We start from the raw sequence: 455,990 nt of genomic DNA, 5'->3' as shown, positions 1-455,990 counted from the left end.
CTGACCGTCTTTGCCGGTCGCCGGATACTCGACACGCATGATCGAATGCACGCCGTTGTCGATCATCCCGCTCACCTTCCCGAGCGCCACCGATTGCTCGTTGACGACATCGAGACCGATCAGGTCGACCCAATAGAATTCGTCCGCGGCCAGTGCCGGGAAATCTTCCCGGCGCACGAACACGCGAAAGCCGCGCATAGCCAGCGCAGCATCGCGGTCGCTGACGCCCGCGGGTTGCGCAACGACCGTGTCGCTGTGCGTCTTCGACTGCATGATGCGGACGGAAAGCCGCTCCGCACCTCGTTCCAGCCACCAGCGGCGCGCGTTAAGCAGCGCGTCGCCGCCGCGACCGGCGTCGGCATGCGTCGCCACCTTGATCCAGCCCTTCAGGCCGTAGGCGTCGACCACCGCCCCGACCTCGACAGCATCGTCGGGCCAAGCTTGCATCGCTTCGAGGCTACCTGGTTCGGCAGCCTGTCCGGCGTTCGCGACAACGTCGCGCTCGACCGGCTTGCGGACGAATGCGCCGAATGACGCACGCCCGCGCCTTGCATTACCGGAATCGTGACCCGCCATCAATGCACCTCACAGCCGGCACGACCGGCACACCGTGCCATGTTAGGCAGCCGGTTGCGCCTTTTGCGCTTCCTTCACGAGACGCTGGACGGTCGGCGACAGTTGCGCACCAACGCCTTGCCAGTACGTCAGGCGGTCCTGAGCGATACGCAGCGATTCGCCCTTCGTGGCGACCGGGTTGTAGAAGCCGACGCGCTCGATGAAGCGGCCGTCACGACGGTTACGCGAATCGGTAGCAACGATGTTGTAGAACGGGCGCTTCTTCGAGCCGCCACGAGCCAGACGGATGATAACCATATGATGTCCTTCGGAAAACCGGGTTCGAAACTACTGAAACACGCGATTATAGCCGGAAACCAGAGGTACAACAAACACTTACGCGGAAAAAATCCGCGGACGGCCTGTCGGCCGGGCATACAATCGTCGTGTCCAGGACGCTCCCGACCGTCATGCCGCTCCTTCGCGCCGCCCCGACGCGCCGCGCGCAGCACCGTTTCATGGCGCTGCTTGCCGGCCTTGCCTGCCCGGCGTTTGCCGCGCCGTTGCCGGTCGATGAACTCGTCGTGCCGCCCGGCTTCCACGTGGAAGTGCTGATCGACTCGGTACCGACCGCACGCGAAATGGCGTGGTCGCCGCGCGGCATCCTGTATGTCGGCACGCGGGAAGGCCGCGTGCATGCGTTCGAGATGCACGAGGGCCGGATCAGCGCGCGCCACGTGATCGCGTCCGGGCTCGACATGCCCGTCGGAGTAGCCTACCGCGACGGTGCGCTCTATATATCCGCCGTGTCGCGCATCCTGCGCCTCGATCGCATCGATGACCGGCTCGCCAAGCCACCGCCGCCTGTCGTCGTGACCGACGCACTGCCGACCGAACACCACCACGGCTGGAAATTCATTGCGTTCGGCCCCGACGGCAAGCTTTACGTGCCGACCGGCGCACCGTGTAACGTCTGTCTCGCCGATCGTGGCCGCTACGCGATCATCGCACGCATGAAGGCCGACGGCAGCGGAAGCGAGGTCGTTGCCCGCGGCGTGCGCAACACGGTCGGCTTCGCATGGCACCCCGATTCGGGCGAGCTCTGGTTTACCGACAACGGGCGCGACATGATGGGTGACGACGTGCCAGACGACAAGCTGAACCGTGCGCCTCGCGCCGGCCTCGACTTCGGCTTTCCGTACTGCCATGGCGGCGACACGCCCGACCCCGAATTCGGCAGCGCCGACGTATGCCGTCGTTATGTACCGCCCGTATTGAAACTCGGCGCGCACGTCGCGGCGCTCGGCATGCGCTTCTATACCGGGCCGATGTTTCCGGCGTCGTATCGCAATAACGTGTTCATCGCCGAACACGGTTCATGGAACCGCAGCACGAAGGTCGGCTACCGCGTGATGCGCGTCGTCGTGTCGGCGGACGGCAGCCACGCGCGCCAGACTCCGTTCGTCACGGGCTGGCTGCGGCCCGACGGCACGGTATGGGGGCGCCCGGCCGACGTGCTGCCGCTGCCGGACGGTTCGCTGCTCGTGAGCGACGACTACGCAGGTGCAATCTACCGCGTGACCTATGCGGCGCCTTGACGCAGGCCGGGGGTGACCGGGCCCGACCGGGCATCGTAGAATGCGTGCCGGGCCGCGCGCCCGCGCCGGCCCGCCGGCCGCCCATGCCAACGCCAATACGCAGCCATCCATGTCCAGCAGCACCGCACCGTCCCGCCGCTTCCGTTCCAAGACGCTCACCGCCGCCCTCGCATTCCTGTTCGGATCGCTCGGTGCGCACCGCTTCTACCTGTACGGTTTTCGCGACGTGTACGGCTGGGCTCACCTGCTCGCGACGATCGTCGGCATCCCGGGCTTCCTCCTGCTCGCCGCGACCCAGCGCAGTGCCGGCCTCGGCTGGTGGCTCGCGGTACCCGGCGCAATCTCGCTGCTGGCGGCGTTCCTCGCCGCGCTCGTCTACGGGCTGCGCCCCGACGAAAAGTGGGACGCGCAATTCAACGCTGAAACGGGCAAGCACAGCCGGTCGGGCTGGACCGTGATCTTTGTCGTGATCTTCTCGCTGCTGATCGGTGCGTTCCTGCTGATGACCGCGCTCGCGCTGTCGTTCCAGACGTATTTCGAGTCGCAGGTCGAAGCAGCAAGGCAGATTTCGCAGTAAGCGCAACGAACGCGACGCACCGGCGCTGACGGGCACCGTATTGCGCGCCGGTCAGAACAGGTTCAACTGCATGTCGTCGCGCGACTTCGCGCCGGCCGCGCGCACTGCTACGCGTGGCGCCGACACTGCGGCGGCAGGCGCGCCACGAAACTGCGACAGATCGAGGATGCCGTTCGTGCGCTCGTTCAGCCCGAGCCGCTTGACGGCCTGGCGGAAACGCTGCCGCAACAGGTCGGCCCAGATCCCCTCGCCCTTCATCCGTTTCGAGAAATCCGAGTCGTAGTCTTTTCCGCCGCGCATGTCGCGCACCCGGTTCATCACGCGTTCCGCGCGATCGGGGAAATGCGCGGCGAGCCAGTTCTTGAACAGCGGCGCGACCTCCCACGGCAACCGCAGGATGATGTAGCTCGCATGTGTCGCACCGGCTTCCGCGCACGCTTCGAGCACGCGCTCCATGTCGGGCTCGGTGACGAATGGAATCACCGGCGCAATGCTCACGCCGACCGGCACGCCCGCATCGCGCAGCGCACGGATCGTGCGCAACCGGCGCGCCGGTGTCGCCGCACGCGGCTCGAGCGTACGCGCGAGATCGGCGTCGAGCGTCGTGATCGTGACCGCCGCCATCACCTGTCCGCGCTCGGCCATTGGCGCAAGCAGGTCGAGATCGCGCTCGATCAGCGACGATTTCGTGATCGCGGCGAACGGCAACCCGCGATCGTGCATCACCTGGATCACGCTGCGCGTGATGCGCAGGTCGCGCTCGACCGGCTGGTAGGCGTCGGTGTTGACGCCGAGCGCGATCGGCTCAGGCACGTAGCGCTTCCGCGAAATCTCGCGCTCGAGCAGTTCGGCCGCATTGACCTTCGCGTAGATGCGACTTTCGAAATCGAGCCCCGGCGACAGGCCGAGATAGCTGTGCGTCGGCCGCGCAAAGCAGTAGATGCAGCCGTGCTCGCAACCGCGATACGGATTGAGCGATACGCTGAACGGAATATCAGGTGACTGATTGTGCGTCAGGATGCTCTTCGCACGCTCCTCGAATACCTGCGTGCGCAGCGGCGCGGGGAAGTCGGCATCGTCCGACTCGTGCGTCCAGCCGTCGTCAATCGCTTCGCGCTGCGCGATCTCGTACCGCCCCTGCAGGTTGTCGACCGCACCGCGCCCCTTGCGGGGCACGGGCGGCGCTACCGGAAATTCGTTGTCGGACCGATCGTCCATGTGCCCACCCATTCGCCTGCACCCAATACTGTACATTTATACAGTATTGGGTGCAGCATGCCAAGGGCGGGATAAGGGGCCCGACAACGGGCCGCCAGCACGTCACTCGCCGACCGCGATCGTCAGCGTCTCCTTGATTTCTTCCATCACGACATAGCTCTTCGACTGCACGGCGCCGGGCAACTGCAGCAGGATATCGCCGAGCAGCTTCCGGTAGTCGGCCATCTCGCCGATCCGCGCCTTGATCAGGTAGTCGAAATCGCCGGACACGAGGTGGCATTCGAGCACCTCGTCGATCTTCATCACTTCCCGACGGAATTGCTCGAACATGTTGCCGCCCTTGTGGCCGAGCGTGATCTCGACGAACACCAGCAGCGCGGCACCCAGCTGGCCCGGGTCGACCCGCGCGTGATAGCCGGTGATCACGCCGTCCCGCTCCATGCGCCGCACGCGCTCGATGCACGGCGTGACGGTCAATCCGACCTGTTCCGCGAGGTCTTTCATCGCCATCCGGCCGTCGTCCTGGAGCAGTTTGAGGATGCGCCGGTCGAGCTTGTCGAGCGAGCGTACGGGCTGACGTTGCGTTCTCATTTGTTTATGCTGAAAACCTGAAAAATACGATAACAAAACCTGGACATTCGACAATACCATAGCGCAAAAAACTAGATCAGCTAGAGGTTACACGGAGCCGCGGGTGCGTCCGGCCTCGATCTGGTCCCTTCCATCTGGAGCAGCTATGCGAGTCGTCATTCTGGGCAGCGGTGTGGTGGGCGTGGCAAGCGCGTATTACCTCGCGCGCGCCGGTCATGAAGTCACGGTGATCGACCGGGAAGCCGGCCCGGCGCTCGAGACGAGCTTCGCGAACGCAGGCCAGATCTCCCCCGGCTATGCCGCGCCGTGGGCCGCACCCGGCGTGCCGCTGAAGGCCGTCAAGTGGATGTTCGAAAAGCACGCACCGCTTGCGATCCGTCTCGACGGCACGCGCTTCCAGCTCCAGTGGATGTGGCAGATGCTGCGCAACTGCACGACCGAGCGCTATGCGGTCAACAAGGGCCGCATGGTCCGCCTCGCCGAATACAGCCGCGACTGCCTGCAGGCGCTGCGCGCCGACACCGGCATCCAGTACGAAGGCCGCACGGGCGGCACGCTGCAACTGTTCCGCACGCAGCAGCAACTCGACGGCGCGGCGAAGGACATCGCCGTGCTGCAGGAAGCGAACGTGCCGTTCGAACTGCTGTCGCCGGTCGACCTGAAGAATGCCGAACCGGCGCTCGCCGCGGTGTCGCACAAGCTGACGGGCGGCCTGCGCCTGCCCGGCGACGAAACGGGCGATTGCCAGTTGTTCACGACGCGCCTCGCGGCGCTCGCTGAATCGCTTGGCGTCAAGTTCCGCTACAACACGCCGATCGATGCGCTCGCGATCGCGGGCGGCAAGATCGCCGGCGTGCAGTGCGGCAGCGAGACGGTGCGCGCGGACGCGTACGTCGTCGCACTCGGCTCGTACTCGACCAGCTTCATCTCGAACCTGATGAAGATCCCGGTCTATCCGCTGAAGGGCTATTCGATCACCGCACCGATCGTCAACGAAGCGGCCGCGCCCGTGTCGACCGTGCTCGACGAGACCTACAAGATCGCGATCACGCGTTTCGACCAGCGCATCCGCGTCGGCGGCATGGCGGAAATCGTCGGCTTCGACAAGAACCTGCGCGCGGCGCGCCGCGAAACGCTCGAAATGTGCGTGAACGACCTGTTCCCGGGCGGCGGCGACACGTCGAAGGCGACGTTCTGGACGGGCCTGCGCCCGATGACACCGGACGGCACGCCGATCGTCGGCCGCACGCCGGTGTCGAACCTGTTCCTGAACACCGGCCACGGCACGCTCGGCTGGACGATGTCGTGCGGTTCGGGCCAACTGCTCGCGGACCTGATCTCGGGCAAGAAGCCGGCGATCCAGGCCGACGACCTGTCGGTGCACCGTTACCTGAAGGAAGTGGCCGGCCAGACGCGCCCGGCATACGCATAAGCCGCGACTGCCCGCAGCAACACGGGCCGGCCGGCATCAGAAAGAAAGGCGCCCCTCGAGGCGCCTTTTTCGTTTCATCGGATACGTTGCGGAATCAGAACTGGTCTTCCGTCAACGCGAGCACGCTCTCGTTGCCCTTCGCGCCGACGATCGACGCTTCCAGCGCACCGGCCTGCACAAGAATGTGCTCCGCATAGCATTGCGCGATCGCGATCTTCGCGTCGAAGAACGCCGGATCGCTCGCGCGGTTCGCCTGCGCCGCCACCAGCGCGCGCGCCATCTGCCACCCGCACAGCACCACGCCCGCCAGCTTCAGGTACGGTACGCTGCCCGCGAACACCGCGTTCGGGTCCTGCTTCACGTTCGCCACCACGTAGTCCACCACCGACGACAGCGCGCGCGCACCCTGTTCCAGCTGCGCCTTCATCGACGCGGCCGCCGCACCGTCCAGCCTGCCCAGCGCCGCCACCGTCTCGCCGATCTCCGCGATCAGCGCCTTCGCCACCGCGCCGCCGTCGCGCATCGTCTTGCGGCCGACCAGGTCGTTCGCCTGGATCGCCGTCGTCCCTTCGTAGATCGCCAGGATCCGCGCATCGCGGTAGTACTGCGCCGCGCCCGTCTCCTCGATGAAGCCCATCCCGCCGTGCACCTGCACGCCCAGGCTCGCCACGTCGTTCACCATCTCCGTGCTCCAGCCCTTCACGACCGGCACCAGATACTCGTAGATTGCCTGATGACGGCCACGCGTCGCCTCGTCCGAATGGCGGTGGGCAATGTCGCTGTGCGCGGCTGCCACGTACGCCAGCGCCCGCGCGCCTTCGGTCAGCGCACGCATCGTGCCGAGCATCCGGCGCACGTCCGGGTGATGGATGATCGTCACCGACTGCTTGGCCGAGCCGTCCACCGGGCGGCTCTGCACGCGTTCCTTCGCGAATTCCGCCGCCTTCTGGTACGCGCGGTCGGCCACGCCGATCCCCTGCATCCCGACGCCGAAGCGCGCCGCGTTCATCATGATGAACATGTATTCGAGGCCGCGGTTCTCTTCGCCGATCAGGTAGCCGATCGCGCCGCCGTGGTCGCCGTATTGCAGCACCGCCGTCGGGCTCGCCTTGATCCCGAGCTTGTGCTCGATCGACACGCAGTGCACGTCGTTGCGCGCGCCCAGCGAGCCGTCGTCGTTGACCATGAACTTCGGCACGATGAACAGCGAGATGCCCTTCACGCCTTCCGGCGCGTTCGGCGTGCGGGCCAGCACCAGGTGGACGATGTTGTCCGCCATGTCGTGCTCGCCCCACGTGATGAAGATCTTCGTGCCGAACACCTTGTAGGTGCCGTCGCCCTGCGGCTCCGCGCGCGAGCGCACCAGCGCCAGATCGGAGCCCGCCTGCGGCTCGGTCAGGTTCATCGTGCCGGTCCATTCGCCCGAGATCAGCTTCGGCACGTAGCGCTGCTTCTGCTCGTCGGTGCCGGCCGTCAGCAGCGCCTCGATCGCGCCGTCGGTCAGCAGCGGGCACAGCGCGAACGACAGGTTCGACGCGTTCAGCATCTCGATGCACGGCGTCGCGATCAGCTTCGGCAGCCCCTGGCCGTCGTACTCGGCCGGATGCTGCAGCCCCTGCCAGCCGCCTTCGACGAACTGGCGGAACGCGTCGCCGAAGCCCGGCGTCGCGGTCACGACACCGTCCTTCCAGCTGCTCGGGTTGCGGTCGCCTTCGACGTTCAGCGGCGCCAGCACCTCGCCGCAGAATTTCGCGGACTCGTCGAGCACGGCCTGCGCCGTGTCGTAACCGGCATCCTCGAAACCCGGCAACTGCGCGACGGCGTCGATGCCCGCGAGTTCCTTCAGCACGAACAGCATGTCCTTGACCGGTGCGACATAACTCATGGTGTGTCTCCCCTGCTCTCTTCTGTCGATGGCGAAAAAAAGGGGCGCTTGTCGCGCCCCTTTTCCCGTGTGCTTACCGCTGAAGCGTCACACCGCGTCAGCCGAGCTCGGCGACGAGCTCCGGCACGAGCGTGAACAGATCGCCGACGAGGCCATAATCGGCCACGCTGAAGATCGGCGCTTCCGGATCCTTGTTGATCGCGACGATCACCTTCGAATCCTTCATGCCGGCCAGATGCTGGATCGCACCCGAGATGCCCACCGCGATGTACAGCTGCGGCGCGACGATCTTGCCGGTCTGGCCGACCTGGTAGTCGTTCGGCACGTAGCCGGCGTCGACTGCCGCGCGCGATGCGCCGAGCGCGGCCGACAGCTTGTCGGCCAGCGGCTCCAGCACCTTCGTGTAGTTCTCGCCGCTGCCCAGACCGCGGCCGCCCGACACGATGATGCTGGCCGACGTCAGTTCCGGACGGTCCAGCTTCGTCACTTCACGGCTCACGAACTGCGACTTGCCGGCATCTGCCGCCGCTTCGATCTTCTCGACCGCTGCGCTGCCGCCTTCGGCCGCGACCGGATCGAAACCCGTCGCACGCACCGTGATGACCTTGATCGGGTCGCTCGACTGCACCGTCGCAATCGCGTTGCCCGCGTAGATCGGGCGCTCGAACGTGTCGGCCGAATCGACCGCAGTGATGTCCGAGATCTGCGCGACGTCCAGCTTCGCGGCGATGCGCGGCGCGATGTTCTTGCCGTACGCCGTCGCCGGCGCGAGGATGTGTGAGTAGTCCTTCGCGATGTTCAGCGCGGTCGCTTCGACGTTTTCCGCGAGGCCCGCTTCGAGCTGCGGCGCGTCGGCCAGCAGCACCTTCGAAACACCTGCGATCTTCGCTGCTGCGTCTGCAGCCGCTTGCGCGTTGTGGCCCGCGACCAGCACGTGAATGTCACCGCCGATCTTCGCCGCCGCCGCCACCGTATTCAACGTCGCGGCCTTGATCGACGCGTTGTCGTGTTCTGCAATCACCAGAATCGTCATTTCTTTCCGCTCCCTCTTACAGCACCTTGGCTTCGGTCTTCAGCTTCTCGACCAGCGTCTTCACGTCCGGCACCTTCACGCCGGCCGCGCGCTTCGGCGGCTCGACCACCTTCAGCGTCTTCAGACGCGGCGCGACGTCCACGCCCAGGTCTTCCGGCTTTACGGTTTCCAGCGGCTTCTTCTTCGCCTTCATGATGTTCGGCAGCGTCACGTAGCGCGGCTCGTTCAGGCGCAGGTCGGTCGTGATCACCGCCGGCAGCGTCAGCGACAGCGTTTCCGCGCCGCCGTCGACTTCACGCGCGACCGTCGCCTTGCCGTCGGCAACCGTCACCTTCGACGCGAACGTCGCTTGCGGCAGGCCGGCCAGCGCGGCCAGCATCTGGCCCGTCTGGTTCGAATCGTCGTCGATCGCCTGCTTGCCGAGGATCACCAGTTGCGGCTGCTCCTTGTCGACCAGCGCCTTCAGGATCTTCGCGACGGCCAGCGGCTCGACGCTGTCGGTCGACTCGACGAGGATCGCGCGATCCGCGCCGATCGCCAGCGCCGTGCGCAGCGTTTCCTGCGCCTGCGTGACGCCGACCGACACCGCGATCACTTCGGTCGCGACGCCCGCTTCCTTCAGGCGCACGGCTTCTTCAACGGCGATTTCGTCGAACGGGTTCATCGACATCTTCACGTTCGCGATGTCGACACCCGTGTTGTCCGACTTCACGCGGACCTTCACGTTGTAATCGACCACTCTTTTCACTGGCACCAGGATTTTCATGCACACGCTCCAAAGTTACGAATACGACCAGAGGCCATTCTATAGCGAGGCCTCATGACTGCGCGGCCAAGCGGACCCATCCATCGTGGCTGTCGAGGATACCGCTTCTTGGCGACGCGCCAATGATAGCGAACGGTCGTTCTATTTTAAAAGAGAAAAAACCCGGACGCAAAGCCCGGGTTTTCGATCATCGACTCTAATCCCGCCGGGCGTCCCCTGCTCTGCCCGTTACCAGGCGGCAATGACCGCGCCGCCGAACTTGCCTTCGATGAACTGCTTCACGTCGGCCGAGTGATAGGCCGCGATCAGTTTCGCGACCCACGGCTTGTTCCGGTCCGCCTCGCGAATCGCGAGAATGTTCGCGTACGGGCCGTTCGGACCCTCGATCGCGATCGCGTCCTGTTTCGGTTTCAACCCCGCTTCCATCGCGTAGTTGGTATTGATCGCGGCCGCGTCGACGTCGCCGAGCGAACGCGGAATCTGCGCCGCATCGAGCTCGACAATCTTCAGCTTGCGCGGATTGTCGACGATATCAAGCGGCGTCGCCTTCAACCCCGCATCCGCGCGCAGCTTCAGGAGGCCCTGCTTTTGCAGCAACAGCAGCGCGCGGCCGCCGTTGGTCGGATCGTTCGGGACCGCGACGCGCGCGCCGGGCTTCAGTTCGGTCAGCGACTTCACGCGCTTCGAATAGATGCCCATCGGGAACGTGACGGTATCCGCGACCTTGATCAGCTTGTAGCCGCGATCCTTCACCTGCGCCTGCAGATACGGATCGTGCTGGTAGCTGTTCGCATCGAGGTCGCCCGACGCGAGCGCCGCGTTCGGCTGCACGTAGTCGGAGAATTCGACGATGCGGATCTCGAGGCCGCTCTTCGCCGCGACCTTCTTCACCGCTTCCATGATCTGCGCGTGCGGCCCGCCCGTCACGCCTACCTTGATGGTTTCGGCCTGTGCGTGCGCGCCCGCGAACAGCGCAGCTGCGCCGAGTGCCGCCGCGAACTTCAGCATGAAGCGTCGTTGCATCGTCTTTCCCCCTAACGGATCAATTTCGTCTTATTTGTGGCTCAGCCGGCGGACGAGCCAGTCGCCGAACGACTGCGCGATCTGCACGAACACGATCAGGATCGCGACGACCGTCCACATCACTTCCGGCAGATAGCGCTGGTAGCCGTAGCGGATCCCGAGATCGCCGAGCCCGCCGCCGCCGATCGCCCCGGCCATCGCCGAATAGCCGACCAGCGACACGAACGTGATCGTCAGGCCCGCCACGACGCCCGGCAGCGATTCGGGCAACAGTACCTTGAATACGATCTGCGACGTGGTCGCGCCCATCGATTGCGCGGCCTCGATCAGCCCACGGTCGACTTCCCGCAGCGCCGTCTCGACGAGACGCGCGATGAACGGCGCGGCCGCGAGCGTCAGCGGCACGACCGCCGCGGCCGTGCCGATCGACGAACCCGTGACGAGCCGCGTAAACGGAATCACCGCGACCAGCAGGATGATGAACGGCGTCGAGCGGACGGCGTTCACGATGCCGCCGAGCACGCGATTCACGGCGAGGTTCTGCAGCACGCCCTGGCGATCGGTCAGGTAGAGCAGCACGCCGAGCGGCAGACCGACGAGCGCGCCGACCGCCCCGGAGATGCCGACCATGATCAGCGTCTCCCAGAACGACTGCACGAACATATCGAACATCTCACTCAACATACGAAAGCTCCTCTACCACCACACCTTGCTCGCGCAGGAACGCGAGCGCCTGCCCGACCTTGCCCGGCTCGCCGCCCGCGAGCACCGCGAGCGAACCGAATGCCTGCCCCTGGATCTCGTCGATCTGGCCGTGCAGGATGTTGAAATCGAGTTCGTAACGACGGATCGTCTCCGACAGGATCGGCTGGTCGACACCCGAGCCCGTGAACGCGAGCCGCAGCAGATGCCCGCTGCCCGTCTTCAGCCGCTCGGCCACGCGCACCTTCAGCGCGGGCGGCAGTTCCTGCGCGATCACGTCGCCGATCAGCGCGCGCGTCACTTCGTGATGCGGCTGCAGGAACACGTCGATCACGCGGCCTTCCTCGACCACACGCCCCGCATCGAGCACCGCGACGCGATCGCACACCTGCTTGATCACTTCCATCTGGTGCGTGATCAGCACGATCGTCAGGCCGAGCTCGCGGTTGATGCGCTTCAGCAGGTCGAGGATCGACCGTGTGGTCTCGGGATCGAGCGCGGACGTCGCTTCGTCCGACAGCAGCACCTTCGGCTGGCTTGCGAGCGCGCGTGCGATGCCGACGCGCTGCTTCTGTCCGCCGCTGATCTGCGCCGGGTAACGATCCTTCTGCGCGGACAGCCCGACGAGGTCGAGCAGCGGCAGCACGGCGGCCTCGATCTCGGCACGGCTTGCGCCGGCCAACTCCAGCGGTAGCGCGACGTTGTCGAACACCGTGCGCGACGACAGCAGGTTGAAATGCTGGAAGATCATGCCGATCTCGCGGCGCGCCTCGCGCAGCGCGCCCGCCGGCAGCAGCGTGAGATCGCGCCCGCCGACGACGACATTGCCTTCGGTCGGCCGCGTGAGCAGGTTGATGGTGCGCACGAGCGTGCTCTTGCCGGCGCCGCTTCGGCCGATGATGCCGAACACCTCGCCCTGCGGGATCGTCAGGTTGACGTTGTGCAGCGCCTCGACCCAGCCGCTCGGCCCGGGGAAACGCTGCGAAAGATTGCGTAATTCGATCATGTAAACAAAACGGCGGCCGGCTGGCGAGCAGGCCCGCCAGTCGGCCGCCGATGCATCTGGAATAGCCGGCGATTTTACCGCAAACCCCTCATTCCCCTTAATAATCGATTTCGATCTTTTCATAACCTCACGGAATTAGAGGTGCGCCGCTGGCCCGCCTCGACAATGCCGCGACTATGATCCGGAACACATATGCCAACGAACAGGGGACACGCCAGATGACCGCCACCACCACGCCGGCCGCCGCGCCTGCCACCGCCGGATCGGCGCCTTCGTCGCCGCCCGCGCCGAAAATGGGCCGGCTGCGCACCGCGGACGGGCTCGAACTGGCGTCGTACCGCTGGCCGGCCGGCGACAGCACCGCGCCGCCGCGCGCAACGATCGCGCTCGTTCACGGCCTCGCCGAACACGCGGGTCGTTATGCCGCGCTCGCCGGCCGGCTGAACGCGGCCGGCATCGACGTGCTCGCGATCGATCTGCGCGGGCACGGCCAGTCGCCCGGAAAGCGAGCCTGGGTCGAGCGTTTCGACGGTTACCTGAACGATGCGGATGCGCTGGTCGCGGAAGCCGCGCGCGGCAATGCACCGCTGTTCCTGATGGGACACAGCATGGGCGGCGCCGTCGCGGCGCTGTACGCGATCGAACGCGCGCCGGCCAGCGGCCGCGCGCTGACGGGCCTCGTACTGTCGAGCCCGGCGCTCGCACCGGGGCGCGACGTGCCGCGCTGGATGCTCGCGGTGAGCCGCGTCATCAGCCGCGCGTGGCCGACCTTCCCCGCGATTCGGATCGACGCGGCGCTGCTGTCGCGCGATCCGGCCATCGTCGCGGCCAATCGCGCCGATCCGCTCGTGCATCATGGCGCGGTGCCCGCACGCACCGGCGCGGAGATTCTCGATGCGATGGCGCGTATCGAACGCGGCCGCGATGCGCTGCGCGTCCCGGTGCTCGTCTATCACGGCACCGAGGACAAGCTGACCGAACCGGACGGCAGCCGCGCGTTCGGCGCGCGTGTCGGCTCGCCCGATCGCACGCTGACGCTATACGAAGGCGGCTTCCACGAAACGATGAACGATCTCGAACGCGATCGCGTGATCGACGCGCTGATCGCGTGGATTCACGCGCGCGTGCCGGCGCGCTGATCAAGCGCACATGCCGGCGGCGACCGGACGGTCAGATGCCGGCGAGCACGCGCAGGTGCGCGACGACGCTGCGCCCGAGCGCGGACAGGTTGTAGCCGCCTTCGAGACAGCTCACGATGCGGCCCTGCGCATGACGACGCGCGACGTCGACGATCTGCGCGGTCAGCCATTCGAAGTCGGCCTCGACGAGGCCGAGATTGCCGATGTCGTCCTCGCGATGCGCATCGAAGCCGGCCGACACGAACAGCATCTGCGGCTTGAACGCGTCGAGACGCGGCAGCCAGAACATGTCGACGGCTTCGCGGATCGCCATCCCGTTGCTGCGCGCGGGCATCGGCAGGTTGACCATGTTCGGCGCCTGGTGATCGACGCCCGAGAACGGGTACAGCGGATGCTGGAAGAAACTGCACATCAGCACCCGCTCGTCGTTGGCGAACGCAGCCTCGGTGCCGTTGCCGTGGTGCACGTCGAAATCGATGATCGCGACACGCTCGAGACCGTGTACGTCGAGCGCATGCCGCGCGGCGATCGCGACGTTGTTGAAGAAGCAGAAACCCATCGCGCGCGCAGGCTCCGCGTGGTGGCCGGGCGGCCGGACGCCGCAGAACGCATTCGCGTAGCGGCCTTCGATCACCGCGTCGGTCGCCGCGATCGCGGCACCGGCCGCGCGCAGCGCCGCGCGCCACGTATCGCGGTTCATCAGCGTATCGGGATCGATCTCGACGTAGCCGTCGACCGGCGTCATGCTCCGGATGTAGTCGATGTGCGCCTGCGTATGCACACGGCCCAGCGCCACCTCGCTCGCGAACGGCGCGGTTTCGTGCACGATCAGGTCGTCGATGCGGCTCGCGATCAGTTGATCCTGGATCGCCGACAATCGGGCCGGGCATTCCGGATGCCATTCCCCCATCTCGTGCAGCATGCAGTCGGGGTGCGTATAGAAAGCGGTTGCCATAAGCTGTCATCCGCAGCGCGCGGTGCGCCACAGGTCTCCATCAATGATGTCCATCGTCTGCCGCGAATTCGCCGCTAACTTACCACAATGGGGGCCCGCATCGCCCCGGCGCGTAGGATGCGTCGGGTATACTGCGCCGAACCCAATCGCCCTGTCCGCCCGCTTCGACATGAATTCCAGCAAGCCTGCCGCCCTTCTCTCCGCGCTGCTCCGTGTTCGCGCTCCGCTCGTCGTCGCCGCCGTCGCCGCAGCCCTCGGCGCCGCGCCTGCAGGCGCGCAGACGCAGCCTGCGAAGCCCGCCGGCACGCGCGTCGCACAGGCCCAGCCCCAGCAGCCGGCGCCGCAAGGCCAGGCCTTCGAAGAGGAAATCGTTCCCCAGCGTTACGCGAACAACGCGAAGGTCGATGCGTTCATCGACGAGATGGTGAGCCGCAACGGCTTCGACTCCGCGAGCCTGCATGCGCTGTTTTCGCGCACCAGCTATTCGGCGACGGCGGTCAAGCTCGTGAAGCCCGCCGCGTCGCCGACGGTCAAGAACTGGCGCGTCTATCGCTCGCGCTTCATCGAGCCGATCCGCATCAACGCGGGCGTGAAGTTCTGGAAGGCCAACCAGGCGACACTGCAGCGCGCATCCGAGGAATTCGGCGTGCCGCCCGAGGTGATCGTCGGCATCATCGGCGTCGAGACGATCTATGGCCGCTACATGGGCAATTTCCGCGTGCTCGACGCGCTGACGACGCTCACGTTCGACTATCCGGAAACACCGAATCGCGACAGCCGCCAGGCAACGTTCCGCAAGAACCTCGAGGATTTCCTGGTCTGGACCCGCGACAACCAGCTCGACCCGACCACCGTGCTCGGCTCGTACACGGGCGCGATCGGGATTCCGCAGTTCCTGCCGAGCAGCATTCGCGAATATGCGGTCGACTTCGACGGCACGGGCCACGTCGATCTGCGCAGCAGTCCTGTCGACGCGATCGGCAGCGTCGCGAACTACCTGAAGCAGCACGGCTGGGAAACCGACCGCCCGGTGGTCTGGCAGATCACGCCCGATACGGGCAGCCTGGGAATCGCACAGGCCGCCGCCGACGGCCAGCCCGAACCGCACTGGGCGCTGTCGCAACTGATGCGCGCGGGCATGACGCTGAACGAACCGGCGGTCAACATCACCACCGAAGCCGGCACGCCGGTGACCGTGGTCGACCTGCCGTCGCCGGGGCGCGCGACCGAATACATGCTCGGTCTCAAAAATTTCTACGTGCTGACGCGCTACAACCGCAGCTTCTTCTACGCACTCACCGTGTATCAGCTCGGCGAGGCCGTGAAGGCGCAGATGGAAGCGAACGGCGCGCTGAAACCGGCCAACGCGGACGAGCAAGCGCAGTAAGCAACGCACCCGCCCAAACAAAAAACGCCGCAATTGCGGCGTTTTTTTATCGTGTGCGGGCCGGGCTCAGGCCGGGAACACGCCCGTGGACAGATAGCGGTCGCCGCGATCGCAGATGATGAACACGATCGTCGCATTCTCGACCTGACGCGCGATACGCATCGCGACTTCGCATGCGCCGCCCGACGAAATGCCGGCGAAGATGCCTTCGACAGCCGCCAGCCGGCGCGCCATCGTTTCGGAGGCGGCCTGGCTCACGTTTTCGACGCGGTCGACGCGGCTGCGATCGAAGATCGTCGGCAGATAGGCTTCCGGCCACTTGCGGATGCCCGGAATGCGCGAACCGTCTTCCGGCTGCGCACCGACGATCTCGATCGCGGGATTCTGTTCCTTCAGATACCGCGATACGCCCATGATCGTGCCGGTCGTGCCCATCGCCGACACGAAGTGCGTCACGCGCCCGTCGGTGTCGCGCCAGATCTCCGGGCCGGTCGCTTCGTAGTGCGCGACCGGGTTGTCGGGGTTGGCGAACTGATCGAGGATCACGCCCTTGCCCTCGCGTTGCATCTGTTCCGCGAGGTCGCGCGCCAGCTCCATCCCGCCCTTCACCGGCGTGAGGATGATCTCGGCGCCATAGGCCGCCATGCTCTGGCGGCGCTCGACCGACAGGTCCTCCGGCATGATCAGCACCATCTTGTAGCCGCGGATCGCCGCTGCCATCGCGAGCGCGATGCCCGTGTTGCCGCTCGTCGCCTCGATCAGCGTGTCGCCCGGCTTGATGCGCCCGCGCGCCTCGGCCTTGCCGATCATCGACAGCGCCGGGCGATCCTTCACGGAACCGGCCGGGTTATTGCCTTCGAGCTTCGCGAGCACCACGTTGTTGCGTGCGCGAATCTCGTCGTCCGGCAAGCGGACCAGTTGCACGAGCGGCGTATTGCCGATCGTGTCTTCGATAGTTTTGTAAGCCATGGAGATACCGTGAGTACGAGGCCGATCAATCGATCGATTGTAAACCAGCACCGCCGCTCGCGCCGGCAACCCCTTTGCGACGATGGAATACGCATGCCGCGCGATTCACGATCGCCGCGCACGCGGTGCGCACGCAAAAAACCCGCGGCATGCCGCGGGAAGCCGTCGCAATGACGGCGACTGAAGGAGCCCTTTGTCTGTCGCGCGCGGCGCGTTACTTCTGCGCGGTGCGGGCAGGTGCAGCGGCAGGCTTTGCGGCCGCCGGCTTGCCCGCGACTGGTGCGGCCGCGGTGCCTGAGCCGGCCGCGCCTGAGCCGGCCGCGCCTATCGTCAGCCCTTCCTGCTGAAGTCGCTCGACGGTATGGCCGCCCATGCCTTTCACGCGTGACGCGAGATCTTCCGCACTCCTGAACGGGCCACGCGCGCCGCGTTCGTCGAGAATCGCTTTTGCACGCGCCGGGCCGATGCCCTTGATGCCGACGAGTGCATCCTCGTTCGCGGTGTTGACGTCGACGGCCGCCCAGGCCGACGCGACTGCGCCGAGCATGACCGCTGCGGCAAACCATTTTCTGATCATGTGCTGGATCTCCGATGAAAACGGCCGGCGGCTGCCGACCGTGAGACCCAGTCTATCGATGCAACGCTTCCGTTTAAACCTGGCCGGACAGCCAACGCACGTAGCGGTCGACGCCTTCCTGCACGGTCAGGAACGGCGCGTCGTAGCCGGCCGCGCGCAGTTTCGTCTGGTCGGCCTGCGTGAAGCACTGGTACTTGCCGCGCAATGCATCGGGGAACGCCACGTATTCGATCAGTCCCTGCTCGACCTGCTGCGCGAGCGTCAGCGGCGGCAGGTTGTCGAGCGCGCGCAGCGTGTTCACGACCGTCGACGCGATGTCGTTGAACGGCTGCGCACGCCCCGTGCCGAGGTTGAAGATGCCCGACTTCTCCGGATGATCGAAGAAGAACAGGTTCACCTTCGCGACGTCCTCGACCGACACGAAGTCACGCGTCTGCTCGCCCGGTGCATAGCCGTTGTACTCGCCGAACAGCTTCACCTTGCCTTCCGCGCGGAACTGGTTGAAGTTGTGGAACGCAACCGACGCCATGCGCCCCTTGTGCGTCTCGCGCGCGCCGTACACGTTGAAATAGCGGAAGCCGGCGATCTGGCTCTTCGCGGTCGGCAGCACGCGACGGATCACCTGGTCGAACAGGAACTTCGAATAGCCGTACACGTTCAACGGCGCCTCGACGTCGCGCTCCTCGACGAAACGCGTCGAGCCGCCGTAGATCGCGGCCGACGATGCGTACAGGAACTGCGCGCCCTGTGCGAGGCAGGCGTCGAGCACCGCGCGGCTGTAGCGGAAGTTGTTGTCCATCATGTAGCGGCCGTCGGTTTCCATCGTGTCCGAACAGGCGCCTTCGTGGAACACCGCGCGCACCTTGCCGAAATCGCCGCGCGCGAAGCGTTCGACGAATTCCGTCTTGTCGAGATAGTCGTCGATCTCGCAATCGACGAGATTGCGGAACTTGTCGGCGCGCGTCAGGTTGTCGACCGCGATGATGCGCGTCTCGCCACGCTCGTTGAGCGCCTTGACGATGTTCGCGCCGATAAAACCGGCTGCGCCGGTGACGATGAGGGTCATGATCGTCCTGCCTGAAAAGTGCGAGCCACTCGTGCGACGCGCTCGTCGCGCCGCCGAATGCGCTCAGTGAAACAGTTCGTCGTAGTCCACCGTGGCCGTGCCGAGCTTGCCGACCACGATGCCTGCCGCGCGATTCGCGAGCACGACCGCGTCGACGAGCGGCACGCCTGCGCCGAGCATCGTCGCGACCGTCGCGATCACGGTATCGCCCGCGCCCGACACGTCGAACACCTCGCGCGCGAGCGCCGGTGCGTGCAGTTCGCCGGTAGAGGAAAAGAGCGTCATGCCCTCTTCCGAGCGCGTGAGCAGCAGCGCGTCGATGTCGAGTTCCGCACGCAGCTTCGCGACACGCGCGCGCAGATCGTCCTCCGATTTCCACTGCCCGACCACTTCGCGCAACTCCGCGCGATTCGGCGTGATCAGCGATGCGCCGCGGTAGCGCGCCCAGTCGTCGCCCTTCGGGTCGACGAGGACGGACTTGCCGGCCGCACGCGCCTTCTCGATCATCGTCGTGACATGCGTCAGGCCGCCTTTCGCGTAATCCGACATCAGCACGACGTCGTGCTGCGGCAGCAGCGCGTCGAAGCGCGCGAGCCCCGCGAGCAGCACCTCGTGCGTCGGCATTGCCTCGAAATCGACACGCAGCAGTTGCTGCTGGCGCGCGAGCACGCGCAGCTTGATCGTGGTCGGCAGCGCCGGGTCGCGCTCGAGATGCGGCGTCACGCCGCTGCTGCCGAGCAGCTCGACGATCCGCTCGCCGGGTTCGTCGCAACCGACGACGCACAGCAGCCCGGCCTGGCCGCCGAGCGTCACGGCATTGCGCGCGACGTTGGCCGCGCCGCCGAGCCGCTCTTCCTGACGCTGCACGTGGACGACCGGCACCGGTGCTTCCGGCGAAATGCGATCGACGTTGCCGAACCAGTAACGGTCGAGCATCACGTCGCCGACGACGAGCACGCGCGAACGTGCGAGCTGCTCGCGCGGCACCTGAACGACTTCGCGGGGAGTATTCATCGTACGGTCAACCACGGGTGGACGACTGGGGATCGACATACGGCCGGCCGATCGCGTAATAGTCGATGCCGAGTTCGGCCATCGCGTCCGGCTCGTACAGGTTGCGCCCGTCGAAGATCACCGGCGCCTTCAGTTCGGCCTTCAGGCGCGTGAAATCGGGGCTCCGGAATTCCTTCCATTCGGTCACGATCACGAGCGCGTCCGCACCCGTCACGGCGACGTCCTGCGTATCGACGAGATGCAGCCGTGCGAGTGCCGCCGCATCGTCGCCGAAATCCAGCGCGAACACGCGCCGCGCCTCGTCGACCGCGACCGGATCGTACGCGCGCACGGTCGCGCCGCGCTCGAGCAGCGCGGCGATCAAGCGGCGGCTCGGCGCCTCGCGCATGTCGTCGGTGTTCGGCTTGAACGCAAGGCCCCAGACCGCGAACTCGCGGCCGGTCAGGTCGGCGCCGAAGCGCTGCTCGATCTTGCCGATCAGCACGTCCTTCTGCGCATGGTTGGCCGCCTCGACGGCTTCCAGGATGCGCAGCGGCTGGCCGTTCTCGCCCGCGGTGCGAATCAGTGCCTGGACGTCCTTCGGGAAGCATGAGCCGCCGTAGCCGACGCCCGCGTACAGGAAGTGGTAGCCGATGCGCGGATCGGAGCCGATCCCGCGGCGCACGGCCTCGATGTCGGCGCCGACCTTGTCGGCAAGATTCGACATCTCGTTCATGAACGAGATGCGCGTCGCGAGCATCGCATTCGCCGCATATTTCGCGAATTCGGCCGAACGCACGTCCATGTAGATCGTCCGCTCGTGGTTGCGGTTGAACGGCGCGTAAAGCTTCTTCATCTTCTCGCGCGCGATCGTGCCCGGCTCGTCGTCGTCGACGCCGATGATGATCCGGTCCGGACGCATGAAGTCCTCGACCGCGGCGCCTTCCTTCAGGAACTCCGGGTTCGACACGACCGAGAAGCGATGCGCGACGCTGCCCGCGAGCCCGCGTGCGGCAAGCGCCTCGTCGACCACGCCGCGCACGCGCTGCGCGGTGCCGACCGGCACCGTCGACTTGTCGACGATCACCTTGAAGCCCGTCATGTGGCGGCCGATGTTGCGCGCGGCCTCGAGCACGTATTGCAGGTCGGCCGAGCCGTCCTCGTCGGGCGGCGTACCGACCGCAATGAACTGGATCTCGCCGTGCGCGACGCTCGCCTCGATGTCGGTCGAGAAGCGCAGGCGCCCTGCCGCGCGGTTGCGCGCGATGATGTCCAGCAGCCCCGGTTCGTGAATCGGCATGCCGCCGTTATTCAGGATGTCGATCTTGCGCGGATCGACGTCGAGGCAGAAGACGTCGTGACCGATCTCCGCGAGGCATGAGCCCGTGACGAGGCCGACATAGCCGGTGCCGATGATGGTGATTTTCATAGATGTTCCGGTACTTCCCGGTAATTGACTAACTTGGCCGCCGGGCCAGGCCCGGCGGCAACCACGGCGCGTGGGGCCCGCATGCCGGGATCAACCCGGCATCGCAGGCTCGACGCGACGCGGCGCATAGGTTTCCCAGCCGCTACAGCCCGGGCACTGCCAGTAGAAATTGCGCGCCCGGAAGCCGCAATTCTGGCACGTATACCGTGGCAGATTCTTGGTGCGCTGCTTGATCAGCGCGCGCATCATTTCAAGTTCCTTACGACGCGGTTCGTCGGCCGCCGCGATCTGCGCATCGAGCAGGTGCAGCATCCCCGACAGGTTCGGCGACTTCTCCATCTGCGTGCGCGCGAGCGTGTGCGCAGCATCCTGGCCGCGCAACCCCGCGATGTGCTGATACGCGATGTCGAGCAGGTCGTTCGACGGATAGCGGTCGACATAACCCATCAGCAGCGTCGCACCGTCGGCGTTCTTGCCGAGCGCGACATAGGCCTTCATCAGCTTGTCGGCGACGAGCGGCAGATACGCCGGGTTCTGCGCCTCGACGCGCTTCCAGTGCTCGATCGCGGCCGCGTGGTTGCCCTCCGCCTCCGCGGCATCGCCGGACAGGATCGTCGCGCGAACGTTCTGCGGGTTCACGGTCAGCGCGAGCCGCAACTGTTCTGCGGCCGCGGCGGCGTTCTTGCGCTGCAGTGCGTCCTGTGCGAGTTCGCAGTGAAACTGCGCGATTTCGGTGCCGAGCGGTTTGTCGCTCATCGACCCGATGCGCTTCGCGGTATCGATCGACTTGTTCCAGTCCTTCTCGATCTCGTAGATCGTCAGCAGCGCCCGCTGCGCGCCGAGCGCATAGTCGCCATCGGCGAGCTTGTGGAACGCCTCCTCGGCGCGATCGAGCAGACCGGCTTTCAGGAAATCCTGGCCGAGCTCGTACAGCGCGTGGTCGCGCTCGTTGACCGGCAGGTCCGTGCGGCTCAGCAGGTTCTGGTGCACGCGGATTGCGCGATCGGTTTCGCCGCGACGGCGGAACAGGTTGCCGAGCGCGAAGTGCAGTTCGACCGTCTCGGGGTCGAGCTTGGCGACCTCGATGAACGCGTCGATCGCCTTGTCGGGTTGTTCGTTCAACAGAAAGTTCAGGCCGCGAAAATACGATCGCGGCAGGTTGGCACTCTCCGACAGGAGATTCTTCAGGTCATAGCGTGACGCCGCCCAACCGAGCGCGAACGCGACCGGAATCGCGAGCAACCACCAGAAATCCAGATCCATGCGAAATATCGAAGCAGAGACGAAAACCGCGCGATTATCGCGCGGCGTCCGTGTTAAATGACGGGCGGCATCGGCGGCTGGTCGATGACGGCAGGCGTTTCGCGCGCCGCGCGCAGATCGCGCTTCAGGCGCCCGTTCTCGAGACGCAGACGGAAGATCGAAGGCAGCGCGGACAGCAGGCCGGCCAGCAGGCCCACGCCGAAGAACGCCAGGCCGATCAGGATCAGCGGCGCTTGCCATGCGTAGCCGGCAACAAAATTCAGCGTCGCGGTTTGCGTATTGGCCAGCGCGAGCACCAGCAGCAGTACGAATACCAATACCCGAATCAGCCAGACGATAAACTTCATGAAGCCCTCTCTTTGTTGAGGTTTGCCGCGGCGCGCGACTCCCCTTCGTCGCACCGAATCGACCCGTATTGTAAAGGAAGCGTTTCCGCGACTGCGCACATCCTGCGCGCCCCATTGCGCCGCGGTCACCGGAAATGAAAAAAGCGCCCGCTAGGGGCGCTTTTCTCTTCAGCCTTCGCCGGACAGGTTCCGGGCAAACCGAACGACGCTCAACGCTCGTCGTCCGGATCGTCAGCCTTCAGCGGCTCACCGGCGCGGCCGTCGACACGTTCACGCAATTCCTTGCCAGGCTTGAAGTGCGGCACGAACTTCTCGGGCACCTGCACTTTCTCCCCCGACTTCGGGTTGCGTCCGACGCGTGCCGGGCGACGGTTGAGGCCGAAGCTGCCGAAACCCCGAATTTCGATGCGATGCCCTTTCGCCAGGGCATCGGACATCGCATCGAGCATCGTTTTCACCGCGAAATCCGCATCCTTGAGGACAAGTTGCGGAAATCGCGATGCCAGCTGCGCGACCAACTCGGATTTGGTCATACTTCAGCAGACCTCGTGAGGCTTACTGGTTCTGGCCGTCGAGCTTCGCCTTCAGCAGCGCGCCGAGGTTGGTCGTACCGGTCGCAGCAGCGCTGGAGTCCGATTGCAGGCCGCGGATCGCTTCCTGTTGCTCGGCCGAATCCTTCGCCTTGATCGACAGGTTGATGCCGCGCGACTTGCGATCGATGTTGATCACCATCGCGTTGACCTTGTCGCCTTCCTTCAGCACGTTGCGTGCGTCTTCGACGCGATCCTGCGAGATTTCCGACGCGCGCAGGTAGCCTTCGATGTCGCCCGTCAGCGTGACGACCGCACCCTTCGCATCGACCGTCTTCACGACGCCGTCGACGATCGAGCCCTTGTCGTTCATTGCAACGTAGTTGCTGAACGGGTCGCCTTCGAGCTGCTTGATGCCGAGCGAAATACGCTCCTTCTCGACGTCGATACCGAGCACGATTGCTTCGACTTCGTCGCCCTTCTTGTACTTGCGAACGGCTTCTTCGCCGGCTTCGCTCCACGACAGGTCCGACAGGTGGACCAGGCCGTCGATGCCGCCCGGCAGACCGATGAACACGCCGAAGTCGGTGATCGACTTGATTGCGCCCGTGATCTTGTCGCCCTTCTTGAAGTTGCGGCTGAAGTCATCCCACGGATTCGGCTTGCACTGCTTCATGCCGAGGCTGATACGACGACGGTCTTCGTCGATCTCGAGGACCATGACTTCGACTTCGTCGCCCAGCTGGACAACCTTCGACGGAGCAACGTTCTTGTTGGTCCAGTCCATTTCCGACACGTGGACGAGGCCTTCGATGCCCGATTCCACTTCGACGAATGCGCCGTAGTCGGTGATGTTCGTGACCTTGCCGAACAGGCGCGTGCCCGACGGGTAACGGCGCGAGATGCCTTCCCACGGATCGTCGCCCAGTTGCTTGATGCCCAGCGAGACGCGGTTCTTCTCTTGGTCGAACTTGAGGATCTTCGCGGTGACTTCCTGGCCAACCGACAGGACTTCGCTCGGGTGACGCACGCGACGCCATGCGATGTCGGTGATGTGCAGCAGGCCGTCGATGCCGCCGAGGTCGACGAACGCGCCGTAGTCGGTGATGTTCTTGACCACGCCGTTGACGATCGCGCCTTCCTTCAGCGTCTCGAGCAGCTTCGCGCGCTCTTCGCCTTGCGTCGCTTCGATCACTGCACGACGCGACAGCACAACGTTGTTACGCTTGCGATCGAGCTTGATCACGCGGAACTCGAGCGTCTTGCCTTCGTACGGGGTCGTGTCCTTGACCGGACGCGTGTCGACCAGCGAACCCGGCAGGAACGCGCGGATGCCGTTGACCATCACGGTCATGCCGCCCTTCACCTTGCCGGTGATCGTGCCGGTGACGAGTTCGTTGTTGTCGAGGGCCTTTTCCAGCGACAGCCACGATGCAAGGCGCTTCGCCTTGTCGCGCGACAGGATCGTGTCGCCGTAGCCGTTTTCGAGTGCGTCGATCGCGACGGACACGAAATCGCCCGACTGCACCTCAACCTCGCCCTGATCGTTCAGGAATTCCTCGATCGGAATGTAAGCCTCGGACTTCAGGCCTGCATTGACGACCACGAAGTTGTGGTCGACGCGCACGACTTCGGCGGAAATCACTTCGCCGGCGCGCATGTCTTGGCGGGTCAGCGACTCTTCGAACAGAGCCGCAAAGGATTCGGTATTCGGGGTGGAGGTTTGCAGGTCGGACATAAAAATCTGATTGTGCATGGATCGCTGTGCCACGCCGGCCGGAATGGCAGGCTGAAAGGGCCAGATCGAGTTCCACACGGGGTTAAGGGTTCGAAACACGCTCCGCGCTTGCGACGCGGAGCACCTACCGCTGCCCGCCTTCTCAGGCGGGCTGGCCGAGCGCTCGGTACCACTGCAGCACCTGGTCGACTGCTTCATCAACCGAAAGTGCCGACGTATCGAGCAGCCTGGCATCTGCCGCGGGCTTCAGCGGCGCGGCCGCACGATTGCTGTCGCGCGCGTCACGTTCACGAAGATCCCGGAGCAAGTCATCTATATTAGCAGAAAAACCTTTTTGCATCAATTGCTTATGCCGCCTGGCCGCGCGTGCCTCGGCGCTGGCCGTCAGGAACACCTTCAGCACGGCGTCCGGAAAGATCACCGTACCCATGTCGCGGCCGTCGGCAACGAGGCCCGGCGTCTTGCGGAACGCGCGCTGGCGCGCGACGAGCGCGGTGCGCACGGGCCCGTGCACGGCAATGGCCGACGCGCGGTTGCCGACCGCTTCGGCGCGGATGTCGTTCGACACGTCGACGCCGTCGAGCTGCGCGCAGCCTTCGCGGAACGTGATGTGAAGGTCGTCGATCAGTTTCACCAGCGCGTCGATGTCCTCCTCCGCGATGCCGTAGCGCACGCTTGCGAGTGCCGCGAGACGGTACAGCGCGCCGCTGTCGAGCAGGTGGAAGCCCAGGTGCGCGGCAACGAGCGCCGCGACGGTGCCCTTGCCGGAAGCGGTCGGGCCGTCGATCGTGATGACGGGAGTCGGGTGAAAGGGTCGGGTCGATTTCATCGGAACAGTCGGGTCAGGCTTTGGCGAGCGCGGCGAAGCGGTCGAAATAGTCGGGGAACGTCTTGCCGACGCACTTCGGATCGTTGATCCGCACGGGCACGCCACCCAGGCTGACGAGCGAGAAGCACATCGCCATCCGGTGATCGTCGTAGGTGTCGATCGCCGCGTTCGGCGTGAGCTGTTCCGGCGGCGTGACGACGAGATAGTCGGGACCTTCCTCGACGATCGCGCCGACCTTGCGCAATTCGGTCGCCATCGCGGCGATGCGGTCGGTTTCCTTCACGCGCCAGCTCGCGATGTTGCGCAGCGTGCTCGTGCCTTTCGCGAACAGCGCTGCGACCGCGATGGTCATCGCCGCATCGGGGATCAGGTTGAAGTCCATGTCGATCGGCTCGAGCTTGCCGTGGTCGTGGCCGATGCCGCGTACGTCGATCCAGTCGTCGCCCATCGTCACGTTCGCGCCCATCTGCATCAACGCATTCGCGAAGCCGACGTCGCCCTGGATACTCGCGCGCCCCACGCCCTCGACACGCAGCGGGCCGCCACCAAGCGCGCCGGCCGCGAGGAAGTACGACGCGGACGACGCGTCGCCCTCGACCATGATCCGCCCCGGCGAGCGGTAGCGGACGCCGGCCGGCACGACGAAGCGCTGCCAGCCGTCACGCTCGACGACCACGCCGAAACGCTCCATCAGCCGGATCGTGATGTCGATGTACGGCTTCGAGATCAGTTCGCCGTCGACCTCGACGACGGTCCTGCCGTCCTTCGCCTTCACGAGCGGCAGCGTCATCAGCAGCGCGGTGAGGAACTGGCTCGACACGTCGCCGCGCACGCGGATCGGCGCATCGACCGAGATCGTCGCGGGCTTGATCCGCAGCGGCGGGTAGCCTTCGTTCAGTTCGTAGTCGATCTGCGCGCCGATCTGCCGCAGGCCGTCGACGAGATCGCCGATCGGCCGCTCGTGCATGCGCGGCACGCCGTGCACGCGATAGTCGCCGCCGTTCACCGCGAGCGCGGCAGTCAGCGGCCGCACGGCCGTGCCCGCGTTGCCGAGGAACAGGTCGGCCGTCTTCGCGGTGAACGCGCCGCGCGTGCCCGTGACGACGCAGGTGTCGCCGTCGCGCGCAAGCTTCACGCCGAGCTTGCCGAGTGCATCGAGCATCACGCGCGTGTCGTCGGAGTCGAGCAGATTGGTGATCGTCGTTTCGCCTTCGGCAAGCGCCGCGAGCAGCAGCACGCGGTTCGAGATGCTCTTCGAGCCGGGCAGGCGCACGGTGCCCGATGCGCTGGAGTAAGGGCCGAGATCGAGATAGTCCATGGGAATCGTCCTGTTATTTCTTGACCGGTTCGGCAGCAGGCGTGCCGCCGCGCTCCTGCCATGCCTTGCGTGCGGCGCGCGAACGCGTGAACACGGCTTCGAGCGCCGCGCCGTCGCCGGCGTCGATCGCCTCGCGCAGCCGCGTGAGCACGCGCGTGTAGCCGTCGAGTTCGTCGAGCAGCGCCGCGCGGTTCGCGACGCACACGTCGCGCCACATCTCCGGGCTCGACGCCGCGATGCGTGTGAAATCGCGGAAGCCGCCCGCCGCATACGAGAATTTCAGTTCCGCGTCCGCCTCGCCGAGGATCTGCTCGACCAGCGCAAACGACAGCAGGTGCGGGAGATGGCTGATCGATGCAAACACGCGATCGTGCTGCTCGGTGCTCATCGTGCGCACGTCAGCGCCGGTCGCGCGCCACATCGCGTCGATCCGCGCGACCGATTCGGGCGCGTTCTCCGGCAGCGGGCACAGCACGACGTTGCGGCCGACGTACAGGTCCGGCAACGCGGCCTCGACGCCGCTCGACTCGCGGCCGGCGATCGGATGTCCCGGCACGAACTGCGCGATCCGCGCACCGAGCGCTTCGCGCGCGGCCGCGACGACATCGGACTTGGTGCTGCCCGCATCGGTGACGATCGTCGCATCGGCGAGCCACGGCGCGATGCGCGCGAGCAACGGGCCCGTCTGCGCGACGGGGGCAGCCAGCAGCACGAGATCGGCGCCCGCAAGCGCGTCGCGCAACTGCGCGTCGTCGTCGAGCGCCGCCGCGCGGTCGATCACGCCGAGCGACAGCGCACGCTCGACCGATGCGCGCGAACGGCCCACGCCGACGATCTCGCCCGCGCCGCCCGGCGCGCGCTCGCGCAGCGCGCGGGCCAGCGATCCGCCGATCAGGCCGACACCGAAGATGACCAGTTTGTTGAATGCAAAGCCTGACACGACAAGAGCCAAGTTACGCGTGCGGAACGACGCCCCGCACACGGATTTCCAGATTCCGGGCAACGGGCCCGCACCCGGCGCAACCTGCCCCGGATGCCGCCCGAACCCGCCTTCGGCAGCGCCGACCGGCCTGCCCTTGCCCGCCTGGCCGCCACGCCTGCGCGAGCAGGCGACGGGCCGCCGCGCGTCAGCGTGCGCTCGGATACGAACCGAGTATCTTCAGGAACGCGGCCTTCTGGCCGAGTTCCGCGAGCGCGGCCGCGACCGCCGCATCGTCGCGGTGCCCTTCGATGTCGATGTAGAAGTAGTACTCCCACGTGCCGACGCGCGCCGGACGCGACTCGAAGCGCGTCATCGACACGCCGTGCCGCGCGAGCGGTTCGAGCAGCTTGAACACGGCACCCGGCTCGTTCTTCACCGACACGATCAGCGACGTCTGGTCACGACCGCTTTGCCCGGCCGGCTGCTTGCCGACGATCACGAAGCGCGTGCGGTTGTGCGGATCGTCCTGGATCAGCGAAAACGCGATCTGCAAGCCGTAATGCGCGGCCGCGCGGTCGCCCGCGATCGCCGCGACGGTCGGATCGGCCGCTGCGAGACGCGCGGCCTCCGCGTTGCTCGCAACTGCCTGCCGCTCGAGCTGCGGCGCATTCGCCGCGAGCCACTGCTGGCATTGCGCGAGCGCCTGCGCATGCGCACAGACGCGCTTCACGCCATCGAGCGTGCCGCTCTGCGTGAGCAGGTTGTGGTGGATGGGCAGCGCGAGCTCGCCGCTGATCAGCAGCTGCGTCTGCAGCAACAGGTCGAGCGTGCGCGACACGGCCCCTTCGGTCGAATTCTCGACCGGCGCGACGCCGAACGCGGACGCACCGGCCTCGACCGAACGGAACACCTCGTCGATCGACGGGCACGGCAGCCCTTCGATCGACTGGCCGAAATACTCGAGCATCGCCTGTTCGCTGTACGTGCCGACCGGCCCGAGGAACGCGACGTGGATCGTCTGCTCGAGCGCGCGGCTCGCCGCCATGATCTCGCGCCAGATTGCGCTGATGTGCTCGCTCGCGAGCGGCCCCGCGCTCATGTCCTGCAGCCGCGCGATCACCTGCAGTTCGCGCTCCGGCCGGAACACCGGCGCATTGAAATGCTTCTTGACCTCGCCCACCTCCAGCGCCACCGCGGCGCGCTGGTTCAGGAGCGCGATCAGCTGCGCGTCGATCGCGTCGATGCGATCGCGCAGCGGTTTCAGGCGGGAATTCAGTTCGTCGTCCATGCGTTTTGCCGTGCTGTTTGAACAGCGCCGCCGTCAGGCGCCGCGCTGCTCGAAGTCCTTCATGTACTCGACGAGCGCCTTCACGCCGTCGAGCGGCACCGCGTTGTAGATCGACGCCCGCATGCCGCCGACGGACTTGTGGCCCTTCAGCTGCAGCAGCCCGCGCGCCTTTGCGCCGGCAAGGAAGTCTTCGTTGCGCGTTTCGTCGGCCAGGAAAAACGGCACGTTCATCCGCGAACGCGCTGTCGGCTCGACCTTGTTCAGATAGAAGCTGCTCGCATCGATCGTGTCGTAGAGCAGCTTCGATTTTTCGATATTGCGGGCCTCGATCGCTTCGAGGCCACCCTGCCGCTTCAGCCACTGGAACACGAGGCCCGCGATGTAGATCGCGTAGGTGGGCGGCGTGTTGTACAGCGAGTTGTTCTCGGCGACGGTCTTCCATTCGAACGCGGACGGGCAGATCGACAGCGCGCGATCGAGCAGATCCTCGCGCACGATCACGACCGTCACGCCGGCCATCCCGATATTCTTCTGCGCGCCGCCGAACAGCACGCCGTATTTCGCGACGTCCATCGGGCGCGACAGGATGTGCGACGAGACATCCGCGACCAGCGGCACGTCGCCGAGATCGGGAATCTCGAACGTCTCGACGCCGTCGATCGTCTCGTTCGTGCACAGATGCACGTAGGCCGGATCGTCCGACAGTTGCCATTCGGCGCGCGCCGGCGCACGCGTGAAGCCGTCTTCTGTCTTGCCAGTCGCGGCGAGATGCGGCGTGCAGAATTTCTTCGCCTCGCCGAACGATTTCTGCGACCACGAGCCCGTGACGACGAAATCGGCGGTCTTGCGCGACCCGAGCAGGTTCATCGGCACGATCGCGTTTTCCGCGATACCGCCGCCCTGCAGGAACAGGATCCGGTGGCTTGCCGGCACACCGAGAAGGTCGCGCAGGTCGGTCAGCGCGGCCTCGTGAATCGACATGAATTCCTTGCCGCGATGGCTCATCTCCATCACGCTCATGCCGCTGCCGTGCCAGTCGAGCATTTCGTCGGCGGCCTGCCGCAGCACTTCCTCGGGCATCGCCGCAGGACCGGCGGAGAAATTAAAGACGCGCATCGTGAAAAACCTCGGGAGGGACGCGACCGGCGGCTCGCCGTCGCATGTCAGTTGCAAATGAGCCGCGCCAGAAAAGGAATGGCCGCTTGCGCTCGCGCGCAAACGGCCATTATCGCACTGTCGTCAGGCTCCCGCCAAACCCGGCCGAACGGCCGGGTGGCGTGCCCGACCGGCTTACTTGCCCGGCTTGACTGCTGCGACTTCCTTGTCAGCCTGCGTGCGCGTCGCCTGGATCGCTTGCGGCATGTACTTCTGCATCAGGCCATTGACCACGTCGCGACCGACCTGATCCTGAACCTGGATGAACTTGCGGCCCGTCGGGCTCTTGTAGAACGTCGTCAGATCCTTGATCTCCGACGTGCTGTAGTACTTCGCGTATGCGTCGTACTGAGCCGACATCGCGTCGTTCTGGAACTGCTGCGTGCCGAACACCTTGCCCGCGCCGTCGACCAGCTTCGGCACCGCGTTCTTCTGCAGCGTCGGAACGGCAGCCTGCTTCTGCTTGTCGTTCAGCGTCTTGTTTTCCGACAGTGCGTCCGACAGGATCGCCGGCACGAGTTGCTTGGCCTGCATTTCGGCGCTGTTGCCGATTGCCGACACGAGCTTCGGCGCGTCGATCGCGTCGAGCAGATCCTTGATCGCTGCCTTCTTGTCGGCGTCGATCGGCGCAGCTGCCGCGGCGGGCGCCGGTGCGGAATTCGACAGCGCTTGCGCCATCGCGAACGTCGGCACCAGTGCAGCCAGCAGGACCAGTTGCTTGAATTGCTTTTGCATCATCACTCCCTTTTGGAAATATGAATGGTTGCTCGCCGGCCGCGGCGCTTCACGCCCGCGGCGGCCAGAGTCTCATCCGTTCTTCAGGCTTCGCCGTCCGACGCCTCGTCGGCCTCGCCATCGCCCTCTTCGGCCTCCGCAATCTGCTGCAGGCCAGAGAGCTTGGTACCCTCATCGAGACTGATGAGTGTAACACCTTGCGTGGCACGCCCCATCTCGCGAATCTCCGATACGCGGGTGCGAATCAACACGCCGGCCGTCGTGATCAGCATGATCTGATCCTCGGCGTCGACGAGCGTCGCGGCCACCACCTTGCCGTTGCGCTCGGACGTCTGGATCGCGATCATACCCTTCGTGCCGCGGCCGTGGCGCGTGTACTCGGTGATCGGCGTGCGCTTGCCGTAGCCGTTCTCGGTCGCGGTGAGCACGGTCTGCTCCTCGCTGCCCGCGACCAGCATCGCGATGACCTGCTGCCCGTCCTCGAGCTGCATGCCGCGCACGCCGCGCGCCTCGCGCCCCATCGGGCGCACGTCGTTCTCGTCGAAGCGCACGGCCTTGCCGGCGTCGGAGAACAGCATCACGTCGTGCGCGCCGTCGGTGATCGACGCCCCGATCAGGAAGTCGCCGTCGTCGAGGCCGACCGCGATGATGCCCTTCTTCATCGGACGGCTGAATGCTTCGAGCGGCGTCTTCTTCACGGTGCCGAGCGACGTCGCCATGAAGATGAACTTGTCGGCCGAGAATTCCTTGACCGGCAGCACGACGTTGATCTTCTCGCCATCCTGCAGCGGGAACATGTTGACGATCGGGCGGCCGCGCGAGTTGCGCGAGCCCTGCGGCACTTCATAGACCTTGACCCAGTACACGCGGCCGCGGTTCGAGAAGCACAGGATGTAATCGTGCGTGTTCGCGATGAACAGCGTCTCGATCCAGTCGTCTTCCTTCATCTGCGTCGCCTGCTTGCCGCGACCGCCGCGCTTCTGCGCGCGGTACTCGGACAGCGGCTGCGACTTCACGTAGCCCGCATGCGACATCGTGACGACCATGTCCTGCGGCGTGATCAGATCCTCGGTGTTCAGCTCGGTCGCGTTCAGCTCGATCTTCGAGCGGCGCGCGTCGCCGAATTCGGCCTTCACCGACGTGAGTTCCTCGCCGATCATCGTCGTGATCCGCTCGGGGCGCGCGAGGATGTCCAGCAGGTCGGCGATCTGCGCCATCACTTCGCGATACTCGCCGATGATCTTGTCCTGCTCGAGGCCCGTCAGGCGCTGCAGACGCATCTGCAGGATTTCCTGGGCCTGCGTGTCGGACAGGCGGTACAGCCCGTCGACCTGCATGCCGAATGCCGGGTTCAGGCCTTCCGGGCGGTACGCGGAGCGGCCGCCGGCCGCCGCGTTCTCGCTCTCGGCGCGCGTCAGCATCTCGCGCACGAGCGACGAATCCCACGGCTTCGCCATCAATTCCTGCTTCGCGATCGGCGGCGTCGGCGCGGCCTTGATGATCGCGATGAATTCGTCGATGTTCGCGAGCGCGACCGCGAGACCTTCGAGCACGTGGCCGCGTTCGCGGGCCTTGCGCAGTTCGTAGATGGTGCGGCGCGTCAGCACTTCGCGTCGATGCGACAGGAAGCACTGCAGGATTTCCTTCAGGTTCAGCAGCTTCGGCTGGCCGTCGACGAGCGCGACCATATTCATGCCGAACGTGTCCTGGAGCTGCGTCGCCTTGTACAGGTTGTTCAGCACGACTTCCGGCACTTCACCGCGCTTGAGCTCGATCACGACACGCATGCCGCTCTTGTCGGACTCGTCGCGGATGTCGGAGATGCCTTCGAGCTTCTTCTCGTTGACGAGCTCGGCGATCCGCTCGAGCAGCGAGCGCTTGTTCACCTGGTACGGCAGTTCGTCGACGATGATCGCCATCCGCTGGCCGCGGTCGATTTCCTCGAAGTGCGTGGCCGCACGCATCACGACACGGCCGCGCCCGGTGCGGTAGCCGTCGCGCACGCCGGCGACGCCGTAGATGATGCCGGCCGTCGGGAAGTCCGGCGCCGGGATGATCTCGATCAGCTCGTCGATCGTCGCTTCCGGGTTGTTCAGCAAGTGCTGGCACGCGTCGACGACTTCGTTCAGGTTGTGCGGCGGGATGTTGGTCGCCATGCCGACCGCGATGCCCGACGAGCCGTTGATCAGCAGGTTCGGAATGCGCGACGGCAGGACCGACGGCTGCGTTTCGTTGCCGTCGTAGTTCGGCTCGAAATCGACCGTTTCCTTGTCGATGTCGGCGAGCAGTTCGTGACCGATCTTCGCCATGCGAATTTCGGTGTAACGCATCGCCGCGGCATTGTCGCCGTCGATCGAGCCGAAGTTGCCCTGCCCGTCGATCAGCATGTAGCGCAGCGAGAAGTCCTGCGCCATCCGCACGATCGTGTCGTAGACCGCGGTGTCGCCGTGAGGGTGGTACTTACCGATCACGTCACCGACGATACGCGCCGACTTCTTGTACGCGCGGTTCCAGTCGTTGTTCAGTTCGTGCATCGCGAACAACACGCGCCGGTGCACGGGCTTCAGGCCATCGCGGACATCCGGGAGGGCACGTCCGACGATCACGCTCATCGCGTAATCGAGATACGAACGGCGCATTTCCTCCTCTAGGGAGGTGGGCAGGGTCTCTTTGGCGAATTGATCCATGTATCCGTATCGTTTCGGAGCGAAGACGGCGAACGCCTTTCGCGTGGGCGCTGCATGCGCAACGCAACGCGAGATTCTAACATGCGCCCATCAGCCGCAAATTCGCCTCCCCCTCTATATATAGATAGCGAAAATCGCGGCGGCGGCGACCCGGCCGGAACCGCACACGACTCGACGTCACCGGCGATCGCGCCCGGTTTGTTTCACGCGCACGCGTAAACAGTTGCACGCATCCGCGCAATTTCGCCGACACACTCTTGACAATCTCTGAAAGTTGCGGCAGGTCGGTGTTGCGCATGCACCACAAACGTTGAGGCGATCTTAGGGTGGGGAGGATTTTTTTTCGTAGGAAGGGAACGATATGGCAAAATGCCAACGCACTGAAGGTTAGACGCTGCTCGAAGTCTAAAGTCTACACAGAGCGGTGCCGCGTTTTTGTGCCGCACCAATGTTATACTTCGAGCAATGTATGACTTGTCACCGTCAACAGGCTCGCAGTAAACCTGCGGTAATCTCAATTTCGAGAGGAGAAATATGAATAAACTTTCAAAGCTCGCGTTCATTGCAGCTACCGCAGTTATGGCTGCATCCGCTTCGGCACAGTCGGTGCCGGCGTCGCGTCAAGCCGTCAACGACAACTGGGTGAACGGCACGGGCGAATGGGTGTGGATGAACGGTACGAACGAGCTGTGCTGGCGCGATGCATTCTGGACGCCGGCCACCGCCAACGCGAAGTGCGATGGCGCACTGGTCGCCCAGGCGCCGACGCCGCCGGTCGCTCCGACCCCCGCTCCGGCCATCACGAGCCAGAAGATCACGTATCAAGCTGACGCGCTGTTCGACTTCGACAAGGCAACGCTCAAGCCGCTGGGCAAGCAGAAGCTGGACGAACTGTCGTCGAAGATCCAGGGCATGAACACGGAAGTGGTCGTCGCAACGGGCTACACGGACCGCATCGGTTCGGACAAGTACAACGACCGTCTGTCGCTGCGCCGTGCGCAAGCCGTGAAGTCGTACCTGGTCAGCAAGGGTGTGCCGGCCAACAAGATCTACACGGAAGGCAAGGGCAAGCGCAACCCGGTTACGACTGGCTGCAACCAGAAGAACCGCAAGCAACTCATCGCCTGCCTCGCACCGGACCGTCGCGTGGAAGTCGAAGTGGTTGGTACGCAAGAAGTCCAGAAGACGACCGTTCCGGCACAGTAAGCCGCGGTTTTCGACTGCTTCAAAGCCCCGCTCCGGCGGGGCTTTTTCTTTGATGCCCGTCCGGGCGCTCACTGGCCTCGTCGTCCGCCCGCTTATATACTCGGGGCTGACGACGCAGCACCGCCCTCCTTCCGTAGCCCGTTTGCCGACATGACCAACGCCGATCCGCACGAACTCCAGAAATTCAGCGACCTCGCCCATCGGTGGTGGGATCCGAATGCCGAATTCAAGCCGCTGCACGACCTGAACCCGGTCCGGCTCGGCTGGATCGACGCGCATGCGCACCTGGCCGGCAAGCGCGCACTCGACATCGGCTGCGGCGGCGGGATCCTGTCCGAGTCGATGGCCGGACTCGGCGCCCAGGTGAAAGGTATCGACCTGTCGACCGAAGCGCTCGGCGTTGCCGACCTGCACAGCCTCGAAAGCGGCATCGCGGTCGACTACGAGGCGATCGCCGCCGAAGCGATCGCCGCGCGCGAACCGGGCACTTACGATGTCGTCACGTGCATGGAGATGCTCGAGCACGTGCCGTCGCCCGGCGATGTCGTCGCCGCGTGCGCGACGCTCGTGAAGCCGGGCGGCTGGGTGTTCTTCTCGACGTTGAACCGAAACCTGAAGTCCTACCTGTTCGCGGTGATCGGCGCGGAGTACATCGCGCAAATGCTGCCGAAGGGCACGCACGACTACGCGCGCTTCATCCGCCCGTCGGAACTGGCCGGCTTCGTGCGCGCGACAGATCTGCACATCGTGGAGATCAAGGGCATCACGTATCACCCGATCGGCAAGCGCTTCGCGCTGTCGAACGACACCGACATCAACTACCTCGTCGCGTGCCGCCGCGGCGCGTGACCCTCCGACCGGCATGACGACTCCCCTTTCGCCCGCGCGGGCCGCACTCGACGAACCGCGCCTGCTGCACTGCGACGCGGTGCTGTTCGACCTGGACGGCACGCTTGCCGACACGGCGCCCGATCTCGCCGCTGCCGTCAACAAGATGCAGCGCGTGCGCGGCCTGCCCGAAACGCCGCTCGACGCGCTGCGGCCGCTGGCCTCGGCCGGCGCGCGCGGCCTGCTCGGCGGCGCATTCGGCATCGATCCGCACACGCCCGGCTACGAAGCGATGCGCGACGAGTTCCTCAGCAACTACGCGACGGATATCTGCGTGCATACGACGCTGTTCCCCGGCATCGGCGACGTGCTCGACGAACTCGATGCGCGCGGCGTGCTCTGGGGCATCGTCACGAACAAGGCGATGCGGCTCACGACGCCGCTCGTCGATCTGCTCGGTCTTGCGCCGCGCGCCGCCTGCGTCGTCGGGGGCGACACAACGCCGCACTCGAAGCCGCACCCGGCCCCGCTGCTGCACGCGGCCGACCAGTTGACGCTCGCGCCGGCACGCATCGTCTACGTCGGCGACGATCTGCGCGACATTCAGGCCGGCAGCGCTGCCGGCATGGCGACGGTCGCGGCCGCGTACGGTTACTGCGGCGACGGCGCCGCGCCGGCCGACTGGCAGGCCCAGCATCTCGTCGACACGACGCAGGAACTGCGCGAACTGCTGCGCGATGTTGGGCTATAATGACTGTCTTATCCGCGGGGGCGACCTGGTTTCGACAGGGGTTGTGAAGCGGCTAGGGCATGTCGAGGACCCGTCACCTCGTTAATCAATGGGAAAATCGTAACTGCAAACGACGATACGTTCGCACTGGCAGCCTAACGGCCGCCGTCCTCTGCCTAGTTCACTGACGGGCTAGTGTCGCAAGACCGGTAGCAATACCGCCAGAGGTCATTTACGTCAGTTAAGCCCTGTCGGCGTCGCGACGCCAGGGTCGAAAACCTAGCGAATCGCCGTAGCGCAGCGTGTTCGTCCGCGTCGCTGCGGTTAAATCAAATGACTGAACTAAACATGTAGAACTAGTCGTGGAGCGCTTCTGGACGCGGGTTCGATTCCCGCCGCCTCCACCAAATTCCGCGCACGCCGCACGAACCCCGCATGACGCAAGTCTGCGGGGTTTTTTGTTGCCGGCGAAACCCCTCTCCTTCCGAAAAAGCGCCCAGCCACGGACGGGCCGGGCGGAATGCCGCCGGTGATCGGCGGCAGGAGGTGACGGATGTTCTGCAGCGCCCGCGCAATCATCGGTCGTGCCGGGCGACGGCCAGCCCGGTTGCCACCGCATCGGGCGCGACGTGTCGTCGCACCCTGAGCTCAAGCACACCGGGCAATGCGCGACTTAGCTGCCGCGATACAGCGACTTCATTTCTTCAGCGCTGGCCGGACGCACGCCCATTGCACGCGAACCCGATGCCGACGCGCCCTGCGCCTGCGCGCCGTACCCGCTGGCGTCGGCGCCTTGCGCTTGCGCCAGCGCACTGCGCTGTTGCTCCGCAACACGCGCCGTTGCGGCCTGGATCGCTTCCGGATAGTGCGGATCTTCGCCGCGGGCGGAGTTGTAACCGGCTTGCTGGAGCTGGACCAGTTCGGCACGGACCTGCGCGCGGGTGATCGTCGAACCCGACTGGGCAAACGACACGACCGGAGCAACGAGAGCGGCAGCAACGACAACAGCTTGAACGAGCGACTTCATGATGACCTACCTCCAGATTTGTCTGTTTTCGCGGTGAACACCTTGTTCAGCGCTGACAAACCGAAGTTTATGTAGGCGGATGCTTAAGAATAAGGCAGGTTTCTGGAAGACATCCTTCCCGATTTACGGGTTAACCCTAGATTGCCTGCCGGGCCGGCAATGCGCGAGCGCAGCATCGTCCGGCATCGCGTCGCACGATGGCTCGCCGGAAAACACGAGCCCCGCGAAGCGACAACGCTTCGCGGGGCTCGAATGGCATTGCACGGGATTCGCGCGTTCCCCGGTCAGGTGGTGGCCAAGCCGATAGCCGATGTGCGTGTGCGCATCACCCGCCTGTCGAATCGACACCGCACGACCGACGCGCAAACGCGCCTGTCCACGCGTTACTGGCTATCCATCGGGCACTTCAGGTTGCAACCGTTCGGGTCGCCCAGGTCGCCCTTGCGACGCAACGCCGACTTCTTGCTGCCCTGGTATTTCTGCGACGGCGCAGACGCCGCGAACGGCATCTGCGGATGCTCGTTCAGGCGAAACTGTTCGCTCAGGATGCCGCCGGGCACGCCCGGGGAATTCTGCGCGAACGCAAACGGCGAAGCAGCGACCAGAAGCCCCGCGGTCAACGCTGCCGCGGCGAGGGAAACGGAATATTTCATGGCGGGACGACGCCTGAACGGCGTGCTTGTTGGAACGTTGATGAAACGCCAAGCGTAGCGCAAATCCCCCGCTGCTGCAGCGCGGTTCGATCGCGTCCCCGTTACCGTGAATTGCCGTCCGGTGCGCTCGTGCCGTCGCCGCCGGCCAGCCCCGTCGCGATGCTCGTCAGCGTTCCGCATGCGGCCGGATCGTAGCCGTCGAGATGCGCGACGCGCTCGACGAAGCGCGCATCGCGCAGCAGTGCCAGCACGCCGGCGAGCGGCCGCGCGTCGAGCCGCGCGCGTTCGCACGCGAAGTAATAGTCCTCGTCGACAACCGGGATGAAGTCGAGCCCGAAATGATGCGCGGCCGGCTCGACGCCGAAGCCGAGATCGGCCATCCCGCTCGCGACGAACGCCGCGATCGCCGAATGCGTGAGCTCGGCCGACGCATAACCGTCGATGCGCTCGGGATCGATGCCGATCGCGCGCAGCGCGAGATCCAGCAGCATCCGCGTGCCCGACCCAGGCTGCCGGTTGACGAAGCGGATGTCGTTGCGTGCGAGATCCGCGAGCCCGCGGACCTGCTTCGGGTTGCCGCGCGGCACGAACAGCCCCTGCTGGCGACGCGTCAGGTGAATCAGCACGTGGCGGGTATCGTCGAGCCACGGCTGGTAGATCTGCGCGCACTGTGCGCGAAACGCGCCGCGCGGCAGATGGAAGCCGGCCAGGTCGCATTCGCCGCGTGCAAGCGCCTGCACGGCCTCGACGCTCTCGCGATACTTGATGTCGACGGCCGCCTGCGCATCGACGAGCGCGGACACGAGCGTCGCGACCGCGTAGCCATGCGACGCGTGGATCCGCACGGCGCCGTCGCGCTGCGCGAGCCGCCGGTTCAGGTCGCTGGCCACTTCGGCCGCGAGCGTACGCAGGTTCCCGTCGAGGCGGCTACGCGCGAGGCGCTGCGCGTCGACGACCGCCTGCCCGAGCGCCGACAGCGTCGATCCCTTGCCGCGCGCGGTTTCGATCAACTCCCCGCCGATGCACGCCTCAAGCGCGCGCAACATGCCCCACGCGTGCCGGTACGACAGCCCTTTTGCCTGGGCCGCCTGCGCAATGCTGCCCGTGTCGGCCACGAGCTCCAGCAGTGGCGCGACGTCAGACAGGCTGGCCGTACGGCCTTCCGTGTCGCGTACGGTCAGATACGCGTCGCATTCGATTCGAATCAATTATGCACTCCGATTTCCTATTGCGACTGTGAAATCTTCCGCTTATCGTTGGTCGAAATCAATCAGAACGAAGTCGCGATGCGCACTATATGAAGTTTGAGCGCATATGAGACTTTGGAGGAGCATAACCGATGTCCCCGAATTCCCATGCGCCCGACGCGCTCGTCGAGCGCCATGCGCGCGCCGGCCGGTCGCTGGTGGCGATCCTGCATGCGATCCAGGACGACGCGGGCTACGTGCCGCCGGACTGCGTCGCGCCGCTCGCCAGGGCACTGAACCTGTCGCGCGCCGAAGTGCACGGCGTACTGACCTACTACCACCACTTCCGCACCGCGCCGCCCGCGCGCGTCACGATCCAGGTGTGCCGCGCCGAAGCATGCCGCAGCATGGGTTGCGAAACGCTCGCCGCGCACGCTGAAGCCCGCACGGGCTGCCGGTTCGACGCTGCGCACGACGATGCTGCGGATGCGCATGCGCCGGACGCCGTCGCGCTCGAATCGGTCTACTGCCTCGGACTGTGTGCGCAGTCGCCGTCGATGACGGTCAACGGCGTGCTTCATGCGAAGGTCACTCCAGAGAAGTTCGACGCACTGCTGGCCGGTGCAGTCGCCCACACACCGGAGGCCGCATGACGACCCGCATCTACGTTCCGCGCGATTCGTCCGCGCTGGCCCTCGGCGCCGATGCGCTCGCCGCCGCGATCGTCGCGGAAGCCGAACGGCGCGGCGTCGCGATCGAACTGGTCCGCAACGGCTCGCGCGGGCTGCTTTGGCTCGAGCCGCTCGTCGAGGTCGGCACGGCCGCCGGCCGCATCGGCTATGCGAACCTGTCGGCCGCCGACGTGCCGGCCCTGTTCGACGCAAACTGGCTCGAAGGCGGCGCGCATCCGAGCAGTGTCGGCGTCGTCGACGCGCTCCCCTATCTCGCGCGCCAGCAGCGCCTCACGTTTGCGCGCATCGGCCTGACCGATCCGCTGTCGATCGACGACTACCTGCAGCACGAAGGCCTTGCCGGCCTGAAGAACGCACTCGCGCTCGACGGCGATGCCGCATGCGAGACGCTGATCGAATCGGGCCTGCGCGGCCGCGGCGGCGCGGCGTTCCCGGCCGGCATCAAGTGGCGCACGGTCCGGCACGCGAGCGCCGCGCAGAAATACATCGTCTGCAATGCAGACGAAGGCGATTCGGGCACGTTCTCCGACCGCCTGATGATGGAATGCGATCCGTACTGCCTGATCGAAGGGATGATCATCGCAGGCATCGCGACGGGCGCGACGGTCGGCTACATCTACGTCCGCAGCGAATACCCGCACGCGATCGCCACGCTCGAAGCCGCGATCGTCCGCGCGCGCGAAGCCGGCTGGCTCGGTGAACGCGTGCTCGGCTCCGCGCACGCGTTCGAACTGCACGTCGCGAAAGGCGCGGGCTCGTACGTGTGCGGCGAGGAAACGGCGTTGCTCGAATCGCTCGAGGGCAAACGCGGCGTCGTGCGCGCAAAGCCGCCGCTGCCCGCGCTCGCCGGCCTGTTCGGTCAGCCGACCGTCATCAACAACGTCATCACGCTCGCGACGGCGCCGGTGATTTTCGCGCGCGGCGCCGCGTTCTATCGCGACTACGGGATGGGCCGCTCGCGCGGCACGCTGCCGTTCCAGCTGGCCGGCAACATCCGTCACGGCGGCCTCGTCGAACTCGCGTTCGGCGTCACGCTGCGCGAGCTGCTGTTCGACTTCGGCGGCGGCACCGCAAGCGGCCGGCCCGCACGCGCCGCACAGGTCGGCGGCCCGCTCGGCACCTACCTGCCCGACCACCAGTGGGATGTGCCGCTCGACTACGAGGCATACACGGCGATCGGCGCGGTGGTCGGCCACGGCGGCATCGTGCTGCACGACGACACGTCGAACCTCGCCGAGCTTGCCGAATATGCGATGAAGTTCTGCGCGATCGAATCGTGCGGCAAGTGCACGCCGTGCCGGATCGGTTCGACGCGCGGCGTCGAGACGATCGCGCGCATCCGCCACGGCGATACGTCGGAGCGGCAGGTCACGCTGCTGCGCGACCTGTGCGACACGATGCTGGCCGGTTCGCTGTGCGCGATGGGCGGGATGACGCCCTACCCGGTGCTGTCCGCGCTCGACCATTTCCCCGAAGATTTCGGGCTCGCCACCGGCAAGGATGCCGCGTCGGGCCCGGTCAAGGCTGCGGCCTGACCCAGAAGGAGCCCTGCATGTCCCTCGACACGAACAACGTCCGCCAAGGCGGCTGCGGCTCGGGCCAATGCGCGTGCAAGAGCGCCGCTCAGGCGCGCGCCCGCGACCCGCTCGACGATACCGACTACGGCACGCCGCAACGTCATGCCGACATCGACGTCACGCTCGAAATCGACGGCCAGCCGGTGACGGTACCGGCCGGCACGTCGGTGATGCGCGCGGCGATCGAAGCCGGCGTCAACGTCCCGAAGCTCTGCGCGACCGATTCGCTCGAGCCGTTCGGCTCGTGCCGGCTGTGCCTCGTCGAGATCGAAGGCCGGCGCGGTTATCCGGCATCGTGCACGACGCCGGCCGAAGCGGGCATGAAGGTGCGCACGCAGTCGGACCGGCTGCAGTCGCTGCGCCGCAACGTGATGGAGCTGTACATCTCCGACCATCCGCTCGACTGCCTCACCTGCCCCGCCAACGGCGACTGCGAACTGCAGGACATGGCGGGCGTCGTCGGGTTGCGCGAAGTGCGCTACGGCTTCGACGGCGCGAATCACCTCGACGACCGCAAGGACGAATCGAACCCGTACTTCACGTACGACCCGTCGAAGTGCATCGTCTGCAACCGCTGCGTGCGCGCCTGCGAGGAAACGCAGGGCACGTTCGCGCTGACGATCGCCGCGCGCGGCTTCGAATCGCGCGTCGCCGCGGGTGAAAGCGAATCGTTCATGGCATCGGAATGCGTGTCGTGCGGCGCCTGCGTCGCCGCATGCCCGACGGCCACGCTGCAGGAAAAATCCGTCGTGCAGCTCGGGCAGGCCGAACACTCGGTCATCACGACCTGCGCGTACTGCGGCGTCGGCTGCTCGTTCAAGGCCGAGATGAAGGGCACGCAGGTCGTGCGCATGACACCGAACAAGAACGGCCTCGCGAACGAGGGCCACGCATGCGTGAAGGGACGCTTCGCATGGGGCTACGCGACGCACAAGGACCGCATCACGAAGCCGATGATCCGCGAGAGGATCACCGACCCGTGGCGCGAAGTGAGCTGGGACGAAGCGCTCACCTACGCGGCGACGCAATTTCGCAAGCTGCAGCAGAAGTACGGCCGCGATTCGATCGGCGGCATCACGTCGTCGCGTTGCACGAACGAGGAAACCTACCTCGTGCAGAAGCTCGTGCGTGCCGCGTTCGGCAACAACAACGTCGATACCTGTGCGCGCGTGTGCCATTCGCCGACCGGCTATGGCCTCAAGACGACGCTCGGCGAATCGGCCGGCACGCAGACGTTCGCATCGGTCGACCAGGCCGACGTGATCGTCGTGATGGGGGCGAACCCGACCGACGGCCATCCGGTGTTCGGCTCGCGGCTGAAGCGGCGCGTTCGCGAAGGCGCGAAGCTGATCGTGATCGACCCGCGCCGCATCGATGTCGTCGACGGTCCGCACGTGAAAGCCACGCATCACCTGCAATTGCGCCCCGGCACCAACGTCGCGATCGTCAACGCGCTCGCGCACGTGATCGTCACCGAAGGGCTTGTTGCCGACGCGTTCGTCGCCGAGCGCTGCGAGACGCGCGCATTCGAGCAATGGCGCGACTTCGTGTCGCGCGCCGACAATTCGCCCGAGGCAACCGCCGACGTGACGGGCGTGCCGGCCGAACTGGTACGCGCCGCCGCGCGCCTCTATGCGACGGGCGGCAATGCCGCGATCTATTACGGGCTGGGCGTCACCGAACACGCGCAAGGCTCGACGACGGTGATGGGCATCGCGAACCTCGCGATGGCAACCGGCAACATCGGCCGCGAAGGCGTCGGCGTCAATCCGCTGCGCGGCCAGAACAACGTGCAGGGTTCGTGCGACATGGGCTCGTTCCCGCACGAACTGCCCGGCTACCGGCACATCAGCGACGAGATCGTGCGCACGCAGTTCGAACAGGCGTGGTCGGCCAAGCTGCAGCCGGAACCGGGGCTGCGCATCCCGAACATGTTCGACGCGGCGCTCGACGGCAGTTTCAAGGGGCTCTATTGCCAGGGCGAGGACATCGTCCAGTCGGACCCGAACACGCAGCACGTGTCGGCCGCGCTGTCGGCGATGGAGTGCATCGTCGTACAGGACATCTTCCTGAACGAGACCGCGAAATATGCGCACGTGCTGCTGCCGGGCTCGACGTTCCTCGAGAAGGACGGCACGTTCACGAACGCGGAGCGCCGCATCTCGCGCGTGCGCAAGGTGATGCCGCCGCTCGCGGGCTACGCGGACTGGGAAGTGACGCTGCTGCTGTCGCAGGCGCTCGGTTACGACATGCACTACACGCACCCGTCGGAAATCATGGACGAGATCGCGCGGCTCACGCCGACCTTCTCGGGCGTGTCATATGCGAAGCTCGACGCACTCGGCAGCATCCAGTGGCCGTGCAACGAGCACGCGCCGGAAGGCACGCCGACGATGCACATAGACGCGTTCGTGCGCGGCAAGGGCCGGTTCGTGATCACCAAGTTCATTCCGACGCCGGAAAAGGTCACGCAGCGCTATCCGCTGATCCTGACGACGGGCCGCATCCTGTCGCAATACAACGTCGGCGCGCAGACGCGCCGGACCGAAAACGTCCGGTGGCATGAAGAGGATCGCCTCGAGATCCATCCGCACGACGCGCAGGATCGCGGCATCCGGACCGGCGACTGGGTCGGCATCGAATCGCGTGCCGGGCATACGGTGCTGCGCGCGCTCGTGACGGAACGCATGCAGCCGGGCGTCGTGTACACGACGTTCCACTTCCCCGAATCGGGCGCGAACGTGATCACGACGGAAAGCTCCGACTGGGCGACGAACTGCCCTGAATACAAGGTGACGGCCGTGCAGGTGCTGCCGGTTGCGCAGCCGTCCGACTGGCAGCAAGCGTACGCGCGCTTCAACGCGGAGCAGATCGACCTGCTCGAGCGCCGCGCGAGCACGCCCGACACCGTGACGACAGGCAAGTGAGGCGGAGATGGACAACGACCACCTGATCGACATGGCCAACCAGATCGGCGCATTCTTCGAATCGATGCCCGATCGCGACGAAGCGCTGACCGGCATCGCCGAGCATATCCGGCGCTTCTGGGAGCCGCGGATGCGCCGCGCGTTGCTCGCCGCGCTCGACGATCCGTCGAGCGAAGGCGCGCAACGCGCGGCGCCGATCGTGCGCGACGCGATCGCCACTCACCGCGCATCGCTCGTCCCTGCCGAGGCAACCGCCTGACCGCGCTGCTACGCGGACATCGACATGCCCGCGAACCAGCTTTCGCAGTGGCGCAGCAACGCGCTCGCGTCGGTCGCCGTGCGCCCGCGCGCGGCGACATACCCGTCGGGCCGCAACAGGTAGAACGACGGCCGCGAGCGGCCGTACTCCTGTGCCAGCCCGGCGGCACCGTCGCCTTCGGCATCGGTGATCCGCCACACGCGCACAGCGCCCGGCATGATCCGTTCGAGCCGCTGCACGAGCGCCTGCGCATCGGCCGCCATCGGCGGCGGCGGCACAGCGCCGGCGTCGGCATTCGCCGGCTCGTCGAGCAGCAGCAGCGTGAAGCTCGCCGGATCGTGCAGATCGTATAGCCGCGCCGTTCCCGGCGCCTGACCGAGCGGGCCGTCGAGCACGTGCACAAGCGCGTCGGGCGCCCGCTCGCCTGCACGCGGGCCGCCGTCGAGCACGCGCTCCAGCGTGAGCGGACTCTTCCGGTATTGCACGCCGAGCTCGCTGACCGTACGCCGCACCGCGTCGCGCATCGGCCCGAACGACACCAGCAGCGGCACGACATGATCGCGCAGCAGCTTCATCGCGCCGCGATCCGCCTCGACGACCTGCGTGATGAAACTGGTCTGCCGCAACACGTCGCGCTCGATCGGATGGCGCTCGGCGTGATAGGTGTCGAGCAGCCGTTCGGGCGTGCCCGCGCCGAGCACGCGCGCAAGCTTCCAGCCGAGATTGAACGCTTCCTGGATGCCGGTGTTCATGCCCTGCGCGCCGGCCGGGCTGTGGACGTGCGCGGCATCGCCCGCGAAGAACACGCGGCCGTGACGCAGCCGGGCGACCATCCGGCTGTGCAGGTGGAAATAGGACGACCACGCGAGATCGGTCGGCGCAATCGACGCGCCAACGCGCGCACGCACGATCGCGTCGCATTCCTCGAGCGACGGGGTCGGCGCATCGCTGCCGGGCGGCCGGTCGGCAACGAGCCGGTAACGGCCGCCGCCCATCGGAAACAGGCCTGCCATGCCTTCGGGCGTCGTGAACAGGTGGATCTCTTCGTCCGGCCAGTCGGGTATCGCCGCGAAATCGGCAAGCAGGAAAGTCTGTTCGAACGCCTGCCCGGTGAAGCCCAGGCCGAGCAGATGCCTGACGGTGCTGTGCGCCCCGTCGGCGGCGATCAGGTACGACGGCGCGAATGATTCGTCGCGGCCGTCGGCACAGCGGATCGTCACGTCGAGCGACTTGCCGCCTGCATCGCACGCGGTCAGCGTCGCGCCGCGCTCGACCGCCACGCCGAACCCGGCCAGGTGCTCGGCGAGCAGCCGCTCGGTAATGCTCTGGTCGAGAAACAGCAGATACGGGTAGCGCGTTTGCAGCGGATCGAAATCGAGCCGCGCGATCACGCGGCCGTCGGCATGCAGCGCGGCCGCATGCGCACGATGGCCGAGCGCGAGAAACGGCTCGACCGCGCGATGCTGCTCCAGCAGTTCGAGCGTGCGTGCCTGGATACCGATCGCGCGCGAATACGGCGCGGGCGCGGCGAGGCGGTCGATGATGCGCACCGGCACGCGGGCACGCGCGAGGCTCATCGCGGCGGCAAGGCCGGTCGGCCCCGCGCCGACGATCAGCACGGGCGGGATATCGGGCAGTGTGTCAGCCATGAGAACCTCGATGACACGCGACCCTGCAAGTCTACGCCGCTACGCGTCACGGGGCCATATGCCGACCGGCCGACGCGCGGCACCCATGCGCGGTGTGGGAAAATATGCGCTTTCCGCCAGATTTCGCGTCATGGATTCCGCATTCGACCGAGCGTATGCAGCACACCGCGCGGGCCGGCTCGCCGAGGCCGAGCACGGCTATCGCGCCGCGCTCGCGACCAACCCCGCCGACGCCGACGCGCTGCATCTGTTCGGCGTGCTGCGGCACCAGCAGGGCCAGCACGCCGAGGCAGCCGATCTCGTCGGTCGTGCCGTCACGCTGCGTCCGGACGATGCCGCGCTGCAGCTCAATCTCGGCAACGCACTGAAAGCGCTCGGCCGGCTCGACGAAGCGATCGACCGCTTTCGCAACGCGCTGACGCTCGCGCCCGAATTTCCGCTCGCACACTACAACCTCGGCAACGCGTATGCGGCGCTGCAGCGCCACGAGGATGCGATCGACGCGTTCGGCCGCGCGCTCCGGCTCACGCCCGACGACGCGTCGATCCACAACAATCTCGGCAACGCGCTGAACGCGCTCGGCCGCCACGACGACGCGCTCGCCGCGTTCCGTCGCGCGCTCGAGCTGCGGCCCGGGCATGCGGGTGCGCACAACAACCTCGCGATGGCGCTGAACGCGATGGGCCACGCCGACGACGCGATCGCGCACTTCCAGGCCGCGATCGCCGCGCAGCCGCGCTTCGTCGCTGCGCATTTCAATCTCGGCAACACGTTCGATGCGGTCGGCCGGCATGCCGAAGCGGCTGCCGCGTTCGAAGCCGCGCTCGCGCTGCACCCGCCGTTTCCGCTCGCACTGTTCGGGCTCGCGAACGCACTGTGCGCGCAGGCGCGCCACCGCGACGCGCTGCCCTACTACGAGCGCGCGGTCGGTCTCGATCCGTCGTTCAGCCTGGCATGGCTGAACCTCGGCAACGCGCATCACGCGCTTTGCGCGCACGAGATGGCGTTGCGCGCATTCGACCAGGCGTTGCGCGTCGAACCCGATCTCACGCTCGCGCGGCTGCACCGCGCGGTCACGCTGCTGACGCTCGGCGACTTCACGCGCGGCCTGCCCGCGTACGAAGCGCGTCACGAGACGCCGGGCGCGATCCCGCTCGGCACGCTGCCGCGCTGGCAGGGCGAGCCGATTGCGTCGCGCACGCTGCTGATTCGCGCGGAACAGGGGTTCGGCGATACGCTGCAGTTCGTCCGCTTCGTGCCGCTTGCCCGCGCACGCTGCGCGCGCGTCGTGCTCGAAGTCCAGCCGGAACTCGTGCCGCTGCTGGCGCCCGCCGCATCGCGCTGGCGCGTCACGCTCGTCGCGCAGGGCGCCGCGAAAGCGCCGACGGCGGACGTCGCCTGCACGCTGATGAGCCTGCCGTTCCTGCTCGGGCTTCAGCCGGCGGACATCGTCGGCGGCACGCGCTACCTCGACGCGCCCGACGGCGCTCGCCGGCGCTTTCGCGGCTCGCTCGGCGGGCAGTCGAAGCGCAAGTTCGGCCTCGCGTGGTCGGGGCGCCGGCAGGCGCAGGAAAACCGCTCGATGCCGTTCGACGCGCTCGCACCGCTGCTCGCGCTGCCGGACATCGACTGGATCGTGCTGCAACCCGCCCTCGACGACGACGAACGTGCGCGCGTCGACGCGCATCCGCGCGTGCATCGCCTCGACGGCCGGCTGAACGACTTTGCCGATACGGCCGCGCTGATCGAACGGCTCGACGGCGTCGTCACGATCGATACGGCAGTCGCGCACCTTGCAGGCGCGCTCGGCAAGCCACTGTGGGTCATGCTGCCGTTCGCGCCCGACTGGCGCTGGTTCACCGGCGACGACTGCCCGTGGTATCCGCAGGCCAGGATCGCCCGCCAGCCCGCACCGGGAGCATGGCTCGACGTGGCGGCCGCGGTCGCCGGCAAGCTGCGCGAAGCCTGAACGCAGACGAAAAAAGGGAGCGCGCTGCGCTCCCTTTTTCAATGCAATGCATGCGGCCGGCGCCGCGCAATGTGCGAGCGCCTGTCAGGCCGCCTTGAACTGGTTGCGCGCCTCGGGCGTGCGATACAGCACGAGCGTCGCGATCAGCCCGCAAATCGCGGCCACGCTCAGCCACAGCCCCGGCGCCGCCTTGTTCCCGGTCTGGTGGATCAGCAGCGTCGAGATTGCCGGCGTGAAGCCGCCGATCGTCGTCGCCAGGCTGTACGCGAGCGAGAACCCGGCCGTGCGCACGTCGGCCGGCATCACTTCGGTCAGCGCGACGACCATCGCCCCGTTGTACGACGCGTACAGGAACGACAGCCACAGCTCGACCGCGAGCAGCCGCAGGAACGACGGATCGCCGACGAGCCACAGCACGGCCGGGTAAGCCGACAGCAGCGTCAGCACCGTGAACGCGATCAGCACCGGGCGGCGGCCGATGCGATCGGACAGCGCGCCGGACAGCGGCAGCCACACGAGGTTGGAGATGCCGACGCAGACGGTCACGACGAGTGCGTCGAGCGACGACAGGTGCAGCACTTCCTTGCCGAACGTCGGCGTGTACGCGGTGATCATGTAGAACGACACCGTCGTCATGATCACCATCCCCATGCCGGCAACCACCACGCCCCAGTTGTCGAGCATCGAGCGCATGATCTCGCCCATCGACGGGCGGTGGCGTTTCGCGAGGAACTCGTCCGTTTCCTTCAGCGAACGACGGATCAGGAACAGGAACGGCACGATCAGGCAGCCGATCAGGAACGGAATGCGCCAGCCCCATGCGGTCATCTCCTCGGCCGGCAGCGCGCGGTTCAGCAGCACGCCGACGAGCGCGGCGAACACGACGGCCACCTGCTGGCTGCCCGACTGCCACGACGTATAGAACCCCTTGTGGCCCTTCGTCGCGATTTCCGACAGGTAGACCGACACGCCACCGAGTTCGACGCCCGCCGAGAAACCCTGCAGCAGCCGGCCGAGCAGCACGAGTACCGGTGCGAGCACGCCGATCGTCGCGTAGCCGGGTATCGAGGCCACCGTGAGCGTGCCGAGCGCCATCAGCCCGAGCGTCAGGATCAGCCCCTTGCGGCGGCCGTGATGGTCGATGTACGCGCCGAGCACGATCGCGCCGACCGGCCGCATCAGGAAGCCCGCGCCGAACACCGACAGCGACAGCATCAGCGACGCGAATGCGTTGCCGCTCGGGAAGTAGGTTTTCGCGATGGCCGACGCGTAATACCCGTAGACCATGAAGTCGTACATTTCCAGGAAGTTGCCGCTGACGACCCGGAATACGGTGCGGAATTTCGATTCCTGCGCAATGGCGTGTGACGCGGTGGACATGTTTTTCTCGCTCAGCTCGGATGGCGCGAATCCGCGCCGCATGGATCCGACGACGCGCGCGGCGCCGGGCCGGCGCGCACGGGCATCGCTGCCCGCCGGCGGCGCGCCGCACAACGAACGCGCGCCCCCCCGGCAAGGTTCGCGAATGATGCCACGCGAAGCCGACATTTGCCTTGTGGCGCCCCCGGCCGTCGCCATCGGCGCATTCGTCTCGTACAAGTCGCCCCAATACTGAAGCAAAAATCAGATCGGTCTGATCGACCGGCTCTCGCCTGCTGACCACAATGTCACGATTCCCGACGATCTTTCCGCGCCGCGGCCGGCACGGTTGCCCGTGTCGCACGGTGTACCGCCCTCATGACCCCATCACCGTTCGTCCCCGTCGAAGGCGCGCTCGCCCGCCCTCGCTTCGCCCCGCTCGATCACGTTCCGCCGTTCGGCCGCGAATGGACCTTTCGCGGCGCGCCCGGTGCACGGCCCGGCAAGCACTGTCTCGCGACACTGACGACGTCCTGCATTGACGTCGACCGGCCGCACCGCGCGTGCCACTGGCAGCCGTGGTCCGTTGCAGCGCCAGCGCCGAATCCGGCAGGGGCGCCGGTCGTGCCGGCTGCCGTTGCCGTTGCCGGCAGGTGCTCCCGACGTAACGCCCGAGGCTCTCGCGACCGACGTGCGATGTACGCGATCTGCTGGGGCATCAGCGCGTTCGGCATCATCGGCTGGCTGATCGCTGCGCACGAACCGCCCACGGGCTTCGAGCCTGCGCACACGATCCAGATGGGCGGCATCGTGCCGGAACACACCACGTCATCTACCGGCACCGTGCAGGTTGCCGAAGTTCACTCCGGTACGTCGACAGACACTGCCCCGCGGCGCACGGTGGCGACACCTGTCGCGAAAACTGCAGAATCCCCACCGGCCACGCACCACACCGCACTTCGTCCAGCGTCGCTTCGCCCGAAGACAGCGTTCGACGTGCAGCGCGCCGCCACTGCATCGCCGCGTCGAACAAACAGCACGCGCACGACAGCGGCACCGGCCCGGACGCCGATCGTGACGCAACTGGCGGCACGTCCGCCAGCCCTGAGCGATACAGCCAGCGCACGCGATCGGCTCGCCCCGCCGCCGCGCTCGACGGACACACGCGATGCGCGCGACACACTAGACGATCCGCTCACGCTGATCGCAATGGCAAACGCGCTGCACATCGCGCAACCTGCGCGTGCGGCGCACGCGCCCGCCGCCGGTTTCGACTGGACATCTCAACTGTCCCACCGCCGCGTGACCGACGCACCGGACGCATTCGCGCGCTGACGGTCGCCCATTAAAAAAACCCGGCGCAGATCGCTTCGCCGGGTTTCGCTCGTCTCTCTCCGTCCGTCTGACGAATCGTTACTTGTGCGAGGGCAGCCCCGTCTCGGTCTGCTTCTCGAGTTGCCGCACCTGCTCCTGCAGATCGCGCAACTGCATCTGTGCAGCCCGCTTCTCGACCTGCAGCGCCTGCGTCTGCTCCTGGGCCGACTTCTGCCGCTGCACGACTTCGGCCTGCTGGCTGCGCGCGACGCTCAGATCGGCCTGCAATTGCTGCGCACGATTCGCCTGCAGCGCGATCACGCGTTCGAGAAACGCCTTCTGCGCCTGCAACTCGGTACGGCGGATCTCGATTTCCGCGAGTTGCGCGGTCTGCTGAATGAAGTTCGCATACACCATCTCCGCGCGGTTCTTCTCCTGCGACCGGATCACGCGCCACAGATGCTTGTCCTGGAACAACGCGACGTAGTACGTCATCTCGCGCGGATCGAACATCAGGCTCGCACCGTAGCTGCCGTTGTAAGTCGTGCGCATCTCGACGATCCGGCCGTCGTGCAGCATCTGCGTCAGCTCGGCGACGTTGCCTTGCGCGCTTGCGTCCGACGCGGATGCCGCCGGCGCCGCATCGCCGCTCAGGCTCGTGACCGCCGGACGCGTACCGGCAACCGGCGCGGTCGCGTCGGCGGACCAGGCCGCACCCGCTTGCGCGCAGGCGGCCAGTGCAACGATCCACGTTGCGCATCGTGCAGGGGAAAAGTTTCGGAAAGCCAACGTCAGACTCCGGCGAACGAATCGGAACTCGCGATTATCGTTCAAAACAAAACGGCCCCATCTCGAATTTATCGGGATGCGGCCGGCCCTCGTGAGATACGAAGAATGTGGCTTGCTACAGGCGGGTTTCGCGCGCCGCGCGCAGGAACGCATCGAGCAGCGGCGTGCAGTCGAGCAGCTCCGAGCCGCCCGCACGATGGAACTCGGGGTGCCATTGCACGCCGACGACGAACGGCGAACGCCGGTGGCGGATACCCTCGATGATCCCGTCGCCGGCCGACACGGCCTCGATGTTCAGATCGCGGCCGAGATCGCGGATCGCCTGGTGGTGGATCGAGTTGACGATCGCTTCGCTGCGCCCGGGGAACATGCTCGCGAGCGTCGACGAGTCGGGGAAGCGGATGGCGTGACGATGCTGGTCGTAATGCTCGCTCACGTGCGCATTCGCGGTCGGCACATCGGTGGCGATGTCCTGGTACAGCGAGCCGCCGAACGCGACGTTGATCAACTGGCAGCCGCGACAGACGCCGAGCACGGGTTTGCCGGATTCGACGAACTCGTGCAGCAGCTCGAGTTCGTACATGTCGCGCACGCGATCGCCCGGCCATTCGGGGCGGGCGTCCGACGCCGCATAGGTTTGCGGCGACACGTCGGCGCCGCCTTGCAGCAGCAGGCCGTCGAGATGCTTCGCGTAGTCGCGCAGGCGGATATTGCTCGGGTGAATCATGCCCTGGTGGCCGACGGTCGGAATCATGAACACGAGCACGTCGCGCGACATCACCCAGTGTGCAATCGATTCCTCGAGATACTGCAGCGTCTTGCCTCGCAGCCCCTTCGCGCCCGGTTCCGGATGGAAGATCCGCGCCGACACGCCGATGCGCAGCGTGCGCTGCGTGATGCGCTGGCCCGCGCGGTCGAACATCCGGCGCGCACGCGCCGCAATGATCCGGCCGAACACCGACCACGGCGTATCGCTCTGCTTCAGGTAGGCCGGCGGCGCATTCTGCGCGCTCGCGGGCGGCGGCCGCGGCGTATCGAAATCGGGCGGCGCGCCGAACCCGGGCGGCGGCGAGCCGGGCTTCGGCGGCGCGGCGGCGCCATCGCCGGCGGCACCCGGCGCACCCGGCGCACCCGGCTCGGATGTAGCCGTGACCGGCGACGCGCCGTCAACGGCGACGTTTTGCGCGGCGGCCTGCGGTGCCGGCGCGTCGGGCGTTTTCGCCGGATCGGGACGGGGAGAATCGGAAGAAGCGGAAGAGGTGCCGGGCAGACCGGCCGGGGAAGGCGTGTTTTCGCTCATGACGAGGGTCTGGTACGTCGCTCACGCGTATGGATAAACGAGGAATCATTATGCTTCAGTGCACGATCGAGCGGCAAACCTGCAACATCCTGTCGATATTGTTGCAAGTCGATGGCAAACCGCGCCGGGGAGCGTCCCCGATCACGTGACGGCGACGCCGCTACCTCGCCGCGTGTACTGGACACCAGTGATATATCACAATAATATCCACGCATCGTCCACGCTTCCCGATCGCCCGCGCCATGATCGCGCCCCGTCCGGCCGCCGCGCCGCAACCCGCATGAATGCCCTGACCGACGTCACCCGCGACCGGCCCGCCGCGTCGGCGGTCAGTCTCGCCGACCGCGCCTACACGCTGATCCAGCGCGACATCATCACGATGCGCCTGAAGCCGGGCGCCGCGCTCAACGAGGCCGACCTCGTCGCGCGCACGGGGATCGGCCGCACGCCGGTGCACCAGGCCGTGCATCGGCTCGTGCTCGAAGGGCTGCTGTCCGTGATGCCGCGCAAGGGGTTGATGGTGCAGCCGCTGTCGCTCGACGACATCGTCGCGGTGATCGACGTGCGGCGCATCAACGAAGCGCACTGCGCCGAACTCGCCGCGCGCCATGCGACGCCCGACGATCTCGAGCGCATGGCCGCGCTGCTCGACGACGGGCAGGCCTGCGTCGACACGCACGACGTCGAAGGCATGATGGAACTCGACCGCGCGTTTCATCAGGCGATCGCCACGGCCGCGCGCAATGCGGTCCTCGCCGAGATCCTGCGCGCCCTGCACGAGCGCTCGTTGCGCTTCTGGTTCGTCACGCTGTCCGAGCCCCACCATCTCGCCGATGTCCAGCACGAGCATCGCGAACTGTTCGAGCGACTGTCCGCGCGCGACGCCGCCGGCGCCCGCGCGGCCGTCGAACGCCATATCGATTCGTTTCGCTCCACGCTTCTTCACCATCTTCGCCCCTGAGCCGCCCATGACCACGTTCACGCCCTTCCCCCCGCTCGCCCAGCTCGCCGCCGACCTCGCCGCCGGCCGGACCACGAGCCGTGCGCTCGTCGACGCCGCGCTCGACCGGATCGCCGATCCGTCGGGCCAGGGCGCCGTCGTCTTCACCGAAGTCGCTGCCGACAACGCGCGCGCGGCCGCCGACGCGCACGACCGGCTGCGCGCCGCGGGCACCGTGCTGTCGCCGCTCGCGGGCATTCCCGTGTCGGTGAAGGATCTGTTCGACGTCGCGGGCCAGGTGACGCGCGCCGGTTCGCGCGTGCTCGACGGCGCGCCGCCCGCGCGCACCGACGCGGTCGCCGTCGCGCGGCTCAAGCGCGCGGGCGCCGTGCTGGTCGGCCGCACGAACATGAGCGAATTCGCGTTCTCCGGGCTCGGGCTGAATCCGCACTTCGGGAATCCGCGCTCGCCGTACCACCGCGACGTGCCGGGCGATGCCCGGATTTCCGGCGGCTCGTCGTCGGGCGCGGCCGCGTCCGTCGCCGACGGGATGGCCGCCGTCGCGCTCGGCACCGACACGGGCGGCTCGATCCGCATTCCGGCCGCCCTGTGCGGGCTGACGGGCTTCAAGCCGACCGCGAGCCGGATTCCGACGCAAGGCGGCGTGCCGCTGTCGACGACGCTCGACTCGTTCGGTCCGATCGGCCTGACGGTCGCCTGCTGCGCGCTCATCGACCGGATGCTCGCGGGCCTCGAACCGCACGTGCCGGCCGCACGGCCGCTCGAAGGCGTGCGGCTCGGCGTGCTGACGAACTATGTGACGGACGGCGTCGATGCCGACGTCGCGGCCGCGCTCGACGCCGCGCTCAAGCATCTCGAAGCCGCCGGCGCGATCGTCACCGAAGTACGCTTTTCGGCACTCGACCGGCTGCCGGACATCAACCGCTTCGGCTTCTCGCCGATCGAGGCGTACGCGTGGCATCGCCCGCTGCTCGCGCAGCACCGCGACCGGTACGACCCGCGCGTGCTCACGCGGATCCTGAAGGGCGAACCCGCGAGCGCGGCCGACTATCTCGACCTGCTCGCCGCGCGCGCCGCGATGCTCGACGAAGCCGCGCACACGGTCTGGTCGCGCTTCGATGCGCTCGTCGCGCCGACGGTGCCGGTCGTGCCGCCGCGCATCGCTGAACTCGAAGCGGACGACGCCGCGTTCACGCGCACCAATGCGCTGATCCTGCGCAACCCGAGCGCGTTCAACTTCCTCGACGCGTGCGCGCTGTCGCTGCCGTGCCATCCGCGCGACGCGGCGCCGGTCGGCCTGATGCTCGCGGCAGCGCCGCATCGCGACGACGCGCTGCTCGCGATCGGCCAGGCGGTCGAGGCCGTGCTGAACACGATCCGCTGACCGCGCCAATCGATCGACGGCGGGCGATGCGCGCGGTGCGGCAGGGCGCCGCACGCGCGCTGTCAGTTTCGTGCCAGACCGTTCGCGCTAAAATCGCGCGATTGTTTTCCGGACCGACCCACGAGGAACCCCGCCGACATGAACGACTACACGCTTGCGCTACGCCGCGAACGCCGCCTGCTGATGCTGCTCGGATGGGTGTGCATCGCCCTGCTGGCAGGTGCGCTGTACCTGCAGTACGTGAAGAACGAAGATCCGTGCCCGCTGTGCATCATCCAGCGCTACTTCTTCGCCGCGATCGGGATCTTCGCGTTCCTGGCCGCCGGGATACGCAACTGGCGCGGCATCTGGGTGCTCGAGCTGCTGATCGCGATCGCCGCGGCCGGCGGCGTAGGCACCGCCGCGCGGCACCTGTCGATCCAGATGAATCCGGGCTTCAGTTGCGGCTTCGACACGCTGCAGCCGATCGTCGACAGCCTGCCGCCCGCGCAGTGGTTCCCCGGCATGTTCAAGGTCGCCGGGCTGTGCGAGACCGTCTACCCGCCGATCTTCGGCATCCTGCTGCCCGGCTGGGCGCTGATCGGCTTCGCCGTGATCCTGATTGCGGTCGTCGCGAGCCTCTGGCGCCATCGCCGCAAGCTCGCGGCCTGACCGGCCGGCCGCATTGGCGGCCCCCGGCGCGCGCGACCCGATCGACCGGGCCGCGCGCCGCCGGTTCGCCATCACCCGGCTCCAACCGACGCTTCTGCCGACCGCACCTGGCCGGCCACACGTAAACCCCTACCCCGCCGCCGCCCCGATTTCCGGGCGAACGCGCGTCGCGCGCCTGCCGCGCCCACGCCCCGTCACGCCTGCGTCTCGGCCGGATGTGCACGCATCGGCGCCCCGATTCCGCGCGGCGGGCCTATGATCGACATGATCGCCTCCTGATAGCCCGGATCACCGTCCGGCGATGTTCCCATCGCATTGCGGTGCTATCTTCGTGACTGGATGGCGATCTACGTGCGCGAGGCCAGGCGGTCTCCCCCCTGCGTAACGCGCGCCCGATCCGCAATGTCGACTGAATTCATCATGACAACGCAAACCATCCGCATCCGTCACCCTCATGGCGTCCGCGAGTCCGGCGGCGCCGTTCGCACGCGTCGTCCACGCGCCGCCGCACTGCATCGGCCGTGCGGCCGGCCTGCCCCGCTCCCGTCCATCCTCGTTGCCGCCGCGCCCGCCAGCCCGCGCCGCGTGTCGTGCCGCGTCGTCCCGAACGGAGCGTGCTGATGGAAGCCTGGCTCGGCGATCTGCAGCAACTGCTCGCGCACGGCGAAGCGGCCGTGCTCGTGACGGTCGCGCACACCGATGGCTCCGCGCCGCGCGAAGCCGGCACCAAGATGCTCGTCACGCGCGACACGGCCCGCCATACGATCGGCGGCGGTCATCTGGAATGGAAGGCGATCGAGATCGCTCGGCATCTGCTGAAGGATGGCGCGCACGTGCCCCACGCGCGCAGGCTCGAGCGGCTCGCGCTCGGCCCGAGCCTCGGCCAGTGCTGCGGCGGCGCGGTCGTGCTCGCGTTCGAGCGGCTCGACGTCGGCGATCTCGGCTGGATCATGTCGCTATCGAAGCGCGTCGCGGCCGGCGCCGCGACCGTGCGTAGCGTATCATTCGGCCCCTCGCCGGGCGCGCCGCTGTTGAGCGAGCCCGAATCGGAAGCCGCGCGGGCCGACTGCCTGCTGTGGGAAACCGGCGGCGTGTCGCTGATGACCGAAACGATCGCGCCGTATGCGTTCCCCGTCGTGCTGTTCGGCGCCGGGCACATCGGCACCGCGCTCGTGAAGGTGCTGGCGACGCTGCCGTGCCAGGTGCGCTGGATCGACGGGCCCGATGCGGTGTTCCCGCCGGCCGACGTGCTGGCCGGCATCGGCAATCTCGCGATCGAAGCGGCCGCCGCCCCGGCGGACGCCGTCGACGCGGCTCCGCCGCAGTCCTACTTCGTCGTGATGACGCACGACCACGCACTCGATTTCGTGCTGGCCGAGCGCATCCTGCGACGCGGCGACTATGCGTACTTCGGGATGACCGGCTCGCACGCGAAACGCGTGCAGTTCGATCATCGCCTCGCGGCCATCGGCATCGACCCGGCCCAGGTCGCGCGGATGCGCTGCCCGATCGGTGTCGAAGGCATCATCGACAAGGCGCCCGAAGTGATCGCGATCTCGGTGGCCGCGCAGTTGCTGCAGGCCGTCGAGGCGAACGCGAACGCGCAGGCTTCCCCTACCTACTGACCGACCAAGAACGACGCCATGACCCCGACATTCAAGGACAAGATTGCCCGCGCGCCGAAGGCGGAGCTGCACATCCATATCGAAGGCTCGCTCGAGCCCGAACTGATTTTCGCGCTCGCGCAGCGCAACGGCGTGAAGCTCGCGTACGACTCGATCGACGCGCTGCGCGCCGCGTACGCGTTCACCGACCTGCAGTCGTTCCTCGACATCTATTACGCAGGCGCAAGCGTGCTGCTGACCGAGCAGGATTTCTACGACATGACGGCCGCGTATTGCGAACGCGCGCTCGCCGACAACGTCGTTCACACCGAACTGTTCTTCGACCCGCAGACGCACACCGAACGCGGCGTGCCGATCGAGACGGTTGTCGCGGGCATCGAGCGCGCACTCGCCGATGCCGAGCAGCGCGGGCTGTCGAGCAAGCTGATTCTGTGCTTCCTGCGCCACCTGTCCGAAGAGGACGCGCTCGCGACGTTCGAATCCGCGTTGCCGCTGTTCGAGCGCTATCGCCATCGCCTGATCGGCGTGGGCCTCGACTCGTCCGAGCTCGGTCACCCGCCGACGAAGTTCGCGCGCGTGTTCGACAAGGCGCGCTCGCTCGGGCTGAAGCTCGTCGCGCATGCGGGCGAGGAAGGCCCGCCGGCCTATATCTACGAAGCGCTCGACGTGCTGAAGGTCGACCGGATCGACCACGGCGTGCGCAGCATCGAGGACCCGGCGCTCGTCGAACGCCTCGCGCGCACGCGCACGGCGCTCACCGTCTGCCCGCTGTCGAACCTGAAGCTGTGCGTGTTCGACGACATGGCGAAGCACACGCTGAAAGCGTTGCTCGACCGCGGCGTCGCGGTGACGATCAACTCCGACGATCCGGCCTATTTCGGCGGCTACGTCAATGAAAACTACTTCGCGACGGTCGCGGGGCTGCAGCTCACGGATGCCGAAGTCAAGGCGGTGATCCGCAACGGCTTCGAGGCGTCGTTCGTCGAACCGGCGCAGCGCGACGCACTGTTCGCGCGCCTCGACGCGTACTGGCGGGCCGCGTGACGGCCGGCATCGAGGTGCGCTAGACAGATGAAACACGGCAACGGCATCCGCTTCGCGACTCCCGGCCCGGCCTTGCGCCGAGTCGAACGCATGCATGCGCCCGGCGCGAACGCGTTCAACGCGTTCGTCGCCCGCGTGGCGGCGGCGCTGTCCGTTGCCGCCCGCCGGCGCGTGCGGTCGCGGCTTGCCGTCCCGTGCGCCGCCGCAGCGGTCGCGATCGCCAACGCCACCGGCAATCACGCGATGGCGGCCCCTGCCGCCATGCTCGCCCGCGCAATCGCATCCGGTCGCGCCGCACGCAGTGTGTCGCGACTACTCGCGAAGCGCCGTCCCGCGCCCGCGCGGGCGGTGTCATCCATGCCGTCGCCCGCGCGGCGTCGATCGCTTTCTTCTGTTCGCCTTACCTTGATGCAGGACCATTCGTCATGACGCAAACCGCTTTTCGTTCCCAACTGCTGACCTTCAACGGCGACCCGGCACAATCGAGCCAGGCCGCGAACTACGAGACCGACGGCCTCCTGATCGTCGACGATGGCAAGGTCGTCGCGGCCGGCCCGTATGCGCAGCTCGCCGCGACGCTCGCGCGTGACGCGATCGTCCATGACCTGCGCGACAAGCTGATCGTGCCCGGCTTCATCGACACGCACATCCACTATCCGCAGACGGACATGATCGCGTCGCCGGCGCCGGGCCTGCTGCCGTGGCTCGACAAGTACACGTTCCCGACCGAGCGCCAGTTCGGCGATCCCGAGCATGCACGCGAAGTCGCCGACTTCTTCGTCGACGAACTGCTCGCCTGCGGCACGACGAGCGCGCTCGTCTACTGCACGGTGCACAAGCAGTCGGCCGACGCGCTGTTCGCGGCGAGCGACGCGCGCGACCTGCGGATGATCGCGGGCAAGGTGCTGATGGACCGCAACTGCCCCGAATTCCTGCGCGACACCGCGCAATCGGGTTACGACGACAGCGCCGAGCTGATCGACCGCTGGCACGGCAAGGGCCGCCAGATGTACGCGCTCACGCCGCGCTTCGCGCCGACGTCGACCGAGGCGCAGCTCGAAGCGTGCGGCGAACTCGCGCGCCGCCATCCGGACGTGTTCGTGCAGAGCCATGTCGCGGAAAACGTCGACGAGGTGAAATGGGTGGCCGAGCTGTTCCCCGGCCATCGCAGCTATCTCGACATCTACGACCGCTACGGGCTGCTGCGTCCGCGCGCGGTGTACGGCCACTGCATCCACCTCGACGACGAGGACCGCCGCCGGATGGCCGAGACGCGCACCGTCGTCGCGCACTGCCCGACGTCGAACTTCTTCCTCGGCAGCGGGCTGTTCGATTTCGACAAGGCCGGCGAATACGACGTGCCCGTCACGCTCGCCACCGACGTCGGCGGCGGCACGTCGTTCTCGATGCTGCAGACGATGAACGAGGCGCACAAGGTCGCGCGGCTGTCGGGCCACCACCTGACCGCGACGCGGATGTTCTGGCTCGCGACGGCCGGCGCCGCTCAGGCGCTCGACCTCGCCGACACGGTCGGCACGCTCGCGCCGCGCGCCGAGGCCGACTTCGTCGTGCTCGATCCGCAAGCGACGCCGCTGCTCGCGCGCCGCACGAAGCGCGCGGATTCGCTCGAGGAGCTGCTGTTCGCGTTCGCGCTGCTCGGCGACGACCGCGCGGTGTACCGCACCTATGCGGCCGGCAAGCTCGTCCACGAACGCGGCGCGGCCCGCCGTCCGGCCGCCGCGTAACGGCCCGCCGGGCTCCCGTCCCGGCATGTGCGGCACATCCGCCGTCGCGCATGCCGGATAGCCGAAGGCGCCACGCGCCGATCGCGCCCCGACGCTCAACCTCACCCTGCCCGGCCGCGTTCCCGCACGCGACACGTCGTGCTAGAATTCGCCGCTCATTGGGGAGTAGCCGCTCCGCTCGATGTCCCGCGCCCCCGGCGCGCATCGTGACGGAGGCGTCCGTCAACAGACTTGGCCGTTCGGCCATGGCGGGCGCAGCCAAGTTGGCCTGGCGAGACCGATGGTTCACAGTGCGCCGCATCAGGGCCCGGCGCGCCGTGGATCGTCGCTCGCACGCACAACATCGGCCCGTGGAACCCCATCCGTGTCCCAAGCCTTCCTGATTTCCACCGGCGCCGTCGCCCTCGCTGAAATCGGCGACAAGACCCAACTGCTTTCCCTCGTGCTGGCCGCGCGCTATCGCAAGCCGGTGCCGATCATCCTCGGCGTGCTCGTCGCGACGCTCGTGAACCACGGTTTCGCAGGCGCGCTCGGCGAATGGCTCGGCGCGCTCGTCACGCCGTCGATCATGCGCTGGGCGCTCGCGTTCTCGTTCATCGCAATGGGGTTGTGGATCCTCGTGCCGGACAAGCTCGATGCCGACGAAGCCAATGCCAACCGTTCGCGGCTCGGCGTGTTCGGTGCGACCCTCGTCGCATTCTTCCTCGCGGAAATGGGCGACAAGACGCAGATCGCGACCGTCGCGCTTGCCGCGCGCTTCCAGGACTACATCGGCGTCGTGGCCGGCACCACGTTCGGGATGATGCTCGCGAACGTGCCCGCGATCCTGCTCGGCGACCGCTTCGCGCATCGCCTGCCGACGAAGCTCGTGCACGGCATCGCGGCCGTGCTGTTCGTCGTGCTCGGCGCGCTGGCGCTGCTGGGCATCGGGGTCTGACGGACGGAGGTGGCCGGCGCGGCCGGGCGGCCGCGCCGTTGCTGGCGCCGCGTTACTTCGCGACCGCCGCGCCCGAAGCCGGCGCAGCCGGCACCGCGCGCTCGTTGGCGGCCGGCGCCGCCGGCCCGCCGCGCTTGTCGACCGGCAACCGGACCGAGCGGACCGCGCCGTTCGACAGCGGGAAATCGGCAAGCGCGCTGCGCGCCAGGAACGGCATTGCGTACAGCAGCGTGCCGTTGTCGCCGGTCGTGCGCGCGGACACGTTGTAGACCTCCTTGCCCGTCGCGCGCTCGGTGATGCGGATGCCGAGCGTGTAGTCGAACACCTGGTACGTCTGCGCGACATAGCCGGCCGGCATCGGCCCCCAGGGCCCCCACGGGCCCCACGGCCCGCGCCGCCAGTACGGCCCCGGCCCGACGAACCAGGGATCGTAATAGACGGGTTGCGGCACCGTCACGAGATCGCTGCCGACCGCATAGGTCAGCCCGACCAGATACCGCGCCTGCGCCTGCGGCACCTGCCGGAACGCATACGCGGACAGCTCGTTCGCGACGATCGGCTCGTAGGTCGACTGCTCGATGCTGTTCTTCTGCGCATCGGTGCGCGTGAACGCATAAGTGCGTGTCGCGTCGCTGCCGCTCCAGTCGGAGAAGGCCGTGACCTGGGTCGTCACATAGCTGGTGCAGCCCGTCAGCAGCGCCATGCACAGCGCCGCCGCCCAGCCCGCACCGCGAAAAATCCAATCGCGTTTCATGTTGATCCTCGTCGATCCGTCACCCGTTCGTCGCACCGCGCGAACCGGACGGGATGCCGATAATACGCGGACTGCCGAAAGCGGTAAAAAGTTCGACCGGCACGCAGCCGCAAGCCTTTGTACAATGGCCCGGTTCGCCCGGCCCGTGCCGCGGGCCCGTCCCCCACTCCACCGATCTCGACGACCATGTCCGACAACGCCTCCTCCACCGTGATCCGCCGCGCCGACTACACGCCGCCGGCCTTCCTCATCGATTCCGTCGCGCTCGAATTCGATCTCGCGCCGGCCCGCACGATCGTCAGGAATACGATGCGCGTGCGCCGCAATCCGGACGCCGCGCCCGCGCCGCACCTGGAGCTGATGGGCGAAGCGCTCGAATTCCTCGGCGCACGGCTGGATGGCGCGCCGCACGGCGCCGTGCGCGCGCACGAGCACGGGCTGACGGTCGAGAACGTCCCCGACGCATTCGAGCTGACGCTCGAAAGCGCATGCGCGCCCGACCAGAATACGACGCTGTCGGGCCTGTACGTGTCGAGCGGCAACTTCTTCACGCAGTGCGAAGCCGAGGGCTTCCGCCGCATCACCTACTTCCTCGACCGCCCCGACGTGATGGCGTCGTACACGGTCACGCTGCGCGCCGACAAGGCCGCGTACCCGGTGCTGCTGTCGAACGGCAACCTCGTCGATTCGGGCGACCTGCCCGACGGCCGCCACTTCGCGAAATGGGAAGACCCGTTCCGCAAGCCGAGCTACCTGTTCGCGCTCGTCGCGGGCAAGCTCGTCGCGATCGAGGAAAAGATCGCGACCGGCTCGGGCAAGGAAAAACTGCTGCAGGTATGGGTCGAGCCGGCCGACCTCGACAAGACGCGTCACGCGATGGATTCGCTGATCCACTCGATCCGCTGGGACGAAAAGCGCTTCGGCCTCGAGCTCGATCTCGACCGCTTCATGATCGTCGCGGTCGGCGACTTCAACATGGGCGCGATGGAAAACAAGGGGCTCAACATCTTCAACACGAAGTACGTGCTGGCGAACCCCGAGACCGCGACCGACACCGACTTCGCGAACATCGAATCGGTGGTCGGCCACGAATACTTCCACAACTGGACCGGCAACCGCGTGACCTGCCGCGACTGGTTCCAGTTGAGCCTGAAGGAAGGCCTGACGGTGTTCCGCGACCAGGAATTCTCGGCCGACATGGCCGCGGGCGACGACGTCGAATCGGCGGCCCGCGCGGTCAAGCGCATCGAGGACGTGCGCGTGCTGCGCCAGCTGCAGTTCGCCGAGGACGCGGGCCCGATGGCGCATCCCGTGCGCCCGGAGAGCTACGTCGAGATCAACAACTTCTACACGATGACCGTCTACGAGAAAGGCTCGGAAGTCGTGCGGATGTACCAGACGCTGTTCGGCCGCGACGGCTTCCGCAACGGGATGGACCTGTACTTCAAGCGCCACGACGGCCATGCGGTGACCTGCGACGACTTCCGTCACGCGATGGCCGACGCGAACGGGCGCGACCTCGCGCAGTTCGAGCGCTGGTACAGCCAGGCCGGCACGCCGCGCGTGTCGGTGCGCACCGCGTACGACGCGGCCGCGCGCCGGTATACGGTCACGCTCGCGCAGGGCTACGGCGACGCATCGCCGGCCGCGCGCGAAACGCAGCAGGGGCCGCTCCTGATTCCGTTCGCGATCGGCCTGATCGGCCGCGACGGCCGCGACCTGCCGCTGCGTCTCGACGGCGAAGCCGCCGCATCGGGCACGACGCGCGTGCTCGACTTCACCGACACCGAGCAGACCTTCACGTTCGTCGACGTGCCGGAAGCACCGCTGCCGTCGCTGCTGCGCAACTTCTCGTCGCCGGTGATCGTCGAGCACGACTACAGCGACGACGATCTCGCGTTCCTGCTCGCGCACGACAGCGATCCGTTCAACCGCTGGGAGGCCGGCCAGCGCCTCGCGACGCGCGCGCTGCTGACGCTCGCCGCGCGTGCCGCCGCGAACGAACCGCTCACGCTCGGCGAGAACTTCGTCGCCGCATTCCGCCGTGTGCTGTCCGACGCGAACCTGTCGCCGGCGTTCCGCGAACTCGCGCTGACGCTGCCGTCGGAAACCTATCTCGCCGACCAGATGGCCGAAGCCGATCCGGCCGCCGTGCATCGCGCGCGCCTGTTCGTGCGTCGCCGGCTCGCGACTGCGCTGCGCGCCGACTGGCTCGCCGCGTACGAGCAGCACCAGACGCCCGGCGCATACGAGCCGACGCCGGAGGCCTCCGGCCGCCGCGCGCTGAAGAACCTCGCGCTCGCGTATCTGGCCGAACTCGACGACGCGGCCGATGCCGTGCGCCTTGCAACCGCGCAGTACGACGCGGCGAACAACATGACCGATCGCGCGGCTGCGCTCGGCGCGCTGCTGTCCGCCGCGGCCGCGGGCGCGAACGAGCCGGCCGAGCATGCGCTCGACGACTTCTACCGTCGCTTCGAAAAGGAAGCTCTGGTGATCGACAAGTGGTTCGCGATGCAGGCGGCGCAACGCGGCACGCCCGCGCAGCCGACGCTCGCAAAGGTTCGCAAGCTGCTCGCGCACCCCGCGTTCAACCTGAAGAATCCGAACCGCGCGCGCTCGCTGATCTTCAGCTTCTGCGCGGCCAACCCCGCGCAATTCCACGCGGCGGACGGCTCGGGTTACGCGTTCTGGGCCGAACAGGTGCTCGCGCTCGACGCGATCAACCCGCAGGTCGCGGCGCGCCTCGCGCGCTCGCTTGAATTGTGGCGCCGCTTCACACCCGCACTGCGCGACCGGATGCGCGACGCGCTCGAGCAGGTTGCCGCCGGTGCGAAGTCGCGCGATGTGCGCGAGATCGTCGAGAAAGCGCTCGCCTGACGCAAACGACCGCATCGCGCCCGCGCGATAAAGCCGGTGCCGCCTGACGCGACGCCGGCTTTTTTATTGTGCGAGTGCGGTTGGAACCGGGCGGAATCGCGGGGTCTGACCGCGCGGTTTGCCGCCGCTGCGATGCGCACCGTACCAGTCGCCGACGCCGGAAACCCGGCCTGTCCGACCGCCCGGCCTTGTAACCGGACGAAAAAAGCCGGCGGCACGCGAGGCTCGGCGGGTAAAATTGCGGCCATTCAAGGATTCTTTGGCCTTTCGGAGTCTGTCATGTCCATTGCCCGCCGCACCACGCTGTCGAAGTTCCTGATCGAACAGCAACGTGAGACCAACAACCTCCCCGCCGACCTGCGCCTGCTGATCGAAGTCGTCGCCCGCGCGTGCAAGGCGATCAGCTACAACGTGTCGAAGGGCGCGCTCGGCGAAGCGCTCGGTACCGCCGGCAGCGAGAACGTCCAGGGCGAAGTGCAGAAGAAGCTCGACATCCTGTCGAACGAGATCCTGCTCGACGCGAACGAATGGGGCGGCAACCTCGCCGCGATGGCGTCGGAAGAAATGGAAACGTTCTTCCCGATCCCCGCGAACTACCCGCGCGGCGAATACCTGCTCGTGTTCGATCCGCTCGACGGCTCGTCGAACATCGACGTGAACGTGTCGATCGGCACGATCTTCTCGGTGCTGCGCTGCCCGGACGGCAAGCAGGCGACCGAGGAATCCTTCCTGCAGCCCGGCACGCAGCAGGTCGCGGCCGGCTACGCCGTCTACGGCCCGCAGACGGTGTTCGTGCTGACGACCGGCAACGGCGTGAACTGCTTCACGCTCGACCGCGAAGTCGGCTCGTGGGTGCTCACGCAGAGCAACATGCAGATCCCGGCCGACACGCGCGAATACGCGATCAACGCATCGAACGCACGCCACTGGTACGACCCGGTCAAGCGCTATGTCGACGAGCTGAACGCCGGCAAGGACGGCCCGCGCGGCGACAACTTCAACATGCGCTGGATCGCATCGATGGTCGCCGACGTGCACCGGATCCTGAACCGCGGCGGCATCTTCATGTACCCGGCCGACAAGCGCACGCCCGATCGTCCGGGCAAGCTGCGCCTGATGTACGAAGCGAATCCGATGTCGTTCATCGTCGAACAGGCGGGCGGCGCCGCGACGACCGGCACGCAGCGCATCATGGAAGTGCAGCCGACGGGCCTGCACCAGCGCGTGCCCGTGTTCCTCGGTTCGAAGAACGAAGTCGAGCGCGTCACCGGCTATCACGACGACGCAAAATAATTTGCACTGCAGCACTGGACGGAGGTGCGCCACGCAAGTACAATCGCGCCTCGCGATGTGGCCCTGACCGGCCGCATCGCAGTGAAGTGAAAGCGGGAAGTCCGCCGGATCGATGGTTTCGCGAAGCAGCAGCAGTAGCAAGCTGAAAAAAATTCGCAAAACCTATTGCCAAGATCTCGGATTTGACCATATAATTTCATTTCTCTGTTGCCGGTGTAGCTCAGTTGGTAGAGCAGCGCATTCGTAATGCGAAGGTCGTAGGTTCGACTCCTATCTCCGGCACCAAGACATAAAGGTCTGACAAGCATCGCTTGTCAGACCTTTTCTCTTTTCCGGCGCCGAAATCGTGCGCCCACTCTTCCCCGCGCCACCTCCGCTTGCGGGCATCCCCCGACTCACGCATCGCACGCCGCCGATTACAATCGCCGGACCACTCCGCCCTCTCCCCGCATCATGCGCACCTGGCGTCTCGATCGACCGAACCTCACCGGGCAACTGGACGTGTCCCGCGCGACGCGCCTCGTCGCCGCGATCGGCGGCAACGAGCCGAACGCATTCGCGGCCGAAGTCCTGAAGCTGTTCGACGACGCGCTGTCCATCACGCAGTGCACGATCTTCGCGTACGAATTCGGCAACCGCCCGCGCACGATGTCGGTCGCCGATCATCGCGGCGGCCGCTACCTGCGCGACCTCGCCGACACCTACGCACGACATTTCTACGCACTCGACGGCAACCAGCAGATCGTATCGACCGCCCATCGCGGCACACGCCGCCACGACCTGCTGCTGCACCTGCAGGCCGGCGACGAGATCGGTCACGAAGCGTATCGCGCGGCCTGCTACCGCGGCCCCGATGTGTCCGACCGGCTGGCGCTGCTGATGCAGCCGAACGATGCGAGCTGGCTGTCGATCAACCTGTACCGCGCACATCGCAGCGGCGCGTTCCAGCCGCGCGAGATCGCGGCGATCGAAGCGCTTGCGCCGTTGATCGCGCAGGCCGCGAAGCATCACTACGCGCTCGCCGGCGCGACGCAGGTCGGCATCCCGCACATGATGCTCGCACGGCTGCGCAGTGCGTGCCCGGCGTTGTCCAAGCGCGAACTCGACGTGCTGCGCGGCGTGCTCGAAGGCCAGACCGCGCACGAGATCGGCGAGACGATCGGCGTCAAGGCATCGAGCGTCGTCACCTACCAGAAGCGCGCGTATCGGCGGCTCGGCATTTCGGGCCAGCGCGAGCTGTTTGCAATGTGCCTGCGGCCCTGAACCGTCCTCGCTCGCGCTGAGCCTGTCGCGATCATGCCTGCATCAAGTCGCTGTACCCGGAATGGGGACAACGGCGGCACGGCCGGCTTCCATACTGCAGCGACCTGTTGCCCGCATCGCGTCGTCGATGCGCAAGAGTCGAACCAGACCACCCTGGAAGCCAATGATGGACATCGAATTCAAGCCCTACCCGTTCGTCGCCGAGCGCCATCCCGCGCGTCTGCCGGACTGCGTCGACGGCGTCGATACGCGCCGGCATCGCGTCGCGATCGTCGGCGGCGGCCCCGTCGGCCTCGCCGTCGCGCTCGGCCTCGCGAACCACGGCATCCGCAGCGTGCTGATCGAGGCCGACGACTCGGTCTGCCACGGCAGCCGCGCAATCTGCATCTCGCGGCGCAGCCTCGAGATCGTCGAACGGCTCGGCGCGCTCGACGACTTCCTGCGCACGGGGTTGCCGTGGACCGGCGGACGCAGCTTCTACCGTCGCGACGAAGTGCTGCATTTCACGATGCCGCAGGACGAGAACCAGAAGCTGCCGCCGATGGTGAATCTCGCGCAGTACCACATCGAGCAGTTCCTGCTCGATGCCGCGCTGCGCCGCCACGAACTCATCGAAATCCGCTGGCAGACGAAGGTCACCGGTGTGACGCGGTAGCCGGACGGCGTGCGTCTGGACGTCGACACGCCGCTCGGCGGCTACGCGCTCGACGCCGACTGGGTCGTCGCGTGCGACGGCGGACGCAGCACGATGCGCGACGCGCTCGGCCTGTCGCTCCAGGGCGCGAGCTACGAGGGCCGCTACGTGATCGTCGACATCATGCTCGACAGCGACCGGCCGACCGAACGGCTCGCGTACTTCGATCCGTCGTCGAACCCGGGTTCGACCGTGCTCGTCCACAAGCAGCCCGACAACGTGTGGCGGATCGACTACCAGTTGCGCGACGACGAGGACGCCGAAGCGGCCGTGAAGCCCGGGAACGTGATCCCGCGCGTGCAGAACCTGCTCGACATGATGGGCGAACGCGGCCCGTGGTCGCCGATCTGGATCACGATCTACAAGGCGAACGCGCTGACGCTCGAACGCTACCGGCACGGCCGCGTGCTGTTCTGCGGCGACGCCGCGCATCTCGTGCCGATCTTCGGCGTGCGCGGCGCGAATTCGGGCATCGACGATGCCGACAATATCGCGTGGAAACTCGCGTACGCGATCCGCGGCCTTGCGTCGGACACGCTGCTCGACAGCTATTCGGACGAGCGCGTGTTCGCGACGCACGAAAACCTGCGCTACGGCACGAAGAGCACCGAGTTCATGGCGCCGCCGTCGTTTGCATTCGAGCTGATGCGCACGGCCGTGCTGACGCTCGCGGTCCGGCATCCGGCACTGCGTTCGCTGATCAACCCGCGCCAGACCTCGGCAATCGCGTATGCGGCGTCGCCGCTCAACGCGGCCGAGCGCGACACGTTTGCGGCCGGCCCGGCGCCTGGCACGGTGCTCGCGGAATGCCCGCTGATGCTGTACGCGACGCACGGCGGCGACACTCGGCGCGGCCATCTGACCGATCTCGTCGCGCCGCGCTTCACCGCGTTCTGCTTCACGATCGATGGCGTGCCCGATCCGTCGCTGGCCGATCTCGAACGACGCCTGCAGGATGCGCGGATACCGTTCGCACTCGTCACGCTCGCACGGCATGCGGCGCCGCGGCAACCGGCCTGCGGCGGCCATGACGACGACGGCCGGCTGTTCGACATGTACGGCGCGTGTGACGGCACCGTCTATCTCGTGCGTCCGGACGGGCACGTGCTCGGCCGCTGGCACGACGCTCGCGCCGACGACGTGGCCGCCGCGCTCGAACGCGCGCTCCATCCGCGCGCATCAACCGATCCTCAGGAGACCGCATGATGACCGACGCCGAACGCGACACGCTCTACACCGACCTGTGCCGCACGATGACCCGTATCGGCGAAACCGACGCGTCGCTCTTTCTCGCCCGTTTCGCACTGCTGTCGATCGAGGCGATCGGCGATACCGCAATCGTCGCACGACTGATCGCCGACGCAGGCGACGGACTGCCCGATGCGGGCATGCCGGCATCGACGCACGAACGGTAACGTTCGTCGCCGACGGAATTCATCGGCGACCATTGCTTACAGATTCATTTCACCATGCATCGTCCGCGCACGAGTCGCGCAGTAGCGCAGACAAATTCCCTGGAAAATCCGCTTGAGGGTGCATAACATTACTTAACGATTCTGACCCGCCTATCGCGTTACATTGCGTGGGCGGCGCGGCGGGTCGCAATGCCGCCTGCACCCAGCTTGCGGCGCGACAGCCGATGTCCGGTCATTTCGACTCAACACAAGGAGAGGACCACCATGACTCATGGCTTGATTATGTGGCTCATCATCGGCGCGATCGCCGGCTGGCTTGCCGGCCTGCTCGTCAAGGGCGGCGGCTTCGGGCTGATCGTCGACATCATCGTCGGAATCGTCGGCGCGGTGATCGGCGGCTGGCTCGCCGGGCTGCTCGGCATCAGCATCGGCAGCGGCTTCATCGGCTCGGTGATCGTCGCGGTCGTCGGCGCAGTGATCCTGCTGTTCGTGATCCGGCTATTCAAGCGAGCGGCCTGACGCATCTCTCCACGCGCCTTCGGGCGCGTTTTCGCATCAGGCCGGCGCGCGGCCCGTTCGCCGCGCGCCACCGGCCCGATCAACGCTTCGCGCGCGGCAACCAGCCGTCGAGCACGTCAGCCGTCAGCAATCCGCTGCGCGCCTCGCGTGCACCATCGCGCCCGATCCACACGGTGCGCGGCATGTCCCCTCTCCATCCCGCATCGAGCGCCGCGCGCAGACGCTCGGGCATCGGTTCCGCGTTCGCATACTGCGCGAACGGCGGCAGCAGGTTCATCTGCGCGGGCGCGGCCGGCATGCTCATGTGCGCGGCGTGCGGATCGGCGGCCTTCGGCACGTCGCGCGCATCGTGCGCGCCGGCAGGCGACAGCGCCGCCAACCGCAGCGCGCGGCCGGCGGCGAACGATTTCACAGCGACCATTTGAGTTCTCCATAGAAGGTGCGTCCCGGATACGGGTGGAACACGTAGTAGCGACGGTCCGTCAGGTTGTCGATGCCGACCGATGCGGTCCAGTGACGGTCGAGGCGGTAGCGCGCCTTCAGGTCGACGACCGTGAACGAACTCGTGCCGCCGTAGACGTCCGGATTCACGTCGCTGTTGTCGAGCGTGTTGAACTGGCGGCCCGAATAGCGCACGCCGACGCTCGCGAGCCAGTGCTCGTCGAAGCGATACGACGCGAGCAGGTTCGCGCGCATGCGCGGAATGCGCGGGAAGCGCGAGCCGACGTAGGCGGGATTCGCGGCATCGGCGAGGATCTGGGCGTTGCTCGCCGACACGTTCGCGTCGATCGCGAGCCCCTTCAGCCCGACGTTTTCGCCGCTGAACGCGAGTTCGACGCCGCGCACGCGCACGCGGTCGACGTTCGAGATGTTGGTGACGGTCGACGCGCCCGACACGGTCGTCTGGCTGTAGATCGAATCGCGCAGGTCGCTCTGGAACACGCTGGCGCGCACCACGCCGACGCCCACGTCGCGCTCGGCGGTAAAGTCCCAGTCGATCGCCTTTTCAGGCCGCAGGTTCGGGTTGTTGTTGACGATCGCGTTGTTCGAGATCGTGCCCTGGAACAGCTCGCCGACCGTCGGGAAACGCGTGCCGGTCGCGAACGACAGACGGAAGCGCCAGACGTCCGTCGCGTCCCACTGCAGCGCGACTTTCGGCGACAGCGCGTTCGCGCCGCGGTCCGCGTAGCCGAACGTGCCGCTTGCGTTGCCGAGCGCGCCGCCGTACGCATCCCAGCGCTCGTAGCGCAGCCCCAGCGTCGCGAGCCAGCCCGGCGCGAAGCGCCACGCGTCCTGCCCGAACAGCGCCTGCGTGCGCGTGTCGCCGCGATAGACGCTCGACAGCGACGTGGTCGGCCCGGCCAGCCAGTCGGCCGTGTTGTACGTGACGTTGCGCAGGAAGTAATTGTCGTAGTGATAGCCGAACGTGAACGTGTGGCCCTTCACTTCCGGCGCCTCGGCCTTCAGGTCGAGCGTGCGCCAGCCCGTGCCGTCGCCCTGGAACAGCGTGCCCGCACCGCCCTGCACGGTCGACGCCGCGCGCAGCACGTCACGCGACACGTCGTACGCGGACACGACGCCCGACAGCCGCCAGCCGGAATCGAGCCGGTCATTCAGGCCGAGCGCGTACAGCCAGTTCTCCTGGTCGCCGCGCTGCGGCGCGAACGCATTCGGCGCGACGGTCATGTTCCGGCCGCCGATCGACACGTTGCCGCCGTAGACCGGATAACCAGCCGCATTACGCAGGAAGGTTTCGCCGTGCTGCCGGTAGTGGTTCTCCCAATGCCCGAGCGTGAGCGTCGCGTCGACACGGTCGGTGAACGCGTAGCCCATCCGGACCGTCTCGTTGAGCTGCTCGGTCCGCTCGATCGTCTGCGCGCCGACGATCGTCCGCGGCTTGCCGTTGGGCCCGATGTCGGTCGCGGCGCCCGTCACCGGCACCGCGGCGCCCAGCTTCGGGTTGTAGGCCGAATTGGGGCTTGCATACTGCATCGGCTGTCCGTTGTTCTCCAGCCGGTCGAGCGACAGCGCGAACCAGAACCGGCCGACGCGGTTCGCGATCCGCGCGGTCTGGTGATTGCCGCCGAAGCTGTCCGCGAACCCGTAGCCGTCGTGGTAGCGCTGCGTAAAGAACTGCGTCGACAGCGACGCCTCGAGTTTTTCCGGACGGCGCGTCGTGAGAAGCACGGTCGAGCCGATCGAATTGCCCGGATACAGCGCGGAAAAGGGGCCATAGAGCACGTCGACGCGCGCGATGTCGTCGGGTGGAATCAGCGACCAGCGCGGCGGGTACGCATAGCTCGAGCCGAGCAGGTTCGACAGCAGCACGCCGTCGGCGTAGACGAGCCCGCGCGCGCTCTGCAGTTCGTTGAAGTCGCGGCCCGCGAACACGCTGTTGCGGTCGCCGATATAGCGCTTGCGAACCATCAGGTTCGGTGCGTACTTCAGCGCGTCCTCGGTGGTGACGTTGGTGTGCGAGTCGATCCGCTCGCGCGTGATCGACTCGACGACGGCCGGTGCATCCGGATCGACGGGTTGCCGCTGCGCGGTCACGCTGACGGCGGTCAGCGTATCGCCGGCCGGGGCGGCCGATGTGCCGGCGACAGCGGAGGCCGGCGCGGCGGCACCGGCGGAACGATCGACACCACTGTGGGCCGGCTCGATGCGTACATCATCCGGCGAGGCCGCATGGGCGGCTGGCCACGCGAAAGCGGCCGCGCACGCGAGCGCGAGCCGGCCGCGCGACGACCGCGCGGCGAAGGTAGACGACATGAGTGAATTCCTGAAAACGTGATCGGACGCCGCCGGACACGAGCGGACGCACCGCGCACGAACGGCGCGGCGCACGGACTCGACCGCGGGCGGCACGCGCGCCACCGGGCGCGCGGACGACATCAATCAGATCGGGGCGTTTTCAGGCGGGGCGCGCGGCTGCGCGAGCCGGATGCCCTTGCGGGGGAAATCGGGAACGACCGGCGCGACCGCGCGGTAGGCGAACGTCCGCACGAAGCCCGGCATCGCGGGCAGGCTCGTACCGAGCGCGACGTTCGCCGCGAAGCCCGGGCAGTACACGCAGTGCGGCACGCCGGCATGGTCGAACGAAGACGTGTCGCGCTCGTCGCCCGACTGCGCGAGCACGACCTGGCGGGCGCCCGCTGCACTGCACAACTCGAGCGTGAGCGCGCCGGAGCCGCTCGACGCAAGACGCGCATAGCCGACGACAGGCGACAGTACGTTCAGTACCAGCGCCAGCCATACGAGGCCGATCCATCGCGTCGTTCGTTTCATCGCGGTCCAGAAAAAAGTGCGCGCAAGTATAACAAGCGGCCCGATTGTTGCCGATTGTGCAGAGTGCAATAGTCGGCATCGCACTTCATCGCACTTCGCATCGCGGCGCATGTGCCGTTAATACAACAGAGACAAAATCTAACGATTCGCCTCTGGCATAAATTCAAGCACGAGGTTGATAATCATCGAACCTGCTGGAGAAACGACCATGGACGAAAGACCAACTCGCATGCCACCGCCCGAGCAAGTGATGAGCCCGGATCCGGAACCCGTCGGCGTGGAATTCCTCGCCGAACTGCCCGAGCACGTTCGGGCCTTCTTCGACGAGCAGCACAAGCTGTATTCGCCGAAGTGAACGCCTGTTCGGTTCTGTAACCGCCACGTGTCGATCATCGCTATCGTGCGGTTCATCGCTGCGCATCGCGCGCAATTCGCCTCGCACCCGGGCCGCAACAGCCTGACGGTGCCGGATCAGCTCGCCTGCTGATTCTCCTGTCGCGTCGCTACGCCGCGCGACTGTCTTCGTCTATTCTTCTGGTTTTTTACGTCCGGCCTGCCCGGCTCTCCCGATCATTCCAATGAAGCAAGCCATTCGTGCCAGCATCGCTGTCGCCGCGCTCGGCGTCGCCCTCATTTCGTCGCCGCGCATCGCCATCGCAGACGGCGACGATACCGCCCTCACCAACGTCGTCGCGCTCGCGTCACAGCGCCTCGCGCTTGCCGAACCGGTCGCGCGATGGAAATGGGCGAATCACAAGGCGATCGAAGACCAGCCGCGCGAAGCGGCGCTGCTTGCCTCGGTCGAAAAGCGCGCGGCACAGGCCGGCGTCGATCCCGTGTTCGCGCGGACGTTCTTCGAGGATCAGATCACCGCGAGCAAGGACGTGCAGAACGCGCTGTTCGCGACCTGGCGCGCGACGCGGCCGCCCGAGGGCACGCCCCCCGATCTCGCGACCAGCACGCGCCCGGCGCTCGACCGGCTGACGCAGAAAATGCTCGCGGGCCTCGCGCAGGTCGCGCCGCTGCGCGATGCGCCCGATTGCCAGGCGCGGCTTGCGCGCAGCATCGCGAACTGGAAGACGCTCACGCGCTATGACTCGACGCAGTCGCAGGCGCTCGACACTGCGCTGTCGCACGTTTGCTCGGCCGGCGGCGCAAGCGCGATCGGCTGACGCGACAGGTGCCGCGGGCGCGAATCGCGCCGCTGCACTCAACCCGCCGGCGTGAGCGCAGCGAGCGGAATCAGTTGGAGCCCGCGCGCGAGATGCGTCTGCAGCAGGCGATGGGTGAAGGGTTCGAACGTGCTGTCCGCCGCGTCGGCCACGAGCCGCGCGGCCGCGTCGAGCGATTCCGCCGAGCCGAGGTAGCGCCAGCCGTCGATCACATGAAACAGGCGGCGCTCGCCGTTCGCCTCGAATGCAACGGCGCCCTCGAACGGCCAGGGCGCGCCGCCCGCACGGGCCGTATCGGCCGCCGGACGCCGGTTGTACGACGGACGCAGCCGGGCGATCCATTGCGCTTCAGCCAGCATCGCGCCCAGCTCATTACCGGTCTCGCGCCATTCGACGCGCCGCACCTGCTGCGCGAGCCGCATTTCCTTCGACGAGCGCCGCTCGCCGGTCAACAGCGCGCGCAGCCGCTGCCGCACACGCACGCTGCGGCCGACATACAACGCTTCGCCACCCTCCCCGAACAGCGCGTACGCGCCGCACCCGGCCGGCGCGGTGTCGAGCCAGGCTTCGGTCAGATCGCCGCCCAGACGGAAGTGGCGCGTCGTGCGCGCGATCTGGTCGCGCAGTCGCTCGAGCGGCACGATGTCGTGCAACTGGCGCCAGAACTGCCAGAGCAGGTCGGCATCCGCGAGTGCCCGGTGGCGCGCAGCCGGAACGAGGCCATGCCGTTCGATCAATGCGTCGAGACCGTGCCGCGACTCGCGCGGGAACAGCGCGCGTGACAGCCGTACCGTACACAGCACATCGGGATTGAATGCGAAGCCGGCGCGCTCGAATTCGGCGCGCAGGAAACCGCGATCGAAGCTCGCGTTGTGCGCGACGAACAGCTTGCCGCCGAGCCGCTCGAACAGCGCCGGCGCGAGCGACGCGAACGACGGCGCATCGCGCACCATCTCGTCCGAAATGCCCGTCAGTTGCTGGATGAACGGCGGAATCGGCTGGCCCGGATTGACGAGCGTCGTCCACGTCGACACGCCGAGCGGGCCGATTTCGACCACGCCGATTTCGGTGATGCGATGCTCGGCGGACGAACCACCGGTGGTTTCAAGGTCGACGAAGACGAGCGGTTGTTCGCTGGCGGGATCGGGCGGGCGGGAATCGGACATGAAAAGACACGGAAACGATGCTTCCGTGAGTATGCACCGGCATGCGTGTTCGCGGCCAGCGCGGACGGCAACGATCCGCCCCCGGAAAACGAAAAGCCCCCGCGATGCGGGGGCCGGACGTGATCGGCAATGCGAGGCGCGTCAGACCGCCTGGATATTCGCTGCCTGCTTGCCTTTCGGCCCGACTTTCACGTCGAACGAAACACGCTGGTTTTCCTTCAGCGTCTTGAAACCGTCCATCTTGATTTCGGAAAAGTGCGCAAACAAATCTTCACCACCATTGTCCGACGTAATAAAGCCGAAACCTTTAGCATCGTTAAACCATTTCACGATACCGGTATCCATGTCTTCGTTCCCCACTCGTTTAGATCAAAAAAGCTATTTTTATAGCCGTTTCCCGAAATCCCGAAACATTGCGCCAGCACCCGCACCAGCACGCCGCCCGAGGACGGAGTGCTGACTTTATAAATTGGACAATCCGGGTGCGTCAAGAAAATTTTTAGCGACCTCTTTATCAAAAAAGCGCTAATACCACTGGAATCGGTACACCGCCGCCTTTGATTAATTGATTCGCATCAAAAACCTGTCAATATTACCGGGATCGGATCATCAATAATCTCGGCCCTGAAAATCCTACCGGGGACAAATCGGCTCGGTAAAATCCTCGGGTTTTTTCCGGGTTGCGGAAATCCGGGGACATTGCGATGCTGGTGTAACGCCGAAAGGAAGGAGAGGGTCATGTGGCTGGACGGAATCAAGCGCTTCGCGAGCCGACTCGGACGCGTACGCCGCAAGTCCCGCGCCCTGGCCGAGTCCGCTCGCGAAGCGCCGTGCGACACCGAGTTCGATACGACCTGGCACGGCGATCACTGGCAGAACCTGCTCGCATCACCGCTGGATGCCCGTCACTACGTGATGGAAGACTGGACCTACACGCCGCCGCAAACCGAAACCGAGGAAGCTGCACCGCCAAGCAAGCGAAAGCGGCGAAGGTACGCGCAATAGCTCACGGTAAGCGGGGCAAAAAAAAGCGCGACTGGGAAGTCGCGCCGACAAAGGTTTGGAGATCTTTTCCGTCAACGAAAAAGTCTGCTTCGGAAAGCAGAGATCGCAGTATAGCGAGAGAACATCCTTTCATTAGCCATGCTCCACACAAACCTCTATTGCCGATGCGTCAATAATCGCGCTGCGGCTGCCACCACCTGCTGCTGATCGTCTGTCGCACCCACGCAACGCCCGCTACGTACTCCTGATCGCCAATTTCTTTCGCCGCACCGCCGCAAACCCTTGATGGACAATCGTTTGCGCGCATTTTCCGATCTTTGCGGATTCCAAAATACATTATTGCTTAAAGCGCGCCTCTCGCCTGCTCCGCCCGCTCCGTACACTGCAAATAGCTTTCTGAGAAACGCACCGCCGCCCTGCCGGGCCGGCCACAGCGTCAGGCACAACACACCCGTCCGGCAGCAGGTTCGATCGACATCATCCTGTTTGGAGACAGATCCATGAAAAAAACCCTGATCGTCACCGCATTGTCGGGTGTATTCGTTACGGCAGCACACGCACAAAGCAGCGTGACGTTGTACGGCCTGATCGACGCAGGCATCACCTATACGAACAATCAGCACGGTCACAGCGCCTGGCAGGAAACGAGCGGTTCGGTCAACGGCAGCCGTTGGGGCTTGCGCGGCACCGAAGATCTCGGCGGCGGCCTGAAAGCAATCTTCACGCTGGAAAATGGTTTCGGCATCAACAACGGCGCGCTGAAGCAGAACGGCCGCGAATTCGGCCGGCAAGCGTTCGTCGGCCTCTCGCACAACAGCTATGGCTCGCTGACGCTTGGCCGCCAGTACGACAGCGTCGTCGACTATCTCGGGCCGCTGTCGCTGACCGGTACGCAATACGGCGGCACGCAGTTTGCGCACCCGTTCGACAACGACAACCTGAACAACTCGTTCCGGATCAACAACTCGGTCAAGTACCAGAGCGCGAACTACGGCGGCCTGAAGTTCGGTGCGTTGTACGGATTCTCGAACTCGACGGCGTTCGCGAACAACCGCGCGTATAGCGGCGGCGTGTCGTACAGCTACCTGGGCTTCAACTTCGCCGCGGCCTACTTGCAGTTGAACAGCGACGTGAACTCGCTCGCGCTGGCCGCGACCGATCCGGGCGCGGTGACCGGCGACTGGACCTTCGCGTCGCGCGTGCAGCGTACCTGGGGCGCGGGCCTGAATTACGGGTTCGGCCCCGCCACGGTCGGCTTCGTGTTCACGCAGACGCGCCTGACCGGCATCCGCGCAATCAGCGCGGGCCAGTCCGGCGTATCCGGCGGCATCACGGGCCTCGGCGGAACCGCCCGCTTCAGCAACTACGAAGTCAACGGCCGCTACGCGCTGACGCCGGCACTGTCGCTCGCCGGTTCCTACACGTACACGCAGGGCCGTCTCGCCGGCGACAAGCCGACCTGGCACCAGTTCAACCTGCAAGCCGACTATGCGCTGTCGAAGCGCACCGACGTGTACCTGCAGGGTGAATTCCAGAAGGTCAACAACGACGGCCTCGACCTCGGCGCCAACATCAACGGGCTGGGCGCCGCGTCTTCGACCAACAAGCAGATCGCGGTCACGGCCGGCCTGCGCCATCGCTTCTGAGCGACCGGCGCATCCGCTTCGCGCCGGATGACGAAGCGCCCCGCCGGGGCGCTTTTTCTTTGCCGGAATACGCGGGCCGCCGCTCAGGCGCGCGGTGCCGGATAACGGACGTCGAGTATGTCGATCGGCTGCGGGCCGGCCGGCGTCATCAGCGTGACGGTATCGCCGATCTTCGCCTTGATCAGCGCACGCGCAACCGGCGAAATCCAACTGACGCAGCCGTGGTCGAGATCGACCTCGTCGATCCCGACGATCGTGACCGTGTGGTCCTCGCCGTCCGGCGTCTCGTAATCGACCGTTGCGCCGAAGAACACCTGGTCGACATTCTCCTGCCGGCTCGCGTCGACGACTTCGGCGAGATCGAGCCGTTTCGTCAGGAAGCGGATGCGGCGATCGATCTCGCGAAGCCGCCGCTTGCCGTAGATGTAATCGCCGTTCTCCGACCGGTCGCCGTTCGACGCGGCCCACGACACGAGCCGCACGACCTCGGGGCGCTCGACGTCGATCAGGTTCAGCAGCTCGTCCCTCAGCCGCTTGTGGCCGGCCGGCGTGATGTAGTTCTTCGCGCCCGCCGGAATGGCGGGTTGAGCCTGGTCGAGATCGTCGTCGTCACCATCCGACTCTTTGACAAACGCCTTGTTCATGATGCAGATTCAACACGTGGATGACTGATGCTCCAAGGGTACACGAAGGACGCCCCGCCAAGGCCGCGCCGCGTAATTCGCGAATAAGGCTTCCCTTTTTATACAACCCTGCTATAATTTCGCTTCTGCGTGCGGCTGTAGCTCAGTTGGATAGAGTACTTGGCTACGAACCAAGGGGTCGTGGGTTCGAATCCTGCCAGCCGCGCCACCTTTTCGAGGGCCTTCCCAACCGAAGGCCCTTTCAGTTCGAAGTAGTAGCATTTTGTTTTGCGTGCGGCTGTAGCTCAGTTGGATAGAGTACTTGGCTACGAACCAAGGGGTCGTGGGTTCGAATCCTGCCAGCCGCGCCACTTTTTTGGGGGCCTTCCCATCGCAGAAGGTTCCGACAGTTGAAGCAGTACCGTTTTGCGTGCGGCTGTAGCTCAGTTGGATAGAGTACTTGGCTACGAACCAAGGGGTCGTGGGTTCGAATCCTGCCAGCCGCGCCACCTTAAAAGGGCTTTCCTCCGGGAAAGCCCTTTTTCTTTTCTGCCTCTCCTCTCCCCTCACTCGCGTCACGATATGCGTGCGTCCGACGCGCCTCGGAAGAGCGCCGGCAATACCGCACCTTCGCTCCACAACACAAATGAAAACGGCGGCCATCAGCCGCCCGTTGAACGATCGCCCGCAAGGGTTCGCGTCAATAATCCTGCCGCTCGCGCTCGATGCGCATGCCGCCGTCGTGGCGCGCATGCGCGCCGTCGTCGGTCGAGCGCTCGCGCATGATCCGCATCACGTCCGGATTGGTTCGCACTCGCCGCATCACGTTCGCGAGATGCACGCGGTCGCTGACCTGGATCACGAAACGCAGCACCGTCGATTCGTGCGTCAGATCTTCGTCCATCGCGATATGAACGATGTTCGCGTCGGCCGACGTGATGTCCGCGGCGACGCGCGCAAAGATGCCCTTCGTGTTCTTCACGAGCGCCTTCACCGCGACATCGAACAGGCGGCCCGGCTGCGGCGCCCACTCGACGTCGATCCAGCGGCCCGGATCGCGGCGATGGATGCGCTGCGCAACGCGGCAATCGGTCGTATGAATCGCCATCCCCAGGCCGATGCCGATGTAGCCCATGATCGCGTCGCCCGGAATCGGCCGGCAGCATGCCGACAACTGCACGGACATCCCTTCGGTGCCGGTAATCACGACCGGCGGCGCATGATGCGCCGGATGCCGCTCGGACTTCGGCAGGTCGTCGTCCGCGTCGCGGCCGCTCATCAGCACCTCGATGCGCTTGGCCATCACCGCGGCGACGCGGCGGCCGAGGCCGATGTCCGCGAAAATTTCCTGACGACTCTTGTTACCCGTCCACTGCACGAGCTTTTCCCACACTTCCGGCGCAACGTCGGCCAGCGCGAGACCATAGCCCTTCAGGCTCTGGTCGACGAGCCGCTCGCCGAGCTGCACGGATTCGTTCAGGCGCATCGTCTTCAGGTAGTGACGAATCGCCGAGCGCGCCTTGCCGGTACGCACGAAGCCGAGCCATGCGGGGTTCGGCTTCGAATACGGCGCGGTGATCACCTCGACGATGTCGCCGCTCTTCAGCTCGGTACGCAGCGGCAGCAGCTCGTTGTTGATCTTCACTGCGACGCACTGGTTGCCGAGATCGCTGTGGATCGAATAGGCAAAATCGAGCGCCGTCGCGCCGCGCGGCAGCGCCATGATCTTCGACTTCGGCGTGAACACGTAGACCGCGTCCGGGAACAGGTCGATCTTCACGTGCTCGAGGAATTCGCTCGAATCGCCGGCTTCGCTCTGGATGTCGAGCAACGACTTCAGCCACTGGTGTGCGCGCTTCTGCACGTCGCTGAGATCCGCACTGCCGTTCTTGTACAGCCAGTGCGCAGCGACCCCCGCTTCGGCGATCTCGTGCATCTTGCGCGTGCGCACCTGGAACTCGATCGGCGCGCCGAACGGGCCGACGAGCGTCGTGTGCAGCGACTGATAGCCGTTGATCTTCGGGATCGCGATGTAGTCCTTGAACTTGCCGGGCACCGGCTTGTACAGCGCGTGCAGCGCGCCGATGCACGTGTAGCAGTCGAGCGCGCTGTCGACGACGACGCGAAAGCCGTACACGTCGAGCACCTGCGAGAACGACAGCTGCTTGTCGCGCATCTTCCGGTAGACGCTGTAGATGGTCTTTTCGCGGCCGGTGATTTCGGCGTCGATCTTCGCGTCGGCCATCGCGCGCTGCGCGGCCTCGAGGATCTTGCTGATCACTTCGCGGCGATTGCCGCGCGCGGCCTTCACGGCCTTCTCGAGCGTCGCGTAGCGATGCGGGTTGAAGTTCGCGAAGCTCATGTCCTGCAGCTCGCGATACGTGTTGTTCAACCCGAGCCGGTGCGCGATCGGCGCGTAGATGTCGAGCGTTTCCCGCGCGACGCGGCGGCGCTTTTCCATCGGCACCGCGCCGAGCGTGCGCATGTTGTGCAGGCGATCGGCAAGCTTGACGAGAATGACCCGCACGTCGCGGGCCATCGCGAGCAGCATCTTGCGGAAGTTTTCCGCCTGCGCTTCCTCGCGGCTGCGGAATTCCATCTTGTCGAGCTTCGACAGGCCGTCGACCAGTTCGGCGACCTTCGGGCCGAACCGTTCGGCCAGCTCGTTCTTGGTCACGCCCTGGTCTTCCATCACGTCGTGCAGCAGCGCGGCCATCACGGCCTGCGCGTCGAGCTTCCAGCCGGCGCAGATTTCCGCGACGGCGACGGGATGGGTGATGTAGGGTTCGCCGCTCTGGCGATATTGACCGAGGTGGGCTTCGTCGCTGAAGTGGAACGCCGCCTTGACCTCTTTGATTTCGTCCGGAGCGAGATACTCGGCAAGCGCGGCCGTCAGTTTCGCGATCGAAACGACGCCGTGCTTGCGCGGCTGCTCCGGAGTGGCGGTCGGCCCGAACAGATGCCGGAAGGACTGTTCGAGGACCGCGTCGATGTACTGGCGCGCAGGCGACTGGGCCGTGGCTTCGGTGGTCGGATCCGCGGAGGCGGACGATGGGGTGGTGCTCATATTCGCCTCCAGGTCGAGTCGTTGCGCGCGTGGATTACATGGCTGGAACGGGCCGGATGCGCGTTACACCGGCACCTTCTTCAGCATCTCGACGCCGACCTGGCCGGCGGCGATCTCGCGCAGCGCGACGACGGTCGGCTTGTCGCGGCTTTCGATCTTCGGCGTATGGCCTTGCGCGAGCTGCCGCGCGCGATAGGTGGCGGCGAGCGCCAGTTCGAAGCGGTTCGGGATTTGCTTCAGGCAGTCTTCGACGGTAATGCGAGCCATGGTGGTAATTCCTTCTGAATATAGTCCTTATTCTACCTTATGTCCCTCTGCCCCCGCGTCATTCCGCGTGGGGCAGATGGATGCCGAGCTCGATGAACAGCTCGGTGTGTCGCGCGTACTGCGAAGCAAAGCGCAGGCGCGTCGCCGCGACGATGCATTCGAGCTCCGCGAGCGCACGCTCGAAATTCTCGTTGATCACCACGTATTCCGCTTCCGACGCGTGCGCGATCTCGCTGCCGGCGGCCAGCAGGCGCCGCGTGATCACGTTCGGTTCGTCCTGGCCGCGCTTCTTCAGACGCTCTTCGAGCGCGTCGAGCGACGGCGGCAGGATGAAGATGCCGACCGCGTTGCGGAACTGCTTCTTCACCTGCAGCGCGCCCTGCCAGTCGATCTCGAGCAGCACGTCGTGGCCGTTCTTCATCTGCTCTTCGATCCAGACGCGCGACGTGCCGTAGTAGTTGCCGTGCACTTCCGCGCTCTCGAGAAATTCGTGCGCCGCGTGACGCGCGCGGAAATCCTCGACGGACGTGAAGTGGTAATGCTGGCCGTCCTGTTCGCCCGGGCGCGGCTTGCGCGTCGTGTACGAGATCGACAGGCAGATGTCGCTGTCCTTCGACAGCAGCGCATTCACGAGCGTCGACTTGCCGGCGCCCGACGGCGCGACGACCATGAACAGGTTGCCGGGATAGACGCCGCCGTGCAGCGAATGCGCGGCGTGGCCGTCGCGGGTGGATTCGATCATGTTGCTTTACTCCAGGTTTTGCACTTGCTCGCGCATCTGCTCGATCAACAGCTTGAGTGCCATCGACGCGTCGGCCAGTTCCTTCGCCGCCGCCTTCGAGCCGAGCGTGTTCGCTTCGCGATTCAGTTCCTGCATCATGAAGTCGAGACGCTTGCCGACGCGGCCGCCCTTCTCGATCACATGACGCGTTTCGTTCAGGTGCGCGGTAAGCCGCGACAGCTCTTCCGCGATGTCGATCCGGATCCCGTACATCGTCACTTCCTGACGAATGCGCTCCGCGGCTTCCTCGCGCGTCACGATCGGCGCGCTGCCTTCGGGTGCCGCGATGCCGAGCGCTTCCTGCAGACGCTCGACGATCTTCTGCTGATGCTTCGCGATCAGCTCCGGCACGAGCGGCGTGATGCGCGCGACGATCGCTTCCATCTCGGCGACGTTCGACAGCAGCATCGTCGCCAGTTGCGCGCCTTCGCGCGAACGCACGACGACGAGCTCGCCGATCGCTTCCTTGCCGCACGCGAGCACCGCGTCGCGGATCGCGTCGGCCGACACGCCGCTTTCGGCGATCACGCCGGGCCAGCGCAGGATCTCGCCCGCGCGCAGACGGCCGACGCCCGGGAACGAGTCGAGCACGGTGCGCTCGAGATCGGCAAGCTGGCCGAGCGCCGACTGGTTCAGCGCGCCCGCGCCGATGCTCTGTTCGCCGCGCTGCAGGTTGATGCGCACGTCGACCTTGCCGCGCGACAGCTTGTTCATCAGCATTTCGCGCAGCGCGGGTTCGCACGCGCGCACGTCGTCCGGCATCCGGAAATTCAGGTCGAGGAAGCGCGAGTTCACGGTGCGCAGTTCGACCGACACGCTGGTGCCGCCGTTGCCGGTGGCCGTTGCGAGTTCGCGCGTCGCGCTCGCGTAGCCCGTCATGCTGTAGATCATGGTTCGTCTCGCCGTCTGGTTGCCCTCGCGGGCGGGGATATGTCGAGGCGCCCGGCGCATCGGATAAGCGCGGGGCGGGAAGCGCGCATTATCCCATTTTTGCGGACCACCCCGCCGGGCAAGCCCGCCGTTCGGCGCTAAAATCGGGGTTTCCTCTCCTTCCGCGATTCCCACATGACGTCTTCCCTTTCCCGCCCGAGCGGCCGCCGCGCCGACGAACTGCGCAAGGTCGCCCTCACGCGCCACTACACGAAACATGCCGAAGGCTCCGTGCTGGTCGAATTCGGCGACACCAAGGTGCTCTGCACCGCGAGCGTCGCCGAACGCGTGCCCGAATTCCTGCGCGACCGCGGGCAAGGCTGGCTGACCGCCGAATACGGGATGCTGCCGCGTGCGACGCACACGCGCAGCGACCGCGAAGCCGCGCGCGGCAAGCAGACGGGCCGGACGCAGGAAATTCAGCGCCTGATCGGCCGCGCGCTGCGCGCGGTGTTCGATCTCGAGGCACTCGGCCCGCGCACGATCCACATCGACTGCGACGTGATCCAGGCCGACGGCGGCACGCGCACGGCGAGCATCACCGGCGCATTCGTCGCCGCGCACGACGCCGTGTCGAAGCTGATCGCGGCCGGCAAGGTCACCCGCTCGCCGATCACCGACCACGTCGCCGCGATCTCGGTCGGCGTGTACGAAGGCGCGCCGGTGCTCGATCTCGACTACCCGGAAGATTCGCGCTGCGATACCGACATGAACGTCGTGATGACGGGCGCCGGCGGCTTCGTCGAAGTCCAGGGCACGGCCGAAGGCGTGCCGTTCTCGCGCGCCGAGATGAATGCGCTGCTCGACCTCGCGCAGGGCGGGATCGCCGAACTCGTGCAGTTGCAGAAGGACGTCCTGGGCGCCGGTCATGCCTGACGATCGCACCATCGCGCAGCTGTCGCGCATCGTTCTCGCGTCGAACAACCCCGGCAAGCTGCGCGAATTCACCGCGCTGTTCGCGACGGTCGGCATCGAGATCGTCCCGCAGGGCGACCTTGCGGTGCCCGAAGCGGAAGAACCGTTCGGCACGTTCATCGAGAACGCGCTGACGAAGGCGCGGCACGCGTCGCGGCTCACCGGGCTGCCGGCGATCGCCGACGATTCGGGCCTGTGCGTGCGCGTGCTGCGCGGCGCACCGGGCGTCTATTCGGCGCGCTACGCGCAGCGCGCGGGCCGCGACAAGGGCGACGCGGCGAACAACGCGTATCTCGTCGAGCAGTTGCGCGGCGTCGACGACCGGCGCGCATACTACTGTTGCGTGCTCGCGCTCGTGCGCCATGCGGACGATCCCGAGCCGCTGTTCGCCGAAGGGCGCTGGGCCGGCGAAATCGTCGACACGCCGCGCGGCGAGCACGGATTCGGCTATGACCCGTATTTCTACCTGCCATCGCTCGGCGCGACGGCAGCCGAACTCGAGCCGGCCGTGAAGAACACGCACAGCCATCGCGCGCTTGCGCTGAAGGCGCTGCTTGCGCGGCTCGCGGAGGAAGCATGACCGTGCCCGATACCCATTCGCTGCAGGAGGCCGCATGAGCCAGGCCGCGGAAACCGGCGCGCGCGTCGTCGCGACGTTCACGTCGCCGGGACAGGTGCGGCTCGCGTCGCTGCCGCCGCTCGCGCTGTACGTGCATTTCCCGTGGTGCGTGCGCAAGTGCCCATACTGCGATTTCAACTCGCACGAGTGGAAAGGCGAACGGTTCCCGGAAACCGAGTATCTCGACGCGCTGCGCGCCGATCTCGAGCAGGCGCTGCCGCTCGTGTGGGGACGGCAGGTGCATACCGTGTTCATCGGCGGCGGCACGCCGAGCCTGCTGTCGGCCGCCGGCCTCGACCGGATGCTGTCCGACGTGCGCGCGCTGCTGCCGCTCGACGCCGATGCCGAGATCACGCTCGAGGCGAATCCGGGCACGTTCGAGGCCGCGAAGTTCGCGCAGTTCCGCGCGAGCGGCGTGAACCGGCTGTCGGTCGGCATCCAGAGCTTCAACGAAGCGCACCTGAAGGCGCTCGGCCGGATTCACGACACCGCGCAGGCGCGCGCGGCCGTCGAGATCGCCGCGAGGAACTTCGACAACTTCAACCTCGACCTGATGTTCGCGCTGCCGAACCAGACGCTCGACGAATGCCGCACCGACATCGAGACTGCGCTGTCGTTCGCGCCGCCGCACCTGTCGCTGTATCACCTGACGCTCGAGCCGAACACGCTGTTCGCGAAGTTCCCGCCCGTCGTTCCCGACGACGACGCGTCGGCCGACATGCAGGAATGGATCCACGCGCGCACGGCCGAGGCCGGCTACGGGCGTTACGAAGTCTCCGCCTACGCGAAGCCGAATCACCAGTGCAAGCACAACCTGAACTACTGGCGCTTCGGCGACTATCTCGGGATCGGTGCGGGCGCGCACACGAAGCTGTCGTTCCCGAACCGGATCTTGCGGCAGGCACGCTACAAGCATCCGGCAACCTTCATCGAGCAGGCGATGGCCGGCACGGCCGTGCAGGAAGAGCGTGAGGTCGGTGCGCGCGACCTGCCGTTCGAGTTCATGCTGAACACGCTGCGGCTCGTCGAGGGTTTCCCCGTGCACAGCTTCGCCGAACGCACGGGCCTGCCGATGAGCACGATCGAGCCGGCGCTGAAGGAAGCGGAACGGCGCGGGCTGATCGCGCGCGATTTCGCGCAGATCGCGCCGACGCCGCTCGGCCAGCGTTTCCTCAACGACCTGCAGGAATTGTTCCTGCGCGACGACTGAAGCGATGAATGCGAAGCATGGGACTGGAGTAGGAGGCACTGAAGTGCCGACTCCGGTCGACCGCGAAGCATGGGACCGGAGTAAGCACTGAAGTGCCAACTCCGGTCGACAGGCGCGGCATTTCGGTTACAATGCCGCCTCGCGTGGAAGCGTGGCCGAGCGGTTTAAGGCACTGGTCTTGAAAACCAGCGACGGGAAACTGTCCGTGAGTTCGAATCTCACCGCTTCCGCCAGCAAGTTCGCCAAACCCCGTCCATTCGCTGAATGACGGGGTTTTTGTTTGTGCGCACGCCCCTCCCCCCACGTTCCGACGCGTCGCGCCGGATGCCGTTACAATCCCGCGCTCCGATTCGCGAAACGGGAAACCCACGTCATGAAACCCTTCATCGTCTCGTCGCTCGTCGCGATGCTGGCTGCCGTCAGCACGCACGCCGCGGCCGACACCGCCTCCGGCAGCGACGCGCAGGCGTCGTGCGCGATCGCGTACGTGACCGGCGTCGGCGGCTCGCCGCGCGGCCTGAGCGAATACCTCGCGAGCCCGTCACCCTACAACTACCTGAAGGACAACGATCTCCAGTGCAAGGTGTCGGACGACGGACGCACGTCGAACTGCACCGGCGTGACCTACCTCCGGAACGAACAGGTCAGCGTGTACGACGATTCCGATCCGGCGACGCTGACCGTCGTGGCGCGCGTCGAACTCGACCACGGCCAGAAGTACCCGGTGATCGTCGTCGTGCAGCGAAAGGACGCGCGCTGCAAACAATGACGCAGCCACCCGCGCGAGCCCGTCAGTCGACACGGGACGTGCGCTCGCGGCAGCGCACAACCGAATCCGCGTAACGGCCGCCGTCGCACCGCGCCGGCAGCCTCCCGGCCCGCCCCGCGATCACCTAGAATTCGTTCAACACGGCGACACGACCGCCGCCGCGTAGTCGATGCCGCATGCGCCACCCCTGCGCGCGGCACACGGAGATCGCCATGACCGAACTGTCGACATCGACGGAACACGTCGATTACGAAGGCTTCGAGATCCATGTCGTGCCAGCCGCCGCGCCCGGCAACGACACGCGCTACACCTACACCGGCTACGTGTGCCATCCGGGCGCGAATCCCGCACTGCCCGGCCACGCGGTGCCGTTCCACGCGGACGGCGAGGAAAGCTTCGCGAGCATCGACGAGGCGGTCCACGAAGCCGTGCACATCGGCAAGAGCATCATCGACGGCACGCACCCCGACCTGTCGGTGCTGTCGCTCGTCACGCACGGCTTCTGAACCAGGCAGACGGCATCGCATGCGATCGCGCGGACGTCGCACGGTGCCGCATTCGGCGACCGCTGCGCGCGGCCGGACGCTCGTCGCGAGCCTGCGCGCAACTCGCGTGTCGCGCCTTTCAAGCTTTCAACCTTGCAACACGCGCGCCGGCACGCGCATGTGCTGCCGCAACGCGAAGCGGTCGAGCGCGCTGTCACATGTCACGTCACATCGCGACGTGCGGTGCGGCGCCCGGCCGCCATCATCAGCGATCGCAACGCCCGGCATCGCGCGTTATGCGTTTCTCCCGATATCGGCTTGCGTGCATGCGCCTATCATTTTTTTATAGTCACTTCTGGCTATCTCCCATGCGCCCCCTTCTCCGTCCGCGCGTCAACCAGCTGCGAATTGCTGCGCTGGCCGTCGTCGCCATGCTTGCCGCGTGCACGATCACGCCGCCGCCGTCGCTGCATTCGATCCTGACGATTCCATCGATCACGCGCAGCGCGAGTCGCGACCAGTATCGCGTCGAGATCGCGCAACGCGTTGCCGAACGCAATCCGTCCGGCATGCTGCGCGGCACTCCGCAGGCGATGCTCCGTTCGCTCGTCGTCGTCGCATTCACCGTCGATCGCAACGGCCACCTCGTCAACGCCTCCATCTATCGCAGCAACGGCGACAGCGAAGCGGAAGCGCTCGCGCTCGCGTCGCTGCGCCGCTCGGCGCCGCTGCCGGCGCCGCCGTCGCGACTGCTCGACGGCAACGGCCAGATCGAAATGTTGGAAGGCTGGCTCTTCAACGACGACGGCCATTTCCAGTTGCAAAGCACCGCGTCCGCACAGGCGCAATCACTCGACTGACCGCCCGCAGCGCCGCGATTGCCGGTGTGCGGCGGTGCTGGCTATAATTTTCCGCAATCGCGCGGCCATCACGCCGCGCACGCTCGCGCGCCCCACCCGGCACGCGAGCCGACCACGCCGGCACCGGGCGGCGGCGACCTACCCGTCTCCATCGTCGGCCGGCGGGTGACGTCCGCGCCACGGCGCGCGTCCACGCCGCCACCGCATCATCCGCTCGGCTGCTCCCGGCAGGCGTCCGCCTGCCCGACCGCACGCACAGCCGACCGCCCCAACGACAAAACGGAGACATCCATGTCCGCATCCCCCCCGGCCGTTGCACACGCAACCGGTTCGGCCGGCGCCGTCAGCCACCGGCGCATCGTGTTCGCGAGCTTCATCGGCACCGCGATCGAGTTCTACGATTTCTACGTGTACGCGACGGCCGCCGCGCTCGTCATCGGCCCCGTCTTCTTCCCGCACGGCTCCGCGACCGCGCAGGCGCTGTCCGCATTCGTCACGTTCGGCATCGCGTTCATTGCGCGCCCGATCGGCTCGTTCCTGTTCGGGCATTTCGGCGACCGCATCGGCCGCAAGTCGACGCTCGTCGCGTCGCTGCTCGTGATGGGCGTGTCCACCACCGCCATCGGCTTCGTGCCCGGCTACGACGCGATCGGCGCGCTCGCGCCGGTGCTGCTGTGCGTGCTGCGCTTCGGCCAGGGGATCGGCCTCGGCGGCGAATGGGGCGGCGCGGCGCTGCTCGCGACCGAGCACGCGCCGCAGGGCAAGCGCGGCTGGTTCGGGATGTTCCCGCAGCTCGGGCCCTCGGTCGGCTTCCTGATGTCGAACGGCCTGTTCTTCGCGCTCGCGCTGTCGCTGTCCGACGAGCAGTTCCGCAGCTGGGGCTGGCGCATCCCGTTCCTGGTCAGCGCGGTGCTCGTCGCGCTCGGCCTGTACGTGCGGCTCAAGATCACCGAGACGCCCGCGTTCCAGGCAGCGCTCGATCGCAACGAACGCGTGCGCGTGCCGGTCGCGACGCTGGTCACGCAACACTGGCAGCCGACACTGCTCGGCGCGCTCGCGATGGTCGTCTGCTACACGCTGTTCTACATCTCGACCGTGTTCTCGCTGTCGTACGGCGTGTCGGCGCTGCATATTCCGCGCCAGAGCTTCCTCGGCCTGCTGTGTTTCGCGGTCGTGTTCATGGGGCTCGCGACGCCGCTTTCCGCGTGGGCGTCGGATCGCTTCGGCCGCAAGCCGGTACTCGTCGTCGGCGCGATCGCCGCGCTGTTGTCGGGTTTCGCGATGGAACCATTGCTCGGCAGCGGCTCGATGCCGCTCGTCGCGTTGTTCCTGACGATCGAGCTGTTCCTGATGGGCGTGACGTTCGCGCCGATGGGCGCGCTGCTGCCGGAACTGTTCCCGACCAACGTCCGCTACACGGGCGCGGGCGTCGCGTACAACCTCGGCGGGATCCTCGGCGCGTCGATCGCGCCGTATATCGCGCAACTGCTGGCTGCGCGCGGCGGTCTGTCGTGGGTCGGCGGCTATGTATCGATCGCGGCGGCGATCAGCCTGGTCGGCGTGCTGCTGATGCGCGAAACGCGCGACGCGTCGCTCGTCTGAGTCTCCGGGGCGACCCGGGTTGTGCGGCGGCCGGCGCTTCCTATACTCGATCCTGGGTGCGCCGTTGCGCGCCCCCGGGATCTCGCCCCGAAGGAGCCGCCGCCATGAACATCCGCCTCGGCAATGCCGATCTCGTCCTGATCCTCGCGCTCGCGCTGGGTGGCGCGCTGCTGCTCGCACTGCGCTTCCGGCCGAAGACGTGGCGCGGCCTCCTGTTCGAGGCGCTGCTGGCGAATCTGGCGGCCGTCGCCGCCGTCATCACGGTCGAGGCGCTGCTCGCCTGAACCAGCCCGCCCCGCCGCGTCAGGCCGTCAGCCGCGCGCGCAGCGCGCCGTAGGCGGGGCCGACCGCATCGATCGCATCCAGCGCCTGCTCGACGGACGGCATCGTGCCCGGCTCGCCGATCGACAGCGCATTCGGTGCGCCGCCAATGCCGCAATGGTGGCGCGACGTCGCGACGAAAATCATCACGGTCGGCCGCTGCAGCGCGTGCGCCATGTGCACGAACCCCGTATCGACCCCCACCACGAGCGCGGCCCGGCCGAGCGCCGCGCCGAGCTCGCGCACCGTCATCGCGGGCAGCACGACCGCGCCCGGCGCGCGCGCGGCGATGTCCTGCGCATCGTCATGCTCGCCCGCCGATCCCCACGGCAACAGCACGCGCACGCCGCGCGCCATCATCTGCGTAGCGAGCGCGGCCCAGTGGTCGGCCGGCCATTTCTTGTCGGGATTGGACGTCGCATGGAACAGCAGCATGAACGGCGCGCCGTCGGTCACGGCGGCCGGCAGGCTCGCGTCCTGCGGCGGGACGATGCCGTACGTGGCGACGCCCTCGGGCACGTAGCCGAGCGCCTCGCCGGCGCTCACGCGCATCCCGTGCCACGCGTCGCAGTCCGGCCGCGGGCCGAAGCGATGCGAATACGCAAAGCGTGCGCCCGTTTCGCCGAGATCCTGCGTCTGGTAGCCGACGCGGCGCGCGGCGCGCGCCAGCGCCGAAATGATCGCGCTCTTGTAGACGCCGTGCAGGTCGATGACCGCATCGTAGCGGTGCGCACGCAACGCACCGATCGACGCCGAGATCGCCTTCAGGTCGCCGGCATTCCGGAGTTTCTTGAAGCGGCGCAGCGGTGCGCACAGGACGGTGCTCACGCCCGGATGCCAGCGCACGACCTCGGCGCACGATTCGTCGACGGCCCAGTCGACCGTCACGCCGGGAAAGACGCGATGCAGGTCTGCGACCACGGGCAGCGTCTGGACGACGTCGCCGAGCGACGTCACTTTTACGATCAGGATGCGTTTCACGTTTGAGGGGAAGAGCCAGCCATTTGGGGATGCTAACGACGGATGTCCGCCGCGGACATTACTCCTGAATTACATTTGCAACAAATTGCTACAAGCTTGCAAAACGCTGTCGGCCACGGCGTGGCCCCGATTCCTTTTTATAATTCGGTCTTTGCCTTCCGGCCCGCGCCGATGCCACGCCCCGCCCTTCCCGCGTTGTTTCCCGCCCTCACCCGCCGCTCGCTGCGAATCTGGCGCCAGTACGGCGTTTTCTGGCTCGGCGCGATCGTCGTCGGCCTCGCGGCCGTGCTCTACGCGCGGCTGATCGACTGGGGCTACGAGACTTTCCGCACGATGCGCGATCACGCCGCGTGGCTGCCGCTGCTGCTGACGCCGGCGATCGCCGCCGCGTCGGCGTGGATCACGCGCCGGTTCTTCCGCGGCGCCGAGGGCAGCGGCATCCCGCAGGTGATCGCGACACTGCACGCGCGCCCGAGTGCATTCGGCGCCCGGCTGCTGACGCTGCGCATCCTGTTCGGCAAGGTGCTGGTCTCGTTCCTGGGCATCCTGGGCGGCTTCACGATCGGTCGCGAGGGGCCGACCGTGCAGGTCGGCGCGGCGCTGATGTTCAACCTGCGGCGATTCTACCCGCGCTCGAACGCGCAGATCGAACGCCAACTGGTGCTGGCCGGCGCGGCGGCCGGGCTGTCGGCCGCGTTCAATACGCCGCTCGCCGGAATCGTGTTCGCGATCGAGGAGCTGACCCGCAGCTTCTCCGCGCGCGCGAGCGGCGTGCTGATCACCGCCATCATCCTCGCCGGCGTCGTCGCGCTCGGCCTGAACGGCAACTATACCTATTTCGGCACGATCGATGCAGGCCCCCATTTCCCGAAGCTGCTGGCGCTCGCGGTGCTGGTCACCGCGATCGTGACGGGCATCGCGGGCGGCCTGTTCTGCTGGCTGCTGCTCAATACGGGACGCTGGCTGCCCGCGCAACTGCTCGGCCTGTATCGCGAGCGGCCGATCGCGTTCGCCGCGCTGTGCGGCTTCGTGATCGCCGTTGTCGGCCTCGTGTCGGGCGGCACGACGTTCGGCAGCGGCTACGCCGAGGCGCGCGGCCTGCTCGACGGCCGCGAGCAGTTGTCGGTGTTCTACCCGTTCCTGAAAATGGTGTCGATGGTCGCGTCGTACCTGCCGGGCATCCCGGGCGGGATCTTCGCGCCGTCGCTGTCGATCGGCGCCGGGTTCGGCAACCTGCTGCACGTCGTGTTCGGCAACATGAGCCTGCCGATGCTGATCGCGCTCGCGATGGTCGGCTATCTTGCGGCCGTCACGCAGTCGCCGATCACGTCGTTCGTGATCGTGATGGAGATGATCAACGGCCACGCGCTCGTGATTTCGCTGATGGCCACCGCGCTGGTGTCGAGCCGCGTGTCGCGCTTTTTCGCGCCGCCGCTCTACGAAACGCTCGCCCAGCGCTATCTCGCGCCGCCCGTCGCGGCCGCGGAACCGGCCGCGGCAACCGCGGCGGCGACGACCGGCGTCACCGCGCCGCAGGATGCGACCGCCGCGCCCGCCGATCCGCTCGACACGCTGCGCGACGAAGACAGCGACGAGCCGGCCACCACGGCACCGGGCGAAGACGCGGCACACGCGCCGGCTCCGCACGACGACGGGCCGGCTGCGGCCAGCACGCACGGCCCGGCGCAGCCCGGCCCGCGCGACGCTCAGTAGATCACGACGGGTGCCGGCCGGTAGTAGACGGGCCGCGCCGGTACGACGATGCACCCGGCCAGCGTGATCGCGACGAGCGCGATGGCGATTGCGGTTCTTTTCATCACGCGCCTCCGTCACGCCCAGTGGCCACGGGTCCAGAACCAGTTCGGACCGCGCTGGTCCCAGTGGCCCGGCACCCATTGCATGCCGACGCGCTCCGCTTCCCAGTGCCCGCCGATCCACACGTAGCGGCCATGGTCCCAGTGCCAGTGCCCGCGTTCCCACATATAACCTACCCGCGCGGTCGGCACGACCTCATAGCGCACGGGCGGCGGCGCATTCGGCGCGACGACGACGATTTCCTCGGTGCGCACGGCGACCGGCTCGGCGATGACCACGCGGCCCTGCGGCGCGATCACGGGTGCGCCGACGAGGATCTCGTCCGCATGCGCGGCAAACGGCGCGACGACGGCTGACAGGCCCGCGGCAAACAGCGCGAGCGAAACGATACGACGTTGAACGGTAGAGACAGCCATCACAACCTCCTGGTTGAACAAGTAACGCGAGCGTATTCGTTCAATGCGGGAGGACCGATAACGGCCGACAGACGCCGTGTTACGGCGTGCCCGAAAGTGCAACAGGGCGTAAGTCGCGCACGGCGGCGGGTGCCGCCGTGCGGAGGGACAGGCAACGGTCAGGCTTGCGGGATCTCGATCTTCACTTCGAGGACTTCGAGATCGTCCTGGCGCTCGAGGCTCACGCGGATGTCATCGTTCGAAATATGGACGTACTTCGAGATGACCGCGACCAGCTCCTTCTGCAGCGCCGGCAGGTAATCGGCCGGCGGCCGGCCGCCGACCCGCTCGTGCGCGATGATGAGCTGCAGGCGCTCCTTCGCGACCGATGCGGACTTCTTCTTCTCGCCGAGGAGAAACGAAAGGATGGACATGGGCGGCCTCCGTTACTTGCTGCCGAAGAGGCGCTGCAGCAGGCCCGGCTTCTGGTAATCAGTGAAGCGCAGCGGTTTGTCTTCACCGAGGAAGCGTGCGACGACGTCCTTGTACGCTTCGGCGACGTCGGTGCCGTCGATGTGCACGGCCGGCAGGCCCTGGTTCGATGCGTGCAGTACGGCTTCCGACTCGGGCACCACGCCGATCAGCTTGATGCGCAGGATCTCGCTGATGTCCTCGAGCGACAGCATCTCGCCTTCGCTCACGCGCTTCGGGCTGTAACGCGTGATCAGCAGGTGTTCCTTGATCGGATCCTTGCCTTCGGTCGCGCGCTTCGTCTTCGACGACAGGATACCGAGAATGCGGTCCGAGTCGCGCACCGACGACACTTCCGGGTTCGTGACGATCAGCGCTTCGTCGGCGAAGTACATCGCGTGCAACGCACCGGCTTCAATGCCGGCCGGCGAATCGCAGACGATGTATTCGAAGTCCATCGCGACCAGGTCATGCAGCACCTTCTCGACGCCGTCGCGCGTCAGCGCATCCTTGTCGCGGGTCTGCGACGCCGGCAGGATGAACAGGTTCTCGCACTTCTTGTCCTTGATCAGCGCCTGGTTCAGGTTCGCTTCGCCCTGGATCACGTTCACGAGGTCGTACACGACGCGACGCTCGCAGCCCATGATGAGATCGAGGTTGCGCAGGCCAACGTCGAAGTCGATCACGGCCGTCTTGTGGCCGCGCAGCGCGATACCGGACGCAAAGCTCGCGCTCGTCGTCGTCTTGCCCACGCCGCCCTTGCCCGAGGTCACCACGATGATTTTTGCCATTTACCCAATACCCTGTGTTCGTCAATGAGAGCCGATCGACCCGGAGCGCCGCGTGTATTACGTCAGGCGCAGCGGTTCGATCATCAGTTTTTCCTCTTCGAGCCGGATCTGCACCGCCTTGCCCAGTACTTCGGCGGGCAACGGGTTCTCGGTTGTTCGATAGATACCCGCGATCGAAATCAGTTCCGGTTCGAGACACGTGCAGAAAATGCGCGCGTCGTGATTGCCGTGCACGCCCGCGAGTGCGCGGCCGCGCAACGGCGCGTAGATGTGGATATTGCCTTCCGCGATGATCTCCGCGCCGTGACTGACCGGCGCGAGCACCACGAGGTCTCCTTTCGCGTAAATCTGCTGCCCCGAACGCAACGGCCGGTCGATCACGAGCGTCTGGCCGCCCGTCTGGCTCGACGCCGGCGCGGACGCCTGCTCGGGCGCAGCCGCGGCAGCTGCAGCGACGACGGCCTCGGCGACCGGCGACGCTTCCGCGCCCTCGGCCGGCTTCACGGCCGGCGCACGGCGATCGCGCGCCTCGAGCAACGGCAGGCCGGCTTCCCCCGCCCAGCCCTGCGTTGCCAATGCGACCACGCCCACCGGGCGCATCCGCACGTCGTTCAGCATCTGGCGGATATCGGCCAGCGCGACGCGCTCGCCTTCCGCCAGGCGGCGAACGTCGATCGCGACGACATCGTCGGCAAAAAACTCGGGAGTCGCTTCGAAGCGCTTGACCAGTTCGGTACGCAACGCGTCGAGATCGGTCGTCTTCACGGTGAACAGCAACGTATCGACCGATCCGCTGCGCAGCTCGAAGAATGGCGATTTTTTAAGCGACATGGACACTCTGCAAAAATTTTTTGCGTATTTTACAGGCGTCCACGCGCGCGGCCATTATTTTTGGGGCACCGGGTTGCGACGGCCCGGGCGGGCGGGCAACCGGCAGGTGGGCAGGCAAGCGGGCGACCAGGCCTTGATCGCGCCGCGCGGGCGTCACGTCAGTGCTTCACTTGCGACACGAACAGCGATTTCATCGCGCCGGGCATCCGCGCGATCGGCGCGTGTTCGCCGGTGTTGCCGAAACCCGCGCGCTCGTAGAAACGGATCGCGTTGCGGTTCGCATCGGCGATCCATGCATAGACCTCCTGGGCGCCGCGCTCGGCAAGCCAGGCAGTGGCCGTTTCCAGCAGCAGCACGCCGCCGCGCAGGTGACGCACCGCGTGCGCAACCCACAGCTCGCTGACGAACGCACGCCGATCGGGCGTGTTGTCGAAATACGCACCGATCATGCCGGCCGGATGGCCTTCGGTGTACAGCAGGAAAGTCGTCGACTCGTCGGACACGGCGCGCTGCGCGGCAATCGCCGACGCTGCGTCCGTTTCGACATTCAGCAATTCGGCCTCCGGCGCTTCGCCGGGCGCGTAGGGCTCACGCAGCGATGCGGCGCGGAGTTCGCGATACACGCCGCCCTGGTCGGCAACGATACGACGAACGGTCAAGGTCGAACTCATGCAGGCACAGCCCCCTTCGGACAGCAAGCTAGTAGCTTCAACCGAAAGCGGGGCATGAGTCAAATCGTAATTTTCAAATGGCGGCGCGAATCGAAAGGCGGCAGGCGGCGGCGTGCGCCAACCGGTGTGCAGGTGCAGCATCGGCGTATCGATGCGTGCCGATGTGTGCCGACAAACGGCAGCCGCTGCTTCGTCGCTCGACGCACTGCTCCGTTCGCCTTGCGATGCGCGGCAATCGCATTTCGGGCCGCTTCGCGCGTCTCCGGAAATGCCGTAATGCTACGTAATATACGCAACCAGAAAAGCGCCTCCGTTGGTACCCGCGCCACTTTATCTATTGCAATGCACCATTTGTTGCGAAGCTGCGGAGTCGGCGCCGGCTATCGTCAAGTCGCACCATTCGTCTGACAAACATGCGTGTCGCGCGGGCTGATCCGGCCTCGCGCGCATGTTTCAATCAGCGCGCACCGGCCCTTCCCGGCATGCGCCGCATGCGGCCCTCCGTTTGGAGCGTCGCGCCTAGCACCGGGGATTGGAAAGCGTGCGCACGGGTCGTATAACAGGCAGAACCGGACGACGATTCGGTGCCGCCGCGCGCGTCGCGGACCAACGACGATTCGAACAACCGTGCATGCGGCCGCCCTCGGGCCGGCCGACTGGAGGGAGACAATGGCAATGACCGACGGATCGGCTTCGGGCTGGTCGGATGGCAAGCGTTACCTGTGGCTGCTCGGCGCGCTGACGATCACGTTGCCGATCCTCTCCGCCCAGCTCGCGCTGTCGACCGGCCTTCACGTGTTCTGGTGGTTCGGTCCGCTTTTCGCGTTCGGCGTGATCCCGATCCTCGACACGCTGATCGGCGACGATCGCGACAATCCGCCCGAGGCCGTCGTGCCGCACCTCGAACGGGAGCGCTATTACCGTTTCATCGTCTATCTCGCGACGCTCGTCGAATATGTCGCGTTCTTCACGTGCGTGTGGATCGTCGGCACGCACACACTCGCGTGGTACGACTACGTCGGCTTCGCGCTGTCGCTCGGCGCCGCGACGGGCATCTCGATCAATACCGCGCACGAGCTCGGGCACAAGACGAACCGCTTCGAACGCTGGCTCGCGAAGATCACGCTCGCGCCGGTCGCGTACGGCCACTTCTACGTCGAGCACAACCGCGGCCACCACGTGCGCGTCGCAACGGCCGAGGATCCGGCGAGCGCACGCTACGGCGAGTCGTTCTGGGCGTTCCTGCCGCGCACCGTGACCGGCAGCATCCGCTCGGCATGGCGGCTCGAAAAAGCTCGCCTCGAGCGGCTCGGGCATTCGCCGTGGACCTGGCGCAACGAGGTGCTGCACGCATGGGCGATGACCGTCGTCGTGTGGGGCATCGCGATCGCGATGGCCGGCAAGGTCGCGATCCCGTTCCTCGTGATCCAGGCCGTCTACGGCGCGTCGCTGCTCGAAGTCGTGAACTACGTCGAGCATTACGGGCTCGGCCGCCGCAAGCTGCCGAGCGGCCGCTACGAGCGCTGCACGCCGCAGCATTCGTGGAACAGCAATCACGTCGTCACCAACCTGTTCCTGTACCAGTTGCAGCGGCACGCCGACCACCACGCGAATCCGACGCGCTCGTACCAGGCGCTGCGCCACTTCGACGATGCGCCGCAACTGCCGGCCGGCTACGCGACGATGATCCTGTTCGCGTACGTGCCGCCGCTCTGGTATCGCGTGATGAATCCGCGCGTCGTCGCGCACTATGGCGGCGACATGGCGCAATCGAACATCAAGCCGTCGATTCGTGCCAGGGTGCTCGCGCAGTATCCGGCCGCGGCGTGATTGCGGATGACCGACCGGCGGGAGTCGGTGCGCGCTCGCCACGTCGCGCGCCGCTGAAAGCCGCCGCCGCGCCGGCATCCGGTTCCTTCGGAACCCGGCGCGACGGCCACGCCGTCACGCCATTTCCGGCAGCCTGAACACAGCCACCGCGTGCCGCAGCGCGCTCGCCTGCTCGGCCAGCGCCTGCGTCGCGGCCGTGGCCTGCTCGACGAGCGCCGCATTGCGCTGCGTCGCTTCGTCCATCTGCGTGACCGCGACGTTCACCTGCTGGATGCCGCCGCTCTGCTCCTGCGACGCCGACGAGATCTCGCCGACGATCGTCGTGACGCGCTGCACCGCGCCGACGATCTCGTGAATCGATTCGCCCGCGCGACCGATCAGCACGGCACCCTCGTCGACCCGCTGCGTCGATTGCTCGATGAGCCCCTTGATCTCCTTCGCAGCCGACGCGCTGCGCTGCGCGAGCGTGCGCACCTCGGCCGCGACGACCGCGAAGCCGCGCCCCTGCTCGCCCGCACGGGCCGCCTCGACGGCCGCGTTCAGCGCGAGGATGTTGGTCTGGAACGCGATGCCGTCGATCACCGCGATGATTTCGCCGACCTTTGCCGCGCTGTCGGCGATGCCGTTCATCGTGTGCACGGCGTCCGTCATCACGCCGCCGCCCGCGGACGCGATATTCGACGCGTCGCGCGCAAGCTGCGCCGCGTGCTGCGCGTGCTCGGCCGACTGGCGCACGATGCCCGTCAGCTCGGTCATGCTGGCCGCCGTCTCCTCGAGCGACGCGGCCTGCGATTCGGTGCGCGACGACAGATCGTGATTGCCCGACGCGATCTGCGCGCTCGCCGTCGCGACGGCTTCGGCATGCGTCCGCACTTCGAGCACGACGCCCGACAGGCTCGTCTGCATCGTCTGCAACGCACGCAGCAGATCGGCGATCTCGTCGCGGCCGGTCGCGTCGACGTTGCGCGTCAGGTCGCCGCCGGCGACGGCCTGCGCGCACGCCACGGCACGGTCGAGCGGACGCAGGATCGCGCGGCTGAACAGGAACGCGCCGACCATCGCGACGCCGAGCACGACCAGCATCAGCACGAGGCTCGCGGTGGTCGCGTGCTGCGCGTCGCGGCTCGCCTGCGCCGACACGGCAGCGCTCTCGTCGGCGATCGACTTCGCGGCCCGCTCCAGCAGCGCCGCCGGTTCGCGGTCGACGCCCGCGACGGCGGCATCGCCGGCCGACGGCTCGAAGCCGGCCGCCTTGAACGCGTCGAAGCCGCGCCCGTAGCCGTCGCCCATTGTCGTGTGCGCACGCACGAATTGCTCGACGAGCGAGCGGCTCTCGCCGGGCGGCAACTGACGGACGAGCTGAGCAGCGAGCGAATCGACCGCGCGCTCGCGCGTCTGGAATGCCTGCCAGTACCTGTCGAGTTTGTCGGGCTGCTTGCCGCGCAGCAGCGTGTCCTTCCATTCCTGCACCTGCAGCTTGAACTGCACGAGCGTGGCCGACACGAGCCGTTCGTTGCCGACGTTCGTCTGCACGTCTTCGGCGAACGTATCGATCGACCGGTTGAGGATGTGGATGCCGTACAGCGCGCCGCAGAACATCAGCAGCAACGCGACGGCGAATGCGAGGGGAATCTTGTAGCTCAGCTTCATGGGACCTTCAATCGACGGGGACGATGCGGCTCGGCATGGGTGCCGGCCGCCGCACCGTGTTAACGGCGCGGGACGAGAAGGCTTAAAACTGAGGAAAGCGACGAAGACGGGTGGCGCAGCAGCGCCGTCGCGGGACACGGTCGACGCCGCGTACGGATCGGCAATGCCGAAATGAACGACTGCGCTTTGTGACGGAAACGGTGTCGAGACGAAGACCACGACAAGCAGTGCGAAGCGAACCGCGTGATGAATTCGGCGAGGTCGTCATGCCGCCGCATGAACGCGAGGAAGAACGGTACGGCAATCGATGCACGCGCCGCAGACCCAAAACGAAAAACCCCTTGATCCTTTCGGATCAAGGGGTTTCGTATTCTGGCGGAGAGGGTGGGATTCGAACCCACGGTACGGGGAAACCGTACGCCTGATTTCGAGTCAGGTACATTCGACCACTCTGCCACCTCTCCGTTTTACTGCATTTCCCGGTTGGTCATGTCCGGGAAAGAAAAGATTATAAAACGATCTTTTCTGAGCTGACAAGCCCCTTCCGCAAATTTTTTTGCAAGGGCCTGGAAGCCTGCGTCACGACGCCCGTGTCGGCGCGTCGATCCGCTCCATGCCGCCCATGTACGGACGCAGCACTTCCGGCACCGTGACCGAGCCGTCCGCGTTCTGGTAGTTCTCCAGCACCGCGACGAGCGTACGGCCAACCGCGAGACCCGAACCGTTCAGCGTATGCACGAGCTCGGGCTTGCCCTGCGCGTTGCGGAAACGCGCCTGCATCCGGCGTGCCTGGAACGCCTCGGTGTTCGAGCAGCTCGAGATCTCGCGATAGGTGTTCTGCGCGGGCAGCCACACCTCGAGGTCGAACGTCTTCGCGGCCGAGAAGCCCATGTCGCCCGTGCACAGCGTGATCACGCGGTACGGCAGGCCGAGATTCTGCAGGATCGCCTCCGCATGGCCGACCATCTCGTCGAGCGCCGCGTACGACGCTTCCGGCGCGACGACCTGCACCATCTCGACCTTGTCGAACTGGTGCTGGCGGATCATCCCGCGCGTGTCGCGGCCGTACGAACCGGCTTCCGAGCGGAAGCACGGGGAATGCGCGGTCAGCTTGATCGGCAGCGCGGACGCGTCGACGATCGACTCGCGCACGGTGTTCGTCAGCGAGATCTCGGACGTGGAGATCAGGTATTGCGTGACCGTGTTCTCCGCACCGCCCTTCTCGACCCGGAACATGTCGTCCGCGAACTTCGGCAACTGGCCCGTGCCGTAGAGGATCTCCGGATTCACGATGTACGGCGTGTACGTTTCGGTGTAGCCGTGCTGCTGCGTGTGCGTGTCGATCATGAACTGCGCGAGTGCGCGGTGCAGGCGCGCGATCGGGCCGCGCAGCATCGTGAAGCGCGCGCCGGCGAGCTTCGCGCCCGTCTCGAAATCGAGGCCGAGCGGCGTGCCGACATCGACGTGATCCTTCACCTCGAAGTCGAACTGGCGCGGCGTGCCCCAGCGGCGCGCCTCGACGTTGTCGGCTTCGTCGTTGCCGACCGGCACGCTTTCGTGCGCGACGTTCGGCATGCCCAGCATCAGGTCGGACAGGCGCGCCTGGATGTCGCCGAGCTTGGCTTCTCCCGCCTTCATCTCGTCGCCGATCCCGCCGACCTCGGCCATCACGGCCGACGTGTCCTCGCCCTTCCCCTTCATCGCGCCGATCTGCTTCGACAGGCTGTTGCGGCGCGCCTGGAGCTCTTCGGTACGGGTCTGGATCGCGCGGCGTTCCGCTTCGAGTGCGGAGAACGCGGCGATGTCGAGGGTGTAGCCGCGATCGGCGAGGCGCTTGGCGACGCCGTCGAGGTCTTTGCGCAGCAACTGGATGTCGAGCATGGGAGGACTTGGAAAATCGTTGTATGAGACGGGAATTCTAACGCACCGCGCGGCCGCCACGGCACCAGCCTGACGGACGATGCCCGAAAACGGCCGGTCGTGGCAGTATCGCCATGCCGGCTCGCGTCGGCGGCCGGAGCATCGCATTGTGCCAAACCGTTGCTGGCGGCGAAACGCGTGCATCGGCCGCACGTAACGCGTCGCACGCCGCCCAGCATCACCTCACCGCCCTTCAAGGAACCCGATGGCCATCGAACTGGACAAGGATGTACGCGACCGCGCAATCGCGTCGCTGCAACGTTATTTCACAGAAAACATGGACGAGCCGATCGGCAACATCCAGGCCGGCGCGCTGCTGCATTTCTTCGTCGAGGAGATCGCGCCCGCGATCTACAACCTCGCGATCGCCGACGCGCAGGAACGCCTGCATGCGCGGGTCGCCGAGCTCGACATCGACTGCCACGAAGAGCCGTTCGAATACTGGAAGAAACAGCCGGGCCGCAAGCGCTGACGCATTCGGAACGGCGCCGGCCGGGCCGCACACTGCCCGTCAGTCCTTCTTGCCGGCCTCGCGGTCGAGCTCGCGCAGCCATGCGAGCTTGTCGGCGATCTTCGATTCGAGCCCGCGCGGCACCGGCTTGTACCAGTACGGCTCGCGCACCCCGTCCGGCAGGTACGTCTCGCCGGCCGCATACGCGTTCGGCTCGTCGTGCGCGTAACGGTACGCGTGGCCGTAGCCGAGCTCCTTCATCAGCTTGGTCGGTGCGTTGCGCAGATGCACGGGCACCTCGCGCGACTTGTCCTGCTTCACGAACGCCATCGCCTGGTTGAACGCGTTGTAGCCCGCGTTGCTCTTCGCCGCGCAGGCGAGATAGATCACCGCCTGCCCGAGCGCGAGTTCGCCTTCCGGCGAGCCGAGCCGCTCGTAGGTTTCAGCCGCGTCGTTCGCCATCTGCAAAGCGCGCGGATCGGCAAGGCCGATGTCTTCCCACGCCATCCGCACGATCCGCCGCGCGAGATATTTCGGATCCGCGCCGCCGTCGATCATCCGGCAGAACCAGTACAACGCGCCGTCGGGGCTCGACCCGCGCACTGACTTGTGCAGCGCCGAGATCTGGTCGTAGAAGTTGTCGCCGCCCTTGTCGAAGCGCCGCGCGTTCAGCGTCATCGCACTGCTGACGAATTCGGCGTCGATCGTCGCGACGCCGGCCGACGATGCCGCCGTCTGCGCCTGTTCGAGCAGGTTCAGGAAGCGCCGCGCGTCGCCGTCCGCATAGCCGACCAGCGTATCGATCGCCTTGTCGTCGAACGCGAGGCCGTCGAGCGCGATTTCCTGCGCGCGCTTCAGCAGCTGGCGCAGCTCGTCGTCGTCCAGCGACTTCAGCACGTACACCTGTGCACGCGACAGCAAGGCCGAGTTGACCTCGAAGCTCGGATTCTCGGTCGTCGCGCCGATGAAGGTCACGAGCCCCGACTCGACGAACGGCAGCAATGCATCCTGCTGCCCCTTGTTGAAGCGGTGGATCTCGTCGACGAACAGGATCGTGTGGCGACCGGTGCGGTTCAGCGTGTCCTTCGCCTGCTCCATCGACTCGCGGATGTCCTTCACGCCGCCGAGCACCGCGGACAGCGCAATGAATTCGCAGTCGAACGCGAGCGCGGTGAGCCGCGCGAGCGTCGTCTTGCCGACGCCGGGCGGCCCCCACAGGATCATCGAATGCGGCTTGCCCGATTCGAACGCGAGCCGCAGCGGCTTGCCTTCGCCCAGCAAATGCGTCTGGCCGATCACCTCGGCGAGCGTCTTCGGCCGCAGCGCCTCGGCGAGCGGCCGGCGCGGCTCGACTTGAAACAGGTCGGACATGAACCCTCGCTCCACATCAAACGATGGCGGCCGAACCGGCCGCCGGACCCGACATTATGACAGCCGCGCGACGGCGCCGCCGCGCCTGGCGCCCGCGCCCGGTGCCCGCGCCCTGAAACGACACGGGCCTGCCGTCTCCGGCAGGCCCGTTGTGGAAAAGCGGCGCGCAGCGCCGGTCAGCCGGTAATCACGTCGGCGCCCTTCGGCACGACGAACTTGAACGTATCGCCCTTCAGCGGCGGATTCGTCTGGATGTTCGTGAACGTCAGCAGCGTGACGTTGCCGAACACGTCATGCAGCTCCATCGCGGCGAGCGTGCCGTTCTTGAAGCCGATGCCGATCCGCTGGAACTGCGTGTCCTGCGCCTTCGGCAGCATCTCGAGCCACTCGATGCCGCCCTTCTCGCCGGCATCGCGCAGCGTGTAGTTCTTGTCGAGATCGTTGCTGCCGAACAGGATCGCGGCAGGGCTCGCGCCCAGCGCGCCGTTCAGCTTGCGCTCGGTGACCTGGTTCAGGTCGCGGTCGTATACGTAGAGCTTGTCGCCATCGGCCTGCAGCACCTGCTGGTACGGCTTCTGGTACGTCCAGATGAACTTGCCCGGCCGCGCGAACACGAACGTGCCGCTCGAATTGTCGGTGGGCTTCGGCGCGGCCTGCACGGCGCTCGCGCCCTTGGCCGGCGCCTTGACGATCTGCTGCGTGAAGTCACCCTTCGCCGAGCGCACCTGCGACACGAAGGCCTTCAGTTGTTCGGTGCCGCCCGCGAACGCGTGCGTCGCCGCGAGCATCAGCGATGCGCCGGCGAACGCCGCGCCGAGCCAGCGCCGCGTCGAACGAAGGGAAGGGACGAACGAAAGTTGCTGCATGATGCGGTTTTCTCCCTGGGTGGCCGGCGCTGCGGGCGCCGCGGACTCATTCCGCGTCGCGCGCCGGCACAAGAATTTCGCGGTTGCCGCTCGACGACATCGCCGACACGAGCCCCGACTGTTCCATCTGCTCGAGCAGCCGCGCCGCGCGGTTATAGCCGATCCGCAGATGTCGCTGCACGAGCGAGATCGACGCGCGGCGGTTCTTGATGACGATCTCGACCGCCTGGTCGTACAGCGGATCAGACTCGCCGCCGCCTTCGCCGGTTCCCGCGCCGGCCGAGCCCTCGTCGCCGTCGGCGGTGCCACCTTCGAGCAGGCCTTCGACGTAGTTCGGTTCGCCCTGCTCCTTGAGCTTCTCGACGACGCGATGCACTTCGTCGTCGCCGACGAACGCGCCGTGCACGCGCACGGGCAGCCCGCTACCGGGCGGCAGGTACAGCATGTCGCCCATCCCGAGCAGCGATTCCGCGCCCATCTGGTCGAGAATCGTGCGCGAGTCGATCTTCGACGACACCTGGAACGCGATCCGCGTCGGCACGTTTGCCTTGATCAGGCCCGTGATCACGTCGACGGACGGACGCTGCGTCGCGAGGATCAGGTGGATGCCGGCCGCGCGCGCCTTCTGCGCGATCCGCGCGATCAGCTCCTCGACCTTCTTGCCGACGACCATCATCAGGTCGGCCAGCTCGTCGATCACGACGACGATGTTCGGCAGGCGGCCGAGCGGCTCGGGATCTTCCGGCGTCAGGCTGAACGGGTTCGGCAGCTTCTCCTCGCGCTTCGCCGCGTCGTCGATCTTGTTGTTGTAGCCCGCGAGGTTGCGCACGCCGAGCTTGCTCATCAGCTTGTAGCGGCGTTCCATCTCCGCGACCGTCCAGTTCAGCGCGTGGCCGGCCTGGCGCATGTCGGTAACGACCGGGCACAGCAGGTGCGGAATGCCTTCGTAGACGCTCATTTCGAGCATCTTCGGATCGATCAGGATCAGGCGCACCTGCTCGGCGGTCGCCTTGTACAGCAGCGACAGGATCATCGCGTTGATCCCGACCGACTTGCCCGAACCGGTCGTGCCGGCGACGAGCAGGTGCGGCATCTTCGCGAGATCCGCGCACACGGGCTTGCCGCCGATGTCCTTGCCGAGGCTCAGCGTCAGCGCCGACGATGCGGCCGCATACACCTCGGAGCCGATGATCTCGGACAGGTGCACGGTCTGGCGGCGCTGGTTCGGCAACTCGAGCGCCATGTAGTTCTTGCCGGGGATCGTCTCGACGACGCGGATCGACACGAGCGACAGCGAGCGCGCGAGATCCTTCGCGAGGTTGACGATCTGGCTGCCCTTCACGCCGGTGGCCGGCTCGATCTCGTAGCGCGTGACGACCGGGCCCGGATACGCGGCAACCACACTCGCCTCGACGCCGAAATCCTTCAGCTTCTTCTCGATCAGGCGCGACGTGAATTCGAGCGTATCGGCCGAAATCGCTTCCTGCGTCTTCGGCGCGGGATCGAGCAGCGACACCGGCGGCAGCGTCGAATCGCCCGGCAGGTCGGTGAACAGCGGCACCTGGCGCTCGCGCTCGACGCGCTCGGACTTCGCCGGCGTGACGACCGGCGGCACGATCGTCACGGGCTCGTGATCCTCGATGCGCACGCGCTCCTCTTCGACCTTGCCTTCGCGGCGCACGGCCGCGGCCTCGCCGAGCTTGCGGTCGCGCTCGGCCTCGCGGCGCAGCTTCGCGACGTTGACGGCGGACAGGATCGCGCCGCCGACGCGCTCGGCGACCGACAGCCACGAGAAGCGGAAATACAGCGACAGACCGATCGAGAGCGCGATCAGCAGCAGCAGCGTGCCGCCCGTGAAGCCGAACGCGTGCGACATCGCACCCGCGACGGCCTCGCCGACGACGCCGCCCGGCGCGCGCGGCAACTGCACCTTCAGCGACCACATGCGCAGCGCCTCGATGCCGTCGCACGCCAGCACGACGAGCACGAACGAGAAGATTTCGGTGAGCCAGCCGATCGGCCGCTCGGGTTCGTCGGGAATCGCCTCGTGGCGCGTGATGCGGCGGTAGTTGACGGCGATGCGCCGCCCGAGCGGCACGATCAGCCAGTAGGCCGACAGGCCGAACAGCAGCAGGATGATGTCGGCCGTCCACGCGCCGACGCGGCCGGCCCAGTTCGAGATGTGGTCCACCTGCGCGGCGTGCGTCCAGCTCGGATCGCGCCGGCTGTAGCTCAGCAGGGCCATCACCAGAAAGGCGCAGAGCGCGACCTGGAGAATCCAGCGGATCTCCGTGAGGAGCTTCGACATCCGGTGCGGCAACGCCTGTGCCTGGGCGGAATAAGGAGCTTTTGCCATGAATCCGTATAAAGAGGACGGGCCGTGCGCCCGCCTGTCGTTCGATCCCGCTTATTGTAAACGCTGCACCGGGCCGCCAAGTGTAAATGACGGTTACATAACAGGGACGGGGTGCCGAACCGGGCGCCTCAAGCGACCGCAAGCCGGACGGACGGCCGAGCCCGTGCCCGGGCCTGCGACAACGCGCCGCCGCATGCCGGCCGCCCGACCGGCCCGCCGCGCCGGCGCGGGAGGCGCACCGCGAAACGCTATCGGCACGATTGAAACTCTCGTTCGGCAACGCAGCAACGGGGCCTTTATAATGCGCGACTGATACCCATCTATGACGGCATCCCGGTCAACCCGGATCGTACGGCGAGCCTTACCCCGCCCGCCGCGGCCGTCTCTTACGGATTCGCACATGTCCACGCCCAAACACGCCAAAGTCCTGATTCTCGGTTCCGGCCCCGCCGGCTACACGGCTGCCGTCTACGCGGCACGCGCCAACCTGTCCCCGGTGCTGGTCACCGGCATCGCGCAGGGCGGCCAGCTGATGACCACGACCGATGTCGAAAACTGGCCGGCAGACGCGCAAGGCGTGCAGGGTCCGGAGCTGATGGCGCGCTTCCTCGAGCACGCCGAGCGCTTCAACACCGAAATCGTCTTCGACCACATCCACACCGCGAAACTGCACGAGCAGCCGATCCGCCTGATCGGCGACTCGGGCGAATACACGTGCGACTCGCTGATCATCGCGACCGGCGCGTCCGCGCAGTATCTCGGCCTGCCGTCCGAGGAAGCGTTCATGGGCAAGGGCGTGTCGGCCTGCGCAACCTGCGACGGCTTCTTCTACCGCGGCCAGGAAGTCGCGGTGATCGGCGGCGGCAACACGGCCGTCGAGGAAGCGCTCTACCTGACGGGCATCGCGAAGAAGGTCACGGTGATCCACCGCCGCGACAAGTTCCGCGCGGAGCCGATCCTGATCGACCGCCTGCTGGAGAAGGAAAAGGAAGGTGCCGTCGTGATCAAGTGGGATCACGTGCTCGACGAAGTGACGGGCGCCGATTCGGGCGTCACGGGCCTGCGCATCAAGAACGTGAAGACCGGCGCGACGGAAGACCTGAACGTGCAGGGCGTGTTCGTCGCGATCGGCCACAAGCCGAACACCGACCTGTTCCAGGGCCAGCTCGAGATGAAGGACGGCTACATCCTGACGAAGAGCGGCCTGCACGGCAACGCGACGTCGACGAGCGTCGCGGGCGTGTTCGCCGCGGGCGACGTGCAGGACAACGTGTACCGCCAGGCGATCACGAGCGCGGGCACGGGCTGCATGGCCGCGCTCGACGCGCAGCGCTACCTCGAAAGCCTGCACGACAAGAAGTAAGCCGCAAGCCTTGCCGCGCCGGGCGCTACAATGGCGTCCGCTGCCGCGAAGCGGGCTCGACCGGAAAGCCGCTGCCGCCGCGCAGCGGCTTTTTTTTGCCCGCGCGCCCGAACGCGCCTGCCCTGCTACCGAATCATGGCGAAGAACCAGCCCCATCCGAGCGATCCCGCGAAGCGGCAGATCGCCGCCCGTCCCTCGAACCCCGCGCCGGCCGCCCCGCCGCCCGCGCCCGATCCGGCCGCATTGCGCGGCCAGGGCCTCGCCGGCCTCGGCGCGCTACGCGCGAACCTGAAGGGCGAAGCCGAGCGCCGCGAACGCACGCGCATCGAAACCGCGAAGGCCGAGCGCAAGGCGGAAGCCGACGCGAACCTGTTCCGCAACGAGATCGGCGCGATCCAGCCGCTGAACGCGCCGCCGCGCGCGAAGTCCGGCCGCACGCCGCCCGACCCGGTGCCGAAACAGACGCAGCGCGACGAGGAAGACGTGCTGAACGCGACGTTGTCCGACGAATTCGATCCCGAGACGCTGCTCGACAGCGACGACTCGCTGTATTACCACCGCCCCGGCATCAGCCGCGACGTCGTGCGCAAGCTGAGGAGCGGCGCGTGGATCGTGCAGGCGCAGCTCGACCTGCACGGGATGCGCCGCGACGAGGCACGCGACGCGCTTGCCGAATTCATCCGCGACGCCGGCAAGAAGGGGCTGCGCTGCCTGCGCGTGATCCACGGCAAGGGGCTCGGCTCGATCGGCAAGGAACCCGTGCTGAAAGGCAAGGTGCGCGCGTGGCTCGTGCAGAAGGAAGAAGTGATCGCGTTCTGCGAGGCGCGCGGCAACGACGGCGGCGCAGGCGCAGTGCTCGTGCTGCTGCAGCCGCTCGCGGCGCCCGCCGACCGGGGGCCGCGTGCCGCATCCTAGGCTGACGCTCGCGATCGCCGTACTGGAGGCGATCGCCACGCTGGCATTTGCGATTTCGGGTTTCATCGAGGCGCGCAAGAACCGCCTCGACTCGGTCGGCACGTTCGTCGTCGCACTCGCCACCGCGTTCGGCGGCGGCACGCTGCGCGACATCCTGCTCGAGCGCCGGCCGTTCTACTGGGTCGTGCACGACGACTACGTGATCGCGATCTTCGTGCTCGCGCTGTTCGCGCCGTTCGTGCTGCGGATGCTGTCGCGACTGTCGGCCGAGCGGCTGCTGCTGGTCGCCGACGCGATCGGGCTCGGCATCTTCAGCATCTCGGGCACGGCGATCGCGCTCGATGCCGAAATGCCGCGCTTCATCGCGGTGATGATGGGCGTGATCACGGGCGTGGTGGGCGGAATCGTGCGCGACGTGCTGTGCAACGACATCCCGCTGATCCTGCGCGATTCTCGGCCGTACGCGACCTGCGCGTTCGTCGGCTGCTGGTTCTACCTGCTGCTCGTGTGGCTGCAGTTCGACTCGGTGTACAGCGTGCTGCTCGCGACCGGCTTCATCCTCGCCGCGCGGCTCGCGACGTTCAAGTTCGACGTGCGGCTGCCGCACTGACTGCCGCCGCGGCGCCGACTTCAGCGCCAAAACAAAAGGGGCCGTTTATCGAAACGGCCCCTTCTGGTTCATTCAGCGCGAGCGCGCCAACGTCACGCGATCCGCTCTTCCGACGCCGGATCGAACAGCACGGCCTTCGACACGTCGAACAGCAGCGACTGCGTCTGTCCCGGCTGCGGGTTCGCGGCCGGATGCACGCGGCTCACGATGCGCTTGCCGTTCACCTGCGCGAACACGTGCGTATCCGGCCCGGTCGGCTCGGTCACGTCGACGCGCACGTCGATCGGCTGCAGGCTCGACGCCTCGCCGTTGTGCGCGTTGCGTGCGTCGGTGATGCGCTCCGGACGCAGGCCGAGGATCACCTCGCGGCCGACGTGGCCGTTCATCCGCTTCGCGTCGAACGGCAGCTTCAGCGCGCTGCGCGCGAGGCCCGTGTCGATCTCGAGCGCGATCCCGCTGCCCTGCTCGACCAGCTTGCCGTTGATGAAGTTCATCGGCGGCGCGCCGATGAAGCCCGCGACGAACAGGTTCGACGGCGAATCGTAGATCTCCTGCGGCGCGCCGAACTGCTGGACCACGCCGTCCTTCATCACCGCGATCCGGTCGCCGAGCGTCATCGCCTCGATCTGGTCGTGCGTCACGTAGACGATCGTCGTGCCGAGGCGCTGGTGCAGCAGCTTGATTTCCGCGCGCATCTCGATGCGCAGCTTCGCGTCGAGGTTCGACAACGGCTCGTCGAACAGGAACAGCGACGGATCGCGCGCGAGCGCGCGGCCCATCGCGACGCGCTGGCGCTGGCCGCCCGACAACTGGCCCGGCTTGCGGTCGAGCAGGTGCTGGATCTGCAGCATCTGCGACACGCGGTCGACGATCTGCTGCTGCTCGCTTTTCGGCACCTTGCGGATGTTCAGGCCGAACGAGATGTTCTCGCGCACCGTCATCGACGGATACAGCGCGTACGACTGGAACACCATCGCGATGTCGCGATCCTTCGGCGACAGGTCGTTGACGACCTTGCCGTCGATGCAGATCTCGCCGCTCGTCACGGTCTCGAGCCCGGCGATCATGTTGAGCAGCGTCGATTTCCCGCAGCCCGAACCGCCGACCAGGATCAGGAACTGTCCGTCCTCGATCTCGATGTCGACACCCTTCAGGACCGGCACCCCGTTCGGGTAGGTCTTGTACACGTCACGGATGGAAAGGCTTGCCATGCTGTGAATCCTCAGTCTCGTCTCGCGCGGCGCTGCGGCGCCGCGTCGGGTTCGTTTCGATGCGCCGCGCGACGTGCGCGGCCGGTTCGTCGTATCGGATAAGGCGCGCCTACCCCTTCACCGCGCCCGCCGTCAGCCCGCGCACGAAGTAGCGGCCGGCGACGATGTACACGAGCAGCGTCGGCAGCGCGGCGATGATCGCGCCGGCCATGTCGACGTTGTACTCCTTCACGCCCGTCGACGTGTTGACGAGGTTGTTCAGCGCCACCGTGATCGGCATCGAATCGACGCCGGAGAACACGATCCCGAACAGGAAGTCGTTCCAGATCTGCGTGAATTGCCAGATCAGGCACACCATGAAGATCGGCAGCGACACGGGCAGCAGGATCTTCGTGAAGATCGTGAAGAAGCCCGCGCCGTCGATGCGCGCGGCCTTCACGAGCTCGGACGGCACGCTCACGTAGAAGTTGCGGAAGAACATCGTCGTGAACGCGATCCCGTACACGACGTGCACGAACACGAGGCCGGGAATCGTATTGGCGAGGCCGAGCATCCCCTGCAGGCGCGCCATCGGCAGCAGGATCACCTGGAACGGGATGAAGCAGCCGACCAGCATCATCGTGAACAGCGCGTCCGCGCCGCGAAAGCGCCAGTGCGTGAGCACGTAGCCGTTGAACGCACCGATCAGCGACGAGATCAGCACGGCCGGGATCACCATCTGCAGCGAGTTCAGGAAGAACGGCTTCATCCCGTCGCAACGCACGCCGGTACACGCACCGCTCCACGCCTTCACCCACGGATCGACGGTCCAGCTGGTGGGCGGCGTCAGCAGGTTGCCGGTGCGCAACTGGTCGAGGTCCTTGAACGACGTCGACAGCATCACGTAGATCGGGAACAGGAAATACAGCGCGAACAGGATCAGCGCCGCGTAGATCACTGCCCGGCTGATCGTCATCTTAGGCTGCATTGCGGGTGCTCCTCGATTCCATATACATCAGCGGCACCAGCACCGCGACCACGGTCGCGAGCATCATCACCGACGACGCCGCGCCGAGCCCGAGCTGACCGCGGTTGAACGAAAACGTATACATGAACATCGCCGGCAGCGACGACGACGTGCCCGGGCCGCCCGCCGTCAGCGCGACGACGAGGTCGAAGGTCTTGATCGTGATGTGGCACAGGATCAGCAGCACCGAGAAGAACACCGGGCGCATGCTCGGGATCACGATCTTGCGGTAGATGGTCGGCAACGTCGCGCCGTCGACCTGCGCGGCCTTGAAGATCTCGGCATCGACGCCGCGCAGCCCCGCGAGGAACAGCGCCATCACAAACCCGGTCGACTGCCATACGGCCGCGATCACCACGCAGAAGATCGCCTTGTCCGGATCGCCGAGCCAGTCAAACGAGAAGCTCGTCCAGCCCCAGTCGTGCATCACCTTCTCGAGGCCGAGGCCCGGGTTCAGGATCCACTGCCACGCGGTGCCGGTGACGATGAACGACAGCGCCATCGGGTATAGGAAGATCGCGCGCAGCGCGCCTTCGTTGCGGATCCGCTGGTCGAGCAGGATCGCGAGGAACAACCCGAGCGACACGCAGACCGCGATGAACGGAATCCCGAACCAGCCGAGGTTCGCGGCGGACGTCCACCACACGTCGTTCTGGAACAGGTCCGAATAACGGCCGAAACCGTCGAATTCGTAGTTCGGCAACAGCCGCGAGTTGGTCAGCGACAGATAGCCGGTAATCAGGATGAAGCCGTAGATGAACACCACGGCGATCGCGACGCTCGGCGCGAGCACGAGCTTCGGAATCCAGCGATCGGCGAAGGCCGACATCGGCGACGTACGCCGTGCATCGGCACCACCGGATCCGTTTCCGCTAAGAGGGGCAGCCACTTGATTCGACTCCTGGAACGAGGGCGGCGCAGGCCGGGCCGGCGCCGGGTACGGCACGGGCCCGCGGGCGAGCCCGTTTGCTGCACTTGCAAAAACGCCCGGCCGATGAAGCGTGTCCGGCCGGGCGCCTGTCGCGCGTTACTTGACCTTCGCGGCCTTCGCGAGCGCGGCGACCGCGCTCTTCGAATCCTGCTGCGAGTTCATGAACTTCGTCACGACGTCCGTGATCGCGCCGGCGGTCGCATCGCTTTGCGCCATCCCGTGCGCGAGCGACGGCACGAAGCCGCCCGACTTGATCGCGGTCTGCTCGTCGGCATACGACTTCTTCGCGCAGTCGTCGAACTTGTCCATCTTCACGCCGAGGCGCACGGGCACCGAGCCCTTCAGCAGGCTGAACTGCTCCTGGAAGTCCGGCGTCATGATCGTCTTCGCGAGCGCGACCTGGCCCGCCGTCGCGGCCTTCTCGCCCTTCTGCTGGAAGAACACGAACGAATCGACGTTGAACGTGTACGAATTCGCGGTGCCCGGCACCGCCGCGCAGATGTAGTCCTTGCCCGCCTTCTTGCCCGCGTTCTCGAACTCGCCCTTCGCCCAGTCGCCCATGAACTGCATGCCGGCCTTGCCGTTGATGACCATCGCGGTCGCAAGGTTCCAGTCGCGGCCGTTACGGCCGGTATCGAAGTAGCCCTGGATCTTGCGCACCGTGTCGAACACGGACAGCATCTGCGGCGACGTCAGCGTCGCCTGGTCGAGGTCGACCAGCGCCTTCTTGTAGAACGCCGGGCCCTGCGACAGCACGACGTCTTCCCACAGCGTCAGGTCCTGCCACGGCTGGCCGCCCATCGCGACCGGCTGGATGCCCGCGGCCTTCAGCTTGTCGGCCACCGCGAAGAATTCAGGCCAGGTGGTCGGCACCTTCGCGCCGATCTTGTCGAGCGCGGCCTTGTTGATGTACAGCCAGTTCACGCGGTGCACCGAGAACGGCGCGGCGACGGTGTGGCCCTTGTACTTGATGATCTTGTCGATTTCCGGCGGCAGGTTCTGCTTCCAGTCGCCGGCGGCGGAATCGATGTTGACGAGCACGCCCTGGTCGGCCCAGTCCTGGATCAGCGGACCCTTGATCTGCGCGGCCGACGGTGTGTCGCCGCTGATCACCTTGGTCTTCAGCGCGGTCATCGCCGCGGCGCCGGCGCCGCCCGCGACCGCGAAGTCCTTCCACACGTAGCCCTGCTTCTGCAGGTCGTCCTTCAGCACGCCGACGGCCTTCGACTCGCCGCCCGAGGTCCACCAGTGCAGCACCGTTACATTCTCGGCTGCCTGCGCCGCCACGGCGCCAGCCATCAGACCTGCCGCGCAGAGCGCGCCCATGATCGAGCGAACTTTCATTACTTATCTCCTCCAGACTGAATCAACTCGTGAGGTTCCCTGACCGGGAACCGGCTTCTTGATAACGACGGGGAAATCGAGCCGCGGGACGCATGCAGCGTACGGGGCCGATGACCGGCCGGGCTCTTACAGAAAGCGTGAATCGAGATTCAACGGCGTGTCTCCTCTTTGTGTTTCTGGCCCGCCGCGATGATGCGACGCGAGCCCGGGGGCGACGGTGCGCGGACGATGCGCGCCATCAATGTCCGATAACATTCGGCACAAGGCGCTCCCGAGGGCGAAGCTCGCGCAGTTCATCGACCGCACTTCTTTTTTTCTTCACCCAGGTGCTACCCCTTGCGGCGGATTGTAGTTAAACTACAATTCAGTGTCAAAAATATTTTTATCGCACTACGGATTGCTTCCCAGCACCCCCAAACCCGGCGGAGACACATGCATACCGATTCCAGCTTTACCTTCGTACTTTTCGGCGGCACCGGCGATCTGTCGATGCGCAAGATCCTGCCTGCGCTGTTCGAAGCGCACCGTGCGAACATGCTGGCGGAGAGCGGCCGGATCGTCGCGGTGGCGCGGCACGAATCGGATCAGGCGGGTTATCTCGAGTGGGTCGACACGCATGTGAAGCCGCATGCGGTCAAGGCAGCCGGCAAGGCGTTCGACGAAACCGCGTGGAAGTCCTTTCTCCAGCGCATCGAATACGTGAAGCTCGACCTCGGTCGCGCGGAAGACTACGCCGTGCTGCGCGACGCGATCGCATCGCTGCCCGGCATCCGCGTGTTCTATCTCGCGACGGGCCCGTCGCTGTTCGTGCCGATCTGCAACGCGCTCGCGTCGGTCGGCCTGAGCGAAGGCTCGCGCATCGTGCTCGAGAAGCCGCTCGGCTACGACCTGCGCTCGTCGAATGCGATCAACGACGCGGTCGGCGAGATCTTCGCGGAAGGCCAGATCTACCGGATCGACCACTACCTCGGCAAGGAGCCGGTGCAGAACCTGCTCGCGCTGCGCTTCGGCAATGCGCTGTTCGAGCCGCTGTGGCGCCGCGAATGGGTCGAGAGCATCCAGATCACGATCGCCGAGGAGCTCGGCGTCGAAGCGCGCGGCGATTTCTACGACAATACGGGCGCGCTGCGCGACATGGTGCAGAACCACCTGCTGCAACTGTTGTCGATCGTCGCGATGGAGCCGCCGCATTCGATGGATTCCGACTCGGTGCGCGACGAAAAGCTGCGCGTGCTGCGGGCGCTGAAACCGGTCGATCCGCGCGACATCGGCAAGGTTGCCGTGCGCGGCCAGTATCATGCGGGCGTGATCAAGGGCGCGCAGGTGCCGGCCTACGCGACCGAGCCGGGCGTGAAGCCCGACAGCCAGACCGAAACCTTCGTCGCGCTGAAGGTCGAGATCGAGAACTGGCGCTGGGCCGGCGTGCCGTTCTTCCTGCGCACCGGCAAGCGTCTCGCCGACCGCGTCGCGGAGATCGTCGTCAACTTCCGCCCGGTGCCGCATTCGGCGCTCGGACCGACCGCGCTGCGTCCCGGTTCGAACCGCCTCGTGATCCGGCTGCAGCCGAACGAGACGATCCGCCTGTACTGCCTCGCGAAGCAGCCCGGCGAAGGGATGAACCTCGCGAGCGTGCACCTCGACCTCGCGTTCGACCGGTTCTTCAAGGAAGGGCAGATGGAGGCGTACCAGCGCCTGCTGCTCGACGTGATCAACGGCCGGCTCGCGCTGTTCGTGCGTCGCGACGAACAGGAAGCCGCATGGCGCTGGGTCGAGCCGATCCTGAACGAATGGGCGCGCTCGCTGAAGCCGCCGAAGCCGTACGCGGCGGGCACGTGGGGGCCGGCCGCGGCGAGCGCGATGCTCGCGCAGCACGACACCTGCTGGCTCGAAGAAGAAAACTGATGCAGAACGTTGCCGTGCGCGTCACCGCGTCCGGCAACGTGCCCCACGATTCATACGATTTGAACAGACAAAGCAGTCCGGAGGAGATGTGATCGAGATCCACGCTTTCGACACCCAGGAAGCGCAAAGCGAAGCGCTCGCGCGCGCCGTCGGCGATGCGCTGCGCGCGGCGCTCGCCGGCCCCGCGCGCCCGACGCTCGCGGTGTCCGGCGGCACGAGCCCGCGCCCGTTCCTGCACACGCTGTCGCATGCGGCGCTCGACTGGGCCGGCGTCGACGTGACGCTGGTCGACGACCGCTGGGTGCCGGAGGACGACGCGGCCAGCAACGCGCACCTCGTGCGCGACACGTTGCTGCAGCACGCGGCGGCCCCTGCCCGCTTCCTGCCGCTCGTCGACACGCGCGCCACGCTCGACGCGCATGTCGCCGCCCTCAACGCGAACGCCGGCTACCGCGTGCCGAACGTCGCGGTGCTCGGCATGGGCGAGGACGGCCACACCGCGTCGATCTTCGCCGACGCACCCGAATGGGACCACGCGATCGCGACGCCCGAGCGTTTCGTCGCCGTGCATCCGGGCGCCGCGCCGCACCCGCGCGTGAGCTTTTCGCTCGATGCGCTCAAGCGCGTCGACCGGCTGTTCCTGCTGATCGCAGGCCCCGCCAAGCGCGACGTGCTCGACGCCGCGGCCGCGTCGCTGCAGAAGAACGCGATTTCCCAACTGGCCAACGACAAGGGGACCCAGCTCGATGTCTACTGGTGCGCAAAGTAAGGCGGTCGTCGCGGGACAGCATGCCGACGGCCCGCGCCTGCTCGCGGACGTCGGTGGCACCAACGCGCGCTTCGCGCTGGAAACCGGCCCGGGCGAGATCACGCAGATCCGCGTATATCCCGGCGCCGACTACCCGACGATCACCGACGCGATCCGCAAGTACCTGAAGGACGTGAAGATCAGCCGCGTGAACCACGCGGCGATCGCGATCGCCAATCCGGTCGACGGCGACCAGGTCACGATGACCAACCACGACTGGAGCTTCTCGATCGAGGCGACGCGCCGTGCGCTCGGCTTCGACACGCTGCTCGTCGTCAACGATTTCACCGCGCTCGCGATGGCGCTGCCGGGCCTGACCGACGCGCAGCGCGTGCAGGTCGGCGGCGGCGCGCGCCGCCAGAACAGCGTGATCGGGCTGCTCGGACCCGGCACCGGCCTCGGCGTGTCGGGACTGATTCCGGCCGACGACCGCTGGATCGCGCTCGGCAGCGAGGGCGGCCACGCATCGTTCGCGCCGCAGGACGAGCGCGAGGACCTGGTGCTGCAATACGCGCGCAAGAAGTTTCCGCACGTGTCGTTCGAGCGCGTGTGCGCGGGCCCCGGCATGGAGATCATCTATCGCGCGCTCGCCGCACGCGACAAGAAGCGCGTCGCCGCGACCGTCGACACGGTCGAGATCGTCGAGCGCGCGCATGCGGGCGACGCACTCGCGCTCGAGACGGTCGAATGCTTCTGCGGGATTCTCGGCGCGTTCGCCGGCAGCGTCGCGCTGACGCTCGGCGCGCTCGGCGGCGTGTACATCGGCGGCGGCGTCGCGCTGAAGCTCGGCGAACTGTTCACGCGCTCGTCGTTCCGCGCGCGCTTCGAGGCGAAGGGCCGCTTCACGCACTATCTCGAGAACATCCCGACCTACCTGATCACCGCCGAATACCCGGCGTTCCTCGGCGTGTCGGCGATCCTCGCGGAGCAGCTGTCGAACCGCTCGGGCGGTGCGTCGTCGGCCGTGTTCGAGCGGATCCGCCAGATGCGCGATGCGCTGACGCCGGCCGAGCGCCGCGTCGCCGATCTCGCGCTGAATCATCCGCGCTCGATCATCAACGATCCGATCGTCGACATCGCGCGCAAGGCCGACGTGAGCCAGCCGACCGTGATCCGCTTCTGCCGCTCGCTCGGCTGCCAGGGGCTGTCGGACTTCAAGCTGAAGCTCGCCACCGGCCTCACCGGCACGATCCCGATGAGCCACAGCCAGGTGCATCTCGGCGACACGGCCACCGACTTCGGCGCGAAGGTGCTCGACAACACGGTGTCGGCGATCCTGCAGTTGCGCGAGCACCTGAACTTCGAGCATGTCGAGAACGCGATCGAGATCCTGAACAGCGCGCGACGCATCGAGTTCTACGGGCTCGGCAACTCGAACATCGTCGCGCAGGACGCGCACTACAAGTTCTTCCGCTTCGGGATTCCGACGATCGCGTACGGCGACCTGTACATGCAGGCCGCGTCGGCCGCGCTGCTCGGCAAGGGCGACGTGATCGTCGCGGTGTCGAAGTCGGGGCGCGCGCCCGAGCTGCTGCGCGTGCTCGACGTCGCGATGCAGGCCGGCGCGAAGGTGATCGCGATCACGTCGAGCAACACGCCGCTCGCGAAGCGCGCGACCGTCGCGCTCGAGACCGACCACATCGAGATGCGCGAGTCGCAGCTGTCGATGATCTCGCGGATCCTGCATCTGCTGATGATCGACATCCTCGCGGTCGGCGTCGCGATCCGCCGCGCGTCGACGAACGGCGAACTGCCCGAAGCCGTCGCGCAGGCGAAGGCGCGCGCGAACGACGACGAAACGGCCGACGTGCTCGACTGGCTGAGCCACGGCGCGTCGCCGGCGGCGAAGGACGTCGCGCGGGATTGATGCACGGCGCGGCGCAAGCCGCTTCCTGCACCCCAACGAAAAACGCCACCGGCGCATCGCGCGCGGTGGCGTTTTTCATGGTGCCGCCCGGCTGCCCGCTCAGGCGCCCGCTTTCACGGGCCGCCCGTGCCAGCGCAGAACGAGGTAGCGGCCGGCGAAACACAGCACGCCCGTGACGCCGATCGTCACGCCCATCGCGAACGGCGTGCCGTCCGCGAGTGCGCCGATCGCGACGCTCGCGAGCGCGCCGAGCGCGAGCTGCATCGCGCCGAACACGGCCGCCGACGCGCCCGCGTTGTGCGGATAGCGATGCATGAGGTCGGTCGTGCAGTTCGCGGACAGGATCCCGACCACGCCGACGACGAAGAACAGGCACACGACGATCGACCACAGCCCGCCCCACCCGGTCAGCGCGACGAGCGCGACCGCGAGCGACGCGATGCAGCTCACGAGCGACGCGGCCGCGATGATGCGCAGCGAGCCGATGCGGCCGACGAGCCGCGTGTTCGCGAAGTTGCCGATCATGATCCCGACGACGTTCAGCCCGAACAGCAGCCCGTAGTGCTGCGGCGACACGTGGAAATACTCGATGTACACGAACGGCGTCGCGGTGATGTACGAGAACATCGACGCGAATGCCATCCCGCCGCACAGCATGTGCCCCCACGCGACGGGGTCGGACAGGATGCGCCCGTACGACGCGAACGACGCGAGCACGGCCGTGCTCTTGCGCCGCTCCTTCGGCCAGGTTTCGGGCACGCGCAGGTATGCAGTCGCCGCGCACACCGCGCCGAACACGGCCAGCACGACGAACACGCCGCGCCAGCCCGAGAAGCGCAGGATCTGGCCGCCGATCAGCGGCGCGAGCAGCGGCCCGACCGCGGTGACGATCGCGACCATCGACAGCACCTTCGCCGCGTCGCTCGGCTCGTGCGCGTCGCGCGCGATCGCACGGGCCAGCACCGACGCGGCGCCGGCGCCGAGCGCCTGCAGGAAGCGCACGACGATCAGCATGTCGATCGAGCCCGCGACGAAGCAGCCGACGCTCGCGAGCGTGAACAGCGCGATGCCGCCGAGCAGCACGGGGCGGCGGCCCCACGTATCGGACAGCGGCCCGTACAGCAGCATGCCGACCGAGAAGCCGGCCATGAAGCTCGTCAGCGTGCGCTGCGCGGCGCCGGGGCTGACGGAGAAGCCGGCGGCGATCGACGGCAGGCTCGGCAGGTACATGTCGGTGGCGATCGGCCCGCAGGCGGCGAGCGCGCCGAGCAACAGGATCAGCCGGGCATCGGGCCGGCGCCGGACGACGTGAGGCATGGGTATCCGGAATGGAGCCCGCGCGCATCGGGGCGCGCGTGGCGGTGAAGACGGGAAGCCGCGCCGCGGACGGCGCGTTCAGGCCCATGATTGTACGCGCAACTTTTTTGCGTGCTGCGGGCCGCGTGCGGCAGCAGGCCGGGAAACACCGGCGCGGCGCCCGTCGCGCGGGATCGCGGGATCCCGCGCGGATTCGATTAAGCTTGCTGCTGCCTGCTTCTCTTGTCTGATCAATTCGACGCACGACCGAACCGATGACCGCTTTCCTGCTGATCTGGAGCCCCAAGAAATGGCCATGGCCCGAACTGCCCGACGTCGCCGCGCGCGTGAAGGCCGGCGAGGCCGTGCATGACGTGTGGGGCTGCGGCTTCGCGCGCGGCATCCTGCCGGGCGACCGCGTATTCCTGCACCGCGTCGCGAAGGAGCCCAAGGGTGTGTTCGGTTCCGGCTACGTGACGCGTGCGCCGTACGAGGTGCCCGATCCGTCGACGAAGCGCGGTTACCGGCTGTGCATCGACTTTGTGTACGACTGGCTGGTCGACGCGCACCAGGACGTCGTGATCGCGCGCGACGCACTGCGCGTCCACCCGTACTCGGTACAGACCTGGGATGCGCAGAGCTCCGGCACGTCGATCAAGCCGATGGTCGAAGGCCCGCTCGAGAAACGCTGGGCCGAGCTGACCGGCAAGCGCAAGCCGCCGCGATAGCCGGATGGATGGCGGGTCGAATCGGGCCCTCGTTTCCGGTCCCCCGTGCATCTGCCCACGTGCCGAAAGGCCGCGGACCGGCCGACGGGCCCGCCGCGCGCGTCTCCGGTACAATCAGACGATCGTTCCGCCCAGGCGCCGCGGCCCGTGCACAGGCCCCCGCGCCCTTCTCTGCAGGTTTCGCCCATGTCCAACAATCAGATTCTCTTCGAACGCGCCCAGAAGACCATTCCCGGCGGCGTCAACTCGCCGGTGCGCGCATTCCGTTCGGTCGGCGGCACGCCGCGTTTCGTCGCGCGCGCGCAAGGCCCGTATTTCTGGGACGCCGACGGCAAGCAGTACATCGACTACATCGGCTCGTGGGGCCCGATGATCGTCGGCCACGTCCATCCTGAAGTGCTGTCGGCCGTGCAGAACGTGCTGGCCGACGGCTTCTCGTTCGGCGCACCGACAGAGGCCGAGATCGAGATCGCCGAGGAAATCTGCAAGCTCGTGCCGTCGATCGAGCAGGTGCGAATGGTGTCGAGCGGCACCGAGGCCACGATGAGCGCGCTGCGTCTCGCGCGCGGCTTCACGGGCCGCAGCCGCATCGTCAAGTTCGAGGGCTGCTACCACGGCCACGCGGACAGCCTGCTCGTGAAGGCCGGCTCGGGCCTGCTGACGTTCGGCAACCCGACGTCGGCCGGCGTGCCTGCCGACATCGCGAAGCACACGACCGTCCTCGAATACAACAACGTCGCCGCGCTCGAAGAAGCATTCGGCGCGTTCGGCGACGAGATCGCCGCGGTGATCGTCGAGCCCGTCGCGGGCAACATGAACCTCGTGCGCGGCACGCCCGAATTCCTGAACGCGCTGCGCGCGCTGTGCACGAAGCACGGCGCCGTGCTGATCTTCGACGAGGTGATGTGCGGGTTCCGCGTCGCGCTCGGCGGCGCGCAGGCGTACTACGGGATCACGGCCGACCTCACCTGCCTCGGCAAGGTGATCGGCGGCGGGATGCCGGCCGCCGCGTTCGGTGGCCGCCGCGACATCATGGCCCACCTCGCGCCGCTCGGCGGCGTGTACCAGGCCGGCACGCTGTCGGGCAACCCGATCGCGGTCGCCGCGGGCCTGAAGACGCTGCAACTGATCCAGGCGCCCGGCTTCTACGATGCACTTACCGCACAGACGAAGCGCCTCGCCGACGGCCTCGCGGCCGAAGCGCGCGCAGCCGGCGTGCCGTTCGCGGCCGACTCGATCGGCGCGATGTTCGGCCTCTACTTCGCGGAGCGCGTGCCGACCAGCTTCGCGGAAGTCACGAAGAGCGATACCGAGCGCTTCAACCGCTTCTTCCACCTGATGCTCGACGAGGGCGTGTACTTCGCGCCGTCCGCGTACGAGGCAGGTTTCGTGTCGAGCACGCACGACGACGCGGTGATCGACGCGACGCTCGCGGCCGCGCGCCGCGCGTTCGCGGCACTCGCCGCCTGACGCGGGGTCGCGCGCATGTTCTCGGATACCGATTTCGCCCACATGGAGCGCGCGCTCGCGCTCGCGGCGCGCGGCATGTATACGACCGCGCCGAATCCGCGCGTCGGCTGCGTGATCGTCAAGGACGGCGACGTGATCGGCGAAGGCTTCACGCAGCCGGCCGGCCAGGACCACGCGGAAGTGCAGGCGCTGAAGGACGCGCGCTCGCGCGGCCACGACGTCTCGGGCTCGACCGTCTACGTGACGCTCGAGCCGTGCAGCCATTTCGGCCGCACGCCGCCGTGCGCGAACGCGCTGATCGAAGCGCGCGTCGCGAAGGTCGTCGCGGCGATGGAAGACCCGAACCCGCAGGTGTCGGGGCGCGGCCTCGGGATGCTGCGCGACGCGGGCATCGACGTGCGCTGCGGGCTGCTCGCGCATGAAGCCGGCGAGCTGAACATCGGCTTCGTGTCGCGGATGACGCGCGGCCGCCCGTGGGTGCGGATGAAGACCGCCGCGTCGCTCGACGGCCGCACCGCGCTGCCGTCCGGCGAAAGCCAGTGGATCACCGGCGACGCCGCGCGCCTCGACGGGCACGCGTGGCGTGCGCGCGCCTGCGCGATCCTCACCGGCATCGGCACCGTGCGCGAGGACAATCCGCTGCTGACCGTGCGCGGCATCGACACGCCGCGCCAGCCGCAGCGTGTACTGGTCGACAGCCGCCTCGACCTGCCGCTCGACGCGCGGCTGCTCGAAGGCGCACCGCTGCTGATCTTCTGCGGCCGGCTCGACGCGAGCGGCGAAATGCGCGCGAACGTGTTGAAGGCGCGCGGCGCGGAAATCGTGCCGCTCGCGAATGCGCACGGCAAGGTCGACCTGCCCGCAATGCTGGCGGCGCTCGGCGCGCGCGGCGTCAACGAGCTGCACGTCGAGGCCGGCCACAAGCTGAACGGCTCGCTGCTGCGCGAGCAATGCGTCGACGAATTGCTCGTCTATCTCGCGCCGAGCCTGCTGGGCGCCGACGCGGCCGGCATGTTCGACCTCGCCGCGCCGGCGAGTCTCGACGCACGCACGCGACTGTCGTTCCACGGTATCGAGCGGATCGGCGACGATCTGCGGATCCTGGCGCGGGTCGCGCCGCCCGACGCCACTCACTGAACGGGATCGTCACGATGTTTACCGGAATTGTCGCGGCCGTCGGCCGCATCGAATCGATCGATCCGCTCGGCACGTCGGCCGATGCGGGCGTGCGCCTGACCGTGCTGGCCGGCGGGCTCGACCTCGCCGATGTGGCGCTCGGCGACAGCATCGCGATCCAGGGCGCGTGCATGACGGTGATCGAAAAGACCGATGCCGCGTTCGACGTCGACGTGTCGCGCGAAAGCCTGAACCGCACGGTCGGCCTCGGTCAGCCCGGCGAAGTGAACCTCGAGAAGGCGCTGCGCGCGCACGACCGCCTCGGCGGTCACATCGTGTCGGGCCACGTCGACGGCCTCGGTACCGTGACGCGCTTCGCGCCGGTCGGCGAGTCGCACGAGCTGCGGATCGTCGCGCCGCGCGAGCTCGGTCGTTATCTCGCGTACAAGGGGTCGATCACGGTCAATGGCGTGAGCCTGACCGTCAACACGATCGACGATCGCGCGGACGGCTGCGAATTCTCGATCAACCTGATTCCGCATACGGTCGAAGTCACGACGTTGCGCCACGTGAAGACCGGCGACAAGGTCAACCTCGAAGTCGACATGATCGCGCGGTATGTCGAGCGGATGCTGTCGACGTCGCAGGGCGTACACCAGGACTGATCGCACTCGCGATCCCCGACGCGGAGGCCAACGACCCGAGCCCGGACTGCCGCCGCTTTCCTTTATCCTCGTTGCCGTCGCCCGCCGGCGTTCCGCAGGCGATCAGGCATCCGCGCCCTCTCCGCCTGCCCGCGCCAGAATCGTGTCGAGCAACTGCCGGACATGCTCGCGCGCCGCACGCTCGGCGGCATCCGCGTCGCGCTTCGCGATCATGTCGAACACCTGCCGGTGTTCGGCGACATTCCCGCCCAATCGCTCCCAGTCGTCCATCGGACTCGCGCCGCCCGCACACATCGTCTGCACCTGCGCATACAGCGCCCTGAGCGACGTCTCGATCGTCGCGTTGCGCGCCGTCGCGAGCAGCCCGTGGTGGAAGTCGAGGTTGGCGATGCGGTATGCGTCGCCGTCGCGCGTGGCGACCGCGCGCGCCTGCCGCGTCAACGCTTCGTCCAGCGCCGCGTGATCGTCGAGTGTCATGCGCAGCGCCGCCAGGCGCGCGGCCATACCCTCGAGCGCCTCCCGCGCCTCGAAGATGGCCACGATCCGCGCGCGGTCGAAGGCGATCACGAAAACGCCCTGGCGCGGCACGACCTGCAGCAGCCCCTCGGCTTCGAGGCGCGATACCGCCGCCCACACCGGCGAGCGGCTGATGCCGAGATCACGCGACAGCGCTTCGATGCTGATCTTCTCGCCCGCCGCGAAGCGCGCTTCGTCGACCAGCATCTCCCTGATCGCCCCGTATGCGTCGCGCCCCAGTGTCGTGCGCTCGAGCGTCGCGCGCGTCATGCCGGCCTCCGGCGACGTGCGATATGGAGCCCCTTGCCGACCGGCACGACCGTCGTGTCGAACTGCCGCAGCGCATCGACCGCGGCGAGATAGCCGGCGATCTCGTCCGGATGGGACAGCGCGTTGTCCGCGACGAGCAGCGCGTCGGGCGTCAGCTTCGGCAACAGGTGCGCGAGTTGCTGCGGCGCGCTCACGCGGTCGGCATCGAAGAACACGCAGTCGAACGGGCCGGTCACGGCCGCGCAGACCCGCGTCGCATCGCCTTCGATCACCTGTGCCCAGTCCTGCAGCGCCGCCGCGCGCAGGTTGGCCCTCGCCTGCTCGGCCTTGTCGGGCGAAAACTCGACGGTGACGAGCGGCTGCCCGTCCGTTTCGCGCAGCGCATGGGCGAGCCAGATCGCGCTGTAGCCGTTGGAGGTGCCGATCTCCAGCACGCGCCGGCGCCGCGCGCCGGTGACGAGGAGATACAGCAGTTCGGCCGTGGGCGGCTCGAGGTTCAGCATCTTGCGGCTGCGGTCGGCCATCCGCGCATCGTTTTCCTGGCCGAAGGACGCCAGCCGGGCAAGTACGGCCGACGCGGCGCCGTCGAGTTCGATCATGTGAGTCTCCGTCACTTCATATTTCGTGTTTCGTGTTTCATGATACGACGTTTTGCGGATCGACGCGCGATGCCGATGCGCTCCGGTATTCCGGCGCAATCAGCGTGGCTGCATGGCGTTCGCCGGCCGGTCGCTCTAACGGGAGCTGGCCGAACGGCCAACGACGCGCACGGGTCATCCTGTCGCGCTAAGATGCGTCGACAGCGGTTTCAACGCCGCAACGCACGACGCGCCGCGTACCGCGCCGCCCTCTTCCCACAGGAGTCGTTCCCATGTCCATCTCGATGTACCAGGCTTCGCTGCCCGTCCTGATCCGCGGCCTGACCAACCTGCAGCACATCCTCGGCAAGGCGCAGGCGCACGCGGCCGAGAAGCAGATCGACCCGGCGGTGTTCGTCGGCGCGCGCCTCTACCCGGACATGCTGCCGCTCGTCCGCCAGGTCTACATCGCGACCGACACGGCCAAGGGCTGCGCGGCGCGGCTCGCCGGCGCCGAGATCCCGAGCTACCCGGACGTCGAGCAGACCTTCGACGAACTGCACGCGCGCATTCAGAAGACGATCGACTACCTGAAAAGCTTCGACGCCGCGCAGATCGACGGCAGCGAGGCGCGCCAGATCGTGCTGAAGATGCGCGTCGGCCCGATCGAGTTCACCGGCCAGTCGTACCTGCTGAACTTCGTGCTGCCCAATTTCTTCTTCCACGTGACGACCGCGTACGACATCCTGCGCCACAGCGGCGTCGAACTCGGCAAGCTCGACTACCTCGGCGGGCGCGACGAGCACGCGTGACGCGCGGCCGGGCAAAGCCCGGCTCGCAACCGCTCGCAACCGCGTGCAGGCAACGCGCGGCGGCCCGGCCGAGCCTGCCGCGCAGGCCGGCCGCACCGCCTTCCAGAGCGCTTGCCGACCGGGCGCAACCCGCGCCAGCCGAAACGCCGTCCGGCTGGCGTAAAATACGCACTTTCCTCTTTCTCGCCCCCTTATGACGCTCGCCTCCACGCTCGACATCATCGCCGAGCTGAAAGCCGGCCGGATGGTGATCCTGGTCGACGAAGAAGACCGCGAAAACGAGGGCGACCTCGTGATCGCCGCCGAATTCGTCACGCCGGAAGCGATCAACTTCATGGCCAGGTACGGCCGCGGCCTGGTTTGCCTGACGTTGACGCAGGAACGCTGCAAGCAGCTGCACCTGCCGCTGATGACCTACCGCAACGGCACGCAGTACGGCACCGCGTTCACGGTCAGCATCGAAGCGGCCGAAGGCGTGACGACCGGCATCTCGGCCGCCGACCGTGCGCACACGATCGCCACGGCGGTCGCGCACGACGTGCGTCCCGAGCACATCGTGCAGCCGGGCCACGTGTTCCCGATCATGGCGCAGCCGGGCGGCGTGCTCGTGCGCGCGGGCCACACCGAGGCCGGCTGCGACTTCACCGCGCTCGCGGGCCTCACGCCGGCCGCGGTGATCTGCGAGATCATCAAGGACGACGGCACGATGGCGCGCCTGCCCGACCTGATCGAATTCGCAAAGGAACACGGCCTGAAGATCGGCACGATCGCCGACCTGATCCAGTACCGCAGCCGCACCGAATCGATCATCGAGAGGATCGCCGAGCGCACGATGCAGACCGCGCACGGCACGTTCCGCGCGGTGCTGTACCGCGACCAGCCGAGCGGTTCGCCGCACATCGCGCTGGTGCGCGGCGCGCCGTCGCCGGACGTCGATACGCCGGTGCGCGTGCACGAGCCGCTGTCGGTGCTCGACCTGCTCGAAACCGGCGTGTCGACGCACTCGTGGACGCTCGACGCCGCGATGCGCGACATCGCGGAACGCGACCTCGGCGTGATCGTGCTGCTCAACTGCGGCGACACGAAGGAACACCTGATCGACGTCTTCAAGGCGTTCGACGAGGAAGAAAAGGCCGCTGCGCTGAAGCGCCGGCCGGTCGATTTCAAGACGTTCGGCATCGGCGCGCAGATCCTGCGCGATGTCGGCGTCGGCAAGATGCAGGTGCTGTCGAATCCGCGCAAGCTGGGCAGCATGTCCGGCTACGGCCTCGAAGTCACGGGCTTCATTCCGATGCCCGGCGGCGAAGCCAAGTCCTGCCCGGCGTCCCACGCGTAACCCGCTACGGCGCTTTCGCCCTATAACCGTTCATCCACACCACGGACAAGATCATGGAAATCGGACAATACCAACCGAATCTCGAAGGCGACGGCCTGCGTATCGGCATCGTGCAATCGCGCTTCAACGAGCCCGTGTGCAACGGCCTCGCCGACGCGTGCGTCGAAGAACTGGAGCGCCTCGGCGTCACCGGTGAAGACGTGCTGCTCGTGTCGGTGCCCGGCGCGCTGGAAATCCCGCTCGCACTGCAGAAGCTCGCGGAAAGCGGCCAGTTCGACGCGCTGATCGCGCTCGGCGCGGTGATCCGCGGCGAGACCTACCACTTCGAACTCGTGTCGAACGAGAGCGGCGCGGGCATCACCCGCATCGGCCTCGACTTCAACCTGCCGATCGCGAACGCGGTCCTGACGACCGAAAACGACGAGCAGGCTGTCGCGCGCATGACCGAAAAGGGTCGTGACGCCGCGCGCGTCGCCGTCGAGATGGCCAACCTGACGATGGCGCTCGACCAGCTCGGCGACGACGACGAGGACGAAGAAGAAGACGAAGACGACGAAGAGGAGCGCGCATGAAGAAGAGCGCCCGCCGACAATCGCGCGAGCTGGCGACGCAGGGCCTGTATCAGTGGCTGCTGTCGAACGCGGCCTCCGGCGAGATCGACGCGCAGCTGCGCGGCGCGCTCGGTTACGACAAGGCTGACAAGGAACTGCTCGAAGCCATCCTGCACGGCGTGATCCGCGAGCATGCGACGCTCGTCGAAGCGCTGACGCCGTCGCTCGACCGCCCGATCGAACAGTTGTCGCCGGTCGAACGCGCGGTGCTGCTGATCGCGACGTTCGAGCTCACGCACCACGTCGAAACGCCGTATCGCGTGATCATCAACGAAGCTGTCGAACTCGCGAAGACGTTCGGCGGCTCCGACGGCTACAAGTACGTGAACGGCGTACTCGACAAGCTCGCCGCAAAGCTGCGCCCCGCCGAAACGCAGGCGCGCCGCAACGGCTGATACCGTTTGTTTGTCCACGGGCGCGCAAGCGCCCGTTTTTCATTCTCCCTCCTCCGCCCCGCCCGACCGATGAATACCACCGCCGATTCGCTCGTCACGCTCGCCGCACGCGTCGACGCGATCCAGCCCTTCTACGTGATGGAACTGATGAAGGAGGCACAGCGGCTCGAGTCCTCCGGACGCGATGTTATCCACATGGGCATCGGCGAACCGGATTTCACCGCGCCGGAGCCTGTCATCGAAGCGGCCACGGCCGCGCTGCGCCGCGGCGTCACGCAGTACACGAGCGCGCTCGGCATTGCGCCGCTGCGCGAGGCGATCGCCGCGCACTACGCGCGCGCGTACGGCCTCACGATCAGCCCCGAGCGGATCGTCGTGACGGCCGGCGCATCGGCCGCGCTGCTGCTCGCGTGCCTCGCGCTCGTCGGCCGCGACGACGAGGTGCTGATGCCCGACCCGTCGTATCCGTGCAACCGGCACTTCGTCGCGGCGGCCGAAGGCCGCGCGGTGCTCGTGCCGAGCGGCCCGGACGCGCGCTTCCAGCTCACCGAGGAAGACGTCCGCACGCGCTGGAGCGACCGCACGCGCGGCGTGCTGCTCGCGTCGCCGTCGAACCCGACCGGCACGTCGCTCGAGCCCGACGAACTGAAGCGAATCGTCGAAGCCGTGCGCGCACGCGGCGGCTTCACGATCGTCGACGAGATCTACCAGGGGCTCAGCTACGACGCGGCGCCCGTGTCGGCGCTGTCGTTCGGCGACGATGTCATCACGGTGAACAGCTTCTCGAAGTATTTCAGCATGACCGGCTGGCGGCTCGGCTGGCTCGTCGTGCCGCCCGCGCTGGTCGGTACGTTCGAGAAGCTTTCGCAGAACCTGTTCATCTGCCCGTCCGCACTCGCGCAGCACGCGGCGCTCGCGTGCTTCGAACCGGCCACGCTCGACATCTACGAAGCGCGCCGGCTCGAATTCAAGCGCCGCCGCGATTTCATCGCACCGGCGCTCGAACGGCTCGGCTTCACGGTTCCGGTGATGCCCGACGGCGCGTTCTATGTCTATGCGCATTGCGGCGGCGTCGCGCACCCGGCGGCCGGCGACAGCGCCGCGCTCACGCAGGCGATGCTGCACGACGCGGGCGTCGTGCTGGTGCCCGGCATGGATTTCGGCGTCCATGCGCCGCGAGACTACATCCGTCTGTCCTATGCAACGGCCTACTCGCGGCTCGAAGAGGCAGTCGATCGGCTCGCGACGCTGTTCGGGCAGCACTGACGTCGCGGCCCGCACACCGGCCGTTCCGCGCACCGCAAGAAAAAAAGGCACCCGATCGGGTGCCTTTTTCATTGCCGGCCGGAACCGCGCGCTACGTTACGCGCCGAGCTCCGAATGGCCGCCGTGCGATTGCTTCGCGGTATCGACGCTTGCGTCGTCCTGCGGCGACGTTTCCTTCGGCGCGGCCGTCTTCGCCGACGTCGCGGTTTCGAGCGTCGCATGCACGCGCTTCGCACCGCCTGCCGCCGCCGTCACGGCTGCGGCCGTGACGATCGGCTTCGCCTGCGGCGCATTGACCGGCACGCTGCGGCCGTGCGACACGTCGCGCAGCCGGCCGCGCTCGGCCATCACCTTCGAACCGTATGCGGTGTCGTCGGGGTTCGTCGAGCCGTTGTACAGACGCAGGCCGTTCGCCAGCGAGCCGCCGCGGGCGATGCAGTCCTTCAGCACGAGCGCGCCGACCTGGAGGTTCGCGAGCGGCTGCAGTGCGGTATCGGTGCCGCCGAAATACTCGAACTTGTCGGAATGGACCTTCGACATGACCTGCATCAGGCCCTTCGCGCCGACGCCGCTTTCGGCGTACGGGTTGAAGCCCGACTCGATCGCCATCACGGACAGCAGCAGCAGCGGATCGAGGCCGACGTCACGACCGGTCTGGAACGCGGCCTTCACGAGCTGGCCGACCGGCTCCTGGGCGACACGGTAGCGGCGCGACAGATAGGTCGCGACGAGCGCCTGTTCGCGGTTCGACGCGAGCGCACGGTCGTCGCGCGCATCGGCCGCCACCCGCTGGGTCGGAATCAGCTTGGCCAGCGCGACCGGCGACGGGCCGTTGCGGGCCGGATCGGACGCATCGCCCTGCGCGGCGGCTTCCGGTGCGACGTCGAGGCCGACCGCAAGCGCGTCCGTTTCCGGGCTCTCTTCCTGCTGCTGCGGCTGCACGCCTGCAGGCGCAAAGTTCGGCAGCGGATGACCGGACAGCAGACGGGCCGGCCCGGCCTGCACGGCCGCGGATACGACCGGCATCAGCTTCGCGGCAAGCGTGCCGCGTACGGTTGGCAGCAGCCACAGTGCAAGTGCAACCGCGACAGCGAGACAGCCGACAACGCTGAATAGATGGTGACTGACACGCGTCCCGCGACGCAGCATGTTGCGCACGATTTGCGCATGCTGCTCAGTGGGACGCCACGATAACCAAGCGTTCATTCAGATCATCTCCCATGAACATGACTCGTGCGGCTCGCTCAGCTCGATGGCGAGACAGAAAACGTGCCGCGGAATCACGATGCCGCACGCCTTGGTTGGGACGTGCAAGCATCGGGGAAACGGTATAAGTACCGTTCGAGGCCACGGTGTAAGAGGGCCGGCGCCTTCGCACAGTGGGCGAGACGGGCATACGCGGTGGCACCCACGCAAAAAACCAGCGTCTGGTAGCGCTGGCTGGGACTACGACTAAGGCCGTCGAATACGCCGTGCAGGATTCGGCGGACGGTGACGCGCTGCGTCAAAGATCGGTGATTGGCGGCTCGAAGCCTTTTACCCTGCAGCCAATGTGAGCGGATTCTAGCAGGGTTTTATAGATCGTCAACACTATAAAACCTCGAAATTATAACAAAAAGTAATTTAAAACCGACCTTCAGATCGGAGGCCCCGTGCCGTAGGGGGTTTGCGCGCGGTCGACTTTTTTCTCGGCCGGGCGTCCACGCGGCGGGCCGGGTAAAATCGTCGGTCGATTCGGGGCCGCAGCCGGCCGCTGCGCCCGCCCACCGTCGCCCGCCCTGCGGGCGGCCCGGACCTTCTTCATGAAATACAAAGACTTACGCGATTTCATCCAGCGCCTCGAAGCGCTCGGCGAACTGCAGCGCGTCACGCAACCCGTGTCGCCCGTGCTCGAAATGACCGAGCTGTGCGACCGCGTGCTGCGCGCCGGCGGCCCTGCGCTGCTGTTCAACGCGCCGCCCGGCCATGCGTTTCCCGTGCTCGGCAACCTGTTCGGCACGCCGCGCCGCGTCGCGCTCGGGATGGGCGTCGATGCGGGCGACGACGCCGCGCTCGGTTCGCTGCGCGATCTCGGGCGCCTGCTGTCCGCGCTGAAGGAACCCGACCCGCCGAAGAGCCTGAAGGACGCCGGCAAGCTGCTGTCGCTCGCGAAGGCCGTGTGGGACATGGCGCCGAAGTCGGTGTCGTCGCCGCCATGCCAGGAGATCGTCTGGGAAGGCGCCGACGTCGACCTGAACAAGCTGCCGATCCAGACCTGCTGGCCCGGCGATGCGGGGCCGCTCGTCACGTGGGGCCTGACGGTCACGCGCGGGCCGAACAAGTCGCGCCAGAACCTCGGCATCTACCGCCAGCAGCTGATCGGCCGCAACAAGCTGATCATGCGCTGGCTCGCGCATCGCGGCGGCGCGCTCGACTTCCGCGAATTCGCGCTGCAGAACCCCGGCAAGCCGTATCCGGTCGCGGTCGTGCTCGGCGCCGATCCGGCCACGACGCTCGGCGCGGTGACGCCCGTGCCCGATTCGCTGTCCGAATACCAGTTCGCCGGCCTGCTGCGCGGCAGCCGCACGGAACTCGCGAAGTGCCTGACGCCCGGCGTCGACACGCTGCAGGTGCCCGCGCGCGCCGAGATCGTGCTCGAAGGCTTCATCCATCCGCAGGACGGCACCCCTACCCCCGCTCCTGCCGGCGCGCCGCCGCGTCCGGCCGGCAACGCGTCCGCCGCGTACGAGCACGCGCTCGAAGGGCCGTACGGCGACCACACCGGCTATTACAACGAGCAGGAGTGGTTCCCGGTATTCACGGTCGAGCGCATCACGATGCGGCGCGACGCGATCTACCACTCGACCTACACGGGCAAACCGCCCGACGAGCCCGCGGTGCTCGGCGTCGCGCTCAACGAGGTGTTCGTGCCGCTGCTGCAGAAGCAGTTCACGGAGATCACCGACTTCTACCTGCCGCCTGAAGGCTGCAGCTACCGGATGGCCATCGTCCAGATGAAGAAGAGCTACGCGGGTCACGCGAAGCGCGTGATGTTCGGCGTGTGGAGCTTCCTGCGGCAGTTCATGTATACGAAGTTCATCGTGGTCGTCGACGAGGACGTGAATATCCGCGACTGGAAGGAAGTGATCTGGGCGATCACGACGCGCGTCGACCCCGTGCGCGACACGGTGATGGTCGACAGCACGCCGATCGACTATCTCGACTTCGCGTCGCCGGTCGCCGGTCTCGGCTCGAAGATGGGGCTCGACGCGACCAACAAGTGGCCCGGCGAGACGAACCGCGAATGGGGCCGCCCGATCGAGATGGATGCGGCCGTGAAGGCGCGCGTCGACCGGCTCTGGCAGGAGATCGGACTCTGAGGCCGAACGGCCGGCGCCCGCCGGCCCGTGCATCGCACCCACCACACGAACGACGAAGATGAGCTTCCCCCCCGCCTCGATGCTGTCCGACGGTTTCTTTCTGTCGCTGTCGCTGTGTCTCGACATCGGCCTCGTGAACGTCGCGATGCTGTCGCTGACGCTGTCGCACGGCTTCCGGCCGGGCTTCTGGCTCGGCGTCGGCTCGTGCGTCGGCGACCTCCTCTATGCGGCGCTCGCGCTCGCGGGGATGGCCGTGCTGCTGCAGTTCGAGGCCGTGCGCTGGATCGTGTGGATCGGCGGCGGCGCCGTGCTGCTGTTCCTCACGTGGAAGATGGCGCGCGAAGCGCTGGCGCCGGCCAGGGCGGAAGATGACGACGCGGACGATGCCCCGCCGCCGCGGGCGAGCGCGCGGCGCAGTTTCCTGCGCGGGATGCTGCTCGCAATGTCGTCGCCGAGCGCGATCCTGTGGTTCGCGGCGGTCGGCGGCGCGCTGATCGCGAAAGCCGGCGCGACCACGCCGGCCACCGCGTCGGTGTTCCTGTCGGGCTTCTTCCTCGGCGGCCTCGCGTGGACACTCTTCATGTGCACGCTCGCGAGCCACGGCCGCAAGCGCGCGGGCGCCGGGCTGATGCGGGCGTGCCACATCGCGTCGGCGCTGCTGTTCGCGTATTTCTCGTACAGCGTGATCGTCGGCGGCTACCGCGACCTGATCGCGCACGCGGTGTAAGCGAAGCCGACCCGCGCGGGCCGCGCGCCGAGCGACGGCCCCAATGAAAAACGGCGCAGCGCCCCTCGCGGGACGTTGCGCCGTTTTGCCACGCGCGGTCAGGCCGCGCGGGACGAATCAGCGACGCCAGTAGCCGTGATGGCCCCAGCCGCCGTAACCGTGACGCCAGTACGGACGACCGTAGTAACCGCCGTAACCGCCATAGCCGCCGACGACCACCGCGGGCGGCGGCGCATAGTAGGCCGGTGCCGGTGCGTAGTAGACGGGCGGAGGCGGCGGCGCGTAGTACACGGGCGGCGGCGGTGCATAAACGGGATACGCGGGCGCGACCGGGATACCGATGCCGACCCCGATCGACACGTGAGCCTGTGCGGCGCTTGCGGCACCCAGGCCCAGCGCGGCGGCGGCGATGAACGGAATGAGCTTTTTCACTTCGATTCTCCTGCTGGAGCGGTATTTTATGCGCTCCTGTCGGCAACGGCGGGCATGCACGTCGCATGGAAGCAATGTAGCGAAAACCCGCCCCTCGCGTGTTTCGCATTTGTTGCAAATTGCAATCGCACGCGGCCGGAGCCGCCGTGCGGCGTGGCTTCCGGAGCCTGCGGCGACCCTTGCAGGTCGCGCGATTCCGTCCGACGAGTCGGGTCGCCACGCGACGGCCGGTCAGTCTTACCGGATATGGCATGCACGGCGGGCACGCGTACGTAATGAACGATTACAAATTTGAAACAGGACACCGACAATTCAAGACCGACGCCCGCGCAATGCGTTTCGGGGTCGGATTCGACGATCGCGATTCGACCGCATTGCCCGGCGCAAATGCGCGTGTGGATCGCACCGCATACCGGTAATGACGACATGCGTGCGCGCGGAAATCGACCTTCCGCGGCCGTGCTTTTATTCCTGCGATACTGGCGGCTGCCTCGTTTTCGCTTACGTCCGCTGCCATGTCCCTCCCCGACACACCCCGTCTCGGCTTCATCGGCGCCGGCCGCCTCGCGCGCTGCGTCGCACAGCGCTTCGCGCAGGCCGGCTTTCCCGTCGTCGCGATCGCGAGCCGCACGCCCGAATCGGCCGCGGCCCTCGCCGCGCGCATCGACGGCTGCCAGGCGGTCGACACGCCGCAGCAGGTCGCCGACGCCGCCGACCTGATCCTCCTGACGGTCCCCGACGACCATCTCGCGTCGACCGCCGCGGCACTCCGCTTCGATGCATCGCGCGCCGCCAGTCAGGCGGTCGTCCACTGCAGCGGCGCGTCGGCCGTCGCGCTGCTCGATCCGGCGAAACGGCAAGGCGCGGCCACCGGCGGCTTCCATCCGCTCTACCTGTTCGGCGGCACCGACGCGGACCTTGCCCGCATCGACGGCTGCTCGGTCACGATCGAAGCCGACGGCGCGCTGCATGCGACGCTGATGCGACTTGCTGCCGCACTCGGCTGCCATCCGCTGTCGATTCCGGCCGGCGGCCGGATGCTCTATCACGCGGCCGCGCACTACGCGGCGAGCTTCGCGCTGTGCGGGCTGTCGGAAGCGGTCGAGCTGTGGCGCGGCCTCGGTTTCGACGAGGAAGCCGCGCTGCGCGCGCTGCTGCCGATGCTCGCCGGCACGATCGAGACCGCGCGCGACAAGGGGCTCGCGAACGCGCTCGCCGGCCCCGTGTCGCGCGGCGATACGGGCATCGTCGAACGCCAGCTCGCGCTGCTCGAAGCGCGCGGCGGCGATCACGCGACGCTGTACGCGTTGATGACGCGCCGCGCGGTCGCGCTCGCGGCGAAGCGCGCCGTGCCGCCGGCGTCGCTGCCGGCGCTCGCCGAAGCCGTCGAAACGTCGCTCGCGCGCACGGCCGCGCCCCCCTCCCCGTCGCGAGACGAGGCGTGATAAGGTGTCGGCCGATGCGCCGCCATCCGGCGTTGGCGGCCGCACGCTACTGACCGTATAAAAAGGATGCCAACGATGTTCGGCGAGATCGCCCGTTTTCTGCTCAATACCGTCTTCACGCTGTTCGGCGCCGCGCTGATCCTGCGCGTCTGGATGCAGGCCGTCCGCGTGCCGCCGTACAACCCCGTCACGCAGGCCGTGCTGCAGGCGACCAACTGGCTCGTGCTGCCGCTGCGCCGCGTGATCGCGGGCGTGCGCGGCATCGACTGGGCCAGCGTCGTCGCCGCGCTGCTGACCGCGCTCGTCTACGTCGTGCTGATGGTCGTGATGGCCGGCTTCGATCCGGCCGCGGCGATCCCGACGCTCGTCGTGGTCGCGCTGCTCACCGTCGTGAAGTGGGCGCTCAACCTCGTGATCTGGATGACGATCCTGATGGCGCTGCTGTCGTGGCTCAACCCGCGCTCGCCGGCGATGCCGATCCTCTTCCAGCTCACCGCGCCGTTCCTGAACCCGCTGCGCCGCATCATCCCGAACCTCGGCGGCATCGACCTGTCGCCGATCCTGCTGTTCGTGATCGTGCAGGTGCTGCTGATGATCGTCACGCGCGCCGCCGTGTCGCTGACGATGTTCGGCATCTGACGCCCCTGGGCCTGTTCACGCCAATCACGGAAACAGGCCCTATGCCGCCGGCCCCTGCGCCGGCGGTGCGCCAAGCGTGTCGATCACGCCGAAGCGCGCCGGAATCATCGCGTAGCACACGCGCACTTTCTCGTGCGACAGCCGTTCGAGCAAACGTTGCGCTTCGTCCTCGGTGACGATGAATTCGACCTCGATCGCGAGCGAACCCTGCAGTTCGAAAAAGCGGTCCTCGTGCAGCACGCGATGCTGGCCGAAGCCGGCCATCGCGCGAAACGCGGAACCACCCGCGACGCCCATCCGGTTCGCCTCCTCCAGCAGCCATTCCCACAGCGGCTTCCAGTGCAGCCGGTGCTGCTCGTGCAGGTAGAAGCGCAAGAAGATCCTGTCCATCGCTCCCTCCGATGGCGGCCCGCTCAGGCCGCCGCGAGCCACGCGCGCGCGGTCCACATGCCGAGCGCCGTCAGCGCGAACGATCCAGTCAAGTGTAGGGCAGCCACCGCAAACGCCCATCCGAATTCGCCCTCGAGCGCGTGGGTCATCACTTCGACCGAATAGGTCGAGAACGTCGTGAGGCCGCCGAGGAAGCCCGTGATCACGAACAGCCGCCACTCGGGCGGCAGCCCGACGCGGGCCGTGAACACGACGGCGGCAATGCCGATCACGTAGCCGCCGATCAGGTTCGAGGCGAGCGTGCCGAGCGGCACGGCGGGAAAGAATTCGTTGAGCGCGAGGCTCAGGAACCAGCGCAGCAACGCGCCGAGCCCGGCGCCGACGAAGATCGCGACGATCGAATAGAACAAGGGCACTCCCGGTCGATGATGCAGCTGGGTTCAGCCGTCGGCCCCCGATTGCCCGGGGCTATGCCCGTTCCAGGGCGCGCGCGGCGCGTGCACGGGCGGTACAAGCTGAACTGTATGCGGATTCGCCGCGCCGCTGCAACGACGACGGCAGGTGCGACGCCCGCCCGTTCACTCGGCCTCCGGCACGCTTACGCGTGCTGCCAGGCTGCGTCGAGCGCAGTCAGCGTCGCCAGCGCACCGCCCTTCAATCCGATCACGTCCGCACGGCGCGCATGGGCCTCTCGCGTGTTGATGCGGATGACGTCGGCGCCCAGCCGTTCGCTCAGCAGGCGCACGGTCGGAATCGCGGTGCCCGCGCCGATCTCGACCACGGCGACGCGCCCGGCCTGCACGATCCAGTCTTCCAGCGCGCGTTCCTGCGCGTCGTAGCGCGCCCCGAGCCAGCCGGTGTCGCCGAACATCAGGATGTTCGGCCGCGCGAGGCCGCCGCAGTGCGGGCAGCGCGGCGCTTCGCCGACCAGCCGGCAGGTGGCTTCGTCGACGTCCGGCACGAACGGTGCCGCATCCCACGTGTCATCCGAGCACGGCCGCAGGCACTGCATCGCATGAATCGAGCCGTGGATCTCGACGATTCGCGCCGGATCGAAACCGGCTTTCTGGAACTGGCCGTCGACGTTGCTCGTCAGCACGAAGCCGCCGTTCGGCATCGCGTCGATCCAGCGGCGCAGGATCGCGAAACCCGCGTGCGGCACCGTCGCGCGGTAGAGCGCGAGACGGTGCCCGTAGAACCCCCACGCGAGTGGCGCACGCGCACGGAACGCGTGCGGCGACGCGATCTCGTGGAATTCGAAACGCTCGTGGCGCAGCGCCGGATACGCGCGCCAGAAGCCGTCGGTACCGCGGAAATCGGGCAGCCCGGAATCGACGCCGATGCCCGCGCCGGCCGTCACGAGCAACGCGTCGGCGCGCGCGAGCGCATCAACGGCGGCAGCGACGAGATCGGCGGGAAGCTGCGCGGCGGCAACGGTGGAGTCGGCGGAATCGGGGAACGGCATGACAGGGCGGCGGTAACGTCGAACGGTGCGCGGGTGGCGTCGCGATCATACGCCGGTTCGGGCATAACGTGCCGCATTCGCGAATGCAACGGTATGACGCGATCGCAATGTCATGATTTCCGCGTGGCGCCGGGCTTTTCCCGCTACCGACGACGCAGGAAAGCACCGGCGATGCCGCGCCCCGGCACCTCCCCGCCTGCTCAGCTATCCGAATCGTCTTGCGCGACCGGAATTTCGTCGACCGCGAAATAGACCGGCTTGCCGAGCTGCCGTGCGAGGCTGACATCCGCGTCCGCGCCGCGCGACGCGCCGTCGATCCGCCATACCGCATCGCAGCGCCGCAGCAGCCGGTGCGCGGCCGGATACAGGAACGCCTCGCTGAGTTCGTCGCCGACCTGTCGCGACCCGGCCGCGACCGCGAGCGGAAGCGACACCCACTCGCCGATCATCGGCACATGCCCGCGGCGATACACGGCGAGCGCCGCCGCTTCCAGCCGGTGCAGGTTCGCGGCGATGCGCGCGGGGTCGCCGTCGGTGCCGCTGCGATAGGGGCCGGCGACCAGCACGAGCAGCGGCGTCATGCCGCGCGCGCGCCGGCGGTTTCCCGCAGCGCGACGTACTGCAGCAGCATGATCGTCTTCGCGTCGACGATCTCGCCGCGCTCGACTGCATCCAGCGCCGCCTGCAGCGGCATCTCGACGACCTCGAGATCCTCGCCCTCTTCCGCGACGCCGCCGCCGTCGCCGGTGCGCAGCGACGCATCGTATTCGCCGACGAAGAAATGCAGCTTCTCCGTCACGGAACCCGGGCTCATGAACGCCTCGAACACCTTGCGCACGCCGCGCACGCGATAGCCGGTCTCCTCCTCGGCCTCCGCGCGGATGCGTGCTTCGGGCGTCGCGTCGTCGAGCAGGCCGGCAGCCGCTTCGAGCAGCATGCCATCGTGCCCGCTGACGAACGCCGGCATCCGGAACTGCCGCGTCAGCAGCACGTCGCCCGTGCCCGCATTGCGCAGCAGGATGGTCGCGCCGTTGCCGCGGTCGTAGGTCTCGCGGCTCAGGCGCTGCCACGTTCCGTCGCGGCGCAGGAAATCGAACGTCACCTTCTTCAGCACATACCAGTCATCGGACAGCACCGTCGTATCGACGATGCGCACGCGGTCCCGCGTTGCAGCCATCGCAGCCTCCCATTCGACAAAAGACGGCGCCCATGGTAACGTGCATATTCGTGCAATTTCAAGAACTTTCGTGCAAACACGATGCTGACGACGCAACGCAAGAAAGCGATCCTCGACGCGCTCGCACGCGACGGCCAGGTGCTGGCCGTCGAGCTGAGCGCGCAATTCGGCGTGTCCGAAGACACGATCCGCCGCGACCTGCGCGAGCTGGCGGCCGAAGGCCTGCTGCAGCGCGTGCATGGCGGCGCGCTGCCGGCGTCGCCGGCCGTCGCGCCGTTCGCGCAGCGCGAGGCGCTCGAAACGGCGGAAAAGCGGCGCATCGCGCGGCGGGCCGCCGAGATGATCGCGCCCGGGCAAGTGGCGATCGTCGACGGCGGCACGACGTCGGCGCTGCTCGTCAGCCAGTTGCCGGCCGACCTGCGCGCGACGATCGTCACGCACAGCCCGAGCGTTGCCGTTGCGCTGGCCGCGCATCCGTCGATCGACGTGATCCTGATCGGCGGGCGGCTCTACAAGCATTCGATCGTGGCGGTCGGCGCAGCGGCGATGGAAGGCATCGCGCGCATCCATGCGGACTTGTACTTCATGGGCGTCACGGGTGTGCATCCGGTCGCGGGGCTGAGCACCGGCGACTTCGAGGAAGCGGCGATCAAGCGCGCGCTGGCCGAACGCGCGGCCGAGACGGTCGTGCTCGCGTCGCAGTCGAAACTGCGCGCGGCGTCGCAGTTCGTGATCGGCGACATCACGCTGGCGCAGACCATCGTCGTCGAGAAGGAAACCGAAGCAGCGCTGACGAAGCCGATCGAGGCGGCGGGCGTGACGGTCGTGCGCGCATAGCGGCGCCGGTGCGCGTCCGTGCGGCGCATCCGTGCGGTGCTCACCGGATCGCATCGATCGAATCGACCGCGGGCTTTCATCACGCCAACGCCGAGCCGATGTCAGCGTGCTGACAGGCACCGCTTGCTAACATGGGCGCCCGCCCAATCGCCACGCACCGCCCGCCCGATGCCCTCGCCCTCCGCCACCACCCCGCCGGCGTCGCCTGCCGGCGATGCGCCGCCGCCGGGCGTCCTCGCGCTGTTCGTCGCGTTCGCGCAGATCGGCCTGACCAGCTTCGGCGGCGGGCTCAGCGGGCGGATGATGCGCGACTTCGTGCACGAGCGGCGCTGGCTCGACGAAGAGGCGTTCCTCAACGGCCTCGCGCTGTCGCAGGCGTTGCCGGGCGTCAACGTGAAGAACCTCGCGATCTGGATCGGCTACCGGCTCGCCGGATGGCGCGGTGCGGTGGCCGGCTTCACCGGCATCATCGCGCCGCCGGCCGTGCTGATCGTACTGTTCGGCGTCGCGTTCTCGACCCTCACGCGCTTCCCGCTCACGCATGTCGCGCTCGCCGGCGCGGCGGCCGCGGCGATCGGGCTGTCGATCTCGATGGCGATCACGGCCGTGCGCCGGCTGCCGCGCCGCGCGCTGCCGTTCGCGGTGATGACGCTCACCTTCGTGTCGGTCGCGGTGCTGCACTGGCCGCTCGTATGGACCGTGCTGGTCGGCGGCACGTTGAGCGTCGCGCTCGAATACCGCCGTGCAGCCACTGCGCCCGCCGGGAGCGACAAGCCATGACCGCATCGCAACGCTACACCGCGCTGTTCGGCGTGTTCGCGCCGCTGTCGATCGCGACGATCGGCGGCGGGCAGGCGATCATCGCCGACATCCAGCGACAGGTCGTCGACGTGCATCACTGGATGACCGCCACGCAATTCGTGAACGACTTCGCGATCGCGCGGATGGCGCCCGGCCCCGGCTCGCTGCTTGCGACGCTGATCGGCTGGCAGGTGGCCGGCTTCTGGGGCGCGGTGATCGCGACACTCGCGCTGTTCGGCCCGACTGCGTTCCTGATCTACGGCGTCGCGCACCTGTGGCGACGGCACCAGGGCACGCGCTGGCAGATCGCGCTCGAAGCCGGGCTACGTCCGGTCGCGGCCGGCATGATCGTCGCGTCGGTGTGGGTACTGCTGCAGGCGCTCGACGGCGGCTGGCCCGCGCGCGCGATCGCGGTCGCGTCGACGCTGTGCGTGATGGTTTCGCGCATTCACGCGCTGCTGCTGATCGTGGTGGGCGCGCTGCTGCTGGTCGGCGTTCATGCGATAGGCGGCGTGTAGCGCCTACCGCCGTCGCACGTCAACGCCGCGCCGCGCGGACACCTGAACGCCTACACGCCGCGAAACACCGGTACGCGCCGCTCGGCAAACGCACGCAGCCCTTCGTCGAAATCCGCACCTTCGCACGCGTGCCGGCGCAGTTCGGCAATCCGCTCGAACGCATCGACCGGCAACGGCCGCGCGTCCTGCAGCACGCGCAACTGCTCCTTCACGGCGTGCACCGCGAGCGGCGCCTTCGCGGCGATCGTGCGCGCGACGTCGAGCGCCGCCTCGTCGACGCCGCCCGCTTCGGCCAGCCGGTTCACGAGCCCGTGATGCGCGGCGCGCTCCGCGTCGAGCGGCTGTGCGCAGAAGAACATTTCCTTCAGCACGTGGATCGGCAGGTTGTCGCAGAAGCGCAGCAGGCCGCTCGTCGAATACGGCAGCCCGATGTTCGCCGGCGTCATCGCGAAGCGTGCATCGCGCGCCGCGACGACGAGGTCGCAACTCATCACGAGATCGACCGCCCCGCCCCACGCCGACCCAGCCACCGCCGCGATCACCGCGCCCGGATAGGTCCGCACGCGCCGCAGCGCACGTTCGAGCGGCTTGTCGTACGCGAGCGGATCGCGGTCGTCGGCCAGTTCGCGCAGGTCGTGCCCGGCACTCCACACGTCGCCGCTGCCGTCGTTCGACAGGATCACGACGGGCGGCGGACGAAGCGCGGCAAGCGCATCGAGGCGCGCGACGAGCGCATCGAGCAACGGTGCGTCGAGCGCGTGCCGCCGCGCCGGATTCGCGAACCGCACACGCGCGATCCGCTCGCCGATCATGTCGACCGTGACGTTCGACGGCATGTCGTGTTTCGTCGTGTCGGTCATTGCAGCGCCTCCGCTACAGCTTCCGCCTGGAAGATCGCGCGCTCGGCCAGCAGTGCGTCGATCGCGTCGTCGCCGTAGCCCGCTTCGCGCAGCACGTCGACCGTATGCTCGCCGAGCAGCGGCGGCGCATGGCGCGTGCGCGGCGCAGGCACATCGTCACCCATCCCGCCGAGCGGCGTGACGACCTGGCGCAGCGTCCCGAGCGTCGGATGCGCGACCGGTTCGACCAGCCCGCAGTGCGCGAGCTGCGGATCGTCGAATACTTCGTCCAGCGTATTGATCGGCCCGGCCGGCAACCCGGCCTCGACGAAACGCTGCGTCCATTCGCGCTTGCCGCGGGTGCTCAGCCGGCTTTCGAGCAGCGCCTTCAGTGCGTCGCGGTGCTCGACGCGCGCATCGTTGGTCGCGAAGCGAGGATCGTTCGGCAGCTCGGGCAGATCCAGCAACCGGCACAGCCGCAGCCACATGTCGGTCGTGATCGGCGCGAGGTTGAGCGGCCCGTCGGCCGTCTGGAACACGCCGTACGGCGCGATCACCGCATGCGCATTGCCGGTGCGGCGCGGCACGTCGCCGAGGCTCAGGTAGCGTTGCCCATGCACGCTCAGCAGTGCGACGAGGCTTTCGAGCAGCGACGTGCCGACATGCTGCCCGCGCCCCGTGCGTTCCCGCTCGAACAGCGCGGCCATCACGCCGGTCGCGACCCACATCCCCGAGCTGAGATCGCCGATCGCGGTGCCCGTGCGGGTCGGCTCGCCATCCGGGAAGCCGGTGAGGCTCATCAGCCCGGCATAGCCCTGCGCGATCTGGTCGAAGCCCGGCCAGTCGCGCAACGGGCCGCGCGGGCCGAACGCGGTGACGCTGCCCATCACGAGCCGCGGATCATGCGCGCTCAGTGCGTCGTAGCCGAGCCCCATCGCGTCCATCGTGCCTGCCTTGAAATTCTCGATCACGACGTCGGCCTGCGCGATCAGCCGGCGCACGACGTCGAGGCCGGCCGGCTGCCGGAAATCCACGCAGATGCCGCGCTTGTTGCGGTTGCAGGACAGGTAGTACGTGCTCACGCCGCGATCGAACGGCCCCCATGCGCGGCTCATGTCGCCGTTCGGCCCCGACTCGACCTTGATCACGTCGGCGCCGAGATCGGCGAGCACCATCGAGCAGAACGGCCCCGACAGCGCTCGACTCAAATCGACGACCCTGATTCCTTTTAATGCCTGCATTCCGGACTCCTGATATTGATGACTGAATGTTGCTGTTGCGTATTTCCGAACGATCGCGGCGCGCCGCTCATTCGGGCAGTGTCTGGTGGCGCGTTTCGACCGCGAACGGCAGGATCAGGATGCCGACCACGAACACGGCCGCGGTCCATGCGACCGGTACACCGAGCGACCCGTAGCCGTGAATCGCCGCGCCGAGCAGGAAGTTCACGCCCGCGCCGATGAAGCGGCCGACCGACGCGTTGAATGCGAACGCGGTCGCCCGCACGCGCGTCGGATACTGCTCGGGCAGCCACAGCGAGAAGATCGCGAAATTGCCGCCGAAGAAACCGAGGAACGCGAGCGACACCATGAACGCCGTGAGCCCGTTCGGCTGGTAGAACGCCCAGCCGAACGCGAACACGATCGCGCCGGCCATGCCCGCGAAATAGACGCCGAGCGCCACGCGCCGGCCGAGCCGCTCCGACAGCCACGGCGCGGCCAGGCAGCCGGCGATCGTCGCGCACGACAGGATCGCCGCGCCGACCGACGCAAGCCGCAGCGCGCCGATGTGATCGATGCCCGCGCGCGCCGCCAGCGTACTGACCGCGCTCGCCTCGTAGACCGAGCCCGCCCATAGCCCGACGATCGCGACGCCGACGAGGCTCGCGCTCGTCAGCGTGCGGCGCAGGAATGCCGGTGCGAAGATCTCGCGCAGCGGATGCACGCGCCGCGCGTCGGCCACGTCGCCATCGCGCGCGTCGTGCCGGCGCCACTGCCCCGGTTCCTTCACGCGCATCACGGTGAACACCGCGAGCAGTGCGGGGGCCAGCCCGCACAGGAACATCGCGCGCCAGCCGTAGGTCGCGCCGATCGTGTAGTTCAGGCAGGCCGCGATGAAGAAGCCGAAGTAGTAACCCGTCTGCAGGTAGCCGGCGCCCATCTTGCGGCGGTCTTCCGGCCAGCTCTCGGCGACGTAGGTGCCCGCGAGCGCCCATTCGCCGCCGACGCCGATCCCGGCGATCAGCCGGCACGCGGCCAGCGCCCACACGTCGTGCACGAACGCGGCCGCGCCGGTGAACACCGAATAGATCAGGATGCTCGCGGCGAGCGTGCGCACGCGGCCGAAGCGGTCGGCGAGCGGCCCCCAGACGAACGACAGCCCCCAGCCGATCAGAAACAGCGCGAACAGGATCGAGCCGTACAAGCCGAGATTCGCGGGCGTCGCCGCGATGCCGGATGCCGGCAGCAGTTCGGTCAGTGCGGGAATCAGCACGAGCGCGTAGATCACCGAATCCACGCCGTCGAGCACCCAGCCCGCGTACACGGCCCAGAAGCCCTTGACCTGCTCGCGCGTGAGCGGCGTGCGCCGCGGCTTCGCGCCGGCCGCCGGCGCGTCGATCGCCTTGAACATCTTCGTCTCCTTGCCGGCGCGGCCGGCACTGTTGCCGCGTCCGGTCCGGGATGGCCGGCAGGCTGGCTCTTTTGTGAGACGAGTATAGAAACACCTTCGATCGCCGAAAAATATGATATTCATCTCGATCGATCGGATTGGCTTATGGCTTGAATCGGGAGACGGCGGCGATGGACTTGAGACAGTTGCGCTATTTCGTGAAGGTCGTCGAATGCGGCAACGTCACGCATGCGAGCGAGGCGCTGCATGTCGCGCAACCCGCGGTGAGCCAGCAGATGCGCAATCTCGAACAGGATCTCGGGATGCAGTTGCTCGAACGGAGCGTGCGCGGCGTCGCGCCGACCGCCGCCGGTCGCACGCTGTACCAGCACGCGCTCGAGCTGCTGCGCCAGGCCGACGGCACGCGCGAGCTGCTGCGCCGCGACGCCGATACGCCGCAGGGCCGCGTGACGGTCGGGATGCCGTCGAGCACCGCGCGCATGCTGGCGATTCCGCTCGCACGCGCGGTGCGCGACCGTTATCCGGGCATCATGCTGGAGCTGATCGAGGCGCCGAGCGCCGATCTCGACACGCTGCTCGAACGCGCACGGCTCGATCTCGCGATCGTCGTCGACGCGGTCGACACGCGCGGCATCGCGATCCACCGGCTGCTGACGGAAACGCTGTACCTGATCACATGGCCCGGGTTTCATGTGCCGGACGATCCCGTGCCGCTCGACGCGATCGCGCGGATGCCGCTCGTGCTGCCGAGCGCGCCGAACACGATCCGCAACCGCGTCGACTGGGCGATGCGCGAGGCCGGGCTGTCGTACGAGATCAGCTTCGAGGCGAGCTCGACCGGGCTGCTGTTCGCGGCCGTGATGGCGCAGCTCGGCGTGACGATCCTGCCGTGGACGGCCGCGCACGTCGAGATCGAGGAACGCAAGCTCAAGCTGTCGACGGTCGCGCACCGGCTGTTCGCGCGCGACCTGTCGCTGTGCTGGCACGATACGGCGCTCGTCAGCAATGCGGTGCAGAAGGTGAAGGCCGAAATCGTGCGGCTGTTCGACATGCTCGGGCAGCGGCCGGAGTGGGCGTCGGAGAATGCCGACCGCGCGTGACCGGCGCGGCGCAGGGGCATTGACAACGTCCTCCGGCGCCCCTTGACGTTGCTCCCATCGTAACCATCACCGGTTCAGCCTAAGAGGTTGTCGGCCCGCTCGTGCTCGACACCTCTGACTTCATCGAAGGCCTGCTGCTTGGCGCCGGCCTGTTCACGCCGGTCGGCCCCAAGGACGCCTTCGTCATCAAGCGCTCGATCTCGAGCCCCCATCTGGTCTCCATTGCCGTTGTCTGCGCAGGCAGCGACGCGCTGCTGATCGCACTCGGCGCGCATGGTTTGTCGGCGATGCTGTCGCGGCATCCCGGTGTGGTGTCGGCCGCGCTGTGGGCCGGCGTCGCGTATCTCGCCAGTTATGGCCTGCTCGCGCTGCGCTCGGCGATCCGGCGGCGACGGCCAGAGCACGTCGACGGTTCACGCGCAGGCAGCGAACCCACGTGGTCGCGCACGCTGCTCGCGACCGCCGCCGTCTCGCTGCTCAATCCATCTGCGTGGATCGACACCGTGCTGCTGCTCGGCACCGTGATCGTGAGCCACACGCCCGCCGCACGCGCGCCGTTCGCGATCGGCGCGACGACGGCTTCGCTCGCGTGGTTCCTGATGCTCGCCTATGGCGCGCGCGCGTGCCGTGCATGGTTCGCTCGCGTGCTCGCGTGGCGTGTGCTCGATTTTTTCGTCGCAGTGGTGATGCTCGGCTTCGCGGTACGTTTCGCGATCGACGCGATTTAGGCGTCAGCGGCCCGATACCGTGCGAAACGCGTCGTGCGCGTCGGCATGCAGTTCGAAGCCGATGCCCGGTGCCTGCGGTACCTGTGCGTAGCCCGCGTCGACGGTTTCGCCATCGGCGAGTCCACTGAACGGATGGAACGCGAACGGATTGACTTCCGCGCCGCCGAGCCCGAGCGCGGCAACGACGTGCAGCGAGAACAGGTGGCCGCCATGCGGCCAGAACGCGTCGCGCCGCCAGCCGCGCGACACGAAGTGGTCGACGATCTGCAGATAGCCCGGCAGCCCGTAGCAATGCACCGGATCGAACACGAGCACATCGCGGTCGCTGCGCAGGCCGCCGTAGCGGTCGAGCAGCTTCGCTTCCGCGAGCGAGAACAATGCTTCACCGGCCGCAATAGGCGAAGCATATCGCGCGGCAACGTCCGCCTGCAGCGGCAGATCGAGCGGGTCGCAGATGTCCTCGAACCACCAGAGGTCGAACGGCGCGAGCATCGTCGCGGCGCCTTGCACGGTCGTCGCGTCGTACGTGTTCATCGCGTCGACCGCCAGATGCGAACTGTCGGCGAGGCGCGCGGCGGCGGCTTCGATGCGTCGCCTGTCCTGGTCGAGATCCGCGCCGCCGATCTTGATCTTCGCGTGCGTGTAGCCGAGATCGGCGATGCGGCGCATCTCGTCCGACAGCCGCGCGAGATCATCATGCGGATAGCGATAGCCGCCGCCCGCGTACACGCGCACGCGTGGTGCTGCCGTGCGAGCGAGCCGGTCGGCGAGAAAGCGATGGAGCGGCAGGTTGGCGATCTTCGCGGCGGCGTCCCAGATCGCCATGTCGAGCGTGCCGACTGCCACGCATCGTTCGCCGTGTCCGCCGGGCTTTTCGCCGGCCATCATCGCGCGCCAGGCGCGGAACGGGTCGAGGTTGGTGCCGGCTTCGTCGGCGAGTGTATCGGCCGCAGCCAGCAGGCGCGGCGCGAACCGTTCGCGGATCAGTCCGCCCTGCGCGAAACGGCCGACCGATGCGTAGCCATAACCCGTCACGGGGCGGCCGTCGCGCACGACGTCGGTGATGACCGCGACGACACTCGTCGTCAGGCCGCCGGATGGAATGGACGGGTCGGCATAACGAGAGACGGGGATCGCTTGCTCGCGGATGGCGGTGATGCGCATGGTCGGGTTCCGGTGGGCGTCCGGCGCATGCGATGGTTCAAGCGGTGCGGCCGGAACGATAAGCAGACCGCTGCATCATAAGCGCTGGCGCGGCCGGTTGCAGGCGTTCCGCGGGCGTCGTCTTGTTTTTGATGTATGGGCCCTTGCAACATGCAAGGGCCGCGATGATAGAAGCCGCGAACCGGGAAGGTATCCGGACGACGACGATATGCGTGGTCGAATCTACAGGCCCGTTCAGGCGAAGACGAAGTACTTGCGCACCGTCTCCACCACTTCCCAGGTCCCTTTCATGCCGGGTTCAATCACGAACACGTCGCCGGCTTTCAGGTGCACCGACTCCTCGCCTTCCGGCGTGATGATGCAGTAGCCGTCGAGGAAGTGGCAGAACTCCCATTTCTCGTAATTCACCTCGAACTTGCCCGGGGTGCAGATCCAGGTGCCCATGATCTTGCTGCCGTCCTTGGAGACGTAAGCGTTGAGGTTCACGGTGTGCGGATCGCCGCCGATGCGCTTCCACTTGGTCGCGTCAAGGACCGGAGTCGGGCAGGTTTCGCGCAAAACGGTGATGAAATCGGACATGTCAGCTCCAAACGAACGGGTAAGTGGTCCGTCACGTTAGTTCGGAAGCGCTAACGGGGCTTGTATGCTTCCGACACCGACTCGTCAATTTTCGACACCGACTCGCCTGCAAGCGCGTTGCCCCCTGGCTCGGGCGGATTGGCTCCAGCCATTTGCGGATTCAACCAATCGCGCAAATTGCGCTGACGGACCGTTTTAGGCCGATCTTTGACGACCATTCTCGGCGACGCCACCGCCCCACGATCCAAGCCATGCCAGTTTCGCTGCCACCACCCCAAACCGCCCGCTTGCCATCCCCACGTCAAACCCTGTAGAATTGCGCGTTCTGCGGGCGTCGTATAATGGCCATTACCTCAGCTTCCCAAGCTGATGACGTGGGTTCGATTCCCATCGCCCGCTCCACTTTCCGGCTGCATCGCAGCCTGCGCAAAAGCCGCCTCGTCGAAGGCGGCTTTTTTGTACCATGTGCCGGTTCCCCGGCGCACTGCTGCGCGCAACGGGCCCTCGCCCGCAACAAAGCCTTTCTCTGTACCGATGATGCACGACGATCCGAACGAAGCCGGCCTGCCGCCGCACGACGACGCCATTCCCGACGAAACTGCCGACGGCGCCGACGAAGTCAATCCGCTGCACCACCGCCGCATCCGCAGCTTCGTCACGCGCGCCGGCCGCGTGTCGACCGGCCAGCGCCGCGCGCTCGACGAACTCGGCCCGCGCTTCGTCGTCCCGTATGCGCCGGAGATGCCCGACTGGAATGCAGTGTTCGGCCGCAGCGCGCCGCGCATCCTCGAGATCGGCTTCGGGATGGGCGCATCGACCGCGGAAATCGCGGCGAACCGCCCCGGCGACGACTTCCTCGGCGTCGAGGTGCACGAGCCGGGCGTCGGCGCGCTGCTGAAGCTGATCGGCGAACAGGACCTGCCGAACATCCGCATCATCCAGCACGACGCGGTCGAAGTGCTCGAGCACATGCTCGCGCCGGAAAGCCTCGACGGCGTGCACATCTTCTTCCCCGACCCGTGGCACAAGGCGCGCCACCACAAGCGCCGGCTGATCCAGCCGCCGCTCGTCGCGCATCTCGCGTCGCGCCTGAAGCCCGGTGCGTACATTCACTGCGCGACCGACTGGCAGAACTACGCGGAACAGATGCTGGAAGTGCTCGGCGCGGAGCCGACGCTCGAAAACACGGCTGCCGACTATGCGCCGCGCCCCGACTACCGCCCGGTGACGAAGTTCGAACGGCGCGGGCTGCGGCTCGGCCACGGCGTGTGGGATCTGGTGTTCCGCAAGCGCGCAGGCTAAGCGCCCCGCCCCGCGCGGAATAAAAAAATCCCGACCGACGTCACGCGCCGGTCGGGATTTTTTCATGGAGCGGCGCATCGGCCCCGTGCCAACCTCACGCCCAGTTCAGCCACCCGCTGTAACCCACCAGCAACACGAACAGCCCGAACGCGATCCGGTACCACGCGAACACCGTGAAATCGTGCGTCGCAACGTAGCGCAGCAGCCAGCGCACGCACACGAACGCGCTGACGAACGCCGCGACGAGCCCGAGGGCGAACAGGCCGAGCGAATCGACAGTGAATGCCTGCCAGTCCTTGACGGTTTCGTAGAGCGTCGCGCCGAAGATGATCGGGATCGCGAGGAAGAACGAGAATTCGGTGGCGACGCGCCGGTCGAGGCCGAACAGCATCCCGCCGATGATCGTCGAGCCCGACCGCGACATACCGGGTACCAGCGCGAAGCATTGCGCGATGCCGACCTTCAGTGCATCGAGCGGCGTCAGCGCGTCGACCGACATCACGCGCGGCGGCTCGCTGCGCTCGCGCTGCCTCGCCTCGGCCCACAGGATGATCGCGCCGCCCACGACGAGGGCGAATGCAACGGGCACCGGCGAGAACAGCACGGCCTTGATCTTCTTCTCGAACAGGAGGCCAAGCGCGATCGCGGGAATCGTCGCGATCACGACGTTCAGCGTGAAACGCCGCGCGTCGGGCCGGCTCGGCAGCCCGGACACGATGGACGCGATCCGTTGCCGGTACTCCCAGCAGACCGCGAGGATCGCGCCGAACTGGATCACGACGTCGAAGGTTTTCGCGTGCGAATCGTTGAAACTCAGGAAGCTGCCCGCGACGATCAGGTGGCCGGTGCTCGACACCGGCAGGAATTCCGTCAGCCCCTCGACGACGCCGAGGATCAATGCCTTGCAGATCAGGATCCAGTCCATCCGTGGCCCAACTCCGAAATGGTCGAAAGGAAGGGCCAGGTTGCCGCGCGGCCCGCTCGGCCGCGCGGTTCGTCGTCATTTTTCGACGATCGCCACGCGTATGCCGTTTGTAAGAATCGTAATTGTACCGGGTTCGTAGTTCACCCCGGCAAATTGCAGTTGTTCGGGCTTGAACGTATAGATCGGATAGTTGGTCAGCAACTGCGTCGCGAGCAGGCCGGCGGCCGCGCCGACCTGTTGCCCGTACATCTGCGCGTCGCCGTCGAGCACGAGGCTGTCGACGGCCGGCGCCTTCAGCACGACCGAGCGGCTCGGCGCGTCATACGCGAGCTGGCCCGACACGGTGAACTTGCCGCTGACGGGCGCGCGCAGGAACGGGCTCTCGAAATGCGCGTCGAGCTGTACGGCGACGCGGTTCTGGTCCGGCAGCAGGTTGACGGCCGGGTTCGCGAGCGACACGTCGACGACCTGCGCGACCGTCTTCTGGTATGGGAACTTGCGCGCGACGGCTTTCTGCACGTCGCCGCGCGAGAACGTGTAGTGATCGGGGATGAACGGGAACGTCGACGCGCAGGCGGCGAGCGATACACACACGCCGACGGCGCCAATGGTTGCAGCGAGAAAACGGCGCCGGCCGGGCGCGCAAGATGCGGTCATGCTCAACTCTCTCCTTCCTGTATCGGGCGCAGCGGCGATCGGTTGATCGGCGCCGGGCCATGCCGGACAGCCGACCGGCGTTAGTGCGTCGGCGCGCGCTACGGGTTCCCTCTGCCGTATCCGGCCCCAAACGCGGCCGGCAACCCGCTACCGCACCATGCCGCTACGCGGCGACGGCTGCGTCGCGGCCTCGAGGCGCGTGAGCCACACAAGTGCGTCGTCGCGCGACGCGCCGCACATGTCGGCGGACGGCTGCAACCCGGAACAGCACGCGGGACGCTCGGGTCGGCCGAAAATCCGGCAGCGCAGGTCGTCACCGAGCTGCACGCAGCGCACGCCGGCCGGCTTGCCGTCGGGCATGCCCGGAATCGGGCTGGAAATCGACGGCGCGATGCAGCACGCGCCGCAGCCCTCGCGGCACGCATGCGGCGGCGGGATATCGGCGGGCGCCGGGCGGACAGGCATTTCGACGGACACTCGGCTCTCTCGAACGAACAACAAAAAACGGTGCGGCAACCGGACGCGGCGTCCGGCAGCCCACCCCGCATTGTGCCATCGCCGGCTGCGACGTTATTACACAATGCAGCCGAATCGCGCGTTTATATACTCGAAAGCATCTAAAAAGCGCGAGACCGTCATGAGCTCTGGTTCTGCCGACACAATGTTCCGTCCCGATTTGCTCGCGAAATACGGCGCGAACGGGCCGCGCTATACGTCGTACCCAACCGCGCTGCAGTTTCGCGACGATTTCGACACGGCCGACTACGTGCGCGCGGCCAGCGACCCCGGCGCGTCGTCGAGCGAGCTGTCGCTGTACTTCCACATCCCGTTCTGCAACACAGCGTGCTTCTACTGCGGCTGCAACAAGATCGCGACCAACAACCGCCGCCGCGCGCGCCCGTATCTCGACCAGCTGAAGCGCGAGATGGCGCTGCAGGCCGCGCTGTTCGATCCGTCACGCCCGGTCACGCAACTGCACTGGGGCGGAGGCACGCCGACCTTTCTTTCCGATGACGAAACGGCCGAGCTGATGGCGGCCACCCGCGAGCACTTCGCGCTCGCGCCGGATGCCGACGCCGAGTTCTCGATCGAGATCGATCCGCGCACGGTCACGCCCGCGACGCTCGTCCACCTGCGCACGATCGGCTTCAACCGGCTGAGCCTCGGCGTGCAGGATTTCGATCCGCTCGTGCAGCAGGCGATCAACCGCATCCAGCCGCTCGCGATGACGGCCGACCTGCTCGGCGCCGCGCGCGCGACGGGCTTCCATTCGGTCAGCGTCGACCTGATCTACGGCTTGCCGCACCAGACGGTCGCCGTGTTCGCGCGCACGCTCGAGACGATCATCGAACTCGCGCCCGACCGGCTGTCGGTGTTCGGCTACGCGCACATGCCGCACCTGTTCAAGATGCAGCGGCAGATCGACGAAACGACGCTGCCGCCGCCCGAAACGCGCGTCGCGCTGCTCGGCCTCGCGATCGACATGCTGACGTCGGCCGGCTACGTGTACATCGGGATGGACCACTTCGCGCGGCCGTCCGACGAGCTCGTGCGCGCGCAGCGCAACGGCACGCTGCAGCGCAATTTCCAGGGCTACAGCACGCGCGCGGATACCGACCTCGTCGGTTTCGGCGTGTCGTCGATCGGCAAGGTCGGCGACGTCTACGCGCAGAACGCGAAGGACCTGCCCGCGTACGGCGCCGCGCTCGACGCGGGCCGGCTGCCGATCGCTCGCGGCGTGCGGCTCACGCCCGACGACCGGCTGCGCCGCGACGTGATCACGCAACTGATGTGCAACCTCGAACTGCCGTTCTCGCATGTCGAGGCCGCGCACGGCATCCGTTTCGCCGATCATTTCGCGCGCGAGCTCGACGCGCTGCGACCGTTCGAGCGCGACGGGCTGCTGACGATCGCGCGCGACCGCCTGACGATCCATCCGGCCGGCCGGATGGTCGTGCGCAACATCGCGATGGCGTTCGACGCGTATCTCGGCCAGACGTCGCGGCAGCGCTACTCGCGCACGGTCTAGCACCGGCCGCAAACCAGCGGCCGCACGCGGTCGGCCGGTTTGATACAGTGTGAGGCTTCCCTCCGCCAGAACCCGCACGATGCGCACCACCAAAGCGACCTACGCGGTCGAACGCCTGAAGACCCGCTCCGGCAACCCGCAATTCGCGGCCGTCGCGATGGCGGGCGGCCTGTTCTATCTCGTCGACCGCTCGGGCGGCACCGCCGAGAAGCGCTGCGAGCCGCTGCCGCTCGACGAGTTCGTCAAGTTCGTCGACGAATTCGGCCCCAAAAAGCCGCGCAAGGCGAGCAAGCTCGACCTCGCATTCGAGGCGCAGATCAAGAAGAGCAAAGAGTAAAGGTCTGTTGCAGGCCGCTTGAAGGCTTGATTGCCGCCCTGTTTGGTACAATCGCGGAGTTTATCTACCCCCGCTGATGGCCGACCAGGCTGCGTGACCACACCATGAATATCGAAAACGCGCGTTTCAACATGATCGAACAGCAGATCCGGCCGTGGGACGTGCTGGATCTGGACGTCCTGGGCCTGCTGTCGATCGTCAAGCGTGAAAACTACGTTCCGGCCGAATACCGCGATCTCGCGTTCGCCGACCTCGAACTGCCGCTGCCCGGCGGCCGCACCAAGATGCTGTTCCCGCGCGTCGAAGCGCGCGTGCTGCAGGAGCTGACGGTCAAGAAGCATGAAAACGTGCTCCTGATCGGCGCGGGCTCGGGCTACCTGGCCGCGCTGTTCGCGCATCGCGCGCAGCAGGTGACGGCCGTCGAGATCGATCCGGCAATCGCGAAGTTCGCGGAAGAGAACCTCCGCAACGACGGCGTGACCAACGCGGAAGTCGTGCTCGGCGACGGTTCGCGCGGCTGGGCCGGCAAGGCGCCGTACGACGTGATCTGCGTCGCGGGCGGCCTGCCCGTCGTGCCGCAGGAGATGCTCGAACAGCTGAAGGTCGGCGGCCGCCTGTCGGCATTCGTCGGTGGCCGTCCGGTGATGAAGGCGCAGATCATCACGCGCATCGACGACAAGCAGTACCGCGTCGCCGACGTGTTCGAAACCTACATCGACCACCTCGTCAACGCGATCGAGCCGTCGCGCTTCAAGTTCTGAGCAACGGAGCCTCCATGCAGATCCTGACGCCCGCAATGCTCGCGGAATGGCTCGGCGATACGGCGCGCCCCGCGCCGATCGTGCTGGACGTGCGCGAGCCGTGGGAAATCGCGACCGCGCAGATCGCCGGCAGCGTGTCGATCCCGATGCAGCAGATTCCCGCGCGCAGCGAAGAGCTCGACGACGAAGCGGAAATCGTCTGCGTGTGCCATCACGGGATGCGCAGCGCGCAGGTCGCGATGTTCCTCGAATCGCGCGGCTTCACGAAGCTGTACAACCTGCAGGGCGGAATCGACGCGTGGTCGCGCGACGTCGACCCGTCCGTGCCGCGTTACTGACCTTTCCGGCAGCGCATCGCGCGCCGCCATGCCGGTGACCGGCAAGGTTTCGCCGGTCATACGATTCGCCGAACGGGCGCGCACTGCGCGCCCGTTTCTCTTTCCCCTCCCTGCTCCGTTTCCTTGACCGCATCGGCAACGAGCGCGAACAACCCGACAACCCGCACATCGCGCGCCATCGCGCCCTTCCGGTAGCGCAAGCAGGCACCGGAACGGTGAACCACGACCGTGCACCATTTACGCCCGCGAACCTGCACCGCAACGGACCGCGCGTGCTGCACGACGCATCATCCGCACCACCGCAACGCCCCGCACCGCGCCGCGCAGGCACGCCCGGCGTGCATCCGCGCGACTGGCACATGCCTTGCGTTACCCGATGGCAGGCGCCGCCACGGCGCACGCACATCCAACACGTCAAGGGGAAACAGATGAAACGTCGCAGTCTGTTGAAGTTCGGTTCGATGGCCGGCGCACTCGCGCTGGCGGGCAAGAGCCCGTTCGCGCAAGCGGCCGATGCGGGCACCGGCCCGATCAAGGTCGGCATCCTGCACTCGCTGTCGGGCACGATGGCGATCTCGGAGACGTCGCTGAAGGACACCGCGCTGATGACGATCGCCGACATCAACAAGAGCGGCGGCGTGATGGGCCGCAAGCTCGAGCCCGTGGTGGTCGACCCCGCGTCGAACTGGCCGCTGTTCGCGGAGAAGGCGCGCCAGTTGCTCACGCAGGACAAGGTCGCATGCGTGTTCGGCTGCTGGACGTCGGTGTCGCGCAAGTCCGTGCTGCCGGTGTTCGAGGAACTGAACGGGCTGCTCTACTACCCGGTGCAGTACGAAGGCGAGGAAATGTCGCGCAACGTGTTCTACACGGGCGCCGCACCGAACCAGCAGGCGATTCCGGCCGTCGAGTACCTGATGAGCGCGGAAGGCGGCGGCGCGAAGCGCTTCTTCCTGCTCGGCACCGACTACGTGTATCCGCGCACGACCAACAAGATCCTGCGCGCGTTCCTGAAATCGAAGGGCGTGAAGGACGCGGACATTCAGGAGGTCTACACGCCGTTCGGTCACAGCGATTACCAGACCATCGTCGCGAACATCAAGACCTTCTCGCAGGGCGGCAAGACGACCGTGATCTCGACGATCAACGGCGACTCGAACGTGCCGTTCTACAAGGAGCTCGGCAACCAGGGGATCAAGGCGACCGACGTGCCGGTCGTCGCGTTCTCGGTCGGCGAGGAGGAACTGCGCGGGATCGACACGAAGCCGCTCGTCGGCCACCTCGCCGCGTGGAACTACTTCATGTCGGTGAAGAACCCGACCAACACGAAGTTCAAGGACCAGTTCGCCGCATGGGTGAAGGCGAACAACCTGCCGGGCGGCGCGAAGCGCGTGACCAACGACCCGATGGAAGCGACCTACGTGGGGATCCACATGTGGAAGCAGGCCGTCGAGAAGGCGAAGAGCACCGACGTCGACAAGGTGCGCGTCGCGATGATCGGCCAGACCGTCGCCGCGCCGTCGGGCTTCACGCTCGCGATGGACGGCAACCATCACCTGCACAAGCCGGTGATGATCGGCGAGATCCGCGGCGACGGGCAGTTCAACGTCGTATGGAAGACGAAAACCGCGGTGCGCGCGCAGCCGTGGAGCCCGTTCATCGCGGGCAACCAGGGCAAGCCGGACATCGTCTCGTCGATCCCCGCGTTCCTGCGCCGGCAGCGCGCGGCGCTGGCCTGACGCGGTGCGGCGCGTCGCGCCTCGGCGTGACGTGCCGCTCGCATGCAGGTGCCGATGCGCCGGCCACGCTTGCCGTGACGAACCGCACGCGCCGGCGCCTTGCCGCATGAATCCGCTTCCCCACGCCCGACAGGATTTCCCGATGCCAATTCGCTTTCGCCGAGCCGCCGTCGCGATCGTCGCGTGCGCCGCCCTCGCGGGCGCGCTGCCGCGCGCCGCGTTCGCACTGACGGCCGCCGATACCGCCGCGCTTGCCGGCGACGACTTCGATGCGAAGACGGCCGCGATCGACCGGCTCGCCGCCGATGCCGATCCGCGCGCCGTCGCCGTGCTCAACGCGCTGTCGACCGGCGACGCGCTCGCGACCGGCGACGGCCGCCTGCTGATCCAGGCCGGCGACACCGCGCACGACGCGCTCACGCAGGCCGCGACGACGGCCGGCGACGCGCAGCCCGTGATGCTGAACAACCTGTTGCGCACGAAGATCGCCGGCGCACTGTCGGGCCTCGCGCTCGCATCGCCCGATGTCGCCGCGCGACGCGACGCGATCGATGCGCTGCTGAAGTCGCCCGACCCGGCGCTCAAGCCGATGATCGACCGTGCCCGCGCGAAGGAAACCGATCCTGCACTGAAGCGTCGCCTCGACGCACTGTGGGCGATCGCCGCGCTGCACGATGCCGATCCGGCGAAACGCCTCGACGCCGTGCAGGTCGTGGCCGCGCGTCGCGACCTCGACATGATCGAACAACTGCGCCCGCTCGTCGCGAAGAACGCCGACGGCAGCTACGCCGAGCCCGACGCGCGCGTGCGCGATGCCGCGCAGCAAGGGCTCGACGCATTGCACTCGCTGCAGCGCCGCGGCGAGATCGTCGGCACGCTGTTCGCCGGCCTGTCGCTCGGCAGCGTGCTGCTGCTCGCCGCGCTCGGCCTCGCGATCACGTACGGGCTGATCGGCGTGATCAACATGGCGCACGGCGAATTCCTGATGATCGGTGCGTACGCAACCTATGTCGTGCAGACGCTGATCCAGCGCTACGCACCCGGCGCATTCGACTGGTATCCGCTCGTCGCCGTGCCCGCGTCGTTCGCGACGGCCGCGCTCGTCGGCATCGTGCTCGAACGGCTCGTGCTGCGGCACCTGTACGGCCGCCCGCTCGAGACATTGCTCGCGACGTTCGGCGTGAGCCTGATCCTGATCCAGGCAACCCGCATGCTGTTCGGCGCGCAGAACGTGCAGGTCGTGAACCCGTCGTGGATGAGCGGCGGCGTGACGGTGATGCAGAACCTGATCCTGCCGTACAACCGGCTCGCGATCCTCGCGTTCGCGCTTGCGGTGGTGTTTGTCGCGTGGGCCGTGCTGACGAAGACGCGGCTCGGCCTGTTCGTGCGCGCGGTCACGCAGAACCGCCGAATGGCCGCATGCGTCGGTGTGAAGACCGCGCGCGTCGATGCGTATGCGTTCGCGTTCGGCGCGGGCATCGCCGGCCTCGGCGGTTGCGCGCTGTCGCAGATCGGCAACGTGGGCCCCGATCTCGGCCAGAACTACATCATCGATTCGTTCATGGCGGTCGTGCTCGGCGGCGTCGGGCAGATCGCCGGCACCGTGCTCGGCGGCTTCGGGCTCGGCCTCGCGAGCAAGGCGATCGAGCCGTTTTGGGGCGCCGTGCTCGCGAAGATCGCGGTGCTCGTGATGATCGTGCTGTTCATCCAGAAACGTCCTCAGGGCATGTTTGCCCCGAAGGGCCGCAGCGCGGAGGCTTGACGTGACTTTCATTACCGATTCGTTGTCGAACCCGGTCGCCGGCGCACCGAAGCCCGCTGCCGCCGCACGCGCAGCAGACGGCTTCGCGCTCGGCCTGCCGCCCCGCCCTGCGCTGCTGTCGCGCCGCGCGTGGCTCGCGCTCGTCGCGCTGTGCCTCGCGATCGGCATCGGCGTGCCGCTCGCCGCGCTCGTCGCGCCCGAAGCGAGCGCATTCCATCTGTCCGCCTACGCGATGACGCTCGCCGGCAAGCTGATGTGCTACGCGATCGCCGCGCTCGCGCTCGATCTCGTCTGGGGCTACTGCGGGATCCTGAGCCTCGGCCACGGGCTGTTCTTCGCGCTCGGCGGCTACGCGATCGGCATGTACCTGATGCGCGAGATCGGCCGCGACGGCAAGTACGGCAGCGACTTGCCCGACTTCATGGTGTTCCTCGACTGGCACCAGTTGCCGTGGTACTGGAGCGGCACGCAGCATCTCGCGTGGGCGCTCGCACTCGTCGTGCTCGTACCGGCCGTGCTCGCGTGGGTGTTCGGCTTCTTCACGTTCCGCTCGCGCGTGAAAGGCGTGTACCTGTCGATCATCACGCAGGCGCTGACGTTCGCCGCGATGCTGCTGTTCTTTCGCAACGAGACCGGCTTCGGCGGCAACAACGGCTTCACCGACTTCAAGCGCATCGCCGGTTTCGCGATCACGTCGCCCGGCACGCGCACGGTGTTGTTGCTGCTGACGTTCGCGACGCTGGTGCTCTCGTTCATCGCCGCGCGCGCGATCGTCACGAGCAAGCTCGGGCGCGTCGTCACCGCGGTGCGCGACGGCGAGACGCGGCTGATGTTCCTCGGCTACAGCCCGCTCGCGTACAAGCTGTTCGTGTGGACCGTGTCGGCCGTGCTGTGCGGCATCGCCGGCGCGTTGTACGTGCCGCAGGTCGGCATCATCAATCCCGGCGAGATGTCGCCCGGCAACTCGATCGAGATGGCGATCTGGGTCGCGGTGGGCGGGCGCGGCACGCTGATCGGTCCGATCGTCGGCGCGTTCGCGGTGAACGGCGCGAAGAGCCTGTTTACCGCGTACTTCGCCGAATACTGGCTGTTCTTCCTCGGCCTGATTTTCGTGCTGGTGCCGCTGCTGCTGCCGCGCGGGATCATGGGCCTCGTCGAAACCGTGCTCGCGAAAGGGAAACGTGCATGAACGGAACGGCCCTCTACCAATTCACGCCGCCGCCCGAAGACGAACTGCTGGCCGTCAGCGGCACCGCATCGATGGGCCGCGTCGTGCCGCCCGGCATCGACACGTCGCACGGCACGATCCTGTACCTCGAGGATATCGAGGTGAGTTTCGACGGCTTCCGCGCGCTGAAGAAACTGTCGCTCGCGATCGACGCGGGCGAGCTGCGCTGCGTGATCGGCCCGAACGGCGCCGGCAAGACGACGATGATGGACGTGATCACCGGCAAGACGCGCCCCGACGCGGGCAAGGTGTTTCTCGGCCAGACGCTCGACCTCGCGCGGATGAGCGAGCCCGAGATCGCGCGCACGGGCATCGGCCGCAAGTTCCAGAAGCCGACCGTGTTCGAGCAGCATCCGGTATGGGAAAACCTCGAACTCGCGATGCAGACCGACAAGGGCTGGCTCGCGTCGCTGCGCGCGCGGCTCGACCGCACGGCGCAGGCGAAGATCGAGGAGACGCTCGCGCTGATCGGCCTCGAAAGCCATGCGTACCGCGCAGCCGGCGAGCTGTCGCACGGGCAGAAGCAGCGGCTCGAGATCGGCATGCTGCTGATGCAGCGCCCCGCGCTGCTGCTGCTCGACGAGCCGGCGGCCGGGATGACCGACCACGAGACGATGGAACTCGCCGAGCTGCTGAACACGCTGCGCGGCACCTGCTCGATGATGGTCGTCGAGCACGACATGGAATTCGTCGCGGCGCTCGCGGGCGACACGGGCCGCGTGACGGTGATGGCCGAAGGCGCGGTGCTCGCGCAAGGCACGCTCGACCAGGTCAAGCGCGACGACGCGGTGATCGAGTCTTACCTCGGACGTTGAAACGATGCTGAAGATCGAAGCACTGAACCAGTACTACGGCGGCAGCCATATCCTGCGCAACGTGAACCTCGCCGCCGACGACGGCAAGCTCACCGTGCTGCTCGGCCGCAACGGCGTCGGCAAGAGCACGTTGCTGCGCTGCCTGATGGGTGTGGTCGCCGCGAAGAGCGGCACCGTGTCGTGGCGCGGCACGGCGCTCGGCGCGCTGCCGCCGTATGCGCGCGTCGCGGCCGGGCTCGCGTACGTGCCGCAGGGCCGCGACATCTTTCCGCGGCTGACCGTCGAGGAGAACCTGCTCGTCGGCGCGGCGAGCCGCAAGGCGCCGTCGAAGGTGCCGGACCGCATCTACGACCTGTTCCCGGTGCTGAAGGACATGCGCGCGCGGCGCGGCGGCGACCTGTCGGGCGGCCAGCAGCAGCAGCTCGCGATCGGCCGCGCGCTGATGAGCGAGCCGCAGCTGCTGATCCTCGACGAGCCGACCGAGGGCATCCAGCCGTCGATCATCCAGGACATCGGCCGCACGCTGCGCCAGCTCGTCGACGAATCGAACATGACGGTGCTGCTCGTCGAGCAGTATTACGATTTCGCGCGCTCGATCGCGGACCGCTACTGGGTGATGAGCCGCGGCGAGATCGTCGCGGGCGGCGACGCACGCGACATGGAAACGAACGGCGTGCGCGAACTGATCGCGGTGTGAGCGGCGGCACGGCAGCGCGCACGGGCGGCCGGTTCGCGGTGCGGCCGCACGCGGCGCTTTCAACGAACGCGGCATCTGCATTATTGTTCCGGTAGCATCCACGTTCCTCGCGCCCGTTTCCGTCGTTTCCCGCTCGCCGCCGATGTCCGCCTCCGATTCCCACGCCTCGCTGTCCCGCCCCGCCGTCGCCAAGTCGTGGCGCGGCCGCCTCGAACTCGGTTTCGAGCGGCACGGCGCGCGCACGACGCTCGCGCACCGGCTGCACGACGGCCCGCTGCGCGTGCAGCGGCCGCTGTATCCGGAAGGCGACGCGATCTGCCATGCGGTGATCGTCCACCCGCCGGGCGGCGTCGCGGGCGGCGACCGGCTCGACATCGACATCGCGCTCGGCGACGGCACGCACGCGGTGCTGACGACGCCCGGCGCGACCAAGTGGTACAAGTCGAACGGGCTCGACGCGACGCAGCGCATCGGTATTACTGTCGGCGAGAACGCGAAGCTCGACTGGCTGCCGCAGAACAACCTGTTCTTCGAAGCGGCGCACGCGTCGCTCGACTTCACGGTGACGCTCGGCGCAGGCGCGAGCGCGATCGGCTGGGACGCGACACAGCTCGGCCGGCAGGCGGCCGGCGAGACCTGGTCGGCGGGCCGCATCGCGTCGTCCTCCGCGCTCGTCGGTGCCGACGGCCGGCCGCTGTGGGCCGAGCGCGCGCTGCTCGACGCGCACGATCCGCTGCGCGGCGCGCTGCAGGGCCTCGCAGGCTTTCCCGCATACGGCACGCTGTGGGCCGCCGGCGCCGCGTGCGACGCCGCGCTCGCCGAATCGCTCGCCGCGCGGATGCCGTTCGACGACACGCTGCGCGCGGGTGCGACCTGCGTGACGCCCGGCGTCGTGCTCGTGCGGGCGCTGTCGACGTCGATGGAAGCGCTGCAGCGCCACTTCACCGATTGCTGGCTGCAGCTGCGGCCGATCGTGCACGGCGTCGACGCACGGCCGCTGCGCCTCTGGCAAACCTGAACGCGCTCGCGCCACGCACCGTTTCGGCGCAGAGGCGCATCCGGCGCTGCACGTTACCCATGCACCGCGCACCACGAACGCGCATCGCGCTGCGTTCCATGCACATGGCACGCGCCTTGCTGCTTACATAACCGATACACGGCGCGCGCAAAACGGCGCGGTGCTACGATGACCTGCACGTCCGCCCGGTTGGGCGCGCACCGATAAAAATTACGTTTTCCTGAACGTTTGCCTTCATGAAACTGACTCCCCGAGAAAAGGACAAGCTGCTGATCTTCACGGCGGCGCTGCTGGCCGAACGCCGTCGCGCGCGCGGCCTGAAGCTCAACTATCCGGAGGCGGTCGCCTTCATCACCGCCGCGCTGATGGAAGCCGCGCGCGACGGCAAGACGGTTGCCGAGGTGATGCACTACGGCACGACGCTGCTCACGCGCGACGACGTGATGGACGGCGTGCCGGAAATGATTCCCGACATCCAGGTCGAGGCGACCTTCCCCGACGGCACGAAGCTCGTGACCGTCCATCACCCGATTCCGTGAGGCCACGCATGATCCCCGGCGAAATCCTCACCGACGACGGCGAGCACGAACTGAACGCGGGCCGCGAAACGCTGACGCTCGTCGTCGCGAACACCGGCGACCGCCCGGTGCAGGTCGGCTCGCACTACCACTTCTTCGAAGTCAACGACGCACTGTCGTTCGACCGCGCGGCCGCGCGCGGCTTCCGGCTCAACATCGCGGCCGGCACGGCCGTGCGCTTCGAGCCGGGCCAGACGCGCACCGTCGAGCTCGTCGCGCTCGCCGGCGACCGCGCCGTCTACGGTTTTCAGGGCAAGGTGATGGGGCCGCTTTGAGCGCGCGCCCCATTCTTCAGGTCTTCAGGAACAGCACGAGATGACACTACGCTTGAGCCGCCGCGCGTACGCGGAAATGTTCGGGCCGACGACGGGCGACCGCGTCCGGCTCGCCGATACCGAACTGCTGATCGAGATCGAACGCGACTTCACGACCTACGGCGAGGAAGTGAAATTCGGCGGCGGGAAAGTGATCCGCGACGGGATGGGCCAGTCGCAGCGCGTGGCCGCCGACGTGCCCGACACGGTCATCACCAACGCGGTGATCCTCGATCACTGGGGCATCGTGAAGGCCGACATCGCGATCAAACACGGCCGCATCGCCGCGATCGGCAAGGCCGGCAATCCGGACATCCAGCCGGGCGTGACGATCGCGATCGGCGCCGCGACCGAAGTGATCGCCGGCGAAGGGCTGATCGTGACCGCGGGCGGCATCGACACGCACATCCACTTCATCAGCCCGCAGCAGATCGACGAGGCGCTCGCATCGGGCGTCACGACGATGCTCGGCGGCGGCACGGGGCCGGCCACCGGCACCAACGCGACGACCTGCACGCCGGGCCCGTGGCACATGGAGCGGATGCTTCAGGCCGCCGACGGCTGGCCGATCAACCTCGGCTTCCTCGGCAAGGGCAACGCGAGCCTGCCCGAGCCGCTCGTCGAGCAGATCGCGGCCGGCGCGATCGGGCTGAAGCTGCACGAGGACTGGGGCACGACCCCCGCCGCGATCGACAACTGCCTGTCGGTCGCCGACGACACCGACACGCAGGTCGCGATCCACACCGACACGCTGAACGAAGCCGGCTTCGTCGAATCGACGGTCGCCGCGTTCAAGGGCCGCACGATCCACACGTACCACACCGAAGGCGCGGGCGGCGGCCATGCGCCCGACATCCTGAAGGTGTGCGGCGAGGCGAACGTGCTGCCGTCGTCGACCAACCCGACGCGCCCGTACACGATCAACACGCTCGACGAGCATCTCGACATGCTGATGGTGTGCCATCACCTCGATCCGTCGATCGCCGAGGATCTCGCGTTCGCCGAATCGCGGATCCGCCGCGAGACGATCGCAGCCGAGGACATCCTGCACGATCTCGGTGCGCTGTCGATGCTGTCGTCGGATTCGCAGGCGATGGGCCGCGTCGGCGAAGTGATCATCCGCACGTGGCAGACCGCGCACAAGATGAAGGTGCAGCGCGGCGCGCTGCCCGGGGACGGCGCGCGCAACGACAACTTCCGCGCGAAGCGCTACGTCGCGAAATACACGATCAACCCGGCGATCACGCACGGCATTGCACACGAAGTCGGTTCGATCGAGCCCGGCAAGTGGGCCGACCTCGTGCTGTGGGAGCCGGCGTTCTTCGGGATCAAGCCGTCGATGATCCTGAAGGGCGGGATGATCGCGGTCGCGCAGATGGGCGACCCGAACGCGTCGATCCCGACGCCGCAGCCCGTCCACTATCGCGAGATGTTCGCGACGCGCGGCGGCGCACTCGCGCGCACGTCGCTGACCTTCGTGTCGCAGATGGCGGCCGATGCGGGCATTGCGGAGCGCTACGGCCTCGCGAAGCAGATCGTGCCCGTGCGCAACTGCCGCAACGTGACGAAGGCCGACATGATCCACAACGCATGGCGCCCGTCGATCAGCGTCGACCCCGAAACCTACGACGTGATCGCCGACGGCCAGTTGCTCACCTGCGAACCGGCGACAGTGCTGCCGATGGCGCAGCGCTATTTCCTGTTCTGATTTTCGGCTCCTGTCTTATGCGCACCCTCGACAAACGCATTGCCCCGAACGTGAAGCTCGCCGCGTCGCTCGTCGCGCGCGCCCCGACGCTCACGCTCGCGTATGACGCCCGCTGCAAGAGCCGCCTCGCGGCGACGCTCGACACCGGCGAGGACGTCGCGGTCCTGCTGCCGCGCGGCACCGTGCTGCGCGACGGCGACGTGCTCGTCGCCGACGACGGTGCGCTCGTGCGCGTCGCCGCGGCACCCGAGACCGTGCTGCTCGTGCGCGCGGCCGATCCGCTCACGCTGATGCGCGCCGCGTACCACCTCGGCAACCGTCATACCCCGGTCGAAATCGGCGACGGTTACCTGAAGCTCGAAGCCGATCCGGTGCTCGCGGACATGCTGCGCCGGCTCGGCACGCAGGTCGAGGAGACGAGCGCGCCGTTCCAGCCGGAAGCCGGCGCGTACGGCGGCGGCCACAAGCACGGGCACGACGCAACGTTCGCCGAGGACTACGCGCTCGCGCAGCAGGTGTTCGGCGAACACCACGGGCATTCGCATTCGCACGATCACGATCACGATCACGATCACGATCATCAGCATGGTCCCGGATGCACGCACGGCCACGGCCATGATCACCACTGAACTCGTCGCGCTGCTGCACCTCGCGTCGCCGGCGCTTCCGATCGGCGCGTACAGCTATTCGCAGGGCCTCGAAGCCGCGCTCGACGCGAACCTGATCCACGATGCCGATTCCGCGCGCGACTGGATCGCGAGCGGCCTGACCGACGTGCTCGCGCACGGCGAGCTGCCGTTCCTCGCGCACCAGCTCGCACGCTGGCATGCGCATGACGCGCGCGCGCTCGCCACGGAGAACGCGTGGTTCGTCGCGAGCCGCGAATCGGCGGAACTGCGTCGCGAGACCGAACAGATGGGCTGGTCGCTCGCGCAGCTCTGCGCATCGCTCGAATGGGGCGATGCCGCGCGCCGCGCGACGCTCGCGTCGATGTCGCCGGTCGCGCTGCCGACCGTATTCGCATACGCGGCCGCCGCGCACGACGCCAGCGCCGACGCGACGCTCGCCGCGTACGCGTTCGGCTGGGTCGAGAACCAGACGTCCGCCGCGCTGAAGGCCGTGCCGCTCGGCCAGCTCGCCGGGCAACGCATCATCGTCGCGCTGCGCGGCGCGATCGACGCGGCCGTGCGCCGCGCACTCGCGACGCCGCCCGATGCCGTCAACACGTTCGCGCCGCAGCTCGGCATCCTGTCCGCGCGGCACGAAACCCAGTACTCGCGGTTGTTCCGCTCCTGAACACGACGCTACCCGCCATGAACGCACCTGCTCCCTCCTCCACCCGCCGCACGAAGAAACTGCCGCCGCTGCGCGTCGGCATCGGCGGCCCCGTCGGCTCCGGCAAGACCACGCTGCTCGAAATGCTGTGCAAGGCGATGCGCGACAAGTACGACCTCGTCGCGATCACCAACGACATCTATACGAAGGAAGACCAGCGGCTGCTGACGGTGGCGGGCGCGCTGCCCGAGGAACGCATCATGGGCGTCGAGACGGGCGGCTGCCCGCATACGGCGATCCGCGAGGATGCGTCGATCAACCTCGAGGCCGTCGACCGGATGCTGTCGCGCTTTCCCGACGCCGACATCGTGTTCATCGAATCGGGCGGCGACAATCTCGCGGCGACGTTCAGCCCCGAACTGTCGGACCTGACGATCTACGTGATCGACGTCGCGGGCGGCGAGAAGATTCCGCGCAAGGGCGGCCCGGGCATCACGAAGTCCGACCTGCTCGTGATCAACAAGACCGATCTCGCGCCGCTGGTCGGCGCGAACCTCGACGTGATGGCGTCCGACACGAAGAAGATGCGCGGCGAACGGCCTTACGTGATGACGAACCTGAAGGCGCTCGAAGGCGTCGCGGACGTGATCGCGTTCATCGAGAAGAAGGGCTTGCTGACGGTCTGAGCCGCGCGGCGGCGGCACACGAAGCCGCCACGCGTGCCCGGGCGGCATTGCGCCGCCTTCGTCTATTTGTCGGAAGTGTCCTGCGGGTCCTGCGGCGCGCGCGCGCCATATTCCGCGGGCGGCAGCAGCGCCGCGAGCACGTCGACCGTGCGCGCGGTCGCGCCGCGGTGACGCGCCGCGAAGGCCGCGCCGGCCGCGCCCATCGCGATGCGCCGCGCCTTGTCCGCGAACAGCGCGTCGAGCACGTGCGCGAGATCGAGCGGATCCTCGACCTGCATCGCCGCACCGGCCGCAACCGCGTCGGCGGTCGCCTGCGTGAAGTTGAACACGTGCGGGCCGATCAGCACCGGCACGCCGACCGCGCACGCTTCGATCAGGTTCTGCCCGCCGAGCGGCAGCAAGCTGCCGCCGATGAACGCGACGTCGGCGGCCGCGTAATACGCGCCGAGCTCGCCCATCGAATCGCCGAGCAACACCGTCACATCGCCCGGCAGCGGTTCGGCAGCCGGGTGGCCGGCCGCGAGCGCGGCCGTGTCGGCGGCCCACGCCGAGCGTCGCACGCACTTGAGCCCGCTGCGCTCGACGAGCGCCTCGACCTCGGCGAAACGCTGCGGATGGCGCGGCACGAGCACCAGCAGCGCGCCGGGCGTGCGCATCGCCGCGAACGCCTGCAGCACCAGCGCCTCCTCGTTCTCGCGCGTGCTGGCGGCGACCCACACGGGCCGCGCGCCGATCGCGTCGCGCCACGCATGGCCGCGCGCCGCGAGTTCCGGCGGCGTCGCCATGTCGAACTTCAGGTTGCCGAGCACGGCCACGTTGCGCGCGCCGAGCGACGTCAGCCGCTCCGCATCGGCCGGGCTCTGCGCGAGCACGCGCGAGAAGCCGCCGAACACGTCGCGCGTCGCCGCGCCGAACTTCGCCGCGCGCCGGAACGAACGCGCGGACATCCGCGCATTGGTCAGCACGAGCGGCACGTCCGCGCGGCGGCATTCGTCGATCAGCGTCGGCCACACCTCGGTTTCCATCACGAGGCCGAGCGTCGGCCGCCATGCGCGCAGGAAGCGCCGCACCGCGCCCGGCATGTCGTATGGCAGGAAGCAGCGCAGCACGCGATCGCCGAAGATCTGTTCGCCGGTCGCGCGGCCGCTCGGCGTCATGTGCGTGAGCAGGATGCGCGCATCGGGGCGCGCGCGCATCAGCGCATCGATCAGCGGCTGCGCAGCGCGCGTCTCGCCGACCGATACCGCATGCACCCAGATCAGCGGCGCACGATCGTCGCGAGAGCGGCCCGCCACGTGGCCGAAGCGTTCGCCGATGTGCTCGCGATAGCCGCGCTCCTTGCGCGAGCGCACGTAGAGCCGGATGACCGCAGCGGGTGCGACGAGCCACCACAGCGCGCGATAGATCGCCCTCAGCATGCGGCGGCCCTCGTATTGCGTCGAAGCAGGTGTGCGCTCAAACCAGCGCCCTGCCCTTCAGGCGTTCGAGAATGCCCAACGGCGCGCATTCGCGGCGGACCATCGCGTCGACCGGCAGGAAGAACGTCTGCTCGAGCATGAACTGGCCTGACATCACAGCGTGCGAAGTCTGGTCCGAGAAACATATCCACACGCTGCCCGGCGGGAACGGCATCGTCTGCTGCGGGCTCGTCTTCTGGTAGTCGAGATCGGCCTTCATGCTGTCGTGCAGGTTCAGCATCAGGTGGTCGTACGCGCTGCGCGGCGATTTCGTCACGTGCAGCAGGTTCAGCAGCCACGCGGCGCCCGGCAATTGCGGCTTGATGTGCGGCAGGAAGCGCTTCGCGACGTCCTCGAACGGCTCGCCGACACGCCACACGCGCGGCACGCCGGCCGGGTTCACGTTCGTGAACACGCGCAGGATGCGCTCGCCGTAGTTCGGCCGCGACGGGAACGCGTCGACGTGCAGCCGGCTGTCGTCCTTGCGCCAGGATGTCTGGCGCGTCTCGACCCGCATCAGCCGCAGGCTCGTCGGCGCGACGCGCAGCTTGCCGCGGTATTCGGGGAACAGGCCGTCGACGAGCGTACCGGCCTGCTGCTGGAAGCGCGCGACGAGCGCGCGCACGGCCGACTGCGTGACGCTGTCGCCGAGCACGCCGGCGAGCGCGCCGCCGTTCGGCGCGAGACTGATGTTCTTGCGTTTCGGATCGGCGAGCGCCGGATCGAGCAGCGCTTCCTCGCCGCCTTCGATCGCGAAGCGCAGGTGCGGGAAATACAGCACCTTGCCTTCCTCGACCGCGGCCAGCAACTGCTCGCGCGGCGCCGACAGGTTGTGTCCGCTCCAGTCGGCGGACGGGACTTCGATGATCTGGGATTCGCTCATGATCGGTTCGCGTGTATGACAGCGTTACAGGAGACCGAAGCCCGCGAGCGCCGACTTCACCTGCGCGATCGACGGGGGTTGCCCCGCCGTGCCGAGATTGACGACGTTCGGCGACCAGTAGCCGCCGGTCCGCCAGGCCGTCGCGAAATTGTACAGTTCGACCGTCGGACGCTTCAGCGCAGCCGCGATGTGAACCAGACCTGTATCAACCCCGACGGTCGCGGCCGCGCCGTCGATCAGACCGACCACGGCCGGCAGCGACAGCTTCGGCGGCACGATCGCCGCCGCGCCGAACTCCTTCGCGAGCCGCTCGCTCGTCGCACGCTCGGCGTCGTTGCCCCACGGCAGCACGAGCGACGCGCCGCGCCGCACGAGCGCCTGGCCGAGCTCGATCCACGCGGCGTCCGGCCACTGCTTGTCGGCACGCGACGTCGCATGGACGAACACCACGTACGGCACCGGCAGGTTCAGGCCGAGCGCGGCCACCGCGAGCGCCGCCGCGCGCGTATCGAGGCCGAATTCGACCGGATCGGCCGGCGTCGGCGCCGGGTCGCCCAGCGCGGCCGCGACGAGTTGCCGCGAGCGCTCGACGACGTGCGTGCGCGGCGCGATCGGCACGCGCTTGCGGTAGAAAAAGCGTACGGGCCATTCGTAGCCGGCGCCGTCGGTGCGGTTGCCGAGCCCGACGAGCGGGCCGTGCGCCCAGCCCGCGACCCAGGCCGTCTTGATGAGCCCCTGGCAGTCGATCACGAGGTCGTACTGCTCGGCCGCGAGGCGCTGGCGGAATGCGCGGATCTCGCGCCACGTGGCGCCCGAGAACGGCTGTTTGCGCCAGCGGCGCAGCGAGAACGGCAGCACGTCGCGCACGCCGTCGACGAGCCGCACGAGGTCGACGAAGCTTTCCTCGACGAGCCAGTCGATCTGCGCATCGGGGTGGCGGCGCCGGATATCGGCGATCACCGGCATGTTGTGCACGACGTCGCCCAGCGACGACACGCGCACGATCAGGATCTTTTGCACGCTGAAAAAACGCCGGCTGACAGCCGGCGACAGACATAAAGGAGCGATTTTATCGCGCCCGGGGGACCAGACAGACAAAAAGCGGCCGCACGCCTCTGGCGTGCGCCGCTTTTCGGGGATCGCGCAGCCGGTGAACCGGCCGTCGCGCCTTCGGCGGCCAGACGGCCGCCGACGCTCAGAACGGCAGCTTGACGTCCGGCTTCGCGGCCGTCAGCACGCGGCGGAAGTCTTCCTGGATGCGCTTGAGCCCTTCCTGCGTCTCCGACTCGAAACGCATCACGACGACCGGCGTCGTGTTCGACGAACGCGCGAGACCGAAGCCGTCCGGGTACTCGACGCGCAGGCCGTCGATCGTCACGACTTCCTCGGCGCCGTCGAACTTCGCCTCTTTCTGCAGCTTGTCGATCAGGCGGAAGTTCTCGCCCTCGTCGAGCCAGAGCTGCAGCTCGGGCGTGCTCATCGCGTCCGGCAGCCCGTTGAGCAGCGCGCTCGGGTCGGCCGTCTTCGTGAGGATCTCGAGCAGGCGCGCGCCCGTGTAGAGGCCGTCGTCGAAGCCGTACCAGCGATCCTTGAAGAACACGTGGCCGCTCATTTCACCGGCAAGCGGCGCACCCGTCTCGCGCAGCTTCGCCTTCACGAGCGAGTGGCCCGTCTTCCACATCAGCGGCTCGCCGCCCTTCGACTTCACCCACTGCGCGAGGTTGCGCGTGCACTTCACGTCGTAGATGATCTGCGCGCCCGGGTTGCGCGACAGCACTTCCTCCGCGAACAGCATCAACTGGCGGTCCGGATAGATGATCTGGCCGTCCTTCGTGACGACGCCGAGGCGGTCGCCGTCGCCGTCGAACGCGAAGCCGAGTTCGGCATCGGTGTCCTTCAGCGCCTGGATCACGTCCTGCAGGTTTTCCGGGTGCGCGGGATCGGGATGGTGGTTCGGGAACGTGCCGTCGATGTCGGTGAAGCGCTCGACGAGTTCGCAGCCGAGCGCCTTGAACAGGCGCGTCGCGAGCGGGCCGGCGACGCCGTTGCCGGCGTCGACGACGAGCTTGATCGGCCGCGCGAGCTTCACGTCGCCGACGATGCGCGCGATGTACTGATCGGCCACGTCGACCTGCTCATAGGTGCCGCTGCCCGTTTCGAAGCGCTCGTCGACGATGCGGCGGTACAGCGCCTGGATCTGCTCGCCGTAGATCGCGGCGCCGCGCAGCACCATCTTGAAGCCGTTGTAGTCGGGCGGGTTGTGGCTGCCCGTGACGACGATGCACGAATCGACGCGGCGCTCGCCGCCCTTCAGCGCAAGCGGCACGCTCGCCGCGAAATAACCGACCGGCGTGGGCACCATGCCGACGTCGACGACGTCGACGCCCGCCGCACGCAGGCCGTCGGCGAGTGCGCCGACGAGCTCGGGGCCGGACAGGCGGCCGTCGCGCGCGACGACGACCGCGTCGCCGCCCTGGGCGCGCACTTCGCTGCCGAATGCCCGGCCGATCCCGCGCGCCGTGTCGACGTCGAGCGTCTTGCCGACCACGCCACGAATGTCATATGCCTTGAAGATGGATTGGGAGATCATCGATTCTCTTCTCTCAGTTGCGTGCATGGAAAATTGCCTGGCCGCGTCTCGCCGATGCCGCGCATGATACATGCCGGCCCGGCGAAACAAGGAACGGAACGGCTGGAGCGGCCCCGATCCCACTTATAATCGCGGGTTTTGATGACGCGCATGTCGCCCATTTTAATGCCTAGCCGACCCGCCGCCGCCAACCTGCAGCCTCCGGGCGCCCTGCCGGCCGCCCTGCGCGCGTGCGGCCGCCGCGCATGCTGAAGCGCTTCGGCAACCCGGATGTCGCGAAGGCCGTCGCGAACCTCGTCTGGCTGGGGCTCGAACGGCTGACGCAGATCGGCGTCGCGATCGCGATCAGCGGTCTTCTGGCCCGTTATTTCGGGCCGGATGTGTTCGGCAAATGGCAGTATGCGAATACGCTCCTCCTGGTACTGGCGCCGCTCACCTGGGTGTGCGGCGCGGAAATCCTCGTTCCGACCATCGTCCAGCGCCCGCCCGCCCAGCTCGGCGCGGTGCTCGGCAGCGCGTTCGCGCTGCGCATCGCCGTATCGGCCGCCGCGCTCGTCGCGACCTGGATCGCGATCGCCGCGGGCGCCTTCGATCCGCTGGTCGGCGCGATGCTCGCGGGCCTGGCGGTCACGATGGTCTTTCGCGAGCCGTTCGTCGGCGTGATCAACGCGTGGCTGCAAAGCCTGACCTACAGCAAGCCGCAGCTCGTCGCCAGCATGATCACCGCGCTGGCGAAGGCGCTGCTCGTCTGGCTGCTGGTCCGCGCGGCCGCCGGCCCCGCGCGCTTCGGGTGGCTGTGGGCGCTCGAGGCCGCCGCGATCGGCTTCGCGCTGCTGCTTTACTACCGGCATCGTAACGGCGGCGCGCTCGGCTGGACGTTCGACAAACCGCTGTTCAGGCACTTTGCGACGGCCGGCACCGTGTTCTGGCTCGGCCTCATCTGCATGTACCTGTTCCTGAAGCTCGACCGCCTGATGCTCGAGCGTCACGTGTCGTTCGCCGATCTCGGCCGCTACTCGGCCGCGCAGCAGCTCAACGAGAACTGGATCACGCTCGCGCTGATGCTCGCGCAGACGATCGCGCCCGCATTCGTCTACCGCGTGCAGGACGTCGCGCGGCTGCGCCGCAACATCGTCCGGCTGATCGCGATGACGGCCTGCCTGATGACGGCCGGCGCGCTCGTGCTCGACGCGGCCGCCCCGCTGATCATCGGCAAGGTGTTCGGCCGCGGCTACGAGGCCTCGGTCGACATCTTCCGCTGGGCCGTCTGGCTGTCCGTGCCGGCCGGCATCGAGGCGATAGGCAATCTTATCGTTCTCAAATATCAAGCAAAATTCGTGTTGCTGTCGAAATGGCTGCTCGCGCTGGCGATCGCCGCGCTCGTCAACCTGTTCGCGATCCCGCGGCTCGGCCTGTACGGCGCGCTCGTCGGGCTGGCGGCCGGCTACCTGGCCGCCGCCGCCGTCAATTTTTATTACATCCGTTTCAAGCTGCAACCATGACGCCCCCCGCTTGCCCGCCCCCGCTCGACGACGTGGCCGTGCTGATGCCGGCCTACAACGGGCACGACGACGTCGTCCGGACCCTGGCCTCGTTTCGCGAGGACGCGCCCGTGCACGTGCTGATCGTCGACGACGGCAGCACGCCGCCGATCGTCGCCCCCGACCTGCCCGGCCTCGCGATCGAGGTGCTGCGCATGCCGCAGAACGGCGGCATCGAGCGCGCGCTCGCGGCCGGCATCGACGCGCTCGCGGCACGCGGCTTTCGTTATGCCGCGCGCATCGACGCGGGCGATCTCGCCGCGCCGCAGCGCCTCGCGAAAGAGCGCGCGTATCTCGGCGCCAATCCGCGCGTGGCCTGCGTCGGCATGTGGACGCAGGTCGTGTCGCGCGCCGGCGAGCCGCGCTTCATGCTGACACCGCCCGCCGATCCGCGCACGCTGCGCCGCACGCGCTTCCTGCGCTCGCCGCTCGTGCATCCGTCGGTGATGCTGCGCGTCGACGCCGTGCTGGAAGTCGGCAACTATCGCGCGAAATACCGCGCGGCCGAGGATCTCGATCTTTTTTTACGGTTAATGCAACGCTACGATTGCGCGAACCTGCCGGAACTCGGCCTCTATTACGAACTCAACGAGGGCGGGATCAGTGCGACCAAGCGCCGGCGCCAGCTGGTATCGACGCTGTCGCTGCTGCTGAGCCATTTCAACGCGCTGAACCCGTACGACTGGGCCGGCCTCGCCAAGAACCTGCTGCATTTCGTGACCCCGTACCGCACGCTGCAGCGGATCAAGCAGACGCTGTTCGCCGCGCGACCATCCGCTTGAGCGCTCATCCGGCCCCTTCGGCATTTTCGACGCTTTATTTTTCCTTTTTTTCATGTCCGCCACCTCCCCGCTGCGCATCGCGCTCGTCTGCAACACGGCCTGGGCGATCTACACGTACCGCCACGGGCTGATCCGTGCGCTCGTCGCGCGCGGCGCCGAGGTCATCGTGATCGCGCCGCACGACCGCACGGTGCCGCTGCTCGAGCAGATGGGCTGCCGCTACGTGGCGCTCGCCGTCGCGTCGAAAGGCACGAGCCCGCGCGAGGATCTCGGCACGCTCGCCGCGCTGGTGCGTCACTACCGTGCGCTGCAGCCCGATCTCGTGTTCCACTACACGATCAAGCCGAACATCTACGGCTCGGTCGCCGCGTGGCTCGCACGCGTGCCGTCGATCGCGGTCACGACGGGGCTCGGTTACGTCTTCATCCAGAAAAGCCGCGCGGCGAGCGTCGCAAAACGGCTGTACCGGTTCGCGTTCCGCTTCCCGCGTGAAGTCTGGTTCCTGAACCGCGACGATCTCGCGACCTTCACCGACGAGCAGTTGCTCGCGCATCCCGAACGCGCACGGCTGCTGCACGGCGAAGGCGTCGATCTCGAACAGTTCGCGCCCGCGCCGCTGCCCGGCGGCGACGCGCCCGTCTTCATCCTGATCGGCCGGCTGCTGTGGGACAAGGGCGTGCGCGAATACGTGGAGGCCGCGCGCATCGTGCGGGCCCGCTTCCCGAACGCGCGCTTCCAGTTGCTCGGGCCGCTCGGCGTCGACAATCCGAGCGCGATCGGCCGCGCGGATGTCGACGCGTGGGTCGGCGAAGGCATCGTCGAGTATCTTGGCGAAGCGCACGACGTGCGCCCGCACATCGCGGCCGCCGATTGCGTCGTGCTGCCGTCGTACCGCGAAGGCGTGCCGCGCACGCTGATGGAAGCCTCGGCGATGGGCCGCCCGATCGTCGCGACCGACGTGCCGGGCTGCCGCGACGTCGTCGCCGACGGCGAAACGGGCTTCCTGTGCCGCGTGCGCGACAGCGCGAGCCTCGCGGAGCAACTGCTCCGCATGATCGAACTCGGAACGGCCGGACGCGACGCGATGGGCGTGCGCGGCCGGCAGAAGGTCACGGCGGAATTCGACGAGCAGCAGGTCGTCGAACGTTACCGGCAGACCATTCATTCGTTGACAGGCATCACCCTCTGAAGGAGCGCATCAGCATGACCGCTAAAGGCACCATCCTCGTTACCGGCGGTGCGGGCTACATCGGCTCGCACACGGCCGTCGAGCTGCTCGACAACGGCTACGATGTCGTGATCGTCGACAACCTCGTCAACAGCAAGGCCGAATCCGTGCGGCGCATCGAGCGGATCACGGGCAAAACGCCCGCGTTCCACCAGGTCGACGTGTGCGACGAAGCCGCGCTCGCGAAGGTGTTCGACGCGCACCCGATCACCGGCACGATCCATTTCGCGGCGCTCAAGGCCGTTGGCGAATCGGTCGCGAAACCGCTCGAGTACTACCAGAACAACATCGGCGGCCTGCTCGCCGTGCTCAAGGTCATGCGCGAGCGCAACGTCAGGCAGTTCGTGTTCAGCTCGTCCGCGACCGTGTACGGCGTGCCCGAGCGCTCGCCGATCGACGAATCGTTCCCGCTGTCCGCGACGAACCCGTACGGCCAGTCGAAGCTGATCGCCGAGCAGATCCTGCGCGATCTCGAGGTGTCGGACCCGGCGTGGCGCATCGCGACGCTGCGCTACTTCAATCCGGTCGGCGCGCATGCGAGCGGGCTGATCGGCGAGGATCCGGCCGGCATCCCGAACAACCTGATGCCGTATGTCGCGCAGGTCGCGGTCGGCAAGCTGGAAAGGCTGCGCGTATTCGGCTCCGACTACCCGACGCCGGACGGCACGGGCGTGCGCGACTACATTCACGTCGTCGATCTCGCGAAGGGGCACATCGCCGCGCTCGACGCGCTGGCGAAGCGCGACGCGAGCTTCGTCGTGAACCTCGGCACGGGCCAGGGCTACAGCGTGCTGGAAGTCGTGCGCGCGTTCGAGAAGGCGTCGGGCCGCCCGGTGCCGTACGAGCTCGTCGCGCGCCGCCCGGGCGACATCGCCGAGTGCTACGCGAACCCGCAGGCCGCGGCCGACATCATCGGCTGGCGCGCGACGCTCGGCATCGAGGAAATGTGTGCCGACCACTGGCGATGGCAGGAAGGGAACCCCCGCGGTTTTGTATAATCCGCTGTCCATTTTTCGAGCGATCCCATGCTCAGCTTCGCGTCCGGCTTTATCGTCTCCCTGCTCGTCACGCTGTTCATCGTGCGCTATGCGCACCTTCACGAGAAATTCTCGATCGACAGCGACCTGGCCGGCGTGCAGAAATTCCACGTGCGGCCCGTGCCGCGGGTCGGGGGCATCGGGATCCTCGCGGGCGTCGTCGCATCGGCACTGATCCTGCTCGGGCGTTATCCGACGATCGCCGGCAGCATTCTGGGCATCGCCGCCTGCGGGCTGCCGGCATTCCTGTCCGGCCTCGTCGAGGACCTGACCAAGCGCGTGTCGCCGCGCGCGCGGCTGCTCTGCACGATGGGCGCGGCCGCGCTCGCGTTCGGAGTGATGGGCATCGCGGTCAAGCGCATCAGCGTGCCGCCGCTCGATTTCCTGCTCGGCTACGTCGCCATTTCGGCGTTCGTCACGGTGCTCGCGGTTGCGGCGCTCGCGAATGCGATCAACATCATCGACGGCTTCAACGGGCTTGCGTCGATGGTCAGCTTCATGATGTTCGCGTCGCTCGCGTACGTGGCGTTCCAGGTCGGCGACCCGGTCGTGATGTCCGCGTCGATCATCATGATGGGCGCCGTGCTCGGCTTTTTCCTGTGGAATTTCCCGGCCGGGCTGATCTTCCTCGGCGACGGCGGCGCGTATTTCATCGGCTTCATGCTCGCGGAGCTCGCGATCCTGCTCGTGATGCGCAACCGCGAGGTATCCGCGTGGTACCCGGTGCTGCTGTTCATGTACCCGATCTTCGAGACGTGCTTCTCGATCTACCGGAAGAAGTTCATCCGCGGGATGTCGCCCGGCATTCCGGACGGCGTGCACCTGCACATGCTCGTGTACAAGCGGCTGATGCGCTGGGCGGTCGGCACGAAGCACGCGCACGACCTGACGCGCCGCAATTCGCTGACGTCGCCGTACCTGTGGCTGCTGTGCCTCGTCGCGGTGATTCCCGCGACGCTGTTCTGGCGGCACACGGTGCACCTGTTCGTGTTCGTCGTGCTGTTCGCGCTGACCTACGTGTGGCTGTACATCAGCATCGTGCGGTTCAGGGCGCCGAGGTGGATGGTGGTGCGCAAGCACCGGCGCAGCCACTGAGCGGCGCTCCGGCGTCCGGACAGAAAAAAAGCGCCCCGCAGGGCGCTTTTCTTTTCGTCGTTGCCGTGCCGTAGGGCGCACGACCCCGCCGCGTCACTCGTTCGATACGGCACGCACCGACGGTACGCTCTGCAACGTCGGCGCAACGGACGTCTGGTATTCCGGCACCCAGCGTCGCAGGTCGCGCCGCACCTCGTCGTCGCTCAGCACGCGATGCTGCATCAGCCACGGCAGCAGTTCGTCGAGAAGATTGTCCGGCACTTCCCGTGCGCGCGCGATCCGCAGTTTCGGGTGAGGCGTGCGCGTCGTCGCCTCGTCGTCCGCGAGCAGTTCCTCGTAGAGCTTCTCGCCGGGCCGCAGCCCCGTGAACTCGATCCGGATCTGTTCTTCCGAGAAACCGTACAGGCGGATCAGGTCGCACGCGAGATCGACGATCTTCACCGGCTCGCCCATGTCGAGAATGAAGATCTCGCCGCCATGCCCCATGCTCGACGCCTGCAGCACGAGCTGTGACGCTTCCGGGATCGTCATGAAGAAACGCGTGATCTCCGGGTGCGTGACCGTCACCGGGCCGCCCTTCGCGATCTGCTGCTGAAACTTCGGGATCACGCTGCCCGCGCTGCCGAGCACGTTGCCGAAACGCACGGTCTCGAACTGCGTGCGCCCGCTCGTCTGCTGCAGCGCCTGGCAGGCCATTTCGGCGAGGCGCTTGCTCGCGCCCATCACGTTGGTCGGATTGACGGCCTTGTCGGTCGAGATCAGCACGAAGTGACGCACGTCGTGGCGGATCGCCGCGCGGGCCACGCGATACGTGCCGAGCACGTTGTTGCGCAGCGCCTGCCAGGCGTTGTGCTCCTCCATCAGCGGCACGTGCTTGTAGGCGGCCGCATGGAACACGATGTGCGGCGCGTGGCGCGACATCACCTGGTCGAGCAGCAGCGAATCCTTCGCATCGCCGATGATCGGCAGGACCGGCAGGTCGGGGAAGCGCTCGCGCAGTTCCTCGGTGAGCCGATACATCGCGTACTCGGACAGGTCGAACGCGACAAGCTGCGCCGGCGCGAAACGCAGGATCTGCCGGCACAGCTCGGAGCCGATCGAGCCGCCCGCGCCCGTCACCATCACGACGCGACCGCGCAGCAGCGCCTCGACGTGCGGCGTGTCGATCGTCACGGCATCGCGGCCGAGCAGATCCTCGAGATCGATGTTCCGCACCTGCGACAGGAAGCCCTGCCCCGGCATCAGCGCGGTAAGCGACGGCAGCACCATCGCCTTCACGCCGGCCCGCACGCACAGCGTCGCGACGCGACGCTGCATCTCGACGGACGCCGACGGAATTGCGATGATCGCGTACTCGACCTTCATCGCGTCGGTCCAGTGCTTCAGATCGTTGAACGAGCCCAGCACCTTGTAGCCGTAGATCTCGCGGCCCTGCTTGGTGACGTCGTCGTCGAGCAGGCCGACGAGGCGCCATTCGCCGGAGCGCGACAGTTCGCGCGCGAGACTCGCACCGGCCGTGCCGGCGCCGAGCACCAGCACCGGCTTGCCCTTCCCGACGAGCCCGCCGTACAGGTAGTACTCCTTCGTCGCGCGATACAGCGCGCGCGCGCCGCCCATCACCAGGAACAGCATCAGCGGCGACACGAGCAGCACCGAACGCGGAATGATCGGCGCCGGCTGGAACATCACGGCGCCGATCATCACGATCACGCCGCCGCCGGCCACCGCCTTCGAGATGCGCATCAGGTCGGGCAGGCTCGCGAACACCCACAGCCCGCGATATAGGCCGAACCCGTGGAACATCAGCGCGTAGACGGGCAGTACCCACGTCAGCGCCATCAGCGCGCCGCTCAGGAAATCATGCGGAACGCTGCCATTGAAACGAACGAGATAAGCGAACAACCATGCGGCGACAACCGCCGTCAGGTCGAACAGGAAAGCACTCAGTGACAGCCACGATGCTTTGGATCGCAACATCGGCGGGAAACCTCAAGAGTTATTTTCGGCGGCCGACTGAAACCGGCGCCAACGCATGTCGATCAACCATCCGAACCATGCCAGGACGCCATACCACGCGATGAACGACAGCCATTGCTGCAGTTCGGGGCGGCCCTTTGCCCACACGGCGACAATTATGCCCGCGAGCATGATGAGGTACCAATAAAGAGCGGTCCGACCGTGACCTACGCCCGATCGGACCATCCTTTGATAATAGTGCTCCCGGTGCGCTTGCCAGAACTTTTCGCCCCGTAACAAACGTCTCAAAAGTGTTACGGATGCATCGGCAATAAAGGGCGAGAACACCAACGCTGGAAACCAGATCGGCCAGACGCCGGTACGCCAGCCCCAGTAGCCCAGCGCGCCGGCCAGGAATCCGAGCGGAATCGAGCCGGCGTCGCCGAGGAACAGCCGGGCCGGATGGAAATTGAGCAGAAGAAAGCCCAGCGCCGCGCCGGCGACTGCCGCGCCCGCCACGGCGAGATCGGGCGATGCGTGCGCGCCGCGGAGCGCCGCGACCGCGTATCCGCCGAAACCGAACAGCGCCATGCCGCCCGCGAGGCCGTCGGCACCATCCATGAAGTTGTACAGGTTCGTCAGCCAGACCATCGCGAAACCCACGCCGGCGAGCAGCCACCAGGGTGCGTCGGCCGGAAAGACGACAATCAGCGCGACGACTGCCGCGAGGTGCGCCGAGAACCGCACGCGTGCCGGCAGCCCGCGCCGGTCGTCGATCTGCGACATCGCGGCCAGCCCTGCGGCGGCGATGGCGACCAGCCACAGTCGCGGCGCCAGCGCCAGCAGCGCAACGATGCATACCGGCACGATGCCCCACCCGCCGACGCGCGGCGTGGGCAGCGTATGGAGCGAACGGTCGTTCGGAATGTCGGTGGCGAGGCGCCATGCGAAGCCGGTCGCGAGCAGCATGCGCAGGATGGCCGTCGATGCGATGGCGGCGACCAACGCCACCACGACCGCAGCAGGCCATGTGGAGATCGGGAAAAGCATGTCGACTATTGTTGTGTGTCGCGCGAACGATACCATGCGGCGGTCGCTTCGAGGCCCTGGCGGGTCGTATAGGGCGGATGCCAGTCGAGCACGCGCCGGATCCGGCCCGTATCGAGCTGCAGGCTGCCCGTCAGGCGGTCGATGGCCGCACGGCGGCCGGTCAGCTTCCCGAGCACGCGCAGCAGCGCCGGAGGCACCGCGATCAGCCGCGCCGGCTTGCCGAGCGCGTCGCCGACCAGACGCAGCAGGCCCGCGACCGACGGCGCGTCGTCGTCGGCAACGTGAAAGCATTCGCCGGCCGCGCGCGGGTCGATTGCGCAACGCAGCAGTGCATCGGCGAGGTTGTCGACGTAGACAATGCTGCGGCGCGCTGAAACGGCGCCGAGCGGCAACGGCATCCCGCGCGCGACCGCGTCCATCATCCGCAGGAAGTTGGCGCGGACGGCCGGACCATAGACGAGCGGCGGACGAACGACAACGACGTCGAGCCCTGCCGACGCGCCGAACTGCGCGAGTTGCCGCTCCGCGCGCAGCTTCGAACGGCCGTATGCATCCTGCGGATCGGGTTCGAAAGCTTCCGACAGCGGCACGCCGCCGTCGCCCTCGCCGACCGCCTTGATGCTGCTCGCGAACACGATGCGGCGTACGCCGTGATTGCGCGCCGCCTCGGCGAGACGCAGCGTGCCGCCGACGTTGGTGGCGTCGAACGCGGCGTCGGGATCGGGCGACTCGTCGCGCATCACGTGCACGCGGGCGGCGAGATGGATCACGCAATCGGCGGCCAGGTCGGCCGGCCACGCTTCATTCAGGCCATCGAAATCGGCGGTGCCGTGCACCCATTCGCGCACGCTGTCGATGCAGCCGCCCGGACGCCGTACCAGTGCGGTAACGGTGTGCCCGTCCTGCAGCGCGCGGCGGCAGACCGCACGGCCGACGAAGCCGTTCGCGCCGGTGACGACGAGGTGACTCACCAAAGCCTCCAGCCGAAGCGGTTGTAGAACTTGAAGGCCGATGCGGCGAACATGCGGATGTGTGCAAAGCCCTTGCGGGATGCGCCGCCGCCGTGATGGATCACGCGGACGGACGGGACGTAGGCGACCCGGGCGACGTCGTGCGTGCGCAGGCTGAGGTCGTAGTCCTCGAAGTACAGAAAGTAGCGCGGGTCGAAACCGCCGAGTTTCTTCAGGACTTCAGTGCGGAACAGCATGAAGCAGCCGCTGACGATGGGGGGGTCCCAGACGACGTCGTGGTCGTTGATTACGTCGCGCATTTCGTAGCGGGCGAGGCGCCCGGCAAACCAGCGGCGCATGCGCGCGGGCAGAAAGCCGCGCGCGAGCAGGTCAAGCACGGTGGGATAGCGCCGACATAAATATTGCTGCATGCCTGCCGCATCATCGATCCGCGGCGCCAGCAAACCGGCTTCCGGATTCACCTCAAAGAAATCGCATGCGGCGGCGAGCACTGCGATATCGAGATCGACATCCGGGTTCAATATCAAATGGTAACGACTCGTAGCCTGCTCAATCGCGAGGTTATGCCCGCGACCATAACCAACATTGCCATGCCCCGTCAGCAGCCGGTACGTCACACCTAGCGACTCAAGCTCCACCCTCGCCGCGTGCATGCTTTCGAGGCCGCCGTTGTCGATCATGAATAACTCGATCGACATACCGGGCCAGGCCGACCGCAATCGCTTACACGCCATGCCGAGGCTACTCAGCGTCTGCACCAATGCCGGATGATCGGGACGATAAGCAACTATGGATATAGACAGGCTGTTGAGCGATTCGGGTGATGCGATAGTGTCGTTCATGCATTTATGACCGCGCACATACTTAGTGGCACGATCAATCGTCGGTTGACTTGTCGAGAAAGGTTGTGAGTTTGCTCAGTTTTGCGCGATCGGGCAAGTACGCCTTGTCGTCTTCCGTTGGCGATGCGGCGAAATTTATGCGAGAAAAATCATGACCTTTCAGCAAAAATCACTCCGAATCGCGAGTTCCATCGTTGGAGCAACAAGTTCGGAGGGATCGACGTGGCTGACGCGTCGGCTCAAGGCATTGGAATCGGAGAACGATCGGCTCAAGCGCCTGATCGCCGAGCAGATGCGGGTAATCGACGGCCTACAGGCATTCAGCCGACAAAAGTGAGCACACTGGCGTGCCGGCCGAAGCGCTGGAAGACCTGACTCCGAGGGTGCCCTCGCAGCTCCTTGTGCGGGGGCCGGAGTAGGCGCAGTACGTACGCGGCCCCCTGCGCGCGGCATTCCGGCATCCCAAGACGGCTGTTCCGAAATCGGTTCTCGGCAAACACCGGCGCTGGAGACCCAGGAACCCGCGGTGCTATGATGCCTGTCGCCTCATCTACCGAACCGGAAAATGCCGCCATCAAAGCTTGGCTTTATCGACGCGTTACGCGGTCTTGCTGCGCTGTATGTCCTGCTGTATCACTTCACTCCGATCACGACACCGCAGGCTGCGGCACCGCGCTGGCTGGCCCCGTTCACGGGACTCGGCGGGTCAGGAGTAACCCTGTTCTTCGTGGTCAGCGCATTTACGCTCTGCCTGTCGATGGAGTCGCGTCGGCAGGATGAAGCAACACCGCTTCTCAATTACTATTTGCGGCGCTTTTTCCGCATCGCGCCGCTGTTCTATGTCTGGATTGCGTTGTACTGCATCAGGGACAGGATCGTTTTCGACGCAATCCATCCGTTCTCGGAAATTGCCCGCAGTGCATTTTTTGTCCTGAACCTGTCACCGGGCCACGAACAGGGTTTCGTATGGGCAAGCTGGACACTCGGCGTCGAAATGCTGTTTTATATTTTCTTCCCGGTGATCTTCCAGCACACTGGCAATATCGGGCGCGCATTGACTTTTTTCCTTTGCACGCTGCTGATACGGGCACTGTGGCATGCTGCGGTACCACACCTTGTCGCAGACCAGACCGTCGCGGCAACGTATTACAACTTCAGCCTCCTGCATCATTTGCCAACGTTCGCGTTGGGCATCGTTGCCTATCGTGTATACAAGCTCCTCGATGTCGAAGGCGCCCGGAATTACGGTGCAGGTGAGTTGCTGACAACCGCCGCAATCGCGACTCTGTTAGCACTGGCGTACGGGCTCGTCCAGATCGACATGTTCGATGGACTGACGCTGCAAGCAGCCATCTACGGCACGCTGTTGATCGGTCTCGCAATCAAGGCTCCCGCAATTCTGGTCAATCGCGTTACGCGCTTCTACGGCAAGATCAGCTATTCCGTCTATTTGAGCCACGCGACGACCATCTTCCTCATGTCAAAGCTGTTCGCCGCCATCTATTCACAGGTTACTTACGTGACCGTTGCGTATTTCCTGTCGATTGCGGCGGCGCTGTCGGTCGTCACTCTCCTCTCGTGGCTCACGTACCGGTTTGTCGAAACACCCGGCAACAACCTCGGCAAGACAGCCATCAAAGCAATCCAGCGGTGGCGCACCGGCAATCTTGCAATGTGATCCCAATCGTTACCGGCGCTGACCATCTGCCACTTCCAACGCAGATCTCCGGTGTCGTGACGATCGGAGCCGCATCGTGACATCACCAGAAACCTCAGCGCCGAAAAAAGGGGCAGTGCCATGCACTCGCCCCTTTTTGATGCGCATACTAACTCTCCATCTGCTCGACCACACACGCATCCACATCGAACTGCGAGCAAAGCGCCAGCGCATATCGATCGGCCATTTCGACGACAGAAGCATCTACCGCATGATGTCGACGCACCCATAGTTGAATCGTTCGAATCTCCTTAAGCAGCGCCTCGGCATTGCCGCCGATGGTCACGCTGGCGGCGTGACGGCGATGCAGGTTAAGCGACTCCGGGACGAACGCGATCTTGCCACGACCGATCACCTGCAGATATACCATCCAGTCGCCTGCGACACGAAACTGCCGAATATCGTCGAAGTGGCGCTCAAGCACCTCCTCGAGAATTGCCCGCCGGAACAGGACTGCGCTAACGTTCGGGATCGTGTTCTTGATGGCGAGCGCACCGGATATCTCGCTCTCACCGTCAACGACATATGCCTTGGTCCACTTTGCGGCAGAAATATCCGCCACGTAGTCGCGATAGTGCTCACAGATGATCTCACCAGCTTCGGCCATCTGCTTCGATTCGCAGTAACTCAGTACCGTTCCTTCATCGTCGAACCCGTCCACGACGGTCGCGAGAAATTCCGGATCCGACAGATCGTCGGCTTCGGCAATCCAGACGTAATCGCCCTTCGCGAGTTCGACGCCCCGCTTCCATTGGACGAACACCGACCCTGAATTTTCGCTGCTCACAACGAAGCGATTGTCGATACTTTGATTTGCCAAATGCTGGCGAATCGCATGCACGCTTCCATCCGATGAATTGTCGTCAAGCACGATCAACTCGTAAATCGGATACGTCTGCTTGAAAATCGAATTCAACCGCTCGCCGATGTAACGCTCGTAATTGTAGTTGGGAACAACGACGGAGACGCGCTTAAACCCGCAATTCAGCATGTCGAGCAGGTCAAACACGTAGTGCCGGAACGAGAATTCCTCGGCCACGATTCGCCCCCCCCGCGCACCAAGATCCCGTGCAAGCTCCGGGGACTCGATCAGTTCACGCAGTGCGCCGGCAAAAGCCGCCGTGTTTTCGAACGGGACAACAATACCGCCGCCACGCTTCAGCAATTCGCAGCTGCCGCTCGCTCCGTCGAAAGCAACGACCGGCACGCCAACTTCCAACGCCTCGAGAACGACGGATGGAAACGGATCCTCGCGAGACGTCAACGCTAGAACATCCGCGCCGGCATAGTAGCGATCGGTATCAGTATCGAGCCCCGTGAACACGACCTTGCGCTGCAGACCATGCTTCGAAACGATCTCGTCGGCCGTGGCCTTTGCAGCGCTCTCCCAATGGCCCACCCATACGAAATAGACATCGTCTCGGTCTGCGATCTCTGCCGCCACTTGCGCATACAGGTCGATCCCCTTGCGGAAGTCGGCATAGCCCATGCCCAGCACGATCTTCGCGTCGCTGGAAAGATTCAGGCGCTCGCGCAGCTCGGAGCGCGCGCGCTCGACATCGCCTCGCATCCGATTGCGCTTGTACAACCCTTGCGGCCGCACGCGAATCTGTTGCGCGCTGAGGGTAGAGAACTGCGTAAACGAACGCTGCACCATTTCGGCAGGGAAAACGACTGCCTTCGCGTGCTCCGATATCTCTGTCGCGTGACGCTCGAGCCCGTACTTGACCAACATGCCTTGAAGCTCGTGGACGAGCGCGATGCAATTCACGCCGGCGCGAGCCAGGGTACCGGCAAACAGACCCGATACAGTCGTGTTGCAGATCGCTGCACCAAACCCTCGCTGAACCAGCTTACCGACGAGCGCCTGCGCCGCTTCACCTTCGGGATCGACGCCGGACAGGTCGTGAACGGCACCCCAACGCTCGAACTCCGACTTGAGCGGCCCCTCGCCGAGCAGCACGGTCTCCACATGGACACCGAAATCCACCGCCAACGTCTTGACCAGATTGAGCGCGAGAAACTGAGCGCCGTGCGCGTATGCATCATGAGAAACGACCAATACCCGACGCGCGCTGCCGGCAGCACTTACGCGCGAAAGCGCATTGTTGGTGGCTTGCAGCCACGCGTATCCATACCGACGATCCGGTTCCAGATGCGCTCCCTCGGCCCACTCGTTCCACGCATTAATGAAGACGAGACGTTCATCCGGATTCTCGATTCGCTGCACGGTATCGGCCGCTGCGTTGAACAGCCACTCCTCGTACAACTTCGGCGTCGAGCCAACGAATACGGTCCCTCGCCCAGGTTTGCGGGCCTCGTTATCCCACGACGGCGTCACGCCACGGAACAATCGATACTCGGTGTCTTGATATGATCGGCTGCGCTCCAGATAGTGCGTCCAGTCCAGGACATGGCCAGCGTGTCCGGCATTGAAGAACTTAACGCTGTCGGCCTTCGACGGAGGGTGGCTATTGTTCGGCGGGAATTCGATGGCCGCATCGAATCCGTACTCACGCGGGTCCGCCTTTTCGAACGATTGTGTGTACGCGAGATACAGTTCCCCGAGTCCGTTTGCTCGAGCCCACTCACGCCACCGAGTAACCGTGGCGAGCGCGTCGGGAAGCAGATTCGGACGATATACCAGCAGCAGCGGGCGACCGTCGATGCGAATATAACGAGGGTCACGCATGTACTCGGCGACATGCTCGATAAACGCCAGATCATCCTCGGGCGAGTGATGCTGCGAAATCAGGAGCTCCTGATCCAGTCCATCCCAGCGACGGGTCCAGTTCTCGTTTGCCCAGCACAGGCAAAACGGCAAATCGAATTCACGATGTTCGAGATACTGGCGTATCGGGGTTTCCATCAAGCGCTTGCCGCCGAACCAGTAGAAGTAGAAGCAGAAGCCGCTCAATCCCGCCGCCTTCGCGAGTTCAACCTGACGACGTTGCACATCGGGAATTCGAAGGTCGTAGAAGCCGAGTTCACCGGGCAGGTGCGGTTGATAATGCCCCGCAAACTGAGGCACGGCACGCGTCACGTTCGTCCACTCGGTAAACCCGCGCCCCCACCATTCGTCGTTTTCCGGGAACGGGTGGAACTGCGGCAAGTAGAAAGCAATGGCCTTCACGGGTAGTGATTGCGGCGCCGTCGGCGGAAATGACCGATAGTCCTGCGACGGGCTGGCCGCCGAAACCGGCAGAAGCTGCGATGCGAGTTTGACTTCATCAGCCTTCGACTCGGGCTCGCCGAGCGTCTGAGCCGGCGCCGCAACGGCCGCCTCCCGGATCGGCACGGCCACCGCCTCGCCACGCAATCGGCTGCGTAGCGCCTGCCAGTCCTGATATGCACGTGTATGCGCAAACACACCCGGAAACAATCTGAAGAAGAGACCCTTCACCTTGCGCTTGAGGACAGAAGGAACCGGCAGGCGTCGATAGAGAACCTTGCCCGCCGATCGGATCGCCGCGGCACGCTCGGCGCCCCCGAGCGTCAGGCGCTTCGCGAAGCGCAGCGGCTTCGTGATACGCCACGACGCGCTGGCAAACAACGCCTTGATGTGCTCGTCGCGTTGCCGCACACGCGCTTCGGCATCGGCAACTGCGATTTGAAGAAGCTCGTCGCGCTGCACCAGTTCGCCAAGGACGCGGTGGTGTTCGTTTGAAATCCGCTCACGTTCGCGCTCAAGACCAAGCGCCTTCTCGGACAAATCGGCAACGCATTTGTCTTTCTCGCCGAGCTGTGCCTCAAGATGCGTGCGAGCAACTCGTTCCGCCTCAAGGCAGTCCTTCAGGCTCGCAAGCCCCCTCAACGTGTCGTCGATCCCGATCTCACCGCCATCTGCATGTTCGGACATCGCCGTCTCGGCCAATGCTTTCCCAACCCCACATTCCCGCATCGTTTCCCTAAAGTGCGCTTTCAGTTTCTTCAGTTGGCTGTCCGACCGGATCGCGAGTTCCGCGATCGCATCGACATCCGCACGCGCCCGAAAACGGATCACCAACGCACAACCGTTCGTCAGCATCCGCAATACGCGGTCCGGCACCGGCAACTCGAACCAGGGATCGTCGCCCGGAACAACGAGCGTCATCGGCCAGCCGTCCTTGAGAACGAATGCGCCCGAAACGTCCGGTGTCCCGGCGAAATCGTCGCGCCATGCCCACAGAACATGCCCGTCGGGATCGACGAGATCGACGTCAACGAGCTCGACAACGCCGGGGCGATCGATCACGTCGATGCGCAGTTTCCGCACCGCGAGCTCCGTTGCCGGCTCACGCAATTCAAGATGCGCGACGCGCGCCTTCCCGTCGCCCAGCACGTAGCACCCCATGGCATGGCGTTCGGACCACGACGCGTCCGTGTCCGTCTGCCAGTACACCTTGCATTCGACTCGACCTCCGTGGGTCTTCGAAATCGTCTCGCCGCCAGCGTTGGCTACCTCGTACATCGTCACATCAAGACTCGGCAGCTTGACGTCCGACGCCAACGCGACGAAGTACAGTGGCCGCGCAATGCCGGCCTGCCCATCGCCGCCCGTCGCGTCGTCCGGTTGCAGCGTTCGCATCCGGGCCTCGGTCAATTCGAGCGCGGCAAGCATCGACCCCGTCATCACCCGTTGGCCGTAAAGCGTCACTTGCGAGAATTGCGTGCGCAAAAGCGACTCAAACTCGTCCAGATAGAGTTCCTTGACGTGCCACGGGTTGGAATAACCCGGCACATCGGAATACTCGTACTTGTTCGGACTCGAGATGATGACAAAACCGTCAGGCCGCAACACCCGCTTGATCTCGCGCATCATCGCTTCGTGCTGGTCATGGTGTTCGATCGTCTCGAAGCTCACGACCATATCGACACTTGCATCAGCCAGCGGAATGTCGGCAGCCGATCCGACAACGAACGCCAGATTGTCGGTCCGGTGGCCATAGGTGGATTGCGCGTGACGAATCGCCTCGTCGCTGATGTCCACGCCGACGACAGACGCCGCAGTACGGGACAGCGCGAACGATCCATATCCTTCGCCGCACGCGATGTCGAGCACGCGCAGCCCCGCTGCAAGGTTTCGGGCAACGAGATACCGATGCATGTGCTCCACTTCGATCTGAGCGGACATCCCGGGGATATAGCGTTCGCCGTCCCAGACAAGATCGTCGCTCAGATCCGACATCGTTTCAGAATCGCTACCCGGCGATGACGATGCATGCTCGGAAATCTTCAAGTATTCGTTGGACATAGTTATCTTGTTGCTACGCGACGGACGAAGCCGAAACGCCTACGCGCAGCATCGGCACCGCAAGGAGGTGATGTTCAATACTCGACGAATGCACACGAATCGGCAATGCGTCATGAATCCAGTGCAATTGCACATGGTTTTGCTGAGTTCCGTCAGCAATCGCAACGTTGATCGCATACTCGCCGACCGGCAACAGCGGCATCGCGAACGAAAAACGGGCCACTAACGTATCGGCGGCGTGACATGAGGCGTCCTCCTCTTTGCATGTTTGGTAGGTGTTTTCCCCGAACAGCGGCTGGCCCAGATGATCGTTGAAAAAGAAGCCAACGATGGGCGCGCGCACGTCATCGAGAACGGCAGCGGTCACGCGCAGCGTGACTCGTTCTCCGCCGACCACCCACGCGAGCGGCACGTTTGTGTCATCGACGAGTTCGACGTCGACAATACGCGCCGCGCCGCTGCCGAACGACGCGGCATGAGGATCGAATCGAAGTACCTCGACGTCGTTGCGAAAGGGGGTGAGGTTGATTGTCGACAGTCGCGTATCAGCCTGCACCTCGCTGCCGCGCGAAACTGACGCAGGCTTTGGCGCCAGTTCCGTCTCGGCTGCGGGCGCGGCTTCGAAATAGGCGTCTAGATACGCCTCGCACACTGTCTCCGGATCGCCTTCGCGCTTTACCTCCCCCTTGTCGATCCAGATAACGCGCGAGCACAGCTTCTTGACCGTCGACGTATCGTGGCTGACGAACAGAATCGTGCCAGTTTCCCGGAACTGATCCATGAACCGCAGGCACTTCTGGTTGAAGAACGCGTCGCCGACCGCCAGCGCCTCGTCCACAACCAGGATATCGGCGTCCACGTGTGCAATGACTGCGAACGCGAGTCGCACGAACATGCCGCTCGAATATGTCTTCACCGGTTGGTCGATAAATTCGCCGATATCGGCGAACTCGATGATCTGGTCGAGCCTCTCGTCAATCTGCCGACGCGAGAGCCCGTGGAGCTGCGCGTTCAGATAGATGTTCTCGCGCCCCGTATATTCGAGATCGAACCCCGAGCCAAGCTCGAGCAAGGCGGCAACCCTGCCGACCGAATCGATCGATCCGCGCGTCGGAGCAAGCGTCTGGCAGACGATCTGTAACAACGTGCTCTTCCCCGAACCATTTCGTCCGATGATTCCGATCGTCTCGCCCTTGGCCACCTCGAAGCTCACGTCCCTCAACGCCCAGAAGACGTCGGTGTACGTGTCCGATTTCGCTCTTGCATAATCGCGCCCCGCACGACTCGGCAACACACGGCTCGCCAGGCCGAACGCCGCCTGCTTGAGGCGATTCGCCGGCATGTCGTACGAATGAAATCCCTTTGCCACCCCTGATGCTCGAATGACAATCTGCTGTGACATTGAAGCCCTTTCCTCGAAGGCGCGATCCGCGCACGACTGCACATTGCCTGGCTCGAGAGAGCCCGGCGCAATAGGCTATTTTAACAAACCACCCCGCCACCGACGGGCGCTGACGTCGGATATCGTATCGCGAGCCACGCCAGCGCGTGGCACCGGTTTCATTGGTAACGGCAAGTAACAGCCCTGCGGCCGTCGATCTGCAATAATTCGCGTTTTGGCGGCGCACTTGCTTGCAACACGGCCGCCTGCAGGCATCAGGAAAGGTCTTCCCGACATGTTCATTATTTTCGGCTCTCCTCGCTCCGGCACGACGCTGCTCAAGGAGACGCTCAACCTCCACTCCGACTTGTTCGTCCCGATGCAAACGACGCTGGTCAGTACCGGCGCCCACATCGCGGGAAGCATCTCGAACTGGGAAAAGGCAGCGGACATCATCGCTCAATCGCTTGTCGCATCCGACGACTTCCCCCTCGTTTTCGGACAGCATTTCAGCGAAGACGACATCCATAGCGTGGTCAAATCAGCGGAACCCTCGTTCGCCGGCGCGCTTGAGGCGCTCTACCGCGAACTCGCGAACCGACTCGGCAAACGGGAATGCGGGGACAAATCGCCAGACGATCTGCTGTCGATTCGCAAGCTCGAACAGTCGGGGTTGCTCGCTGCCCCAATCAAGTTCATTCACATCATTCGCGACGTGCGCGGCTCCGTTGCCTCGTTGTTGAACGTCGATTGGGCGCCCTCCGGGATCGAAGAGTATTTTCCGCGGATCTGGAATTACACAAATTTGCATCTGTATCACGCGCTCAGGGGCCGCCCGAATTACCTCCTGATCCGCTACGAGGACTTCGTATTGCAACCGGCGGCTACTATCGAGCAAATCACGCAACTCCTCAACGTTCCATTCCAGGAATCGATGCTGGACGCCAGCCGGCGCGGACCCGAACTGCGAACGGATCCGAGCCACCGGAACCTCGCGCAACCGTTCCTTCCCGAGCGGATCAACGCGTGGCGGAGCCAACTCTCCCCAGGCGTCATCGCGCATTGCGAATACAGTGCGCTCGAGGCCATGCAAACATTTGGTTACAAATGAAGCATCCGACGTGCCCCGCCGCGCCAGATGCCGCGGACAACAAAATGGGCTATGAGATAATCGTCGGATTCAGTTTTGGGGTATCGCATTCGGGCCAACGCCAAGCATCGTCGCCAGGGCCGACTTCGAAACCCGCTTCCACAATCGTCTCACGCCGCCTCCGTTCGTAGAACCATGCAAAGCTTCAGCGCCTCGCCGACGTACCTCTTGACATCGCTGGTGAAGAATCGCCGCCTCATGTTCGATCTCGCCCGACGAGACGCCGTCGGGCGCTACAAAGGATCGGCACTCGGCATCCTGTGGTCGATGCTGACCCCGCTCCTCATGTTGAGTGTGTACACGTTCGTGTTCAGCGGAGTATTCAAATCCCGCTGGGGCGGACAAGCGACGCCGGGCTCGCACAGCGAATTCGCGGTCGTGCTGTTCGCCGGCATGCTGACATTCAACATATTTTCGGAATGCGTGAACCGCGCGCCTTCGCTCGTCTTGGCCAACACCAATTTCGTCAAGAAGATCGTCTTTCCGCTCGAAATTCTGCCATGCGTGAACTTGCTTTCAGCGCTCTTCCACGCGTTCGTCAGTATCACGATCCTTCTAGTCGCCGAATTCCTGATCCAGGGCAGCGTGCCGATCACGGCATTGTTGCTGCCCGTCGTGCTGGCGCCCCTTTGCCTGCTGATTCTCGGCATCTCGTGGCTGTTGTCGGCCACCGGCGTGTACCTGCGCGATATCGGCCAGACCATCGGCATCCTGGTGACTGCGCTCATGTTCCTGTCGCCGATCTTTTTTCCCCTTTCATCGCTACCCGCAAACATTCGAAGCCTGGTGTACTGGAATCCGCTGACCTTCCCGATCGAGCAGAGCCGAAACGTCCTGATTTGGGGCAAATCGATCGATTGGACGATCTGGAGCGGCTATCTGGCAATCAGCCTGATCGTGTCGTGGATCGGTTTTGCATGGTTCCAGAAAACACGAAAAGGATTTGCGGATGTTATCTGAGCGCGTCATCGAGGTAGCGTCGTTAGGCAAGGGCTTCAAAACATATGACCGACCTGCCGATCGCCTGATCCAGCTGGTGTTCAACTTCGCCGCGCGCCTCGCCCCCGGCGTGCCGCTCAAGGCGCGACTTCGTCAGCGCGCCGAAGCAGCGGGCCGCACGTTCTGGGCATTGCGCGATATCAATCTGACGGTGAACCGCGGTGAAACGGTCGGCATCATCGGCAGAAACGGATCGGGGAAAAGCACGCTGCTGCAGATCATCTGCGGAACGCTATCTCCGACCGAAGGTTCGATCCGCGCAACAGGCCGAATCGCCGCCTTGCTGGAGCTGGGCTCCGGCTTCGAGCCCGAATACACCGGGCGAGAAAACGTCTACATGAACGGGCAGTTGCACGGTCTCTCGAAAGAGCAGATCGACGATCGCTTTGCCGCCATCGAGGCATTCGCCGATATTGGCGACTTCATCGACCAGCCGATCAAGACCTACTCGAGCGGAATGTTCGTGCGCCTCGCCTTCGCAGTCATTGCGCACGTCGACGCCGATATTCTGGTGATCGATGAAGCGCTCGCTGTCGGAGATGCGTTCTTTACGCAAAAGTGCATGCGCTTTCTTCGAAAATTCATGCAGACCGGCACAATCCTGTTTGTGAGCCATGACACATCAGCGATCCGGAGTCTGTGTACACGCGCCGTCTGGATCGATCGCGGCGCAATCGTCGACGAGGGCGACCCGAAGGATGTCAGCAATCGCTACTTGCAGGCCTATTACGAGTCACAGCAAGGCAAGAGCAAGATTTCGGCTCCTCCGATTCCAGCTCTCGATCGCAAAGATGGAGAACGAGCGGATCAACGGACCCAATACTCGACTCGCATGGCAACCGCTCGCAATTTCACCTTCGATCCCTCGCGCACCGACACCATGTTCGGTGGCGAAGCAGCTCTCCACTCGGCTGAGCTGAAGAGAGAGGACGGCAGTCGGATGCTCTGGACGGACGGTGGAGAGCTTGCAACACTGCGCATCGAGGCAGCAATGGCTCGCCCAATATCTGAAGCCGTGGTCGGCTTCACCGTCAAGGACAAGCTGGGCCGCATGCTGTTTGGCGATCACACGTACTGGGTATCGTCTGAGCGGCCGCTCAGCCTTGCGGAAAACGAACAGATCGCTGCCGAATTCACGTTTCTGATGCCGGTTCTCACCCCCGGTGACTATGCTATCGACGTCGTTGTTGCGGACGCTGCGCTACCGGGAGAACAGTTGCTGCTCCGCGCACATGACGCGTGCGTATTCAAGTCGGAAGCCGCTTCGTCATCGACCGGGTTGGTTGGAATACCCATGCAGCACATCTCGCTGTCGGTCGAATCAGCTGCTTCGCCCCACGACTAATACCTCATCGCCATGATGCACAATTCACAATCGTCGATTCCATCCGGTAGCGACGCATCTCGCGACACTTCTATAGAACATCAGCTTGCAGACGCCCTCCGGCGTGCGGATTTGCTAAGCGAACAATTGAAGCAGGCACGCGTAGAGGCGGAGGCCGACGCCGCCGTGCGAACGGAAATCGTCAAATTACAGATCGAGATCGCGGCAATGCGCAGTTCGATGTCGTGGCGCGTAACAGCACCGCTACGAGGCTTGAACCGCATCGCGCAGATGATCCGGCTGGCACTGCAAACACTCTCTCGCCAAGCGCAGATACGCGGCGGTTATATCAACGCCGGTCGATACAACCTCGGGGCATTGAGGCGCGATGGCCTTCGCGGGCTACGCGCACGCCTGACCCGGCTGAACAGCGGCGCCGGATTCGCCGACACTCCTCCCCCGCCCGAAGTCTATTGGGCATGGATCGAACGCTATGACACGTTAACCGAGCAACGAAGAATCCAGGCACTCGCCGAGATCGAGCATTTCGAGCGCTGCCCGCTGATTTCGATCGTCGTACCCACGTACAACAGCGACGAACGCTTTCTGCGCGAAATGATCGAATCGGTCCGCGGGCAGATCTACCCGCATTGGGAGCTTTGCATTGCAGATGATGCATCCCCGTCCGAATCGGTCAGGCAAGTTCTCGAAGCGGCCCGCGCAAGCGACGAACGAATCAAGGTCGTGTATCGATCCGTAAACGGGCATATTTCCGAGGCAAGCAACAGCGCACTCGACATCGCAACCGGAGAATATGTCGCCCTGCTCGACCACGACGACATTATTCCGCCGCATGCATTGTTCATGGTAGTCAAATACCTGAACAAGTATCCGGGCGCACGGATGTTCTACAGCGACGAGGACAAGCTCTCAGCCGACAACGAGCGCACCTCGCCGTACTTCAAGAGCGACTGGAACCCACAGTTGTTTCTCTCTCAAAACATGTTTTCCCATTTGGGGGTGTTCGAAACAGCCCTTGTGCGCGAAGCAGGGGGATTCAGGAAAGGCCTCGAAGGAAGTCAGGATTACGATCTTGCACTCCGTTGCGTCGAACTTTCCGGACACGATGCAGTCGTGCACATCCCGCATGTCCTGTACCACTGGCGTATCCTTCCCGGCAGCACTGCGAGCAGCGGCAGCGAAAAGCCGTATGCCCTCGTGGCCGCGATCCGCGCGCTCGAGGATCATCTCGCGCGTACGCAGACTCGCGCGGTCGTCGAGCCCCCGAGCAATCAACATTCGACGCTTCGCGTCAAATATGCGCTCCCTCGGCCTGCGCCCAAGACTTCGATCATCATTCCGACGCGAGACGGCCTATCGATTCTCAAGCAGTGCATTGACAGCATCTTTGCCAGAACGACATATCCGAACTACGAGATCATCATTGTCGACAACGGCAGCGTGAAACCGGAGACGCTTGCATATTTCGATTCTCTGAAAACCGAAACACGCGTTCGAATTCTCCGGGATGATTCGCCGTTCAATTTCTCCGCACTGAACAATCGAGCCGTTGCAATTGCAACAGGCGACTATGTTTGCCTGCTGAACAACGATGTCGAAGTCATTTCGCCGGACTGGCTGGACGAACTCGTCGGCATCGCGTCGCAACCTGGAAACGGCGCAGTCGGCGCAGCGCTCTGGTATCCAAACGACAAGCTACAGCACGGTGGAGTGGTGATCGGGTTAGGAGGCGTGGCAGGTCACATGCATACCTTGCTTCCGAGAGGGCAATATGGCTATTTCTGCCGCGCCGTCGCAACGCAAAACCTGTCCGCGGTCACTGCGGCATGTCTCGTAATCCGAAAGGCCATCTACGAGGAGGTTGGCGGATTGAACGAAGAACTTGCCGTCGCATTCAACGACGTGGACTTTTGCCTTCGTGTCCGTGAAGCCGGCTATCGAAACGTCTGGACACCCTACGCCGAGCTATATCACCACGAGTCGGCAACACGCGGCTCCGACATGGATCCGGACAAGTACCAGCGATTTGTCGGCGAGGTGCGATGGATGGAAAACCGTTGGGCCGGCCATCTCGAGTTCGATCCTGCCTACAACCCCAACCTGACGTTGAGCGGCCAGGTCGCACCGTTCGCGCTCGCGAATCCGCCACGGCTCGACATGCTCGAATGAGGCAGCGCGTGGAGCGATGTGACCGGCCTCCATCGCCTCCATCGCCGCCCGACCAATCAGGGCGAGTAAGGCCCGACCTTTCCCCGCAAGCCGTCCAGCAATCCACGCCACGCCATCCGCCAATGTTCTCGCGCCTGTTTCGGAAATAGCGCATAGATCGCGAGCCGTACCGGTAGCTTCAAGATCTCCGAACTTTTCCATCGCCAGGGAACATAGGCGCGTCGGAACAGCACGACGGCGTTCCTGAACAGGTAGTAGTGCCTCAACGGATTGTGCATCGGGTACGTTCGGCCAAGTATCCGCACGGGCTCTTCGCCCAACTCATGATGCATCGTCACCCACGGCACGCCAACGACCTTGAACCCGTGATGCTTTGCCCGAACGCACCATTCAAGATCGACGAAGTCGATGAAGAGCGCCTCGTCCATCCCACCAATTTCCGCCCAATAGCGAAGATTGATGCATGACCCGGACGTAATCAAGAAATCGACGTCGATCAGATCGTGTCCCACGGGTATGACGCGCTCGAGCCTGCAAACTCGAAAGCGTACGAACGGCGCCACACCGCCGAGCCGCGCGTCGTCGTAGGCAGGGCCAGCCAACGCAATCCTCGCGTGATCGACATTGGCTTTCGCAATGACGCGTGACAGCTCCGTTAGCAACAAGGACGACGGCTCGCTATCCTGATCGAATACGAACGCAGCATCGAAGCCAGCGTCGACCAACGCCGTCACGCCGCGATTCAACGCCGCACCGATACCTTTGTTGTCACCATTGGGAAGATATTCGATCGACGCGGCAAGCCCCAGATCCTTCGCGCTATGCAACGTTGGCGAATTGTCGACCACGACACACTGGATCTGTTTCGCCAAGCGGTTGGCTCGATCGACGCAAGCCGCATCCGGATTGTAAAACACGACAACCGCGCCAACGCGCAGTTCTGTACTCATCGTTCCGCCATGCACAAGCGCAGCGCATCGTGCCAGTCCGGCACGCAAATTCCGAACGTTCTCGACAGTTTGTCGGTGGACATACGGGAGTTAGCCGGCCGCGTGGCAGGCGTCGGATAAGACGATGCCGGAATGGGCTTGACTTTCGGCTTGTGCGCAAGCGTCGACGCGTCGAAAATCGCTTCGGCAAAGCCATGCCACGACGTCGAACCCGATGCGCAAAGGTGATAGATGCCAGACCTCTCGCGCCACCACGCGTCACGATCCGCCTCACCGGCGCCGTTAGCCTGTGCGAGGATGTGAGCCGTGAGCGTCGCAATCGTCTTCGACCAGGTCGGGGCGCCGATCTGGTCGGCCACGACGTTCAATTCTTCACGCTCCGCGCCAAGACGCAACATCGTCAAGAGGAAGTTTTTCCCGCGCATGCCATAGACCCAACTTGTCCGCAAAATCAGATGGTGGCATCCGGACGCAGCAACCGCCTGTTCGCCGGCGAGTTTGCTCCGCCCGTAAACATTTTGTGGATTGACGACGTCGTCCTCCACGTATTGGCCGTCCTTGGTGCCGTCGAACACATAGTCCGTCGAATAATGCACAAGCACGGCCCCCAAGCGCGCAGCCTCTTCTGCCAAGACAGCCGGCACTTCGGCATTTAACCGCATGGACAACTCAACATCGTCCTCAGCCCTGTCGACCGCCGTATAGGCGGCAGGATTGACGATGATCGCCGGAGCGTGTTCCCGCACAACGGTACGCAGACCATCGAGGTCTGTCAGATCTACCATCGCGCGATCGCAGGCAACGACCGCTCCCAGCCCCTGAAGTGATCGCAGTAGTTCGAACCCGACCTGACCGCTAACGCCGGTCACCAGAATTTTCGGCTGCCTCATGAGGCTCCTCATGCATAAACTTCGGCTTCGCTCAGACGCTTCCCTGCCGCATCCTTCGCCGCCAGCAACGGTTCGAAATCGATCGGCCACTCGATTCCGATTTCGGGATCGTTCCACACGATGCTGCGCTCGTGCTCCGGGAACCAGTAGTCGGTCGTCTTGTAAAGGAACTGCGCAGCCTCCGACAGCACGACGAAACCGTGCGCGAAGCCAGGCGGCACCCACAGCTGCCGATGGTTGTCGTTCGACAGGATCACCCCCACCCACTTGCCGAAGTTCGGCGAACTCTTGCGAATATCGACTGCAACGTCGAACACTTCGCCCTCGACAACGCGAACGAGCTTGCCCTGCGCGTTCTGGATCTGATAATGCAGCCCGCGCAGCACACCCTTCGACGAGCGCGAATGGTTGTCCTGCACGAATTCGATGCCGGGTTCGACCTGCTCGGCGAATTCCTTCCCGTTGAAGCTTTCGTAGAAGAACCCGCGCGCGTCGCCGAATACCTTCGGCTCGATGATCTTGACTTCGGGCAGCGCCGTTGCCGTTACTTGGATGGCCATGCGACTTGATCCGTAAGAATGTTCTTGAGGTACTGACCGTATGCGTTCTTCGAGAGCGGTTGTGCAAGCTTCAGCACCTGCTCCGCATCGATCCAGCCGCGGCGGTAGGCAATCTCTTCCGGACACGCGACCACGAGCCCCTGCCGCTTCTGCAGCGTCGCGATGAAGCTGGCCGCCTCGATCAGCGAATCGTGCGTGCCGGTATCGAGCCACGCGTAACCGCGCCCCATGATCTCGACGTTGAGCGCGCCATCGGTGAGATATCGCGAGTTGACGTCGGTGATTTCCAGCTCGCCGCGCGGCGACGGCTTGATGTCGGCCGCGATGTCGCATACGCGGTTGTCGTAGAAGTACAGGCCAGTCACCGCGTAGTGCGAACGCGGCTTCGCCGGCTTCTCCTCGATCGACAGCGCACGAAACGACTTGTCGAACTCAACGACGCCATAGCGCTCCGGGTCATGCACGTGATACGCAAACACGGTCGCGCCGGTTTCCTGCGCATGCGCGCGCTCGAGTTGCTTCGCCAGGTCGTGACCGTAGAAAATGTTGTCGCCGAGGATCAGTGCCGACGGATCGTTGCCGACGAACTCCTTGCCGATGATGAAGGCCTGCGCGAGGCCGTCGGGAGACGGCTGCACCGCGTACTGAATATTCATCCCCCATTGGCTGCCGTCGCCGAGCATTGACTCGAAGCGCGGTGTGTCCTGAGGCGTCGAGATGATCAACACATCGCGAATGCCCGCGACCATCAGCGTCGACAGCGGGTAGTAAATCATCGGCTTGTCGTACACCGGCAAGAGCTGCTTCGATACGACGTGCGTGATCGGATACAGGCGCGTGCCGGAACCGCCGGCGAGAATGATGCCTTTGCGTGCCATCGCTTCTCTCCTCAAACGCGTTTCGCGTAGTTCGTCTCGACCCACTTGCGGTACTCGCCCGATGCGACTTCGTCGGCCCAGACCTGATTGTCGAGATACCAGTCGACCGTCTTCGCCAGGCCGGTCTCGAACGTTTCCGCCGGCTTCCAGCCGAGCTCGCGTTCGAGCTTGCGCGCATCGATCGCATAGCGGCGATCGTGGCCGGGGCGATCCGTCACATAGGTGATCTGGTCGCGGTACGACCCCGCCGCCTTCGGGCTAGCCTTGTCGAGCAGATCGCACAGCGTATGCACGACTTCGAGGTTCTTCTTCTCGTTCCAGCCGCCAACGTTGTAGGTCTCGCCGGGCACGCCGCGCGCGAGCACCTCACGGATCGCGCTGCAGTGATCGCCGACGTACAGCCAGTCGCGCACGTTCTGGCCGTCGCCATATACCGGCAGCGGCTTGCCCGCGAGCGCATTCGCGATCATCAGCGGGATCAGCTTCTCCGGGAACTGGTACGGGCCGTAGTTGTTCGAACAGTTCGTCGTCAGCGTCGGCAGGCCGTACGTGTGGTGGTACGCGCGCACCAGATGGTCGGAGCCCGCCTTCGTCGCGGAATACGGGCTGTTCGGCGCGTACGGTGTCGTCTCGGAGAATTGCGGATCGGTTGCCGACAGCGAACCGAACACCTCGTCGGTCGACACGTGCAGGAAGCGGAACGCCGTCTTGTCAGCGTCGTTCAGGCCGTTCCAGTATTGACGGGTGGCTTCGAGCAGCGTGAACGTGCCGACGACGTTGGTCTGCACGAAGTCCGCCGGACCGTGAATCGACCGATCGACGTGGCTTTCCGCAGCGAAGTGCAGCACGGCACGGGGCTTGTGCTCGGCAAACAGCGCGTCGAGCGCATCACGGTCGCAGATGTCCACACGTGCAAACACATGCTTCGGGTTCCCGTCCAGCGACTGCAGCGTGCGCAGGTTCCCTGCATACGTCAGCTTGTCAACGTTGAGCACGGCTTCGTCGGATGCGCGCAGCCAGTCGAGTACAAAATTGGCACCGATAAAACCCGCGCCGCCCGTAACCAGGATCATGAGGCTCCCTCTAGTAATGCGCGGCGAACGCCCTTGGGGGCGCTCGCCGCATCAGATTCGCAAGTTCCAGCAACCAGCAACTTGTGACCGTTATGTCAGACCGGGAATTTTAACCGGTCGACATGGCTTCCAAAGTCATGAAATGCTAATTTTGTTGGGGAGAACGACAATTATAGGGAGCCGTCACGGGCAAAAGCCATGCCGCTAACAACTTGATACAGCGGTCCGAACCCTGCGTGCCAGTGAAATTTCATGCCATTGCATGCGGTTTTTTCGCAAAGAAAATTGCGCAAGAATGACCAATCGGACTAATCTTCGCGCATAGCCAGCGCGCGCAGCATCCACCACCCTATGACCCATACCCCCATCGCCATCGGCGACATCCAAGGCTGTCATTCTGCTTTCCGGTCGTTGCTGGAACAGCTTTCAGTCCCCGCCGACACGCCGCTATGGATCGCCGGCGACGTCGTCAACCGCGGGCCGGACTCCCTCGCCGCGCTGCGCGCGCTCGTCGACCTCGGCCCCCGCGTGACGGCCGTGCTCGGCAATCACGACCTCCACCTGCTCGCGGTCTCGGCCGGCCTGCGCACCGAACGCCCGGGCGACACCATCGGCGAGATCCTCGACGCGCCGGACGCCGAAGCACTGCTCGACTGGGTCCGCCACCGCCCGTTCGTGCATGCGGAGAACGGGATGCTGCTCGTGCATGCGGGCCTGCTGCCGCAATGGGACGCCACGCTGGCACTCGAACTCGCCGACGAACTCCAGCGCGCGCTGCGCGCGCCCGACTGGCGCGAGACGCTGCAGAAGCTGTACGGCAACGAGCCGAACCAATGGAGCCCGGATCTGAAAAAACGCGACCGGATGCGCGTCGCGTTCAACGCGTTCACGCGGCTGCGCTTCTGCACGCCCGACGGCACGATGGAATTCAAGGCGAACGGCGGCCCGGACAGCGCACCGCCCGGCTACCTGCCGTGGTTCGACGTGCCGGGGCGCCGCACGGAAGACGTGACGGTCGTGTTCGGCCACTGGGCCGCGCTCGGCCTGATGCTGCGCGACAACGTCGTCGCGCTCGATTCGGGATGCGTGTGGGGAAACCAGTTGTCGGCCGTGCGGCTGACGGCCGATCCGGCGCAGCGCATGGTCACGCAGGTGCAGTGCGAAGCGTGCGGCGCGCCGAACGGCGAGTGATTACACGCCGATTCGTCCGACCGGGAAGCGCCTCAACCCTCTCGCCCCGGCACAGGCTCGTCGGCCGCGCCATCGCCTGACGGTCCGGCGCCGAGCTCGGTCGCCGGATACGCATGCTTCTGCAGCTCGGCGAGCGACTCGGCCGTCGGCTTGCCGACCTTCTCCTGCAGCGTCGCCAGCGCGGCCGCGATCGCGTCGCGCGCCGCGGCGGACGTCGTCCGCCGGTCGCCGCCCGGCGCGATCGGTTCGCACACGTACAGATGCGCGACGAGCGGGCCGCCGCGCAGCACCATGTCGAGCGACTTGCCGAGCGACAGCTCGCCCGTGTAGGCCGGTGCGACCGACTGCCGCCGCTGCGCGTCCTCGTACATCAGGCAGATCGGCTGCACCGCGCAGCCGGCCGATACCGCGGCCTGGAACAGGTTCGCATGAAACGGCAGCAGGTCCTGCCCGTCGGACGTCGTCCCTTCCGGAAACACGCACATCACGCCGCCGTTGCGCAGGCGCTCGGCCATCTCGTGCATGATCCGCATCGCCTCGGTGCGCTTCTCGCGCTGCAGGAACACGGTGTCGAGCTTCTCGGCGAGCCAGCCGACGACCGGCCACTGCCGCACCTCGGCCTTCGACACGAACGGCGTCGGCCGCCACGCGTTGACCGCATAGATGTCGAGCCACGACACGTGGTTGCCGACGACGAGTGCGCTCGCGTCGAGCCGCGCACCGTCGTTGTGGACGACGACGCGCATCCCGCAGATCCGCAGCATCTTGAGCGACCAGCGGCGCGTCATCTCGGCGCGGCGCGCGGGCGTGACGTGCGAAAAACGCAGCGCGACGATCGCCATGCCGCGCAACAGGTGAAAGACGAGACGCAGCTTGCGAAAGGCGGTCATGGCAAAGGTCCGGCGTGGTTCAGTGGCGCTCGAACGCGATGTGTCCGGCGACGAGCGTCGCACGCACGCAGGCGGGCAGTTCGTAGCCGAGGAACGGCGAGTTGTGGCCCTGGCTCTTCAGCGCACGCGGCTCGACGCGCCAGTGCGCGCGCGGGTCGAACACGCACAGGTCGGCCGCGCCGCCTTCGGCCAGGCGGCCCGCCGGCAGCTGCAGCACGTCGGCCGGCGCGGACGTGATGCGGCGCAGCGCCTGCGCGAGCGGCGTGCGCGTCTCGTCCGCCCACTTCAGCGTCAGCGACAGCAGCAGCTCGAGCCCCGTCGCACCGGGCGTCGCTTCGCCGAACGGCAGCAGCTTCTCGTCGTCGTCGACCGGCGTGTGGTCGGAGCAGATCGCGTCGATCGTGCCGTCGGCGAGCGCCACGCGGATCGCTTCGCGATCGCGCTCGCTGCGCAGCGGCGGGTCGAGCCGGAACTGCGAATCGAAATAGCCGATGTCGACGTCGATCAGGTGCAGGTGGTTCACGCCGACGTCGCAGGTCACGGGCAGCCCCTCGGCCTTCGCTGCGCGCACGAGCGCGAGGCCGGCCGCCGACGACAGCCGCGCGAGGTGCACGCGCGCGCCCGTCACGCGCATCAGTTCGAAGATCGTGTGCAGCGCGATCGTCTCGGCCGCGACCGGCACGCCGGACAGCCCGAGCCGCGACGCGAGCGCACCGCTCGCGGCGACGCCGCCGCGGCCGATGAACGCGTCCAGCGGGCGCAGCCACGTGGTGTAGCCGTAGGTGCTCGCGTATTGCAGCGCGCGCAGCAGCACCTGCGTGTCGCGCACCGGCACGTTGGCATGCGTGAAGCCGACGCAGCCGGACTCGGTCAGCGCGACCATCTCGGTGATCACTTCACCCTTGAGGCCGACCGTCAGCGCGCCGAGCGGATGGACGTTCGCCTGGTGCAGGTTGCGCGCGCGGTACTTGAGCATCTCGACGAGACCCGGCTCGTCGAGCACGGGATCGGTGTCCGGCGGGCACACGAGGGTCGTGACGCCGCCCGCGACGGCCGCGGCCATCTCGGACGCGAGCGTCGCCTTGTGCTCGTAGCCGGGCTCGCGCAGCCGTGCGCACAGGTCGACGAGGCCGGGCGCGACGATCAGGCCCGACGCGTCGATGGTCTTCGCGGCGTTGAAATCGGCCGGCGCGGCGCCAATCGCGGCGATCTTGCCCGCCGCGACGAATACGTCGGCCTGCCGCTCGGTGCCGGCGACCGGGTCGATCAGCGTGCCGCCTTTGATATGAATCTTCATGCGCTGTCTGTGAATGCGTTGATTGCGTGAATAAGGATGCGCGAAAGCGGGCTCAGTCGTTGTTGCCGGCGACGATGCCCATCACCGCCATCCGCACGGCGATGCCGAACGTGACCTGGTTGAGGATCACCGACTGCGGACCGTCGGCGACCTGCGAGTCGATCTCGACGCCGCGGTTCATCGGGCCCGGGTGCATCACGATCGCGTCGGGCGCGGCGAGCGCGAGGCGCTCGGGCGTCAGGCCCCAGGTCTTGAAGTATTCCTGCGCGGACGGCAGCAGCGCGCCGCTCATCCGCTCGTTCTGCAGGCGCAGCATGATGATCACGTCGACGCCCTTCAGCCCTTCGTCGAGGTTGTGGAACACCTTCACGCCCATCTGCTCGAGGCCGCCCGGCAGCAGCGTGCGCGGGCCGATCGCGCGCACTTCCGGCACGCCGAGCGTGGTCAGTGCGTGAATGTCGGAACGCGCGACGCGCGAATGAAGGATGTCGCCGACGATCGCCACGCGCAGCTTCGTGAAGTCGCGCTTGTAGTGGCGGATCGTGTACATGTCGAGCAGGCCCTGCGTCGGGTGCGCGTGCCGGCCGTCGCCGGCGTTGATCACGTGCACGTGCGGCGCGCAGTGCTCGGCGATCAGGTACGGCGCGCCGCTCGACGCGTGGCGCACGACGAACAGGTCGGCATGCATCGCCGACAGGTTGTTGATCGTGTCGAGCAGCGATTCGCCCTTGCTCGTCGACGATGCATTGATGTTCAGGTTCAGCACGTCGGCCGACAGGCGCGTCGCCGCGATCTCGAAGGTCGTGCGCGTGCGCGTCGAGTTCTCGAAGAACAGGTTGAAGACGGACTTGCCGCGCAGCAGCGGCACCTTCTTCACTTCACGGTCCGTCACGCTGACGAACTGCTCGGCTGTATCGAGGATGTGGTTGACGATCGAGCGCGGCAGGCCCTCGATCGACAGCAGGTGCTTCAGCTCGCCGTTTTTCGTGAGCTGCGGGTTGCCCTTCAGGAAACCGTAGCGGAACCGGTCGGGGCTCGCGGCCGCGGCGGGATTGCCGGTGCGGCCAGTGGTGTCGGTGGTCATGGTGTGCGTGATTCCAACTATGCAAACGGGCCGCGGAGCAAACCAGCGGCCCGGGATACGGTTTCGCGTGTCGTTCAGGCGCCGTGCGGCTCGATGCGCAGCGTGAACTGCGCGGCATCGTCGCGCGCGAGCACGAGCGTCGCGCCGGCCGGCACGTCGAGCGCGCCGCCCGCGAAGCGCGCGTCGACCGGCAGTTCGCGGCCGCCGCGATCGGCGAGCACCGCGAGCTCGACCGCGGCCGGGCGGCCATAGTCGAACAGCTCGTTGAGCGCCGCGCGCACGGTGCGCCCGGTGTACAGCACGTCGTCGACGAGCACGATGCGCGCGCCGTCGACATCGAACGGCAGCGACGTCGGGCTGGCCTGGCTGTGCAGCCCCTTTTTCGCGTAGTCGTCGCGATGCAGCGCGACGTTCACGACGCCGAACGCCGGCGCGCCGAGATCGCGCGCGAGGCGCTCGGCGAGCCATGCGCCGCCGCTGTAGATGCCGGCGAGCCGCGGGCCGCCCGGTTCGGCGAAGGCCGTACCGTACGCGGCGCGGATCTGGTCGAGCAGGACGCGGTAAAGCGCGTCGGCGTCAATGGTGCTCATGGTCGGACAATTGATCGAGATACTGTTGAAGGATGACGCGCGCGGCCTCGGCATCGAGCATCTCGGCGCGTGCGCGGCCGCGCACGTTGCGCTCGCGCAGCCCGGCCTCGGCCTCGACCGACGAATAGCGCTCGTCGACCCACGTGACGGGCAGCCCGAAGCGGCCGTTCAGCTGGTTGCCGAAGCGCTTCGCCTGCTGCGTCATGTCGTGCGGCGTGCCGTCCGGATGCATCGGCAGGCCGACGACGAGCGCGTCCGGCCGCCATTCGGCCAGCAGGTCGCCGACCGCCTTGAAGCGGTGTTCGCGGTTCAGGTTCTGGATCACGACGAGCGCGCGGGCCGAGCGCGTCAGCGCATTGCCGATCGCGACCCCGATTCGCTTTTCGCCGTAGTCGAACGCCAGGAGCGTCGCATCGCGCGCGCTCGCGCCACTCATGCGTGCCCTGCTTCGCCGGAGAGCATCGACGAGCTGACGCCGAGCAGACCCAGTGCGGCTTCGAAGCGCTCCTCGGCCGGCGTGTCGAACACGATGCGCGGATCGGCGGCGACCGTCAGCCAGCCGTTGCGGGAAATTTCTTCCTCGAGCTGTCCTGCGCCCCAGCCCGCATGGCCGAGCGTCAGCAGGAAGCGCTTCGGGCCGGTGCCCGTCGCGACCGCCTCGAGCACGTCCTTCGACGTCGTCATCTCCAGCCCGCCGTCGACGGACATCGACGAGTTGTAGCTCGCGCCCTCGACCGGCTCGTGCAGCACGAAACCGCGCTCGGTCTGGACCGGGCCGCCGAAGTACACGGGGATGTGCAGCAGCGGCTCGATGTCGAGCTTCAGGTCGATGCGGTTGAACAGCGATTCGAGGTCGATGTCGGTGGGACGATTGATGACGAGGCCGAGCGCACCGCGCTCGCTGTGATCGCAAAGGTAGACCACCGTTCCCGAGAACGTCGGATCGGCCATGTTCGGCATGGCGATCAGGAACTGGTTGGTGAGGTTGATGCGATCGGAAGGCTTTGACATGGTTTGAATTTTAGCAAAGACGCCGCGGCCTGACCGGGCCGCGATCAACAAGCAACGCCGCGCTACGCTGGCAACGGCGCGCGCGGATCACACGGCACTCTAACACGCGCGCGGGCACTGTCGGCAGCGTGTTGCGGGCCCGTGCGACAAGGGTCGCCACCGCGTGTCCGTCCCCTTCTTCGTCAGGTCCGGCCAAGCGCCGCGCCGAGCGCTTCGGACGCCGCGGTCAGGTCCGGCGGCGCCACGCCGGCCGCGATCTTCAGCAGCGCCGCGCGCAACATGTCGGACGCGTGACCGTGCGCGTCGAGGCCGCCGTCAGCGAGCGGTACGCCGTGCGCGGCACGGCGCCACGCGAGGCCGAGCGTGTCGGCCAGCAGCGCCGCGTGGCCGAGCCCGAGCGCACACGCGGCCGTACCGACCCGGTAGGCGGCACCGGACGCGTGCCACGCGGCACCCGCGTCGGCCACGGCCGGATCGGCCGCGAGGTCGGCCATCGACGCATCGGCGGTCTGCAGGAAATCCTCATACGCATGCGCATTGACGGTCACGACGCCGAGCGTGCGGGTCGGCGCGACGGCGACCGCGTCGTGCTCGGCCCGCGCGGCATCGGCCTCCCACAGCGCTTCGGACGCGGGCGTGCCGGCAACGTGCCAGTCGACCGTCAGCCCGTAGTCGTGCAGCACGTCGACGAGCGCGACGTCCTCGGCCGCGGCGCCGAACAGCGCGAAATCGCGCCACAGCAGCGCGACCGTCTCGCGCACGAGCTCGGGCGGCGCGCTGCGCCGGCCCTGCGCCTGCTCGCCGAGCAGCAGGTTCGTCCGCGCGAGAAAGCCCTTCAGTTCGGGCGCGCCGGTCGCGCGCAGCGCGCGCAGGCACGCGGCCGCGAGCCGCCAGAAATCGTACGGGCCATCATCGGCCAGCGCGGCCTGCATCGCATCGAGTTCGTCGAGCGCCGCGCCGGGCGCGCCGTGCTGCGCACGCAGCACGCCGAGCAGCGCCTGCTCGTAGCGGGCCCGCACCCGGGTCGCGAACGCGTCGGGCAGCACGCGCAGCGTGGCCGGCGGCACCGCGCGGCCGACGAGCGCGAGCGCGTCGAGCGGCGTGCTCGCGCGCAGGTCGGCGGCACTTTGCGCTCGCAATGCACGGAAATGATCGAAGAGAACGGGCGAACAGGCGAGCTCGCGCAGGTTGTGGCGGCCGACGGCCGCGCGGAAATCGCGCAGCGCGGCACACCAGCCGGCCGAAGTCGGCTCGGCTACGACGAGCGGCACGGCGACCGACAGTTGCCCGGCGAAACGCGCGGCCGGCAGCCAGCCGGCTTCCGCCAGCACAGCCGCAGCCGCGGACAGCGGCGCGGCCGCGTCGTCGCGCCGCTCGAATGCGTCGGCGGCCGCCGCAAGCCAAGCGTCGGCCGCGCGCACGGCCCCGCCGCGCGGGTTGGGCAGTGCGTCAGGGAGGGGAACGTTCGCCGGATTGGACGTCATGGACACGCGCGCCTGTCATCGTCAAGCCGCTCGCGCGAACCTCGGCGCGCAAGCGCCGGGCCGATGCGAGGCCGGAGCGGGGTGTCCGTGGGCCGAAGGTCCGGTCAGATCTGGACCATCTCGAAGTCTTCCTTGCGGGCACCGCATTCGGGGCACGTCCAGTTGATCGGGACGTCTTCCCAGCGCGTGCCCGGGGCAATGCCCTCTTCCGGCAGCCCGGCTTCTTCGTCGTAAATCCAGCCACAAATCAGGCACATCCAGCTCTTGTATTCCATCTTAAGCCGCGTCGGGAAAGTCGGTAAATTCGGGAGCCATGATGGTACCGTGTCGGGGCCGGACTGCCTAGCAATCGCGATCGAGTACGGCGACTACGTTGCGCTGCGCTAAAAAATCCGTGGTGCGGGCCGGATTCCGCCGCATAATGGCTGAAAAGTGCGGCCTGCCGGGCAACACAGGGCCGAAAAAGCCCATTTCGCCTCGCCGTCCGCATCTCCGTCGCTTTCCCGTTTTTCTCTTGCCCCATTTTTACATGTCCAGCAACGCCCCTCCGATCGTCCTCACCTTCGGCCTGTCCGATCCCACCGGCGGCTCCGGCATCCAAGCCGATCTGATGACCTTGGCGAGCATGGGCTGTCACGGCGTGTCCGTCCTGACGGGCTACACCGTGCGCGACTCGGCCGCCTGCGACGAAGTGACCGGCCTCGATCCCGACGTCGTCGCCGCTCAGGCGCGCATGCTGCTCGAGGACATGCCAGTCGCCGCGTTCAAGATCGGTGCGGCGACGCGCGCGGAAGTGGTCAGCGCGATCGCCGAGGTCGTCGCCGACTACGACGGCGTGCCGCTCGTGCTTGCACCGGACTTCACGCTCGACGACGAGCACGTGCTCGCGGCCGACGACCTGCGCGAGTCGATCGCCGACCTGCTGGCGCCGCAAACCACGCTGCTGGTCGCCGACTACGCGACGCTGATCGCGCTCGCGCAGCCGGACGGCGATGCCGAGGCGCCGAATCTCGACGCGGCCGTGTCACACCTGCTGTCGCAGGGTTGCGAGTACATCCTGTCGTCCGAAATGGGCTCGCACCGGCTCGTCAACACGCTGTACGGCGAGGAGGGCCAACTCCGCGAGGACATGTGGGATCGCTCGCCGCACCGGCTGATGGGTATCACCGACACGCTCGGCGCGGCCATCGCGGCGCTGCTCGCGAACGGCCAGGAGCCGCCCGAGGCAGTCCGCGAGGCGCAGGAGTACCTGTACCAGGCCGTGCGCGACGCGTTCCGGCCCGGCATGGGCGCGTACCTGCCCGACCGGTTCTTCTGGGCGCGCAGCAACGAGGACGCGGACACGCCGCCGGCCACGAAGGTCGAACCGGTGCCCAGGACGTCGCACCGGCATTGAAAAAACGCGCGCTGCGGCGGCAGGTGTAAACGCCGGCCAGTGCGCGCATCGAATCCGGCGCGCAAATAAAAAAAGACCCGCATCGCTGCGGGTCTTTTCTTTTGGCTGGAACGCGCATCGCTGCGCGTTCCGGACACCATCGACCGAAGTCGATTACATGTCCATGCCCATGCCGCCCATGCCGCCCGGCATGCCGCCAGCCATCGGTGCATCTTCCTTCGGCAGTTCTGCAACGGCTGCGTCCGTCGTCAGCAGCAGGCCTGCAACCGAAGCTGCGTTCTGCAGTGCGGTGCGCGTGACCTTGGTCGGGTCGACGACGCCGGCTTCGACCATGTCGACGTACTCGCCCGTCGCTGCGTTGTAGCCGTAGTTGCCGTTGCCTGCAGCAACTGCCGCCACCACGACGCTGGCTTCTTCGCCGCCGTTCGTGACGATCTGGCGCAGCGGCTCTTCCATCGCGCGCAGCACGATCTTGATGCCGGCGTTCTGGTCGGCGTTCAGGCCGGTCAGGCCTGCGATCGCGGTGCGAGCGCGGATCAGCGCAACGCCGCCGCCTGCCACGATGCCTTCTTCCACAGCCGCGCGCGTTGCGTGCAGTGCGTCTTCGACACGTGCCTTCTTTTCCTTCATTTCGACTTCGGTCGCAGCACCGACCTTGATCACTGCCACGCCGCCGGCCAGCTTGGCCACGCGCTCTTGCAGCTTTTCACGGTCGTAGTCCGACGTCGCTTCCTCGATTTGCGCGCGCACTTGCTTCACGCGTGCTTCGATGTTCACGGCTTCGCCTGCGCCGTCGATGATCGTCGTGTTTTCCTTGCCCACTTCGATGCGCTTCGCCTGGCCCAGTTCTGCCAGCGTTGCCTTCTCGAGCGTCAGGCCGGTTTCTTCCGCGACGACCTGACCGCCGGTCAGGATCGCGATGTCTTCCAGCATCGCCTTGCGACGATCGCCGAAGCCCGGTGCCTTGACCGCAACGGTCTTCAGGATGCCGCGGATGTTGTTGACGACCAGCGTTGCGAGCGCTTCGCCTTCGACGTCTTCAGCGATGATCAGCAGCGGACGGCCAGCCTTCGCGACTTGCTCGAGCACCGGCAGCAGATCACGGATGTTCGACACCTTCTTGTCGTGCAGCAGCACGAACGGGTTGTCGAGGACGGCGACTTGCTTGTCCGGGTTGTTGATGAAGTACGGCGACAGGTAGCCGCGGTCGAATTGCATGCCTTCGACGACGTCGAGTTCGTCGGCCAGCGACTTGCCGTCTTCGACGGTGATCACGCCTTCCTTGCCGACCTTGTCCATCGCTTCAGCGATGCGATCGCCGATCGACGAATCGCTGTTCGCCGAGATCGAGCCGACCTGTGCGATTTCCTTGTTCGTCGTGCACGGCTTGCTGATCTTCTTCAGCTCTTCGACAGCCGCTGCGACTGCCTTGTCGATGCCGCGCTTCAGGTCCATCGGGTTCATGCCCGATGCGACGTACTTCATGCCTTCGCGAACGATCGATTGCGCGAGGACGGTTGCCGTCGTCGTGCCGTCGCCTGCGTTGTCGCTGGTCTTGGAAGCGACTTCCTTGACCATTTGCGCGCCCATGTTCTGGAGCTTGTCCTTCAGCTCGATTTCCTTCGCGACCGACACACCGTCCTTGGTGACCGTCGGGCCGCCGAAGCTGCGCTCGAGCACGACGTTGCGGCCCTTCGGACCCAGCGTGACCTTGACTGCGTTGGCGAGAATGTTCACGCCTTCGACCATCTTCGAACGGGCGGAATCGCCGAATACGACGTCTTTAGCTGCCATCTTCTAACTCCTTGAATTCTTGGGAATATGTACCGTCGGTGGACGCTTAGTTAGCGTTGACCACGGCCATGATGTCTTCTTCGCGCATGACCAGCAGTTCCTGGCCGTCGACCTTCACGGTCTGGCCTGCGTACTTGCCGAACAGGACGCGATCGCCGACCTTCACGTCGAGCGCGATCGGTGCACCCTTGTCGTCACGCTTGCCCGGGCCGACCGCGAGGATCTCGCCTTGATCCGGCTTTTCAGCAGCGGCTTCGGGGATGACGATGCCCGAGGCGGTCTTGGTTTCCTGATCCAGACGCTTGACGATCACGCGATCGTGCAAAGGACGAAGGTTCATATTCACTCCTCTCTTGACTGAGATTGAAGAACGCTTAGGGAATCTGCCCGGCAAATCGCCCGGCAGAGAATTGTTAGCACTCTCGTGCAGCGAGTGCTAATTATATGGACGGGTTTTGACAAATTCAAGAAGGGAATCCGGACGAATTTTCAACGCGGCGCGGCAGCGGGAAAAGCGTACGAAAACAACAAAAACTCCTTTCAAAACAAAACCCTGACGAACACTACCCGGCCCGACCGGCGGGCCCGAGCGGCCCGCGAATCTCATCCAGCCCCGTTTGGACACCGGGTAAGCACGGAGTTCCTGAGGCCGGCGGCATCGCATCAAAAAACCTGCGCCGGCGGCGATCCGGCACGCCGCGACACCGCCTTCGCGCAAGCTGGACGCCCCTGCGCGCCCTTCCCGTCGATGCATCGATCCGCATCGAACCATTCAATTTCATTACGTCGATATTTACGATTTACTTCGGCGCCAAACACGCATCGAACCCCATCCGTAAGCCCTCCCATTACATTCAGTAATCTAGATGCGAATCATTCTCGTTTACATTGACTTTCTCATTCGACGCTCCTACGATGCGCCGCGTTGCGTTCATCTTCGTGCCCTGGCCAATCGGCGCCGAGCGTTCGGATAGCGCCTTAAAAGCAGGACTCCAGATTAAAGAAAACCAGGGGTTTGATATGAAGTTCGTGTCGTTCCACGGAGACCGCATCCGCGCCCGGATGCGCCCCGCCGCCTTTGCGGCCGTCCTCGCCTGCGCATCGTTCGCGAGCGGCGCCACGTTCGCCGCCACGCCGGTCGACGCGCAGCCCGAAGCGCCCGAGGCCGACCTCGCGATCCAGGCGAAGCCGACCAACATGTGGACCGGCATCTGGACGCGCCAGAGCCTGCTCGGCGACATGGGCGGCATCCGCCCGTGGCTCGGCAAGTACGGCGCGACGCTGCAGATCACCGAAACCAGCGAATACCTCGCGAACCTGCGCGGCGGCCTGAACCGCGGGGGCGCGTACGACGGGCTGACGACGGCGACGCTGACGGTCGATACGCAGAAGGCGATCGGCCTGCCCGGCGGCACGTTCAACGTCAGCGCGCTGCAGATTCACGGCACCAACCTGAGCGCGAGGAATCTCGGCACGCTCAACACTGCGAGCGGCATCGAGGCGCAGGGCACGACGCGCCTGTGGGAGCTGTGGTACCAGCAGTCGTTCCTCGACAAGCGCGTCGACGTGAAGATCGGCCAGCAGAGCCTGGACCAGGAATTCATGGTCAGCACGTATGCGAACACGTTCGTCAACACGATGTTCGGCTGGCCCGCGCTGCCGTCGTACGACCTGCCCAATGGCGGCCCCGCCTATCCGCTCGCCGGCCTCGGCGTGCGCGTGCGCGCACAGATCACGCCGAAGCTCACCGCGCTCGCGGGCGTGTTCGACGGCGATCCGCTCGGCAACAACCCGAACAACCTGCGCGGCACGAACTTCAACCTGCACAACGGCGCGCTCTACATCGGCGAACTGCAGTACGCGCTGAACCAGCCGTCAGACGGCGAAATGGACACCGGCCGCTCGAACGGGCTGCCGGGCACCTACAAGATCGGCGTCTGGTATCACAACGGCCGCTTCGCGGACCAGAGCGTCGGCACCGACGGGCTGTCGCTCTCGGATCCCGCGTCGAACGGCAGCGCACAGCAGCATCACGGCGACTACAGCTTCTACGCGGTGGCCGACCAGATGATCTGGCGCCCCGACCCGACCGGCCCGAGGAGCCTCGGCGTGTTCGCGCGCGTGATGGGCGCGCCGGGCGACCGCAACCTCGTCAGCCTCGCGGCCAACGCCGGCATCGTGCTGAAGGCGCCGTTCGAAGGCCGCGACAACGACAGCGTCGGCCTCGCCGTCACGTACATCCAGGTCGGCAGCCACGTGACCGACCTCGACCGGGCCGCGCGGTCGTTCGCGACCGGCCCGTACGGCGTGCGCACCCGCGAGACGACCGTCGAGGCGACCTACCAGTACCAGGTCAACCCGTGGTGGGTGATCGCGGCCGACGCGCAGTACACCTTCAACGCCGGCGCGGGCCAGAACCCGAGCGACGCGACCCAGCCGCTGCGCAACACGTTCGTGCTCGGTGCGCGCACGACGATCACGTTCTGAGCGCCGCGCACACGCACCCCGTTTTTCGCGCGCCGCTGCGGCGGCGCGTCCCCCAGGAGAGACCCCGATGATTCAATCCGCCCCGCTTCGCCGCCTCGCGACGGGCGCACTGGCCGCCGCCGCGCTGACGGCCGCCGCCGGCGCGTTCGCCGAGCCGCAAGGCTTCCTCGAGACGCTGCATCGCCATACGCTGCTCGTCAACACGGTGCCCGACAACGGCGACCAGAACCCGTACGCGATCGCGGTCGCGCCGGTGTCGGCCGGCACGATCCAGGCCGGCGACGTGCTCGTCGACAACTTCAACAACGCGGCGAACCTGCAGGGCACCGGCAGCACGATCGTCAACTACCGGCCGTCGACGAAGCAGATGAGCCTGTTCGCGTCGATTCCGCGCGACCTGAAGGCGTGCCCCGGCGGCGTCGGCCTGTCGACCGCGATGACGATGCTGAAGTCGGGCTGGGTGATCGTCGGCAGCACGCCGAGCAACGACGGCACGACGTCGACGAAGGGCGCCGGCTGCCTGATCGTGCTCGATCCGCAAGGCAAGATCGCATCGACGTGGTCGAGCCCGAACATCAACGACCCGTGGGGCAACATGGCCGTGGTCGACCGCGGCGACAGCGCGACGCTGTTCGTCAGCATGGCCGGCTTCGGCGTCGGCGGCGCGGACGGCAACCCGCCCGTCTACAAGCAGGCGACCGTGCTGCGCCTCGACGTCGACGTGCCGGCCGGCAAGCCGCCCGTCATCAAGCAGGAAACGGTCGTCGCGAGCGGCCTCGGCGCGCAGGCCGACAAGGGCGTGTTCCTCGTCGGCCCGACCGGCCTCGCGCTGTCGGGCGACCAGAAGAAGCTGTACGTGTCGGACGCGATCGGCAACCGGATCGTCGAGATCGACGATCCGCTCACGCGCGACACGAGCGCGGGCGTGGGCCGCCAGGTCACGGCCGACGGCTTCCTGCGCCGCCCGCTCGCGCTCGCGACCGCGCCGAACGGCCACCTGCTCGCGACCAATGCGCTGAACGGCCAGGTCGTCGAGATCGATCCGGCCGCCGGCAAGCAGCTCTATGCACGCTGGATCGACACCGACAAGGCGCAATCACCGCCGGGCAACGGCGACCTGTTCGGGATCGCGATGACGCCCGAGGGTGACGGTTTCTATTACGTCCAGGACGACGTCAACACGCTGATGCTCGCGAAGTAACGGAGCCGACCATGGCAGACGATCTGAACCCGCCGTCGCGCCCCGCGCGCCGCGGCTTCCTGAAGGCCGGCGGCGCGGCGGTGGCCGCGGGCCTCGCAGCGGGCACGATGCCGGCCGCGCGCGCGGCCGATGCCGCCAGCCCGGCCGCCGCGGATACACACGCGCACGACGACGACCTCGAGCCGTTCTACGGCAAGCACCAAAGCGGCATCGTGACGCCGCAGCAGCGCAACGCGTATTTCGCGGCGCTCGACCTCGCGACCGACAAACGCGCGGACGTGATCGCGCTGCTTAAGACATGGACCGACGCGGCCGCGCGCATGGCCCGCGGCGACACCGCGCAGCCGTTGCCGACGACCGGCGGCGACGACGCGGTGCCGGCCGACTCGGGCGACGCGCTCGGCATCGGCGCGTCGCGGCTCACGATCACGTTCGGCTTCGGGCCCGGTCTGTTCGCGGTCGCGGGCAAGGACCGCTACGGCCTCGCGAAGCGGCGCCCGGCCGCGCTCGTCGACCTGCCGCGCTTCAACGGCGACCAGCTGATTCCGGAGAAGACGGGCGGCGACCTGTTCATCCAGGCATGCGCGAACGACGCGCAGGTCGCGTTCCATGCGGTGCGCCAGCTCGTGCGTCTCGGCGGCAAGGCCGTGCAGATGCGCTGGGGCCAGGCCGGCTTCACGTCCGGCAAGCCGGGCGAGACGCCGCGCAACCTGATGGGCTTCAAGGACGGCACGATGAACCCGTCGCGCGACGACCCGGCCGCGATGAACGAATTCGTGTGGGCCGGCAGCGAAGGCCCGGCGTGGATGAACGGCGGCACCTATACGGTCGTGCGCCGCATCCGCATCACGCTCGAACACTGGGACAACACCGAGCTCGGTTTCCAGGAGCAGGTGTTCGGCCGCAAGAAGTACAGCGGCGCGCCGCTCGGCGGCAAGCAGGAGTTCGAAGCGCTCGACCTCGACGCGGTCGACAAGGACGGCAATTCGGTGATCCCCGACAACGCGCACGCGCGTCTCGCGTCGCCGCAGCTCAACAACGGCGCGCAGATCCTGCGCCGCGCGTATTCGTACAACGACAGCGCGAACTTCTACATCGAGCGCTGGCCGCCGTGGCGCCAGCAGACCGAGTACGACGCGGGGCTGATGTTCGTCGCGCACCAGCGCGACCCGCGCAAGGGCTTCATCCCGATCAACGAGAAGCTCGCGAAGCTGGACATCATGAACCAGTTCACCACGCACGTCGGCAGCGCGATCTTCGCGTGCCCGCCGGGCGCGCAACCCGGTTCGTACATCGGCGCCGCGCTGTTCGAAGCGTAACGACGCATCGGCACGACGGCACACGACGCACCCTTTTCCCGGCCCGTCCGGATGCAACCCACGACGACGACATGAACACCTCACCCGTTAGCCGCCCGCTGCGGCACCTGATCTCCGCGGCCGCCGCCGCGCTCATGCTGACCGGCGCGCTGCATGTCACGCGCGCGCATGCCGCGACGCTCACGCTGTACAACGCGCAGCACGAGCAGGTCGTCAACCAGCTCGTCAAGGACTTCGAAGCGCAGAGCGGCATCACCGTGAAGGTGCGCTCGGGCGAAGGCCCGGCGCTCGCCGCGCAGCTCGTCGCGGAAGGCGACCGCACGCCGGCCGACGTGTACTTCACCGAGAACTCGCCCGAGCTCGTGCTGCTCGACCGCAAGGGCCTGCTCGCGAAGACCGACGGCGCCGCGCTGCAGGCGGTGCCCGCGCGCTTCAACCCGGCCGACGGCAACTGGGTCGGTGTGCTCGCGCGCGAGAACGTGCTCATCTACAACACCGCGAAGCTCCAGCCGCAGCAACTGCCCGCATCGCTGCTCGATCTCGCGAAGCCCGAATGGAAAGGCAAGGTCGGCGTCGCGCCGAGCGATGCGGACTTCCTGCCGCTCGTGAGCGCGGTGCTCGCGCTGCACGGCGAGGCCGCGACGCTGCAATGGCTTAAAGGCCTGAAGACCAATGCGCAGATCTTCGACGACGACGAAGGCGTGACGGCGGCCGTCAACCGCGGCGGCGTACTGACCGGCATCGTCAACAACTACTACTGGGACCGCCTGCACGCCGAGCTCGGCGACAAGTCGACCAAGAGCGCGATCCATCACTTCGGCAATCACGACGTCGGCGCGGCCGTCAACGTGTCCGGCGCCGCGGTGCTGAAGGCGTCGAAGCACCAGGCCGACGCGCAGAAGTTCGTCGAGTATCTCGTCAGCGAGCGCGCGCAGAAGCTGATGGCGGGCGGCCACATCAGCTTCGAGTATCCGCTGCACCCGGGCGTCGCACCCGACCCGATCCTGAAGCCGTTCAGCGAACTGAGCCCGCCGGCGCTGACGTTCGAACAGCTCGGCGACGATAGCCAGGCCGGCAAGCTGCTGCGCCAGGCCGGCCTGCTCTGAGCATGAGCGACGCCGTGTCCCGCACGGCACGCACCGCGCGCGACGGCGAGCGCACCGCGACGCGGCGGCGCCCGTCGCGCGCGCTCGTCGCCGCGGCCGCATGCGGGCCGCTCGCGATCCTGCTGCCGCTCGGCTTCACGCTGTATCGCGCGGCGACCTTCGGCGTCGACGACGCGATCGAGCTGCTGTGGCGCCCGCTCGTCGGCGAACTGCTCGTCAACACGCTGTCGATCACGCTCGCCGCGACCCTCGCGTGCACGCTGCTCGGCACGGCAGTCGCGTGGTTCATCGAGCGCACCGACCTGCCGGCACGGCCGCTGTGGACCGCGCTCGCCGCCGCGCCGCTCGCGGTGCCGCCGTTCATCACGAGCTATGCGTGGGTGTCGCTGAGCCTCGATCTGCAGGACTTCCTCGGCGCGCTGATCGTGCTGACATCCGCGTACTTCCCGCTCGTCTACCTGCCGATGGCCGCCGCGCTGCGCGAGCTCGACCCCGCGCTCGAAGAAAGCGCGCGCACGCTCGGCTGCTCGCCGTGGCATACGTTCTTTCGCGTCGTGCTGCCGCAGTTGCGCCCCGCGCTGTGCGGCGGGATGCTGCTCGTCGCGCTCGGCGTGCTGTCCGAATTCGGCGCGTTCCAGTTGCTGCGCTTTCGCACGTTCACGACCGAGATCTATGCGGAATACCGCACCGCGTTCGACGGCGGCGGCGCATCGCTGCTCGGCTGCGTGCTGATCGCGCTGTGCCTGCTGTGCCTCGCGATCGAGGCGCGTGCGCGCGGCCATGCGCGCTACGGCCATACGCATCGCGCCGCTCGCCGCGTCGCGATGCATTATCCGCTCGGGCCGCTGCGCGGCCCCGCCACCATTGCGTTCGCTGCGCTCGCGGCCGCGACGCTCGGCGTGCCGCTCGCGATGATCGGCTACTGGCTCACGCAACAGGGCGCGGCCGCCGTCACGCCGGCCGACGTATCGCCCGAGCTGCTGTGGCAGGCCACGCTCGCGTCGACCGGCTACGGCCTCGCGGCCGCAGCCGTCACGACGCTGCTCGCGCTGCCGCTCGCATTCCTGCTGGTTCGTTATCCGGGCCGCGTCGCGACGTTGCTCGAACGCACGGCGATGACCGTGCAGGGCGTGCCGGGCATCGTCGTCGCGCTCGCGATCGTGTCGATCACGGTACGGCTGGTGCAGCAGCTCTACCAGAGCGCGCCGGCGCTCGTCGGCGCGTACGCGATCCTGTTCCTGCCGCTCGCGGTGGTCAGCGTGCGCGCGGCGCTGTCGCACGTGCAGGTCCGGCTCGAGGAAACCGCGCGTTCGCTCGGCCTCGGCTGGCGCGCGACGCTCACGCGCGTGGTGCTGCCGCTCGCGGCGCCCGGCCTCGGCGCGGCCGCGACGATGGTGTTCATCTCGGTCGTGACGGAACTCAACGCGACGCTGCTGCTGTCGCCGATCGGTACGCGTACGCTCGCGACACAGGTGTGGAGCGATACCGCAACGCTCGCGTTCGCGGCTGCGGCGCCCTATGCAGCGCTGCTCGTCGCGCTGTCGCTGGGCGCGTCGGGACTGCTGTTCCTGCTGCTCGGCCGCGCGTCGGTACGCAACTGAGCGCCACCCTTTTCCCCCGGAACCGCTCATGAGCGAACTACGCATCCACGGCCTGTCCAAATCGTTCGGATCGCATACCGTCCTGCACGACATCGACCTCACCGTGCGGCGCGGCTCGCGCCTCGCGCTGCTCGGCCCGTCCGGCAGCGGCAAGACGACGCTGCTGCGCGTGCTGTGCGGCTTCGAGCGCGCCGAGCGCGGCACCGTCGAGATCGACGGGCGACGCGTGGCCGCGCCCGACGTGCACCTGCCGCCCGAACAGCGCCGGATCGGCTACGTGCCGCAGGAAGGCGCGCTGTTTCCGCATCTGTCGGTGGCCGACAACATCGCGTTCGGGCTGCCGCGCGCGGCGCGGCGGCGCCATCATCGCGTCGACGAACTGCTCGAGATGGTCGGGTTGCCCGCGTCGTATGCGAGCCGCGCGCCGCAGCAACTGTCCGGCGGGCAGCAGCAGCGCGTTGCGCTCGCACGCGCGCTGGCGCCCGAGCCGTCGCTCGTGATCCTCGACGAACCGTTCTCCGCGCTCGACACGTCGCTGCGGCACGAAACGCGCAGCGCGGTCGCGGATGCGCTCGCCGCGGCGGGCGCGACCTCGGTGCTCGTCACGCACGACCAGCCCGAGGCGATGACGCTCGGCGACGAAGTGGCTGTGATGTGGCAAGGCCGGCTCGTGCAGACGGCCGCGCCGCAGACGCTGTACCGGCAGCCCGTCACGCGCGACATCGCGTCGTTCGTCGGGCAGGCCGTGCTGCTCGCGGGCCGTGTGCGCGGCGGGCGCATCGCGTGCGCGCTCGGCGAGCTGCCGCTCGTCGCGCCGCTGCCCGACGGGCCGGCCGACGCGATGCTGCGCCCCGAGCAGATCGGCATCGTGCCTGTCGCGCAGGTCGATGCGGCGCGCGGCCATACGGCGCGCGTCGAAGCCGCGCAGTTCGCGGGCCAGGACGCCGACGTTCTCACGCGCCTCGATGCCGATGCCGACGTATTCGTGCGCGTACGCGTGCCGGGACACCGGTGCCCGGCCGTCGGCGAACGCGTCGCGCTCGTCGTCGACGGTGCGGCGATGGCGTACGCGCGCTGAGCGGTGCGGCCCGGCGTCACGTGCCGTCACACGTCGTCACGCATCGGCGCAGCCCGCGCCCGACAGCGGCCGGAAGGTCCGGCCCTCCGTCTCGACCGCCGCGCCCAGCAGCCGCGCGAGACCCTTCGCGCCTTCGCGCATCACGACGTCGTGATTCCATCGGAACAGCGGGCGCGCGAACGGCTCCAGCCAGTTCATCCAGCGCACGTGCGTGCGGATGTGCCAGTCGTAGCGCACGACGGTGCATGCGCCGTCGCCGGCGAACGACCAGCATCCGTCGCCTTCGATCGCGCCGCTCGCGCGGCCTTCGAGCGCATGCGGCGGCTCGACACGCCGCACGCGCATGTCGAAGGTCAGCCGGTACGGCAGCGCACCCTTCCACGTGTATCGGTGCAGTGCGCCGACGCCGTGCGCGTCGCCCTGCTCGATCTCGACGGTGCGTACCGCGCCCTTCCACCAGTCGGGCCAGCGGTCGACCTGGTAGATCGCGTCCCAGACCGCCGCGAGCGGGGCGTCCACACGCCAGGTCGTCGAGAACCGGTATTCCGCCATGCAGCCTCCGGCATGCGCGTCAGGGACATGAGTCAGCGCACCGATCAGGGCGCGAAGAAACGCTCGGGAAACGCGACGTCGATCTCGATATCGTCGAGCGTCACGGTTTCGAGCGGCACGTCGCCGTCGTCCGCGAAGCTGACGACCTTCCGCGGAAAGCCGTCCTCGGCGTCCAGCCACAGCCGGTAGCGATGCACGCCGTCGACCGCATGCGCGGGCGCGCCCGTGACCGACACGCGCAGCGCGGTCCGGCCGCCGACGGCCTCCTCGCCTTCGGTCACGGTCGCACCGCCCTCCTGCAGCGCATGAACGTTGCGCAGCAGTTCGCCGACGTCCGACCGGTCGACCCGGTGGCCCCTGCGGTCGCGCACGAGCGGATTGGACGGCGACAGCGTCAGCGCGGGCGGCGCATGCGCGCCGAACGGGCGCAGCCGCACCTTGCCGTCGTCGGGATCGTATGCAATTACCGCGCCGTGATGAGGCGACACGAAATCCATCCGGACGAAGCCGGGTTTCAGGTACGCGTAACGGATTTCGGTGTGTTCGCCGCCGCGCGCCGACGAGCGGATCGTCGCGCGGTACGAGCGGACGTGGTCGAAATGCGCCTGCGCGACGGTCACGGGATCGGCTGTCATGCTCGCTCCTATCAGGCTCGCGGCCAGCAACGCGGCGATCACGGCGCCGCCTCGACGTCGAGCACGCCTTCCATCCCGCGCTCGCGATGGCTCCTGAAAAACAGCAGCCGATGCGTGCAATAGTAGGCGAACCGGCCCGGCTGCGCCGGCGTGAAGCGAAAGGTCTTCGGCGTCGTGGCGAGATCCGTGTGGACTGCGATGCCGGCCTGCGGCGCGTCGATCTCGAAACTGTGCGGCACGACACCGGGCTCGGCCGACACGGTCAGCTCGACCGGCACGTGCGCGCGCACGATCACGTGGTTCGGGCGGAAGAAATAACTGCCGCCGACGATCGTCACCCGCTGCACGCCGTCGGCATCGACCGGCACGCGCACCGGCGCGGCGCCGTCAGCCCGCGCGAGCGGGGCACCCACGGCGAGCGCCGCCAGCAGCGGCATCAGCACGAGAATCTTCGTCTTCTTCATCGCCTGCTCCCTGCCGGCACCGTGCGCGTCATCCTTTCCATGCATCGGTCGAGCCGCCGAGCGCGCCGCACGCTTCGATCGCGAGCTCGCGCAGGCGCCGTTCGTCGCCGCGGCCGGACATCGCATAACCCATGCCGCGATCCGACCAGAAATACGTGTAGCGGCCATGGGCCGACATCGCCTGCGGCGCGAGGTGCCGCGCGTCGTACGCGGTCATGTACAGCGTCACGCGCTCGCCGTCCGCGCGCTGGTACATGAACTGCGCGGCCGGCCCCGCTTCGCCGGGCAGCAACCGGCCGCCCAGCAGCACATAGCCGTATTCGTCGAGCGACGGCGCACGCACGGGCCGCCCGACGCGTGCCGACAGCCACGCGGCAAGGTGCGAAGGATCGCCCGCGCCGACCTCGACCGGATGCTCGCGATCGGCTGTGTACACCGCATACGCGACATCCGCACGCGCGGCGAACGCCGGTTCGCTGCCGAACACGGCCCAGCCCGCATGCAGCGCGACGCCGATCAGCAGCCCGGCCGCCAGCCCCGCGAACGCATACGCGAACCCGCGCCGGCGCGACGCACGGCGCTGCACGAACAGCGCGGGCGCAGCGTTCGGCAACGGAAACAGCGCATGCAGCGCATGGCGCTGTGCGCGGTAATGCGCGAATCGTTCGGCTTCCTCCGGATCGGACTGCAGGCGTTCGAGCATCTCCTGCCGCTCGTGCCCGGACAGTTCGCCGTCCAGCAACGCGGACAGCAGTTGCGCCGACGCATCGTCGTCCCGATCCTTCGAAGGCTTGCGCGGTTCGTCCATCATGTCTTCCTGATTACCCGTAACGTGGTTGTGCCGTGCGCCGACGGCTCGTCCGACAGCAGTGCGCGCATCTGCCCGCGCGCCCGCGCGAGCCGCGACATCACCGTTCCCACCGGCACGCCCAGCACCTGCGCGGCGTCGCGATAGCTCAACTCCTCGAGCGCGACCAGCAGCAGCACCTCGCGCTGCTCGACGGGCAGCCGGTACAGCGCGCGCTGCACGTCGCGCAGCACCAGCCCGCCGATCTCGCCGGCCGGCGCGGCCATCGTCTGCCACGGCGCGGTCGCGTCGTCGACCGCGATCTCGTGCCGCGCACGCAACTGGTCGATGAAGCGGTGCCGCAGCAGCGTCAGCAGCCACGCCCGCAGGTTGCCGCCGTCGCGCGGCGGACGGTTCAGCGCACGCTCGAGCGTGTCCTGCACGAGATCGTCCGCCCAGGCCCGGTCGCCCGTCAGCGCACGCGCATAGCGCGTGAGATGCGGCAGCCACACCAGCAGGTCCGATTCGTAGCTCATCGATGCCTCGCGCGGCGCCGCGCGGTCACGGACGCGCAACGTGCCACATGCCGCCGATCCCGTCGCCGCCCGCGTCGCCGGCCTTGTGGTCCATCTTCCAGCGATACAGCGGGCGCCCGTGGTACGCCCATTGCTTCTTGCCGTCGCCGCGCGTGACGAGGCTCCACGCACCCGACGCCTTGTCGTACGCGTCGGCGATCGCGGGCGGCCAGTTGGCCGCGCACGCGCTGTCGCACGCGCTCTTGCCGGGCGCGTCGCGATCGAACACGTACAGCGTCATGTGATCTTCGTCGACCAGTTTCCCGTCGCCGACCTGTGGCGGTTCCGCGGCCGCCGGCCGCACGATCGCCGCCATCAGCGCAGCGGCGAGGAAAATCCGTTTCATTCCCGTTCTCCTTTTGACATGGCATCGCGACACGGCGGCGCCGGACGGGATGATCGGCTTCGTCGCGACCATTATCCCGCCGGGCGGTCGTGCCGGGACTCGGTATGTAAACGGACGGGAGCGGCCGGTTATTCCATGCCGCCCGGCGACGATCGGCGGCGGCACGTTATCGGCCATTCATGTGACGAAAGAAAGCGGGAAACCAAAAGACAACGCGGCATGACAGCGATGTCATGCCGCGTTGCGCGACCCGTGTTGCACGACCTTTGCGCACGGCGGCCGATACGGCGCCGCCGTGCGTTTCCGGCTCGTTACTTCGGCAGCGCGCCGGTCAGCGACTGGAGCAGCGTCGTCACCGGTGCGAGCGGGTTGTTCGGCGAGCTGTTGCCCGAATGCGGCGTCACCGACAGGCCCGGCGCGGAACCGAGCGCCGTGCCTACCGACGTGCCGACCGCATTGACGACCGTCGCCGTCGAGTTGGCACCCGTCGCCAGCAGCGAGCCGACCGCGCCCGTCGTGCCGCCGGCCGCGTTCGCGCCCGAGCCGAGCAGGCTGCCGCCTGCCGCTGCCGTCGAACCGGCCGCGCCCGACAGCGCGCCGGCCGCCTGGCCGAGTGCCGCCGGACCGTTCGCGAGTGCGCCCGTCACCGAGCCGAGCGCACCGGTCAGTGCACCGGCCGGATTACTGCCGCCCGTCAGGCCGTTCACGAGGTTCGTGATCGGTGCGATCGGGCTGTTGCCCGCCGCGCCCGTCAGCGTGCCGACGACCTGGTTCACGACGCCTTGCACCGGCGCCAGCGGGTTCGCGCCGCCGAGGTTGCCGAGGGCACCGGTCACCGAGTTCAGCGCGCCCGTCAGTGCACCGGCCGGATTGCCGCTGCCGAGCGTGCCGACGACCTGGTTGACGACGCCCTGCACTGGCGCCAGCGGGTTCGTGCCGCCCAGCGAGCCGAGCGCGCCCGCGACGGAGCCGACCGCATTGCCGAGTGCGCTCGTGGCCGTGCCGACCGCGTTGCTCAGCGCCGCAGCCGGATTGCTGCCGCCGAGGGTGCCGACGACCTGGTTCACGACGCCTTGCACCGGCGCCAGCGGGTTCGACCCGCCGAGGTTGCCGAGCGCGCCCGTCACCGAACCGAGTGCGCCGGTCAGCGCACCAGCCGGATTGCCGCCCGTCGGCAGCGCGTTCTGCAGGCCGTTGACGAGGTTCGTGATCGGCGTGATCGGGCTGCCGCCGCCTGCGCCGGACAGCGTGCCGACGACCTGGTTCACGACGCCCTGCATCGGTGCCAGCGGGTTCGCGCCGCTAAGCGCGCCCGTCACCGAGTTCAGCGCGTTCGTCAGTGCACTGGCCGGATTGTCGTTGCCGAGCGTACCGGCGAGCTGCGTGACGACACCTTGCACCGGCGCGAGCGGGCTCCCTGCACCGCCGACGTTGCCGAGCGTGCCCGTGATCGTGTTGACCGCGTTGCTCAGCGAGCCGGCGGGGTTACCGCTGCCGAGCGTGCCCGTGACCTGGTCGACGACGTTCTGGATCGGCGCCAGCGGGTTCGAGCCGCCGCCGACGTTACCCAGTGCACCTGTGAGCGTGCCGAGGGCACCGGTCAGCGCGCCAGCCGGGTTGCCGCCACCAAGCGTGCCCGTCACTTGATTCACGACGCCTTGGACCGGCGCCAGTGGGTTCGCGCCGCCGCCGATGCCCAATGCACCCGTGACCGTGCCGAGGGCACCGGTCAACGCACCGGCCGGATTGCCGCCGCCGAGCGCACCCGTCACTTGATTCACGACGCCTTGGACCGGCGCCAGTGGGTTCGCGCCGCCGCCGATGCCGCCCAGTGCGCCCGTTACCGTGCCAAGGGCACCGGTCAGCGCGCCAGCCGGGTTGCCGCCACCAAGCGCACCCGTCACTTGATTCACGACGCCTTGGACCGGCGCCAGCGGCTGCACCGTGCCGCCGCCACCGCCGAGTGCGCCCGTCACCGCCCCCACGGCGCCCGACAACACCTGGCCGGGATCGCCGAGCGACGTCTGGATCGTGCCCGCCCCGCCCGCCGCCACTGTGACCGAGCCCAGCGGCGACGCGCCCGTCGCGACCAGCCCGACCGACACGCTGTTCGTCGGCGGATTGACGATGACTTGCGGGATCGGTAGCGAATCGAGGGCCCCCGCCATCGCGGAACCCGAAGCCAATACCCCGAACACCGTCGCGACCGACAACGCCACACCCGTCAATTTAAGATTTTGTCCCATCCTTATTCACCCCATCTCGGTTGGCACTACGTTGATAAAGCATGGGGACGGATTGCACGAAGCGTGCCAATTCAAAAAAGCGGATTGATTCATCTGCCAATTTCCGGTCAATAACGCCTTTTTATGGATTTCAGGCGAAATACACGGGTTGTGGAGCTCGAATCGTCTGATGAAAAAGGCTGGCGGAACGCGGATGTAACGTAACGTTTGCGAGCCCCGTAGTAACGTGTTCCGGTACATTCCGCGTAACGCCGCAACGTCCGGTCGGGATGGTGCCCTGCATCGTCAGGACCGGCTGCCCGCGCGCATTTCAGCAATATGAAAATGCATTGATAAATCGCGAATTTACTGATTTTATTTATTGCGCGATTTCTTTCTTGGCGATTACGCAGATCATTTCCGATTACCCGATTTTCGATAACTCGGATAGCCGAATGAAAAATTGTTGCGGCTGCATCGCATCCGGAGCATGCGATGCAGCGCGCGCGGCGGCGGCCGGGCCGCCGCCGGCTCAGCCGAAGCGCGCGGGCCGGTACGGATGGGGATCGATATAGGTCGGCGCGCCCGTCATCATTTCGGCGAGCAGGCGCCCGGTCGCGGGGCCGAGCGTGAGCCCGTGGTGGCAATGGCCGAACGCGAACCACAGGTGGCGATGGCGCGGCGCTGGCCCGATCACCGGACGCATGTCCGGCGTGCACGGCCGCATCCCGAGCCACGGCTCGGCATCGAGCCGCTCGCCGATGCCGAACGCGTCGCGCGCCAGCGGCTCGGCGCGCGCGAGCTGCACGCCGGTCGGCGGCGCGCCGCGCAGCGCGATCTCGACGCCGGTCGTGAGCCGCAGGCGGCCGCCTTCCATCGGCGCGACGACGAAACCTTCCTCGGTATCGCACACCGGCACGTTCAGCGGCGTGCGCGTCGGCTGGTAGTGCATGTGGTAGCCGCGCTTCGCGCGCAACGGAATCCGGTAGCCGAGCGGCGCGAACACGTGATCGGACCACGGCCCGAGCGCGACCACGGCCGAGCGTGCAGAGATCGGCCCATGCTCGGTACTGACGCGCCAGCCGTCATCCACCTGGGCGAGCGTCTTCGCGTCGCCGAGCACGAACGTGCCGCCGTCGCGTTCGAACAGCCGCGCGTAGGCTTTGGTCAGCCCGCCCGGGCTCGACACGGTCTTCGGGTCCTGCCAGTGGAATGCACCGCAGAAGGCGTCGCCGACACCGGGCTCGTGTTCGCGCAGCGCACGTGCGTCGAGCACGGTCATCCGCAGCCCGTGCGCGTCGGCCACGCGCTGCTGCGCGCGCGTTTCCGCGTCGAACAACGCGGGCGAACGGAATGCCTCGATCCACCCGCCGTCGTGTACGAGCGGCTGCGCGTCGGTGCGCGCGAGCAGCGCATCGTGCTCGACGACGCTCGCCGCGACGAGCGGCAGCATGTCGCGCGCAGCAGCCGCGAGCCGCTGCGGCGACGATTCGCGCCAGAAGCGCGCGAGCCAGCCCGCATACGCGGGCAGCGCGCGGTAGTCCCAATAGAGATCGACCGAGCGGTTGCGCGCATAGCGCAGCAGCGTGCCGAGCCGGCGCGGAAACGCATACGGCACGACCGACGAGCGCTCGATCAGCCCGGCATTGCCGTGGCTCGTTTCCTCGCCGGGCGCGCGCCGGTCGACGAGCGCGACGCGCAGCCCGCGATCCTGCAGATGCAGCGCCGACGACACGCCGACGATGCCGGCCCCCAGAACGATGACGTCGAAATCCATGCTTGCCCGCCCAGCGTCGAGATTCGATGCGACGCGCGCCGGCCCCGCGGCCGGCGCGCGGCCGTGCTTACTTCGCGACGATGTCGCGCTTGAAGTACTTCTGCGACAGCGCGCCCAGCGTGCCGTCCTTCTTCAGCGCGTCGAGCGCGCCGACGATCTTCGCCTGCAGCGCCTTGTCGCCCTTGCGCAGCCCGAAGCCCGTGCCCTCGCCGAGCGTGGCCGGATCCTCCAGCGGCTCGCCGACGATCTGGTAGTCGCGGCCGGCCGGCTTGTCGAGGAAACCGTCCTGCGCGGTCTGCGCTTCCTGCACGGCCGCGTCGAGACGCCCGGCGACGAGATCGGCGTAGATCTGGTCCTGGTCCTGATACGACACGACGGCCACGCCCGCATTGGCCCAGTGCGCCTTCAGGAAATCCTCCTGCGACGAGCCCTGCAGCACGCCGACGTGCTTGCCGTGCAGGCTCGCGACGTCGGGCCGCAGCGGCGAGCCGCGTTTGGCGACCATCACGATCGGCACCACGTAGATCGCCGGCGTGAAGTCGATGCTCTGCTTGCGCTTCGCGGTGATGTTCATCGCCGAGTTGATCGCGTCGAACTTGCGCGCCTGCAGCGCCGGGATCAGGCCGTCGAACGAATTCTCGACCCACACGCATTTCATGTTCAGCTTCGCGCACACCGCGTTGCCGATGTCGACGTCGAAACCCTGCAACTGGCCGGCCGGCGTCTTGCTCTCGAACGGCGGGTAGGCGGCTTCGGTCCCGAAGCGCAACGTGGACTGTTCCGCGTGGGCCGTGACGGCCGCGCATGCGAGCGCCGCGGCGGCGCAGAGGGAAAGCTTCCAGTTCATGAGACGGTCCTTCCGTTCTGGATTGAGGCGATGAAGATCGGTCGCGCGACGCCCTCGTCCGGGCGCCGGATCGGTATTCGACACAGGCGGCGGCCACACGGCGACACGTCGTGTCCTGCACGCGAAATATAGACTCAAAGTCTACAATAGACTATAGGGGACACGAGAATCGTGCGCTGTCTCGCTGCGTCGAAATTTCGTCGACTGTCAAAAACACCGTTGATTTCCCGATGTTTTTCATGAAGACAGCAACGACGCAAAGTCTCGAAAAGAAAAATTCTCCATATTTCGGTTGTCTATATTAGACTTTTCGTCCATCACGAACACTGCCGGGCACGTCTTTCGAGACATTCCTGTCCGGCCCCGACCGGAGATGTCCCCATGACGCAAACCGTCCCGCCCCTGCCGCTGACCGTCGACGAAGCCGCGGTGCGCGCGGCCCTGCCGTCGCTCGACGTGCTCGGCACGCTGCGCCGCATGTTCGCGTCGCTCGCGTCGGCGCGCGCGGTGCAGCCGCCGCAGACCCTCACGCTGTTTCCCGACCAGGCCGGCGACTTCATCACGTATCTCGGCGCGCTCGCCGACGAACAGGTGTTCGGCGCGAAGCTGTCGCCGTACGTCGTGACGGGCGGCAAGCCCCTCGTCACCGCGTGGACCGCGCTGATGTCGATGCGCACGGGCCAGCCGCTGATGTGGTGCGACGCGGGGCGGCTGACCGTCGAACGCACGGCCGGCACGACCGCGCTCGCGGTCGACTGCCTCGCGCCGCGCGACGCGCGCCGTCTGGCGATCGTCGGCGCCGGCGCGGTCGGCCTCGCGCACCTGCGGCACACCGCGGCATTGCGCGACTGGGAGACGATCCGCGTGTACTCGCCCGCGCTCGCTGGCGACGCGGCGCTGCAGGCGACGCTCGCCGAACTCGACCCGCGCGCACGTGCGGCCGAGAGCGTCGAAGCCTGCGTGCGCGACGCGGACGTCGTGATGCTGTGCACGTCGTCGGGCACGCCCGTGCTCGGCGACGGGATGCTCACGCGCCCCGCGCTCGTCACGTCGATCAGCACGAACGTCGCGCGTGCGCACGAGATCCCGCCCGCCTGGCTGCCCGACATGGACGTGTACTGCGACTACCGGCACACGACGCCCGCGAGCGCCGGCGAGATGCAGATCGCGGCGGCCGACCACGGCTGGGACGCCGCGCGGATCGTCGGCGACCTGCCCGCGCTCGTCGCCGGCACCTGCGCGGCGCCGTCGCGCACGCGTCATGCGTTGTTCCGCTCGATCGGCCTCGGGCTCGAGGACATCGCGATCGCACACGCGCTGTACACGCACCTGACGCGCGCATGAGCGGCACGCGAGCGCGGGGCCGATACAATGGCGCAACCGCCGCGGCGGCCGCGCGCGGGCGCACGGGCATGCCGGCCACCGGCGCGCCGGCACGCCGGCCCGATGCGCCGCCCGGCCCCCGCCCACCCGAGATGGCGACACCGATGCGCAAGAAGAAATCCCCCGTCAAAGACCTGCTGCTCACCCGCTATGCGCCGATCGCCGACGGTATCGCCGCGCTGTTCTTCCCGTACGCGGAAGTCGTGATCCACGACCTGCACGACCAGACCGTGCTGTATCTCGCGAACAACCTGTCGAAGCGCGAGGTCGGCGACGATTCCGCGCTCGAGGAAATCGATCATTCGGCGCGGGAGCGCGTGATCGGCCCGTACGAGAAGCTGAACTGGGACGGCCGGCGGATGCGCTGCGTCAGCAACGTGCTGTTCGACGACGAAGCCCGCCCGGCCGGGATGATGTGCATCAACTTCAACATCGCGGTGTTCGACGAGGTACGCGCGACGCTCGACCTGTTCATCAAGGGCGCGGGCGTCGTCGCACAGCCGGACGAGCTGTTCCGCGACGACTGGCAGGAGCGCATCAACACGTTCCTGCACGGCTGGCTGCACGAGCGGCAGGTCGGGCTCAACGGGCTCACCCGCGAGCACCGGCGCGAGCTCGTCGAGGCGCTTTACGCGGAAGGCGCGTTCCGCGGCAAGAGCGCGGCGAACTATGTCGCGAACGTGCTCGGGATGGGGCGCGCGACGGTCTACAAGCACCTCAAGCACCTGAAGGAAACGCAGGGCGACGCGTAAGCGGTAAGCGGTGAGCGGCAAGCGGCGTGCCCCCGCGGGCCGGTTCGCCGGCCCCTTCCGCCGCGTCCGGCATCGGCAATCGCTATCGGTCCGTGCCGTCCGTGTCTATGCTTCGTGATACGTCGGGCGCGGGCCCGTTCCACACGGGCCCGGCCAGGACCAAGCGTCGAAGCAGAAAATGATATAGTCCCGGTTACACTTTTTTGCCGCCCCGGACCGCCCATGACGACCGCTCCCGCCCCGACTGCCCGCCCGACCCTGACCGTCGAAATCTGGTCCGACCTGATCTGCCCGTGGTGCTGGATCGGCAAGCGCCGCTTCGACGAGGCGCTCGCCGCGTTCGCGCACGCCGACCGCGTCGACGTCGCGCTGCGCGCGTACCGGCTGATGCCCGGCCAGCCTGTCGAGCCGGTCGAGGCGATGCTCGCGGGCAAGTACCGGATGTCGCCCGCGCAGGTCGACCAGATGCTGCGCCAGGTGACCGACGCGGCCGCGAGCGTCGGGCTGCGCTACGACCTGCCCGGCACGCTCGTCGGCGACACGCTCGACGGCCACCGGCTCGTGAAGCTCGCGGAATCGACCGGCCGCGCGCATGCACTGACCGAGCGGCTGTACCGCGCGTATTTCTGCGAGCACGGCTCGCTGTTCGATCATGCGCAACTGACCGAATTCGCGGTCGAAGCGGGGCTCGAGCGCTCGGCCGTCGACGACGTGCTGCGCAGCAACGCGTACCGCGCCGAAGTCGAGGCCGACATCGCACGCGCTGCGCAAATCGGCGGGCGCGGCGTGCCGCTGTTCGTGTTCGGCGGCCGTTACGCGGTGTCGGGCGCGCAACCGGCCGACGCGTTCGCGCAGGCGCTCGACCAGGCGTGGCGCGACGGCATCGTCGAGCTCGACGGCAGCGACGCGGCCGCATGCGGCCCCGACGGCTGCGAACTGCCGGCGCGCCCGTAACGCGCACGACGCCCATCCCGCGCGTCCCGTCCGGACGCGCCACTACGCGTCGCTCCTGCCACAAACCGGCAGGAAGCCCGCGCCGATGACGTCTACAATGCATCCTTTCAAATCACTATCGGAAGGCTGCAGGCCCATGACCCACGGGATCCACGGCGAGAAGCGCTGGTACGCGCTGATCGTGCTCTGCCTCGGCGTGCTGATGATCGTGCTCGACAGCACGATCGTGAACGTGGCGCTGCCGTCGATCAGCACCGACCTCCATTTCACCGAAACGGCCCTCGTGTGGGTCGTCAACGCGTACCTGCTGACGTTCGGCGGCTGCCTGCTGCTCGGCGGCCGGCTCGGCGACCTGTACGGCCAGCGCCGCATGTTCCTCGCGGGCCTCGTCGTGTTCACGCTCGCGTCGCTCGCGTGCGGCCTCGCGCAATCGCAGGCGATGCTGATCGCCGCGCGCGCGGTGCAGGGGCTCGGCGGCGCGGTCGTGTCGGCCGTTTCGCTGTCGCTGATCATGAACCTGTTCACCGAGCCCGGCGAACGCGCGCGGGCGATGGGCGTCTACGGCTTCGTCTGCGCAGGCGGCGGCAGCATCGGCGTGCTGCTCGGCGGGCTGCTGACGAGCTCGCTGTCGTGGCACTGGATCTTCCTCGTCAACCTGCCGATCGGCGTCGCGGTCTATGCGATGTGCGTCGCGCTGCTGCCGCGCATGCGCGCGCCGGCCGGCGCCGCGCGGCTCGACGTCGCGGGCGCGATCACGGTGACCGCGTCGCTGATGCTGGCCGTCTACGGGATCGTCGGCGGCAACGAGGCCGGCTGGCTGTCGACGCAGACCGTCGCGCTGATCGGCGCGGCCGTGGCGCTGCTCGCGCTGTTCATCGTGATCGAGGCGCGCGCCGCGCATCCGCTGATGCCGCTCACGCTGTTCGCCGCGCGCAACGTCGCGCTCGCGAACGTGATCGGCGTGCTGTGGGCGGCCGCGATGTTCGCGTGGTTCTTCCTGTCCGCGCTGTACATGCAGCGCGTGCTCGGCTACGCGCCGCTGCAGGTCGGCCTCGCGTTCCTGCCGGCGAACCTGATCATGGCCGCGTTCTCGCTCGGGTTGTCGGCGCGCATCGTGATGCGCTTCGGGATCCGCGGCCCGATCGCGGCCGGCCTGCTGATCGCGGCCTGCGGCCTCGCGCTGTTCTCGCGCGCGCCGGTCGACGGCGGTTTCGTCTGGCACGTGCTGCCCGGCATGACGCTGCTCGGCATCGGCGCGGGCGTCGCGTTCAACCCGATGCTGCTCGCCGCGATGAGCGACGTCGATCCGGCCGATTCCGGGCTCGCGTCGGGGATCGTCAACACCGCGTTCATGATGGGCGGCGCGCTCGGCCTCGCGGTGCTCGCGAGCCTCGCGGCCGCCCGCACCGACGCGCTCGCGGCCGCGCAGGCCGCGCCGCTCGACGCGCTGAACGGCGGCTACCACGCGGCCTTCGCGTTCGGCGCGGCGTTCGCCGCCGCGGCTGCGCTGATCGGCCTTGCGCTGCGCATCCGGCCGCAGAACGGCGTCGAAGGCGTCGGCCCCGCGATGCACTGACCGTCGGCAGGCTGAGCCGGTCGCCGGCATCGAACCGGGGCGCGCACTGTCGCGCCCTTTTTTGCGCGTGCCGGGTGCGGCGCGCGTTCCCGGTTCGTCAACCCTTTCGGGCCGATCGCCGTCATCGGCCCCGCCGTCGTTCAAACGCCCGTTTCACCCCCGTCCGGCCGCCCGCCGCACGGCCCTTCACGGCCGATTTTTAACGCAGTCGACCATCGACCCGCCACATTTGCGACAATGGCGGACTTTGACGCGCGCGCCGCAGCCGCGCGCCGCCGCCGAACGCCGCATAACCGCCTGCTTCCGATGTCGCTTCCCCATATCGATCTGCTGTACTCCCTGTCCGGCCTGTTCGTCGGCATCCTCGTCGGCCTGACGGGCGTTGGCGGCGGTTCGCTGATGACGCCGATCCTCGTGCTGCTGTTCGGCGTCCACCCCGCGACGGCGGTCGGCACCGACCTGCTGTACGCGGCCGCGACCAAGGCCACCGGCACGCTCGTCCACGGCCTGAAGGGATCGATCGACTGGCGCATCACGGGCCGGCTCGCGGCGGGCAGCGTCCCGGCCGCGGCGCTCACGCTGTGGTGGCTGCACACGCACGGGATGAACACGCCGGGCACCGCGCGGATGATCCAGCTCGTGCTCGGTATCGCGCTGCTGCTCACGTCGCTCGCGCTGATCTTCCGGCCGCAGCTCACCGCGTTCGCCGCGCGCAACCCGCTCGCGCCGAGCCCCGCGCGCACGCTGTGGTCGACCGTGCTCACGGGCGCCGTGCTCGGCGTGCTCGTGTCGATGACGTCGGTCGGCGCCGGTGCGATCGGCGTCACCGTGCTCCTGCTGCTGTATCCGGCGCTCGCGACGACCCGCATCGTCGGCTCCGACATCGCGCACGCGGTGCCGCTCACGCTCGTCGCGGGCATGGGCCACTGGCTGCTCGGCTCGGTCGACTGGTCGATGCTGCTGTCGCTGCTGCTCGGCTCGCTGCCCGGCATCGTGCTCGGCAGCCTGCTGTCGGCGCGCGCGCCCGAGCGGCTGCTGCGCAACCTGCTCGCCGCGACGCTCGTCGCGGTCGGCGTGCGGCTCGTGCTCGCGTAAGCGGCCCGGCCGCCCTTTCCTCCGGCGTAACTCCGCTCCCAGTCGGCGCACGACGCGCCGGCCCGTCGCCCACTGCAAAAAACAGCCCGACCGGCCTGCGCCGATCGGGCTGTCGTCCATCCGGGGCCGGGCGAGCCGCCCGCCGCGCTTACTGCCCCTGCTGCTTCAGTTGCTGCTGCTTGAGCTGCTGCGTGCGCGCCTGCAGCTTCAGCACGCGCTGCAGCGCGGTGCGGTTCGCGAGGATGCCGTCGTAGAAGTTGCCGAGATCGCCCTTCAGCGCGGTCCGCGACGCGTCGTTCAGGTAGATCATGTGGCCCGACGGGTAGTTCTTGATCGTCAGGTTCTGCGCCTTGATCGCCGGATCGAGTGGCATCTGCGCGAGCGTCAGCTCCGTCTGGTGGAACGGCGTGACCGCATCGAAATAGCCGTTCGCCGACAGCACCTTCAGGTCCGGGTTCACGCTCATCGTCGACGCGAGGTCGCCGGCCGTGTACAGCGTATTGCCGCCGCCCCTGTTCGCGCCGGTCGGGTCCGTGTGGCTGAAGTCCCAGTTGTTGAAGACCTGGTCGTTCAGGTCCACGAACGACGACGTCGACGTGTACTTGAGGTCGGTGTTGATATAGCTGTTCCACAGCACCGTGTACGCGCCGCCGACGTTCGTGATCGACGGATCGTTGCTGCCCGAGTTCGGCAGGATGTACGGCGCGATTCCCTTGCCCGTGAAGTTCGCGCGACCGTCGTACTGGCCGATCTGCGTGCCCGGCACGAGCGTCAGGAAGAACGTGTACGGCGGGTTGTCGTTCGACGACGGCACGTTGCCGAGCGCGGCCGGGTTGCCGAAGGTCTGGATCAGCGACGTCGGGTCCGTGCCGATGTACGAACCCATCTGCTGCGCGGTCTGCAGGTTCAGGTTCAGCCGCACGTTCACGAAGCCGCCGTCCTGCGGGTTCGGCTTCTGCGCGAGCGGCGCGAGCGTGTTGTCCGCGTAGGCGCGGGCCTGGACCATGTACGCGTCGAGATCGGCCGGCGTCGGGTTGACCGTCGTCTTCTTCCAGTAGAACGCATCGGCCGCGAGCGTCGGGAAGATGCCCGGCGCGGACAGCGCGTTCGCGTAGTCGAGGATCGACGACTGCAGCGTGATCCCGTTCAGGTCGATGCCGTCCTCATGCAGCACCCACGACACGACCGCGCTGCGCGCGGTGCCGTACGACTCGCCGAACAGGAACTTCGGCGAGTTCCAGCGCGAATACTTGGTCAGGTAGCGCTGAATGAAGCGGTCGATCGAGCGCGCGTCCTGGTCGGTGCCCCAGAAGTCCTTGTTCTTCGCCGGGGCGATCGCCGCCGAATAACCGGTGCCGACCGGGTTGATGAACACGAGGTCGGTGCGGTCGAGCAGGCTGTCGGGGTTGTCGAGCAGCTTGTACGGCGCAGGCGGCGTGAAATTCGGGAACGACGACTGCAGCCGCTTCGGCCCGAACGACCCGAGCATCAGGTAGACCGACGACGAGCCGGGGCCGCCGTTGTAGAAGAACGTGACCGGGCGCGGCTTCGACGGGTCCGGATTGTCCTGCGTGTATGCGACGTAGAACATCTTCGCGTTCGGCGCCGACGTGATCGGATCGATCGTCGTCAGGTGGCCCGTGGTGGCCGTGTACTTGACGGTCTTGCCGCCGATCGTGACCTGGCGGTGCACGACCGCGGCGCCTTCCGTCGAATCCGTGACCGCGTCGTTCGGCCCGGTGCCGTACACGTCGTTGTCGACGTACGGCTGGTCGGCTGCGGCCGTTGCGTTGGTGCTGGCCGTCGTGCTGCCGTTGGACGTCGCCGCCGCGGCGGCGGCCGATGCGGCCGGGCTCGGCCCGTCGTCGCCGCCGCACCCCGTGACGAGCAGCGCTGCAGCCGCGGCTGCGGCGAGCGGCACGCTCAGAGTCGTTCCGAATAGCGCGAAACCGTCTTTCAAGGACTTCCGTGTCGTCATTATTGCCTCTCGAACAGAACGATAAATACCGCCGGCCGCAAAGGATCGTTTGCGCCGGCGCTCCGCACCGGGAATGCATTCGTTATGCGACGCACTCCGAGTTTTTTACCGGATCGGTGAATACCGATCGGCACGATTTACCCCACCCATGTTTTTGCGACTGCACAATGGAATCAATTCCATTGCAAACGACAATTCAATAATCCGCGGCAATGCGAATTCATTTCGCCTATCCGCACGCGCACAAAATCGACGGCAAAAGCATGCCCCGCAAAGCCCGCCCGATAAGGCGGCTCCGCTTTAAACAGACGAACAATCCCCGCCGGCGAGATGCCGATTAATCGCAAAACGGCGACCAATCGCAGCTCGAGCCGATTTAATAAAATCGAAAGGATCGATTAACCAAACGGAAAGGAATATCTCGTATCTGGAATTTATTAAATTAAGTGAAAATACCGGCGCATAATAGGTTCCGGATTTACCGCCGTAAAGTAATAATTTGTTACGACGCTCGCCATTCGGATAAAAGGCGGCACGGGACCGATTCCAGCGACGAGAAAAAGAAAAAGCCGGACGGCTGTCCGGCTTCGTGATGGCGGCGCGGCGGGCGCCGTCAGAGCGGCACGTCGATCGCGCCGGCGCCGGTCGTGATCGCGTTCGCGCCGGGCGCGGCCGAGATCGGCGGCAGGTTCGCACTCGTCAGCGCGGGCGCGGCGCCCGGCGTGCCGCCGCGCGGCACCGTGCGGATCACCTGCGACGGCGGCAGCGGCACGCCGTTCTTCAGGTGCCGCCACATCAGGTTCAGCGCCTGCAGGTCGTAGTAGTGGACCGGCACGAAGCGCGTGTCGAAGCCCGCGACGGGCAGGAACGCGTCGAAGTGCTGGCCGTTCGTCACCTCGTAGAACACGAGCTGGCTGCGCCCGCCTTCGCTGATGCCGTTCTGCGCGACGTACGCGCGCGATGCGTGGTTCACCGGCACGAGCGCGTCGCTGCGGCCCTGCACGATGATCGCCGGCTTGCCCTGCAGGTTCGCGTTCACGCGCACCGCGTCGACGTTCGCGGGCATCCCGAGCATCCCGTTCGTCCAGAGCTGGCGCAGGCACAGCGCGCCCGCGAAGCTCGCATCGGGTGTCGCGAGCCGGTGGTCGACGCCCGCGCCCGTGTTGAACACGAGGTTGATGCCGGCCGTCGGCGGCACGCCGTTGCCGACGCCGAACACGGCCGGCATCGGCGACGCGGCGGGCGGCGCGACCGCACCCGTCGCCGCGTTCGTCGTCGCGAAGCTGAAATTGCACAGGTTGTCGGTGACGCGCGAGCGCGTGTACGCGTTCGCATAGGTGACCGCGATCGCCGGAATCGCCTGCGAATCCCACATCGGCGCCTGCAGCAGGTCGGAATCGGCCAGGTAGCCGGCCGCGTGGAGCTGCGCGAGCGCGTCGGCGGCCTGGCTCTGCGTGTCGGCGCCCGACACGAGCCCGGCCGCGGCGAGCGTCGCGCAGCGCTGCGTGCGGATCGACTGCGTGGTCGCGGCCGGCAGCGCGCTCAGGTACGGCGCGTCGGCAAGCGACGCCGACGCGGCCGCGCACGGCTGCAGCAGGTTCGCGAGCGTCGCGTAGTCGGCCAGCGGCCGGCCGAACGACGGCACGGGCTGGCCGCCCGTGCGCACGATCGCGTTCGGCGCCATCCGCACGTTGATCTGCGGTTCGCCGACCACGACCGCGGTAATCCAGCCGCGGTTGTCCTGCTCGGCCGCCGCGAGCGACGCGCCGCCGCCGTTGCTGACGGACGCGGCGATCGTCGTGATGTCGCCCGCGCGATAGCGCACGCCGTGATGCGAGCCGTCGATCGGCGGTCCGAACTGCTCGTTGAGCGCCCAGTACGCGAACTCGACCGCCTGCAGCGTCACGCGCCCCCAGTCCTGCTCGGGATTCTGCTGCGAATGCGCGTGCTTGAACGCATAGCGGTTCGGGAAACGGCTGTTGAACGCGGCGAGATCGCCGCTCGTCACGTTCGCGGTGAACAGGCTGGCGGTGCCGGCGAGCACCGCGTTGGCGAGCGTGCCGTCGATCAGCGTGACCGTATCGGAACCGAGCTCGTGCGCGCCGTTGCCGCCGCCCTTGTCGTTGTACGCGACCGCGCAGCCGCGCTTGAGCGCCCACTCGCCGGCCGCGGAGATCGCGCCGTACACGCCGCGCGAGCCCGACGACGTCGCGGTGACGATGCACGGCTGCGCGGGATCGAAGCTGGCGGGCACCTGCACGAGCAGCGTCACGTTCTTGCTGCCGCTGCCGTCGTCGGAATACGCGAGATATTCGGTGCCGGGGATCTTGCCTTCGCCAAGCGTGTCGTTGCCGGCGAGGTCGACGTTCGGCCCCCAGAAGCGGCCGTAGCCGCCGTTCGCGCTCATGTCGACGAGCGCGCGGTAGTTCGACCAGATCGCGAGACGGCGCAGCTCGGCGCTCGTCGGCCGGGACGGATTCGCAAAACCGGGCGCTGCCGCCGCGAGGCCCGTCTTGCCGAGGCCTGCCGTCAGCAGGTCGTCGCTCGCGCCGTCGTAGGCCGTCGTGCGCACGCTGCCGGACACGAAGCCGGGCAGCCGGTTGCGCTCGCCCGACTCGTTGCCGTTGCAGGCGCCGAGCACCGCGACCGCAGCCAGCGCCGCGCCGAAAACCATCCGCCTGCCCCACCCGAGTCTCGTCATCGCCGCCCTCTCGATATCGTTATCGGTCCGCCGCCGCGTCGCACGCGGTTCGCGGCCTCTGAAGCGCAAACGGGCCCCGGGATGCCGGGGCCCGCCTGAAAACGGGCGCACGCGGCGCTCGCGCGCCGCCGCCCGGCATTACTGCTGCTGGACCGTCAGCTTGTTCGTGACCGACGTCACGCCCTTCACGTCCTTGGCTGCGGCTTCGGCCTTGTCGATCTGTGCCTGTTCGGGCATCGTGCCCTCCAGCGTGATCTCGCCGCCCTTCGAACGCACGACGAGGTTCGACACATTCACGCCGGGTTCCTTCGAAATCGCCTTGCGCACCGCGTAGCCGAGCTTGCGGCTCGCCTTCTTCGCGGTTTTCGCGGCGGCCTTCGGCGCGCTCGTCGCGGCCGCCGGCGCTTCGGTGGCCGCCGCATCGCTCGACTGCGCATACACGCTGCCCGACAGACAGGCCGCCACTGCGGCGACGCCCAACGCTCTCAACACGATCGACTTCATGCTATCTCCTTGTAACTCCGGAACGGCCGTGCACAGTACGGCCGGATACCCCCAAAGACAGCCGTCCCGCGCGCGAACGGGCGGGACAGCCGGTGATTTCCACGGCGATGCGAGAGAGGCGAGACGGGCCGGCAGCCGGCGCGCGCGATAGCGGGCCGGCCGGGCCGGGCAGCCGCCGGCCGTACGCGCCCGGTCTCATTGTGTGCCGGGTCGCGCGCGAATCGGGCGCGGCTGCGTCGCACAATGTAATCCAGCGCCCGCGGAAGCGCAAAGCTTTTGACGCGGCGCCGCCCGCCGCTGTCGCCACGGAGCCGCGCCGCGGCGCCCGACTCGCGCACGCACGGCGAAACCGGGTACCATCGCCGCGAGAATCCGCATCGTCCGCGACGACCGTCATCGATGCGTCACGCCAGCGTCATCCGCCGATCCCATGAAGCCTGCCAGCCCTCGCCCGCCTCGCCGCATCCTCGCCCGCTTCGTCGCGGTGTCGTGGCGCGACCTCGCGCTGTCGATCGGCCCCACCGTGCTGCTCGCGGGCGCGGCCGTCTGGCTCGCGGTCAGGCTGATCCAGCCGGCGCCGCCGTCCACGCTCGTGATCTCGGCCGGGCCGCCCGGCAGCACGTACTGGAACGCCGCGCAGAAATACAAGGCCATCCTCGCGAAGAACGGCGTCACGCTCGACGTCGAATCGTCCGAAGGGTCCGCGCAGAACCTCGCGCGGCTGTCGAACCCGAGCGCGCCGGTCGACGTCGGTTTCGTGCAGAGCGGCATCGGCCCGAAGGAGCGCGACGAGCAACTCGTGTCGCTCGGCAGCATCGGCTACGTGCCGCTCGCGATCATGTACCGCGGCCCGGTCGTCGCGCGCCTGTCCGACTTCAAGGGCAAGCGGCTCGCGCTCGGTGCGGAAGGCAGCGGCGCGCGCGAGCTGAGCCTTGCGCTGCTGAAGATGAACGGCATCGTGCCGGGCGGCCCGACCGAGCTGCTGCCGACCGCCGGCGAGGACGCCGCGACCGCGCTGCTCGACGGCAAGATCGACGCGGCGTTCCTGTCCGGCGACTCGACGCAGATCCCGGTGATGGCGAAGCTGTTCCGCGCGCCGGGCGTGCACGTGTATTCGTTCACGCAGGCCGAGGCGTACGCGCGGCGCTTCCCGTACCTGACCGCGATCACGCTGCCGATGGGCGTCTACGATCTCGGCCAGAACCTGCCGCCCGCCGACATCCATACGGTCGCGCCGACGATCGAGCTGGTCGCGCGCGACTCGCTGCACCCCGCGCTGTCCGACCTGCTGATCGAGGCCGCGCGCGAGGTACACGGCCACGCGACGATCCTGCAGCACGCGGGTGAATTCCCGTCGTCCGTCACGCGCGGCTTCCCGCTGTCCGACGATGCCGCCCGCTACTACAAGTCGGGCAAGTCTTTCCTGTACCGGCGGTTGCCGTTCTGGGTCGCGAGCCTCGTCGACCGGCTGCTCGTCGTGATCGTGCCGCTGATCGTCGTGCTGATCCCCGGGCTGCGGCTCGTGCCGTCGCTGTACGGCTGGCGCGTGCGCTCGCGCATCTACCGCTGGTACGGCGCGCTGATCGCGCTCGAGCGCAGCGCGCTCGGCGAGCACACGGCCGACGAGCGCGTCAAGTTGCTCGACGAGCTCGACGACATCGAGGAAGCCGTGAACCGGATGAAGATGCCGCTCGCGTACGCCGGGCAGTTCTACGTGCTGCGCGAGCACATCGGCTTCGTGCGCGAACGGCTCACCGCGCACGACCAGGACACGCCGGCGGCCCCGCCGGGCACCGGCGGCCAGCCGCAGGCGCGCGCCGACGTCGCACGGCCGCCGGCCGGCGATCCCCCCCGGGCGACTCCCGGTTCCGCATGAGCGGACGATCCGCGATCATTGCTGCATGCGCGCGCCGCCGCGTAACATGAAGGCCGCCGCCACGCGCCGCACGCCCCACCCTCTGGAGATCGTCATGACAACCGGCCTCGACACCGCCCAGCCTGCCTGGTTCTTCGACTTCGTGTCGCCGTTCTCCTATCTGCTGCTCGAACAGCACGACAAGTGGCCGGACGTGCCATTCGAGCCCATCGCCGTATCGCTGCTCGACCTGCAGCGCCACTGGGGCCAACGCCCGAGCGCCGACGTGCCGGCCAAGCGCGTGTTCACGTACCGTCACGCGCTGTTTCGCGCGGAACAGCTCGGCATCCGCTTCAAGATGCCGCCCGCGCACCCGTTCGATTCCGACAAGGTGTTGCGCCTCGCGATCGCGCTGCGCGCCGATATCGGGACGGTGCTGGAGATATTCCGCTTCATCTGGCGCGACGGCAACGATCCGTCGACGCCGGACGGTTTCGCGGCGCTGTGCGAACGCGTCGGCGTCGGCCACGGCGACGAGCTGATCGAATTCGAGGAAACGAGTGCGCAACTGGCCCGCAACAACGCCGACGCGATCGCGCTCGGCGCGTTCGGCGTGCCGACGTTCTGGATGAACCAGCAGCTGTTCTGGGGCGAGGACGCGCTGCCGATGGTGCTGTACTGCGCGCGCACGCCGACCTGGCTCGAATCGCGCGAGGTCAAGCGGATCAGCGCGCTGCCGAAGGGTCGTGCGTGATGGCCGGTATCACGCCCGGCTACGCGCGGCTGCGGTAAGGTTACGCTTCTCCCGAATCACCCGCACCGATGGAAGACGACGACCGTACCGCCTCGCTCGACATCTGGCTCGTGCGCGTATTGCGCACGCTGCTGCTCGAGCGCAGCGTCACGCAGGCCGCGCTGCGGCTGAACCAGACCCAGCCCGCGATCAGCACCGCGCTGCGCAAGCTGCGCGAGACGCTGAACGACCCGATCCTCGTGCGCGGCAAATCCGGGATGGTGCCGACCGAATACGGCGCGTCGCTGCTCGAAGCCGCGCAGCGCGCGCTGCGCGAGGTCGACTTCATCGCGACGCCGCACGGCGATTTCGACCCGTCGTCCGCGCGGCGCACGTTCCGCGTCGCCGCACCCGACTACCTGAACGATTTCTTCATGCCGACGCTGATCGAGCGCTTTCGCGACGCTGCGCCGCATGCGCATCTGGAAATCGATTCGCTGAATCCCGCGCTCGACCACGCGGGCGCGCTCGAATCGGGCGCACTCGATCTCGTGATCGGCAACTGGCCGAAGCCTGATCCGCAGTTCGCGCGCCAGGACCTGTTCTCCGACACGATCGTGTGCCTGATGCGCGAAGCGCACCCGCTCGCGCGCGTGCCGCTGACGCGCGAAGCGTATGCGTCGGCCGCGCATGTCGCGCCGACGCCGTACACCGGCGACAAGCGCAACGCGATCGAGATCGGCCTCGCGCGTGCGCGCCTAACACGGCGCATCGTGACGACGCTGCCTTACTTCGGGATCGTGCCTCAGGTGCTGCTGCAGTCGGACCTGATCTTCACGACGACGCGCCGCTTCGCGACGCACTATGCGCAGCTGCTGCCGCTCGTCGTCGTCACGCCGCCCGTACCGTTCCCGCGCATCAAGAGCTACCTGCTCACGCATCCGCAGCCCGACCGTCCGACCGACATCGCGTGGTTGTGCGCGCTGATGCAGAGCGTGTCCGACGAACTGACGGTCGCCCGCAGCCGCAAGCGCTGATACGTGCCGGCGCGGCCGCTCAGGCCGTGCAGAAGGTTTCCTGCAGATGGGTCCAGCGCACGACGCCCGCCGCGTCGCGTTCGAACACGGCGGTCGCGCGACGCGCGGGCAGCTCGCCCGATGCCGCGTGCTGCGCTTCGAGATAGGTGATCACCGCATGCGATGCGTCGGCCGCGAGCACGCGGATTTCCGACAGCGTGATGCGCAGCCCCGGCTTCGCGCCGGCGAGCTTCGCGAACAGCGCGCGCGTGCCTTCGCGGTCGACTACGCGGCCATCGGTGAGGGTCATCGTGAAACCGGTGGAGAACGGTGCGAGCAGCGCGTCGAGCGCCGCAGGCGCGGTGTCGACGCCGGACAGCCAGCGCTCGATGGCGACGAGGCTCGCATCGAGCGCGTCGAGATAGATCGGGTGATCGGACATGGCGCCTGCACGGAAAAAAGCGCGGCCCGATGCCGCGCGTTGCCGTGCAGTGTATGCAAAAACGCGCGGCCGTGCGCTACGGCCTGTTCCCGCTTATAACGGGCTTGCGCTGGCCCCACGAATGAATTTTCCCAAACCGGGGAATGTGCCTTGCAGCGTTACCGCGCGCAGGACACGTCGTCGCGCGCGCGCCCTGCCGCGGCCGCCTTCGCGCCGGCCACCGGCATGCCCGAGCGCACCTGCAGCAGCTCCGCGCACACGGCCACCGCGATCGCGCCCGGCGCCTTGTCGACGATGCCCGCGACGCCGATCGGGCACACCATCTCCACGAGCCGCGCCGGATCGACGCCGCGCGCCGCGAGCCGGCGCTCGAACTTCACGCGCTTGGTGCGCGAGCCGATCATCCCGAAGTACGCATAGTCGCGCCGCCGCATGATCTGCGCGGCGAGCGAGAAGTCGAGCGCGTGGTTGTGCGTCATCACGAGGAAGTACGCGCCGGGCGGCGCCGCGTCGACGACGGCCTCCGGCGTGTCGGTCGGCTCCGGCTGCACGTTCGGCGGACATTCGTCCGGGAACAGCTCGTCGCGCGTGTCGACCCACTGCACGACGCACGGCAGCGCGCCGAGCAGCGTGACGAGCGCGTGACCGACGTGCCCGGCACCGAACAGCACGATGTGCATCGGCGCCGGCGCGCCGGTCGCGCGGTTGCGCTGGCCGGTGCCCTGCGCGAACGCCGGGTTCGACGCGGCGCGAAGCGAACGTGCGGGCCCGTTCATGTCAGCCTCCGCCGTGCCGCCCCAAGGAGGCTGACTGCCCCCTCGGGGAGCAGCGAACAAAGTGAGCGCGGGGGGCGTTTCATATCAGCCTGCCTGACCCGCGCGCGCCGCACGCACCGCACTCACCGCGCGCAGGATCGACTCGCCGGTGGCCGGCGCATCGAGCGGCGGGTTGACCTTGTAATCGCCGACCGCCGCGATCGCGTCGCGCACCGCGAAGAACACCGAGAACGGCAGCAGCAGCGGCGGCTCGCCGACGGCCTTCGACCGGTGAATGCTGTCCTCGACGTTGCGATTCTCGAACAGCCGCACGTTGAATTCGGGCGGCGTGTCGTTGACGGTCGGGATCTTGTACGTGGACGGCGCATGCGTCATCAGCTTGCCGCCCTTGTTCCACCACAATTCCTCGGTCGTCAGCCAGCCCATCCCCTGGATGAACGCGCCTTCGACCTGGCCGATGTCGAGCGCCGGGTTCAGCGACGCGCCCACGTCGTGCAGCGCATCGACGCGCAGCGTGCGCATCTCGCCCGTCAACGTATCGATCACGACTTCCGACACGGCCGCGCCGTACGAGTAGTAGTAGAACGGCCGGCCCCGCAGCTTCGACTGATCCCAGTACAGCTTCGGCGTCGCGTAGAAACCGTCGGACCACAACTGCACACGTGCAAGGTAGGCCTTCGCGATCACTTCGCCGAACGGCACGCCGTGGCCGCCGACCCATACGACGTCGTTGCCGAACTTCACGTCGGCCGCATCGACGTTGCCGTCGCCGTACTGCTTCGCCGCGAACACCGCGAGCCGCTCGCGCAACTGGCGCGCCGCATCCTGCGCGGCCTTGCCGTTCAGGTCCGAGCCCGTCGACGCGGCCGTCGCGGACGTGTTCGCGACCTTGCTCGTGTCGGTCGCCGTCACGCGGATCCGGCCGAAGCGGATGCCGAGCTCGTGCGCGACGACCTGCGCGACCTTCGTGTTGAGCCCCTGCCCCATCTCCGTGCCGCCGTGGTTCACGAGCACCGAGCCGTCGGTGTAGATGTGCACCAGCGCGCCGGCCTGGTTGAAGTGCGTGACGTTGAACGCGATCCCGAACTTCACCGGCGTGAGCGCGATGCCCTTCTTCAGCACCGTGTTGCGTGCATTGAATTCGCGCACGCCCGCGCGCCGTGCGCGGTAGTCGCTCGTCGTCTCGAGTTCGCCGAGCAGCTCCTGCAGCACGTTGTCCTCGACCGTCTGCCCGTACGGCGTCACGTTGCGTTCGGTCTTGCCGTACAGGTTCGCGTAGCGGACGTCGAGCGGATCGCGGTCGAGCGAGCGCGCGACGTCGTCGAGGATGTACTCGATCGCGAACGCGCCCTGCGGGCCGCCGAAGCCGCGGAACGCGGTGTTCGACTGCGTGTTGGTCTTGCCGCAATAACCGGCGATGTCGACGTCGCCCAGCCAGTACGCGTTGTCGAAGTGACACACCGCGCGCGTCATCACCGGGCCCGACAGGTCGGCCGAGAAGCCGCAGCGCGACGTCATGTCGAGCGCCACGCCGTCGAGGCGGCCGTCGTCGTCGTAACCGACGTCGAAGCGGTAATGGAAGTCGTGCCGCTTGCCCGTGATCATCATGTCGTCGTCGCGGTCCGGACGCAGCTTCACCGGGCACAGCAGCTTCCACGCGGCGAGCGCCGCGCAGCACGCGAACAGGCCCGACTGCGATTCCTTGCCGCCGAACCCGCCGCCCATCCGGCGGCATTCGACCAGCACGTTGTGCGACGCGACGCCGAGCACGTGCGCGACGAGGTGCTGCATCTCGCTCGGGTGCTGCGTCGAGCAGTACACGTGCATCCCGTCGTCGTCCTTCGGCACCGCGTATGCGATCTGCCCTTCCAGGTAGAACTGCTCCTGGCCGCCGAGCAGCATTTCGCCCGACTCGCGGTGCGGCGCCGCGGCGAGCCGCGCGGCCGCGTCGCCGCGCGCGAGCTTCAGCGGCGGGATCACGTAGGTTTCGGCCTTACGCGCTTCCTGCGCGGTCAGGATCGCGGGCAGCTCCTCGTAGTCGACCTTCGCGCGGCGCGCGGCGAGCCGCGCGGTTTCATGCGACGTCGCGACCACAATGAACATCGGCTGGCCGACGAACTGCACGATGCCGTTGGCGAGCACCGGGTCGTCGTGGATGATCGGGCCGCAATCGTTGACGCCCGGGATATCGTCGGCCGTGAACACGGCGACCACGCCCGGCGTCGCGCGCACCGCGTCGAAGTTCATCGACACGATCTTCGCGTGCGGCTTCGCCGACAATCCGAGCGCCGCGTGCAACGTGCCCGCGACGACCGGAATGTCGTCGGTGTAGGTGGCACGCCCGCTGACGTGCAGGTGCGCGGATTCGTGCGCGCGCGATACGTGGACCTGCGCGGCGTCGGCTTGCGGGTCGAGGGTACTCAGGAACGGTTCTGCTTGCTGGTTCATCTTCGGTGTTCTCCGTCTTCAGACGCGCGCCGCGTCGGTGCCGACTTCCGCGGCCACTTCACGCACATTCAGGGCTTGCGGCGGCAGCGGGTCGTGCGGGCGCGTCTCCAGCCAGAAGCGATACATCAGGTTCTTCGCGGTATCGAGGCGGTACGTGCTCGTCGCGCGCATGTCGGACAGCGGCTGGTAGTCGCGCTCGAGCGCCTGCATCGCGGCCTGCGCGGTGGCTTCGTGCCACAGCGCGCCGTCGAGCACGGCTTCCGTTTGCGTCGCGCGCTTCGGCGTCGCGGCCATCCCGCCGAACGCGATGCGCGGCTCGCGGATCGTGTCGCCGTCCGCGATGAACGCGAACGCCGCGCACACGGCCGAGATGTCGGAGTCGAACCGCTTCGACAGCTTGTACGTGCGGAACTGCAGCTTTGCGCGCGCGCCGCTGCGGGTCGGCACCTTCACGCCGACGACGAATTCGTGCGGCGCCATGTCCTTCTGCTGGTAGCCCGTGTAGAGCGCCTCGAGCGGCAGCTCGCGCACCGTGTCGCCCCCGCGCAGCACGACGCGCGCACCGAGCGCGATCAGGCCGGGCATCGAATCGCCGATCGGCGAGCCGTTCGCGACGTTGCCGCCGAGCGTGCCCGCGTTGCGGATCGGCAGCGACGCGAAGCGCTTCCACATCTCGGTCAGCTCCGGATACGTGCCGGCCAGTGCCGCATACGCGTTCTCGACCGTCACGCCCGCGCCGATCTCGATCCAGTCGCCGCGCTCCACGACGCGCTGCAGTTCGGCGATCTGGCCGACGTAGATCAGGTCGTCGAGCCGGCGCATCTGCTTCGTGACCCACAGGCCGATGTCGGTGCTGCCCGCGAGGATGCGCGCATCGGGCCGCTCGGCCTTCAGCGCGGCCAGCGCGTCGAGCGTGCGCGGCGCCGCGAAGCGCGCGCCGTTGATCGTCGCGTAGTCGAATGTGTCGTCGCGCTTGAGCGATGCGAGCGTGCGGGCCAGCGCGGCGGTGTCGACCGGCGCCGACGGCGCCGGTGCATCGAACATCTGCACGGCCGCATCGACGATCGGGCGATAGCCGGTGCAGCGGCACAGGTTGCCCGTCAGCGCGTCGGCGATCTCGGTGCGCGTCGGCACGTCCTTCGCCTTCGTGCACGCGCTGCCGCAGCCTTCGTGGCCGTGCTTCTCGTACAGCGCCCACATCGACATCACGAAGCCGGGCGTGCAGAACCCGCATTGCGAACCGTGGCAGTCGACCATCGCCTGCTGCACCGGATGCAGCGCGCCGTCCGGCTGGCGCAGGTCCTCGACCGTCAGCAGCGCCTTGCCGTCGAGCGTCGGCAGGAACTGGATGCACGCGTTGACGGCCTTGAACTCGACCGCGCCGGCGTCGGTCAGCTCGCCGACGACGACCGTGCACGCGCCGCAGTCGCCTTCCGCGCAGCCTTCCTTGGTGCCGGTGCAATGCGCGTCCTCGCGCAGGTACTGCAGCACGGTGCGGGTGACGTCCGCGCCGCTGACTTCGCGGATCGCGTGACGATGGTAGAAGCGGATCGGCTCACTCATGTCTCGATGATTCTTCAAATTGGGGGGCTAGGCGGCCTGCGCGAAGCGCTCGACCGACGTCTTTCTGACAGTTTGCACGCTATCACCATCAAATTTCGCAACCCATAGCCCATCACGCATGGGGCCCATATAACTGCCGCGATATGAGCCCGGGGCCGCCCGGCGCCCTTTCCGCACGGTGCCCTGCCGGCCTTTCCGACGTGCCGACACCGATCCTTTGCGCGCGAAAACGGGTCGCGATTAACTAAATGGTACCTGCGTGAAAACCGGTTCCATGGGAAAATCCCGATTCCTTTTTGCGCCGTCTTCCGTTTCGTCTCGCTCCGTTTCGCTCATTCGTTCCGACCCCATGTCTACCGACTCCGCCACACCACCGCGCAGCGGGTTCGCGGTCACGCTGCAAATCGTGTCCGTCGTCTGCTTCACGTTCATCTGCTACCTGACCATCGGCCTGCCGCTCGCGGTGCTGCCGGGCTTCGTCCATGACGACCTCGGCTTTTCCGCGATCGTCGCGGGCGGCGCGATCAGCGTCCAGTACTTCGCGACGCTCGCGTCGCGGCCGCTCGCCGGGCGCTTCGCCGATACGCTCGGCCCGAAGCAGACGGTGCTGCGCGGGCTGGTCGGCTGCGGCGTGTCGGGCGTGCTGCTGCTCGTCGCGCTGCTGCTCGCGCACTGGCCGGTCGCGAGCCTCGTGCTGCTGGTCGCGAGCCGGCTCGTGCTCGGCGTCGGCGAAAGCCTGTGCGGCACCGGCGCGATCCTGTGGGGCATCGGCCGGGTCGGCGTCACGCACAACGCGAAGGTGATCTCGTGGAACGGCATCGCGACCTACGGCGCGCTCGCGCTCGGCGCGCCGGTCGGCGTCGCGATCGCGCATACGCTGAATCCGGCCCTGATCGGCGTGATCGTGATCGCGCTCGCCGCGGCCGGCTTCTACCTCGCGCGCCTGATCGATTCCGTGCCGCTCGTGCACGGCGAACGGATGTCGTATGCGAGCGTGTTCACGCGCGTGCTGCCGCACGGCCTCGGCCTCGCGCTCGGCTCGGCCGGCTTCGGCTCGATCGCGACCTTCGTCACGCTGTACTACGCGGCGCGCCACTGGCCGAACGCCGCGCTGTCGCTGACCGTGTTCGGCACGCTGTTCATCGGCGCGCGCCTGCTGTTCGCGAACACGATCAAGACCTACGGCGGCTTCCGCGTCGCGATCGTGTCGTTCGCGTTCGAATGCTCGGGCCTCGTGCTGCTGTGGCTCGCGCCGGTGCCGCACGTCGCGCTCGTCGGCGCCGCGCTGACGGGCTTCGGCTTCGCGCTGATCTTCCCGGCGCTCGGCGTCGAGGCCGTCGCGCTCGTGCCGCCTGCGAGCCGCGGCGCGGCGCTGTCCGCGTACTCGGTGTTCCTCGACCTGTCGCTCGGCATCACGGGCCCGCTCGCCGGCTATGTCGCGGGCGCGTTCGGCTATCCGCAGGTGTTCCTGTTCGCGGCGGCGGCCGCCGCCGCGGGCGTCGCGCTGTCGATGGTGCTGTACCAGCGGCAGGCGCGTGTTGCCGGCAGCGGCGCGGCTGCCTGATCACGCTGCTCGCCGCAGGGCGGCAGGTCGCGGAAGACGCGACACCGTCGCCCCAAAAACAAAACGCCTGCATCGCGCAGGCGTTTTTTTATGCAGAGGCCGGCGCGCTCAGGCCGTCCGGAGAAACAGCCGGCGCGTCAGGTCGAACGCGACGAGATTGCCGGCCACGACGAGCAGCAGCCCGAGCACCGCGAGCGGCGACCACTGGTAGCCCTCGAACACCGTCGACACGGCCAGCGCGACGATCGGGAACAGCACCGTGCAGTACGCGGCGCGCTCCGGCCCGATCCGGCCGACGAGCGTCAGGTACGCGGTGAAGCCGATCACCGAGCCCGGCACGGCGAGGTAGACGAGCGCGCCGAGATAACGCGGGCTCATGTCGGGCGCGAACGGCATCCCGGCTACCGCGCTGCCGACGGTCAGGATCGCCGCGCCGATCAGCATCGCCCAGCCGTTGGTCGCGAGCGGGTGCAGCCCCATCGACTGCATCCGGCTCGACAGCAGGTTGCCGGCCGAGAAGCACATCGTGCCCGCGAATGCGATTGCGAGCCCGATCCAGGTCGCGTGGTCGTCGAGATGGCCGGCCATCTGCTGCCAGAACAGGCACGCGATGCCGACCAGGCCGAGCAGCGCGCCGGCAATCGCCGACGGCCGCAGCGGGCGGCCCATGAACAGCCGGCCGTTGATCGAGTTCAGCAGCGGCGCGGTCGAGAAGATCACCGCGACGAGCCCGCTCGGCACGACCTGCTCCGCGTAGTAGAAGCACAGGAAATTCAGGCAGAACAGCGCGAAGCCCTGCGCGACGAGGTAGCGCCACGCTTCGCGCGGCGGGCGGACCGGCCGGCGCATCATGCGCAGCAGCGCGAACAGCACGGCGGCCGCGAGCCAGAAGCGCCACGCGATCGACACGGGCGGCGGCACGGAGCCGAGCTGCCATTTGATCGCGATCCAGGTGGTGCCCCAGATCAGCACGGTGACGAAATAAAGCGACAGGTTCATGGCGGTGGCGGTCCGGAAATCGGATGAAACGGGATCCCGACTATGCCGCCGTGCGGCGCGCGCCGATTGTCCGGAATTGCGGTCTTTTCCGGGCGGTCGCACCCGGTGCCGCGCGCCCGCTTATACTCGGCGCATCATGAGCTTCTCCCTCTCCGCCCCGCCCGTCGACCGCGCCGCCCCCCTGGCCGGCGGCGATTTGCCGTTCGGCCTGCAGTCGGTGTGCCGCACGCTCGCCGACGCGAACGCGACGCTCGAGCGCTTCGCGTGGCTCGGCGACCATCTCGCGATCGCCGAATGGACACGGATCACCGACGAAAGCGAGACGATCTACGAGCAGCCCGGCCACCACACGCTGTCGTGCTACCTCGACGGCGGCTACCGGACCGAACGCGAACGCGTGCCGCGCTACGGCGCGCCGAGCCTGCTGTGCGCGCTGCCGGGCGACCACGAATCGCGCTGGTGGGTGCGCGGCGAGATGCACTTCATCCACCTGTATTTCCTGCCCGAGCACTTCACGCAGCGCGCGATCCGCGAACTCGACCGCGAGCCGCGCGAGCTGAAGCTCGCCGACCGCACCTATTTCGAGGATGCGCGCGTCGCCGCGCTGCTGCGCTCGCTCGCGCTGGACGGCTGGGACGATGCCGACGAGCGGCTGCGTGTGAACGAAACCGCGCACGAGGTGCTGAGCCTGCTGCTGCGCGGGCAGAGCACGACGCGCACCGACGCGTCGTTCCGCGGCGGGCTTGCGCCGGCCGTGCGCCGCCGCGTGCGCGACTACATCGACACGTACCTGACGCAGCCGCTGACGCTCGGCGAACTGGCCGACGTCGCCGCGCTGTCCGAATATCACTTCTCGCGGATGTTCCGGCTGTCGTTCGGCCGCGCGCCGCATGCGTGGGTCGCCGAGCAGCGGCTCGCGCGGGCGCGCGAGCTGCTGCGCACGACGTCGCTGCCGCTCGCACAGGTCGCGGCCGACTGCGGGTATGCGAACGCCGCCCACTTCAGCCATCGCTTTCGCGACGCACACGGCACGACGCCGAATACGTACCGGCGCGCGATGCAAGGCCGCTGAGCGCGATCGACCGATCGCGGCCAGCCGGCCACCGAGGCCGGTTGGCCCCTTGCGCCGTTACACGCCGCGTTGCGACAGTTCCTGTTCGAGCGCCGCGACACCGGCCGGCAGGTCGACCGGCACCTTCAGGTCGACCATCGTGCGGCCGAACGCGTGCAGCGTGCGGAACAGGTTGTGTTCGCGGCACTGCTCGCCCATCTGCCCGATCCGCACGATCGGCAACCCGAACGAGCCGGAGATCTCGACCTGGTACTGCTTCGAGATATGGCCGCAGACCATCCCGGGCGTGAGCCCTTCCGGCGTCTCGATCCCGACCACCGAATTGAGCCGGCAATCCTTCGGCGCATAGAGCTTGAGGCCCATCGCCTCGACACCCGCCTGCAGCGCGAGCGAGCAGCGCAGGTGCCGCGCGAAGCGGCTTTCGAGCGTTTCCGCGCAAACCAGCCGCAGCGCCTCGTGCAGCGCGAGCACGCCCGACACGGGCGCCGTGTAGTGATAGCCGGCGTTGTGCCAGAAGTTCTCCGCGAGCGCCATGTCGAGGCACCAGTGCGTGTTCGGTTCGGGGCGATGCTTCATGCGCTCCCACGCGGCGTCGGAAAACGCGATCAGCGACACGCCCGGGATCGACGACAGCCCCTTCTGGCCGCCGGTGATCACCGCGTCGATGCCCCACGCATCCATGTCGAGCGGCATCGTCGACAGCGTGCACACCGCATCGACGACGACCAGCGCGCCGGCCGCCTTCGCGAGCGCCGCGATGTCGCGCAGGTCGCGGTTCCACACGGTGTTCGACGTCTCGCCCTGCACGATCGTGACGATCTCGGGCCGCTCGCGCGCGATCGCATCCGCGACCTCGTCGAGGCTCGCGACCGCGCGGTCGGCCACTTCGAGCGTCGCGACGTCGGCGCCGACGCGCGTGGCCATCTCGGCCATCCGCGCGCTGAAGAAGCCGTTGCGGATCGACAGCACGCGCGTGCCGCGCCAGGCGAGGTTCGAGATCGCCATTTCCATCGCGGCCGAGCCGGGGCCCGCGACGCCGAGCACCCACTTCGTGCGGGTCTGGAACACATAGCGCGCCATCTCCTTCACCTGCTCGATGATCTTCGCCATCGTCGCGCCGAGGTGGTTGATCACGATCGTGTTCGCCTTCGCGACGGCGGCCGGGATCGGGACCGGGCCGGCCCCCATCATCAGCAGCGGTTCTTCGGGCAGGATCGCGTCGAGCGGCACGACGACGGGACAGGGAATCGGCGAGTAATCGATGGACATGGCTGGTAAGAGTCGAGGAAAGGAAATGCACGGGCGCCCGCCGCGCTGCATGGCGAACTGATCGATCATTCCGCGTTCCGCGGCCTCGCGCAAGAGGCACGCGCGGCCGGACAGCGCGACGGTGGCCCGGTCGCCGGACCGGGCCAGCCGGCCGCGCAAGCGTCGCGCGCCGGCATTCCGGATCGGAATGGCATTGCCGGCCGGTTGCGAAACGGTTCCATGTTCGTGATTTTCTCCGTCAATATCGACGTGTTTCATCGATGCCGACGGTTCAACACGACTTGGGTATCGAACGAAATAGACTGGCTGCCCGCTAAAAATCGCCGCACGGAATGCGGTACGCAAAACCTGCACACGGCAAAAAACATCCATTATTGCTGCATATATTGGGGGTCGATCGATCTTATTACCGGAACAAACCTGCTCGAATCGCGAACAACCAATTGATTAACATACGAATTATTCGCCGATCCGACACATAATCCAATACTCCGCCGCCTTTGAACGGCAGGCACACGAGACAGCCCGACATTTAACCGGTACTCGCGATTTCGATTTTCCGCAACCCGCCCGTTTTCTCAGGTTGACGGATATAGCATCTGTATTTGACAATCGTCTGCGGAATCGAAAACCGATTTTTCGATACGCGGGAGAACTGGGTGCCGCACGATGCCTTTTCGAGGTTGCGCGGCGAAAAACCACAACCATAATCAATCAACCGGGCCAGAAATACGCGAGCCATGAACCAGATTCAGACCATGCGTGTATTCGTCTGTGTCGCCGAGCAGCAGAGCTTCCGGCGCGCAGCGCACCATCTCGGCGTGTCCAATGCGCTCGTCACGCGTTCGATCGCGATGCTCGAGGGCCACCTGAACACACGGCTGATCCACCGCACCACGCGCAACCTGTCACTCACCGAGGCGGGCGTGCGCTACCTCGACGGTTGCCGCGCGCTGCTCGAGGAATTCGACCACCTCGAGTCGTCCGTCGCGCATGCCGTGCGCGAACCGGCCGGCACGCTGCGCGTCGTCGCGTCGGGCCTGCTGTCGCCGCTCGCGCTGACGCCGCTCGTCAGCAGCTTCCGGCACCGCTACCCTGAACTGCGCGTGCAGCTGACCGTCGCCGAAGGGCCGCTCGACGTGCTCGATTCCGGCTACGACGTCGGCATCGTCACGGGCAACCGGCTCGACGGCAACCCGTCGCTGATCGGCCATGCGCTCGCGCCGAACCCGTTCGTCGCCTGCGCGGCGCCGGCCTATCTCGACCGGCGCGGCGAGCCGCGCGCGCCCGACGACCTGCCGGGCCACGACTGGGTCGCGCTCGCCCCGCACCAGCACGCGCCCGCGTGGCAGCTGGTCGGCCACGACGGCGTCGCACATTCCGTCACGGTGCGTCCGGCCTGCACGGTCAACCAGCTTGCGCTCGTCCAGGCCGCCGCCGTAGCCGGCGCCGGCATCGCGGTCCTGCCCGAGCCGTGCGTTGCCGACGCGCTCAACAACGGCACGCTCGTGCGGCTGCTGCCCGGCTACCGGATCGACGATCCGGACGCGCAACTGTCGCTCGTCTATCCGAATCGCCAGTACGTGCCGGCCCGCACGCGCAGCTTCGTCGAGCACGCGCTCGACCACTTCAGCGCGCAGTCGGCCCGCGAGCGGGTGGATTACGGCTTCCGGCGTCCGCCGCGCGGCCCCGAGCGCTCCGACATCGTCACGGGCCTGCAGTAAACTGCGCGCGTCAGCCATCGGAGGTGCAGCGTGCGCGTGATCCTGTTCAGCAGCCGGCAGTACGACGACGATTCGTTTGCCGCCGCCAACCGGCAGTTCGGCTATCGGCTGCACTTCCAGCCGTCGCACCTCGACGCGGAGACCGCGATCCTCGCGCATGGTCATGACGTCGTCTGCCCGTTCGTCAACGACACGGTCGACGCGGCCGTGCTCGAGCGGCTGGCGGACGGCGGCACGCGCCTGATCGCGCTGCGCTCGGCGGGCTTCAACCATGTCGACCTCGCGGCCGCCGAGCGGCTCGGCATCACGGTCGTGCGCGTGCCCGCGTATTCGCCGCATGCGGTCGCCGAGCACGCGGTCGCGCTGATCCTCGCGCTCAACCGCCGCCTGCCGCGCGCCGTCGCGCGCACCCGCGAAGGCGACTTCTCGCTGAACGGCCTGCTCGGCTTCGACCTGCACGGCAAGACCGTCGGCGTGATCGGCACCGGCATCATCGGCAGCGTGTTCGCGAAGATCATGATGGGCTTCGGGATGCACGTGCTCGCCCACTCGGTGCCGCCGTACAACGACGAGCTGATCGCGTTCGGCGCACGCTATGTCGAGCTCGACGCGTTGCTGCACCACGCAGACATCGTCAGCCTGCACTGTCCGCTGCTGCCGTCGACGCACCACCTGATCAACGAACAGACGCTCGCGCGAATGAAGCACGGCGCGATGCTGATCAACACCGGCCGCGGCGGCCTCGTCGATGCACAGGCGCTGATCGATGCGCTCAAGAGCGGCCAGCTCGGCCATCTCGGGCTCGACGTGTACGAGGAGGAAAGCGGGCTCTTCTTCGAGGATCACTCCGACCAGCCGCTGCAGGACGACGTGCTCGCGCGCCTGCTGACGTTCCCGAACGTGATCGTCACGTCGCACCAGGCGTTCTTCACGCGCGAGGCGCTGGCGGAGATCGCGCATACGACGCTGCTGAACATCGAGGCCTGGCATGCGGGCACGCCGCAGAACGTCGTGACGGCGATTCGCTGACAAATCGACGAAATTGGCTCATTTGATGGTTGCCGGCGCCACCGCAATCGTTTGCTTGCGCACACTGCTGCGCAACCGGCCTTTTTCATGAACAATTTCGCGCTTTGTTTCGACTGATGTAACGATTCCCGCGCGCCGTCTGCTATCGTTGCGCCGACGTTACCCCGCCGCCTTCCGCTCATGCGTTTCGACGACTCCGACATCGCCGCCGTCTACCGCGCCATTTTCGAACGGCGCGACATGCGCCATTTCACGCCGGCGCCCGTCGATCCGGCCGTGCTCGCGCGCTTGCTGCGCGCGGCGCACCACGCGCCGAGCGTCGGCTTCATGCAGCCGTGGCGCTTCATCCGCATCACCGATCCCGCGCTGCGCACCGCGATCCACGCGCTGGTCGAGGCCGAGCGCCGCGCGACCGCCGACGCGCTCGGCGAGCGCCAGGACGAGTTCATGCGGCTGAAGGTCGAAGGCGTGCGCGAATGCGGCGAGCTGCTGGTCGTCGCGCTTGCCGACGGTCGCGAGCGCCACGTATTCGGCCGCCGCACGCTGCCGGAGATGGATCTCGCGTCCGCCGCGTGCGCGATCCAGAACATGTGGCTCGCGGCGCGCGCGGAAGGGCTCGGGATGGGCTGGGTGTCGCTGTTCGACGTCGATGCGCTGCGCACGCTGCTGCGGATGCCCGATGGCGCGAAGCCGATCGCCGTGCTGTGCGTCGGACACGTCGACGCGTTCTATGCGAAGCCGATGCTCGAGCAGGAGCGCTGGGCCGCGCGGATGCCGATCGAAGCATGCCTGTTCGAAAACGGCTGGGACGATCCGGCCGCGATCGATGCCGCCGGATCGCCCGCGTCGCCTGCGGACGCAAATGCGCCTCGCACATCGGACGCCAGCGCCGAACCGGCGCGCTCCGCCGTGCTCACCGACGCGTCACCCGAACGGCTAGCCTGACGCGCGGCGCGGCAGCCACCATCGTTCCGCCCCCGGTAAATCCGCGTCCACGCACAAGCACCGATTCCCACACTGTGAGCTTCCCGCCCACTGCCCCGTCGCACGCCGGCAACATCCGTTTTGGCCCCGAGCATAAGGGTTTTCACTGAAGTAGAATCGCGCTGTCGTTCGCCTTCCCGTCCGCCCGTCCCGCGCATCCTGCGCCAGCCCGAGCGGCGGCTTTTCCCGAGCCTACCGCGATGCCCTTGCCTCTTTTCGCCCTTGCCGTCGCCGCTTTTGGAATCGGTACCACCGAATTCGTGATCATGGGGCTGCTGCCCAACGTCGCACGCGACCTCGGCGTGTCGATTCCGGCCGCCGGGATGCTCGTGTCGGGCTACGCGCTCGGCGTGACGATCGGCGCGCCGATCCTCGCGATCGTCACCGCGAAGATGCCGCGCAAGCGCGCGCTGATGGGCCTGATCGGGCTGTTCATCGCGGGCAACCTGTTCTGCGCGATCGCACCGGGCTATGCGGTGCTGATGGCCGCGCGCGTCGTCACCGCGTTCTGCCACGGCGCGTTCTTCGGGATCGGCTCGGTGGTCGCGAGCAACCTCGTCGCGCCGAACCGCCGCGCGCAGGCAATCGCGCTGATGTTCACGGGCCTCACGCTCGCGAACGTACTCGGCGTGCCGCTCGGCACCGCGCTCGGCCAGGCGTTCGGCTGGCGCGCGACGTTCTGGGCCGTCACCGGCATCGGCATCGCCGCGGCCGCCGCGCTCGCGGTCTGCCTGCCCAAGAACCTCGCGATGCCCGACACCAGCATCACGCGCGAATTCAGCGTGCTGAAGCACCCGCAGGTGCTGATGGTGCTCGGCATCAGCGTGCTCGCGTCCGCGAGCCTGTTCAGCGTGTTCACGTACATCACGCCGATCCTCGAGGACGTGACCGGCTTCTCGCCGCGTCAGGTCACCTACGTGCTGCTGCTGTTCGGCCTCGGGCTGACGGTCGGCGGCACGCTCGGCGGCAAGCTGGCCGACTGGCGCCGGATGCCGTCGCTGATCGCGACGCTCGCGCTGATCGGTATCGTCCTCGCGCTGTTCGCAGGCACGATGCATTTGCCGTTCGCCGCGCTCGCAACGATCTTCGTGTGGGGCATCCTCGCGTTCGCGATCGTTCCGCCGCTGCAGATCCTGATCGTCGATCGCGCGAGCGACGCACCGAACCTCGCGTCGACACTGAACCAGGGCGCGTTCAACCTCGGCAACGCGACGGGTGCGTGGCTCGGCGGGATGGCGATCGGCTCCGGCGTGTCGCTCGTGAGCCTGCCGTGGGTCGGCGTCGCGATGGCTGTCGCGGCGCTGGCGCTCACGCTGTGGTCCGCGTCGCTCGAACGCCGCCCGCTGGCCGCGCCGACCGAATACGTGTAACGCAACCGCGCGCATTCGTTGCGCGCGCAACCCCATTCGAACCTGATGGCCTTCATGGACCTTTCAAGGTCCGCGGTGTAGCATCCCGCCCGATGAAAGCCATTCTCAATCGTGATTTCCTCGCGCTCATCCTGAGCGTCGCGGTCGTCGGCCTCGGGACCGGCGCCACGCTGCCGCTCACCGCGCTCGCACTGACCGAAGCCGGACACGGCACCAACGTCGTCGGCATGCTGACCGCTGCGCAGGCGCTCGGCGGCCTCGCGATCGTCCCGTTCGTCACCGCGCTCGCGCGGCACATCGGCTCGCGCCGCGCGATCGTCGTGTCGGTCGTGCTGCTCGCGGCAGCCACCGCGCTGATGCAGTTCACGTCGAACCTGATCCTGTGGGGTGTGCTGCGCGTGCTGTGCGGCGCCGCGCTGATGCTGTTGTTCACGATCGGCGAGGCGTGGGTCAACCAGCTCGCCGACGATTCGACGCGCGGCCGCGTCGTCGCGATCTACGCGACCAATTTCACGCTGTTCCAGATGGCGGGCCCCGTGCTCGTCAGCCAGATCGCCGGTGCGACGGGCATCCGCTTCGCGCTGTGCGGCGCACTGTTCCTGCTCGCGCTGCCGACGCTCGCGACGATCCGGCGCGCGCCGCTCGCCGGCGACGACGCGCATCACGCAGAACACGATCACTGGCTCGCGGTGCTGCCGCGCATGCCCGCGCTGATCATCGGCACCGGGTTCTTCGCGCTGTTCGATACGCTCGCGCTGTCGCTGCTGCCGCTCTACGCGATGGATCACGGCGTCGCGAGCGCGACCGCCGTGCTGCTCGCGTCGATCATGCTGTTCGGCGACACCGCGATGCAATTCCCGATCGGCTGGCTCGCGGACAAGCTCGGCCGCGAACGCGTGCACCTCGGTGCGGGCTGGATCGTGCTGGCCGGCCTGCCGCTGCTGCCGTTCGTGATCGCGAACCCGTGGCTGTGCTGGCCGCTGCTGTTCGTGCTCGGCGCGGCGGCCGGCAGCATCTACACGCTGTCGCTCGTCGCGTGCGGCGAACGCTTCCGCGGCGCCGCGCTCGTCACCGCGAGCTCGCTCGTATCGGCGTCGTGGAGCGCCGCGAGCTTCGGCGGCCCGCTCGTCGCGGGCGCATTGATGGAGCAACTGGGCAGCAACGCGCTGGTCGGCGTGCTGGTCGTCTGCGTCGCGGCGTTCGTCGCGGCCGCACTGTGGGAACGCCGCACCGCGTTGCAACGCGCGGTCTGATGCCGGCGCGCATCGGTATGCATCGACGCATCCGCGCTACCGCGCGCCGGTAAAACGAAAGCGGCCCGCGCAATGCGGGCCGCCCTGTCCTTCCAGATTGCGCGTGACGTATCGGGCTGTCGGGCCGCTGTCGTAAGTTACGCGTTCCGCGCCGGCAGGATCCTGCCCGCGCAGGTGCCGAAGCCGACGCGATAGCCGTCGCCCTGGCACCATCCGGCGAGCGTCAGCTCGTCACCATCCTCGATGAACGCACGGCTGCCGCCGCCGTCCAGCGCAACCGGCTCCTTGCCGTTCCACGTCAGTTCGAGCAGGCTGCCGAACGAATCCTTCGTCGGCCCGCTGATCGTGCCCGAACCCATCAGGTCGCCGACCCGCGTGTTGCAGCCCGCGACCGTGTGATGCGCGAGCTGCTGCGCCATCGACCAGTACATGTGCTTGAAGTTCGTGCGGCAGATCGACGTCGCGTGCGTTGCCCCTTCCGCGCGCAGCGTCACTTCGAGCGCGATGTCGAACGCATGCTTGCCCGCATGTTGCAGATACGCGAGCGGCTGCGGCGCCTGCTCGGGTTGCGCGGTGCGGAACGGTTCGAGCGCGTCGAGCGTGACGATCCACGGCGAGATCGTCGTCGCGAACGTCTTCGCGTTGAACGGGCCGAGCGGCACGTATTCCCACTGCTGGATGTCGCGCGCGCTCCAGTCGTTCAGCAGCACCATCCCGAAGATATGCGCCTCTGCGTCCTCGCACGCGATCGGCTCGCCGAGCGCGTTGCCCTTGCCGACGATGAAACCCGTCTCCAGTTCGATGTCGAGCTTGCGGCACGCGCCAAATACCGGACGCTCCTGGTCGGGCAGCTTCAGTTGCCCGTTCGGGCGCCGCACCGGCGTGCCGCTCACGACCACCGACGACGCGCGACCGTTGTAGCCGATCGGCATCTCCGACCAGTTCGGCAGCAGCGCATTCTTCGGATCGCGGAACATCGAACCGACGTTGGTCGCGTGCTCCTTCGACGAATAGAAATCGGTGTAGCCGGGAATCTCGACCGGCAGATGCAGCGTCGCGTCGCGCTGCGCGACGAGCACCTGCGCGCGCAGCGCCGCATCGTCGCGCAGCCGTGTGTTGTCGCGCGAGAACAGGTCCGACAGTTGCACGCGCACGCTGCGCCATGCATCGCGACCAAGCGCGATGAACGCGTTGAGCGTCGGTGCGGCGAACGCATCGGCGCCGGCCGGCAGCGTCACGAGGCCCGCGCGCGCGAGCGCCGCGAGATCGACGATCTGGTCGCCGAGCGCGACGCCCGCACGGCGCGCCGCCTGCTTCGCGTCGCTGAAGATCCCGAACGGCAGGTTCTGGATCGGGAAATCGCAGGCGGGATCGTTCGCCGTGTCGACCCAGCTCTTGCGGGCCGGGTCGAGCGTCGCGCGCCAGTCTTGGGTATCGCTCATCGTTGCTCCGGATTGAAGTGTTTCTTGATGCCTTGCCAACATTCGAAGTAGTCCGCCTGCAGCTGCGCGGTGTCGAGCGCGTAGCGCGTCGGCCGGATCAGCGTGCGGGTCTCGAACATGAACGCCATCGTCGCGTCGACCTTGTGCGGCTTCGTCGTGTCGCTCGCGGACGCCTTCTCGAACGTGTCCGCGTCGGGCCCGTGGCCCGACATGCAGTTGTGCAGGCTCGCGCCGCCCGGCACGAAGCCTTCGGCCTTCGCGTCGTACGCGCCGTGCACGAGCCCCATGAACTCGCTCGCGACGTTGCGGTGGAACCATGGCGGGCGGAACGTATCCTCGGCCGCGAGCCAGCGCGGCGGGAAGATCACGAAGTCGATCGTGTCGACGCCCGGCGTATCGCTCTGCGACTGCAGCACCAGGAAGATCGACGGATCAGGATGGTCGAAGCTGATCGAGCCGATCGTGTTGAACAGGCGCAGGTCGTATTTGTACGGTGCGTAGTTGCCGTGCCACGCGACGACGTCGAGCGGCGAATGGCCGATGTCCGCGCGCCACAGGCGCCCGTTCAGCTTCGCGATCAGCTCGAACGCGCCTTCGCGATCCTCGTAGGCGGCCTGCGGCGTCAGGAAGTCGCGCGGGTTCGCGAGACCGTTCGAGCCGATCGGGCCGAGATCCGGCAGGCGCAGCTGCGCGCCGAAGTTTTCGCAGATGTAGCCGCGCGCGTCGCCGTCCGGCAGCGCGACGGAAAAACGCACGCCGCGCGGGATCACCGCGATCTCGAACGGCTCGACGTCGAGCCGGCCGAACTCGGTCGCGATGAAGAGCCGCCCCTGCTGCGGCACGATCAGCAGTTCGCCGTCCGCGCTGTAGAAGAAGCGGTCCTGCATCGAGCGGTTCGCCGCGTACAGGTGGATCGCGCAGCCGTTCATCGCGGCCGCCGAGCCGTTGCCGGCCATCGTCACCAGCCCATCGACGAAATCGGTCGGCTCGACCGGCATCGGCAGCGGGTCCCAGCGCAACTGGTTCGGCGGCGTCGGCGGCACGTCGGCCGAGTCGCCGAATTCCGACACGAGCCGCTGCGGGCCCGCGTACGGTTCGAACGGCCGGTGCACGGCGGCCGGGCGGATGCGGTACAGCCACGAGCGGCGATTGTGGCCGCGCGGCGCGGTAAACGCGGTGCCCGACAACTGCTCCGCATACAGCCCGTACGGCGCGCGCTGCGGCGAGTTGCGGCCGTGCGGCAGCGCGCCCGGCAGTGCCTCGGTCGCGAATTCGTTCGCGAAACCGCTCAGGTAGCCGGCGGTCGCCGGTTTCGACAGGTCAAGCGTCATCGTTTCCTTTCTCCATCAATTCATCGCGGCATTGGGCGCCTGCGCGCCGTTGCGCCGCGTTACGCCCGCCAGGCCAAGGACGAACAGCGCCGAGCACAGCACGGGCACCGCGGCCGCGTGGAACAGCGCACCGTTCGACCAGTTGAGCGCAATCAGTTGTCCGCCGACGAGCGGCCCGAGCACCGAGCCGATCCGGCCGATGCCGAGGCTCCAGCCGATGCCCGTCGAGCGCAGCGACGTCGGGTAATACTGGCCCGCGAGCGCGTTCACGGCCGGCTGGCCGCCGACCACGCAGAAGCCGCCCGCGAACACGACGACCAGCAGCCACGGCAGCGCATGCGCAACCGAGCCGATCAGCCCCACCGACACGGCCGCGCACGCGAAGCAGGCGAACAGCACGCGCACGAAACCATGGCGTTCGATGAACCAGCCGAGCGACAGCGTGCCGATCACGCCGCCCGTCTGCAGCACCGTGCCGACGATCACCGCGGTGCCCGGCGAATAACCCGCATCGCGCATCACGGTCGGCAGCCAGTTCGACAGGAAGTACAGATCGATCAGGTTCATGAAGCTGATCGCCCACAGCAGCAGCGTGACCGGCAGGCGGCCGTGGCGGAACAGCTCGGCGACCGGCGCGCCGCTCGCGGCGCGCTCGCGCACGACGAGCCGCGTGTTCGCGTCGATGCCGGCCTGCGGCGCGAAGCGCGCGAGCCAGTCGCACGCCTGCGCGACGCGCCCTTTCAGCACCAGGAACTGCAGCGACTCGGGCAGCCGCGCGACCATCGCGATCGCGAGCACGAGCGGCACCGCGCCGCCGACGAAGAACACCGCACGCCAGCCGAGCGCCGGAATCAGCGCGGCGCTGATGAAGCCGCCGAGCGCCGCGCCAAGCGTGAAGCCGCACGACACGATCATCATCCGCTTCACGCGATGCGCGGCCGGGCTGAACTCGCCGACCAGCGCCATTGCGTTCGGCATGATGCAGCCGAGGCCGAGGCCCGTGACGAAGCGCAGCGCCATCAGCACGGGAATCGAGCTTGCGAACGGCGTCGCGAGCATCGTCACCGCGAAGAACAGCGTCGAGCCGATCAGCACCGGGCGCCGCCCGATCCGGTCGGCCAGCACCGACAGCCCGAGCGCACCGAGCAGCATCCCGAACAGGCTCGCGCTGAACACCGGGCCGAGCGCCTGCTTCGGCACACCCCATTCGGCAATCACGCTCGGTGCAACGTAGCCCATCGCCTGCGCATCGAAACCGTCGATCACGAGGCACAGCCCGCACAACACGAGCAGCATCCAGTGAAAGCCCGGGCGATGGGTCTCTTCGATCACGCGCTCGACTTCGAGCACGCGCGCGTCGGCCGGCGCCGCGCTCATTGCGCCACCTCGGCGGCCGGATGCACGGGCGGCGTCACGCCCTGGCGCGCGAGCGCCATCGCTTCGCGCAGCACGTCGGCGTCGCCGATCTGGTTCGCGAGCAGCAGGATCAGCTTCGCGTTGACGAGCTGGCTGTCGGCGTCGGACAGGTCGCGATGCATGTCGATCAGCGCTTCGTAGAACGCGTCCGGATCGGCCAGGCGCGGACGGGTGTCGAGGGAGGGCATGACGGAGTCTCCGGTGTCGTTATCGTGTCCAATGCGGTATTCAGCGGGCGCAGGTCGCGCGCGCCAGTGCGTCGGCAATCGCCTGACGGTCGGGCATGCGCGTGCGTGCGCAGACGTGCTGATCGGGACGCAGCAGGTAGAACGTGCCGGGCTTCGCGTCATAGCGTTGCGCGGCGAAACCGTCGACGTCCTCCACGACGTCGACGCCGGCCACCGGCTGCGCGTGCCCGGCCGGCACGACGAGCACCGGCCGCACCGGCGGCGCGAGGCCGTCGACGGCCTGCGCGAGCGCGGCCGCATCGCCCGGCAACCCGAACAGCACGCCGGTGAAGCCGCCGCTCAGATGCTGCAGCAGCCAGCCCGACGCATCCTGCACACGCACCGGCGCATCGGCTGCCGCCGCGCCCGGCCGCATCGCGCCCGCGAATGCGTCGCCTTCGCGGTCCGGCGTGTTCAGCGGCGAATCGGCCAGCACGGCCGGCACCGACAGGCGGCCGCTGTTCACGAGCTTGCGCGCGAATTCGCAATCGCGTGCGAGCTTCAGCGTCGCGTCGCGGAACACGCGCGACACCGGGCTCTTCGGCGTGATGAAATCGGTCGAGCGCGTCGAATTGCGGATGTTCTCGTCGGCCGCGAACTCGCGCTCGCTCGCGTACGTATCGAGCAGGCGGTCGGCCGAGCGGCCGTCGAGCACGAGCTTCAGCTTCCATGCGAGGTTGTCCGCGTCCTGCACGCCGCTGTTCGCGCCGCGCGCGCCGAACGGCGACACGCCGTGCGCGGAGTCGCCCGCGAACAGCACGCGGCCGTGACGGAACGTGTCCATCCGCTGGCAGCGGAACGTATAGACACTCACCCATTCGAGTTCGAACTCGACGTCCGGCCCGAGCAGCGCGCGCACGCGCGGGATCACGCGCTCCGGCTGCTTCTCGGCGACGGGGTCGGCGTCCCAGCCGAGCTGGAAGTCGATGCGCCACACGTTGTCGGGCTGGCGGTGCAGCAGCACCGACTGGTTCGGGTGGAACGGCGGATCGAACCAGAACCAGCGCTCGGTCGGAAACTCCGCCTTCATCTTCACGTCGGCGATCAGGAAACGGTCCTTGAACGTGCGGCCGTGGCTTTCGAGGCCCATCATCGCGCGCATCGGGCTGCGCGAGCCGTCGGCCGCGATCACGTATTGCGCGCGCAGCGTCGCGACACCTTCCGGCGTCTCGATCGTCAGCACCGCATGCTCGGCCGACTGCTCGATGCCGGTCACCTTGTGCTTCCAGCGGATGTCGATGTTCGGCAGCTCGAACGCGCGGTCGGCCAGATAACCTTCGACGTAGTACTGCTGCAGGTTGATGAACGCGGGGCGCGCATGCCCTTCCTCGGGCAGCAGGTCGAATGCGTACAGTTGCTCGTCCTGCAGGAACACCTTGCCGACGTGCCAGCTCACGCCCTTGTCGACGAAGCGCTCGCCGCAGCCGAGCCGGTCGAAGATCTCGAGCGTGCGTTTCGCGAAGCAAATCGCGCGCGAGCCGGTCGACAGCGTGTCGTCGTCGTCGAGCAGCACCACGGGCACGCCCTGCTGCGCGAGGTCGATCGCGGCCGACAGGCCCACCGGGCCCGCGCCGACGACGATTACCGGGTGAACGGCCGCGTCATGCCCGCGTGCGCGGTATTCGAACTTCAGCGTCTGGTAATCGATGCTCATGGTCGCCATCCGCTCCTCAACCCTGCCGCGCGCGCGCCGGCGCGCCCGTCGTCCCGCCCGTCGCCTGCCGGCGCTCCCGCCCGCCTTTCCTGTCACCCGCCACGTCTCGCTCCTTGCTTCCTGTTGATTCGCGAACGGCGCCATCGAGCGGCGCCCGAATGCCGCATTTCTTGATCGGCGACAAATCCTGGATTTACGAATAGTAAAACCAATTACGAATAGTGAAATCAACGTAAACCCTAGGCGCCGGCTCGAAAACGGGATAACCATATGAACGAAACGCCAAGCCGAGCGTGGCGCGCGCTGCTAATATCCAGATACGAGGCGGCCCGTTCGGCCGCCGTTTTTCCTTCTTACGCCGATGATTCCGCCCACCATTCCCGAGCTGGTCACCCGTGCCGGGCAACTGCCGTATCTGCGGGATCACCTCGTGCTCGCCGAAGGCGGCACCGCGAGCGCGAATCTGCCCGAGCGCACGCTCGGCAGCGCCTACGAACCGATCTACGACGTGACGATGCCCGGTGCGCCGCAATCGACGTCGTTCGCCGATACGATCGAGCGCTACGGCGACGAACTCGGTTTCCAGGCGGTCACTCTCGTCACGGGTGCCGCGCACGATCCGGTCGACTCGGCCGTCGACGATCAGACGCTCGTCGCGATCGATCGCCTGTCGCGCGCGCTGCACGCGATCAACTTCTTCGGCGCGCAGCGCCACGGGCTGCTGTTCCTGCGCGTGCACGAACGGCTGCTCAAGAGCGTGAAGTACGACCACGGCAAGCATTTCTCGTCGGTGCTGCAGCGCTTCGGGCTGCCGACCGAGCGGATCGTGATCGAGCTGCCGGCGGTCGCGGTCGCGCACAAGACCTTCCTCGGCTACCTGACGCGCAGCTACCAGCATCACGGCTTCAAGGTCGCGGACAAGCTGCCCGATCCGGGCCGCATCCTCGCGGTCGAATCGGACATGGCGCGGCCCGACTACATCAAGATGGATGCGGGTGTCGCGTTGCGCGACGGGATGGTCAAGGCGCTCGTCGCGTATGCGCAGCGCGTGCGGATTCCGCTGATCTTCGACGGCGTCGTCGACGAGACGCAGTGCGAGCTGCTGCGCCAGCACGACGTGCGGTTCATGCAGGGGCCCGTGTTTGCGAAGGTCGTGACGGTCTGAAAGGATGAAGTAGCCGGCGTGCGCGGGGAGCGGCGCACCGGATGCCCGTCGCGGGCGTGGTGCTGCTTGCGGGACAGGGGGATCGGATCGCCTGGCGCGGCCCGCTGCGCAACGCCTGCCCGTCAGTGCCGCTGGTTATCGCTTAAGCACTTCCGCCATCGTCGTACTTGGGCAGATCGTCGTCGATCTCGATGCCCGGGAAACGATCCCCATACCAGACATGCCACGCCGGACGCAGCCGCGACGGCTCGTCGAGCGTCGCGTAATTGATCTCGACCGTTTTCGGCGCGTCGATCAGCCGGTATTCGAGCTGCGCGCCGCAACGGCCGCAGAAGCGCCGCTCGCCCCACGCGCTCGACGCGTAGACGGTCGGCTCGCCCTGCAGGTATTCGAACGCGCCGATCGGCACCGATGCCGATGCGACGACCGCCGCGCCGGTCGTGCGCTGGCACAGCCGGCAGTGGCAAAAGCCGGCGTCGGTCGGAACGTGGGCGATACGGTAGCGGATCGCGCCGCACGCGCATCCGCCTTCCATTGATTCCGGGTGAGACATCGCAAACCTCGTCTTCGGGAAGCTGGCGAAAGATGATGAGCGCGGTTCGCTCCGGTTGCAACAGACGGCGGCGGTACTGACTCTTGCATTCGCGCGGACACCGACGTCACACGGTCGCAGCGATAGCCATTGCCGCGCACCGCGTCGCTCAGGCCGTCTGCCCGAGCCGCTGCGCGAGCGCCTTCAGCTTCGGCCCGACTTGTGTACGGAACACCTCCTCGTCCATCGACGATGCGGGGCCGCTGCAGCTCAGGATCAGCCAGCGCCCCTCGCGCGGCTCGCGAAACGGCACGGCCGCCGCGTTCACGTCCATATGCCACGCACGGAACGAATAGCAGCAACCGCCCGCCGAGAACTCGGCCACCGCGTGCTGCGCGGCGGCGACGAGCGCATCGGCGTCGGCCGCGCCGCCGGCCGCGCGATGCAGTTCCGCATAGAGCGCGCGACGCACGTCCTCCGGCTGCACGGCCAGGTACGCGCGCCCCATCGAGCTCGTCAGCATCGACAGCCGTGAACCGGGCGCGAGCCCGAGCGTCAGCGCGGTTTCGCTGCGGATCGTCTCCAGATAGATCATGTCGAGCCCGTCGCGGCAACCGAGCGACACGGCCGCGCCGATCTCGCGCGCGAGCGCCTGCATGTGCGGCCGCGCGAGATCGATCGTCCCCGAGCCCGACAGCAGCGCGTAGCCGAGCGACAGCACACCGGCGTCGAGCGCATACTTTCCGAGCGTCTCGTCGTAGCGCAGGTAGCCGAGCACGGTCAGCGTATAGGCGAGCCGGTTCACGGTCGCCTTCGGCAGCCCCGTGCGCTCTGCGAAGTCGCGATTGCCGAGCATCGTCTCGCCGGGCCGGAATGCGCGCAGCAGGTCGAGCCCGCGCGCGAGCGCGACCACGAACTTGCGTTCGTCGATCGTGGTTTCGTCGATGGTTGAAAGTGTCATCTGGTGCTACACTGGGCTCTATTTGCAAAACATTGTTCCGCACAGCGGAACTTGAGTCAAGCAAATTTCAAGCATGGGCCCGGTGAAATCAGGGACCGACCGCAAAGCATGGGACCCGCGTAAGCGCTGAAGCGCTAACGGGGGCCGACCGCGAAGCATGGGGCCCCCGTAAGCGCTGAAGCGCTAACGGGGGCCGACAGGAGATGAGACGATGAGTGCTGCAACTTTTCATTGGGACGATCCGCTGCTGCTCGACCAGCAACTGACCGAGGAAGAGCGGATGGTGCGCGATGCCGCGCAGGCTTACGCGCAGGACAAGCTCGCGCCGCGCGTCACCGAAGCGTTCCGCCACGAGCGCACCGACGCCGCCATCTTCCGCGAGATGGGCGAAGTCGGCCTGCTCGGCCCGACGATTCCGGAGGAATACGGCGGCCCCGGCCTCAATTACGTGAGCTACGGCCTGATCGCGCGCGAAGTCGAGCGCGTCGATTCGGGCTACCGGTCGATGATGTCCGTGCAGTCGTCGCTCGTGATGGTGCCGATTCACGAATTCGGCTCGGACGCGCAGAAGCAGAAATACCTGCCGAAGCTCGCGACCGGCGAATGGATCGGCTGCTTCGGGCTGACCGAACCGAACCACGGCTCCGATCCGGGCAGCATGGTCACGCGCGCGAAGAAGGTCCCTGGCGGTTACTCGCTGTCCGGCGCGAAGATGTGGATCACGAATTCGCCGATCGCCGACGTGTTCGTCGTGTGGGCGAAGCTCGAAGAAAACGGCAAGGACGCGATCCGCGGCTTCATCCTCGAGAAGGGCTGGAAGGGACTGTCGGCGCCCACGATCCACGGCAAGGTCGGGCTGCGCGCATCGATCACCGGCGAGATCGTCCTCGACGAGGTGTTCGTGCCCGAAGAGAACCTGATGCCGAACGTGAGCGGCCTGCGCGGCCCGTTCACGTGCCTGAACTCGGCGCGCTACGGGATCGCGTGGGGCGCGCTCGGCGCCGCCGAATCGTGCTGGCACACCGCGCGCCAGTATGTGCTCGACCGCCAGCAGTTCGGCCGGCCGCTCGCTGCGAACCAGTTGATCCAGAAGAAGCTCGCCGACATGCAGACCGAAATCACGCTCGGCCTGCAAGGCGTGCTGCGCCTCGGCCGGATGAAGGATGAAGGCACGGCGGCCGTCGAGATCACGTCGATCATGAAGCGCAATTCGTGCGGCAAGTCGCTCGACATCGCACGGCTCGCGCGCGACATGCTCGGCGGCAACGGCATCTCCGACGAATTCGGCGTCGCGCGCCACCTCGTGAACCTCGAAGTGGTCAACACGTACGAAGGCACGCACGACATCCACGCGCTGATCCTCGGCCGCGCACAGACGGGCATCCAGGCATTCTTCTGAGCGTCCGGATGCGACGCGCCCGGCAGCGCTGCCGCGTACGCGCATAAAGATACGGCCCGCCCGGCAAGACTGCCGGGCGGGCCGTTTTTTCATCGGATCCGCGATCCGGGCCGCCGGCCCGGTACCGCGTTCACGCGCCGCCGATGCTTACTTGTTCGGCTGCGGCGTCAGGCGCAGATACGGACGCACCGCGTTGAAGCCCTTCGGGAAACGCTTCTTCAGCTCTTCCGGATCCTGCAGCGACGGCACGATCACGACGTCGTCGCCATCTTTCCAGTTACCGGGTGTCGCGACCTTGTAGTTGTCGGTCAGCTGCAGCGAGTCGATCACGCGCAGCACTTCGTCGAAGTTGCGCCCCGTGCTGGCCGGATAGGTGATGGTGAGCCGCACCTTCTTGTTCGGGTCGATCACGAACAGCGAGCGCACCGTCAGCGTTTCGTTCGCGTTCGGGTGGATCATGTCGTACAGCTGCGAAACCTTGCGGTCCGCATCGGCGATGATCGGGAAGCCGACGACCGTCGATTGCGTTTCGTTGATGTCGTTGATCCAGCCCTTGTGCGATTCGACGCCGTCGACCGACAGCGCGATCACCTTCACGTTGCGTTTCTCGAATTCGCCCTTCAGCTTCGAGGTCAGCCCGAGCTCGGTCGTGCACACCGGCGTGTAGTCGGCCGGGTGAGAGAACAGGACGCCCCAGCCGTCGCCGAGCCACTCGTGAAACTTGATGGGGCCCAGGCTCGATTCCTGCTCGAAATCCGGTGCGATGTCGCCAAGACGCAGACTCATGATGTTCCCTCCTCGAACGGTGCTGGTTGAAACCGCGCGCTGAACAGCGCGGGAAAGTCCATCAGCTTACGGGAAGCAATGGGGCGTGCGAACGATTATTCCGTTTGATATTCATACTTTTTTATCATTTTTGCGTGGTGTCGGGGCAGGACGGGCGCCCCTGAGGGAAACTCTTCACCTCATTTTCCGCTCTGTTCATGATTACAAGTCGTTTACCATGCAGTCTTGCACTGTCGCCGTGCGTCTTCCCGGCTCGCCAGCAGGCAGGCGTTTCGCTACGATGTGAACTTGCAGCATGACAGCACGAAGGGAGTTGCAATGTCGGAAATCAACAAGGAGAAACTGATGTCGGATATCAAAACCGTTCTCGCAGACGCCGAAGACCTGCTCAAGCAAGCCGCCAGCAGCACGGGCGACCGTGCGGCCGAGCTGCGCGAGAAAGCCATGTCGCGCCTGAAGCAGGCCAAGGACAAGGCAGCCGACGTCCAGGTCGTGGTCGTCGAGAAAGGCAAGAAGGCCGCTCGCGCGACCGACGACTACGTGCACGAGCATCCGTGGACGTCGATCGGCGTTGCAGCCGGCGTCGGCGTGCTGATCGGCCTGCTGATCAACCGCAAGTAACGCGCGCTGCGCCGTTCCGTCCCGTGGGCCGCGTCGCGCGGCCCACGGGCGTCGAAGCCGGCCGGCGGTTGCCGCCGGCCGGCTTTGTCCTAGCTGCTCACTGCACGCGCAAGCACCTCACCCATGACGACAGACACCACCTCGCAGCCGTCCGGCCAAGGACCGCTGCGCCGCCTCGTCGGCTCCGCGATCGGGCTTCTGCAAACGCGCCTCGAACTGGTGGGCATCGAGCTTGCCGAGGAGAAGGAGCGCCTGATGGGCGTGCTGTTCCTCGGGCTCGCCGCAATGATGCTCGCGACGATGGCGCTCATCAGCCTGACCGTGCTCGTCACGATCGCGTTCTGGGATACCTATCGCTGGCAATCGCTCGCAGCGATCACCGCACTGTATGCCGCAGGCGGCATCGTATGCGCGCTGAAGGCGCGCTCGGGCTTCCGCGATGCGCCGACCGTGTTCGAAGCGACGCTCGCCGAACTCGAGAAAGACCGCGAACTGTTCCGCGGCAAGCCGTGAACGCAGCCGTGTTCACCCGTCCCACCTACTTCGCCGACGCGCCATGAGCCAGAACGTCACGGGCAATGCACACCGCCCCCATTCGTCGCGATCGAACTGGAGCGCGTCGCAGCATCGCGCACTCCGCAAGGAATTGCTGATCCTGCGATCCGAAGTCGAGCGGCTCGAACTCGCGGAAGCCGCCGGCGAAATGCGCCAGGCCGTCACCCGCTTCAGCTGGCTCAAGGTGTTCGTCCCCGGCCTTTCCAGCAACAAGTTCAGCCAGTCCGCAAAAAACCTGAATGCGAGCCTCGGCCACCTCGTCAACCAGTATCCGATGCTGAGTTCGCTTGCGTCGCTCGTGCTGGCGAAACCCGTTCGCTCGCTGCTGCGCGCGAGCGCGGGCCCCGCGCTGAAGTGGGGCACGCTAGGCTTTGCCGCATGGGAGGTCTACCGGATCTGGAAGCAGTCGCGAGACGAGCGCGGACTCGACGCGCACGACGACTGACAATCGACATCCCGCGCGCACGGCCATGCGCCGTTGCGCGCCTTTCGTGCGCGGTCAACGCACGCCCCAGCAAGCAGCACCCTGTTCGTCGGCGCCATCCCGCCGCGCATTGCCCTTCGTCCCGTCCGAACGCAGCGTGAAGACGCCGCAGGCATCGTCGTGCATCGGACCCGTGTCGAGCGGGCTTGCTTCCAGTTCGTAGCTCACCGGCGAGTCGCCGCCGTCCGGCCGCCTGAGCGTCAATCGATAGACCGCCTGCCCGTCCGGCGGCGCCTGCGCGAGCGCGTCCGGCAGCGCCGGCGGCGGCGCACCGTCCAGCGTTTCGAGATATTGGGCCGCCCGGTACAGCGCGGACACCGCCGACGCGCGATGAACGCGCACGACATGCTCGCGATACGACGGGATGCCCCATCCGGCCAGCGCCGCGACGATCGCGAGCACGATCATCAGCTCGAGCAGCGTGAATCCCGCCGATCGATACACGGACGCGCGCCCGTTCATCGAAGCACCGCCGCGACACGACGCCAGCGCAGCGCGACGACGCGTCCATCGCGGATCGCGATCTGCTGTTGCAGCCAGACGGAACTCGACGCATGCGCACCGACACCACGTGCGGTGACGAGGTAAGCGCGGCCGCCGGCCGGCCCCGCCCCGCGCCACGCCTCGATCAGGCATCTCGGCGGCTGCGCGACCAACGGCCATCCCGCGAACGGCGCGAATGCTTCGGCTGCTGCCATCGCCGGCATGCGCCGCCACGCGTCGGGCTCCGCGCGCGATTCGCCTTCGTTCACGTAGGGCGCCGAGCCACGGAGCAATCGCGCGGTGCACGCAGCGAGCGCGGCATCGGCCGCGTGGAATGCGATCAGCCGATCCGACAACGCACGCGTACGGCGCGACTCCGTCAGCGCGGATTCGAACCACGTGCCTGTCAGGGCTGCAACGGCGGCGCCGACCGCGATCACCGCGGGCAATGCAAGGCCCGCGTCGCGACGCCAGTCGCGACCGGCTGACCGGAAACGTATGCACGGCTCGCGCAGGCTCGTCGCCACGGCTCCCGTGCGCGCGGCCTGACGCGATTCGTCGCCGTTCGCCGCAACGCGCCCATGCGTGTTGCCTGCCGCAACGCATCGCGATATCTCCCGCGCGTACCGCCCTGCTTCGCTCATCGCAACACCTCGCGCGCGTGCGTTCCGTCGCGCAACATGTCGCCGAATGCGACCGCTGCATTCCTCAACGCGACGACGCGATGCAGCGTCAAACGTGCACGGCCGTCCTGTGCAACCGCAGCGCGACCATCGCAGTCGACTTGACGGGCCGGCTCGCGCATCGGTTCGCCGCGCGCCCGCACGCAGACATGCACGGCCACCACATCGCGCCAGTCGTCGACACGCATTGCTTCGGCATCGACGAACTGCATGCCGCCGCGACGAAGATAACGCGCGCGCAACTGATCGATTCCCGACACCACCGGCTGTGGCGTGCCCGGACGGCCGTTTCCTTCGCAGTACAGTTCGGGCTCGCCCGTCGACGGGCTGACGTGCGCATCGAAGCGGTTCTCCACCTGCACTCGTTCGCCCGACACGCCGACACCCTGCCCGAGACAATCCGACACCTGGCCGCTCACCGTCGGCCACGTCGACACGGCATCGCCGACGTACCGGATCAGCAACGCGTCCGACGAAGCGCGTACGGGCTCGCAGCGCACCTGCGCGCCGTCGCCTCGCACGCGCGCCATCGAACAGCCGAACACCGGCGGCAACGATGACGCGCCTTCGGCATCGAGCGGCCGGAATCCTGCCATCTGGAGCTGCTGGCCGATCAGCATCAGCGCGGTGCCGGCCGCATCGCGCATCCGGAACCCGTCCTCCGCGCGCCGCTGCGCAACACGCTGCGCGTGGTACAGCGCACCGGCCGCCGCGAGCACGAGGAGACCGACGGTCATCGCGATCAGCACTTCGAGCAGCGTATGTGCACGCATGCGGCGATCAACGTTCATCTGCACCAGCCTCCCGAAACGGAATCCGGACGCACGACGGCGGCTGCGCCGACGCACCTGCGGCTTCGCATCGCGGCGACGCCGCTGCATTGCCGCCACGCCAGCCGACAATCGCGTACCGGACGCCGCCCGGCCCGTCGTCGAGCGACATCGCGCCGCCGGGCAACGCTGCAGCCGCCAGCGCCGCTAGACCGTCGTCGGCTCGCGCGCCGGCGCGCGAGCGCTCGACACGCGCATCGGCCAGCCACAGCGCGCGTTCACGCCAGATCGTCGCCCGTTGCGTGCGCGCCATCGCGAGCTGGCTGCCGGCCACCGCCAGCATCACGGTGGCGAGCAGCGCGATGGCCAGCATCGCCTCGATCAGCGACGTGCCGTGCATTGCGTTGCGCATGGCCATCACGCCGCGTCGCAACGGCCGGCGACAACGCGCGCGCGGCCGCCCGCCGCAATCCGCACGCAACGCGACGCACGTGCGTCGTCGGCTCCGGACGGGCCGCGTCGCGGACGCAATTCGAAACGCCGGATTCCGCCGATCGCCTGACCGACCGGTGGCGCAAAAGCCAGATCGTGTGCAGCGCCCGCGACGGCCACTTCGGCATCGCGCGGATAACGTCGCAGCACGCGCGACTGCCCGTCGAATTGCCCACTGACGAGCCAGTCGCATGACCATTCGGCCGGATCGCACCGCTCACCGGCACGCAGACAGGTGCCGTCGTTCCCGGCCCGACACAGCGTGACGCGCACGCCGAGACGCGTCGCCTCGGTACGTGCGAACGACAGCGCCCCGAGCAACGCAAGCGAGCGCGCATCCACGCGTTCGTGCATGCGCCACTGGTCGAACGCGGGCGCCGCATAGAGCGCGAGCCCGGCCGCCAGCGCGATTGCGACCATCAACTCGACGAGCGTGAACCCGCTCGAGCGTCGCACTACTTTTTTCAAGGATGGATAGCGCAGTCCCATCGCAGTCGTCCTCCGCCAAGGTAATGCGACGACTGTAGCGACGCGTGCGGAAGCACGCCATTAGCCGAACGGCCGACTGGCGACATGCGATCGCGACCGACACAATCGGCGCGAACTGGACCAACGGAGAAGACGATGAACGGACGCAGCGCGTCAGCGCTTACGCGGAGTCTTGGCGGGAGAGGCGCGACGGAACTCTTCGATCACGTCGGCAAATTCGGAAACGTCCTCGAACCGGCGATACACCGATGCAAAGCGGACATAGGCAATCGTATCGAGGCCGCGCAACTCGTTCATCACGAGTTCGCCGAGCTTCTCGCTACGCACTTCACGCTCGCCTGTCGCGAGCAGTTGGTATTCGATGCGGGCGACCGCCGCGTCGATCGCGTCGGCAGCAACCGGCCGCTTGCGCAGCGCGAGTTGCATGCTGGCGACGATCTTGCGACGGTCGAATTCCGTGCGGCTGCCATCCTTCTTCACGACGAACGGCAGGGACAGCTCGACCCGCTCGTACGTCGTGAAGCGCTTGTCGCAAGCCGAGCAGCGGCGGCGCCGCCGGATCGCGGCGCCATCTTCGGACACGCGCGAGTCAACGACCTGCGTGTCGTCATGCCGGCAGAACGGGCAGCGCATCGTCGCTCAGCGATAGACCGGGAAACGCTTGGTCAGCTCGGCGACCTGTACGCGCACGCGCTCGATCGTCGCTGCATCTTCCGGGTTCTCCAGCACGTCGGCGATCAGGTTGCCCACCTGTTCCGCTTCCGCCGGCCCGAAGCCGCGCGTCGTCATCGCCGGCGAGCCCAGGCGCACGCCGCTCGTCACGAACGGCTTTTCCGGGTCGTTCGGGATCGCGTTCTTGTTCACCGTGATGTGCGCCGCGCCGAGCGCCGCTTCCGCTGCCTTGCCCGTGATGTTCTTCGCGCGCAGGTCGACCAGCATCACGTGGCTTTCGGTGCGGCCCGACACGATGCGCAGCCCGCGCTTCACCAGCGTTTCAGCCAGCACGCGTGCGTTCTCGACCACCTTTTCCTGGTATGCCTTGAACTCCGGCGACAGCGCTTCCTTGAACGCCACTGCCTTCGCCGCGATCACGTGCATCAGCGGGCCACCCTGGATGCCCGGGAAGATCGCCGAGTTGATCGGCTTCTCGTACTCGGACTTCATCAGGATCACGCCGCCGCGCGGGCCGCGCAGGCTCTTGTGCGTCGTCGTCGTCACGAAATCCGCGTGCGGCACCGGGTTCGGGTACACGCCGGCCGCGATCAGGCCTGCGTAGTGCGCCATGTCGACCATCAGGTACGCGCCCACCGACTTCGCGATCTTCGCCAGACGCTCGAAATCGATCTTCAGCGAGAACGCCGATGCGCCCGCGACGATCAGCTTCGGCTTGTGTTCCTGCGCGAGCTTTTCGGCCGCGTCGTAGTCGATGTCTTCGTTCTCGTTCAGGCCGTAGCTCACGACGTTGAACCACTTGCCCGACATGTTCACCGGCGAGCCGTGCGTCAGGTGACCGCCGTGCGCGAGGCTCATGCCCATGATCGTGTCGCCCGGCTTGAGCATCGCGAAGAACACGCCCTGGTTCGCCTGCGAACCCGAGTTCGGCTGCACGTTCGCCGCTTCCGCGCCGAACAGCTGCTTCACGCGGTCGATCGCCAGTTGCTCGACGACGTCGACGTACTCGCAGCCGCCGTAATAGCGCTTGCCCGGATAACCTTCCGCGTACTTGTTCGTGAGCTGCGAGCCTTGTGCGGCCATCACGGCCGGGCTCGTGTAGTTTTCCGACGCGATCAGCTCGATGTGATCTTCCTGGCGGCGGTTTTCCTGCTCGATCGCTGCAAAGACTTCGGGATCGACGTTCGCGATGGTGCTTTGGGCTCTGTCAAACATACGGTTTCCGTTAAGTGTGTACAGGTTGACCGGAGTGGCCGTGTACGGTGCGCTGCTGGCGGGACCAGCTCGACGTGGCGGAAGAATCCGTATGACGCGAAGCAGGACAGCCACCGGCGATGCACGCGACGGCACACAACGGCTGCCCAGGCGAACGGCAAAAACGGCGCCCCGCGCTTCACGGTGGGATGCTCCACCTTGAACCCGAAGGGTTCTATCGCCAGTCACGCAGGGGTGATGAGCGCGTTAGTGTATTGGATGCGTCATGAATAGGCAACCGCACGGCAGTACGCCGGAAGCAATTGGGGCCAGACTCTACGCGCCCGTGCCGAAACGCTTTGCCGCCTTGCCGCGGTGCGGCAATCTCAGTAGGCTTGCGGGATACCACCCGCTAATTTGTCACCGACCAGGAGCAGCAATGATCGTGTTCGTCACAGGCGCGTCCGCCGGCTTCGGCGCCGCCATCGCCCGTGCCTTCGTCAACGGAGGCCACCGCGTCGTCGCGACCGCGCGCCGCAAGGATCGTCTCGATGCGCTCGCCGCCGAACTCGGCGATGCCCTTCTGCCGCTCGAGCTCGACGTGCGCGACCGCGCGGCCGTCGAAGCCGTGCCGGCCGCCCTTCCCGCCGAATTCGCGGCGCTCGACGTGCTCGTCAACAACGCCGGCCTCGCGCTCGGCGTCGAGCCGGCCCACAAGGCCAGCCTCGACGAATGGCAGACCATGATCGACACGAACTGCTCGGGCCTCGTGACCGTCACGCACGCGCTGCTGCCCGGCATGATCGAGCGCGGCCGCGGCCATATCTTCAATCTCGGTTCGGTGGCCGGCACCTATCCGTATCCGGGCGGGAACGTATACGGCGCAACCAAGGCTTTTGTCCGACAATTCAGCCTGAACCTGCGCGCCGACCTGATCGGCACGCCGTTGCGCGTGACCGACATCGAGCCGGGCCTGTGCGGCGGCACGGAATTCTCGAACGTCCGCTTCCGCGGCGACGACGCGAAGGCGGCAAACGTCTACCAGAACGTCCAGCCGCTCACGTCCGAGGACATCGCCGACACGATCTACTGGATCGCGACGCGCCCGGCACACGTGAACATCAACACGATCGAGATGATGCCGGTCGCCCAGGCACCGGCCGGCCTCACGATCCATCGCGGCTGACACATCGCGCACAGCCGCGGCCCGGCCGTCGGGCCGGCCCGCGGTGTGCTACCTCGTACTACATTCCGTTACGAAACGGTTACGAATCAGGCTCCTGCGTTCCGGTAGAATGCGCGCCATGACTCAGCCTACCCGCTCCCCGGAAGCGCGTTCCGGCTTTACCTGGCCGGTGCGCGTGTACTACGAGGATACCGACGCAGGCGGCATCGTCTTCTATGCCAACTACCTGAAGTTCTTCGAGCGCGCCCGCACCGAGTGGCTTCGCGCATGCGGCATCGACCAGCGCCAGCTCGCCGACGATACCGGCGCGATCTTCATCGTCCGCAGCACGTCGCTCGACTACCGCGCGCCGGCGCGACTCGACGACACGCTGGCGATCACGAGCCGGCCCGGACGCATCGGCCGTGCATCGGTGGAATTCACGCAGGAAGCCTGGTGTGGCGACACGCTGCTGGTGGCCGGACATATCCGGCTCGGCTGCGTCGACCGTAACGGTATCCGGCCCGCGGCCATCCCGCCGGCCGTGCTCGACGCGCTGCACCGCGGGCCCGTCATCGACGCCGGGCAGACTGTACTGTCAACGAAGCTCGCATGAGCGCCGTTTAGACAAAGCCTATGAACTTGCCGTCCTGATTCGATACTAAGCAAGGTTCGGCGCCAGGCATGGCCGGCGCGCCGCGCCGCACGCATACCGGGCGCCCCGAAGGGACGTTACTCAAACCTCTATGAACACTTCTCAAGACCTGTCGATCATTTCCCTCGTCCTCAACGCGAGCGTGCTGGCCCAGGCCGTGATGGGGCTGCTGCTGCTGCTGTCCGTGATGTCGTGGACCTTCATCTTCCGCAAGTGGTTTGCGATCCGCCGCGCACGCGCGCAGACCGAACGCTTCGAGAGGGACTTCTGGTCGGGCGGCGACCTGCAGGCGCTGTACCAGAGCGCGGCCAACAACCGCCACACGATCGGCGCGCTCGAGCGCATCTTCGAATCGGGGATGCGTGAATTCCTGAAGGCGAAGGAAAAGCGCCTCAGCGACCCGGGCCTCGTGCTCGACGGTGCGCGCCGCGCGATGCGCGCGTCGTTCCAGCGTGAAATGGACGTGCTCGAAGCGAACCTCGCATTCCTCGCATCGGTCGGTTCGGTCAGCCCGTACATCGGCCTGTTCGGCACGGTCTGGGGGATCATGAACTCGTTCCGCGGCCTCGCGAACGTGCAGCAGGCAACGCTCGCGAACGTCGCGCCGGGCATCGCCGAGGCGCTCGTCGCCACCGCGATCGGCCTGTTCGCCGCGATTCCGGCGGTGGTCGCGTACAACCGCTACGCGCACGACATCGACCGCCTCGCGATCCGCTTCGAGACCTTCATCGAAGAGTTCTCGAACATCCTGCAGCGTCAGGCCCAGTAAGGAGCACGCCATGGCAGGAAGTCCCATCCGATCCAGCATGCGCGGCGGCCGCTCGCGCCGCGCAATGGCCGACATCAACGTCGTGCCGTACATCGACGTGATGCTGGTGCTGCTCGTGATCTTCATGGTCACCGCACCGCTCGTCGCCCCGTCGATCATCAACCTGCCGACCGTCGGCAATGCCGCGCCGCAGGAGCAGACACCGCCCGTCGTCGTCAACATCAAGGCCGACCGCACGATGAGCGTCAAGTACAAGGGCGACTCGGGCGCGACCCAGGAAGACACGATGACGAAGGCCGAGCTCGACGGCTTCATCTCGGCGCGGCAGGCCGATCATCCCGACCAGCCGGTCGTGATCGCGGCCGACAAGACCGTGCAGTACGATGCGGTCATGACCGTGATGTCGGATCTGAAGGCGCGCGGCGTCAAGCGCGTCGGTCTCCTCGTCAAATCGCAATGAACCGGCAGCAATCCACGCGCAGCACCGGCTATCCGCCTCAGCCTCCCCGCGAGCGCGGCACCTGGCGCGCATTCGCGCTCGCCGCGCTGATGCACGTGCTGCTCGCGCTGTTTCTCTATCACGGCGTGCAGTGGCAGAACAGCACGCCGGCCGGCGCCGAAGCCGAGCTGTGGACCGAAGTGCCCGACGTCGCCGCGCCGCGGCCGGTCGTGACGCCGCCCGCGAAGGTCGCGCCGCCCCCTCCCCCGGTGCGCGACGAGCAAGCCGACATCGCGCTGCAGCAGAAGAAGCGGCAGCAGGAAGCGGCCGCGCGCGAAGCGCTGCTCGAGCAGCAGCGCCGCGCGCAGCAACTGAAGGCCCAGGAAGAGGACGCGCGGCGCGCGCAGCTCGCGGCGCAACAGGCTGCCGCGCTCGCCGCGCAAAAGGCCGCGGAACGCGACAGGCAGAAGCAGGCAGACAAGCTCAAGCAACAGCAGCTCGCCGAGCAGCAGAAGCTCGAACAGCAGAAACTCCAGCAGCAGAAGCAGGCGCAGCTCGAAGCGCAGCAGGCGGCGAAGGCGAAGTCCGAGGCAGCCGCGAAGGCAAAGGCGGAAGCCCAGGCCAAGGCGAAGGCCGAAGCCACGGCGCGCGCGAAGGCCGAGGCGGCGGCGAACGCGAAGCTCGACCGCGAACGCAGCGCGCGTCTCGCGCAGATGCAGGGCCTGTCCGGTGCCGGCGAAGGCGGCGGCGAAGGCCTCGCGAAAAGCGGCACGGGCACGGGCTCCGGCGGCAATGCCGCAACGCCCGGCTATGCCGACAAGGTGCGCCGCCGCGTCAAGCCGAACATCGTTTGGGGCGGCGAGCGAGCAGGCCTGACCACCGTCGTCAAGATTCGGTGCACGCCGTCCGGTGACGTATTGAGCGCATCGGTCTCCCGCTCCAGCGGGAATTCGGGGTGGGATCAAGCCGTGGTCAGTGCGATCCACGCATCGGTCCCGTTGCCGCCCGATTCTAACGGTCGTACCCCGTCTGACATTACGATTACCTTCAAGGCGGCGGAGTGAAAGGAAATACGCTTACACTCCGGGCGTCACTGTCAGACGGGAACGAATCGGGTATTTTTACTGTCTCTCTGCGGTTGCGCAGCGATCCAAGTCATACGGGAAGCAAGAAGCATGAGTTTGATGACAAAGCTAGGTTTCAGGGCACTCGTGGCCTCGTGTCTGATTGCGGCGGGCAGCGCCGCTAATGCCCAGGTCAACGTGCTGATCACCGGTGTCGGCTCGACCCAGTTCCCCATCGCCACCGCGAATTTCGCGAACGAGGCAGGCCTGCCGCAGCAGGTCACGTCGATCGTCCGCGCCGACCTCGCCCGCAGCGGCAAATTCACCAACATCGACGCGGGCAGCACGCCCGTGCCTGAGACCGCATCGGTCGATCTCGGCGCATGGAAGGCCAAGGGCGCGAATGCGTTCGTCGCCGGCAGCGTGAACCGCGAGGCGAACGGCCAGTACAAGGTCAACTTCATCCTGTACGACACCGTGAAGCAGCAAAGCCTCGGCGGCCTGTCGCTGACGGCCACCGACACCACGCTGCGCACGGCCGGCCACAAGATCGCCGACTACATCTACCAGAAGCTGCTCGGCGTGCGCGGCGTATTCGCCACGCGCCTGTCTTACGTGATCAAGACCGGTAACCGCTACCAGCTGCAGATTTCGGATTCGGACGGCCAGAACCCGCGCATCGCGCTGTCGAGCACCGAGCCGATCATCTCGCCGGCCTGGTCGCCGAACGGCACGAAGGTCGCGTATGTGTCGTTCGAGCGCAAGAAGCCGATCGTCTACATCCACGACCTGCCGACCGGCCGCCGCTACATCGTCTCCGACCAGAAGGGCAACAACAGCGCGCCGGCGTGGTCGCCGGACAGCAACACGCTTGCCGTCGCACTGTCGCTCACGGGCAATACGCAAATCTATACGGTCAACTCGACCGGCGGCGGCCTGCGCCGTCTCACGCAGAGCAGCTCGATCGACACCGAGCCGTTCTACTCGCCGGACGGCCGCTGGATCTACTTCACGAGCGATCGCGGCGGCGCGCCGCAAATCTACCGGATGCCCGCACAGGGCGAAAGCGCCGGTGCCGCGCAGCGCGTGACCTTCACCGGCAGCTACAACACGAGCCCGCGTGTGAGCCCGGACGGCAAGCTGCTCGCCTACATCTCCCGCACCGGTGGGGGCTTCAAGCTGTACGTTCAGGATCTGCAATCCGGCGCGGCGAACGCCATCACGAATACGAATCGCGACGAATCGCCGAGCTTCGCGGCAAACGGCCAGTACCTTCTGTACGCTACCCAGTCGGGTGGTCGCAACGTTCTGGCTGCAGTGCCCTCCGACGGCAGCGCGCCGCCGCAAATCCTGTCCGTCCAGGGCGGCTCCGTTCGTGAGCCGTCGTGGGGGCCCTTCATGCAATGACCACAAGGAGAGTAACCATGATGTCGAATAAGGCTCGTCTGGCCCTGGCCGTGATGATGATCAGCGCGCTCGCAGCGTGCAAGTCGGGTGTGAAGCTCGACGACAAGGCAAACGCGGGTGCAGTCAGCACGCAGCCGAGCGCCGACAACGTCGCGCAAGTGAACGTCGATCCGCTGAACGACCCGAACAGCCCGCTCGCGAAGCGCAGCATCTACTTCGACTTCGACAGCTATTCGGTGAAGGACGAGTACCAGCCGCTGATGCAGCAGCACGCGCAGTACCTGAAGAACCACCCGCAGCGCCACGTGCTGATCCAGGGCAACACCGACGAACGCGGCACGAGCGAGTACAACCTCGCGCTGGGCCAGAAGCGTGCGGAAGCCGTCCGTCGCGCAATGGCGCTGCTCGGCGTGAACGATTCGCAGATGGAAGCCGTGAGCCTCGGCAAGGAAAAGCCGCAAGCAGCGGGTCACGACGAAGCATCGTGGGCGCAGAACCGTCGCGCCGACCTCGTCTACCAACAGTAAGTAACGGAAGAATCGCCGTATGACGCACCGTGTAACCTGGCTGCGCGCAGCCGCAGCTTTCTGCGTCGTCGGCGCGGCGTGGTCGGCCGCGCCGGCGCACGCCGGCGTGTTCGACGACAACGAAGCGCGCCGCGCCGTGCTCGACCTGCGCAGCAAGACCGACAACCTGGCGAGCCAGTTGTCCGCCGCCCAGCGTACGATCCTCGATCAATCCGGCCGTCTCGACCAGCTTAACCAGCAGGTCGCGACGCTGCGCGGCGAGAACGAGGACCTGACGAACCGGCTGACGACGCTCGAACGGCAGCAGAAGGAGTACTACCAGGATCTCGACACGCGGCTCAAGAAGTTCGAGCCGCAGCAAGCGACGATCGATGGCGTCGAAGGCACCGTGCAGCCCGGTGAAACGGATGCGCTCAGCGCGGCGCAGCAGCAGTTCCGCAACGGCAACTTCAAGGCGGCGGCGGCCTCGTTCCGCAGCTTCATCGCGAAGTATCCGCAGAGCCCCTACCAGCCGACCGCGCAGTACTGGCTCGGCAATGCGCAATACGCGCTGCGCGACTACCGCGGTTCGACGGCGACGTGGCAAGGGATCGTGAGCAAGTTCCCGCAGCACCCGCGCGCGGCCGATGCACTCGTGGCGATCGGTACGAACCAGCTCGAACAAGGCCAGAAGGCGGCTGCGAAGAAGACGTTCGAACAGGTTGTTTCGCAGTACGCCGGGTCGAACGCGGCGCAGACGGCACAGGGCAAGCTCGAAACGATCAAATAATTATCGTGGCGGATTGTTGACTCACCGAAAATCCGTCGCTATAATCTTTTGCTCTTTGGGTCGCTAGCCAAGCCGCATCAGCTACAACCTGAAGCCGTTTTTTTGTTCTCGAGCAGTTTTTGAGAACGTGGGGTGGTAACTCAGTTGGTTAGAGTATCTGACTTTTAATCAGAGAGTCGAGGGTTCGAGTCCCTCCCACCCTACCAACTATCTTCGATAGTGCAATAAGCCTCCCTCGCGGAGGCTTTTTTGCGTCTGTCGCCTTGCCGAACAACACGTCCCTTCCCTCAATGCGATGGGCGCTCCGTTGAAAGCGCACCGCGCACCGTTCGACGTCATGCGCCGGTCTGCCAGGGCAGCGACGCTCGCCGGCGCAGCGTAACCGCACCTGCAAGCGTCGCTTGCTCCGTCCGTCACGGCTGTCGCGCGCTCGCCTCCACGGCCTTCTCCGACGTCGCCGCCGCAACCGGCACCTGCGCCACTGCCGCACCCGGTGCGCGCAATCGCACGATCCCCTCGTCACCGACCTCGACGAACAGATCGCCGTTCGGCGTGGTGACCATCCCCGCCGGACGATTCAGCGCCCCCGGCAACGTACCCGGCCGATTGCCGCGTAACCCGAGCTGCCCGGCGATCACCGCCGCATCGCCCTTCGCATCGATCCGCAGGACGGTATGGTTTCCGCGGTCGCTCACATACACGTTGCCGCTCGCATCGGCCGCGATCCGGTCGGGCATGCACCACGTCCAGTCGCAACTGATCAGGTTGTTCGTCAGCCGGTCTTCCTCGTCGCGCGACTTCGCGTTCGCCAGCGCGCCGTAGTACGCGTGCTCCGCGGCCGGCCACGGTCCGGGCAGGAAATGGATGCGGTGCGCGCCGGTCGCCGGGTCGATCTGCCAGATCACGTCGCGACTCAACACGTAGAGTTGTCCTTGCGGGCCGACCGCCAGATCCTCGTAGCTGCCGGGCATCCGCCCGCTCGTGACGAAGCGTTCGACGTCCTCGCGCGGAATCTTGTATTGCTGCGCCTCGCGTGCGACCGTCGCGACCGTCCCCGTCGAGAAATCGAGCCGGCGGATGCTCGCACCGCGGCCCGCCACGTACGGGCTGTCGTCCAGCACGTACAGGTGGCCATCGCGATCGAAACGCAGATAGCGCGGCCGCCAGAACGTCGCCTGCGCAAACGGGCCGTCGACCCGCGTCTCGTCGCTGGCCTTGCCGCTCACTGTCTGCACGTTGCCCTGCGGGTCGATACGACGGATCCGCGCGTTGCCGCTGTCGGCGACATAGAGGTTGCCCGACGCGTCCAGCGCGAGCCCGGACGGATAGCGGAAACGCGCCTTCAAGCGCGGCCCGTCGTTGCGCCCCTCGTCGTCCGGCGCACCGGCCCACAGCTCGCTCTTGCCGTCCGGCGCGATCCGGTAGATCGCATCGTCCAGCCGGTCGACGTAGTAGATCGTGCCGTCGGCGGCCACCGCGAAATCGTCGTCGACCGATCCCGGCAACCGCGCGATCTTCACGTCGGCCGCATCGGTCACCAGCCGCGCATCGCTGCGGTTGCTCACGCCCGCGTAGGCAAGCAGGCGGCCGTCCGACGCCGCCTGCAGCACGACCTGGCCGCTGCCCGTCGCCACCAGCCTGCGGCCCGATCCGTCGATTGCCAGCGACGTCAGGTCGCGATCGTCCGAGCGCCCGCGCTGCAACGCCGGCTGTGCGATGCGCACGGTCGCGCCCGGCTTGCCGTCGGCACCGATCGCCGCGATCGACCGCGCCGTGGCCGCAATCATCTGTCCCGCGCCATCGAACGCAAGCGCGATGTAGTCGGGATCGTCGCGCGCATCGCTTGCTTCGGCCGGCTTGTCATTCTCGCTCACCGGTGCCATGCCGATGAACGGCACGCTTCCGGCCAGTGCCGCGACCGGCCCCGGCTCCGGCGGCACACGTGCCGACGCGGCCGCCGCCGTAACATCGTCCGGCGCGTCGGCCGTCTTGCACGACGACAACGGCGTGTAGCCGTTCGGCGTCACGCGGCCGAACGTCTTGCCGTCGGTGACCCAGATCGCCCCGTCCGGGCTAGCCGCAATCGCGCGGATCCCGGACGGTGTGCAATCGCCGTCGGGCTGCTTCCACGTCGCCACCGATCCGTCGGCGCCGACGATACGCACATGGCCCGAATAGCGTTCGCGCGTCCAGAGCCGGCCCTGCCCGTCCAGCGCGATGGCGTCCGGGTGATCGAGCTGGCCGACCCCGCGCGGGCCGTCGGCATCGCCCGGCTTGCCCGGCACGCCGGCGATCGTGGCAACGGTGCCGTCCGGCCGGATCGCGCGCACCAGCGCGTTGCCGGCGTCAGCCACGTAGACGGTGCCGTCCGGTGCGCGCACGGCATCGCCCGGCTGGTCGAACCGCGCGGCGGCAGACGCGCCATCCAGATACGCGCGCACACCGCTGCGGCCGGCCAGCGTCGTCACATGGCCCTGCGCATCGATATGCCGCACGGTCGACGCGTACCGGTCCACCACGAGCACGCCGCCGTCCCGGTCGGCATGCAGCCGCAGGTCGCCGGCGAAACGGGCCGCCGTACCGGCACCGTCGAGATTGCCTTCCGAGCCGGGCGTGCCGGCCACCCACTCGAGCGACGGCCCGCCTGCCGGCGGAAAGTTGCTGCACGCGCCCAGCAGCACGGCCACGGCCGCGCAGGTCGCGATGCGCACACCGAACCCGTTTGCATTCCGGATCATCTTCCTCTCCTTGCCATTCCGTTCGCGCCGACTGCTGGCCCGCGCATTGCGCGGGCAAGCCGGCCGGTTCCTGTCATTCATTGCGCCGCGGCCTGCGCGGCCGGCCGACAGAACAGCTCGCCGCTGGCGGCCACATAGTCGGCCAGCCGCCCCGGATCGCGTACATCGAACAGCGACACGCTGCCGGCCTGGCTCGCATTGAGCACCGCGAGCCGGCTGCCGTCCGGATTGAACGCCAGCGCAAGCGGCCATTCGCCGGTGCGGTAGGCGGCGCGCAACATGCCCGTTGCACGATCGGCGACCAGCACCGTGTTCTCCTGCGGCAGGCTGAGCGCGACCAGGCGACCGTCCGGGCTGAACGCGAATTGGTAGCTCGTCAGCGCGCGGCAATACTGGGCGGCCTGGCGCGGCTTCAGCGTGTTCGCGTCGTAGGCCGCGATGCCGTCGCGAAACAGCGCGACCAGGTCGCCGGAGCCCGGTTCGACCGCCACGTCGAACGCGTCCGCATCGGCGATCGTGCCGACCTGCGCGCGCGTCTGCGTATCGAATGCGTCGATGCCGCCCGCCACGCCGTTCGTGACGAACAGGCGCCGTCCGTCTGCCGACAGCGCGAGCGCGGCAGGCCGTCCGAACGGCTGGTTGCCGGCGTTCCCGCCGCTCAGCGCGATCGGCTTACCGAGCGAGCGGAACGTCGCGAGATCGACGACGGATACCGAGTTGGCGACCACGTTCAGCACGTACGCGCGCGTGCCATCCGGCGATATCGCGACCGCCTGCGGAAAGCGCTGCACCTTCGCGACGCCGTCGACATGCCCGCTGTCGAGGTCGAGCTTCGCGAGCGAATCGGGACGCATCGAACTGACATACGCATGGCGCTCGTCGGCCGCGATCGCGATGCCCGTCGCCCCCATCCCGCGGCAGAAATTGTCGGGACAACCATCCTTCACCGCCTTGGCCGGTCGCTCGCCGAGGTCGCGCATGCGCTGCCCGACCGCCACATCGATCACTGCGACGGTGTTGTCGCTGTTACTGGTGACGTACAGCCGCTTGCCGTCCGGCCCGAACGCCATGCCGGCCGGCCCGTTACCGACCGCAATGACGGCCGGCGCAGGAGGCGTCGCGGCCGTCGTCGCGGCGGGCTCCGTCTGCGCACACGCGCCGGCCGCCAGCATCGCAAGCGCCACGGAAAGCACGGCCCGGTGCAGCACCCGCGGCTTGAAATCGACTCTCACTCTTTTACTCCCGGAAAATGGTCACGCGGCATCGAACGATGCGTCAGCGCACGCTCACGTCCCGCAGCACAGCACCGTACCCGGCGTACAGGTTGCCGTCGGGCAGCAACTGCAGCTGCGCAAGCTGCCGGTGTACGACCGGCAGGTTGTGGAACGGCATCCGCGTGAACAGATGATGTTCGATATGGAAATGAATCGCGTGCGGGCCGAACAGGAACGTCTGCCACGAACGCCGGCCGATCGTGCGCGCGTTGCGACTCTGGTCGTCGCAAGCCGGCAGCCCCGCGTGTTCGAAAATCGCGCGCACCTGCCCGGCGAGCGGCAACAGCGTGACGGACGGCACGACCCACAGCCCGACGTACAGCAGCGGATGCCCGGCCAGCGCGAGCGCGCCGAACAGCAAGCCGTTGCCGGACAGCATCGACGCGACTTCCCATGCCGCATAGGCACGCGATTTCCCGACCTTCGGCAACGCATGCGCAAATTCACCGCGCGCGAGCTTCACGACGCTCGTCACGTAGCCGATCCCGCACGCGTACGCGAGCAGGCGGCCGATCAGCCGCCCGCGCGTCAGCGGATAGTCGTGCACGCCGAACAGCAGCGCGACGGGATCGTCCGGCTGCATCGGCGCGCGATGGTGCTTCAGATGGCCCGCACGATACGTGCGCAGCGACAGCCACAGCGGGCCAGCCGCGAGCAACTGGCCCAGTACGTCGTTGACGCGCCGGTTCCGTGCCAGCAACCCGTGCGCGCCTTCGTGCATCATGACCGCGAGCGCAAGCTGGCTGCGCGCGATCACGATTGCGGCAAACGCGTAGACGAGCGGATGCGGGAACGCGGTCGCCACCGCGAACGCAGCGACAATCATCAACCAGTCGCCGGCCAGCGCCGCACCGACACGCGACGCGTTCACGCGAAACAGCGCGGGATCGGGCACGAACTGTGCGAGCCGGGCGTTCTGGCCGGCATGATGAACATGGACATCCGTCACGCGAGCCTCCTGCGCAGCGAACGCCGCTCGACCCACAACGCGCTGACCATCGCGAGCGCGACACCGCCCAATACGTCGGCGACCGTATGCTGCTTGAGCGTCAGCGTCGACGCGCAGATCAGCAGGCCGATCGCTGCCGCCGCGAGCCGGCGCCGGTCCGTCAGCATCCGCCAAGCGACGCACGTCACCGCGACATGCAGGCTCGGAAAACCGTTGGCCGCGAGATCGAGCTGCCACATGCGCGCGAGACGGTGGCGCACGAACGTATTGCCGATCTCCGCGACGTCCGGCCGCGGCACGGCTTCCGGAAACAGCAGGAAGCAGACGACACCGAGCACGAACGCGATCAGCACGGCCTCCTTGAACGCGGCGAACGCGGGCGGCCGCGCATATGCGGCAAGTGCAATCACGAACGGAAAGAAGCCGACATAGACGAACCACGACCATGCGATGAACGGAACCCGCGCATCGATCGGCGTGGCGAACACGTAGCGCGGCGTGACGCTGCGCTCCAGCAGAAAGAAGATCGCAAGGCCCGCGGCCATGCCGAACGTCGCGGCCAGCATCTGCCGGATATCAGGCCGGCGATCGTCACGAAGCGACAATGTGTTCATCGCGGAACCGGCGCCTCGCATCGGGGATCCGCTTCGGCCATCCGCGCATGCGGACGCAGCGCGAGAATGCGTGACGTCCATGCATCCACGCGCGCACGCGCATGCTCACGTCCGGCCATCGTTCCTGCCGGCGTGCCCGGACTGCGCATCAGGTCGGCTGCGGCGTGCGCGACCTCCTGCCGGAACGCAGCCGCATCGCCGCGCCACGTGACGACGCGATGCACGAGTTGCAGACGTGCCGCACGCGCGGCATTGCTCGCCTGCTCGGGCTGATCGGTCAGCACGAGCAGGATCGGGCGGCGATACACGCGCGCGATCGACAGCGCGGCCATCCCCGGCGCAGACACGATCAGCGGCGCGTATGCGGCACGCATCGCCCAGTCGGTATCGACGCCGGTCCAGCCGTCGTGCCCGGCGTAGCCCTCGCCCACGCGGTGCGCGGCGAGCCCCGCGTCGTGCATGCCGGCCGACAGCGCATCGGCGAGCGCAACATCACGAAAATGCGGATTCAGATAAACAGCGGCGGCAGCCGGCTCCGATGCCGGCAGTTCGCCAACGACCGGCACCGGCGTCGGCAACCGGCAATGCCTGCACGATCGCGGCGCATCGCCGGCCACCTCGTACGCAAAGTCGTGTTCGATGCAGCACAGCGCCGAATCGATCTGCCAGTCGACGATCCGCGCAAACGCACGCGCCAGCGTGCGCGGCAACCGTGCGTCGAAATTCTCCGTCAGCGCACGGCGCAGGCTGCCGCCATACACATGAACGATGCGGCGCCGCCAACCCGGCACCGCGCCCATGAACAGCAGCGCCGGATGAAACGAGTCGTTGATCACGAGCTCGGCATCGCGAACGATCGCACGCAGCCGCGCGATGTCGCGCAGCATGCGCGTCGGCCGGAATACGTAGTGCGCGACATTGCGATCGGTCGCGTCGCGCAGCATGTTCTGCCGCGCGTCGAACTGCACCGCGTAGTGACGGGACAGCACGGGAGCGTCGATGCCGAACGCGGACAGGAATGCCTGCCCCGCATCGGACGTCGTCAGCACATCGACCTGCGCGCCGGCCTTGCGCAACGCATGCACGAGCAGTTGCGCGCGCATCAGGTGGCCGCGCGCGTCGGCCGTCGCGAGATAGACGATCCGCGGCATCATGCGCGCGGACGAAGCGACTGGATCCATCCGGCCGCGTACATCGCCAGCGCACCCGTCACGCCGAAGCCGGCTTCGATCGCGCGGATCTCGTCCAGCAACGCGGCGAGATGCGCCGCCTCGGACGGCGCAACGAGACGGCGCAGCGTGTCCGAACAGAGCCGGACGTGCCGCGTTTCGTCGGCGAGCACGCGCGCGAGCAGCGGATACAGCGGATGCGCGTCGCCGATCGTCGCGCAGTGGCGCGCGAGCACGCGCATCGCCATCTGTTCCGCGCACAGGCCCGTCGCATAGGCCGGCACGAGCACGCCTTGCGCGAAATGCGGCGCGTAGCGCTGCGCGAGCCGGCGCCACCGCATGATCTTGCGCCGGCTCAGCCAGTCGGGCGCGTGCGGCTCCGCCGAAGCCGCGACACCGCGCACGCGCAGCGCGTCGGCAAACGCGGCCGCGTGGCGTCGCTCGTCCGCGAGATGCTGCTCGATCCGCGGCGCGAGCCAGTCCGGCGGCTGTCCGGTCCAGTCGTCGTGCAGCGCGCACTCGGTCGCTTCTTCGCCGATCAGGTACATGCGCAGCATCCAGCGCTCGCCATGCGTGCTGCGATGAAGCTGCCGGATCGCCGCCCGCTTGATGCGATCGACGAGATACGCACGTACCCGCGCCGCGCCGTACGGCACGGGCGCATCGAGACAGTCGAAGCGCTCGCCGTGCGTCGCCGGCGACGCGGGCAGTTCGCCTGCCGCGGTCATGCCGGCACGCCTCGTGCGGACGCCGATTTCGTCGCGGCTGCCGCCGCAGCAGCCGGATCGCGACGCCAGCCGAGAATCAGGCCGACGAAGCTTTCCTGCATGAACGCATGCGCGGACGCGGCCGCCCCCGCGAATGCCTCCTCGCGGCCGTTCACGCGCAGATAGCCGTTGCCGTCGCGCGCGCCGAACTCGATCCGGTCGTTCTTCCTGAAGCCGCGCTCGCGCACCTCCTTCAAAAGCGCGCTGCCGTCGAGACCGAACAGGAACAGCTCGCGCTGCGCGACCCACACCGGAATGTGGTTGCTCAGTGCCTCGAAACGAATCGACCACGTGCCGGCCGCGAGTGCGCGATCGACGTCCGCATCGTGCGGCGCGTTCGACGTGAAGCTCGCGCGCGCGACCGACTTCGTCAGGCCGCCGACGCCGAGCGCGATCGTGATGTCGTCGGCGGACGGCTGCTTCGGATCGGTCGCGCTCACCTTCACCAGATGCCGCGCGAGCCGAGACGCCAGCGACGGATGCGCGAACAGCGCAAGCGTTTCGTCCGGCGTGAGGATGTCGCGCTCGCCGTCGCCCTCCTTCACGCGCACGCGATACGGATCGATCCGGACGTCGGTGAACTTGCCATGCACGGGCGCATGGACGTACACGTCGCGATCCCATTTCGCACCGTCGCGACGCAGCAGCACGTGCACGCTCAACGGCACGCGCCGGCCATCACCGTCGACACCCGTGCCCTGCAGCAGCACGTCGCCGAGCACGTCCTTCGTGCGGCGATTCGCATCGCTCGAAAAGACGATCGCGTGCGCATCGGTATCGATGCTCGCGTGAACCTCGGGCGCATCGAGCGCGACGCGATTGCAGTCCATCGCGGCCGCGTTCGCGAACGGGCAGCCGCTTTGCGACGCGAAGTGGACGATCCCGCGCCCCGCGTGATCGACCGGCGCGGCATGGGCGCCGGCGCTGGCGGCAAACAGGGCGAGGCAGGCAACACGGGTGGCGAATGAGGGCATGGTCGTCGTCGGGATGGAGGCGGGTTGTCGGAGTGCCGTGGTGGCGCCGCGATGCGCGGCGCCGTTTCAATGACGGTGATAGGACAGTGCGTCGAGATCGCGTCGGCCCGATGCACGTCCCGCGAGCCCGAAACCGCGCGCGAGCGCGCCGAGCGTATCGACGGCGGACGCGGCGATCGTGACGCCGACAGCCGCGAGATAGCGAGCGGCGCCAAGCCGCGGCAGTTGCTGGCGATCGAGCGCGCGCAGGCTGTAGCCGAGCCGCATCGCCATCACGCAGAACGGGCCGAGCGGGCCGCTGCGGCCGAGCCACTGCCATTGGCGCGGCAGGTATGCGTTCACGAGATACGGCGTCAGCCCGACGCTGTCCTCGCCACGCATCCAGCGCAGCTTCAGCGATTCGCGATGCGTGTCCGGCAGCCGATGCTCGGTGTGCGCGGCCGGTGCGAACTCGACGGCCACGCCGGCCGCCTGCATCCGCAGCCCCATCACCTGGCAATGCGCGCGATAGACGCCGTCGAGCGGCTCGTAGCGGAATTGTGCGAACACGTCGCGCCGGAACGCGACGTTGTTCGCGTAGAAGTTGCGCGTCGCGCCGTCGCGCAGCGGGCTCGGGAAATACATGAAATCGATCGACGTCAGCGCGATGCCGAGCACGTTCGGCGCATAGCTGGTCCGCCCCGCCACCGCGACGGGCGCGTCGTCCGCCTCGCGAGCGAACGGCGCGAGCAGATGCTCGAGCCAGTCGTCGGCCGGCCGGCAATCGGCATCGGCGAACACGACGATGTCGCAGCGCGCCGCGTCGACGCGATCGAAACCGTCGTTCTTCGCATCGTAGTAGCCGGTGCTCGCGCCGATCTCGACGAAGTCGATCGGGCGGCCTGCCAGCGCGGCGATCTGCGCGCACGCATCGGCAGGCAGGCCGTCGTGCGTGATGATCCATTGCGCGAGTGCCGCGGGCGGCACGGTCTGCTTCGACAGCGCCGACACGAGGCGCTTCAGGCTGTCGACGGCCTGTGCGAGGCCGGCGCCGCCGCGCAGGTTGTTCGTCTCCAGCACGAGCGCGGCCTTCGCGGCCACGGCACGGGCGGCCAAGGCCGTGCTCTCGCGCGGTGCAGTTTCCATGATGTCTGGCATCCTGAATATCTCCATCGTCATGCGCAGCGGCATGGATGAAACGAAAGGACGGGGAGCATGCGGCGCGCCGGCGAATGCAGGGCGCCGCGGATGTCGTCGCGAACCGGGCGGCCCCGGCGGGCGCCCGCTCCGCGTGCCGTTACTCCTGGACGGACGTCGCGGAATCGGCGTCGGTGTAACGCGGCTTCGCGTTCTGCAGGTCGCGCGTGTTCTTCTGCACGGCCACCGCGCCGAACAGCGCGAGCACGAACGACATCGCGTAGAAGCCCTTCTCGCTCAACTGCAGCGTCGCGTTGAAGAGGCCGACGACCAGCAGCGCGATCGACAGCAGCAGTGCGATCCAGCTGATGCCGTAGTAGATACCGGTGACGGGAATGCCTTCCGCGCGGTCGCGGACGCTTTTCTGCAGCGAGATCGCCGCATAGAGGCCGAACACCAGCACGGTGAAGTAGTAGCCCTTCTCGTTGAGCTGCATGCCGGCGTTCCAGAGACCGATCAGGAATGCCGCGAAACCTGCGATCAGTGCGGCCCACGACGCGGCCACGAATGCGAACGACGGCTGCTGGATGGTGGTCTGGTTCATAACTTTGCCCTCTCTTTCTTCTTGTTCGAAATCGTTTTCGTTGAACTGCGTTTCGCGCATGGTAGCAGCTTTGGCGCGCGCCAAGACGGCCGCGCTTGCAGTCTTACATGCCGCGCTGCGCGCGCCGCCAGCGCCCGGGCGTCGTGCCGAGCACCGCGCGAAACGCCTTGCCGAAGGCCGCCTCGGACTGATAGCCGACCGCCTGGCCGATCTCCGCCTGGCCGCGCTGCGTGTCCTGCAACAACGCACACGCGTGCATCATCCGGATCTGCGCGACGAACGCGCCGACGCTCATCCCGGCCTTCTCGCGGAAATGCCGCGCATAGGTCGCGCGCGACATCGCCGCTGCGTCGCCGAGCGACTCGACCGTCCACGGCTGCTCCGGCGCCTGCAGCACGGCCTGGACCGACGGGCCGAGCCGCGTATCGGCTGCGAGCGCGAGCCAGCCGGACGGCACGCGCGCGTCGCGGCCGTATGCACGCAACGCATACGCGAGCAGCGCCTGGCCGAGCGCATTCACGATCGCACCGGCGCCCGGCTGCACGTTCGACGCCTCGGTGCGCAGCACGCTCGTCAGCAGTTGCAGCGGCGCGAACCCCGACACCTCGCGCAACCCGACGTGCAGCACCTGCGGCAGCGTGCGCATCAGCAGTTCGCCCGCGCCGCGCGCATAGACGAAACGTCCGCACAGCAGGTCCACGCTCGCGCTGCCCGGTTCGGCCGGATCGAGATTCGACTTGACCGGCAGCACCGCGCCGCCGGCGGCACCCGATTCGCGCAGCGGTGCGGCCGGCCGCGACCGGCCGGCTCCCGCGTCGAGCAGGTCGTGCGCAGTGCCAGCGGGCAGCAGCACGAAATCGCCGTCGGCAAGCTGCAGCGTGCGCCCGTCGGCGGTACGCAGCCGGCACGTTCCGGCCAGCAGCAGGTGAAACGCCGCCTCGCCGGGCGGCAACGGGTCGTGCGGCATCGCGAACGGCCCGTCGAGCAGGCAGCGTACGTCGAGTTCGACATGGCTACGGCCCAGCGACAGCAGTTGACTCAACGCATCCATGAGACGATCGCGCTAAAAATTGACACTCTAGCGTATCGAAACCCTCAGCGCGAGCGATCAGAATAGCCCTGCATCGCCCGAGATCGCGGCGTCCGCCGCCCCCCTGACCTCTTCTTGAAAAGGACGCATCATGCTGAACTGGAACGAATACCGGAAGGAACTCTCGACGCGCATCGGCGATATCGCCAAGCTGTCGCCCGATACACTTGCCGGCTACCAGGCGCTGGCCGGCGCCGGCGCCAAGACGGGCCATCTCGACGCGAAGACGCGCGAACTGATCGCGCTCGCGGTGGCTGTCACGACGCGTTGCGACGGCTGTATCGCCGTTCACACGGCCGAAGCGACGAAGCATGGCGCAACCAGGGAGGAAGTGGCGGAAGCGCTCGGCGTCGCGATTGCGCTGAATGCGGGCGCGGCGCTCGTCTATTCGGCGCGCGTGATGGACGCGCTCGGCGACTGAACTCGACGGCCGCGGCGGCGCCGTCGCGGGCCGCCCCGCTGCGTGGCGCCCGGCCGCCTGGCCGGGCGGTTGCGCGTCGCACGTACGGATGCGGCACGTATGAGGATTGGGCCGCGTGCCCGCCCGGGCGACCGCCCCGGCACGCGCAGGCGCGACCGCCCTGCGAAGTCGGCTACCATGCGCGAACGATCCATCGTGAAGGAGCGCACCATGTGCCGCTGGCTCGCCTATACGGGTAACCCGATCCATCTCGAGACCGTGCTGTTCCGCGCGAAGCATTCGCTGATCGACCAGAGCCTGCATTCGGAGCTCGGCGCCACGACCACCAATGGCGACGGCTTCGGCATCGGCTGGTACGGGCGCCCCGACGAACTGCCGTTCCGCTACCGCTCCGTGCATCCCGCGTGGAACGACCGCAACCTGCGCGAAGCCGCGCGCGCGATCCGCTCGCGGATGTTCATCGCGCATATCCGCGCGGCGACCGACACGCCCGTGCAGGAAACCAACTGCCACCCGTTTCGCCACGGCCGCTGGCTGTTCGCGCACAACGGGCTGATCCGCGATTTCCACAAGCTGCGCCGCGACCTGACGATGACGGTCGATCCCGCGCTGTTCCCGACGCTCGAAGGCTCGACCGACTCCGAGCTGATGTTCCGCCTCGCGCTGACGTACGGCCTCGAGCAGACGCCGCTGCCGGCGCTCGAGCGGATGGTCGGCATGGTCGAGGAAACCGCCGCGCGCCATCGCGTGGCCAACCCGCTCAACATGACGATCTGCGCGACCGACGGCGAACGGATCATCGCGGTGCGCTACTCGAGCGAACGGCAATCGCGCTCGCTGTTCCACAGCACGTCGTTCAAGCACCTGCACGAGCTGTATCCGCATAACCCGCGCATCGCCGAAGCGGGAGACGACGCGTTCATGGTCGTGTCCGAACCGCTCGTCGACCTGCGCGGCGCGTGGGAGGAAGTGCCGGAGGGCATGGCGATCGTCGCGCATGGGGCCGATGTGCAGCAGCGGCCGTTCGGGCCGCGGCACAAGTAGCCACGAACGTCGATGCACCATTCGGACAAGACAAACACCTTCGGGCACAGCGCGTATCTCTCTACGACGGTTGCCGAACCGATGTTGCGACGATTCCAGTGCGGTAATACAAGTCTTGCATCCAGATTAGAGTCGCTAACATAACTCGACCTGTGGTGCTTCAAGCGTAAGGTTCGCGGCAGGTCGAGAAGAAAAGTGGCCAACTTGCTACGGCCGGTTCTTGAGCCGTTGCCTCCTGAATTTGTGCCGTCAGTGCAGACAAACGACGCGACTACTGTCGATGCCGGCGTTACCTGCGGCAACTTGGCATAACGGCTCGAATCGCTCGCAGAGGTATCGAACGTAAGGAGCGTCTGAGACGTCATCGATGGATCGTTGAGCAAGCCCGCGCCAGGTTGGCCCGCTTCGGCAAGCCGCGCATTCGCTTCGAACAACGGCTCGACATTCAACCTGCCGTCCTTTCGTTGGCTGATGCCGTCCTCTGTTCTCGCTTCGTCGTTGACTTGTGTTAGCGCGGTTCTTGTTGATTCGTGGGGCAACATTTCTTGAACATAGGCTCCCTTGCTCTCGTAAAATAGCTGCCGCTAGGGGCGAAACGCAGCCGCTGGCAAGTAGACATGCTGGATTGATCAAGGTGGCGCCCCGCGCGGAGGAATGCAGTTGCAACGCGCCCTATTTTGCTGTCCAACAATATCGATAACGTTGTTCGAGGAAAAGAATGGATTTCTCTGAGCAGATTCAACAAGCTATTGCGGCAAGAAGGGCTCTTGGTGCGGATTTTTTCGGTGGCTGGGAGTCGTCCGATCTTGATCTATTTGCCAGATACCGAAAAATTACTCAAGGAACGCCTGGATATGTGACCGATTACTTCGGGACGAAAACACCCACGGATTGTGTTCCTTGGGCAGCGGCACGCGATGGTGAGACCTTCGATAGCCCGCCCATTCCGAATGACGGCGTAAGAGCCGAGGCCATTGAGTATTACGCACTACTCGACAGCCTTGAAAATACCAAGGGCAACAGCTTTTCGATGGTTGAACTTGGATCAAGCTATGCGCCGTGGGCTGCGATAGCCGGAGTGCTCGCCAAACGCCAGGGTAAAGACGTTGCCATCAGGGCAGTCGAGGCAAGCGCTTATTTTCACGCCCTTATTTCAAAAAATTTCTTAGCGAACGGTCTCGCTGACGAACTCTCGACTCCGAAAGTCGAAAGTATGGCTATCCATGGAGCAGTAGGCATCAGGAAAGGAACTGTCTTTTTCCCAATTGTCAGGAGCGCTTTCGAAAATGGCGGACAAGCCGCTAATGCTGCGCCAGACGTTGACTATGTCGGCCGATCAGTGCCACACGAGGAAGTGCCGGTCAGAACTCTTGATGAGATACTCGACGGACTTGAAACGGTCGATTTTGTCCACTGCGACATACAGGGATCAGAAGGCGATGTTTTGATTCATGGCGCTTCACAAATCAGTCAAAAAGTTAAGCGCATGTTCATCGGCACGCATAGCCGCAAGATCGAAGGGGACCTGATGGAGTGCTACCACAAGCATGGTTGGCATTTGCTACGGGAACGCCCGGTCACAATGTCTTATCGAGCCGATCTAACCTCAATTGTTGGGATGACAACGATCGACGGTGGCCAATATTGGGTAAACAGCAGGTTTCAATAATGGGGCATCGAATTGATGCTGAAGTTGTAACCTGAAGCTCAAGTTTGCATGGGATCATCGCCGGATTCTTCGTTCATCTCGATGGATGTTAGGCAATGATCCCGTCAGAAAAAAGATTACTGCCAGCCGCAGTCTTCGGTCGGGATCACCAGATTTGCCTGCCTCTTGCCGCGAAAGTAGCTAACAATGCCCAAAACCGACTGCCATCATGCCCATGATGGCAGCATCGGGCCGACCATCCCCGGCAGGAAGCTGAGAGCTGCCGCATCGACCTTCAGGAACATCGCGCCCGTGTACCCGCTCGCTCGTGCGCCTTATACGCGTCGGCAGGCCATACCGGGCGATGAACAGACAGCAAGCTCGCCGCAACTACCGCCCTGACTGTCAAGTGCAGAGTGGCACAATTCGAAGGGTGTCGACGCGCATGTCGGCGCCCGACGGTACCCACACGCGGACCTCCAGATCGCTGATTGGCGTCGCAAGCTCAAACCCGAATGCCGCGATCTCCCCATCCTTCTCGCCTGGGCCAACTTCATACCGCATTAGTACGTATCCGCCACGATCCCAGCTCACGTCCATCCAGCCGCTGTCAAGCATTGCGCAACAACCTTCGAGACTGACTACATACCGCCCTTGGGACAACGACGCGTACGGGCCAAATAGCAGATACCCTTCCTGCCCGTTACTTGACATCGCACCGCGCTCACGCTGACCGACGTGCGTGGACAAACGGATGTCCGCGCCGCGATACGACCTTGGCGCGTCAGCCTCCTCGACTTCGAGCGTGAGCGTCAGTGGTTGGAATCCCTGTTCCTGCGGCCAGTATTCGCCATCTCGGGATAGCGTGAGCACCAGTTTGAATCGTCCGCTAACGCTGGGCGCGACAATACGCATGGATAGTGGCAAAGCTTGACCCGGCGCAATGAAGTTGCCAGGTAACGGAACGTGCTCGCTGTTCGTCGCGGTCACGTTCCCCTGCGAATCGAGCCAGCGATACGAAAGACCAATCGGATGGAAGGTAGTACTTGTCCAGGTCTGTGACGACGCGTTCTCCAGTGTCACCGGAAGCTCGAATGACTCGCCGACCACCAAGCGGCCCAATATCGCGTCGGTCGCAAGGCGCCCGCGCGCGTCTTCAAGATTGACAGACACTGCATCGCCAATTCGATCACACGCGAAATCTGCGGGAATGCTCATGTAGCCCACGCTTGGCGTTGCACGCGGTACCACGACACGAAATGGTACGAGTCGCTCGAAGCAGGCCAGTTCCTCGATTCGGTTGTCCCGACTGCAGGAAAATTCGAATCCGGCGGTATATTGCCCTTCCGGCAAATTCGCCACTAGGTAATAGCGCAAGCTATACGTACCCGGGGCTATTTCCACAAGAGGGCGGTTCAACAAGGTGTTGCTCGTGCCAAACGCCCAACGCCCGTCCTCGTCCGACAAATGAACACCGATACCCAATTGATCAATGTCGGTGTTGATCGAGAAGACAAGATTGAAACGCAGGACCTGCCCGTAGCTACACTTGTCGCCACCTTCAATCGCTGCAGAGATCAATGAAAACTCGGGCATCGAATGTGTACGATGCGCAATGGATTCGTACGGTTGCCAGCGAGGAATCATCGAAATGGAAGCTGCCGTGCGCTTGACACGTTCACGTGTCCACCGTTCGCGGAGCACGTGATAAAACTCGATGTCAAGTTCGTTCAATGCTTCGAGGCATGCGCGCAACGATGGCGAAATCTCGTCGACTTGCGGTCTCGCACGCGTAGTATTCACTCTCTGAAAATGTGCCGGGACAGGAATTTCAATCAACGACGCGACATCCGACAGGAAATCCGGTAACTCCTCGTACAAACCCAACACATCGTAACGCGCAATACCATCGAGCGCCGCGTCGATCTTCTGCCGGTCAGAATGCCCTGAATCAGGCGATATACCGGCAAAGTGCTCCACGTATGGGTTACGAATATTCTTGAGAAAATCCTGATCGAAGGTCTCTTCCACAAGGCGCAAAAGATCGGCACCAGGAACGTCCGCCAACGCGACAAAACGCTCCGCTTGCTCCCACAACCCCGGCAACTCAACTGAATCGTGATTCTTCACGAGAAAGAACAGCCAGGAAATAGCCCGATCGATCGGTTCGCGCAGACAGGTCATGTAGTGGTAGCGCGGATCAAGATCGCTTCCCCGAAAATCGACGTGTGCAGAGATGACGGAATATTCGCCTCCGTATCGCCTAATCAGATCGCGATGCCCCCCGATCAAGTTCGGGGTAACGCACCCAGTACCCAAATTCTCGGTGAGCCACATGTTCACCGCCTGTCCGGCAGTCTTGGGCAAATGATCAAAAATGACGCGACCGGAAAAAACCTGTCGTTGATGCTGCATTGTGCAACTCTCCACTTCTTGCTATATCGCCGCGAGTATCGCTCTCGATCAGCCGAAATTTTGACAGAATTTGACGCGACGTCCAGCGCTTTCACGTGATGGCATACTCCGTGAATGTCCTGATATAAGAAATTGGATTGCCGTGCGATCTGCCACATATTTTCAGTATACAAGTATCAAACCATCGGACTCCAACATCGGCACTCGCCAGCAATTGAATTGCCCTCGTCACCCCGACGACCGGGCGCTGAAGTAACTGTCCTATCATGCGAATTCTCGAATCCATCAGCTTGCGACAGATGGGAAACCGTCGGTGCCATAGGAGATTCACATGAGGCAAGCCATTCTTGCCATTTTGGTGTCTGTTGCTCTGCCGCTCCCCAACGCGACAGCTCAGATCATTAGATCCAACGCCGCTCCTCAGATGCAGCGCGAACTTGGCGAAACGTTTCAGTTCCAGCAAAAAGGCAGCGGAAGCATCCCGCGCGCGCTGTCGGTCAAGCTCGCTGACACCATCAACGCCGCAGATTTCGGGATGCAGTGCAACGGGACGGCCGACGACACGAATGCCCTCAACCGCGCGCTCTCCTATGCTGCAACCGTTGCGCCGTCCGTCGTGAATCTACCGCTATCGAGCTCACGCTGCGTGATCACCGGCACTATTAACGTCCCGGGTAACGTAACTCTCGCGGGATCACGCGGGCAGCGCGCTAGCCTGTCGGCAGGCATGCCAAACCTGAATCCACTGATCTCACTTGATGGCGACGGCTCCGCCGTACGCGATCTCTACATCGATGCAACTGCGTCCGGTCCAAATTTCAAAGGCGCTGCAATCGCGGTCAAGAACGTCGTCGCTCCGGTAATCTCCGGCATCTATATTCAGGGGCCATTCATTGGCATCGACCTAAACGGCAACCAGGCACTCATCGATCAGACCATAATCAACGGGATCAAGGGATCGGGCAGCATCGGCATTCGAATCGGCGCACGAACCATTCATGGCAACACCGTAGACGCGCGTATCACACATACAACAGTCATTGCCGATCGCACCGATCCGGGTGACATCGCGATGCAAGTCCTTGATGCGGGCGGCCTGCTCGTATCTGAATCCGACATGCTGTTCACCAAAATCGGCACGCAAATCATTCCAGGTTCCCAACAATGGGTTGCGTGGGCAAGTTTCAGCAACACATACGTCGGGGATACCAACGCGATCCACGCGCTAGCGATCGATACAACTGCACCAACGGCACGCGTCGAGGGACTCGAATGTACCGCGTGCTGGACCGCATCCGCCCAATCGGACAATATCGTCGTCGACAACTCGGCGAAAGGCATCGTATCGGAGATTCATTTCAACGGGCTGCGCAACTACAACGGCGCGTCGAACGGCGCGAACATCCATGCAGGCACCTTTGTGACATTCGACGCGAGTCGCTTCTGCGGCAACGGCCGGGGCGGTGGTCCCGCTGCCAATATTGTGTATGGCGCCAATGTCGGCGCCTTCGCAGTACGAAATTCGGAGCTAGGCGGAAGGTGCGGTGGGCTCTTCGCTACGGCACCGGAATATGGTTTGTTCCTTACCGGGAACAATACGGGTGCCCTCATCAGCGGCAATGACTTTAGCGGTTCGAAAGTGCCCATCTCAGGCACTCCGGCCGGGAACAGCGTCATGGCATCGAATCTCGGCATCGACAACTCGCCTGCTACGATCGAAAGTGCCGCAACGATCGATGTACACGCCGCATCCATCGCGATGCTCACGGGGCAAGCAACCATCCGCAGTATCCGGCCGACCTGGAATGGTCGCATACTGAAGCTTATCCCGTCTCATGGGCCTGCCAGCTTCGCGACGGGCGGCAACCTCTGCAACACAGTCACTATGCAAGCAAATGTACCGGTGGATGCGTACTTCAACGGCGCTTGCTGGAATCTGAAATAGCTGTGGTACCACCGATTGCCTTCCTCCGTAGTACTGCGTCCTAGTCACCGCCCGTCGAGTGTCGGCTCAATGCGGGAACTATCCAAGGACACCTCGCGCTCCGTGGCATCGAATCGCATCCGTGTCGATATCAGTTCCTGAGGAAGGCGAGCCGATCGGCGCCGGGACTTCGGCATCTCGGTGAAACCGAGACGCTCGTACAGAGCGCGAGCGCGGACATTGCTTGCCAGCACGTCGAGCACGATTTCTCGCACCGGCCCTTGGCGTAACCCACCCGCTCGCATTGCATCGTCAAACAGTGCGCTAAAGACGCCCCGGCCACGCCACGCCTCGTCAACAGCGCAATGCGCAATCAGCGTTTGCTCGCGTGTCGGGGCGGGCAGTTCGCCTTCTAGAATCAGTCCACGCAACAGCATCCGGACGGCGCATACGAAGCCGAAAAAGTTGATCAACATCCAGGCGACGTGTACATCGTCCCACATCGTCCTCCTTCCGTCGTGCACGGCAAGAACCGCGCGCACGATGCCGTCCTCGGACACCGCCACTCGATGGCGTCTCCAAGAGAAACGCCCATGCTTCGATGCAAATGCGAATGCAAGAAACGCAATGCATTGACCAGGCGACACACCGAGGAAGAACGCAAACTCACGTGTACCCGACGCGAGTATGAGCGGCGCGCATGTATGGGCATCCGCCGCATCAGCCGCGCGGCGGCGCAACACGCCAGATGCTACTGCCTTTCTCACCTGCCCAAGTCTGTCGCTCACTCGATCCGTCATCGATGCACTCAACGTGCGAGACGAGCGAGCGTCGCGATCGTTTGCTCGATCTGCTCCGGCTCGTGCGTCGAGCAGATGAAGAAGCGCAGGCGCGCGGCCTTTTCCTCGACGGCCGGATAGAAGATCGGCTGCACGTTGATCCCTTCGTCGAACATCGCATTCGCCCACTGCGCGGCCTTCAGCGAGCTGCCGGTAATCACCGGCACGACCGCATACCCGGCACTCGTGCCCGTATTCAGCCCGGCGGCCCGCGCCTCGGTCAGGAACTGCCGCCCGCGCGCCTGCAACTGCGCGACGCGCTCCGGCTCGGCCTGCAGGCGCTCGAGCGCGGCCAGCGACGCTTCGGCGAGCGTCGGCGCGAGCCCGACGCTGTACAGGAAGCCCGGCGCCAGATGGCGCAGCATGTCGACGAGCGGCTGGCAGCCGGCGATGAAGCCGCCGCAGCCGGCCAGCGTCTTGCTCATCGTGCCCATCCACATGTCGACCTGGTCGGGCGCGACGCCGCAATGCTCGCGGATGCCCTTGCCGGTCGCGCCGAGCACGCCGAGCGAATGCGCCTCGTCGACCAGCAGGAATGCGCCATGGCGCGTCTTCACGTCGACGAAGCGCTGCAGGTCGGGGAAATCGCCGTCCATGCTGTACAGCCCTTCGATCGCGATCAGCACGTGCCGGTACTCGCGGCGCACGCGCGAAAGCAGTTCGTCGAGTGCCTGCCAGTCGTTGTGCGCGAAGCTCAGCCGCTTCGCACCGCTCAGTTGCGCGCCCTGCACGATGCTGTTGTGCGCGAGCGCGTCGTGGACGATCAGATCGCCCGGGCCGAACAACGCGCCGATCACGGTCACGTTGGTCGCATGGCCGCTCACGAACGCGACGCAGTCGTCGGTTTCGTAGAACGCGGCCAGCGCGCGCTCGAGATCGCGCTGCACCGGGCGCTCGCCCGCGACCATCCGGCTCGCGGATGCCGACGTGCCGTAGCGGTCGATCGCGGCTTTCGCGCGCGCGGACACGGCCGGATCGCCGGCGAGCCCAAGGTAGTTGTAGTTCGCGAAGTTCAGGTACTCGCGACCGCCGATCTGCGTCGTCGCGCCGGCCACACCGTCATGCACGCGGAAGAACGGCGAGTCGACGCGCAGCTTCTCGCCCATCTCGCGCATGATCCGGACCTGCTGATACTGCGGCATCGATTCGAAGCGGCTGCGCGCCGATGCGGTCTGCGCAGCCGGCGTGCCGGGCACGCCGGGCGCCGCGGCGGCATCGGTCGCGCGTTCCAGTTGCCGTTTCAGCGCTTTCGCCGCCAGTTGCTGGCGAAGATGCTCTCCCAGTGCCATTGCTTCCTTCGCTTTATCTCGAAAAGGCGCTATGTTACGCCGCGAATTTTTAAAAGGCGTGGTGTCACGCGTCGGAAAACTCGGCCCACTGCCAGGCGTCGGTGTCGGCCAGCAACGCATCGACCAGCCTGAAATTCATCTCGTGGCTCGGCCGCAACGCACTCACGCGCGCCAGCAGCGGCGCGCCGGCCAGCGCGAGATCGCCGACCAGGTCGAGCACGCGATGCCGGACGAACTCCTCCGGCAGCCGCATCCCGCCCAGCACGCGATTGCCGACGATGGACGCGGTGCACGACGGCCGCGCGCCGCGCAGGATCGGCACGCCGCGCAGATACCCGGCGACGATCGCGGGCACCGCCCACTTCACGCGCCCGTACGAGCGCGACGGCGCGATTTCGGTCGCGAATGCGGCTGGCGTCAGCGCACCGTCCCAGTGCATGTCGCCGAAGCCGCGCAGGTCGTTGCGCACGCTCAGCTCGTAGCGCGGCGCCGGCTCGATCCGCATTTCGCGCCGCTGGTCGCCGTCGCCGTCCGTGACGACGACGGGCCGCAGCACGCGGATGAAGCGCTTCGGCGCATCGAGCGCCACGCGGCCGCATGCGCGGATCGCGTCCACCCACGGCGTTGCGCTGCCGTCGAGAATCGGCACTTCCTCCGCATCGAGCTCGACGATCGCGTGATCGATCTCGCACGCGAGCAGCGCGGCAAGCAGATGTTCGATCGTGCGAACGCCGACGCCGTCGGCATTGCGCAGCATCGTGCAGAGCGGCTGTGCGCGGCGCAGCGCGGGGTCGACCGGCAGCGTCGCGAGCGTGCGCCCTTGCTCGACGCGACGGAACACGATGCCCGTCACGCCGTCTTCCGGACGCGCAGGCAGGATCCGCACGCCCACCCGGCGCCCCGTGTGCAACCCGTGACCGTCGATCGTCAGCGTGCGTGCCAGCGTACCCTGGCGCGTTGCCCAGCCGGTCGGCGCGCTCATCGGGCGACTTCCAGCGTCGACGCTGCATCGCCCGCAACGGGCGCCGGCCGGCTGTCGAGCATCGCGCGCGCTTCGCCTTCGATCGCATGCTTCGCCGCGAGCGCCGCGACCGCCTCTTGTGCCGCATCGGTTGCCGAGCCGGCATCGGCATCGGCCGACGCGCCGATCGAATCGACGATGCGTCCGGCCAGCGTCGTCACGGACGCGCCCTCGGCGATCGCCATCACCGACAGCTTGACCTCGAACGCTTCCTCGACCGCGAGGCCAAGCTCCATCCCCATCAGCGAATCCATGCCCATGTCGAGCACCGACTTGTCGAGCGCGATGCGATCGGGCGTCATGTGCAGGATGCGCGCGATCTGCGCCTGCAGCGTCCCGGCAACGAGCGCGACAGCTTCGTCGCGCGGCAACGCGAGCACCTCTTCCCGCAGTTGCGTGCCGCCGTCGCGCGCATCGCCGCCCGCCGCATGCGATTGCAGCAGCGAATACCGGCGCGCCTTCGCGGCCGGCATCCCGCGCGCCACGGCGTGCCAGTCGAGCCGGACCACGGCTTCGCCGGCCGCGCCCGCGACCAGCGCCCGCTCGAGCGCAACCATCGCCTCGTCGGACGTGATCGACGCACCGCCGATCCGCGACTGCAACGCTTCGCGCGTATCCGCATGGCGTGCGAGGAAGCCGACGTCCTCGAGCGGCCCCCAGGCCATGAACGTGCCGGGCAAGCCTGCCGCGCGGCGATGTTCGACGAGCGCCTCGAGGAAACTGTTGGCCGCGACGTAATTCGACTGCCCCGGATTGCCGAGATAGGTCGTCGCCGACGAATAGACCACGAACAGATCGAGCGGCAGCGCCCGCGTCGCGCGATGCAGGTTCCACGCGCCGGCCACCTTCGGGGCGAGCACCGCGGCCATGCGCGCGTCGTCGAGATTGCGCACGAGGCCGTCGTCGATCGACATCGCCGAATGCAGTACGCCCTTCAGCGGAACATCGCGCCGGACGATCGCGGCGATCATCGCATCGACCGCCACGGCGTCGGTCACATCGCACGAGACGACGTCGACCGCCACACCAAGCGTTGCATGCCAGCGCTCGACTTCGTCGCGCGCCGCGGCCGCGAGTTCGCCGGAACGGCTCGCCAGCGTCAGCCGGCGTGCGCCGCGCTCGACCATCCAGCGCGCACTCGCGAAACCGAGCCCGCCCGTGCCGCCGACCACCAGGTACGCGCCATGCGGATCGAGCGCGAGCGAACCCGCGCCGGTGACGCCGCGCGTCGGCGCCGGCGTGCCGGACGGATAGGTCACGAGCACCTTGCCGATCTGGCGCGCCTGCTGCATGTAGCGGAACGCATCCTCGGCCCGTTCGGCGGGGAACGCGCGATACGGCAGCGGATGCAGCGACGCAGACGCGAACAACGCCATCACTTCGCCGAACAGGCGTGCCGTCAGCTCCGGCAGCGCGCCCATCAACTGGTCGGCATCGATGCCGAAATAGCTGATGTTGTTGCGGAACGGCCTGAGCCCGATATGGCTGTTTTCGTAGAAATCGCGCTTGCCGAGCTCGAGGAAACGACCGAACGGACGCAGCGTATCGATGCTGCGCACCATCGCCTCGCCGGCGAGCGAATTCAGCACGATGTCGATGCCCTGGCCACCTGTCATCGCGCGAATCTCGTCCGCGAACGCAAGGCTGCGCGAATCGAGCACGTGGTCGGCGCCGAGCAGGCGCACGAACTCGCGCTTCTCGTCGCTGCCGGCCGTCGCGAACACTTCCGCGCCGAAGTGGCGCGCGAGCTGGATCGCCGCGATCCCGACGCCGCCCGCGCCGCCGTGCACGAGCACGCGCTCGCCGCGGCGCAGCCGCGCGAGTTCGACGAGCGCGTAATACGCGGTGAAGAACGTGGTCGGCACCGTCGCCGCTTCCTCGAACGACAGGCGCTCGGGTTTCTGCGCGATGGCTTGCGCGCGCGTCCGGACACGTGTCGCGAACGAGGCCGGCGCGAACCCGAGGACGGCGTCGCCCGGCGCGAATGCCGTCACGCTGGCGCCCACCCGGGTGACGCGGCCGGACAATTCCATGCCGATCGTCGCGCCCGCGAAGCCGGTCTCGACCGCTTCATCGGACAGCAGCCCCATCGCATACATCACGTCGCGGAAATTGAGGCCGGTAGCAACGGGCTCGATTTCCACCTCGTCCGCGCCCAGCGCGCGTTCGGGTAACGCAAACCATTCGAGATTGCGCAACGAACCCGGCGCGTCGAACGCGAGCACGGCCGCACGCGCGATCGCGCCATCGTTGCGGGCCGCGGCCTGCGCGGCCGTCAGCATGCGCGGCACCAGCCGCCCGTGTGCGGTCAGGATCACTTCTTCCTCGACCGCCGCGCCGGTCAGCTCGCGAATCAGCGCGTCGGGAATCCGGTCCGCCGCTCGATCGACGTCGATCAGGCGGGACGCGAGTTCGGGATGCTCGTTCGCCAGCACGCGCCCGAGGCCCCACAGCGTCGCCTGTTCCGGATGCGCATTCGCGGCCCCGGCGAATGGCGCGCCGCCACGCGTGACGATGGTCAGCCGCGTGGCCGCGTTCGGCTGCGCGCCGAGCTCGCGGACCAGTGCCGCCAGCGCGATCGCGCCGTTGCGCTGCGCGGCCATCAGGCTATCGCCCGTCGCCGTTTCGGCCAGCGGCGTTTCCGGCGCGCAGAACACGACATGGGCCGGCTGCCCGGCCGGCAACGACGCGATCGCATCGGCCGCGTGCGCGATGTCCACGATATCGGCCGGAAAACCCGCTTGCGCCAGCGCATCGGCCAGCCGCCCGCCGAAACTGCCGGCGGCATCCGGCGCGTGCACCACGAGCCATTGTTCGGTGCGTGCAAGCGTATCGAGATCGCTCTGGCCGTCGCCGCGTTGCGCGGCAACGGCGCTCGCGGGGTTGCGCGCAATCACGAACGTCGGTGTGCCGTCCAGATCGAGCGACTGCTCGACATGCCGCACGATGTCGACGTAGCCGGCGCGGTCGAGCGCCGCATCCAGATCCGCCGGCGCCAGCTGCACGGGCGCGTCGGCTTCCGTCGACGACGCCTGCGGGCCGAACACGATGTCGGAGAAACGGCCGCGGCGCGACTCGGCCAGCAGCAGCAATCCGCCCGGCGCCAGCCACGACCGGATCGCGTTCAGCGCATCGGCCACATCGCGACGGCCGCTCAAGGCCCGATTCGCGACGATCAGGTCGTAAGGCCCGGCTTCGTCGGCCGACAGCGACAGCCGCTCGCCCGGCTGCAGCGCAACCGTGCGCACGGCCGATTCCGCATCCGCGTCGAACCCGGCCAGTTGCCCCGCCGTCGCGGCGATCGTGTGATCGCAGCGCGCGGCCGCGAGATGCAGGCCGAGCGTTTGCAGCACGTCGCCGTCCGTCGCGCCCAGTTCGAGCACGCGCAACCGGCGCGCCGGGCGCCACGCATCGACCGCCTGCTCGACGCTCGCCGTCTGCAGCGCGTGCACGTGCTGCCACGTCGGCGATGCGGCAAGAAGTTGCTCGACCAGGCTGTGCCCGGTCGGCGACAGCAAACGTGCGCCCTCCTTCGCACCGTTCAGCACGTCGGGCAACGCCGCGCCGCAATGCGCGAGCAGCGTCAGCTCGGCCACGTGCCCCGGCGATTCGGCCAGCAGCCCCCGCCACAGCTCGTCGAGCGGAGGCAACGCCGCGCACGCGGCATCGTCGCGTACGAGACCAGCGCCGTCTCGATGGGCAAGACCGTCCTCGACGAGCATGTCGGCAAGACGTGCCGCCAGCGCCGCACGCTCCGGCTGCGGCTGCCAGGTGCCGTCGAATGCGCCGAGCGCATCGAATGCCCGCAGCACGTAGAGGCTCGCCAGCACGTCGAGCAGCGGCAGAATTTCGGTCAGATGTTGCGTACGGCGGCCGTCGTCTTCGGCGCCATCGAGCCGCGCGACCGCCTGTGCGAGCAACGCGTCGGGCGCTGGCAAACCGGCTGCGTCGACTTCGTTCGGCAGCGGTACCTCTTCGAGGCGGTAGACGAAGCGCGCGGGCAGGTTCTGCCGGCGGCCGACGAGATCGACGCGCCGGAACCGGCAAGCGCCGAGCCGTGCGACGATCGCGCCCTGCGCATCGAGGAATTCGAAATGCGCGACGATCGAATGCGGGCTGCGCCGGTCGACTCGTGCGAGCACGCGTTCGACCGTGTCGCCGCGCAGATAGTCGACCCGGCCGATCTGCACCGGCACGTAAGCCGGATGCTCGCCGTCCCGTGCGTGCGCGGCAAGCAACGCGAACAGCGGATGAAACCCGCTGTCCATCAGCGCCGGATGCAGCAGATACGCGGACAGCGCCCGTGCGTCCCCGCATGCGGCAGGCGCGGCGATGTCAGCCAGCGCCGCGTCGTCGTCCGCGGCGACCCGCACGGTGCGGACCCAGCGGAACGCCGGCCCGTAGCCGAGGCCGATGGCCGCCGTGTTCGCGTACAGCGTATCGCCGTCGGCAGCCGGCAGCGCGAGCAGGCGATCGAGCGTGTCGGACGGCACGACGCTCGCGGCGCCGAGCGCGGTGCCGCTTTCCAGCATCCGGCCCGTCACGTTCAGCGTCCATGCGCCTTCGGACATCCGGTCGCGCGTCTCGATCGTGAAGGTCGCGGTGCGCGGCTCGATCACGAGCCGGAACAGCTTCGCCTGCTGCGGCTGGAAGACGACCGGCGTGCGAATCTCGACGTTTTCGAGCGCCGCATCCGGCGTATCGAAGAAGGTGCGCGCCGCGGCGAGCGCCATTTCCACGTATCCGGCACCCGGGAACGCCACGCCGCCATCGACGACGTGATCGGCCAGCATCGGCAGCTTCGCCGGATCGAGCTGGTTTTCCCACGCGAATGCGTGTTCGTGCAGGCGATAGCCGAGCAGCGGATGCTCGCGGCGGCGATTGACGAGGCCGTAGCCTTCGACGGTCGGCGTCAGCCAAAAGCGGTCGCGCTGCCACGGATAGGACGGCAATGCCGCTCGCGGCGTGCCCGGTGCGAAGCGGTCGGGATCGACGTTCGCGCCATGTGCGATCGCCGCGAGAATCGCCTGCCGCAGCGTCGCCGCGCTGCCGTGATCGCGCTTGAGCGTCGGCAGCACCACGCCAGTTGCGCCGGCCGCGGCGAACGCCTGCTTCACGTACGTGCGCAGGATCGAATGCGGCGAAACCTCGACGAACAGCCGGACGCCCTGCTCGATCAGATGCGCGATGCCGTCGCCGAAGCGCACGGGCTCGCGGATATTGCGCCACCAGTAGCGCGCATCGAGCTCGCTGCCGGCGAAGGCGCCGCCAGTCACCGTCGACACGAAAGTGCCGTTCCCCGGTTGCGGCCGCAGGCTGGCCAGTTCGGCCAGCACGACCGGCTCGATGCGGTCCATGTGGCTGCTGTGGAACGCATAGTCGAGATCCAGCATCTGGAAGAACTTGCCGCTGCCGCGCAGCGCAGCTTCCAGCGCCTGCAATCCCTGCAGCTCGCCCGCGAGCGTCACCGCATCGGGGCTGTTGATGCCGGCGATCTCGACGCGTCGCGCGAGCCCATGGCGCGCGATCAGTTCGCGTGCCGCCGCCTCGCCGATGCCGACCGCCGCCATCCGGCCGCTGCCGCGCGTCATCGCCTGCGCGCGGCTGCGAATCTTGATCACGCGAACCGCGTCGGCGAGCGACAACGCGCCCGTCACCCACGCCGCGGCGATCTCGCCGACGCTATGGCCGATCGCCGCGTCGTAGCGCATGCCGCGCGCGTCGATCACGCGGATCATGCCGACCTGGATCGCGAACAGCAGCGGCTGCGCGTTTTCCGTCGCGGCAAGCCATTCGGCGCCCGCGCCGGCCAGCCATTCCGCGCCCGGGCCGCCGCGCATCACGTCGACGAGCGACGGGCTGCCGTCGGCGCACCACAGCGCATCGACTTCGTCGAGCGCCGCACGGAAGACCGCATTCTCGGCATAGAGCTCGTTGCCCATCCCGACCCACTGGCAACCGTTGCCCGAGAAAACGAGCGCGGTGCGCAACGCGTCGGCGGGTGCCTGGCCAGTCGCCACGCACGCCGGCAGCCCTTCCTGCGCCGGCTGCGCCAGCGCCGCGAGCGCCGCGCGACCTTCCGCCGCATCGGCCGGCGCGACGACCGCGCGTTGCTCGAGCCATTGGCGGCGACGTGCGGCCGCGGCGGCAAGCGCCTGCCAGTCGCCGCCGTTATCGAGCACCGCGAGATAGCGGCTCGCGAGCGCGCCGAGCGCGTTCGCGCTGCGCGCAGTCAGCACGAGCGGAGACGGCACGCCAGCCGATTCCACCGCAGTCGTCGACGTTGCCTCCGCAACCGCTACCGACACCGGCGCTTCGGTCAGCACGACGTGTGCGTTCGTTCCGCCGAAGCCGAACGAGTTGACGCCGACCGTCAGCGGCGCGTCGCCCGCGTCGAGCGGCATGTAGCGATCGACGACGCGCAGACGCCCACCGTCGAAATCGATGCCCGGATTCGGCGTGACGAAATGCAGCGAGCGCGGCACCGCGCGATGCTTCAGGCACAGCACGGCCTTCAGCAGGCCGGCCATGCCGGACGCCGTCTCGAGATGGCCGATGTTGGTCTTCACCGAACCGATGAGCAGCGGACGGTCCGCCGGGCGCCCGCCCGACACCACGTCGATCAGCGCGCGCGCTTCGATCGGATCGCCGACTGCCGTGCCGGTGCCGTGCGCCTCGAGGTACGCCAGCGACTGCGGATCGATGCCCGCGCGCGCGTAGACGCTGCGCAGCAGCGACGCTTGCGCGGCCGCGCCCGGCACGCTGATGCCGCCCGGCGAGTAGCCGACCGAGTTCACGCCGGAGCCGGCGATGACCGCATGGATCGTGTCGCCGTCGGCAAGCGCGCGCTCGAGCGGCTTGAGCAGCACGAACGCGCCGCCTTCCGAGCGGACGTAACCGTCGCCGGTCGCGTCGAACGCACGGCAACGGCCGCGCGGCGACAGCATTGACGCCTTGGAGAAGCTGACGAAGCCGAACGGGTGCAGCAGCAGGTTGACGCCGCCGGCGAGCGCCATGTCGGCTTCGCCGGACTGCAGTGCCTTGACGGCCTGATGGAGTGCGACGAGCGACGACGAGCAGGCCGTGTCGACGGACATGCTCGGGCCGTGCAGGTCGAACAGGTAGGACACGCGGTTCGACGCGATGCTCAGCGTGTTGCCGGTCGCCGAATACGGATCGATCACGTTCAGATCGTCCATGTTGCGGTTGCCGTAGTCCATGCTGGCGGCACCGACGAAGACGCCGCAGTTGCCGCCGCGCATGTCGGCCGGGCGCACGCCCGCATCCTCGAACGCTTCCCACGCGAGTTCGAGCAGCAGGCGCTGCTGGGGGTCCATCTGGGCCGCTTCGCGCGGGGAAATGCCGAAGAACGCGGCGTCGAAGCCGGCGACGTTGTCGACGACGCCGGCCGAGAACGTGTAGCTCTTGCCCGGTTCGCGTTTGGACGGGTGCTGGTAGAAGTCGGTGCCGAAGCGGTCGGCGGGGATTTCGGTCACTGCGTCGCGTTCGTCGCGCAGCAGTTGCCAGAAGTCGCCCAGATTGTTTGCGCTCCCGGGAAACCGACAAGCGATCCCAATTATTGCAATCTTACTGTTCATCTTTTATGTCGCTTTCTCGGATGCGTGCGGTTCTTCCGCGCGATTTCCGTGATCTTGTACCACATGCAGCAGTGCCGACCCTAACTCCTCGGCGGCCAAGTTCCGGCATTCGGGAGCAACTGCGCCGTAATTCCGCCAAATGAAGTAGTCGCTGTGTTGCGGATTAACGTCCAGTTTATGAAAAACATGAGACAGAGCGGGAACGTGGTCGCCGTAGAAACAAACGACCGTTTCACGATCGCTGGTGCGCAAATGATCGAGCAAGCGCCCGATCATTGCGTCCGCATTTTCAATGTGCCGCAGATATGCAGTCAGATCACGCCAGGATGCGTCCTCGCCAAGAGTATGCCGTGAAGACGATTCGCCGGGCAAAACCTGCTCGAGGTGCAGCGGGCCGTGGTTTTCCATCGTCATTGCAAACACGAAGCGCGGGCGGTCGCCACCCGCCGCCTCAAGTTCTGCAATGATCGCCTCGGCGACCGCGGTATCCGCCACGTAAGGCCCCGCACGGCGCGCCGACGCAAAGTGACGGATATCGAGAAAGCGCGTAAAGCCGAGCAACGGAAATACCCGGTCGCGTCCGAAGAAATCGGCGTAATAGGGATGAATCGCGACTGTGTCGTAGCCGCAACGACCGAGCCAGGACGCGAGTGACGCGATTTTATTTCTTACAAATGCATAGGGATAGAAACGCGCATACCCGAGCGAAAAGGATTCCGTGCCGGTCAACACCGCGAATTCCGTGCGCATGGTGTTTGCGCCCCAGGCAGGCACCGTCATCTCACCATGCCAGACAGCCTCGCGACGCGCGTCGTCGAAGCGCCTGAAGAGTTCCGGCGCGACTGCCTCGCCAAGCCGGCGCGCGTCGAAGAACGATTCGCTCTGGATCAGGATTACGTCAGGGTGCCGCGTCGGTTCACCGGTTGCGAACGGCCCGGCCGCCACAGCCTCGCGAAACCGCCGGAACGTCGCAGGACGCAGGCCGTTGAGCAGATAAGCAACGAACACGGCAAAAAAACCGTGGCGACACTGGTCGACGTACGGATCGAGCGTGAGAGGCAAGCGCGCGGCGACGGGAAAGGCAAGCGCGAACGGCAGCGCCGCCACGAGCCAAGCCAACGCGCGGGAGCCTGGAAACACGAGCTGCTCGACGATGAAACCCGCGATCACGAACACGATGCCCGCGCCGATCGCAACAACCTTGCCGACGCTCAGGAACGGCAGGTATAGACGAGGATGCGAAAACAACTGGCTGAAAAGGCTCAGATCGGTAAATACGAACGGCTCGCGCAGCGACTCGTACTTCGCATTGCTGACGGCGGCGACAAGGCCGACGAGCGCGAGCGACGCGCAGGCCGAAAATAGCGGCCGCGACGTGACGGCGAACATCAAGTCGAACAAGAAGAGTACGGAAAGAATGTGAAGCACTGACGACAGCATTGGCCGCCTCAGCGGCGCGCGCGGGACAGCGACCGCATCGACCGCGAACGACAGCACAACGGTGGCGGCCAGCGTCACGACAAGACGCGCACTCAATTGACCCGATCCTTCGACGGCAGATAAGACAGACGGTCGAGGATCGCGTCGGCAACCGCGGCGGGCAGAAGCGGCAGGAGGCGCATGCCAAACGCGAGCAATCCGGGAAATGCGATCTCGTTTCGTCCCGCATCGAGCCGCCGGCGAATGTATGCGGCCGAGCGCTCGGCACTCCAGAGGAACGGCTTGTCGCCGGGAAACACGTCACTCATCGCCGTCTTCACGAAGCCGGGCAGAATGACGGTCACACCTACACCGTCGCGCGCCAGCAGCGGCCGCACGGAATCACCATAGGCCTTGATCGCGGCCTTGCTCGCGCAATAGGCCGGGGAAATCGCCATGCCCCGCAGCGCCGCGATCGAACTGACCATCGCGATTCGGCCGCGCCTGCGCTCACGCATCCGGTCGACGACCGGCAGGACCGTATGCAATGCACCGTAGAGATTCGTGTCGATGACGCGAGCCGTGCGCTCAAGGTCTTCCCAGTCGCTCGCGTCGGCGATCGTGCTGGCCACGCCAGCGTTCGCGATCAGCAGGTCGATCGGGTGACGGGTGTCGAAATCGGCCAGCCATGCGGCAGTCGACTCGGCGTCGCGCACGTCGATCGTGCCCGTGTCGACCATGGCGCCCCGCGCACGGCAGGCCGCCGCCGTTATATCAACTTCGGCGGTATTGCGACCGACAATGCCGAGCGTCGTGCCCGGTCGGGCATAGCCGAGCGCGAGCGCGCGGCCGAGACCGGCACTGGCGCCGGTAATGACGATGCACCGCGGCAGTTGATCAGGCATCCGCGCGATCCAGGCGCTCGACCGCACCCGCGACCGCCATCTCGATACCGGTTCGGGTGTAGAAATCGCCGTTGATTTGCGTGTGATGCATCACGTAGTCCAGGAAGGCGTGATAGAGGTGCATGTCCGGCAGCTCGTCACCGTGCCAAAAATCGTCGAGTTTTCCCTGCCAGGTCAAGCCGGGCATATTATAAATAGCGGTCCCGAGTGCAACTAGCGGGCGCTCATGGTGCAACGCCGACAACCCGACCGTGCTGTTCACCACAACCACGCCGCGCGCATGTTCGAGCAGCGTAGGCAAGTGGCCCGAGTTGATGAAGCGGACGCGATCACCGATACCAGCCTCGCGCGCGATCGACATCGCGAAGCGATGATATTCAATCATGCCGGTGTCGAGTGGGTGATTCTTGATCAGCAGCGTCGCGTCCTGTGGCGCGTGCCGGGCAAACGAGCGCACCACGTAATCAATCGCTTCCCGCACACCGCCGAAAGGCGAATGCACGACGATCTGCGCATCGGAGTTGAGCTGAAGCGGAAACAGGTAAAAGTGCCGGCCGCTCGCCAGCAGCTCGCGCGTAACTACTTCTGCCTCCCGCCGGTGCTTGCCTTGCAGCGAGGCTCGAACCGCGAGCCCCGTGTACTCGAACACGCCGTTCTTCGGCCGGTGACTGCGATAGAACGGAAAACGCCACGCGAGCAGCGCGTTGGCGACCCGATACGTGATGTCGTGAAACACCCGCTCGTACAGGTTGTAACCGGTTGGCATTCCGGGTTCGGCGGCCGGGATGACCTTGCGCAACTTCATGTATTCCAGCGGATCCACCGGCATTCGCGAGCGGCCGTTCACGCCGTAGCTTTCAAGCGTAATCCAGTGCGGGCGGACGTAGCCCTCTTCGAACACGTGTACGCGCAGACCGAAGTGCTCGGCGACAGAATGCATGTGCCGGTGAACTTCGCGGCAGTCACCGAACATCAGAACATCGGTGACACCCTCCCGGCGAACGAAGTCGCCATACCAAGCATGAAGCTCGGAAACCCGTCCGACGTAGTTGAGCGGATTGCGTGTCCTGCCGTAGAACCAGTCGCCGCCACAGAAATTAACGCGATGTACCACGTGCCCCCGCTCGATCAAGGCATCCGCGAGCCGACTGAAAAACGACGAAGCCGTGCCTTGCAGCACAAGAAATGAGCGAGGCATCGAAAATACCAACCGGCGAATTGACCCGACCGAAGAAAGACTCTATCGGCCCTTTTAGCTATTAAATTTTCCAGCTGGCGGCTTGACCGCTCGTCTTTCTAGGAGCCGGTGAATATAACACCTCTCACCCGAAAAGAAAAATTGGTTCCGCCGAGCCGCGCCGCCGTATTTGCGCAAATGTAACGCGACGAGACCAGAGATAGCACAATCCCCCCTCGCTCGCTATAATCAGCCGCCCCGCTCCTTGGCCGCCGCGCTTCGTCGTCCGGTAGAAATGCTACAGCTGGCCGGACGTCGTCCGCCTGCGTCCAGACGGTGCGACAGGTGATCGAAAGGGCCAGCAATGCCCCCGCTACCACCGCTTCGTGACCGTGTCATTAAATTGAATCCGCTCTTTAGTCGAAAGGAGAGAATATCCCTTTTGACAGTATGTGCAGAGCTAATCAGCCTGGATGGATGGAAGTTGGAAAACGTATCTGGCAGCGCCTCAATCTCTACGTCCGGAACACCGAAAGCGAACCTGTTTGGACGCCTGAAAAGGCTCAACCGCCTTTTTGTCGTGACAGTGGCCGCACCTACGCTCATCGCGACCCTTTATTACGGCCTCATCGCTTCAGACGTCTACGTGTCCGAGTCGCGCTTCGTGGTTCGTAGCGCGCAGCGGGCCGCACAAACCGGTATGGTTGGCGCCCTATTGGAGGGCACTGGTCTCGGGCGCGGACAAGATGACGCGTATCCCGTCATCGATTACATCCAGTCACGGGATGCACTCACCGAGCTCAACCGCCAAAACTACGTCCTCGACGCATACTCGAAGCAGGGTGACTTTTTCAGTCGCTTCAATGCGACGCTCGACGGTAGCTTCGAATCGCTGTGGAAGTATTACGGCAAGCGCATCGTGTCAGTCAATTTCGACTCCGCTTCGTCCATCACGACTCTGCAGGTGCGCGCCTACACGGCCGAGGACGCACACAGGATCAGTTCTCAGCTTCTGACGCTAAGCGAACGGCTTGTCAACCGGATGAACGAACGCGCAGCTACGGATACCGTGCAATTTGCACAGCGTCAGGTCGACGCAGCCGTCGCCAAGGCGAAGGATGCCGCGGTCGCGCTCGCCGCGTACAGAAACTCGAACTCGGTCTTCGATCCCGAAAAGCAATCTGCGCTCCAGTTGCAGCAGATTACGAGCCTGCAGACCCAGTTGTTTGCCGCCCAGACCCAATTGCGGCAACTGCAGTCGATCGCTCCGCAAAATCCGCAGGTCGCCGTCCTCAAAAACAGCATCAGCGAGACCGAACAACAGATCAAGGAAGCGACGGGTGGCGTAGCAGGGAGCAGGAACTCACTGTCGAACAAGACAGCGAGCTATACGCGCCTGCAACTCGATGCTCAGTTTGCAGACAAGCAGCTCGCATCCGCAATGGCGGCCATGGAAACTGCACGCGCCGAGGCACAACGCCAGCAACTCTACCTGGAGCGTCTCGTTCAGCCGAATACGCCGGACGTCGCGATCGAGCCGAAACGGCTGAAGTCGATCTTCGAGGTTTTCGCGCTCGGCATGATCGCCTGGGGCATCCTGAGCCTGCTGCTCGCGGGTGTGCGTGAGCACCACGACTGATAGCTAGCGGCAATGGCACATCACGATACTCCGCTATCTCGCTCGCTCACAATTCAGACGCGCATTGTGAGCGCTCTGCTGATGCGAGAAATACTGACGCGATTCGGCCGGCACAACATCGGCTTTCTGTGGATCTTTTTCGAGCCGATGATGTTTACGGTGGGCGTGCTCATGCTGTGGACGCTCACGAAGGCAACGCACGGCTCGACATTGCCGATAACGGCATTCGCGATCACCGGCTACTCTCCCGTTCTGCTGTGGCGCAATTGCGCGAATCGCTGCGCACTTGCGATCCTTCCGAATCAGGCGCTGCTCTATCACCGCAACGTGCGCGTCGTCGATTTTTTCTTCGCCCGCCTCCTGCTGGAAATATCGGGCGCCACGATGTCGTTTACGTTTCTCTCCGTCCTCTTCATCGCCGCAGGCATGATGAAGCCGCCCGAGGACCTGACGATGATCATCGGCGCATGGCTTCACTTGGCAGTATTTGGTACCGGGCTCGCGCTCATCATCGGCGCACTGTCCGAGCGCAGCGAAGCGGTGGACCGCATCTGGCACACCGTCGCCTATCTTATGTTCCCGCTGTCCGGTTCGATTTTCATGGTGTCGTGGCTGCCAGAGAAATTTCAGAAAGTCATTTTGCTACTGCCGATGGTGCACGGCACGGAAATGCTCCGGGGCGGCTACTTCGGCTCGCTCGTCAAGCCGCATTACAGCATCCCGTATATGGTCTTCAGCGACATGATCCTTTTGCTGATCGGTCTCTATTTCGTGCGCGATGCAAGCATGAGAGTGGAACCCGAATGATCGAACTCGAAGGCGTCTGCAAGGACTATCACACGCGGCAAGGCACGCGACGCGTACTGAACAAGGTCAATCTGCAGGTTCGGCAAGGCGAAAAAGTCGGCATTCTGGGTCGCAACGGGGCCGGAAAATCGACGTTGATCAGAATGATCAGCGGGGCCGAACTGCCGACTGCCGGCCGCATTCGTCGGAGCATGCAGGTGTCTTGGCCGCTCGCATTCGGAGGCGCGTTCCAAGGCAGCCTGACCGGCATGGACAATTTGCGATTCATCTGTCGAGTCTATGGCGCAGACGCGAAGGCAGCTGAACCATTCGTTCAGGAATTTTCAGAGCTCGGCTACTATTTGCGTGAGCCGGTCAAGAGTTATTCCGCCGGGATGCGCGCTCGCCTTGCGTTCGCAATTTCAATGGCCATCGAATTCGATTGCTTCCTGATCGACGAAATCGTCGCAGTCGGCGATAGCCGGTTCCACGCGAAGTGCCATCACGAACTGTTCGAACGACGCAAGGACCGCGCACTGATCATTGTGAGCCATGATGCAAGCTACATACGGGAACATTGTGATCGCGCGGCAGTGCTGATTGCGGGCAAGTTGCACGCATTCGACGTGGTCGAGGAAGCCTACGCGTTCTATCAGGAGAACGCCGCCTGACACCCCGCACTGCCAACGCTGGCCGTTTGAATCACTTCAAAGCCGCCGCCCTTCAGTTCACTGCGATATGGTTGTCGGCGCGCCGCACGCCCGCTGCCAGAAATGCCGCACGCGCATTGGTGCCGGCACACCGAGTACCAGCGAGGCGCCGCCAACTGCTCGTCGACGTATCCATCATCGCGGTTCATGATGCCGGTACCGGCATTCAACGGGTTGTCCGCTCGTTGTTAACGCAGCTCCTGCTCTCACCCCCCGCTGGATTCGAGGTGCGCCCCGTCTGGGCGACTCGCACAATCCCGTTCCACTACGCAGATCATCTGCTCGGGCTCGCGCCTTACGACACGACGCCGAAAGGTGCACCCGTCGATGTTGCGAACGGTGATATTTTCCTAGGTCTCGACCTTACCAGTCGCATCCTGCCGAGACGGCAGCACGATCTGCTCGCGTGGCGAAAGCAAGGCGTGCGGTGTGCGTTCGTCGTCTACGATCTGCTTCCACTACAACACCATCGTTGGTTCACTCCGCGCGCGCATCGCTCGTTCCGACATTGGCTATCCACAATTGCAATTCACGCCGATGAATTCTGGTGCATATCGCGCACCGTCGCGAGCAACGTGGATATCCTGATGCAGCAGCGCTTCGGTCTTGCTCGAGCAGAGATTCCGGCACGTTGGTTTGAGCTTGGTGCTGACAGACTTGATCGTGCACGCGTCGACGAAGCTGCGTCGCACTCCGTATCTGCGCGATTTGCTCGCCCAATGTTGTTGATGGTTGGCACGATCGAGCCCCGCAAAGCGCATGCACAGGTACTCGACGCACTCGACTTGCTGTGGGACAACGGCGAGCAACCAACGTTAGTGATCGTCGGCAAGAAAGGATGGCACGTAGATGAGCTCGTTGAACGCCTAGCGCGGCATCCGCAAAATGGCAGGTCGCTATTTTGGCTCAGCGAAGTCGATGATGCGCAACTGGAAACCTTCTACACGCAGGCGGATGGTCTCATCCTGGCATCCGAGGCCGAAGGTTTCGGACTTCCGATTATCGAGGCCGCACGTCACGACAAGCCGCTGTTTCTGCGTGATCTCCCCGTATTTCGCGAAGTTGCCGGCGAACATGCGACCTATTTCTCGGCCTCGGACGGGCACATGCTCGCACGCCAAATGTCCGACTGGCTCACACAACTTGCGACAGGTGCTGCGCCACGCAGCGGCTCGATCGAGCCGATCAGTTGGGCCGCGAGCGCCAAACAACTAGCAACGTTCGTGATCGAGCTGGCTGCAAGATAACTCAGGCTAATCTTCGACACACGTCCAGCGTACGCTCCGCACATCTCGTCCAGGTCGCCACACTCGCAACTTGCAGCCCGCGAGCGACCGCAGCTGTGCGCCACTCCCCATCACAAATTACACGCTCAATTCCGTCACGCAACGATGCGTCATCTCCTGGCTCAACAAGCCATGCAGCGCCGTCGGCCACCTCGGGCAACGACGAGGAACGGGACGTAAGCGTCGGCACGCCGCTTGCGAACGCCTCCAGCACCGGTAGGCCAAAGCCTTCGTAGAGCGACGGGAAAAAAAACGCGTGCGCTCCTGCGTAGAGCAGCGGCAACAGAGGCTCCGGAACAAAACCCAAATACCGTAACCACCCTTCTGCCTCACCCTTCGCGATCCTTCCGCGCAACTCGTCGTTCAGCCAACCCGAACTCCCGGCAAGCACGAGCGGGTAACGGCCCCGCAAATCAACAGGCAACGCCGAATACGCTGCAAGCAATGCGTCGACTCGCTTTCTCGGCTCCAGCGTTGATACGCAAAGCGTATAGGCGCCAGGAGATAGACGATACTGGTTCAGCGCAACGACGAGATCTTCGCGATCGTAAGGCCTGAATTCCGGCGGGACCCCAAGGGGAACCGAGGTGATATTGTCCAGCGACCAGCCAAAATACTCCGACACTTCTCGTTTTATAGCCTCGGAATCGGTGATGATATGTGCGGTGCGACGCAGTGTCGACGCAAAGCTTCGCTCGAAATGGCGAATGCGTTCTATCGGGTGAGTCTCCGGGTATTTGAAAACGGACAGGTCATGAACCGTAATCACTCCGTCTTCCACATACTCCGGCAGGAAATAGTTCGGAGAATGAAAGATATGTGTTCGGAGCGCGCGCTGTTGCCGCCAACTCCTCATGGCGGCAGAAGCACGCGACCAGAATCCCCCATTTTGGCGCGCTGCAACGCTCCGCCGCGGTTGGCCATCTAGTAGTTGCCCGGGATCGCCAACCCATTCCCCCGCGAAGTAATAAAGGACGGCATCAAGATCGCCAGCGGGTGCCGCTCGATAGTACTTCGCCAACTCCCATGTATATCGCCCAATGCCGGTCAGCGGCGGAACGATCGCGTCGACTGCGAGAATCAACTTCAATCGACACTCTCCAGCATCCACTTGAGCGTGTCGCCCAACGGAATCGGCCGCGGCGCTTCGCCGATAGCCCGACGCAATTTGCTGTCGTCACCGACCAGCTTGCGAACTTCGTTCGCACGCACGAAGTTCGGATTGACGCGAACTTCAGGTCGATAGCCCGCCAGTTTCTCCATGATGGATAGCACTTCCTGAAGCGAGTAGCCAGTACCCGAGCAGACGTTAAACGTCTCACCTGCAAACGCGCCGGTCAACAACCGTTCATAGATCGCGACGACCGCCCGTACGTCGGAGAAATCCCGTATCACATCGAGATTTCCGAGCTCTAGAACCGGGGTATGCGAACGGAAGCATGAGACTATCTTCGGCAGAAGAAAATTCTCAGCCTGACCGACGCCCGTATAGTTGAATGGCCGCACGAATACAATCGGCAACTGCTCGCTCCAGAGTCGGGCGGCATATTCCATCGACAGCTTGCTGACCGCGTAGTCATTGGCCGGCGCCGGGGGCACCGATTCGTCGATCACTTCGCAATCAGCGTTACCGTAGATATTCGCGCTGCTCGCAATAAGCACTGCATCCGGTTGATGCGAAGACGACGATAACGCTGCGAGCAGGTTCCGCGTGCCGACCACGTTGGTCTGGTAAATCGAGCTAATATCATCATGTGCAACGAACGCGATCGCAGCAAGGTGCGCAACCATGTCCGGCCTTTCGAGCTCGACGATCTCCGACAGCCGCCGACGGTCGAGCAGGTCTACAACGTGAGTAGGCCACTCCCAGCTCGGGCCCGCCCGATGGGCAAGCCCACATACATCATGGCCGCTCGCCGCCAACTGGCGCGCGAGGTAGCGGCCTGTAAAGCCGCCGATCCCGGTAATTAGTACTTTCGCCATGAATCAGAAAGAAAAACCAATCTCGTTGCGGCGAATATCCGCCTCGACCATCATCTGGCAGAGTTGCTCGAGAGTCGTGGTCGGCCTCCAGCCGAGCGCATCGCGCGCTTTTTGCGGATCACCGATCAGCAATTCCACTTCGGCCGGTCGATAGAATTTGGGATTGATGCGCACGATCGTCTTGCCCGACGTCCGGTCGATACCGATCTCGTGTTCATCGCGCCCCTCCCAGGCAAGTTCGAATCCGGCTGCCTGCGCAGCCATGCTAACGAAGTCGCGCACAGTTTCCGTCCGATTGGTTGCCAGCACATAGGTATCCGGCCGGTCGGCCTGAAGCATGCGCCACATGCCTTCGACATATTCCTTTGCGAAACCCCAATCGCGCTTTGCATCCAGATTGCCCAGTTCCAGCACGTCAAGCTTACCGAGGCGGAGCTTCGCAACGCTGTCAGTGATTTTCCGGGTAACGAACTCTCGACCCCGCAACGGCGACTCGTGGTTGAACAAGATCCCGCTGCACCCGAAAATATTGTAGCTCTCGCGGTAATTGACCGTGATCCAGTGCGCATAGAGCTTGGCGACACCATACGGACTACGCGGGTAGAAGGGTGTCTGTTCGGTTTGTGGAATCGCCTGTACCTTACCGAACATTTCGGACGTGCTCGCCTGATAGAAACGAATCGCCGGATTGACGATGCGGATTGCTTCGAGCAAATTCAGCGGGCCAATTCCAGTGATCTCAGCCGTCGTTACCGGCTGATCGAACGACACACCGACGAAGCTTTGCGCCGCGAGATTGTAAACTTCCGTCGCACCGGTCTGTTGAAGGAGACGAATGCTGGAGCTCAAATCCGTCAAGTCGTATTCGACCAGATGCAGATTCGGATGCGCAGCAATTCCGAGTTCCTCGATCCGCCAGAAATTCACGGAACTCGTGCGGCGGTAAGTGCCGTAGACGACATAGCCCTTCTCGAGCAGGAGTTCGGCAAGATAAGCGCCGTCTTGCCCAGTAATACCAGTGATGATTGCGGTAACGCTCATTTTTTACTCACTCGCTTCTATTGAACTTGATCCTCAGAACCGATTCCTTTAGCTTTCGATTCGTTCGATTCACCTTACCGCTTCGAGATTTCCAGTCGCGTAAGCTGCGCACGCGCGCCTCGATCGATGCAGCGCACCTCGAAATCATCGAGCGTTCGCTCGACATCGATATTGAACTCCACGACAAGAGATTCATTCGCCGACGCTGCCCGGGGGAATCGCACGTCGCCCCGCCACAGGCACTGCCGCCCTTCATCCGCGACGAAGTCGAACAACAGATTGGCGTCCTTTTCGACATCCGCGACGCCAAATACCTTCACTGTGTAGTTCCCCACTTCAATCGAACGGTGCGGACCATACATCAAAAATCCGTCGTTTCCGGTGCCCTGCAACCCTGACCCGACATGAATGCCGATTTGCGTACTGCAATCGTGCCCAGGATAAATTGACATACCCGCATTCGAGCCGTCAGCCAGAACGCCATCGATAACGCCCTTTACTACGCTCGCTGTGTCCGACCACGTGCGCACCCGGTATTCCTTCTTCACACGGCGCTCGATTTCTGCCACCTTAGCCGGTGTCGTGCACCACTCAAGAATCGCATGTGCCCATGCATGAACATCCCAGGCCGGCAGATACCTGACCAGATCCCGACCGACTTCCGGCAGCGAACCTTGATCCGAACTCAGGACCGCCTTGCCCATGGCCAGTGCTTCGCCGACCGGCAATCCCCAGCCCTCATACAGAGACGGATACGTGCAGAATAGCGCGTGTTTATACAACTGCATCAACTCGTAGTCAGTGACGTGATTTAGTTGCCCAATCTTGTCTTGCGTCAGCGGATCAAGCTCGATGTCCTTCAGCAAATCACCGACTCCCCAACCCGGCATCCCGACGAATACAAGCTTCGGCAACGCGTCACCGTGCCCGTCCCGACACAGACGATGATATGCGCGGTACAGGATTTCATGATTCTTGCGCCGCTCGATTGTCGACACGAAGAGAATGAACGGCTTCCGGAGTACTGCCTGCACTTCCGATCCGAGTTCGCCTTCACCTGTCGGAACATTGTCGCCGAGAGGAATGACATGAGACGGGCGGATCGGAGACCCGATCTTGTCGCAAAGATCGAGATAGTCCTTCTTGGTCTGCTCCGAAATGCACAGGACAGCGGTCGAGCCCCACGCGAGGGAATTGAAGTACTCCTTGAATCGGCTCGATACGTCGCCGACGCAATATTGCGGAAACAACACCGGAATCAGATCGTAGCAGCACGTTATGACGTGAATGCCCTTCTTTTTCCGTAGATTGTAAAACTCGGAGGAATAGGATTGGTCCCAGTCCAATCCGATCGACACGACAATATCGCCCGCGACAGGTGACAGACGATATTGCGGATCGCCGGTCGGCACCTCGAACTGCACGCCGCGCGCCCCGCTTTGCGAAGCTGATTTCTTGCCGAACAACTCCATTGCCCGATACATGAAACGTCGCGACAGATCAAACGACTCAGTCTTGGGGAGCATCATATCGATGGCGTCGTCAATTTCAGACGACCGCTCGCCGACGGGCTCTGCCCACTCGATGAACTGCCCCTCTCGCCAGATGCACTTCCGGAAGCGTTGCTTTCCGTACAACGCCTCGAGTTCGTTACAGAGCGCCTGCTCGACACGAACGATGCCAACGGGGGGGCGGTTCCAGTTTGCACTGGTCGTGACGTTCATCCAAATCAGCGGTGCATTATTTTGCGGCATGCATCATCCTTTCTTCACAACTCGACATCTCCTCGACATCCAGGAGACGCCACGGCAGCGTGTGTGTTGACTCTTCCTGCATTCAGGCCTGCTGTTGCAGTCCCTGCTTGAATTCTGCGGTAGACGATCGCTTCACGCCAAAGCCGGTCGCATAGTCAACAAGCTCGCGCAGCGTCTCGTCCCAAAGCACCGATTCTCGCCCGGCCATTTCCTGCTGCGTAAGCCGCAAGGGTGCAGCCGCCATGGACTCTCTCAGTGCGACCACGAATGAGCGGCTGTCGTCTGCGATCGATACGCCTTCCGCGTTGGCAAATTTATCGAACCCGCGCATCGCAACTGATGTCGCGACAATGTGCTTGCCCGCCCAAAGTGCTTCAGCCGTCTTGAGATTGGTGCCGCCACCGTGCGTGATCGGCAGGATGATCGTATGTGCGATCGTCAGCAGTCCCTGGAGACACTCTTCCGAAACGACTCCTGCGGAAATGGTCGCCCGGCTCAAGCCGGCCGCTCGATGAAAACGAGCATCCCCTGCGATCGATGGGCCAACGCCACCGACCAGAACGATCGCCTCGTCGGGTGCAATGCACCCGACGCCACTGCCGAACATATCGAAAAATCCGGTGATGTTGGGCGGATGCGCCGAGCCACAGAGCAATGCGATTTTCCGGTGCTGGGCAACTCGGTTCGCCTGCTCGAGACCATCAACTGTCACGGTCCGACGCGCGACGCCGTTCTGCGCAAGAATGCACTTGGCCCCCGTGCGTGACTGCATCCACTCGAGATCCTCCTGCGATACCGCACATACGCCATGCGCATTGCGCAACGCCTTGAGTTCAGTTTCGCGGATCAGGTCGCGAGCTCGTTCCGCGTCTTCAACCGTCAGATACTGAGCAACGATGTCATAGCGCAACTGGCTTTCGATATTTTCGGAACCGTAGATCAGCACTGTTCTATTCAGTTTTCTTTCGGTTACGAATCGCTTCGCGAAATCAAACAGCCAGGGGTTCTCGATCAGAATCAAATCCGGGGCCGAGTCGATCTTGCTGGCGAGCGATCGATAGGCCTCATCGTCCTCAGCATAGAGACGGCCGATTGCCCAATCCTCCATCAACAGCGGATTCGAGATGTATCGCCGTAGCGGTTCATGCCCTGGGTACTCGCAAAAATACTCTTCCGGCGCGTATTGATCGCTTCCCAGTACACCTGCGGATTGCACCTGATGTCCAGCAGCGCGCAGCACCCGCACGATGTTCGCCACCCGATGTTGGCCGCCGTGTGCTGGCGTTCCGATCGGATACGTGCTTAGCGTCAATATCTTCATTTGCCGTTACTCGTTGCATGAGATTTTGCAGACAATTCCATCTGACTTTGATAATTTTGCTGCATCTCTTCCCCCATCCTGATCAAGTGATTTTCGAGCGCGCGAAGATCCTTGAGATGGCGATTGACGCTGAAGAAGAAGCAAACGCCCTGAATGAGGCTACCAAGCACCGGAACACCAAACAATTTGTTCGCCAGAATCGCACCCCTCAGATGCGCGATTCTGACATTATGTCGCCGAGCCTCTTTCGAATTCTGGATATCCGATAAAATAATAGCCTTGCTCACCCCTGCGCGCACCCGGCTCAGATAGTGCCGCTCACCGTATTCGTCCGGCTCCCGCTTCAATAGTGCAAGATAAGCCGCTCGAACGAAATTCCTGTCATGCAGCAAAAGGAAGTCCTCTAGACCGTATTTCCCGTCGCCACGAAGGACAAACTCCGGCTGGAAGTTGATTTTCAATTTTCTCATGTGGTTCACACCTTGTTCCGCTGACCCCGTAGCCCTCATAGAATCCACTGATTGAGAAAGATGCTTCAGGTCAATTCCCGCGTCGGGTGCTCCTAGCGAGAACGCCCTCGAAAACCAACCGCGCGCGCGCTCCGCTCGCCCGACACGATATCCTTCCCATAGATACGCAGCACTTCTTTCAGCCATCGAAAGCACGCGCTCCTTGAAGACGTCTATTTCAGCCGAGTAATCCGACCGAATTTTTTCACGCTCTTCCGATGCAGATGCCGCGACCACTTCACATTGCCGAATCAACTCGACTTCTCGCGCGCGGCATCTGTCCCGCTCATCTTGATGCGACCGACGCAACCCGGCCAGTTCCGTCGCAAAATGATCGCTTAATCGAGCACGCTCAACCTCGGCCGCCTCCCGAAGTGTGCGGGCCTGCCGTTCGAGCGCCTGGTCCGCCTGCCTTGCCTGCTGTCGCCCCGCCTCGGTCAATGCCCCGACTTCGGCAAGGGTGCTCTGCAAGGTTTCGGTCCAGTAGAGCTCCCGCTCATCGAGCGTGTGCTGCCACGCGCGCTCATGCTCGGCATGTGCTTTCGACTGCGACGTCAGGATCGTTTCAACTCGCTCCGACACCTCGATTACTTGGCGCCGCGCCTCCTGCTCGACCGCAGCCGAATGCTCGAGGACATCCTTCGCCTGTTCCACTTGCTGCCGAGCCGCCTCCGATAACGCACGCACTTCATCTCGGGATTCCTGCAACATACCGGCCCAATAGCGTTCGCGCTCATCGAACATCCGCTGCCACGCCTGCTCCTGTTCAGTATGCGCCCGCAACTGGGATTCGTGCGTGGCATCCACTCGCATCAACAATTCGAGCATTTGTCCGCGCGCCGCCTCCTCGACGGCGGCCAATTGCTTGAGCGTAGCCGCAAACTCCGTCCGGATTTTGGCAAGTTCGTCAGCCTGTTCCCGGTCACGCTCACCCCACAGGCATTCCTGTTCGCGCAGTTTCCGCTCTAGCGTCAGCAGTTCGTCCCGCGCCGCCAGCTGCCCTTCCGCATCACGCTGATTGAGGGATTCGATTTCGCGAAGCAATGCTCGAATGCGAGCTTGACTGTCTTCATCATGCTGACGCAATTCTTTTCTGGTCGCCTCGAGCGCCGCGTTGTCGCGCTCGACAATTTGACGATGAAACGGTGCGCTCGCTTCGCCGCCGAGCGCGAAATCGTCAAATACGTTAGGCGGCACTTCGAATGCGTGCTTGAGCTCGCGACGCTCTTCGGCGACGTAGTATCTATTCAGTCCGTCGAAATAAACGAAACTATATCCGCGCCGGTCCAGCGCAGACTCCCAAACGTCGTGACAATCGATCTGCGAGAGTGGCAACGTGCTCTCGACCACCACGATCCATGGACGTGCCGCGTTCTCTCCCCAGCTATCAAGCACCTGACGCTCAAACCCTTCGACGTCGACTTTGAGCCAATGGATGTCTTTATCGCCCACGGCTTCGAACACCGATGCGAGCGTCACGCACGGCACAACTATTTCCCGATCCTGAAAACCGCGCACCCTATGTTGCTCAACGATCTTCTCGTCCGCAGTCGAGATGCCCGTCCCTGGAATCTCGTAGAATCGCAACGCAGTGGATTCCCCGCCGACGGCTGACTGAAGCACCGTTTCGTCCGGCCGCTCCCGCCTCAACGCTTCAGCGTAGTATGGCGTCGGCTCGACATGTATGCCGCGCCAGCCCTGTTCATAGAAAAGCAGGCTGACGGAATCAATACGCGGATCTTGCGCACCGATATCAATATAGAAGCCACGCTCGATATGCTTCAGCGCGCGCCACAACATCACGTCTTCGAAATTTTGTGCGTAAGAAGTAATCATCTGACCATGAATTCGAAGCCAACGTGCTTTCCGCTCTGGGTGGATGATGTGGGCGATAAGGATATCGCCGCACCGCCGTATACTTTGTGCATTCACCTGAATGGCTGCGCGCAAACCACCACATCGCAGCCTGTTCATCCGCTCCAGATCAAACGGCAGAGCAAAGCCCGGACGGCAAATATCGCCCGAGCTTCCCCTGCCTTATCTATAGGTTTGAATGCTCGTTGTGACCGGATACGCAACAGAAAACACCAAATTCAGGAATTTTTGCAACTCGGTAACTGCCGAATTCGACACGTACAGCAGATCTTTGTTGTCCATCATAAAGTTCTGTGCAACGAAGAATGCGTTCGGATCTCGTAAGTTCATCCGATAGACAACCGGCACCTTACCGTCGATCGTCGTCTGCGCTGGCGAGTTGGGCCACGGCAATGCCTTCGCATCCTCGAAGCGGAAGATGAACACGCCCTGCGCATCCGAACGCGCATCCTGCAGGCCACCCGCTCGCGCCAACGCCTGCGCCAGCGTAATACCTTGCGCCTCGAAGTTGATTTCCTCGTTCTTGCCGGTCGCACCCAACGCTGTGAAACTGTATGGCTGGAACAACGCAGTCACAACATCCCCCGCGCGCAGCGGCACATTCTGCCGCGGATCGCGAATTACCGACTCGAGCGGCAGCGAAGCAACGAGGTCGCCACGCGTCACTTGGACAGTAATCTTGTCAACAGGCTGCCGGACACCGCCCGCCGCTGCCAGCGCATCAAGTAGTCGCTCACCTCGGGCTGACAACGGCATTCGATCGTTCTTGACGACATCGCCGACGACCGTCACATAGGAAGTGGCGTTGTGCGAAAGCTTCACAAGCACCTGCGGATCGTGGGCCATATTTTTCAGGCGCACAGCAATGGCACGCTGCAACTCCGCCGGTGTTCGCCCGACAGCTTTGATTTGACCGGCAAACGGAATATTGATCGTACCGTCCCCGTCAATGACCTGATCCGGCAGAACTGTCACCCTTGCGTTGGTCGACCCGGCTTTCGAATCCCCCGTTTGCGCAACGCCGAACAGCGTCGCTGGCGGCGCCTCCCATATCGATACCTCGATCGTGTCGCCAACCCCGAGTTGCTGCCGAAAACGCAAGTCATTTCCGAGCAGCGAGGAAAAATCTCCGCGCTTGCGTTCTGCGAACAGTTGACGCGCAACATTGTCAGTCACGTCAACGACCTGGATACGGGGAGGATTCGCCGGATTAGGGACTTGATCGGGAGCCGCAACGATCTGGGAGCGGCTAGGACCCGACGTGGGAATGCTGGAGCAGCCAACAAGCAAAACCGTACAGATCGAAAGTGCTGCAAAAGAAACGCTGCGAGTCAAACGTAACATGTATCGTCGGGCCCAGAATTTGGCGAAGGCGGAAATTGTCGCACGTTCGAAGATGCAATAGAATATTTCGGTATTATTTGCCCGCCAATCACTCTGAAATGAAACGGGCCGTACGCACAACTTGATCGACAATCCAGCTTTCCGCGCTTCCGCGTCTGGATTCGGTTCGCGCCCTCATTCATTGACAGATCGATTCTTCGTGACACAAATTCTCCTAGACGTCACACGGCTGACACGCAGATGCTATGAAGGCCTGCTCCCGACGGGTGTCGACCGCGTCGGCCTTGCCTATATTCGACGGTATGGCGATGAGGCTCGCTGCGTCCTGAGTAACCAGGGCTTCTCTGTAATTCTGACAGAGCGCGACTCACAGAAAACGTTTGCGATGTTGCTATCACAGCGTCCAGAACGGCATTCAATCGTCAGCCTGCTAGCGCGCGCTTGGCTCAATGGAACGCGTCGTGCACCCCACGTCGATTCGACACTATTGCATACGAGCCATACCGGTATGGAGTTTCCGCGCTACTACAAGGCAATGCAAAGAAGAAACGGGCGCGCGATATTCATGGTCCATGATCTGATTCCGCTGACACACGCGGAATATAGCCGCCCCGGCGTCGACAGCACTCATCGTAAGCGAATCCATACGGCACTACGTCACGCAGACGGGCTCATTGCGAACTCGCGGGGAACGCTTGACGCTCTCGCCGCCGAGGCCGTGAAGGCCGGAATTGCCCTGCCACCGAGCGTCGTCGCACCGCTCGCCAGCGGCACCACACCACAACCGGCCCTCACTGCCCCTCTCGCAACCCCGTATTTCGTCATGCTTGGCACCATCGAGCCGCGCAAGAATCATTGGTTCATGCTGCATGTGTGGCGCCGACTTGTCGAGCAACTCGGCGATCAGGCTCCGAAGCTTGTTGTTATCGGCCGGCGTGGCTGGGAGTGCGAAAATGTGGTCGACATGCTTGAGCGCAGCGCACCACTGCGGGGGATCGTCATCGAACAGTCCAACTGTTCCGACGACGAGTTGCACGCCTGGCTACAACACGCACGCGCGCTGCTTTTCCCGTCCTTCGTCGAAGGCTACGGCATGCCGCTCGTCGAAGCCCTTGAGTCACGCATTCCGGTCTTGGCAAGCGACCTCGACGTATTTCGCGAGATCGCGACGGACGTGCCGGATTATCTTGATCCCCTGAACGGCCCCGCATGGCTCGACCGCATTCAAGCGTACTCTCAAGCGAATAGTGCGGAACGCGACGCCCAACTTGAGCGCATTACGCATTTTCGAGCGCCCACATGGGCGTCTCATTTCGACGCGGTCGATCGCTTCATTGTTTCGCTACAGTAAGTCATGAACCAATCCGCAGCGCGTCCATTCGATGTACGCAGTGTAATCCGTGGGTCGCGCCTCGCGAGCGTGCTCTCGCGGCGCTCGAACTGCGTGTGGCTCGACCATTGGAGCGGCCGCATCACTCTGTACATCGCCCGTACAACCGGAATCGCGACGCAACTCGCGTGGCCCGGCCCGATTGCGGCACCTGCCATACCTGGCACCCCGTTGCGCTCGTGGTTCAGCCTGCCATCTACTGCGTGCGGGCCACATGCGCTCATATCCGCACTCGATCAGGCGCTATTGGCCGACCCATCGGCCGGAAAAAAACCTGGAATCATCCAGTTGATGACACGGGTGCTGAGCACGGACGCGCTTCATCAATGCGGTCGAGACAGGCGCCATCCCGTTTCGCTCGAGACACCGCGTAATCCATCTCACATACTCCTCATCGACGAACGGAACACGTCTGCAACGAATATTCACGCGTCGGCGACAGCGCGATCCAAGGCCTTTGCTTCAATGATCCAAGCAGCATGCGCGGCTCATCCGGATGCGGAATTCTGGCTGATCCGCAGCGGTGATCCGGGCTCAGGCCCTTGGCTATCCGCATCCTCCTCCCTGCCGGCCAACATCCGTCTCCTGACTCCGCCGTATTCACTCGCCGAAGCACTGCGCCACGTCGAACGTGTTTTCGTTGTCGAAGCATCTGAGGGCATTTGTGGACTGCTCGCCGACGTTCCAACTCATGTCTTCGGAACACCCTATTACGCAGGCTGGGGACTTACGCACGACCATGCGGGATTGCCGAGCCGACGCGCGCGACCGACGCTCGCCGCATTGTTCGATGTGGTCTTTCTGCGATTCGTCCGTTACCTAGATCCATCTACTCTCGCACACGGCCCGCTTGAATCCGTACTCGACAGCATCGAATTGCAACATGAAGTGGCGCAACGGTTCACTGACCTTCAATCAGTCGTCGCGATCCGCTTTCAGCGCTGGAAGCGGCCGTTCGCAACCCCCTTTCTCACGGCAGGCGGTGGCAGGCTTCGGTGGACGCAGGAGTTGGAAAGCGTGCGAACAGGCGAATGCGTTGCGCTGTGGGGCGCACGGCCCACGGAGAACATCGCGCCAAACGTCCCGCATGTGCGCATCGAAGATGGATTCATTCATTCGCTGGGACTCGGTTCCGACATGAGCGCGCCGTACAGCCACGTACTCGACCGACGCGGCCTATATTTCGACGCACGCCAGCCGAGCGATCTGACCATACTACTCAATGAGACCGAATTCAGCGACGCAGAACTTGCCCGGGCGGCCGTACTGCGAGAGCAACTCGTCCGACTCGGCATCACCAAATACAATCTGGGCCGTCGCCCCCCTGCGTGGCAAGCGCCATCTGACAGGCAGGTCGTGCTGGTGCCAGGACAGGTTGCCGACGATGCATCCATTCGACTCGGCACGCAGGGGCTTTGCACGGCCGATGCGCTATTGCGTGAGGTCCGTGCACGCCGACCTCATGCATTCATCGTCTATAAGCCTCACCCGGACGTGTTGTCCGGAAATCGCAACGGGGTCATCGATGTGTCGGGGCTAGCCGACGTGATCGACAGCGACGCCGACTTGCTGTCGCTTATCGAGGCAGCGGACGAGATTCACACTCTTTCATCGCTTTCAGGATTCGATGCGTTACTGCGAAACAAGGCAGTCTTCACTTATGGATTACCCTTTTATGCCGGCTGGGGCCTGACGCATGACATGCTGGTGCAGCCCTGGCGCAAACGTCGGTTGACACTCGATATGCTAGCGGCGGGAGTCCTTTTGCGGTACCCGGTGTATTGGGACTGGAAGCTCGGCATATTCACGACGCCGGAAGCAGTCGTCCACCAACTGGCCCTTCCTGCTGCGCGGCCGCTCGACAAGATCCGGGGCAACCGCACACGCCCGCTTATAAAGGCGCTACGTTGGACGCGCAACGCATTTCGCTACGCAGTGTGGCAAAGCAGACAAAAAAACAACGGGAATGACGACGACTTCACGTATTAAACATTGTTAAGAATTGGCATATTTAAAGTAGTCAAGAATAGTCGGCTCGCGTCATTAATCGCCGGCACTGAGAGCTTTTCAATCTGAGGCAATGATGAACATCTACCCGGTAATTCTGTGCGGCGGCAGCGGCACCCGCCTTTGGCCCATGTCGCGCGGCGGCTATCCGAAGCAATACCTGAAGCTGACGGGCGAACAGACGCTCGTCCAGCAGACCGCCTCCCGCCTTCAACACATTCCAGGTGCCGCGGCCCCCATCATCGTCACCAACAACGATCAGCGCTTCCTGGTCGCGGAACAACTCCGTCAGGTCAACATCACGCCATCGTCGATCGTGCTTGAGCCGGTCGGCCGCAACACCGCGCCCGCGATCGCGATCGCCGCGCTGCTTGCATTGCACGACTCGCCCGACGCGCTGCTGCTGGTGCTGCCGTCGGACCACGTCATCCTCAACGAACCGGCATTCATCGCCGCAGCCAGCGAGGCGGCGGCCATCGCTGCAGACCAGCACCTCGTCACGTTCGGCATCACGCCAACGGAAGCACACACCGGTTTCGGCTATATCCGCCGTGGCCCGGCCATCGCCGACGGCAAGCAGGTCTACAAGGTCGACGCGTTTGTCGAAAAGCCCGACGCCCCGACGGCCGAGCGCTTCCTCAGCGACGGCAATTACTACTGGAACAGCGGCATGTTCATGCTGAAGGCGTCCACGTACATGGAGGAATTGCATCGCCATGCACCGGAGATCGCTCGTCAGGCAGAACTCGCGTTCGAATCCGCCAAGCGGGACAACGACTTCCTCCGTCTCGATGCGGACGTGTTCGCGGCCAGCCCCAATGTGTCGATCGACTATGCGGTGATGGAAAAGACCGAACGCGCCGCTGTCGTCGCGGCGGCAGACCTCGGCTGGAACGACATCGGGTCATGGAGCGCGCTTGCGGAAATCGCGGACGCCGACGAGCAGGGCAATGCACTTATCGGTGACATCTTTACCGACGCGGTGAAGAACTCGTACATCCGCGCAGAACACCGAATGGTCGCGGCCCTCGGTCTCGACAACATCGTTATCGTGGAAACCGCCGACGCCGTGCTGGTCGCGCATCGCGACAAGGCCCAGGACGTCAAGAAAATCGTCGAGTGGCTGAATGCCTCCGGCCGCCACGAATCGGTCACGCATCGCCGCGTCGTCCGCCCATGGGGCTCCTACGAAGGCATCGACCAGGGCGACCGCTTCCAGGTCAAGCGCATCATCGTGAACCCCGGCGCGCAACTGAGCCTCCAGATGCACCACCACCGTGCCGAACACTGGATCGTTGTAAAGGGCACGGCGACGGTCACGAACGGCGACAAGGAAATCATGCTGACCGAAAACCAGTCGACCTACATCCCGCTCGGCGCGACACACCGGCTGACGAACCCCGGCAAGATCCCGCTCGAACTGATCGAAGTCCAGTCGGGCGCGTATCTCGGTGAGGACGACATCGTCCGCTTCGAAGACACCTACGGTCGCGCAGCGTCGTAACCACGGCAATTTCCGGATCGCGCGCCACCTCCGGCCCCAATCCGACACCCACTGACGGGCAGTACGCACACGCGTCCTGCCCGTTTTTCATTACGTCAAGCAACGTAAGGCAGGTTGCCCGTCCCGCACAGGTCAGGTTATAAAAGCGCCACCAGTCCCGGTGCATGCGCCGCCCTTTTTTACCCTTGACTTCGGAGAACGCATGATCGATCTCGCCACCGCCCAGCAATTCCTGATGACCCGCGGCCTCGACTTCGGCCTCAACCTCCTCGCAGCGATCGTATTGTGGTTCGTCGGCCGCTGGGCGATCCGCATCGCCGCGCGCCTGCTCGGCAAGGTCGTACGCCGCAGCGGCAAGGTCGACCCGACGCTCACCGACTACCTGACCTCCGTCGTCAGCGTGCTGCTGACGGTCCTGCTGATCCTCGCGATCCTGCAGATCTTCGGCGTACAGACGACCTCGTTCGCCGCGCTGCTCGCCGGCCTCGGCCTCGCGATCGGCACGGCCTGGGGCGGCCTGCTCGCGCACTTCGCCGCCGGCGTGTTCATGCAGGTGCTGCGCCCGTTCAAGATCGGCGACGTGATCAACGCGGGCGGCGTCACCGGCACGGTGAAGGAGCTCGGCCTGTTCGGCACGACGATCATCACGCCCGACAACATCGTGACGATCGTCGGCAACAACAAGATCTTCTCGGACAACATCGCGAACTACAGCGCGACGTCGCACCGCCGCGTCGACCTGACTGCGAAGATCGCGAACGGCGTCGATGCGGTCGATGCGATCAACCGCCTGAAGGCGTCGATCCAGCAGATCCCGAACGTGCTGACCAACCCGGCGCCGGACGTCGGCGTGTTCCAGTTCACGCCGGAAGGCCCGTTGCTGTTCGTGCGCCCGTCCACGGCGCCCGAGAACTACTGGCAGGTGTACTGCGACACCAACCGCGTGATCCTCGACACGTTCCGCGACGCGCAATACCCGACGCCCGAAACGCCGGTCGCGCATCGCAACGCATAACGGCGGCGCCGGACGAAAAAAAAGCGTGGCAATTCAAATTGCCACGCTTTTTTATTGCACCGAAAAGGAAGCGAAGCGCCCCCGCTCAGCGCCCGCCCGTCTTCTGCGCATGGTCCGACTGTCGCCCGCGCACGAGCTTCCACACGGCGCCGAGCGCGACCGGCACGATCGCCGCGCCGATCCCGACCAGCACGATCACGTTCAGGTATTGGCGGATGAACGGGATGTTGCCGAAGAAATAGCCGAGCAGCACGAGCAGCAGCACCCAGACCAGCGCGCCGATCACGTTGAAGAGCTGGAAGCGCGTGGCGCTCATCGACGACGCACCCGCGACGAACGGCGCGAACGTGCGCACGACCGGGATGAAACGCGCGAGCACGATCGTCTTGCCGCCGTGCTTGTCGTAGAACGAGTGGGTCTTCTGCAGCGCGGTGCGATCGAGGAAACGCTCGAGCACCGGGATATGGGTATTGAACACCTTCGGGCCGACCCAGCGGCCGATCAGGTAGTTCACGGTGTTGCCGGAGATCGCCGCGACGAGCAACAGCACGATCAGCATGCCGACGTTCATTTCGCCGGTCGCCGCGAACGCGCCGCCGATGAACAGCAGCGAATCGCCGGGCAGGAACGGGAACACGACGAGCCCCGTCTCGCAGAACACGATCAGGAACAGCACGAGATAGACCCATGCGCCGTACTGCCGGATGAAATCGCCGAGGAATGCGTCGATATGCAGGACGAGATTGACGAAATGAAGCAGCGTTTCCAAATGCGGTTCCTCGAAGGCGTAAGGGCCGGAACGGCCAGAACAGGCGGAAGCGCCCGCCGGTCAAGGCCGGCGCGCGTGACGGACCCATGATACCGAAACTACCTTAAGGCTCCGTGAAAAAACGTAACCGCCGGTCGCCCCGGCACGCATCCGCCGCCTCGCTATAATTCGGCCATGTCCGATATCACCGAAACGGCAGCGGGCGCCGCGCCCGCCCCCGCTCCGCGCCCGCTGCGCGCGATCCAGCCCCTGCCCGACCAGCTGATCAGCCAGATCGCCGCGGGCGAGGTCGTCGAACGCCCGGCGTCGGTCGTCAAGGAACTGCTCGAGAACGCGATGGACGCCGGCGCGACGACGCTGCGCATCGTGCTGGAAGAAGGCGGCGTCAAGCGCATCTCGATCACCGACGACGGTTGCGGGATTCCGCCCGACGAACTGGCGCTCGCGCTGATGCGCCATGCCACCAGCAAGATCCGTTCGCTCGAGGAGCTCGAGGCGGTTGCGACGCTCGGGTTCCGCGGCGAAGCGCTCGCGTCGATCGCGTCGGTCGCCGAGATGTCGATCACGAGCCGGACGGCCGATGCCGCGCATGCGATGAAGATCGATGCGCAGACGGGCGTGCTGTCGCCCGCCGCGGGCTCGACCGGCACGACGATCGAGGTACGCGAGCTGTACTTCAACACGCCCGCGCGGCGCAAGTTCCTGAAGAGCGAGCAGACGGAGTTCGGCCACTGCCTGGAAATGATCCGACGCGCGGCGCTCGCGCGGCCGGACGTCGCGATCTCGGTGCTGCACAACGGCAAGGCCGTCGAGCACTGGAACGCGACCGAGCCCGCGCAGCGCGTCGCGAAGATCCTCGGCGACAGCTTCGCGACCGCGCACCTGCCGCTCGACGAGCAGGCCGGCCCGCTCGCCGTCTACGGTTGCGCAGGCCTGCCGACCGCAAGCCGCGGGCGCGCCGACCAGCAGTATTTCTTCGTCAACGGCCGCTTCGTGCGCGACAAGCTGCTGACGCACGCGGTGCGCGCGGCCTACGAGGACGTGCTGCACGGCGACCGCTACCCGTCGTACGTGCTGTTCCTCGACCTGCCGCCCGAAGCCGTCGACGTGAACGTGCATCCGTCGAAGATCGAGGTGCGCTTCCGCGATTCGCGCTCGATCCACCAGTACGTGTTCCACGCGGTCCAGCGCGCGCTCGCGCGCCACGCGGGCGCGTCGCCGGAAACCACCGCGGGCGGTCACGCCGCGCATCTCGAACCCGCGCCGCGCGGGCCCGCATCGTTCCTGGACACGCCGCTCGGCCAGGGCCACGGCCAGGCCACCGGCGGCAGCGGCTTCTCGTCGCCGTCGTCGTCATCGTCGGCGGGCAACACCTGGATGCGCCAGGCACGGATGACGCAGGGCACGCTGCCCGTCGCGCAGCCGCTCGCGCTCTACGACGCGCTGTTCGGCCGCAAGGATACCGGCGCGGGCACGCCGGATGGAACGACGACCTTCGCCCGCGATTCGGCCGACGCGCCGGGCGCGCCGCTGCCGGGCTTCACCGCATCACCGATCGCCGCCACCACGCACGACGAGCAGCCGCTCGGCTTCGCGCTCGGCCAGATCCACGGCATCTACGTGCTCGCGCAGAACGCGCACGGTCTCGTGATCGTCGACATGCACGCGGCGCACGAGCGGATCCTGTACGAACAGTTCAAGAACGCGCTCGCCGATCGCTCGGTCGCCGTGCAGTCGCTGCTGCTGCCGGTGTCGATGACGGCCACGCCGGTCGAGATCGGCACGGTCGAGGAAGAGCGCGACACGCTCGAATCGCTCGGCTTCGATCTCGCGGTGCTGTCGCCGACGACGCTCGCGATCCGCGCGGTGCCGGCGCTGCTGAAGGATGCCGACCTGCAGTCGCTCGCGCGCGCGGTACTCGCCGACCTGCACGCGTTCGGCGGCTCGCGCGTGCTCACCGAGCGCCAGCACGAACTGCTCGGCACGCTCGCGTGCCACCACGCGGTGCGCGCGAACCGGCGCCTGACGCTCGACGAGATGAACGCGCTGCTGCGCCAGATGGAGGCGACCGAACGCGCGGACCAGTGCAATCACGGCCGGCCGACGTGGTATCAGCTCACGCTGAACGATCTCGACCGCCTGTTCATGCGCGGCCAATGAGCGCGGCGCCGCCCTCCACCCCGACGACGATCGCCTGCCTGCTCGGCCCCACCGCTTCGGGCAAGACGGCCGCGGCGCTGGCGCTCGCCGCGCGCCGCCCGATCGAGATCGTCAGCGTCGATTCGGCGCTCGTCTACCGCGACATGGATATCGGCACCGCGAAACCGACTCGCGAAGAGCGCGCGAGCGTGCCGCATCACCTGATCGACATCATCGATCCGGCTGACGCGTATTCGGCCGCGGAATTCCGCGCGGACACGCTGCGCCTGATCGGCGAGATCACTGCGCGCGGCCGCACGCCGCTGCTCGCGGGCGGCACGATGCTGTACTACAAGGCGCTGACGCAAGGGCTCAACGACCTGCCGGGCGCCGACCCGGACGTGCGCGCGAAACTCGACGCCGACGCCGCGCGCGACGGCTGGCCCGCGCTGCACGCGCGGCTCGCGCAGGTCGATCCCGACACGGCCGCGCGGCTCGCGCCGAACGATTCGCAGCGGATCCAGCGCGCGCTTGAAATCTTCATGCTGAGCGGGCGGCCGATGTCGGCGCTGCTTGCCGCGCCGCGGCGCGCGGACGATGCGGCAGCCGCGTACCGCTTCGTGCCGGTCGCGCTCGAACCGTCGGATCGCGCGGTACTGCACGCACGGATCGCGCAGCGCTTCGACGCGATGCTCGACGCGGGCTTCATCGACGAAGTCGAACGGCTGCGCCGTCGCGACGATCTCCATCCCGACCTGCCGTCGATGCGCTGCGTCGGCTACCGGCAGGCGTGGGAATTCCTCGACGGCGACACCGACTACCGGACGATGCGCGACAAGGGGATCTTCGCGACACGCCAGCTCTGCAAGCGCCAGCTCACGTGGCTGCGCGCGATGCCTGAGCGGATCGTCGTCGACTGCATCGTGCCGGATTCGACGGCCCGCGCGCTCGACGCGCTCGAACGCATACTCGACGGCCGCGCGCCGGGCTGAGCGGGCCGTCGGCTGCCCGCGTCAGCCGCGCCGGCGCGCTGCCAGATGCGCGCGGGCGCCATCGACGATCAGCGCGACGCCGCGCTCGAACGCTTCGTCGCCGCCCCGCTCGCGCAGCGCGGCCCAGCCCTTCGCGAGCAGCGGATACTCGGCCGCGTCCGGCAGCGGTGCATCGGCTCCGCCGGCCGGCTCCGCCTGCTCTTCCAGCACCCATCCGACCACGAAGCGACCGAGCGCATACATCACGTCGACCGCTTCATCCGGCGCGAAGCCCGCATCGCCGAGCAGCGCGACCTTGCGTTCGATCGAACTGAAATGCAGCGCACGCGGCCGCGTGCCGGCATGCAGGCGCGCGCCGTCTCTGTAGGCCAGCAGCGCGCGGCGGAAACTGCGCGCATTGTCGACGAGCCACGCATCCCATGCTTCGCCCGGCCGCGGCAGCGACGCGTCGTGCCGCTCGAGCATGATCGCTTCGGCCATCGCGTCGAGCAGCTCGGCCTTGTTCTTGAAATGCCAGTAAAGCGTCGGCGACTGCACGCCGAGCCGCTCGGCGAGCCGCCGCGTCGACAGCCCGTCGATACCGACCTCGTCGAGCAGTTCGAGCGCCGCGCGCAATACCGTGTCGCGCGTTAGCCGCGCCCCTGTGTCCTTCATCTCTATCACCGATAGGGAAACCATGGAATAATCACCACTCTATCACCGATAGAGTCATCCTCTTGAATCCGTCCCTGATTGCCATCCTGGCCACGGTCCTGCTCGACGCGATCGGCGTCGGGATCGTGATGCCGATCCTGCCCGGGCTGCTGCGCTCGCTCGCCGGCGCGGGCAACATCGACACGCACTATGGCGTACTGCTTGCGCTGTACGCGTTCGCGCAATTCCTGTGCGCACCGCTGCTCGGCGCGCTGAGCGACCGTTTCGGCCGCCGGCCCGTGTTGCTCGTGTCGCTCGCCGGCGCCGCGCTCGACTACCTGCTGATGGCGCTCGCTCCGACGCTCGCCTGGCTTTACGTGGGGCGGCTGATCGCGGGCATCACGGGCGCGAACGTCGCGGTCGCGACCGCGTACGTCACCGACGTCACGGCCGAACCCGACCGCGCACGGCGCTTCGGCCAGCTCGGCGCGATGATGGGCATCGGCTTCATCGCGGGCCCGCTGATCGGCGGGCTGCTCGGCGCGCTGCACCTGCGCGCGCCGTTCGTCGCGGCCGCGCTGCTCAATGCGCTGAATCTCGCGCTCGTGTGGCGCGCGCTGCCGGAATCGCGGCCGCGGTCGGCCCGCGAAGGCCGCGCGGTCGTCGCACTCAACCCGTTCGCGAGCCTGCGCCGGCTGAGCGGCGCACCCGCGCTCGTGCCGCTGATCGGCATCTACGTGATCGTCGCGCTGGTGTCGCAGGCGCCCGCGACGTTGTGGATCCTGTACGGCCAGGAGCATTTCGGCTGGTCGACGCCGGTCGCGGGGCTGTCGCTCGCGGGTTACGGCGCGTGCCATGCGCTCGCGCAGGCGTTCGCGATCGGGCCGCTGATCGCACGGCTCGGCGAGCGCCGCGCGCTCGCGCTGGGGCTTGCGGGCGACGCGCTCGGGCTCGCGGCGATCGCGTTCGCGGCGTCCGCATGGGTGCCGTTCGCGCTGCTGCCGCTGTTCGCGGCCGGCGGTATGACGCTGCCGGCGCTGCAGGCGATGCTCGCTCGGCAGGTCGACGATGCGCGCCAGGGCGAACTGCAGGGCACGCTCACGAGCGTAGCCAGCCTGATCGGCGTGGCGGGCCCGCTGGTCGTCACCGCGACCTATGCGGCGACCCGCGCGACCTGGCCGGGGCTCGTATGGGCTGCCGCCGCGCTGCTCTATCTGCTCGTGCCGCCGTTGCTGGCCGGCGCGCGTCCGGCGGGCGCGCCGCGGCCGTCCGCCTGAGCAACGGCGGGCACCGCCGCGCACATCGCCGCGCTCAGTGCGCGAGCGTCACGAGATTCGCATCGCGCACGAGCTGCCAGCGGCCGTCGGCCTTGCGGAAGATCGTCAGCGTATGGCCCGAGCGGCGGATCGTTTCGCCGCCCGGCGGCGTCGCGTCGATCTCGAGGAAATTGCGCATGTACGCCCAGTCGCCGATCACGCGCAGCTCGTCGATCCGGTAGCGGCCGTCGACCTTCGGTGCATGCTCCGCACCCGCGTTCGCTTCACGCGACGCGGCCGCGAACGCCGCCTTGTCGAACGGCGGCTTGCCGGCCACCATGAAGATCGCGTCGTCGGCGATCAGGTCGAGCACGGTCGCCAGATCGCCGCGCCGGCTCGATACGAACCAGTTTTCCACGAGCTCGCGGATCGCGCGTTCGTCTTCGGTCATCGTCGTCCCTCCTTCATCGGCGCCGCGCGCGGCGCCCGAAAAAAAAGCCGCCCGGATCGACTCCGGGCGGCTTTCCCTGCTGCATCTGCTGCGGGCGGTGCGTCAGACCACGACCGTCTGCGCCTCGCCTTCGCGGGTCGCACGCACGGTGCCGATCTTCCACACCTGTTCGCCGGCGGCGGTCAGGTCGGCGATCGCTGCGTCGGCATCGGCCGCCGCGACGATCACGGCCATGCCGATCCCGCAGTTGAACACGCGGTGCATTTCCGCGTCGGCGACGCCGCCGTGCTCCTGCAGCCACTTGAACAGCGGCGGCAGCGGCCAGGCCTTCTGGTCGAGCTCGGCGGTGAGGCCTTCGCGCAGCACGCGCGGAATGTTCTCGACGAGACCGCCGCCCGTGATGTGCGCCATGCCCTTCACCGACAGCTTCTGCATCAGCGCGAGCAGCGGCTTCACGTAGATGCGGGTCGGCGCCATCAGCGCGTCGGCGAGCGAGCGGCCGTGGAAATCGGCCGACAGGTCGGGGTTCGCGCGCTCGATGATCTTGCGCACGAGCGAGAAGCCGTTCGAGTGGATGCCGCTCGATGCGAGGCCCAGCACCACGTCGCCTTCGGCGATCGTGCTGCCGTCGATGATCTTGCTCTTCTCGACCGCGCCGACCGCGAAGCCGGCCAGGTCGTATTCGCCGTCCGGGTACATGCCCGGCATTTCGGCCGTTTCGCCGCCGATCAGCGCGCAGCCCGACAGTTCGCAGCCCTGCGCGATGCCCTTGACGACCGTGGCGGCCGTGTCGACGTCGAGCTTGCCGCACGCGAAGTAGTCGAGGAAGAACAGCGGCTCGGCGCCCTGCACGAGGATGTCGTTCACGCTCATCGCGACCAGATCCTGGCCGACGGTGTCGTGTTTGTTCAGATGAAACGCCAGCTTGAGCTTGGTGCCGACGCCGTCGGTGCCCGACACGAGCACGGGCTCGCGATACTTCTTCGGCACTTCGAACAGCGCGCCGAACCCGCCGATGCCGCCGAGCACGCCGTCGCGCAGGGTTTTCTTCGCAAAAGGCTTGATCTTGTCGATGAGCGCGTCGCCTGCGTCGATGTCGACGCCTGCGTCGCGATAGGACAGACCCTGGGCGTCAGGAGCGGATTTCGGAGGATTCATGGGGGAATGCGAGAAGGTCGGTAAAATGCGATTTTACCCGAAGCCGGCCCGTTGGCCGGAATTCCCAGCACCGAATCGTCAGGGATTGCATCTTGGTCAACACGTCCCCGTTTTCATCGCCCAGCGAGCCGCGCCGAAACCCGCGCGCCGCCGTGCGTGCGGTCGCGCGTGCAACCCACGGAGTGGCAGTCCCCGGCGCGTGCCCGGCGTACGGCACGCGTATTTTCAACCGACCCGCATTGTGACTGTGTCCCGTCAACTGACGCTCGATCTCGGCACGCCGCCGCCCGCCACGTTCGACAACTTCATCATGAGCGAGGAGAACGACGAGCTCATCACGCGGCTGCAGAAGCTCGACCTCGCGCTCGCGGCGGGCCCCGTGCCGGACCGGTCGTTCTACATCTGGGGCGAACCCGGCAGCGGCCGCACCCACCTGCTGCAAGCGCTCGTGAGCGACGCGTCGTACGGCTATGCGCGCTACCTGACGCCGCAGAGCCCGCTCGGCGCGTTCACGTTCGACCCGCGCATCGGCATCTACGCGATCGACGACTGCGACCGGATGACCGACACGCAGCAGGTCGCGCTGTTCAACCTGTTCAACGAGGTGCGCGCGCATCCGTCGAGCGCGTTCGTCGCGGCAGGCCCCGCGGCACCGCTCGCGCTCGACGTGCGCGAGGATCTGCGCACGCGCCTCGGCTGGGGGCTCGTGTTCCACCTGTCGCCGCCATCCGACGCCGGCAAGATCGCCGTGCTCAAGCTCGCGGCGAAGGAGCGCGGAATCGCGCTCACCGACGATATCGCCGCCTACCTGCTGACCCATTTCCGCCGCGACATGCCGAGCCTGATGGCGCTGCTCGACGCGCTCGACCGCTTCTCGCTCGAGCAGAAACGCGCCGTCACGCTGCCGCTCCTGCGCCGGATGCTCGCGCGTCCCGGCGACGACATCACACCACCGGGCACGGGCCCGAACCGCTTCGAGTAAAATGCGCTTCCATGACTAATCTGGCACTCTTTGACCTCGATCACACGCTGATCCCGACCGATAGCGACCACGAATGGGGCCGCTTCATGGTGAAGCTCGGCATCGTCGACGCGGAAAGCTTCTCGCGTCAGAACGATCAGTTCTTCGCCGACTACAAGGCCGGCAAGCTCGACATCCACGCGTACCTCACGGCGATGCTCACGCCGCTCGCGAAGTATTCGCGCGCGCAACTCGCCGAATGGCACGAGCAGTACATGCACGAGGTGATCCGGCCCGCGATGACGCCCGCCGCGCTCGAACTCGTGCGCCAGCATCTCGATGCGGGCGACCTGTGCTGCGTCGTGACGGCGACCAACGAATTCATCACGCGCCCGATCGCGACCGCGTTCGGCGTCGATACGCTGATCGCGTGCGAGGTCGAAACGACCGACGGGCATCCCGATTCGCCGTACACGGGCCGGCCGACCGGCACGCCGAGCTATCGCGAAGGCAAGATCGTGCGTACCGAAGCATGGCTCGCGTCGCTCGGCAAGCACTGGGACGACTTCGCGCACAGCTACTTCTACAGCGACTCGCACAACGACATCCCGCTGCTCGAGAAAGTCACCGACCCGATCGCGACCAACCCTGACGACACGCTGCGTGCGCATGCAAGCACCCGCGGCTGGCGTATCCTCGATCTATTCTGAACGTCGTGATCAAAAAATTTATTCGCAAGCTGCTCGGCCAGGACGAAGCCCAGCAAACGCCCCCCGAAGCGGCTCCGGCCGACGAAGCGGCCCCTGCTGCCCCGCGCGCCGCGAAAAGCGCACGCGGCGGCGGCGCGAAGAAGCCGCGCAGCAACCATGAGCCGACCGTCGTGCCGGCCAGCGTGCACCAGATCGATCCGTCGCTGATCTCGAGGAATGCCGTGCGCGTGACCGACACGCTGCAGCAGGCAGGCTTTCGCGCGTTCATCGTCGGCGGCGCGGTTCGCGACCTGCTGCTCGGCATCGCGCCGAAGGACTTCGACGTCGCGACCGACGCGACGCCGACCGAAGTTCAGCGCCTGTTCCGCCGTGCGCGCCTGATCGGCCGCCGCTTCCAGATCGTCCACGTGCAGTTCGGCCAGGAACTGATCGAGGTGTCGACGTTCCGCGCGCTGGTCGACGCGCCGCCCGAGGCTGCCGCATCGGCCGAGCCGCCGAAGCGCCTGAAGCGCGACGAACTCGATCGCCGCACGCACGCGGTCGACGCGAGCGGCCGCGTGCTGCGCGACAACGTGTGGGGCGAGCAGCACGAAGATGCGGCGCGCCGCGACTTCACGATCAACGCGATGTACTACGACCCGTCGACGCAGACGGTGCTCGACTACCACGACGGGATGGCCGACATGCGCGCCCGCCTGCTGCGGATGATCGGCGACCCGGCCACGCGCTTCCGCGAGGATCCGGTGCGGATGCTGCGCGTCGTGCGCTTCGCGGCGAAGCTCGGCTTCGAGATCGAGCCGCACACGCGCGAGCCGATCAACGCGCTGGCCGACCTGATCAACAACGTGCCGGCCGCGCGCCTGTTCGACGAAATGCTGAAGCTGCTGCTGTCGGGCCACGCGCTCGCGTGCCTGAAGCAGTTGCGCAAGGAAGGCCTGCACCACGGGCTGCTGCCGCTCCTCGACGTCGTGCTCGAACAGCCGCAGGGCGAGAAGTTCATCACGCTCGCGCTGAACAACACCGACGCGCGCGTGCGCGCCGGCAAGACGGTATCGCCGGGCTTCCTGTTCGCGACGCTGCTGTGGCACGACATGCGCCAGCGCTTCGAGCAATACACGGCCGAAGGCGAGATTCCGGTGCCGGCGCTCCATCGCGCGATGGACGACGTGATCGACATGCAGACCGAGAAACTCGCGATCCACAAGCGTTATTCGGCCGACATGCGCGAGATCTGGGGCCTGCAGTTGCGCCTCGAGAAACGCTCGGGCCGCAGCGCGATGCGGCTGCTGGAACACCAAAGGTTTAGAGCGGGGTATGATTTCCTCCTGTTACGCTGCGAATCCGGCGAGCTCGATGCTGAAGTCGGACAGTGGTGGACGGATTTCATCGAAGGCGACGCGGCTGCCCGCGAGGCATTGCTCACGCAGGGCGGCTCGAAGGAAAAATCGCCCCGCAAGCGGCGCCGCCGCGGCGGTGCGCGAAACCGCAAGCCGGGTGAAGGTGCCGCCGAGCAGGCACCGGACACCGCGGACGGTTCCGACGACTGACGCGCGCGCCGGCGAACGACGTAGGAAGTGATGCCATGACGGTTGCATATATCGGACTGGGGGCGAATCTCGGCGATGCGCGCCAGACCCTGAAGGACGCGGTGGTGTGCCTTGCACAGCAGCGCACCATCTCGATCCTCGGCAAGTCGAGCCTGTATCGCACGGCGCCGTTCGAAGCGGGCGGCGACGATTACTACAACTGCGCCGTCAAGCTCGACACGACGCTGTCGGCTCGCGAGCTGCTCGCGCTCTGCCAGAAGATCGAACATCACTTCGGGCGCGAGCGCCCGTACCGCAACGCGCCGCGCACGCTCGACCTCGACATCCTGCTGTTCGGCGCCGACTCGATCGACGAACCCGACCTGATCGTCCCGCACCCGCGCCTCACCGACCGAGCGTTCGCGCTCGTGCCGCTCGTCGAGATCGATCCGGCGCTCGACATCCCTGCGCGCGGCCGCGCCGATGCGTTCCTCGCCGCCGTCGCGGACCAGCGCGTCGAGAAGGTGCAGACCTGCCAGTGCCTGATGCAGAAGGCGCTCGCCGCGGGCGACGACACCGACAAGAACCGCTGCCGATGAACCCTACTCCGCTGACCGTCACCGCGCCCGACCTGCGCGCCCCGCACCGCTATCTCGTTATCGAAGGCCCGATCGGCGTCGGCAAGACGACGCTCGCGCGCCTGCTCGGCGAGCGCTGGTCGATGCAGGCGCTGCTCGAACGCCCGCAGGACAACCCGTTTCTCGAACGCTTCTATCGCGACACCGCGCGCTACGCGCTGCCCGTACAGCTGTCGTTCGCGCTGCAGCGCGCGCAGCAGGCGCGCGAGCTGGTCGGCGCGCTCGAAACCGGCCGTCCCGTCATCGCCGATTTCATGCCGCAGAAGAACGACATCTTCGCGCGGCTGAACCTGCCGGAAGACGAATGGCAGCTTTATCGCTCGATCGCGACGCACGTGGACGTGCCGCAGGCGCCGTCACCCGACCTCGTCGTGTATCTACAGGCGAGCCCCGAAGTGCTGTTCTCGCGCATCCAGAAGCGCGGGCTGCCGATGGAACTGCAGATCAGCGACGCGTACCTGCGCTCGCTCGTCGATGCGTACAACGAATTCTTCTACCACTACGACCGCACGCCGGTGCTGACGGTCGCCGCGGAACACCTGAACCCGCTGGATTCCCCCGAAGATCTTGCGCTGCTGATCGAGCGCATCGAGACGATGCGCGGCCGCAAGGAATTCTTCGTCAAGGGCGAGACGACGCGCTGATGCGTCCCGCCTGCCGTTCTTCCCCCATCGAACCGGATTTCCCATGACCTATCTCCAGGAATCGAGCCGGCCTGCCGTGACGGTGCCCAAGCTGCAGGCAATGCGCGACGCCGGCGAGAAGATCGCGATGCTCACGTGCTACGACGCGAGCTTTGCCGCGCTGCTCGATCGCGCGGGCGTCGACGTGCTGCTGATCGGCGATTCGCTCGGCAACGTGCTGCAGGGCCACACGACCACGCTGCCCGTGTCGCTCGACGACATCGCGTATCACACCGCCTGTGTCGCACGCGCGCAGCCGCGCGCGCTGATCATGGCCGACCTGCCGTTCGGCACGTACGGCACGCCTTCCGAGGCATTCGCGAGCGCCGTCGCGCTGATGCGCGCGGGCGCGCAGATGATCAAGCTCGAAGGCGGCGAATGGCTCGCCGACACGATCCGTTTCCTCGTCGAGCGCGCGGTGCCCGTGTGTGCGCACGTGGGCCTCACGCCGCAATCGGTGCACGCGTTCGGCGGCTTCAAGGTGCAGGGCAAGACCGAGGCCGGCGCGGCGCAACTGCTGCGCGATGCACGCGCGGTCGAAGCGGCCGGCGCGCAGGTCGTCCTGCTCGAGGCCGTGCCGACCCTCGTCGGGGCCGAGGTCACGCACATGCTGCGCGTTCCGACGATCGGCATCGGCGCGGGCACGGACTGCTCGGGGCAGGTGCTCGTGCTGCACGACATGCTCGGGATCTTCCCCGGCAAGCGGCCGCGCTTCGTGAAGGATTTCATGCAGGGCCAGCCGAACATCCAGGCGGCCGTCGAAGCGTACGTGCGCGCGGTGAAGGACGGTTCGTTCCCCGGTCCGGAACATTCGTTCTGACGCAAGGCCGGCGGCGAGTTCGCCGGCACCCGGATGTGAAAAAGCGCGGCGCCCCCGCAAAGGGCGCCGCGCTTTTTGTTGGTACGCTGCATGAGTGAAGGTTCGCGGCATCGGCACACGCGCTGCGCGCGATCCATCACGTCATCGCTTCATCGCTTCAATACCGCATCGAGCGCGCCGCGCAACGCATTGGTCAGCAGCAGCGCCTGCGCGCGTGCAAGATCGTCGCAGGTCACGACGCGCTCCGTCGCACCGAACGCGCGGTCATCGAGCAGCACGCCGCGCATCACGCCCGGCAGCACGCCTGACGCCAGCGGCGGCGTCACCCACTGGCCGTCGAGCTTCACGAACAGGTTCGAGCGCCCGCCTTCCGTCACCTCGCCGCGCTCGTTGACGAACAGCATGTCGAAACCGCCGAGCGCCTCCGCCGCCTGCCACGCACGATCGTATTCGGCGCGGCGCGTCGTCTTGTGCAGCAGCAGCGCATCGCTCGCGCGGGTCGGCGCGAAACCGTGCGCGGACGCCAGCAGCACACCGACCGGGCCCGCCGGCAGCGGCTTGAGCGGTGCCGCGACGATCTCGACCGTGCCGTCCTTCGCGAGCGAGAGCTTCATCCGGTAAGCGCCGTCGCCATCGAGCGCCGCGCAGCGCGCGTCGATCTCGCGGCGCAACGCATCGGCGTCGAAGCGAAAACCGAGCGCATCCGCGCTGCGCTGCAGCCGTGCGAGATGGCGCTCGAGATGCCGGATGCCGTCCGCACGCGTGGCGGCGGTCGTTTCGAATAACTGGAAGCCGGGATCGGCATCCGTCAGGAATCGTGCTTTCAATTCGCACTCCGCATATTCGTCGGCCGCAACGCTGTCGAGCACGATGCCCGCGCCGACGCCCATCGTGCCGCGGCGCCGGCCGGCGGTTGCCGTTGCCGGATCGCGTGCTTCGGTATCGGCGCCGGCCGCGCCTTCGCCGGCCGCATCGAGCGTCAGCGTGCGGATCGCGACCGACAGGCAGAAATCGCCGCAACCGGCCGCGCGATTGCCGGGCGCATCGGAACCGGCGCCTTCGTTCGGCGCGTCGAGCCAGCCGATCGCGCCCGTATAGAGCCCGCGCGGCGTCGACTCGATCGCGTCGATCAACTGCATCGTCATGTGCTTCGGCGCACCCGTGATCGATCCACACGGAAACAACGCGCGCAGCATCTGCGCGAACGTCGTGCCGTCGCGCCAGCCGGCCTCGACCGTCGACGTCATCTGCCACACCGACGCATACGGCTCGACGGAAAACAGCGCGGGCACGCGAACCGTACCGGTGCGCGCGATCCGCGACACGTCGTTGCGCAGCAGGTCGACGATCATCACGTTTTCCGCGCGGTTCTTCGGATCGCTCGCGAGGAATGCGGCGGCGGCCGCATCTTCGCGGGGATCGGCCGATCGCGGCGCGGTGCCCTTCATCGGCCGTGCGCGCAGCACGTCGCCGTGCTTCTCGACGAACAGTTCCGGCGAGCACGACACGACCCACGCGCCGCCGGGCAGCGCGATCAGCGCGCCATAACGCACGGGCTGGCGCGCGCGCAGCCGCCGGTACAGCGCGAGTGGCGTGCCGAATACGTCGAAATTCAGCCGGTATGTGTAGTTGATCTGGTACGAATCGCCCGCGCGCAGCGCGTCGTGCACCGCGGCGATCGCCGCGTCGAACGCGTCGCGCGACACGCTCTTCGCGACATGCGCGACGCCCGCGATCGACGGCGAGCCGCCGCCGTCCTGCTGCGCGAGCCACGCGTCGACTTCATCGCGCGACAAGTGCTCGCAGCGCGCATACAGCAAAAAGCGCAGCGGGGCATTGCCCGGCTGCGCCCGTTGCAGGTTGCGTCCGAATTCGTAAGCGCCGACGACCACCGCGTGCAGCCCGTCGCGCAGGTCCTGCGCAACCGCCGCGTCGACTTCGTCGAGCCGCGCCGGGTCCGTGCACACGCGTTCGTGCACGAAACCCGAATACAAGCGACTCGACCGCGTGGACGCGGTCGAGTCGCAATCGTCCAAGAGCGCGAACGACGCGCTCTCGCTGCCTTCAGTCATGCCATTACTCGAAGAAGCTCTTCACCCGGTCGAACCAGCTCTTGCTCTGCGGGCTGTGACGCGCGCCGCCCTCGGCCAGCGACTTCTCGAACTGCTTGAGCAGTTCGCGCTGTTGGTCGGTCAGCTTCACGGGCGTCTCGACCTGCACATGGACGTACAGATCGCCCGCGATGCTCGAACGCAGCCCCTTGATGCCCTTGCCGCGCAGGCGGAACGTCTTGCCCGACTGCGTGCCTTCCGGCACCGGGAACGACGCACGGCCGGCCAGCGTCGGCACCTCGATCTCGCCGCCGAGCGCGGCGGTCGTGAACGGGATCGGCATCTGGCAGTGGAGATCGTCGCCGTCGCGCTCGAACACCGCGTGCGGCTTGATGTGGATCTCGACGTACAGGTCGCCCGGCGGCCCGCCGTTGATGCCCGGCTCACCGTTGCCGGCCGAGCGGATCCGCATCCCGTCGTCGATCCCGGCCGGGATCTTCACTTCGAGCGTCTTGGTTTCCTTCACCTTGCCCGACCCGTGGCAGTGCACGCACGGCTCAGGGATATAGGTGCCCGTGCCGTGACACTTCGGGCAGGTCTGCTGGATGCTGAAGAAGCCCTGCGACATGCGCACCGTGCCCTGGCCGTGACAGGTCGGGCAGGTTTCCGGCTTCGTGCCGGGCTTCGCGCCCGACCCGTGGCAGACCTCGCACGACACCCAGCTCGGCACGCGGATCTGCGTGTCGTAGCCGTGTGCGGCCTGCTCGAGCGTGATTTCCATGCTGTAGCGCAGGTCGGCGCCGCGGTACACCTGCGGGCCGCCGCGGCCGCCGCGCGCAGCACCGCCCGCGGCCTGGCCGAAGATGTCGCCGAAGATATCGCCGAACGCGTCCGCGAAGCCGCCGAAGCCCTGTGCGCCCGCACCGCCCATGTTCGGATCGACGCCCGCGTGGCCGTACTGGTCGTACGCGGCCCGCTTCTGGCTGTCCGACAGCATTTCATAGGCTTCCTTCACCTCCTTGAAATGCTCTTCCGCATCCTTGTTGTCCGGATTGCGGTCAGGGTGATACTTCATCGCAAGCTTGCGATATGCCTTCTTGATTTCGTCGTCGCCCGCATTCTTCGCGACGCCCAGAACCTCGTAGTAATCCCGTTTCGCCATATCGATTCACTGTGCCGCCACGCATCGCGCACGCGGCGGCTCCTTTCGCCTGCAGTAAAGTCTCTCGACTCGTCTGGCGCTGCGCCGTCCGCGGACGGCTCGCGCAGCACCCGCCAAAAAACAAATGTGCCCGGAGGGCCGCGAAGCCCGCCAGGCGTGGAGTCGATCCGGCCATCCGGAAGGAAAGACAGACCGCTTTTCAGTCACTTGTCAGCCGCGCCGCGCGCGTTTCCGCACGCGGCATGCGGTGCCATTGCAACCCGGCTCAGTCCTTCTTCACTTCCTTGAACTCGGCGTCGACGACGTCGTCGGCAGCCTGCTGCGCGCCACCCGCCTGGGCCGCGCCTTCCGCTGCACCCGCCGCGCCGGCGGCACCCGCCTGCTGGGCCTGCATGTCGGCGTACATCTTCTCGCCGAGCTTCTGCGAAACCTTGCCGAGTTCCTCGACCTTCGCGTCGATCGCAGCCTTGTCGGCCGACGTGTCCTTCAGCGCCTCCTCGAGCGACTTCAGCGACGCTTCGATGGCTTCCTTCTCGCCCGCGTCCAGCTTGTCGCCGTACTCGGCGAGCGCCTTCTTCGTGCTGTGGACCAGCGCGTCGCCCTGGTTGCGCGAATCGGCCAGCTCGCGCAGCTTGTGGTCTTCCGCTGCGTTCGCTTCCGCGTCCTTGATCATCTGGTCGATTTCAGCCTCGGACAGACCCGAGTTGGCCTTGATCGTGATCCTGTTTTCCTTGCCGGTCGCCTTGTCCTTCGCGCCGACGTGCAGAATGCCGTTCGCGTCGATGTCGAAGCTCACTTCGATCTGCGGCACGCCGCGCGGTGCCGGCGGGATGCCTTCGAGGTTGAACTCGCCGAGCAGCTTGTTGCCTGCCGCCATTTCGCGTTCGCCCTGGAACACCTTGATCGTCACGGCGCCCTGGTTGTCGTCCGCCGTCGAATACACTTGCGCGTGCTTCGTCGGGATCGTCGTGTTCTTGTTGATCATCTTCGTCATCACGCCGCCGAGCGTCTCGATGCCGAGCGACAGCGGGGTCACGTCGAGCAGCAGCACGTCCGTGCGGTCGCCCGACAGGACCTGGCCCTGGATCGCCGCGCCAACCGCGACGGCTTCGTCCGGGTTCACGTCACGGCGCGGATCCTTGCCGAAGAACTCCTTCACCTTCTCCAGCACCTTCGGCATGCGGGTCTGGCCGCCGACCAGGATCACGTCGTCGATGTCCGACACCTTGACGCCTGCGTCCTTGATCGCGATGCGGCACGGTTCGATCGTGCGCTCGACGAGGTCTTCCACCAGCGCTTCCAGCTTCGCGCGGGTGATCTTCAGGTTCAAGTGCTTCGGGCCCGACGCGTCCGCCGTGATGTACGGCAGGTTGATTTCGGTCTGCTGGCTCGACGACAGCTCGATCTTCGCCTTTTCGGCGGCTTCCTTCAGGCGCTGCAGCGCGAGCACGTCCTTCGACAGGTCGACGCCCTGCTCCTTCTTGAACTCGCCGATGATGTAATCGATGATGCGCTGGTCGAAGTCTTCGCCGCCGAGGAACGTGTCGCCGTTGGTCGACAGCACTTCGAACTGCATTTCGCCGTCGACGTCCGCGATCTCGATGATCGACACGTCGAACGTGCCGCCGCCGAGGTCATACACGGCGATCTTGCGGTCGCCCTTCTCGGCCTTGTCGAGACCGAACGCGAGCGCGGCTGCCGTCGGCTCGTTGATGATCCGCTTGACTTCGAGGCCCGCGATGCGGCCGGCGTCCTTGGTCGCCTGGCGCTGGCTGTCGTTGAAGTACGCCGGCACCGTGATCACGGCTTCCGTGACCGGCTCGCCGAGGTAGTCTTCGGCCGTCTTCTTCATCTTGCGCAGCACTTCCGCCGAAACCTGCGGCGGCGCGAGCTTTTCGCCATGTGCCTCGACCCATGCATCGCCGTTGTCGGCCTTGATGATGGTGTACGGCATCAGGCCGATGTCCTTCTGGACTTCCTTCTCTTCGAAGCGGCGGCCGATCAGGCGCTTCACCGCGAACAGCGTGTTCTTCGGGTTGGTCACCGATTGACGCTTGGCCGGCGCGCCGACGAGCACTTCGTTGTCGTCCATGTAGGCGATGATCGACGGCGTGGTGCGCGTGCCTTCCGAGTTCTCGATGACCTTGACCTGGTTGCCTTCCATGATGGCAACGCACGAGTTCGTGGTGCCGAGGTCAATACCGATGATCTTTCCCATTTTTCCTAATCTCCAGAAATGCCTGTTTGCTGCGCGAAACCCCGCCTTTTTTGGCGGTTTCGCGCGCCAGAATTCAACTCTGTTCCCGAAATGCGTCCGTCCGGTCCGTTTTCAAGACCCGACAGGCGATGCGGATATTAAATTTTTTCAATCGCCGCCGGCTACCGGATCGCCGGCCGCCGGATCGCCGGCCGCCGGTTCATGGCTCGCCGCCGCCGCGATCTTCGTGCGGGCCGCCGAAACGGCCGCCTGGAACTGCGCGAGACCATGCCAGCCCGTCGCGCGGCCGAGGCGCTTGCCGCGGTGGAAGAAGAACCACGTCGGCACGCCGTGCAGCCCGAAGCGATGCCCGAGCTGATGGTGTTCGTACACGTTGCAATGGAACCACTTCAGGTCCAGCGCGCGGATCGCGTCGGGCTGGGCGAGCATCGCCTTCTTCGCGATCTCGCAGTTGAAGCAGTCGACGCCCCAGAAGAACACCACCGCGAGCGCGTCGCCCGCGCCTTCGATCCCCGCATCGAACGTGTCGGCGGCGAGCGCCTGCATGTCGAACGCGTCGAACGCGGCCGGATCGACGCCGGCGGAAACCATCGCGGCTGCCTTACTTCGGCTGCGCGACGGTGACGAGCGCCGGACGCAGCACGCGGTCGGCGATCGTATAGCCCTTTTGTAGCACCGTGACGACGGTGTTCGGCTCCTGCTCGGCCGGCACCATCGAAATCGCCTGGTGCTGGTGCGGATCGAACTTCTCGCCGACCGGGTTGATCGCGACGACGCGGCCCTTTTCGAGCGCGCTCGTCAGCTGGCGCAGCGTCAGTTCGACGCCTTCGCGGACCTTCGCGATGTCGCCGGACGTATCGCTGACCGCCGCTTCCAGGCTGTCGAGCACCGGCAGCAGGTGTTCCGCGAAGCTCTCGATCGCAAACTTGTGCGCCTTCGAGACGTCATCCTGCGCGCGGCGGCGCACGTTCTCGGTCTCGGCCTTCGCCCGCAGGAAGCTCTCCTGCAGCTCGGCGACCTTGGCTTGAGCCTCCGCGAGCGCCGCGTCGGCGGCTTCGGCGGCGGGCGCAGCGCCTTGCGCCGCCTGCTTCTCGCTGCCGATGTCTTCGGCCGATTGGGTAGCCGGGTTCTCTTGCGTGTTTTCCATGTCGCTGAAAGTCGATTAGAGGTTGAAGCCAAATCGGCAACCGCCGGACCGAATACCCGGCGGTACCGCACATTGTTGGTGCAAATAAGGGCGAAAACTGCGATTTCAAGAGGGTTATTCGCCGGCATTCGCCAATGCCGCGAAACAACCGCGCGTCTCGCCGGTGCATGCCCCACAGCGTTCGCCAGACGGGGCGAAACGGCCTGTAACAACGCTTACCCGGTAAGTACTAGCTCGGCACAGCGCGGCTGCACTACACTCCACTCAAGCGTCGGAAAAGCGTGTTTACCCTAGCTGACCGTCGCCTTACATCCACCTGGCGCCATTTTCACCCGTCTTCTCGAGGGGAGTACCGTGAAACTGACCTTTGCGATATCGGTGGTCGCGCTGGTACTCATTGCCGGCACCACCACCATCTGCCTGTCGGGAGCCGTCACCGACCGCACGACCGAATACGGAAGCGCGCGGGCGACATTCGACCAGATGTTCAGCTCCCACCAGAAAATCTGTCGATGATGCGCCGGTCGCGCTTCGTCGGCCGGCCGTGCAGTTCGGCCGCCGGCTCGCGATACGTGCGGCGCCGCTCCAGTTCGGCGAGCCGCGCGGCCCGCCCCGCTTCCGTTTCCGCGTAAAGCGTCTGCGCGACGCTCGCAGGCCCGCGCACGTCGCACACGCCCAGCACGGCAATGTGCCAGACGATGCCGTCGATCGCAATCTCGACCTCGTCGCCGACGCGCACCTCCTTCGCCGGCTTGATCGCCGCGCCGCCGATCTTCACGTGCCCCTTGTCGACCGCATCCGTCGCGAGCGAGCGCGTCTTGAAGAACCGGGCCGCCCACAGCCATTTGTCGATGCGCAGCTTCGCACCCGGTTCCGTGGAAATCTTGTAGTTCATGTCAGCCTCCGCCGGGCCGCGCCACACGCATAGGGAGAAGCCATCGGGAGATGGGGGGACTGCGTCCCCCCAAGCGAATGAAGTGAGCGCGGGAGTCGTTCCATGTCAGCTCACCGTTTCGGGCTGCGCGGCCCTGACGGGCCAGCCCTGCAGGTTCTCGGCAACGATCTCCCCGATCGCGCCGAGCCATGCGGGCGCGCCGTTCAGGCATGGAATGCGGTGGAATGCCTTGCCGCCGCCGGCGAGGAATTCGTCGCGCACTTCCATGCCGATCTCCTCGATCGTCTCCAGGCAATCGGCCGTGAAACCGGGACAGAACACGTCGGCCCGCCGCACGCCGGCCTCGCCGAACTCGCGCAGCGTCGGCGCGGTGTACGGCTGCAGCCATTCGGCCTTGCCGAAACGCGACTGGAAGGTGACACGGCATTCTGTCGTCGACAGCCCGAGCACGGCCATCAGCAGCGCGCCCGTTTGCTGGCACTGGTCGTGGTAGGGATCGCCGAGGTCGAGCGTGCGCTTCGGCACGCCGTGAAAACTCAGCACGAGCTTGTCGCCGGCCGCGAAGTCGGGCCGGCCGTGCTGCGCCCAGTACTGGCGCACCTGCTCGGCAAGCGCATGGATATAGGCCGGATGGTCGGCGTAGTGCCGCACCGTGCGCACCTCCGGCTGGTTGCGCATGCGCGCGAGCGCGGCGAATGCGGCATCGAACGCGGTGGCCGTGGTCGACGCCGAGTATTGCGGATACATCGGCATCAGCAGCACGCGCTCGACACCCGAGCGCTTGAACTGCGCGAGCGCGTGCGCAATGTTCGGGCTGCCGTAGCGCATCGCGTAGTCGACGAGCACGTGATAGCCGTTCGACACGAGCAGGTGCCGCACGCCGTCGGTCTGGCGCTCGGTGTGCACGCGCAGCGGCGAGCCCTCGGGCATCCAGACGGCCGCGTATTTCTTCGCGGACGCGCGGCCGCGCAGCGGCAGGATCAGCGTGCGCAGCAGCACCTGCCAGATGGCTTGCGGGATCTCGACGACCCGCGGATCCGACAGGAATTCGGCCAGATAGCGCCGCACCGCGCGCGGCGTGGGGGCGTCGGGCGTGCCGAGATTGATCAGCAGCACGCCGATGCGATGGGCAGCCGCGGTGCTCGAAGGCGGCTCAAGATCGAAACGCATGGACAAGTACGTGCTCGGGGCACGGGACCGGACGGCTCTCAATTATAGCGGGCCGCCCCCGCGCCGTTCGGCCGACTGTCGGCGCGGGCGGCGCCGCGGCACGATGACGGGGCGGGATCGGGCTGGCGATCGCAGGTTATTGCTGGCTCAGCGTGAGCGACAGCAGGCGCGCGGTGATGTCGACGATCGGTATCACGCGGTTGTACGCCATGCGGGTCGGGCCGATCACGCCGAGCGTGCCGACGATCTGCCCGTTCACCTCGTAAGGCGCGGTGACGACGCTCATTTCCTCGATCGGCACGAGCGTCGATTCGCCGCCGATGAAGATCTGCACGCCCTGGGCGTGGCTCGACACGTCGAGCAGTTGCAGGAGGCCCGTCTTTTGGTCGAACACGTCGAACAGCTTGCGCAGCCGCGCCATGTCGGACGAAAGATCCGCCACTTCGAGCAGGTTGCGCTCGCCGGAAATCAGCACGGTGTCCTCGGTGTCGGGCACCTCGGTGCTGGCCGTCACCGCCAGATGCATCAGCGCGGTCATGTCGCCGCGCAACTGGTCGATCTCGTCGCGCAGGCGGCGGCGCACCTCGTCGAACGACAGGCCGGCGAAATGCGCGTTGATGTAATTGGATGCCTCGGTCAGTTGCGACGGCGAGTAGTCGCGCGGCGTCGCGAGCATCCGGTTCTGCACGTCGCCCTCGGGCGTGACGATGATCAGCAGGATGCGCTTGTCCGACAGGCGCATGAACTCGATCTGCTTGAACACGTGGCTGCGCCGCGGCGTCAGCACGACGCCCGCGAACTGCGACAGGTTCGACAGCACGCTCGCGGCGGCCGCCACCACCCGCTGCTGCGGCTCGCCGGCCTGCAGCGTGTTCTGCACCTGCCGTGCGACGGCCTCGGCGTCGATCGGCACCTCGACCGTCAGCATCGTGTCGACGAACAGCCGGTAGCCGCGCGGCGTCGGCACGCGGCCGGCCGACGTGTGCGGGCTCGACACGAGGCCGAGCTCCTCCAGGTCGGACATCACGTTGCGGATCGTCGCCGGGCTCAGCTCGAGCCCGGAATAACGGGACAACGTGCGCGATCCGACTGGCTGACCGTCGGCGATATACCGTTCGATCAGGGTTTTCAGGAGGGTTCGTGCGCGAGGATCTAGCATGGTGGAAAATTTTAGCGCAACCGCGCGACCGCGGCGAGTGGCGTCGGCCACGATTGCGCGGGCCGGCCCGATCCGGCCCCGTCGTCGCACGGGCGGTTCTTTTCGTCAACGAGCTATGGTGTAATGCCGGCATGAAAACCGGTAATCAGTTCAACACCGTCGCGCTCGTCGGCCGGAGCAACACACCCGGCATCGCCGAGCCGCTCGCCACCCTGGCTGCCAGCCTCGCGAAACTGGGCTTCGAGGTCGTCTTCGAAGGCGATACTGCGCGCGAGTTCGGCATCACCGGTTACCCGGCGCTCACCCCGGCCGAAATCGGCGCGCGCGCGGATGTGGCGGTCGTACTGGGCGGCGACGGCACGATGCTCGGCATCGGCCGCCAGCTCGCGCCCTACCGGACGCCGCTGATCGGGATCAACCACGGGCGGCTCGGCTTCATCACGGACATCGCGGCGGCCGACATGCATGCACGCGTCCCCGTGATGCTGGCGGGCAAGTTCGAGCGCGAGGAGCGCTCGCTGCTCGAGGCCAGGATCATGCGCGACGGCGAACCGATCTACCACGCGCTCGCGTTCAACGACGTCGTCGTGAACCGCAGCGGCTTCTCCGGGATGGTCGAGCTGCGCGCGTCGGTCGACGGCCGGTACATGTACAACCAGCGTTCGGACGGCCTGATCGTCGCCACGCCGACGGGTTCGACCGCGTACGCGCTGTCGTCGGCCGGCCCGATCCTCCATCCGCAGCTCCAGGGCATCGTGCTCGTGCCGATCGCGCCGCACGCACTGTCGAACCGGCCGATCGTGCTGCCCGACGATTCGAAGATCGCGATCCAGATCGTCGGCGGGCGCGACGTCAACGTGAACTTCGACATGCAGTCGTTCACCGCGCTCGAACTGAACGACACGATCGAGGTGCGCCGCTCGAAGCACACGGTGCCGTTCCTGCACCCGGTCGGCTACAGCTATTTCTCGACGCTGCGCAAAAAGCTGCACTGGAACGAACACGCATCGAACGAAGACGACAAGGCGTTCTGACGCCCCTCCGCCCGACACCATGCTCCGCCACCTCTCGATCCGCGACTTCGTCATCGTGGCCGCGCTCGATCTCGAATTCGACAGCGGCTTTTCCGTCTTTTCCGGTGAAACCGGCGCCGGGAAATCGATCCTGATCGACGCCCTCGCCCTCGCGCTCGGCGAACGTGCCGACGCGAGCGTCGTGCGCACCGGCTGCGGCCGCGCCGACATCACGGCCGAATTCACGCCGCACGACCGCGTCGCGCGCTGGCTCGACGAACACGCCTTCGACGCGGAGGACACCGTGATGCTGCGCCGCGTGATCGACGCGAACGGCCGTTCGCGCGCGTTCATCAACGGCACCAGCGCGACGCTCGCGCAACTGCGCGAACTCGGCGAGATGCTCGTCGACATCCACGGCCAGCACGCGCACCAGTTGCTGATGCGGCCCGATGCGCAGCGCGAGCTGTTCGACACGCACGCGGGGCTCGTCGCCGATGCCGCGAACGTCGCGCGCGCGTGGCGCGTCTGGCGCGACGCGACGCAGGCGATCGACGCCGCGAAGGCGCACGAGCGCGAGCTGCAGCTCGAACGCGAAAAGCTCGCGTGGCAGCTCGCCGAGCTCGACAAGCTCGCGCCGCAAGCCGGCGAATGGGACGAAGTCAGCAACGAGCACAAGCGCCTGTCGCATTCGGCGAACCTGATCGAAGGCGTGCGCGGCGCGCTCAACGCGCTGTCCGAGTCCGACGACGCGATGCTCGCGCAGCTCGGCGCGATCGTGTCGAAGCTGCGCAGCCTCGCCGACTACGACACCGCGCTCGGCGACGCGCTCGCGTCGCTCGAACCGGCCGAGATCCAGCTGCAGGAAGCCGTCTATTCGCTGTCGCACTATGCGCAGCGCGTCGATCTCGATCCCGAACGGCTCGCGCAGGTCGAAACGCGCCTCGACGCGCTGCACTCGACCGCCCGCAAGTTCCGGCTGCCGCCCGACACGCTGCACGAAGAACACGCGGCCCGCCGCGCACAGCTCGCCGCGCTCGACGCGGCCGCCGATCTCGGCGCGCTCGAAGCGACGCAGGCCAAGGCGCGGGAAGCCTATCTCGCCGACGCAAAGCACCTGTCGAAGGCGCGCGCGCAGGCCGCCAAGGCGCTAGGCACGGCCGTCACGGCCGGCATGCAGGAACTGTCGATGGCGGGCGGGAGTTTCGAAGTCGCGCTCGTGCCGCTCGCCGACGGCGGCCCGCACGGGCTCGAGCAGGTCGAGTTCCGGGTCGCCGGGCATCCCGGCGTGCCGCTGCGGCCGCTCGGGAAAGTCGCGTCGGGCGGCGAGCTCGCGCGGATCAGCCTCGCGCTTGCCGTGATCGCGAGCGCGGCGAGCCCGACACCGACGCTGATCTTCGACGAAGTCGATACGGGGATCGGCGGCGGCGTCGCCGAAGTGGTCGGCCGCCTGCTGCACCAGCTCGGACGCGACCGCCAGGTGCTGTGCGTGACGCACCTGCCGCAGGTCGCCGCACGCGGCGACCACCACTTCCAGGTCGCGAAGGGCGCCGACGATCGCGGCGGCACGGTGTCGACGGTCGTCGCACTCGACCGGGCCAACCGGATCGAGGAAGTCGCACGGATGCTCGGCGGGCTCGAAATCACGGCGACGACGCGCAAGCACGCGAAGGAAATGCTGGCGGCCTGACGCGGCCGTCCGGCTGTCCCGTCCACGCCGAACGGGCTCGCACCGTTCGGCTTTCACGGCGGAGCGCCCGCGGACGAAGCGCCCGCAACCCGCCCCACCGTCGTTCAAACACCCGTTTCAACCTCCCCGAACACACGCGTCCACAGCGCAGTCACGGCCGCCCGCTCGTCGGCCACCACGGCCGGATCGACGCGCGCCTTCTCCATCCCGTCGAGCCGCAGCTTGTGCTGCAGCTTCCGGTACTTGCGGTAGGCCGCACCGACGCGTTCGGCCTCGTCCTCGCCCATCAGCCCGAAGCGCGCGACCTCGCGCAGCAGCGCGATGTTGCCCGTGTTGCGGATCAGCTCGGCGTCGCTCGATGCGTGCAGCAGCACCCAGTACTGGACGATGAACTCGATGTCGACCATCCCGCCGCGATCGTGCTTCAGGTCGAACAGCTCGGTCTGGTTCGGGTGGCCGGCAAACACCTTGCCGCGCATGTCGACGATCTCCTTCGCGAGCACGCCGCCATCGCGCGGCGTCGTCAACACCTGCTGGCGGATCGCCTCGAAGTCCGCGCCGATCTGCGCATCGCCCGCGCTGTAGCGGGCGCGCGTCAGCGCCTGGTGCTCCCACACCCATGCGGTATTCGCGGCGTCGCCCTCGCGCAGCTGGTAGCGGCGGAACGCGTCGAGATCGGTGACGAGCAGCCCGGCCTCGCCGTTCGGCCGCAGCCGCAGGTCGATGTCGAACAGCGCACCCGCGCCGGTCGCCGTCGTGAGCCACGTGATGAGCCGCCGCGTGAAGGTCGTGTAGACGTCCGCCGAACGCTCGTCGGGGTCGTCGTACAGGAAGATCAGGTCGAGATCCGACGCGTAGCCGAGCTCCTTGCCGCCGAGCTTGCCGTACGCGATCACCGCGAACTTCGGCACGTCGCGATGGCGCTTCGCGAGCTGCGACCAGACGACTTCGATCGTCACGTCGAGCACCGCGTCGGCCAGCTCGGACAGCCGGTCGCTCACATGCTCGACCGACAGTTGCCCGGCGAGATCGATCAGCAGGATCCGGAACACCTCCGCGTGCTGCGCGTGCCGCAGCAGGTCCATCTGCTGCTCGGGGCCGTCGGCCGCCGCGAGGCGCGCGCGCAGCGCGTCCTTGAACGCGGGCCAGTCGAACGGGCTCGCGATCGCCTCGTCGTCGAGCAGTTCGTCGAGCAGTTGCGGGTGGCGGATCAGGTAGCCGCCGCCCCAGCGCGTCGCACCGAGCACCGACAGCACGCGGTCGAGCGCGGCCGGATATTCGGTCAGCAGCGCGAGATAGACGCCGCGCCGGCTGACCGTCTCGAGCAGGTCGAACAGGCGCACGATCGTGTCGTCGCGGCGCGCGGAGTCGATCCGCGGCGCGGCCTCCAGCGCGCGCTGCGCGACGCGGTCGAAGCGGTGCCGGCTCTTTTCCGGCAGGCCCGTGTAGCGCGACGATTGCCACACCGCGCGCAGCCGCGCGAGCACCGCCGCCGGATCGGCGAAGCCGAGGCCGTCGAGGCGGGCCGCGAGCGCGTCGTCCTCTCCGTCGTCGGCGAGCGCGCCGCTCCAGATCCACGCGGCGGCCGTCTCTTCGCCCGCGCCGCAGGGCGCGCCGTTCACCTTGTCGGCGAAGATCTGGTCGAACTGCGCCTCGACGAAGTTCCGGTACTCGTCCAGCACCGTCATCAGCGCCGCATAGTCGGCAAAACCGAGCGACGCGGCCAGCGCCGCGCGTTCGTCGGGCTCGACCGGCATCGCGTGCGTCTGCGCGTCGTTGCGGTACTGCAGCCGGTGCTCGAGCGTGCGCAGGAAGTTGTAAGCGGCGGTCAGGCGGGCACGCACGTCCTCGCCGATCAGCCCGCGCGCCTGCGCATGGCGCAGCACCGCGAGCGTCGGCCGCACGCGGAACTCCGCATCCTGGCCGCCGCGGATCAACTGGAACACCTGCGCGCTGAACTCGATCTCGCGGATCCCGCCGCGCCCGAGCTTGATGTCGTCGGCCTTGTCGGGCCGCATCGACGCGCGGCGCGCGGCTTCCTGCCGGATCTGCTGGTGCAGCGAACGGATCGCGCCGATCACGCCGAAGTCGAGATAGCGGCGGTACACGAACGGCTTGACGATCGACTCGAGCTGCGACTCCAGCCGCCGCGCCGCGTCGCTGTCGCCTTCCGACACGAGCCGCCCCTTGATCCAGGCATAGCGCTCCCACTCGCGCCCCTGCACGTAGAAATATTCCTCGAGCATCCCGAGGCTGCACACGAGCGGCCCCGAATCGCCGTTCGGGCGCAGCCGCATGTCGACGCGAAACACGTAGCCGTCGGCCGTGACCTCGGACAGCACGCCGATCAGGCGCCGGCCGAGCCGCGTGAAGTATTCCTGCGTCGACAGCGGCGCGCGCGCGCCGCCGGTCGTCTCGCCGTCGTCCTCGTACACGAAGATCAGGTCGATGTCCGACGACACGTTCAGCTCGCGGCCGCCGAGCTTGCCCATCCCGACCACGCCGAGCACGACGCGCTGGCCGTCGGCGCCGCGCGGCTCGCCGTACAGCGCCTCGAGCTCGGCCGACAGCAGCGCAAGCGAGCGCTGCACGGCCACCTCGGCGAGATCGGTCATCGCGCCCGTCACCTCGGCCACGTCCGCCAGCCCGCGCAGGTCGCGCTCCGCGACTGCGCCGAACGCCTCGGCGCGCAGTTGCCGCAGCGCGCGCTTCAGTTGCTCCTCGGACGGCGCGGCCGCGCCGTCCGGCATCGCGAGCAGTTCGGTGAGGCGCGCATCGAGCTGCGCGCGGGCGAGCGGCGCGGCGGCCCACGCGGCGACCTGTTCGGCCAGCGCGGGCCGCGCGGCGGCCGCGCGCGCGATATAACGGGAATAGGACGTGCTGATCAGGGCGGAAGCGTCGGTCATCGAGAAGCGGGCCTGGCGGTAAGGCCGGCCGGTGCGGGCAAACGCGTGCGCGCCCCGCTGCCGGCCGGCCCCATGGACTCGGCGCGGCATCGCGGGACGCACGTGCGTCCGCCGCGAAACCGCGCGCCGGAAAGCCCGTGCCGCGCTGCCGCAACGGCCGCCGGCACGAACCCGTGTGATACATTTCAACGTCAATCTGCAAAACTACCATATCGTCGCCCTTCCGCCGCATGTCCGACCGTCAGGAATCCGCCGTAGCAGCGCCCGAAGCGGGACCTCCGAAGCACGATCATCCGGTCCTGCGTCGCGTATTCAAGGTGACGCTGGCAGTCGGGATCGGCACCTACTTCATTGCGGCCGGCACGTTCCTCGGGATGCGCTATGTGCTGCTGCCCCGCATCGACGAATTCCGCCCGCGCATCGAGCGCCTCGTGTCCGACAAGCTCCACGCGCAGCTTTCGATCGGCAAGCTTTCCCCGAACTGGTCCGGCATGCAGCCGGGCGTCGAACTCACGAACCTGACGATCCGCGGCCGTGACGGCAAGGTCGCGCTGTCGGTCCCGCACGCGACGGCCGCGCTGTCGTGGATGTCGCTGCTGCGGCTGTCGCCCGCGCTGTCGAGCCTGATCGTCGACGAGCCCGACCTCGTCGTCGCGCGCGCGCCCGACGGTTCGCTGAGCATCGCGGGCGTCGGCGTCGCGACGACCACCCACGGCGGCAACGACACGTTCGGCACGTGGCTGCTGAAGCAGGAAGCGATCGTGCTGCGTGGCGGCACGCTGCGCTGGCGCGACGCGCAGCACGACGCGCCGGAACTCGTGCTGTCGGGCATCCGGATCGCCGTGCTCAACAACGGCCGCGTGCACCGGGCCGCGCTGCAGGCGCCCGCGAACGGCACGCTGCTGCTTGGCCCGCTCGATTTCCGCGCGCGCTTCACGCACAAGGCGCTCGCGCCGGTCGGCAAGCCGTCGAACTGGACCGGCGACGCGTACCTGTCGACCGGCCCCGTCGATCTGCAGACGCTCGCCCGCTACCTCGACATACCGCTCACGATCCACGCGGGTCGAATCGACAACGCGATCTGGGCGACCTTCCGCGACGGCCGGCTGCGCTCCGCGGGCGGCGACCTGCAGGGCGCCGACGTCACGCTGCGCGTGCGGCCGACGCAGCCGCGGCTCGACGTGCCGGCGGTCGGGTTCGGCTGGGACATGGCGATGGACACGGGGCACGACTACACGCTGCACCTGTCGCGCTTCCACGCGGAACTCGGCCAGCCGCCGCTCGACGACGGCACGCCGCTCGCCCGCTCGCTCGCGCTGTCGACGCTGACGGCCCGCTACCGCGTGCCGACGGCCGGCCAGGGGCAACTGATCAGCGTCGTCGGCGACCGCGTCGATCTCGGCATCCTCAGCGAATTCATCCGCGGCTTGCCGCTGCCGGCACGCCTGCGCAACGAGCTGATCAAGCTCGACCCGCGCGGGATGGTGTCGAACTATCACATCGAGGTCGAGCGCGCGAAGCCCGCGCGCGCGGACCTCGCGGAAGAGGAGCGCCGTACCGGCGCCGCGCCGATCGTCCGCTATCGCTTCCTCGCCGACCTGCAGGGCATCAGCGTCGCCGCGCAGGAGCCGCCGCCCGGCCTGTCGCCGCGTGGCCACCCGCGCGCGGGCTGGCCCGGCATCGAGAACCTGTGGGGCCGCGTCGACGCGACCGAAACCGGCGGCACCGCGAAATTCGATACGGTCAACGCAGCCGTCACGGTGCCCGGCGAGTTCGACGAACCGCGCCTGACGTTCGACCGGCTGCGCGGCAACGCCAAATGGGCGATCACGCCGGCGCCCGGCGACAAGCATGCGCGCGTCGACGTGACGGTGCACGACCTGCTGGTCGTGAACCCCGATGCCGAAATCGCAGTGTCGGGCTCGTACACGAACCCCGGCCACGGCCGCGGCTCGCTCGACCTGCGCGCCGAGTTCGCACGCGCGTCGGTGGCGCGCATTCCGCGCTACCTGCCGACCGGGATGTCCGAGCACCTGCGCGACTATCTCGGCCACGCGCTGCAGGACGGCAAGGTGACCAAGGGCGCGTCGATCGTCGCCCGCGGTCCGCTCGAGAAATTCCCGTTCGAACACGAGCCGGACGCCGGCGTGTTCCACATCGTCGCGCCGTTCACCGGCGGCCGCTTCGAACCGACGCCGTATCCGCCGCGCAAGCTCGCGAACGGCACGCCGAGCGTCTGGCCGGCGCTCGACGGCATCGACGGCGTGTTCGAGCTCGCGCAGAACAAGCTGCGCTTCGACATCGACCGCGCACACTACAAGCGCGTCGCGCTGACCAAGGTCGCGGGCCGCATCGACGATCTCGGCAATCCGTCCCACTCGCCGCTCGTCATCGACGGCCATGCGCAGGGCCCGCTCGCCGACCTGATCGACTACGCGGACAACAGCTCGCTCGGCACGATGAGCGGGCATGTCGGCCAGCGGATCGATGCACAGGGGCCTGCGTCGCTCGCGCTCAAGATCACGATTCCGCAGCATGTTCCGCATCCGCACACGCACATCGAAGGCGCGCTTGCGTTCGGCGGCAACACGCTGTCGACCAGCGGCGTGCCGCCGTTGTCCGCGCTGCGCGGCAGTGTCCGGTTCACCGAGGCCGGCGCGTCGCTGCATGAGCTGTCGGGGCGCTTCCTCGGCGGCCCGGTGCGCGCGAACGGCAACTTCCAGTCGCACGGCCCGTACGCGGTGGACGTCGACGGCAAGCTCGCGCTCGACGCCGCGCGCGGCCTGAACCTGCACGGCGCGGCCGCGGCGCTGCTCGAACACGTGATCGGCGACGCGCCGTACAAGGTCGCCGTGCGCGGTGCGCCGGGCCGCCTGCCCGACATCACCGCGCGCTCCGACCTGACGGGCGTCGCGCTGAACTTCCCGGCGCCGTTCGCGAAGGCGGCCGGCACGCCGATGCCGTTCAGCTTCACGCTGCAGCCGGCCCCGCAGGCCGACGGCAAACGCCTCGAACACGCCGACCTGACGCTCGGCCCGGTGACGGCGACCTACCTGCTCGACGCGACGCGCGGCCAGCCGCTGCGCGCGGTGCGCGGCGCGATGGGCATCCACCGGATGCCCGACATGCCGCAGGAAGGCGTGAGCGCGGCCGTCGACGTCGACGAACTCGATGCCGACGCGTGGCTCGCGCTCGCCCGCACGCTGAAGCCCGACACGCCGCACGCGCCGGAGCAGCAGGCGCCGTCGCGCGTCGATCTCGCGAGTTTCGCGCCGAAGCGCTTCGCGCTCCACTTCGGCACGCTGAAGCTGCTCAAGCGCAACTGGGAAAACGTGATCGTCGGCGCGTCGCACGTCGACGAGCTGTGGCAGGCGAACATCGCGTCGAACCAGGTGTCGGGCTACCTGTCGTGGGCGCCGGGCGGCCACAACGGCGCGGGCGTACTGAACGCGCGGCTCGCGAAGCTCGTGATTCCGGACAGCGCGCAGCACGACCTCGTCGGCCGCGCGATGAACCTGCCGACGCCGACGGACCGCCCGATACCGTCGGTCGACCTGATCGTCGACCAGGTCGTCGCGCGCAACCACGACATCGGCCGCCTCGTCGTCAACGCGCGCAACATCGACGAGGACGGCACGCCCGTGTGGCAGCTCGACAAGCTGGAACTGTCGAACCCGGCCGCGAAGCTGACGGCGACCGGCAACTGGCGCACGTCGCGCCGCGCGCTCGCCCGCGGCGCCGACGAAAGCGACGCGCCGCGCCGCACCGTGTTCGACTTCAAGCTCGACATCGACAATGCGGGTGCGCTGCTCGACCGCGTCGGCCTGCCGCGCACGCTCGCGGACGGACACGGCACGGTAACGGGCAAGGTCGGCTGGCGCGGCGGCCCGACCGCGGTCGACTTCCCGTCGCTCGGCGGCCAGGTCGCAGTCGATCTCGAACACGGGCAGATCCTGAAAGTCGATCCGGGCGCGGCGAAACTCCTCGGCGTACTGAGCCTGCAAAGCCTCGCGCGCTTCCTGACGCTGAATTTCCGCGACGTGGTCGGCAAGGGGCTGCCGTTCGACAAGATCACGGGCACCGGCCGGATCTCGAACGGCATTGCGCGCACCGACGACTTCTCGATGACGACGGCGCCCGCGAACGTGACGGTGCGCGGCGCGGTCGACCTCGGCACCGAGACGCAGGACCTGCACGCACACGTCGCGCCGAAGATCGGTGCCGGCACGGCGGCGATCGCGGCCGCGATCATCAATCCGCTGCTCGGCGTCGGGGTGCTGGCCGCGAACTACGCGCTGTCGGAAACGCTGTCGCACGCGTTCGCGCTCGACTACGCGATCACGGGCTCGTGGGCGCACCCGCACATCGAGCGGGTGCGGGGCGATCAGGGTAAGATGAATCACGGTCCGGCCGATGCGACGAGCCACTGAGTGCCGCGCGCTGCCGGGCCGCACCCCATTTATGACGCAACCGATCCCGCGATGACCGACCACACCCGTTCCGCCACGCCCTACCGGGTCGCCGCGCTGCAGATGGTGAGCACGCCGGACGTCGCGCGCAATCTCGCCGAAGCCCGCCGCCTGATCGCGGAAGCGGCCGGCGAAGGCGCGCAGCTCGTGCTGCTGCCCGAGTATTTCTGCTTCATGGGCCACCGCGATACCGACAAGCTCGCGCTCGCCGAACCCTACCAGGACGGTCCGATCCAGCACTTCCTCGCGGACGCCGCGCGCCGCCACGGGATCTGGGTGATCGGCGGCACGCTGCCGCTGAAAGCGCCGGAGCCCGATCGCGTGCTGAACACGACGCTCGTGTTCGATCCGTCCGGCAACGAGGCCGCGCGCTACGACAAGATCCACCTGTTCAACTTCGAGAAAGGCGACGAGTCGTTCGACGAGGCGCGCACCATCCGCGCGGGCGATACGGTCGTCGCGTTCGACGCGCCGTTCGGGCGGGTCGGCCTGTCGGTCTGTTACGATCTGCGCTTTCCCGAGCTGTATCGCAGGCTGGGCGACTGCACGCTGATCGTCGTACCGTCGGCGTTTACGTATACGACGGGCCGCGCGCACTGGGAAACGCTGCTGCGCGCGCGGGCCGTCGAGAACCAGTGCTACGTGCTCGCGGCCGCGCAGGGCGGCAAGCACGAGAACGGCCGGCGCACCTGGGGCCACAGCATGCTGATCGACCCGTGGGGCGAGATCGTCGCGGTCCGCGACGTGGGCGCAAGCGTCGTGCTCGGCGCAATCGATCCGCAGCGCATCGCCGACGTGCGCCAGAGCCTGCCCGCGTGGCGGCACCGCGTGCTGACCTGAATCCGGTGCCCCGCTTGAAACGCCGCGCGGCCAACCCATCTGCCCAGAAGCACCCGACAACTTTTTGAGAAACCCCGATATCCGCATGAACATCATCGAACCCGGCATCCGCAACCTCGCGCTGGCGAAGGACATCCTGCTCACGCCGTACGGCCTCGACGAAAGCCTGCTCACGCGCACGATCGCCGACATCTTCACGCATCGCGTCGACTACGCGGACCTGTACTTCCAGGCCACCCGCAGCGAAGCGTGGAGCCTCGAGGAAGGCATCGTCAAGTCGGGCAGCTTCAGCATCGACCAGGGCGTCGGCGTGCGCGCGGTCGCGGGCGACCGCACCGCATTCGCATACTCGGACGACCTGTCGCCCGAAGCGATCGCGCAGGCGGCCGCGGCCACCAAGGCGATCGCGGCAGCCGGCGGCGGCCGCCAGAAGATCAAGGCGGCGACGTCGCTGAAGGGCATCTCGGGCCGCGACCTGTACCTGCCGTCCGATCCGCTCGCGTCGCTCGACGCGACGGCCAAGGTCAAGCTGCTCGAGCGCATCGAGCAGATGGCGCGCGGGCGCGACCCGCGCATCACGCAGGTGATGGCCGGCCTCGCAGGCGAATACGACGTCGTGCTGGTCGCGCGCAGCGACGGCGCGCTCGCGGCCGACATCCGCCCGCTCGTGCGCGTGTCGGTTACCGTCATCGCCGAACAGAACGGCCGCCGCGAAATCGGCTCCGGCGGCGGCGGCGGCCGCTTCGACTACGGCTACTTCACCGATGAAGTCCTGTCGCGCTACGTCGACGACGCCGTGCACGCGGCACTCGTCAACCTCGACGCACGCCCCGCGCCGGCCGGCGCGATGACGGTCGTGCTCGGGCCGGGCTGGCCGGGCGTGCTGCTGCACGAAGCGATCGGCCACGGCCTCGAAGGCGACTTCAACCGCAAGGGCTCGTCGGCATTCGCAGGCCGGATCGGCGAACAGGTCGCCGCGAAGGGCGTGACCGTCGTCGACGACGGCACGCTGCCGAACCGCCGCGGGTCGCTGAACATCGACGACGAAGGCAACCCGACGCAGTGCACGACGCTGATCGAGGACGGCATCCTGAAGGGCTACATCCAGGACACGCTGAACGCGCGCCTGATGAAGATGCCGGTCACGGGCAACGCGCGGCGCGAGTCGTACGCGGCGCTGCCGATGCCGCGCATGACGAACACGTACATGCTGAACGGCGACAAGGATCCGCAGGAAATCATCGCGTCGGTGAAGAACGGCCTGTACGCGGTGAACTTCGGCGGCGGCCAGGTCGACATCACGAACGGCAAGTTCGTGTTCTCGGCGTCCGAGGCGTACATGATCGAGAACGGCAAGATCACCTACCCGGTGAAGGGCGCGACGCTGATCGGCAGCGGCCCCGAATCGCTGAAGTACGTGAGCATGATCGGCAACGACATGTCGCTCGACACGGGTGTCGGCGTGTGCGGCAAGGAAGGCCAGAGCGTGCCGGTCGGCGTCGGCCAGCCGACCCTGCGGATCGACAGGATGACGGTCGGCGGTACGGCATAACCGCATCGCGGCGCAGACAATCCGCGCATTTTGAAGAAAACGCGCGGATTGTCCGCATTTTTGACGTTTCCCGGTTGCCAGCCGCACGGCGACCGGGTATAAATTCCGAATCAACTTTTTTGACGAACCGAATCCCCGTCATGTCCGCCAAGTTTTATTTTTACTTTTTTTGGTATCTCAGACCGCTGGCGGATCGAGAGGGTTGATGGCGCGTAAAGCGCAACCGAAATTCCCGAAAAAACCGCCGGCGAACCCGGCGGTTTTTTTTCGCCCTTCGCCACCCGGTCGCCGCCGCAGCGGTCCCGCGGCCCCGACCGAAACCACTGAATCGCTTGAATCGATGAATCTGCCGCACGCGCACTGACCGAACGGCGCCCTCAACCGCTTTGCATGGGGCCGGAGTAACCGCTAAAGCGCCAACTCCGGTCGACATAGGAGAAACAGCATGCCCCCGCACAATACCGACGACGTCCGCATTCGCGAACTCAAGGAACTGACGCCGCCCGCCCACCTGATCCGCGAATTCGCGTGCTCCGAAGCCGCGTCCGAGCTGATCTACAACTCGCGCCAGTCGATGCACCGCATCCTGCACGGGATGGACGACCGGCTGATCGTCGTGGTCGGGCCGTGCTCGATCCACGATACGAAGGCGGCGATCGAATACGCGGGCCGGCTCGTGAAGGAGCGCGAGCGCTTCAAGGGCGAACTGGAAATCGTGATGCGCGTGTACTTCGAGAAGCCGCGCACGACGGTCGGCTGGAAGGGGCTCATCAACGATCCGTACCTCGACAACAGCTTCAAGATCAACGAAGGGCTGCGCACCGCGCGCGAACTGCTGCTGCAGATCAACGAGATGGGGCTGCCGGCCGCGACCGAATACCTCGACATGATCAGCCCGCAGTACATCGCCGACCTGATCTCGTGGGGCGCGATCGGCGCGCGCACGACCGAGTCGCAGGTGCACCGCGAGCTCGCGTCGGGGCTGTCGTGCCCGGTCGGCTTCAAGAACGGCACCGACGGCAACGTGAAGATCGCGGTCGACGCGATCAAGGCCGCGTCGCAGCCGCACCATTTCCTGTCGGTGACGAAGGGCGGCCATTCGGCGATCGTGTCGACGGCCGGCAACGAGGATTGCCACGTGATCCTGCGCGGCGGCAAGACGCCGAACTACGACGCGGACAGCGTGAACGCCGCGTGCGCGGACATCGGCAAGGCCGGCCTCGCCGCGCGCCTGATGATCGACGCAAGCCACGCGAACAGCTCGAAGAAACACGAGAACCAGATCCCGGTGTGCGCGGACATCGGCCGCCAGATCGCGGCGGGCGACGAGCGGATCGTCGGCGTGATGATCGAGTCGCACCTTGTCGAAGGCCGTCAGGACCTGAAGGAAGGCTGCCCGCTGACCTACGGCCAGAGCATCACCGATGCGTGCATCGCGTGGGACGACAGCGTGAAAGTGCTCGAAGGGCTCGCGGAATCGGTCAAGGCGCGGCGCGTGGCGCGCGGCAGCGGGAACTGACGAGCACGAGCAGGCTGAATCGCCATGGCCCCCGCCTGCCGGCGGGCACGGCGTTCGGTTCTGCCAGACGAGCTAACCGGGAGTCGATCATGCCGACCGTCAACATGCACGACGCCAGGTCACGGCTCGCAAGCCTTGTCGAAGCGCTCGAATTGGGGCGCGAATCGGAAGTCGCGCCGGGCTTTTTCATTGGCCGCAGATCATCATTCAGCGCATCACTCGAGCGCGCCCGAGCCGAAGATTTCGGTATTGATGCGTTCCGGCGCGACGCCGAGCGCGACGAGCGCATCGCGCTGCGCCTTCATGAACGCGATCGGGCCGCAGATGTAGTAGTCGGCGTCCGGCACCAGCGCGAAGTCCTTCACGCGCTCCGGCGTGAGGCGCCCTTCGAGGTCATGGTCGACGCCGGCGCGATCGTTCGGGCCGACCAGTTCGTACACCACCGTGCGCCTGACGTTCGCGTGCTCGCGCACCGTATCGTTCAGCCAGTCGCGGAACGCGTGCACCGCGCCCGAACGGCATGCATGAATGAAGCGCACATCGCGCTTGCTGCCTTCCGACACCAGCGTCGATGCCATCGACACCATCGGCGTCAGGCCGACGCCGCCGGAGATCAGCACGACCGGCGTATCGACGCCGCGCTTCAGCGAGAATTCGCCCATCGGCGCGGTCACTTCGACGATCGCGCCCTCCTCCACGCCGTCATGCATCAACGTCGACACCTTGCCGGCCGGGATCGCTTCCGGCTGGCCGGCCTCGCGCTTCACCGAGATGCGCAGCCACTTGCCGTGCGATGCGTCGGACAGGCTGTACTGGCGCGGCTGGTCGACGCCGAGGTCGCCGACGAAGCGCTTCACCGTGACGTACTGGCCCGGCTCGAAGGTCGGCGCCACGCCGCCGTCGGCAGGGCTCAGGTAGAACGACGTGATCTCGTCGCTCTCGCGCACCTTGCGCGCCACCTTGAACGGACGGAAGCCGCTCCATGCGGCGCCCGCGTACAGGTCGGCCTCGGCACCGATCAGGATCTGCGCGAGCTGGCCGTACGCGACCCGCCACGCTTCGAGCGTGTCGGCATCGACCGCGTCGCCGAGCACTTCGACGATCGACGCGAGCAGGTTCTCGCCGACGATCGGGTAGTGCTCGGGGCGGATGTTCAGGCTCGCGTGCTTGTGCGCGATGTGCGACACCGCACCGCCGAGCGCGCCGAGGTTGTCGATGTTCGCCGCATACGCATAAACCGCCTTCGCGAGCGTTTCCGGCTGGCTGCCGGTCTTCTGGTGCGTCTGGTTGAACAGGTTTTTCAGTTCCGGATGGCGCGCGAACATGCGCTGGTAGAAATGCTTCGTGATCGTCGCGCCGTGCACGGCGAGGACAGGGGCAGTGGCCTTCACGCGAGCCATCTGGTCAGCGGTGATGTGGGTCATGTTCGTTCTCCGTTAAACATGCGCATACGATACATGTTTAAAAAACCGACTTCACCGGACAAATTGTCGCAGTGCGCAAAAGCGCTGCGGCGCGCTAGCGGACGCGCCCGCGCTCCCACAGCACGTCCGCCCCGCCGTCGGCGCGGTTCAGCACGCGCGCCAGTACGAACAGCAGGTCCGACAGCCGGTTCACGTAACGCCGCGGCGCATTGTTGAGCGTTTCGTTGCGGCCGAGCGCGACGATCGAGCGCTCAGCACGGCGGCACACGGTCCGGCACACGTGCGCGAGCGACGCCGCGCGCGAGCCGGCCGGCAGGATGAATTCCTTCAGCGGCGGCAGCGTCGCGTTGTAATCGGCGAGCCACTGGTCGAGGCGCGCGAGATGCGTGTCGTCGAGCACCGCATGGCCGGGGATGCACAGCTCGCCGCCGAGATCGAACAGGTCGTGCTGGATCGTGACGAGCGCCGTGCGCACGTCGTCCGGCAGCGTCTCGGCGAGCAGCACGCCGAGGTTCGAGTTCAGTTCGTCGACGTCGCCGATCGCCGCGATCCGCGCGTCGTCCTTGCCGATGCGCCGTCCGTCGCCGAGGCCGGTGGTACCGTCGTCGCCCGTGCGCGTCGCGATCTTGCTCAAGCGGTGTCCCATGCGAATGTCCTCTCGTGCGCGGCCGCGATGCAGCCCGGTTGGGTTGGAACACGATTATCGCAGCCCGCGGCGGCGGGCGCAGTGGGCGTTACAGCGTAGAATGAACCGAAAGTTCGACGAGCAGTCAGGAGACATTCGTGAATCACCCCGCCCCGCCAGCCGCCACGCGCCGCCCGCTGCCCCCCGCCATGCTCGATGCGCTGCGCGCCGCCTTCGGCGAGCGCGTGTCGACCGCCGACGCGGTCCGCGCCCATCATGGCCGCGACGAATCGCCGTTCGATCCGCAACTGCCCGATGCCGTCGTGTTCGCGCACAGCGCGGACGACGTGCGCGAAGTGGTGTCGCTGTGCTCGCTCTACAGCGTGCCGCTGATCCCGTACGGCGCCGGCTCGTCGCTCGAAGGCCACCTGCTCGCGGTGCGCGGCGGCATCTCGCTCGACCTGTCGGAAATGAACCGCGTGCTGTCGATCAACCCCGAGGACCTGACCGTGACGGTCGAACCGGGCATCACGCGCAAGGCGCTCAACGAAGCGCTGCGCGACACCGGGCTGTTCTTCCCGATCGACCCCGGCGCCGACGCCAGCCTCGGCGGAATGACCGCGACCCGCGCATCGGGTACCAACGCCGTGCGCTACGGCACGATGCGCGAGAACGTGCTCGGCCTGACCGCGGTGCTCGCCGACGGCCGTGTCGTGAAAACGGGCACGCGCGCCCGCAAGTCGTCGGCCGGCTACGACCTCACGCGCCTGTTCGTCGGCTCCGAAGGCACGCTCGGCGTGATCACCGAGATCACGCTGCGCCTGCACCCGCTGCCCGAAGCCGTATCGGCCGCGATCTGCACGTTCCCGACGATGGGCGACGCGGTGCGCACCGTGATCGAGACGATCCAGATCGGCGTGCCGATCGCGCGCGTCGAATTCGTCGATTCGCTCGCCGTGCGCTCGATCAACCGCCACTCGAACCTGACGCTCACCGAAGCGCCGACGCTTTTCTTCGAATTCCACGGCACCGAGGCCGGCGTGAAGGAACAGGCCGAACTCGTGCAGGCGCTCGCCGGCCAGAACAACGGCCAGGGCTTCGAATGGGCGACGCGCCCCGAAGACCGCAGCCGGCTCTGGGCCGCGCGCCACAACGCGTACTTCGCGATGCTGCAATTGAAGCCGGGCTGCCGCGCGGTGACGACCGACGTCTGCGTGCCGATCTCGCAACTCGCCGCGTGTGTCGAGGAAACCGAAGTCGACCTGCGCGCGTCGTCGCTGCCCTGCCCGATCGTCGGCCACGTCGGCGACGGCAATTTCCACGTCGCGATCCTGATCGATCCCGACAAGCCCGAGGAACTCGCTGAAGCCGAGCACATCAACGACCGGATCGTCGAGCGCGCGCTGCGCCTCGGCGGCACTTGCACGGGCGAGCACGGCGTCGGGCTGCACAAGATGCGCTTCCTGCCGAAGGAGCACGGCGACAACGCGATCGACACGATGCGCGCGATCAAGCTCGCGCTCGATCCGCGCAACCTGATGAATCCCGGCAAGATTTTCACGTGCTGAGACGGCGGCGCGACGTCGCGCCTCCTGCAGGAGACCCCATGAACGCTCCCGTCGAACTGTCGAGCGCAGCACGCGCGCAGCGCCAGCGCGAAGTCGTGCAGGCCCTGATGGCCGTGCTGCCGACGCACTGCCTGCTGTACCGCGACGAAGACACGGCGCCGTACGAATGCGACGGCCTGTCCGCCTACCGCCGCCTGCCGCTCGCGGTCGCGCTGCCCGAAACGGAATCGCAGGTGCAGCGGATCGTGCAGATCTGCCGCCGCATGGAAGTGCCGATCGTGCCGCGCGGCGCGGGCACGAGCCTGTCAGGGGGCGCGCTACCGATCGCACTCGGCGTCGTGCTGTCGCTCGCGCGCTTCACGCGCATCGTCGAAGTCGACCCGTACGCGCGCACGGCAACCGTGCAGCCCGGCGTGCGCAACCTCGCGATCTCGGAAGCCGCCGCGCCGTACGGCCTGTATTACGCGCCCGATCCGTCGTCGCAGATCGCCTGCACGATCGGCGGCAACGTCGCGGAAAACTCCGGCGGGGTCCACTGCCTGAAATACGGGCTGACCGTGCACAACGTGATGCGCGTGCGCGCGGTGACGATCGACGGCGAGATCGTCGAGTTCGGCTCGCTCGCGCTCGACATGCCGGGCCTCGACCTGCTCGCCGTGATGATCGGCAGTGAGGGGATGTTCGCGATCGTCACCGAAGTCACGGTGCGGCTGATCCCGAAGCCGCAGACCGCGCAACTCGTGATGGCGAGCTTCGACGACGTCGTCAAGGGCGGCGAGGCCGTCGCGGCGATCATCGCGTCGGGCATCATCCCGGCCGGGCTCGAGATGATGGACAAGCCGGCCACGCAGGCCGTCGAGGCGTTCACGCATGCGGGCTACGACCTCGACGCGAAGGCGATCCTGCTGTGCGAATCGGACGGCACGCCGGAAGAAGTCGCCGAAGAGATCGTGCGGATGACGGCCGTGCTGCGCGAGCACGGCGCAACCCGCATCCAGGTGTCGCGCAACGAACAGGAGCGGCTGCGCTACTGGTCGGGCCGCAAGAACGCGTTCCCGGCCGCCGGCCGCATTTCCGCCGACTATTACTGCATGGACGGCACGGTGCCGCGCCGCGCGATCGGCCCGCTGCTCGCGCGCATCGAACAGCTCGAAACGCGCTACGGGCTGCGCTGCATCAACGTGTTCCATGCGGGCGACGGCAACATGCATCCGCTGATCCTGTACAACGCGAACGATCCGGACGAGCTGCACCGCGCCGAGGAGTTCGGCGCGGAAATCCTCGAATGCTGCGTGGAATTCGGCGGCAGCGTGACGGGCGAGCACGGCGTCGGCATCGAAAAGCTCAATTCGATGTGCGTACAGTTCTCGCCGCAGGAGCGCGACGCGTTCTTCGCGGTCAAGCGCGCGTTCGACCCGGCCGGGCTGCTGAATCCCGACAAGGGCATCCCGACCCGCGCGCGCTGCGCCGAGTACGGTCGCCAGCACGTGCGCGGCGGGCTGTTGCCGCACCCCGACCTGCCGCGTTTCTGAGCGTCGCGCGGGGCGCGGCGCGTGCCGGCGGCCGGTCCGCACCGTGCTGCCGTGCCCGCTCGGCCCGTCCGAGCGGCGGTGCGGGCATGCGGTCCGCAATACCTGGCTTAGGGATAGTCGCGATGTGGAATCGCGCCACCCCGGTACAATCGACCGAACAACAAGTCGAGGCAGCAACAGAACATGGAAGAGGACGACATCGTCGCCGGATGGGGCGAGCGCATCCGCGCGGCCAGTGCCGACGGCCGGCCGCTGCGGATTCGCGGCGGCGGCACCAAGGACTGGTACGGCCAGGCGCTCGAGGGCGAAATACTCGACACGCGCGCGTTTCAGGGCATCGTGTCGTACGACCCGGCCGAACTCGTCGTCACGGTCCGCGCGGGCACGCCGCTCGCGCAGCTTGAAACCGTCCTCGCCGAGTGCGGCCAGATGCTGCCGTTCGAGCCGCCGCACTTCGGCCGCGCGGCCACCGTCGGCGGCTGCGTCGCGGCGGGCCTGGCCGGCCCGCGCCGCGCCACCTGCGGTGCACCGCGCGATTTCGTGCTCGGCGTCACGCTGATGAACGGCCGCGGCGAAATGCTGCGCTTCGGCGGGCAGGTCGTGAAGAACGTCGCCGGCTACGACGTGTCGCGGCTGATGGCCGGTGCGCTCGGCACGCTCGGGCTGATGCTCGACCTGTCGATCAAGGTGCTGCCGATGCCCGTCGCCGAAGTCACGCTGAAGTTCGAGATGACCGCGACCGACGCGGTGCGCAAGCTCAACGAATGGGGCGGCCATCCGCTGCCCGTCAGCGCGAGCGCGTGGCGCAACGGCACGCTCGTGCTGCGCCTGTCGGGCGCCGAAGCGGCCGTGAAATCCGCGAAGACGCTGCTCGGCGGCGAAGTCGTCGACGCGGTCGAAGCCGAACGCTTCTGGGCCGGCCTGCGCGAGCATACCGACCCGTTCTTCAACGGCATCCCGCCCGGTTATGCGCTGTGGCGCCTCGCGCTGCCGTCGATCACCGAGCCGATGCACCTGCCCGGCACCCAGTTGATGGAATGGGGCGGCGCGCAGCGCTGGTGGATCACCGACGCCGATGCGCAGACCGTGCGCATGAGCGCGAAGCAGGCCGGCGGCCACGCGACGCTGTTCCGCGCGGGCGACGCGTACGACCGCAGCGCGGGCGTGTTCACGCCGCTGCCCGCCCCGATGATGAAAATCCACCGCGGGCTGAAGGCCGCGTTCGATCCCGCGCGCATCTTCAACCGCGGCCGGCTCTACCCCGATCTCTGACGATGCAAACGAACCTCGCCGATTTCATCCGCAACACGCCCGACGGCGACGAGGCCGACGCGATCCTGCGCAATTGCGTGCATTGCGGGTTCTGCACGGCAACCTGCCCGACCTATCAACTGCTCGGCGACGAACTCGACGGCCCCCGCGGGCGCATCTACCTGATCAAGCAGATGGTCGAAGGCGCGACCGTCACGCGCAGCACGCAGCAGCACCTCGACCGCTGCCTGACGTGCCGCAGTTGCGAGACGACCTGCCCGTCCGGCGTCCAGTACGGCCGGCTCGTCGAGATCGGCCGCAAGCACGTCGAGGCGCAGGTGCGGCGCCCCGTGCAGCAGCGTCTCGTGCGCCGCGTGCTCGCGACCCTCGTGCCGAACGCCGCGCTGTTCTCGCCGGTGATGCGGCTCGGCCAGCACGTGCGGCCGCTGCTGCCGAAGCGGCTGCGCGACAAGGTGCCGCCGCGCACGCGGCTGCTCGAATGGCCGGACCGCACGCATACGCGCAAGATGCTGATGCTCGGCGGCTGCGTGCAGCCGTCGATGCTGCCGAACATCAACATCGCAACCGCACGCGTGCTCGACGCGCTCGGCATCGAGACGGTCGTCGCGCCCGACGCGGGCTGTTGCGGAGCGATCCGCCTGCACCTGAACTATCACGACGAAGCGCTCGACGACGCGCGCCGCAACATCGACGCGTGGTGGCCCCATGTCGAGCAAGGCGCCGAGGCGATCGTGATGAACGCGTCGGGCTGCGGCGTGACGGTGCTCGAATACGCGCACCTGCTGCGCGACGACCCGGCCTACGCGGAGAAGGCGCAGCGCATCGTCGCGCTGACGCGTGACATTTCCGACGTGCTGCTCCCGTTCGAAGCCGAACTCGCGACGCTCGCGCGGCGCCGCGCGATCCATACCGTCGCGTACCACCCGCCGTGCACGCTGCAGCACGGCCAGCAGTCGCGCGGCAAGGTCGAACGCCTGCTCGAGACGCTCGGCATCGACGTGCGGCTGCCGGCCGACAGCCATCTGTGCTGCGGCTCGGCCGGCACCTATTCGCTGACGCAGCCGTCGCTGTCGTACCGCTTGCGCAAGCAGAAGCTGCTGAAGCTGCAGGCGCTCGAACCGCAGATGATCGTGTCCGGCAACATCGGCTGCATCGCGCACCTGCAGAGCGGCACGCAGATTCCGGTCACGCACTGGATCCAGTTGGTCGAGCACCTGCTGTACGGCTGAGGCGAGCCGCGCGCGCGGCGTCCGTATAATGGGCGGATCGAAGCGTCGCGTGCCGCGGCGCTTCGGCTTCATGCCTGCTTCCGTGCCTGTCTTCGTGCCCGTCATGTCCGATCTCGCCGCCCGTCTCGAATCCGTTCATCGCCGCATCGCCGACGCCGCCCGCGCGGCCGGCCGCGATCCCGCCACCGTGTCGCTGCTTGCCGTCTCGAAGACGTTTCCCGCCGACAACGTGCGCGCCGCGCATGCGGCCGGGCAACGTGCATTCGGCGAAAACTACGTGCAGGAATCGATCGACAAGATCGACGCGCTCGCCGATCTGCGCGCGTCGCTCGAATGGCATTTCATCGGGCCGCTGCAATCGAACAAGACGCGCCCGGTCGCCGAGCGTTTCGACTGGGTCCATTCGGTCGACCGGCTGAAGATCGCACAGCGCCTGTCGGAACAACGCCCCGCGCACCTGCCGCCGCTCAACGTGTGCGTGCAGGTGAACATCAGCGGCGAGGCGTCGAAGAGCGGCGTCGCGCCGGCCGACGTGGCCGACGTCGCGCGCGCGGTCGCCGCGCTGCCGTCGCTGCGGCTGCGCGGCCTGATGGCGATTCCCGAACCGGCCGGCGACACCGAAGCGCAACGCGCACCGCATCGCGCACTGCGCGCGCTGTTCGACGCATTGCGCGACGGCGGCCTGCCGCTCGACACGTTGTCGATGGGCATGTCCGCCGATCTCGACGCGGCCGTGCTCGAAGGCGCGACGATCGTGCGCGTCGGCACCGCGATCTTCGGCGCGCGCGATTACGCGCACTGAACACCGCGCCCTTTCCGCTTTCAGTTCACTCACTCGCTCAATCCGACATCATGAAAATCGCATTCATCGGCGGCGGCAACATGGCCGCGGCCCTGATCGGCGGCCTGATCAAGCGCGGCGTCGCCGCTGACGGCCTGTATGCCATCGACATCAACGAGGACGTCCGCGCGCGCGCCGCGCAGCAATTCGGCGTGCGCACCGGCGCGGCCGTCGACGCGACGCTCGCCGATTACGACGCGGTCGTGCTCGCGGTGAAGCCGCAGGTGCTGAAAGACGTCGCGCAGGCGCTCGCGCCGCACCTGAAGTCGCAGCTCGTGATCAGCATCGCGGCCGGCATCCGCGGCACGGACCTCGCGCGCTGGCTCGGCAACTACGCCCGCGTCGTGCGCACGATGCCGAACACGCCCGCGCTCGTCGGCATGGGCGTGACGGGCCTCGCCGCGCTGCCGGGCGTCGACGCGGCGGGCCGCGAACTCGCTTCGAACGTGCTCGGCGCGGTCGGCGAGATCGTGTGGTTCGACGACGAATCGCAACTCGATGCCGTCACGGCCATTTCGGGCAGCGGCCCCGCGTACGTGTTCTATTTCATCGAAGCGCTGCAGGAAGCCGCGCGCCGCCTCGGCATGAACGACGAACAGGGCCGCGCGCTCGCGGTCGCAACGTTCGCGGGCGCCGCGCAACTCGCCGCGCAATCGGGCGAACCGGCGAGCGTGCTGCGCGAGCGCGTGACGTCGAAGGGCGGCACGACGGCCGCCGCGCTCGCGTCGTTCGACGTGCAGGGCGTGAAGGAAGCGATCGTGCGCGGCGCGCTCGCGGCCGAGGCGCGCGCGAAGGAAATGGGCGACGAGCTCGGCCGCGCGTAAGCGCGGCCGTGGTGCCGGCTGCCCTGGCACCGGACGTAAAAAAGCGGCCATCGGGCCGCTTTTTTTATTCGCAATGCGCGCCGGCGCGCGGCTTCGTTCAGTTGCCGGCCAGCAGGTAATGCACGGCGATCCCCGCGAACAGCACGCCGCCGAGCCAGTTGTTGTGCCGGAACGCCGCGAAGCACGGCATCCGTTCGCGGTCCTTGATCAGCGTGTAGTGATACAGCGCGCAGCCGACCGCCGCCGCCCAGCCGGCCCAGTACGCGAGGCCGAAGCCGAGCGTCACGCCGATCCACACGTAGATGCCGAGCGTCGCCGCATAACACGCCATCACGGCCGCGACGTCGAAGCGGCCGAACGTCAGCGCGGACGTGCGGATGCCGATCTTGATGTCGTCGTCGCGATCGACCATTGCGTATTCGGTGTCGTACGCGACCGACCAGAAAATGTTCGCGACCAGCATCACCCACGCGATCGTCGGCACCGTGTCCTGCACGGCCGCGAACGCCATCGGAATGCCGAAGCCGAACGCGATGCCGAGATACGCCTGCGGAATCGCGAAGAAGCGCTTCATGAACGGGTACGAGCCCGCGACGAACAGCGCGACGACGGACAGCTCCTTCGTCAGCGTGTTCAGCGGCAGGATCAGCAGGAACGCGATGAACGACAGCCCGACCGCGATCGCGACGGCTTCCCATGCGTGGATCTTGCCCGACGTCAGCGGCCGGTCGGCCGTGCGCTTCACGTGGCGGTCGAAATCGCGGTCTGCGTAGTCGTTCATCGCGCAGCCGGCCGAGCGCATCAGCAGCGTGCCGAGCGTGAAGATCACGAGCAGCGGCCAGCGCGGATGGCCGTCCGACGCGATCCACAGCGCATTGAGCGTCGGCCAGAGCAGCAGCAGGCTGCCGATCGGCTTGTCCATCCGGACGAGCCGCAGATACAGGGGAAAGCGGGCAAGCATGGCGAAGCACCGGGAAGATAACCCCGGCATTTTAGAGCCGAGCGGCGCTTCGCGTCATGTCGGGGCGGGCCGCGGCTGGCCGCCGCAGGACGCGCACGGGGCGCCGGGGCCCGCTGCACACGGCCGCGCCGCAAAACGCATCAATCAAGGGACAGATTCAACCCAAGCGCGAATCGAGCCGTTCGGCACACCGGCCGCGGTTTGGCCCGATACGGGCGGATCGACCAGGGCCCGTGCCCGCGTTGGGCGGGCTCTACACACCGACATCGCAGGACGGCCGCTGAGCCGAGTGCGTGTGCTCGTGCAGCGCCCCCGGAATGAACGTCTGTTCGAGCCCGCCATCGCCGAGCCACGCTCGGGTCCGTTCGGCCGCGAGGTCGATCAAGTCCTTGCACCGGGTGTAGTCGTACGGCGAGACGTCGAGCGGACATAGCGGCGGCACCACGCAAATCGTGGCGCGACTTTGGTAGAACTCCAGATCGCGCACGAGCTGGCGCGCGATCACGAGCGTCAGCGCATGCATCGCCTGCGCGATGGCGCTTCCCGGTGGCTTGCGCAGCGCGCACGCGAAGCCGGCCGGCAGCACGACGATGCGCGTCGCGCCCCGCGCGACGGCAATCGAGATCGGCGTATTGTTCGCGACGCCGCCATCGACCATCAGCCGATCGTCGATCCGCACCGGCGGGAACACGCCCGGGATCGCCGCACTGGCGAGCACGGCGTCGACGACGGGGCCCGACGAAAGCACGATTTCGTTGCCGCTGAGCATGTCGGTCGCGACGACGTGCAGCGGCAGCGACGCGCGCTCCACGTACCGATACCGCAGATGCCTTTCCAGCAGCATGCGCAGCGCGGTCGCCTCGACGAGGTGTGCGCGGTTCTGCAGAACCGTCCTCAACAGGCCAAGCATCGAAAACGGCATGATGTCGCGCCGGCGGATGTTGCACCACAGCGCTTCGAGCTTCGCGACGCCGTCGCCGTCGGGCTGCCCGGCGAAATACGCGGCGTTGATCGCGCCGGCGGACGCGCCGACCACGAAGTCGGGCCGCTCACCGTGATTGAGCAGTTCGCGCAGCATGCCCACCTCGATCGCACCGAGGCTGCCCCCGCCTGCAAAGACGAACGCGGTCCGTTCCGGACGCGCGCTTCGATCGAGGGCCATGGTTGTCTCCCGTACCGGGCCGGCAGAGAAGGATGAACGCCGAAGTCTGCGATACAGATTCGCACAAATCGGCAGGCCGCTCAACGTAGACCATGCCGGCCTCCGGTCAACGGCGCGCGAAGCCGCCGAGACATGACGCTCGTACCGACGAGCAGCCGGATGACGCAATTCCGCTCCCCGAATCACGCGTGTATGGCATCGACGACGGAGCCGGGTTGATCGCGCAGGAATACGAGCGGTAAACGGTGCCGTCTTGTGCCCGGATCGTCAGGAATGGCCCTCCGGCACCGCAAACTTACCGCCGGAACGTTGTTTTGCAGCGCTCATCGGTAGCGCAATCATGGGTACCGCAAGGGGCTTCAGGTACAGCGAGAACCTATCGGCCAGCAGGCGCGGCAGGCCATCCGCATGCCGCGTCGATGCGGCATCAGTTGGCAGTTCGCCCGTGGCGCGTGGTGCGCGAAGACCGGCGCGCTCAGTTGCCCGCAACCGGCGCGAGCGCGTGCAGCGCCTGCGCGATCAGCACGGCCGCGCCGCCGCCGGCGATCGCAAAGCCGACGAAGCGCCGCACGATCGCGGCCGGCGCCCGTGTCACCGGCGCCGCGAACGCGGCGCGCATGTCCAGCATCATTTGCGTCATGGTCGTCACTCCTTCGACAAGACCTCGGTTCCAGAAGAAACGGCCGGTCGTTAGACCGGCCGTTTCGCGTTACTGCATCACCACTTCAGGATGCGGCCAGGTTCATGCGAGGTCGAAGCGGTCGAGGTTCATCACCTTGTTCCAGGCCGCGACGAAGTCGCGTGCGAACTTCTCCTTCGCATCCGCGCTGCCGTACACCTCGGCCAGCGCGCGCAGTTGCGCGTGCGAGCCGAAGATCAGGTCGACGCGCGTGCCCGTCCACTTGACCTTGCCCGTCGCGCGATCGCGCCCTTCGAACACGTCGTTCGCGGCCGACACCGGCTTCCATTCCGTGCCCATGTCGAGCAGGTTCACGAAGAAGTCGTTCGTCAGCGCTTCCGGACGGTCGGTGAACACGCCATGCTTCGCATCGCCGACGTTCGTGCCGAGCACGCGCAGGCCACCGACGAGCACCGTCATCTCGGGCGCGCTCAGCGTCAGCAGTTGCGCCTTGTCGACCAGCAGCGCCTCGGCCGGCGTCTTGTACGCATGCTTCAGGAAGTTGCGGAAACCATCCGCCAGCGGCTCGAGCACGGCCATCGCGTCGATGTCGGTCTGCTCCGGCGACGCATCCGCGCGGCCCGGTGCGAACGGCACCGTCACCGCCACGCCCGCATTCTTCGCGGCCTGCTCGACGCCGGCCGCACCGGCCAGCACGATCAGGTCGGCGAGCGACACCTTCTTGCCGCCCGTCTGCGCGTCGTTGAACGCCTTCTGCACGCCTTCGAGCGTCGCGAGCACCTTCGCGAGTTCAGCCGGCTGGTTCACTTCCCAGTCCTTCTGCGGCGCGAGGCGGATGCGCGCACCGTTCGCGCCGCCGCGCTTGTCCGAACCGCGGAACGTCGCAGCCGACGCCCAGGCAGTCGACACGAGTTGCGACACCGACAGGCCCGATGCGAGCACCTTCGCCTTCAGCGCCGCGACGTCGGCATCGTCGATCAGCTTGTGGTCGACAGCCGGGATCGGGTCCTGCCACAGCAGTTGCTCCGCCGGCACGTCCGGGCCGAGATAGCGGGCGCGCGGGCCCATGTCGCGGTGCGTGAGCTTGAACCATGCGCGCGCAAACGCGTCGGCCAACTCGGCCGGGTTCTCGTAGAAGCGGCGCGCGATCTTTTCGTATGCCGGATCGAAACGCAGCGACAGGTCGGTCGTCAGCATCGTCGGGCGGTGCTTCTTCGACGCGTCGTACGCATCCGGAATCACGTCGCCGGCATCCTTCGCGACCCACTGGTGCGCGCCGGCCGGGCTCTTCGTGAGTTCCCACTCATAGCTGAACAGGTGCTTGAGGAAGTCGTTGCTCCACTGCGTGGGCGTCGACGTCCACGTGACTTCGAGGCCGCTCGTGATCGCGTCCGCGCCCTTGCCGGTGCCGAACGAGCTCTTCCAGCCGAGACCCTGCTGCTCGAGGCCCGCGGCTTCCGGCTCGGGGCCGACGTTCGATGCCGGGCCGGCGCCGTGCGTCTTGCCGAACGTGTGGCCGCCGGCGATCAGCGCGACCGTCTCTTCGTCGTTCATCGCCATCCGCGCGAACGTCTCGCGGATGTCAATCGCGGCGGCGACCGGGTCGGGGTTGCCGTCCGGGCCTTCCGGGTTCACGTAGATGAGGCCCATCTGCACCGCGGCGAGCGGGCTTTCGAGGTCGCGCTTGCCCGAGTAGCGGCTGTTCGGGCCGCCGCTCAGTTCCAGCCAGATCTTTTCCGAGCCCCAGTAGACGTCGTCCGGTTCCCACGTATCGACGCGACCGCCGCCGAAACCGAAGGTCTTGAAGCCCATCGATTCGAGCGCGACGTTGCCGGTCAGGATCAGCAGGTCGGCCCACGAGATGTTGCGGCCGTACTTCTGCTTGATCGGCCACAGCAGCCGGCGCGCCTTGTCGAGGCTCACGTTGTCCGGCCAGCTGTTGAGCGGCGCGAAGCGCTGCTGCCCGCCGCCCGCGCCGCCGCGGCCGTCGGCCGTGCGGTACGTGCCGGCGCTGTGCCAGGCCATGCGGATGAACAGGCCGCCGTAGTGGCCGAAGTCGGCCGGCCACCAGTCCTGCGACGTCGTCATCAGCGCGTGCAGGTCCTTCTTCACTGCCGCGAGGTCCAGCTTCTTGAATGCCTCGGCGTAGTCGAAATCCTTGTCCATCGGATCGGACAGCGCCGAGTGCCGGTGCAGGACGTTCAGGTTCAGTTGATTCGGCCACCAGTCCTTGTTCGTCGCGCCAGCGCCGGTGGCGTGGTTGAACGGGCACTTCGTTTCGTTCGACATGCGTTTTCTCCTTGGCTTGCTCGTATGCCTCCACCTGCTCGCTCCGGCAGCGTGCCGGACGGTCTGTGGAGTGTCATTGCGGGGATAAGAAACGGAACAGGTAGGTCCTCCTGTCGTACTACGGGATGTCGTGCGGGGCCTTCGGCGCGCATTCCCGCAGCGTGGCGCCGCAGGCGGGGCGCTCGGGCAACCGGCTGCCGGCAGGCGTCGCGCCGGTGAGGCGCGTGGTGTTGAAGCTTTCGGACATGCGATGCTTCCTCATGGCTTGACGGCGGGTAAAGCGTGGGCACACGGGACCGGCATGCGGCGACGTTCATCCACCATACACACGGTCCGCCAGGTACGCGAACGCAATCGGACGCAGGTTGCGAATCGCCACCCGGGCGCGATGTACGACCTCGTCGCGCGACGGGATGTTCCGCTGCGCGTGCTGCAATACCGATCGCATCATGACACCCTCCTTTGACGCTTGCATTCCACGTGCAAATCGAACGTCGACACGACGCCGATCCATGTAGAAGATTCTAGTCACATCTATTGATTAATTGAAATTAATTAATTTTATCTATTAGATAGACAAAAATAAACGGGGTCGCAAGGCCCCGTTCATCGTGCTGCCACATGGGCATGCCGCAGTCCGCTCAGTTCATCGTGGCCGGCATGTCGAGCTTCGCAACGCCCGGCAGCACGCATGCGGAAATCGCGTCGCTGATCGCGTCGATCGCGGGCATCCGCGTGAAGCTCTTGCGCCACACGAGCACCACGCGGCGATCGGGCACCGGTTCGTTGAACGGCACGTACGACAGCAGCTCGGCATCGGGGCCGTTCGCCCGCGGGCCAACCTCGGCGACCGACATCCGCGGCAGCACGGTGATGCCGACGCCGCTCGCGACCATGTGGCGGATCGTCTCGAGCGACGAGCCCTCGAAGGTCTTCTGGATGCCGTCGGCCGTCTGCGAGAAGCGCATCAATTCCGGGCACACGCCGAGCACGTGATCGCGGAAACAGTGGCCGTTGCCGAGCAGCAGCATGGTTTCCTGCTTCAGGTCCTCCGCGTCGATCTCGTGGCGCTTCTCCCACGGATGGCCGGCCGGCAGCGCGACGACGAACGGTTCGTCGTACAGCGGGCGCACCATCAGGCCGGTTTCCGGGAACGGCAGCGCCATGATCGCGGCGTCGATCTCGCCCTGCTTCAGCAGTTCGAGCAGCTTCAGCGTGTAGTTCTCCTGCAGCATCAGCGGCATCTGCGGGACACGCTGGATCATCTGCTTGACGAGCGTCGGCAGCAGGTACGGCCCGATCGTGTAGATCACGCCGAGACGGAACGGGCCGACGAGCGGGTCCTTGCCCTGCTTCGCGATCTCCTTGATCGCGAAGGTCTGCTCGAGCACGCGCTGCGCCTGCGTGACGATCTGGTCACCGATCGGCGTCACGCTCACTTCGCTCGCGCCGCGCTCGAAAATCTGCACGTTGAGCTCGTCTTCGAGCTTCTTGATCGCCACCGACAGCGTCGGCTGGCTCACGAAGCATGCTTCGGCCGCGCGGCCGAAATGCCGCTCGCGCGCGACCGCGACGATGTATTTCAATTCAGTCAGCGTCATTGTGGGTCAATCAGAGATATACAAGCGATAGGTTTAATTTATACACCCTCTGGCACCGGTTCGCCAAGTTTCTCTGCATCGCAATGCATCGATTGACGGTTTTGGCCCTTCAGGATCCGGCCCCAAACCGGTGGATCAGGCCTTCAGGTACTGCTCGCGCGCGCCGAGCCAGCGCGCGAGATGCTGCGTGACGACGTCGGGGTACGCGGCGATCAGCCGCGTCGCGGCCTCGCGCGCCGGATCGATCAGCCAGCCGTCGGTCTCGAGGTTCGCAAAACGCAGCATCGCCGCGCCCGACTGGCGCGCGCCGAGGAATTCGCCGGGGCCGCGAATTTCGAGGTCGCGCCGCGCGATCTCGAAGCCGTCGGTCGTCTCGCGCATCGTCTTCAGCCGCTCGCGGCCGGTGATCGACAGCGGCCCCGTATACAGCAGCACGCACACCGACGCCGCGGTGCCGCGCCCGACGCGGCCGCGCAACTGGTGCAGTTGCGCGAGGCCGAAGCGCTCCGCGTGCTCGATCACCATCAGCGATGCATTCGGCACGTCGACGCCGACTTCGATCACGGTCGTCGCGACGAGCAACTGCACGTCGTTGCGCGTGAACGCTTCCATCACGGCCGCCTTGTCGGCCGGCGACAGCCGGCCGTGCACGAGCCCGACCTTCAGTTCGGGGAGTGTCGCGGCCAGCGTCTCGTAGGTCTCGACGGCCGTCTGCAGCTGCAGCGTCTCGCTCTCCTCGATCAGCGGGCACACCCAGTACACCTGGCGCCCCGTCAGCGCGGCCTCCCGCACGCGGGCGATCACCTCCTCGCGCCGCGCATCGCCGACGAGGCGCGTCAGCACGGGCGTGCGGCCCGGCGGCAGCTCGTCGATCGTCGACACCTCGAGATCCGCGTAGTACGTCATCGCGAGCGTGCGCGGAATCGGCGTGGCCGACATCATCAGCTGGTGCGGCTGGAAATCGCGCGCGCCGTTGGCCGCGTTCGCGGCCTTCGCGCGCAGCGCGAGACGCTGCTCGACGCCGAAGCGGTGCTGCTCGTCGACGATCACGAGGCCGAGCCGCGCGAATTCGACCGTGTCCTGGATGATCGCGTGCGTGCCGATCACGAGCTGCGCGGTGCCGAGCGCGGCCGCCTCGATCGCCGCGCGCTTCTCCTTCGCCTTCAGGCTGCCTGCCAGCCACGCAACCGTGACGCCGAGCGGCTCGAGCCATGCGCGCAGCTTGCGCGCGTGCTGTTCCGCGAGGATTTCGGTGGGCGCCATCAGCGCGGCCTGGTAGCCGGCGTCGATCGCCTGCGTGGCGGCCAGCGCCGCGACGACCGTCTTGCCGCTGCCGACGTCGCCCTGCAGCAGGCGCTGCATCGGGTGCGCGAGCGTGAGGTCGCGCGCGATCTCGTCGACGACGCGCGACTGCGCGCCGGTCAGCGTGAACGGCAGCGCCGCGTAGAGGCGCGTCGTCAGCGCGTCGGCATCGCTCGCGGTGCGGCGCGGCATCGCGGGCGCCGCGCGCGTGCGGCGCTCCTCGTGCGCGCGCTTGAGCGACAGTTGCTGCGCGAGCAGCTCCTCGAACTTGATGCGCGTCCACGCCGGATGCGAGCCGTCCATCAGCGCGGCTTCGTCGGAATCGACGCGCGGGTGGTGCAGGATGCGCACGGCCTGCTCGAGCGACGGCACGCCGAGCGGCTTCAGGTACGCGCGATCGATCTCGGGCGGCAGCAGCTCGGGCAGCGGCGTGCGCTCGACCGCGTTCTCGATCGCCTTGCGCAGATACGCCTGCGACACGCCGGCCGTGCTCGGATAGACGGGCGTGAGCACCTGCGGCAGCGGCGCATCCGCTTCGACGACGCGCACCGCCGGATGCACCATCTCCATCCCGAAGAAGCCGCCGCGCACGTCGCCGCGCACGCGCAGCCGCTGGCCGACGGCCATCTGCTTGACCTGCGAGCCGTAAAAATTCAGGAAGCGCAGCACGAGGTGCTCGCCGTCGTCGTCCTGGATCTTCACGACGAGCTGGCGGCGCGGCCGGTACGCGACCTCGTTGTCGAACACGACGCCTTCGGTCTGCGCGATGCCGCCCGGCAGCAGTTCGCCGATCGGCGTGAGCGTGGTTTCGTCCTCATAGCGCATCGGCAGATGCAGCACGAGATCGATCGAGCGCGTGAGGCCGAGTTTCGCGAGCTTGTCGACGGTCTTCACGGGTTTGTCGGCGGCCGCCTTCTTCTTGCGCTTCGTGCCGGATGCGCCCGCTTCGTCGGTTCCCGTGCCGCCTTCGGCATCGGGCGCGGCGGCGGCCGGCTGCGCGAGCCGCCCGTCGGCGCCGCGCTTCGGGCCGGCGCGGCGCGGCGCGTCGCGCTGCGGCTCGGCAGGCTCCTGCGCGTCACGCTCCCCCGCGCGATGCGCAGGCAACGCGACATCCTCCGTGTCGAACGGATCGGCGGAATCGGCAACGGTGGCGGTGGAACGGCGTGGTGACACAGGCATCGGATCGTCAGGGTGCTTCGCAAGGCAAGTACAATAGCGGCTTTCACGTCGTCCGAACGAACGACGCCGGCCAGGCCGCGCATCCCGTCATCATAGCGGCTCGCGCGCCCCATTTACGCGTTTCCGCCCTGCCGGCGACGCCCGCCGGCCGCTTCGAACCAGCCCGCATGTTCACGCTTTCCGATTTCGATTTCAATCTGCCGCCCGAGCTGATTGCGCAAACCGCGCTGCCCGACCGCACCGCGAGCCGCCTGCTCGAGGTCGACCGCACCGTCGAGCCCGCGCGCCTCGTCGACCGCCGTTTCGCCGAGCTGCCGTCGTGCATCGCGCCCGGCGACCTGCTCGTCTTCAACGATACCAAGGTGCTGAAGGCGCGGTTCTTCGGCCAGAAGGCCAGCGGCGGCAAGATCGAGGTGCTGATCGAGCGCGTGACCGGCACGCACACGGCGCTCGCGCAGATCCGCGCGAGCAAGTCGCCGGGCGCCGGCACGACGCTGCGTCTCGCCGATGCGTTCGACGTGACCGTCGGCGAACGCGTCGAGCCGTTCTTCACGCTGCACTTCCCCGCGCCGTGCCTCGATCTGATCGAGCAGTACGGCCGCCTGCCGCTGCCGCCGTATATCGAGCACGATCCCGACGCAACCGACGAGACGCGCTACCAGACCGTCTACGCGAGCAATCCGGGCGCGGTTGCCGCGCCGACGGCCGGGCTGCACTTCGACCAGCCGCTGCTCGACAAGCTCGACGCGATGGGCGTCGAACGCGCGACGCTGACGCTGCACGTCGGCGCCGGCACGTTCCAGCCGGTGCGCGTCGACAACATCGCCGAGCACAAGATGCACAGCGAGTGGTACGACCTGCCGCAGTCGCTCGTCGACAAGATCGCCGCGACACGCGCGCGCGGCGGCAACGTGATCGCGGTCGGCACGACGTCGATGCGCGCGCTCGAAGCCGCCGCGCGCGCGGCCGACGAAGCGGGCCGCCCGCTCGCGGCGACGCAGGCCGAGACCGACATCTTCATCACGCCCGGCTATCGTTTTCGCGTGGTCGACCGGCTCGTCACGAACTTCCACCTGCCGAAGTCGACGCTGCTGATGCTTGTGTCGGCGTTCGCGGGCGTCGAGACGATCCGCGCCGCGTACCGGCATGCGATCGACGAACGCTACCGCTTCTTCAGCTACGGCGACGCGATGCTGCTCACGCGGCGCGACACGCCGGAGGCGCCGCGCGTTTAAGCACGGCAGGCGCGACGGCCCGCACGCAGCGCGGCCGCCGTTCGCCCGCCGGGCGCTACGATGGCGCGCCCCTGTTTCCCCGCCGCCGGCTTGCCGGCGGCGTTTCCAAACATGCGCCGGACTGTTTTCCGGTGGCAAGGAGAATAAAGCGATGACCGAAGGTTCATCCCACGATACGCACGCCCCCGTGCACGACCGCCCGGCAAACGGGCTCGAATTCGAACTGCTGACGACCGACGGCCATGCGCGCCGCGGCCGCGTGAAGCTCAACCACGGCGTGGTCGAAACGCCGATCTTCATGCCGGTCGGCACGTACGGCACCGTGAAGGCGATCCAGCCGCGCGAGCTGCACGAGATCAAGGCCCAGATCATCCTCGGCAACACGTTCCACCTGTGGCTGCGCCCGGGCCTCGACACGATCGACGCGCACGGCGGCCTGCACGGCTTCATGGGCTGGAACAAGCCGATCCTGACCGATTCGGGCGGCTTCCAGGTGTTCTCGCTCGGCGACCTGCGCAAGATCACCGAGGACGGCGTCACGTTCGCGTCGCCGATCAACGGCGACAAGCTGTTCCTGTCGCCGGAAGTGTCGATGCAGATCCAGAAGGTGCTGAACTCCGACGTCGTGATGCAGTTCGACGAATGCACGCCGTACGCGACCGACGGCGTGCCGACGACGCACAAGGAAGCGGCCGACTCGATGCGCATGTCGCTGCGCTGGGCGAAGCGCTCGCTCGACGAATTCGACCGGCTCGGCAACCCGAATGCCCTCTTCGGGATCGTCCAGGGCGGGATGTTCGAGGACCTGCGCGACGAATCGCTCGCGGGTCTGTCGGAGCTCGGCTTCCACGGCCTCGCGATCGGCGGGCTGTCGGTCGGCGAGCCGAAGGAAGACATGATGCGCGTGCTGCGGCACGTGGGCCCGAAGCTGCCGGCCAACAAGCCGCACTACCTGATGGGCGTCGGCACGCCGGAAGACCTGGTCGAGGGCGTCGCCAACGGCATCGACATGTTCGACTGCGTGATGCCGACCCGCAACGCGCGCAACGGCTGGCTGTTCACGCGCTTCGGCGACGTGAAGATCCGCAACGCGACGCACAAGAACTCGCTGAAGCCGCTCGATGCGAGCTGCACGTGCTACACGTGCCAGAACTTCTCGCGCGGCTACCTGCATCACCTGCACCGCGTCGGCGAAATCCTCGGCGCGCAGCTCAACACGATCCACAACCTGCACTACTACCTGCAGCTGATGAGCGAGATCCGCGACGCGATCGAGACCCATACGTTCGACGCGTTCCGCCAGCGCTTCGCGGAGGATCGCGCGAGAGGCGTCGACTGACGGGCCGGCGGGCCGCGTGGCGGCCCGTCACATAGGACGTGTACTAAAAACGCGTCCCGATCGCCCGTCGCGACCGCCAAACATTACAATTGCCTTTCCAGACAAGTCGCAATGGTGCCGGTTCGCGCTTTAACAGCTTGATCCGAAAGCGCATTTGCTGCGCCGTTTGCGCATGGGGCCGGTGGTAGAATAACCGGCTTATTTTTCGATCTTCCCCTACGGAGAGACCAACGTGCCGTTCATTTCCAATGCCTTCGCTCAAGGTGCCGGTGGCGCCGAATCGAGCCTGATGAGCTTCCTGCCGCTCATCCTGATGTTCGGCGTGCTGTACTTCATCATGATCCGTCCGCAGATGAAGCGTCAGAAGGAACACCGCAACATGCTCGCGGCCATGGCCAAGGGCGACGAAGTCGTCACGAGCGGCGGCCTCGTCGGCAAGGTGACGAAGGTCACCGAAGGCTACATCGGCGTCGAGATCGCCGAAGGCACCGAAATCACGGTGCAGAAGGCTGCGGTCACGACCATTCTGCCGAAGGGCACGATCAAGTCGCTGTAAGCCCTTCACCGAGCGTCCGGCTCCCCGCGCCGTGCCCGCCTGAGAGAGCGGGCCGCCGCGGCGCCGGACGCGACGCTTTCACGCCAACCACCCGTTCGGCCCCCTCATGAATCGTTATCCACTCTGGAAATATGTCGTGATGGTCGTGGCGCTCGCCATCGGCCTTCTGTACACATTGCCCAACTTCTTCGGCGAAGCGCCGGCGGTGCAGGTGTCGAGCGGCAAGGCCACGGTCAAGCTCGACTCGACCACGCTGACCCAGGTCGAATCGGCGCTCGCCTCCGCGCAGATCACGCCGGACGACGTCACCTTCGAGAACACGGCGACCAACGCGAACATCCGCGTGCGCCTGAAGGACACCGATACGCAGCTGCGCGTCAAGGACCTGCTGCAGAAGTCGCTGAACGCCGACCCGAACGATCCGCAGTACGTCGTCGCACTGAACCTGCAGAGCGCGTCGCCGCGCTGGCTGACTGCGCTGCACGCGCTGCCGATGTATCTCGGCCTCGACCTGCGCGGCGGTGTCCACTTCCTGCTCCAGGTCGACATGACGGGCGCGCTCACGAAGAAGCTCGACTCCGACGCATCCGATGCGCGCTCGCTGCTGCGTGACAAGAACATCCGCGACGGCGGCGTCAGCCGCGTCGACCAGTCCGTCGTCGTCAACTTCAGCGATGCGCAGACCGCGGAAGACGCGCGCAAGGTGCTCGCACAGTCGGTCACCGAACTGCAATGGGTGACCCAGCCCGGCGGCGGCGGCACGCAGGTCGTCGGCACGTTCACGCCGGCCGTGCAGAAGTCCGTCGAGGACGCCGCGCTCAAGCAGAACCTGACGACGCTCCACAATCGCGTGAACGAACTCGGCGTGTCGGAACCGATCCTGCAGCAGCAAGGCAGCGACCGCATCGTCGTCGAACTGCCGGGCGTGCAGGACACCGCGAAGGCGAAGGACATCATCGGCCGCACCGCGACGCTCGAGGCACGCCTCGCCGACCCGATCAACACGCACCCGAATCCGAACGACCCTGTGCCGCCGGGCGAGGAGCTGTTCACGCAGGGCATCCAGGCGCCCGTGCTGCTGAAGAAGGACGTGATCTTCACCGGCGACCGCATCATCGATGCATCGGCCGGCTTCGACGAACACCAGCGTCCGTCGGTCAACATCCGCCTCGATTCGGCCGGCGGCCGCGCGGTGCGCACGGTGTCGCGCGACAACATCGGCAAGCCGATGGCGATGGTGCTGTTCGAGAAGGGCAAGGGCGAAGTGCTGACGGTCGCGACGATCCAGTCCGAACTCGGCGACCGCTTCCAGATCACGGGCCAGCCGACGCCGCAGGCCGCGGCCGACCTCGCGCTGCTGCTGCGCGCCGGTTCGCTCGCCGCACCGATGGACATCATCGAGGAACGCACGATCGGCCCGAGCCTCGGCGCCGACAACATCAAGATGGGCGTCCACTCGGTGATCTGGGGCTTCTGCGCAATCGCCGTGTTCATGATCGCGTACTACATGCTGTTCGGCGTGGTCTCGGTGATCGGCCTGTCGGTGAACCTGCTGCTGCTCGTCGCCGTGCTGTCGCTGATGCAGGCGACGCTGACGCTGCCCGGTATCGCCGCAATCGCACTCGCGCTCGGCATGGCGATCGACTCGAACGTGCTGATCAACGAGCGCGTGCGTGAAGAACTGCGCGCGGGCCAGCCGCCGCAGCTCGCGATCCAGGCCGGCTACGCGCATGCGTGGGCGACGATTCTCGACTCGAACGTCACGACGCTGATCGCCGGCCTCGCGCTGCTCGCGTTCGGCTCGGGCCCGGTACGCGCGTTCGCGATCGTGCACTGCCTCGGTATCCTGACGTCGATGTTCTCCGCGGTGTTCTTCTCGCGCGGGATCGTCAACCTCTGGTACGGCGGCCGCAAGAAGCTGAAGTCGCTCGCGATCGGCCAGGTGTGGAGGCCGGAAGGCGCCGCTGCCCCCGCGTCGTTCACCGACGCGGACGAATCGACCGACACCGCACGCGCCGCGAAGCTCGCCGCACCCGAGAAGGGCAATGCGCCGCGCGCCGGCAAGCCGCAACTGCGCAACCGCGCGCAGCAAGGCGTGTCGCCGAAGAAACCGGGCTCGACCCAATAAGGCCCCGGAGACGAGACCATGGAATTTTTCCGCATCCGTAAAGACATTCCGTTCATGCGGCACGCGCTGGTGTTCAACGTGATCTCGCTGGTCACGTTCCTCGCCGCCGTGTTCTTCCTGCTCCACCGCGGGCTGCACCTGTCCGTCGAATTCACCGGCGGTACGGTGATCGAGGTGCAGTACCAGCAGGCCGCGGAACTCGAACCCGTGCGCGCGACGCTCGGCAAGCTCGGCTACGCCGACGCGCAGGTGCAGAACTTCGGCACGTCGCGCAACGTGCTGATCCGCCTGCAGCTGAAGGAAGGCCTCACGTCCGCGCAGCAGAGCGACCAGGTGATGGGCGCGCTGAAGGCGCAGAACCCGGACGTCACGCTGCAGCGTGTCGAGTTCGTCGGCCCGCAGGTCGGCCGGGAACTCGCGACCGACGGCCTGCTCGCGCTCGCGTGCGTCGTGATCGGCATCGTGATCTACCTGTCGTTCCGCTTCGAATGGAAGTACGCGGTCGCCGGCATCATCGCCAACCTGCACGACGTCGTGATCATTCTCGGCTTCTTCGCGTTCTTCCAGTGGGAGTTCTCGCTGGCGGTGCTCGCGGCGATCCTCGCGGTGCTCGGCTACTCGGTCAACGAGTCGGTCGTCATCTTCGACCGGATCCGTGAGACGTTCCGCCGCGAACGCAAGATGAGCGTGCAGGAAGTGATCAACCACGCGATCACGACCACGATGTCGCGGACGATCATCACGCACACGTCGACGGAAATGATGGTGCTGTCGATGTTCTTCTTCGGCGGTCCGACGCTGCACTACTTCGCGCTCGCACTGACGGTCGGCATCATGTTCGGCATCTACTCGTCGGTGTTCGTCGCGGGCTCGCTCGCGATGTGGCTCGGCATCAAGCGCGAAGACCTGATCAAGGACAAGAAGACCGCGCACGATCCGGACGATCCGAACGCGGGCGCGCAGGTTTAAGCGCTGCGCCGTTTCGGCAAACGCAAGAAGGCCGGTCCTGTTGGGCCGGCCTTTTTTCATGCGCGGGCCGCCGCCGTGCGGCCAGCCCCGCAGGCACCGTCACGGGCGTCGGCTACAATCGTGCCCGCCCTGCCCCGTTGCATGCCGGCCGCGTGCCGGCGGGCAATCACCCTCGCCACCCATCCGAACGTGCGGTCCCGATGATGCTTCCGATGTGTGTCGTTCGTCGCCTCGCCGTCTGCGCAGCCGTCGCGGCCGCGCTCCTGCCGTGTGCGTCATCCGTCGGTGCGCAGCCGGCGTCCGCCCCGCCCGCCGCGTCGCCTCCCGCCGCCCAACCGCCATCGCCCTGCCCGTCCGACTGGGAGCCGCAGATCTGCGAACTGAAGAACGCCGTCGAAGTGCTGAAGAAGCAGCACCTGACCGACGTCGACATCGGTGCGCTGCTCGACGCCACCGTGCACGACGGCATGAAGACGCTGCCGTATGCACGCTTCTTCAACGCGAAGGAACGCCAGGAGCAACTCGACGACGAGCGGCGCGCCCGCGACGGCACGCCGGGCATCGGGATCGTCTTCGAGACGCGGCCCGACGGGCTGCACATCATCGACGTGATTCCCGACGCACCGGCCGAGAAGGCCGGCGTGCGTCCCGACGATCTCGTCGTGGCGATGAACGACAGGAGCGTCGTCGGCATCGACAGCAGCGAGCTCGTGAAACTCGCGAAGGGCGACGCGGGCGTCCCGCTGAAGCTCACGGTGCAGCGCGGCCCGCAGCATGCGGTGCTGAGCTTTGCGCCCGTACGCGCGATCGTCAAGCCGCATCCGGCGATCGCGAAGCGGCTCGACGGCGACATCCTGTACACGCGGCTGTCGAGCTTTCCGGAACCGGCGGTCGGCGACTTCATCGACGCGGTGCAGGCCGCGCGCCGCGCAGGCCCGCCGGTGAAAGGGATGATTCTCGACCTGCGCATCAATGGCGGCGGCGCGCTCAATGCGGCGATCGGCATCGCCGCGCTGTTCGCCGGACGCGACCGCACCGCGATGGTGACGGTCGAGCGCGGCGACGCCCACCGCCGCCGCTTCTCGACCAACTGGCCCGACTACGAACTGCCGGTGATGCACGGGCAGGATCCGCTCGCGCCGCTGCAGGCCGACGACTGGTGGCACACCGTGCCGCTCGTCGTGCTCGTCGACGGACAGAGTGCGTCGGCCGCCGAAGCGACCGCGGCGGCGTTGAAGGATCTCGGCCGCGCGAAACTGCTCGGCATGCCGACGTACGGGAAGGGGCTCGCGCAGACCGGCGTCGACCTGATCGACGGCACGCGCCTGAATTTCACGTTCGCGCGCAACCTGCGGCCGAACGGCTGCCCGATGGACGGCTATGGCGTCGTGCCGGACTGGCTCGTGCCGCCGCGCCGCGACTCGGACGTCGACGGCGTGCTGCTGTGGTACCGGGAAGTCGATCTCGCGCGCGCGCCGTATGCGGACCGGCTCGCGCCCGACCCGTTCGAGCACGCGCGCAAGGAGCGGCAAAAGCTGCGCGAGCAGCGCGTGCGGGCGAAGGTCGATATATCGAAGAGCGCGGCGCTGCCGCAGCGCGCGTTCGGCACGGCCGGCGACTGGCAGTTGCAGCAGGCGCTCGCCGCGCTCGCGGGGCGACCCGTGCGGACCGTCGACGCGCCGGCGCAATTGATGCCGGCGCAGCCCGTGTGCGAACAAGGCGGCAACTGACGCGCCGCCGCCCGCCCTTCTACCGGAAGCCGAACCGCCTGCGCAGCACGACCAGCGCCGCGAGGCTCAACACGGCCGCGAACATCAGGTAGAAGCTCGGCGCGGTCTTCATCCCGGTCGCGCGGATCAGCCACGCGATGATGAACGGCCCGAAGCCGCCGAAGATCGTCACCGCGACGTTATACGCGAGCGACATCCCGGTCGTGCGCGTCTGCACCGGAAACACCTCGGACAACAGGCCCGGCAGCGCCGCGAAGTAGCCGGTCATCAGGAATGCGAGCAGCACCTGCAGCGCGATCAGCGTGCCGAAGCCCGGATGCGCGACGAGATAGGCGAAGGCCGGATAGATCAGCACGAGGATGCCGATGGCCGGCGCGACCATCACGCGCACGCGGCCGTAAAGGTCCGACCAGTGACCGACCAGCGGCGCGAACGCCATCTGGATCACGCCGACGACGAGGATCGCCGCGAACGCGGCAGACGGTGCGAGGCCGAGCTGCTTCACGCCGTAGGTCGGCATGAACAGCACGAGATAGGTCGCGACGGTGCCGAGCACGACCACGCCCATCGCCGCGACCAGGCGCGCCTTGTGCGATGCGAACGTGTCGCGCAGCGGGTTCGCGGTGCCTTCGGCCGCGAGGAATTCGGGCGTCTCGTCGACCTTGGTGCGGATGTAGTACGCGACGGGCCCGAGCAGCAGGCCGAAGAAGAACGGCACGCGCCAACCCCACGCAGCCATCTGCGCGGCCGACAGCTGCGCGTTCAGCACGGTGCCGAAACCGGCGGCGAGCAGCGTCGTGAGCCCCTGGCTCGCGACCTGCCAGCTCGCGAAGAAACCGCGCCGGCCCGGCACGTGTTCGGCGAGGAACGCGGTCGCGCTGCCGAACTCGCCGCCCGCGGAGAAGCCCTGCATCAGCCGCGCGGCGACGAGGATCACCGGCGCCGCGACGCCGATCGTCTCGTAGGTCGGCAGCACCGCGATGACCAGCGTGCCGGCCATCATCAGCAGGATCGACAGCGTGAGTGCGGCCTTGCGGCCCGCGCGGTCGGCATACGCGCCGAGCACGATCGCGCCGAGCGGCCGCATGAAGAACGACACGCCGAACGTGCCGAGCGTGAGCAGCAGCGACACGGTGTCGTTGCCGGCCGGAAAGAACAGCTTCGAGATCGTCACCGCGAAGAAGCCATAGACGACGAGATCGAACCACTCGAGCGCATTGCCGATCGACGCGGCGACCACCGCGCGCCACACGCGCGGCGACGAGGCAATGGAACGGGACTGCGTGACGGCATGCATCGGCGATCTCCTTGTCGTTGTACGTTCTGTTCGAAGCGGCCGCGGCCGCGCTCGCGCCGTCGGCCCGCCGGGCGCCGCGAGCGGCGCTCGGGCGATTATAGGCGCGCAAAAAAAACCGCCGCGCCCCGGTAACGGGAGCGCGGCGGTTGGCTCGCGGCGGGCCGGCGCGACAGGCCCGGCCGGCGGCGTTACTGCTGCTTGACGGCTTCGGCCGAGATCAGCAGCTTCGTCTTCATCTTGAAGCCGTACTGCTTGCCGTAGTCGAGGCCGAAATCGTCGCGGCTGAATTCGCCGACCGCGTCGACGCCGCACACTTCACGCTTGAGCATCGGGTGCGGCATGCACTTGAACGAATCGATCTTCAGCGTCATCGGCTTCGTGACGCCATGCAGCGTCAGGTTGCCGACCACCGACACCGGCTTGTCGCCGTCGAACTTGATCGTGCCCTTGTAGTTCGCCTGCGGGAACTTCGCGACATCGAAGAATTCGTTCGTCTGCAGGTGCTCGTCGAGCTTTGCGCTGCCCGTCTGGATCGACGCGACGTCGGTCGTCACGTCGACGGTGCCCGTCTTCGCCGCGCGGTCGAGCGTCACGGTGCCGCTCGACTTGTCGAACTTGCCGCGCCAGACCGACAGGCCGCCGAAGTGGTCGGCCTCGAAGCTCGGGTACGTGTGGCTCGGGTCGAACTGGTACGTTGCGCTTTCGGCGAATGCCGAGAACGACAGCGACGCTGCCAGTGCGCCTGCGGCGATCATCAGATGCTTTTTCAACTCTTTCTCCTTGGAACGGTGCCGCACCCTCGCGCGGCATTCAGGTGATGCGATAGCCCGCCGCTTACTTCGTGGCGACGAGATGGAACTTGATCTGCACTTCGTCGGCGACGATCGACGTGTCCTTCCACTCGCCGGTGCCGACGTTGAACGCCGAACGCTTGATCGGCAGCACGCCGTCGAACGTCTGCGTCGCGCCGCTCTGCGCGACCGTGACGGGCACCGTGACGGTCTCGGACTTGCCCTTGATCGTCAGCTTGCCGGTCACGTTGTACTTGTTTCCGCCGGCCGGCGCGATCGCCGACGACACGAACGTCGCCTGCGGATACGCCTTCGCGTCGAACCAGTCCTTGCCCGCGACCTGGTCGTTGTACATCTTGTCGCCGAGGTCATAGCTCGCGACGTCGATCGTCATTTGCGCGCTGCCCTGCGCGGCCTTCGCCGGATCGAACTTCACCTGCGCGGAAAACTTCTTGAACGCGCCCTCGGTCGGCACGTTCATCTGCTTCGACACGGCAGACACCTTGCTCTTCGCGAGATCGACATCGGCGAGCGCCGCGCCCGACGCGACAAGTGACACCGCGGCGAACGCGGTCAGCATGGAGCGGGAGAAAGACACTTTCATGGGATCCTTCATTTGGCAAAGGGAAGCATCCGCGACAGCAGGCCGTCGCGGTCCAACAACTGGTGCTTGAGCGCCGCAACGACGTGCAGCGACACGAGCGCAAGCAGAATGTAATTCAAAGACACGTGGAGCGTCTTGAAGGTTTCCTTGAGCACCGGATCGGGGTCGATCAGGCGCGGCAGCGGCACGATGCCGAGGTACACGACCGGGATGTTCGACGCCGAGCTGTACAGGTAGCCCGTGATCGGAATCACCAGCATCAGCACGTACAGCAGGATGTGCACGCCGTGCGACGCCGCACGCTGCCACGCCGGCGTATCGCCCGGCAGCGGCGGCGACGCGTGCGTCGCGCGCCACAGCACGCGCACCACGGCCAGCACGAACGCCGTCACGCCGATCCACTTGTGCCACGAGAAGTACTTCAGCTTCGTCGGCGTGAAGCCGGGGATGTCCGTCATCACCCAGCCCAGCGCGAACGCGCAGACGATCAGCAGCGCGATCAGCCAGTGCAGCGCGATCGCGGTCTGCGTATAGCGTACCGGCTTGGCCGGCAGCGAATTCGATGCCATCTTGGATTCCTCAGTTCAGCGAACAGCTACGCCGGCCATGAGTCCGACGCTTGTCAAGGGCGCCATGCTACCGCAACCTTTTGACCTGCGCGGACTCCGAGGACAGGCTTGTCAGCCCGCTGCCCGCTTCCCGCCATGTTACCGATCGGTCACTGATCGCGCGATCGTTGACACGCCGAAAAAGGCCTTTTGGTAAGATTGGCGCGGGTTCCGGCCCCGTCGACGCGTTCCCCCGGCCGTCGCACAACCGCTTTTTCCATGCAACGAAACGACCTGATTGCCTGTCACGAGTGCGACGCACTGTTGCACAAACCGCGCCTCGGCGGCCGCGAAATCGCGCGCTGTCCGCGCTGCGACGCACTGCTCTATCGCAACAGCACCACGCAGATCGAGCGGATCTGCGCGCTCGCGCTCGCGGCGCTGATCACCTTCACGATCGCGCAGGCATTCCCGATCCTCGAAATGGACATGAACGGCAACCGCGTGCAGACGACGCTGATCGGCGCGATCGACTCGCTGTGGCGCCAGGACATGGCGGTCGTCGGCGTGATGGTGTTCTTCTCGACCGTGCTGTTCCCGCTCGTCGAGATGGCCGCGCTGCTGTACCTGCTGCTGCCGATCCGGCGCGGCGTCGTGCCGCCCGGTTTCAACCTGGTGCTGCGCGCGATCGAGCTCGTGCGGCCATGGGGCATGATCGAGGTGTTCATGCTCGGGATCATCGTGACGATCGTGAAGATGGTAAGCCTCGCACGTGTCGTTCCCGATGCCGCGCTGTTCGCGTTCGCCGCGCTCACGCTGATGATCGCCGTCGTGCTGATGTTCGATCCGCGCACGCTGTGGGACATCGCCGACGACCTGCGCGCCGGGCGCCCGCCCGGACACCCGGAGCCGCCCGACGACGCCGCGCCGCTGCCCGAGGCAGCTCGCCGATGACGACGCCGACCGCCGCCCGCGAGGGCTACGCGAGCTGCCACACGTGCGGACTCGTGCAGACGCTCGACCGGCCGCATGCGCACTGCGCGCGCTGCGGCAGCGCACTGCATTTCCGCATACCGAACAGCATCATGCGCACTTGGGCACTGCTGCTCGCGGCCGCGATCCTCTACATTCCGGCGAACCTGCTGCCGATCCTGCACACTGCGTCGATCGTCGGCTCGCAGGAAGACACGATCATGAGCGGCGTCATCTATTTCTGGGTGTCGGGCGACTGGCCGCTCGCCGTCGTCGTGTTCGTCGCGAGCATCCTCGTGCCGATGCTCAAGCTCGGCGTGCTGCTGATCCTCGTGATCAGCGCGCAGCGCCGCACCGCCTGGCGGCCGATGCAGCGCACGCGCCTGTTCCGGATCGTCGAGCGCATCGGCCGCTGGTCGATGCTCGACATCTTCGTCGTGACGCTCACCGTCGCGCTCGTCCATTTCCGTTCGCTCGCCGTCATCACGGCCGGCCCCGGCGCGCTCGCGTTCGGCTCGGTCGTGATCCTGACGATGCTCGCGTCGATGCAGTTCGATCCCCGCCTGATCTGGGATCCAGTCGAAAACTCAGGGAATCACCATGAATAGTCCGCAAGGCCCGCAGCACGACCAGCCCCGGCCGCCCGATCCGACGATCTCGACGAAAAGCGGCTGGCTGCCGTCGCTCGTCTGGCTCGTGCCGCTGATCGCCGCGCTGATCGGCATCGGCCTCGTGATCAAGTCCGTGCGCGAGCGCGGCCCGGAAATCACGCTCAGCTTCCACAGCGCCGAAGGGCTCGAGCCCGGCAAGACCCAGGTCAAGTACAAGGACGTCGAGATCGGCATGGTCAAGACGATCAAGCTGTCGAAAGACCTGTCGCGGGTGCTCGTCCAGGTGCAGCTCAAGAAGGAAGCCGAGGACTTCGCGGTGAAGGGCTCGCGCTTCTGGATCGTGCGGCCGCGCATCGGCGCGACCGGCGTGTCGGGGCTCGGCACGTTGCTGTCCGGCGCGTATATCGGCGTCGACGCCGGCCGCGGGCAGGATACGCAGACCGACTTCACGGGCCTCGAGACGCCGCCCGCCGTCACGGGCGACCAGAAAGGCACGCAATACGTGCTGCGCGGCGATTCGCTCGGCTCGGTCGACATCGGCTCGCCCGTCTACTACCGCCGCGTGCAGGTCGGCCAGGTGGTCGGCTTCTCGCTCGACAAGGACGGCACGGGCGTCACGTTCAACGTGTTCGTCACTGCGCCGTACGACCAGTACGTCGGCATGAACTCGCGCTGGTGGCAGGCGAGCGGCGTCGACCTGCGGCTCGATTCGAGCGGCCTGAAGCTGAACACGCAGTCGCTCGCGACGGTGATCCTCGGCGGCATCGCGTTCCAGACGCCGCCGAACCAGGGCAGCGGCACGACGGCGCCGAACAACACGACGTTCCGCCTGGGTTCCGACGAAGGCGACGCGATGCGCGACCCGGACGGCCTGCCGCTGCAGGTCGTGATGAACTTCAACCAGTCGCTGCGCGGGCTCGCCGTCGGCGCGACGGTCGACTTCCGCGGCATCGTGCTCGGCGAAGTGACGAACATCGGCATCGACTACGATCCGAAGTCGAAGAACTTCACGATGCCGGTGACGATGAACGTGTATCCGGAGCGCCTCGGCCGCCGCTTCCGCGAGACGATCGAGAGCAAGGGCGAACCGGCCCGCCGCGAGATCGTCGAGCGGCTCGTCCAGCACGGGCTGCGCGGCCAGCTGCGCACCGGCAACCTGCTGACGAGCCAGCTGTACGTCGCGCTCGACTTCTTCCCGAAGGCACCGGTCGTGAAGATCGACACGTCGCGCCAGCCGCTCGAGCTGCCGACCGTGCCGAACACGCTCGACGAACTGCAGCTGCAGGTCGCCGACATCGCGAAGAAGCTCGACAAGGTGCCGTTCGACCAGATCGGTGCGAACCTGAACAGCGCGCTGTCGAACGCCGACAAGCTGTTCAAGCAGCTCGACACGCAGGTCGCGCCGGAAGCACGCGACACGCTGTCGGCCGCGAAGCAGACCTTCTCGACCGCCGAAGCGACGCTGCAGCAGGATTCGCCGCTGCAGTCCGACGTGCGCGGCGCGCTGAAGGAGCTCACGCGCACGCTGCAGTCGCTGAACGCGCTCGCCGATTATCTGGAGCGTCACCCCGAATCGCTGCTCAAGGGCAAGCCAGGAGATCAACAATGACGACACGCGTGAACGGTTTCGCGAGCGGCGCGGCGGCGGCCTTCGCCGCACTCGCGCTCGCCGCGTGCAGCTCGCCGCCCGCGCGGTTCTACACGCTCAGCCCGGCCGACGCCGCCACCCCGGTGCGCACCGCGCCGGCCAACCCGGCGTTCCTGATCGAGGTGCCGTCCGTCGGCGTGCCCGAGCAGGTCGCGAAGAACCAGCTGGTCGTGCAGAAGAACGCCGCGCAGGTCGACGTGCTCGAGCAGGAACGCTGGGCGGCGCCGCCCGCCGACGAGATCCGCCGCGCGCTGTCCGACGATCTCGCCGCGCAGCTCGGCACGATCGACGTCGCGAATTCCGCGTACCCGCCGGGCGTGCCCGTGTATCGCGTCAGCGTGAACGTTCAGCGCTTCGAGTCGTGGCCCGGCAAACGCGCGGCGGTCGACGCGGTGTGGAGCGTGCGCTCGGTCGGCACGCAGGCCGTGATGACGTGCCGCACGAGCGTCGCGGAACCGGTCGCCGACGGCTACGATGCGCTCGTCGCCGGCCACCGGCGCGCGCTCGACGTGATCGCCACGCAAGCCGCAGCCGGCGTGCGCGCGATGGCCGCACGCCGCGGCACGACGCCCGCGGCGGCACCCGCGGCCGGCAGCAAGACGGCCGCCGCGCCGGTCGTGCCGTGCCCGGCCAACCCGACGTCCGGCGGCGGCGCCGGCGCGACGGGCAAGCCCGGCGCATAAGCGGGCAGCGCGCAGGCGAACGTCTGAAGCAGCGTTCGCCGGTGCGGCTTCGTCCGGTGCGGCGGGTCCGCCGGCAGCCGCTTGCATGACGCTGCCGCAGCCGATCGCACAGCGGCTTCATCGGCCGAACGGCAACTTTGCATTGTTTGTCAAAGTCGGCCGGAACCGGCACCATGCAACGCGGTCGGCTTGCGTTTTCCGGCCCGATTGACGATCCTACGCACTTTCACGCGCGCGCCGCTCGTCGTGCGCGCGAGCCGGCGGCGCCGGGCCGCGTTCGGCCCGACCGCCGTGCCTCCCGGCGCCCGCACGCGATCGGCGTGCACCGCAGCGGGGCAGCCGCATCGCGGGTCGCTGCGCATCGTCCGGCAACCGGCCCCGTCTCACCCGTTCTCCCCGGCGCCGCGCCGATTTCCCGGCAGGCATCCCGAACCCGCCCGTCCAGGGCTTTCGCTATTCCGTTTATGTTTCGTTCCCTGACGACCCTGATCAAGAAGTGGCGCGCGTCGCGCAATGCCGGTCACCAGCTCGATGCGCTGCTCGCGCACGCCGACGCCGATGCGTCGTACGCCGAGCGCAGCGAATGGCTGATCGAGCTCGCGCACTGGCTGCGCCGCAACGGCACGATGCAGGCCGCGCAGGACACGCCGGCCGAGCACGACGCCGACACCCGCGCGTATCCGGCCCATGCGCGGCTGCGCTACCTGTTCCACGTGCTCGATCGCAACCCCGCATGGAAAGCGCACGCCGCGCGGATCCTGCGCGGCATCCTGCGCGAGTGCGACGGCATCTCGCTGCTGTGCGACGCCGGCATGCCCGTGCACTCGGGCTTCTTCGGCGCGCTGTTCGAGCGGATCGACTCGTCGCTGATCCCGCCCGCGCCGAACCGCCGCGAGCTGTCGGCGCTGTTCACGCTGATGTTCCCGGCACCCGGGGACGCGCAATGGATCGACGCGCTGCCCGACGACCTGCTCGCGCGCCTCGCCGACCTGTTCTCGTTCGACGTCACCGACGAAGAGCGCCACGAACCGGGTTCGTTCTCGCGCGACCTGCTGGCCGCGCTGCACAACCTGACCTGCCAGATCAGCTCGACCGGCTTGTCGCAGACGGTGCGCAGCCGGCTGTCCGACGACGATGCGCGCAAGCCGCTCGAAACACAGCCGTTCTACCGCCTCACGCGCGCGATGCTCGCGGTCGAGACCGCGCATGCGGCCGTCGAGGACGGCGGCGACCCGAGCAAGCTGCTGCACGAGGTGAACTACCTGCGCGTGCTGCTCGACGAATGCCGGATCGCGGTCGACAACGTGTTCTCGCACCTGTACCAGAACGGCGTGTCGGTCGACATCGTGTTCCAGGTCGAACGGATGCGCATGCGCATCCTGCGCGCCGAAATGCTGCTGAACGCATGGATGGCACGCGACGACCTGCACGGGATGGCACGCCTGACGGCCGAACTGGTCGACGCGAACCAGAACAGCCAGAGCGTCACGCACCTCGTGCGCAGCAACTTCTCGCTGTTCGCGCGCAAGCTCGTCGAGACCAATGCGGACACCGGCGAGCACTACATCTCGCGCGGCCGCGCCGAGTACCTGAAGATGCTGCGGATGGCCGCGGGCGGCGGCCTCGTCACGGTCGTGACCGTGTGCGTGAAGTTCGCGATCACGGGCGCGCACCTGCAGTCGATGCTCGAAGGGCTGCTCGCAGGCATCAACTACGCGGCCAGCTTCATGCTGATGCACTTCCTGCACTTCACGCTCGCGACCAAGCAGCCCGCGATGACCGCGCCGACGCTCGCGCGCGAGCTCGACGACACCGGCCACGACGAAGGCGTGAAGGCGTTCGTGGCGTCGGTGATCGCGTTGATCCGCACGCAGGCGGCCGCGATTTCCGGCAACGTGCTCGTCGTGCTGCCCGTGTGCCTGCTCGTGCAACTGTTCGCAGGCAACGTGCTGCACGCGAACCTGATCTCGCCGGAGAAGGCGCACACGACGCTGCACTCGTTCTCGCTGCTCGGCCCGACGCCGCTCTACGCGGCACTGACCGGCGTGCTGCTGTGGGCGTCGAGCCTGCTCGCGGGCTGGGCCGACAACTGGTTCGTGCTGCACCGGGTCGGCGACGCGCTCACGTACAACCGCCGGCTGCGCCTGACGCTCGGCGCGGCCGGCGCCGCCAAGCTCGCGCACTTCTGCCGGTCGAACGTCGCGGGCGTGGTCGCGAACGTCGGTCTCGGCCTGATGCTCGGCCTCGTTCCGGCGATCGTCACCGTGTTCATGTTCCCGTTCGAGGTGCGGCACGTGACGCTGTCGGCCGGCTCGATCGGGATCGCGCTCGGCGTGCTGGGCAAGGGTGCGCTCGGGACGCCCGAGTTGTGGTGGGCCGGCGCCGGCGTGCTCAGCATGGCGATCCTCAACGTGCTCGTGAGCTTCGCGCTCGCGTTCACGATGGCCGTGCGCTCGCGCAGCCTGCGCCCGACCAAGGTGCGCGCGCTCGTCGGCGCGATCGTCCGCACGGTGCTGTCCAATCCGCTCGCGCTGTTCTGGCCGGCCGGCGGCCAGGCCGCGCGCACCGGCCAGCCGGGCGCGCACTGAGCCTGAGGCGGCGTGACGGTGCCCGGCCGGGCGCCGCTGCGCCCGCCTCCCCGCGCGAGCGCGGCCGTCACGCCGGCGCCTGCCCGCCGAAACGCCGGCCCCGGTCGCGCGCGCCGCGTACAATGGAGGACTTTTGCACGTCCTCTCCCGCCTTATGTCCTCGCCCACCCTGTACGAATTCTTCGCCCCCTGCCCGCGCGGCCTCGAAGCGGCGCTTGCCGCCGAGCTGGCCGAAATCGCCGGCCGCCACCTGAACGGCGCGCCGTTCACCGCGGGCGCGCAGGTGCCGGGCGGCGTCCATTTCAGCGGCGGCTGGGCCGCCGGCATGGCCGCGAACCTCCATTCGCGGATCGCGAGCCGGATCCTGCTGAAGATCGCGCACCGCGCGTACCGCAACGAGCAGGACGTCTATGCGCTCGCGCTCGAGCAGCCGTGGGAGCGCTGGTTCGCGGCAACGCAGACGCTGCGCGTCGACATCACCGCGATCAAGTCGCCGCTCAAAAGCCTCGAATTCGCGACGTTGCGCGTGAAGGACGCGATCTGCGACCGAATGCGCGACAAGACCGGCGCGCGCCCGAGCATCGACACCGGTGCGCCGGACGTGCGCGTATTCGCGTTCCTGACGGCCAACGAGTGCACGCTGTACCTCGACACGTCGGGCGAGCCGCTGTTCAAGCGCGGCTGGCGTCTCGACAAGGGCGCGGCGCCGCTGCGCGAGAACCTCGCGGCCGGCATCCTGCGCCTGACGGGCTGGACGCCCGGCACGGCGCTGTACGACCCGATGTGCGGCAGCGGCACGTTCCTCGCGGAAGCCGCGCAGATCGCGCTCGGCGTGGCGCCCGGCGTCGAACGCCGGTTCGGCTTCGAAAAGCTCAAGCAGTACGACATTACCGCGTGGCAGGGGCTGAAGGTCCCGGCGCTGGACGCGAAGCGCGCGGCGCGCGGCAAGCGCGGCGACGCGCTCGGCGTGTACGGCAGCGACATTTCCGGCGACATGCTCGAGAAGGCGCGCGCGAACCTCGAGCGCGCGGGCGTGCCGTCGGTGTGGCTCAAGCAGGTCGACGCACGCGGGATGACGCCGCCGTGCGACGGGCCGGGCATCATCCTCGCGAACCCGCCTTACGGCGAGCGGATCGAAGTGCGCGGCCGCAGCGCGCGCGGCGAGGTGCGCGAAACCGGCCGCAACCGCGGCAATGACGACGCATTCCGCCGCACGCACACCGACGCGCCGGACAGCGAGTTCTTCAACGCGCTCGGCGATGCGCTGAAGCAGCGCTTCACGGGCTGGCAGGCGTTCCTGCTGACTTCCGACCGTTCGCTGCCGGGCCAGCTGCGGCTGCGCGAATCGGCGAAGACGCCGCTGTTCAACGGCGCGCTCGAATGCCGGCTGTTCCGTTTCGACCTGATCGCCGGCAGCGTGAAGGCGCGCCCGGCCGCGCCGGAAGGCGACGCGTAAGCAACGCAATCGCGCGGGGCCGCCATCGCGGCGCCCGCGCGCTCCCTCCCCGGCGCGGGTCAGTGCTTCGACTTCGACCAGCGCCCCATCGTGAACGGCAGTGCGTGCCCGGTCTCGAGCAGCGTCTTCAGGCTCGACAGCACGACCGGCCACCCGCCGCGAATCCCGCGATCCATCTCCGAACCCGGCACGAGCCCGTCGTGCGTGACGGTCAGCTTCACGACGCCCTCGTGCGGCTCGACGAGATAGGTCACGCGCGATTCCTCGCCCTCTCCCGACGGCGTACGCCACGTGACGACCAGCCGGCGCGGAGGATCGTTCTCGACCACTTCGCCGACGATGTCGACCCGCGACGGATCGTCGTAATCCTGATGTTCCCATCGCGAGCCCGGCCGCCAGTCGGGTGACGCGTTGCGATGCCGTACCCAGTAGTCTTTCGTCAGCTCGGCATTGGTCAGCGCGTCGAACACGCGCTCGGGCGTCGCTGCGATGAAGGTCACGTACACAAAGGCGGGATTACCCATCGTCGTCTCCTGTGCCGCGGGCCGCTTCCAGCCCGCGCTTGAGATCCGCCAGCGCCTGCAGGCGCTGACGCTCGAATTTGCCGATCCAGCGTTCCGCGATGTCGTGGATCGGCACCGGATTCAGGTAATGCAGCTTCTCCCGGCCGCGCCACGTCGTCGCGACGAGGTTCGCGGCCTCGAGCAGCGCGAGATGCTTGCTCACGGCCTGCCGGCTCATCGCGAGCCCGTCGCACAGCCCGGACAGGGTCTGGCCGCTTTTCGCATGCAGCAGGTCGAGCAACTGACGGCGCGTGGCATCGGCCAGCGCCTTGAAAACGAGATCCATGCCGCTCCCGGGTCGATGGCTTTATTATGCAACCAAACAGTTGCATGTAAAGGGCGACAACTCTACTGACAATACGGTGTCAGCAGGCGGCGATCACACTGCAATCCCGGCGCAATGCAAGGCTGGTTTCCGCACCGAACCCGAACAACAACGCAACAAGGAGCTCGTCATGACGTCCGCAACTGCCACCGCAACCCTGGACCGCGCAATCGCCTGGTTCGACATTCCGTCCCTCGATTTCGACCGCGCGATCCGCTTTTACGAAACCGTGCTGCAAACCACGCTGCAGCGCGAAGTGATCGGCGGCGTGCCGATGGCCATGTTCGATCACGAGGCGTCGAGCACGGGCGGCAGCATCGTGTTCGATCCGCAGCAGATGAAGCCGAGCGCGAACGGCGTGCTCGTCTACCTGAACGCCGGCGACTCGGTCGTCTCGGCGCTCGAACGCGCGAAGCGCGCGGGCGGCGTCGTGCAGGGCTCGGTCGTCGAGTTGCCGAACAACTACGGCTACATCGGCTACCTGATCGATACCGAAGGCAACCGCGTCGGCCTGCACGCGCCGAAATGCCACTGAGCACGTCGGCCATCGGGCCGGCGCGGCGCTATCATCGCGAAGTCCCCTTAGCCGTTGGAGTCGAGGTGCTGTCATGACGCGCCGTGCCGACCGCCTGTTCCAGATCGCCGAGCTGTTGCGCGGGCGCCGTCTCACGACCGCGCAGCAGCTGGCCGACTGGCTGTCGGTGTCGCCGCGCACGGTCTATCGCGACGTGCGCGACCTGCAACTGTCAGGGGTGCCGATCGAAGGCGAAGCCGGGATCGGCTACCGGCTGAACCGCAACGCGAGCCTGCCGCCGCTCACGTTCACGGCCGAGGAGCTCGCAGCGCTCGCCACCGGCGCGCGCATGCTCGAGACCTGGGGCGGTGCGCGCTTCGCGAGCGGCGCCCGTTCGGCGCTCGCGAAGATCGCGTCGGCGATGCCGGCCGACAAGCGCACGGCGCTCGACCGCCTGCCCGTGTTCGCGCCGTCGTTCCACATCGACGAGACGTTTTGCGCTAAGGTCGATGCGATCCACCAGGCCATCGACACGCGCCACATCGTCAGCTTCGGCTACCGCGACCGGCTCGGCGCGCATTCGCAACGCCGCGTGTGGCCGCTCGGGCTCGTCTACTGGGGCGGGCGCTGGACGATCGGCGCGTGGTGCGAGCTGCGCGACGATTTCCGCACCTTCGACATCGCGCGGATGGGCGACATCACCGTGCACGAGCAGTTTCCTGACATGGAGGGGCGGCGGATCGCCGACTACATGCGGATCGCGGAAGCGCCGATGCGCTGACGCGTTGATGCGGCACGACGGCGGGCGCGCACCGCGCGGCTGCGCGCCGCCGCCGTTCATTCCCCGGGCCGCCGCGCGGTACCTGGCCCGCCTTTCCCTACGCGTCGAACACCACCGGCCGCTTCGGCCGCTCGTCGACATGCAGCGAAAACACGTCGGCACGCGCATAGTGGCCGACGACGTCGAAGTCGTAGCGTGCGCGCACGAGTTCATCGGTATCGATGCGCGCGGTCACGAGCCCGGCCTCGCCGATCAACGGTTCCGTCAGCAGGTCGCCGAGCGGCCCGACGATCACGCTGCCGCCGCGGATCAGCGGCCGTTCGGGATCCCAGCCCGGCACGTCGATGCCGAGCGCGCGCGGCGACGGCTGCACCTGGCACGCGCTGACGACGAAACAGCGCCCCTCGTGCGCGATGTGCCGCATCGAGCTTTGCCACAGGTCGCGCTCGTCGACGGTCGGCGCACACCAGATCTGCACGCCTTTCGCGTACATCGCGCAGCGCAGCAGCGGCATGTGGTTCTCCCAGCAGATCGCGGCGCCCGCGCGTCCCGCGGCCGTGGCGACGACGGGCAGCGTCGAGCCGTCGCCCTGCCCCCAGATCAGCCGCTCGGTGCCGGTCGGCATCAGCTTGCGGTGCTTCGCGACCAGCCCGTCGCGCGGATCGAAGAACAGCGCCGTGCAGTACAGCGTGCTGCCGCCGCGCTCGATCACGCCGATGACGAGACTCGCGCCGGTACGCTGCGACAGCGCGGCCAGCTCGTCGGTTTCGGGGCCCGGCACGTCGATCGCCTGCGCCGCGTAGCGCGCATACGCGTCGCGGCCCTCGGGCAGCCGGTAACCGAGCCGCGTGCCGAAGATCTCGCCTTTCGGATAGCCGCCGAGCACGGCCTCGGGCAGTACGACGAGCGACGCGCCGCTGTCGCGGATCGCGGTTTCGTAGCCGAGGATCGTATCGAGCGTGGCGCGTGTGCCGGCGGGCGATGCGCCGACCTGCAGCGCGGCGATGACGGAAGTGGACATGAAGGCGTCTCCGATGAATGGGGTGACGCCATCTTTATCGATAAAATCTCATCGATCAAATCGATACAACGATATGTATCATGAACCAGGATGATATCGCCAGCCTCGACCTGAACCTGCTGAAGGTGTTCGAGGCACTGTACGAGGAAGGCGGCGCGAGCCGCGCGGCACTGCGGCTCGGCCTCACGCAGTCGGCCGTCAGCGCGGCGCTCGCGCGGCTGCGCGTGATCTACGCCGATCCGCTGTTCGTGCGTACCGGCCGCGGGCTCGCGCCGACGCCGCGCGCGGACGAGCTGAAGCCGATCCTGTCCGACGCGCTCGACCGCTGCCGCGAAAGCCTCGCGATCGCGGCCGACGGCGGCGAGCGCGTCGGCCGCACGATCTCGATCGGGCTGTCGGACGACTTCGAGATCGCGCTCGGCCGCGCGCTGATCGACGCGGTCGCACGGGATGCCGCGGGCATCCGGCTGATCTTCCGGCAGACGCACAGCGGCATCGCCGGCGACGCACTGCTGCGGCACGGCGTCGATCTCGCGATCGCGTCGGGCGGGTTCTCGGCAAACGGGCTCAGCCGGCGCGCGGTCGCGACGGGCGGCTACGCGTGCCTGATCGATCCGGCCGCCCGCGCGCGGCCGCCGCACACACTTACGCTCGCCGATTTCCTGCGGCGCGATCACCTGCTCGTGTCGTCGGGCGGCGTGATCGGAATCGTCGACGAGGCGCTGGCCGCGCTCGGCCACAAGCGGCGCGTCGCGGCGTCGACCACGCATTTCGCCGCGTTGCCGTACCTGCTCGCCGGCTCCGACGCGGTGGCGACGATTCCCGCGCACGCGGCGCGCGCGATCGCGCAATCGTCGCCCCTGCGTGCACTCGCGTGCCCGGTCGACCTGCCGCGCTATCCGGTGGAGATCGGCTGGCGCACGAGCACGCAGCGCGACCCGGCGATCGTGCGCGTGCGGGACACGATCGCCGCGTGCATCGCGAACCTCGTCGCGCCATGAAAATGGCCCGGCCGGCTTGCGCCGGTCGGGCCCGTCCGGTCGGGCCGCCCTGCATTGAAGCAGGCGCCCGGGTTGCCGGTGCGTGCGTTAATCGACGGCCTTCACCATGTCCTCGATGACCTTCTTCGCGTCGCCGAAGACCATCATCGTCTTGTCCATGTAGAACAGGTCGTTGTCGAGGCCCGCGTAGCCGGCCGCCATCGAACGCTTGTTGACGATCACCGTGCGCGCCTTGTACGCCTCGATGATCGGCATCCCCGCGATCGGCGATTTCGGATCGTTCTTCGCGGCCGGGTTCACGACGTCGTTCGCGCCGAGCACGAGCACGACGTCGGCCTGGCCCAGCTCACCGTTGATGTCCTCCATCTCGAACACGATGTCGTACGGCACTTCCGCTTCCGCGAGCAGCACGTTCATGTGCCCCGGCATCCGCCCGGCAACCGGATGGATCGCATAGCGCACGTCGACACCCTTCTCGATCAGCTTGTCGGTCAGCTCCTTCAGCGCGTGCTGCGCGCGGGCGACGGCCAGCCCGTAGCCCGGCACGATCACGATCGATTCCGCATTGCCGAGCATGAACGACGCATCCTCGGCCGAGCCCGACTTCACCGGCCGCTGCTCCTGCGCGCCCGCCGCGCCACCGGCCGACGCCTCGCCGCCGAAGCCGCCGAGGATCACGTTGAAGAACGAGCGGTTCATCGCGTGGCACATGATGTACGACAGGATCGCGCCCGACGAGCCGACCAGCGAGCCGGCAATGATCAGCATCGCGTTGTTCAGCGAGAAGCCGATGCCGGCCGCGGCCCACCCCGAGTACGAGTTCAGCATCGACACGACCACCGGCATGTCCGCGCCGCCGATCGGGATGATGATCAGCACGCCGAGCACGAACGCGATCGCCGTCATGATGATGAACGGCAGCCACGCCTGCGTGATGACGAACAGGATGCCGAAGCCGAGCATCGCGATCGCGAGCATCAGGTTGATCAGGTGCTGGCCCGCGTACACGACCGGCGCGCCCTGGAACAGCCGGAACTTGTACTTGCCCGACAGCTTGCCGAACGCGATCACCGAACCGGAGAACGTGATCGCGCCGACGAACGTGCCGATGAACAGCTCGACGCGATTGCCGTACGGGATGAAGTTCGACGCGACGGCGTCCTGCGGCACGAGCCCGAACGCTTCCGGCTCGGACACCACCGCATACGCGATGCACACGGCCGCGAGACCGATCAGCGAGTGCATCGCCGCGACGAGTTCCGGCATCTTCGTCATCTCGACGCGCGCGGCGACGAACGCACCGACGCCGCCACCGACGATCAGCGCGCCGAGCACCAGCGCGAGGCCGAGCGGCAGGTTCGCGCCGAGCCAGGCCGCCTGCTTGACGATCAGCGCGACCGTCGTGAGGATCGCGATGGCCATGCCGACCATCCCGAACAGGTTGCCGCGGCGCGCGCTCTTCGGGTTCGACAGCCCCTTCAGCGCCTGGATGAAGCACACCGATGCGACGAGGTACAGCAGCGTAACGACGTTCATGCTCATCGCGCGCCCTCCTTGCCGCCCTCGACACGCTTGGGCTCCTTCTTGCGGAACATCTCCAGCATTCGCCTCGTCACGAGAAAGCCGCCGAACACGTTGACGGCCGCGAGCGCGACCGCGAGCGTGCCGAAGAACTTGCCGGTCACGCCGACGGTGAGCGCCGCCGCGAGCATCGCGCCGACGATCACGATCGCCGAGATCGCGTTGGTCACGGCCATCAGCGGCGTATGCAGCGCCGGCGTGACGTTCCAGACGACGTGGTAGCCGACGTACACCGCCAGCACGAAGATGATCACGTTGATCACCGTGTGATTGATGACTTCCATGGTCTCCTCCGTTATTTGCGCGTGACTTCGCCGTCGCGGCACAGCAGCGTCGCGGCGACGATGTCGTCGGTCAGGTCGATGTTCAGCGTGCCTTCCTTCGCGACGATCAGCTTCATGAAGTCGAGCAGGTTGCGCGCGTACAGCGCCGACGCGTCCGACGCGACCATCGACGCGAGGTTCGTGTAGCCGGCGATCGTCACGCCGTTGTGCACGATCACCTGGTCAGCGACCGTCAGCGGGCAGTTGCCGCTCTTCCTCCCGTCGAATTCCGGGCCGCGGCCGGCCGCGAGATCGACGAGCACCGAGCCCGGCTTCATCGACTGCGCGGTTTCGACCGAGATCAGCGTCGGCGCCGGGCGCCCGGGAATCAGCGCGGTGGTGATCACGATGTCGGCCTGCTTCGCACGCTCGTGCACGAGCGCGGCCTGGCGGCCGAGCCACGACGGCGGCATCGGGCGCGCATAACCGCCGACACCCTGCGCGGCTTCGCGCTCCTCATCGGTTTCGAACGGGACGTCGAGGAATTTCGCGCCGAGCGACTCGATCTGCTCCTTCACGGCCGGCCGCACGTCGGATGCCTCGATCACCGCGCCCAGCCGCTTCGCGGTCGCGATCGCCTGCAGGCCCGCGACGCCTGCGCCGAGAATCAGCACGCGCGCGGCCTTCACCGTGCCCGCGGCCGTCATCAGCATCGGGAAGAAGCGCGGATACAGCGCCGCGGCGACGAGCACGGCCTTGTAGCCCGCGATGTTCGCCTGCGACGACAGCACGTCGAGACTCTGCGCACGCGTCGTGCGCGGCGCGGCTTCGAGCGCGAAGCCCGTCACGCCGGCCGCGGCGAGCTTCGCCGCCTGCTCGCCGTTGAACGGCTCGAGCATGCCGACCAGCACGGAGCCGCGCTTGAGCAATGGCAGTTCAGTGTCGGTAGGCGCCTGGACCTTGAGCACGACGTCGGCATCAAAAGCAGCCGACTGGTCGGTCAATTCGGCACCGGCGGCCGCATAGGCTTCGTCGGGATAACTGGCTGCGCTGCCCGCCCCTTTCGCGATACTGACGCGATGTCCGGCAGCCGCGTATTTCTTCACGGTTTCCGGCGTCGCAGCCACACGCGCCTCGTTCGCCCGCGTTTCAGCAGGCACTCCAATATGCATCGTCAGTTCCTCCAGTCATTGTCAGTATTTCTTTTCTTGCGATTTTTACTGCACAACGAGCCGGACAGGCTGACTTACCGGCTCACGGGCAACGGCGTTCACGCTGCACTTTAACCGAAAGCGATGGTCACGCCAGCACATTCCGCACGATCGTGCGCGAATGCGACATTAGCCGGGCTCGTGTCGCCGCGCATCGGCGGGACGGATGATTTGCGAGGGTCGGATTCGTCTAACCAGACGCCGGGCAGCGTTCGGGCGCAACCGGTAAAATGCCGAACCATGAAACCCGAAATCTGGACCCCGCATGTGACGGTCGCCGCGCTCGTCGAGCACGCCGGCCGTTTTCTCGTGATCGAGGAAGAAACCTCGACGGGCCTGCGCATCAACCAGCCGGCCGGTCATCTCGAAGCCGGCGAAACGCTGGCCGACGCCGTGATCCGCGAGACGCTCGAGGAAACCGCGCACCCGTTCACGCCCGACGCGCTCGTCGGCGTCTATCTCGCGCACTACGACCGCCCCGGCACCGCCGGTGCGACCTACCTGCGCTTCACGTTCTGCGGCACGGCCGGCGAGCCGGTCGCGGGCCACGCGCTCGACGACGGCATCGTCCGCACGCTGTGGATGACGGCCGACGAACTGCGCGCCTGCAGCGAGCGCCATCGCTCGCCCGCTGTGATGCGCTGCGTCGACGACTATCTCGCCGGGCGGCGCATTCCGCTCGATTTCGTGCACACGCATTCGGTCGCGCCGCGCCCCGAGGCATTCGAACGTCAGGCGGTCAACAAATGAGCAAGCGCCGGGTAGTGGTAGGCATGTCGGGCGGCGTCGATTCGTCGGTGACCGCGTGGCTGCTGAAGGAACAGGGCTACGACGTGGTCGGCCTGTTCATGAAGAACTGGGAAGACGACGACGACGGCGAATACTGCTCGACGCGCCAGGACTGGATCGACGTCGTGTCGGTGGCCGACCTGATCGGCATCGACGTGGAGGCCGTCAACTTCGCGGCGGAATACAAGGACCGCGTGTTCGCCGAGTTCCTGCGCGAATACTCGGCCGGCCGCACGCCGAACCCCGACGTGCTGTGCAACGCCGAAATCAAGTTCAAGGCGTTCCTCGATCACGCGATGTCGCTCGACGCGGAAATGATCGCGACCGGCCACTACGCGCGCGTGCGCGAGCGCGACGGGCGTTTCGAACTGCTGAAGGCCTTCGATCATACGAAAGACCAGTCGTACTTCCTGCACCGGCTGAACCAGGCGCAACTGTCGAAGACGATGTTCCCGCTCGGCGAGATTCCGAAGACGAAGGTGCGCGAGATCGCCGCGCAGATCGGGCTGCCCAACGCGAAGAAGAAGGATTCGACCGGCATCTGCTTCATCGGCGAACGGCCGTTCCGCGATTTCCTGAACCGCTACCTGCCGACGAAGCCCGGCCCGATGAAGACGCCCGACGGCAAGGTCGTCGGCGAGCACATCGGCCTCGCGTTCTACACGTTCGGCCAGCGCAAGGGCATCGGTCTCGGCGGCAGCAAGAGCGGCAGCGGCGAGCCGTGGTTCGTCGCCGCGAAGGACATCGCGTCGAACACGCTGTACGTCGTGCAGGGCCACGATCATCCGTGGCTGCTGTCGCGCCAGCTCGTCGCCGGCAACGTGAGCTGGGTCGCCGGCGAGCCGCCGGCCGAAGGCTTCGCGTGCGGCGCGAAGACGCGCTACCGGCAGGCCGATGCCGCGTGCGTGTTCGGCACGGCCACGCCCGGCCCGGAACGCGAAGCGCGCTTCTCGCTCGCGTTCGACGCTGCGCAGTGGGCCGTCACGCCGGGCCAGTCGGCCGTGCTGTACGACGGCGAGATCTGTCTCGGCGGCGGCATCATCGAAAGCGCGACGACCGGCCAGGCAGCGCCCGCGGAAGGCCACGCGCCGGCGCTCGCCGAAGCACGTTGACACATATTCGGTTTAGACTTGCGGCACGCCGCGCCCGGCGGAACACGATTCAGCCGAGGCCGGCAGACCGCCGCGCAGCGCACGCATGGCGGTATTTCAAGATTCTTACGGAGTCCCCATGCTTTCACGACGCTATCTGGCGATGTGGTGTGCCGTCCTGCTGCTCGCCGCGACGGCCGCGCTCGCGTCGATCCACACGCTTTCCTGGCTATGGATCCTGATCCCCGCCGCCCTCGTCGCGCTCGGCCTGTACGACCTGAAGCAGGACCGTCACGCGATCCTGCGCAACTATCCGCTCTGGGGTCACTTCCGCTTCCTGTTCGAGTTCATCCGCCCCGAGATCCGCCAGTACTTCGTCGAGGACGACACCGACGAGAAACCGTTCTCGCGCGCGCAGCGCAGCCTCGTCTACCAGCGCGCGAAGAACGTCGCCGACAATCGCCCGTACGGCACCGAGCTGAACGTGAAGGCCGTCGCGCACGAATGGATCAGCCATTCGCTCGCGCCGACCAAGCTGCCGAACCACGATTTCCGCATCCGCGTCGGCGCGAATCGCGCGCAACCGTATGACATTTCGATCTTCAACATCTCGGCGATGAGCTTCGGCTCGCTGTCCGCGAACGCGATCCGCTCGCTGAACCTCGGCGCGAAGAAAGGCGGTTTCGCGCACGACACCGGCGAAGGCTCGCTGTCGAAGTACCATCGCGAGAACGGCGGCGACATCATCTGGGAAATCGCGTCGGGCTACTTCGGCTGCCGCAACGACGACGGCACGTTCAACCCCGACAAGTTTGCGAAGCAGGCCGCCGATCCGCAGGTCAAGATGATCGAGGTGAAGCTGTCGCAGGGCGCGAAGCCCGGCCACGGTGGCGTGCTGCCGGCCGCGAAGATCACGCCGGAGATCGCCGAGACGCGCGGCGTGCCGATGGGCAAGGACTGCATCTCGCCCGCGACGCACTCGGAATTCTCGACACCGCGCGGGCTGCTCGAATTCGTCGAGCGGCTGCGCACGCTGTCGGGCGGCAAGCCGACCGGCTTCAAGCTGTGCGTCGGCCATCCGTGGGAATTCTTCGGGATCGCGAAGGCGATGATCGAGACGGGCATCGTGCCGGACTTCATCGTCGTCGACGGTGCGGAAGGCGGCACGGGCGCGGCGCCGCTCGAATTCACCGACCACGTCGGCGTGCCGCTGCAGGAAGGGCTGCTGCTCGTGCACAACACGCTCGTCGGGATCGGCGTGCGCGATCGCGTGAAGCTCGGCGCGAGCGGCAAGATCATCACCGCGTTCGACGTCGCGCGCACGCTCGCGATCGGCGCGGACTGGGTGAACTCGGCGCGCGGCTTCATGTTCGCGGTCGGCTGCATCCAGGCGCAGACCTGCCATACGGGCCGTTGCCCGACCGGCGTCGCGACGCAGGACCCGGTGCGCCAGCGCGCGCTCGTCGTGCCCGACAAGGCCGACCGCGTGTACAACTTCCACCGCAATACGCTGCACGCGCTGCAGGAACTCGTGCAGGCGGCCGGCCTCGCGCATCCGTCCGAGCTGCGCGCGCATCACATCGTGCAGCGCATCGCGCCGCACGAGGTCCGGCTGATGTCGCAGTTGCTGAAGTACCTGAAGCCCGGCGCGCTGCTCGACGGCCACACGTGCGGCTTCACGCTGTACGACAAGTGGTGGCCGATCGCGCGCAGCGATTCGTTCACGCTCGGCGAGGCCGTGTACGCGTCGATCGAGTAACGCTCGCGACCGCCCCGCTCCCGGGCGGCCCCGCAAAAAGAAAAGCGCCCCGCGGGGCGCTTTTCTTTCGTCTGCCGAATGCGTGAATGCGTATCCGGCAGTGGCTCAGTTCTGCGGCAGCGTGTCGGCGAACGATTGCCGCTGCAGCAGCTTCACGAAGTGCTTGTCGAGGTTCGGGTGGCGATCGCGCCAGTTGACCTCGGGCATCCGGAAGTCGAGATAGCCGAGCGCGCAGCCGAGTGCGATGTCGGCGAGCGAGTAATGATTACCGACGCACCACGTCTTGCCGCCGAGACCCTGCGACATCGCAACGAGCGCATCGTCGATCTTGCGCTGCTGGCGCGCGATCCAGCTCGCGCTGCGCTGCACCTCGTCGCGCATCGTGTGTTCGAGACGAATCGCGACCGCCGCGTCGAGCACGCCGTCGCCCAGCGCTTCCCAGCAGCGCACTTCGACGCGCTCGCGGCCCGACTGCGGAATCAGCTTGCCGACCGGCGACAGCGTATCGACGTATTCGCAGATCACGCGGGAATCGAACACCGCGGCACCATCTTCCATCACGAGGCACGGGACCTTGCCGAGCGGATTCGATGCATGAATATCCGTGTCCGGCGCCCACACGTTCTCGAGCTCCAGCTTGTAGTCGATCTTCTTTTCAGCGAGCACGATCCGCGCCTTTCGGACGTACGGGCTGCTGAGCGAACCGATTAATTTCATCATCTGCCTTTTTAAGGGAACCGCCGAGAGTATACGTTGTCGCCGATCATAACCGGCCAGCGTCGCGCGGTAGAAAATCGCCCGGCCGGCCTGTGGATGGTTTGCAACAACCGCCGTGCGGGCCTTCCGGCGCGGCTTCCCGCCCCTCCCTCACGCGCCGCGTCCCGCGGCGCTACAATCGCGTGATGAATGCGCCCCTCGACCCCGCCATCGCCGTCGACGTCTACCGCCAGCGCCGTGAACGCGTGCTTGCCGCACTGCGCGCCGCGGGCGGCGGCGTCGCCATCGTCCCCACCGCGCCGGAACTGCTGCGCAACCGCGATACGGCCTACCCGTACCGGCACGACAGCTACTTCCACTACCTGACGGGCTTCACCGAGCCGGATGCCGTGCTCGTGCTGAACGCGGCCGCGCCGCACGGCGCGCCGGAGTCGATCCTGTTCTGCCGCGGCAAGAATGCCGACCGCGAGATCTGGGAAGGCTTCCACTACGGGCCCGAAGCCGCGCGCGACGCGTTCGGTTTCGACGCGGCATTCGCGGTCGACGTGATCGACACCGAGATGCCGCGCCTGCTCGCCGACGCGGGCACCGTGCACTACCGGTTCGGCGCATCCGCCGACTTCGACCGCCAGCTCGCGGGCTGGATCGACGCGGTGCGCGCGCTGGCGCGCACCGGCGTCGCCGCGCCGGACGCGATGCTCGACCTCACGCCGCTCGTCGACGACATGCGGCTCGTGAAGGACGAGCACGAACTCGCGATCATGATGCGCGCCGCGCACATCTCCGCGCTCGCGCACCGCCGCGCGATGCAGGTGTGCCGCCCCGGCATCCGCGAATACGAACTCGAGGCCGAGCTGCTGTATACGTTCCGCAAGCACGGCGCGCAGGCGCCCGCGTACGGCTCGATCGTCGCGGCCGGCGCGAACGCGTGCGTGCTGCACTACCCGGCCGGCAACGCGGCTGCGCAGGACGGCGACCTGATCCTGATCGACGCCGCGTGCGAGCTCGACGGCTACGCGTCGGACATCACGCGCACGTTCCCGGCCAACGGGCGCTTCTCGCCCGCGCAGCGCACGCTGTACGACATCGTGCTCGCCGCGCAGCAGGCCGCGATCGATGCGACGCGCGCAGGGGTGCCGTTCGAGGCGCCGCACGATGCGGCCGTGCGCGTGCTCGCGCAGGGGCTGCTCGACACCGGCATCATCCCGAAAGCGCGCTTCTCGAACGTCGACGACGTGATCGCCGAGCGCGCGTACGCGCGCTTCTACATGCACCGCACGGGCCACTGGATCGGCATGGACGTGCATGACTGCGGCGACTACCGCGAGCGCCTCGCCGAGCGCGACGGCAACGGCGCGCTGCCGTGGCGCACGCTGAAGCCCGGCATGACGCTGACGGTCGAGCCCGGCCTGTATGTGCGCGCAGCCGACGACGTGCCGCCCGAGTACTGGAACATCGGCATCCGCATCGAGGACGACGCGATCGTGCGCGAGCAGGGCTGCGAGCTGATCACGCGCGGCGTGCCCGTCGCGGCCGACGAAATCGAAGCGCTGATGCGCGCGGGCGCATGACCGGCCGCCGCCGACCGTTACCTCCGTTTCACGAATCAAGATGACGACCGCCTCCTCCCCGGCCACGCCGGACTACGACCTCGCCATCGTCGGTGCGGGCCCCGTCGGGCTCGCGCTCGCCGGCTGGCTCGCGCGCCGCAGCGCAACGCAGCACGCGTCGATCGCGCTGATCGATGCGCGCGAACCGGCCGCGAGCGCGAGCGACCCGCGCGCGATCGCCGTCTCGCACGGCAGCCACGTGCTGCTCGACACGCTCGCGTGGCCTGCCGACGCGACGCCGATCGAACATATCCACGTGTCGCAGCGCGGCCATTTCGGCCGCACGCTGATCGATCGCGACGAGCACGACCTCGCCGCGCTCGGCTATGTCGTGCGCTACGGCTCGCTCGTGCAGGCGCTCGCGGGCGCCGTGCGCGGCACGCGCGTCGACTGGCTCACGTCGACCACCGCGCGCGCGCCGCAGCAGGACGCCGACGGCGTCACGCTGACGCTCGACGGCCCGCAGGGCGAGCGTACGCTGCGCGCGCGCATCGTCATCAACGCCGAAGGCGGGCTGTTCCACGAACAGCAGGCCGACGCCGGCAAGCATCGCCGCGACTACGGGCAGACCGCGCTCGTCGGCACGGTCACGGTATCGGCGCCGCGCCCGTACGTCGCATGGGAGCGCTTCACGCACGAAGGCCCGCTCGCGCTGCTGCCGCTCGGCGGGCCGCGCCAGGCCGACTACGCGCTCGTCTGGTGCTGCACGCCGGACGAAGCGGCGCGGCGCGGCGCGCTGCCCGACGACGCGTTCCTGCGCGAGCTCGGCAGCGCGTTCGGCGAACGCATGGGCCAGTTCGTCGCGATCGCGGGCCGCGCGTCGTTTCCGCTCGGGCTGAACGCCGCGCAGACGCTCGTCAGCGGCCGCGTCGCGATCGTCGGCAATGCCGCGCAGACCCTGCACCCCGTCGCGGGCCAGGGGCTCAACCTCGGGCTGCGCGATGCACATACGCTCGTCGACACGCTGTCCGTGCAGGGCTTCGAAGCGACCGCGCTCGCGACCTTCAACGCGCGCCGCGCGCTCGACCGGCGCTTCACGATCGGCGCGACCGACACGCTTGCGCGGCTGTTCACGATCGACGCGGGCCCGCTCCCGCTGCTGCGTGGCGCCGCGCTCACCGCGCTCGAGTTCGTGCCGCCGCTCAAGAAGGCGATCGCGCGCCAGATGATGTTCGGCCAGCGCAACTGACGCACGGCGCACCGTGCGGTGCGCCCAGCCGGACCACACAAACCGGGTCAAATCGGCGAGGCATGGGAATACGGTAAAATGCGCGTTTTCCCTCCGCCCTTTTCATGCCCGCGCCGGTCGCGGGCGGTGCCATTGCGATGCCCGTTATCGGCTCTCACGTATTGCGTAACAACCTGTTCGTCGCCCCGATGGCCGGGGTGACGGATCGTCCGTTCCGTCAGCTGTGCAAGCGGCTGGGGGCCGGTTACGCCGTGTCCGAGATGGTCGCGTCCAACGCGCAGCTGTGGAAAAGCGCGAAGACGATGCGGCGCGCGAACCACGAAGGCGAAGTGGAGCCGATCGCGGTGCAGATCGCCGGCGCCGATCCGGCGATGATGGCCGAAGCGGCCCGCTACAACGTCGACAACGGCGCGCAGATCATCGACATCAACATGGGCTGCCCGGCGAAGAAGGTCTGCAACGTCGCGGCCGGCTCCGCGCTGCTGCAGAACGAGCCGCTCGTGCAATGGATCGTCGAGGCCGTCGTCGCGGCGGTCGGCACGGGGCCCGATGCGGTGCCCGTCACGCTGAAGATCCGCACCGGCTGGGACCGCGAGCACAAGAACGCGATCACGGTCGCGCGTCTCGCCGAAGCCGCCGGCATCTCGATGCTCACCGTGCACGGCCGCACGCGCGCCGACCTGTACCGCGGCGAAGCAGAATACGACACCATCGCGGCCGTGAAGGCGGCCGTGCGGATTCCGGTCGTCGCGAACGGCGACATCACGTCGCCCGCAAAAGCGAAGGCCGTGCTCGATGCAACGGGCGCCGACGCACTGATGATCGGTCGTGCCGCGCAAGGCCGGCCGTGGTTGTTCCGTGAAATCGATCATTTCCTGCAAACCGGCGAGCTGCTGCCGCCGCCGCTGATCGACGAGATCCAGCAGGTGATGAATGAACACCTGGAAGACCACTACGCGTTCTATGGCGAATTCACGGGAGTCCGTACTGCGCGCAAGCACATCGGCTGGTACACTCGCGGCCTTTCCGGTGCCAACGGGTTCCGGCACAGGATGAACACGCTCGATTCCTCCCGCGAGCAGCTCGCCGCCGTCAATGCATTCTTCGAGGCGCAAAAAGCGCTGTCGGACCACCTCGTCTACGTCGACGACGAAGAGGAAAACGGCCAGCGCGAGTCGGACGACCATAACCAGTTAGCAGCATGAGCAAGCACAACATCGAACAATGTGTCCGCGAGAGCCTGGACGTGTATTTCCGGGATCTAGACGGCTCCAATCCGCACGACGTCTATGAAATGGTGATGTCCTGCGTCGAAAAGCCGATGCTCGAGGTCGTGCTCGTACAGGCAGGCGGCAACCAGTCGCTCGCCGCGGAGTACCTCGGCATCAACCGCAACACGCTGCGCAAGAAGCTGCAGCAGCACGGCCTGCTGTAGTCGGCCGTCCCGTCCCCGTTTCCCTGGCTATTGGTGGTTCCATCATGATCAAGCAAGCGCTCATTTCCGTTTCCGACAAGACCGGCATCGTCGACTTCGCGAAGTCGCTGTCCGACCTCGGCGTCAAGCTGCTGTCGACGGGCGGCACCGCGAAACTGCTCGCCGACGCGGGCCTGCCCGTTACCGAAGTGGCCGACTACACGGGCTTTCCGGAAATGCTCGATGGGCGCGTGAAGACGCTGCACCCGAAGGTGCACGGTGGCATCCTCGCCCGCCGCGACCTGCCCGAGCACATGCAGGCGCTGGAACAGCACGGCATCCCGACGATCGACCTGCTCGTCGTGAACCTGTATCCGTTCGTCGCGACGATCGCGAAGGACGACTGCACGCTCGCCGACGCGATCGAGAACATCGACATCGGCGGCCCGACGATGCTGCGCTCGGCCGCGAAAAACCACCGCGACGTGACGGTCGTCGTCGATCCGGCCGACTACGCGGTCGTGCTCGACGAGATGAAGGCGAACGGCAACACGGTCGGCTACCCGACCAACTTCCGCCTCGCGACGAAGGTGTTCGCGCACACCGCGCAATACGACGGCGCGATCACGAACTACCTGACGAGCCTGACCGACGAGCTGAAGCACGCATCGCGCAATGCATACCCGGCGACGCTGAACATGGCGTTCGACAAGGTGCAGGACCTGCGCTACGGCGAGAACCCGCACCAGAGCGCGGCGTTCTACCGCGATGTCGCGCCGCAAGCCGGCGCGCTCGCGAACTACCGCCAGCTGCAGGGCAAGGAACTGTCGTACAACAACATCGCGGATTCGGACGCGGCGTGGGAATGCGTGAAGACGTTCGACGCGCCGGCCTGCGTGATCATCAAGCACGCGAACCCGTGCGGCGTCGCGGTCGGCAACGATTCGGCCGACGCGTACGCGAAGGCATTCCAGACCGACCCGACCTCCGCGTTCGGCGGCATCATCGCGTTCAACCGCGAAGTCGACGAAGCGGCCGCGCAGGCTGTCGCGAAGCAGTTCGTCGAAGTGCTGATCGCGCCGTCGTTCTCCGACGCCGCGAAGCAGGTGTTCGCCGCGAAGCAGAACGTGCGCCTGCTCGAAATCGCGCTCGGCGACGGCCATAACGCATTCGACCTGAAGCGCGTGGGCGGCGGCCTGCTCGTGCAGTCGCTCGATTCGAAGAACGTGCAGCCGCACGAGCTGCGCGTCGTCACGAAGCGCCACCCGACGCCGAAGGAAATGGACGACCTGCTGTTCGCCTGGCGTGTCGCGAAGTACGTGAAGTCGAACGCGATCGTGTTCTGCGGCAACGGCATGACGCTCGGCGTCGGCGCAGGCCAGATGAGCCGCGTCGATTCCGCGCGCATCGCGAGCATCAAGGCGCAGAACGCGGGCCTGACGCTGGCCGGTTCGGCCGTCGCGTCGGATGCGTTCTTCCCGTTCCGCGACGGTCTCGACGTCGTCGTGGCGGCCGGCGCGACCTGCGTGATCCAGCCGGGCGGCTCGGTGCGCGACGACGAAGTGATCGCGGCAGCCGACGAACACAACATCGCGATGATCCTGACGGGCGTGCGCCACTTCCGTCACTGATCGCATGCGGCCCGCGCGGCTGCAACACGAAAACCCGGCGGCGTCGCACCCGCCGGGTTTTTTATTGCGCGGCGCCGTCGCGCGCAAACGCGCACCCGGCTCGCCGCACCATTCGTTGTAGTATCGCTGCATCACGCTTCTCTCCTCACTCATGCGAATTCTCGGCATCGACCCCGGCCTGCGCGTCACCGGCTTCGGCATCATCGACGTCAGCGGCCACCGGCTCGCCTATGTGGCGAGCGGCGTGATCCGCACGCCGACGGCCGACCTGGCCACGCGGCTCGGCACGATCTTCCAGGGCGTGTCGACGATCGTGCGCGAACATGCGCCCGACCAGTCCGCGATCGAAAAGGTGTTCGTCAACGTGAACCCGCAGTCGACGCTGCTGCTCGGCCAGGCACGCGGCGCCGCGATCTGCGGCCTCGTCGCGGGCGGGCTGCCGGTCGCCGAATACACGGCGCTGCAGCTCAAGCAGGCTGTCGTCGGCTACGGCCGCGCGACCAAGACGCAGATGCAGGAAATGGTGACGCGGCTGCTCAACCTCTCCGGACAACCGGGTTCCGACGCGGCCGACGCGCTCGGCATGGCGATCTGCCATGCGCACGGCGGCAACACGCTCAGCACGCTCGGCGGCCTCGCGCCGGCGCTCGCGAAGAAAGGGCTGCGCGTGCGGCGCGGGCGGCTGGTCGGCTGATGCCGGCGCGCGCCCTCGCCCGGCACACCGGCTCGACCGTTTGGCCCGCGCGCAGCGCGCACATGACACGCACCGCTTCGGCCTGACGGCCAAGCCCATCGGCATTGCGCCGCGCGTGCGCTACACTCGCGCTTTCTTCCTCGCATCCCGCCTCCCATGATCGGTCGCATCGCCGGCATCCTGCTCGAAAAGAACCCGCCTCACCTCCTCGTCGACTGCAACGGCGTCGGCTACGAAATCGACGTGCCGATGAGCACCTTCTACAACCTGCCGCAGACAGGCGAGCGCGTCGTGCTGCTCACGCAGCAGATCGTCCGCGAGGACGCGCATCTGCTGTACGGCTTCCTGACGCCGCAGGAGCGCACGACCTTCCGCGAGCTACTGAAGATCACCGGCATCGGCGCGCGCATGGCGCTCGCCGTGCTGTCCGGGATGAGCGTGCAGGAGCTCGCGCAGGCCGTGACGATGCAGGACGCCGCGCGCCTCACGCGCCTGCCCGGCATCGGCAAGAAGACGGCCGAGCGCCTGCTGCTCGAACTGAAGGGCAAGCTCGGCGCCGACCTCGGCGCGCTCGCCGGCGCCGCATCGGCGTCCGATCACGCGACCGACATCCTCAACGCGCTGCTCGCGCTCGGCTACTCCGAAAAGGAAGGCCTCGCCGCGATCAAGAACGTGCCGGCCGGCACCGGCGTGTCCGAAGGCATCAAGCTCGCGCTGAAGGCGCTGTCGAAGGCGTAACGCGCGCCGGAACCGACTGTCGGACGCAGTGTCGCGCCGCCTCGCGGCGCGCGCCAGTCGGCCGTTCGGCCAGTTCGGACGAGCTGCGGCGCGCGGTACAATGGCCGCATGATTGAAACCGACAAACTCGCCACCGAGCAGCGGATCATCGCCGCCTCGCCCGCCTCGTCGCACGAGGAGGTGTTCGAACGCGCGCTGCGGCCGCGCCAGCTCGACGACTACGTCGGCCAGGAAAAGGTGCGCGGCCAGCTCGAGATCTTCATCGAAGCCGCCAAGCGCCGCTCCGAGCCGCTCGACCACGTGCTGCTGTTCGGGCCGCCGGGTCTCGGCAAGACGACGCTCGCGCACATCATCGCGCGCGAGATGGGCGTGAACCTGCGTCAGACGTCGGGCCCCGTGCTCGAGCGCGCGGGCGATCTCGCCGCGCTGCTGACGAACCTCGAAGCGAACGACGTGCTGTTCATCGACGAGATCCACCGGCTGTCGCCGGTCGTCGAGGAAATCCTGTATCCGGCGCTCGAGGATTACCAGATCGACATCATGATCGGCGAAGGTCCGGCCGCGCGCAGCGTGAAGCTCGACCTGCAGCCGTTCACGCTCGTCGGCGCGACCACCCGCGCGGGAATGCTGACCAACCCGCTGCGCGACCGTTTCGGGATCGTCTCGCGCCTCGAGTTCTACGACGCCGAGCAACTGTCGCGCATCGTGCGGCGCTCCGCATCGCTGCTGAACGCGCAGATCGATCCGAACGGCGCGCTGGAAATCGCGAAGCGCTCGCGCGGCACGCCGCGGATCGCGAACCGGCTGCTGCGCCGCGTGCGCGACTTCGCGGAAGTGAAGGCCGACGGCCAGATCACCGCGGCGGTGGCCGATGCCGCGCTCGCGATGCTCGACGTCGATCCGGTCGGCTTCGACCTGATGGACCGCAAGCTGCTCGAAGCGATCCTGCACAAGTTCGACGGCGGCCCGGTCGGCATCGACAACCTCGCGGCGGCGATCGGCGAGGAGCGCGACACGATCGAGGACGTGCTCGAACCGTACCTGATCCAGCAGGGTTTCCTGCAGCGCACGCCGCGCGGGCGCGTCGCGACGCTGCTCACGTACCGCCACTTCGGGCTCTCCGCGCCCGACGCCGGCAGCACCGAACGCGGCATGTGGGATACGCCCGCCGGGAAATAACCGGCCGCCCGAGCCACGCCAGCCATGACGACACCGCCTAGCCGCCACCCCGCCGCACCCGCACCGGGCCCGCGCTGGGCCGAGCCGATCCGCAAGCGGCTCGTGGCCGGCATCACGCACCTGACGGTGGGCGGCGGCGGCCCGTCGCTCGATCTCTCTTCGCCGCCCGGAGATCCGGGGCTGTTCGGCCCCGACGCCGTCTGCTGGCGCGTGCATGCCGACTTCACGTCGATGATGACAGGCGGCATCGCCGCGCTGCTGCTGCAGGCGCTCCATCCGCTCGCGCTCGCGGGCGTCTGGGATCACTCGTCGTTTCGCACCGACATCCTCGGCCGCTTGCGGCGCACCGCCACGTTCATCACGGGCACGACGTTCGGCAGTCGCGCGGACGCACTCGCACTGATCGAACGCGTGAAAGCCATCCACGCGCGCGTATCGGGTACCGCTCCCGACGGTCGGCCGTACCGCGCCGACGATCCGGCGTTGCTGACCTGGGTGCATATCGCGGAAGTGTCGAGTTTCCTCGCCGCGCATCTGTGCTACGTGAATCCGGCGCTGTCGGGCGAGCTTCAGGACCGCTATTACGCCGAAACGGCCTTGGTCGCCGAACTGCTCGGCGCACAGGAGGTGCCGCGTTCGCGCGTCGAGGTCGCCGCGTATCTCGCGCGCATGCAGCCCGAACTCGAGGCCGGGCCGCATACCTTCGAGGTGATGTCCATCCTGCTGAATGTGCCGGTCGCGAAGCCCGCGCTGCGGCCGGCCGCGTCGCTGATGGTGCATGCCGGGATCGACCTGCTGCCGCCGTGGGCGCAGCGCATGCTCCGCGTGTCGACGTTCGCGCCGTTGCGACGCGCGGTGGTCCGGCCCGGCGTACGGGCCGTCGCCCCCGTGCTGCGCTGGGCGCTCGTCAACGGCGCGTCGAAGCGTGCGCGCCGTCGCGCGACCGCGCCGCCGCCCGACGGCGCGCCGCCTGCCTGACGGTTCTTTTCTTCCGATTATTTCAATTTGCTGTCAAATACCTGTGACAAGCTGACGGGCTTGCACCCGCGCACGGTCGCACGTGCCGCACGCCCCGTCCTGTCGTGACCCGCGCGGTGTCCCGCCAACCCGACCGCGCCGATGCCCGCGATGCCACGCCTGCCGATCCGTTTCGCCCTTGCCGCCAGCCTGTCCGCCGTCCTCGCCCTGTCCGCCTGCGGAGGCGACGATGTTGCCGCCATCGCGCGCACGGACGCGCAAACGCCGTCCGGCGGCACCCCGACGACGCCCACGCCGCCCGCCACCGTCGCACCGCAACCGGGCAAGTGGAAAAGCGCCCGCGCCGGCGAACTGATCGACGTGACGCTCGGCGATCTCCATCCGACGCAGGGCGCGATCGGCTACGACCAGATCTACTACAAGCTCGGCCGCTACGAACTGCAGCCCGACAAGAAATTCGACGACTTCTGCGCGGACGAAGGGCTCGGCGGCGTCGCGTCGAGCGGCTATACGGCCAGGTCGGCGCTGCGCGAGCCCGCGAGCTACACGTGCACGACGACCGACGCGAACGCCCGCGACCGCTCGGTGCTGAACCCCGTCGTGATCGGCCCGAACGGCGATGCGCTGTACCTGACCGACGGCCACCACGGCCTGTCGACCTACTACGAGACACCCGACGGCGGCCCGGCGCTGCACGTGCACGTCGTCGTCAAGGACAACCTCAGCGACTACTCGGGCGACGCGTTCTGGCAGCAGATGCAAAGCCGCGGCTATGTGCGACTCAAGAACGGCGAAGGCAAACCGATCACGGTCGCGCAACTGCCGACCGGGCTCGGCCTGACACTCGGGATGACGAACGACCGCTACCGGTCGCTCGTCTATTTCACGCGCGACATCGGCTACAGCAAGCCCGCGCAAGCCACCGACTACCTCGAGTTCTACTGGGCCGACTGGCTGCGCGCGCAGCCGGGCACGCTCTCGCTCGCCGGCTACGACCTGACGCGCGCCGGCACGACCGACCCCGATCCGGCGAAGGCCGACACGGGCTACCTGAACGCGGCCTGGAACGCGTCGACGCGCATGGTCGCGGCCACGGACCCCGTGATCGACGGCAAGACGGGCGCCGACCTCGGGCGCGCCGAGGCGATCAACGGCGGGAAGAAATACAACAAGGGGGAATTCGACAAGCTGCGCCAGCCGATCACGGCCGACAAGCCCGGCAAGATCGCATACGCGCTCGACTACAAGACGCGCCACGCGCTGCCGCAGTAAGCGTCGCGCAGGAGGAACAGGAATCCCGGCCGGCGATGCCGGACGGGCCCCGCGTGATCAGAGCACCTTGCGATAACCGTCATCGTCGCTCTCGGCGTCCAGGTGCGACACGTCCGCCCACTGCACGACCTGCGCGCGGCCATCGACGTAATCGACGACGTTGATGCTCGTGTTGAGCAGTTGGTAATTGCGCGGTGCCGACAGCTCGAGACCGTTCGCAAAACGGTACACGCAATCGAGCACGCCGCCATGCGCGACGCACGCGATCCGGCCACCCGGATGCGCGGCGACGATCGGCTCGAGCGCATGCAGCACGCGGTGATAGAAGGCACGCTGCGACTCGCCGCCTTCCGGCGCGAAGCCCGGATCGCGCGTCTGCCAGGCTGCATACGCGTCCGGAAACAGCGTCTCGATCTCGGTGCTGTCGTGCCCCTGGAACGCGCCGTACGAGCGTTCGCGCAACCCGTCGCGCAACTGCAGCGGCAGCCCGAGCGCATCGGCAAAGGGTTGTGCGGTCTGCTGCGCGCGCATCAGGTCGCTCGAATAGACCGCGTCGATCCGTGCGCCGTCGCGCGCCTCTTTCGCGAGCCGCGCGGCCAGTCGCTGCGCCTGCGCGAGCCCCGTGTCAGCCAGCGGGATGTCGATATGCCCCTGGATGCGCTTGATGCGGTTCCAGGCCGTCTCGCCATGGCGGATGAAAAGAATCTGCGTGGTGGCCATCGCGGCGCGTCTCCGGGGAAGCATCAGGGCCGCACTTGCAGCCAGAACGTGACGGGGCCGTCGTTGACGAGCGACACCTGCATGTCGGCGCCGAACTCGCCCGTCTCGACGACGGGATGGCGCGTCCGCGCGGCCGCGACGAAATAGTCGAACAGCCGCGCGCCTTCGTCGGGCGGCGCGGCCGGCGTGAAGCTCGGGCGCAGTCCGCTGTTGGTATCGGCCGCCAGCGTGAACTGCGACACGAGCAGCAGGCCACCTGCGCGCCCCTCGCCGTCGATATTCGACACCGGCAGGTTCATCTTGCCGGCCGCATCGCTGAACACGCGGTAGCCGAGCATCTTCGCCAGCAGCTTGTCGGCCGCCGCGTCGGTGTCGCCGCGCTCCGCGCAGACCAGCGCGAGCAGGCCCGCGCCGATCTCGCCGGTCGTGCGGTCGCCGACGCGCACGTCGGCGCGCTTCACGCGCTGGATCAGCGCGATCATGCGGTCAGCGTGACGCGTGCGAAGCGGCGCTTGCCGACCTGCACGACGAACTCGCCGGCCTCGACCTTCAGGCCCTTGTCCGACACGATCGCGCCGTCGATCTTCACGCCGCCCTGCTCGATGTTGCGCAGCGCTTCGCTGGTCGACGGCACGAGGCCGGCCTGCTTCAACAACTGGCCGATCGCGAGCGGTGCGCCCGCGAGCGTGACCGACGGAATATCGTCCGGCACGCCGCCCTTCGCGCGGTGGTTGAAGTCTTCGAGCGCACGCTCGGCGTCCGGCTGCGAGTGGAACCGCGCGACGATTTCCTGCGCGAGCAGCACCTTGAAGTCGCGCGGGTTGCGCCCTGCCTCGGCTTCGCGCCGGAAACCGATGATCTCGTCCATGCCGCGGAACGACAGCAGCTCGAAGTAACGCCACATCAGCGTGTCCGAGATGCTCATCAGCTTGCCGAACATGTCGGTCGGCTTCTCGCTGATGCCGACGTAGTTGCCCTTCGACTTCGACATCTTCTCGACGCCGTCGAGGCCTTCGAGCAGCGGCATCGTCAGGATGCACTGCTGTTCCTGGCCGTACTGCTTCTGCAGTTCGCGGCCGACCAGCAGGTTGAACTTCTGGTCGGTGCCGCCGAGTTCGAGGTCGGCGTTCAGCGCGACCGAATCGTAGCCCTGCATCAGCGGGTACAGGAATTCGTGGATCGAGATCGGCACGCCGCCCTGGAAGCGCTTCGTGAAATCCTCGCGCTCGAGGATCCGCGCGACCGTGTAGCGCGACGCGAGCTTGATCATCCCGTCCGCGCCGAGCGGCATCGACCATTCGCTGTTGTAGCGGATCTCGGTCTTTTCGCGATCGAGCACGAGTGCGGCCTGCTCGAAGTAGGTCTTCGCGTTCGACTCGATCTGCTCGCGCGTGAGCGGCGGACGCGTCGCGTTGCGGCCCGACGGATCGCCGATCAGCGACGTGAAATCGCCGATCAGGAAGATCACCGTGTGGCCGAGGTCCTGAAGCTGACGCATCTTGTTCAGCACGACCGTATGGCCGATGTGGATGTCGGGCGCGGTCGGGTCGAGGCCGAGCTTGATGCGAAGCGGCGTGCCGGTGGCCGCGCTGCGCGCGAGCTTCTGCGCGAACTCTTCCTCGATCAGCAGCTCGTCGACGCCGCGCTTCGTGACGGCGAGCGCATGCCGGACTTCGTCGGTGATCGGGAAAACGGGCTTGGAACTGGGTTCGGTGCTCATCGGTGCCAGGAAGAATGTCGCAAAGACAGGGATTTTCCCATAACTTGCGCGCGCATCGCTTAACGACGCGTCAGGTTGCGCGGATAATCGGGCGCAAGGCGCGCGGCACGGGCCCGCGCCGCACGATCCAGGAGAACCCAACGTGCCGCAACGACAGCCGCAAAGCGCCCATCCGGCCGACGGCATCTACTTCGGGCTGATGTCGGGAACCAGCATGGACGGCGTCGACGGCGTCGCCGTGCGTTTCGAGGCCGGCAAGGCGCCGGCCGTACTCGCGGAAGCGTTCGTCGGCTTCGCGCAGTCGCTGCGCGACGCGTTGTTCGCGCTGCAACAGCCCGGCGACGACGAGATCGACCGCGAATCGCTCGCGGCGAACGCGCTTGTCACGCGCTACGCGGTGTGCTGCCACGAATTGCAGCGCACCGCCGGGCTGTCGCGCGACGAGATCCGCGCGATCGGCGTGCACGGCCAGACGGTGCGCCATCGCCCCGAGCGCGGCTATACGCGGCAACTCAACAACCCGGCGCTGCTCGCCGAGCTGACCCAGGTCGATGTGATCGCCGATTTCCGCAGCCGCGATGTGGCCGCCGGCGGCCACGGCGCGCCGCTCGCGCCGGCGTTCCATGCGACGGTATTCGGTGCGCCGGGCGAGACGCGCGTCGTCTGCAACCTCGGCGGAATCAGCAACATCACGATCCTGCCCGGCGAAGGCGGCGACGTGCGCGGCTTCGACTGCGGCCCCGCGAATGCGCTGATCGACGCGTGGGCGACCCGCCATCTCGGCAAACCGTACGACGACGGCGGCAAGTTCGCCGCGCGCGGCACCGTGCACGCGCCGCTGCTCGATGCGCTGCTCGACGAACCGTATTTCACCGCGCCGCCGCCGAAAAGCACCGGACGCGACCTGTTCAATCCCGCGTGGCTCGACGCAAAGCTCGCCGCATTCGCACAGGTTGCGCCAGAGGACGTGCAGGCGACCCTCACGGCGCTCACCGCCGTGTCGGTCGCACGCGAGATCGCGCAGCACGCACCCGGCTGCAAGGCCGTCTTCGTGTGCGGCGGCGGTGCGCGCAATCCGGTGCTGCTCGACGCGCTCCGCCACGCGCTGCGCGAGGCCGGCGTGCCGGCCACGGTCGATACGACGTCCGCGCTCGGCGTCCCGCCGCAACAGGTCGAGGCGCTCGCGTTTTCATGGCTCGCGTACCGCTTTACCGCGCGCCAGCCCGGCAATCTCGCGACGGTCACCGGTGCGGCCGGCGACCGCGTGCTCGGCGCGCTCTACCCGCGCTGACGCGACACCTGCCGCGCGGCGGGCGCCGCGCACAGGCATAAAAAAACGGGGCATGAAGCCCCGTTTTTCATTCCGGCGAACCGGCGCGGATCTGCCGTGCGGTCAGACCGAGAACGACGAGCCGCACCCGCAGGTGGTGGTCGCGTTCGGGTTCTTGATCACGAACTGGGCGCCGTTGATGTCGTCCTTGTAGTCGATCTCGGCGCCGACCAGGTACTGGTAGCTCATCGAGTCGATCAGGAGCTGGACGCCGTTCTTGTTCATCACGGTGTCGTCCTCGTTGACTTCCTCGTCGAACGTGAAGCCATACTGGAAGCCGGAGCAGCCGCCACCCTGCACGAACACGCGCAGCTTCAGGTCGGGATTGCCCTCTTCGTCGATCAGTTGCTTGACCTTGTCGGCCGCTGCGTCGGTGAAGACGAACGGAAGCGGCATTTCGGTCGTCGTTGCTGCGGATTCGGTAACAGCGTTCATTGCGAACTCTCCAAGAAGCTTTAGCCGCTATTGTAGGGCCGATCAGAAGATCGTGCTGAAGTCCATGAAATCAATAGGTTCTTGTCGATTTCATCAAACCCGCCCATGCGAGCCGCCGCTGCACGGGCCTCGCAGCGGGCATAAAAAAACCGCCAGCGCGAAAGCTGGCGGTTTTTCCGGCGGACGCCGCCCGGAAGCGGCGCGGCCATGAAGCGGAATTAACGCTTCGAGAACTGCTTGGCGCGGCGTGCCTTGCGCAGACCGACCTTCTTACGCTCGACTTCACGCGCATCACGCGTCACGAAGCCTGCGCTCGACAGCGACGGCTTCAGCGTCGCATCGTAGTCGATCAGTGCACGGGTGATGCCGTGGCGCACTGCGCCTGCCTGACCCGTTTCACCGCCGCCGTTCACGTTCACCTTGATGTCGAACGTCTGGCCGTGGTTCGTGAGTTCCAGCGGTTGACGCACGATCATCAGCGACGTTTCGCGCGAGAAGTAGTCAGCGATGGGCTTGCCGTTGACGATGATGTCGCCCTTGCCAGCCTTGATGAAGACACGTGCGACTGCGCTCTTGCGGCGGCCCGTACCGTAGTTCCAGTTACCGATCATGTGGGTCCCCTTAGATCTCGAGCGCCTTCGGCTGTTGAGCCGAATGCGGATGCGTCGCTTCTGCGTAGACCTTCAGCTTCTTGATCATCGCGTAACCGAGCGGGCCCTTCGGCAGCATGCCCTTGACCGCCTTCTCGAGCGCGCGGCCCGGGAAGCGTTCCTGCATCTTGCCGAACGTCGTTTCATAGATACCGCCCGGGTAGCCCGAGTGACGGTAGTACTTCTTGTCCAGCGTCTTGTTGCCCGTGACCTTCAACTTGCTCGCGTTGACGATGATGATGAAATCACCAGTGTCGACGTGCGGGGTGAACTCAGGCTTGTGCTTGCCGCGCAGACGGCGTGCCACTTCGCTGGCAACACGGCCGAGAACCTTATCCGTCGCGTCAATCACGTACCATTCGCGCGTCACCTCATGGGCTTTTGCGGAAAACGTCTTCATGATCGATCCAAAAAAAATGCTTTGCCCGATGTGTTCGTCCTGCTTGTCTGTGTGCGCTTCGAGGCGCGGTGCAGGCTCTCCCTGTTCTTTTTCCGTGGGCATGAATGCGGAAAAGCCCTGAATTATAAAGGAAATACGACGACGCGGTCAAAGGGAATCCACGTCCCGTGTCCGCGGCGCCCGAAATGGGCCAAAATCCGGTCGTGCCCCGACCAACCAGGCGAACCGAGCGCCCGGGGAGGCACCCATCGACGCGCGGCACATGACCTTGCCGCGCCAGACCGGCCGAACACGGAAAACAACAAACAAGCATGATGAAACAACGACTTACGCCCTTCTTCGCGGCCGCGCTGCTGGCCGCCACAGCGCCTGCCGTCGCCGCCCAGGTCGGCTGCGAAGCCAAGCTCGACGCGCTCGATGCGCGCATTGCCGAAGCCCGGACCGCCCATGCCGAGGATCGCGTCGCCCGCCTGCGCGCGGTGCGCGAACGTGTACGCCACTTCTGCGCACGCGGTCACGGCCATGCGTCGGCCGCGACCGCACCGGCACCCGATGCACGCTCGCGCGGCACGCCGCCCGACGCGACATCGCAGCCGGTCGCGCGACAGCCTGCTTGACGGATGCCGGGGCGCGCAAGCCGCGCGCCGATGTTTGCATCGGACGAAAAAAAGCCCGAACGGCTGGTTCGGGCTTAATCCACCTTAGGAGGAGGGTGGAGGAGACATTCGGAGGTTGCCGCAGCGCGACAACCAATGAGGCTCATTATACGAACGCGACGCCGACTGCACAAGAAAATTTGCATTACGAAATCGCACACCATGATGTGAAATATCATACTGCCAGCAAGCAAATTTGATTTTCTCTTTAAAATCAATTGCCTGAGCCCGAACAGAGCGACCAAAAATAGACCACCCCTAGAGTAAAACCCCTAAATTCAGCACGGAAATTGCCGTTCGGCACGCTGTTGCGCGCCGCTCGGGCGGCTGCGGCGCTGCACGTCGTGCACCGCATCAGCCGGCCGAAGCGCTGCGGGCTACAATGCCGGATCGAATCCGAATCAGGCAACGCTGGAGTGCAAGCATGGAATGCAAAGTAAGCTGGATGGGTCAGGACGGCATGGCGTTTTCCGCCCAGACCGGAAGCGGGCATCTCGTCACGATGGACGGCGCGCCCGAAGGCGGCGGCCATAACCTCGCGCCGCGCCCGATGGAAATGGTGCTGCTCGGCACCGGCGGCTGCACGGCCTATGACGTCGTGCTGATCCTGAAGAAGAGCCGCCAGGAAGTCACCGGCTGCTCGGTCACGCTGAAGGCGGAGCGCGCGAGCGAAGACCCGAAGGTGTTCACGAAGGTGCACTTCCACTTCACCGTCACCGGTCGCAACCTGAACCCGGCCACGGTCGAACGCGCGATCAACCTGTCGCACGACAAGTACTGCTCCGCGTCGATCATGATCGCGAAGACGGCCGAACTCACGCATTCGTTCGACATCGTCGCCGCCTGAACGCACGGCACGCGCGCATGAAAAAAGGGCCGGCGCTCCGCAAGGAGACGCCGGCCCTTTCGCATTCGAACGGCAAAGCAGGCCGATAAGCCGGATTCTGTGCACGCTGTGCGCCGAAGCGCACAACGCGTGGCAGCCATTCCTCTAGGCGCGCCATTGCTGACGCGCTCAAGCTTCCTACCCGCAGACGAGACGGGGGCCCCATCCTGCATCCGAAGATGCGCGCCTGCCTACTTGGAATTGCTCCGGGTGGAGGTTACCGTGCCGGCGAACGTCGCCGTCGCCGCGGTGCGCTCTTACCGCACCGTTTCACCCTTACCTGATCCCGGCTTGCGCCGGGCCATCGGCGGTTTGCTTTCTGTTGCCCTGTTCCGCGTGTCGCCACGGATGGCCGTTAGCCATCACCCTGCCCTGTGGAGTCCGGACTTTCCTCGCCCCCGCGCGCCCGAAGGCGGCGAGGCCGCGACTGCCTGGCCTGCTTTGCGACGCGCATTCTAGCACTGCGCGCCGCCGCCGGCTGCACGCGTACGGCGGCCGCTGCGGAATACGGCCGGATCGTCGTAGAACGCGGCGTCGGCATTCGCGCCCCACCAGCCCGGTACGCCGAGCACCGGAAGCGGCGAGAAATCGCGGCTCGTCAACGCGCGCGTCGCGAGTTCGGCGGCGACACGGGCATCGACATGCGCAATGCGTTGCGCGTCGGGCCACGAAAAATAGTCGGCGCTCACTTCGACGATCCACGTGTGCGCGGTGCAGGACTTGTAAGGCGCGACGAGCTTCTCGAGCAGCGCATGGCCGACGAGCCGCGCTTCGCAGCGCGTGCCCCACGCATCGCGCGCGGCGACCAGCAGCCGCGGCCAGTCGAAGCCGCGCAGCGCATCGGCGAGCGCGCGCTCGGCCGTCACGAACAGCGCGGCATTCTCGTCGAACAGCGTGAGCGCATCGCGCAGCGTGCCGCGCACGGGCCCGACGCCGCCCGCCACGTCGATCGCGGCGGCCTGGCGCGCGTTCAACGCGGCCTTGATGCGCGGATACGCGAACCAGACGAGCGCATTGAAGAAGTCGTGAAGATTGTGGCGGGTCGGCACGTCGCCGGTGCCGGCGATATGGGTCTCGTACGCGACACCGGGCGGCAGCTCGGCCTGCGGCACGAACCGCAGCGGCCTGCCGCGACCGCTGACGCGCCCGCCGTCGCGCAACGCACCGTTCAGCGCGTCGAGCAGCGCGGCGTCGCCCGCCCGTGCGGCCGCCTGCGCGGCGCGGCCCAGCTCCGCATACGGCGCAAGCCACGGCGCGGACCAGTCGATCCGCGCAAAATCCGCCGCCCCGCTGCCGGCCGCGTGGCCGGCTTCGCGCGACGGCGCGCCGCTCACACGAGTTTCCAGCCGATCGTCTCGCCGCCGCGCAGCGGCACGACCGGCGTGTCGCCCGCGAAGATCTCGCGCGGCAGTTCCCACGTCTCGCGGTGGAGCGTGACCGTTTCGGCGCTGCGCGGCAGCCCGTAGAAATCGGCGCCGAAGAAGCTCGCGAAGCCTTCCAGCTTGTCGAGCGCGCCGGCGTGGTCGAACGCTTCCGCATACAGTTCGAGCGCATGCAGCGCGGTGTAGCAGCCTGCGCAGCCGCACGCGGTTTCCTTCGCGCCGCGCGCATGCGGCGCGCTGTCGGTACCGAGGAAGAAGCGCGGGTTGCCCGACGTCGCGGCCTCGACCAGCGCGACGCGATGCGTCTCGCGCTTCAGCACGGGCAGGCAGTAGTAGTGCGGGCGAATCCCGCCGACGAACAGCGCGTTGCGGTTGTACAGCAGGTGGTGCGCGGTGATCGTCGCGCCGAGCAGGCCCGGCGCCGCATCGGCATCGCGCACGTAGTCGGCCGCGTCCTTCGTCGTGATGTGCTCGAACACGACCTTCAGGCCCGGGAAATCGCGACGCAGCGGCGTCATCACGCGGTCGATGAAGACCTTCTCGCGGTCGAACAGGTCGATCGACGCATCGGTCACCTCGCCGTGCACGAGCAGCGGCATGCCCGTTTCCTGCATCGCCTCGAGCGCCTTCGCGCATTTCGCGAGATCGGTGACGCCGTGGTCGGAGTTCGTCGTAGCGCCTGCCGGATACAGCTTCACGCCGTGCACGAAGCCGCTTTCGCGCGCGCGGCGAATCTCGTCGGGCGGCGTGTTGTCGGTCAGGTACAGCGTCATCAGCGGTTCGAACGTCATCCCGGCCGGCAGCGCGGCGAGGATGCGCTCGCGATAGGCCTGCGCCTGTGCGGTGGTCGTCACCGGCGGCTTCAGGTTCGGCATGACGATCGCGCGGCCGAACTGGCGCGCGGTGTGCGGCAGCACGGCGGCCAGCATGTCGCCGTCTCGCAGGTGCAGGTGCCAGTCGTCGGGACGGGCGAGCGAAAGCGTCGCCGGGGAGGAAGCGTTCGAGGCAGTCATAGGAGGCGTCGTGAGGAACGGACTGGCCATCAGCGGGGCCGGAACACGCGTGCGCGGGCCGACTGACGGCAAACCGCAACACGAGGCCTTTGGCCAGCGGAATCCGCTTTTTACCGCTCAGGGCTCGGTGATATGCTAGAAGCCGCATTGTACCGGGGTTCGCCCGGTTCGTTACCCCGTCGTTACCCCGCTTCAGCCTGCCGCCCCAAGTAAAATGTGCCAACTCCTAGGAATGAACTGCGCCGCGCCGACGGACGTCACATTCTCCTTCACAGGTTTCGCGGCCCGGGGCGGGCTCACCGATCACCATGCCGACGGCTGGGGCATCGCCTTCTTCGAAGACAAGGCCTGCCGCCTGTTCATCGATCACCAGGCATCGGCCACGTCGCCGATCGCCGAGATGGTGAAGCGCTACCCGATCAAGTCCAAGAACACGATCGCGCACATCCGCAAGGCGACGCAAGGGCACATCCTGCTCGAGAACAGCCATCCGTTCATGCGCGAACTGTGGGGCCGGCACTGGATCTTCGCGCATAACGGCGACCTGCAGGACTATGCGCCGAACATGGACGGCAGCGTCTACCACCCGGTCGGCACGACCGACAGCGAACAGGCGTTCTGCGTGCTGATGCAGGGGCTGCGCGAGGCATTTCCCGGCGCACAGCCGCCGCTGCCCGAACTGTTCGAGCGCGTCGGCGAGCTGACGCGCGGCATCACCGATCACGGCGTGTTCAACTTCCTGATGTCGAACGGCCAGGCGCTCTTCGCGCACTGCTCGACGCGGCTGCACTATCTCGTGCGGCGCTGGCCGTTCTCGACCGCGCATCTCGTCGACGAAGACCTGTCGATCGACTTCGCGAAATACACGACGCCCGAGGATCGTGTCGCGGTGATCGCGACGCAGCCGTTGACCGACAACGAGGTCTGGACCGCGTTCGAGCCGGGCGAGCTGATCATGTTCCAGTGCGGCGACGTCGCCGCGCGGATGCGGATCCCGGTGCCCGAACGCGTGCTCGAGAAGCTGCGCAATCCCGCACTCGACGCGTCGGCCTCCGCGCCGCGCGACGCACGCGAGGCGCTCGCCACCGCCGCCGACGGCGATTCCGACGACGCGATCGACTTCTGAGCGCGGCGGGCCGGCGCCCTTCCCGCTTTCCATTTCCCGCACCGCAAGACCGTCGCCCGCAACGTTCGAGCGTGGCGGGCGAATTCGCGCGCACGCGATGCGGCGACTTTCACCGCTGGAGAAAATCGCGTGCCGCGTGTCGGTTCCATTTCATCCGGACCACATTCCGGCACATCGATTCAATGCAATACAACATTCGCTTAATTTTATTAATTTCCAAGCGAAAATAACCCAGATCCGAAATAAATAAACAAGGCAATCCGGAGCACATATAATCCGGAAACCGCATTCTAACGCACCGCCCCGATGCGAACCGTGCGCCACCCCACCGATCCGGCAATCACGCACTCGCGCCGAAAAAATCCGCAGATCCCTTACCCCTCAATGCTTTCAGTTCGATTCATCACACAATCTAAAAATACCGAATGAAATCGGCATTATCGCCACATTCATTATTTTTTTGATAATCGACTGCCGCTTCGATCAGTAGACTCCGCCCATCCTCGGTGTAACGAATCACGATTGGCGCAGAAACGGCCATGGCCGCTGCACGCCCACTCAGGCCATTTTTCCACCGCGGATTGCGATTTCACTGCACCGCGGTGAATACCACTTCAAAAAAAGAGAGAGGGGCTTGTCGTGAATCACTCATTTCGATCGATATGGAGCGAAACCGCCGGTTGCTGGATCGCGGTTGCGGAAACGGCACGGGCGCGCGGCAAGCGTTCGGGCGGCGAATCCGACGCAAGCCGCGGCGCTGCGCACACGGCAACACGCCGGTCGCCGCTTCGCGTCGCCGCGCTCGGCGCCGCGCTGGCCGCGCTGTCGTCCGGCTCCGCGTATGCATCGACCTGCGGCAGCGGCGCGGCCGTCGCGAGCGGCGGCACCTGCGCGCTCGGCAGTTTCAGCCCGACCGTCAACGACAACCTGGCCGGCGCAACCACCGTGTCGGGCGGCGACACGGTCGGCGTGACGGGTGCATGGACCGGCGTCGGCGGCGACCCCGGCTACACCCTCACGCCGATCGGCAACGCGACCGTCGTATCGGGCACCCCGAACCAGCCGATGCTGTCGCTCGGCGGCAAGACCCAGAGCATCAGCACGCCCGACTCGATCACGGGCACCCGTTCGTCGGTCGCAACCTACAACTCGTCCGCGTTCTCCGCGTCGACGGCCGGCTCGACCAACGTGCCCGTCTACCATGACGTGAACGGCAACCAGTACGTCAACACGCGGATCGGCACCGTCGACACCTCCGGCGGCACGCTGAACGTGTCGATCGGCAATCCGGCGAACGCGCCCGACGCGGCCGGCAACGCGATCTCGATCGCGCCGAAGCAGACCGACCTGACGTTCGCGGACGGCACCGGCGCGGCGAAAAGCGTCGTCAACTGGAATTCGCGCAACCAGATCTGGCTCGGCACCGGCGACTATCTCGCGAGCGGCGGCCCGGTCGGCAGCATCCAGCTCGACGTGCCGGCCTACGCGGGCAAGTTCACCGCGTTCGACGGCAGCGCCTGGAGCGTCACCGATGCCGCTTCGCTGGCCGCCTACAACGACTTTCTCGTGCGCTCGGTGCAAAGCGGCGCGCTCGGCTCGCAAGCGGCCTACGACAGCGCGTTCGGCCAGGCCGTCACGTTCTCGCAGCAAACCTTCCAGTACGCGAACAACGTGTCCGCCGGCGACAAGAACACGCTGCCGATCGATCACCTGTCGGTGATGCACGGCACCGGCGCGAATGCAACGCTGCGCATCGGCAAGGACGGCCAGATCGACTTCCGCGGCGCCAGCACGATCGACTCGAGCTCGGCGGTCCTCGCGGAAAACGGCGCGCACTTCGTCAACGACGGCCGCCTGTCGGGCGACTTCACGCTCGTGCGCCTGCTGACCGGCGCGAGCGGCGTCAACAACGGCGCGATCTCGTCCGGATACGCGTCCGGCGACAACGTCAATACGGGCGGCAGCGCGCAGCCGGGCAATTTCGACTTCCACGCGTACACCGAGGGCAACGGCGTATATGCGAATGGCGCGGGCACGACGTTCGTCAACAACGGCGTGATGAACGTCGGCGCGTGGAACCTCGTCGGCAACCGCCCCGACCTGCAGAACTACGCGGTGGCCGCGACGGACGGCGCGAGCGGGTCGAACGCCGGCACGATCAACGTCGGCGTCAACGCGACGACGCTCGACAGCCAGGTGATCGGCGGCCTCGTCGCCGGCGGCAGCTTCACGAACGAAGCCGGCGGCACGATCTACCTCGGCCGCGCGGCCCAGTACGACGCCGCGTCGCCCGAGGCCGCGAACGACGTCGCGCTGTCCGCGCACGCGTACGGCATCCTGCTCGGCGCATCGGGCACCGCGAGCAACCACGGCACGATCGTGATCGGCTCGCAGACGCAGAACGGCGCCGCGCTGGCAAGCATCGGCTCGTTGTCCGGCACGCTGACCAACGCGGGCTCGATCGTCGTCAACGGCGCGGCGCCCGGCACGCCGCTCGCGAACGTCGGCATGCTTGCGGCCGATACCGCCGCGACCGTGACCAACACGGGCACGATCACGCTGAATGGCGTGAACGGCATCGGCATCATGGTCGTCGGGACCGGCACGAAAGCGACTGCTGCGACGTCGACCGGGACGATCAACGTGGCCGGCGGCCTCGATCCGGCATCGGGCACGCGCAACTACGGCGTCTGGGCCGAGGGGCCGCTCGCGAAGGCCACGCTCGACGGCGCGCTCAACCTGACGGGCACCGGCGCGATCGGCGTGCATGCGCGCTCGGGCGCGACGATCGACGTCGGGGCCAACGCGGTGCCGGCCTTCATGTCCGGCACGAACCAGATCGGCTTCTACGCGTATGGCGCGGGCTCGAAGATCAACGTCGCCGCGCAGCACCTGGGCGTCGACACCGACGACTCGACGCTGTTCCGCGTCGCGGGCGGTGCGGCCTACACGGGCACGTCGGCGGCCGGCGCGCTGACGACCGACGTCAACGGCCAGCGTGCGCACGGCGTGCTCGCGACCGACGCCGGCACCACGCTGTCGACCGGCAACGCGATCTACAACGTCAACGGCGCGAACGGCATCGCGATCGCAGTCGAAGGCGGCGCGAAAGGCACGATCGATGCGGGCGCGACGATCAACCTGAACGCGGCCGGTGCGATCGCGGGCGTCGTCGACGGCCAGGCGCACGACCTCGCCGGCGCGAACGCCGGCGCACCGGTTGCGACGACGCTGACCAACGACGCCGCCGTCGCGTCGTCGACCGCCGGCGTGACGGGCTTCGTCGCGCAAAACCTCGGCACGCTCGAGAACCGCGACACGGTGCTGCTGACGGGCGCCGGCTCGACGGGCGTCGTGGCCGGCACGCTCGGCACGGTGAACAACGCGTCGACGATCCGCGTGTCCGACGGCACCGGCGCGCTCGTGCAGGGTGCGTCGGCGACGCTCGCCAACACGGGTTCGATCGAAGCCGACGACGGCATTGCAGGCGTGCGCCTGACGGGCGCCGGCGCATCGGTCGCGATGTCGGGCGCGGGCACCGTCGTCGCGAACGGCAGCGCCGACGGCGTGCTGATCGACTCGACCGTATCGGGCGGCGAGCTCGCGGCCGGCGCGACGTCGATCGCGGTCGGCGGCTCGGGAAGCGGGATCCGCAACCTCGGCGCGAACACGACGATCGCGTTGTTCGGCACACAGGTCGCGACCACCGGCAACGGCGCCGACGGGCTCGCGTCGACCGGTGGGGGCGCACGCATCGCGACCGATGCGGCAACGGTCGTCCGTACCGCCGGCGCGAACGCGCGCGGCCTGTTCGTATCGGGCGCGGATTCGACGCTTGCGGCCAACGGCACGACCGTCGCGACGACGGGCGCCGGCGCGCATGCGATCGTCATGGACGGCGGCGCGACGGCGCTGCTGTCGGGCGCGAAAGTCACCGCATCGGGTGCCGCGGCCGACGGCGTCGTCGCGCGCAACGGCGGCCGCATCGGCGATACGGGATCGTCGATCGCCAGCGCGGCCGGCAGCGGCGCGACCGCGGACAGCGGCGGCGTGCTCGCGTTGACCGGCACGACGCTCAAGGGTGCGACGGCCGGCGTGCTGACGTCCGACACGCTCGCGAACGGCGCGACGAGCTCGGTGCTCGTCGACGGCGGCAGCATGACATCCGTCGCCGGGCCGGCATTCGCCGCGCGCGGCGGCACGGCCGACATCGCGGTGCGCAACGGCACGGTCGTGACGGCCGGCAACGGCACGCTGCTCGATCTCGCGAACGGCAGCAACGTGACCTTCAACGCATCGGCAGTGAACCTCGCGGGCGACATTGTCTCCGACGCGTCGAGCACCGGCAACGTGTTCCTCGCGAACGGCACGACGCTGACCGGCAGGATCGACCCGGTCGCGCTGACGATCGACGGCACGAGCACGTGGCGCATGACGGACAGCTCGGTGCTGAGCAGCCTGAACAACGCGGGCCTCGTCGCGTTCGCCGCGCCGGCCGGCTCGCCGACGCTCACGGGCAGCTACAAGACGCTGACGACCGGCAGCTACGTCGGCAACGGCGGCACGATCGCGCTCAACACGTATCTCGGCGCCGATGCCTCGCCGACCGACCGGCTGATCGTGAACGGCGGCGCCGCGAGCGGCACGACCGGCCTGAAGATCGCCAATACGGCCGGCACCGGCGCGCAGACGACCGGCGACGGGATTCCCGTGGTCGTCACGGCCAACGGCGGCACGACCACCGCGTCGGCATTCCATCTCGCGGGCCCGGTACAGGCCGGCGCATACGAATACCGGCTCTATCGCGGCGGGCAAAGCGACGCGAACGGCTGGTACCTGCGTTCGCAACTCGATCCGACGGACCCCGGCAGCAACCCGATCCACCCGTCCGGCGGCGGCGACGGCAGCGGGAATGGCGGCGGCACGCTCGCATACCGTCCGGGTGTCGCCGGTTATGCGCTGACGCCGCTCCTGAACGCCGACTACGGCTTCTCGACGCTCGGCAAGCTGCACGAGCGCGTCGGCGACATCTACAACGTCGCGAAGCAGCAGCCCGGCAACCGCGACGGCGTGTGGGGGCGCATCGGCGGCCAGAGCCTCGACGCGAACGCGGGCCGCTTCGCGGCCGACGAGCGCACGTTCTTCGCGCAGTTCGGCAAGGACTGGACGCTCGACCAGGCACCCGGCGGCAGCAGCACGCATGCGGGCGTGACGGCCAGCATCGGCGTGTCGAACGCGAGCTTCAGCGACATGGCGCGCGCGGACTCGCAGAACCTGTCGACGTCGACGGGCTCGGTCGAGATGCACGCGCAGAGCGTCGGCGGCTACTGGACGCGCTATCTGTCCGACGGCACGTATTTCGACAGCGTCGGGCAGGTCACGCACTACGGCAACCGCTATCGCGACAGCTACGGCAACGAGGCGTCGCAGAACGGCTTCGGCATCGCGCTGTCGCAGGAGGTCGGCAAGCCGTTCGGCATCGGCGGCACGCCGATCGCGATCGAGCCGCAGGCGCAGCTGATGTACCAGTACCTGAAGCTCAACGGGTTCAACGACACCGTGTCGGCCGTGTCCGGCACGACGACGAATGCGCTGCGCGGCCGCGTCGGCGTGCGCATCTTCCGGCCGAACCTCGAGGCGAACTCGGGCGGCGGCGCCGCGACGCCGTACTTCACGGCCGACGTGCTGCACGACTTCCTGTCGCCGGGCCAGACCGTCGTCGGCGGCACGCCGTTCGCGACGCATCTCGGCCGCACGTGGTACGAGCTCGGCGTCGGCGTGACCGCGGGCTTCGGCAAGTCGGGCGAGCTGTACGCGAACGTGAAATATGCGCGCAACATCGGCGGCGACTACCGGCGCGGGATCGTCGGGCAGGTCGGCTACCGGTATAGCTGGTAACGGCGGACGAAAAAAAACCGCCCGGCGCTCGGCCGGGCGGTTTCGCATTGGCGCGCACGAAGCGCACGCAGTGCGCGAACGCTCAGTGCAGGATCTTCGCGAGGAAGTCCTTCGCGCGTTCCGATTTCGGATTCGAGAAGAAATCGTCCTTGCGGTCGTCCTCGACGATCGCGCCCTTGTCCATGAAGATCACGCGATGCGCGACCTTCTTCGCGAAGCCCATCTCGTGCGTGACGACCATCATCGTCATCCCTTCCTGCGCGAGTTCGACCATCACGTCGAGCACTTCGTTGATCATCTCGGGATCGAGCGCGGACGTCGGTTCGTCGAACAGCATCGCGATCGGGTCCATCGACAGCGCGCGCGCGATCGCGACACGCTGCTGCTGGCCGCCCGACAGCTGGCCCGGATACTTGTGCGCATGCGCCTTCAGGCCGACGCGATCGAGCAGCTTCATGCCCTTCTCGTTCGCCTCGTCCTTGCCGCGGCCGAGCACCTTGATCTGCGCGAGCGTCAGGTTCTCGGTGATCGACAGGTGCGGGAACAGCTCGAAATGCTGGAACACCATCCCGACCTTCGAGCGCAGCTTCGACAGGTTCGTCTTCTTGTCGCCGACCGACTGGCCGTTCACGAGGATCTCGCCCTGCTGGAACGGCTCGAGGCCGTTCACGGTCTTGATCAGCGTCGACTTGCCGGAGCCCGACGGGCCGCACACGACGACCACTTCGCCTTTCTTGACCTCGGTCGTGCAGTCGGTGAGAACCTGAAACTGGCCGTACCACTTGGAAACGTTCTTGATGGAAATCATCGTGTGACCTTTTTCTGGAGACTCTTGACGAGAACAGACGCCAACGAGCAAATCACGAAATAGCATGCGCCGGCGAACAGGACCATCTCGACGGTCGTGCCGTCTCGATCGCCGACGTTGGCGGCCGTGCGGAAGAAGTCCGCGAGACTGATCACGTACACGAGCGACGTATCCTGGAACAGGACGATCGCCTGCGTGAGCAGCAGCGGCACCATCGCGCGGAACGCCTGCGGCAGGATCACGAGGCGCATTGCGTGCGTGTAGTTCATGCCGAGCGCGAACGCGGCGTTCACCTGCCCGCGCGGCACGGACTGGATGCCGGCGCGGATGATCTCGGAATAATACGCGGCCTCGAACAGCGAGAACGCGACCATCGCCGACGCGAGGCGGATGTCGATCGTCGGCGACAGCCCGAGCACGCCCTGCAGCAACTGCGGCACGATCAGGAAGAACCACAGCAGCACCATCACGAGCGGGATCGAGCGGAACACCGTCACGTAGCCCTGCGCGAACCACGCGAGCGGCTTGACGCCCGACAGCCGCATCAGCGCAAGCAGCGTGCCCCACACGATCCCGATGACGATCGCGATCAGCGTGATCTGCAACGTGACGATCGCACCTGTCCACAGCGTCGGCAGCGCGCCGGGAATACTACTCCAGTCGAACTGATGCATCACTTGCCTCCGATATAGCCGGGCAGCCGCGTACGGCCTTCGATCCAGCGCATGAGCGCCATCACGACGAGGTTGATCAGCACGTACGCGAGCGTGACCGCGATGAACGACTCATAGGTCTGCGCGGTGTAGTCGACGAGCTGGCGCGCCTGCGCGGACAGGTCGAGCAGGCCGATCGTCGACGCGACGGCGGAGTTCTTGAAGATGTTCAGGAATTCCGACGTGAGCGGCGGCACGATGATCCGGTACGCAACGGGCAGCAGCACGTAGCGGTACGTCTGCCATTGCGTGAAGCCCATCGCGAGGCCGGCGGCGCGCTGGCCCTTCGGCAGCGCGTTGATCCCCGAGCGCACCTGTTCGCACACGCGCGCGCCCGTGAACAGCCCGAGACAGGCGATCGACGCGGTAAAGAACTGCGTGCCGGGCGGCAACTGCTTGATCCAGGTGCCGATCGACGCCGGCAGCAGCTCGGGTATCACGAGATACCAGACGAAGAACTGCACGATCAGCGGAATGTTCCGGAAGATCGACACGTACGCGGTGGCGAGCGCGGACAGCCATTTGTTCGGCACCGTGCGCAGCACGCCGAACAACGAACCGACGATCAGCGCGATGACCCAGGCGGCGAGCGACACTTCGATCGTCACCCGGAAGCCGGACATCAGCCATCCGAAATAAGTCGTCGGCTCGCCGGTCGACACGGGGCTCAGGAAGATGCCCCAGTTCCAGTGGTAAGACATGGGCAAGACTCCAGCAAAAAGAGACGGAAGAAGCGTGGCCTCTTCCGTCTCAGTAGCGTCATTTCTGCATCAACGGCCGTATGGTCAGTCGAGCGCCTTGTCGTTCGGGTTCGCGTACAGCTTCTTCATCGAATCGGACAGCGGGAAGTTCAGGTTCAGCCCCTTCGGCGGGATCGGGTTCTCGAACCACTTCGCGTAGATCTTCGCGGCTTCGCCCGACTTCTCGACTTGCGAGATCGCGTCGTCGACGACCTTCTTGAAGTCCGCATCGCCCTTGCGCATCATGCAGCCGTACGCTTCTTCCGATTGCGGCGTGCCGACGATCACCCATTCGCCCGGCTGCTTCGCCTTCGCACGCTCGCCCGCGAGCAGCGCGTCATCCATCATGAACGCAACCGCGCGGCCCGATTCCAGCGTGTTGAAGGAATCGCCGTGATCCTTCGCGCTGATGATGTTCATGCCGAGTTGCTTGTCGTTGTTCATCTTGCGCAGCAGGCGCTCGGACGTCGTGCCGGCAGTGGTCACGACCGTCTTGCCCTTCAGGTCCGCGAAATCCTTGACGCCCGAATCCTTCTTCGTCATCAGGCGCGTGCCGATCACGAAGATCGTGTCGGAGAACGCAGCCTGCTGCTGACGCTCCGTATTGTTGGTCGTCGAGCCGCACTCGATGTCGACCGTGCCGTTCTGCACGAGCGGAATGCGGTTCTGCGACGTGACCGGGATGTTCTTCACCTGCAGGTTCGGCAGGTTCAGCTTCTTCTTCACCGCGTCGACCACCTTCAGCTGGAATTCGCGCGAATAGCCGACTACCTGCTGGCTCTGGTCGTAGTAGGAGAACGGGATCGACGATTCGCGGTGGCCCAGCGCGATCACGCCCGTGTCCTTGATCTTCTTCAGCGTGCCCGTCTCCTGAGCATGCGCGCCGCTTGCGAACGCGCAGAGCGCCGCGACCATCAGGACTGCCTTGTGGTATTTCATTTTGGTCATCTCCTTGGCTAAAACCCGCGCCAGTGTATCAAAGTAATATTTTTGAAAGTACTGGTTGTTTTCCGAACTACGAATCGCGCTGTCCGGCGCCTTCCTCCCGGCCCCGGGCACCCTTTCCGCGCCCCAATGCGCGCGCGGGCGGCACCGCATTCGGCACCGCCCGCGAGGGTTCATGTACGCAACCGGATGGATTGCGTCATGGCTAGATCATAGTCGACGATCAGGGGTACAGGCCGCGCATTTCGCGCGCCATCAGGATGCGCTTGCACGCGACGATGAACGCCGCCGTACGCACCGTCACCTTGTGCTCTTCCGCGACCGCCCACACGCCGGCGAACGCTTCGCGCATCACGCGCTCGAGACGGTGGTTGATCTCGTCTTCCGTCCAGAAGAAGCTCGAGAAATCCTGCACCCATTCGAAGTACGACACGGTCACGCCGCCCGCGTTCGCGATCACGTCGGGGATCACGAGCACGCCGTTCGCGCTCAGGATGTCGTCCGCCGCCGTCGTCGTCGGGCCGTTCGCGCCTTCGACGATGATCTTCGTGCGGATCTTCGCTGCGTTCTTCTCGGTGATCTGGTTTTCCAGTGCCGCCGGGATCAGGATGTCGGTCTCGACCGTCCAGAACTCGTCGTTCGGCATCGGCTCAGCGCCTTCGAAGCCCGCGACACCGCCCGTGCGTGCAACGTGGTCGAGCAGCTTGTTCGAATCGAGGCCGGCCGGCTGGTAGATCGTGCCCGTGTGATCCTGAACCGCGATCACCTTCGAGCCCGCTTCCTGGAACAGCTTCGCCGCGATGCCGCCGACGTTGCCGAAGCCCTGCACCGCGATGCGTGCGCCTTCGATCTCGAGGCCCTTCTTCTTCGCCGCTTCGCAGCCGACGACGAACACGCCGCGGCCCGTCGCTTCCTTGCGGCCGAGCGAACCGCCGAGTGCGATCGGCTTGCCGGTCACGACGCCGGTCGACGTCTGGCCCTGGTTCATCGAGAAGGTGTCCATCATCCACGCCATCACCTGTTCGTTGGTGTTGACGTCCGGCGCCGGAATGTCGGTGTTCGGGCCGATGATGATGCCGATTTCGCTGGTGTAGCGGCGCGTCACGCGCTCGAGCTCACCGCGCGACAGCTTGCGCGGGTCGACGCGGATGCCGCCCTTCGCACCGCCGTACGGCACGTTCACTGCTGCGTTCTTCACGGACATCCATGCGGAAAGTGCCATCACTTCCGACAGCGTCACGTCCTGGTGGTAGCGCACGCCGCCCTTGCCCGGGCCGCGCGACACGTTGTGCTGCACGCGATAGCCCTCGAAGTGCGCGACGGTACCGTTGTCGAGCTCGATGGGCACATCGACGATCAGGATGCGCTTCGGGCGCTTCAGCGTTTCGAGCCAGCGCGACAGCGAGCCGAGGTACGGCGCGACGCGATCGACTTGCTGAAGATAGTTGCCCCACGGGCCGAGGTCGTCGGCGTGCAGGTAGGACGGGATGGACTGCAATTGCGAAGACATGGATGCTCCAACGGTCAACAGGTGCGCACATTGTCGAAAAACCCGTTTTTTTTATCCAATGCCGTTTGCTTATTCGATTATGCGTTTCTTGCATGATCGCGATTTTTCGCAAATCTGCGGTCGATTTGCGCAAGAACGCACGCGATCGGTCGTGCATCGCGTCCGCGAAAAATCGTGTTGCCCGCGCGCGGGCCGGCCGCCGGACAGCCGTCCGACAGGTGCGGCAAGCTCGCCGTCAGCCAGCCGCGGTCGATCGTGTGCAGTCAACCGTCCGTATCGCGCAGTTCGTCGCGCACGACCTCCCACAGCGTGCGCACGAGCTTCTGCCGCGGATCGTCGCCCTGCAGCGCGAGCTTGTCGCAATACAGCCGGATCTCCATCGTCAGCGTGAACGGATGCGCGCCGCCGCGCACCGAACGGTCGAGCCGGATCAGCCGGCCGCCCGCGACCGCGTCCTCGACCGCGCTGTGCGGCAGGAACGCGACGCCGTGCCCCGCGAGCGCCATCGCCTTCAGCCCTTCGGCCATGTCGGTTTCATAGACGCGATCGAGAAACAGCCGCGTCGGCGCGTTCGCGACGATGACTTCCGTCATCCGGCCGAGATACGCGTTCGGCGTATACGACAGGTACGGCACGCGCGCGTCGGCCGTGCCGGGCAGCGTATAGCGCGGCCGGCCCGCGCGGCCGGGCGCCGAGAACGGGCTGATCGGCTCGCTGCCGAGGATCAGCATGTCGTAGCGCGCCGGATCGAGCGCGACCGGATGGCTCGGGTGGTGGTAGCCCATCACGAGATCGCAGCCGCCCTCGACGAGCGACAGCACGGCGTCGTGCACGTTCAGCGCGCGCAGCCGCGTGTGGACCTGGCCCATCTTCGCCTCGATCCGCTGCAGCCAGCGCGGGAAATAGGTGAGCGACAGCGTGTGCGGCACCGCGAACTCGATCGTCGGCACCGGCGCGCCGACGTGGCCGCGCAGCAGCGTGCGTGCCTCGTGCGCCTGCGACAGCATCGTCAGCGCCTGCTCGTAGAAGATCTGCCCGGCCTGCGTGAGCCGCGTCGGATAGACCGAACGATCGATCAGTTCGGTCGCGAGCCACGCTTCGAGCGCCTGGATGCGCCGCGAGAACGCCGGCTGCGACACGTGCCGCAGTTCGGCGGACCGGCTAAAGCTGCGCGTTTCCGCGAGCGAAACGAAGTCTTCGAGCCATTTCAGTTCCATGCAGGCGGGCGCGGCGGGCGGCGGTCGGGAAGAAGCCTGCATT

The 455,990-nt window shown here is 66.8% G+C and carries 405 protein-coding genes, 8 tRNA genes, 2 other RNA genes, 5 pseudogenes and 2 riboswitches (1 of these 422 cut by a window edge); of the genes and pseudogenes, 209 read left to right on the top strand and 211 right to left on the bottom strand.

Annotated features, from left to right (window positions below; genetic code table 11):
* Nucleotides 1–576: the 5' portion of a ribosome maturation factor RimM gene (gene rimM / locus ABD05_RS10950; protein WP_047900137.1), read on the bottom strand. Its footprint begins 102 nt before the window's first position; 576 of the gene's 678 nt are visible here — the first part of the coding sequence; it begins with the start codon at nt 574–576; the stop codon falls past the left edge of the window.
* A 42-nt stretch (nt 577–618) separates the two neighbouring features.
* Nucleotides 619–873 (bottom strand): 30S ribosomal protein S16, encoded by a 255-nt coding sequence (gene rpsP, locus ABD05_RS10945; protein WP_006476550.1) that lies wholly within the window; start codon nt 871–873, stop codon nt 619–621.
* A 152-nt stretch (nt 874–1,025) separates the two neighbouring features.
* Between rpsP and ABD05_RS10940 the strand changes: the two genes are divergently transcribed.
* On the top strand, nt 1,026–2,153 hold the full coding sequence (locus tag ABD05_RS10940; protein WP_047900136.1) for a PQQ-dependent sugar dehydrogenase: 1,128 nt from the start codon (nt 1,026–1,028) through the stop codon (nt 2,151–2,153).
* Nucleotides 2,154–2,262: 109 nt separating this feature from the next.
* A complete protein-coding gene (locus ABD05_RS10935) occupies nt 2,263–2,730 on the top strand; it encodes an NINE protein (RefSeq protein ID WP_047901159.1) in 468 nt (155 codons plus the stop codon).
* Between the two features lie 51 nt (nt 2,731–2,781).
* Here the strand turns inward: ABD05_RS10935 and ABD05_RS10930 are convergent, their stop codons facing one another.
* Nucleotides 2,782–3,960: a PA0069 family radical SAM protein gene (locus tag ABD05_RS10930; protein WP_047900135.1), complete on the bottom strand. Its 1,179-nt coding sequence runs from the start codon at nt 3,958–3,960 to the stop codon at nt 2,782–2,784.
* A 90-nt stretch (nt 3,961–4,050) separates the two neighbouring features.
* Nucleotides 4,051–4,539, bottom strand: a complete 489-nt coding sequence (locus ABD05_RS10925; protein WP_012492860.1) for an Lrp/AsnC ligand binding domain-containing protein — start codon at nt 4,537–4,539, stop codon at nt 4,051–4,053.
* Nucleotides 4,540–4,684: 145 nt separating this feature from the next.
* Here ABD05_RS10925 and ABD05_RS10920 point away from each other — a divergent pair, with 145 nt between their 5' ends.
* A complete protein-coding gene (locus ABD05_RS10920; protein ID WP_047900134.1) occupies nt 4,685–5,971 on the top strand; it encodes a D-amino acid dehydrogenase in 1,287 nt (428 codons plus the stop codon).
* 94 nt (nt 5,972–6,065) lie between these two features.
* Here the strand turns inward: ABD05_RS10920 and ABD05_RS10915 are convergent, their stop codons facing one another.
* The 6 genes from ABD05_RS10915 to ABD05_RS10890 form a co-directional block, all read right to left on the bottom strand.
* Entirely contained in the window at nt 6,066–7,856 is a 1,791-nt protein-coding gene (locus tag ABD05_RS10915; RefSeq protein ID WP_047900133.1) for an acyl-CoA dehydrogenase, read from the bottom strand.
* Between the two features lie 97 nt (nt 7,857–7,953).
* On the bottom strand, nt 7,954–8,889 hold the full coding sequence (locus tag ABD05_RS10910) for an electron transfer flavoprotein subunit alpha/FixB family protein (RefSeq protein WP_047900132.1): 936 nt from the start codon (nt 8,887–8,889) through the stop codon (nt 7,954–7,956).
* Nucleotides 8,890–8,905: 16 nt separating this feature from the next.
* A complete protein-coding gene (locus ABD05_RS10905) occupies nt 8,906–9,655 on the bottom strand; it encodes an electron transfer flavoprotein subunit beta/FixA family protein (RefSeq protein ID WP_047900131.1) in 750 nt (249 codons plus the stop codon).
* 228 nt (nt 9,656–9,883) lie between these two features.
* Nucleotides 9,884–10,678: a MetQ/NlpA family ABC transporter substrate-binding protein gene (locus ABD05_RS10900; RefSeq protein ID WP_047900130.1), complete on the bottom strand. Its 795-nt coding sequence runs from the start codon at nt 10,676–10,678 to the stop codon at nt 9,884–9,886.
* A gap of 30 nt (nt 10,679–10,708) precedes the next feature.
* Nucleotides 10,709–11,362: a methionine ABC transporter permease gene (locus tag ABD05_RS10895; RefSeq protein ID WP_047901158.1), complete on the bottom strand. Its 654-nt coding sequence runs from the start codon at nt 11,360–11,362 to the stop codon at nt 10,709–10,711.
* Entirely contained in the window at nt 11,352–12,386 is a 1,035-nt protein-coding gene (locus tag ABD05_RS10890) for a methionine ABC transporter ATP-binding protein (RefSeq protein WP_047900129.1), read from the bottom strand. The genes ABD05_RS10895 and ABD05_RS10890 overlap by 11 nt, the downstream gene beginning before the upstream one ends.
* A gap of 218 nt (nt 12,387–12,604) precedes the next feature.
* Between ABD05_RS10890 and ABD05_RS10885 the strand changes: the two genes are divergently transcribed.
* The gene (locus ABD05_RS10885; protein ID WP_047900128.1) at nt 12,605–13,525 is read left to right on the top strand and encodes an alpha/beta hydrolase; all 921 of its coding nucleotides are present in this window, start codon (nt 12,605–12,607) and stop codon (nt 13,523–13,525) included.
* Nucleotides 13,526–13,556: 31 nt separating this feature from the next.
* Here ABD05_RS10885 and ABD05_RS10880 read toward each other — a convergent pair whose 3' ends face one another.
* Nucleotides 13,557–14,480 (bottom strand): histone deacetylase family protein, encoded by a 924-nt coding sequence (locus tag ABD05_RS10880; RefSeq protein WP_011351344.1) that lies wholly within the window; start codon nt 14,478–14,480, stop codon nt 13,557–13,559.
* Nucleotides 14,481–14,523: 43 nt separating this feature from the next.
* Here ABD05_RS10880 and mltB point away from each other — a divergent pair, with 43 nt between their 5' ends.
* The gene (mltB, locus tag ABD05_RS10875) at nt 14,524–15,867 is read left to right on the top strand and encodes a lytic murein transglycosylase B (RefSeq protein WP_082146085.1); all 1,344 of its coding nucleotides are present in this window, start codon (nt 14,524–14,526) and stop codon (nt 15,865–15,867) included.
* A 66-nt stretch (nt 15,868–15,933) separates the two neighbouring features.
* Here mltB and cysM read toward each other — a convergent pair whose 3' ends face one another.
* The 16 genes from cysM to gyrA form a co-directional block, all read right to left on the bottom strand.
* Nucleotides 15,934–16,836, bottom strand: coding sequence for a cysteine synthase CysM (cysM, locus tag ABD05_RS10870; protein WP_047900126.1), 903 nt, complete (start codon nt 16,834–16,836; stop codon nt 15,934–15,936).
* A gap of 214 nt (nt 16,837–17,050) precedes the next feature.
* Nucleotides 17,051–17,413, bottom strand: a complete 363-nt coding sequence (locus ABD05_RS10865) for a ComEA family DNA-binding protein (protein ID WP_047900125.1) — start codon at nt 17,411–17,413, stop codon at nt 17,051–17,053.
* Nucleotides 17,414–17,486: 73 nt separating this feature from the next.
* The gene (gene rfaD, locus ABD05_RS10860; RefSeq protein ID WP_047900124.1) at nt 17,487–18,479 is read right to left on the bottom strand and encodes an ADP-glyceromanno-heptose 6-epimerase; all 993 of its coding nucleotides are present in this window, start codon (nt 18,477–18,479) and stop codon (nt 17,487–17,489) included.
* Nucleotides 18,480–18,542: 63 nt separating this feature from the next.
* A complete protein-coding gene (gene rfaE1 / locus ABD05_RS10855; protein WP_053059933.1) occupies nt 18,543–19,493 on the bottom strand; it encodes a D-glycero-beta-D-manno-heptose-7-phosphate kinase in 951 nt (316 codons plus the stop codon).
* Between the two features lie 7 nt (nt 19,494–19,500).
* The gene (locus ABD05_RS10850; RefSeq protein ID WP_047900123.1) at nt 19,501–20,901 is read right to left on the bottom strand and encodes a UDP-glucose dehydrogenase family protein; all 1,401 of its coding nucleotides are present in this window, start codon (nt 20,899–20,901) and stop codon (nt 19,501–19,503) included.
* Nucleotides 20,902–20,991: 90 nt separating this feature from the next.
* Complete coding sequence (gene lapB / locus ABD05_RS10845; protein WP_047900122.1) at nt 20,992–22,164, bottom strand: lipopolysaccharide assembly protein LapB; 1,173 nt, start codon at nt 22,162–22,164, stop codon at nt 20,992–20,994.
* A 53-nt stretch (nt 22,165–22,217) separates the two neighbouring features.
* Nucleotides 22,218–22,511, bottom strand: a complete 294-nt coding sequence (locus ABD05_RS10840; RefSeq protein WP_047900121.1) for a lipopolysaccharide assembly protein LapA domain-containing protein — start codon at nt 22,509–22,511, stop codon at nt 22,218–22,220.
* 209 nt (nt 22,512–22,720) lie between these two features.
* Nucleotides 22,721–23,044, bottom strand: a complete 324-nt coding sequence (locus ABD05_RS10835) for an integration host factor subunit beta (protein ID WP_006486894.1) — start codon at nt 23,042–23,044, stop codon at nt 22,721–22,723.
* 22 nt (nt 23,045–23,066) lie between these two features.
* The gene (gene rpsA / locus ABD05_RS10830; RefSeq protein WP_011544885.1) at nt 23,067–24,779 is read right to left on the bottom strand and encodes a 30S ribosomal protein S1; all 1,713 of its coding nucleotides are present in this window, start codon (nt 24,777–24,779) and stop codon (nt 23,067–23,069) included.
* 142 nt (nt 24,780–24,921) lie between these two features.
* Nucleotides 24,922–25,608: a (d)CMP kinase gene (gene cmk / locus ABD05_RS10825; protein ID WP_047900120.1), complete on the bottom strand. Its 687-nt coding sequence runs from the start codon at nt 25,606–25,608 to the stop codon at nt 24,922–24,924.
* A 13-nt stretch (nt 25,609–25,621) separates the two neighbouring features.
* A complete protein-coding gene (gene aroA / locus ABD05_RS10820) occupies nt 25,622–26,926 on the bottom strand; it encodes a 3-phosphoshikimate 1-carboxyvinyltransferase (protein WP_047900119.1) in 1,305 nt (434 codons plus the stop codon).
* A gap of 13 nt (nt 26,927–26,939) precedes the next feature.
* Nucleotides 26,940–27,866 carry a prephenate dehydrogenase gene (locus tag ABD05_RS10815; protein ID WP_047900118.1) on the bottom strand — a complete coding sequence of 309 codons (927 nt, stop codon included), beginning with the start codon at nt 27,864–27,866 and terminating at the stop codon, nt 26,940–26,942.
* A gap of 187 nt (nt 27,867–28,053) precedes the next feature.
* Nucleotides 28,054–29,136 carry a prephenate dehydratase gene (gene pheA, locus ABD05_RS10810; protein ID WP_047900117.1) on the bottom strand — a complete coding sequence of 361 codons (1,083 nt, stop codon included), beginning with the start codon at nt 29,134–29,136 and terminating at the stop codon, nt 28,054–28,056.
* Between the two features lie 33 nt (nt 29,137–29,169).
* Nucleotides 29,170–30,252, bottom strand: coding sequence for a 3-phosphoserine/phosphohydroxythreonine transaminase (gene serC / locus ABD05_RS10805; protein WP_047900116.1), 1,083 nt, complete (start codon nt 30,250–30,252; stop codon nt 29,170–29,172).
* Nucleotides 30,253–30,426: 174 nt separating this feature from the next.
* On the bottom strand, nt 30,427–31,026 hold the full coding sequence (locus ABD05_RS10800) for a DUF2059 domain-containing protein (RefSeq protein WP_021157463.1): 600 nt from the start codon (nt 31,024–31,026) through the stop codon (nt 30,427–30,429).
* A gap of 83 nt (nt 31,027–31,109) precedes the next feature.
* A complete protein-coding gene (gene gyrA, locus ABD05_RS10795; RefSeq protein WP_047900115.1) occupies nt 31,110–33,713 on the bottom strand; it encodes a DNA gyrase subunit A in 2,604 nt (867 codons plus the stop codon).
* 534 nt (nt 33,714–34,247) lie between these two features.
* Here gyrA and ompA point away from each other — a divergent pair.
* From ompA to ssrA, 4 genes are all read left to right on the top strand, one after another.
* Nucleotides 34,248–34,919, top strand: a complete 672-nt coding sequence (gene ompA / locus ABD05_RS10790) for an outer membrane protein OmpA (protein ID WP_047900114.1) — start codon at nt 34,248–34,250, stop codon at nt 34,917–34,919.
* Between the two features lie 150 nt (nt 34,920–35,069).
* Complete coding sequence (gene ubiG / locus ABD05_RS10785; protein ID WP_047900113.1) at nt 35,070–35,768, top strand: bifunctional 2-polyprenyl-6-hydroxyphenol methylase/3-demethylubiquinol 3-O-methyltransferase UbiG; 699 nt, start codon at nt 35,070–35,072, stop codon at nt 35,766–35,768.
* 13 nt (nt 35,769–35,781) lie between these two features.
* Nucleotides 35,782–36,498 (top strand): phosphoglycolate phosphatase, encoded by a 717-nt coding sequence (gene gph / locus ABD05_RS10780; protein WP_047900112.1) that lies wholly within the window; start codon nt 35,782–35,784, stop codon nt 36,496–36,498.
* Between the two features lie 16 nt (nt 36,499–36,514).
* Nucleotides 36,515–36,884, top strand: a transfer-messenger RNA (tmRNA) gene (gene ssrA / locus ABD05_RS35425).
* Between the two features lie 266 nt (nt 36,885–37,150).
* Here ssrA and ABD05_RS10775 read toward each other — a convergent pair.
* From ABD05_RS10775 to ABD05_RS10765, 3 genes are all read right to left on the bottom strand, one after another.
* A complete protein-coding gene (locus tag ABD05_RS10775) occupies nt 37,151–37,504 on the bottom strand; it encodes a DUF4148 domain-containing protein (protein WP_047900111.1) in 354 nt (117 codons plus the stop codon).
* A gap of 383 nt (nt 37,505–37,887) precedes the next feature.
* Nucleotides 37,888–38,157, bottom strand: coding sequence for a hypothetical protein (locus ABD05_RS10770; RefSeq protein ID WP_047900110.1), 270 nt, complete (start codon nt 38,155–38,157; stop codon nt 37,888–37,890).
* A gap of 101 nt (nt 38,158–38,258) precedes the next feature.
* Nucleotides 38,259–39,365, bottom strand: coding sequence for a substrate-binding domain-containing protein (locus tag ABD05_RS10765; RefSeq protein WP_047900109.1), 1,107 nt, complete (start codon nt 39,363–39,365; stop codon nt 38,259–38,261).
* A gap of 131 nt (nt 39,366–39,496) precedes the next feature.
* Here ABD05_RS10765 and ABD05_RS10760 point away from each other — a divergent pair, with 131 nt between their 5' ends.
* The 4 genes from ABD05_RS10760 to ABD05_RS10745 are packed head-to-tail and all read left to right on the top strand — an operon-like array spanning nt 39,497 to nt 44,799.
* Complete coding sequence (locus ABD05_RS10760; RefSeq protein ID WP_047900108.1) at nt 39,497–39,997, top strand: NAD(P)H-dependent oxidoreductase subunit E; 501 nt, start codon at nt 39,497–39,499, stop codon at nt 39,995–39,997.
* Nucleotides 39,994–41,571 carry a formate dehydrogenase beta subunit gene (locus tag ABD05_RS10755; protein WP_047900107.1) on the top strand — a complete coding sequence of 526 codons (1,578 nt, stop codon included), beginning with the start codon at nt 39,994–39,996 and terminating at the stop codon, nt 41,569–41,571. Before ABD05_RS10760 ends, ABD05_RS10755 begins: the two co-directional genes overlap by 4 nt.
* Nucleotides 41,572–41,588: 17 nt before the next feature.
* Nucleotides 41,589–44,540, top strand: coding sequence for a formate dehydrogenase subunit alpha (fdhF, locus tag ABD05_RS10750; protein WP_047900106.1), 2,952 nt, complete (start codon nt 41,589–41,591; stop codon nt 44,538–44,540).
* A 7-nt stretch (nt 44,541–44,547) separates the two neighbouring features.
* Nucleotides 44,548–44,799 carry a formate dehydrogenase subunit delta gene (locus tag ABD05_RS10745; RefSeq protein ID WP_047900105.1) on the top strand — a complete coding sequence of 84 codons (252 nt, stop codon included), beginning with the start codon at nt 44,548–44,550 and terminating at the stop codon, nt 44,797–44,799.
* An 8-nt stretch (nt 44,800–44,807) separates the two neighbouring features.
* Here the strand turns inward: ABD05_RS10745 and ABD05_RS10740 are convergent, their stop codons facing one another.
* Complete coding sequence (locus ABD05_RS10740) at nt 44,808–46,448, bottom strand: FAD-dependent monooxygenase (RefSeq protein WP_047900104.1); 1,641 nt, start codon at nt 46,446–46,448, stop codon at nt 44,808–44,810.
* A 130-nt stretch (nt 46,449–46,578) separates the two neighbouring features.
* Between ABD05_RS10740 and ABD05_RS10735 the strand changes: the two genes are divergently transcribed.
* Nucleotides 46,579–48,417, top strand: coding sequence for a tetratricopeptide repeat protein (locus tag ABD05_RS10735; protein WP_420796348.1), 1,839 nt, complete (start codon nt 46,579–46,581; stop codon nt 48,415–48,417).
* A gap of 84 nt (nt 48,418–48,501) precedes the next feature.
* On the opposite strand, the gene tcuC is transcribed toward ABD05_RS10735, so the two are convergent.
* Nucleotides 48,502–49,797: an MFS transporter gene (tcuC, locus tag ABD05_RS10730; RefSeq protein ID WP_047900102.1), complete on the bottom strand. Its 1,296-nt coding sequence runs from the start codon at nt 49,795–49,797 to the stop codon at nt 48,502–48,504.
* Nucleotides 49,798–50,472: 675 nt separating this feature from the next.
* Here tcuC and ABD05_RS10720 point away from each other — a divergent pair.
* Nucleotides 50,473–51,111 (top strand): hypothetical protein, encoded by a 639-nt coding sequence (locus ABD05_RS10720; protein WP_238594068.1) that lies wholly within the window; start codon nt 50,473–50,475, stop codon nt 51,109–51,111.
* A gap of 78 nt (nt 51,112–51,189) precedes the next feature.
* Here the strand turns inward: ABD05_RS10720 and ABD05_RS10715 are convergent, their stop codons facing one another.
* Both ABD05_RS10715 and ABD05_RS10710 read right to left on the bottom strand, forming a co-directional pair.
* A complete protein-coding gene (locus ABD05_RS10715; RefSeq protein ID WP_047900099.1) occupies nt 51,190–51,879 on the bottom strand; it encodes a DUF2968 domain-containing protein in 690 nt (229 codons plus the stop codon).
* Nucleotides 51,880–51,994: 115 nt separating this feature from the next.
* Nucleotides 51,995–53,179 (bottom strand): gamma-glutamyl-gamma-aminobutyrate hydrolase family protein, encoded by a 1,185-nt coding sequence (locus ABD05_RS10710; RefSeq protein ID WP_047900098.1) that lies wholly within the window; start codon nt 53,177–53,179, stop codon nt 51,995–51,997.
* A 280-nt stretch (nt 53,180–53,459) separates the two neighbouring features.
* Here ABD05_RS10710 and ABD05_RS10705 point away from each other — a divergent pair, with 280 nt between their 5' ends.
* The 8 genes from ABD05_RS10705 to ABD05_RS10670 all read left to right on the top strand — a co-directional run bounded on the left by ABD05_RS10705 (nt 53,460) and on the right by ABD05_RS10670 (nt 61,526).
* Nucleotides 53,460–54,140 carry a GntR family transcriptional regulator gene (locus tag ABD05_RS10705; protein WP_047900097.1) on the top strand — a complete coding sequence of 227 codons (681 nt, stop codon included), beginning with the start codon at nt 53,460–53,462 and terminating at the stop codon, nt 54,138–54,140.
* Between the two features lie 7 nt (nt 54,141–54,147).
* A complete protein-coding gene (locus ABD05_RS10700; protein WP_047900096.1) occupies nt 54,148–55,524 on the top strand; it encodes an amidase in 1,377 nt (458 codons plus the stop codon).
* Nucleotides 55,525–55,662: 138 nt separating this feature from the next.
* Nucleotides 55,663–56,175, top strand: coding sequence for a disulfide bond formation protein B (locus tag ABD05_RS10695; RefSeq protein ID WP_047900095.1), 513 nt, complete (start codon nt 55,663–55,665; stop codon nt 56,173–56,175).
* 620 nt (nt 56,176–56,795) lie between these two features.
* Nucleotides 56,796–57,800 (top strand): xanthine dehydrogenase accessory protein XdhC, encoded by a 1,005-nt coding sequence (gene xdhC, locus ABD05_RS10690; RefSeq protein WP_047900094.1) that lies wholly within the window; start codon nt 56,796–56,798, stop codon nt 57,798–57,800.
* 18 nt (nt 57,801–57,818) lie between these two features.
* Complete coding sequence (locus ABD05_RS10685; RefSeq protein ID WP_047900093.1) at nt 57,819–58,844, top strand: adenosine deaminase; 1,026 nt, start codon at nt 57,819–57,821, stop codon at nt 58,842–58,844.
* 27 nt (nt 58,845–58,871) lie between these two features.
* The gene (locus tag ABD05_RS10680; protein WP_047900092.1) at nt 58,872–59,273 is read left to right on the top strand and encodes a hypothetical protein; all 402 of its coding nucleotides are present in this window, start codon (nt 58,872–58,874) and stop codon (nt 59,271–59,273) included.
* Nucleotides 59,270–60,589: a guanine deaminase gene (guaD, locus tag ABD05_RS10675; RefSeq protein WP_047900091.1), complete on the top strand. Its 1,320-nt coding sequence runs from the start codon at nt 59,270–59,272 to the stop codon at nt 60,587–60,589. The genes ABD05_RS10680 and guaD overlap by 4 nt, the downstream gene beginning before the upstream one ends.
* Nucleotides 60,590–60,737: 148 nt before the next feature.
* Nucleotides 60,738–60,859: riboswitch (yybP-ykoY riboswitch) on the top strand.
* A 94-nt stretch (nt 60,860–60,953) separates the two neighbouring features.
* Nucleotides 60,954–61,526, top strand: coding sequence for a TMEM165/GDT1 family protein (locus tag ABD05_RS10670; protein ID WP_047900090.1), 573 nt, complete (start codon nt 60,954–60,956; stop codon nt 61,524–61,526).
* A gap of 52 nt (nt 61,527–61,578) precedes the next feature.
* Here ABD05_RS10670 and ABD05_RS10665 read toward each other — a convergent pair whose 3' ends face one another.
* The gene (locus tag ABD05_RS10665; protein WP_047900089.1) at nt 61,579–62,280 is read right to left on the bottom strand and encodes a DUF4136 domain-containing protein; all 702 of its coding nucleotides are present in this window, start codon (nt 62,278–62,280) and stop codon (nt 61,579–61,581) included.
* Nucleotides 62,281–62,466: 186 nt separating this feature from the next.
* Between ABD05_RS10665 and pepN the strand changes: the two genes are divergently transcribed.
* The 7 genes and pseudogenes from pepN (at nt 62,467) to ABD05_RS10630 (ending at nt 70,344) form a co-directional block, all read left to right on the top strand.
* A complete protein-coding gene (pepN, locus tag ABD05_RS10660; protein WP_047900088.1) occupies nt 62,467–65,160 on the top strand; it encodes an aminopeptidase N in 2,694 nt (897 codons plus the stop codon).
* A 279-nt stretch (nt 65,161–65,439) separates the two neighbouring features.
* Nucleotides 65,440–66,453 (top strand): class 1 fructose-bisphosphatase, encoded by a 1,014-nt coding sequence (locus ABD05_RS10655; RefSeq protein ID WP_047900087.1) that lies wholly within the window; start codon nt 65,440–65,442, stop codon nt 66,451–66,453.
* 209 nt (nt 66,454–66,662) lie between these two features.
* Nucleotides 66,663–66,738, top strand: a tRNA-Thr gene (locus ABD05_RS10650).
* 168 nt (nt 66,739–66,906) lie between these two features.
* The gene (locus ABD05_RS10645) at nt 66,907–67,716 is read left to right on the top strand and encodes a helix-turn-helix transcriptional regulator (protein ID WP_047900086.1); all 810 of its coding nucleotides are present in this window, start codon (nt 66,907–66,909) and stop codon (nt 67,714–67,716) included.
* Nucleotides 67,717–67,882: 166 nt separating this feature from the next.
* Nucleotides 67,883–69,616 (top strand): annotated as a pseudogene (locus tag ABD05_RS10640) (FAD-dependent oxidoreductase).
* Entirely contained in the window at nt 69,613–69,825 is a 213-nt protein-coding gene (locus ABD05_RS10635; protein ID WP_047900085.1) for a hypothetical protein, read from the top strand. Before ABD05_RS10640 ends, ABD05_RS10635 begins: the two are co-directional and overlap by 4 nt.
* A 264-nt stretch (nt 69,826–70,089) precedes the next feature.
* On the top strand, nt 70,090–70,344 hold the full coding sequence (locus ABD05_RS10630; protein WP_027788093.1) for a GlsB/YeaQ/YmgE family stress response membrane protein: 255 nt from the start codon (nt 70,090–70,092) through the stop codon (nt 70,342–70,344).
* Between the two features lie 79 nt (nt 70,345–70,423).
* Here the strand turns inward: ABD05_RS10630 and ABD05_RS39525 are convergent.
* The 4 genes and pseudogenes from ABD05_RS39525 to ABD05_RS10615 all read right to left on the bottom strand — a co-directional run.
* Nucleotides 70,424–70,633, bottom strand: a pseudogene (locus ABD05_RS39525) (TlpA family protein disulfide reductase); the annotation flags it as partial.
* Nucleotides 70,622–70,765, bottom strand: a pseudogene (locus ABD05_RS39520) (exo-alpha-sialidase); the annotation flags it as partial. The pseudogenes ABD05_RS39520 and ABD05_RS39525, both read right to left, overlap by 12 nt.
* Nucleotides 70,753–73,116, bottom strand: coding sequence for a TonB-dependent receptor (locus ABD05_RS10620; RefSeq protein WP_047900083.1), 2,364 nt, complete (start codon nt 73,114–73,116; stop codon nt 70,753–70,755). The pseudogene ABD05_RS39520 and the gene ABD05_RS10620, both read right to left, overlap by 13 nt.
* 126 nt (nt 73,117–73,242) lie before the next feature.
* A complete protein-coding gene (locus ABD05_RS10615; RefSeq protein WP_047900082.1) occupies nt 73,243–73,632 on the bottom strand; it encodes a DUF2946 domain-containing protein in 390 nt (129 codons plus the stop codon).
* A gap of 250 nt (nt 73,633–73,882) precedes the next feature.
* On the opposite strand from ABD05_RS10615, the gene ABD05_RS38505 reads away from it, so the two are divergent.
* Together ABD05_RS38505 and ABD05_RS10605 are read left to right on the top strand one after the other, a co-directional pair.
* Nucleotides 73,883–73,987, top strand: coding sequence for a chorismate mutase (locus ABD05_RS38505; protein WP_162484450.1), 105 nt, complete (start codon nt 73,883–73,885; stop codon nt 73,985–73,987).
* A gap of 223 nt (nt 73,988–74,210) precedes the next feature.
* Nucleotides 74,211–74,804 (top strand): chorismate mutase, encoded by a 594-nt coding sequence (locus tag ABD05_RS10605; RefSeq protein WP_047900081.1) that lies wholly within the window; start codon nt 74,211–74,213, stop codon nt 74,802–74,804.
* Nucleotides 74,805–74,842: 38 nt separating this feature from the next.
* On the opposite strand, the gene ABD05_RS10600 is transcribed toward ABD05_RS10605, so the two are convergent.
* Nucleotides 74,843–75,970: an exonuclease domain-containing protein gene (locus ABD05_RS10600; RefSeq protein WP_047900080.1), complete on the bottom strand. Its 1,128-nt coding sequence runs from the start codon at nt 75,968–75,970 to the stop codon at nt 74,843–74,845.
* Between the two features lie 141 nt (nt 75,971–76,111).
* Nucleotides 76,112–76,315 carry a cold-shock protein gene (locus tag ABD05_RS10595; protein WP_011351289.1) on the bottom strand — a complete coding sequence of 68 codons (204 nt, stop codon included), beginning with the start codon at nt 76,313–76,315 and terminating at the stop codon, nt 76,112–76,114.
* Nucleotides 76,316–76,708: 393 nt separating this feature from the next.
* Here ABD05_RS10595 and ABD05_RS10590 point away from each other — a divergent pair, with 393 nt between their 5' ends.
* Both ABD05_RS10590 and ABD05_RS10585 read left to right on the top strand, forming a co-directional pair.
* Nucleotides 76,709–76,975, top strand: a complete 267-nt coding sequence (locus tag ABD05_RS10590) for a hypothetical protein (protein ID WP_047900079.1) — start codon at nt 76,709–76,711, stop codon at nt 76,973–76,975.
* Between the two features lie 500 nt (nt 76,976–77,475).
* Complete coding sequence (locus tag ABD05_RS10585) at nt 77,476–78,621, top strand: porin (RefSeq protein WP_047900078.1); 1,146 nt, start codon at nt 77,476–77,478, stop codon at nt 78,619–78,621.
* An 83-nt stretch (nt 78,622–78,704) separates the two neighbouring features.
* Here the strand turns inward: ABD05_RS10585 and greB are convergent, their stop codons facing one another.
* Entirely contained in the window at nt 78,705–79,265 is a 561-nt protein-coding gene (gene greB / locus ABD05_RS10580) for a transcription elongation factor GreB (RefSeq protein WP_047900077.1), read from the bottom strand.
* A 131-nt stretch (nt 79,266–79,396) separates the two neighbouring features.
* On the opposite strand from greB, the gene ABD05_RS10575 reads away from it, so the two are divergent.
* The 3 genes from ABD05_RS10575 to ABD05_RS10565 all read left to right on the top strand — a co-directional run bounded on the left by ABD05_RS10575 (nt 79,397) and on the right by ABD05_RS10565 (nt 79,753).
* Nucleotides 79,397–79,473: transfer RNA gene (locus tag ABD05_RS10575), tRNA-Arg, on the top strand.
* A gap of 65 nt (nt 79,474–79,538) precedes the next feature.
* Nucleotides 79,539–79,615, top strand: a tRNA-Arg gene (locus ABD05_RS10570).
* A gap of 61 nt (nt 79,616–79,676) precedes the next feature.
* Nucleotides 79,677–79,753, top strand: a tRNA-Arg gene (locus tag ABD05_RS10565).
* 191 nt (nt 79,754–79,944) lie between these two features.
* On the opposite strand, the gene ABD05_RS10560 is transcribed toward ABD05_RS10565, so the two are convergent.
* From ABD05_RS10560 to ABD05_RS10545, 4 genes are all read right to left on the bottom strand, one after another.
* A complete protein-coding gene (locus tag ABD05_RS10560) occupies nt 79,945–82,311 on the bottom strand; it encodes a RelA/SpoT family protein (RefSeq protein ID WP_047900076.1) in 2,367 nt (788 codons plus the stop codon).
* A gap of 63 nt (nt 82,312–82,374) precedes the next feature.
* Entirely contained in the window at nt 82,375–82,578 is a 204-nt protein-coding gene (gene rpoZ / locus ABD05_RS10555) for a DNA-directed RNA polymerase subunit omega (RefSeq protein WP_006025620.1), read from the bottom strand.
* 58 nt (nt 82,579–82,636) lie between these two features.
* Nucleotides 82,637–83,320: a guanylate kinase gene (gene gmk / locus ABD05_RS10550; protein WP_047900075.1), complete on the bottom strand. Its 684-nt coding sequence runs from the start codon at nt 83,318–83,320 to the stop codon at nt 82,637–82,639.
* A gap of 6 nt (nt 83,321–83,326) precedes the next feature.
* The gene (locus ABD05_RS10545) at nt 83,327–84,250 is read right to left on the bottom strand and encodes a YicC/YloC family endoribonuclease (protein WP_047900074.1); all 924 of its coding nucleotides are present in this window, start codon (nt 84,248–84,250) and stop codon (nt 83,327–83,329) included.
* 174 nt (nt 84,251–84,424) lie between these two features.
* Here ABD05_RS10545 and rph point away from each other — a divergent pair, with 174 nt between their 5' ends.
* From rph to ABD05_RS10500, 9 genes are all read left to right on the top strand, one after another.
* Nucleotides 84,425–85,165 (top strand): ribonuclease PH, encoded by a 741-nt coding sequence (gene rph, locus ABD05_RS10540; protein ID WP_047900073.1) that lies wholly within the window; start codon nt 84,425–84,427, stop codon nt 85,163–85,165.
* Nucleotides 85,158–85,784, top strand: coding sequence for an RdgB/HAM1 family non-canonical purine NTP pyrophosphatase (gene rdgB, locus ABD05_RS10535; RefSeq protein WP_047900072.1), 627 nt, complete (start codon nt 85,158–85,160; stop codon nt 85,782–85,784). The genes rph and rdgB overlap by 8 nt, the downstream gene beginning before the upstream one ends.
* A gap of 34 nt (nt 85,785–85,818) precedes the next feature.
* Complete coding sequence (gene hemW / locus ABD05_RS10530) at nt 85,819–87,033, top strand: radical SAM family heme chaperone HemW (protein WP_047900071.1); 1,215 nt, start codon at nt 85,819–85,821, stop codon at nt 87,031–87,033.
* Nucleotides 87,034–87,178: 145 nt separating this feature from the next.
* Nucleotides 87,179–87,266: transfer RNA gene (locus ABD05_RS10525), tRNA-Ser, on the top strand.
* Between the two features lie 140 nt (nt 87,267–87,406).
* A complete protein-coding gene (locus tag ABD05_RS10520; protein ID WP_047900070.1) occupies nt 87,407–87,802 on the top strand; it encodes a hypothetical protein in 396 nt (131 codons plus the stop codon).
* 212 nt (nt 87,803–88,014) lie between these two features.
* Nucleotides 88,015–88,308 (top strand): hypothetical protein, encoded by a 294-nt coding sequence (locus tag ABD05_RS10515; protein WP_047900069.1) that lies wholly within the window; start codon nt 88,015–88,017, stop codon nt 88,306–88,308.
* 347 nt (nt 88,309–88,655) lie between these two features.
* The gene (locus ABD05_RS10510) at nt 88,656–89,147 is read left to right on the top strand and encodes an energy transducer TonB family protein (RefSeq protein WP_175804790.1); all 492 of its coding nucleotides are present in this window, start codon (nt 88,656–88,658) and stop codon (nt 89,145–89,147) included.
* Nucleotides 89,148–89,438: 291 nt separating this feature from the next.
* Nucleotides 89,439–90,749 carry an MFS transporter gene (locus ABD05_RS10505; protein WP_047900067.1) on the top strand — a complete coding sequence of 437 codons (1,311 nt, stop codon included), beginning with the start codon at nt 89,439–89,441 and terminating at the stop codon, nt 90,747–90,749.
* A gap of 104 nt (nt 90,750–90,853) precedes the next feature.
* On the top strand, nt 90,854–91,033 hold the full coding sequence (locus ABD05_RS10500) for a hypothetical protein (RefSeq protein WP_047900066.1): 180 nt from the start codon (nt 90,854–90,856) through the stop codon (nt 91,031–91,033).
* A 19-nt stretch (nt 91,034–91,052) separates the two neighbouring features.
* Here the strand turns inward: ABD05_RS10500 and waaC (ABD05_RS10495) are convergent, their stop codons facing one another.
* On the bottom strand, nt 91,053–92,051 hold the full coding sequence (gene waaC / locus ABD05_RS10495; protein WP_047900065.1) for a lipopolysaccharide heptosyltransferase I: 999 nt from the start codon (nt 92,049–92,051) through the stop codon (nt 91,053–91,055).
* Between the two features lie 171 nt (nt 92,052–92,222).
* Here waaC (ABD05_RS10495) and ABD05_RS10490 point away from each other — a divergent pair, with 171 nt between their 5' ends.
* A complete protein-coding gene (locus ABD05_RS10490) occupies nt 92,223–93,764 on the top strand; it encodes a chloride channel protein (RefSeq protein WP_047900064.1) in 1,542 nt (513 codons plus the stop codon).
* 116 nt (nt 93,765–93,880) lie between these two features.
* Here ABD05_RS10490 and ABD05_RS10480 read toward each other — a convergent pair whose 3' ends face one another.
* The 5 genes from ABD05_RS10480 to ABD05_RS10460 form a co-directional block, all read right to left on the bottom strand.
* The gene (locus ABD05_RS10480; RefSeq protein ID WP_047900063.1) at nt 93,881–94,282 is read right to left on the bottom strand and encodes a YXWGXW repeat-containing protein; all 402 of its coding nucleotides are present in this window, start codon (nt 94,280–94,282) and stop codon (nt 93,881–93,883) included.
* Between the two features lie 158 nt (nt 94,283–94,440).
* Nucleotides 94,441–94,695 (bottom strand): cell division topological specificity factor MinE, encoded by a 255-nt coding sequence (gene minE, locus ABD05_RS10475; RefSeq protein WP_006486661.1) that lies wholly within the window; start codon nt 94,693–94,695, stop codon nt 94,441–94,443.
* A 12-nt stretch (nt 94,696–94,707) separates the two neighbouring features.
* Nucleotides 94,708–95,523 carry a septum site-determining protein MinD gene (gene minD / locus ABD05_RS10470; RefSeq protein ID WP_047900062.1) on the bottom strand — a complete coding sequence of 272 codons (816 nt, stop codon included), beginning with the start codon at nt 95,521–95,523 and terminating at the stop codon, nt 94,708–94,710.
* 57 nt (nt 95,524–95,580) lie between these two features.
* Nucleotides 95,581–96,354 carry a septum site-determining protein MinC gene (minC, locus tag ABD05_RS10465; RefSeq protein WP_047900061.1) on the bottom strand — a complete coding sequence of 258 codons (774 nt, stop codon included), beginning with the start codon at nt 96,352–96,354 and terminating at the stop codon, nt 95,581–95,583.
* A gap of 158 nt (nt 96,355–96,512) precedes the next feature.
* Nucleotides 96,513–97,166, bottom strand: a complete 654-nt coding sequence (locus ABD05_RS10460; RefSeq protein ID WP_238594067.1) for a GNAT family N-acetyltransferase — start codon at nt 97,164–97,166, stop codon at nt 96,513–96,515.
* A 528-nt stretch (nt 97,167–97,694) separates the two neighbouring features.
* Here ABD05_RS10460 and ABD05_RS10455 point away from each other — a divergent pair.
* Complete coding sequence (locus ABD05_RS10455) at nt 97,695–98,855, top strand: alkane 1-monooxygenase (RefSeq protein ID WP_047900060.1); 1,161 nt, start codon at nt 97,695–97,697, stop codon at nt 98,853–98,855.
* Nucleotides 98,856–98,969: 114 nt separating this feature from the next.
* Here ABD05_RS10455 and ABD05_RS10450 read toward each other — a convergent pair whose 3' ends face one another.
* From ABD05_RS10450 to serS, 3 genes are all read right to left on the bottom strand, one after another.
* On the bottom strand, nt 98,970–100,505 hold the full coding sequence (locus ABD05_RS10450) for a methyl-accepting chemotaxis protein (RefSeq protein ID WP_047900059.1): 1,536 nt from the start codon (nt 100,503–100,505) through the stop codon (nt 98,970–98,972).
* A 373-nt stretch (nt 100,506–100,878) separates the two neighbouring features.
* Nucleotides 100,879–100,969 (bottom strand) — tRNA-Ser (locus tag ABD05_RS10445).
* A gap of 115 nt (nt 100,970–101,084) precedes the next feature.
* A complete protein-coding gene (serS, locus tag ABD05_RS10440) occupies nt 101,085–102,386 on the bottom strand; it encodes a serine--tRNA ligase (protein WP_047900058.1) in 1,302 nt (433 codons plus the stop codon).
* Nucleotides 102,387–102,630: 244 nt separating this feature from the next.
* On the opposite strand from serS, the gene ABD05_RS10435 reads away from it, so the two are divergent.
* Entirely contained in the window at nt 102,631–102,897 is a 267-nt protein-coding gene (locus tag ABD05_RS10435; protein ID WP_047900057.1) for a DUF2164 domain-containing protein, read from the top strand.
* A gap of 39 nt (nt 102,898–102,936) precedes the next feature.
* On the opposite strand, the gene ABD05_RS10430 is transcribed toward ABD05_RS10435, so the two are convergent.
* From ABD05_RS10430 to ABD05_RS10420, 3 genes are all read right to left on the bottom strand, one after another.
* Nucleotides 102,937–104,247 carry a replication-associated recombination protein A gene (locus tag ABD05_RS10430; protein WP_047900056.1) on the bottom strand — a complete coding sequence of 437 codons (1,311 nt, stop codon included), beginning with the start codon at nt 104,245–104,247 and terminating at the stop codon, nt 102,937–102,939.
* 176 nt (nt 104,248–104,423) lie between these two features.
* A complete protein-coding gene (lolA, locus tag ABD05_RS10425) occupies nt 104,424–105,113 on the bottom strand; it encodes an outer membrane lipoprotein chaperone LolA (protein WP_047901156.1) in 690 nt (229 codons plus the stop codon).
* Between the two features lie 46 nt (nt 105,114–105,159).
* Nucleotides 105,160–107,469 carry a DNA translocase FtsK gene (locus ABD05_RS10420; protein ID WP_047900055.1) on the bottom strand — a complete coding sequence of 770 codons (2,310 nt, stop codon included), beginning with the start codon at nt 107,467–107,469 and terminating at the stop codon, nt 105,160–105,162.
* A 400-nt stretch (nt 107,470–107,869) separates the two neighbouring features.
* Here ABD05_RS10420 and trxB point away from each other — a divergent pair, with 400 nt between their 5' ends.
* The 3 genes from trxB to ABD05_RS10405 all read left to right on the top strand — a co-directional run bounded on the left by trxB (nt 107,870) and on the right by ABD05_RS10405 (nt 110,357).
* The gene (trxB, locus tag ABD05_RS10415) at nt 107,870–108,832 is read left to right on the top strand and encodes a thioredoxin-disulfide reductase (RefSeq protein ID WP_047900054.1); all 963 of its coding nucleotides are present in this window, start codon (nt 107,870–107,872) and stop codon (nt 108,830–108,832) included.
* 135 nt (nt 108,833–108,967) lie between these two features.
* Nucleotides 108,968–109,747, top strand: coding sequence for a Smr/MutS family protein (locus ABD05_RS10410; protein WP_047900053.1), 780 nt, complete (start codon nt 108,968–108,970; stop codon nt 109,745–109,747).
* The gene (locus ABD05_RS10405; protein WP_047900052.1) at nt 109,734–110,357 is read left to right on the top strand and encodes a trimeric intracellular cation channel family protein; all 624 of its coding nucleotides are present in this window, start codon (nt 109,734–109,736) and stop codon (nt 110,355–110,357) included. The genes ABD05_RS10410 and ABD05_RS10405 overlap by 14 nt, the downstream gene beginning before the upstream one ends.
* Before the next feature lie 92 nt (nt 110,358–110,449).
* On the opposite strand, the gene ABD05_RS10400 is transcribed toward ABD05_RS10405, so the two are convergent.
* The 4 genes from ABD05_RS10400 to ABD05_RS10385 all read right to left on the bottom strand — a co-directional run bounded on the left by ABD05_RS10400 (nt 110,450) and on the right by ABD05_RS10385 (nt 114,849).
* The gene (locus tag ABD05_RS10400; protein WP_047900051.1) at nt 110,450–111,568 is read right to left on the bottom strand and encodes an ABC transporter ATP-binding protein; all 1,119 of its coding nucleotides are present in this window, start codon (nt 111,566–111,568) and stop codon (nt 110,450–110,452) included.
* A 109-nt stretch (nt 111,569–111,677) separates the two neighbouring features.
* Entirely contained in the window at nt 111,678–112,535 is an 858-nt protein-coding gene (locus tag ABD05_RS10395; RefSeq protein WP_047900050.1) for a carbohydrate ABC transporter permease, read from the bottom strand.
* Entirely contained in the window at nt 112,525–113,463 is a 939-nt protein-coding gene (locus ABD05_RS10390; protein WP_047900049.1) for a carbohydrate ABC transporter permease, read from the bottom strand. Before ABD05_RS10390 ends, ABD05_RS10395 begins: the two co-directional genes overlap by 11 nt.
* Nucleotides 113,464–113,601: 138 nt before the next feature.
* Nucleotides 113,602–114,849, bottom strand: coding sequence for an ABC transporter substrate-binding protein (locus ABD05_RS10385; RefSeq protein WP_047900048.1), 1,248 nt, complete (start codon nt 114,847–114,849; stop codon nt 113,602–113,604).
* Between the two features lie 432 nt (nt 114,850–115,281).
* Between ABD05_RS10385 and zwf the strand changes: the two genes are divergently transcribed.
* The 3 genes from zwf to ABD05_RS10370 all read left to right on the top strand — a co-directional run bounded on the left by zwf (nt 115,282) and on the right by ABD05_RS10370 (nt 119,426).
* Nucleotides 115,282–116,751: a glucose-6-phosphate dehydrogenase gene (zwf, locus tag ABD05_RS10380; RefSeq protein WP_047900047.1), complete on the top strand. Its 1,470-nt coding sequence runs from the start codon at nt 115,282–115,284 to the stop codon at nt 116,749–116,751.
* Between the two features lie 88 nt (nt 116,752–116,839).
* Nucleotides 116,840–117,520 (top strand): 6-phosphogluconolactonase, encoded by a 681-nt coding sequence (gene pgl / locus ABD05_RS10375; protein WP_047900046.1) that lies wholly within the window; start codon nt 116,840–116,842, stop codon nt 117,518–117,520.
* Complete coding sequence (locus ABD05_RS10370; protein ID WP_047900045.1) at nt 117,498–119,426, top strand: bifunctional transcriptional regulator/glucokinase; 1,929 nt, start codon at nt 117,498–117,500, stop codon at nt 119,424–119,426. Before pgl ends, ABD05_RS10370 begins: the two co-directional genes overlap by 23 nt.
* Nucleotides 119,427–119,525: 99 nt before the next feature.
* Here ABD05_RS10370 and ABD05_RS10365 read toward each other — a convergent pair whose 3' ends face one another.
* Nucleotides 119,526–120,743 (bottom strand): Bcr/CflA family multidrug efflux MFS transporter, encoded by a 1,218-nt coding sequence (locus tag ABD05_RS10365; protein ID WP_047900044.1) that lies wholly within the window; start codon nt 120,741–120,743, stop codon nt 119,526–119,528.
* A gap of 254 nt (nt 120,744–120,997) precedes the next feature.
* Here ABD05_RS10365 and ABD05_RS10360 point away from each other — a divergent pair, with 254 nt between their 5' ends.
* The 4 genes from ABD05_RS10360 to ABD05_RS10345 all read left to right on the top strand — a co-directional run bounded on the left by ABD05_RS10360 (nt 120,998) and on the right by ABD05_RS10345 (nt 124,701).
* Entirely contained in the window at nt 120,998–121,450 is a 453-nt protein-coding gene (locus ABD05_RS10360) for a hypothetical protein (protein WP_034182952.1), read from the top strand.
* A 186-nt stretch (nt 121,451–121,636) separates the two neighbouring features.
* On the top strand, nt 121,637–122,920 hold the full coding sequence (hemL, locus tag ABD05_RS10355) for a glutamate-1-semialdehyde 2,1-aminomutase (RefSeq protein WP_014897811.1): 1,284 nt from the start codon (nt 121,637–121,639) through the stop codon (nt 122,918–122,920).
* A 15-nt stretch (nt 122,921–122,935) separates the two neighbouring features.
* On the top strand, nt 122,936–124,057 hold the full coding sequence (gene ribD / locus ABD05_RS10350) for a bifunctional diaminohydroxyphosphoribosylaminopyrimidine deaminase/5-amino-6-(5-phosphoribosylamino)uracil reductase RibD (RefSeq protein WP_047900043.1): 1,122 nt from the start codon (nt 122,936–122,938) through the stop codon (nt 124,055–124,057).
* Between the two features lie 14 nt (nt 124,058–124,071).
* Nucleotides 124,072–124,701: a riboflavin synthase gene (locus ABD05_RS10345; RefSeq protein ID WP_047900042.1), complete on the top strand. Its 630-nt coding sequence runs from the start codon at nt 124,072–124,074 to the stop codon at nt 124,699–124,701.
* Between the two features lie 102 nt (nt 124,702–124,803).
* Here ABD05_RS10345 and ABD05_RS10340 read toward each other — a convergent pair whose 3' ends face one another.
* Nucleotides 124,804–125,487 carry a GntR family transcriptional regulator gene (locus tag ABD05_RS10340; RefSeq protein ID WP_047900041.1) on the bottom strand — a complete coding sequence of 228 codons (684 nt, stop codon included), beginning with the start codon at nt 125,485–125,487 and terminating at the stop codon, nt 124,804–124,806.
* On the bottom strand, nt 125,484–126,086 hold the full coding sequence (locus ABD05_RS10335; RefSeq protein WP_047900040.1) for an O-methyltransferase: 603 nt from the start codon (nt 126,084–126,086) through the stop codon (nt 125,484–125,486). The genes ABD05_RS10340 and ABD05_RS10335 overlap by 4 nt, the downstream gene beginning before the upstream one ends.
* A gap of 272 nt (nt 126,087–126,358) precedes the next feature.
* Here ABD05_RS10335 and ABD05_RS10330 point away from each other — a divergent pair, with 272 nt between their 5' ends.
* The 5 genes from ABD05_RS10330 (at nt 126,359) to ABD05_RS10310 (ending at nt 130,485) form a co-directional block, all read left to right on the top strand.
* Entirely contained in the window at nt 126,359–126,877 is a 519-nt protein-coding gene (locus ABD05_RS10330) for a DUF1993 domain-containing protein (RefSeq protein ID WP_047900039.1), read from the top strand.
* A 193-nt stretch (nt 126,878–127,070) separates the two neighbouring features.
* Nucleotides 127,071–128,213, top strand: a complete 1,143-nt coding sequence (gene ribBA / locus ABD05_RS10325) for a bifunctional 3,4-dihydroxy-2-butanone-4-phosphate synthase/GTP cyclohydrolase II (protein ID WP_047900038.1) — start codon at nt 127,071–127,073, stop codon at nt 128,211–128,213.
* 53 nt (nt 128,214–128,266) lie between these two features.
* Nucleotides 128,267–128,785: a 6,7-dimethyl-8-ribityllumazine synthase gene (ribH, locus tag ABD05_RS10320; protein ID WP_011351235.1), complete on the top strand. Its 519-nt coding sequence runs from the start codon at nt 128,267–128,269 to the stop codon at nt 128,783–128,785.
* The gene (gene nusB, locus ABD05_RS10315) at nt 128,782–129,219 is read left to right on the top strand and encodes a transcription antitermination factor NusB (protein ID WP_047900037.1); all 438 of its coding nucleotides are present in this window, start codon (nt 128,782–128,784) and stop codon (nt 129,217–129,219) included. Before ribH ends, nusB begins: the two co-directional genes overlap by 4 nt.
* Before the next feature lie 69 nt (nt 129,220–129,288).
* Nucleotides 129,289–130,485, top strand: a complete 1,197-nt coding sequence (locus ABD05_RS10310; protein WP_047900036.1) for a pyridoxal phosphate-dependent aminotransferase — start codon at nt 129,289–129,291, stop codon at nt 130,483–130,485.
* 96 nt (nt 130,486–130,581) lie between these two features.
* On the opposite strand, the gene ABD05_RS10305 is transcribed toward ABD05_RS10310, so the two are convergent.
* On the bottom strand, nt 130,582–131,691 hold the full coding sequence (locus ABD05_RS10305; protein ID WP_047900035.1) for a lytic transglycosylase domain-containing protein: 1,110 nt from the start codon (nt 131,689–131,691) through the stop codon (nt 130,582–130,584).
* A gap of 596 nt (nt 131,692–132,287) precedes the next feature.
* Here ABD05_RS10305 and ABD05_RS10300 point away from each other — a divergent pair.
* Complete coding sequence (locus tag ABD05_RS10300; RefSeq protein WP_047900034.1) at nt 132,288–133,844, top strand: UbiD family decarboxylase; 1,557 nt, start codon at nt 132,288–132,290, stop codon at nt 133,842–133,844.
* A gap of 58 nt (nt 133,845–133,902) precedes the next feature.
* Nucleotides 133,903–134,571, top strand: a complete 669-nt coding sequence (locus ABD05_RS10295; protein WP_047900033.1) for a LysE family translocator — start codon at nt 133,903–133,905, stop codon at nt 134,569–134,571.
* Nucleotides 134,572–134,688: 117 nt separating this feature from the next.
* Here ABD05_RS10295 and ABD05_RS10290 read toward each other — a convergent pair whose 3' ends face one another.
* Complete coding sequence (locus ABD05_RS10290; protein WP_047900032.1) at nt 134,689–135,003, bottom strand: hypothetical protein; 315 nt, start codon at nt 135,001–135,003, stop codon at nt 134,689–134,691.
* A gap of 275 nt (nt 135,004–135,278) precedes the next feature.
* Here ABD05_RS10290 and ABD05_RS38285 point away from each other — a divergent pair, with 275 nt between their 5' ends.
* The 3 genes from ABD05_RS38285 (at nt 135,279) to ABD05_RS10280 (ending at nt 137,087) form a co-directional block, all read left to right on the top strand.
* Nucleotides 135,279–135,422: a hypothetical protein gene (locus ABD05_RS38285; RefSeq protein ID WP_158361575.1), complete on the top strand. Its 144-nt coding sequence runs from the start codon at nt 135,279–135,281 to the stop codon at nt 135,420–135,422.
* A 96-nt stretch (nt 135,423–135,518) separates the two neighbouring features.
* Complete coding sequence (locus ABD05_RS10285) at nt 135,519–136,448, top strand: Rossmann-like and DUF2520 domain-containing protein (RefSeq protein ID WP_047900031.1); 930 nt, start codon at nt 135,519–135,521, stop codon at nt 136,446–136,448.
* Between the two features lie 75 nt (nt 136,449–136,523).
* On the top strand, nt 136,524–137,087 hold the full coding sequence (locus tag ABD05_RS10280) for a YggT family protein (protein ID WP_047900030.1): 564 nt from the start codon (nt 136,524–136,526) through the stop codon (nt 137,085–137,087).
* A 39-nt stretch (nt 137,088–137,126) separates the two neighbouring features.
* Here the strand turns inward: ABD05_RS10280 and ABD05_RS10275 are convergent, their stop codons facing one another.
* From ABD05_RS10275 to ABD05_RS10255, 5 genes are all read right to left on the bottom strand, one after another.
* Nucleotides 137,127–137,477 (bottom strand): DUF190 domain-containing protein, encoded by a 351-nt coding sequence (locus ABD05_RS10275; RefSeq protein WP_047900029.1) that lies wholly within the window; start codon nt 137,475–137,477, stop codon nt 137,127–137,129.
* 23 nt (nt 137,478–137,500) lie between these two features.
* Nucleotides 137,501–137,887: a fluoride efflux transporter CrcB gene (gene crcB, locus ABD05_RS10270; RefSeq protein WP_047900028.1), complete on the bottom strand. Its 387-nt coding sequence runs from the start codon at nt 137,885–137,887 to the stop codon at nt 137,501–137,503.
* 188 nt (nt 137,888–138,075) lie between these two features.
* Nucleotides 138,076–138,942 (bottom strand): SIR2 family NAD-dependent protein deacylase, encoded by an 867-nt coding sequence (locus ABD05_RS10265; protein WP_047900027.1) that lies wholly within the window; start codon nt 138,940–138,942, stop codon nt 138,076–138,078.
* A 200-nt stretch (nt 138,943–139,142) separates the two neighbouring features.
* On the bottom strand, nt 139,143–139,523 hold the full coding sequence (locus tag ABD05_RS10260) for a TIR domain-containing protein (RefSeq protein WP_047900026.1): 381 nt from the start codon (nt 139,521–139,523) through the stop codon (nt 139,143–139,145).
* Complete coding sequence (locus ABD05_RS10255; protein ID WP_047900025.1) at nt 139,520–140,119, bottom strand: NUDIX domain-containing protein; 600 nt, start codon at nt 140,117–140,119, stop codon at nt 139,520–139,522. Before ABD05_RS10255 ends, ABD05_RS10260 begins: the two co-directional genes overlap by 4 nt.
* A gap of 81 nt (nt 140,120–140,200) precedes the next feature.
* Here ABD05_RS10255 and ABD05_RS10250 point away from each other — a divergent pair, with 81 nt between their 5' ends.
* The 3 genes from ABD05_RS10250 (at nt 140,201) to ABD05_RS10240 (ending at nt 142,275) form a co-directional block, all read left to right on the top strand.
* A complete protein-coding gene (locus ABD05_RS10250; RefSeq protein ID WP_047900024.1) occupies nt 140,201–140,956 on the top strand; it encodes a DeoR/GlpR family DNA-binding transcription regulator in 756 nt (251 codons plus the stop codon).
* A 168-nt stretch (nt 140,957–141,124) separates the two neighbouring features.
* The gene (locus ABD05_RS10245; protein ID WP_047900023.1) at nt 141,125–141,736 is read left to right on the top strand and encodes a chromate transporter; all 612 of its coding nucleotides are present in this window, start codon (nt 141,125–141,127) and stop codon (nt 141,734–141,736) included.
* Nucleotides 141,733–142,275, top strand: a complete 543-nt coding sequence (locus tag ABD05_RS10240; RefSeq protein WP_047900022.1) for a chromate transporter — start codon at nt 141,733–141,735, stop codon at nt 142,273–142,275. Before ABD05_RS10245 ends, ABD05_RS10240 begins: the two co-directional genes overlap by 4 nt.
* A gap of 50 nt (nt 142,276–142,325) precedes the next feature.
* On the opposite strand, the gene scpB is transcribed toward ABD05_RS10240, so the two are convergent.
* The 3 genes from scpB to ABD05_RS10225 all read right to left on the bottom strand — a co-directional run bounded on the left by scpB (nt 142,326) and on the right by ABD05_RS10225 (nt 145,745).
* Nucleotides 142,326–143,135: a methylmalonyl-CoA decarboxylase gene (gene scpB / locus ABD05_RS10235; protein WP_047900021.1), complete on the bottom strand. Its 810-nt coding sequence runs from the start codon at nt 143,133–143,135 to the stop codon at nt 142,326–142,328.
* Complete coding sequence (locus tag ABD05_RS10230) at nt 143,132–144,355, bottom strand: CaiB/BaiF CoA transferase family protein (RefSeq protein ID WP_047900020.1); 1,224 nt, start codon at nt 144,353–144,355, stop codon at nt 143,132–143,134. Before ABD05_RS10230 ends, scpB begins: the two co-directional genes overlap by 4 nt.
* A gap of 67 nt (nt 144,356–144,422) precedes the next feature.
* A complete protein-coding gene (locus tag ABD05_RS10225; protein ID WP_047900019.1) occupies nt 144,423–145,745 on the bottom strand; it encodes an MFS transporter in 1,323 nt (440 codons plus the stop codon).
* Nucleotides 145,746–145,915: 170 nt separating this feature from the next.
* On the opposite strand from ABD05_RS10225, the gene ABD05_RS10220 reads away from it, so the two are divergent.
* Both ABD05_RS10220 and ABD05_RS10215 read left to right on the top strand, forming a co-directional pair.
* Nucleotides 145,916–146,845, top strand: a complete 930-nt coding sequence (locus ABD05_RS10220) for a LysR substrate-binding domain-containing protein (protein ID WP_047900018.1) — start codon at nt 145,916–145,918, stop codon at nt 146,843–146,845.
* A gap of 101 nt (nt 146,846–146,946) precedes the next feature.
* Nucleotides 146,947–147,573: a LysE/ArgO family amino acid transporter gene (locus ABD05_RS10215; protein ID WP_047900017.1), complete on the top strand. Its 627-nt coding sequence runs from the start codon at nt 146,947–146,949 to the stop codon at nt 147,571–147,573.
* Nucleotides 147,574–147,576: 3 nt separating this feature from the next.
* Here ABD05_RS10215 and ABD05_RS10210 read toward each other — a convergent pair whose 3' ends face one another.
* Nucleotides 147,577–148,737, bottom strand: a complete 1,161-nt coding sequence (locus ABD05_RS10210) for a mandelate racemase/muconate lactonizing enzyme family protein (protein WP_047900016.1) — start codon at nt 148,735–148,737, stop codon at nt 147,577–147,579.
* Between the two features lie 234 nt (nt 148,738–148,971).
* Entirely contained in the window at nt 148,972–149,316 is a 345-nt protein-coding gene (locus ABD05_RS10205; RefSeq protein WP_047900015.1) for a cupin domain-containing protein, read from the bottom strand.
* 327 nt (nt 149,317–149,643) lie between these two features.
* Here ABD05_RS10205 and ABD05_RS10200 point away from each other — a divergent pair.
* Both ABD05_RS10200 and trmB read left to right on the top strand, forming a co-directional pair.
* Nucleotides 149,644–149,718 (top strand) — tRNA-Gly (locus ABD05_RS10200).
* Between the two features lie 132 nt (nt 149,719–149,850).
* Entirely contained in the window at nt 149,851–150,618 is a 768-nt protein-coding gene (trmB, locus tag ABD05_RS10195; RefSeq protein ID WP_047900014.1) for a tRNA (guanosine(46)-N7)-methyltransferase TrmB, read from the top strand.
* A gap of 94 nt (nt 150,619–150,712) precedes the next feature.
* On the opposite strand, the gene ABD05_RS10190 is transcribed toward trmB, so the two are convergent.
* The 3 genes from ABD05_RS10190 to ABD05_RS10180 form a co-directional block, all read right to left on the bottom strand.
* Nucleotides 150,713–151,543 carry an undecaprenyl-diphosphate phosphatase gene (locus tag ABD05_RS10190; protein ID WP_047900013.1) on the bottom strand — a complete coding sequence of 277 codons (831 nt, stop codon included), beginning with the start codon at nt 151,541–151,543 and terminating at the stop codon, nt 150,713–150,715.
* Between the two features lie 75 nt (nt 151,544–151,618).
* Nucleotides 151,619–152,200 (bottom strand): DUF1439 domain-containing protein, encoded by a 582-nt coding sequence (locus ABD05_RS10185; RefSeq protein ID WP_047900012.1) that lies wholly within the window; start codon nt 152,198–152,200, stop codon nt 151,619–151,621.
* 147 nt (nt 152,201–152,347) lie between these two features.
* Nucleotides 152,348–152,665 (bottom strand): YkgJ family cysteine cluster protein, encoded by a 318-nt coding sequence (locus ABD05_RS10180; protein WP_047900011.1) that lies wholly within the window; start codon nt 152,663–152,665, stop codon nt 152,348–152,350.
* A 172-nt stretch (nt 152,666–152,837) separates the two neighbouring features.
* On the opposite strand from ABD05_RS10180, the gene hemN reads away from it, so the two are divergent.
* The 16 genes from hemN to ureG all read left to right on the top strand — a co-directional run bounded on the left by hemN (nt 152,838) and on the right by ureG (nt 167,482).
* Nucleotides 152,838–154,229, top strand: coding sequence for an oxygen-independent coproporphyrinogen III oxidase (gene hemN, locus ABD05_RS10175; RefSeq protein ID WP_047900010.1), 1,392 nt, complete (start codon nt 152,838–152,840; stop codon nt 154,227–154,229).
* A 79-nt stretch (nt 154,230–154,308) separates the two neighbouring features.
* Nucleotides 154,309–154,566, top strand: coding sequence for a hypothetical protein (locus ABD05_RS10170; RefSeq protein WP_047900009.1), 258 nt, complete (start codon nt 154,309–154,311; stop codon nt 154,564–154,566).
* Nucleotides 154,567–154,670: 104 nt separating this feature from the next.
* Nucleotides 154,671–155,327, top strand: a complete 657-nt coding sequence (locus ABD05_RS10165; RefSeq protein ID WP_047900008.1) for a protein-L-isoaspartate O-methyltransferase family protein — start codon at nt 154,671–154,673, stop codon at nt 155,325–155,327.
* A gap of 14 nt (nt 155,328–155,341) precedes the next feature.
* Nucleotides 155,342–155,665 carry a rhodanese-like domain-containing protein gene (locus ABD05_RS10160; RefSeq protein ID WP_047900007.1) on the top strand — a complete coding sequence of 108 codons (324 nt, stop codon included), beginning with the start codon at nt 155,342–155,344 and terminating at the stop codon, nt 155,663–155,665.
* A gap of 428 nt (nt 155,666–156,093) precedes the next feature.
* Nucleotides 156,094–157,401, top strand: coding sequence for an urea ABC transporter substrate-binding protein (gene urtA / locus ABD05_RS10155; protein WP_047900006.1), 1,308 nt, complete (start codon nt 156,094–156,096; stop codon nt 157,399–157,401).
* Between the two features lie 142 nt (nt 157,402–157,543).
* Nucleotides 157,544–159,163, top strand: coding sequence for an urea ABC transporter permease subunit UrtB (gene urtB / locus ABD05_RS10150; protein ID WP_047900005.1), 1,620 nt, complete (start codon nt 157,544–157,546; stop codon nt 159,161–159,163).
* 1 nt (nt 159,164) lies between these two features.
* The gene (gene urtC, locus ABD05_RS10145; protein WP_047900004.1) at nt 159,165–160,352 is read left to right on the top strand and encodes an urea ABC transporter permease subunit UrtC; all 1,188 of its coding nucleotides are present in this window, start codon (nt 159,165–159,167) and stop codon (nt 160,350–160,352) included.
* Nucleotides 160,349–161,206, top strand: coding sequence for an urea ABC transporter ATP-binding protein UrtD (gene urtD / locus ABD05_RS10140; protein ID WP_047900003.1), 858 nt, complete (start codon nt 160,349–160,351; stop codon nt 161,204–161,206). Before urtC ends, urtD begins: the two co-directional genes overlap by 4 nt.
* 4 nt (nt 161,207–161,210) lie before the next feature.
* The gene (gene urtE, locus ABD05_RS10135) at nt 161,211–161,903 is read left to right on the top strand and encodes an urea ABC transporter ATP-binding subunit UrtE (protein WP_047900002.1); all 693 of its coding nucleotides are present in this window, start codon (nt 161,211–161,213) and stop codon (nt 161,901–161,903) included.
* Between the two features lie 142 nt (nt 161,904–162,045).
* Nucleotides 162,046–162,921: an urease accessory protein UreD gene (locus ABD05_RS10130; RefSeq protein ID WP_047900001.1), complete on the top strand. Its 876-nt coding sequence runs from the start codon at nt 162,046–162,048 to the stop codon at nt 162,919–162,921.
* A 236-nt stretch (nt 162,922–163,157) separates the two neighbouring features.
* A complete protein-coding gene (gene ureA, locus ABD05_RS10125; protein ID WP_006406310.1) occupies nt 163,158–163,460 on the top strand; it encodes an urease subunit gamma in 303 nt (100 codons plus the stop codon).
* A gap of 8 nt (nt 163,461–163,468) precedes the next feature.
* Entirely contained in the window at nt 163,469–163,774 is a 306-nt protein-coding gene (locus ABD05_RS10120; protein ID WP_034182910.1) for an urease subunit beta, read from the top strand.
* A gap of 40 nt (nt 163,775–163,814) precedes the next feature.
* Nucleotides 163,815–165,521 carry an urease subunit alpha gene (gene ureC / locus ABD05_RS10115; RefSeq protein ID WP_047900000.1) on the top strand — a complete coding sequence of 569 codons (1,707 nt, stop codon included), beginning with the start codon at nt 163,815–163,817 and terminating at the stop codon, nt 165,519–165,521.
* A gap of 17 nt (nt 165,522–165,538) precedes the next feature.
* Nucleotides 165,539–166,150, top strand: coding sequence for an urease accessory protein UreE (gene ureE / locus ABD05_RS10110; protein ID WP_047899999.1), 612 nt, complete (start codon nt 165,539–165,541; stop codon nt 166,148–166,150).
* On the top strand, nt 166,137–166,817 hold the full coding sequence (locus ABD05_RS10105; protein ID WP_047899998.1) for an urease accessory protein UreF: 681 nt from the start codon (nt 166,137–166,139) through the stop codon (nt 166,815–166,817). The genes ureE and ABD05_RS10105 overlap by 14 nt, the downstream gene beginning before the upstream one ends.
* A 17-nt stretch (nt 166,818–166,834) precedes the next feature.
* A complete protein-coding gene (gene ureG, locus ABD05_RS10100) occupies nt 166,835–167,482 on the top strand; it encodes an urease accessory protein UreG (protein ID WP_047899997.1) in 648 nt (215 codons plus the stop codon).
* Nucleotides 167,483–167,544: 62 nt separating this feature from the next.
* Here ureG and waaA read toward each other — a convergent pair whose 3' ends face one another.
* The 4 genes from waaA to ABD05_RS10080 form a co-directional block, all read right to left on the bottom strand.
* Entirely contained in the window at nt 167,545–168,900 is a 1,356-nt protein-coding gene (waaA, locus tag ABD05_RS10095) for a lipid IV(A) 3-deoxy-D-manno-octulosonic acid transferase (protein WP_047899996.1), read from the bottom strand.
* Between the two features lie 37 nt (nt 168,901–168,937).
* Nucleotides 168,938–169,822, bottom strand: a complete 885-nt coding sequence (locus ABD05_RS10090; protein WP_047899995.1) for a Kdo hydroxylase KdoO — start codon at nt 169,820–169,822, stop codon at nt 168,938–168,940.
* A 24-nt stretch (nt 169,823–169,846) separates the two neighbouring features.
* Nucleotides 169,847–170,842: a lipopolysaccharide heptosyltransferase I gene (gene waaC / locus ABD05_RS10085; protein WP_047899994.1), complete on the bottom strand. Its 996-nt coding sequence runs from the start codon at nt 170,840–170,842 to the stop codon at nt 169,847–169,849.
* Between the two features lie 175 nt (nt 170,843–171,017).
* Nucleotides 171,018–172,412 (bottom strand): phosphomannomutase/phosphoglucomutase, encoded by a 1,395-nt coding sequence (locus ABD05_RS10080; RefSeq protein WP_047899993.1) that lies wholly within the window; start codon nt 172,410–172,412, stop codon nt 171,018–171,020.
* Nucleotides 172,413–172,657: 245 nt separating this feature from the next.
* Here ABD05_RS10080 and ABD05_RS10075 point away from each other — a divergent pair, with 245 nt between their 5' ends.
* From ABD05_RS10075 to ABD05_RS10055, 5 genes are read left to right on the top strand one after another with little or no spacing between them, the layout of a single operon-like run.
* Nucleotides 172,658–173,914, top strand: a complete 1,257-nt coding sequence (locus ABD05_RS10075) for an oligosaccharide flippase family protein (RefSeq protein WP_047899992.1) — start codon at nt 172,658–172,660, stop codon at nt 173,912–173,914.
* Nucleotides 173,911–174,735 (top strand): glycosyltransferase, encoded by an 825-nt coding sequence (locus ABD05_RS10070; RefSeq protein WP_047899991.1) that lies wholly within the window; start codon nt 173,911–173,913, stop codon nt 174,733–174,735. Before ABD05_RS10075 ends, ABD05_RS10070 begins: the two co-directional genes overlap by 4 nt.
* 52 nt (nt 174,736–174,787) lie before the next feature.
* On the top strand, nt 174,788–175,924 hold the full coding sequence (locus ABD05_RS10065) for a glycosyltransferase family 4 protein (RefSeq protein ID WP_047899990.1): 1,137 nt from the start codon (nt 174,788–174,790) through the stop codon (nt 175,922–175,924).
* A gap of 14 nt (nt 175,925–175,938) precedes the next feature.
* On the top strand, nt 175,939–176,961 hold the full coding sequence (gene galE / locus ABD05_RS10060) for a UDP-glucose 4-epimerase GalE (RefSeq protein WP_047899989.1): 1,023 nt from the start codon (nt 175,939–175,941) through the stop codon (nt 176,959–176,961).
* Nucleotides 176,962–176,988: 27 nt separating this feature from the next.
* Complete coding sequence (locus ABD05_RS10055; protein WP_047899988.1) at nt 176,989–178,095, top strand: MraY family glycosyltransferase; 1,107 nt, start codon at nt 176,989–176,991, stop codon at nt 178,093–178,095.
* Nucleotides 178,096–178,188: 93 nt separating this feature from the next.
* On the opposite strand, the gene ABD05_RS10050 is transcribed toward ABD05_RS10055, so the two are convergent.
* Genes ABD05_RS10050 through ABD05_RS10035 form a run of 4 tightly spaced genes read right to left on the bottom strand, consistent with a single transcriptional unit; the run spans nt 178,189 to nt 182,914 of the window.
* Nucleotides 178,189–180,072, bottom strand: coding sequence for a polysaccharide biosynthesis protein (locus ABD05_RS10050; protein WP_047899987.1), 1,884 nt, complete (start codon nt 180,070–180,072; stop codon nt 178,189–178,191).
* 12 nt (nt 180,073–180,084) lie between these two features.
* Nucleotides 180,085–181,101, bottom strand: coding sequence for an MraY family glycosyltransferase (locus tag ABD05_RS10045; protein WP_047899986.1), 1,017 nt, complete (start codon nt 181,099–181,101; stop codon nt 180,085–180,087).
* Nucleotides 181,102–181,106: 5 nt separating this feature from the next.
* Nucleotides 181,107–182,072, bottom strand: coding sequence for a UDP-glucose 4-epimerase family protein (locus tag ABD05_RS10040; protein WP_047901155.1), 966 nt, complete (start codon nt 182,070–182,072; stop codon nt 181,107–181,109).
* Nucleotides 182,069–182,914, bottom strand: a complete 846-nt coding sequence (locus tag ABD05_RS10035; protein WP_047899985.1) for a glycosyltransferase family 2 protein — start codon at nt 182,912–182,914, stop codon at nt 182,069–182,071. Before ABD05_RS10035 ends, ABD05_RS10040 begins: the two co-directional genes overlap by 4 nt.
* A 129-nt stretch (nt 182,915–183,043) precedes the next feature.
* Between ABD05_RS10035 and ABD05_RS38280 the strand changes: the two are divergent.
* Nucleotides 183,044–183,248: pseudogene (locus tag ABD05_RS38280) on the top strand (IS3-like element ISBcen23 family transposase); the annotation flags it as partial.
* Between the two features lie 231 nt (nt 183,249–183,479).
* Complete coding sequence (locus ABD05_RS10030; RefSeq protein ID WP_047899984.1) at nt 183,480–184,592, top strand: acyltransferase family protein; 1,113 nt, start codon at nt 183,480–183,482, stop codon at nt 184,590–184,592.
* 148 nt (nt 184,593–184,740) lie between these two features.
* Here the strand turns inward: ABD05_RS10030 and ABD05_RS10025 are convergent, their stop codons facing one another.
* Together ABD05_RS10025 and ABD05_RS10020 are read right to left on the bottom strand one after the other, a co-directional pair.
* Nucleotides 184,741–189,864: a glycoside hydrolase family 99-like domain-containing protein gene (locus ABD05_RS10025; protein WP_175804789.1), complete on the bottom strand. Its 5,124-nt coding sequence runs from the start codon at nt 189,862–189,864 to the stop codon at nt 184,741–184,743.
* Between the two features lie 13 nt (nt 189,865–189,877).
* Nucleotides 189,878–191,266 (bottom strand): ABC transporter ATP-binding protein, encoded by a 1,389-nt coding sequence (locus ABD05_RS10020; RefSeq protein WP_047899983.1) that lies wholly within the window; start codon nt 191,264–191,266, stop codon nt 189,878–189,880.
* A 274-nt stretch (nt 191,267–191,540) separates the two neighbouring features.
* Between ABD05_RS10020 and ABD05_RS10015 the strand changes: the two genes are divergently transcribed.
* From ABD05_RS10015 to ABD05_RS10000, 4 genes are all read left to right on the top strand, one after another.
* Nucleotides 191,541–192,356: a sulfotransferase family protein gene (locus ABD05_RS10015; RefSeq protein ID WP_047899982.1), complete on the top strand. Its 816-nt coding sequence runs from the start codon at nt 191,541–191,543 to the stop codon at nt 192,354–192,356.
* A 174-nt stretch (nt 192,357–192,530) separates the two neighbouring features.
* Nucleotides 192,531–193,355 (top strand): ABC transporter permease, encoded by an 825-nt coding sequence (locus tag ABD05_RS10010; RefSeq protein WP_047899981.1) that lies wholly within the window; start codon nt 192,531–192,533, stop codon nt 193,353–193,355.
* Nucleotides 193,345–194,739 (top strand): ABC transporter ATP-binding protein, encoded by a 1,395-nt coding sequence (locus tag ABD05_RS10005; protein ID WP_047899980.1) that lies wholly within the window; start codon nt 193,345–193,347, stop codon nt 194,737–194,739. Before ABD05_RS10010 ends, ABD05_RS10005 begins: the two co-directional genes overlap by 11 nt.
* Before the next feature lie 270 nt (nt 194,740–195,009).
* Nucleotides 195,010–196,908, top strand: coding sequence for a glycosyltransferase family 2 protein (locus ABD05_RS10000; RefSeq protein ID WP_082146130.1), 1,899 nt, complete (start codon nt 195,010–195,012; stop codon nt 196,906–196,908).
* Between the two features lie 56 nt (nt 196,909–196,964).
* On the opposite strand, the gene ABD05_RS09995 is transcribed toward ABD05_RS10000, so the two are convergent.
* From ABD05_RS09995 to rfbB, 5 genes are read right to left on the bottom strand one after another with little or no spacing between them, the layout of a single operon-like run.
* Nucleotides 196,965–197,858 (bottom strand): glycosyltransferase family 2 protein, encoded by an 894-nt coding sequence (locus ABD05_RS09995; protein WP_238594066.1) that lies wholly within the window; start codon nt 197,856–197,858, stop codon nt 196,965–196,967.
* Nucleotides 197,855–198,748 carry a dTDP-4-dehydrorhamnose reductase gene (gene rfbD / locus ABD05_RS09990; protein ID WP_420796345.1) on the bottom strand — a complete coding sequence of 298 codons (894 nt, stop codon included), beginning with the start codon at nt 198,746–198,748 and terminating at the stop codon, nt 197,855–197,857. Before rfbD ends, ABD05_RS09995 begins: the two co-directional genes overlap by 4 nt.
* A gap of 8 nt (nt 198,749–198,756) precedes the next feature.
* Nucleotides 198,757–199,308 carry a dTDP-4-dehydrorhamnose 3,5-epimerase gene (gene rfbC / locus ABD05_RS09985; RefSeq protein WP_047899977.1) on the bottom strand — a complete coding sequence of 184 codons (552 nt, stop codon included), beginning with the start codon at nt 199,306–199,308 and terminating at the stop codon, nt 198,757–198,759.
* Nucleotides 199,293–200,186, bottom strand: a complete 894-nt coding sequence (rfbA, locus tag ABD05_RS09980) for a glucose-1-phosphate thymidylyltransferase RfbA (protein WP_047899976.1) — start codon at nt 200,184–200,186, stop codon at nt 199,293–199,295. Before rfbA ends, rfbC begins: the two co-directional genes overlap by 16 nt.
* An 11-nt stretch (nt 200,187–200,197) precedes the next feature.
* Nucleotides 200,198–201,259 (bottom strand): dTDP-glucose 4,6-dehydratase, encoded by a 1,062-nt coding sequence (gene rfbB / locus ABD05_RS09975; RefSeq protein ID WP_047899975.1) that lies wholly within the window; start codon nt 201,257–201,259, stop codon nt 200,198–200,200.
* Between the two features lie 351 nt (nt 201,260–201,610).
* Between rfbB and ABD05_RS09970 the strand changes: the two genes are divergently transcribed.
* Nucleotides 201,611–202,450, top strand: coding sequence for a symmetrical bis(5'-nucleosyl)-tetraphosphatase (locus ABD05_RS09970; protein ID WP_047899974.1), 840 nt, complete (start codon nt 201,611–201,613; stop codon nt 202,448–202,450).
* 32 nt (nt 202,451–202,482) lie between these two features.
* Here ABD05_RS09970 and ABD05_RS09965 read toward each other — a convergent pair whose 3' ends face one another.
* The 8 genes from ABD05_RS09965 to ABD05_RS09930 all read right to left on the bottom strand — a co-directional run bounded on the left by ABD05_RS09965 (nt 202,483) and on the right by ABD05_RS09930 (nt 209,081).
* Entirely contained in the window at nt 202,483–203,340 is an 858-nt protein-coding gene (locus ABD05_RS09965) for a lysophospholipid acyltransferase family protein (RefSeq protein WP_047899973.1), read from the bottom strand.
* A gap of 19 nt (nt 203,341–203,359) precedes the next feature.
* Nucleotides 203,360–204,637 carry a dihydroorotase gene (locus tag ABD05_RS09960; RefSeq protein ID WP_047899972.1) on the bottom strand — a complete coding sequence of 426 codons (1,278 nt, stop codon included), beginning with the start codon at nt 204,635–204,637 and terminating at the stop codon, nt 203,360–203,362.
* Between the two features lie 52 nt (nt 204,638–204,689).
* Entirely contained in the window at nt 204,690–205,721 is a 1,032-nt protein-coding gene (locus ABD05_RS09955; protein ID WP_027807413.1) for an aspartate carbamoyltransferase catalytic subunit, read from the bottom strand.
* 74 nt (nt 205,722–205,795) lie between these two features.
* On the bottom strand, nt 205,796–206,311 hold the full coding sequence (gene pyrR, locus ABD05_RS09950; RefSeq protein WP_047899971.1) for a bifunctional pyr operon transcriptional regulator/uracil phosphoribosyltransferase PyrR: 516 nt from the start codon (nt 206,309–206,311) through the stop codon (nt 205,796–205,798).
* Entirely contained in the window at nt 206,298–206,747 is a 450-nt protein-coding gene (gene ruvX / locus ABD05_RS09945) for a Holliday junction resolvase RuvX (protein ID WP_027788201.1), read from the bottom strand. The genes pyrR and ruvX overlap by 14 nt, the downstream gene beginning before the upstream one ends.
* A complete protein-coding gene (locus ABD05_RS09940) occupies nt 206,744–207,322 on the bottom strand; it encodes a YqgE/AlgH family protein (protein ID WP_006491354.1) in 579 nt (192 codons plus the stop codon). Before ABD05_RS09940 ends, ruvX begins: the two co-directional genes overlap by 4 nt.
* A 182-nt stretch (nt 207,323–207,504) precedes the next feature.
* Complete coding sequence (locus tag ABD05_RS09935) at nt 207,505–208,806, bottom strand: FimL-related protein (RefSeq protein WP_047899970.1); 1,302 nt, start codon at nt 208,804–208,806, stop codon at nt 207,505–207,507.
* 104 nt (nt 208,807–208,910) lie between these two features.
* Nucleotides 208,911–209,081, bottom strand: coding sequence for a rubredoxin (locus ABD05_RS09930; protein WP_004186709.1), 171 nt, complete (start codon nt 209,079–209,081; stop codon nt 208,911–208,913).
* Between the two features lie 254 nt (nt 209,082–209,335).
* On the opposite strand from ABD05_RS09930, the gene ABD05_RS09925 reads away from it, so the two are divergent.
* Nucleotides 209,336–210,202 carry a hydroxymethylpyrimidine/phosphomethylpyrimidine kinase gene (locus ABD05_RS09925; protein WP_047899969.1) on the top strand — a complete coding sequence of 289 codons (867 nt, stop codon included), beginning with the start codon at nt 209,336–209,338 and terminating at the stop codon, nt 210,200–210,202.
* Between the two features lie 153 nt (nt 210,203–210,355).
* Here ABD05_RS09925 and groL read toward each other — a convergent pair whose 3' ends face one another.
* Nucleotides 210,356–211,996: a chaperonin GroEL gene (gene groL, locus ABD05_RS09920; RefSeq protein ID WP_047899968.1), complete on the bottom strand. Its 1,641-nt coding sequence runs from the start codon at nt 211,994–211,996 to the stop codon at nt 210,356–210,358.
* Between the two features lie 46 nt (nt 211,997–212,042).
* Entirely contained in the window at nt 212,043–212,336 is a 294-nt protein-coding gene (locus ABD05_RS09915) for a co-chaperone GroES (protein WP_026044985.1), read from the bottom strand.
* Between the two features lie 680 nt (nt 212,337–213,016).
* Here ABD05_RS09915 and ABD05_RS09910 point away from each other — a divergent pair.
* The 6 genes from ABD05_RS09910 (at nt 213,017) to ABD05_RS09885 (ending at nt 220,788) form a co-directional block, all read left to right on the top strand.
* Nucleotides 213,017–214,483 carry a carbohydrate porin gene (locus tag ABD05_RS09910; protein ID WP_047899967.1) on the top strand — a complete coding sequence of 489 codons (1,467 nt, stop codon included), beginning with the start codon at nt 213,017–213,019 and terminating at the stop codon, nt 214,481–214,483.
* 67 nt (nt 214,484–214,550) lie between these two features.
* Nucleotides 214,551–215,684: a hypothetical protein gene (locus tag ABD05_RS09905; RefSeq protein ID WP_047899966.1), complete on the top strand. Its 1,134-nt coding sequence runs from the start codon at nt 214,551–214,553 to the stop codon at nt 215,682–215,684.
* An 11-nt stretch (nt 215,685–215,695) separates the two neighbouring features.
* Nucleotides 215,696–217,003, top strand: a complete 1,308-nt coding sequence (efeB, locus tag ABD05_RS09900) for an iron uptake transporter deferrochelatase/peroxidase subunit (RefSeq protein WP_047899965.1) — start codon at nt 215,696–215,698, stop codon at nt 217,001–217,003.
* A 71-nt stretch (nt 217,004–217,074) separates the two neighbouring features.
* The gene (locus ABD05_RS09895; protein ID WP_047899964.1) at nt 217,075–218,109 is read left to right on the top strand and encodes an iron ABC transporter substrate-binding protein; all 1,035 of its coding nucleotides are present in this window, start codon (nt 217,075–217,077) and stop codon (nt 218,107–218,109) included.
* 2 nt (nt 218,110–218,111) lie between these two features.
* Nucleotides 218,112–219,710, top strand: a complete 1,599-nt coding sequence (locus ABD05_RS09890; RefSeq protein WP_047899963.1) for an ABC transporter permease — start codon at nt 218,112–218,114, stop codon at nt 219,708–219,710.
* A 28-nt stretch (nt 219,711–219,738) separates the two neighbouring features.
* Nucleotides 219,739–220,788, top strand: coding sequence for an ABC transporter ATP-binding protein (locus tag ABD05_RS09885; RefSeq protein WP_047899962.1), 1,050 nt, complete (start codon nt 219,739–219,741; stop codon nt 220,786–220,788).
* Between the two features lie 36 nt (nt 220,789–220,824).
* On the opposite strand, the gene ABD05_RS09880 is transcribed toward ABD05_RS09885, so the two are convergent.
* The 6 genes from ABD05_RS09880 to ABD05_RS09855 are packed head-to-tail and all read right to left on the bottom strand — an operon-like array spanning nt 220,825 to nt 224,147.
* Nucleotides 220,825–221,340 carry an SRPBCC family protein gene (locus ABD05_RS09880; protein WP_047899961.1) on the bottom strand — a complete coding sequence of 172 codons (516 nt, stop codon included), beginning with the start codon at nt 221,338–221,340 and terminating at the stop codon, nt 220,825–220,827.
* 44 nt (nt 221,341–221,384) lie between these two features.
* On the bottom strand, nt 221,385–222,017 hold the full coding sequence (locus ABD05_RS09875) for a LolA family protein (protein ID WP_047899960.1): 633 nt from the start codon (nt 222,015–222,017) through the stop codon (nt 221,385–221,387).
* On the bottom strand, nt 222,014–222,439 hold the full coding sequence (locus ABD05_RS09870; protein ID WP_047901152.1) for a cupredoxin domain-containing protein: 426 nt from the start codon (nt 222,437–222,439) through the stop codon (nt 222,014–222,016). The genes ABD05_RS09875 and ABD05_RS09870 overlap by 4 nt, the downstream gene beginning before the upstream one ends.
* Nucleotides 222,440–222,467: 28 nt before the next feature.
* Nucleotides 222,468–223,250 (bottom strand): anti-sigma factor family protein, encoded by a 783-nt coding sequence (locus ABD05_RS09865; RefSeq protein WP_047899959.1) that lies wholly within the window; start codon nt 223,248–223,250, stop codon nt 222,468–222,470.
* The gene (locus ABD05_RS09860; RefSeq protein ID WP_047901151.1) at nt 223,247–223,762 is read right to left on the bottom strand and encodes a sigma-70 family RNA polymerase sigma factor; all 516 of its coding nucleotides are present in this window, start codon (nt 223,760–223,762) and stop codon (nt 223,247–223,249) included. Before ABD05_RS09860 ends, ABD05_RS09865 begins: the two co-directional genes overlap by 4 nt.
* A 25-nt stretch (nt 223,763–223,787) precedes the next feature.
* Nucleotides 223,788–224,147: a COG4315 family predicted lipoprotein gene (locus ABD05_RS09855; RefSeq protein ID WP_047899958.1), complete on the bottom strand. Its 360-nt coding sequence runs from the start codon at nt 224,145–224,147 to the stop codon at nt 223,788–223,790.
* Between the two features lie 49 nt (nt 224,148–224,196).
* Here ABD05_RS09855 and ABD05_RS38275 point away from each other — a divergent pair, with 49 nt between their 5' ends.
* Nucleotides 224,197–224,370: a hypothetical protein gene (locus ABD05_RS38275; RefSeq protein ID WP_158361568.1), complete on the top strand. Its 174-nt coding sequence runs from the start codon at nt 224,197–224,199 to the stop codon at nt 224,368–224,370.
* An 88-nt stretch (nt 224,371–224,458) separates the two neighbouring features.
* Here the strand turns inward: ABD05_RS38275 and ABD05_RS09850 are convergent, their stop codons facing one another.
* The 3 genes from ABD05_RS09850 to ABD05_RS09840 all read right to left on the bottom strand — a co-directional run bounded on the left by ABD05_RS09850 (nt 224,459) and on the right by ABD05_RS09840 (nt 228,996).
* A complete protein-coding gene (locus ABD05_RS09850) occupies nt 224,459–226,393 on the bottom strand; it encodes a beta strand repeat-containing protein (RefSeq protein ID WP_047899957.1) in 1,935 nt (644 codons plus the stop codon).
* A 511-nt stretch (nt 226,394–226,904) separates the two neighbouring features.
* Nucleotides 226,905–228,149, bottom strand: a complete 1,245-nt coding sequence (locus ABD05_RS09845; RefSeq protein WP_047899956.1) for an NAD(P)/FAD-dependent oxidoreductase — start codon at nt 228,147–228,149, stop codon at nt 226,905–226,907.
* Between the two features lie 67 nt (nt 228,150–228,216).
* Nucleotides 228,217–228,996 (bottom strand): ABC transporter substrate-binding protein, encoded by a 780-nt coding sequence (locus tag ABD05_RS09840; RefSeq protein ID WP_047899955.1) that lies wholly within the window; start codon nt 228,994–228,996, stop codon nt 228,217–228,219.
* 381 nt (nt 228,997–229,377) lie between these two features.
* Here ABD05_RS09840 and ABD05_RS09835 point away from each other — a divergent pair, with 381 nt between their 5' ends.
* From ABD05_RS09835 to ABD05_RS09815, 5 genes are all read left to right on the top strand, one after another.
* Nucleotides 229,378–230,340 (top strand): ornithine cyclodeaminase family protein, encoded by a 963-nt coding sequence (locus tag ABD05_RS09835; protein ID WP_047899954.1) that lies wholly within the window; start codon nt 229,378–229,380, stop codon nt 230,338–230,340.
* Nucleotides 230,337–231,131, top strand: a complete 795-nt coding sequence (locus ABD05_RS09830; protein ID WP_047899953.1) for a helix-turn-helix transcriptional regulator — start codon at nt 230,337–230,339, stop codon at nt 231,129–231,131. The genes ABD05_RS09835 and ABD05_RS09830 overlap by 4 nt, the downstream gene beginning before the upstream one ends.
* Before the next feature lie 222 nt (nt 231,132–231,353).
* Nucleotides 231,354–232,085: a DsbA family oxidoreductase gene (locus tag ABD05_RS09825; RefSeq protein WP_047899952.1), complete on the top strand. Its 732-nt coding sequence runs from the start codon at nt 231,354–231,356 to the stop codon at nt 232,083–232,085.
* A gap of 136 nt (nt 232,086–232,221) precedes the next feature.
* Nucleotides 232,222–233,661 (top strand): DHA2 family efflux MFS transporter permease subunit, encoded by a 1,440-nt coding sequence (locus tag ABD05_RS09820; protein WP_047899951.1) that lies wholly within the window; start codon nt 232,222–232,224, stop codon nt 233,659–233,661.
* 306 nt (nt 233,662–233,967) lie between these two features.
* Complete coding sequence (locus ABD05_RS09815; RefSeq protein WP_047901150.1) at nt 233,968–234,756, top strand: sulfite exporter TauE/SafE family protein; 789 nt, start codon at nt 233,968–233,970, stop codon at nt 234,754–234,756.
* 148 nt (nt 234,757–234,904) lie between these two features.
* On the opposite strand, the gene ABD05_RS09810 is transcribed toward ABD05_RS09815, so the two are convergent.
* From ABD05_RS09810 to ABD05_RS09800, 3 genes are all read right to left on the bottom strand, one after another.
* Nucleotides 234,905–236,734 (bottom strand): S10 family peptidase, encoded by a 1,830-nt coding sequence (locus tag ABD05_RS09810; RefSeq protein WP_047899950.1) that lies wholly within the window; start codon nt 236,732–236,734, stop codon nt 234,905–234,907.
* Between the two features lie 613 nt (nt 236,735–237,347).
* On the bottom strand, nt 237,348–239,435 hold the full coding sequence (locus tag ABD05_RS09805; protein ID WP_047899949.1) for a D-(-)-3-hydroxybutyrate oligomer hydrolase: 2,088 nt from the start codon (nt 239,433–239,435) through the stop codon (nt 237,348–237,350).
* Between the two features lie 138 nt (nt 239,436–239,573).
* Nucleotides 239,574–239,939: a BON domain-containing protein gene (locus ABD05_RS09800; RefSeq protein ID WP_047899948.1), complete on the bottom strand. Its 366-nt coding sequence runs from the start codon at nt 239,937–239,939 to the stop codon at nt 239,574–239,576.
* A 430-nt stretch (nt 239,940–240,369) separates the two neighbouring features.
* Between ABD05_RS09800 and ABD05_RS09795 the strand changes: the two genes are divergently transcribed.
* The 3 genes from ABD05_RS09795 to ABD05_RS09785 all read left to right on the top strand — a co-directional run bounded on the left by ABD05_RS09795 (nt 240,370) and on the right by ABD05_RS09785 (nt 243,564).
* On the top strand, nt 240,370–241,815 hold the full coding sequence (locus tag ABD05_RS09795) for a TAXI family TRAP transporter solute-binding subunit (RefSeq protein WP_047899947.1): 1,446 nt from the start codon (nt 240,370–240,372) through the stop codon (nt 241,813–241,815).
* A gap of 94 nt (nt 241,816–241,909) precedes the next feature.
* A complete protein-coding gene (locus tag ABD05_RS09790; RefSeq protein WP_047901149.1) occupies nt 241,910–242,548 on the top strand; it encodes a DsbA family protein in 639 nt (212 codons plus the stop codon).
* Between the two features lie 68 nt (nt 242,549–242,616).
* Entirely contained in the window at nt 242,617–243,564 is a 948-nt protein-coding gene (locus ABD05_RS09785) for a LysR family transcriptional regulator (protein ID WP_047899946.1), read from the top strand.
* Nucleotides 243,565–243,583: 19 nt separating this feature from the next.
* On the opposite strand, the gene ABD05_RS09780 is transcribed toward ABD05_RS09785, so the two are convergent.
* The 4 genes from ABD05_RS09780 to xdhA all read right to left on the bottom strand — a co-directional run bounded on the left by ABD05_RS09780 (nt 243,584) and on the right by xdhA (nt 248,772).
* Complete coding sequence (locus ABD05_RS09780; protein ID WP_047899945.1) at nt 243,584–243,985, bottom strand: nuclear transport factor 2 family protein; 402 nt, start codon at nt 243,983–243,985, stop codon at nt 243,584–243,586.
* A gap of 158 nt (nt 243,986–244,143) precedes the next feature.
* Complete coding sequence (gene xdhC, locus ABD05_RS09775) at nt 244,144–244,761, bottom strand: xanthine dehydrogenase accessory protein XdhC (protein WP_047899944.1); 618 nt, start codon at nt 244,759–244,761, stop codon at nt 244,144–244,146.
* Nucleotides 244,762–244,845: 84 nt separating this feature from the next.
* Nucleotides 244,846–247,209: a xanthine dehydrogenase molybdopterin binding subunit gene (gene xdhB / locus ABD05_RS09770; RefSeq protein ID WP_047899943.1), complete on the bottom strand. Its 2,364-nt coding sequence runs from the start codon at nt 247,207–247,209 to the stop codon at nt 244,846–244,848.
* A gap of 18 nt (nt 247,210–247,227) precedes the next feature.
* Nucleotides 247,228–248,772, bottom strand: coding sequence for a xanthine dehydrogenase small subunit (gene xdhA / locus ABD05_RS09765; protein ID WP_047899942.1), 1,545 nt, complete (start codon nt 248,770–248,772; stop codon nt 247,228–247,230).
* Between the two features lie 349 nt (nt 248,773–249,121).
* Here xdhA and ABD05_RS09760 point away from each other — a divergent pair, with 349 nt between their 5' ends.
* Nucleotides 249,122–250,336 carry an MFS transporter gene (locus ABD05_RS09760; protein ID WP_047899941.1) on the top strand — a complete coding sequence of 405 codons (1,215 nt, stop codon included), beginning with the start codon at nt 249,122–249,124 and terminating at the stop codon, nt 250,334–250,336.
* Nucleotides 250,337–250,444: 108 nt separating this feature from the next.
* Here ABD05_RS09760 and ABD05_RS09755 read toward each other — a convergent pair whose 3' ends face one another.
* Nucleotides 250,445–251,335 carry a DMT family transporter gene (locus tag ABD05_RS09755; RefSeq protein WP_047899940.1) on the bottom strand — a complete coding sequence of 297 codons (891 nt, stop codon included), beginning with the start codon at nt 251,333–251,335 and terminating at the stop codon, nt 250,445–250,447.
* A gap of 136 nt (nt 251,336–251,471) precedes the next feature.
* Here ABD05_RS09755 and ABD05_RS09750 point away from each other — a divergent pair, with 136 nt between their 5' ends.
* Complete coding sequence (locus ABD05_RS09750) at nt 251,472–252,407, top strand: AraC family transcriptional regulator (RefSeq protein ID WP_047899939.1); 936 nt, start codon at nt 251,472–251,474, stop codon at nt 252,405–252,407.
* Between the two features lie 57 nt (nt 252,408–252,464).
* Here ABD05_RS09750 and ABD05_RS09745 read toward each other — a convergent pair whose 3' ends face one another.
* A complete protein-coding gene (locus ABD05_RS09745; RefSeq protein ID WP_047899938.1) occupies nt 252,465–253,676 on the bottom strand; it encodes a pyridoxal-phosphate-dependent aminotransferase family protein in 1,212 nt (403 codons plus the stop codon).
* Between the two features lie 740 nt (nt 253,677–254,416).
* On the opposite strand from ABD05_RS09745, the gene ABD05_RS09740 reads away from it, so the two are divergent.
* From ABD05_RS09740 to ABD05_RS09720, 5 genes are all read left to right on the top strand, one after another.
* Nucleotides 254,417–255,400 (top strand): LysR family transcriptional regulator, encoded by a 984-nt coding sequence (locus tag ABD05_RS09740; protein ID WP_047899937.1) that lies wholly within the window; start codon nt 254,417–254,419, stop codon nt 255,398–255,400.
* Between the two features lie 30 nt (nt 255,401–255,430).
* Nucleotides 255,431–256,429, top strand: a complete 999-nt coding sequence (locus ABD05_RS09735) for a 2-hydroxyacid dehydrogenase (protein WP_047899936.1) — start codon at nt 255,431–255,433, stop codon at nt 256,427–256,429.
* A gap of 180 nt (nt 256,430–256,609) precedes the next feature.
* The gene (bluB, locus tag ABD05_RS09730) at nt 256,610–257,374 is read left to right on the top strand and encodes a 5,6-dimethylbenzimidazole synthase (RefSeq protein WP_047899935.1); all 765 of its coding nucleotides are present in this window, start codon (nt 256,610–256,612) and stop codon (nt 257,372–257,374) included.
* A gap of 239 nt (nt 257,375–257,613) precedes the next feature.
* Nucleotides 257,614–258,783, top strand: coding sequence for an MFS transporter (locus ABD05_RS09725; protein ID WP_047899934.1), 1,170 nt, complete (start codon nt 257,614–257,616; stop codon nt 258,781–258,783).
* A gap of 92 nt (nt 258,784–258,875) precedes the next feature.
* On the top strand, nt 258,876–260,036 hold the full coding sequence (locus tag ABD05_RS09720; protein WP_047899933.1) for an MFS transporter: 1,161 nt from the start codon (nt 258,876–258,878) through the stop codon (nt 260,034–260,036).
* 137 nt (nt 260,037–260,173) lie between these two features.
* On the opposite strand, the gene fahA is transcribed toward ABD05_RS09720, so the two are convergent.
* Genes fahA through ABD05_RS09695 form a run of 5 tightly spaced genes read right to left on the bottom strand, consistent with a single transcriptional unit; the run spans nt 260,174 to nt 266,115 of the window.
* A complete protein-coding gene (fahA, locus tag ABD05_RS09715) occupies nt 260,174–261,478 on the bottom strand; it encodes a fumarylacetoacetase (RefSeq protein WP_047899932.1) in 1,305 nt (434 codons plus the stop codon).
* The gene (hmgA, locus tag ABD05_RS09710) at nt 261,475–262,809 is read right to left on the bottom strand and encodes a homogentisate 1,2-dioxygenase (protein ID WP_047899931.1); all 1,335 of its coding nucleotides are present in this window, start codon (nt 262,807–262,809) and stop codon (nt 261,475–261,477) included. The genes fahA and hmgA overlap by 4 nt, the downstream gene beginning before the upstream one ends.
* A gap of 15 nt (nt 262,810–262,824) precedes the next feature.
* Nucleotides 262,825–264,186, bottom strand: coding sequence for an MFS transporter (locus ABD05_RS09705; RefSeq protein ID WP_047899930.1), 1,362 nt, complete (start codon nt 264,184–264,186; stop codon nt 262,825–262,827).
* The gene (locus ABD05_RS09700) at nt 264,183–264,413 is read right to left on the bottom strand and encodes a DUF2783 domain-containing protein (RefSeq protein WP_021157152.1); all 231 of its coding nucleotides are present in this window, start codon (nt 264,411–264,413) and stop codon (nt 264,183–264,185) included. The genes ABD05_RS09705 and ABD05_RS09700 overlap by 4 nt, the downstream gene beginning before the upstream one ends.
* Before the next feature lie 40 nt (nt 264,414–264,453).
* Nucleotides 264,454–266,115: an FAD-dependent oxidoreductase gene (locus tag ABD05_RS09695; protein ID WP_047899929.1), complete on the bottom strand. Its 1,662-nt coding sequence runs from the start codon at nt 266,113–266,115 to the stop codon at nt 264,454–264,456.
* Nucleotides 266,116–266,467: 352 nt separating this feature from the next.
* Here ABD05_RS09695 and ABD05_RS09690 point away from each other — a divergent pair, with 352 nt between their 5' ends.
* Nucleotides 266,468–267,271 (top strand): EAL domain-containing protein, encoded by an 804-nt coding sequence (locus ABD05_RS09690; RefSeq protein ID WP_047899928.1) that lies wholly within the window; start codon nt 266,468–266,470, stop codon nt 267,269–267,271.
* A gap of 142 nt (nt 267,272–267,413) precedes the next feature.
* Here ABD05_RS09690 and ABD05_RS09685 read toward each other — a convergent pair whose 3' ends face one another.
* Both ABD05_RS09685 and ABD05_RS09680 read right to left on the bottom strand, forming a co-directional pair.
* Entirely contained in the window at nt 267,414–267,824 is a 411-nt protein-coding gene (locus ABD05_RS09685) for a GFA family protein (protein WP_047899927.1), read from the bottom strand.
* Between the two features lie 148 nt (nt 267,825–267,972).
* Entirely contained in the window at nt 267,973–268,764 is a 792-nt protein-coding gene (locus ABD05_RS09680; RefSeq protein WP_047899926.1) for an IclR family transcriptional regulator, read from the bottom strand.
* A gap of 211 nt (nt 268,765–268,975) precedes the next feature.
* On the opposite strand from ABD05_RS09680, the gene ABD05_RS09675 reads away from it, so the two are divergent.
* Nucleotides 268,976–270,163 (top strand): acyl-CoA dehydrogenase, encoded by a 1,188-nt coding sequence (locus tag ABD05_RS09675; RefSeq protein ID WP_047899925.1) that lies wholly within the window; start codon nt 268,976–268,978, stop codon nt 270,161–270,163.
* A gap of 147 nt (nt 270,164–270,310) precedes the next feature.
* Here ABD05_RS09675 and ABD05_RS09670 read toward each other — a convergent pair whose 3' ends face one another.
* Nucleotides 270,311–270,949 carry a peroxiredoxin gene (locus ABD05_RS09670; protein ID WP_011351087.1) on the bottom strand — a complete coding sequence of 213 codons (639 nt, stop codon included), beginning with the start codon at nt 270,947–270,949 and terminating at the stop codon, nt 270,311–270,313.
* Nucleotides 270,950–271,267: 318 nt separating this feature from the next.
* Here ABD05_RS09670 and ABD05_RS09665 point away from each other — a divergent pair, with 318 nt between their 5' ends.
* From ABD05_RS09665 to ABD05_RS09655, 3 genes are all read left to right on the top strand, one after another.
* Nucleotides 271,268–271,570 carry an ElaB/YgaM/YqjD family protein gene (locus ABD05_RS09665; RefSeq protein WP_026044969.1) on the top strand — a complete coding sequence of 101 codons (303 nt, stop codon included), beginning with the start codon at nt 271,268–271,270 and terminating at the stop codon, nt 271,568–271,570.
* A 123-nt stretch (nt 271,571–271,693) separates the two neighbouring features.
* Nucleotides 271,694–272,083: a phage holin family protein gene (locus tag ABD05_RS09660; protein WP_047899924.1), complete on the top strand. Its 390-nt coding sequence runs from the start codon at nt 271,694–271,696 to the stop codon at nt 272,081–272,083.
* A gap of 43 nt (nt 272,084–272,126) precedes the next feature.
* Nucleotides 272,127–272,570 carry a DUF3318 domain-containing protein gene (locus tag ABD05_RS09655; RefSeq protein WP_047899923.1) on the top strand — a complete coding sequence of 148 codons (444 nt, stop codon included), beginning with the start codon at nt 272,127–272,129 and terminating at the stop codon, nt 272,568–272,570.
* Between the two features lie 54 nt (nt 272,571–272,624).
* Here ABD05_RS09655 and ABD05_RS09650 read toward each other — a convergent pair whose 3' ends face one another.
* From ABD05_RS09650 to glyA, 7 genes are all read right to left on the bottom strand, one after another.
* The gene (locus ABD05_RS09650) at nt 272,625–273,071 is read right to left on the bottom strand and encodes a type IV pilin protein (protein WP_047899922.1); all 447 of its coding nucleotides are present in this window, start codon (nt 273,069–273,071) and stop codon (nt 272,625–272,627) included.
* Nucleotides 273,068–273,529, bottom strand: coding sequence for a pilus assembly protein (locus ABD05_RS09645; RefSeq protein WP_047901148.1), 462 nt, complete (start codon nt 273,527–273,529; stop codon nt 273,068–273,070). Before ABD05_RS09645 ends, ABD05_RS09650 begins: the two co-directional genes overlap by 4 nt.
* 203 nt (nt 273,530–273,732) lie before the next feature.
* Complete coding sequence (locus ABD05_RS09640; protein ID WP_047899921.1) at nt 273,733–274,566, bottom strand: type IV pilus assembly protein; 834 nt, start codon at nt 274,564–274,566, stop codon at nt 273,733–273,735.
* A complete protein-coding gene (locus ABD05_RS09635) occupies nt 274,556–274,963 on the bottom strand; it encodes a type IV pilus modification PilV family protein (RefSeq protein WP_141684972.1) in 408 nt (135 codons plus the stop codon). The genes ABD05_RS09640 and ABD05_RS09635 overlap by 11 nt, the downstream gene beginning before the upstream one ends.
* Complete coding sequence (locus ABD05_RS09630; RefSeq protein WP_047899920.1) at nt 274,963–275,526, bottom strand: GspH/FimT family pseudopilin; 564 nt, start codon at nt 275,524–275,526, stop codon at nt 274,963–274,965. Before ABD05_RS09630 ends, ABD05_RS09635 begins: the two co-directional genes overlap by 1 nt.
* 153 nt (nt 275,527–275,679) lie before the next feature.
* Nucleotides 275,680–276,159 (bottom strand): transcriptional regulator NrdR, encoded by a 480-nt coding sequence (gene nrdR, locus ABD05_RS09625; protein WP_006476792.1) that lies wholly within the window; start codon nt 276,157–276,159, stop codon nt 275,680–275,682.
* A 6-nt stretch (nt 276,160–276,165) separates the two neighbouring features.
* Entirely contained in the window at nt 276,166–277,413 is a 1,248-nt protein-coding gene (gene glyA, locus ABD05_RS09620; RefSeq protein ID WP_047899919.1) for a serine hydroxymethyltransferase, read from the bottom strand.
* 137 nt (nt 277,414–277,550) lie between these two features.
* Nucleotides 277,551–277,651: riboswitch (ZMP/ZTP riboswitch) on the bottom strand.
* Between the two features lie 180 nt (nt 277,652–277,831).
* On the opposite strand from glyA, the gene ABD05_RS09615 reads away from it, so the two are divergent.
* The 9 genes from ABD05_RS09615 to ABD05_RS09575 all read left to right on the top strand — a co-directional run bounded on the left by ABD05_RS09615 (nt 277,832) and on the right by ABD05_RS09575 (nt 284,393).
* Nucleotides 277,832–278,578, top strand: coding sequence for an SDR family NAD(P)-dependent oxidoreductase (locus tag ABD05_RS09615; RefSeq protein ID WP_047899918.1), 747 nt, complete (start codon nt 277,832–277,834; stop codon nt 278,576–278,578).
* Between the two features lie 109 nt (nt 278,579–278,687).
* Nucleotides 278,688–279,173 (top strand): tol-pal system-associated acyl-CoA thioesterase, encoded by a 486-nt coding sequence (ybgC, locus tag ABD05_RS09610; RefSeq protein WP_047899917.1) that lies wholly within the window; start codon nt 278,688–278,690, stop codon nt 279,171–279,173.
* A gap of 130 nt (nt 279,174–279,303) precedes the next feature.
* Complete coding sequence (tolQ, locus tag ABD05_RS09605; protein WP_047899916.1) at nt 279,304–279,981, top strand: protein TolQ; 678 nt, start codon at nt 279,304–279,306, stop codon at nt 279,979–279,981.
* Nucleotides 279,982–279,991: 10 nt separating this feature from the next.
* Nucleotides 279,992–280,441, top strand: coding sequence for a protein TolR (tolR, locus tag ABD05_RS09600; RefSeq protein WP_034182823.1), 450 nt, complete (start codon nt 279,992–279,994; stop codon nt 280,439–280,441).
* The gene (tolA, locus tag ABD05_RS09595; RefSeq protein WP_047899915.1) at nt 280,438–281,484 is read left to right on the top strand and encodes a cell envelope integrity protein TolA; all 1,047 of its coding nucleotides are present in this window, start codon (nt 280,438–280,440) and stop codon (nt 281,482–281,484) included. The genes tolR and tolA overlap by 4 nt, the downstream gene beginning before the upstream one ends.
* A gap of 111 nt (nt 281,485–281,595) precedes the next feature.
* The gene (gene tolB / locus ABD05_RS09590) at nt 281,596–282,891 is read left to right on the top strand and encodes a Tol-Pal system beta propeller repeat protein TolB (protein WP_047899914.1); all 1,296 of its coding nucleotides are present in this window, start codon (nt 281,596–281,598) and stop codon (nt 282,889–282,891) included.
* Nucleotides 282,892–282,908: 17 nt separating this feature from the next.
* Nucleotides 282,909–283,418: a peptidoglycan-associated lipoprotein Pal gene (pal, locus tag ABD05_RS09585; protein ID WP_047899913.1), complete on the top strand. Its 510-nt coding sequence runs from the start codon at nt 282,909–282,911 to the stop codon at nt 283,416–283,418.
* A gap of 19 nt (nt 283,419–283,437) precedes the next feature.
* Nucleotides 283,438–284,187, top strand: coding sequence for a tol-pal system protein YbgF (ybgF, locus tag ABD05_RS09580; protein WP_047899912.1), 750 nt, complete (start codon nt 283,438–283,440; stop codon nt 284,185–284,187).
* Nucleotides 284,188–284,316: 129 nt separating this feature from the next.
* Nucleotides 284,317–284,393: transfer RNA gene (locus tag ABD05_RS09575), tRNA-Lys, on the top strand.
* Nucleotides 284,394–284,600: 207 nt separating this feature from the next.
* Here ABD05_RS09575 and ABD05_RS09570 read toward each other — a convergent pair.
* From ABD05_RS09570 to ABD05_RS09525, 10 genes are all read right to left on the bottom strand, one after another.
* Nucleotides 284,601–286,925 carry an NHL repeat-containing protein gene (locus tag ABD05_RS09570; protein WP_047899911.1) on the bottom strand — a complete coding sequence of 775 codons (2,325 nt, stop codon included), beginning with the start codon at nt 286,923–286,925 and terminating at the stop codon, nt 284,601–284,603.
* 77 nt (nt 286,926–287,002) lie between these two features.
* Entirely contained in the window at nt 287,003–288,157 is a 1,155-nt protein-coding gene (locus ABD05_RS09565) for a beta-propeller fold lactonase family protein (RefSeq protein WP_148669068.1), read from the bottom strand.
* Between the two features lie 43 nt (nt 288,158–288,200).
* Nucleotides 288,201–289,148: a fatty acid desaturase family protein gene (locus ABD05_RS09560; RefSeq protein WP_047899909.1), complete on the bottom strand. Its 948-nt coding sequence runs from the start codon at nt 289,146–289,148 to the stop codon at nt 288,201–288,203.
* A complete protein-coding gene (locus ABD05_RS09555; protein ID WP_047901146.1) occupies nt 289,145–289,762 on the bottom strand; it encodes a phosphatase PAP2 family protein in 618 nt (205 codons plus the stop codon). Before ABD05_RS09555 ends, ABD05_RS09560 begins: the two co-directional genes overlap by 4 nt.
* On the bottom strand, nt 289,759–290,916 hold the full coding sequence (locus tag ABD05_RS09550) for a glycosyltransferase family protein (RefSeq protein ID WP_047899908.1): 1,158 nt from the start codon (nt 290,914–290,916) through the stop codon (nt 289,759–289,761). The genes ABD05_RS09555 and ABD05_RS09550 overlap by 4 nt, the downstream gene beginning before the upstream one ends.
* Nucleotides 290,913–291,659 carry a hypothetical protein gene (locus ABD05_RS09545; protein WP_047899907.1) on the bottom strand — a complete coding sequence of 249 codons (747 nt, stop codon included), beginning with the start codon at nt 291,657–291,659 and terminating at the stop codon, nt 290,913–290,915. The genes ABD05_RS09550 and ABD05_RS09545 overlap by 4 nt, the downstream gene beginning before the upstream one ends.
* Entirely contained in the window at nt 291,656–292,672 is a 1,017-nt protein-coding gene (locus ABD05_RS09540; RefSeq protein ID WP_047899906.1) for a hypothetical protein, read from the bottom strand. Before ABD05_RS09540 ends, ABD05_RS09545 begins: the two co-directional genes overlap by 4 nt.
* A 66-nt stretch (nt 292,673–292,738) precedes the next feature.
* The gene (locus ABD05_RS09535; protein ID WP_047899905.1) at nt 292,739–293,797 is read right to left on the bottom strand and encodes a glycosyltransferase family 2 protein; all 1,059 of its coding nucleotides are present in this window, start codon (nt 293,795–293,797) and stop codon (nt 292,739–292,741) included.
* Between the two features lie 151 nt (nt 293,798–293,948).
* The gene (gene yiaA / locus ABD05_RS09530) at nt 293,949–294,392 is read right to left on the bottom strand and encodes an inner membrane protein YiaA (RefSeq protein WP_047899904.1); all 444 of its coding nucleotides are present in this window, start codon (nt 294,390–294,392) and stop codon (nt 293,949–293,951) included.
* Nucleotides 294,393–294,495: 103 nt separating this feature from the next.
* Nucleotides 294,496–295,443 (bottom strand): cupin domain-containing protein, encoded by a 948-nt coding sequence (locus ABD05_RS09525; RefSeq protein WP_047899903.1) that lies wholly within the window; start codon nt 295,441–295,443, stop codon nt 294,496–294,498.
* 130 nt (nt 295,444–295,573) lie between these two features.
* On the opposite strand from ABD05_RS09525, the gene ABD05_RS09520 reads away from it, so the two are divergent.
* The 4 genes and pseudogenes from ABD05_RS09520 (at nt 295,574) to ABD05_RS35955 (ending at nt 298,616) form a co-directional block, all read left to right on the top strand.
* Nucleotides 295,574–295,903 (top strand): carboxymuconolactone decarboxylase family protein, encoded by a 330-nt coding sequence (locus ABD05_RS09520; RefSeq protein ID WP_034182812.1) that lies wholly within the window; start codon nt 295,574–295,576, stop codon nt 295,901–295,903.
* A 210-nt stretch (nt 295,904–296,113) separates the two neighbouring features.
* On the top strand, nt 296,114–296,947 hold the full coding sequence (locus ABD05_RS09515; protein WP_047899902.1) for a class II glutamine amidotransferase: 834 nt from the start codon (nt 296,114–296,116) through the stop codon (nt 296,945–296,947).
* Nucleotides 296,948–297,201: 254 nt separating this feature from the next.
* Nucleotides 297,202–297,459, top strand: a pseudogene (locus tag ABD05_RS38885) (IS5/IS1182 family transposase); the annotation flags it as partial.
* Nucleotides 297,460–297,665: 206 nt separating this feature from the next.
* Nucleotides 297,666–298,616 (top strand): FkbM family methyltransferase, encoded by a 951-nt coding sequence (locus tag ABD05_RS35955; RefSeq protein WP_082146077.1) that lies wholly within the window; start codon nt 297,666–297,668, stop codon nt 298,614–298,616.
* Between the two features lie 384 nt (nt 298,617–299,000).
* On the opposite strand, the gene ABD05_RS09510 is transcribed toward ABD05_RS35955, so the two are convergent.
* The gene (locus ABD05_RS09510) at nt 299,001–301,010 is read right to left on the bottom strand and encodes a Wzt carbohydrate-binding domain-containing protein (protein WP_047901145.1); all 2,010 of its coding nucleotides are present in this window, start codon (nt 301,008–301,010) and stop codon (nt 299,001–299,003) included.
* A gap of 331 nt (nt 301,011–301,341) precedes the next feature.
* On the opposite strand from ABD05_RS09510, the gene ABD05_RS09505 reads away from it, so the two are divergent.
* On the top strand, nt 301,342–302,955 hold the full coding sequence (locus tag ABD05_RS09505; protein WP_047899901.1) for a pectate lyase family protein: 1,614 nt from the start codon (nt 301,342–301,344) through the stop codon (nt 302,953–302,955).
* Between the two features lie 44 nt (nt 302,956–302,999).
* Here ABD05_RS09505 and ABD05_RS09500 read toward each other — a convergent pair whose 3' ends face one another.
* The 7 genes from ABD05_RS09500 to ABD05_RS09470 all read right to left on the bottom strand — a co-directional run bounded on the left by ABD05_RS09500 (nt 303,000) and on the right by ABD05_RS09470 (nt 317,203).
* Nucleotides 303,000–303,734: a GNAT family N-acetyltransferase gene (locus tag ABD05_RS09500; RefSeq protein WP_053059932.1), complete on the bottom strand. Its 735-nt coding sequence runs from the start codon at nt 303,732–303,734 to the stop codon at nt 303,000–303,002.
* A gap of 8 nt (nt 303,735–303,742) precedes the next feature.
* Nucleotides 303,743–305,062 (bottom strand): aminotransferase class I/II-fold pyridoxal phosphate-dependent enzyme, encoded by a 1,320-nt coding sequence (locus ABD05_RS09495; protein ID WP_047899899.1) that lies wholly within the window; start codon nt 305,060–305,062, stop codon nt 303,743–303,745.
* Between the two features lie 64 nt (nt 305,063–305,126).
* On the bottom strand, nt 305,127–306,044 hold the full coding sequence (locus ABD05_RS09490; RefSeq protein ID WP_047899898.1) for a UDP-3-O-acyl N-acetylglycosamine deacetylase: 918 nt from the start codon (nt 306,042–306,044) through the stop codon (nt 305,127–305,129).
* Nucleotides 306,041–313,681, bottom strand: a complete 7,641-nt coding sequence (locus tag ABD05_RS09485) for a type I polyketide synthase (RefSeq protein ID WP_047899897.1) — start codon at nt 313,679–313,681, stop codon at nt 306,041–306,043. Before ABD05_RS09485 ends, ABD05_RS09490 begins: the two co-directional genes overlap by 4 nt.
* A gap of 3 nt (nt 313,682–313,684) precedes the next feature.
* Nucleotides 313,685–315,217, bottom strand: coding sequence for an LTA synthase family protein (locus ABD05_RS09480; protein WP_047899896.1), 1,533 nt, complete (start codon nt 315,215–315,217; stop codon nt 313,685–313,687).
* Nucleotides 315,214–316,005: an SDR family NAD(P)-dependent oxidoreductase gene (locus ABD05_RS09475; RefSeq protein ID WP_047901144.1), complete on the bottom strand. Its 792-nt coding sequence runs from the start codon at nt 316,003–316,005 to the stop codon at nt 315,214–315,216. Before ABD05_RS09475 ends, ABD05_RS09480 begins: the two co-directional genes overlap by 4 nt.
* Nucleotides 315,998–317,203 carry a capsule biosynthesis protein gene (locus ABD05_RS09470; RefSeq protein ID WP_047899895.1) on the bottom strand — a complete coding sequence of 402 codons (1,206 nt, stop codon included), beginning with the start codon at nt 317,201–317,203 and terminating at the stop codon, nt 315,998–316,000. The genes ABD05_RS09475 and ABD05_RS09470 overlap by 8 nt, the downstream gene beginning before the upstream one ends.
* A 463-nt stretch (nt 317,204–317,666) precedes the next feature.
* Between ABD05_RS09470 and ABD05_RS09465 the strand changes: the two genes are divergently transcribed.
* The 4 genes from ABD05_RS09465 to ABD05_RS09450 are packed head-to-tail and all read left to right on the top strand — an operon-like array spanning nt 317,667 to nt 321,564.
* Nucleotides 317,667–318,821 (top strand): KpsE/RkpR family capsule polysaccharide export protein, encoded by a 1,155-nt coding sequence (locus tag ABD05_RS09465; RefSeq protein WP_047899894.1) that lies wholly within the window; start codon nt 317,667–317,669, stop codon nt 318,819–318,821.
* A gap of 12 nt (nt 318,822–318,833) precedes the next feature.
* Complete coding sequence (locus tag ABD05_RS09460) at nt 318,834–319,628, top strand: ABC transporter permease (protein WP_047899893.1); 795 nt, start codon at nt 318,834–318,836, stop codon at nt 319,626–319,628.
* Nucleotides 319,625–320,278 (top strand): ABC transporter ATP-binding protein, encoded by a 654-nt coding sequence (locus tag ABD05_RS09455; protein ID WP_047899892.1) that lies wholly within the window; start codon nt 319,625–319,627, stop codon nt 320,276–320,278. The genes ABD05_RS09460 and ABD05_RS09455 overlap by 4 nt, the downstream gene beginning before the upstream one ends.
* A gap of 26 nt (nt 320,279–320,304) precedes the next feature.
* Nucleotides 320,305–321,564, top strand: coding sequence for a glycosyltransferase family 4 protein (locus tag ABD05_RS09450; protein WP_053059931.1), 1,260 nt, complete (start codon nt 320,305–320,307; stop codon nt 321,562–321,564).
* A 1-nt stretch (nt 321,565) separates the two neighbouring features.
* Here the strand turns inward: ABD05_RS09450 and ABD05_RS35950 are convergent, their stop codons facing one another.
* The 7 genes from ABD05_RS35950 to ABD05_RS09420 form a co-directional block, all read right to left on the bottom strand.
* The gene (locus ABD05_RS35950; RefSeq protein ID WP_082146076.1) at nt 321,566–322,693 is read right to left on the bottom strand and encodes a glycosyltransferase family 4 protein; all 1,128 of its coding nucleotides are present in this window, start codon (nt 322,691–322,693) and stop codon (nt 321,566–321,568) included.
* The gene (locus ABD05_RS09445) at nt 322,690–323,586 is read right to left on the bottom strand and encodes a GDP-mannose 4,6-dehydratase (protein ID WP_047899891.1); all 897 of its coding nucleotides are present in this window, start codon (nt 323,584–323,586) and stop codon (nt 322,690–322,692) included. Before ABD05_RS09445 ends, ABD05_RS35950 begins: the two co-directional genes overlap by 4 nt.
* A gap of 3 nt (nt 323,587–323,589) precedes the next feature.
* A complete protein-coding gene (gene gmd, locus ABD05_RS09440; RefSeq protein ID WP_047899890.1) occupies nt 323,590–324,627 on the bottom strand; it encodes a GDP-mannose 4,6-dehydratase in 1,038 nt (345 codons plus the stop codon).
* A 74-nt stretch (nt 324,628–324,701) separates the two neighbouring features.
* Entirely contained in the window at nt 324,702–326,381 is a 1,680-nt protein-coding gene (locus ABD05_RS09435) for a glycosyltransferase family 4 protein (RefSeq protein WP_047899889.1), read from the bottom strand.
* 82 nt (nt 326,382–326,463) lie between these two features.
* Nucleotides 326,464–327,702, bottom strand: coding sequence for a glycosyltransferase family protein (locus ABD05_RS09430; RefSeq protein ID WP_047899888.1), 1,239 nt, complete (start codon nt 327,700–327,702; stop codon nt 326,464–326,466).
* Nucleotides 327,699–330,047 (bottom strand): FkbM family methyltransferase, encoded by a 2,349-nt coding sequence (locus ABD05_RS09425; RefSeq protein WP_047899887.1) that lies wholly within the window; start codon nt 330,045–330,047, stop codon nt 327,699–327,701. Before ABD05_RS09425 ends, ABD05_RS09430 begins: the two co-directional genes overlap by 4 nt.
* A 201-nt stretch (nt 330,048–330,248) precedes the next feature.
* Nucleotides 330,249–331,430, bottom strand: coding sequence for a polysaccharide biosynthesis/export family protein (locus ABD05_RS09420; protein WP_047899886.1), 1,182 nt, complete (start codon nt 331,428–331,430; stop codon nt 330,249–330,251).
* Nucleotides 331,431–331,629: 199 nt separating this feature from the next.
* Between ABD05_RS09420 and ABD05_RS09415 the strand changes: the two genes are divergently transcribed.
* From ABD05_RS09415 to ABD05_RS09400, 4 genes are all read left to right on the top strand, one after another.
* A complete protein-coding gene (locus ABD05_RS09415; RefSeq protein WP_047899885.1) occupies nt 331,630–332,781 on the top strand; it encodes a glycosyltransferase family 4 protein in 1,152 nt (383 codons plus the stop codon).
* A 3-nt stretch (nt 332,782–332,784) separates the two neighbouring features.
* Nucleotides 332,785–334,809 carry a capsular polysaccharide biosynthesis protein gene (locus tag ABD05_RS09410; protein WP_047899884.1) on the top strand — a complete coding sequence of 675 codons (2,025 nt, stop codon included), beginning with the start codon at nt 332,785–332,787 and terminating at the stop codon, nt 334,807–334,809.
* A 94-nt stretch (nt 334,810–334,903) separates the two neighbouring features.
* On the top strand, nt 334,904–336,331 hold the full coding sequence (locus tag ABD05_RS09405; RefSeq protein ID WP_047901142.1) for a mannose-1-phosphate guanylyltransferase/mannose-6-phosphate isomerase: 1,428 nt from the start codon (nt 334,904–334,906) through the stop codon (nt 336,329–336,331).
* A gap of 202 nt (nt 336,332–336,533) precedes the next feature.
* On the top strand, nt 336,534–337,346 hold the full coding sequence (locus tag ABD05_RS09400; protein WP_047899883.1) for a mechanosensitive ion channel family protein: 813 nt from the start codon (nt 336,534–336,536) through the stop codon (nt 337,344–337,346).
* Between the two features lie 85 nt (nt 337,347–337,431).
* On the opposite strand, the gene ABD05_RS09395 is transcribed toward ABD05_RS09400, so the two are convergent.
* Nucleotides 337,432–338,115, bottom strand: coding sequence for a DedA family protein (locus ABD05_RS09395; protein WP_047899882.1), 684 nt, complete (start codon nt 338,113–338,115; stop codon nt 337,432–337,434).
* A gap of 174 nt (nt 338,116–338,289) precedes the next feature.
* On the opposite strand from ABD05_RS09395, the gene mutL reads away from it, so the two are divergent.
* Both mutL and miaA read left to right on the top strand, forming a co-directional pair.
* On the top strand, nt 338,290–340,275 hold the full coding sequence (gene mutL, locus ABD05_RS09390) for a DNA mismatch repair endonuclease MutL (RefSeq protein ID WP_047899881.1): 1,986 nt from the start codon (nt 338,290–338,292) through the stop codon (nt 340,273–340,275).
* A complete protein-coding gene (miaA, locus tag ABD05_RS09385; RefSeq protein WP_047899880.1) occupies nt 340,272–341,246 on the top strand; it encodes a tRNA (adenosine(37)-N6)-dimethylallyltransferase MiaA in 975 nt (324 codons plus the stop codon). Before mutL ends, miaA begins: the two co-directional genes overlap by 4 nt.
* A 21-nt stretch (nt 341,247–341,267) precedes the next feature.
* Here miaA and tetR read toward each other — a convergent pair whose 3' ends face one another.
* On the bottom strand, nt 341,268–341,900 hold the full coding sequence (gene tetR / locus ABD05_RS09380) for a tetracycline resistance transcriptional repressor TetR (protein WP_047899879.1): 633 nt from the start codon (nt 341,898–341,900) through the stop codon (nt 341,268–341,270).
* 62 nt (nt 341,901–341,962) lie between these two features.
* Between tetR and tet(64) the strand changes: the two genes are divergently transcribed.
* Entirely contained in the window at nt 341,963–343,156 is a 1,194-nt protein-coding gene (gene tet(64) / locus ABD05_RS09375; protein ID WP_063847278.1) for a tetracycline efflux MFS transporter Tet(64), read from the top strand.
* Nucleotides 343,157–343,190: 34 nt separating this feature from the next.
* Here the strand turns inward: tet(64) and ABD05_RS09370 are convergent, their stop codons facing one another.
* Both ABD05_RS09370 and purM read right to left on the bottom strand, forming a co-directional pair.
* Complete coding sequence (locus ABD05_RS09370) at nt 343,191–343,586, bottom strand: YybH family protein (RefSeq protein ID WP_047899878.1); 396 nt, start codon at nt 343,584–343,586, stop codon at nt 343,191–343,193.
* Between the two features lie 102 nt (nt 343,587–343,688).
* Complete coding sequence (gene purM / locus ABD05_RS09365; protein WP_047899877.1) at nt 343,689–344,744, bottom strand: phosphoribosylformylglycinamidine cyclo-ligase; 1,056 nt, start codon at nt 344,742–344,744, stop codon at nt 343,689–343,691.
* Between the two features lie 241 nt (nt 344,745–344,985).
* Between purM and hda the strand changes: the two genes are divergently transcribed.
* The 6 genes from hda to panB are packed head-to-tail and all read left to right on the top strand — an operon-like array spanning nt 344,986 to nt 350,082.
* The gene (gene hda / locus ABD05_RS09360; RefSeq protein WP_279613270.1) at nt 344,986–345,726 is read left to right on the top strand and encodes a DnaA regulatory inactivator Hda; all 741 of its coding nucleotides are present in this window, start codon (nt 344,986–344,988) and stop codon (nt 345,724–345,726) included.
* Between the two features lie 11 nt (nt 345,727–345,737).
* Entirely contained in the window at nt 345,738–346,415 is a 678-nt protein-coding gene (locus ABD05_RS09355; RefSeq protein ID WP_047899875.1) for a histidinol-phosphatase, read from the top strand.
* A gap of 5 nt (nt 346,416–346,420) precedes the next feature.
* Nucleotides 346,421–347,962, top strand: a complete 1,542-nt coding sequence (gene pcnB, locus ABD05_RS09350) for a polynucleotide adenylyltransferase PcnB (protein WP_047899874.1) — start codon at nt 346,421–346,423, stop codon at nt 347,960–347,962.
* A gap of 35 nt (nt 347,963–347,997) precedes the next feature.
* Nucleotides 347,998–348,540, top strand: a complete 543-nt coding sequence (folK, locus tag ABD05_RS09345; protein WP_047899873.1) for a 2-amino-4-hydroxy-6-hydroxymethyldihydropteridine diphosphokinase — start codon at nt 347,998–348,000, stop codon at nt 348,538–348,540.
* Nucleotides 348,537–349,223 (top strand): deoxynucleoside kinase, encoded by a 687-nt coding sequence (locus tag ABD05_RS09340; protein WP_047899872.1) that lies wholly within the window; start codon nt 348,537–348,539, stop codon nt 349,221–349,223. The genes folK and ABD05_RS09340 overlap by 4 nt, the downstream gene beginning before the upstream one ends.
* 43 nt (nt 349,224–349,266) lie before the next feature.
* Nucleotides 349,267–350,082, top strand: a complete 816-nt coding sequence (gene panB, locus ABD05_RS09335; protein ID WP_047899871.1) for a 3-methyl-2-oxobutanoate hydroxymethyltransferase — start codon at nt 349,267–349,269, stop codon at nt 350,080–350,082.
* Between the two features lie 149 nt (nt 350,083–350,231).
* Here the strand turns inward: panB and ABD05_RS09330 are convergent, their stop codons facing one another.
* The 5 genes from ABD05_RS09330 to grpE form a co-directional block, all read right to left on the bottom strand.
* Nucleotides 350,232–352,154, bottom strand: a complete 1,923-nt coding sequence (locus ABD05_RS09330; RefSeq protein WP_047899870.1) for a chorismate-binding protein — start codon at nt 352,152–352,154, stop codon at nt 350,232–350,234.
* 4 nt (nt 352,155–352,158) lie between these two features.
* Nucleotides 352,159–353,295, bottom strand: coding sequence for a molecular chaperone DnaJ (dnaJ, locus tag ABD05_RS09325; protein ID WP_047899869.1), 1,137 nt, complete (start codon nt 353,293–353,295; stop codon nt 352,159–352,161).
* A 265-nt stretch (nt 353,296–353,560) separates the two neighbouring features.
* Entirely contained in the window at nt 353,561–355,513 is a 1,953-nt protein-coding gene (gene dnaK, locus ABD05_RS09320) for a molecular chaperone DnaK (protein WP_047899868.1), read from the bottom strand.
* A 147-nt stretch (nt 355,514–355,660) separates the two neighbouring features.
* A complete protein-coding gene (locus ABD05_RS09315; RefSeq protein ID WP_047899867.1) occupies nt 355,661–356,104 on the bottom strand; it encodes a thioredoxin family protein in 444 nt (147 codons plus the stop codon).
* A 10-nt stretch (nt 356,105–356,114) separates the two neighbouring features.
* On the bottom strand, nt 356,115–356,660 hold the full coding sequence (gene grpE / locus ABD05_RS09310; RefSeq protein WP_047899866.1) for a nucleotide exchange factor GrpE: 546 nt from the start codon (nt 356,658–356,660) through the stop codon (nt 356,115–356,117).
* 354 nt (nt 356,661–357,014) lie between these two features.
* On the opposite strand from grpE, the gene ABD05_RS38575 reads away from it, so the two are divergent.
* Nucleotides 357,015–357,176 carry a hypothetical protein gene (locus ABD05_RS38575; RefSeq protein WP_006476841.1) on the top strand — a complete coding sequence of 54 codons (162 nt, stop codon included), beginning with the start codon at nt 357,015–357,017 and terminating at the stop codon, nt 357,174–357,176.
* Here the strand turns inward: ABD05_RS38575 and ABD05_RS09305 are convergent.
* The 3 genes from ABD05_RS09305 to hrcA all read right to left on the bottom strand — a co-directional run bounded on the left by ABD05_RS09305 (nt 357,148) and on the right by hrcA (nt 359,884).
* On the bottom strand, nt 357,148–357,555 hold the full coding sequence (locus ABD05_RS09305) for an RNA-binding S4 domain-containing protein (protein ID WP_047899865.1): 408 nt from the start codon (nt 357,553–357,555) through the stop codon (nt 357,148–357,150). The genes ABD05_RS38575 and ABD05_RS09305 overlap by 29 nt on opposite strands.
* Nucleotides 357,556–357,660: 105 nt before the next feature.
* A complete protein-coding gene (gene hemH / locus ABD05_RS09300; RefSeq protein ID WP_047901140.1) occupies nt 357,661–358,725 on the bottom strand; it encodes a ferrochelatase in 1,065 nt (354 codons plus the stop codon).
* 136 nt (nt 358,726–358,861) lie between these two features.
* A complete protein-coding gene (hrcA, locus tag ABD05_RS09295) occupies nt 358,862–359,884 on the bottom strand; it encodes a heat-inducible transcriptional repressor HrcA (RefSeq protein ID WP_047899864.1) in 1,023 nt (340 codons plus the stop codon).
* A gap of 131 nt (nt 359,885–360,015) precedes the next feature.
* Here hrcA and ABD05_RS09290 point away from each other — a divergent pair, with 131 nt between their 5' ends.
* Nucleotides 360,016–360,918 (top strand): NAD kinase, encoded by a 903-nt coding sequence (locus tag ABD05_RS09290; RefSeq protein WP_047899863.1) that lies wholly within the window; start codon nt 360,016–360,018, stop codon nt 360,916–360,918.
* 19 nt (nt 360,919–360,937) lie between these two features.
* A complete protein-coding gene (recN, locus tag ABD05_RS09285) occupies nt 360,938–362,587 on the top strand; it encodes a DNA repair protein RecN (RefSeq protein ID WP_047899862.1) in 1,650 nt (549 codons plus the stop codon).
* A gap of 104 nt (nt 362,588–362,691) precedes the next feature.
* Here recN and glnE read toward each other — a convergent pair whose 3' ends face one another.
* Nucleotides 362,692–365,493, bottom strand: coding sequence for a bifunctional [glutamate--ammonia ligase]-adenylyl-L-tyrosine phosphorylase/[glutamate--ammonia-ligase] adenylyltransferase (gene glnE / locus ABD05_RS09280; RefSeq protein WP_047899861.1), 2,802 nt, complete (start codon nt 365,491–365,493; stop codon nt 362,692–362,694).
* Between the two features lie 230 nt (nt 365,494–365,723).
* Here glnE and ABD05_RS09275 point away from each other — a divergent pair, with 230 nt between their 5' ends.
* The 4 genes from ABD05_RS09275 to aroG all read left to right on the top strand — a co-directional run bounded on the left by ABD05_RS09275 (nt 365,724) and on the right by aroG (nt 373,873).
* The gene (locus ABD05_RS09275) at nt 365,724–369,923 is read left to right on the top strand and encodes a YhdP family protein (protein ID WP_047899860.1); all 4,200 of its coding nucleotides are present in this window, start codon (nt 365,724–365,726) and stop codon (nt 369,921–369,923) included.
* Nucleotides 369,924–369,974: 51 nt separating this feature from the next.
* Nucleotides 369,975–370,802, top strand: coding sequence for a carbon-nitrogen hydrolase family protein (locus tag ABD05_RS09270; RefSeq protein WP_047901139.1), 828 nt, complete (start codon nt 369,975–369,977; stop codon nt 370,800–370,802).
* A gap of 85 nt (nt 370,803–370,887) precedes the next feature.
* On the top strand, nt 370,888–372,354 hold the full coding sequence (tldD, locus tag ABD05_RS09265) for a metalloprotease TldD (protein ID WP_047899859.1): 1,467 nt from the start codon (nt 370,888–370,890) through the stop codon (nt 372,352–372,354).
* Nucleotides 372,355–372,799: 445 nt separating this feature from the next.
* Nucleotides 372,800–373,873 carry a 3-deoxy-7-phosphoheptulonate synthase AroG gene (aroG, locus tag ABD05_RS09260; RefSeq protein ID WP_047899858.1) on the top strand — a complete coding sequence of 358 codons (1,074 nt, stop codon included), beginning with the start codon at nt 372,800–372,802 and terminating at the stop codon, nt 373,871–373,873.
* Nucleotides 373,874–374,088: 215 nt separating this feature from the next.
* On the opposite strand, the gene hmpA is transcribed toward aroG, so the two are convergent.
* Nucleotides 374,089–375,297, bottom strand: a complete 1,209-nt coding sequence (hmpA, locus tag ABD05_RS09255; protein WP_047899857.1) for an NO-inducible flavohemoprotein — start codon at nt 375,295–375,297, stop codon at nt 374,089–374,091.
* Nucleotides 375,298–375,391: 94 nt separating this feature from the next.
* Nucleotides 375,392–375,943, bottom strand: a complete 552-nt coding sequence (locus tag ABD05_RS09250) for a cob(I)yrinic acid a,c-diamide adenosyltransferase (protein ID WP_047899856.1) — start codon at nt 375,941–375,943, stop codon at nt 375,392–375,394.
* A 137-nt stretch (nt 375,944–376,080) separates the two neighbouring features.
* On the opposite strand from ABD05_RS09250, the gene ABD05_RS09245 reads away from it, so the two are divergent.
* From ABD05_RS09245 to proC, 6 genes are all read left to right on the top strand, one after another.
* Nucleotides 376,081–377,490, top strand: coding sequence for an FAD-binding oxidoreductase (locus ABD05_RS09245; RefSeq protein WP_047899855.1), 1,410 nt, complete (start codon nt 376,081–376,083; stop codon nt 377,488–377,490).
* A 38-nt stretch (nt 377,491–377,528) separates the two neighbouring features.
* Nucleotides 377,529–379,022: an FAD-linked oxidase C-terminal domain-containing protein gene (locus ABD05_RS09240; protein ID WP_047899854.1), complete on the top strand. Its 1,494-nt coding sequence runs from the start codon at nt 377,529–377,531 to the stop codon at nt 379,020–379,022.
* A 183-nt stretch (nt 379,023–379,205) separates the two neighbouring features.
* On the top strand, nt 379,206–380,294 hold the full coding sequence (glcE, locus tag ABD05_RS09235) for a glycolate oxidase subunit GlcE (RefSeq protein ID WP_047899853.1): 1,089 nt from the start codon (nt 379,206–379,208) through the stop codon (nt 380,292–380,294).
* Between the two features lie 2 nt (nt 380,295–380,296).
* Nucleotides 380,297–381,523 carry a glycolate oxidase subunit GlcF gene (glcF, locus tag ABD05_RS09230; protein WP_047899852.1) on the top strand — a complete coding sequence of 409 codons (1,227 nt, stop codon included), beginning with the start codon at nt 380,297–380,299 and terminating at the stop codon, nt 381,521–381,523.
* 103 nt (nt 381,524–381,626) lie between these two features.
* Nucleotides 381,627–382,325: a YggS family pyridoxal phosphate-dependent enzyme gene (locus ABD05_RS09225; RefSeq protein WP_047901138.1), complete on the top strand. Its 699-nt coding sequence runs from the start codon at nt 381,627–381,629 to the stop codon at nt 382,323–382,325.
* Nucleotides 382,326–382,375: 50 nt separating this feature from the next.
* Nucleotides 382,376–383,188: a pyrroline-5-carboxylate reductase gene (gene proC / locus ABD05_RS09220; protein WP_047899851.1), complete on the top strand. Its 813-nt coding sequence runs from the start codon at nt 382,376–382,378 to the stop codon at nt 383,186–383,188.
* 97 nt (nt 383,189–383,285) lie between these two features.
* On the opposite strand, the gene ubiA is transcribed toward proC, so the two are convergent.
* The 7 genes from ubiA to recG all read right to left on the bottom strand — a co-directional run bounded on the left by ubiA (nt 383,286) and on the right by recG (nt 392,322).
* Nucleotides 383,286–384,149 (bottom strand): 4-hydroxybenzoate octaprenyltransferase, encoded by an 864-nt coding sequence (gene ubiA, locus ABD05_RS09215; protein WP_047899850.1) that lies wholly within the window; start codon nt 384,147–384,149, stop codon nt 383,286–383,288.
* A 253-nt stretch (nt 384,150–384,402) separates the two neighbouring features.
* Complete coding sequence (locus ABD05_RS09210) at nt 384,403–385,311, bottom strand: patatin-like phospholipase family protein (protein ID WP_047899849.1); 909 nt, start codon at nt 385,309–385,311, stop codon at nt 384,403–384,405.
* 475 nt (nt 385,312–385,786) lie between these two features.
* Nucleotides 385,787–385,951 (bottom strand): hypothetical protein, encoded by a 165-nt coding sequence (locus ABD05_RS38570; RefSeq protein ID WP_167347843.1) that lies wholly within the window; start codon nt 385,949–385,951, stop codon nt 385,787–385,789.
* Nucleotides 385,952–386,053: 102 nt separating this feature from the next.
* Complete coding sequence (gene katG, locus ABD05_RS09205; RefSeq protein ID WP_047899848.1) at nt 386,054–388,240, bottom strand: catalase/peroxidase HPI; 2,187 nt, start codon at nt 388,238–388,240, stop codon at nt 386,054–386,056.
* A gap of 118 nt (nt 388,241–388,358) precedes the next feature.
* A complete protein-coding gene (locus ABD05_RS39285) occupies nt 388,359–388,487 on the bottom strand; it encodes a hypothetical protein (protein WP_274521907.1) in 129 nt (42 codons plus the stop codon).
* Nucleotides 388,488–388,881: 394 nt separating this feature from the next.
* Nucleotides 388,882–389,841: a hydrogen peroxide-inducible genes activator gene (locus tag ABD05_RS09200; protein WP_047899847.1), complete on the bottom strand. Its 960-nt coding sequence runs from the start codon at nt 389,839–389,841 to the stop codon at nt 388,882–388,884.
* Nucleotides 389,842–389,976: 135 nt separating this feature from the next.
* Complete coding sequence (gene recG / locus ABD05_RS09195) at nt 389,977–392,322, bottom strand: ATP-dependent DNA helicase RecG (protein WP_047899846.1); 2,346 nt, start codon at nt 392,320–392,322, stop codon at nt 389,977–389,979.
* Nucleotides 392,323–392,489: 167 nt separating this feature from the next.
* Here recG and queA point away from each other — a divergent pair, with 167 nt between their 5' ends.
* From queA to ABD05_RS09165, 6 genes are all read left to right on the top strand, one after another.
* Entirely contained in the window at nt 392,490–393,557 is a 1,068-nt protein-coding gene (gene queA, locus ABD05_RS09190; RefSeq protein ID WP_047899845.1) for a tRNA preQ1(34) S-adenosylmethionine ribosyltransferase-isomerase QueA, read from the top strand.
* 151 nt (nt 393,558–393,708) lie between these two features.
* The gene (tgt, locus tag ABD05_RS09185) at nt 393,709–394,896 is read left to right on the top strand and encodes a tRNA guanosine(34) transglycosylase Tgt (RefSeq protein WP_047899844.1); all 1,188 of its coding nucleotides are present in this window, start codon (nt 393,709–393,711) and stop codon (nt 394,894–394,896) included.
* Between the two features lie 232 nt (nt 394,897–395,128).
* Nucleotides 395,129–395,452 (top strand): preprotein translocase subunit YajC, encoded by a 324-nt coding sequence (gene yajC / locus ABD05_RS09180; RefSeq protein ID WP_034182772.1) that lies wholly within the window; start codon nt 395,129–395,131, stop codon nt 395,450–395,452.
* A 106-nt stretch (nt 395,453–395,558) separates the two neighbouring features.
* A complete protein-coding gene (gene secD / locus ABD05_RS09175; RefSeq protein ID WP_047899843.1) occupies nt 395,559–397,580 on the top strand; it encodes a protein translocase subunit SecD in 2,022 nt (673 codons plus the stop codon).
* 18 nt (nt 397,581–397,598) lie between these two features.
* Nucleotides 397,599–398,549, top strand: a complete 951-nt coding sequence (gene secF / locus ABD05_RS09170; RefSeq protein WP_047899842.1) for a protein translocase subunit SecF — start codon at nt 397,599–397,601, stop codon at nt 398,547–398,549.
* A gap of 212 nt (nt 398,550–398,761) precedes the next feature.
* The gene (locus tag ABD05_RS09165) at nt 398,762–400,279 is read left to right on the top strand and encodes a S41 family peptidase (protein ID WP_175804788.1); all 1,518 of its coding nucleotides are present in this window, start codon (nt 398,762–398,764) and stop codon (nt 400,277–400,279) included.
* Between the two features lie 19 nt (nt 400,280–400,298).
* Here the strand turns inward: ABD05_RS09165 and ABD05_RS09160 are convergent, their stop codons facing one another.
* From ABD05_RS09160 to ABD05_RS09145, 4 genes are all read right to left on the bottom strand, one after another.
* The gene (locus ABD05_RS09160) at nt 400,299–401,576 is read right to left on the bottom strand and encodes an MFS transporter (protein ID WP_047899841.1); all 1,278 of its coding nucleotides are present in this window, start codon (nt 401,574–401,576) and stop codon (nt 400,299–400,301) included.
* A gap of 188 nt (nt 401,577–401,764) precedes the next feature.
* A complete protein-coding gene (locus ABD05_RS09155; protein ID WP_047899840.1) occupies nt 401,765–402,346 on the bottom strand; it encodes a YceI family protein in 582 nt (193 codons plus the stop codon).
* A gap of 64 nt (nt 402,347–402,410) precedes the next feature.
* Entirely contained in the window at nt 402,411–402,971 is a 561-nt protein-coding gene (locus tag ABD05_RS09150) for a YceI family protein (protein WP_047901136.1), read from the bottom strand.
* An 8-nt stretch (nt 402,972–402,979) separates the two neighbouring features.
* Nucleotides 402,980–403,540 (bottom strand): cytochrome b, encoded by a 561-nt coding sequence (locus ABD05_RS09145; RefSeq protein WP_047899839.1) that lies wholly within the window; start codon nt 403,538–403,540, stop codon nt 402,980–402,982.
* A 258-nt stretch (nt 403,541–403,798) separates the two neighbouring features.
* Between ABD05_RS09145 and ABD05_RS09140 the strand changes: the two genes are divergently transcribed.
* The 6 genes from ABD05_RS09140 to ABD05_RS09115 all read left to right on the top strand — a co-directional run bounded on the left by ABD05_RS09140 (nt 403,799) and on the right by ABD05_RS09115 (nt 411,477).
* Nucleotides 403,799–404,473 (top strand): paraquat-inducible protein A, encoded by a 675-nt coding sequence (locus ABD05_RS09140; protein WP_047899838.1) that lies wholly within the window; start codon nt 403,799–403,801, stop codon nt 404,471–404,473.
* Nucleotides 404,470–405,099, top strand: coding sequence for a paraquat-inducible protein A (locus ABD05_RS09135; RefSeq protein ID WP_047899837.1), 630 nt, complete (start codon nt 404,470–404,472; stop codon nt 405,097–405,099). The genes ABD05_RS09140 and ABD05_RS09135 overlap by 4 nt, the downstream gene beginning before the upstream one ends.
* Nucleotides 405,092–406,711, top strand: a complete 1,620-nt coding sequence (locus ABD05_RS09130; protein WP_047899836.1) for a PqiB family protein — start codon at nt 405,092–405,094, stop codon at nt 406,709–406,711. Before ABD05_RS09135 ends, ABD05_RS09130 begins: the two co-directional genes overlap by 8 nt.
* A complete protein-coding gene (locus tag ABD05_RS09125) occupies nt 406,708–407,433 on the top strand; it encodes a PqiC family protein (protein ID WP_047899835.1) in 726 nt (241 codons plus the stop codon). The genes ABD05_RS09130 and ABD05_RS09125 overlap by 4 nt, the downstream gene beginning before the upstream one ends.
* Before the next feature lie 464 nt (nt 407,434–407,897).
* Complete coding sequence (locus tag ABD05_RS09120; RefSeq protein WP_047899834.1) at nt 407,898–410,021, top strand: site-specific recombinase; 2,124 nt, start codon at nt 407,898–407,900, stop codon at nt 410,019–410,021.
* Nucleotides 410,022–410,175: 154 nt separating this feature from the next.
* Nucleotides 410,176–411,477, top strand: a complete 1,302-nt coding sequence (locus ABD05_RS09115) for a THUMP domain-containing class I SAM-dependent RNA methyltransferase (protein WP_047899833.1) — start codon at nt 410,176–410,178, stop codon at nt 411,475–411,477.
* Between the two features lie 59 nt (nt 411,478–411,536).
* On the opposite strand, the gene ABD05_RS09110 is transcribed toward ABD05_RS09115, so the two are convergent.
* Both ABD05_RS09110 and ABD05_RS09105 read right to left on the bottom strand, forming a co-directional pair.
* Nucleotides 411,537–412,001, bottom strand: a complete 465-nt coding sequence (locus ABD05_RS09110; protein WP_047899832.1) for an SRPBCC family protein — start codon at nt 411,999–412,001, stop codon at nt 411,537–411,539.
* Nucleotides 411,994–412,326, bottom strand: a complete 333-nt coding sequence (locus ABD05_RS09105; RefSeq protein ID WP_047899831.1) for an ArsR/SmtB family transcription factor — start codon at nt 412,324–412,326, stop codon at nt 411,994–411,996. Before ABD05_RS09105 ends, ABD05_RS09110 begins: the two co-directional genes overlap by 8 nt.
* Nucleotides 412,327–412,495: 169 nt before the next feature.
* On the opposite strand from ABD05_RS09105, the gene ABD05_RS09100 reads away from it, so the two are divergent.
* Nucleotides 412,496–412,900, top strand: a complete 405-nt coding sequence (locus ABD05_RS09100) for a VOC family protein (RefSeq protein ID WP_047899830.1) — start codon at nt 412,496–412,498, stop codon at nt 412,898–412,900.
* Nucleotides 412,901–412,973: 73 nt separating this feature from the next.
* Nucleotides 412,974–413,660 (top strand): helix-turn-helix transcriptional regulator, encoded by a 687-nt coding sequence (locus ABD05_RS09095; protein WP_034182756.1) that lies wholly within the window; start codon nt 412,974–412,976, stop codon nt 413,658–413,660.
* A 97-nt stretch (nt 413,661–413,757) separates the two neighbouring features.
* Here the strand turns inward: ABD05_RS09095 and ABD05_RS09090 are convergent, their stop codons facing one another.
* The gene (locus tag ABD05_RS09090; RefSeq protein WP_047899829.1) at nt 413,758–414,681 is read right to left on the bottom strand and encodes a carbon-nitrogen hydrolase family protein; all 924 of its coding nucleotides are present in this window, start codon (nt 414,679–414,681) and stop codon (nt 413,758–413,760) included.
* A gap of 80 nt (nt 414,682–414,761) precedes the next feature.
* Here ABD05_RS09090 and ABD05_RS09085 point away from each other — a divergent pair, with 80 nt between their 5' ends.
* Nucleotides 414,762–415,682, top strand: a complete 921-nt coding sequence (locus ABD05_RS09085) for a LysR family transcriptional regulator (protein WP_047899828.1) — start codon at nt 414,762–414,764, stop codon at nt 415,680–415,682.
* 87 nt (nt 415,683–415,769) lie between these two features.
* On the opposite strand, the gene ABD05_RS09080 is transcribed toward ABD05_RS09085, so the two are convergent.
* Genes ABD05_RS09080 through ABD05_RS09070 form a run of 3 tightly spaced genes read right to left on the bottom strand, consistent with a single transcriptional unit; the run spans nt 415,770 to nt 418,698 of the window.
* Nucleotides 415,770–417,224, bottom strand: a complete 1,455-nt coding sequence (locus ABD05_RS09080) for an NAD(P)(+) transhydrogenase (Re/Si-specific) subunit beta (RefSeq protein ID WP_047899827.1) — start codon at nt 417,222–417,224, stop codon at nt 415,770–415,772.
* Complete coding sequence (locus ABD05_RS09075) at nt 417,221–417,547, bottom strand: NAD(P) transhydrogenase subunit alpha part 2 (protein ID WP_034182754.1); 327 nt, start codon at nt 417,545–417,547, stop codon at nt 417,221–417,223. Before ABD05_RS09075 ends, ABD05_RS09080 begins: the two co-directional genes overlap by 4 nt.
* 11 nt (nt 417,548–417,558) lie before the next feature.
* Nucleotides 417,559–418,698 carry a Re/Si-specific NAD(P)(+) transhydrogenase subunit alpha gene (locus ABD05_RS09070; protein ID WP_047899826.1) on the bottom strand — a complete coding sequence of 380 codons (1,140 nt, stop codon included), beginning with the start codon at nt 418,696–418,698 and terminating at the stop codon, nt 417,559–417,561.
* 279 nt (nt 418,699–418,977) lie between these two features.
* On the opposite strand from ABD05_RS09070, the gene ABD05_RS09065 reads away from it, so the two are divergent.
* The 3 genes from ABD05_RS09065 (at nt 418,978) to ABD05_RS09055 (ending at nt 422,376) form a co-directional block, all read left to right on the top strand.
* On the top strand, nt 418,978–419,487 hold the full coding sequence (locus ABD05_RS09065; protein WP_047899825.1) for an NUDIX hydrolase: 510 nt from the start codon (nt 418,978–418,980) through the stop codon (nt 419,485–419,487).
* Nucleotides 419,484–420,638: a tRNA 2-thiouridine(34) synthase MnmA gene (gene mnmA, locus ABD05_RS09060; protein WP_047899824.1), complete on the top strand. Its 1,155-nt coding sequence runs from the start codon at nt 419,484–419,486 to the stop codon at nt 420,636–420,638. Before ABD05_RS09065 ends, mnmA begins: the two co-directional genes overlap by 4 nt.
* A 118-nt stretch (nt 420,639–420,756) precedes the next feature.
* Nucleotides 420,757–422,376: an FMN-binding glutamate synthase family protein gene (locus ABD05_RS09055; protein WP_047899823.1), complete on the top strand. Its 1,620-nt coding sequence runs from the start codon at nt 420,757–420,759 to the stop codon at nt 422,374–422,376.
* A gap of 105 nt (nt 422,377–422,481) precedes the next feature.
* On the opposite strand, the gene ABD05_RS09050 is transcribed toward ABD05_RS09055, so the two are convergent.
* Nucleotides 422,482–423,093 carry a glutathione S-transferase family protein gene (locus ABD05_RS09050; RefSeq protein ID WP_047901135.1) on the bottom strand — a complete coding sequence of 204 codons (612 nt, stop codon included), beginning with the start codon at nt 423,091–423,093 and terminating at the stop codon, nt 422,482–422,484.
* A 185-nt stretch (nt 423,094–423,278) separates the two neighbouring features.
* On the opposite strand from ABD05_RS09050, the gene ABD05_RS09045 reads away from it, so the two are divergent.
* The 10 genes from ABD05_RS09045 (at nt 423,279) to ABD05_RS09000 (ending at nt 433,798) form a co-directional block, all read left to right on the top strand.
* Nucleotides 423,279–424,664, top strand: a complete 1,386-nt coding sequence (locus ABD05_RS09045) for an aminopeptidase P N-terminal domain-containing protein (protein ID WP_047899822.1) — start codon at nt 423,279–423,281, stop codon at nt 424,662–424,664.
* A 40-nt stretch (nt 424,665–424,704) separates the two neighbouring features.
* Nucleotides 424,705–425,892, top strand: a complete 1,188-nt coding sequence (locus ABD05_RS09040; RefSeq protein WP_047899821.1) for a UbiH/UbiF/VisC/COQ6 family ubiquinone biosynthesis hydroxylase — start codon at nt 424,705–424,707, stop codon at nt 425,890–425,892.
* A gap of 137 nt (nt 425,893–426,029) precedes the next feature.
* Nucleotides 426,030–427,097 (top strand): tRNA dihydrouridine synthase DusB, encoded by a 1,068-nt coding sequence (gene dusB / locus ABD05_RS09035; RefSeq protein WP_047901134.1) that lies wholly within the window; start codon nt 426,030–426,032, stop codon nt 427,095–427,097.
* Nucleotides 427,094–427,327, top strand: coding sequence for a Fis family transcriptional regulator (locus tag ABD05_RS09030; protein ID WP_006476892.1), 234 nt, complete (start codon nt 427,094–427,096; stop codon nt 427,325–427,327). Before dusB ends, ABD05_RS09030 begins: the two co-directional genes overlap by 4 nt.
* Nucleotides 427,328–427,371: 44 nt before the next feature.
* A complete protein-coding gene (gene purH, locus ABD05_RS09025) occupies nt 427,372–428,937 on the top strand; it encodes a bifunctional phosphoribosylaminoimidazolecarboxamide formyltransferase/IMP cyclohydrolase (protein ID WP_047899820.1) in 1,566 nt (521 codons plus the stop codon).
* A 151-nt stretch (nt 428,938–429,088) separates the two neighbouring features.
* Nucleotides 429,089–429,631, top strand: coding sequence for a crossover junction endodeoxyribonuclease RuvC (gene ruvC / locus ABD05_RS09020; protein ID WP_011350965.1), 543 nt, complete (start codon nt 429,089–429,091; stop codon nt 429,629–429,631).
* 156 nt (nt 429,632–429,787) lie between these two features.
* Nucleotides 429,788–430,369, top strand: coding sequence for a Holliday junction branch migration protein RuvA (ruvA, locus tag ABD05_RS09015; RefSeq protein WP_006401679.1), 582 nt, complete (start codon nt 429,788–429,790; stop codon nt 430,367–430,369).
* 108 nt (nt 430,370–430,477) lie between these two features.
* Nucleotides 430,478–431,548: a Holliday junction branch migration DNA helicase RuvB gene (ruvB, locus tag ABD05_RS09010; RefSeq protein ID WP_047899819.1), complete on the top strand. Its 1,071-nt coding sequence runs from the start codon at nt 430,478–430,480 to the stop codon at nt 431,546–431,548.
* Between the two features lie 24 nt (nt 431,549–431,572).
* Nucleotides 431,573–432,526 carry an oxygenase MpaB family protein gene (locus ABD05_RS09005; RefSeq protein ID WP_047899818.1) on the top strand — a complete coding sequence of 318 codons (954 nt, stop codon included), beginning with the start codon at nt 431,573–431,575 and terminating at the stop codon, nt 432,524–432,526.
* 150 nt (nt 432,527–432,676) lie between these two features.
* Nucleotides 432,677–433,798, top strand: coding sequence for a ParB/Srx family N-terminal domain-containing protein (locus tag ABD05_RS09000; RefSeq protein ID WP_047901133.1), 1,122 nt, complete (start codon nt 432,677–432,679; stop codon nt 433,796–433,798).
* A gap of 57 nt (nt 433,799–433,855) precedes the next feature.
* On the opposite strand, the gene ABD05_RS08995 is transcribed toward ABD05_RS09000, so the two are convergent.
* The 3 genes from ABD05_RS08995 to tyrS are packed head-to-tail and all read right to left on the bottom strand — an operon-like array spanning nt 433,856 to nt 436,238.
* Entirely contained in the window at nt 433,856–434,518 is a 663-nt protein-coding gene (locus ABD05_RS08995; RefSeq protein ID WP_047899817.1) for a histidine phosphatase family protein, read from the bottom strand.
* Between the two features lie 23 nt (nt 434,519–434,541).
* Entirely contained in the window at nt 434,542–435,000 is a 459-nt protein-coding gene (gene dtd, locus ABD05_RS08990) for a D-aminoacyl-tRNA deacylase (RefSeq protein ID WP_047899816.1), read from the bottom strand.
* Entirely contained in the window at nt 434,997–436,238 is a 1,242-nt protein-coding gene (tyrS, locus tag ABD05_RS08985; RefSeq protein ID WP_047899815.1) for a tyrosine--tRNA ligase, read from the bottom strand. The genes dtd and tyrS overlap by 4 nt, the downstream gene beginning before the upstream one ends.
* A 142-nt stretch (nt 436,239–436,380) precedes the next feature.
* Between tyrS and ABD05_RS08980 the strand changes: the two genes are divergently transcribed.
* On the top strand, nt 436,381–437,529 hold the full coding sequence (locus ABD05_RS08980; RefSeq protein ID WP_047899814.1) for an anhydro-N-acetylmuramic acid kinase: 1,149 nt from the start codon (nt 436,381–436,383) through the stop codon (nt 437,527–437,529).
* A 102-nt stretch (nt 437,530–437,631) separates the two neighbouring features.
* Here ABD05_RS08980 and erpA read toward each other — a convergent pair whose 3' ends face one another.
* The 3 genes from erpA to rplM all read right to left on the bottom strand — a co-directional run bounded on the left by erpA (nt 437,632) and on the right by rplM (nt 439,053).
* Nucleotides 437,632–438,003, bottom strand: a complete 372-nt coding sequence (erpA, locus tag ABD05_RS08975) for an iron-sulfur cluster insertion protein ErpA (RefSeq protein WP_034182738.1) — start codon at nt 438,001–438,003, stop codon at nt 437,632–437,634.
* Nucleotides 438,004–438,221: 218 nt separating this feature from the next.
* Nucleotides 438,222–438,614, bottom strand: a complete 393-nt coding sequence (gene rpsI / locus ABD05_RS08970; protein WP_006476904.1) for a 30S ribosomal protein S9 — start codon at nt 438,612–438,614, stop codon at nt 438,222–438,224.
* 10 nt (nt 438,615–438,624) lie between these two features.
* Entirely contained in the window at nt 438,625–439,053 is a 429-nt protein-coding gene (rplM, locus tag ABD05_RS08965) for a 50S ribosomal protein L13 (protein WP_041490553.1), read from the bottom strand.
* A 311-nt stretch (nt 439,054–439,364) separates the two neighbouring features.
* On the opposite strand from rplM, the gene ABD05_RS08960 reads away from it, so the two are divergent.
* Together ABD05_RS08960 and ABD05_RS08955 are read left to right on the top strand one after the other, a co-directional pair.
* Entirely contained in the window at nt 439,365–439,670 is a 306-nt protein-coding gene (locus ABD05_RS08960; protein ID WP_047899813.1) for a DUF1090 family protein, read from the top strand.
* A gap of 421 nt (nt 439,671–440,091) precedes the next feature.
* A complete protein-coding gene (locus ABD05_RS08955) occupies nt 440,092–440,556 on the top strand; it encodes an OsmC family protein (RefSeq protein WP_072436316.1) in 465 nt (154 codons plus the stop codon).
* Between the two features lie 70 nt (nt 440,557–440,626).
* On the opposite strand, the gene rnpB is transcribed toward ABD05_RS08955, so the two are convergent.
* The 3 genes from rnpB to pyrC all read right to left on the bottom strand — a co-directional run bounded on the left by rnpB (nt 440,627) and on the right by pyrC (nt 442,990).
* An RNA gene (gene rnpB / locus ABD05_RS35300) (RNase P RNA component class A) lies at nt 440,627–441,038 on the bottom strand.
* 12 nt (nt 441,039–441,050) lie between these two features.
* A complete protein-coding gene (locus tag ABD05_RS08950) occupies nt 441,051–441,929 on the bottom strand; it encodes a DUF3025 domain-containing protein (RefSeq protein ID WP_047899812.1) in 879 nt (292 codons plus the stop codon).
* Entirely contained in the window at nt 441,926–442,990 is a 1,065-nt protein-coding gene (pyrC, locus tag ABD05_RS08945; RefSeq protein ID WP_047899811.1) for a dihydroorotase, read from the bottom strand. The genes ABD05_RS08950 and pyrC overlap by 4 nt, the downstream gene beginning before the upstream one ends.
* A 214-nt stretch (nt 442,991–443,204) precedes the next feature.
* Between pyrC and ABD05_RS08940 the strand changes: the two genes are divergently transcribed.
* On the top strand, nt 443,205–444,116 hold the full coding sequence (locus ABD05_RS08940) for a class II glutamine amidotransferase (protein WP_047899810.1): 912 nt from the start codon (nt 443,205–443,207) through the stop codon (nt 444,114–444,116).
* Between the two features lie 639 nt (nt 444,117–444,755).
* A complete protein-coding gene (locus ABD05_RS08935) occupies nt 444,756–450,014 on the top strand; it encodes an autotransporter outer membrane beta-barrel domain-containing protein (protein ID WP_047899809.1) in 5,259 nt (1,752 codons plus the stop codon).
* 82 nt (nt 450,015–450,096) lie between these two features.
* Here the strand turns inward: ABD05_RS08935 and ABD05_RS08930 are convergent, their stop codons facing one another.
* From ABD05_RS08930 to ABD05_RS08905, 6 genes are all read right to left on the bottom strand, one after another.
* Complete coding sequence (locus ABD05_RS08930) at nt 450,097–450,822, bottom strand: amino acid ABC transporter ATP-binding protein (RefSeq protein ID WP_047899808.1); 726 nt, start codon at nt 450,820–450,822, stop codon at nt 450,097–450,099.
* Entirely contained in the window at nt 450,819–451,496 is a 678-nt protein-coding gene (gene gltK, locus ABD05_RS08925) for a glutamate/aspartate ABC transporter permease GltK (protein WP_047899807.1), read from the bottom strand. The genes ABD05_RS08930 and gltK overlap by 4 nt, the downstream gene beginning before the upstream one ends.
* The gene (locus ABD05_RS08920) at nt 451,496–452,236 is read right to left on the bottom strand and encodes an amino acid ABC transporter permease (protein ID WP_047899806.1); all 741 of its coding nucleotides are present in this window, start codon (nt 452,234–452,236) and stop codon (nt 451,496–451,498) included. Before ABD05_RS08920 ends, gltK begins: the two co-directional genes overlap by 1 nt.
* 84 nt (nt 452,237–452,320) lie before the next feature.
* Nucleotides 452,321–453,214 (bottom strand): glutamate/aspartate ABC transporter substrate-binding protein, encoded by an 894-nt coding sequence (locus tag ABD05_RS08915; RefSeq protein ID WP_047901132.1) that lies wholly within the window; start codon nt 453,212–453,214, stop codon nt 452,321–452,323.
* A 229-nt stretch (nt 453,215–453,443) separates the two neighbouring features.
* A complete protein-coding gene (locus ABD05_RS08910) occupies nt 453,444–454,730 on the bottom strand; it encodes a Glu/Leu/Phe/Val family dehydrogenase (protein WP_047899805.1) in 1,287 nt (428 codons plus the stop codon).
* A 263-nt stretch (nt 454,731–454,993) separates the two neighbouring features.
* Nucleotides 454,994–455,947 (bottom strand): LysR substrate-binding domain-containing protein, encoded by a 954-nt coding sequence (locus ABD05_RS08905; RefSeq protein WP_047899804.1) that lies wholly within the window; start codon nt 455,945–455,947, stop codon nt 454,994–454,996.
* Nucleotides 455,948–455,990 lie beyond the last annotated feature (43 nt).

It is taken from the genome of Burkholderia pyrrocinia, from assembly GCF_001028665.1.
In the GTDB taxonomy this organism is placed as follows: domain Bacteria; phylum Pseudomonadota; class Gammaproteobacteria; order Burkholderiales; family Burkholderiaceae; genus Burkholderia; species Burkholderia pyrrocinia.
The sequence above is the reverse complement of the archived record's forward strand: the minus strand, read 5'-3'. Positions and strand labels throughout refer to the sequence as shown.

Coding starts and splice junctions, on each gene's coding strand:
- rpsP (WP_006476550.1), bottom strand. CDS start 873: ATGGTTATCATCCGTCTGGCTCGTGGCGGCTCGAAGAAGCGCCCGTTC.
- ABD05_RS10940 (WP_047900136.1), top strand. CDS start 1,026: ATGCCGCTCCTTCGCGCCGCCCCGACGCGCCGCGCGCAGCACCGTTTC.
- ABD05_RS10935 (WP_047901159.1), top strand. CDS start 2,263: ATGTCCAGCAGCACCGCACCGTCCCGCCGCTTCCGTTCCAAGACGCTC.
- ABD05_RS10930 (WP_047900135.1), bottom strand. CDS start 3,960: ATGGGTGGGCACATGGACGATCGGTCCGACAACGAATTTCCGGTAGCG.
- ABD05_RS10925 (WP_012492860.1), bottom strand. CDS start 4,539: ATGAGAACGCAACGTCAGCCCGTACGCTCGCTCGACAAGCTCGACCGG.
- ABD05_RS10920 (WP_047900134.1), top strand. CDS start 4,685: ATGCGAGTCGTCATTCTGGGCAGCGGTGTGGTGGGCGTGGCAAGCGCG.
- ABD05_RS10915 (WP_047900133.1), bottom strand. CDS start 7,856: ATGAGTTATGTCGCACCGGTCAAGGACATGCTGTTCGTGCTGAAGGAA.
- ABD05_RS10910 (WP_047900132.1), bottom strand. CDS start 8,889: ATGACGATTCTGGTGATTGCAGAACACGACAACGCGTCGATCAAGGCC.
- ABD05_RS10905 (WP_047900131.1), bottom strand. CDS start 9,655: ATGAAAATCCTGGTGCCAGTGAAAAGAGTGGTCGATTACAACGTGAAG.
- ABD05_RS10900 (WP_047900130.1), bottom strand. CDS start 10,678: ATGCAACGACGCTTCATGCTGAAGTTCGCGGCGGCACTCGGCGCAGCT.
- ABD05_RS10895 (WP_047901158.1), bottom strand. CDS start 11,362: ATGTTGAGTGAGATGTTCGATATGTTCGTGCAGTCGTTCTGGGAGACG.
- ABD05_RS10890 (WP_047900129.1), bottom strand. CDS start 12,386: ATGATCGAATTACGCAATCTTTCGCAGCGTTTCCCCGGGCCGAGCGGC.
- ABD05_RS10885 (WP_047900128.1), top strand. CDS start 12,605: ATGACCGCCACCACCACGCCGGCCGCCGCGCCTGCCACCGCCGGATCG.
- ABD05_RS10880 (WP_011351344.1), bottom strand. CDS start 14,480: ATGGCAACCGCTTTCTATACGCACCCCGACTGCATGCTGCACGAGATG.
- mltB (WP_082146085.1), top strand. CDS start 14,524: ATGATGTCCATCGTCTGCCGCGAATTCGCCGCTAACTTACCACAATGG.
- cysM (WP_047900126.1), bottom strand. CDS start 16,836: ATGGCTTACAAAACTATCGAAGACACGATCGGCAATACGCCGCTCGTG.
- ABD05_RS10865 (WP_047900125.1), bottom strand. CDS start 17,413: ATGATCAGAAAATGGTTTGCCGCAGCGGTCATGCTCGGCGCAGTCGCG.
- rfaD (WP_047900124.1), bottom strand. CDS start 18,479: ATGACCCTCATCGTCACCGGCGCAGCCGGTTTTATCGGCGCGAACATC.
- rfaE1 (WP_053059933.1), bottom strand. CDS start 19,493: ATGAATACTCCCCGCGAAGTCGTTCAGGTGCCGCGCGAGCAGCTCGCA.
- ABD05_RS10850 (WP_047900123.1), bottom strand. CDS start 20,901: ATGAAAATCACCATCATCGGCACCGGCTATGTCGGCCTCGTCACGGGC.
- lapB (WP_047900122.1), bottom strand. CDS start 22,164: ATGGATCTGGATTTCTGGTGGTTGCTCGCGATTCCGGTCGCGTTCGCG.
- ABD05_RS10840 (WP_047900121.1), bottom strand. CDS start 22,511: ATGAAGTTTATCGTCTGGCTGATTCGGGTATTGGTATTCGTACTGCTG.
- ABD05_RS10835 (WP_006486894.1), bottom strand. CDS start 23,044: ATGACCAAATCCGAGTTGGTCGCGCAGCTGGCATCGCGATTTCCGCAA.
- rpsA (WP_011544885.1), bottom strand. CDS start 24,779: ATGTCCGACCTGCAAACCTCCACCCCGAATACCGAATCCTTTGCGGCT.
- cmk (WP_047900120.1), bottom strand. CDS start 25,608: ATGAAATCGACCCGACCCTTTCACCCGACTCCCGTCATCACGATCGAC.
- aroA (WP_047900119.1), bottom strand. CDS start 26,926: ATGGACTATCTCGATCTCGGCCCTTACTCCAGCGCATCGGGCACCGTG.
- pheA (WP_047900117.1), bottom strand. CDS start 29,136: ATGGACGACGAACTGAATTCCCGCCTGAAACCGCTGCGCGATCGCATC.
- serC (WP_047900116.1), bottom strand. CDS start 30,252: ATGCGCGTCTTTAATTTCTCCGCCGGTCCTGCGGCGATGCCCGAGGAA.
- ABD05_RS10800 (WP_021157463.1), bottom strand. CDS start 31,026: ATGCAAAAGCAATTCAAGCAACTGGTCCTGCTGGCTGCACTGGTGCCG.
- gyrA (WP_047900115.1), bottom strand. CDS start 33,713: ATGGATCAATTCGCCAAAGAGACCCTGCCCACCTCCCTAGAGGAGGAA.
- ompA (WP_047900114.1), top strand. CDS start 34,248: ATGAATAAACTTTCAAAGCTCGCGTTCATTGCAGCTACCGCAGTTATG.
- ubiG (WP_047900113.1), top strand. CDS start 35,070: ATGACCAACGCCGATCCGCACGAACTCCAGAAATTCAGCGACCTCGCC.
- gph (WP_047900112.1), top strand. CDS start 35,782: ATGACGACTCCCCTTTCGCCCGCGCGGGCCGCACTCGACGAACCGCGC.
- ABD05_RS10775 (WP_047900111.1), bottom strand. CDS start 37,504: ATGAAGTCGCTCGTTCAAGCTGTTGTCGTTGCTGCCGCTCTCGTTGCT.
- ABD05_RS10770 (WP_047900110.1), bottom strand. CDS start 38,157: ATGAAATATTCCGTTTCCCTCGCCGCGGCAGCGTTGACCGCGGGGCTT.
- ABD05_RS10760 (WP_047900108.1), top strand. CDS start 39,497: ATGTCCCCGAATTCCCATGCGCCCGACGCGCTCGTCGAGCGCCATGCG.
- ABD05_RS10755 (WP_047900107.1), top strand. CDS start 39,994: ATGACGACCCGCATCTACGTTCCGCGCGATTCGTCCGCGCTGGCCCTC.
- fdhF (WP_047900106.1), top strand. CDS start 41,589: ATGTCCCTCGACACGAACAACGTCCGCCAAGGCGGCTGCGGCTCGGGC.
- ABD05_RS10745 (WP_047900105.1), top strand. CDS start 44,548: ATGGACAACGACCACCTGATCGACATGGCCAACCAGATCGGCGCATTC.
- ABD05_RS10740 (WP_047900104.1), bottom strand. CDS start 46,448: ATGGCTGACACACTGCCCGATATCCCGCCCGTGCTGATCGTCGGCGCG.
- ABD05_RS10735 (WP_420796348.1), top strand. CDS start 46,579: ATGGATTCCGCATTCGACCGAGCGTATGCAGCACACCGCGCGGGCCGG.
- tcuC (WP_047900102.1), bottom strand. CDS start 49,797: ATGTCCACCGCGTCACACGCCATTGCGCAGGAATCGAAATTCCGCACC.
- ABD05_RS10720 (WP_238594068.1), top strand. CDS start 50,473: ATGTACGCGATCTGCTGGGGCATCAGCGCGTTCGGCATCATCGGCTGG.
- ABD05_RS10710 (WP_047900098.1), bottom strand. CDS start 53,179: ATGAGCGAAAACACGCCTTCCCCGGCCGGTCTGCCCGGCACCTCTTCC.
- ABD05_RS10705 (WP_047900097.1), top strand. CDS start 53,460: ATGAATGCCCTGACCGACGTCACCCGCGACCGGCCCGCCGCGTCGGCG.
- ABD05_RS10700 (WP_047900096.1), top strand. CDS start 54,148: ATGACCACGTTCACGCCCTTCCCCCCGCTCGCCCAGCTCGCCGCCGAC.
- ABD05_RS10695 (WP_047900095.1), top strand. CDS start 55,663: ATGAACGACTACACGCTTGCGCTACGCCGCGAACGCCGCCTGCTGATG.
- xdhC (WP_047900094.1), top strand. CDS start 56,796: ATGGAAGCCTGGCTCGGCGATCTGCAGCAACTGCTCGCGCACGGCGAA.
- ABD05_RS10685 (WP_047900093.1), top strand. CDS start 57,819: ATGACCCCGACATTCAAGGACAAGATTGCCCGCGCGCCGAAGGCGGAG.
- ABD05_RS10680 (WP_047900092.1), top strand. CDS start 58,872: ATGAAACACGGCAACGGCATCCGCTTCGCGACTCCCGGCCCGGCCTTG.
- guaD (WP_047900091.1), top strand. CDS start 59,270: ATGACGCAAACCGCTTTTCGTTCCCAACTGCTGACCTTCAACGGCGAC.
- ABD05_RS10665 (WP_047900089.1), bottom strand. CDS start 62,280: ATGAAACGCGATTGGATTTTTCGCGGTGCGGGCTGGGCGGCGGCGCTG.
- pepN (WP_047900088.1), top strand. CDS start 62,467: ATGTCCGACAACGCCTCCTCCACCGTGATCCGCCGCGCCGACTACACG.
- ABD05_RS10655 (WP_047900087.1), top strand. CDS start 65,440: ATGTCCATTGCCCGCCGCACCACGCTGTCGAAGTTCCTGATCGAACAG.
- ABD05_RS10645 (WP_047900086.1), top strand. CDS start 66,907: ATGCGCACCTGGCGTCTCGATCGACCGAACCTCACCGGGCAACTGGAC.
- ABD05_RS10635 (WP_047900085.1), top strand. CDS start 69,613: ATGATGACCGACGCCGAACGCGACACGCTCTACACCGACCTGTGCCGC.
- ABD05_RS10630 (WP_027788093.1), top strand. CDS start 70,090: ATGACTCATGGCTTGATTATGTGGCTCATCATCGGCGCGATCGCCGGC.
- ABD05_RS10620 (WP_047900083.1), bottom strand. CDS start 73,116: ATGTCGTCTACCTTCGCCGCGCGGTCGTCGCGCGGCCGGCTCGCGCTC.
- ABD05_RS10615 (WP_047900082.1), bottom strand. CDS start 73,632: ATGAAACGAACGACGCGATGGATCGGCCTCGTATGGCTGGCGCTGGTA.
- ABD05_RS38505 (WP_162484450.1), top strand. CDS start 73,883: ATGAGCCCGGATCCGGAACCCGTCGGCGTGGAATTCCTCGCCGAACTG.
- ABD05_RS10605 (WP_047900081.1), top strand. CDS start 74,211: ATGAAGCAAGCCATTCGTGCCAGCATCGCTGTCGCCGCGCTCGGCGTC.
- ABD05_RS10600 (WP_047900080.1), bottom strand. CDS start 75,970: ATGTCCGATTCCCGCCCGCCCGATCCCGCCAGCGAACAACCGCTCGTC.
- ABD05_RS10595 (WP_011351289.1), bottom strand. CDS start 76,315: ATGGATACCGGTATCGTGAAATGGTTTAACGATGCTAAAGGTTTCGGC.
- ABD05_RS10590 (WP_047900079.1), top strand. CDS start 76,709: ATGTGGCTGGACGGAATCAAGCGCTTCGCGAGCCGACTCGGACGCGTA.
- ABD05_RS10585 (WP_047900078.1), top strand. CDS start 77,476: ATGAAAAAAACCCTGATCGTCACCGCATTGTCGGGTGTATTCGTTACG.
- greB (WP_047900077.1), bottom strand. CDS start 79,265: ATGAACAAGGCGTTTGTCAAAGAGTCGGATGGTGACGACGACGATCTC.
- ABD05_RS10560 (WP_047900076.1), bottom strand. CDS start 82,311: ATGAGCACCACCCCATCGTCCGCCTCCGCGGATCCGACCACCGAAGCC.
- rpoZ (WP_006025620.1), bottom strand. CDS start 82,578: ATGGCTCGCATTACCGTCGAAGACTGCCTGAAGCAAATCCCGAACCGC.
- gmk (WP_047900075.1), bottom strand. CDS start 83,320: ATGATCGAATCCACCCGCGACGGCCACGCCGCGCATTCGCTGCACGGC.
- ABD05_RS10545 (WP_047900074.1), bottom strand. CDS start 84,250: ATGATCTACAGCATGACGGGCTACGCGAGCGCGACGCGCGAACTCGCA.
- rph (WP_047900073.1), top strand. CDS start 84,425: ATGACGTCTTCCCTTTCCCGCCCGAGCGGCCGCCGCGCCGACGAACTG.
- rdgB (WP_047900072.1), top strand. CDS start 85,158: ATGCCTGACGATCGCACCATCGCGCAGCTGTCGCGCATCGTTCTCGCG.
- hemW (WP_047900071.1), top strand. CDS start 85,819: ATGAGCCAGGCCGCGGAAACCGGCGCGCGCGTCGTCGCGACGTTCACG.
- ABD05_RS10520 (WP_047900070.1), top strand. CDS start 87,407: ATGAAACCCTTCATCGTCTCGTCGCTCGTCGCGATGCTGGCTGCCGTC.
- ABD05_RS10515 (WP_047900069.1), top strand. CDS start 88,015: ATGACCGAACTGTCGACATCGACGGAACACGTCGATTACGAAGGCTTC.
- ABD05_RS10510 (WP_175804790.1), top strand. CDS start 88,656: ATGCGCCCCCTTCTCCGTCCGCGCGTCAACCAGCTGCGAATTGCTGCG.
- ABD05_RS10505 (WP_047900067.1), top strand. CDS start 89,439: ATGTCCGCATCCCCCCCGGCCGTTGCACACGCAACCGGTTCGGCCGGC.
- ABD05_RS10500 (WP_047900066.1), top strand. CDS start 90,854: ATGAACATCCGCCTCGGCAATGCCGATCTCGTCCTGATCCTCGCGCTC.
- ABD05_RS10490 (WP_047900064.1), top strand. CDS start 92,223: ATGCCACGCCCCGCCCTTCCCGCGTTGTTTCCCGCCCTCACCCGCCGC.
- ABD05_RS10480 (WP_047900063.1), bottom strand. CDS start 94,282: ATGGCTGTCTCTACCGTTCAACGTCGTATCGTTTCGCTCGCGCTGTTT.
- minE (WP_006486661.1), bottom strand. CDS start 94,695: ATGTCCATCCTTTCGTTTCTCCTCGGCGAGAAGAAGAAGTCCGCATCG.
- minD (WP_047900062.1), bottom strand. CDS start 95,523: ATGGCAAAAATCATCGTGGTGACCTCGGGCAAGGGCGGCGTGGGCAAG.
- minC (WP_047900061.1), bottom strand. CDS start 96,354: ATGTCGCTTAAAAAATCGCCATTCTTCGAGCTGCGCAGCGGATCGGTC.
- ABD05_RS10460 (WP_238594067.1), bottom strand. CDS start 97,166: ATGCTGCACCTGCACACCGGTTGGCGCACGCCGCCGCCTGCCGCCTTT.
- ABD05_RS10455 (WP_047900060.1), top strand. CDS start 97,695: ATGGCAATGACCGACGGATCGGCTTCGGGCTGGTCGGATGGCAAGCGT.
- ABD05_RS10450 (WP_047900059.1), bottom strand. CDS start 100,505: ATGAAGCTGAGCTACAAGATTCCCCTCGCATTCGCCGTCGCGTTGCTG.
- serS (WP_047900058.1), bottom strand. CDS start 102,386: ATGCTCGACATCCAGTTGCTGCGCAAAGACCTCGACGGCGTCGCCAAG.
- ABD05_RS10435 (WP_047900057.1), top strand. CDS start 102,631: ATGGCCATCGAACTGGACAAGGATGTACGCGACCGCGCAATCGCGTCG.
- ABD05_RS10430 (WP_047900056.1), bottom strand. CDS start 104,247: ATGTCCGACCTGTTTCAAGTCGAGCCGCGCCGGCCGCTCGCCGAGGCG.
- lolA (WP_047901156.1), bottom strand. CDS start 105,113: ATGCAGCAACTTTCGTTCGTCCCTTCCCTTCGTTCGACGCGGCGCTGG.
- ABD05_RS10420 (WP_047900055.1), bottom strand. CDS start 107,469: ATGGCAAAAGCTCCTTATTCCGCCCAGGCACAGGCGTTGCCGCACCGG.
- trxB (WP_047900054.1), top strand. CDS start 107,870: ATGTCCACGCCCAAACACGCCAAAGTCCTGATTCTCGGTTCCGGCCCC.
- ABD05_RS10410 (WP_047900053.1), top strand. CDS start 108,968: ATGGCGAAGAACCAGCCCCATCCGAGCGATCCCGCGAAGCGGCAGATC.
- ABD05_RS10400 (WP_047900051.1), bottom strand. CDS start 111,568: ATGGCAAGCCTTTCCATCCGTGACGTGTACAAGACCTACCCGAACGGG.
- ABD05_RS10395 (WP_047900050.1), bottom strand. CDS start 112,535: ATGCAGCCTAAGATGACGATCAGCCGGGCAGTGATCTACGCGGCGCTG.
- ABD05_RS10385 (WP_047900048.1), bottom strand. CDS start 114,849: ATGAAAGTTCGCTCGATCATGGGCGCGCTCTGCGCGGCAGGTCTGATG.
- zwf (WP_047900047.1), top strand. CDS start 115,282: ATGCATACCGATTCCAGCTTTACCTTCGTACTTTTCGGCGGCACCGGC.
- ABD05_RS10370 (WP_047900045.1), top strand. CDS start 117,498: ATGTCTACTGGTGCGCAAAGTAAGGCGGTCGTCGCGGGACAGCATGCC.
- ABD05_RS10365 (WP_047900044.1), bottom strand. CDS start 120,743: ATGCCTCACGTCGTCCGGCGCCGGCCCGATGCCCGGCTGATCCTGTTG.
- ABD05_RS10360 (WP_034182952.1), top strand. CDS start 120,998: ATGACCGCTTTCCTGCTGATCTGGAGCCCCAAGAAATGGCCATGGCCC.
- hemL (WP_014897811.1), top strand. CDS start 121,637: ATGTCCAACAATCAGATTCTCTTCGAACGCGCCCAGAAGACCATTCCC.
- ribD (WP_047900043.1), top strand. CDS start 122,936: ATGTTCTCGGATACCGATTTCGCCCACATGGAGCGCGCGCTCGCGCTC.
- ABD05_RS10345 (WP_047900042.1), top strand. CDS start 124,072: ATGTTTACCGGAATTGTCGCGGCCGTCGGCCGCATCGAATCGATCGAT.
- ABD05_RS10340 (WP_047900041.1), bottom strand. CDS start 125,487: ATGACGCGCGCGACGCTCGAGCGCACGACACTGGGGCGCGACGCATAC.
- ABD05_RS10335 (WP_047900040.1), bottom strand. CDS start 126,086: ATGATCGAACTCGACGGCGCCGCGTCGGCCGTACTTGCCCGGCTGGCG.
- ABD05_RS10330 (WP_047900039.1), top strand. CDS start 126,359: ATGTCCATCTCGATGTACCAGGCTTCGCTGCCCGTCCTGATCCGCGGC.
- ribBA (WP_047900038.1), top strand. CDS start 127,071: ATGACGCTCGCCTCCACGCTCGACATCATCGCCGAGCTGAAAGCCGGC.
- ribH (WP_011351235.1), top strand. CDS start 128,267: ATGGAAATCGGACAATACCAACCGAATCTCGAAGGCGACGGCCTGCGT.
- nusB (WP_047900037.1), top strand. CDS start 128,782: ATGAAGAAGAGCGCCCGCCGACAATCGCGCGAGCTGGCGACGCAGGGC.
- ABD05_RS10310 (WP_047900036.1), top strand. CDS start 129,289: ATGAATACCACCGCCGATTCGCTCGTCACGCTCGCCGCACGCGTCGAC.
- ABD05_RS10305 (WP_047900035.1), bottom strand. CDS start 131,691: ATGAACGCTTGGTTATCGTGGCGTCCCACTGAGCAGCATGCGCAAATC.
- ABD05_RS10300 (WP_047900034.1), top strand. CDS start 132,288: ATGAAATACAAAGACTTACGCGATTTCATCCAGCGCCTCGAAGCGCTC.
- ABD05_RS10295 (WP_047900033.1), top strand. CDS start 133,903: ATGAGCTTCCCCCCCGCCTCGATGCTGTCCGACGGTTTCTTTCTGTCG.
- ABD05_RS38285 (WP_158361575.1), top strand. CDS start 135,279: ATGAACGATTACAAATTTGAAACAGGACACCGACAATTCAAGACCGAC.
- ABD05_RS10285 (WP_047900031.1), top strand. CDS start 135,519: ATGTCCCTCCCCGACACACCCCGTCTCGGCTTCATCGGCGCCGGCCGC.
- ABD05_RS10280 (WP_047900030.1), top strand. CDS start 136,524: ATGTTCGGCGAGATCGCCCGTTTTCTGCTCAATACCGTCTTCACGCTG.
- ABD05_RS10275 (WP_047900029.1), bottom strand. CDS start 137,477: ATGGACAGGATCTTCTTGCGCTTCTACCTGCACGAGCAGCACCGGCTG.
- ABD05_RS10265 (WP_047900027.1), bottom strand. CDS start 138,942: ATGCCGTTCCCCGATTCCGCCGACTCCACCGTTGCCGCCGCGCAGCTT.
- ABD05_RS10260 (WP_047900026.1), bottom strand. CDS start 139,523: ATGACGCCGCTGCTCGTGCTGGTCGCCGGCCCCTATCGCAGCGGCACC.
- ABD05_RS10255 (WP_047900025.1), bottom strand. CDS start 140,119: ATGGCTGCAACGCGGGACCGCGTGCGCATCGTCGATACGACGGTGCTG.
- ABD05_RS10250 (WP_047900024.1), top strand. CDS start 140,201: ATGCTGACGACGCAACGCAAGAAAGCGATCCTCGACGCGCTCGCACGC.
- ABD05_RS10245 (WP_047900023.1), top strand. CDS start 141,125: ATGCCCTCGCCCTCCGCCACCACCCCGCCGGCGTCGCCTGCCGGCGAT.
- ABD05_RS10240 (WP_047900022.1), top strand. CDS start 141,733: ATGACCGCATCGCAACGCTACACCGCGCTGTTCGGCGTGTTCGCGCCG.
- scpB (WP_047900021.1), bottom strand. CDS start 143,135: ATGACCGACACGACGAAACACGACATGCCGTCGAACGTCACGGTCGAC.
- ABD05_RS10230 (WP_047900020.1), bottom strand. CDS start 144,355: ATGCAGGCATTAAAAGGAATCAGGGTCGTCGATTTGAGTCGAGCGCTG.
- ABD05_RS10225 (WP_047900019.1), bottom strand. CDS start 145,745: ATGTTCAAGGCGATCGACGCGCCGGCGGCCGGCGCGAAGCCGCGGCGC.
- ABD05_RS10220 (WP_047900018.1), top strand. CDS start 145,916: ATGGACTTGAGACAGTTGCGCTATTTCGTGAAGGTCGTCGAATGCGGC.
- ABD05_RS10210 (WP_047900016.1), bottom strand. CDS start 148,737: ATGCGCATCACCGCCATCCGCGAGCAAGCGATCCCCGTCTCTCGTTAT.
- ABD05_RS10205 (WP_047900015.1), bottom strand. CDS start 149,316: ATGTCCGATTTCATCACCGTTTTGCGCGAAACCTGCCCGACTCCGGTC.
- trmB (WP_047900014.1), top strand. CDS start 149,851: ATGATGCACGACGATCCGAACGAAGCCGGCCTGCCGCCGCACGACGAC.
- ABD05_RS10190 (WP_047900013.1), bottom strand. CDS start 151,543: ATGGACTGGATCCTGATCTGCAAGGCATTGATCCTCGGCGTCGTCGAG.
- ABD05_RS10185 (WP_047900012.1), bottom strand. CDS start 152,200: ATGACCGCATCTTGCGCGCCCGGCCGGCGCCGTTTTCTCGCTGCAACC.
- ABD05_RS10180 (WP_047900011.1), bottom strand. CDS start 152,665: ATGCCTGTCCGCCCGGCGCCCGCCGATATCCCGCCGCCGCATGCGTGC.
- hemN (WP_047900010.1), top strand. CDS start 152,838: ATGAGCTCTGGTTCTGCCGACACAATGTTCCGTCCCGATTTGCTCGCG.
- ABD05_RS10170 (WP_047900009.1), top strand. CDS start 154,309: ATGCGCACCACCAAAGCGACCTACGCGGTCGAACGCCTGAAGACCCGC.
- ABD05_RS10165 (WP_047900008.1), top strand. CDS start 154,671: ATGAATATCGAAAACGCGCGTTTCAACATGATCGAACAGCAGATCCGG.
- ABD05_RS10160 (WP_047900007.1), top strand. CDS start 155,342: ATGCAGATCCTGACGCCCGCAATGCTCGCGGAATGGCTCGGCGATACG.
- urtA (WP_047900006.1), top strand. CDS start 156,094: ATGAAACGTCGCAGTCTGTTGAAGTTCGGTTCGATGGCCGGCGCACTC.
- urtB (WP_047900005.1), top strand. CDS start 157,544: ATGCCAATTCGCTTTCGCCGAGCCGCCGTCGCGATCGTCGCGTGCGCC.
- urtD (WP_047900003.1), top strand. CDS start 160,349: ATGAACGGAACGGCCCTCTACCAATTCACGCCGCCGCCCGAAGACGAA.
- urtE (WP_047900002.1), top strand. CDS start 161,211: ATGCTGAAGATCGAAGCACTGAACCAGTACTACGGCGGCAGCCATATC.
- ABD05_RS10130 (WP_047900001.1), top strand. CDS start 162,046: ATGTCCGCCTCCGATTCCCACGCCTCGCTGTCCCGCCCCGCCGTCGCC.
- ureA (WP_006406310.1), top strand. CDS start 163,158: ATGAAACTGACTCCCCGAGAAAAGGACAAGCTGCTGATCTTCACGGCG.
- ABD05_RS10120 (WP_034182910.1), top strand. CDS start 163,469: ATGATCCCCGGCGAAATCCTCACCGACGACGGCGAGCACGAACTGAAC.
- ureC (WP_047900000.1), top strand. CDS start 163,815: ATGACACTACGCTTGAGCCGCCGCGCGTACGCGGAAATGTTCGGGCCG.
- ureE (WP_047899999.1), top strand. CDS start 165,539: ATGCGCACCCTCGACAAACGCATTGCCCCGAACGTGAAGCTCGCCGCG.
- ABD05_RS10105 (WP_047899998.1), top strand. CDS start 166,137: ATGATCACCACTGAACTCGTCGCGCTGCTGCACCTCGCGTCGCCGGCG.
- ureG (WP_047899997.1), top strand. CDS start 166,835: ATGAACGCACCTGCTCCCTCCTCCACCCGCCGCACGAAGAAACTGCCG.
- waaA (WP_047899996.1), bottom strand. CDS start 168,900: ATGCTGAGGGCGATCTATCGCGCGCTGTGGTGGCTCGTCGCACCCGCT.
- ABD05_RS10090 (WP_047899995.1), bottom strand. CDS start 169,822: ATGAGCGAATCCCAGATCATCGAAGTCCCGTCCGCCGACTGGAGCGGA.
- ABD05_RS10080 (WP_047899993.1), bottom strand. CDS start 172,412: ATGATCTCCCAATCCATCTTCAAGGCATATGACATTCGTGGCGTGGTC.
- ABD05_RS10075 (WP_047899992.1), top strand. CDS start 172,658: ATGCTGAAGCGCTTCGGCAACCCGGATGTCGCGAAGGCCGTCGCGAAC.
- ABD05_RS10070 (WP_047899991.1), top strand. CDS start 173,911: ATGACGCCCCCCGCTTGCCCGCCCCCGCTCGACGACGTGGCCGTGCTG.
- ABD05_RS10065 (WP_047899990.1), top strand. CDS start 174,788: ATGTCCGCCACCTCCCCGCTGCGCATCGCGCTCGTCTGCAACACGGCC.
- galE (WP_047899989.1), top strand. CDS start 175,939: ATGACCGCTAAAGGCACCATCCTCGTTACCGGCGGTGCGGGCTACATC.
- ABD05_RS10055 (WP_047899988.1), top strand. CDS start 176,989: ATGCTCAGCTTCGCGTCCGGCTTTATCGTCTCCCTGCTCGTCACGCTG.
- ABD05_RS10050 (WP_047899987.1), bottom strand. CDS start 180,072: ATGTTGCGATCCAAAGCATCGTGGCTGTCACTGAGTGCTTTCCTGTTC.
- ABD05_RS10045 (WP_047899986.1), bottom strand. CDS start 181,101: ATGCTTTTCCCGATCTCCACATGGCCTGCTGCGGTCGTGGTGGCGTTG.
- ABD05_RS10035 (WP_047899985.1), bottom strand. CDS start 182,914: ATGAACGACACTATCGCATCACCCGAATCGCTCAACAGCCTGTCTATA.
- ABD05_RS10030 (WP_047899984.1), top strand. CDS start 183,480: ATGCCGCCATCAAAGCTTGGCTTTATCGACGCGTTACGCGGTCTTGCT.
- ABD05_RS10025 (WP_175804789.1), bottom strand. CDS start 189,864: ATGTCCAACGAATACTTGAAGATTTCCGAGCATGCATCGTCATCGCCG.
- ABD05_RS10020 (WP_047899983.1), bottom strand. CDS start 191,266: ATGTCACAGCAGATTGTCATTCGAGCATCAGGGGTGGCAAAGGGATTT.
- ABD05_RS10015 (WP_047899982.1), top strand. CDS start 191,541: ATGTTCATTATTTTCGGCTCTCCTCGCTCCGGCACGACGCTGCTCAAG.
- ABD05_RS10010 (WP_047899981.1), top strand. CDS start 192,531: ATGCAAAGCTTCAGCGCCTCGCCGACGTACCTCTTGACATCGCTGGTG.
- ABD05_RS10005 (WP_047899980.1), top strand. CDS start 193,345: ATGTTATCTGAGCGCGTCATCGAGGTAGCGTCGTTAGGCAAGGGCTTC.
- ABD05_RS10000 (WP_082146130.1), top strand. CDS start 195,010: ATGATCCGGCTGGCACTGCAAACACTCTCTCGCCAAGCGCAGATACGC.
- ABD05_RS09995 (WP_238594066.1), bottom strand. CDS start 197,858: ATGAGTACAGAACTGCGCGTTGGCGCGGTTGTCGTGTTTTACAATCCG.
- rfbD (WP_420796345.1), bottom strand. CDS start 198,748: ATGAGGCAGCCGAAAATTCTGGTGACCGGCGTTAGCGGTCAGGTCGGG.
- rfbC (WP_047899977.1), bottom strand. CDS start 199,308: ATGGCCATCCAAGTAACGGCAACGGCGCTGCCCGAAGTCAAGATCATC.
- rfbA (WP_047899976.1), bottom strand. CDS start 200,186: ATGGCACGCAAAGGCATCATTCTCGCCGGCGGTTCCGGCACGCGCCTG.
- rfbB (WP_047899975.1), bottom strand. CDS start 201,259: ATGATCCTGGTTACGGGCGGCGCGGGTTTTATCGGTGCCAATTTTGTA.
- ABD05_RS09970 (WP_047899974.1), top strand. CDS start 201,611: ATGACCCATACCCCCATCGCCATCGGCGACATCCAAGGCTGTCATTCT.
- ABD05_RS09965 (WP_047899973.1), bottom strand. CDS start 203,340: ATGACCGCCTTTCGCAAGCTGCGTCTCGTCTTTCACCTGTTGCGCGGC.
- ABD05_RS09960 (WP_047899972.1), bottom strand. CDS start 204,637: ATGAAGATTCATATCAAAGGCGGCACGCTGATCGACCCGGTCGCCGGC.
- ABD05_RS09955 (WP_027807413.1), bottom strand. CDS start 205,721: ATGACCACCGACACCACTGGCCGCACCGGCAATCCCGCCGCGGCCGCG.
- pyrR (WP_047899971.1), bottom strand. CDS start 206,311: ATGAGCACCATTGACGCCGACGCGCTTTACCGCGTCCTGCTCGACCAG.
- ruvX (WP_027788201.1), bottom strand. CDS start 206,747: ATGAGTGGCGCGAGCGCGCGCGATGCGACGCTCCTGGCGTTCGACTAC.
- ABD05_RS09940 (WP_006491354.1), bottom strand. CDS start 207,322: ATGTCAAAGCCTTCCGATCGCATCAACCTCACCAACCAGTTCCTGATC.
- ABD05_RS09935 (WP_047899970.1), bottom strand. CDS start 208,806: ATGACGTCCAATCCGGCGAACGTTCCCCTCCCTGACGCACTGCCCAAC.
- ABD05_RS09930 (WP_004186709.1), bottom strand. CDS start 209,081: ATGGAATACAAGAGCTGGATGTGCCTGATTTGTGGCTGGATTTACGAC.
- ABD05_RS09925 (WP_047899969.1), top strand. CDS start 209,336: ATGTCCAGCAACGCCCCTCCGATCGTCCTCACCTTCGGCCTGTCCGAT.
- groL (WP_047899968.1), bottom strand. CDS start 211,996: ATGGCAGCTAAAGACGTCGTATTCGGCGATTCCGCCCGTTCGAAGATG.
- ABD05_RS09915 (WP_026044985.1), bottom strand. CDS start 212,336: ATGAACCTTCGTCCTTTGCACGATCGCGTGATCGTCAAGCGTCTGGAT.
- ABD05_RS09910 (WP_047899967.1), top strand. CDS start 213,017: ATGAAGTTCGTGTCGTTCCACGGAGACCGCATCCGCGCCCGGATGCGC.
- ABD05_RS09905 (WP_047899966.1), top strand. CDS start 214,551: ATGATTCAATCCGCCCCGCTTCGCCGCCTCGCGACGGGCGCACTGGCC.
- efeB (WP_047899965.1), top strand. CDS start 215,696: ATGGCAGACGATCTGAACCCGCCGTCGCGCCCCGCGCGCCGCGGCTTC.
- ABD05_RS09895 (WP_047899964.1), top strand. CDS start 217,075: ATGAACACCTCACCCGTTAGCCGCCCGCTGCGGCACCTGATCTCCGCG.
- ABD05_RS09890 (WP_047899963.1), top strand. CDS start 218,112: ATGAGCGACGCCGTGTCCCGCACGGCACGCACCGCGCGCGACGGCGAG.
- ABD05_RS09885 (WP_047899962.1), top strand. CDS start 219,739: ATGAGCGAACTACGCATCCACGGCCTGTCCAAATCGTTCGGATCGCAT.
- ABD05_RS09880 (WP_047899961.1), bottom strand. CDS start 221,340: ATGGCGGAATACCGGTTCTCGACGACCTGGCGTGTGGACGCCCCGCTC.
- ABD05_RS09870 (WP_047901152.1), bottom strand. CDS start 222,439: ATGAAGAAGACGAAGATTCTCGTGCTGATGCCGCTGCTGGCGGCGCTC.
- ABD05_RS09865 (WP_047899959.1), bottom strand. CDS start 223,250: ATGATGGACGAACCGCGCAAGCCTTCGAAGGATCGGGACGACGATGCG.
- ABD05_RS09860 (WP_047901151.1), bottom strand. CDS start 223,762: ATGAGCTACGAATCGGACCTGCTGGTGTGGCTGCCGCATCTCACGCGC.
- ABD05_RS09855 (WP_047899958.1), bottom strand. CDS start 224,147: ATGAAACGGATTTTCCTCGCCGCTGCGCTGATGGCGGCGATCGTGCGG.
- ABD05_RS38275 (WP_158361568.1), top strand. CDS start 224,197: ATGATCGGCTTCGTCGCGACCATTATCCCGCCGGGCGGTCGTGCCGGG.
- ABD05_RS09850 (WP_047899957.1), bottom strand. CDS start 226,393: ATGGGACAAAATCTTAAATTGACGGGTGTGGCGTTGTCGGTCGCGACG.
- ABD05_RS09845 (WP_047899956.1), bottom strand. CDS start 228,149: ATGGATTTCGACGTCATCGTTCTGGGGGCCGGCATCGTCGGCGTGTCG.
- ABD05_RS09840 (WP_047899955.1), bottom strand. CDS start 228,996: ATGAACTGGAAGCTTTCCCTCTGCGCCGCCGCGGCGCTCGCATGCGCG.
- ABD05_RS09835 (WP_047899954.1), top strand. CDS start 229,378: ATGACGCAAACCGTCCCGCCCCTGCCGCTGACCGTCGACGAAGCCGCG.
- ABD05_RS09830 (WP_047899953.1), top strand. CDS start 230,337: ATGAGCGGCACGCGAGCGCGGGGCCGATACAATGGCGCAACCGCCGCG.
- ABD05_RS09825 (WP_047899952.1), top strand. CDS start 231,354: ATGACGACCGCTCCCGCCCCGACTGCCCGCCCGACCCTGACCGTCGAA.
- ABD05_RS09820 (WP_047899951.1), top strand. CDS start 232,222: ATGACCCACGGGATCCACGGCGAGAAGCGCTGGTACGCGCTGATCGTG.
- ABD05_RS09815 (WP_047901150.1), top strand. CDS start 233,968: ATGTCGCTTCCCCATATCGATCTGCTGTACTCCCTGTCCGGCCTGTTC.
- ABD05_RS09810 (WP_047899950.1), bottom strand. CDS start 236,734: ATGACGACACGGAAGTCCTTGAAAGACGGTTTCGCGCTATTCGGAACG.
- ABD05_RS09805 (WP_047899949.1), bottom strand. CDS start 239,435: ATGACGAGACTCGGGTGGGGCAGGCGGATGGTTTTCGGCGCGGCGCTG.
- ABD05_RS09800 (WP_047899948.1), bottom strand. CDS start 239,939: ATGAAGTCGATCGTGTTGAGAGCGTTGGGCGTCGCCGCAGTGGCGGCC.
- ABD05_RS09795 (WP_047899947.1), top strand. CDS start 240,370: ATGAAGCCTGCCAGCCCTCGCCCGCCTCGCCGCATCCTCGCCCGCTTC.
- ABD05_RS09790 (WP_047901149.1), top strand. CDS start 241,910: ATGACAACCGGCCTCGACACCGCCCAGCCTGCCTGGTTCTTCGACTTC.
- ABD05_RS09785 (WP_047899946.1), top strand. CDS start 242,617: ATGGAAGACGACGACCGTACCGCCTCGCTCGACATCTGGCTCGTGCGC.
- ABD05_RS09780 (WP_047899945.1), bottom strand. CDS start 243,985: ATGTCCGATCACCCGATCTATCTCGACGCGCTCGATGCGAGCCTCGTC.
- xdhC (WP_047899944.1), bottom strand. CDS start 244,761: ATGAACGGGCCCGCACGTTCGCTTCGCGCCGCGTCGAACCCGGCGTTC.
- xdhB (WP_047899943.1), bottom strand. CDS start 247,209: ATGAACCAGCAAGCAGAACCGTTCCTGAGTACCCTCGACCCGCAAGCC.
- xdhA (WP_047899942.1), bottom strand. CDS start 248,772: ATGAGTGAGCCGATCCGCTTCTACCATCGTCACGCGATCCGCGAAGTC.
- ABD05_RS09760 (WP_047899941.1), top strand. CDS start 249,122: ATGTCTACCGACTCCGCCACACCACCGCGCAGCGGGTTCGCGGTCACG.
- ABD05_RS09755 (WP_047899940.1), bottom strand. CDS start 251,335: ATGAACCTGTCGCTTTATTTCGTCACCGTGCTGATCTGGGGCACCACC.
- ABD05_RS09750 (WP_047899939.1), top strand. CDS start 251,472: ATGAGCTTCTCCCTCTCCGCCCCGCCCGTCGACCGCGCCGCCCCCCTG.
- ABD05_RS09745 (WP_047899938.1), bottom strand. CDS start 253,676: ATGTCCATCGATTACTCGCCGATTCCCTGTCCCGTCGTCGTGCCGCTC.
- ABD05_RS09740 (WP_047899937.1), top strand. CDS start 254,417: ATGAACCAGATTCAGACCATGCGTGTATTCGTCTGTGTCGCCGAGCAG.
- bluB (WP_047899935.1), top strand. CDS start 256,610: ATGCGTTTCGACGACTCCGACATCGCCGCCGTCTACCGCGCCATTTTC.
- ABD05_RS09725 (WP_047899934.1), top strand. CDS start 257,614: ATGCCCTTGCCTCTTTTCGCCCTTGCCGTCGCCGCTTTTGGAATCGGT.
- ABD05_RS09720 (WP_047899933.1), top strand. CDS start 258,876: ATGAAAGCCATTCTCAATCGTGATTTCCTCGCGCTCATCCTGAGCGTC.
- fahA (WP_047899932.1), bottom strand. CDS start 261,478: ATGAGCGATACCCAAGACTGGCGCGCGACGCTCGACCCGGCCCGCAAG.
- hmgA (WP_047899931.1), bottom strand. CDS start 262,809: ATGACGCTTGACCTGTCGAAACCGGCGACCGCCGGCTACCTGAGCGGT.
- ABD05_RS09705 (WP_047899930.1), bottom strand. CDS start 264,186: ATGAGCGCGGCGCCGGCCGACGCGCGCGTGCTCGAAGTCGAGCGCGTG.
- ABD05_RS09700 (WP_021157152.1), bottom strand. CDS start 264,413: ATGCCCTCCCTCGACACCCGTCCGCGCCTGGCCGATCCGGACGCGTTC.
- ABD05_RS09695 (WP_047899929.1), bottom strand. CDS start 266,115: ATGGCGACCATGAGCATCGATTACCAGACGCTGAAGTTCGAATACCGC.
- ABD05_RS09690 (WP_047899928.1), top strand. CDS start 266,468: ATGATTCCGCCCACCATTCCCGAGCTGGTCACCCGTGCCGGGCAACTG.
- ABD05_RS09685 (WP_047899927.1), bottom strand. CDS start 267,824: ATGTCTCACCCGGAATCAATGGAAGGCGGATGCGCGTGCGGCGCGATC.
- ABD05_RS09680 (WP_047899926.1), bottom strand. CDS start 268,764: ATGACACTTTCAACCATCGACGAAACCACGATCGACGAACGCAAGTTC.
- ABD05_RS09675 (WP_047899925.1), top strand. CDS start 268,976: ATGAGTGCTGCAACTTTTCATTGGGACGATCCGCTGCTGCTCGACCAG.
- ABD05_RS09670 (WP_011351087.1), bottom strand. CDS start 270,949: ATGAGTCTGCGTCTTGGCGACATCGCACCGGATTTCGAGCAGGAATCG.
- ABD05_RS09665 (WP_026044969.1), top strand. CDS start 271,268: ATGTCGGAAATCAACAAGGAGAAACTGATGTCGGATATCAAAACCGTT.
- ABD05_RS09660 (WP_047899924.1), top strand. CDS start 271,694: ATGACGACAGACACCACCTCGCAGCCGTCCGGCCAAGGACCGCTGCGC.
- ABD05_RS09655 (WP_047899923.1), top strand. CDS start 272,127: ATGAGCCAGAACGTCACGGGCAATGCACACCGCCCCCATTCGTCGCGA.
- ABD05_RS09650 (WP_047899922.1), bottom strand. CDS start 273,071: ATGAACGGGCGCGCGTCCGTGTATCGATCGGCGGGATTCACGCTGCTC.
- ABD05_RS09640 (WP_047899921.1), bottom strand. CDS start 274,566: ATGAACGTTGATCGCCGCATGCGTGCACATACGCTGCTCGAAGTGCTG.
- ABD05_RS09635 (WP_141684972.1), bottom strand. CDS start 274,963: ATGGCCATGCGCAACGCAATGCACGGCACGTCGCTGATCGAGGCGATG.
- ABD05_RS09630 (WP_047899920.1), bottom strand. CDS start 275,526: ATGGGACTGCGCTATCCATCCTTGAAAAAAGTAGTGCGACGCTCGAGC.
- nrdR (WP_006476792.1), bottom strand. CDS start 276,159: ATGCGCTGCCCGTTCTGCCGGCATGACGACACGCAGGTCGTTGACTCG.
- glyA (WP_047899919.1), bottom strand. CDS start 277,413: ATGTTTGACAGAGCCCAAAGCACCATCGCGAACGTCGATCCCGAAGTC.
- ABD05_RS09615 (WP_047899918.1), top strand. CDS start 277,832: ATGATCGTGTTCGTCACAGGCGCGTCCGCCGGCTTCGGCGCCGCCATC.
- ybgC (WP_047899917.1), top strand. CDS start 278,688: ATGCGCGCCATGACTCAGCCTACCCGCTCCCCGGAAGCGCGTTCCGGC.
- tolQ (WP_047899916.1), top strand. CDS start 279,304: ATGAACACTTCTCAAGACCTGTCGATCATTTCCCTCGTCCTCAACGCG.
- tolR (WP_034182823.1), top strand. CDS start 279,992: ATGGCAGGAAGTCCCATCCGATCCAGCATGCGCGGCGGCCGCTCGCGC.
- tolA (WP_047899915.1), top strand. CDS start 280,438: ATGAACCGGCAGCAATCCACGCGCAGCACCGGCTATCCGCCTCAGCCT.
- tolB (WP_047899914.1), top strand. CDS start 281,596: ATGAGTTTGATGACAAAGCTAGGTTTCAGGGCACTCGTGGCCTCGTGT.
- pal (WP_047899913.1), top strand. CDS start 282,909: ATGATGTCGAATAAGGCTCGTCTGGCCCTGGCCGTGATGATGATCAGC.
- ybgF (WP_047899912.1), top strand. CDS start 283,438: ATGACGCACCGTGTAACCTGGCTGCGCGCAGCCGCAGCTTTCTGCGTC.
- ABD05_RS09570 (WP_047899911.1), bottom strand. CDS start 286,925: ATGATCCGGAATGCAAACGGGTTCGGTGTGCGCATCGCGACCTGCGCG.
- ABD05_RS09555 (WP_047901146.1), bottom strand. CDS start 289,762: ATGAACACATTGTCGCTTCGTGACGATCGCCGGCCTGATATCCGGCAG.
- ABD05_RS09550 (WP_047899908.1), bottom strand. CDS start 290,916: ATGATGCCGCGGATCGTCTATCTCGCGACGGCCGACGCGCGCGGCCAC.
- ABD05_RS09545 (WP_047899907.1), bottom strand. CDS start 291,659: ATGACCGCGGCAGGCGAACTGCCCGCGTCGCCGGCGACGCACGGCGAG.
- ABD05_RS09540 (WP_047899906.1), bottom strand. CDS start 292,672: ATGCCCTCATTCGCCACCCGTGTTGCCTGCCTCGCCCTGTTTGCCGCC.
- ABD05_RS09535 (WP_047899905.1), bottom strand. CDS start 293,797: ATGGAAACTGCACCGCGCGAGAGCACGGCCTTGGCCGCCCGTGCCGTG.
- yiaA (WP_047899904.1), bottom strand. CDS start 294,392: ATGAACCAGACCACCATCCAGCAGCCGTCGTTCGCATTCGTGGCCGCG.
- ABD05_RS09525 (WP_047899903.1), bottom strand. CDS start 295,443: ATGGATGCGTTGAGTCAACTGCTGTCGCTGGGCCGTAGCCATGTCGAA.
- ABD05_RS09520 (WP_034182812.1), top strand. CDS start 295,574: ATGCTGAACTGGAACGAATACCGGAAGGAACTCTCGACGCGCATCGGC.
- ABD05_RS09515 (WP_047899902.1), top strand. CDS start 296,114: ATGTGCCGCTGGCTCGCCTATACGGGTAACCCGATCCATCTCGAGACC.
- ABD05_RS35955 (WP_082146077.1), top strand. CDS start 297,666: ATGGATTTCTCTGAGCAGATTCAACAAGCTATTGCGGCAAGAAGGGCT.
- ABD05_RS09510 (WP_047901145.1), bottom strand. CDS start 301,010: ATGCAGCATCAACGACAGGTTTTTTCCGGTCGCGTCATTTTTGATCAT.
- ABD05_RS09505 (WP_047899901.1), top strand. CDS start 301,342: ATGAGGCAAGCCATTCTTGCCATTTTGGTGTCTGTTGCTCTGCCGCTC.
- ABD05_RS09500 (WP_053059932.1), bottom strand. CDS start 303,734: ATGACGGATCGAGTGAGCGACAGACTTGGGCAGGTGAGAAAGGCAGTA.
- ABD05_RS09495 (WP_047899899.1), bottom strand. CDS start 305,062: ATGGCACTGGGAGAGCATCTTCGCCAGCAACTGGCGGCGAAAGCGCTG.
- ABD05_RS09490 (WP_047899898.1), bottom strand. CDS start 306,044: ATGAGCGCGCCGACCGGCTGGGCAACGCGCCAGGGTACGCTGGCACGC.
- ABD05_RS09485 (WP_047899897.1), bottom strand. CDS start 313,681: ATGAACAGTAAGATTGCAATAATTGGGATCGCTTGTCGGTTTCCCGGG.
- ABD05_RS09475 (WP_047901144.1), bottom strand. CDS start 316,005: ATGCCTGATCAACTGCCGCGGTGCATCGTCATTACCGGCGCCAGTGCC.
- ABD05_RS09470 (WP_047899895.1), bottom strand. CDS start 317,203: ATGCCTCGCTCATTTCTTGTGCTGCAAGGCACGGCTTCGTCGTTTTTC.
- ABD05_RS09460 (WP_047899893.1), top strand. CDS start 318,834: ATGGCACATCACGATACTCCGCTATCTCGCTCGCTCACAATTCAGACG.
- ABD05_RS09455 (WP_047899892.1), top strand. CDS start 319,625: ATGATCGAACTCGAAGGCGTCTGCAAGGACTATCACACGCGGCAAGGC.
- ABD05_RS09445 (WP_047899891.1), bottom strand. CDS start 323,586: ATGGCGAAAGTACTAATTACCGGGATCGGCGGCTTTACAGGCCGCTAC.
- gmd (WP_047899890.1), bottom strand. CDS start 324,627: ATGAGCGTTACCGCAATCATCACTGGTATTACTGGGCAAGACGGCGCT.
- ABD05_RS09435 (WP_047899889.1), bottom strand. CDS start 326,381: ATGCCGCAAAATAATGCACCGCTGATTTGGATGAACGTCACGACCAGT.
- ABD05_RS09430 (WP_047899888.1), bottom strand. CDS start 327,702: ATGAAGATATTGACGCTAAGCACGTATCCGATCGGAACGCCAGCACAC.
- ABD05_RS09425 (WP_047899887.1), bottom strand. CDS start 330,047: ATGATTACTTCTTACGCACAAAATTTCGAAGACGTGATGTTGTGGCGC.
- ABD05_RS09420 (WP_047899886.1), bottom strand. CDS start 331,430: ATGTTACGTTTGACTCGCAGCGTTTCTTTTGCAGCACTTTCGATCTGT.
- ABD05_RS09410 (WP_047899884.1), top strand. CDS start 332,785: ATGAACCAATCCGCAGCGCGTCCATTCGATGTACGCAGTGTAATCCGT.
- ABD05_RS09405 (WP_047901142.1), top strand. CDS start 334,904: ATGAACATCTACCCGGTAATTCTGTGCGGCGGCAGCGGCACCCGCCTT.
- ABD05_RS09400 (WP_047899883.1), top strand. CDS start 336,534: ATGATCGATCTCGCCACCGCCCAGCAATTCCTGATGACCCGCGGCCTC.
- mutL (WP_047899881.1), top strand. CDS start 338,290: ATGTCCGATATCACCGAAACGGCAGCGGGCGCCGCGCCCGCCCCCGCT.
- miaA (WP_047899880.1), top strand. CDS start 340,272: ATGAGCGCGGCGCCGCCCTCCACCCCGACGACGATCGCCTGCCTGCTC.
- tetR (WP_047899879.1), bottom strand. CDS start 341,900: ATGAAGGACACAGGGGCGCGGCTAACGCGCGACACGGTATTGCGCGCG.
- ABD05_RS09370 (WP_047899878.1), bottom strand. CDS start 343,586: ATGACCGAAGACGAACGCGCGATCCGCGAGCTCGTGGAAAACTGGTTC.
- purM (WP_047899877.1), bottom strand. CDS start 344,744: ATGAATCCTCCGAAATCCGCTCCTGACGCCCAGGGTCTGTCCTATCGC.
- ABD05_RS09355 (WP_047899875.1), top strand. CDS start 345,738: ATGACTAATCTGGCACTCTTTGACCTCGATCACACGCTGATCCCGACC.
- folK (WP_047899873.1), top strand. CDS start 347,998: ATGACGGTTGCATATATCGGACTGGGGGCGAATCTCGGCGATGCGCGC.
- ABD05_RS09340 (WP_047899872.1), top strand. CDS start 348,537: ATGAACCCTACTCCGCTGACCGTCACCGCGCCCGACCTGCGCGCCCCG.
- panB (WP_047899871.1), top strand. CDS start 349,267: ATGACCTATCTCCAGGAATCGAGCCGGCCTGCCGTGACGGTGCCCAAG.
- ABD05_RS09330 (WP_047899870.1), bottom strand. CDS start 352,154: ATGACTGAAGGCAGCGAGAGCGCGTCGTTCGCGCTCTTGGACGATTGC.
- dnaJ (WP_047899869.1), bottom strand. CDS start 353,295: ATGGCGAAACGGGATTACTACGAGGTTCTGGGCGTCGCGAAGAATGCG.
- dnaK (WP_047899868.1), bottom strand. CDS start 355,513: ATGGGAAAGATCATCGGTATTGACCTCGGCACCACGAACTCGTGCGTT.
- ABD05_RS09315 (WP_047899867.1), bottom strand. CDS start 356,104: ATGGTTTCCGCCGGCGTCGATCCGGCCGCGTTCGACGCGTTCGACATG.
- grpE (WP_047899866.1), bottom strand. CDS start 356,660: ATGGAAAACACGCAAGAGAACCCGGCTACCCAATCGGCCGAAGACATC.
- ABD05_RS09305 (WP_047899865.1), bottom strand. CDS start 357,555: ATGAACTACAAGATTTCCACGGAACCGGGTGCGAAGCTGCGCATCGAC.
- hemH (WP_047901140.1), bottom strand. CDS start 358,725: ATGCGTTTCGATCTTGAGCCGCCTTCGAGCACCGCGGCTGCCCATCGC.
- hrcA (WP_047899864.1), bottom strand. CDS start 359,884: ATGCTAGATCCTCGCGCACGAACCCTCCTGAAAACCCTGATCGAACGG.
- ABD05_RS09290 (WP_047899863.1), top strand. CDS start 360,016: ATGAAAACCGGTAATCAGTTCAACACCGTCGCGCTCGTCGGCCGGAGC.
- recN (WP_047899862.1), top strand. CDS start 360,938: ATGCTCCGCCACCTCTCGATCCGCGACTTCGTCATCGTGGCCGCGCTC.
- glnE (WP_047899861.1), bottom strand. CDS start 365,493: ATGACCGACGCTTCCGCCCTGATCAGCACGTCCTATTCCCGTTATATC.
- ABD05_RS09275 (WP_047899860.1), top strand. CDS start 365,724: ATGTCCGACCGTCAGGAATCCGCCGTAGCAGCGCCCGAAGCGGGACCT.
- ABD05_RS09270 (WP_047901139.1), top strand. CDS start 369,975: ATGACCGACCACACCCGTTCCGCCACGCCCTACCGGGTCGCCGCGCTG.
- tldD (WP_047899859.1), top strand. CDS start 370,888: ATGAACATCATCGAACCCGGCATCCGCAACCTCGCGCTGGCGAAGGAC.
- aroG (WP_047899858.1), top strand. CDS start 372,800: ATGCCCCCGCACAATACCGACGACGTCCGCATTCGCGAACTCAAGGAA.
- hmpA (WP_047899857.1), bottom strand. CDS start 375,297: ATGACCCACATCACCGCTGACCAGATGGCTCGCGTGAAGGCCACTGCC.
- ABD05_RS09250 (WP_047899856.1), bottom strand. CDS start 375,943: ATGGGACACCGCTTGAGCAAGATCGCGACGCGCACGGGCGACGACGGT.
- ABD05_RS09240 (WP_047899854.1), top strand. CDS start 377,529: ATGAACGCTCCCGTCGAACTGTCGAGCGCAGCACGCGCGCAGCGCCAG.
- glcE (WP_047899853.1), top strand. CDS start 379,206: ATGGAAGAGGACGACATCGTCGCCGGATGGGGCGAGCGCATCCGCGCG.
- glcF (WP_047899852.1), top strand. CDS start 380,297: ATGCAAACGAACCTCGCCGATTTCATCCGCAACACGCCCGACGGCGAC.
- ABD05_RS09225 (WP_047901138.1), top strand. CDS start 381,627: ATGTCCGATCTCGCCGCCCGTCTCGAATCCGTTCATCGCCGCATCGCC.
- proC (WP_047899851.1), top strand. CDS start 382,376: ATGAAAATCGCATTCATCGGCGGCGGCAACATGGCCGCGGCCCTGATC.
- ubiA (WP_047899850.1), bottom strand. CDS start 384,149: ATGCTTGCCCGCTTTCCCCTGTATCTGCGGCTCGTCCGGATGGACAAG.
- ABD05_RS09210 (WP_047899849.1), bottom strand. CDS start 385,311: ATGGCCCTCGATCGAAGCGCGCGTCCGGAACGGACCGCGTTCGTCTTT.
- ABD05_RS38570 (WP_167347843.1), bottom strand. CDS start 385,951: ATGACGCAAATGATGCTGGACATGCGCGCCGCGTTCGCGGCGCCGGTG.
- katG (WP_047899848.1), bottom strand. CDS start 388,240: ATGTCGAACGAAACGAAGTGCCCGTTCAACCACGCCACCGGCGCTGGC.
- ABD05_RS39285 (WP_274521907.1), bottom strand. CDS start 388,487: ATGTCCGAAAGCTTCAACACCACGCGCCTCACCGGCGCGACGCCTGCC.
- ABD05_RS09200 (WP_047899847.1), bottom strand. CDS start 389,841: ATGACGCTGACTGAATTGAAATACATCGTCGCGGTCGCGCGCGAGCGG.
- recG (WP_047899846.1), bottom strand. CDS start 392,322: ATGCCTGTGTCACCACGCCGTTCCACCGCCACCGTTGCCGATTCCGCC.
- queA (WP_047899845.1), top strand. CDS start 392,490: ATGTTCACGCTTTCCGATTTCGATTTCAATCTGCCGCCCGAGCTGATT.
- tgt (WP_047899844.1), top strand. CDS start 393,709: ATGACCGAAGGTTCATCCCACGATACGCACGCCCCCGTGCACGACCGC.
- secD (WP_047899843.1), top strand. CDS start 395,559: ATGAATCGTTATCCACTCTGGAAATATGTCGTGATGGTCGTGGCGCTC.
- secF (WP_047899842.1), top strand. CDS start 397,599: ATGGAATTTTTCCGCATCCGTAAAGACATTCCGTTCATGCGGCACGCG.
- ABD05_RS09165 (WP_175804788.1), top strand. CDS start 398,762: ATGTGTGTCGTTCGTCGCCTCGCCGTCTGCGCAGCCGTCGCGGCCGCG.
- ABD05_RS09160 (WP_047899841.1), bottom strand. CDS start 401,576: ATGCATGCCGTCACGCAGTCCCGTTCCATTGCCTCGTCGCCGCGCGTG.
- ABD05_RS09150 (WP_047901136.1), bottom strand. CDS start 402,971: ATGAAAGTGTCTTTCTCCCGCTCCATGCTGACCGCGTTCGCCGCGGTG.
- ABD05_RS09145 (WP_047899839.1), bottom strand. CDS start 403,540: ATGGCATCGAATTCGCTGCCGGCCAAGCCGGTACGCTATACGCAGACC.
- ABD05_RS09140 (WP_047899838.1), top strand. CDS start 403,799: ATGCAACGAAACGACCTGATTGCCTGTCACGAGTGCGACGCACTGTTG.
- ABD05_RS09135 (WP_047899837.1), top strand. CDS start 404,470: ATGACGACGCCGACCGCCGCCCGCGAGGGCTACGCGAGCTGCCACACG.
- ABD05_RS09130 (WP_047899836.1), top strand. CDS start 405,092: ATGAATAGTCCGCAAGGCCCGCAGCACGACCAGCCCCGGCCGCCCGAT.
- ABD05_RS09125 (WP_047899835.1), top strand. CDS start 406,708: ATGACGACACGCGTGAACGGTTTCGCGAGCGGCGCGGCGGCGGCCTTC.
- ABD05_RS09120 (WP_047899834.1), top strand. CDS start 407,898: ATGTTTCGTTCCCTGACGACCCTGATCAAGAAGTGGCGCGCGTCGCGC.
- ABD05_RS09115 (WP_047899833.1), top strand. CDS start 410,176: ATGTCCTCGCCCACCCTGTACGAATTCTTCGCCCCCTGCCCGCGCGGC.
- ABD05_RS09110 (WP_047899832.1), bottom strand. CDS start 412,001: ATGGGTAATCCCGCCTTTGTGTACGTGACCTTCATCGCAGCGACGCCC.
- ABD05_RS09105 (WP_047899831.1), bottom strand. CDS start 412,326: ATGGATCTCGTTTTCAAGGCGCTGGCCGATGCCACGCGCCGTCAGTTG.
- ABD05_RS09100 (WP_047899830.1), top strand. CDS start 412,496: ATGACGTCCGCAACTGCCACCGCAACCCTGGACCGCGCAATCGCCTGG.
- ABD05_RS09095 (WP_034182756.1), top strand. CDS start 412,974: ATGACGCGCCGTGCCGACCGCCTGTTCCAGATCGCCGAGCTGTTGCGC.
- ABD05_RS09090 (WP_047899829.1), bottom strand. CDS start 414,681: ATGTCCACTTCCGTCATCGCCGCGCTGCAGGTCGGCGCATCGCCCGCC.
- ABD05_RS09085 (WP_047899828.1), top strand. CDS start 414,762: ATGAACCAGGATGATATCGCCAGCCTCGACCTGAACCTGCTGAAGGTG.
- ABD05_RS09080 (WP_047899827.1), bottom strand. CDS start 417,224: ATGAGCATGAACGTCGTTACGCTGCTGTACCTCGTCGCATCGGTGTGC.
- ABD05_RS09075 (WP_034182754.1), bottom strand. CDS start 417,547: ATGGAAGTCATCAATCACACGGTGATCAACGTGATCATCTTCGTGCTG.
- ABD05_RS09070 (WP_047899826.1), bottom strand. CDS start 418,698: ATGCATATTGGAGTGCCTGCTGAAACGCGGGCGAACGAGGCGCGTGTG.
- ABD05_RS09065 (WP_047899825.1), top strand. CDS start 418,978: ATGAAACCCGAAATCTGGACCCCGCATGTGACGGTCGCCGCGCTCGTC.
- mnmA (WP_047899824.1), top strand. CDS start 419,484: ATGAGCAAGCGCCGGGTAGTGGTAGGCATGTCGGGCGGCGTCGATTCG.
- ABD05_RS09055 (WP_047899823.1), top strand. CDS start 420,757: ATGCTTTCACGACGCTATCTGGCGATGTGGTGTGCCGTCCTGCTGCTC.
- ABD05_RS09050 (WP_047901135.1), bottom strand. CDS start 423,093: ATGAAATTAATCGGTTCGCTCAGCAGCCCGTACGTCCGAAAGGCGCGG.
- ABD05_RS09045 (WP_047899822.1), top strand. CDS start 423,279: ATGAATGCGCCCCTCGACCCCGCCATCGCCGTCGACGTCTACCGCCAG.
- ABD05_RS09040 (WP_047899821.1), top strand. CDS start 424,705: ATGACGACCGCCTCCTCCCCGGCCACGCCGGACTACGACCTCGCCATC.
- dusB (WP_047901134.1), top strand. CDS start 426,030: ATGCCCGTTATCGGCTCTCACGTATTGCGTAACAACCTGTTCGTCGCC.
- ABD05_RS09030 (WP_006476892.1), top strand. CDS start 427,094: ATGAGCAAGCACAACATCGAACAATGTGTCCGCGAGAGCCTGGACGTG.
- purH (WP_047899820.1), top strand. CDS start 427,372: ATGATCAAGCAAGCGCTCATTTCCGTTTCCGACAAGACCGGCATCGTC.
- ruvC (WP_011350965.1), top strand. CDS start 429,089: ATGCGAATTCTCGGCATCGACCCCGGCCTGCGCGTCACCGGCTTCGGC.
- ruvA (WP_006401679.1), top strand. CDS start 429,788: ATGATCGGTCGCATCGCCGGCATCCTGCTCGAAAAGAACCCGCCTCAC.
- ruvB (WP_047899819.1), top strand. CDS start 430,478: ATGATTGAAACCGACAAACTCGCCACCGAGCAGCGGATCATCGCCGCC.
- ABD05_RS09005 (WP_047899818.1), top strand. CDS start 431,573: ATGACGACACCGCCTAGCCGCCACCCCGCCGCACCCGCACCGGGCCCG.
- ABD05_RS09000 (WP_047901133.1), top strand. CDS start 432,677: ATGCCACGCCTGCCGATCCGTTTCGCCCTTGCCGCCAGCCTGTCCGCC.
- ABD05_RS08995 (WP_047899817.1), bottom strand. CDS start 434,518: ATGGCCACCACGCAGATTCTTTTCATCCGCCATGGCGAGACGGCCTGG.
- dtd (WP_047899816.1), bottom strand. CDS start 435,000: ATGATCGCGCTGATCCAGCGCGTGAAGCGCGCCGACGTGCGCGTCGGC.
- tyrS (WP_047899815.1), bottom strand. CDS start 436,238: ATGAGCACCGAACCCAGTTCCAAGCCCGTTTTCCCGATCACCGACGAA.
- erpA (WP_034182738.1), bottom strand. CDS start 438,003: ATGAACGCTGTTACCGAATCCGCAGCAACGACGACCGAAATGCCGCTT.
- rpsI (WP_006476904.1), bottom strand. CDS start 438,614: ATGATCGGTAACTGGAACTACGGTACGGGCCGCCGCAAGAGCGCAGTC.
- rplM (WP_041490553.1), bottom strand. CDS start 439,053: ATGAAGACGTTTTCCGCAAAAGCCCATGAGGTGACGCGCGAATGGTAC.
- ABD05_RS08960 (WP_047899813.1), top strand. CDS start 439,365: ATGATGAAACAACGACTTACGCCCTTCTTCGCGGCCGCGCTGCTGGCC.
- ABD05_RS08955 (WP_072436316.1), top strand. CDS start 440,092: ATGCCGGATCGAATCCGAATCAGGCAACGCTGGAGTGCAAGCATGGAA.
- pyrC (WP_047899811.1), bottom strand. CDS start 442,990: ATGACTGCCTCGAACGCTTCCTCCCCGGCGACGCTTTCGCTCGCCCGT.
- ABD05_RS08940 (WP_047899810.1), top strand. CDS start 443,205: ATGTGCCAACTCCTAGGAATGAACTGCGCCGCGCCGACGGACGTCACA.
- ABD05_RS08930 (WP_047899808.1), bottom strand. CDS start 450,822: ATGATTTCCATCAAGAACGTTTCCAAGTGGTACGGCCAGTTTCAGGTT.
- gltK (WP_047899807.1), bottom strand. CDS start 451,496: ATGCATCAGTTCGACTGGAGTAGTATTCCCGGCGCGCTGCCGACGCTG.
- ABD05_RS08920 (WP_047899806.1), bottom strand. CDS start 452,236: ATGTCTTACCACTGGAACTGGGGCATCTTCCTGAGCCCCGTGTCGACC.
- ABD05_RS08915 (WP_047901132.1), bottom strand. CDS start 453,214: ATGAAATACCACAAGGCAGTCCTGATGGTCGCGGCGCTCTGCGCGTTC.
- ABD05_RS08910 (WP_047899805.1), bottom strand. CDS start 454,730: ATGTCTTCGCAATTGCAGTCCATCCCGTCCTACCTGCACGCCGACGAC.
- ABD05_RS08905 (WP_047899804.1), bottom strand. CDS start 455,947: ATGGAACTGAAATGGCTCGAAGACTTCGTTTCGCTCGCGGAAACGCGC.